The sequence below is a fragment of the Kutzneria sp. CA-103260 genome, from assembly GCF_018263855.1.
GTDB lineage: Bacteria > Actinomycetota > Actinomycetes > Mycobacteriales > Pseudonocardiaceae > Kutzneria.
This window is the reverse complement of the sequence record NZ_CP073318.1, coordinates 2983872-3445244: the sequence shown is the minus strand read 5'-3', so window position 1 is coordinate 3445244 and position 461373 is coordinate 2983872. Positions and strand designations below refer to the sequence as shown.

408 protein-coding genes and 5 pseudogenes (2 of these 413 running past the window's edge) are annotated in these 461373 nt (G+C 70.4%); 190 read left to right on the top strand and 223 right to left on the bottom strand.

Annotation, left to right across the window (positions count from 1 at the left end):
• From JJ691_RS14875 to JJ691_RS14855, 5 genes are all read right to left on the bottom strand, one after another.
• Positions 1-390, bottom strand: the 5' portion of a protein-coding gene (locus tag JJ691_RS14875; RefSeq protein ID WP_211769362.1) for an ATP-binding protein. The gene continues 123 nt to the left of window position 1, outside the view; only the first 390 of its 513 coding nucleotides appear in the window; the start codon lies at positions 388-390; the stop codon falls past the left edge of the window.
• A gap of 74 nt (positions 391-464) precedes the next feature.
• Positions 465-1073: a hypothetical protein gene (locus tag JJ691_RS14870; protein WP_211769361.1), complete on the bottom strand. Its 609-nt coding sequence runs from the start codon at positions 1071-1073 to the stop codon at positions 465-467.
• The gene (locus tag JJ691_RS14865; protein ID WP_211769360.1) at positions 1073-2722 is read right to left on the bottom strand and encodes a vWA domain-containing protein; all 1650 of its coding nucleotides are present in this window, start codon (positions 2720-2722) and stop codon (positions 1073-1075) included. Before JJ691_RS14865 ends, JJ691_RS14870 begins: the two co-directional genes overlap by 1 nt.
• Complete coding sequence (locus tag JJ691_RS14860) at positions 2719-3819, bottom strand: toxic anion resistance protein (protein WP_211769359.1); 1101 nt, start codon at positions 3817-3819, stop codon at positions 2719-2721. The genes JJ691_RS14865 and JJ691_RS14860 overlap by 4 nt, the downstream gene beginning before the upstream one ends.
• Positions 3816-4904 (bottom strand): hypothetical protein, encoded by a 1089-nt coding sequence (locus JJ691_RS14855; protein ID WP_211769358.1) that lies wholly within the window; start codon positions 4902-4904, stop codon positions 3816-3818. Before JJ691_RS14855 ends, JJ691_RS14860 begins: the two co-directional genes overlap by 4 nt.
• Before the next feature lie 194 nt (positions 4905-5098).
• On the opposite strand from JJ691_RS14855, the gene JJ691_RS14850 reads away from it, so the two are divergent.
• Positions 5099-6724 carry a long-chain fatty acid--CoA ligase gene (locus tag JJ691_RS14850; protein ID WP_306291370.1) on the top strand — a complete coding sequence of 542 codons (1626 nt, stop codon included), beginning with the start codon at positions 5099-5101 and terminating at the stop codon, positions 6722-6724.
• Between the two features lie 192 nt (positions 6725-6916).
• Complete coding sequence (locus JJ691_RS14845) at positions 6917-7453, top strand: AAA family ATPase (RefSeq protein WP_211769357.1); 537 nt, start codon at positions 6917-6919, stop codon at positions 7451-7453.
• 27 nt (positions 7454-7480) lie between these two features.
• Here JJ691_RS14845 and JJ691_RS14840 read toward each other — a convergent pair whose 3' ends face one another.
• The 4 genes from JJ691_RS14840 to JJ691_RS14825 form a co-directional block, all read right to left on the bottom strand.
• Positions 7481-8158: a GNAT family N-acetyltransferase gene (locus JJ691_RS14840; protein ID WP_211769356.1), complete on the bottom strand. Its 678-nt coding sequence runs from the start codon at positions 8156-8158 to the stop codon at positions 7481-7483.
• Positions 8158-8883 carry a TIGR00266 family protein gene (locus JJ691_RS14835; protein WP_211769355.1) on the bottom strand — a complete coding sequence of 242 codons (726 nt, stop codon included), beginning with the start codon at positions 8881-8883 and terminating at the stop codon, positions 8158-8160. Before JJ691_RS14835 ends, JJ691_RS14840 begins: the two co-directional genes overlap by 1 nt.
• A 185-nt stretch (positions 8884-9068) precedes the next feature.
• A complete protein-coding gene (locus tag JJ691_RS14830; protein WP_211769354.1) occupies positions 9069-10601 on the bottom strand; it encodes an outer membrane protein assembly factor BamB family protein in 1533 nt (510 codons plus the stop codon).
• Positions 10602-10743: 142 nt separating this feature from the next.
• Positions 10744-12507, bottom strand: coding sequence for a glycosyl hydrolase family 18 protein (locus JJ691_RS14825; protein WP_211769353.1), 1764 nt, complete (start codon positions 12505-12507; stop codon positions 10744-10746).
• 210 nt (positions 12508-12717) lie between these two features.
• Here JJ691_RS14825 and JJ691_RS14820 point away from each other — a divergent pair, with 210 nt between their 5' ends.
• Positions 12718-13161, top strand: a complete 444-nt coding sequence (locus JJ691_RS14820) for a MarR family winged helix-turn-helix transcriptional regulator (RefSeq protein ID WP_211769352.1) — start codon at positions 12718-12720, stop codon at positions 13159-13161.
• Here the strand turns inward: JJ691_RS14820 and JJ691_RS14815 are convergent.
• On the bottom strand, positions 13148-13915 hold the full coding sequence (locus JJ691_RS14815; RefSeq protein ID WP_211769351.1) for a hypothetical protein: 768 nt from the start codon (positions 13913-13915) through the stop codon (positions 13148-13150). The genes JJ691_RS14820 and JJ691_RS14815 overlap by 14 nt on opposite strands.
• A 139-nt stretch (positions 13916-14054) precedes the next feature.
• Here JJ691_RS14815 and JJ691_RS14810 point away from each other — a divergent pair, with 139 nt between their 5' ends.
• Positions 14055-14741, top strand: coding sequence for a hypothetical protein (locus JJ691_RS14810; RefSeq protein WP_211769350.1), 687 nt, complete (start codon positions 14055-14057; stop codon positions 14739-14741).
• Here the strand turns inward: JJ691_RS14810 and JJ691_RS14805 are convergent.
• The 5 genes from JJ691_RS14805 to JJ691_RS14785 are packed head-to-tail and all read right to left on the bottom strand — an operon-like array spanning position 14726 to position 19787.
• Positions 14726-15622, bottom strand: coding sequence for an acyl-CoA dehydrogenase family protein (locus tag JJ691_RS14805; RefSeq protein WP_211769349.1), 897 nt, complete (start codon positions 15620-15622; stop codon positions 14726-14728). The two genes, JJ691_RS14810 and JJ691_RS14805, sit on opposite strands and share 16 nt — an antisense overlap.
• Complete coding sequence (locus JJ691_RS14800; RefSeq protein ID WP_211769348.1) at positions 15613-16416, bottom strand: acyl-CoA dehydrogenase family protein; 804 nt, start codon at positions 16414-16416, stop codon at positions 15613-15615. The genes JJ691_RS14805 and JJ691_RS14800 overlap by 10 nt, the downstream gene beginning before the upstream one ends.
• The gene (locus JJ691_RS14795) at positions 16413-17519 is read right to left on the bottom strand and encodes an acyl-CoA dehydrogenase family protein (RefSeq protein WP_249227926.1); all 1107 of its coding nucleotides are present in this window, start codon (positions 17517-17519) and stop codon (positions 16413-16415) included. The genes JJ691_RS14800 and JJ691_RS14795 overlap by 4 nt, the downstream gene beginning before the upstream one ends.
• Positions 17506-18351: an enoyl-CoA hydratase gene (locus JJ691_RS14790; RefSeq protein ID WP_211769347.1), complete on the bottom strand. Its 846-nt coding sequence runs from the start codon at positions 18349-18351 to the stop codon at positions 17506-17508. Before JJ691_RS14790 ends, JJ691_RS14795 begins: the two co-directional genes overlap by 14 nt.
• Entirely contained in the window at positions 18348-19787 is a 1440-nt protein-coding gene (locus JJ691_RS14785) for a FadD3 family acyl-CoA ligase (protein WP_211769346.1), read from the bottom strand. Before JJ691_RS14785 ends, JJ691_RS14790 begins: the two co-directional genes overlap by 4 nt.
• 44 nt (positions 19788-19831) lie before the next feature.
• Here JJ691_RS14785 and JJ691_RS14780 point away from each other — a divergent pair, with 44 nt between their 5' ends.
• The 5 genes from JJ691_RS14780 (at position 19832) to JJ691_RS14760 (ending at position 23959) form a co-directional block, all read left to right on the top strand.
• Complete coding sequence (locus tag JJ691_RS14780; protein WP_211769345.1) at positions 19832-20944, top strand: acyl-CoA dehydrogenase family protein; 1113 nt, start codon at positions 19832-19834, stop codon at positions 20942-20944.
• The gene (locus JJ691_RS14775) at positions 20941-21729 is read left to right on the top strand and encodes an SDR family oxidoreductase (protein WP_211769344.1); all 789 of its coding nucleotides are present in this window, start codon (positions 20941-20943) and stop codon (positions 21727-21729) included. Before JJ691_RS14780 ends, JJ691_RS14775 begins: the two co-directional genes overlap by 4 nt.
• 7 nt (positions 21730-21736) lie before the next feature.
• Positions 21737-22336, top strand: coding sequence for a TetR/AcrR family transcriptional regulator (locus JJ691_RS14770; RefSeq protein WP_211769343.1), 600 nt, complete (start codon positions 21737-21739; stop codon positions 22334-22336).
• Positions 22314-23465: an acetyl-CoA C-acetyltransferase gene (locus JJ691_RS14765; RefSeq protein ID WP_211769342.1), complete on the top strand. Its 1152-nt coding sequence runs from the start codon at positions 22314-22316 to the stop codon at positions 23463-23465. The genes JJ691_RS14770 and JJ691_RS14765 overlap by 23 nt, the downstream gene beginning before the upstream one ends.
• Positions 23466-23626: 161 nt before the next feature.
• Complete coding sequence (locus tag JJ691_RS14760) at positions 23627-23959, top strand: YnfA family protein (protein WP_211769341.1); 333 nt, start codon at positions 23627-23629, stop codon at positions 23957-23959.
• 76 nt (positions 23960-24035) lie between these two features.
• On the opposite strand, the gene JJ691_RS14755 is transcribed toward JJ691_RS14760, so the two are convergent.
• Positions 24036-25370 carry an NtaA/DmoA family FMN-dependent monooxygenase gene (locus JJ691_RS14755; protein ID WP_211769340.1) on the bottom strand — a complete coding sequence of 445 codons (1335 nt, stop codon included), beginning with the start codon at positions 25368-25370 and terminating at the stop codon, positions 24036-24038.
• A 10-nt stretch (positions 25371-25380) separates the two neighbouring features.
• Positions 25381-26445 carry an LLM class flavin-dependent oxidoreductase gene (locus JJ691_RS14750; protein ID WP_211769339.1) on the bottom strand — a complete coding sequence of 355 codons (1065 nt, stop codon included), beginning with the start codon at positions 26443-26445 and terminating at the stop codon, positions 25381-25383.
• A gap of 85 nt (positions 26446-26530) precedes the next feature.
• Here JJ691_RS14750 and JJ691_RS14745 point away from each other — a divergent pair, with 85 nt between their 5' ends.
• Positions 26531-26929: a VOC family protein gene (locus tag JJ691_RS14745; protein ID WP_211769338.1), complete on the top strand. Its 399-nt coding sequence runs from the start codon at positions 26531-26533 to the stop codon at positions 26927-26929.
• On the opposite strand, the gene JJ691_RS14740 is transcribed toward JJ691_RS14745, so the two are convergent.
• Entirely contained in the window at positions 26913-28712 is a 1800-nt protein-coding gene (locus tag JJ691_RS14740) for a coagulation factor 5/8 type domain-containing protein (RefSeq protein ID WP_211769337.1), read from the bottom strand. The genes JJ691_RS14745 and JJ691_RS14740 overlap by 17 nt on opposite strands.
• Before the next feature lie 133 nt (positions 28713-28845).
• Between JJ691_RS14740 and JJ691_RS14735 the strand changes: the two genes are divergently transcribed.
• The gene (locus JJ691_RS14735) at positions 28846-29457 is read left to right on the top strand and encodes a TetR/AcrR family transcriptional regulator (protein WP_211769336.1); all 612 of its coding nucleotides are present in this window, start codon (positions 28846-28848) and stop codon (positions 29455-29457) included.
• Positions 29458-29491: 34 nt separating this feature from the next.
• Here JJ691_RS14735 and JJ691_RS14730 read toward each other — a convergent pair whose 3' ends face one another.
• Together JJ691_RS14730 and JJ691_RS14725 are read right to left on the bottom strand one after the other, a co-directional pair.
• Positions 29492-30226 carry an SDR family oxidoreductase gene (locus JJ691_RS14730; RefSeq protein WP_211769335.1) on the bottom strand — a complete coding sequence of 245 codons (735 nt, stop codon included), beginning with the start codon at positions 30224-30226 and terminating at the stop codon, positions 29492-29494.
• 98 nt (positions 30227-30324) lie between these two features.
• Positions 30325-30927: a TIGR03086 family metal-binding protein gene (locus tag JJ691_RS14725; RefSeq protein WP_211769334.1), complete on the bottom strand. Its 603-nt coding sequence runs from the start codon at positions 30925-30927 to the stop codon at positions 30325-30327.
• Positions 30928-30982: 55 nt separating this feature from the next.
• Between JJ691_RS14725 and JJ691_RS14720 the strand changes: the two genes are divergently transcribed.
• The 6 genes from JJ691_RS14720 to JJ691_RS14690 all read left to right on the top strand — a co-directional run bounded on the left by JJ691_RS14720 (position 30983) and on the right by JJ691_RS14690 (position 35335).
• Positions 30983-31423: a MarR family winged helix-turn-helix transcriptional regulator gene (locus JJ691_RS14720; protein ID WP_249227925.1), complete on the top strand. Its 441-nt coding sequence runs from the start codon at positions 30983-30985 to the stop codon at positions 31421-31423.
• A gap of 87 nt (positions 31424-31510) precedes the next feature.
• Positions 31511-32419 carry a TetR-like C-terminal domain-containing protein gene (locus JJ691_RS52280; RefSeq protein ID WP_249227924.1) on the top strand — a complete coding sequence of 303 codons (909 nt, stop codon included), beginning with the start codon at positions 31511-31513 and terminating at the stop codon, positions 32417-32419.
• A 5-nt stretch (positions 32420-32424) separates the two neighbouring features.
• Entirely contained in the window at positions 32425-33168 is a 744-nt protein-coding gene (locus tag JJ691_RS14705) for an alpha/beta fold hydrolase (RefSeq protein ID WP_211769333.1), read from the top strand.
• Between the two features lie 58 nt (positions 33169-33226).
• On the top strand, positions 33227-33859 hold the full coding sequence (locus JJ691_RS14700) for an HNH endonuclease family protein (protein WP_211769332.1): 633 nt from the start codon (positions 33227-33229) through the stop codon (positions 33857-33859).
• A gap of 67 nt (positions 33860-33926) precedes the next feature.
• On the top strand, positions 33927-35123 hold the full coding sequence (locus tag JJ691_RS14695) for a helix-turn-helix domain-containing protein (RefSeq protein WP_211769331.1): 1197 nt from the start codon (positions 33927-33929) through the stop codon (positions 35121-35123).
• A 59-nt stretch (positions 35124-35182) separates the two neighbouring features.
• Positions 35183-35335 carry a hypothetical protein gene (locus tag JJ691_RS14690; protein ID WP_211769330.1) on the top strand — a complete coding sequence of 51 codons (153 nt, stop codon included), beginning with the start codon at positions 35183-35185 and terminating at the stop codon, positions 35333-35335.
• A gap of 51 nt (positions 35336-35386) precedes the next feature.
• Here the strand turns inward: JJ691_RS14690 and trxA are convergent, their stop codons facing one another.
• The 4 genes from trxA to JJ691_RS14670 all read right to left on the bottom strand — a co-directional run bounded on the left by trxA (position 35387) and on the right by JJ691_RS14670 (position 41658).
• Positions 35387-35749, bottom strand: a complete 363-nt coding sequence (trxA, locus tag JJ691_RS14685) for a thioredoxin (RefSeq protein WP_211769329.1) — start codon at positions 35747-35749, stop codon at positions 35387-35389.
• A gap of 43 nt (positions 35750-35792) precedes the next feature.
• Positions 35793-37418, bottom strand: coding sequence for a DUF6461 domain-containing protein (locus tag JJ691_RS14680; protein ID WP_211769328.1), 1626 nt, complete (start codon positions 37416-37418; stop codon positions 35793-35795).
• A gap of 279 nt (positions 37419-37697) precedes the next feature.
• The gene (gene ileS / locus JJ691_RS14675; protein ID WP_211769327.1) at positions 37698-40766 is read right to left on the bottom strand and encodes an isoleucine--tRNA ligase; all 3069 of its coding nucleotides are present in this window, start codon (positions 40764-40766) and stop codon (positions 37698-37700) included.
• A gap of 22 nt (positions 40767-40788) precedes the next feature.
• Positions 40789-41658 (bottom strand): LysR family transcriptional regulator, encoded by an 870-nt coding sequence (locus JJ691_RS14670; protein WP_249227923.1) that lies wholly within the window; start codon positions 41656-41658, stop codon positions 40789-40791.
• A 111-nt stretch (positions 41659-41769) separates the two neighbouring features.
• Here JJ691_RS14670 and JJ691_RS14665 point away from each other — a divergent pair, with 111 nt between their 5' ends.
• The 3 genes from JJ691_RS14665 to JJ691_RS14655 all read left to right on the top strand — a co-directional run bounded on the left by JJ691_RS14665 (position 41770) and on the right by JJ691_RS14655 (position 45049).
• Positions 41770-42060 carry a hypothetical protein gene (locus tag JJ691_RS14665; protein WP_211772289.1) on the top strand — a complete coding sequence of 97 codons (291 nt, stop codon included), beginning with the start codon at positions 41770-41772 and terminating at the stop codon, positions 42058-42060.
• Between the two features lie 18 nt (positions 42061-42078).
• The gene (locus JJ691_RS14660; RefSeq protein ID WP_211769325.1) at positions 42079-42870 is read left to right on the top strand and encodes an HNH endonuclease signature motif containing protein; all 792 of its coding nucleotides are present in this window, start codon (positions 42079-42081) and stop codon (positions 42868-42870) included.
• Positions 42871-44383: 1513 nt separating this feature from the next.
• Complete coding sequence (locus JJ691_RS14655; RefSeq protein WP_211769324.1) at positions 44384-45049, top strand: YczE/YyaS/YitT family protein; 666 nt, start codon at positions 44384-44386, stop codon at positions 45047-45049.
• A gap of 2 nt (positions 45050-45051) precedes the next feature.
• Here JJ691_RS14655 and JJ691_RS14650 read toward each other — a convergent pair whose 3' ends face one another.
• Positions 45052-45471: a roadblock/LC7 domain-containing protein gene (locus tag JJ691_RS14650; protein ID WP_211769323.1), complete on the bottom strand. Its 420-nt coding sequence runs from the start codon at positions 45469-45471 to the stop codon at positions 45052-45054.
• A 14-nt stretch (positions 45472-45485) separates the two neighbouring features.
• Positions 45486-48185 (bottom strand): nitrate- and nitrite sensing domain-containing protein, encoded by a 2700-nt coding sequence (locus tag JJ691_RS14645; protein ID WP_211769322.1) that lies wholly within the window; start codon positions 48183-48185, stop codon positions 45486-45488.
• A gap of 566 nt (positions 48186-48751) precedes the next feature.
• Here JJ691_RS14645 and JJ691_RS14640 point away from each other — a divergent pair.
• From JJ691_RS14640 to JJ691_RS14620, 5 genes are all read left to right on the top strand, one after another.
• Positions 48752-49795 (top strand): ABC transporter substrate-binding protein, encoded by a 1044-nt coding sequence (locus tag JJ691_RS14640; RefSeq protein ID WP_211769321.1) that lies wholly within the window; start codon positions 48752-48754, stop codon positions 49793-49795.
• A gap of 44 nt (positions 49796-49839) precedes the next feature.
• Entirely contained in the window at positions 49840-50595 is a 756-nt protein-coding gene (locus JJ691_RS14635) for an ABC transporter permease (RefSeq protein WP_211769320.1), read from the top strand.
• Entirely contained in the window at positions 50592-51422 is an 831-nt protein-coding gene (locus JJ691_RS14630) for an ABC transporter permease (RefSeq protein ID WP_211769319.1), read from the top strand. Before JJ691_RS14635 ends, JJ691_RS14630 begins: the two co-directional genes overlap by 4 nt.
• The gene (locus tag JJ691_RS14625; RefSeq protein ID WP_211769318.1) at positions 51406-52173 is read left to right on the top strand and encodes an ABC transporter ATP-binding protein; all 768 of its coding nucleotides are present in this window, start codon (positions 51406-51408) and stop codon (positions 52171-52173) included. The genes JJ691_RS14630 and JJ691_RS14625 overlap by 17 nt, the downstream gene beginning before the upstream one ends.
• Before the next feature lie 62 nt (positions 52174-52235).
• Positions 52236-52838: a mycothiol-dependent nitroreductase Rv2466c family protein gene (locus JJ691_RS14620; RefSeq protein ID WP_211769317.1), complete on the top strand. Its 603-nt coding sequence runs from the start codon at positions 52236-52238 to the stop codon at positions 52836-52838.
• A 23-nt stretch (positions 52839-52861) separates the two neighbouring features.
• On the opposite strand, the gene JJ691_RS14615 is transcribed toward JJ691_RS14620, so the two are convergent.
• Positions 52862-53317 (bottom strand): DUF5709 domain-containing protein, encoded by a 456-nt coding sequence (locus JJ691_RS14615; RefSeq protein WP_211769316.1) that lies wholly within the window; start codon positions 53315-53317, stop codon positions 52862-52864.
• A 120-nt stretch (positions 53318-53437) separates the two neighbouring features.
• On the opposite strand from JJ691_RS14615, the gene JJ691_RS14610 reads away from it, so the two are divergent.
• Positions 53438-54289, top strand: coding sequence for a hypothetical protein (locus tag JJ691_RS14610; RefSeq protein ID WP_211769315.1), 852 nt, complete (start codon positions 53438-53440; stop codon positions 54287-54289).
• Here JJ691_RS14610 and JJ691_RS14605 read toward each other — a convergent pair.
• On the bottom strand, positions 54253-55164 hold the full coding sequence (locus JJ691_RS14605) for an NAD-dependent epimerase/dehydratase family protein (RefSeq protein ID WP_211769314.1): 912 nt from the start codon (positions 55162-55164) through the stop codon (positions 54253-54255). The two genes, JJ691_RS14610 and JJ691_RS14605, sit on opposite strands and share 37 nt — an antisense overlap.
• Positions 55165-55235: 71 nt before the next feature.
• On the opposite strand from JJ691_RS14605, the gene JJ691_RS14600 reads away from it, so the two are divergent.
• The 4 genes from JJ691_RS14600 to JJ691_RS14585 are packed head-to-tail and all read left to right on the top strand — an operon-like array spanning position 55236 to position 61491.
• Positions 55236-55688, top strand: a complete 453-nt coding sequence (locus JJ691_RS14600; protein ID WP_249227922.1) for a MarR family winged helix-turn-helix transcriptional regulator — start codon at positions 55236-55238, stop codon at positions 55686-55688.
• A gap of 27 nt (positions 55689-55715) precedes the next feature.
• Positions 55716-57191, top strand: a complete 1476-nt coding sequence (locus JJ691_RS14595; RefSeq protein WP_211769313.1) for an amidohydrolase family protein — start codon at positions 55716-55718, stop codon at positions 57189-57191.
• The gene (locus tag JJ691_RS14590; RefSeq protein ID WP_211769312.1) at positions 57188-58261 is read left to right on the top strand and encodes a M20 family metallopeptidase; all 1074 of its coding nucleotides are present in this window, start codon (positions 57188-57190) and stop codon (positions 58259-58261) included. The genes JJ691_RS14595 and JJ691_RS14590 overlap by 4 nt, the downstream gene beginning before the upstream one ends.
• A gap of 35 nt (positions 58262-58296) precedes the next feature.
• A complete protein-coding gene (locus JJ691_RS14585) occupies positions 58297-61491 on the top strand; it encodes a serine hydrolase (protein WP_211769311.1) in 3195 nt (1064 codons plus the stop codon).
• Here JJ691_RS14585 and JJ691_RS14580 read toward each other — a convergent pair.
• Positions 61476-62684, bottom strand: coding sequence for a pyridoxal phosphate-dependent decarboxylase family protein (locus tag JJ691_RS14580; protein ID WP_211769310.1), 1209 nt, complete (start codon positions 62682-62684; stop codon positions 61476-61478). The genes JJ691_RS14585 and JJ691_RS14580 overlap by 16 nt on opposite strands.
• Before the next feature lie 119 nt (positions 62685-62803).
• Positions 62804-62938 carry a hypothetical protein gene (locus tag JJ691_RS52925; protein WP_256449391.1) on the bottom strand — a complete coding sequence of 45 codons (135 nt, stop codon included), beginning with the start codon at positions 62936-62938 and terminating at the stop codon, positions 62804-62806.
• A gap of 193 nt (positions 62939-63131) precedes the next feature.
• On the opposite strand from JJ691_RS52925, the gene JJ691_RS14575 reads away from it, so the two are divergent.
• Positions 63132-63401, top strand: a complete 270-nt coding sequence (locus tag JJ691_RS14575; RefSeq protein ID WP_211769309.1) for a hypothetical protein — start codon at positions 63132-63134, stop codon at positions 63399-63401.
• On the opposite strand, the gene JJ691_RS14570 is transcribed toward JJ691_RS14575, so the two are convergent.
• The 4 genes from JJ691_RS14570 to JJ691_RS14555 form a co-directional block, all read right to left on the bottom strand.
• Positions 63398-63751 (bottom strand): STAS domain-containing protein, encoded by a 354-nt coding sequence (locus JJ691_RS14570; protein ID WP_211769308.1) that lies wholly within the window; start codon positions 63749-63751, stop codon positions 63398-63400. The two genes, JJ691_RS14575 and JJ691_RS14570, sit on opposite strands and share 4 nt — an antisense overlap.
• A gap of 248 nt (positions 63752-63999) precedes the next feature.
• Entirely contained in the window at positions 64000-66279 is a 2280-nt protein-coding gene (locus tag JJ691_RS14565) for a M4 family metallopeptidase (RefSeq protein ID WP_211769307.1), read from the bottom strand.
• Positions 66280-66537: 258 nt separating this feature from the next.
• On the bottom strand, positions 66538-66795 hold the full coding sequence (locus JJ691_RS14560) for a hypothetical protein (RefSeq protein WP_211769306.1): 258 nt from the start codon (positions 66793-66795) through the stop codon (positions 66538-66540).
• 68 nt (positions 66796-66863) lie between these two features.
• Positions 66864-67439 carry a TetR/AcrR family transcriptional regulator gene (locus JJ691_RS14555; protein WP_211769305.1) on the bottom strand — a complete coding sequence of 192 codons (576 nt, stop codon included), beginning with the start codon at positions 67437-67439 and terminating at the stop codon, positions 66864-66866.
• Positions 67440-67532: 93 nt separating this feature from the next.
• On the opposite strand from JJ691_RS14555, the gene JJ691_RS14550 reads away from it, so the two are divergent.
• Positions 67533-68243: a CPBP family intramembrane glutamic endopeptidase gene (locus tag JJ691_RS14550; RefSeq protein WP_211769304.1), complete on the top strand. Its 711-nt coding sequence runs from the start codon at positions 67533-67535 to the stop codon at positions 68241-68243.
• A 25-nt stretch (positions 68244-68268) separates the two neighbouring features.
• Here JJ691_RS14550 and JJ691_RS14545 read toward each other — a convergent pair whose 3' ends face one another.
• The 8 genes from JJ691_RS14545 to JJ691_RS14510 all read right to left on the bottom strand — a co-directional run bounded on the left by JJ691_RS14545 (position 68269) and on the right by JJ691_RS14510 (position 78557).
• Positions 68269-69546 carry an FAD-dependent oxidoreductase gene (locus tag JJ691_RS14545; RefSeq protein ID WP_249227921.1) on the bottom strand — a complete coding sequence of 426 codons (1278 nt, stop codon included), beginning with the start codon at positions 69544-69546 and terminating at the stop codon, positions 68269-68271.
• Between the two features lie 11 nt (positions 69547-69557).
• Positions 69558-70823, bottom strand: a complete 1266-nt coding sequence (locus JJ691_RS14540) for an ATP-grasp domain-containing protein (RefSeq protein ID WP_211769302.1) — start codon at positions 70821-70823, stop codon at positions 69558-69560.
• Between the two features lie 12 nt (positions 70824-70835).
• Positions 70836-72032, bottom strand: a complete 1197-nt coding sequence (locus JJ691_RS14535) for an acyl-CoA dehydrogenase family protein (protein WP_211769301.1) — start codon at positions 72030-72032, stop codon at positions 70836-70838.
• Between the two features lie 11 nt (positions 72033-72043).
• The gene (locus JJ691_RS14530) at positions 72044-73330 is read right to left on the bottom strand and encodes an ATP-grasp domain-containing protein (RefSeq protein ID WP_211769300.1); all 1287 of its coding nucleotides are present in this window, start codon (positions 73328-73330) and stop codon (positions 72044-72046) included.
• Between the two features lie 73 nt (positions 73331-73403).
• Positions 73404-74654 carry an MFS transporter gene (locus tag JJ691_RS14525; RefSeq protein WP_211769299.1) on the bottom strand — a complete coding sequence of 417 codons (1251 nt, stop codon included), beginning with the start codon at positions 74652-74654 and terminating at the stop codon, positions 73404-73406.
• Complete coding sequence (locus tag JJ691_RS14520) at positions 74651-75745, bottom strand: NAD(P)/FAD-dependent oxidoreductase (protein ID WP_249227920.1); 1095 nt, start codon at positions 75743-75745, stop codon at positions 74651-74653. Before JJ691_RS14520 ends, JJ691_RS14525 begins: the two co-directional genes overlap by 4 nt.
• Entirely contained in the window at positions 75745-77283 is a 1539-nt protein-coding gene (locus JJ691_RS14515; RefSeq protein ID WP_211769298.1) for a class I tRNA ligase family protein, read from the bottom strand. The genes JJ691_RS14520 and JJ691_RS14515 overlap by 1 nt, the downstream gene beginning before the upstream one ends.
• Positions 77280-78557, bottom strand: coding sequence for a lysine N(6)-hydroxylase/L-ornithine N(5)-oxygenase family protein (locus JJ691_RS14510; RefSeq protein ID WP_249227919.1), 1278 nt, complete (start codon positions 78555-78557; stop codon positions 77280-77282). The genes JJ691_RS14515 and JJ691_RS14510 overlap by 4 nt, the downstream gene beginning before the upstream one ends.
• A 329-nt stretch (positions 78558-78886) precedes the next feature.
• Between JJ691_RS14510 and JJ691_RS14505 the strand changes: the two genes are divergently transcribed.
• From JJ691_RS14505 to JJ691_RS14485, 5 genes are all read left to right on the top strand, one after another.
• The gene (locus JJ691_RS14505) at positions 78887-79624 is read left to right on the top strand and encodes a LuxR C-terminal-related transcriptional regulator (RefSeq protein ID WP_211769297.1); all 738 of its coding nucleotides are present in this window, start codon (positions 78887-78889) and stop codon (positions 79622-79624) included.
• Positions 79625-79746: 122 nt separating this feature from the next.
• The gene (locus JJ691_RS14500) at positions 79747-80139 is read left to right on the top strand and encodes a cupin domain-containing protein (RefSeq protein ID WP_249227918.1); all 393 of its coding nucleotides are present in this window, start codon (positions 79747-79749) and stop codon (positions 80137-80139) included.
• Positions 80136-80468, top strand: coding sequence for a hypothetical protein (locus JJ691_RS14495; protein ID WP_211769296.1), 333 nt, complete (start codon positions 80136-80138; stop codon positions 80466-80468). The genes JJ691_RS14500 and JJ691_RS14495 overlap by 4 nt, the downstream gene beginning before the upstream one ends.
• Positions 80465-81838, top strand: coding sequence for an FAD-dependent oxidoreductase (locus tag JJ691_RS14490; RefSeq protein WP_211769295.1), 1374 nt, complete (start codon positions 80465-80467; stop codon positions 81836-81838). Before JJ691_RS14495 ends, JJ691_RS14490 begins: the two co-directional genes overlap by 4 nt.
• Positions 81835-82470 (top strand): DUF6875 domain-containing protein, encoded by a 636-nt coding sequence (locus JJ691_RS14485; protein WP_211769294.1) that lies wholly within the window; start codon positions 81835-81837, stop codon positions 82468-82470. Before JJ691_RS14490 ends, JJ691_RS14485 begins: the two co-directional genes overlap by 4 nt.
• Here JJ691_RS14485 and JJ691_RS14480 read toward each other — a convergent pair.
• Complete coding sequence (locus JJ691_RS14480) at positions 82464-82991, bottom strand: winged helix-turn-helix domain-containing protein (protein WP_211769293.1); 528 nt, start codon at positions 82989-82991, stop codon at positions 82464-82466. The genes JJ691_RS14485 and JJ691_RS14480 overlap by 7 nt on opposite strands.
• A gap of 68 nt (positions 82992-83059) precedes the next feature.
• On the opposite strand from JJ691_RS14480, the gene JJ691_RS14475 reads away from it, so the two are divergent.
• Both JJ691_RS14475 and JJ691_RS52920 read left to right on the top strand, forming a co-directional pair.
• Entirely contained in the window at positions 83060-84388 is a 1329-nt protein-coding gene (locus tag JJ691_RS14475; protein ID WP_211769292.1) for a M20/M25/M40 family metallo-hydrolase, read from the top strand.
• 49 nt (positions 84389-84437) lie between these two features.
• Positions 84438-84572 carry a hypothetical protein gene (locus JJ691_RS52920; RefSeq protein WP_256449390.1) on the top strand — a complete coding sequence of 45 codons (135 nt, stop codon included), beginning with the start codon at positions 84438-84440 and terminating at the stop codon, positions 84570-84572.
• Here JJ691_RS52920 and JJ691_RS14470 read toward each other — a convergent pair.
• The 3 genes from JJ691_RS14470 to JJ691_RS14460 all read right to left on the bottom strand — a co-directional run bounded on the left by JJ691_RS14470 (position 84569) and on the right by JJ691_RS14460 (position 91103).
• On the bottom strand, positions 84569-85153 hold the full coding sequence (locus tag JJ691_RS14470; RefSeq protein ID WP_211769291.1) for an endonuclease: 585 nt from the start codon (positions 85151-85153) through the stop codon (positions 84569-84571). The two genes, JJ691_RS52920 and JJ691_RS14470, sit on opposite strands and share 4 nt — an antisense overlap.
• Positions 85154-85159: 6 nt before the next feature.
• On the bottom strand, positions 85160-85570 hold the full coding sequence (locus tag JJ691_RS14465) for a VOC family protein (protein WP_211769290.1): 411 nt from the start codon (positions 85568-85570) through the stop codon (positions 85160-85162).
• A gap of 94 nt (positions 85571-85664) precedes the next feature.
• Positions 85665-91103, bottom strand: coding sequence for an ATP-binding protein (locus tag JJ691_RS14460; protein ID WP_211769289.1), 5439 nt, complete (start codon positions 91101-91103; stop codon positions 85665-85667).
• 417 nt (positions 91104-91520) lie between these two features.
• Between JJ691_RS14460 and JJ691_RS14455 the strand changes: the two genes are divergently transcribed.
• From JJ691_RS14455 to JJ691_RS14430, 6 genes are all read left to right on the top strand, one after another.
• The gene (locus JJ691_RS14455) at positions 91521-92093 is read left to right on the top strand and encodes a CGNR zinc finger domain-containing protein (RefSeq protein WP_211769288.1); all 573 of its coding nucleotides are present in this window, start codon (positions 91521-91523) and stop codon (positions 92091-92093) included.
• 109 nt (positions 92094-92202) lie between these two features.
• Positions 92203-93075, top strand: coding sequence for a LysR family transcriptional regulator (locus tag JJ691_RS14450; RefSeq protein ID WP_211769287.1), 873 nt, complete (start codon positions 92203-92205; stop codon positions 93073-93075).
• 153 nt (positions 93076-93228) lie between these two features.
• The gene (locus tag JJ691_RS14445) at positions 93229-95118 is read left to right on the top strand and encodes an FAD/NAD(P)-binding protein (protein ID WP_211769286.1); all 1890 of its coding nucleotides are present in this window, start codon (positions 93229-93231) and stop codon (positions 95116-95118) included.
• Entirely contained in the window at positions 95115-96821 is a 1707-nt protein-coding gene (locus JJ691_RS14440) for an AMP-binding protein (RefSeq protein WP_211769285.1), read from the top strand. Before JJ691_RS14445 ends, JJ691_RS14440 begins: the two co-directional genes overlap by 4 nt.
• 35 nt (positions 96822-96856) lie before the next feature.
• On the top strand, positions 96857-97267 hold the full coding sequence (locus JJ691_RS14435) for a cupin domain-containing protein (RefSeq protein ID WP_211769284.1): 411 nt from the start codon (positions 96857-96859) through the stop codon (positions 97265-97267).
• Between the two features lie 92 nt (positions 97268-97359).
• Positions 97360-98661 (top strand): MFS transporter, encoded by a 1302-nt coding sequence (locus tag JJ691_RS14430; RefSeq protein ID WP_211769283.1) that lies wholly within the window; start codon positions 97360-97362, stop codon positions 98659-98661.
• Here JJ691_RS14430 and JJ691_RS14425 read toward each other — a convergent pair.
• The 3 genes from JJ691_RS14425 to JJ691_RS14415 all read right to left on the bottom strand — a co-directional run bounded on the left by JJ691_RS14425 (position 98620) and on the right by JJ691_RS14415 (position 103771).
• Positions 98620-99720: a helix-turn-helix domain-containing protein gene (locus tag JJ691_RS14425; protein ID WP_211769282.1), complete on the bottom strand. Its 1101-nt coding sequence runs from the start codon at positions 99718-99720 to the stop codon at positions 98620-98622. The genes JJ691_RS14430 and JJ691_RS14425 overlap by 42 nt on opposite strands.
• Positions 99721-99808: 88 nt before the next feature.
• Positions 99809-102586: a helix-turn-helix transcriptional regulator gene (locus JJ691_RS14420; RefSeq protein ID WP_211769281.1), complete on the bottom strand. Its 2778-nt coding sequence runs from the start codon at positions 102584-102586 to the stop codon at positions 99809-99811.
• A 99-nt stretch (positions 102587-102685) separates the two neighbouring features.
• Entirely contained in the window at positions 102686-103771 is a 1086-nt protein-coding gene (locus JJ691_RS14415; protein WP_211769280.1) for a discoidin domain-containing protein, read from the bottom strand.
• 155 nt (positions 103772-103926) lie between these two features.
• Between JJ691_RS14415 and JJ691_RS14410 the strand changes: the two genes are divergently transcribed.
• Entirely contained in the window at positions 103927-104967 is a 1041-nt protein-coding gene (locus JJ691_RS14410; protein ID WP_211769279.1) for an LLM class flavin-dependent oxidoreductase, read from the top strand.
• Here the strand turns inward: JJ691_RS14410 and JJ691_RS14405 are convergent.
• Positions 104957-105109, bottom strand: coding sequence for a hypothetical protein (locus JJ691_RS14405; RefSeq protein WP_211769278.1), 153 nt, complete (start codon positions 105107-105109; stop codon positions 104957-104959). The genes JJ691_RS14410 and JJ691_RS14405 overlap by 11 nt on opposite strands.
• 86 nt (positions 105110-105195) lie before the next feature.
• Between JJ691_RS14405 and JJ691_RS14400 the strand changes: the two genes are divergently transcribed.
• Positions 105196-106143: a GlxA family transcriptional regulator gene (locus tag JJ691_RS14400; protein ID WP_211769277.1), complete on the top strand. Its 948-nt coding sequence runs from the start codon at positions 105196-105198 to the stop codon at positions 106141-106143.
• Here JJ691_RS14400 and JJ691_RS14395 read toward each other — a convergent pair.
• From JJ691_RS14395 to JJ691_RS14380, 4 genes are read right to left on the bottom strand one after another with little or no spacing between them, the layout of a single operon-like run.
• Entirely contained in the window at positions 106140-106805 is a 666-nt protein-coding gene (locus JJ691_RS14395) for a nitroreductase (RefSeq protein ID WP_211769276.1), read from the bottom strand. The two genes, JJ691_RS14400 and JJ691_RS14395, sit on opposite strands and share 4 nt — an antisense overlap.
• Entirely contained in the window at positions 106792-107685 is an 894-nt protein-coding gene (locus tag JJ691_RS14390) for an ABC transporter substrate-binding protein (protein ID WP_211769275.1), read from the bottom strand. The genes JJ691_RS14395 and JJ691_RS14390 overlap by 14 nt, the downstream gene beginning before the upstream one ends.
• On the bottom strand, positions 107685-108434 hold the full coding sequence (locus tag JJ691_RS14385; protein ID WP_249227917.1) for an SDR family NAD(P)-dependent oxidoreductase: 750 nt from the start codon (positions 108432-108434) through the stop codon (positions 107685-107687). Before JJ691_RS14385 ends, JJ691_RS14390 begins: the two co-directional genes overlap by 1 nt.
• Before the next feature lie 10 nt (positions 108435-108444).
• Entirely contained in the window at positions 108445-109038 is a 594-nt protein-coding gene (locus tag JJ691_RS14380) for a TetR/AcrR family transcriptional regulator (RefSeq protein ID WP_211769274.1), read from the bottom strand.
• 141 nt (positions 109039-109179) lie between these two features.
• On the opposite strand from JJ691_RS14380, the gene JJ691_RS14375 reads away from it, so the two are divergent.
• Positions 109180-110025, top strand: a complete 846-nt coding sequence (locus tag JJ691_RS14375) for a haloalkane dehalogenase (RefSeq protein ID WP_249227916.1) — start codon at positions 109180-109182, stop codon at positions 110023-110025.
• Positions 110022-110837, top strand: a complete 816-nt coding sequence (locus tag JJ691_RS14370; RefSeq protein WP_211769273.1) for an RNA polymerase sigma factor — start codon at positions 110022-110024, stop codon at positions 110835-110837. The genes JJ691_RS14375 and JJ691_RS14370 overlap by 4 nt, the downstream gene beginning before the upstream one ends.
• Before the next feature lie 4 nt (positions 110838-110841).
• Here the strand turns inward: JJ691_RS14370 and JJ691_RS14365 are convergent, their stop codons facing one another.
• Genes JJ691_RS14365 through JJ691_RS14355 form a run of 3 tightly spaced genes read right to left on the bottom strand, consistent with a single transcriptional unit; the run spans position 110842 to position 112910 of the window.
• Positions 110842-111300 (bottom strand): SRPBCC family protein, encoded by a 459-nt coding sequence (locus JJ691_RS14365; RefSeq protein ID WP_211769272.1) that lies wholly within the window; start codon positions 111298-111300, stop codon positions 110842-110844.
• On the bottom strand, positions 111300-112001 hold the full coding sequence (locus JJ691_RS14360) for a M24 family metallopeptidase (RefSeq protein ID WP_211769271.1): 702 nt from the start codon (positions 111999-112001) through the stop codon (positions 111300-111302). Before JJ691_RS14360 ends, JJ691_RS14365 begins: the two co-directional genes overlap by 1 nt.
• A gap of 42 nt (positions 112002-112043) precedes the next feature.
• Positions 112044-112910 (bottom strand): LysR family transcriptional regulator, encoded by an 867-nt coding sequence (locus JJ691_RS14355; protein ID WP_211769270.1) that lies wholly within the window; start codon positions 112908-112910, stop codon positions 112044-112046.
• A gap of 89 nt (positions 112911-112999) precedes the next feature.
• Between JJ691_RS14355 and JJ691_RS14350 the strand changes: the two genes are divergently transcribed.
• Positions 113000-114082, top strand: coding sequence for an FAD-dependent oxidoreductase (locus JJ691_RS14350; RefSeq protein ID WP_211769269.1), 1083 nt, complete (start codon positions 113000-113002; stop codon positions 114080-114082).
• Between the two features lie 39 nt (positions 114083-114121).
• Here the strand turns inward: JJ691_RS14350 and JJ691_RS14345 are convergent, their stop codons facing one another.
• From JJ691_RS14345 to JJ691_RS14315, 7 genes are all read right to left on the bottom strand, one after another.
• The gene (locus JJ691_RS14345; protein WP_249227915.1) at positions 114122-114886 is read right to left on the bottom strand and encodes an NPP1 family protein; all 765 of its coding nucleotides are present in this window, start codon (positions 114884-114886) and stop codon (positions 114122-114124) included.
• 155 nt (positions 114887-115041) lie between these two features.
• Positions 115042-117135, bottom strand: a complete 2094-nt coding sequence (locus JJ691_RS14340) for a (Fe-S)-binding protein (RefSeq protein WP_211769268.1) — start codon at positions 117133-117135, stop codon at positions 115042-115044.
• Positions 117136-117141: 6 nt separating this feature from the next.
• Positions 117142-117567: a hypothetical protein gene (locus JJ691_RS14335; protein ID WP_211769267.1), complete on the bottom strand. Its 426-nt coding sequence runs from the start codon at positions 117565-117567 to the stop codon at positions 117142-117144.
• A 116-nt stretch (positions 117568-117683) separates the two neighbouring features.
• Positions 117684-118133 carry a peroxiredoxin gene (locus tag JJ691_RS14330; protein WP_211769266.1) on the bottom strand — a complete coding sequence of 150 codons (450 nt, stop codon included), beginning with the start codon at positions 118131-118133 and terminating at the stop codon, positions 117684-117686.
• Positions 118130-118852, bottom strand: a complete 723-nt coding sequence (locus JJ691_RS14325) for a DUF1295 domain-containing protein (protein ID WP_211771473.1) — start codon at positions 118850-118852, stop codon at positions 118130-118132. Before JJ691_RS14325 ends, JJ691_RS14330 begins: the two co-directional genes overlap by 4 nt.
• 56 nt (positions 118853-118908) lie before the next feature.
• The gene (locus JJ691_RS14320; protein ID WP_249227914.1) at positions 118909-120186 is read right to left on the bottom strand and encodes an SAM-dependent methyltransferase; all 1278 of its coding nucleotides are present in this window, start codon (positions 120184-120186) and stop codon (positions 118909-118911) included.
• 54 nt (positions 120187-120240) lie between these two features.
• Positions 120241-120714 (bottom strand): MarR family winged helix-turn-helix transcriptional regulator, encoded by a 474-nt coding sequence (locus JJ691_RS14315; RefSeq protein ID WP_211769265.1) that lies wholly within the window; start codon positions 120712-120714, stop codon positions 120241-120243.
• Positions 120715-120794: 80 nt separating this feature from the next.
• Between JJ691_RS14315 and JJ691_RS14310 the strand changes: the two genes are divergently transcribed.
• Positions 120795-122150, top strand: a complete 1356-nt coding sequence (locus JJ691_RS14310; protein WP_249227913.1) for an MFS transporter — start codon at positions 120795-120797, stop codon at positions 122148-122150.
• A 62-nt stretch (positions 122151-122212) separates the two neighbouring features.
• Positions 122213-123316 carry a sugar ABC transporter substrate-binding protein gene (locus tag JJ691_RS14305; protein WP_211769264.1) on the top strand — a complete coding sequence of 368 codons (1104 nt, stop codon included), beginning with the start codon at positions 122213-122215 and terminating at the stop codon, positions 123314-123316.
• Here JJ691_RS14305 and JJ691_RS14300 read toward each other — a convergent pair.
• The 7 genes from JJ691_RS14300 to JJ691_RS14270 all read right to left on the bottom strand — a co-directional run bounded on the left by JJ691_RS14300 (position 123291) and on the right by JJ691_RS14270 (position 131455).
• Complete coding sequence (locus JJ691_RS14300; protein WP_211769263.1) at positions 123291-124379, bottom strand: XdhC family protein; 1089 nt, start codon at positions 124377-124379, stop codon at positions 123291-123293. The genes JJ691_RS14305 and JJ691_RS14300 overlap by 26 nt on opposite strands.
• Complete coding sequence (locus JJ691_RS14295; RefSeq protein WP_211769262.1) at positions 124376-125797, bottom strand: NCS2 family permease; 1422 nt, start codon at positions 125795-125797, stop codon at positions 124376-124378. Before JJ691_RS14295 ends, JJ691_RS14300 begins: the two co-directional genes overlap by 4 nt.
• A 107-nt stretch (positions 125798-125904) precedes the next feature.
• Positions 125905-126387 (bottom strand): nucleoside deaminase, encoded by a 483-nt coding sequence (locus JJ691_RS14290; RefSeq protein ID WP_211769261.1) that lies wholly within the window; start codon positions 126385-126387, stop codon positions 125905-125907.
• Complete coding sequence (pucD, locus tag JJ691_RS14285; protein ID WP_211769260.1) at positions 126384-128654, bottom strand: xanthine dehydrogenase subunit D; 2271 nt, start codon at positions 128652-128654, stop codon at positions 126384-126386. Before pucD ends, JJ691_RS14290 begins: the two co-directional genes overlap by 4 nt.
• On the bottom strand, positions 128651-129997 hold the full coding sequence (locus JJ691_RS14280) for an 8-oxoguanine deaminase (RefSeq protein WP_211769259.1): 1347 nt from the start codon (positions 129995-129997) through the stop codon (positions 128651-128653). Before JJ691_RS14280 ends, pucD begins: the two co-directional genes overlap by 4 nt.
• A gap of 151 nt (positions 129998-130148) precedes the next feature.
• A complete protein-coding gene (locus JJ691_RS14275; protein ID WP_211769258.1) occupies positions 130149-130607 on the bottom strand; it encodes a (2Fe-2S)-binding protein in 459 nt (152 codons plus the stop codon).
• Positions 130598-131455, bottom strand: a complete 858-nt coding sequence (locus tag JJ691_RS14270) for an FAD binding domain-containing protein (protein ID WP_211769257.1) — start codon at positions 131453-131455, stop codon at positions 130598-130600. The genes JJ691_RS14275 and JJ691_RS14270 overlap by 10 nt, the downstream gene beginning before the upstream one ends.
• Before the next feature lie 109 nt (positions 131456-131564).
• Between JJ691_RS14270 and JJ691_RS14265 the strand changes: the two genes are divergently transcribed.
• Positions 131565-133058: a PucR family transcriptional regulator gene (locus tag JJ691_RS14265; protein ID WP_211769256.1), complete on the top strand. Its 1494-nt coding sequence runs from the start codon at positions 131565-131567 to the stop codon at positions 133056-133058.
• Here JJ691_RS14265 and JJ691_RS14260 read toward each other — a convergent pair.
• Positions 133055-134524, bottom strand: coding sequence for a serine/threonine-protein kinase (locus JJ691_RS14260; protein WP_211769255.1), 1470 nt, complete (start codon positions 134522-134524; stop codon positions 133055-133057). The two genes, JJ691_RS14265 and JJ691_RS14260, sit on opposite strands and share 4 nt — an antisense overlap.
• 139 nt (positions 134525-134663) lie before the next feature.
• On the opposite strand from JJ691_RS14260, the gene JJ691_RS14255 reads away from it, so the two are divergent.
• Positions 134664-135536, top strand: coding sequence for a hypothetical protein (locus JJ691_RS14255; RefSeq protein ID WP_211769254.1), 873 nt, complete (start codon positions 134664-134666; stop codon positions 135534-135536).
• 3 nt (positions 135537-135539) lie between these two features.
• Here the strand turns inward: JJ691_RS14255 and JJ691_RS14250 are convergent, their stop codons facing one another.
• The 8 genes from JJ691_RS14250 to JJ691_RS14215 all read right to left on the bottom strand — a co-directional run bounded on the left by JJ691_RS14250 (position 135540) and on the right by JJ691_RS14215 (position 147615).
• The gene (locus JJ691_RS14250) at positions 135540-136607 is read right to left on the bottom strand and encodes an NADH:flavin oxidoreductase/NADH oxidase (RefSeq protein ID WP_211769253.1); all 1068 of its coding nucleotides are present in this window, start codon (positions 136605-136607) and stop codon (positions 135540-135542) included.
• Positions 136604-137128 carry an MOSC domain-containing protein gene (locus JJ691_RS14245; protein ID WP_211769252.1) on the bottom strand — a complete coding sequence of 175 codons (525 nt, stop codon included), beginning with the start codon at positions 137126-137128 and terminating at the stop codon, positions 136604-136606. The genes JJ691_RS14250 and JJ691_RS14245 overlap by 4 nt, the downstream gene beginning before the upstream one ends.
• Positions 137125-137616, bottom strand: coding sequence for a GNAT family N-acetyltransferase (locus JJ691_RS14240; protein WP_211769251.1), 492 nt, complete (start codon positions 137614-137616; stop codon positions 137125-137127). The genes JJ691_RS14245 and JJ691_RS14240 overlap by 4 nt, the downstream gene beginning before the upstream one ends.
• A 44-nt stretch (positions 137617-137660) precedes the next feature.
• A complete protein-coding gene (locus JJ691_RS14235) occupies positions 137661-138971 on the bottom strand; it encodes a M1 family metallopeptidase (RefSeq protein ID WP_249227912.1) in 1311 nt (436 codons plus the stop codon).
• Positions 138968-142795 (bottom strand): Pls/PosA family non-ribosomal peptide synthetase, encoded by a 3828-nt coding sequence (locus tag JJ691_RS14230; RefSeq protein WP_211769249.1) that lies wholly within the window; start codon positions 142793-142795, stop codon positions 138968-138970. Before JJ691_RS14230 ends, JJ691_RS14235 begins: the two co-directional genes overlap by 4 nt.
• Before the next feature lie 102 nt (positions 142796-142897).
• Positions 142898-144778, bottom strand: a complete 1881-nt coding sequence (locus JJ691_RS14225) for an ABC transporter ATP-binding protein (protein ID WP_211769248.1) — start codon at positions 144776-144778, stop codon at positions 142898-142900.
• Positions 144771-147311, bottom strand: a complete 2541-nt coding sequence (locus tag JJ691_RS14220; protein WP_211769247.1) for a type 2 lanthipeptide synthetase LanM family protein — start codon at positions 147309-147311, stop codon at positions 144771-144773. The genes JJ691_RS14225 and JJ691_RS14220 overlap by 8 nt, the downstream gene beginning before the upstream one ends.
• A 124-nt stretch (positions 147312-147435) precedes the next feature.
• Entirely contained in the window at positions 147436-147615 is a 180-nt protein-coding gene (locus tag JJ691_RS14215) for a DUF6229 family protein (RefSeq protein WP_211769246.1), read from the bottom strand.
• 317 nt (positions 147616-147932) lie between these two features.
• Here JJ691_RS14215 and JJ691_RS14210 point away from each other — a divergent pair, with 317 nt between their 5' ends.
• The 3 genes from JJ691_RS14210 to JJ691_RS14200 all read left to right on the top strand — a co-directional run bounded on the left by JJ691_RS14210 (position 147933) and on the right by JJ691_RS14200 (position 149886).
• Complete coding sequence (locus tag JJ691_RS14210; protein ID WP_211769245.1) at positions 147933-148154, top strand: hypothetical protein; 222 nt, start codon at positions 147933-147935, stop codon at positions 148152-148154.
• 32 nt (positions 148155-148186) lie between these two features.
• Positions 148187-148552, top strand: a complete 366-nt coding sequence (locus JJ691_RS14205) for a cold-shock protein (protein WP_211769244.1) — start codon at positions 148187-148189, stop codon at positions 148550-148552.
• Positions 148553-148686: 134 nt separating this feature from the next.
• The gene (locus tag JJ691_RS14200; RefSeq protein WP_249227911.1) at positions 148687-149886 is read left to right on the top strand and encodes a cytochrome P450; all 1200 of its coding nucleotides are present in this window, start codon (positions 148687-148689) and stop codon (positions 149884-149886) included.
• 61 nt (positions 149887-149947) lie between these two features.
• Here the strand turns inward: JJ691_RS14200 and JJ691_RS14195 are convergent, their stop codons facing one another.
• Positions 149948-150160, bottom strand: a complete 213-nt coding sequence (locus JJ691_RS14195) for a hypothetical protein (protein WP_211769243.1) — start codon at positions 150158-150160, stop codon at positions 149948-149950.
• A 181-nt stretch (positions 150161-150341) separates the two neighbouring features.
• On the opposite strand from JJ691_RS14195, the gene JJ691_RS14190 reads away from it, so the two are divergent.
• The 8 genes from JJ691_RS14190 (at position 150342) to JJ691_RS14155 (ending at position 156534) form a co-directional block, all read left to right on the top strand.
• A complete protein-coding gene (locus JJ691_RS14190; RefSeq protein WP_249227910.1) occupies positions 150342-151184 on the top strand; it encodes a GNAT family N-acetyltransferase in 843 nt (280 codons plus the stop codon).
• Entirely contained in the window at positions 151181-152293 is a 1113-nt protein-coding gene (menC, locus tag JJ691_RS14185; protein ID WP_211769242.1) for an o-succinylbenzoate synthase, read from the top strand. Before JJ691_RS14190 ends, menC begins: the two co-directional genes overlap by 4 nt.
• A 174-nt stretch (positions 152294-152467) precedes the next feature.
• Entirely contained in the window at positions 152468-152857 is a 390-nt protein-coding gene (locus JJ691_RS14180; RefSeq protein WP_211769241.1) for a hypothetical protein, read from the top strand.
• 265 nt (positions 152858-153122) lie between these two features.
• The gene (locus JJ691_RS14175; protein WP_211769240.1) at positions 153123-153542 is read left to right on the top strand and encodes a helix-turn-helix domain-containing protein; all 420 of its coding nucleotides are present in this window, start codon (positions 153123-153125) and stop codon (positions 153540-153542) included.
• Positions 153539-154342: an alpha/beta fold hydrolase gene (locus tag JJ691_RS14170; protein ID WP_211769239.1), complete on the top strand. Its 804-nt coding sequence runs from the start codon at positions 153539-153541 to the stop codon at positions 154340-154342. The genes JJ691_RS14175 and JJ691_RS14170 overlap by 4 nt, the downstream gene beginning before the upstream one ends.
• Positions 154335-154697, top strand: a complete 363-nt coding sequence (locus tag JJ691_RS14165; protein ID WP_211769238.1) for a DUF4180 domain-containing protein — start codon at positions 154335-154337, stop codon at positions 154695-154697. The genes JJ691_RS14170 and JJ691_RS14165 overlap by 8 nt, the downstream gene beginning before the upstream one ends.
• 13 nt (positions 154698-154710) lie before the next feature.
• On the top strand, positions 154711-155679 hold the full coding sequence (locus tag JJ691_RS14160; RefSeq protein ID WP_211769237.1) for a serine hydrolase domain-containing protein: 969 nt from the start codon (positions 154711-154713) through the stop codon (positions 155677-155679).
• 48 nt (positions 155680-155727) lie between these two features.
• On the top strand, positions 155728-156534 hold the full coding sequence (locus JJ691_RS14155) for a hypothetical protein (protein ID WP_211769236.1): 807 nt from the start codon (positions 155728-155730) through the stop codon (positions 156532-156534).
• Here JJ691_RS14155 and JJ691_RS14150 read toward each other — a convergent pair.
• From JJ691_RS14150 to JJ691_RS14140, 3 genes are read right to left on the bottom strand one after another with little or no spacing between them, the layout of a single operon-like run.
• Positions 156500-157192 carry a hypothetical protein gene (locus JJ691_RS14150; protein ID WP_211769235.1) on the bottom strand — a complete coding sequence of 231 codons (693 nt, stop codon included), beginning with the start codon at positions 157190-157192 and terminating at the stop codon, positions 156500-156502. The two genes, JJ691_RS14155 and JJ691_RS14150, sit on opposite strands and share 35 nt — an antisense overlap.
• Positions 157193-157200: 8 nt before the next feature.
• Entirely contained in the window at positions 157201-160590 is a 3390-nt protein-coding gene (locus JJ691_RS14145) for a cytochrome P450 (RefSeq protein ID WP_211769234.1), read from the bottom strand.
• Complete coding sequence (locus tag JJ691_RS14140) at positions 160587-162299, bottom strand: fatty acyl-AMP ligase (RefSeq protein WP_211769233.1); 1713 nt, start codon at positions 162297-162299, stop codon at positions 160587-160589. The genes JJ691_RS14145 and JJ691_RS14140 overlap by 4 nt, the downstream gene beginning before the upstream one ends.
• 180 nt (positions 162300-162479) lie before the next feature.
• Here JJ691_RS14140 and JJ691_RS14135 point away from each other — a divergent pair, with 180 nt between their 5' ends.
• From JJ691_RS14135 to JJ691_RS14115, 5 genes are all read left to right on the top strand, one after another.
• A complete protein-coding gene (locus tag JJ691_RS14135) occupies positions 162480-162791 on the top strand; it encodes a hypothetical protein (RefSeq protein WP_211769232.1) in 312 nt (103 codons plus the stop codon).
• Between the two features lie 89 nt (positions 162792-162880).
• Positions 162881-163714, top strand: coding sequence for a LytR/AlgR family response regulator transcription factor (locus JJ691_RS14130; RefSeq protein ID WP_211769231.1), 834 nt, complete (start codon positions 162881-162883; stop codon positions 163712-163714).
• Positions 163711-164088: a hypothetical protein gene (locus JJ691_RS14125; protein WP_211769230.1), complete on the top strand. Its 378-nt coding sequence runs from the start codon at positions 163711-163713 to the stop codon at positions 164086-164088. Before JJ691_RS14130 ends, JJ691_RS14125 begins: the two co-directional genes overlap by 4 nt.
• 3 nt (positions 164089-164091) lie before the next feature.
• The gene (locus JJ691_RS14120) at positions 164092-165819 is read left to right on the top strand and encodes a sodium/solute symporter (RefSeq protein ID WP_211769229.1); all 1728 of its coding nucleotides are present in this window, start codon (positions 164092-164094) and stop codon (positions 165817-165819) included.
• The gene (locus tag JJ691_RS14115) at positions 165816-166991 is read left to right on the top strand and encodes a sensor histidine kinase (protein WP_249227909.1); all 1176 of its coding nucleotides are present in this window, start codon (positions 165816-165818) and stop codon (positions 166989-166991) included. The genes JJ691_RS14120 and JJ691_RS14115 overlap by 4 nt, the downstream gene beginning before the upstream one ends.
• A 74-nt stretch (positions 166992-167065) precedes the next feature.
• On the opposite strand, the gene JJ691_RS14110 is transcribed toward JJ691_RS14115, so the two are convergent.
• Positions 167066-167344, bottom strand: coding sequence for a hypothetical protein (locus JJ691_RS14110; protein WP_211769228.1), 279 nt, complete (start codon positions 167342-167344; stop codon positions 167066-167068).
• A gap of 1143 nt (positions 167345-168487) precedes the next feature.
• Here JJ691_RS14110 and JJ691_RS14105 point away from each other — a divergent pair.
• From JJ691_RS14105 to JJ691_RS14065, 9 genes are all read left to right on the top strand, one after another.
• Complete coding sequence (locus tag JJ691_RS14105; RefSeq protein WP_211769227.1) at positions 168488-185782, top strand: non-ribosomal peptide synthetase; 17295 nt, start codon at positions 168488-168490, stop codon at positions 185780-185782.
• 15 nt (positions 185783-185797) lie between these two features.
• Positions 185798-185998 (top strand): MbtH family protein, encoded by a 201-nt coding sequence (locus tag JJ691_RS14100; protein WP_211769226.1) that lies wholly within the window; start codon positions 185798-185800, stop codon positions 185996-185998.
• Positions 185999-186087: 89 nt separating this feature from the next.
• The gene (locus JJ691_RS14095; protein WP_211769225.1) at positions 186088-187329 is read left to right on the top strand and encodes a serine hydrolase domain-containing protein; all 1242 of its coding nucleotides are present in this window, start codon (positions 186088-186090) and stop codon (positions 187327-187329) included.
• Between the two features lie 38 nt (positions 187330-187367).
• Positions 187368-205727: a non-ribosomal peptide synthase/polyketide synthase gene (locus JJ691_RS53050; protein ID WP_211769224.1), complete on the top strand. Its 18360-nt coding sequence runs from the start codon at positions 187368-187370 to the stop codon at positions 205725-205727.
• Complete coding sequence (locus JJ691_RS14085) at positions 205724-206932, top strand: MFS transporter (protein WP_211769223.1); 1209 nt, start codon at positions 205724-205726, stop codon at positions 206930-206932. Before JJ691_RS53050 ends, JJ691_RS14085 begins: the two co-directional genes overlap by 4 nt.
• The gene (locus JJ691_RS14080) at positions 206929-208119 is read left to right on the top strand and encodes a cytochrome P450 (protein ID WP_211769222.1); all 1191 of its coding nucleotides are present in this window, start codon (positions 206929-206931) and stop codon (positions 208117-208119) included. The genes JJ691_RS14085 and JJ691_RS14080 overlap by 4 nt, the downstream gene beginning before the upstream one ends.
• A gap of 83 nt (positions 208120-208202) precedes the next feature.
• On the top strand, positions 208203-208727 hold the full coding sequence (locus JJ691_RS14075) for a GNAT family N-acetyltransferase (RefSeq protein WP_211769221.1): 525 nt from the start codon (positions 208203-208205) through the stop codon (positions 208725-208727).
• A 34-nt stretch (positions 208728-208761) separates the two neighbouring features.
• The gene (locus JJ691_RS14070; protein WP_249227908.1) at positions 208762-209346 is read left to right on the top strand and encodes a TetR/AcrR family transcriptional regulator; all 585 of its coding nucleotides are present in this window, start codon (positions 208762-208764) and stop codon (positions 209344-209346) included.
• Positions 209343-210128, top strand: coding sequence for an alpha/beta hydrolase (locus JJ691_RS14065; RefSeq protein ID WP_211769220.1), 786 nt, complete (start codon positions 209343-209345; stop codon positions 210126-210128). The genes JJ691_RS14070 and JJ691_RS14065 overlap by 4 nt, the downstream gene beginning before the upstream one ends.
• Here the strand turns inward: JJ691_RS14065 and JJ691_RS14060 are convergent.
• Genes JJ691_RS14060 through JJ691_RS14050 form a run of 3 tightly spaced genes read right to left on the bottom strand, consistent with a single transcriptional unit; the run spans position 210106 to position 211826 of the window.
• Positions 210106-211038 (bottom strand): hypothetical protein, encoded by a 933-nt coding sequence (locus tag JJ691_RS14060; protein WP_211769219.1) that lies wholly within the window; start codon positions 211036-211038, stop codon positions 210106-210108. The two genes, JJ691_RS14065 and JJ691_RS14060, sit on opposite strands and share 23 nt — an antisense overlap.
• A complete protein-coding gene (locus JJ691_RS14055) occupies positions 211035-211373 on the bottom strand; it encodes a PadR family transcriptional regulator (protein ID WP_211769218.1) in 339 nt (112 codons plus the stop codon). The genes JJ691_RS14060 and JJ691_RS14055 overlap by 4 nt, the downstream gene beginning before the upstream one ends.
• A gap of 51 nt (positions 211374-211424) precedes the next feature.
• Positions 211425-211826: a VOC family protein gene (locus JJ691_RS14050; RefSeq protein WP_211769217.1), complete on the bottom strand. Its 402-nt coding sequence runs from the start codon at positions 211824-211826 to the stop codon at positions 211425-211427.
• A 160-nt stretch (positions 211827-211986) separates the two neighbouring features.
• Here JJ691_RS14050 and JJ691_RS14045 point away from each other — a divergent pair, with 160 nt between their 5' ends.
• Both JJ691_RS14045 and JJ691_RS14040 read left to right on the top strand, forming a co-directional pair.
• Positions 211987-212661, top strand: a complete 675-nt coding sequence (locus tag JJ691_RS14045) for a DUF998 domain-containing protein (protein ID WP_211769216.1) — start codon at positions 211987-211989, stop codon at positions 212659-212661.
• Positions 212662-212729: 68 nt separating this feature from the next.
• The gene (locus JJ691_RS14040) at positions 212730-213149 is read left to right on the top strand and encodes a PPOX class F420-dependent oxidoreductase (protein ID WP_249227907.1); all 420 of its coding nucleotides are present in this window, start codon (positions 212730-212732) and stop codon (positions 213147-213149) included.
• Here JJ691_RS14040 and JJ691_RS14035 read toward each other — a convergent pair.
• Genes JJ691_RS14035 through JJ691_RS53045 form a run of 3 tightly spaced genes read right to left on the bottom strand, consistent with a single transcriptional unit; the run spans position 213133 to position 216790 of the window.
• Positions 213133-213702, bottom strand: a complete 570-nt coding sequence (locus tag JJ691_RS14035; RefSeq protein ID WP_211769214.1) for a TIGR03086 family metal-binding protein — start codon at positions 213700-213702, stop codon at positions 213133-213135. The two genes, JJ691_RS14040 and JJ691_RS14035, sit on opposite strands and share 17 nt — an antisense overlap.
• Positions 213699-214160, bottom strand: coding sequence for an SRPBCC family protein (locus JJ691_RS14030; RefSeq protein ID WP_211769213.1), 462 nt, complete (start codon positions 214158-214160; stop codon positions 213699-213701). The genes JJ691_RS14035 and JJ691_RS14030 overlap by 4 nt, the downstream gene beginning before the upstream one ends.
• Before the next feature lie 56 nt (positions 214161-214216).
• Positions 214217-216790 carry a fibronectin type III domain-containing protein gene (locus JJ691_RS53045; RefSeq protein WP_211769212.1) on the bottom strand — a complete coding sequence of 858 codons (2574 nt, stop codon included), beginning with the start codon at positions 216788-216790 and terminating at the stop codon, positions 214217-214219.
• Positions 216791-216828: 38 nt separating this feature from the next.
• Here JJ691_RS53045 and JJ691_RS14020 point away from each other — a divergent pair, with 38 nt between their 5' ends.
• Positions 216829-217665 carry an LLM class F420-dependent oxidoreductase gene (locus JJ691_RS14020; RefSeq protein ID WP_211769211.1) on the top strand — a complete coding sequence of 279 codons (837 nt, stop codon included), beginning with the start codon at positions 216829-216831 and terminating at the stop codon, positions 217663-217665.
• A 4-nt stretch (positions 217666-217669) separates the two neighbouring features.
• On the opposite strand, the gene JJ691_RS14015 is transcribed toward JJ691_RS14020, so the two are convergent.
• The 3 genes from JJ691_RS14015 to JJ691_RS14005 form a co-directional block, all read right to left on the bottom strand.
• Positions 217670-219736 carry an NEW3 domain-containing protein gene (locus JJ691_RS14015; protein WP_211769210.1) on the bottom strand — a complete coding sequence of 689 codons (2067 nt, stop codon included), beginning with the start codon at positions 219734-219736 and terminating at the stop codon, positions 217670-217672.
• Positions 219737-220102: 366 nt separating this feature from the next.
• Positions 220103-220912, bottom strand: a complete 810-nt coding sequence (locus tag JJ691_RS14010) for a hypothetical protein (protein WP_211769209.1) — start codon at positions 220910-220912, stop codon at positions 220103-220105.
• Positions 220913-220993: 81 nt separating this feature from the next.
• Positions 220994-221809, bottom strand: coding sequence for an IclR family transcriptional regulator (locus tag JJ691_RS14005; protein WP_249227906.1), 816 nt, complete (start codon positions 221807-221809; stop codon positions 220994-220996).
• An 88-nt stretch (positions 221810-221897) separates the two neighbouring features.
• On the opposite strand from JJ691_RS14005, the gene JJ691_RS14000 reads away from it, so the two are divergent.
• Positions 221898-223061 (top strand): 4-hydroxybenzoate 3-monooxygenase, encoded by a 1164-nt coding sequence (locus JJ691_RS14000; RefSeq protein WP_211769208.1) that lies wholly within the window; start codon positions 221898-221900, stop codon positions 223059-223061.
• Between the two features lie 427 nt (positions 223062-223488).
• Here JJ691_RS14000 and JJ691_RS13995 read toward each other — a convergent pair whose 3' ends face one another.
• A complete protein-coding gene (locus tag JJ691_RS13995) occupies positions 223489-223758 on the bottom strand; it encodes a DUF4231 domain-containing protein (protein WP_211769207.1) in 270 nt (89 codons plus the stop codon).
• Positions 223759-224217: 459 nt separating this feature from the next.
• Here JJ691_RS13995 and JJ691_RS13990 point away from each other — a divergent pair, with 459 nt between their 5' ends.
• Positions 224218-226245 (top strand): toll/interleukin-1 receptor domain-containing protein, encoded by a 2028-nt coding sequence (locus JJ691_RS13990; protein WP_211769206.1) that lies wholly within the window; start codon positions 224218-224220, stop codon positions 226243-226245.
• A 209-nt stretch (positions 226246-226454) separates the two neighbouring features.
• On the opposite strand, the gene JJ691_RS52250 is transcribed toward JJ691_RS13990, so the two are convergent.
• From JJ691_RS52250 to JJ691_RS13980, 3 genes and pseudogenes are all read right to left on the bottom strand, one after another.
• Positions 226455-226793, bottom strand: coding sequence for a hypothetical protein (locus JJ691_RS52250; RefSeq protein WP_249227905.1), 339 nt, complete (start codon positions 226791-226793; stop codon positions 226455-226457).
• A 91-nt stretch (positions 226794-226884) separates the two neighbouring features.
• A pseudogene (locus JJ691_RS53350) lies at positions 226885-227172 on the bottom strand (TniQ family protein); the annotation flags it as partial.
• Between the two features lie 392 nt (positions 227173-227564).
• The gene (locus JJ691_RS13980; RefSeq protein ID WP_211769204.1) at positions 227565-228089 is read right to left on the bottom strand and encodes a hypothetical protein; all 525 of its coding nucleotides are present in this window, start codon (positions 228087-228089) and stop codon (positions 227565-227567) included.
• A gap of 205 nt (positions 228090-228294) precedes the next feature.
• On the opposite strand from JJ691_RS13980, the gene JJ691_RS13975 reads away from it, so the two are divergent.
• Positions 228295-228912: an alpha-ketoglutarate-dependent dioxygenase AlkB family protein gene (locus JJ691_RS13975; RefSeq protein WP_211769203.1), complete on the top strand. Its 618-nt coding sequence runs from the start codon at positions 228295-228297 to the stop codon at positions 228910-228912.
• Here the strand turns inward: JJ691_RS13975 and JJ691_RS13970 are convergent.
• Positions 228890-229807, bottom strand: coding sequence for an SDR family NAD(P)-dependent oxidoreductase (locus JJ691_RS13970; RefSeq protein WP_211769202.1), 918 nt, complete (start codon positions 229805-229807; stop codon positions 228890-228892). The genes JJ691_RS13975 and JJ691_RS13970 overlap by 23 nt on opposite strands.
• Before the next feature lie 101 nt (positions 229808-229908).
• Here JJ691_RS13970 and JJ691_RS13965 point away from each other — a divergent pair, with 101 nt between their 5' ends.
• Both JJ691_RS13965 and JJ691_RS13960 read left to right on the top strand, forming a co-directional pair.
• Entirely contained in the window at positions 229909-230712 is an 804-nt protein-coding gene (locus tag JJ691_RS13965; protein WP_211769201.1) for a helix-turn-helix domain-containing protein, read from the top strand.
• Between the two features lie 36 nt (positions 230713-230748).
• Positions 230749-232146 carry a trypsin-like serine protease gene (locus JJ691_RS13960; protein ID WP_211769200.1) on the top strand — a complete coding sequence of 466 codons (1398 nt, stop codon included), beginning with the start codon at positions 230749-230751 and terminating at the stop codon, positions 232144-232146.
• Here the strand turns inward: JJ691_RS13960 and JJ691_RS13955 are convergent.
• Positions 232143-233696 (bottom strand): phytoene desaturase family protein, encoded by a 1554-nt coding sequence (locus JJ691_RS13955; RefSeq protein WP_211769199.1) that lies wholly within the window; start codon positions 233694-233696, stop codon positions 232143-232145. The two genes, JJ691_RS13960 and JJ691_RS13955, sit on opposite strands and share 4 nt — an antisense overlap.
• Positions 233697-233718: 22 nt before the next feature.
• Here JJ691_RS13955 and JJ691_RS13950 point away from each other — a divergent pair, with 22 nt between their 5' ends.
• On the top strand, positions 233719-234369 hold the full coding sequence (locus tag JJ691_RS13950; protein WP_211769198.1) for an HAD family hydrolase: 651 nt from the start codon (positions 233719-233721) through the stop codon (positions 234367-234369).
• 21 nt (positions 234370-234390) lie between these two features.
• Here the strand turns inward: JJ691_RS13950 and JJ691_RS13945 are convergent, their stop codons facing one another.
• Positions 234391-236784: an alpha-L-rhamnosidase-related protein gene (locus JJ691_RS13945; protein WP_249227903.1), complete on the bottom strand. Its 2394-nt coding sequence runs from the start codon at positions 236782-236784 to the stop codon at positions 234391-234393.
• 176 nt (positions 236785-236960) lie between these two features.
• On the opposite strand from JJ691_RS13945, the gene JJ691_RS13940 reads away from it, so the two are divergent.
• Together JJ691_RS13940 and JJ691_RS13935 are read left to right on the top strand one after the other, a co-directional pair.
• Positions 236961-239273 carry a ricin-type beta-trefoil lectin domain protein gene (locus tag JJ691_RS13940; RefSeq protein WP_249227902.1) on the top strand — a complete coding sequence of 771 codons (2313 nt, stop codon included), beginning with the start codon at positions 236961-236963 and terminating at the stop codon, positions 239271-239273.
• A gap of 37 nt (positions 239274-239310) precedes the next feature.
• On the top strand, positions 239311-241812 hold the full coding sequence (locus JJ691_RS13935; protein WP_249227901.1) for a glutaminase domain-containing protein: 2502 nt from the start codon (positions 239311-239313) through the stop codon (positions 241810-241812).
• An 84-nt stretch (positions 241813-241896) separates the two neighbouring features.
• On the opposite strand, the gene JJ691_RS13930 is transcribed toward JJ691_RS13935, so the two are convergent.
• Positions 241897-242187 carry an ArsR/SmtB family transcription factor gene (locus tag JJ691_RS13930; RefSeq protein ID WP_211771462.1) on the bottom strand — a complete coding sequence of 97 codons (291 nt, stop codon included), beginning with the start codon at positions 242185-242187 and terminating at the stop codon, positions 241897-241899.
• 73 nt (positions 242188-242260) lie between these two features.
• On the opposite strand from JJ691_RS13930, the gene JJ691_RS13925 reads away from it, so the two are divergent.
• Both JJ691_RS13925 and JJ691_RS13920 read left to right on the top strand, forming a co-directional pair.
• Positions 242261-242500 (top strand): NAD(P)-binding domain-containing protein, encoded by a 240-nt coding sequence (locus JJ691_RS13925; RefSeq protein WP_211769195.1) that lies wholly within the window; start codon positions 242261-242263, stop codon positions 242498-242500.
• The gene (locus JJ691_RS13920; RefSeq protein ID WP_211769194.1) at positions 242491-243105 is read left to right on the top strand and encodes an imine reductase family protein; all 615 of its coding nucleotides are present in this window, start codon (positions 242491-242493) and stop codon (positions 243103-243105) included. The genes JJ691_RS13925 and JJ691_RS13920 overlap by 10 nt, the downstream gene beginning before the upstream one ends.
• Here the strand turns inward: JJ691_RS13920 and JJ691_RS13915 are convergent.
• Both JJ691_RS13915 and JJ691_RS13910 read right to left on the bottom strand, forming a co-directional pair.
• Positions 243086-244270, bottom strand: a complete 1185-nt coding sequence (locus JJ691_RS13915) for an MFS transporter (protein WP_211769193.1) — start codon at positions 244268-244270, stop codon at positions 243086-243088. The genes JJ691_RS13920 and JJ691_RS13915 overlap by 20 nt on opposite strands.
• On the bottom strand, positions 244258-245466 hold the full coding sequence (locus JJ691_RS13910; RefSeq protein ID WP_211769192.1) for a Gfo/Idh/MocA family protein: 1209 nt from the start codon (positions 245464-245466) through the stop codon (positions 244258-244260). Before JJ691_RS13910 ends, JJ691_RS13915 begins: the two co-directional genes overlap by 13 nt.
• Positions 245467-245551: 85 nt before the next feature.
• On the opposite strand from JJ691_RS13910, the gene JJ691_RS13905 reads away from it, so the two are divergent.
• On the top strand, positions 245552-246367 hold the full coding sequence (locus JJ691_RS13905; protein ID WP_211769191.1) for a helix-turn-helix domain-containing protein: 816 nt from the start codon (positions 245552-245554) through the stop codon (positions 246365-246367).
• Here the strand turns inward: JJ691_RS13905 and JJ691_RS13900 are convergent.
• Together JJ691_RS13900 and JJ691_RS13895 are read right to left on the bottom strand one after the other, a co-directional pair.
• Positions 246364-247512: a serine hydrolase domain-containing protein gene (locus tag JJ691_RS13900; protein WP_249227900.1), complete on the bottom strand. Its 1149-nt coding sequence runs from the start codon at positions 247510-247512 to the stop codon at positions 246364-246366. The genes JJ691_RS13905 and JJ691_RS13900 overlap by 4 nt on opposite strands.
• A 103-nt stretch (positions 247513-247615) precedes the next feature.
• Entirely contained in the window at positions 247616-248848 is a 1233-nt protein-coding gene (locus JJ691_RS13895) for a low temperature requirement protein A (RefSeq protein ID WP_211769189.1), read from the bottom strand.
• 117 nt (positions 248849-248965) lie between these two features.
• Between JJ691_RS13895 and JJ691_RS13890 the strand changes: the two genes are divergently transcribed.
• From JJ691_RS13890 to JJ691_RS13880, 3 genes are all read left to right on the top strand, one after another.
• Entirely contained in the window at positions 248966-249463 is a 498-nt protein-coding gene (locus tag JJ691_RS13890) for a pyridoxamine 5'-phosphate oxidase family protein (RefSeq protein WP_211769188.1), read from the top strand.
• A gap of 112 nt (positions 249464-249575) precedes the next feature.
• Entirely contained in the window at positions 249576-250313 is a 738-nt protein-coding gene (locus JJ691_RS13885) for a DUF899 family protein (RefSeq protein WP_256449388.1), read from the top strand.
• Between the two features lie 224 nt (positions 250314-250537).
• Positions 250538-250960 (top strand): hypothetical protein, encoded by a 423-nt coding sequence (locus tag JJ691_RS13880; RefSeq protein ID WP_249227899.1) that lies wholly within the window; start codon positions 250538-250540, stop codon positions 250958-250960.
• 4 nt (positions 250961-250964) lie between these two features.
• Here JJ691_RS13880 and pucL read toward each other — a convergent pair whose 3' ends face one another.
• From pucL to JJ691_RS13860, 4 genes are read right to left on the bottom strand one after another with little or no spacing between them, the layout of a single operon-like run.
• Entirely contained in the window at positions 250965-251843 is an 879-nt protein-coding gene (gene pucL / locus JJ691_RS13875) for a factor-independent urate hydroxylase (RefSeq protein WP_211769187.1), read from the bottom strand.
• A 5-nt stretch (positions 251844-251848) separates the two neighbouring features.
• On the bottom strand, positions 251849-252166 hold the full coding sequence (uraH, locus tag JJ691_RS13870) for a hydroxyisourate hydrolase (protein ID WP_211769186.1): 318 nt from the start codon (positions 252164-252166) through the stop codon (positions 251849-251851).
• Positions 252163-252597, bottom strand: a complete 435-nt coding sequence (locus JJ691_RS13865; RefSeq protein ID WP_211769185.1) for a 2-oxo-4-hydroxy-4-carboxy-5-ureidoimidazoline decarboxylase — start codon at positions 252595-252597, stop codon at positions 252163-252165. The genes uraH and JJ691_RS13865 overlap by 4 nt, the downstream gene beginning before the upstream one ends.
• Before the next feature lie 55 nt (positions 252598-252652).
• Positions 252653-253141, bottom strand: coding sequence for a helix-turn-helix domain-containing protein (locus tag JJ691_RS13860; RefSeq protein WP_211769184.1), 489 nt, complete (start codon positions 253139-253141; stop codon positions 252653-252655).
• A 101-nt stretch (positions 253142-253242) separates the two neighbouring features.
• On the opposite strand from JJ691_RS13860, the gene JJ691_RS13855 reads away from it, so the two are divergent.
• From JJ691_RS13855 to alc, 6 genes are read left to right on the top strand one after another with little or no spacing between them, the layout of a single operon-like run.
• Positions 253243-254040 carry a hydroxypyruvate isomerase family protein gene (locus JJ691_RS13855; protein WP_249227898.1) on the top strand — a complete coding sequence of 266 codons (798 nt, stop codon included), beginning with the start codon at positions 253243-253245 and terminating at the stop codon, positions 254038-254040.
• The gene (locus JJ691_RS13850) at positions 254037-254906 is read left to right on the top strand and encodes an NAD(P)-dependent oxidoreductase (RefSeq protein ID WP_211769183.1); all 870 of its coding nucleotides are present in this window, start codon (positions 254037-254039) and stop codon (positions 254904-254906) included. Before JJ691_RS13855 ends, JJ691_RS13850 begins: the two co-directional genes overlap by 4 nt.
• Before the next feature lie 2 nt (positions 254907-254908).
• The gene (gene gcl / locus JJ691_RS13845; RefSeq protein WP_211769182.1) at positions 254909-256603 is read left to right on the top strand and encodes a glyoxylate carboligase; all 1695 of its coding nucleotides are present in this window, start codon (positions 254909-254911) and stop codon (positions 256601-256603) included.
• Positions 256604-256608: 5 nt separating this feature from the next.
• Positions 256609-257688, top strand: a complete 1080-nt coding sequence (locus JJ691_RS13840; protein WP_211769181.1) for a glycerate kinase — start codon at positions 256609-256611, stop codon at positions 257686-257688.
• A 28-nt stretch (positions 257689-257716) separates the two neighbouring features.
• Positions 257717-259042, top strand: coding sequence for an allantoinase AllB (gene allB, locus JJ691_RS13835; protein WP_211771458.1), 1326 nt, complete (start codon positions 257717-257719; stop codon positions 259040-259042).
• Positions 259039-260148, top strand: coding sequence for an allantoicase (gene alc / locus JJ691_RS13830; protein ID WP_211769180.1), 1110 nt, complete (start codon positions 259039-259041; stop codon positions 260146-260148). Before allB ends, alc begins: the two co-directional genes overlap by 4 nt.
• On the opposite strand, the gene JJ691_RS13825 is transcribed toward alc, so the two are convergent.
• Genes JJ691_RS13825 through JJ691_RS13790 form a run of 8 tightly spaced genes read right to left on the bottom strand, consistent with a single transcriptional unit; the run spans position 260129 to position 268069 of the window.
• Entirely contained in the window at positions 260129-261043 is a 915-nt protein-coding gene (locus tag JJ691_RS13825) for a 5'-nucleotidase (RefSeq protein WP_211769179.1), read from the bottom strand. The genes alc and JJ691_RS13825 overlap by 20 nt on opposite strands.
• 4 nt (positions 261044-261047) lie before the next feature.
• On the bottom strand, positions 261048-261575 hold the full coding sequence (locus tag JJ691_RS13820) for a DinB family protein (protein ID WP_211769178.1): 528 nt from the start codon (positions 261573-261575) through the stop codon (positions 261048-261050).
• A gap of 30 nt (positions 261576-261605) precedes the next feature.
• On the bottom strand, positions 261606-262724 hold the full coding sequence (locus tag JJ691_RS13815) for a glycosyltransferase (RefSeq protein ID WP_211769177.1): 1119 nt from the start codon (positions 262722-262724) through the stop codon (positions 261606-261608).
• Positions 262725-262781: 57 nt separating this feature from the next.
• Complete coding sequence (locus tag JJ691_RS13810) at positions 262782-263522, bottom strand: GntR family transcriptional regulator (RefSeq protein ID WP_211769176.1); 741 nt, start codon at positions 263520-263522, stop codon at positions 262782-262784.
• The gene (locus tag JJ691_RS13805) at positions 263519-265012 is read right to left on the bottom strand and encodes a beta-N-acetylhexosaminidase (RefSeq protein ID WP_249227897.1); all 1494 of its coding nucleotides are present in this window, start codon (positions 265010-265012) and stop codon (positions 263519-263521) included. Before JJ691_RS13805 ends, JJ691_RS13810 begins: the two co-directional genes overlap by 4 nt.
• Before the next feature lie 2 nt (positions 265013-265014).
• Positions 265015-265827 carry a carbohydrate ABC transporter permease gene (locus JJ691_RS13800; RefSeq protein WP_211769175.1) on the bottom strand — a complete coding sequence of 271 codons (813 nt, stop codon included), beginning with the start codon at positions 265825-265827 and terminating at the stop codon, positions 265015-265017.
• Entirely contained in the window at positions 265824-266750 is a 927-nt protein-coding gene (locus tag JJ691_RS13795) for a carbohydrate ABC transporter permease (protein WP_211769174.1), read from the bottom strand. The genes JJ691_RS13800 and JJ691_RS13795 overlap by 4 nt, the downstream gene beginning before the upstream one ends.
• Before the next feature lie 38 nt (positions 266751-266788).
• On the bottom strand, positions 266789-268069 hold the full coding sequence (locus JJ691_RS13790) for an extracellular solute-binding protein (protein WP_211769173.1): 1281 nt from the start codon (positions 268067-268069) through the stop codon (positions 266789-266791).
• Between the two features lie 147 nt (positions 268070-268216).
• Here JJ691_RS13790 and JJ691_RS13785 point away from each other — a divergent pair, with 147 nt between their 5' ends.
• The 4 genes from JJ691_RS13785 (at position 268217) to JJ691_RS13770 (ending at position 272460) form a co-directional block, all read left to right on the top strand.
• Complete coding sequence (locus JJ691_RS13785; protein WP_211769172.1) at positions 268217-269614, top strand: cellulose binding domain-containing protein; 1398 nt, start codon at positions 268217-268219, stop codon at positions 269612-269614.
• A gap of 73 nt (positions 269615-269687) precedes the next feature.
• The gene (locus JJ691_RS13780; RefSeq protein ID WP_249228225.1) at positions 269688-270065 is read left to right on the top strand and encodes a DUF302 domain-containing protein; all 378 of its coding nucleotides are present in this window, start codon (positions 269688-269690) and stop codon (positions 270063-270065) included.
• 13 nt (positions 270066-270078) lie between these two features.
• Positions 270079-270513, top strand: coding sequence for a permease-like cell division protein FtsX (locus JJ691_RS13775; protein ID WP_211769170.1), 435 nt, complete (start codon positions 270079-270081; stop codon positions 270511-270513).
• A 120-nt stretch (positions 270514-270633) separates the two neighbouring features.
• Positions 270634-272460, top strand: coding sequence for a S8 family serine peptidase (locus tag JJ691_RS13770; RefSeq protein WP_211769169.1), 1827 nt, complete (start codon positions 270634-270636; stop codon positions 272458-272460).
• Between the two features lie 238 nt (positions 272461-272698).
• On the opposite strand, the gene JJ691_RS13765 is transcribed toward JJ691_RS13770, so the two are convergent.
• Positions 272699-273628, bottom strand: a complete 930-nt coding sequence (locus JJ691_RS13765; RefSeq protein ID WP_211769168.1) for a Gfo/Idh/MocA family protein — start codon at positions 273626-273628, stop codon at positions 272699-272701.
• Between the two features lie 12 nt (positions 273629-273640).
• Positions 273641-275317 (bottom strand): bifunctional 3'-5' exonuclease/DNA polymerase, encoded by a 1677-nt coding sequence (locus tag JJ691_RS13760; protein ID WP_249227896.1) that lies wholly within the window; start codon positions 275315-275317, stop codon positions 273641-273643.
• A 92-nt stretch (positions 275318-275409) separates the two neighbouring features.
• Here JJ691_RS13760 and JJ691_RS13755 point away from each other — a divergent pair, with 92 nt between their 5' ends.
• The 4 genes from JJ691_RS13755 to JJ691_RS13740 all read left to right on the top strand — a co-directional run bounded on the left by JJ691_RS13755 (position 275410) and on the right by JJ691_RS13740 (position 282775).
• Positions 275410-278172: a DEAD/DEAH box helicase gene (locus JJ691_RS13755; protein ID WP_211769167.1), complete on the top strand. Its 2763-nt coding sequence runs from the start codon at positions 275410-275412 to the stop codon at positions 278170-278172.
• Positions 278173-278316: 144 nt separating this feature from the next.
• Entirely contained in the window at positions 278317-279030 is a 714-nt protein-coding gene (locus tag JJ691_RS13750; protein WP_211769166.1) for a DUF4333 domain-containing protein, read from the top strand.
• A gap of 32 nt (positions 279031-279062) precedes the next feature.
• On the top strand, positions 279063-280247 hold the full coding sequence (locus JJ691_RS13745) for a GNAT family N-acetyltransferase (protein ID WP_211769165.1): 1185 nt from the start codon (positions 279063-279065) through the stop codon (positions 280245-280247).
• A 44-nt stretch (positions 280248-280291) separates the two neighbouring features.
• A complete protein-coding gene (locus JJ691_RS13740) occupies positions 280292-282775 on the top strand; it encodes a bifunctional lysylphosphatidylglycerol flippase/synthetase MprF (protein ID WP_211769164.1) in 2484 nt (827 codons plus the stop codon).
• On the opposite strand, the gene JJ691_RS13735 is transcribed toward JJ691_RS13740, so the two are convergent.
• Positions 282759-283658, bottom strand: coding sequence for an oxidoreductase (locus JJ691_RS13735; RefSeq protein WP_211769163.1), 900 nt, complete (start codon positions 283656-283658; stop codon positions 282759-282761). The two genes, JJ691_RS13740 and JJ691_RS13735, sit on opposite strands and share 17 nt — an antisense overlap.
• A 64-nt stretch (positions 283659-283722) precedes the next feature.
• Between JJ691_RS13735 and JJ691_RS13730 the strand changes: the two genes are divergently transcribed.
• Positions 283723-284277, top strand: a complete 555-nt coding sequence (locus JJ691_RS13730) for a TetR family transcriptional regulator (RefSeq protein WP_211769162.1) — start codon at positions 283723-283725, stop codon at positions 284275-284277.
• On the opposite strand, the gene JJ691_RS13725 is transcribed toward JJ691_RS13730, so the two are convergent.
• Positions 284267-284542: a YggT family protein gene (locus tag JJ691_RS13725; RefSeq protein ID WP_211769161.1), complete on the bottom strand. Its 276-nt coding sequence runs from the start codon at positions 284540-284542 to the stop codon at positions 284267-284269. The two genes, JJ691_RS13730 and JJ691_RS13725, sit on opposite strands and share 11 nt — an antisense overlap.
• Positions 284543-284623: 81 nt before the next feature.
• On the opposite strand from JJ691_RS13725, the gene JJ691_RS13720 reads away from it, so the two are divergent.
• A complete protein-coding gene (locus JJ691_RS13720) occupies positions 284624-285889 on the top strand; it encodes an MFS transporter (RefSeq protein WP_211769160.1) in 1266 nt (421 codons plus the stop codon).
• On the top strand, positions 285886-286395 hold the full coding sequence (locus tag JJ691_RS13715) for a GrpB family protein (RefSeq protein WP_211769159.1): 510 nt from the start codon (positions 285886-285888) through the stop codon (positions 286393-286395). The genes JJ691_RS13720 and JJ691_RS13715 overlap by 4 nt, the downstream gene beginning before the upstream one ends.
• Here the strand turns inward: JJ691_RS13715 and JJ691_RS13710 are convergent.
• The 4 genes from JJ691_RS13710 to JJ691_RS13695 form a co-directional block, all read right to left on the bottom strand.
• Positions 286358-287113, bottom strand: a complete 756-nt coding sequence (locus JJ691_RS13710; RefSeq protein WP_211769158.1) for a hypothetical protein — start codon at positions 287111-287113, stop codon at positions 286358-286360. The two genes, JJ691_RS13715 and JJ691_RS13710, sit on opposite strands and share 38 nt — an antisense overlap.
• 240 nt (positions 287114-287353) lie before the next feature.
• The gene (locus tag JJ691_RS13705; protein WP_211769157.1) at positions 287354-288028 is read right to left on the bottom strand and encodes a hypothetical protein; all 675 of its coding nucleotides are present in this window, start codon (positions 288026-288028) and stop codon (positions 287354-287356) included.
• Between the two features lie 330 nt (positions 288029-288358).
• Positions 288359-289156 carry a hypothetical protein gene (locus tag JJ691_RS13700; protein WP_211769156.1) on the bottom strand — a complete coding sequence of 266 codons (798 nt, stop codon included), beginning with the start codon at positions 289154-289156 and terminating at the stop codon, positions 288359-288361.
• 147 nt (positions 289157-289303) lie between these two features.
• The gene (locus JJ691_RS13695) at positions 289304-290251 is read right to left on the bottom strand and encodes a 5'-3' exonuclease (protein ID WP_211769155.1); all 948 of its coding nucleotides are present in this window, start codon (positions 290249-290251) and stop codon (positions 289304-289306) included.
• Positions 290252-290347: 96 nt separating this feature from the next.
• Between JJ691_RS13695 and JJ691_RS13690 the strand changes: the two genes are divergently transcribed.
• Both JJ691_RS13690 and JJ691_RS53345 read left to right on the top strand, forming a co-directional pair.
• Positions 290348-290899, top strand: coding sequence for a winged helix-turn-helix domain-containing protein (locus JJ691_RS13690; protein ID WP_211769154.1), 552 nt, complete (start codon positions 290348-290350; stop codon positions 290897-290899).
• Positions 290896-291570 (top strand): annotated as a pseudogene (locus tag JJ691_RS53345) (MFS transporter); the annotation flags it as partial. The gene JJ691_RS13690 and the pseudogene JJ691_RS53345, both read left to right, overlap by 4 nt.
• Before the next feature lie 85 nt (positions 291571-291655).
• On the opposite strand, the gene JJ691_RS52240 reads toward JJ691_RS53345, so the two are convergent.
• Positions 291656-291949, bottom strand: a complete 294-nt coding sequence (locus JJ691_RS52240; protein WP_249227895.1) for a hypothetical protein — start codon at positions 291947-291949, stop codon at positions 291656-291658.
• Between the two features lie 232 nt (positions 291950-292181).
• On the opposite strand from JJ691_RS52240, the gene JJ691_RS13680 reads away from it, so the two are divergent.
• The 4 genes from JJ691_RS13680 to JJ691_RS13665 all read left to right on the top strand — a co-directional run bounded on the left by JJ691_RS13680 (position 292182) and on the right by JJ691_RS13665 (position 296375).
• Positions 292182-293324, top strand: coding sequence for a M24 family metallopeptidase (locus tag JJ691_RS13680; protein WP_211769152.1), 1143 nt, complete (start codon positions 292182-292184; stop codon positions 293322-293324).
• Positions 293321-293770: an Lrp/AsnC family transcriptional regulator gene (locus tag JJ691_RS13675; protein ID WP_211769151.1), complete on the top strand. Its 450-nt coding sequence runs from the start codon at positions 293321-293323 to the stop codon at positions 293768-293770. Before JJ691_RS13680 ends, JJ691_RS13675 begins: the two co-directional genes overlap by 4 nt.
• 142 nt (positions 293771-293912) lie before the next feature.
• On the top strand, positions 293913-295289 hold the full coding sequence (locus tag JJ691_RS52235) for a ricin-type beta-trefoil lectin domain protein (RefSeq protein ID WP_249227894.1): 1377 nt from the start codon (positions 293913-293915) through the stop codon (positions 295287-295289).
• Between the two features lie 171 nt (positions 295290-295460).
• Positions 295461-296375, top strand: coding sequence for an MBL fold metallo-hydrolase (locus JJ691_RS13665; RefSeq protein ID WP_211769150.1), 915 nt, complete (start codon positions 295461-295463; stop codon positions 296373-296375).
• A gap of 185 nt (positions 296376-296560) precedes the next feature.
• Here the strand turns inward: JJ691_RS13665 and JJ691_RS13660 are convergent, their stop codons facing one another.
• The 6 genes from JJ691_RS13660 to JJ691_RS13635 form a co-directional block, all read right to left on the bottom strand.
• Positions 296561-297229 carry an ArsR/SmtB family transcription factor gene (locus JJ691_RS13660; protein ID WP_211769149.1) on the bottom strand — a complete coding sequence of 223 codons (669 nt, stop codon included), beginning with the start codon at positions 297227-297229 and terminating at the stop codon, positions 296561-296563.
• Between the two features lie 40 nt (positions 297230-297269).
• Positions 297270-298310, bottom strand: a complete 1041-nt coding sequence (locus tag JJ691_RS13655) for a GDSL-type esterase/lipase family protein (RefSeq protein WP_211769148.1) — start codon at positions 298308-298310, stop codon at positions 297270-297272.
• A 12-nt stretch (positions 298311-298322) separates the two neighbouring features.
• Entirely contained in the window at positions 298323-299048 is a 726-nt protein-coding gene (locus JJ691_RS13650; protein ID WP_211769147.1) for an alpha/beta hydrolase, read from the bottom strand.
• Entirely contained in the window at positions 299045-300073 is a 1029-nt protein-coding gene (locus JJ691_RS13645; protein ID WP_211769146.1) for an SDR family oxidoreductase, read from the bottom strand. Before JJ691_RS13645 ends, JJ691_RS13650 begins: the two co-directional genes overlap by 4 nt.
• A 19-nt stretch (positions 300074-300092) precedes the next feature.
• Complete coding sequence (locus tag JJ691_RS13640) at positions 300093-300686, bottom strand: TetR/AcrR family transcriptional regulator (RefSeq protein WP_211769145.1); 594 nt, start codon at positions 300684-300686, stop codon at positions 300093-300095.
• Between the two features lie 145 nt (positions 300687-300831).
• Positions 300832-302202 carry an oxygenase MpaB family protein gene (locus tag JJ691_RS13635; RefSeq protein WP_211769144.1) on the bottom strand — a complete coding sequence of 457 codons (1371 nt, stop codon included), beginning with the start codon at positions 302200-302202 and terminating at the stop codon, positions 300832-300834.
• A 458-nt stretch (positions 302203-302660) separates the two neighbouring features.
• Between JJ691_RS13635 and JJ691_RS13630 the strand changes: the two genes are divergently transcribed.
• Genes JJ691_RS13630 through JJ691_RS13595 form a run of 8 tightly spaced genes read left to right on the top strand, consistent with a single transcriptional unit; the run spans position 302661 to position 311431 of the window.
• Entirely contained in the window at positions 302661-304124 is a 1464-nt protein-coding gene (locus JJ691_RS13630) for a GMC family oxidoreductase (protein WP_211769143.1), read from the top strand.
• Between the two features lie 50 nt (positions 304125-304174).
• Complete coding sequence (locus tag JJ691_RS13625; protein WP_211769142.1) at positions 304175-305338, top strand: MFS transporter; 1164 nt, start codon at positions 304175-304177, stop codon at positions 305336-305338.
• Complete coding sequence (locus tag JJ691_RS13620; RefSeq protein WP_211769141.1) at positions 305332-306588, top strand: glycosyltransferase; 1257 nt, start codon at positions 305332-305334, stop codon at positions 306586-306588. Before JJ691_RS13625 ends, JJ691_RS13620 begins: the two co-directional genes overlap by 7 nt.
• 23 nt (positions 306589-306611) lie before the next feature.
• The gene (locus tag JJ691_RS13615) at positions 306612-307622 is read left to right on the top strand and encodes an ROK family protein (RefSeq protein ID WP_211769140.1); all 1011 of its coding nucleotides are present in this window, start codon (positions 306612-306614) and stop codon (positions 307620-307622) included.
• Entirely contained in the window at positions 307619-308698 is a 1080-nt protein-coding gene (locus JJ691_RS13610; RefSeq protein WP_211769139.1) for an alcohol dehydrogenase catalytic domain-containing protein, read from the top strand. Before JJ691_RS13615 ends, JJ691_RS13610 begins: the two co-directional genes overlap by 4 nt.
• Entirely contained in the window at positions 308698-309435 is a 738-nt protein-coding gene (locus tag JJ691_RS13605) for an SDR family NAD(P)-dependent oxidoreductase (RefSeq protein WP_211769138.1), read from the top strand. The genes JJ691_RS13610 and JJ691_RS13605 overlap by 1 nt, the downstream gene beginning before the upstream one ends.
• A complete protein-coding gene (locus tag JJ691_RS13600) occupies positions 309432-310250 on the top strand; it encodes a sugar phosphate isomerase/epimerase family protein (protein WP_211769137.1) in 819 nt (272 codons plus the stop codon). Before JJ691_RS13605 ends, JJ691_RS13600 begins: the two co-directional genes overlap by 4 nt.
• A 44-nt stretch (positions 310251-310294) precedes the next feature.
• The gene (locus JJ691_RS13595) at positions 310295-311431 is read left to right on the top strand and encodes a sedoheptulose 7-phosphate cyclase (RefSeq protein WP_249227893.1); all 1137 of its coding nucleotides are present in this window, start codon (positions 310295-310297) and stop codon (positions 311429-311431) included.
• Between the two features lie 41 nt (positions 311432-311472).
• Here the strand turns inward: JJ691_RS13595 and JJ691_RS13590 are convergent, their stop codons facing one another.
• The 11 genes from JJ691_RS13590 to JJ691_RS52230 form a co-directional block, all read right to left on the bottom strand.
• A complete protein-coding gene (locus JJ691_RS13590; RefSeq protein WP_211769136.1) occupies positions 311473-313644 on the bottom strand; it encodes a nucleoside-diphosphate kinase in 2172 nt (723 codons plus the stop codon).
• Between the two features lie 66 nt (positions 313645-313710).
• Positions 313711-314619 carry a transketolase family protein gene (locus JJ691_RS13585; RefSeq protein ID WP_211769135.1) on the bottom strand — a complete coding sequence of 303 codons (909 nt, stop codon included), beginning with the start codon at positions 314617-314619 and terminating at the stop codon, positions 313711-313713.
• 10 nt (positions 314620-314629) lie between these two features.
• On the bottom strand, positions 314630-315442 hold the full coding sequence (locus JJ691_RS13580; RefSeq protein WP_211769134.1) for a transketolase: 813 nt from the start codon (positions 315440-315442) through the stop codon (positions 314630-314632).
• The gene (locus tag JJ691_RS13575; RefSeq protein ID WP_211769132.1) at positions 315439-316215 is read right to left on the bottom strand and encodes a methyltransferase domain-containing protein; all 777 of its coding nucleotides are present in this window, start codon (positions 316213-316215) and stop codon (positions 315439-315441) included. Before JJ691_RS13575 ends, JJ691_RS13580 begins: the two co-directional genes overlap by 4 nt.
• A 42-nt stretch (positions 316216-316257) precedes the next feature.
• Positions 316258-317181 carry an aminotransferase class IV gene (locus JJ691_RS13570; RefSeq protein ID WP_211769131.1) on the bottom strand — a complete coding sequence of 308 codons (924 nt, stop codon included), beginning with the start codon at positions 317179-317181 and terminating at the stop codon, positions 316258-316260.
• Positions 317182-318171, bottom strand: a complete 990-nt coding sequence (locus JJ691_RS13565; RefSeq protein ID WP_211769130.1) for a hypothetical protein — start codon at positions 318169-318171, stop codon at positions 317182-317184.
• Positions 318172-318182: 11 nt separating this feature from the next.
• Entirely contained in the window at positions 318183-319787 is a 1605-nt protein-coding gene (locus JJ691_RS13560; protein WP_211769129.1) for a B12-binding domain-containing radical SAM protein, read from the bottom strand.
• Between the two features lie 51 nt (positions 319788-319838).
• Entirely contained in the window at positions 319839-320987 is a 1149-nt protein-coding gene (locus JJ691_RS13555) for a nucleotidyltransferase family protein (RefSeq protein ID WP_211769127.1), read from the bottom strand.
• Between the two features lie 23 nt (positions 320988-321010).
• A complete protein-coding gene (locus tag JJ691_RS13550) occupies positions 321011-322180 on the bottom strand; it encodes a hypothetical protein (RefSeq protein ID WP_211769126.1) in 1170 nt (389 codons plus the stop codon).
• Between the two features lie 57 nt (positions 322181-322237).
• Entirely contained in the window at positions 322238-323407 is a 1170-nt protein-coding gene (locus tag JJ691_RS13545; protein WP_211769125.1) for an acyl-CoA dehydrogenase family protein, read from the bottom strand.
• Positions 323404-323607 (bottom strand): phosphopantetheine-binding protein, encoded by a 204-nt coding sequence (locus JJ691_RS52230; RefSeq protein WP_256449430.1) that lies wholly within the window; start codon positions 323605-323607, stop codon positions 323404-323406. Before JJ691_RS52230 ends, JJ691_RS13545 begins: the two co-directional genes overlap by 4 nt.
• A gap of 425 nt (positions 323608-324032) precedes the next feature.
• Between JJ691_RS52230 and JJ691_RS13535 the strand changes: the two genes are divergently transcribed.
• Both JJ691_RS13535 and JJ691_RS13530 read left to right on the top strand, forming a co-directional pair.
• The gene (locus JJ691_RS13535) at positions 324033-325295 is read left to right on the top strand and encodes an MFS transporter (RefSeq protein WP_211769122.1); all 1263 of its coding nucleotides are present in this window, start codon (positions 324033-324035) and stop codon (positions 325293-325295) included.
• A gap of 55 nt (positions 325296-325350) precedes the next feature.
• Positions 325351-326661 (top strand): condensation domain-containing protein, encoded by a 1311-nt coding sequence (locus JJ691_RS13530; protein ID WP_256449383.1) that lies wholly within the window; start codon positions 325351-325353, stop codon positions 326659-326661.
• 92 nt (positions 326662-326753) lie between these two features.
• Here the strand turns inward: JJ691_RS13530 and JJ691_RS13525 are convergent, their stop codons facing one another.
• The gene (locus tag JJ691_RS13525) at positions 326754-327788 is read right to left on the bottom strand and encodes a ParB/RepB/Spo0J family partition protein (RefSeq protein ID WP_211769120.1); all 1035 of its coding nucleotides are present in this window, start codon (positions 327786-327788) and stop codon (positions 326754-326756) included.
• An 884-nt stretch (positions 327789-328672) separates the two neighbouring features.
• Between JJ691_RS13525 and JJ691_RS13520 the strand changes: the two genes are divergently transcribed.
• From JJ691_RS13520 to JJ691_RS13505, 4 genes are read left to right on the top strand one after another with little or no spacing between them, the layout of a single operon-like run.
• Positions 328673-329620, top strand: a complete 948-nt coding sequence (locus JJ691_RS13520; protein WP_249228224.1) for an ABC transporter ATP-binding protein — start codon at positions 328673-328675, stop codon at positions 329618-329620.
• 3 nt (positions 329621-329623) lie between these two features.
• The gene (locus tag JJ691_RS13515; RefSeq protein WP_211769117.1) at positions 329624-330391 is read left to right on the top strand and encodes an ABC transporter permease; all 768 of its coding nucleotides are present in this window, start codon (positions 329624-329626) and stop codon (positions 330389-330391) included.
• A complete protein-coding gene (locus tag JJ691_RS13510) occupies positions 330388-331203 on the top strand; it encodes an ABC transporter permease (RefSeq protein ID WP_306291369.1) in 816 nt (271 codons plus the stop codon). Before JJ691_RS13515 ends, JJ691_RS13510 begins: the two co-directional genes overlap by 4 nt.
• Before the next feature lie 18 nt (positions 331204-331221).
• Positions 331222-332571 (top strand): condensation domain-containing protein, encoded by a 1350-nt coding sequence (locus JJ691_RS13505; RefSeq protein WP_211769114.1) that lies wholly within the window; start codon positions 331222-331224, stop codon positions 332569-332571.
• Positions 332572-332702: 131 nt separating this feature from the next.
• Here JJ691_RS13505 and JJ691_RS13500 read toward each other — a convergent pair whose 3' ends face one another.
• Positions 332703-334121, bottom strand: a complete 1419-nt coding sequence (locus JJ691_RS13500) for a KamA family radical SAM protein (RefSeq protein ID WP_249227891.1) — start codon at positions 334119-334121, stop codon at positions 332703-332705.
• Between the two features lie 102 nt (positions 334122-334223).
• Between JJ691_RS13500 and JJ691_RS13495 the strand changes: the two genes are divergently transcribed.
• From JJ691_RS13495 to JJ691_RS13470, 6 genes are read left to right on the top strand one after another with little or no spacing between them, the layout of a single operon-like run.
• A complete protein-coding gene (locus JJ691_RS13495; protein ID WP_211769113.1) occupies positions 334224-335264 on the top strand; it encodes an L-erythro-3,5-diaminohexanoate dehydrogenase in 1041 nt (346 codons plus the stop codon).
• The gene (locus JJ691_RS13490; protein WP_249227890.1) at positions 335261-336859 is read left to right on the top strand and encodes an amidohydrolase; all 1599 of its coding nucleotides are present in this window, start codon (positions 335261-335263) and stop codon (positions 336857-336859) included. Before JJ691_RS13495 ends, JJ691_RS13490 begins: the two co-directional genes overlap by 4 nt.
• A complete protein-coding gene (locus JJ691_RS13485; protein WP_211769112.1) occupies positions 336856-338427 on the top strand; it encodes a lysine 5,6-aminomutase subunit alpha in 1572 nt (523 codons plus the stop codon). The genes JJ691_RS13490 and JJ691_RS13485 overlap by 4 nt, the downstream gene beginning before the upstream one ends.
• Entirely contained in the window at positions 338420-339193 is a 774-nt protein-coding gene (locus JJ691_RS13480) for an OAM dimerization domain-containing protein (RefSeq protein ID WP_211769111.1), read from the top strand. The genes JJ691_RS13485 and JJ691_RS13480 overlap by 8 nt, the downstream gene beginning before the upstream one ends.
• Positions 339190-339576 (top strand): hotdog domain-containing protein, encoded by a 387-nt coding sequence (locus tag JJ691_RS13475; RefSeq protein WP_211769110.1) that lies wholly within the window; start codon positions 339190-339192, stop codon positions 339574-339576. The genes JJ691_RS13480 and JJ691_RS13475 overlap by 4 nt, the downstream gene beginning before the upstream one ends.
• Positions 339576-339974, top strand: coding sequence for a GNAT family N-acetyltransferase (locus JJ691_RS13470; RefSeq protein WP_211771451.1), 399 nt, complete (start codon positions 339576-339578; stop codon positions 339972-339974). Before JJ691_RS13475 ends, JJ691_RS13470 begins: the two co-directional genes overlap by 1 nt.
• Before the next feature lie 2 nt (positions 339975-339976).
• On the opposite strand, the gene JJ691_RS13465 is transcribed toward JJ691_RS13470, so the two are convergent.
• Entirely contained in the window at positions 339977-341107 is a 1131-nt protein-coding gene (locus tag JJ691_RS13465; protein WP_211769109.1) for a glycosyltransferase, read from the bottom strand.
• Positions 341108-341264: 157 nt separating this feature from the next.
• Here JJ691_RS13465 and JJ691_RS13460 point away from each other — a divergent pair, with 157 nt between their 5' ends.
• Genes JJ691_RS13460 through JJ691_RS13450 form a run of 3 tightly spaced genes read left to right on the top strand, consistent with a single transcriptional unit; the run spans position 341265 to position 344789 of the window.
• Positions 341265-342344: a hypothetical protein gene (locus JJ691_RS13460; RefSeq protein ID WP_211769108.1), complete on the top strand. Its 1080-nt coding sequence runs from the start codon at positions 341265-341267 to the stop codon at positions 342342-342344.
• Between the two features lie 51 nt (positions 342345-342395).
• Complete coding sequence (gene lnt, locus JJ691_RS13455) at positions 342396-343997, top strand: apolipoprotein N-acyltransferase (protein WP_211769107.1); 1602 nt, start codon at positions 342396-342398, stop codon at positions 343995-343997.
• A 30-nt stretch (positions 343998-344027) separates the two neighbouring features.
• On the top strand, positions 344028-344789 hold the full coding sequence (locus JJ691_RS13450; RefSeq protein WP_211769106.1) for a polyprenol monophosphomannose synthase: 762 nt from the start codon (positions 344028-344030) through the stop codon (positions 344787-344789).
• Between the two features lie 227 nt (positions 344790-345016).
• On the opposite strand, the gene JJ691_RS13445 is transcribed toward JJ691_RS13450, so the two are convergent.
• Together JJ691_RS13445 and JJ691_RS13440 are read right to left on the bottom strand one after the other, a co-directional pair.
• Positions 345017-345361, bottom strand: coding sequence for an RNA polymerase-binding protein RbpA (locus tag JJ691_RS13445; protein ID WP_043714016.1), 345 nt, complete (start codon positions 345359-345361; stop codon positions 345017-345019).
• A 468-nt stretch (positions 345362-345829) separates the two neighbouring features.
• Positions 345830-346543, bottom strand: coding sequence for a thymidine kinase (locus JJ691_RS13440; protein ID WP_211769105.1), 714 nt, complete (start codon positions 346541-346543; stop codon positions 345830-345832).
• A 46-nt stretch (positions 346544-346589) separates the two neighbouring features.
• On the opposite strand from JJ691_RS13440, the gene hypF reads away from it, so the two are divergent.
• Positions 346590-348764, top strand: a complete 2175-nt coding sequence (gene hypF, locus JJ691_RS13435; protein ID WP_442912773.1) for a carbamoyltransferase HypF — start codon at positions 346590-346592, stop codon at positions 348762-348764.
• A gap of 28 nt (positions 348765-348792) precedes the next feature.
• On the top strand, positions 348793-349371 hold the full coding sequence (locus tag JJ691_RS13430) for a hypothetical protein (protein ID WP_211769103.1): 579 nt from the start codon (positions 348793-348795) through the stop codon (positions 349369-349371).
• Here the strand turns inward: JJ691_RS13430 and JJ691_RS13425 are convergent.
• Positions 349368-350321, bottom strand: coding sequence for a hypothetical protein (locus JJ691_RS13425; protein ID WP_211769102.1), 954 nt, complete (start codon positions 350319-350321; stop codon positions 349368-349370). The two genes, JJ691_RS13430 and JJ691_RS13425, sit on opposite strands and share 4 nt — an antisense overlap.
• Before the next feature lie 14 nt (positions 350322-350335).
• The gene (locus JJ691_RS13420) at positions 350336-350932 is read right to left on the bottom strand and encodes a hypothetical protein (RefSeq protein WP_211769101.1); all 597 of its coding nucleotides are present in this window, start codon (positions 350930-350932) and stop codon (positions 350336-350338) included.
• A gap of 174 nt (positions 350933-351106) precedes the next feature.
• Between JJ691_RS13420 and JJ691_RS13415 the strand changes: the two genes are divergently transcribed.
• The gene (locus JJ691_RS13415; RefSeq protein ID WP_211769100.1) at positions 351107-351931 is read left to right on the top strand and encodes an alpha/beta fold hydrolase; all 825 of its coding nucleotides are present in this window, start codon (positions 351107-351109) and stop codon (positions 351929-351931) included.
• Here the strand turns inward: JJ691_RS13415 and hypB are convergent.
• The 17 genes and pseudogenes from hypB to JJ691_RS13330 all read right to left on the bottom strand — a co-directional run bounded on the left by hypB (position 351897) and on the right by JJ691_RS13330 (position 365833).
• Positions 351897-352586, bottom strand: coding sequence for a hydrogenase nickel incorporation protein HypB (gene hypB / locus JJ691_RS13410; RefSeq protein ID WP_211769099.1), 690 nt, complete (start codon positions 352584-352586; stop codon positions 351897-351899). The genes JJ691_RS13415 and hypB overlap by 35 nt on opposite strands.
• A complete protein-coding gene (locus JJ691_RS13405; RefSeq protein WP_211769098.1) occupies positions 352564-352917 on the bottom strand; it encodes a hydrogenase maturation nickel metallochaperone HypA/HybF in 354 nt (117 codons plus the stop codon). Before JJ691_RS13405 ends, hypB begins: the two co-directional genes overlap by 23 nt.
• Before the next feature lies 1 nt (position 352918).
• On the bottom strand, positions 352919-353992 hold the full coding sequence (gene hypE / locus JJ691_RS13400; RefSeq protein WP_211769097.1) for a hydrogenase expression/formation protein HypE: 1074 nt from the start codon (positions 353990-353992) through the stop codon (positions 352919-352921).
• Positions 353989-355116 (bottom strand): hydrogenase formation protein HypD, encoded by a 1128-nt coding sequence (gene hypD / locus JJ691_RS13395; protein ID WP_211769096.1) that lies wholly within the window; start codon positions 355114-355116, stop codon positions 353989-353991. Before hypD ends, hypE begins: the two co-directional genes overlap by 4 nt.
• 3 nt (positions 355117-355119) lie before the next feature.
• Entirely contained in the window at positions 355120-355395 is a 276-nt protein-coding gene (locus tag JJ691_RS13390) for a HypC/HybG/HupF family hydrogenase formation chaperone (protein WP_211769095.1), read from the bottom strand.
• Positions 355373-355840, bottom strand: coding sequence for a hydrogenase maturation protease (locus JJ691_RS13385; protein ID WP_211771450.1), 468 nt, complete (start codon positions 355838-355840; stop codon positions 355373-355375). Before JJ691_RS13385 ends, JJ691_RS13390 begins: the two co-directional genes overlap by 23 nt.
• 79 nt (positions 355841-355919) lie before the next feature.
• Positions 355920-357137: a hypothetical protein gene (locus tag JJ691_RS13380; RefSeq protein WP_211769094.1), complete on the bottom strand. Its 1218-nt coding sequence runs from the start codon at positions 357135-357137 to the stop codon at positions 355920-355922.
• Positions 357134-357781, bottom strand: coding sequence for a DUF6084 family protein (locus tag JJ691_RS13375; protein ID WP_211769093.1), 648 nt, complete (start codon positions 357779-357781; stop codon positions 357134-357136). The genes JJ691_RS13380 and JJ691_RS13375 overlap by 4 nt, the downstream gene beginning before the upstream one ends.
• Entirely contained in the window at positions 357774-358364 is a 591-nt protein-coding gene (locus JJ691_RS13370; protein WP_211769092.1) for a DUF5947 family protein, read from the bottom strand. Before JJ691_RS13370 ends, JJ691_RS13375 begins: the two co-directional genes overlap by 8 nt.
• Positions 358361-359191 (bottom strand): NifU family protein, encoded by an 831-nt coding sequence (locus JJ691_RS13365; protein ID WP_211769091.1) that lies wholly within the window; start codon positions 359189-359191, stop codon positions 358361-358363. Before JJ691_RS13365 ends, JJ691_RS13370 begins: the two co-directional genes overlap by 4 nt.
• Before the next feature lie 4 nt (positions 359192-359195).
• Positions 359196-360953 carry a nickel-dependent hydrogenase large subunit gene (locus JJ691_RS13360; RefSeq protein WP_211769090.1) on the bottom strand — a complete coding sequence of 586 codons (1758 nt, stop codon included), beginning with the start codon at positions 360951-360953 and terminating at the stop codon, positions 359196-359198.
• Positions 360954-360963: 10 nt separating this feature from the next.
• Complete coding sequence (locus JJ691_RS13355; protein ID WP_211769089.1) at positions 360964-362007, bottom strand: hydrogenase expression protein HypE; 1044 nt, start codon at positions 362005-362007, stop codon at positions 360964-360966.
• Entirely contained in the window at positions 362004-362657 is a 654-nt protein-coding gene (locus JJ691_RS13350; RefSeq protein ID WP_211769088.1) for a D-sedoheptulose-7-phosphate isomerase, read from the bottom strand. The genes JJ691_RS13355 and JJ691_RS13350 overlap by 4 nt, the downstream gene beginning before the upstream one ends.
• Positions 362654-362884 (bottom strand): HypC/HybG/HupF family hydrogenase formation chaperone, encoded by a 231-nt coding sequence (locus JJ691_RS13345; RefSeq protein ID WP_211769087.1) that lies wholly within the window; start codon positions 362882-362884, stop codon positions 362654-362656. Before JJ691_RS13345 ends, JJ691_RS13350 begins: the two co-directional genes overlap by 4 nt.
• A complete protein-coding gene (locus JJ691_RS13340; protein WP_211769086.1) occupies positions 362884-363486 on the bottom strand; it encodes a D-sedoheptulose-7-phosphate isomerase in 603 nt (200 codons plus the stop codon). The genes JJ691_RS13345 and JJ691_RS13340 overlap by 1 nt, the downstream gene beginning before the upstream one ends.
• Positions 363487-363594: 108 nt before the next feature.
• Positions 363595-364968 (bottom strand): annotated as a pseudogene (locus tag JJ691_RS13335) (MFS transporter); the annotation flags it as partial.
• 82 nt (positions 364969-365050) lie between these two features.
• Positions 365051-365833 (bottom strand): glycerophosphodiester phosphodiesterase, encoded by a 783-nt coding sequence (locus JJ691_RS13330; protein WP_211769084.1) that lies wholly within the window; start codon positions 365831-365833, stop codon positions 365051-365053.
• A gap of 82 nt (positions 365834-365915) precedes the next feature.
• On the opposite strand from JJ691_RS13330, the gene JJ691_RS13325 reads away from it, so the two are divergent.
• The 4 genes from JJ691_RS13325 to JJ691_RS13310 all read left to right on the top strand — a co-directional run bounded on the left by JJ691_RS13325 (position 365916) and on the right by JJ691_RS13310 (position 369975).
• Entirely contained in the window at positions 365916-366266 is a 351-nt protein-coding gene (locus JJ691_RS13325) for a hypothetical protein (RefSeq protein ID WP_211769083.1), read from the top strand.
• 66 nt (positions 366267-366332) lie between these two features.
• Positions 366333-368351 carry a putative bifunctional diguanylate cyclase/phosphodiesterase gene (locus tag JJ691_RS13320; RefSeq protein WP_249227888.1) on the top strand — a complete coding sequence of 673 codons (2019 nt, stop codon included), beginning with the start codon at positions 366333-366335 and terminating at the stop codon, positions 368349-368351.
• A 48-nt stretch (positions 368352-368399) separates the two neighbouring features.
• The gene (locus JJ691_RS13315; protein ID WP_211769081.1) at positions 368400-369113 is read left to right on the top strand and encodes a VOC family protein; all 714 of its coding nucleotides are present in this window, start codon (positions 368400-368402) and stop codon (positions 369111-369113) included.
• A gap of 145 nt (positions 369114-369258) precedes the next feature.
• Positions 369259-369975: a class I SAM-dependent methyltransferase gene (locus JJ691_RS13310; protein ID WP_249227887.1), complete on the top strand. Its 717-nt coding sequence runs from the start codon at positions 369259-369261 to the stop codon at positions 369973-369975.
• 24 nt (positions 369976-369999) lie between these two features.
• On the opposite strand, the gene JJ691_RS13305 is transcribed toward JJ691_RS13310, so the two are convergent.
• Both JJ691_RS13305 and JJ691_RS13300 read right to left on the bottom strand, forming a co-directional pair.
• Complete coding sequence (locus JJ691_RS13305) at positions 370000-370440, bottom strand: hypothetical protein (RefSeq protein ID WP_211769080.1); 441 nt, start codon at positions 370438-370440, stop codon at positions 370000-370002.
• Positions 370441-370510: 70 nt separating this feature from the next.
• Positions 370511-370966: a PPOX class F420-dependent oxidoreductase gene (locus tag JJ691_RS13300; RefSeq protein ID WP_211769079.1), complete on the bottom strand. Its 456-nt coding sequence runs from the start codon at positions 370964-370966 to the stop codon at positions 370511-370513.
• Between the two features lie 60 nt (positions 370967-371026).
• Between JJ691_RS13300 and JJ691_RS13295 the strand changes: the two genes are divergently transcribed.
• Positions 371027-371392, top strand: a complete 366-nt coding sequence (locus tag JJ691_RS13295; RefSeq protein WP_211769078.1) for a GNAT family N-acetyltransferase — start codon at positions 371027-371029, stop codon at positions 371390-371392.
• Here the strand turns inward: JJ691_RS13295 and JJ691_RS13290 are convergent.
• The gene (locus JJ691_RS13290) at positions 371385-372005 is read right to left on the bottom strand and encodes a class I SAM-dependent methyltransferase (protein WP_442912725.1); all 621 of its coding nucleotides are present in this window, start codon (positions 372003-372005) and stop codon (positions 371385-371387) included. The genes JJ691_RS13295 and JJ691_RS13290 overlap by 8 nt on opposite strands.
• A gap of 30 nt (positions 372006-372035) precedes the next feature.
• Here JJ691_RS13290 and JJ691_RS13285 point away from each other — a divergent pair, with 30 nt between their 5' ends.
• Positions 372036-372629 (top strand): TetR/AcrR family transcriptional regulator, encoded by a 594-nt coding sequence (locus JJ691_RS13285; protein ID WP_211769077.1) that lies wholly within the window; start codon positions 372036-372038, stop codon positions 372627-372629.
• A 58-nt stretch (positions 372630-372687) separates the two neighbouring features.
• Here JJ691_RS13285 and JJ691_RS13280 read toward each other — a convergent pair whose 3' ends face one another.
• From JJ691_RS13280 to JJ691_RS13270, 3 genes are read right to left on the bottom strand one after another with little or no spacing between them, the layout of a single operon-like run.
• On the bottom strand, positions 372688-373896 hold the full coding sequence (locus JJ691_RS13280) for an RNA polymerase sigma factor (protein WP_211769076.1): 1209 nt from the start codon (positions 373894-373896) through the stop codon (positions 372688-372690).
• On the bottom strand, positions 373893-374255 hold the full coding sequence (locus JJ691_RS13275; RefSeq protein ID WP_211769075.1) for a YciI family protein: 363 nt from the start codon (positions 374253-374255) through the stop codon (positions 373893-373895). The genes JJ691_RS13280 and JJ691_RS13275 overlap by 4 nt, the downstream gene beginning before the upstream one ends.
• Before the next feature lie 30 nt (positions 374256-374285).
• A complete protein-coding gene (locus tag JJ691_RS13270; RefSeq protein ID WP_211769074.1) occupies positions 374286-375293 on the bottom strand; it encodes a tyrosine-type recombinase/integrase in 1008 nt (335 codons plus the stop codon).
• Positions 375294-375999: 706 nt separating this feature from the next.
• Between JJ691_RS13270 and JJ691_RS13265 the strand changes: the two genes are divergently transcribed.
• Complete coding sequence (locus JJ691_RS13265) at positions 376000-376578, top strand: Uma2 family endonuclease (protein ID WP_211769073.1); 579 nt, start codon at positions 376000-376002, stop codon at positions 376576-376578.
• Here the strand turns inward: JJ691_RS13265 and JJ691_RS13260 are convergent.
• The gene (locus JJ691_RS13260) at positions 376541-377335 is read right to left on the bottom strand and encodes a putative protein N(5)-glutamine methyltransferase (protein ID WP_211771447.1); all 795 of its coding nucleotides are present in this window, start codon (positions 377333-377335) and stop codon (positions 376541-376543) included. The genes JJ691_RS13265 and JJ691_RS13260 overlap by 38 nt on opposite strands.
• A gap of 65 nt (positions 377336-377400) precedes the next feature.
• On the opposite strand from JJ691_RS13260, the gene JJ691_RS13255 reads away from it, so the two are divergent.
• The gene (locus tag JJ691_RS13255) at positions 377401-378213 is read left to right on the top strand and encodes a phosphotransferase family protein (protein WP_211769072.1); all 813 of its coding nucleotides are present in this window, start codon (positions 377401-377403) and stop codon (positions 378211-378213) included.
• Here the strand turns inward: JJ691_RS13255 and JJ691_RS13250 are convergent.
• Positions 378200-378940 (bottom strand): SRPBCC family protein, encoded by a 741-nt coding sequence (locus JJ691_RS13250; protein ID WP_211769071.1) that lies wholly within the window; start codon positions 378938-378940, stop codon positions 378200-378202. The two genes, JJ691_RS13255 and JJ691_RS13250, sit on opposite strands and share 14 nt — an antisense overlap.
• A gap of 90 nt (positions 378941-379030) precedes the next feature.
• Here JJ691_RS13250 and JJ691_RS13245 point away from each other — a divergent pair, with 90 nt between their 5' ends.
• On the top strand, positions 379031-379510 hold the full coding sequence (locus JJ691_RS13245; protein ID WP_211769070.1) for a GNAT family N-acetyltransferase: 480 nt from the start codon (positions 379031-379033) through the stop codon (positions 379508-379510).
• Here JJ691_RS13245 and JJ691_RS13240 read toward each other — a convergent pair.
• On the bottom strand, positions 379507-380151 hold the full coding sequence (locus tag JJ691_RS13240; RefSeq protein WP_249227885.1) for a septation protein IspZ: 645 nt from the start codon (positions 380149-380151) through the stop codon (positions 379507-379509). The two genes, JJ691_RS13245 and JJ691_RS13240, sit on opposite strands and share 4 nt — an antisense overlap.
• A gap of 151 nt (positions 380152-380302) precedes the next feature.
• On the opposite strand from JJ691_RS13240, the gene JJ691_RS13235 reads away from it, so the two are divergent.
• Positions 380303-381703 (top strand): protein kinase domain-containing protein, encoded by a 1401-nt coding sequence (locus tag JJ691_RS13235; RefSeq protein ID WP_211769068.1) that lies wholly within the window; start codon positions 380303-380305, stop codon positions 381701-381703.
• Positions 381704-381779: 76 nt separating this feature from the next.
• Here the strand turns inward: JJ691_RS13235 and JJ691_RS13230 are convergent, their stop codons facing one another.
• Complete coding sequence (locus JJ691_RS13230; RefSeq protein WP_211769067.1) at positions 381780-384929, bottom strand: UvrD-helicase domain-containing protein; 3150 nt, start codon at positions 384927-384929, stop codon at positions 381780-381782.
• A 16-nt stretch (positions 384930-384945) separates the two neighbouring features.
• Complete coding sequence (locus JJ691_RS13225; RefSeq protein WP_211769066.1) at positions 384946-386487, bottom strand: acyl-CoA carboxylase subunit beta; 1542 nt, start codon at positions 386485-386487, stop codon at positions 384946-384948.
• Between the two features lie 23 nt (positions 386488-386510).
• Between JJ691_RS13225 and JJ691_RS13220 the strand changes: the two genes are divergently transcribed.
• On the top strand, positions 386511-386948 hold the full coding sequence (locus tag JJ691_RS13220; protein ID WP_211769065.1) for a hypothetical protein: 438 nt from the start codon (positions 386511-386513) through the stop codon (positions 386946-386948).
• Between the two features lie 35 nt (positions 386949-386983).
• Positions 386984-387859: a sucrase ferredoxin gene (locus tag JJ691_RS13215; RefSeq protein ID WP_211769064.1), complete on the top strand. Its 876-nt coding sequence runs from the start codon at positions 386984-386986 to the stop codon at positions 387857-387859.
• Here the strand turns inward: JJ691_RS13215 and JJ691_RS13210 are convergent, their stop codons facing one another.
• The 3 genes from JJ691_RS13210 to JJ691_RS13200 form a co-directional block, all read right to left on the bottom strand.
• Positions 387860-388120 carry a hypothetical protein gene (locus JJ691_RS13210; protein WP_211769063.1) on the bottom strand — a complete coding sequence of 87 codons (261 nt, stop codon included), beginning with the start codon at positions 388118-388120 and terminating at the stop codon, positions 387860-387862.
• Between the two features lie 86 nt (positions 388121-388206).
• The gene (locus tag JJ691_RS13205) at positions 388207-388830 is read right to left on the bottom strand and encodes a TetR/AcrR family transcriptional regulator (protein ID WP_211769062.1); all 624 of its coding nucleotides are present in this window, start codon (positions 388828-388830) and stop codon (positions 388207-388209) included.
• Between the two features lie 149 nt (positions 388831-388979).
• Positions 388980-389717, bottom strand: a complete 738-nt coding sequence (locus tag JJ691_RS13200) for an SDR family NAD(P)-dependent oxidoreductase (RefSeq protein WP_211769061.1) — start codon at positions 389715-389717, stop codon at positions 388980-388982.
• A gap of 91 nt (positions 389718-389808) precedes the next feature.
• Between JJ691_RS13200 and JJ691_RS13195 the strand changes: the two genes are divergently transcribed.
• Together JJ691_RS13195 and JJ691_RS13190 are read left to right on the top strand one after the other, a co-directional pair.
• Positions 389809-390177: a DUF1707 SHOCT-like domain-containing protein gene (locus JJ691_RS13195; protein WP_249227884.1), complete on the top strand. Its 369-nt coding sequence runs from the start codon at positions 389809-389811 to the stop codon at positions 390175-390177.
• A 23-nt stretch (positions 390178-390200) separates the two neighbouring features.
• Complete coding sequence (locus JJ691_RS13190) at positions 390201-391607, top strand: amidase (RefSeq protein WP_211769059.1); 1407 nt, start codon at positions 390201-390203, stop codon at positions 391605-391607.
• Here JJ691_RS13190 and JJ691_RS13185 read toward each other — a convergent pair.
• On the bottom strand, positions 391604-392482 hold the full coding sequence (locus tag JJ691_RS13185; protein ID WP_211769058.1) for a LysR family transcriptional regulator: 879 nt from the start codon (positions 392480-392482) through the stop codon (positions 391604-391606). The two genes, JJ691_RS13190 and JJ691_RS13185, sit on opposite strands and share 4 nt — an antisense overlap.
• A gap of 71 nt (positions 392483-392553) precedes the next feature.
• Between JJ691_RS13185 and JJ691_RS13180 the strand changes: the two genes are divergently transcribed.
• Positions 392554-393408 carry a dihydrodipicolinate synthase family protein gene (locus tag JJ691_RS13180; RefSeq protein WP_211769057.1) on the top strand — a complete coding sequence of 285 codons (855 nt, stop codon included), beginning with the start codon at positions 392554-392556 and terminating at the stop codon, positions 393406-393408.
• On the opposite strand, the gene JJ691_RS13175 is transcribed toward JJ691_RS13180, so the two are convergent.
• The gene (locus JJ691_RS13175) at positions 393395-394687 is read right to left on the bottom strand and encodes an MATE family efflux transporter (RefSeq protein WP_249227883.1); all 1293 of its coding nucleotides are present in this window, start codon (positions 394685-394687) and stop codon (positions 393395-393397) included. The genes JJ691_RS13180 and JJ691_RS13175 overlap by 14 nt on opposite strands.
• A 70-nt stretch (positions 394688-394757) precedes the next feature.
• On the opposite strand from JJ691_RS13175, the gene JJ691_RS13170 reads away from it, so the two are divergent.
• Positions 394758-395279: a CGNR zinc finger domain-containing protein gene (locus JJ691_RS13170; RefSeq protein WP_211769055.1), complete on the top strand. Its 522-nt coding sequence runs from the start codon at positions 394758-394760 to the stop codon at positions 395277-395279.
• 124 nt (positions 395280-395403) lie between these two features.
• On the opposite strand, the gene JJ691_RS13165 is transcribed toward JJ691_RS13170, so the two are convergent.
• Positions 395404-396666: a hypothetical protein gene (locus JJ691_RS13165; protein ID WP_211769054.1), complete on the bottom strand. Its 1263-nt coding sequence runs from the start codon at positions 396664-396666 to the stop codon at positions 395404-395406.
• 306 nt (positions 396667-396972) lie between these two features.
• On the opposite strand from JJ691_RS13165, the gene JJ691_RS13160 reads away from it, so the two are divergent.
• On the top strand, positions 396973-397749 hold the full coding sequence (locus tag JJ691_RS13160; protein WP_211769053.1) for a class I SAM-dependent methyltransferase: 777 nt from the start codon (positions 396973-396975) through the stop codon (positions 397747-397749).
• A 132-nt stretch (positions 397750-397881) separates the two neighbouring features.
• On the opposite strand, the gene JJ691_RS13155 is transcribed toward JJ691_RS13160, so the two are convergent.
• The 4 genes from JJ691_RS13155 to JJ691_RS13140 all read right to left on the bottom strand — a co-directional run bounded on the left by JJ691_RS13155 (position 397882) and on the right by JJ691_RS13140 (position 401210).
• Entirely contained in the window at positions 397882-399048 is a 1167-nt protein-coding gene (locus JJ691_RS13155; RefSeq protein WP_211769052.1) for an SPFH domain-containing protein, read from the bottom strand.
• Entirely contained in the window at positions 399048-399479 is a 432-nt protein-coding gene (locus JJ691_RS13150; RefSeq protein WP_211769051.1) for an NfeD family protein, read from the bottom strand. Before JJ691_RS13150 ends, JJ691_RS13155 begins: the two co-directional genes overlap by 1 nt.
• 67 nt (positions 399480-399546) lie before the next feature.
• Positions 399547-400353: a DUF3097 domain-containing protein gene (locus tag JJ691_RS13145; RefSeq protein ID WP_211769050.1), complete on the bottom strand. Its 807-nt coding sequence runs from the start codon at positions 400351-400353 to the stop codon at positions 399547-399549.
• A gap of 11 nt (positions 400354-400364) precedes the next feature.
• Positions 400365-401210, bottom strand: a complete 846-nt coding sequence (locus JJ691_RS13140; protein ID WP_211769049.1) for an acyl-CoA thioester hydrolase/BAAT C-terminal domain-containing protein — start codon at positions 401208-401210, stop codon at positions 400365-400367.
• A 57-nt stretch (positions 401211-401267) separates the two neighbouring features.
• Here JJ691_RS13140 and JJ691_RS13135 point away from each other — a divergent pair, with 57 nt between their 5' ends.
• Positions 401268-402365, top strand: a complete 1098-nt coding sequence (locus JJ691_RS13135; protein WP_211769048.1) for a helix-turn-helix domain-containing protein — start codon at positions 401268-401270, stop codon at positions 402363-402365.
• Here the strand turns inward: JJ691_RS13135 and JJ691_RS13130 are convergent.
• Together JJ691_RS13130 and JJ691_RS13125 are read right to left on the bottom strand one after the other, a co-directional pair.
• Positions 402346-403113 (bottom strand): isocitrate lyase/PEP mutase family protein, encoded by a 768-nt coding sequence (locus JJ691_RS13130; RefSeq protein WP_211769047.1) that lies wholly within the window; start codon positions 403111-403113, stop codon positions 402346-402348. The two genes, JJ691_RS13135 and JJ691_RS13130, sit on opposite strands and share 20 nt — an antisense overlap.
• 26 nt (positions 403114-403139) lie before the next feature.
• Complete coding sequence (locus tag JJ691_RS13125; RefSeq protein WP_211769046.1) at positions 403140-403664, bottom strand: TetR/AcrR family transcriptional regulator; 525 nt, start codon at positions 403662-403664, stop codon at positions 403140-403142.
• Positions 403665-403706: 42 nt separating this feature from the next.
• Between JJ691_RS13125 and JJ691_RS13120 the strand changes: the two genes are divergently transcribed.
• From JJ691_RS13120 to JJ691_RS13110, 3 genes and pseudogenes are all read left to right on the top strand, one after another.
• A complete protein-coding gene (locus tag JJ691_RS13120) occupies positions 403707-404180 on the top strand; it encodes a GNAT family N-acetyltransferase (protein ID WP_211769045.1) in 474 nt (157 codons plus the stop codon).
• A 63-nt stretch (positions 404181-404243) separates the two neighbouring features.
• Positions 404244-407090: pseudogene (locus JJ691_RS13115) on the top strand (GH92 family glycosyl hydrolase); the annotation flags it as partial.
• Positions 407091-407117: 27 nt separating this feature from the next.
• Positions 407118-410111, top strand: a complete 2994-nt coding sequence (locus JJ691_RS13110) for an ATP-binding protein (RefSeq protein WP_249227882.1) — start codon at positions 407118-407120, stop codon at positions 410109-410111.
• Between the two features lie 27 nt (positions 410112-410138).
• Here the strand turns inward: JJ691_RS13110 and JJ691_RS13105 are convergent, their stop codons facing one another.
• On the bottom strand, positions 410139-410630 hold the full coding sequence (locus JJ691_RS13105) for an NUDIX domain-containing protein (RefSeq protein ID WP_211769043.1): 492 nt from the start codon (positions 410628-410630) through the stop codon (positions 410139-410141).
• A gap of 15 nt (positions 410631-410645) precedes the next feature.
• On the bottom strand, positions 410646-411149 hold the full coding sequence (locus tag JJ691_RS13100; RefSeq protein ID WP_211769042.1) for a GNAT family N-acetyltransferase: 504 nt from the start codon (positions 411147-411149) through the stop codon (positions 410646-410648).
• Positions 411150-411232: 83 nt separating this feature from the next.
• On the opposite strand from JJ691_RS13100, the gene JJ691_RS13095 reads away from it, so the two are divergent.
• Genes JJ691_RS13095 through JJ691_RS13085 form a run of 3 tightly spaced genes read left to right on the top strand, consistent with a single transcriptional unit; the run spans position 411233 to position 413210 of the window.
• Complete coding sequence (locus tag JJ691_RS13095) at positions 411233-411793, top strand: winged helix-turn-helix domain-containing protein (protein WP_249227881.1); 561 nt, start codon at positions 411233-411235, stop codon at positions 411791-411793.
• On the top strand, positions 411790-412437 hold the full coding sequence (locus JJ691_RS13090) for an SRPBCC family protein (RefSeq protein WP_211769041.1): 648 nt from the start codon (positions 411790-411792) through the stop codon (positions 412435-412437). Before JJ691_RS13095 ends, JJ691_RS13090 begins: the two co-directional genes overlap by 4 nt.
• 11 nt (positions 412438-412448) lie before the next feature.
• Positions 412449-413210, top strand: a complete 762-nt coding sequence (locus tag JJ691_RS13085; protein ID WP_211769040.1) for an SDR family NAD(P)-dependent oxidoreductase — start codon at positions 412449-412451, stop codon at positions 413208-413210.
• On the opposite strand, the gene JJ691_RS13080 is transcribed toward JJ691_RS13085, so the two are convergent.
• From JJ691_RS13080 to yczR, 3 genes are read right to left on the bottom strand one after another with little or no spacing between them, the layout of a single operon-like run.
• Positions 413200-413523: a PASTA domain-containing protein gene (locus JJ691_RS13080; protein WP_211769039.1), complete on the bottom strand. Its 324-nt coding sequence runs from the start codon at positions 413521-413523 to the stop codon at positions 413200-413202. The genes JJ691_RS13085 and JJ691_RS13080 overlap by 11 nt on opposite strands.
• Before the next feature lie 46 nt (positions 413524-413569).
• Positions 413570-414325: an SDR family NAD(P)-dependent oxidoreductase gene (locus JJ691_RS13075; protein WP_211769038.1), complete on the bottom strand. Its 756-nt coding sequence runs from the start codon at positions 414323-414325 to the stop codon at positions 413570-413572.
• A gap of 30 nt (positions 414326-414355) precedes the next feature.
• Positions 414356-415777 (bottom strand): aminotransferase-like domain-containing protein, encoded by a 1422-nt coding sequence (yczR, locus tag JJ691_RS13070; RefSeq protein ID WP_211771444.1) that lies wholly within the window; start codon positions 415775-415777, stop codon positions 414356-414358.
• Between the two features lie 65 nt (positions 415778-415842).
• Between yczR and JJ691_RS13065 the strand changes: the two genes are divergently transcribed.
• Positions 415843-417006 carry a trans-sulfuration enzyme family protein gene (locus JJ691_RS13065; protein WP_211769037.1) on the top strand — a complete coding sequence of 388 codons (1164 nt, stop codon included), beginning with the start codon at positions 415843-415845 and terminating at the stop codon, positions 417004-417006.
• 93 nt (positions 417007-417099) lie between these two features.
• Here the strand turns inward: JJ691_RS13065 and JJ691_RS13060 are convergent, their stop codons facing one another.
• The 3 genes from JJ691_RS13060 to JJ691_RS13050 form a co-directional block, all read right to left on the bottom strand.
• Positions 417100-418761 (bottom strand): DUF6596 domain-containing protein, encoded by a 1662-nt coding sequence (locus JJ691_RS13060; protein ID WP_442912724.1) that lies wholly within the window; start codon positions 418759-418761, stop codon positions 417100-417102.
• Positions 418758-419084: a YciI family protein gene (locus JJ691_RS13055; RefSeq protein ID WP_211769035.1), complete on the bottom strand. Its 327-nt coding sequence runs from the start codon at positions 419082-419084 to the stop codon at positions 418758-418760. Before JJ691_RS13055 ends, JJ691_RS13060 begins: the two co-directional genes overlap by 4 nt.
• 80 nt (positions 419085-419164) lie before the next feature.
• Positions 419165-420373, bottom strand: coding sequence for an alpha/beta hydrolase family protein (locus tag JJ691_RS13050; RefSeq protein WP_211769034.1), 1209 nt, complete (start codon positions 420371-420373; stop codon positions 419165-419167).
• Between the two features lie 91 nt (positions 420374-420464).
• On the opposite strand from JJ691_RS13050, the gene JJ691_RS13045 reads away from it, so the two are divergent.
• The 3 genes from JJ691_RS13045 to JJ691_RS13035 all read left to right on the top strand — a co-directional run bounded on the left by JJ691_RS13045 (position 420465) and on the right by JJ691_RS13035 (position 422971).
• Complete coding sequence (locus JJ691_RS13045) at positions 420465-421031, top strand: TetR/AcrR family transcriptional regulator (protein ID WP_249227880.1); 567 nt, start codon at positions 420465-420467, stop codon at positions 421029-421031.
• A 353-nt stretch (positions 421032-421384) separates the two neighbouring features.
• Complete coding sequence (locus JJ691_RS13040; RefSeq protein WP_211769033.1) at positions 421385-422431, top strand: trypsin-like serine peptidase; 1047 nt, start codon at positions 421385-421387, stop codon at positions 422429-422431.
• Between the two features lie 72 nt (positions 422432-422503).
• Positions 422504-422971: a hypothetical protein gene (locus JJ691_RS13035; protein WP_211769032.1), complete on the top strand. Its 468-nt coding sequence runs from the start codon at positions 422504-422506 to the stop codon at positions 422969-422971.
• Here JJ691_RS13035 and JJ691_RS13030 read toward each other — a convergent pair.
• On the bottom strand, positions 422968-423393 hold the full coding sequence (locus JJ691_RS13030; RefSeq protein ID WP_211769031.1) for a nitroreductase family deazaflavin-dependent oxidoreductase: 426 nt from the start codon (positions 423391-423393) through the stop codon (positions 422968-422970). The two genes, JJ691_RS13035 and JJ691_RS13030, sit on opposite strands and share 4 nt — an antisense overlap.
• Positions 423394-423479: 86 nt before the next feature.
• On the opposite strand from JJ691_RS13030, the gene JJ691_RS13025 reads away from it, so the two are divergent.
• Positions 423480-424397 carry an AraC family transcriptional regulator gene (locus JJ691_RS13025; protein ID WP_211769030.1) on the top strand — a complete coding sequence of 306 codons (918 nt, stop codon included), beginning with the start codon at positions 423480-423482 and terminating at the stop codon, positions 424395-424397.
• On the opposite strand, the gene JJ691_RS13020 is transcribed toward JJ691_RS13025, so the two are convergent.
• Together JJ691_RS13020 and JJ691_RS13015 are read right to left on the bottom strand one after the other, a co-directional pair.
• A complete protein-coding gene (locus tag JJ691_RS13020; RefSeq protein ID WP_211769029.1) occupies positions 424394-425188 on the bottom strand; it encodes an SCO1664 family protein in 795 nt (264 codons plus the stop codon). The genes JJ691_RS13025 and JJ691_RS13020 overlap by 4 nt on opposite strands.
• Positions 425189-425195: 7 nt before the next feature.
• The gene (locus JJ691_RS13015; RefSeq protein WP_211769028.1) at positions 425196-425762 is read right to left on the bottom strand and encodes a DUF3090 domain-containing protein; all 567 of its coding nucleotides are present in this window, start codon (positions 425760-425762) and stop codon (positions 425196-425198) included.
• Between the two features lie 122 nt (positions 425763-425884).
• Here JJ691_RS13015 and JJ691_RS13010 point away from each other — a divergent pair, with 122 nt between their 5' ends.
• The 3 genes from JJ691_RS13010 to mihF all read left to right on the top strand — a co-directional run bounded on the left by JJ691_RS13010 (position 425885) and on the right by mihF (position 429203).
• Positions 425885-427828, top strand: coding sequence for a prolyl oligopeptidase family serine peptidase (locus JJ691_RS13010; RefSeq protein ID WP_211769027.1), 1944 nt, complete (start codon positions 425885-425887; stop codon positions 427826-427828).
• On the top strand, positions 427825-428784 hold the full coding sequence (locus JJ691_RS13005; protein ID WP_249227879.1) for a S66 peptidase family protein: 960 nt from the start codon (positions 427825-427827) through the stop codon (positions 428782-428784). Before JJ691_RS13010 ends, JJ691_RS13005 begins: the two co-directional genes overlap by 4 nt.
• A 107-nt stretch (positions 428785-428891) precedes the next feature.
• Complete coding sequence (gene mihF / locus JJ691_RS13000) at positions 428892-429203, top strand: integration host factor, actinobacterial type (protein ID WP_211769026.1); 312 nt, start codon at positions 428892-428894, stop codon at positions 429201-429203.
• 7 nt (positions 429204-429210) lie between these two features.
• On the opposite strand, the gene JJ691_RS12995 is transcribed toward mihF, so the two are convergent.
• The 3 genes from JJ691_RS12995 to JJ691_RS12985 are packed head-to-tail and all read right to left on the bottom strand — an operon-like array spanning position 429211 to position 431895.
• Positions 429211-430299, bottom strand: coding sequence for a hypothetical protein (locus JJ691_RS12995; RefSeq protein WP_211769025.1), 1089 nt, complete (start codon positions 430297-430299; stop codon positions 429211-429213).
• 31 nt (positions 430300-430330) lie between these two features.
• Positions 430331-431254, bottom strand: coding sequence for an SAM-dependent methyltransferase (locus tag JJ691_RS12990; RefSeq protein ID WP_211769024.1), 924 nt, complete (start codon positions 431252-431254; stop codon positions 430331-430333).
• A 20-nt stretch (positions 431255-431274) separates the two neighbouring features.
• Positions 431275-431895, bottom strand: a complete 621-nt coding sequence (locus JJ691_RS12985) for a class I SAM-dependent methyltransferase (protein WP_211769023.1) — start codon at positions 431893-431895, stop codon at positions 431275-431277.
• Between the two features lie 150 nt (positions 431896-432045).
• On the opposite strand from JJ691_RS12985, the gene JJ691_RS12980 reads away from it, so the two are divergent.
• Both JJ691_RS12980 and JJ691_RS12975 read left to right on the top strand, forming a co-directional pair.
• The gene (locus JJ691_RS12980; RefSeq protein WP_211769022.1) at positions 432046-432402 is read left to right on the top strand and encodes a hypothetical protein; all 357 of its coding nucleotides are present in this window, start codon (positions 432046-432048) and stop codon (positions 432400-432402) included.
• 17 nt (positions 432403-432419) lie between these two features.
• Positions 432420-432653 (top strand): hypothetical protein, encoded by a 234-nt coding sequence (locus tag JJ691_RS12975; protein WP_211769021.1) that lies wholly within the window; start codon positions 432420-432422, stop codon positions 432651-432653.
• A gap of 6 nt (positions 432654-432659) precedes the next feature.
• Here the strand turns inward: JJ691_RS12975 and JJ691_RS12970 are convergent, their stop codons facing one another.
• Entirely contained in the window at positions 432660-432986 is a 327-nt protein-coding gene (locus tag JJ691_RS12970; RefSeq protein WP_211769020.1) for an antibiotic biosynthesis monooxygenase family protein, read from the bottom strand.
• Positions 432987-433047: 61 nt separating this feature from the next.
• Here JJ691_RS12970 and JJ691_RS12965 point away from each other — a divergent pair, with 61 nt between their 5' ends.
• The 3 genes from JJ691_RS12965 to JJ691_RS12955 all read left to right on the top strand — a co-directional run bounded on the left by JJ691_RS12965 (position 433048) and on the right by JJ691_RS12955 (position 435042).
• On the top strand, positions 433048-433488 hold the full coding sequence (locus JJ691_RS12965; RefSeq protein WP_249227878.1) for a MarR family winged helix-turn-helix transcriptional regulator: 441 nt from the start codon (positions 433048-433050) through the stop codon (positions 433486-433488).
• Positions 433489-433493: 5 nt separating this feature from the next.
• Complete coding sequence (locus JJ691_RS12960; protein WP_211769018.1) at positions 433494-434498, top strand: acyl-CoA dehydrogenase family protein; 1005 nt, start codon at positions 433494-433496, stop codon at positions 434496-434498.
• 88 nt (positions 434499-434586) lie between these two features.
• Positions 434587-435042, top strand: a complete 456-nt coding sequence (locus JJ691_RS12955; RefSeq protein ID WP_211769017.1) for a DoxX family protein — start codon at positions 434587-434589, stop codon at positions 435040-435042.
• Positions 435043-435070: 28 nt separating this feature from the next.
• Here the strand turns inward: JJ691_RS12955 and JJ691_RS12950 are convergent, their stop codons facing one another.
• The 8 genes and pseudogenes from JJ691_RS12950 to JJ691_RS12915 all read right to left on the bottom strand — a co-directional run bounded on the left by JJ691_RS12950 (position 435071) and on the right by JJ691_RS12915 (position 446200).
• Positions 435071-435391 carry a CU044_2847 family protein gene (locus JJ691_RS12950; protein ID WP_211769016.1) on the bottom strand — a complete coding sequence of 107 codons (321 nt, stop codon included), beginning with the start codon at positions 435389-435391 and terminating at the stop codon, positions 435071-435073.
• Between the two features lie 318 nt (positions 435392-435709).
• Positions 435710-436624 (bottom strand): annotated as a pseudogene (locus JJ691_RS12945) (ABC transporter substrate-binding protein); the annotation flags it as partial.
• Positions 436625-436656: 32 nt separating this feature from the next.
• The gene (locus JJ691_RS12940; RefSeq protein ID WP_211769014.1) at positions 436657-437721 is read right to left on the bottom strand and encodes a hypothetical protein; all 1065 of its coding nucleotides are present in this window, start codon (positions 437719-437721) and stop codon (positions 436657-436659) included.
• The gene (locus JJ691_RS12935) at positions 437718-439124 is read right to left on the bottom strand and encodes a VWA domain-containing protein (protein ID WP_249227877.1); all 1407 of its coding nucleotides are present in this window, start codon (positions 439122-439124) and stop codon (positions 437718-437720) included. The genes JJ691_RS12940 and JJ691_RS12935 overlap by 4 nt, the downstream gene beginning before the upstream one ends.
• The gene (locus JJ691_RS12930) at positions 439121-441325 is read right to left on the bottom strand and encodes a tetratricopeptide repeat protein (protein ID WP_211769013.1); all 2205 of its coding nucleotides are present in this window, start codon (positions 441323-441325) and stop codon (positions 439121-439123) included. Before JJ691_RS12930 ends, JJ691_RS12935 begins: the two co-directional genes overlap by 4 nt.
• The gene (locus tag JJ691_RS12925; protein ID WP_211769012.1) at positions 441322-442722 is read right to left on the bottom strand and encodes a S1 family peptidase; all 1401 of its coding nucleotides are present in this window, start codon (positions 442720-442722) and stop codon (positions 441322-441324) included. Before JJ691_RS12925 ends, JJ691_RS12930 begins: the two co-directional genes overlap by 4 nt.
• A 54-nt stretch (positions 442723-442776) precedes the next feature.
• On the bottom strand, positions 442777-443361 hold the full coding sequence (locus JJ691_RS12920; RefSeq protein ID WP_211769011.1) for a PadR family transcriptional regulator: 585 nt from the start codon (positions 443359-443361) through the stop codon (positions 442777-442779).
• A 67-nt stretch (positions 443362-443428) separates the two neighbouring features.
• Positions 443429-446200 carry a glycoside hydrolase family 3 C-terminal domain-containing protein gene (locus tag JJ691_RS12915; protein WP_211769010.1) on the bottom strand — a complete coding sequence of 924 codons (2772 nt, stop codon included), beginning with the start codon at positions 446198-446200 and terminating at the stop codon, positions 443429-443431.
• A gap of 122 nt (positions 446201-446322) precedes the next feature.
• On the opposite strand from JJ691_RS12915, the gene JJ691_RS12910 reads away from it, so the two are divergent.
• A complete protein-coding gene (locus tag JJ691_RS12910; RefSeq protein WP_249227876.1) occupies positions 446323-446910 on the top strand; it encodes a hypothetical protein in 588 nt (195 codons plus the stop codon).
• Between the two features lie 35 nt (positions 446911-446945).
• Complete coding sequence (locus tag JJ691_RS12905; protein WP_211769008.1) at positions 446946-447485, top strand: AAA family ATPase; 540 nt, start codon at positions 446946-446948, stop codon at positions 447483-447485.
• Between the two features lie 4 nt (positions 447486-447489).
• On the opposite strand, the gene JJ691_RS12900 is transcribed toward JJ691_RS12905, so the two are convergent.
• Both JJ691_RS12900 and JJ691_RS12895 read right to left on the bottom strand, forming a co-directional pair.
• On the bottom strand, positions 447490-448128 hold the full coding sequence (locus JJ691_RS12900; RefSeq protein ID WP_211769007.1) for a hypothetical protein: 639 nt from the start codon (positions 448126-448128) through the stop codon (positions 447490-447492).
• Positions 448128-448973, bottom strand: a complete 846-nt coding sequence (locus JJ691_RS12895) for a phosphotriesterase (RefSeq protein ID WP_211769006.1) — start codon at positions 448971-448973, stop codon at positions 448128-448130. The genes JJ691_RS12900 and JJ691_RS12895 overlap by 1 nt, the downstream gene beginning before the upstream one ends.
• A 168-nt stretch (positions 448974-449141) precedes the next feature.
• Here JJ691_RS12895 and JJ691_RS12890 point away from each other — a divergent pair, with 168 nt between their 5' ends.
• Together JJ691_RS12890 and JJ691_RS12885 are read left to right on the top strand one after the other, a co-directional pair.
• Positions 449142-449711, top strand: a complete 570-nt coding sequence (locus tag JJ691_RS12890) for a TetR/AcrR family transcriptional regulator (protein ID WP_211769005.1) — start codon at positions 449142-449144, stop codon at positions 449709-449711.
• Positions 449708-451186: an FAD-dependent monooxygenase gene (locus tag JJ691_RS12885; RefSeq protein WP_211769004.1), complete on the top strand. Its 1479-nt coding sequence runs from the start codon at positions 449708-449710 to the stop codon at positions 451184-451186. The genes JJ691_RS12890 and JJ691_RS12885 overlap by 4 nt, the downstream gene beginning before the upstream one ends.
• Here JJ691_RS12885 and JJ691_RS12880 read toward each other — a convergent pair.
• Entirely contained in the window at positions 451067-451897 is an 831-nt protein-coding gene (locus tag JJ691_RS12880) for an oxidoreductase (protein ID WP_306291368.1), read from the bottom strand. The two genes, JJ691_RS12885 and JJ691_RS12880, sit on opposite strands and share 120 nt — an antisense overlap.
• Positions 451898-452065: 168 nt before the next feature.
• Here JJ691_RS12880 and JJ691_RS12875 point away from each other — a divergent pair, with 168 nt between their 5' ends.
• Positions 452066-452524, top strand: coding sequence for a hypothetical protein (locus JJ691_RS12875; RefSeq protein WP_211769002.1), 459 nt, complete (start codon positions 452066-452068; stop codon positions 452522-452524).
• 133 nt (positions 452525-452657) lie between these two features.
• Here JJ691_RS12875 and JJ691_RS12870 read toward each other — a convergent pair whose 3' ends face one another.
• From JJ691_RS12870 to JJ691_RS12855, 4 genes are all read right to left on the bottom strand, one after another.
• Positions 452658-453881, bottom strand: a complete 1224-nt coding sequence (locus JJ691_RS12870) for an acyl-CoA dehydrogenase family protein (protein WP_211769001.1) — start codon at positions 453879-453881, stop codon at positions 452658-452660.
• Positions 453881-454927 carry a phosphotransferase family protein gene (locus JJ691_RS12865; protein ID WP_211769000.1) on the bottom strand — a complete coding sequence of 349 codons (1047 nt, stop codon included), beginning with the start codon at positions 454925-454927 and terminating at the stop codon, positions 453881-453883. The genes JJ691_RS12870 and JJ691_RS12865 overlap by 1 nt, the downstream gene beginning before the upstream one ends.
• A complete protein-coding gene (locus tag JJ691_RS12860) occupies positions 454924-455568 on the bottom strand; it encodes an HAD family hydrolase (protein WP_211768999.1) in 645 nt (214 codons plus the stop codon). The genes JJ691_RS12865 and JJ691_RS12860 overlap by 4 nt, the downstream gene beginning before the upstream one ends.
• 79 nt (positions 455569-455647) lie before the next feature.
• Positions 455648-456073 (bottom strand): MarR family winged helix-turn-helix transcriptional regulator, encoded by a 426-nt coding sequence (locus JJ691_RS12855; protein ID WP_249227875.1) that lies wholly within the window; start codon positions 456071-456073, stop codon positions 455648-455650.
• A gap of 82 nt (positions 456074-456155) precedes the next feature.
• Here JJ691_RS12855 and JJ691_RS12850 point away from each other — a divergent pair, with 82 nt between their 5' ends.
• The gene (locus tag JJ691_RS12850; protein WP_211768998.1) at positions 456156-457031 is read left to right on the top strand and encodes an MBL fold metallo-hydrolase; all 876 of its coding nucleotides are present in this window, start codon (positions 456156-456158) and stop codon (positions 457029-457031) included.
• A 51-nt stretch (positions 457032-457082) separates the two neighbouring features.
• The gene (locus JJ691_RS12845) at positions 457083-457862 is read left to right on the top strand and encodes an oxidoreductase (protein WP_211768997.1); all 780 of its coding nucleotides are present in this window, start codon (positions 457083-457085) and stop codon (positions 457860-457862) included.
• A gap of 103 nt (positions 457863-457965) precedes the next feature.
• Here the strand turns inward: JJ691_RS12845 and JJ691_RS12840 are convergent, their stop codons facing one another.
• Positions 457966-458394 carry an RICIN domain-containing protein gene (locus JJ691_RS12840; RefSeq protein ID WP_211768996.1) on the bottom strand — a complete coding sequence of 143 codons (429 nt, stop codon included), beginning with the start codon at positions 458392-458394 and terminating at the stop codon, positions 457966-457968.
• Between the two features lie 76 nt (positions 458395-458470).
• Between JJ691_RS12840 and JJ691_RS12835 the strand changes: the two genes are divergently transcribed.
• Positions 458471-459283: an amidohydrolase family protein gene (locus JJ691_RS12835; protein ID WP_249227874.1), complete on the top strand. Its 813-nt coding sequence runs from the start codon at positions 458471-458473 to the stop codon at positions 459281-459283.
• On the opposite strand, the gene JJ691_RS12830 is transcribed toward JJ691_RS12835, so the two are convergent.
• A protein-coding gene (locus tag JJ691_RS12830) for an ATP-binding cassette domain-containing protein (RefSeq protein WP_211768995.1) crosses the window boundary here: on the bottom strand, positions 459280-461373 show its 3' portion. It continues 270 nt past the right edge of the window; 2094 of the gene's 2364 nt are visible here — the last part of the coding sequence; its start codon lies off the right edge, out of view; the stop codon is at positions 459280-459282. The two genes, JJ691_RS12835 and JJ691_RS12830, sit on opposite strands and share 4 nt — an antisense overlap.

Sequence of the window (461373 nt, the reverse complement as noted above, 5' to 3'; positions counted from 1 at the left end):
GGGCAGCGGCACCGACTTGGCGTTCATGTTGTTGGGCAGCGCCAACTCCGACCACAGCCGGGTGCCGTAGGCGGTGGGCACGACGCCGATGCGGGCCCCGGACACCTCGGGCGACACCACCGGGCGGGTGCTCACCTGCTCGTCCTCGACCTCGACGACCAGACCGTCGCCCTGCAGCCGCAGCCGCACGGTCAGGAAGCCGGCGACCCCCGGGCCGGCGTTGTCGACCACCGCGGCGACCATGTGCCGTCCCACCTGCGTCGCCAGCGGCACGAGAGGTCGCAGCGACCACTCCATGAGCGAGAAGCGGACGAACATCTCGGCGACGTTGACAGCGCTTGGCGTCGCCACCAAGCGCAGATCGTCCACCTGGGAGGTCTGGTTGTTCAACCGAGTTCCTTCCCGAAGTCGGAGCAGTGGTGGCGAGTATCTTGCCAACCTGCGCGAACGTTACGCTAACCGGGTCACTTCTTGTCGCGACGCGCCCGGTCCCGCAGGTACCGGAGCTGGTCCTCCTGGCGGCGCGCGTCGGCGTCGTAGAACTCCTCGGCGATCGCCTTCGCCTCCTGTTCCAGCAGGTCGAGCTGGGTGAGCAGGCGCTCGGCGGCGCTGGGCTCGCTGGCCACCCGCCGGGTGACCGCGTACCACCACGGCATGTTCAGGAACGTCTGCACGGCCAGCGGCAGGTCGGTGGCGGCGATTCTGGCCACCGCGTGCAAGGCCTCCGGGGACGCACTCAGCTCGGCCGGACGGGCCAGCAGCGCGCACAGCACCTCGGCGATCCGGTCCAGCCGTTCGACCGCCTCGTCCGGCATCCGGTTGCCGAGCCCGCGCACCCGGGCCACCAGCGAGTCCAGCCCGCGCAGCAGCGACTCGGCCTCCTCGGCCGGCTCCGGCGCCACCAGCCGCACCGGCTCGGGCGGGCCGGCCAGCGCGCCGGCGGCGTAGAGCCCGGCGACCACGCCGAGCCAGTAGTCGCCGCCGACGCCGACGAAGTGCAGGCCGAGCCCGATCAGCCCGCCCGCGCAGCCGACCAGGTTCTTGGTCGACCCCAGATACCTGCCGATGCCCATCACTGATACCCGCGAATGTCTTTGAACACGTCGGAGAGCGACTCGCTGCGCCCGTCGAAGACCTTGCCGCCGGTGGTGTCGGCAATGGCGTTCATGTCGTCCTGGCTGCCCTCGCCGAACAGCACCGGGAACACCGGCGTGCCCTTCAACCGGTCCGGCAGCCCGCCGACGAACGACGTGAAGTCGCCCAGGCTCGCGCCCTCGTTGTTCTCGCCGTCGGTCATCAGCACGATGGAGGTGAACCGGTCCGGATCGGTGTCCGACTGCTGTTCCAGGATCTGGTAGGCCTTCTCCAGGCTGGAGTAGATGGCGGTGTCGCCGTCGGCCTGCAACCCGTCGGCGGTCCGCTTGATCTGGTCCAGCGCCGGCTGCCGGTTGTCCGGGTCGACCGAGACCGTGACCGGGTCGGCCGGCGCGGTGGAGAACGGCAGCAGCGTCACCTGTTCCCGGCCGTGGAACTGCCGGTAGCGGCCGACCAGCGAATCGTCGACGCCGGTCAGGCCGACCAGCGCGGCCTTCAGCCCGGCGAGCCGGTCGCCCTCCATCGAGCCGGAGGTGTCCAGCACGTACACCGTGCGGGACGGCCGGCGGATCTTGTCGAAGTAGGCCGACACCAACGTGTCCACGGCTTGCTCGGTGCCCGGGAAAGGCAGTTCGACCGGGCTGGCGTCGGTGAACTCCTTGGCCAGCGCCACTTGCGGGGCGATCGGCCGCCGGTGCGTGGTGTCCATGATCTTGCGCTGCACGTCCGGCGTGCGCAGGTAGTCGGTGAGCCGCTGGAACGAGTCGCGGGCGTCGGAGTTGGCCGAACTGAGCAGGGTCAACGGATAGTCGGCGGTGACCACGCCATCGGACGGGTGCACCACGGTCAGCGGCTGCGGCAGTTTGCCGCCGGCATTGAGCTCCAGCAGCACCGACTCGTAGTTGATCAGACCGTCCACCTTGGGCCCGGAATCGGCCCCGGTGGCCCGCTTCTGGAAGGCGTCGGACAGCCAGCCCGAGGAGCCGGCGCTCAGCGTCTGCGCGGCGAAGAACTGCTTGAGCTGCGGCGTGATCGCGGTGATCTGGTCGGCGGTCAGGGCGCTGCCGCTGCCGGCCAGTGCGGCCGCCACGCCGACCAATGCGGAGAAGCCGGAGTTGGACGCGGACGGGTCGGTCATGCCGTAGCTGAACTTGTGCTGCCCGGCCGCGTCGGCGATCTGCGACCAGGTGACCTTGCCGTCCTGCCAGCCCAGCGCCTGCATCACCGAACTCGGCAGTCCCAGCACCACCGGGGAGCTCATGATCTTCGTCTGGGTGCCGAGCTTCTTCGCCCCGCCGGGTAACAGGCTGAGATACCGGTTGGAGGAGAACCAGATCGCGTCGTACGCGCTGTCGGCCTTGCCGTCCAGCACGGTCTGCGCGCCCTCCAGCGTGCCGGAGAAGGTGAACTTCACCTGCACCCCGGTCGCCTTGGCCGCCTCGTCCAGGATCGGCTGCATGTCCGACAGTTCGCTGCCGGCCAGCACTCGCAGCGTGCCGGCTTTCGGTTGTCCCAACGGCTGTTTCGGGTCGGTGCTGTCGCCGCCGGAGCAGCCGGCCAGCCCGACCGCCAGGAGCGCGGCGGCGGCCAGCGCGGTGAACCTGGGCCAACCGAACGGCGCTGTCATTCTGTCTCCCGTAGCCGGTCCTGTGCCCGTCGCAACTCGTCCTCCAACGCGGAGACGGTGGTGGCCATCGCCGTGGCGGCGGCGGCCTTGAAGCCCTCGATGTCGTCGATGGCCCGGTAGATCTGGTCGAACGACTGGCGCAGCGCCTCGATGCCGACCGCCGGATCGGTGCTGATCTGGTGGATCTGCCGGCCCTGCATGGCGATCAGGTCGGCGTTGGCCTTGACCAGCCCGTCGGTGGTGGCCCGCAGCGTCTCCAGCTCGTCGATCACCTTGCGCTGCCCGGCCAGCGCCCCGCTGACCACCACCGCCACCCGCAGCGCCGACACCGTCGTGCTGGCCGCCCGCTCCACGCCCCGGACGAGCTCGTCGTTGTTGCGTCGCAACACGTCCAGCGCGAGATAGCCCTGCACGCTGACGGCCAGCTGGGTCAGCAGGTCCTGATGCCGTTGCCGCACCGGGAAAAGCACCTCGGCCCGGACCGCGTTGGCCCGCGCCGGATCGGCCAGGTCCAGAATGGACGCCTGCCGGTCGATCGCCTCGTCCACCGCGCCGGCCATCGCCGCCGCCTCGGACAGCTGGCCCATGGCCGCCCACAGCCGTTCCCGCTCGCCCTGGATGGCCGCGTTGTCCCGGCGCAGGTCGTCCTGGCGGGCCCGCAGCGTGCGGACCACGGCGTTGATCGGCGCGCTGGCCGCCTGGTAGCGGGCCAGCAGCTTCTTGGCCGGATTGCCCAGGCTGAAGCCGAACACCTTGCGCCCGGCCGGATCCACCTCGCTGATCCGCTGCCGCAGTTCGGTCAGGCTCAGGCCCACCTGATCGGCCGGCAGGTCAACGCCCGGCGCCGCCCGGTCCAGCAGCCGGCCGGCGATGGTCGCCGCCGCCCGCATCTCCGCCTCGCCCAACGCCAGGACCTGGCCCACCCGCACCGAGAAGTCCGGCGCCATCGGGTCCATCGCGCCCAGTTCGGCGGCGATCCGCTCGGCGTCCCCGGACAGCTCGGCCAGCCGTGTCTGCGACACCGGCACCAGGCCGGCCGCCTTGGCGGTGGGCACCGCGGTGACCGGTTCCGGTGCGCTCAAAGGCTGTTCGGTCACGAGCCGTACTGCTTCCCGACGGTGTCCAGCAGCCGTTCGAGGGTCTCGAAGGACGGCGGGTCCACGGTGTCCACCAGGCTGGTCGGCAACGGCAGCTTGTGCTGGCTGACGACGTCGCTGAAGTACTTGGGATCCTGGGTGCGGAAGCCGAAGGTGGCGGCCAGCGAGGCCAGTTCCGGATCGGTGGTCAGCAACTGGCCGATCTGGTCACCGGGGCTCTTCAACGCCACCAGCGTGTGCTTGGAGTAGACGGTGGGGGACAGGTACACCAGGCGCATGTCGGATTTGATGGATCCGTCGTTACGCACTAATCGGTCGGCGTACTGCGCCTCGTAGACCAGCACCATGGGATTGCGGCCGATGCCGGCGGACAGGTAGTCCTCGAACGGCGCGTCGCTGCTGTTCTGGGTGTAGCCCTGGTTGGTGAACAGCGGGGTGATCTTGGGCAGGACCGCGGCCTCCTGGTCGGGCGTGTTGACCACGCTGAAGCCGTTGGCCACGTACGAGGCGATGGCCAGGTACATCGCCGCCGAGTTGGAGTCCCGCGGGTCGGTGGTGGTGATCAGGATGTTCTTGCGCACCGGATAGGTGGTGTTGCCGGGCAGTTGGTCCCAGCGGGTGCCGCCGGCGGTGAGGTCCATGTACTTGGCCACGTCGAGCACGTCGTAGTCGCCCGCGCCCTTGTGCACCACGCCGGCCTTGGTCAGCAGGTCGACGATCGGCGCGAAGGTGGCCACCGCCATCGGCGAGGAGAACGGGGCGTAGGTGTGGGCGGTCGGGTGGTCGCGCTGGATGCGGTCGGCGGCCGGGCTGCTGGACGGGAAGGCGAAGTCGTACTTCGACAGGTCCGTCTGGGTGGCCATCTGGCGGGAGCCGGCCGGATCGACCTGGACGTCGAAGCCGTGCTTGGCGAACGCGTCCTTCACCCGCTGGTCGCTGAAGAAGGCCAGCTTCTCCGAGCCGATGACACCACGCACGGTGGTCAGCTGGGCGCTGTCGGTGCCGCCGCGGTTGCCGAGCACCAGCGCCGCCACCACCCCCAGGGCGAGGACCACCGCGAAACCGATGCTGATCCGGCGCTTCACCCTTGTCTCCCAAAGGTTTTTCTCCTGGTGGCCGCGCTGGTCGGCGGCCGCTGGGACGATCATCACCCGCGGCGTGGCCGGCTGGATCCAGGTTGGCCGGATCCTGCATGAATTCTTGGTGAACCGGCCCGAACGTTGCCGTACCAACCGGTCGGTACTAACGTTGCCGGCAGTCGTCCAACGGAGGTCGCCGCGTGATCGCCAGCACCATGCAGGAGTACCCGCTCACCATCACCGCGATCATGCGGCACGGCGCCGCGGTGTACGGCGATAGCGAGTGCGTGACCAACACCGGTGCCGGCTTCCGCCGCGCGACCTTCCGCGAGGTCACCGCCAACGCCGAGCGGCTGGCCGCGGCGCTGGTGAAGCTGGGTGTGCGGTCCGGCGACCGGGTGGCCACCTTCTGCTGGAACCACCAGGAGCACCTGGAGGCCTACCTCGCGGTGCCGAGCATGGGCGCGGTGCTGCACACGCTGAACATCCGGCTGTTCCCGGAGCAGCTGTCGCACATCGTCAACCACGCCGAAGACAAGATCGTCATCGTCGACGACAACCTCATCCCGCTGCTGGCCCGCAGCCTGGCCGACCTCGGCGGGGTGGAGAAGTTCATCGTGGTCGGCGACGGCGACGCGGCCGTGCTGGGCGACCGGGTGCTGCGCTACTCGGAGATCGTCGCGGCCGAGGAGCCGGGCTTCGACTGGCCCGAGCTGGACGAGCGGTCGGCCGCCACCATGTGCTACACGAGCGGAACCACCGGCAACCCCAAGGGGGTCGTCTACTCGCACCGCTCCTCGTACCTGCACTCGATGGCCGTGCTGTCGGCGACCCTGATGGGCATCACCGAGGCCGACCGGGTGCTGACCATCGTGCCGATGTTCCACGTCAACGCGTGGGGCCTGCCCTACGGCGCGTTCCTGTCCGGCGCGACCCTGCACATGCCCGGCCCGTTCATGACGCCGGACCAGCTGACCCGCTTCGTCGCCGCCGAGAAGTCCACACTGGCCTCGGCCGTGCCGACCATCTGGAACGCCATCCTCAACTACGGCGCCGGCGCCGACATCGACCTTTCCTCCCTGCGGGCCGGCACTTCCGGGGGTGCGGCCATCCCCGAGTCGCTGCTCAAGGCGTTCGACGAGCAGTACGGGCTGCGGATCGTGCAGGGCTGGGGCATGACCGAGACCAGCCCGCTGGGCGGCATGGCCGTGCCGCCGGCCGAGGTCGAGCAGGGCACACCCGAGGACCTCCAGTGGCGGCTGCGGTCCGGCCGCGTCGCTGCCGGCGTGGAGATGCGGATCGTCGACGCCCTCGGCGAAGTGCTGCCGTGGGACGGCGAGTCCGTCGGCGAGATCGAGGTGCGCGGGCCGTGGATCACCGGCTCCTACTTCCGTGACGACGCCCCGGAGAAGTTCGACAACGGCTGGCTGCGCACCGGTGACATCGGCACCATCGACGGCCGCGGCTTCTTCCAGATCACCGACCGGGCCAAGGACGTCATCAAGTCCGGCGGCGAGTGGATCTCCTCGGTGGAGCTGGAGAACCACCTGATGGGCCACCCCGCCGTGGCCGAGGCCGCCGTGATCGGCATTCCCGACGACCGCTGGGACGAGCGGCCGCTGGCCTTCGTCGTGGTCCGCGCCGGCGCGGCCGTCTCCGCCCCGGAGCTGGCCGAGTTCCTGGCGGCCAAGGTCGCCAAGTGGCAGGTCCCCGAGAACTGGACGTTCGTCGAGGAGATCCCCAAGACCACCGTCGGCAAGTTCGACAAGAAGCCGCTGCGGGCCCGGTACAAGGACGACGAGCTCAAGGTCGAGCGCCTGCGCTGAGCCGACCCGCTCGCACCACACAACACTGCCACCGGCTTCCACCGGTGGCAGTGTTGTGTCTATCCTGGCCGTGACATCGTGCCGATCGAGCTCTGCTCTCGGCTTTCGTCGGTAGGCGCGCTTGTTGTCGCCGGGCATCTCTCTCCGCCAGTGAGTGGTCGCCTACTCATCAGTACGGGAGAGGACATCGTCATGCCCGCACACATTCTCACCGGCACACCGGGGGCCGGGAAAACCGCCGTGTTGCGCCTGCTGGAGGCCCACGGGCATGTCGTGGTCGAGGAAGCCGCGACCGACGTCATCGCCCTCGACATCGCGCTGGGGCACGGGGATCCCCGGCTCGACTCCACGTTCATCGACGACATCGTCACCCTGCAACGGCAGCGACAGTCGTCGGTCCGGGCGGAGACCGTCTTCTTCGATCGCTCACCGGTGTGCACGCTGGCGCTGAGCCGCTATCTGGGCCTGGCCCCGTCACCGCTGCTGGCGCAGGAGGTCGATCGAGTCCTGGCCGGAGGCGTCTACGAGTCGACGGTGTTCCTGATCCGCAACCTCGGCTTCGTGCGGGCCACCCCGGCCAGGCGGATCAGTTTTGCGGACGCCCTGGTCTTCGAGCAGGTCCACGAGCAGACCTATCGGGAGCTCGGGTTCCACCTCGTCGAGGTGCCCGCGGGTCCGTTGACCGGCCGCGTCGCACAGATCGAGCGGGCCATCAAGCGGAACAACTGATGGTCTGTCCGAAGTGGAGCGTGGTCCTCAACGAGCGCTGACGCCGCGCCCGAGCAGATCCGCGAGGCCGTCGACGTCCCGGCTGACGACCAGCATGGTTCTGGTTGTGGTGAAGCCGATCCGGTGGTTCACGTCGATCTGGATGGCGTCCTGCACGGCGGCGTAGGAGGCGACGAGGTCGTCGGGGGCGCGGTCGTTCCAGGACACGGTGCGGTAGCCGGGAACGGCGGGAACGTCCCAAAGAGACTCATCGACGTCGTGGATCGCGAGCCGTTGCATGACGGTCTCGTGCACGGGGACGAAGCCACGGTTGGCGGCCCACTGGTGGCCGGGGCCGCCCTTGGTCACCGACCACCCCTCGATTGTGCTGCGGCCGTGGGACCGCAGTGTCGGCAGCGACGCGAGCAACAACGCCGTGGCAGTCCCGCGACGGCGGAAGTCGGGGTGCACGGTGATCTTGATCATGCTGAGGGTCGAGCCTTCGTCCGCGGGCAGGGAAAGCTGGAGGTGACCGACCACAAGCCCGTCGCTGTGGGCACTCCAGTGCAGCTGCGGCCCGAAGGCGGTGAGCGGGTTGCGCAGCAACCCGATCGTCGTGTCGTAGTCGCCCAGCGGCTCGTCGGACCAGTCGGAGTACGCGGCCTGCCAGAGCTGGTAGTAGCCGGCCAGGTCGCCCTGGTCGACGTCGAAGACCCGAACCTCCATCAGTTGTTGAACAGGCTGGAACGGCCGCCCTCGTTCTGCGGCAGGTACGGCGTCAGCGAGTGGGCGAGGCGGTCGATGGGCAGCGACTGGAGCCACACCCGGCCCGGACCGGACAGCTCGGCCAGGAAGAAGCCGTCGCCGCCGAACAGCTTGTTGCGGATGCCGGGCACGGTGGTGATGCCGAACTGCACGGTGTCCTGGAACATGCCGATGTGCCCGGGGTGGGCGCGGATCACCTGGCCCGGCTGGAGGTCGTACGGGATGACCTCGCCGGACAGCTGGATCCAGGCCCGGCCCTGGCCGCCGATGCGCTGGAGCAGGAAGCCCTCGCCGCCGAAGATGCCGGCCCCGAGCCGCTGCTGGAAGCCGGTGGTCAGGGTGACGCCGGGAGTGCCGGCGACATAGGCCCGCCGGTGGGCCATGAAGCCGTAGCCGGGCTGCGGCGCGACGTCGACCGGGAAGATCTGCCCGGGCAGGTGCGCGGCGAACGACACCGAGCCGGGCTGCCCAGCCGCGGTGTAGTTCGTCATGAAGAACGTGCCCCCGGACAGGCTCCGCTTCAACGCCCCGAACACGCCGCTGCTACCGGCCCCCTGCGTCGAGGTGGTCATCTGGATGCTGGCCGACATCCACGACAGCTCGCCGGACTCGGCGCAGACGGATTCGCCCGGATTGAGCATGATGTCCAACACCGGCATCACGGTGCCGTGCACACGGTCCTGCATGAGATCCCCTCCCAGTGGTTCCCCGCCTCTGACGCGGATCATGTCAGGTCGGTTCCAGCTCCGTTGGCGGGGACGTTCACGTCAACGCGGTCGGGGAAACCGCGACGCCGGTGGCTGCCCACCGCTCCGCGCTGACCTGTGGAAAGATCAGCTCCACAGGCCAGCGCGGGATGCCGTGCTCGGTGCTACTTCCCGGCCAGTGACCACGCGATGAGGTCGCCGGAGGCGCCGGTGCCGAAGCCGCCGGAATTGCCGTCGATCATGTACAGCGTGCCGTTGGCCAGGATGGGGCTGGACCAGTGGTGCTGGCCGATGTTCCCGGCCCACAACACCTTGCCCGTCGTCGGATCGAGGGCCTGGACCTGGTGCGTGCTGAGCTTGTCGGTGTGCTCGCCGCCGCCGTTGGCCGCGTAGAGCACGCCGTTGGCCACGAAGGCGGACGTGGTCCAGCTGGTGGCGTTGAACCACTTGAGTTTCATGCTCGGGTTGCCGGCGGCGTCGACGGCGATCTGGAAGCCGGCGATGCCATTGCCGCCGGGCACGAGCGCCCAGACGGAGCCGGTCCTGGGGTCGGTCCACACCGAGCCGGACGAGCGCATCAGGCCCATCTGCGGGAAGTCGAACAGCTGGAGCTCGCCACCGAGGTTGCCGGGCCCGCCCTTGCCGGACAGGTTGGCCAGGTTCAACAGCCGGATCTTCTTGTCCTTGCCGGGCTGCACGCCCAGATGCGGGTACTTCTTGCTCAGCCCGGCCGGCAGGATCAGCAACCCGCCGGAGCCGATGTCCTGGTCGGACTTGACGGTGGCCGACCAGTTGGTGGGGGTGTAGCTGTCGACAGGGTAGCCGCCGCCGTCGCGCAGGGCGGTGGAGCCGTTGGGCGGCAAGGCGACCCAGCTCTGCCGCCACACCTTGCCCGGCACCCAGGTGGTGCCGTTGTTGGTGCCGCCCATCTGGAACAGCAGGTTCAGCGACGGATCGTAGGACGGCCCACGCGACCAGGGTTCGGGACCGTTGACGGTGCAGTCGTTCGGTGCGCCGGGCGCGCCGAAGTGGATGTCGGGGCGGTCGGCGCAGGAGAAGCTGAACACGTGTTGCGCGCCGGTGCCCAGGTTGATCGTGGTGAGGTGACCGTGGCCCTCGTTGGAGGCGTAGAGATAGCTGGCGCCGGTCGGATCGGTGGCGATGGTCAGCTCGGAACTGGCCTTGCCCGGACCGGCCAGTTCCGGCCAGCCGCCTCCGGTCACCTCGGCGCCGTCGGCGACGCGCAGCTTGTGCACGTTGCCGTCGTTGCCGTTCATGTAGACGAACTGGCGGTTGGGGTCGATGGCCGGCCCGGTGTTGCTGCTGCCGCCGGTCGGCCCGAAGCTGACGGACCAGACCTGCGCGCCGGTGTGGCCGTCGTAGGCGTTGAGGTGTCCGTGCTCGCCCTGGATGAACACCAGGTCCCGGACGCCGGTCGCGGTGGACACGTCGCTGAGCAGCACGGGCGCACCGTCGGGGACGTCGGTGATCGGCGTCTTGAACAGCTGCTTGAGGCCGGCGACGGTCGCCGGCCCCACGGCGGTCTCCATGGTGTTGTTGGCCGATTTCGACTCGTCCAACCCGAACTGCGGCCAGTCGTAGCGGGCCGTTCTGGCCGCGGCCGCGGGCGTGGCGGCGAGCACGAGCAGTCCGGCGGCGGCTATCGCGGTGAGACCCCTGTGGGCAAGTGGTTGCACAACTTCTCCTCGCTGCGGCGGGATGATGTTTATGTAACCGTTTACAGAGAGGGGTAGATGTACACCTGAGCCGCCACGCCGTCAACGCCGAGCCGGGGAGAAGCCGCGAACAGCTTCTCCCCGGCTCTGTCCTCTCAGGCGTCTAGCTGACGGCGAAGTCGTCGGCGTAGACGGTGCCCTGGGCGTACCAACCGTGCACGTACACGGTGACGGTGCCGGAGGCGCCGGTGGTGAACGGAACCGTGAGCTGGGTGTAGCCGCTGGACGAGGTCCAGGTCTCGGCGCTGGCCCCGCCCTTGACGCCGGCGTAGGCGAAGTTGCCGCGGACCCACACGGTCAGGGTGTGGCTGGCGTTGGCCGACACGGTGATCGTCTGGTCGCACTCGCCGGTCTGGCTGCTGGTGGCGGCCACGGACAGGGCATGGGTTCCGCTGTGCACGGGCGTGCCGACCACGGCCCCGCCGGGCTGGCAGGTCCACGGGCTCAGGGCGCCGCTCTCCAGGCCCGGGTTGACGATCGCGCCGGGCGGCGGGGGCGGCGTGGTGCCGTTGACGGTGAGGGTGAAGGTGCTGGCGTGGCTGGTCGAGCCGGCGGTGCCGGTGACCGTCAACGGGTAGCTGCCGGGAACCGCGGCCGAGGTGGTGGCCACCGACAGCGTCGCCGTTCCGCCGGCCGACACGGAGGTGGGGCTGACCGAGGCCGTGACGCCGGCGGGCGCGCCGCTGACCGACAGGCTGACGGTCTGCGCCGAGCCGGAGGTGACGGCGGTCTTGACCGACGCGGTGGTGGACGAACCCGGGTTCACGGCGGCGGAGCCCGGCGTGACGGACACGGAGAAGTCGTTGGCCGGCGGGGGAGTGGTGCCGCCGGTGAACGGCTCGAACGCGTGGCTGAAGTCCCAGGTGTTCTGCGTGATGCCGGAGCACAGGTCGTTGCCGGGAGTGCCGTTGCAGCCGCCGTTGTCGCGCTGCAGGGCCCAGAACGACAGGGTGTTGATGCCCTTGGCGACGGCCCAGTTGTAGACGGTGGTGGCGTTGGCGACGGTGAAGATCTCCGGCGGGCCGGTCTCGCCGCTGCTGCCGTAGTCGTCACGGCCGGGCATCTCGGTGACGCCAACCATGGCGTACAGCTGCGCCTGGGTCTTGCCCGGGTAGAGCGGGGTGATCTGGTTGATCAGGCCGGCGACCGCGTTCTGGGTGTCGGTGGCCATGTTGTGCTGCTGGTTGTCGTAGTAGTCGAAGGTCATCAGGTTGATCACGTCGACCCGGGCCTGGTTCTGCACGGCGTTCTGGAGCACGGCGAGGCCGGTGTCCAGACCGGTGGGCAGGGTCGGCAGGGTGTAGGAGAACTGGATGCCGCGGCCGTTGGCGGCGGCCCAGTCCTCGGTCATCTTGATGGCCTTGTTGCGGCGGTCGATGCCGGCGCTGTTGTTCAGCGAGTCGGCCTCGACGTCCAGGTCGATCCGGCTGATGTTGTACGTCGTGATCAGACTCTCGAAGCCGGCGGCGATCTTCGAGACGTCGGTGCAGCTGTCGGCGAGCTCGGTGTTGGTGGTGTCGGCGGTGTAGCCGCCCAGCGACGGGATGGCGTCGCCGCCGGCGGCCTGCAGGGCGGCGATCTCGGTGCCGAAGCTGCCGCCGCCGATGGCCGTGGTGCCGTCCCACAGCAGGGTGCAGGAGCCCTGCTGGGCGGTCTGCAGGAAGGCCAGCGTCAGGTACTTCACGCCGGCCTGCTTGGCCATCGCCGAGGGGCTCTGGCCGGACTGGTAGGTCTCGAAGTACGGGGCGAACACATGCGTCGGCAGGGGAGTGGCCTTCGGCGTGGTCGCCGCGTCGGCGCTCGCGACCAGGCCGGATACCGAGGCGGCCGCGACGACCGCGCTCAGTAATGCCGTTCTCAAACGCATCCTGGCTCCAGGAGGTGGGCGGGATAGGACATGGCGACGGCCTGCTCACAATTGGACTAGACCACCGGTCGTGTCAAGGGCCCGAACGGTCCAGGGGTGCCGGCGGGCGGGGCCGCTGAGCGGCGTTTCGGGCGTTCCGGACGGGGCGTTCGGCCACCGGTTCACATCCTTGTGTTCCGGCCGGACCGGCGGCCGGTTATCCTCCCGCGAATGTCGTCCCGGACCACGTCGGCGCGGATCGAGGCCGCGATCGGGCAGCTGCTGCGCCGCAGCACCCGCACCCACCTCTACGACAGCATGGTCGCCGGACTGGACGGGGTGGACTCGACCACCTATCCGGTGCTCAGCGGCGTCGCCCGCTGGCAGCCCATCAGCGCCACCAACCTGGCCCAGGAGATCGGCATCGACCGGACCGCCACCACCAGATACGCCAGCCGCCTGCAGCAGGCCGGCCTGGTCGACCGGGTGCCCGACCCGGCCGACGCCCGCGCCACCCTGCTGCGGCTGACGGCGGCCGGCGAGCAGATCGTCGAGACCATGCGGTCCCGTCTGGTCGGGCACCTGGAGGCGGCCACCGCCGACTGGCCCGACGACGAGGCCCAGCAGTTCGCGTCCGCGCTGGAACGGCTGGTCGACACCCTCAGCCGGCGCTGACCACCCGGGCCGCCGACACCGGCCGGTCCCCGACCTCGAACACGCCCGCCGAGCTGGTGTTCACGCTCCACCGGTACCGGGTGAACTCACCGGTCAGCTCGTCGGCGTAGAACATCATGTGCCCGTAGCCGACGCCCTGGGTCTGCCGGCCGCCGGCGATGCGGGTGTCCGGGAAGTCCTCGTAGTTGCCGACGCCGGCCAGGCCGTGCGGCTCGGCGGTGCAGTCGGCGACCTGCACGGCGTACTGGACCTCGCCGTCGAAGTTCAGCCCGGCCGACGGGGCGGTGTACACGCCGCGCATGCGTCGGACCATCACCACGTGCCCGGTGTTGGTGTCCTGGGCGTTCGCGTAGTCGATGGCGATCAGGTCCCCGGGCCGCAGGTCGGCGACCCGCCGGACCGGCCGGAAATGGGGGGCGCCGCCGTCGGCGAAGACCCGCTGGTAGTCCCGGGCGAACGGGCTGACGCTGCCGAAGTGCCTGGTCAGGAACTTGGACCGGGCCCAGGAGGGGTGGGCCCGCCGCAGCACTGCGGTCACGAACGACGCGCACTGGCTCTGGTTGGACCAGGTCCCGGGCTCGCCGGGCACGCCCCAGGTGACGATGTTCGGCTCGTCGGGCTCCTTGTACAGGTTGGCTCCCGCGCCGGGCAGCATCAGGTGGTCGATGAGCGCCTCGGCCTCGGCCAGGTGCGGCACCACCACCCGTCTGGGTCTGAGCAGGTGGCGGGCCGTAGCCAGGTCGGCTGCGTGCACGTCGTGTCCTCCTTGGATGGTCCGGGGACAAATCTAGATGAACGCCACGCAGCCCTGACGCAACCCTGGCGCAACCCTGGCGTGATGCTGTGATTGACGCCAGATGGGGGCAGCCATCCGACGACGTCAGGAGACACCCGTGACGATGACGAATGTGGCGCCTCGCGGGGACACGGTGCTGCGGTCCGTGCTGCATCTCGCCGATCTCGCGCCGCATGCCGGCGGCTACCAGTGGCGGCTCACCGACGGGGCCGCCCACCTGCATCTCGACACGCCCGACAGCTCGTCGAACGTGTTGCTGGGCGTGGGCGCGGTGCTGCACCACCTGCGAGTGGCCCTCGCGGCCGCCGGCTGGGGCGCGCTGATCGCTCGGGGCACGACGCCGTCCGATCCGACGCACGTCGCCTCGATCCGCGCCATACGCCAGCAGCCGACCCCCGAACAGGTGGCGATGGCCGCCGCCATCAGCATCCGCAGCGGCGACGACGCCGACTACAGCGAGGCCGCCGTGCCATGGACAGTGCTGCATCGGCTGGCCCTGCAGGCCCGGGCCGAGGGGGCTGAGCTGCACCTGGTTCTCGATCATGAGACTCGGCTCAAGATGTTGCGCCGCACCCGGTCGCTGCGCAACGCCGGCGTGTTGGCGGTGATCGGCGCCAACGACGTGATGGCCGCCGGGGCGGCGCTGAGCGCCGTGCTGCTGATGGGCACCGTGTGGGGCCTGCTCGGCTACCAGCTGCCCGTGCGGCCGCCGCTGGCCCAGGCGGTCGTCGGCCCCGACCTGACGCCGCACGTCGTGTTGAGACTCGGTTATCCCCGCACCTGATACGCGCGGAGGTGCTCGGCGGGATCGCCGAACAGGAACGCGGCGCCATGTGCTCTTTTGAAGTAGCGCTGGGCGTCGTGTTCCCATGTGATGGCGATTCCGCCGTGCAGCTGCACCATTTCGGCGGCGACCTTGGTGAGCGCGTCCGAGCAGTAGATCTTGGCTTCGGTCGGGTGTTCGCGGTCGTAGGCCGCGGACCGGGCCGTTTCCACCAGGACGTGCATGTCGGCCAGGCGGTGCTTGACCGCCTGGAAGCTCCCGATCGGCCGCCCGAACTGGCGCCGCTGCCGGGCGTACTCGACGGTCATCTCCAGGCTTCTTGCCGCCGTGCCGACCTGTTCGGCGGCCAGCGCGCTCAGCGCGAACCTCCGCACCCGCGTTTCGTCATACGGGCCAAGAGGGTTCTCTGGATGGTCGACCGTCACGGTCGCCAGGCTCCGCGACTCGTCCATGGTGGTCAGGGGCGTTATGGCGACCTGGTCGGGGCGCATCTCGTAGAGCAGCCCCTTTTGCCCGACCAGCAGAACCTCGGCGCGGTCTCCGTCCAGCACGTGCTTTTTGGTTTCCGGGCACCAGGTCGCGACCCGGCCGGCCGCGATGTCCGGCAGGAGCCGCTGGCAGGCATCGGTGTTCCCGGTGGCCAGCACCGCCTCGGCGGCGATGGCCGTGCCCAGCAAGGGAACCGGCGCCAGGGTCCGCCCCAGTTGCTCCAGGACGATCTGCAGCTCGGTGAGGGTGGCGCCGCTGCCGCCGTACTCCTCGGGAATCGCCAGGCCCGGGGCGCCGATCTCACACAGTGTGGGCCACAGGTCGTCCGGGCCCTTGGCCAGCAGCTTGGCGACGGTCTCCTGGAGGGCGAGTTGTTCGTCGGTCAGCCACATAGCGCCGCCATCAGCCGCTCACGGTGGAAAGCCTCGGTGCCCCAGGCCGTGACCAGGGCGCGGACCTTGAGCAGCCACCGACTCAATTCGAATTCGGCGGTGTAGCCGATGGCCCCGTGCAGCTGCAACGCAGTGCGCATCGCCTGGTACGCGGCCGATCCGGCGGCGATCTTCGCCGCCGAGACGTCCCGGGGACTCATGGTCACCGCCGCCCCGAACACCAGCGGCTCGGCCAGCTCCAGTGCCACGTGCACGTCGGCGAGCTGGTGCTTGACGGCTTGGAAGCTGCCGATGGCCTGGCCGAACTGCTTGCGCTGCAAGGCATAGTCCCGGGTGCGCGTCAACAGCGCCTGACCCAGTCCGACCAGCTGGGCGGAGCAGGCGAGGACACCCCGGTCGAATGCCTGCTCATCGACCGGCTCGACGGCTTCCCCCAGCTCGTACTCGAAGAGCCGCCGCGAGGGATCCACCGACGACAGTTCGGCCTTGGGGGTGGCCCGATGCCGAATGCCGTCCACAATCGCGTAGGCGTTGTCGGCATCGTCCACAATGTACGGAATGTGCGGTGCCCAGGCCAACGTGGCCGACGCTGCTCGCAGCACCGCGAAGGATTCGACCACCGGACCCGGGACCGCCGCCCGGCCCAGCTCCAGGAACGCCACCACCAGGTCCGGCGCGGACTCCACCTCCTGCACACCCAAGGCCAGCAGGGTGTCCCACGACGTCGATCGCTTGAGCGTGTCGCGGAGCGCCTGCGCGAACTGGCGTTGCTCGTCGGACAGGGTGAACTTCATCGCGGCAGCCCCAACAGTCGCTCGGCGACGACATTGCGCTGGATCTCGTTGGCCCCGGCGTAGATCGGCCCGGCCAGCGCGAACAGGTACCCGTCCAGCCAGGGGCCGTTGAGCTCGGCCTTGGGACCCAACAACTCCAGCGCCGTCTCGTGCAGGGCCAGGTCCAGCTGGGACCAGAACAGCTTGGTGACACTGGCCTCCGCGCTGACCGGCCGGTCCAGCGAGCCGAACACGTGCAGCCGATAGGCCTGCGCGCCCATCCAGGCGTCCAGCACCTTGTCGCGCAGGGTCGTGTCGCTCGGGTCGCCGACCTCGCGCCACAGGGTCAACAACCGGTCTGCCGCCGCGCAGAACCGCCCGGGACTGCGCAGCGACAGACCCCGTTCGTTGCCGGCCGTGCTCATCGCGACTCGCCAGCCTGCACCTGGCTCGCCGAGCACGTCGGAATCCGGCACGAACACCTCGTCCAGGAAGACCTCGGCGAATCCCGCCTCGCCGTCCAGCTGCGGGATCGGCCGCACGGTCACTCCCGGCGCCCTCAGATCGAACAGGAAGTACGTCAGTCCCCGGTGCCGCTCCGCTGCCGGATCCGTGCGGAACAACCCGAAACCCCTGTCGGCGAAGGCCGCCCGTGAGCTCCACGTCTTCTGGCCGCTCAACAGCCAGCCGCCTTCGGTCCGCACCCCTCGGCTCCGGACCGCCGCCAGATCGCTGCCCGCCTCCGGCTCCGACCACGCCTGCGCCCAGATGTCCTCGGCCCGGGCCATCCTGGGCAGCAACCGCTCCTGTTGTTCCACCGTGCCGTGCGTGTACAAAGTCGGGGCCAGCAGGAAGATTCCGTTCTGTGCCACCCGTCCCGGTGCGCCGCAGGCCCAGTACTCCTCCTCGAAGACCAGCCACTCGGTCAGCGACGCCCCGCGTCCGCCGTGCTCCACCGGCCAGGACACGGCCGACAGCCGCGCCTTGGCCAGGGTCCGTTCCCATTCGCGGTGCTGCTCGAAGCCGTCGGCGGTGTCCATGGAGGACAGACTTGGTGGCACGTTGTCGGCCAGCCAGGACCGGACTTCCAGCCGGAAGCCGAGGTCGGTGTCATCGAGGTTCACTGGCGCCCCGCATCGACTTCGCGTCCAGCCCCGCTAGCGAATCCTTCGACACTTCAGCGTTGTGCGCGTGCGCCAGATGGTGCAAGCCGAACACCGAGTCCATCCCGGCCCGCATGCCCATCTGGTCCTCGGACTGGTTCACCGCCTTCTTGGCCAGCGCCAGCCCGAACCGCGGCATCTGGGCGATCCGCTCGGCCAAGGCGTCAACGGTGGGCTGCAACTCGTCACGAGGCACGACACGGTTGACCATGCCCCACTCGTACGCCCGCTGCGCGCTGAACCGGTCGCCGGTGAACAGCACCTCCTTGGCGGCGCGGGGCCCGAGCACCCACGGGTGGGCGAAGTACTCGACGCCGGGAATCCCCATCCGCACCACCGGATCGGCGAAGAACGCGTCGTCGGCGGCCACGATCAGGTCGCACACCCAGGCCAGCATCAGCCCGCCGGCGATGCAGGCGCCCTGCACCATGGCGATCATGGGTTTGGGGATCTCCCGCCAGCGCCGGCACATCCCCAGGTACACCTCGCTCTCCCGGGCGAAGCGCTGGTCGCCGCCGGACTTGTCGACGTGGTCCCACCACAGCACGGCCTTGCGGTCGAACGACACGTCCACGTCCCGGCCGGGGGTGCCGATGTCATGCCCGGCCGAGAAGTGCTCGCCGGCTCCGGCCAGCACGATGACCGACACCTCGTCGTCGTTGACGGCCCGCTCGAAGGCGGCGTCCAGGGCGTAGGTCATGGCCGAGTTCTGGGCGTTGCGATAGCGGGGCCGGTTCATGGTCACCGTCGCCACCGCGCCGGCGCGCTCGTAGCAGACGACTTCGTCGGTCACCGGGGCTCCTCCCGTAACTGGCGTTTGAGCACCTTGCCGGACGCGTTGCGGGGCAGCGTGTCCAGGAACGCGACCCGTCTGGGCACCTTGTAGTTGGCCACCAGGGCCCGGCAGTGCTCGATGACGTCCTCAGTGGACAGTGGGTGGGCCGACACCACGAAGGCCAGGCCGACCTCGCCGAGCCGGTCGTCGGGCACGCCGATCACCGCGGACTCGACGACGCCGTCCAGCCGGGCCAGGGCCTGCTCGACCTCGGCCGGATAGACGTTGAAGCCGCCGCACACGTACATGTCCTTGAGCCGGTCGGTGATCGTCAGGTAGCCGCGGTCGTCGAGGGTGCCGACATCGCCGGTGTGCAGCCAGCCGTCGGCGTCGATGGCCTGCGCGGTGGCGACCGCGTCGTTCAGGTAGCCGATCATCACGTTGGGGCCGCGCAGCAGGATCTCGCCGGTGTCGGCGATCCGCACCTCGAAGCCGGCGGTGGCCCGGCCGGACGTGTGGGACACGGTCTCGGCGTCGTCGTCGGGACGGCACATCGTCGCCACCACCGCCTCGGTCAGCCCGTACGCCGTGAGCACGGTGCCGAAACGCTGCTGCATCCGCTCAGCCAGCGTGACCGGCACCGGCGCCGCCCCGGTGACCGCCAGTCTCAAAGAGTCGCACCCGGGTTCGGCCAGCAGCGACTGATAGATCGTCGGCGGCCCGGGCAGGATGGTGATCCGCTCCTGCTCGACCAGTTCCCGGGTGCGGGCCACGTCGAACACGGCCTGCGGCACCAGCGTCGCCCCGGTCAGCAGGCAGACCAGAATCCCCGCCTTGTAGCCGAAACTGTGGAAGAACGGGTTGATCACCAGGTACCGGTCGCCGGCGACGACGTTCCCGCAGTCGGCCCACGCGGCGGCGACGGCCAGCGCCTGCCGGTGCGCGCTCATCGCCCCCTTGCTCCGGCCGGTGGTGCCGGAGGTGTACAGGATGTCGCTGATGTCCTCCGGTCCGACCGGCGCGGCGTCGACCTCCTCGGTGAACGTCCAGTCGTCGACGGTCAGCACGAACTCCGGCACCCCGCCGATGGCCTCAAGTTCGCTCAACCGGTTCCGGCCCAGGAAGTCCGTGGCCACGACCAGTGCGCTGGCGTCGCTGCGGGAGATGACGTCCTGCATCTCGTGCGCGGTGAACCGCGTGTTCAGCGGCACCAGCACGCCGCCGGCATAGCTGGCGCCCAGCGCCGCGACAACCCAGTGCCAGGTGTTGGGGGCGCAGATCGCCACCCGGTCGCCGGGCCCGATGCCGCCGGCCGCGAAGGCGGCGGCCAGTTGTCGGACGCGTCGGCGCAGGTCACGATAGGTGAGGCGGACCTCGCCGTCGATCAGGGCCAGACGGTCGCCGAAGCGTTCCGCCGCCGCGTCGACGGCGGCCGGGATGGTGCCGGGAGTCACAACACCTCCTACCAAGCAACTGCTTGGTAGGCTAGCCTACGGGCATGGCGGTGACCAGATCCGAGATCCGGCGGTGGCTCGCCGAGCATCTCGTGGGGCCCTTCGCCGAGCTGAAGGGGCTCGGCGGGCCCGGCCGCGAGCACGAGGCGTTCGAGCAGCGCCTGCACTGGGAACGACACCTGGCCGCGCACGGCTGGACCTGCCCGGCCTGGCCGGTGGAGCACGGCGGCCGCGGCCTGACGTTCGACGAACAGGTGGCCTTCCACGAGGAGTACGCCCTCGCGGACGCGCCCGCCCGCGTGAACCACCTCGGCGAGAACCTGGTGGGGCCGACGCTCATCGACCTCGGCACGCCCGAGCAGCGGGCCCGCTTCCTGCCCAGGATCCGGGCCGTCGACGAACTCTGGTGCCAGGGCTACTCCGAGCCCGGCGCCGGCTCCGACCTCGCCTCCGTGTCGACCTCGGCCCGGCTGGTCGGGGACGAGTGGGTGATCACCGGTCAGAAGGTGTGGACCTCGCTGGCCCACGTTGCCGACTGGTGCTTCGTGTTGGCCCGGACCACACCGGGATCAGTGGGGCACAAGGGTTTGTCCTACCTGCTGGTGCCGATGCGGCAGCCGGGGATCGAGGTGCGGCCGATCCGGCAGCTGACCGGCACGGCCGAGTTCAACGAGGTGTTCTTCGACGGCGCGCGGACCGCCGAGGACCTGGTCGTCGGCGAACCCGGCGGCGGCTGGGCGGTCGCCATGGCCACGCTGGCGTACGAGCGGGGCGCGGCGACGCTGGGCCAGCAGGTCGGCTTTCGGCGTGAACTGGAAGACCTCATGGCCATCGCCGACCCGGAAGACGTTGTGCTGCGGGAACAACTGTCGCGGGCCGCGGTCGAACTGAGCGTCATGCGCTCGCACGCCTTGCGCACCAGGGGATCCGACCCGTCGGTGAGCAAGCTGCTGTGGGCCGGCTGGCACAGACGGCTGGGCGAGCTGGCCATGCGGGCGCGCGGTCCGGCGTCCATGATCGTGGACGACGACCTGGACCGGTGGCAGCGGCTGTTCCTGTTCAGCCGGGCCGACACGATCTACGGCGGATCCGACGAGATCCAACGCAACATCATCGCGGAACGGGTGCTCGGCCTGCCGAGGGAGGCACGCGGATGAGCAGACCAGGCGTGATCGACTACGTGCGTGGTCACCACTTGCTCGACGACAAGGTGGTGGTCGTGACCGCCGCCGCCGGCACCGGCATCGGGTCGGCGGTGGCCAAGCGGTGCCTGGAGGAGGGCGCGCAGGTCCTGATCAGCGACTGGCACGAGCGCCGGCTCGGCGAGACGCTGGACAAGCTCGCCGCCGAACACGGCGCCAAGGTGGCCGCCGTGACCTGCGACGTCACCGACGAGGCTCAGGTGCAGGCCCTGATCGACACCGCCGTGCACACCTTCGGCCGGCTCGACGTGATGATCAACAACGCCGGGCTGGGCGGCACCAGGTCGGTGCTGGAGATGACCGACGACGAGTGGTCGCGGGTGCTGGACGTGACCCTGAACGGCACCTTCCGCTGCACCCGAGCCGCCCTCAAGCAGCTGATCGAGCAGGGCACGGCCGGCGCGATCGTGAACAACGCCTCGGTGATCGGCTGGCGCTCGCAGGCCGGCCAGGCGCACTACGCCGCCGCCAAGGCCGGCGTGATGGCGCTGACCCGCTGCGCCGCCGCCGACGTCGCCCCGCACGGGATCCGGGTCAACGCCGTCGCCCCCAGCCTGGCCATGCACCCGTTCCTGGCCAAGGTCACCAGCGTGGAGCTGCTGACCGAGCTGACCGGACGCGAGGCGTTCGGCAGGGCGGCGCAACCGTGGGAGGTGGCCAATGCCATGGTGTTCCTCGCCAGCGACTACGCCTCGTACCTGACCGGCGAGGTCCTGTCGGTCAGCAGCCAGCACCCCTAGGAGAACCATGAGCCGTAGAGCCGAACTGCTCGCGCTGGCCGCGCGGATGTTCGCCGAGCGCGGCTTCCTCGCCACCACCGTGCGCGACATCGCCGACGCCGCCGGCATCCTGTCCGGCAGCCTCTACCACCACTTCGACTCCAAGGAGTCCATGGTGGACGAGATCCTGCGCGGCTTCCTGGACGAGCTGTTCGGCCGCTACCGGGAGATCACGGGCGCGGGCCGGCCGCCGCGGGCGGCCCTGGAGGCGGTGGTCGTCGCCTCGTTCGAGTGCATCGACCGCAGCCACGACGCCGTCGCCATCTACCAGCGCGAGGCCGTCTACCTGGCCCAGTTCGAGCGCTTCGGCTACCTGGCCGAGCGCAACCTGGAGTTCCGCAAGATGTGGGTCGGGCTGCTGGAGGAAGGCATCCGGGCCGGCGCGTTCCGCGACGACCTGGACGTGGAACTGGTCTACCGCTTCATCCGCGACACGGTGTGGGTGGCCGTGCACTGGTATCACCCGGGCGGCACGCTGACCGCGGACGACGTCGCCCGGCAGTACCTGTCGATCGTGCTGGACGGGATAGCGCAAGGGAGGGCCGATGGCCCAGGCGTACCTGGTTGACGCGGTGCGGACGCCGGTCGGCAGGCGCGGTGGCGGACTCAGCCACCTGCACCCGGCCGACCTCGGGGCCCGCGCCATCGAAGGGCTGCTCGGCCGCGTGAACGTGGATCCGAGTGAGGTCGACGACGTGATCCTCGGCTGTGTCGACACAGTCGGGGGACAGGCCGGCGACATCGCCCGCACCGCTTGGCTGGCCGCCGGCTTCCCCGAGGAAGTGCCGGGTGTGACCGTGGACCGGCAGTGCGGCTCCAGTCAGCAGGCCCTGCACTTCGCCGCCCAGGCCGTGCTCAGCGGGACGGCCGACCTGGTGGTGGCTGGCGGCGTGCAGAGCATGAGCCGCATCCCCATCGGCGCGGCGATGACCGTCGGCGCGGAATTCGGCTTCCCCACGCCGTTCGACGGCTGCGAGGGCTGGGCCCACCGGTACGGCTCCGAGGAGATCTCCCAGTTCCGGGCGGCCGACCTGATCGCCCAGCGATGGGAGCTGAGCCGGACGGAGATGGAGGAGTTTGCCTTCCGCAGCCACGCCCGGGCCATCGAGGCCATCGACCAGGGGCGGTTCGCCGCGGAGATCGTCGCCGTGGGGGAGATGGCCGTCGACGAAGGGCCACGCCGGGACACCAGCATGGAGAAGATGGCCGCCCTGAAGACATTGCGGCCCGACGGCCTCGTCACGGCGGCGCTGGCCAGTCAGCTCTCGGACGCCGCCAGCGCGGTCCTCGTCGCGTCCGAGGAAGCCGTGCACAGTCACCGGTTGAAGCCCCGGGCCCGCGTGCACCATCTCTCCGCTCGCGGCGCCGACCCCGTCTACATGCTCACTGCCCCGATCCGGGCCACCCGACACGCGTTGCGGAAGGCCGGGCTGACCATCGACGACATCGACCTGTTCGAGGTCAACGAGGCGTTCGCCAGCGTGGTCCTGGCCTGGGCCAAGGAACTCAAGGTCGACCTGGACCGGGTGAACGTCAACGGCGGGGCCATCGCGCTGGGCCACCCCATCGGCGCCACCGGCACCAAGCTCACCGCCACGCTGCTGTCGTCGCTGGAGCGCACCGGCGGCCGGTTCGGGCTGCAGACCATGTGCGAAGGCGGCGGCCAGGCCAATGTGACGATCATCGAACGCCTGTGAACCCCGGCGAGTCCCGCTCTCTGACACACCGAAATCCGGTTTCCGGCAGAACTGAGACCCGAAGCGCAGTTCTGCTCGAAACTGAGATTTCGGTATGCCGCTGAGCGGGACTCGCGGGGGTCCGCGCAGGCCACCGAGCTGGTTGCGGAAGTATTCGGTTCGTGACCCTTGCCCGCTCTGTCCTGCTGTTCGTGCTGGCCGCCGTGTTGGAGATCGGTGGCGCCTGGCTGGTGTGGCAGGGCGTGCGCAGTGGCCGTGGCTGGTGGTGGGTCGGCGCCGGCGTGATCGCCCTCGGCCTCTACGGCTTCGTCGCGACCCTCCAGCCCGACGCCCAGTTCGGCCGCATCCTCGCCGCCTACGGCGGGGTCTTCATCGCCGGCTCCCTGGTCTGGGGCATGGTCGCCGACGGCTACCGCCCCGACCGCTACGACGTGATCGGGGCGGTGATCTGCCTGTTCGGCGTGGCCGTGATCATGTACGCCCCCCGGACGTAGCGCGAGTCCCGCGTTCAGGCAACTGAATGTCGAGTTCCGAACTCGACATTCAGTTGCCCCAGAACGGGACTCGCGGTCAGTTCAGGCCAAGGTGATCCCGAAGCGTCGGACCGGTGTAGTCGGTGCGGAAGACGCCCCGCTCCTGCAGCAGCGGCACGACCTTGTCGGCGAAGTCGTCCAGACCGCCCGGGGTCACGTGCGGCACGAGGATGAAGCCGTCGCTGGCGTCGTTCTGCACCAGGTGGTTGATCTGCTCGGCCACCGTGGCGGGGGAGCCGATGAAGTTCTGCCGGCCGGTGACCTCGATGATCAGCTCGCGGATGGACAGGCCCTTGGCCTCGGCCAGCTCACGCCACTGCCGCGAGGTGGCCAGCGGGTCCCGGTACATGCGCACGCTGGCCCGGCCCTTGGCGATGGTGTTCTCGCCGGTCACGGGATCGAACGCGGGCAGCGGGCCGTCCGGGTCGAACCCGCTGAGGTCGGCGTTCCACAGCTGTTCCAGGAACTTGATGGCGGTCGCGCCGCTGACCTGCTGCCGCCGCACGACATCGGCCCGCTCCTGGGCGTCGGCGTCGGTGTCGCCGAGCACGAAGGTGGCCGCCGGCAGGATGATCAGCTGCGAATCCTGGCGGCCGTACTTGGCCAGCCGGCCCTTCACGTCCGAGTAGAACGCCTGCCCGGCCTCCAGGGTGCCGTGCCTGGTAAAGATGGCGTCGGCGGTGGCCGCGGCGAACTCCCGGCCCTCCTCGGAGTCGCCGGCCTGGATGATCACCGGCCGGCCCTGCGGGCTGCGCGGCACCGGGAACTGGCCCTCGATCTGGAAGTGCTCGTCGTGATGGGCGAAAACCCCGGGCGTGCCACGGAGAAACTCGCCGCTGTCCTTGTCAGCGACGATCTCGTCGCCCCGCCACGAGTCGAACAGCTCCCACGCGGTCCGCATGAACGTCTCGGCCCGCGAGTACCGCTGCTTCTGCGGCAGGAAGCCGCCGCGCCGGAAGTTCTCGCCGGTGAACGCGTCCCACGAGGTGACCACGTTCCACGCCGCCCGCCCCTCGGACAGGTGGTCCAGCGTGGCGAACTGCCGGGCCACCTCGAACGGCTCGTTGAACGTGGAGTTGATGGTGCCGGCCAGCCCCAGCCGCGAGGTCACGGCGGCCAGCGCCGACAGCACGGTGAACGTGTCCGGCCGCCCGACCACGTCCAGGTCGTAGATCTGCCCGCCCTGCTCGCGCAGCCGCAGGCCCTCGGCCAGGAAGAAGAAGTCGAACTTGGCCCGCTCGGCGGTCTGGGCCAGCTTCACGAAGGAGCTGAACTCGATGTGGCTGCCGGCTGCCGGGTCGCTCCACACGGTCGTGTTGTTCACGCCCGGGAAGTGCGCCGCGAGATGGATCTGCTTCTCCTGCTTGGTCATCGCATCCCCCTCAGGCGACGTAGCGGTTGGCGGGCCGGTCCAGTCCGAGCAGCCCGCGCAGGGTGTCGGCCTCGTAGGTCTTGCGGAACGTGCCGCGCGAGCGCAGCTCCGGCACCAGTCCACGGGTGATGGCGGTCAGGTCGTGCGGCAGTTCCGCCGGCCGCAGCCGGAAGCCGTCCAGCCCGGCGACGTGCCAGGCCAGCAGCAACTCGGCCAGCTCGCCGGGCGTGCCGGTGAACACCAGCGCGTCGCTTTCCAACAGTGCCAACGAGTCCAGCCGCGCTCGACGGTCGGCCGCCGCCTGCGAAGTCTCGTCCAGGAACACCACCAGGTCGGCGAACACCTGCCGGCCGCGTTGCGCCTCGACCAGCGGCCCGATCTCGTCGTGCGACTGCGGCGTCACGTACACGACGTCGACGGACGAATCGGCCACGCCCTGAGCGGCGGTCACCAGCGGCTGCCCCTGCGGCGGCCGGGGCGTGATCGACGGCCCGCGCACGCTGAAGAACCGGCCCTTGAAGTCGATGTAGTGCAGCTTCTCCCGGTCGACGAACCGGCCGGTGGCGACGTCGCGGATCTCGGCGTCGTCCTCCCAGCTGTCCCACAGCCGCCGCAGCACCTCGACGTAGTCGGCGGCCTCGCCGGCGATGTCGGCCCCGAACTCGCGCCGCCCGAAGTTGTCGTACTCGGCGGCGTCGGTGGACACGGACACCTGCACGCCGCCGCGCCCGGTGCTGACGTAGTCCAGCGTGGCGATGGCCTTGGACAGGTGGAACGGCTCGGTGTGGGTGGCGACGATCTCCGGCACCAGCCCGATGCCCGAGGTCAGCGGGGCGATGCGGGCCGCCACGAGCACCGCGTCCAGCCGTCCCCGCACCCCGTCGGCCGGCAGCGCCAGCGAGTCGCGGAAGGTGACGAAGTCGAGCGTGCCGGTCTCGGCCTCCCGCACCAGGTCCAGCCAGTAGGCGGCGCCGAACACGTCGGCCGGCCGGGCCTCCGGCGAGCGCCAGGCGGCGGGATGCCAGCCCGCGCCGTCCAGCGCGACTGCGAGTCGCGGACCAGTTCCTCGTGTCATGAAACCGATTGTGCGCTGGTCACGGCGCTCCCCGCAGGGGCGGCCACGTCGTGGGACGATGCCCTTGATCGGGAATAATACGATCATGCCGCACATCGGACTGGTCGCCGTGCTCGTGCACGACTACGACGAGGCGATCGCCTTCTACATCGACGCGCTGGGCTTCGAGCTGCGCGAGGACATCGACCAGGGCGCCGGCCGGCGCTGGGTCGTCGTCGCCCCGCCCGGGTCGACCGAGACCGGGATCCTGCTGGCCAGGGCCGACAAGGCCGAGCAGCAGGCCCGCGTCGGCGACCAGACCGGCGGCCGGGTCGGCCTGCTGCTCAACACCGACGACTTCGCCCGCGACCACGCGAGAATGGTGGCCGCGGGCGTGGCGTTCGAGGAGGAGCCGCGACACGAGCCCTACGGCTCGGTCGCGGTCTTCCGGGACCTCTACGGCAACCGGTGGGACCTGATCCAGCCGGTCACGGGTACTGGCTGAGCATGCCCAGGTTGGTCGTCGAGTCCGACGGCCCGCCGGTGGTGTTCACGATGTGGGCGATGGTGCCCTGCCCACCGCCCAGCGAGAACGTGATCATGCTGTGGAACTTCACACCCGGCGTGCGGGGCGCGGCGATCGCCCGGTCGGCGACGATCGTCCGGTCGACGGCGAAGATGCAGTAGCTGCCCAGCCCCCACGCCTCGTGCCGGCGCACGTGGTCGCCGACCGCGTAGGCCGGGAAGCCGCGGTGCGGGCCGTCCATCCAGCCGGCCTGGTTCGGCGGGTCGTAGGGCATCTCGTTCTGGAAGAAGAACGTCTGTCCGTTCTCGCCGTTCCACTGCACCTGGGTCTTCTGGTGGTGCTCGACGAACAGGCCGTAGGCCACCACGTTGTCGCCGTTGACGACCAGGCCCTCGTCCACCGTGTTGGACGTCCAGCCGACGCCGTCGCCGTGGTCGGCCCGCCACAGCCAGGTGTTGTCGATGATCACGTTGTTGCTGTTGACCACCACCGACTGCTTGGTCTTGCCGGCCAGTGTGCCGCCGATGCGGGCGAACACGTCGTGCAGCGAGCTCGGGTTGGCGCTGTGGTCCCGCCGCGAGCCGACCGGGCCGACCCGGATCAGGGCCTCGGACTGCACCGTGCCGGCCTCGATCAGCAGGCCGGCCAGATGCACTCCGTCCACATCGGCGACGTCGACGGCGATCACCCCGTTGTCCGGGATGAGCGTGGCGTAGCCGAGTCCGAGGATCACCGTGTCCGGCCTGGTCACCTTCAGCGACTCGGACAGGTGGTAGATGCCGGGCGTGATGATCAGGTGCTTGCCTTGGGCCAGCGCGGCGTTCATGTCGGCCACGGTGGTGCCGGCCTTGACGATCAGGAAGTCGGCGATCGGGATCGACGTGCCGGCCGGCTTCTGCGCCTCCCAGCTGGTGGCCTGCGCGTCCCGGCGCACCGCCGGCACGAACACCTGCCAGGCGCCGGCCGAGTCCACGTACAGGAACGGCTTCTCCCGCACCACCGGCGACTTCGGCACCGAGGTGACCGGCGGGTTCGGGAAGGTGGTGGCCGGCGCGTTGGCCGTGCCCACGAACACGATGTTCCAGTTGGAGCCGACCCAGCTGCCCAGCACCGAGTTGCGGGTGACCCACTGCTGCTGGGTGCCGGAGTTGATCTGCCCGGTGAGCTGGCAGTCGGCGATGTAGCCGCCGCTGGACCAGCTGCCGTCGGACAGCTTCAGGTCGCCCAGCAGGTAGATCCGGCGGTAGAAGGTGGCCTGCGAGACGGCCCAGGTGTCCTGGCCGCTGCGGGGCACGATGTTCAGGTTCTCGGCGCCGCGCCAGAAGTTGGTCAGCGTGTTGTTGCCGTGGGCCTCGCCCAGCACCTGGCAGGAGCCGGTGATGCCGGACGACGCCGGCTGCAGGCCGAGGCCGGCGACGTGGGTGTAGTAGCCCAGCTTCACGTCGATGCCGTAGCCGCCGGGCTTGAACAGCAGGGCGTACCGGCCGTTGCCGAACTCGGCGTGCTGCTGCTGGGCGTAGACGGCGTCGACCGTGGACTGGATCTGCGCCGTCGGGACGGAGCCGTCGAACACGTAGACGTTGGGGCCGAAGTCCGGGTCGCCGGCCTTGGGCTGCGCCGGTGGGGGAGGCGCGACCGGGTCGGTCGCGGCCTGGGCCGAGGCGGTGGAGGCGAGCGCGACCGCGGGGGCCGCGGCCAGCGCCGCACCCAGGAAACCTCTCCGTGCTAAGCCACGAGCCTGGACGTCTTTGTCTTCGGGCACAGGACGAGTCCTTTCGAACCGGGTCCCGGCCGCCGCCCGACCGGGACTTTGTTCGAGTCGTGATCTAACTCGTGAAATTATTCGCGAGTCAAGGTCTCGCCCGTGAAAGACGCGGTGTCCATATAGTGGGGGCATGGCGCAGATCGAGACAGACCCGTCCCAGCCGATCCGCCGGGGCCGCGGCCGCCGCCCGGCCGCCGAGGTGCGCGAGCAGGTGCTGGCCGCGGCGGGCGAGCTGCTGCTGACCGAGGGCATGGCCGGCTTCACCATCGAGAAGGTGGCGGCCCGGGCCGGGGCCAGCCGGATGACCATCTACAAGTGGTGGCCCTCGCGCGGCGCGCTCGCGCTGGACGGCTACGCCACGAAGGTGCGCACCGTGCTGGAGTTCCCGGACACCGGCAACATCGAGGCCGACCTGACCGCGCAGGTGCTGGCCTTCACGCGTCTGCTCACGGAAACCGGCGCCGGCAAGGTGATCGCCGAGCTGATCGGCGCCTCGCAGACCGATCCCGAGCTGGCCTCGGCTTTTCGGGAACGCTATTCGGCGCCGCGTCGGGCGTTGGCTGTGGAGCGGATGAACAAGGCCATCGAGCAGGGGCAGCTGTGGGAAGACGTCGACCCCCAGGTGGTCGTCGACCAGCTCTGGGGGGCGTGCTATCACCGGCTGCTGATTCCGGACGAGCCGATCACCGAAGAGTTCGCGAAGGCATTGGTGCACAACGTGTTGATCGGCATCAAGCGGTGAGGGGCGGTCCGATGTGGACCGCCCCGCGGCCGCTTCAGTCGGTCACGCCGCCGTTGACGTAGATGACCTGGCCGTTCACCCAGCGGGCCGGGCCGGCCAGCCACGCCACCGCCTCGGCGATGTCCTCCGGCAGGCCCAGCCGCTCCAGCGGGGCGTTCTTGGCCATCCGGTCGATGGTCTGCTCGTCCTTGCCGTTGAGGAACAGCGGGGTGGCGGTCGGGCCGGGGGCCACCGCGTTCACGGTGACGTCGCGGCCGCGCATTTCCTTGGCCAGGGTCAGGGTCATGCCGTCGACCGCGCCCTTGCTGGCCGTGTAGGCGGTGTAGGTCGGCAGCGCGATGTGCGTGACCGAGGTGGAGAAGTTGATCAGCGCCCCGCCCCGGCGCAGCCGGCGGACGGCCTGCTGGTCGACCACGAAGGTGCCGCGCACGTTGGTGCGGTGCATCCGGTCGAAGTCGGCCAGGTCCAGGTCGGCCAGCGGGGACAGCAGCATGATGCCGGCGGTGTGCACCACCACGTCGACGCCGCCGTACAGCTTCTCGGCCTCGTCGAACAGCGCCGTGACCTGGTTCTCGTCGGCCACGTCGGCCTGGAACGCCGTCGCCGTGCCGCCGGCCGAGGTGATCGCCTCGACCACCTCGGCCGCCCGCTGCGGGTTGCCGGCGTAGCTGACCACGACCTGCATGCCGTCCCGGCCCAGCCGCTCCGCGACGGCCCGGCCGATGCCGCCCGACCCGCCGGTGACGATGGCAACGCGGTTCTCGCTCATGTCCTTGCTCCCTCGGTAGTGGACGCTGTGTACATATAACCATGGATGTGTACGTCGTGTCCATATGAGGTCCCGTGGCCGTCGTCACGAGGTGTGGGTCAGGGCTGTGGCCAGTCGGGCGAGCGGCCCAGGGCGGTGAGAATCCGCCGCAGTGGGTCCGTTTCGTCGCCGGCGTCCAGTGCGGGGCCGAACGCCGCGTTGGCCTCCAGTCGGTTGTCGCCGTTGGGCACCATGAGTGCGATGTGCAACGCCGTCTCGGCCAGCTCTGGGGTCGGCCGGTAGTCGAGTCCGAGCGAGCGGGCCACGTCCCAGCCGTGCACCACGTAGTCGATCAGGTGGAAGCAGATCGACTGGGTCGCGGGGAAATGGGAAACCGGCTGGAACTCCGGCAGTTCGAACTCCCGCTCCGACACGCCCGGCTCCGCGAAGGCGGCCAGGACGTCCTCGGCGGCCTTGGTGTAGTCGGCCACCGGGTTCGGGTCGAGGGGGTGGACTTGCCACGCCGCGTGATCACCGCCGTGGCCACGGGCTGCGGCGGCGAAGCCGTGGTGCTGGGCGGTCATGTGGGCCAGCAGGTCGGCGAGTGTCCATTCGGCACAGGGGGTGGGTCGGTCCAGGTCGCCGGCCTGGACCTGGGCGACGACGGTGACGCTGGCGTGGACCGCGGCGCGGTGGAGGCTCAGCAGTTCATTGATATGCACATGCTTACGATAAGCAGGCGCATATCAATAGGTCAAGGTCGTTATCATGCCGATCATGGATGCTCCGCGACGGGATCTCGCCGCGATGATCGCGCCGCTGCAGCGGGCGCTGATCGCCGCCGAGCAGCCGGTGCTGCGCGCGCACGGGCTGAGCATGTGGGGCTATGTCGTGCTCAACGCCCTGGACGGTCAGCCGGTGCGCACCCAGGCCGCGCTGGCGGAGGTCATCGGCGCGGACAAGAGCCGCATCATCGGCGTGCTGGACGAGCTGGAAGCCGGCGGGCTGCTGCAACGCACCCGGGATCCGGAGGATCGGCGGGCGCGGCTCGTCGCCGTCACCGAGGAGGGTCGGCGGAGGTGTCGCGCGGTCCAGGTCGATATCCAGCGCAACGAGGAGCGTCTGCTCACGCGCCTCTCGGCCGCCGATCGAGAGGCGTTCCTTCGTGTGCTGACCGAGCTCTCGGCGCTGCCGGCCAGTGAGATCGCCGGTGAGTGACCGGCTCTGATCGCCTCGTGTCACCGGTCACGGTGGCGCTTTCTCCCGTTTTGGATACACTGTGTCCATATAGTTGGGAGGTGCGAGATGCGCGGTCGACGTCCCGCCGCCCTGGTCCGCGGCAAGGTGCTGGCGGCCGCCGGCGAGCTGCTGCTGGCCGAGGGCATGGGCGGTTTCACGATCGAGAAGGTGGCGGCCCGGGCCGGATCCAGCCGGGTGACCATCTACAGGTGGTGGCCGTCCAAGGGCTCGCTCGCTCTGGACGGCTACGCCAGCGTGGTCTCGCACAGCCTGGAGTTCCCCGACACCGGCAACACCGCGGCCGACATCGCCGCCCAGCTGCTGTCGTTCGTGCACCTGGTCCGGGACACGCCCGCCGGCCGGGTGATCGGCGACCTGGTCGGCGCCGCCCAGACTGACGCCCAGCTCGGGCTGTCCTTTCGGGAACGCTACTCGCGCCCGCGGCGGGAACTCGCCGAGCGCACGCTGCGGCGCGGCATGGAACGTGGTGAACTCCGAACCGACTTCGACCCGCAGGTGGTCGTCGACCAGCTGTGGGGCGCCGTCTACCACCGGCTGCTCATCCCCGACGAGCCGCTGACCGACGAGTTCGCCCGGGCGCTCGTCGCGAACATCCTGCCCGGCCTGCGCAAGGAGACCGCCGTGACAACGCCTGCCGCCACCCCCGCCGCCATCCAGGCCTTCGTCGACGCCACCAACAACGCCGACACCGAGGCCTTCGTCGCCGCCTTCACCGAGGACGCGTTCCTCGACGACTGGGGCCGCCAGTTCCACGGCCACGACGGCGTGGCCAGCTGGAACAAGACTGACAACATCGGCGTGCAGGCCCACTTCGACCTGGCCTCGGTGGAGCCGGCCGGCGAGCCCGACAGCTACACCGTCACCATCAAGGTGCGCAGCCACCGCTTCAACGGCACCGGCGCCATGGCCGTCAAGGTTCGTGGCGACAAGATTGCCAGCCTCGTGATCTCCTAGTCGTCGTGTACTTCCGTGACGAGGGCCGTGGGCGGCCGGTTTTCTTGCTGCTGCACGGATTCAGTGGTTCGGTGCGCTCGTTCGACGCGGTGGCGCCGAGGCTGGTCGAGCACGGCCGGGTGCTGCGGGTGGACCTGCGCGGGCACGGGCGCACCGGCGGGCACGACGGGCTGGACGCCGAGTCGCAAGCGGCCGCTGTTGTTGGCGTGCTTGACCAACTCGGCATCGACCGGGTCACCGCCGTCGGGCATTCCTACGGCGCCGACGTGGCCCTGGCCCTCGGCGGCCGGGCCGACAAGATCGTGATCATCAGCCAGGCCCCCGACTACAGCTACGCGACTTTCCCGGCCGGCAGCGGCTTGCTGGCTTTGCCGGTGCTCGGCCCGCTGTTGCACCGGCTCGCGCCGCCCAGCGCGGTGCGGCGGGCGATGTCCTACGCCTTCGCCCCCGGTTTCGAGTTCGACCCGGCGCTGCTACAAGGCCACGCCACGACCAGCCCGGCCGTGGCCCGAGCGGTGCTCGTCGACCGGCGCGAGGCCTTGGCGCGCAAGCCGTTGGACGAGCGGGTGCGGGATCTCGGCGTGCCGACCCTGGTCATCCTCGGCCGGCACGACCGGTTCTACGACTGTGTCCGCACGGCCGAGCGCTACCGGGCGGTCGGGGCCCGCGTGGAGATCGTCGAACGGGCCGGGCACAGCCCGCAGGTCGAGCAGCCGGGCCAGCTGGTCGATCTAGTGCTTTCGTTGTAGGGCAACTACTCTGAATGGCCTCTGGTGGCCGATTCGAAGATCCAGTAATTCATGGATCATGGCCGGCACCCGAACCGGCGTGGCCGCCGGTATCACCCTGTTCGCTCTGACCACCCTCACCGCGTGCACCATGCCCGCCAGCGCCGGCGGGGACAGTCACCCGCCCCTGCCCAGCGACAGCAGCGCCCAGCTGGCGTCGCTCAAGATCGCCGCCGCCGGGCCGATGACGGGCTACTCGCGGGACCGTTTCGGCGGCGGCTGGATCACCCAGCCGGACGGCTGCGACACCCGCGTCGACGTGCTCAAGGCTCAGGGCCGGGACGTGAACGCCAAGGGCTGCACCGTGAACTCCGGCAAGTGGCTCTCGCTCTACGACGGCCAGAACGTCACCTCCCCGCACGACCTGGACATCGACCATCTCGTGCCCGAGGCCGAGGCGTGGCGCACCGGGGCGGCCAAGTGGACCCAGGACCAGCGGGTCGCCTTCGCCAACGACCTCGACGAGCTCGTCGCCGTCACCGCGCACAGCAACCGCAGCAAGGGCGACCAGCCGCCGCCCGGCTACATGCCGGCGGAGTCCGAGAAGTGCGACTACGCCACCCACTGGATCAAGGTGAAGGCCAAGTACAAACTGACCATTTCCCAGTCCGAGCACGACGCCTTGACCCAGATGCTCGGCACCTGCCACTGACCTGGGCAGTGTCACTTTCGGCCACACCGACTCGCGGCATCGGCCCGGGGCTGCGATCATCACGCGGGTGGATCCGCTGCCCGAGTCGGTGTGGAACGCGCCCGAGGTTCGTGACGCCGTCGCGGCCAACTCGCCGTCGGCGGTGATCGCCTTCGCCCGCCGGGCCCACGGCCTGCGGCAGGACGAACTCGGCGCGCTGGCCGGCTTCTCCCAGTCGGCGATCTCCCGGCTGGAGTCGGGCAGCAACCTGGCCTACGACATGCGGGTGCTGCGGATCGTGCAGCGCACGCTGAACATCCCGCCCCATCTGCTCGGCCTGGCCGAACAGGGGGTCGCGACGGCGGAGCTGCGGGAACGCGGCGGCGCGGACGCGCTGGTGGCGCTGATGGGCGGGGGACTGGCCGTCGCCAAGGCGGCCTCGCCGGAGATCGTCGCCGAGCTGCTGGTGGCCCGCCGCATCATCAACGACGCCGACAACTTCCGGGTGTCGATGGCGCTCAAGCCGGCGGCCCGCGACCTGTACGAGCTCACCGACCTGCTGCGGCGGTCGGCCCAGGGCGAGTTGCGGCGGGCCCTGCTGTCGGTGTCGGCCCAGTACGCGGAGTTCCTGGGCTGGCTGCACGAGGAGACCGCCGACTGGGACGGCGCCGAGCACTGGACGGCCCGGGCCATGCAGCAGGCGCAGGCCGCCGAGGACCGCGACATGGTGGCGTACGCCTACGTGCGGATGAGCCAGCTCGCGACCGGCGACCACGACCGGATGATCGGCCTGGCCCGCGCCGCCCAGCGCGAGCCGGAGATCAGCCCGGCGCTGCGAGTCCTTGCCCTGCAACAGGAAGCCCGCGGTCTGGCCCAGGCCCGAGAGGAAGCCGACTGCCTCGGCCGGCTCGACGCCGCGCTGTCGCTGCTGGCACGTGTGCAGCACGTGACGACCGAGGAATACCGCGTGGGGTATTGGACGGATGTCGAGCACCTGGAGGCGGAGCGGGCCTCCTGCCTGCTCGACCTAGGTCGTGCGACAGAGGCCATCGCCCTCTACGATGGGATGCGCACCAGGTGGGGGCACATCTGTCCGTGGTATCAGGGCGTGCACACCGCCAAGTTGGCCCGCGCCCACGCCACCGTCGGCGATCTCGACGCGGCTGAGGCGGTTGGTCTCGACGCCGTCTCGCTGGCCCGGGTCACCGGCTCCCAGCACATCGTCCGCGAGCTGCGCGGGCTCGCCCCCTGGCCGGCGCTGGCGCCGTATGCGAGTTCCGCATAGGGCACCCGAAGCCGGCATGACCAGCGCCGGCGCCCCGCGCGGCAAGCCATGATCGTCGTATGACCGAGCCGGCCATGCGGATCGAGGGCAGGGACGACCTGCTGTGGATGACCTATGGCGACCTGACGCTGCACTTCTACGCCACCCCGCACCTCGTCGTGTGCGAGGTCGGCGACGCAGACTCGGAGCCGATCCCGGCCCCGCGGGCATGAGACACGGCTACGCCCGGCCACCGTATGGCCGGGCGTCGCGCCGTCACCTGCTTACTGCTGCTGCTCGGCCTTGATCTGCTCGCGGACCTGGTCCATGTCCAGCTCCTGCACCTTGCCGATCAACTCCTCCAGCGCCGCCGCCGGCAGCGCGCCCGGCTGGGAGAACACCACCACACCGTCGCGCACGGCCATCAGCGTGGGGATGGAGCGGATGTTGAACGCCGCCGCCAGCTCCTGCTGAGCCTCCGTGTCCACCTTGCCGTGCACGATGTCCCCGTGCTGGTCGGAGGACTGCTCGAAGACCGGACCGAACATGCGGCACGGGCCGCACCACTCGGCCCAGAAGTCCACCAGGACCGTGCCCTTGCCGACGACCTCGTCGAAGTTCTCGCGGGTCAGTTCCACCGTGGCCATCGCCACCTCCTTCGCTGTCTGTGCAACGATCCGACCACGGTTTTCATTCCGCGGCCCCCACCGCGTACCGGCAGGTCCCGGTGACGTCGGCCACGGTCACCCGCACGCCCGCGGTCCGGCACAGCAGCTCCAGGTCGTGTTCGTAGGCCGCCTCGATCACGTCGTCGGCGCCCATCGCGTCCAGCGCCGCCAGCACCTCGGGCGTGGTCGGCTCGGCGCTGCCGTTGTCCCAGGTGTGGTCGGCGACGACGGCCCCGTCGCGGAAGACCAGGAAGCTGGTGTCGGCGTTCACACTCATGTAGCAGGTCACCGCGAACGTGCCGGCCGACAGGTCGGGCCGCTCCCGCGCCGCCCACCCGTTGTCTTCGACCAGCAGGGTGTGTCGGCCGATCGGGAACGCCGCGACCGCGGTGTCCTCCCAGTCCAGGTCCTGCTCGTCGGCCAGCGTCCGCAGGTCGTTCCAGGAGCCCTCGTGGATCTCGACGTCCTCGCCGAGCAACCGGCGCAGCGCCTCGGCCGGCTCGACGTCGTGGATCACGGTGGCGCAGTAGGCGGTGTCGTCCATCAGCGCCGACATCCAGTCGTCCCAGCCCTCGGGCTCGATCGCCTTGCCGTTGCGCCAGAAGGCGTTTCCGTCCCGGTGCAGCTCGACGCCCTCGGGGGTGACGGTCAGGACATCGGCCGGGCCGGCGATGTCGCTGATGGGGGAGCCGTCGGTGTGGTGCAGGCGCAGCATGCCGTCCTCGCCCAGCTTGAGATAGCTGCGCTCGGCGTCCCAGACGTACTCGTCCCACATCCACGTGCCGTCGGCCGACAGCTGCACCAGCCGGCGGTCGTCCCGGTGCGCGAACACGGTGACGCCGTCGTCGGCGGTCAGCGACTGCCGTTGCAGGGTCTGGCCCCTGGCCATCGTGTTGCCACGGGCCGTGTTCATGCCGGGCTCGGTGCAGTGCCGGTGGCCGTCGAAGACCCAGTCGGTGCCGGCAAGGGCCATCGTGCCGTCGTCGTTGACGACCAGCTTCGTGGCGGTGGTGGTGCCGGCCCGCCACAACGGGGCGCCGTACATGGTCCGGACCACCAGGTCGCCGTCGGTGAGGTCGGCCCAGCCGTTACCGCCCCACCAGGTGTTCGACGCCCAGACCGCCTGGTGCCGGCTGTTGCAGTACAGCACCAGGTTGCCGTCCTCCTGGTGCACCAGCGTGTGCGAGCCGTTCGGGGACGTCAGCGACTGGTGCCGGAGCCGTCCACCGGCCGGCAGCTCCGGGCCGCCGTAGGCGTGTGGAATGGCCGGCGGCAGGTCGCACGGGGCGTCGCGGTTGGTGTCCCGCCACAGCAGCTCGCCGTCGGCGTCGACCAGCACCAGCCGGGAGGTCTTGCCCCGCTTCTCCGGAACCTGCCGCCAGGTCAGCACGGTGCCGTCCTGCGCCAGCCAGCGGGACAGCCACGGATCCAGGGTGTGGCTCCAGGTCTGCTCGCTGACCTGCAACGACCCGTCCCGGTTGCGGGTGACGATCCGCTGGTTGCGGCCCGCCAGATGGGCGGAGTCGGTGATCGCGGCGGCCGGGGCGGCGTCGCGCAGCACCGTCACCTCGACGGCGCCGGTCCGGGAGTTCACCAGCCGCACGCCGTCACCGTCGAGCAGCTCCAGGTCGCCCTCGTCGGTGATCACGACGCGATGCGCGTCCGGGTGTCGCAGGGGCGAGGTCCATAATGGATGGTGATCTTCGTCCTCGGTGAGCAGCACGCCGTCCCGGCCCAGCAGCAGGGTGCCGAATCCGTCGGCGTGCCAACGGATCTGCCTGGTGGCGGTGTCGGTCAGGGTGGCGACGCCGCCCTCGTAGCGCAGCACGTGCCGACCGTCGCGCGAGGTGAGCGGGTCGTCGCCGAGCCGGGTGAACTGCCTCATCTCAAACACCCGGCGACCGTAGTGGATCTTCCTGGCGTCGGGCTACACCTTGGCCAGCCAGACCGTCAGCCCCAGCTCGGCAAAGGTGGTCGGGTCGGTGTCGCCCTCGCCTTCCGTCACCTCCACCGCCAACACTTCGTCGGCCAGCAGGTCGCGGTATTTCTGTAGCGCCGCCGTGACGTCCGGGCGGTCGCTGGTCCACCACAGCCGGATCCGGTCGGCGATCTCCAGACCGAGTCCCTTGCGGGTGTCCTGGACCAGCCGCACGGCGTCGCGGGCCAGGCCGGACTGCGTGAGCTCCTGGTCGAGTTCGAGGTCCAGGGCGACCGACGTGCCGTTCACGGTGGTCACTGCCCAGCCCTTGCGCGGCTGCTCGGTGAGCACGAGATCGTCGCCGCTCAAAGTGATCGTCTCGCCGTCGAGGTCGACGGTCAGCGCGCCGTCGACCGGTGCGCCGGCGGCGGCGATGGCCCGGGCCAACTGCTGCATGCGCGGCCCGAACCGCTTGCCCAGCACCCGGAAGTTCGGCTTCACCGTAACCTCGACCAGGTCCGTGGTCATCGGCTCGACCACGCGCACGTTGAGCTCCTCGGCGATCTGCTCCCGAAGGTCCGGGCCGAGCTCCGTGAAGCCGGGGGCGTGCACCATGGCCCGGGCCAGCGGCTGCCGGGTGCGGATCTTGTTCGCGGCCCTGGTGGACCGGCCCAGCTCCACCAGGTCCCGCACCTGCCGCATCTGCGCCACCAGATCGGGATCGCACGGCAGGTCCTCGGCCGCGGGCCAGGCGGCCAGGTGCACCGAATCGGCGTCGGTGTGCAGGTGCTGCCAAAGGAAGTCGGTGACGAACGGGACGAACGGGGCCAGCAGCCGGGTCAGCACGTCCAGGGCCTGGTGCAAGGTGGCCATCGCAGACGGCTGGGCTTGCCAGAACCGCCGCCGCGACCGGCGGATGTACCAGTTGGACAGGTCGTCGATGAACCCGGCCAGCCGCCGGCCGGCGCCCGCTGAGTCGAAGTCCTCCAGCGCCGCGTCCACATCGGCGACCACGCCGTGCAGCTCGGCCAGCAGCCAGCGGTCCATCACGTGGCGCTCGGCCACCGGCCGGCCCGGCCGCCAGTCGGCCAGATCGGCGTAGCGCAACAGGAAGGAGGCCGCGTTCCAGTAGGTCAGCAGCACCTTACGGACGATCTCGCTGAGCGCCTCGTCGCCGACTCGGCGGTCCACCCACGGCGAGCCCCCGGCCAGCATCAGCCAGCGCACGGCGTCGGCCCCGTAGCGGTCGAACAGCTCGAACGGGTCCAGGATGTTGCCGAGGTGCTTGCTCATCTTGCGGCCCTCGGCGTCGAGGATCAGCCCCAGGCACAACACCGTCTCGTACGAGGACTTGTCGAACACCAGCGTGCCGACGGTCATCATCGAGTAGAACCAGCCGCGGGTCTGGTCGATCGCCTCGCAGATGTACTGCGCGGGATAGGAGGCTTCGAATTCCGCGAGGTTGCGATGCGGCGCGCCCCACTGGGCGAACGGCATCGAGCCGGAGTCGTACCAGACGTCGATCACCTGCGGCACCCGGCGGGCCTCGGCCGCGCATTCGGGGCAGGGGAAGGTGATCTCGTCCACGAACGGCCGGTGCGGGTCGAGATCCGTCAGGTCCTCATTGGCCAAAGTGGACAGTTCTCGGAGCGACCCGACACAGGTCAGGTGGTCGTCGGCGCAGCGCCAGATCGGCAGGGGAGTGCCCCAGAACCGGTTGCGGGACAACGCCCAGTCCACGTTGTTGTTCAGCCAGGCCCCGTACCGGCCGTGCTTGATGTGTTCCGGATGCCAGTCCGTGGCCTCGTTCTCCGCGACCAGCCGGTCCTTGATCGCCGTGGTGCGGATGAACCACGACGGCAGCGCGTAGTAGATCAGGGCGGTGCCGCAGCGCCAGCAGTGCGGGTAGCTGTGCGGATACGGCTCGTGCTTGACCAGCAGGCCTTCGCCCGCCAGCTCGGCGATGACGGATTCGTTGGCGTCACGGAAGAACAGGCCGCCGATGAGCGGCACGTCGGCCAGGAAGTGACCGTCCACGCCGATCGGGTTGACCACCGGCAGGCCGTGCTGGCGGGCCACCGCCAGGTCCTCGGCGCCGAACGCGGGCGCCTGGTGCACGATCCCGGTGCCGCTGTCCATGGTGACGTAATCGGCCGTGAAAACCTGGAATGCGTCGTCGCCGAAGCTGCTGAGCGGCAACAGGTCCAGCGGCCGCCGGTAGGTGGAGCCCGCGAGCTCGTTGCCGGTCAGACGTGCTAGGACCGCGGCGTTCTCGGGGAGGAGCGGTTCCGCCGTGACGATCTTCTCGCTCTGGAGTTCGGCCAGCACGTAGGTGGCCTCGGGATGCACCGCGACGGCGGTGTTCGACGGCAGCGTCCATGGCGTTGTCGTCCACACCAACAGGTTCGCGCCCTCCCATGGGCCGCTGGTCAACGGGAATCGGACCGTCACAGAGGGATCGACGTCGTCCTGATAGCCCTGCGCCACCTCGTGGTCCGACAGCGGCGTCTCGTCCCGTGGACAATACGGTGTGACGCGGTGGTCCTCGACCAGCAGGCCCTTGTCGAAGACCTGCTTCAGCGACCACCACACACTCTCCACATAGGAGGGCGCCATGGTCAGATAGGCGTTGTCCAGGTCGACCCAGTAGCCCATGCGCTCGGTCATCGCCGCGAAGTCGGCCACGTTGCGCAGCGCGGACTCCCGGCAGCGGGCGTTGAACTCGGCGATGCCGTAGGCCTCGATATCCTGCTTCTTGGTGAAGCCGAGCTCCTTCTCCACCGCCAGCTCCACCGGCAGGCCGTGGCAGTCCCAGCCGGCCCGCCGCTCGACGTGGTGGCCCTTCATGGTCTTGAACCGGGGGAACAGGTCCTTGAACACGCGGGCCTCGACGTGATGGGTGCCCGGCTTGCCGTTGGCCGTCGGCGGGCCTTCGAAGAATCCCCAGCGGGGGCCGTCCGCCGTCTGCGCCAGGGAGCGCCGGAACACGTCCGCGGCCTGCCACCGGGCCAGTATCTGCCGCTCGACCGCGGGCAGATCGACGTCGGCCGGCAGTGGGGCGAAGGCGCGTTCGTTCACACTGACAGACTGTATCGGCGGGTCAACTCGGTTTCAGCTCGGCCCGCGCGATCTCCCGCCAGTCGGCGACCAGCCGGCTGTGATCATCTGCCCTGGTGGCCAGGGCCACGTGGCTGGGCTCCACGTCGTCGAGCGGGATGAGCACCAGGTCCGGCCGGACCGGCCCGCTGACCACGATCATCGGCACGATCGCGATCGCCTCGCCGGCCGCGACATACTCGATCTTGTCCTCCAACACGTCCACCAATGGTCCGTCGGGCGCCTTGCGACCGTCCGGCCTCGGGTCGATCCGCCAGAACGCGTTCCACTCCGGATCGTCGCCCCGGGTCACCGGCTCGTCCGCGATGTCGGCCAGCGTCAGCGACTCCCGGTCGGCCAGCCGGTGCTCGGTCGGCAGCATGACGCCCCGTGGTTCGTCGTAGAGCACCGTCACGCTCAGGCCCTCGCTCGGGAACGGCATCCGGGCCACCACCGCGTCCACCCGGTGATCCAGCAGCGCCTTGCGCACGTCAGGCCAGGGCACGTGCATCGTCTGCACGTCCGCCTCCGGCCGCTGGTTGCGCAGCTCGCGCGCCGCCCTCGTGATGATGATGTTCGCCGTGTAACCCAGGACGATCCTGTTGGTCTGCGCCGCCGCCCGGGTCATCGTCGCCGCCTGCGCGGCTGCGGCCAGCAACTCCTTGGCCTGCTTGAGGAAGACCTCTCCCGCAGGCGTCAGCCTGGTCCCCTGTGGCGTGCGGTCCAACAGCCGTGTCCCGAGGTCGTGCTCCAGGCGCTGGATCTGCCGGCTCAGCGACGGCTGGGCCACGTGCAGCTCCTCCGCCGCCCGTCCGAAGTGGCCGTGCTCGGCCACCACCGTGAAGTACCGCACCAGCCGCAGATCGAAGTCCACGTCGTTCAGTCTACCGGAGGTGTGGTGTATCGCTTGAACCCCTTGTACTGCAATGGTTTCCACCCGTCCGTGTGACGGGTTGGGAGAGGATGGGAGCGTAGACTCACTGGTGTGGAAGAAAAACTCGCTCGCTTGATCGAATGCGAGGGGACGATCCGCCGTTGTCAGGCCGAGCTGATCCGCTTGATCGCCGACCTCAACATCGACAAGCATGCCGCCGTCGACATCGCCCTGGCTTTGCAGCTGTCTCATACCAATGCCGCCTACCTTGCTGAGTGGGCCAGCCATGTGGTCAAGGTCTTTCCGAACGTGGTGGAGGCCATGGAAGCTGGGGTGATCAGCGAGTGGTCCGCTCACGGGTTGGTCGACCCCACCGATGGCTACAGCGAGGAGTTGGCGTAGAAGGTCATCGTCAAGACGTTGGAGACCGCTGAAGGTCGCTGCTGCCAACAGATCCGCCGTTCTGTGCAGGGTCGGTTGCAGCGGGCGGATCCAGCCGAGCATGGCCGGCGTCGGGAGAAACGTCGTCGTGATCGTACTGTTGTCCTGGACGACCTGGAGGACGGCATGGCCGCTCTCAAGTGTGAGCAGCCGGTGGAGATCGCCAAGATGATGTACGCCAGGATCGATCGGTTGGCGCGTAAGGAACCCAAGAACGGGCGTTCCCTGGACGCGGTGCGGGCCGATGTGTTGGCGTCGTTGGTGTTGGAGGAGCCGCGGAGTGCGGGGTCCAAGGCGTTGATTCAGGTCGCGGTGCCGATCACGGCGTTGTTGGGGGTGGATGAGCGGCCTGGGCAGCTCGACACCGGCCAACTGCTCCCTGCGCCGGTGGTCCGTGATCTCATGTCCCACCCGGGCACGGTGTTCCACCGTCTGCTCACCGATCCGGCCGGGCAGTTGTTGGAGTACAGCCCGGGGATCTACCGTCCGAAGGCGGAGGTGGACCGCTTCATCCGCACCCGGCACAGGACGTGCGTCATGCCGTGTTGTTCGCATCCGTCGAGGTCCTGCGATGTCGATCACGCGGTGGCGTGGCCGGAAGGCAAATCCACCGGGACCAACCTGGGGCCGTTGGATCGCAGGCATCATCGGTACAAGCACGCCACCAAGGCGAAGGTCGTCATCGCCGACGACGGGACTACGACGATCGAGACTCGGTGGGGTCAGACGTACACCACAAAGCCGGAACCGGTGGAGGAGCCACCGTTCTGAACCCAACCCTGCACTGTCACCCGGATCGGCTGGGCGAATCGCTGTGCTGGCCCCATGGTCACCCTCACCAGCCCCTGTGGGCCGGACTCGCGCCATCCGGCCGGATCTGTTGAAAGAGCTCCGTTCTGGGGCTCTGTCGGCACTCTTTCGCCCAACGGTCCGCACTCTCGCAGATCCGCGTGCTGGCGATCCGCTGCCGCGGCCACGACGGCCGACTCCTGCGCCGAGGGATGTTGTGTGCCGTCGCGGCCTTGCCACCCGGCACCGTGGTTGCGGTCCGTAGGTGCGTACGTCAGGTGGGTACGTTGGGTGGTCCGCCGGCGGTTACGTCGTGGTCACCTGGGGCGTGCTTTCGCTTTCCCTCTTTTTTCATCATGTGCATCGCTCGTGTTCTGTTCGTGTCGCCTCCCGTGGTCTTCCTGCGGGTCTCCCCGGCCTCGTGTCCCTCACCTTGTGCTGTTGAGTCCGGTTGCCTTCATGTCCGGCTTCGTGCGCGCTCCTGGTTCGTGTCCCTGGCCGTGCTTCTCCAGCGGCCGTTCCCGGTGTTCTCGCTCCGCCTCGTGCCTCGGTCGGCTGTGACCTCGCAGCTGTTCCCCTCCGCCCCCGGTTCGTCCCATGCCCCTTGTCTTGCGTCCGTGCGGCAAACTGCCCCGCGTTCTGCTGCTCACCCTCATCTCCTGTCCCATGGTTCTCATCTCTCACCCGGGTCGCACGCCGCCCCTGTGCCTCGGGCTCACCTTGCGCCTCAACTCCCACTCCTGACGCAGGCCGCTGGGGCGTGACGGGCTGTGGTGGGCACTGGAGCGTTTGGACGGTGAGTACCGCCAAAGGGGCGACCTGGGGTCCGGATGTGGCGTCGATGTGTTGCGGCGCAGGGGTTCTGGCCTCGGATGACGGGAGTGGCCAGTTCGGACTGGGCGGTGGGTGGGCTGGCCAGGCGGTGCTCGTGTTCGGGGTCGGCGGCTGGGGTGCATGCGGGGGAGAGGTGCGGTTTGGCGCGACCGGGAAGACAGGGGAAGTGCGCCATGAAATTGCATGGGGCGTTTTCATCGGGGAACTGCAAATTGGAGTTTCGTTGGGCGTCCGACGGTCGGACACCCTCGTCCACGGCGGCGGGGGAGCGGTGGGCACACCGCCGATGTCCTGCGAAAACGTCGAACTGCACGTGCACGTGCACGATCGGCCGGGATTTCAATCCGTGTTCACCTTTTTTGGCTATTTCCGGTACGGTCTCCTTCGCGGAAACTGAGCGCAGTTCCCGGGGGTGTGAGGAGGGTGGTCCGCGATGGAGGAAATTCGTCGAATACCAGACGTGGACAACGAGCAAATCGGCGGTGACGAGCCGTCCATTCGGGTGCCACCGGAGGGGGCGCAAGTACCCACTCGAACCTGTCTTGGCCTACAACCGCCGAGGGATCGCGGAATTGGCCACCGGCCCCGGCCGATTCACCGGGCGCAGTGCCTGGCCGCGCCAAGGCGAGAGCCGGAGGCGATTCCCGAGCGGAAACCGCGGGTGGATCTGGTCAAGTTCGGCGGGCGGCTGGCCGTGGTGTGCCTGGGCGCGTCCACGACGGGAGCGGGCCTGGCGCTGATGATCCGGGCCCGGCTCGGCGCGCAGCCCTGGGACGTGCTCCACCTGGCGCTGGCCAAGCTGCTGAACGTCTCACCGGGCACGGTCATCATCGGGGTGTCGCTGCTGGTCCTGATCTTCTGGTGGCCGCTACGGCAGCGCCCCGGCCTGGGCACGCTGGCGATGACCATCCTTCCCGGCGCCTGCTGCGACCTGGTGCTCTCGGTCGTGCCGGTGCCGGCCGACCTGGCCCTCAGGGCGGCGCTGCTAGCCGGCGGGATCGCGGTCTTCTCGGTCGGCACGGCGCTGGTGATCAGGGGCGGCCTCGGCCCGGGAGCCCGCGACGGCCTGATGACCGGGGCCTGCGCCCGCTGGGGCCTGAGCGTCCGGACCGTGCGCACCGGCCTGGAGCTGGGTGTCCTCATCCTCGGCCTGGTCCTGGCCAACCCGGTCCAGGCCATCGCCACCGGCACCGCCGGCCCGGGCACGGTCGCCATCGCGCTGACCCTGGGCCCGCTGATCGGCGTGCTGCTCAAGCAACGCATCGCCAAGACGCCGACGACACCGACGCCGACCCCGACGACGCAGCCGCAGGTGAGCCCCTCGTGACCTCAGCCCTGCACGGCGGCCGCCGCGAGCTGGGCCCGCAGTTCGGGCGTCAACCTGGTCGCCATGCGCTCCACCAGCATGGACATCTCGTACGCGATGACGTCCATCTGGCAGTTCGGCGCGGCCAGCACCGCCAGGCAGGACCCGTCGCTGATCGACATCAGGAACAGGTACCCCATCCTCATCTCGACGATCGTCTGCACGACATCGCCGTAGTCGAAGCACCGAGCGGCGCCCTTGGCCAGGCTGACCAGGCCGCTGGCCACCGTGGACACCTGCTCGGCGCGGTCGGCCGGCAGCGCGTACGAGCCGGCCAGCAGCAACCCGTCCGCGGACACCACCACGGCGTGCGCCACCTCGGGCACCCGTCGCACGAAATCGGTGATGAACCAGCCGAAGTCGCCGGGTTCCTGGTTGGTCATGCCTCACTCCACTCTCAGCCGCGGGTCGGGGCCTTCTCGTCCGGCGGGCCGTCCAGCGCGTGCCGGCGGGCCCGGCCCAGGCCGCGCTGGAAGCCGGACAGCCGGTTGCGGGTCGTCTCCGGGGTCCGCTCCGGGAACTGCGGCGGCCGGGTTTCCTGCACCTCCGGCGGCGCGCTGCGAGGCGCGGCCGAGCCCGGCACCAGGTGCTTGTTCGGCACGCGTTTGGGCAGGCCGGAGGTGGTGATCTGGTCGCCGGCCGGGCCGGACAGCTTGGTCCGCACGGTCAGCCAGCCCTCGTCGGCCGGCGAGTTCCACGACACGTGCCGGTTGACCGGCTCGGGCATCGGCTTCTGCTCGGGGATGACCACCGGCTCGGGCTCCGCCTCGGCCACCGGCAGCGCCGGCAGGGGTGGCGCGTCGGGCTCGTCGACGGGCCACTCGTCGACGGGCTGGAACCACCGTGACAGCACTTCCTCGTAGATCGGCAGACGCGTGGTCGGCTCCGGCACCGGCTCCTCGGCCTTCACCGGCTCCTCAGCGGGAGCAACGGACGCAGCGGGAACGGGAGCCGGCGCGGGCGGCGCGCTCTCCTCGGCCGGCCGTCGGAACAGGCTGCCGTTCTGCTCGGGGATCTCGACGTGAGGCTGGGTGTCCTCGAGCCGGATCGAGCGGCGCAGCACCGGCTTGGCCGGCTCGGGCTGCTGGTCGTCCTCGCGCGGCGGGGCCAGCAGGTCGGCCGGGACCGTGATCACGGCCTTGGTGCCGCCCTCGATGAAGTCGCCGTTGCGCAGCCGGACCCGGATGTTGTGCCGCTGGGCCAGCCGGCCGACCACGTACAGGCCCATCCGGCGGGCCACCGTGACGTCGAAGTCCGGCGGGTCGGCCAGCTTGTGGTTGGCGGCGTCCAGCTCGTCGGTGGTCATGCCCATGCCGGAGTCGGAGATCTGCATGGCCAGCTGGCCGGCGCGCAGTGTGCGGGCGGCGATGGTGACCGTGGTCGAGGACTCGGAGTACGTCGTCGCGTTGTCCAGCAGCTCGGCGATCAGGTGGATCAGGTCCTTCACCGCCCGGCCGTGCACCAACACGTTCGGCAGGCCCGCGGCCTTGACCCGGGCGTAGTGCTCCACCTCGGAGATGGCCGCGCCGACCAGCTCGGCCAGCGGCAGCGGCCGGACCACGTGCTTGGTCAGGCCGGTGCCGGACAGGATGATCAGGTTCTCGCTGTTGCGGCGCATCCGGGTGGCCAGGTGGTCCAGCACGAAGAAGCGGGCCAGCTGGTCCGGGTCCTGCTCGTTCTGCTCCAGCCGGTCCAGCTCCGAGAGCTGCCGCTCCACCAGCGCCTGGCTGCGCCGGGACAGGTTGACGAAGATCGCGTTCACGTTGTCGCGCAGCACGGCCTGGTCGACGGCCATGCGTACGGCCTGGTCGTGCACCAGGTCGAAGGACCGGGCCAGCTGTCCGATCTCCTCCCGGCTGAACACCGACACCGGGTCGACCGCGTGCTTGGCCGCCTCCACCGGATCCGGGTCGGCCAGGATCCGCTTGAGGGTCTGCGGCAGCCGGACGTTGGCCATGTCCAGCGCCTCCAGCCGCAGCCGGCGCAGCGGCGTGAGCAGCGACCACGCGACCACCAGCATCAGGCCCAGCGCGATCATCAACGTGCCGAGCAGGAACGCGATGTCCCGGCCGGCGGCGCCCGCCGCGTCGGCGGCCAGCGCGGACGCCTGCGCCCGCAGCTGCCCGATCAGGCCCAGCTCGACCTGGTGGAACTTGTTGTTGGCGAGGGCGCTGGCGGCGGTGAAGGTGTGCACGTCGATGTTGAGCGGCGTCGTCGGACTGGGCGTGAGCAGGGCGGACTGCTCGATCAGGTGATCGTTGTCCACGTCGGCGCCGCTGTAGCCGTCGCTGAAGTTCTGCCGCTCCTGGCTGGTCGCCACGGCCGTGAAGTCGGTGACCGACGCCGTGAACGCGGCGTTGGCCGAGCGGGCCAGGTCCTGGTTGAGCGAGGACTGGAACGAGTTGTGCGCGGCGGCGATCTGCAGCAGGGCGTCCAGCTGGGCGATCTGCTCCTTGGCCTGGTCCAGCGTCTGCGCCGCGGTGCTGGCCCGGGACAGCTCCTGGGTGCTGGCGGCGGCGGTGACCTCCCGGCCGACCTGCACCAGCGTGTCGATCACGGACGTGTACTCGGTGAACAGCGCCGAGTCGGGGTAGACGCCGCGCTGGGCCAGCAGCCGGAGCGTGGTCAGCGTGGACAGGCCGTCGACGGCCCGGTTGTACCGGTCCATGGCGCCGGCGTCGGGCAGGTTCAGCTTGGCCACGGCGCCGCGGAGCTCGGAGATCGCGGTGTTGCTGCGGTCCACCTGGGTGGCCAGCGGGCTGCCGGCGGCTGAGCTGTCCCCGGCCGCGCCGGTGACCATCAGGACCCGCTCCTGCTGCAGCTGGTGGATCACCTCGGTGATCTGTTTCGCCACGTCGACCTGGGCGACCGTGCGGTGGAAGTTGTTGGCGTTGTCGATCTCGGTCTGCACCCGCAGACCACCGAGCACCAGGGCCGCGAGCGTGGGCACCAGCAGCACCGCGCCGACCTTGGTGCGCAGCCGCCAGTTGCGCAGCCGCCATCGCCCACCCGGTGACGCGCCTGGTCGCCGCCCCCTGGCCGGCTGGTGGTGCTCGCCCGACTCGCCGTGAGCGTCCCGACGCTGTGGCTCGGACACTTCCTCACACGCTCCCCTGGTCATCCGAACAAGGACCCGTCAGGCGAATCGGAGTTCGAAGGTGGTTGGTGGCGCGGCCCTTTTGTCGACAGTTGACGATGCGCACCCGAAAGGTTTCGGCCCGCCGGGTGCAATTGCACCGGAGCTTCTTAACACAGCCGAGGAGGCCGTCGTCACGCGCGTCGGGGTGAAGTTCTTTCGGCGGGCGTCGCTCCGACTGAAGGTTGTTGTCGCAAGCAGTAGCCCGTTTCCGCATCCTGGCGGCGGTTTTCGAACGCTCGTGCTCAGGTTTCCGGGAGTGATCATCTTGGCGAATTCACCCGCATGGACGCGATGGTGTCTGCTAGCGAGTTCTGGCTACCGGTGAATCGACTCGGCGCTTCGGCGTAAACCGTGCGGCTTGACGGCCGCGCGGTGTGTCCGTGAGCGCGGGTTTTGTCGTTCTCGGGGCCGTGTGCCGCCGTCATGACGGTATTGCGGATGTCGCTAGAGTCTCGCTGGGCGACGCGATCCGCGTCACGGTCAATTGTGAATTCTATCCCCGAGCGGCGAGGAGAAAGATCGACATGAGTGATCCACACGCCGGTCCGACGGTGGGCAGGCCCTGGTCGCGGCGGCTGTTCCTGTCGGCGACGGCGGCGGCCGCGGTGGCCGCGGTGGACTCCGGGTGCAGCCTGCTCGGCGGTTCCTCGACCGCGAACGTGCAGGCCGCGGGCAACACCACGGTGGAGAAGTCCAAGATCAACGTCTCGCTGATCCCCTGCACCGACGTCGGTCCACTGTGGCTGGCCAAGAAGAACGGCTACTTCGCCGCCGAGGGCCTCGACGTCACGCTGGTCAACAAGCCCAGCGGCCCGGACGTGATCAACAGCGTCTTCGGCGGGGACGCCGACTTCGGCTTCGCCACCTATCCCGCGCTGGTGCAGGCGCAGCTGAAGACCAAGGGCAAGGCCAATCTCCGCGTCGTGGCCGACGCCTCGGCGGCCAAGCCCGACACCACCGCCGTGGTGGTGAAGAAGGGGTCGCCGCTGACCCGGGCCGAAGACCTCAAGGGCAAGCGCATCGCCGTCACCGCCCGCGGCACCATGGCCGACCTGGCCGTGATGGCCGGCCTGCGAGCGGCCAAAGTGGACTGGTCCACAGTGGAGTGGAAGCAGATCGGCTTCGCCGACATGCTGCCCAAGCTGGAAAGCGGTGAGATCGACGCCGCCTTCTACGCCGAGCCGTACGTGACCATCGCCCAGACCCAGGCCGGCGTCACCACCGTGTTCCAGCCGCTGACCGGCGCCCTGGACGGGATTCCGCTCAGCTGCTACCTCGCCACCGAGCAGGTGGCCAAGGAGCGCCCGAAGATGGTGGCCGCGTTCCAGCGGGCCATCCGCCGGGCCCAGACCGAGGCCGCCACCCAGCAGGGCGACGCCGAGGTCAAGCAGACCATGGTCGACAACGCCAACGTGGCCCCCGACATCGCCCCCGTCATCCACCTTCCGTCGTACCCGATCTCGGCCGACCCCACGCGTCTGCAGCGGGTGCCCGACCTGATGCAGCAGTTCGGTGTGATCGGCCAGAAGTTCGACATCAAACCGATGATCCTGCCCGAGCAGGGCTGAGGGATGGGGAGGCCGGACACGGCACACCTGGTCGGGCGGCGTTGATGCGCGCCGCGCTGCGGGGACTGATCGGCATCGGCTGCCTCCTGCTCGGCTGGGAGGCGGTCGTGCTGGTCGGCGCCGTCCCGTCGGAATACCTGCCACCGCCGTCGGTCGTGTTCCCGCAGTTGGCCGTGATGTTGGTGGACCCGGCGTTCCAACTGGCGGTGGTGGCCACGGTGCTGTCGTGGGCCATCGCCCTGGCGCTGGCCGTCGGCATCGCGGTGCCGGCCGGGCTGCTGCTGGCGGGTGTGCCCTGGCTGCGGGTCGCCAGTCGAACGGTTGTCGAGTTCCTGCGGCCGATCCCGGCCGTGGCGCTCGTGCCGCTGCTCGTGGTGTCCATCGGCGGCGGTCCGGCCACCAAGATCGCTCTGGCCGTTTTCGCCGGCCTGTGGCCGATTCTGTTCAACACCATCTACGCCTTCGGTGAGATCGAACCGGTGCAAGTGGACACTGCGCGGGTCTACCGGGCCCGCGTGCTGACCCGGGTCGCGTTGCCCAGCGTCGCCCCGTTCGTGCTCACCGGTGTGCGGCTGTCCGCGGCCATCGGCCTGGCGGTGGTGATCTCCGCCGAGATGCTCACCGGCGCCAGCGGCGGCATCGGCCAGTTCATCCTCGCCGCCGCCAGCGGCGCGACCCGAATGGACCGTGTCCTGGCCGGCGTGGTGGTGGCCGGGGTGCTCGGCTATCTGATCAACGCCGGCCTGGAACGGGTGCAGCGCCGGTACTTCTGGTGGCATGGGGCGGAGGTGGCATCATGAGCCGTCTGCACGGCTTTGTCCTGCGCTGGGCCGTCTTCCTGCTCCTGGTCACCGGGTGGCAGCTCGTCACGGCCGCCATCGACCACCCCTACTACCCACCACCGCTGGAAATCCTCGCCGCGGCGCGGCAGATGTGGTTGTCCGGCACGGCCGCCACGCTCTTCCTCGGCCCGGAAGCCTTCGATGCCTTGTTCCCGAGCGTCGGACGGCTCGTCGGCGGCTGGCTGCTGGCCGTGCTGGCGGGCGTGGTGCTGGGCACGGCCCTCGGATTGTCACGGCGACTCCTGCACTACACGGGCCCGGTGTTCGCCTTCTTCCGGTCCCTGCCGCTGCCGGCGCTGGTGCCGGTGTTCGTGCTGCTGTGCCGGCTCGGCACGCAGATGGTGCTGACGGTGATCGTGTTCGGCGCGGTGTGGGCGGTGCTGCTGAACACAGTGGACGGTGTCCGGACCGTGGACCGGGTGCAACTGGACACCGCCCGGGCGTTCCGCGTGCCGACGGCGCGGCTGCTGCTGCGCATCGTGCTGCCGGCGGCGCTGCCGAAGATCTTCGCGGGGCTGCGGGTGAGTCTGTCGCAGTCGGTGACGCTGATGGTGGTCGCGGAGCTGTTCGCGGCCAACGGGGGGCTCGGCGGCGAGCTCCGGGACGCGCAGGACCAGTTCGACTTCGCCCAGATGTGGGCGGTGGTCGCGCTGATCGGCGTGCTCGGCTACACCCTCAACACGATGCTGCTCGCGGTGGAGCGGCGGGCGCTGGGTTGGCATCCCTCGGCAGGCGAGCCTCGCGTGCCGTCCAGAGCAGGAGGACGACTTGTCGACCATGCTTGAACTGGCTCAGCTGAGCCATGTCTACGACAACGCCGCGATCGCCGAGCTGTCGTTCACGGTGGACGCCGGCGAGCTGGCCTGCATCGTCGGGCCGTCCGGCTGTGGCAAGTCGACCCTGCTGCGGGCCATCGCCGGCCTGCTCGCGCCGACCGGCGGTTCGGTGCTGCTGCACGGATCCCCGGTCCGGGGCGTCCCTGACGACCTGGCCGTGGTGTTCCAGGACTACAGCCGCTCCCTGTTCCCGTGGCTGACCGTGCAGTCCAATGTGGAGTTTCCGCTTCGCGGTCGGGTCAGTAGGTCCGAACGCCGCGAGCGCGCCCGGGCCGCACTGGCCCAGGTCGGCCTGGCCGATGCCGCCCACAAGCATCCGCAGCAGCTTTCCGGTGGCATGCAACAACGTGTCGCCCTGGCCCGGGCGCTGGCCTACCGTCCGGTCCTGCTGCTGCTGGACGAACCGTTCGCCTCGGTCGACGCCCAGACCCGGTTCGAGCTCGAGGACCTGCTGCTCCGCGTGCACGCCGAGCAGGGCACCACGATGCTGCTCGTCACCCACGACATCGACGAGAGCGTCTACCTCGGGGACCGGGTGCTCGTCCTGTCCGGCTCGCCGGCTCGGCTCCTCGCCGACATCCCCGTGAGCCTGCCGGCGCACCGCGACCAGATCACCACCCGCGAGTCCGAGACGTTCGTCGAACTCCGCTCCGAGGTCGCGCGGCTGCTGCGCGGCGTGCCGATCCCGGTGGCCACCTGAGCACAGCCGGGTTTGGCATGCTTGACCCGACCGAGCCAGCCGGCGCAGGGGGAGAGCACCCGATGACCAAGGTCGACTTCTACTTCGACCCGATCTGCCCGTTCGCGTGGATCACCTCGCGGTGGATCCTGGAGGTCGAGCGCCAGCGCGAGCTCGACCTGCGGTTCCGGATCATGAGTCTCACCGTGCTGAACAGCGATCGGGAGGACCTGCCCGAGCAGTACAAGGCCCGGCTCTCGGAGGGCTGGTGGGCAGTGCGCGTCGCCGCCGCGTTGGCCCAGCTCAACGGCGAGCCGGCCCTGCGGGACTACTACACCGAGTTCGGCGTCCGGTTCCACAACCAGGGCAATCACGATCGCCGCGCGGTCATCGCCGCCGCCCTCGCCGCCCTCGACGCCCCCGCCGACCTGTTGGGCGCCGCCGACACCACCGCCTTCGACGACGCCGTCCGCAAGAGCCACCACGAGGGCATGGACCCGGTGGGCATGGATGTCGGCACCCCCACCATCCACATCGACGGCGTCGCCTTCTTCGGCCCCGTGCTCAACTCCGTCCCCCGCGGCGAGACCGCCCTCAAGATATTCGACGGCGCCGTCGCCCTCGCCGCCTACCCCGACTTCTTCGAGCTCAAGCGCACCCGCACCGGCGACCTGAAGTTCGACTGACGCGACGATCCGCCGGCCGGAGATCAGTTCTCTTCGTCCCGGATGACGTGCACCGCCGCCTCCTCGGCCGACGCGCCGGCGCCGTCGATGCCGACGTCCACGGCGAGCAGGTCGGCGTCCCATTCGTCGCCGCCCACGCTCGCCGCGTCGGACGCCACGTACGACTCGCTGACCAGGCGACCGGCCCGCTCGTCGCCGACCTCGAAGTCGCGCAGCTCGCCGTCGGAGTCGGAGACGTCGCCGAGGCCGTCGTCGTCGAGCTCGTCGGCGCCGAAGTCGGGAACCTCGCGGGCCAGCCGGTCGTCGAGGCTCTGGCCGTCGTGCTGCTCGCGGGGCGTGGTGCCCCAGTCGTCCAGCGCCCACGGCTTCTCGGCCGGGGAGAAGCCCTCGTCCAACGGGTCGCCGGGGCCGCCGTCCAGAGTGTCGAGGGAGTCGAGCTGCTCGAACGCGTCGTCGTCGATCTCGTCGCGGTCACCCATGGTGGTCCCCTTCGTACTCGTGGCCGCGGCCAGGATAACCGCGTACGCCCGGCGGCGTAGGCCTCAGGTACGTCTGCCGTGCGATGTGTGCCGGGAGGTGGAGCTCCTACCGTCTCGGGTATGACGATCCGACGGGCCTGCTACCTCATCGCGGCGCCGCTGTTCGCCAGCGGCCTGGCGCATCTGGTCGTGCAGGCCGTGGTCGGCGGTCCGTGGGACGGCCCGGTCTCCTGGCGCAAGCCCGCCGACTTCGGCGTGGCGTTCGGCCTCACCCTGTGGGCGGTCACCTGGGGCAGCACCTATCTCAAGGTGCGCCCGGCCGTGCTGGCCGGGTTCGCCGCCGCGAGTGTGGTCGAGGTTGTCGTGATTTCCGTACAGGCGTGGCGCGGGGTTCCGTCCCACTTCAACACCACCACGCCGCTGAACGCCGCCTTCGCCTTCAGCGCCGCCGCCGGTGGCGCCGTGATCATCGTGACCACCCTTTTCCTGCTGCGGGCCGCTTTCCGGCCTCTCGCCGCCCCTCCCGGCATGCAGCTCGCCCTCCGCGTCGGCTTCGCCAGCCTCCTCGTCGGCCTGGCCGTCGGAGCCGTGATGATCGCCATCGGCACCACCACCGCCCGCACCGTGTCCCTGGACGCCGCCTACACCGCCGCCGTTGTCCTCGTGCCCGCTCACGCCGCCGCCATGCAAGGCATTGTCGCGTTGCCGATTCTGGCTTGGTTGACCCGATTCACCCCCTGGCCCGACTCCCGCCGCCACCGCGTCACCGCCCTGGGCACCGCCGGCTATCTCGTCTGCGCCGCGACGATCGTGCTGGAGTCCTTCGTCGGCATCAACGCTTTCGACCTCACCACCGCTCCTGTCGCCGGCAGTGCCGTCGCCGCGGCCGGCGCTCTGGTGCTGGTCGGTGCCGGGATCACGGTTCTCTGGTCGTGTCAGCGGAGATTGCCGGCGCGCAGCCACGTCAGGTAGTCGGCGACGGCGCGTTCGGTGTCGTACGCGGGGGAGTAGCCGGTGTCGGTGCGCAGGCGGGTGATGTCGAGGGGCGGGCGAGGGGTGTCGGTGTTGGGGGTGAGGGAGAGCTGCGACTCGGGGGCGATGGCGCGGAGGGCGGCGACGACGTCGGCGTTGCTGGTGAGGCGACCGGCGCTGACGTTGTAGGTGCGGTGCTGGAGTCGGTCGGAGAGCTGGAGCAGGGCGAGGGCGCGGCCGCAGTCCTTGGCATAGCAGAGGTCGATGGCGCCGTCGGCGGCGGTGAAGGGGGTGCCGGCGGCGGCAGCGTGAACCAGTTGGGGAGCGGCGAAGAAGGGGTCGGCGGGGTGGCCGAGCGGGCCCCAGATGGCGCCGATGCGGTAGTTGACGATGTCGAGCCCGGCAGCGCCGGCGAGGTGGTCGGCGAGCAGTTCGCCGATCTTCTTGAACGCGGGGATGACGTGGGGCGCGGTCAGTGGCAGGGGCAGGTCCTCGGCGAGCGGGGCGTCGCCGGCGACACCGGCGTAGACGCCGATGGTGCTGGCCAGGCCGACCCGGGAGACGCCCCAGTCCTGCGCGACCTGAAGCACGTTGAACAGGCCGCCGAGGGCCCGCCGGGAGGCCTCGATCGGGTCGTCCTGGCTCGGCGGCCAGGGCATGGAACCGGCCAGGTGGACGATGCCGGTGATCTTGTGGCGGTCGCCGACGGCTCGCAGCGAGTCCAGGTCGGTGATGTCCACCTGGACGACTTCGCCCAGGTCGGACGGCTCGGCGGTGGGTCGGCGCTGGGCCAGCACGCAGGACTCGCCGAGGTCGAGCAGGGCCTGGGCGGTGTGCGAGCCGATGAAGCCGAGGCCGCCGGTGATCAGAATCATCAGTGCTCCAGACGAGTTGTCGGGCTGATCGTCAGTACTGCTGACAATCAGCGTAGCGGTAGGATCGGCCGGTGTCGAACGACGAGGACCCGGGGCCCGGGGTGACCCGCCGGCTGGCCTATCTGCTCAAGCACGCCCAGCAGCGGATGTCCGAGCTGGGGGAGCAGGCGCTCGCCCCGTTCGGCGTCAACGGCCGCGAGCTGGGGGTGCTGAACGTGCTGATGGGGCGCGAGCCCGGCTCGCAGCACGAGGCGGCGCAGCGCCTGGGCATCGACCGCACCACCATGGTCGCGTTGCTGGACACCTTGGAACGCAAGGGACTTGTCTCCCGGCACCCGCACGCGGAGGACCGCAGGCGCAACGTCGTGGAGCTGACCGAGGTCGGCCACGAGACGGTGCTGAAGGCCAACGCGGCGGCCGAGGTGGCGGAGACGGAGCTGATGGAGCCGCTGAGTCGCGCCGACCGCCAGCAGCTGCGGGAGTCGCTGCAGGCGATCGTGGCCGCGGTTCGCAAGTCCGACTAGGTTGCCCGACGCCATAGGGTCGAGGGCATGGACACACTGCTTCGGGGCGGCCGGGTCGTGGATCCGGGCGCGGGCTTCGACGGGCTCGCCGACGTGCTGGTCTCCGGCGGCAGAATCGCGGCGGTCGGCCCGGGGCTCGACGCGCCGCCGGGCACGGAGGTCGTGGACGTCACCGGGATGGTCGTCGGACCGGGCTTCGTCGACCTGCACAGCCACGTGCACTCCATCGCCGGACATCGGTTGCAGGCGATGGACGGCGTGACGACCTCCCTCGACCTGGAGGCCGGCCTGATGCCGATCGCCCAGGCCTACGCCGACGCGGCGCAGGCCGGGCGGCCGCTGAACTACGGCTTCTCGGCGTCCTGGGGCATGGCCCGCGCCCAGGTGCTGCTTGGCGCCGAACCGGACGCCCGGATCTCCACCGGCCTGGCGACGCTGGGCAATCCCGCCTGGCAGCGGTCGTCCTCGCCGGCCGAGCTGACGGCCTGGTTGTCGCTGCTGGAGAACGAGATCGCCGCCGGCGCGCTGGGCATCGGCGTGCTCATGGGCTACGCCCCGGCGACCGAGCCGGCGGAGTTCCTGGCGGTCGCCGGCCTCGCGGCCAAGGCCGGGGTTCCGACGTACACGCACGTCCGCGAGCTGGTCGAGGTCGACCCGGCGACGCCGATCGACGGCTCGGAGGAAGTCGTCCGGGCGGCGGGCGAGACCGGTGCGGCGATGCACCACTGCCACGTCAACAGCACCTCGGGCTTCCACATCGACCGGGTGCTCGGCACGCTCGACCGCGCCCGGCGGGCGGGATCACGCGTCACAGTGGAGTCCTATCCCTACGGCGCGGGCAGCACGGCCATCGGTGCGGCGTTCATCTCGCCGGAGCGGTTGCGGATGAAGGGACTCGGCCCCTCCAGCGTGATCCTGCTCGAAACCGGCGAGCGGATGGCCGACGAGAAGCGGCTGCTGGAGGTGCGGCGGAGCAGTCCGGGCGCGCCCTGCCTGCTGGAGCACTACGACGAGAGCCAGGCCGAGGGCCGCGACATGATGCGGCGCACGCTGGCCTTCCCAGACGCCATCGTCGGCAGCGACGCGATGCCGGTCTTCTGGCCGGACGGCCGCTACGAGAACACCGAGTGGCCGCTGCCTCCGGGCGGCTCGACGCACCCGCGCACGGCCGGCACGTTCAGCAAGACACTGCGCCTGATGGTGCGGGAAACCGCCGCGTGGACCTGGCTGGAGGCGTTCCGGCGCTGCTCGTACCTGCCGGCTCGGGTGCTGGACGACTGCGCGCCCGGGGCCCGCGCGAAGGGCCACCTCGGGGTGGGCGCCGACGCGGACATCGTGGTCCTCGACCCGGATCGGGTCACCGACACCGCGACCTACGCCGACGGAACCCGGCCCTCGGTCGGCGTCCAGCACCTGTATGTCGCCGGGACTTCCGTGGTCCGGCAAGGAGAACTGCAAACCGAGGCGCTGCCGGGGCAGCCGCTGCGTGGGGAGGCGCGATGACCGACCTGTTGGCCGACATCGAGGAGCTGGTGCGCTGTGAGTCGCCGTCGTCGGACCACGACGCGGTGTCACGCAGCGCGGACGTGGTGGCGGCGATCGGCCGCCGGCTGCTCAACGCCGAGCCGGAGCGCATCCTGGTCAACGGGTGCACGCACCTGCGCTGGCGGTTCGGCGACCGGCCGAAGGTGCTGCTGCTCGGCCATCACGACACCGTGTGGCCACATGGATCCCTGGAAACGCATCCGTTCTCCATTGTGGACGGTGTGCTGCGCGGCCCGGGCTGCTTCGACATGAAGACCGGCGTCGTGATGGCCCTGCACGCGGTGGCCGAGCTCGACGACCGCGATGGCGTGACCATCCTTGTGACCGGCGACGAGGAGATCGGTTCACCGAGCTCCAGGTCCCTGATCGAGGACGAGGCCCGCGACTGCGCGGCGGCGTTCGTGCTGGAGGCCTCCGGTCCCGGCGGCGCGCTGAAGACCCGGCGCAAGGGCACGTCCATCTATCGGGTCGTGGTCGAGGGCAAGGCCGCGCACGCCGGGCTGGAGCCGGAAAAGGGGATCAACGCCGGCGTCGAGCTCGCGCACCAGGTCCTCGCCGTGTCCGCATTGGACGATCCGGAGCGCGGAACCACAGTCGTGCCAACTGTGTTGTCCGCTGGCACCACCACGAACACCGTGCCGGCGCAGGCCACGGTCGCGGTGGACGTGCGGGCCTGGTCGAAGGCCGAGCAGCAGCGGGTGGACCAGGCGATCCGGGAACTCCGGCCGGTGCTGGCCGGAGCACAGGTCCGCATCGAGGGTGGCATCAACCGCCCGCCGCTGGAGAACGAGACCTCGGCCGATCTGTTCCGGCTGGCCTCGGAGCTGCTGCCCGGGCTCACCGAGACCGCGGTCGGCGGCGCCTCGGACGGGAACTTCACGGCAGGGGTGGGAATTCCGACGCTCGACGGCCTCGGCGCGGTCGGCGACGGCGCGCACGCCGACCACGAGCACGTGATCGTCGAGGAGATTCCACGGCGGACGGCGCTGCTGGTCGCCCTGCTCAAGTCGGTGCTGGCCACGCGGTGAAGACCAACTGACATCCACCTGGGGGGAGATTGGGCATGACCCGACGCACGAAGACCGATGACCTGTACGAGATGGCGTTCCCGTCGCAGCCTGAGATGTCGCCGGACGGCCGGCGGATCGTCTACACGCTGCGCACGGCCGACCGGGAGGCGGACCGGAACCTCACGTCGCTGTGGCAGGTCGACACTGGCGGGGGAGAGGCGCGACAGCTCACTCGGGGCACCGCCGACTCGTCGCCGGCGTGGTCGCCGGACGGGACGACGATCGCCTTCCTCCGCGACGGGGACATCTGGCTGCTGCCGGCGGACGGCGGGGAACCCCGGCCGGTCACGACGGGCGGCGCGGGCGCGCCGGTGTGGAGCCCGGACGGCACCAGGATCGCCTTCGCCACGGCCGTCGGCCCCGACGAGCCGGAGCGGCCGCTGGTGATCGACCGGTTGGGCCACAAGGCCGATGGGGTCGGGCTGATCGGGTTGAAACGCAGGCACATCCATGTGCTGGACGTCGCCACCGGGAAGATCCAGCAGATCACCTCGGGCGACTGGCACGCCGGTGAGCCGGCCTGGTCGCCCGACGGCACGCGGATCGCCTTCCGCGCCGAGATGGACGCCGACGCGGACCTCACCTATCGTTCGGCGGCCTACGTCGTGGAGATCGGCGGCCAGCCGCGAATGGTCGGCGGCGGGGAAGGCCGGTGCGAGACGGTCGGCTGGACCACCGACGGCCGGGCCCTGCTGGTCGTCGGCAGGACGACGATGACCGTCGGGAACAGCCGGCTGCTCAAGGTTCCGCTGGACGGCGGCGAGACCATCGACCTCGCGGAGTCATTGGACCGCAACGTGACGCCGGGTGTGACGGGCTATCCGGGCGCGTTGCCGCAGCCGGTCGGGGACACGGTGTACTTCTGCGCCCGCGACCGAGGCTACACGCATCTGTACGCGGTCGAGGATGCCAAACCCCGGCTGGTGTTCGGCGGTGCGGGCAACGTGGTGTCCGGTGTGGACATCGCCGGCGGCAAGGCGGCGATCGTGCTGGCCACGCCGAGTGCGTACGCCGAGATCGCCGTCGTCGGCCTGGCCAGCGGCGATGTCGAGGTGCGGACGAGTCACGGTCCGACCGATGTCGAACTGTTTCCCTATGAGGAAAGGGAGTTCACCGTCTCGGACGGCACCGTGGTGCACGGCTGGCTGCTGCGTGACCCCGACCGCAAGGGGCCGCTGCCCTTGCTGCTGGACATCCATGGCGGCCCGCACAACGCCTACAACGCCACCGCCGACCCGGCGCGCATCTACCGGCAGGTGCTGGCCGAGCGGGGATGGGCTGTGCTGCTGCTCAACCCCCGCGCCAGTGACGGATACGGCGAAGCCTTTCTCACCGCGGCGATCGGCGCCTGGGGGAGCAGTGATGCCAAGGACTTCCTTGAGCCGCTGGACCACCTCGTCGCCGAGGGCGTGGCCGACCAGGACCGGCTGGCCGTCTGCGGCTACAGCTACGGCGGCTACATGACGTGCTACCTGACCAGCCGCGACAGCCGCTTCGCCCGGGCGGTCGCCGGCGGCCTGGTCTGCGACCTGACCAGCATGACCGGCACTTCCGATGCCGGACACTACCTAGCCACTCAAGAGTTCAGGGGTGCCACCGACGCAAACCCGTTGGCCCGCGTGGACGACGTTCGCACACCCACATTGATCCTGCATGGCGGCGACGACGACCGCTGCCCGGTCGGGCAGGCCGAACAGTGGTTCACCGCCCTGCACACGCGGGGCGTGCCGACGCAGATGGTGCTCTACCCGGACGCCTCGCACCTGTTCATCGTCAACGGCCGGCCGTCGCACCGCGTCGACTACAGCAACCGGATCGTCGACTGGGTCGAGCAGCGGCAACGGGTCCGCACCGACCACTGGCGGCGGCGACTGGCCGAACTGTGCCGCAAGCACCACGTGCCCGGTGCGGCGCTGGGCATCCTTCGTGGCGACGAGCTCGCGGTGGCGAGTTTCGGCGTGCTGGACAAGGGAACCGGTGCGCCGGTCGCCGACGACTCGGTGTTCCAGATCGGCTCCGTCACCAAGGTCTGGACCACCACGCTGATCATGCAGCTGGTCGAGGAGGGCAAGCTCGACCTCGACGCCCCGGTCGCCGACGTGCTGCCGGACCTGCGGCTGTCCGATCCGGGCGTGGCCGAGCGGGTCACGCTGCGGCATCTGCTCACCCACACCAGCGGCATCGACGGCGACCACTTCGTCGACACCGGCCGCGGCGACGACTGCCTCGAGAAGTACGTCGACGGTCTGGACCAGGCCGCGCAGGTGCATCCGCTCGGCGCCACGATGTCGTACTGCAACTCGGGATTCGTGCTGGCCGGGCGGGTGATCGAGCAGGTCACCGGCCAGTCCTGGGACGCCGTGCTGCGGGCGCGCCTGATCGAACCGCTCGGCCTCAAGCGCACGGTCACCCTGCCCGAGGAGGCGATCGTGCTCGGCGCCGCCGTCGGCCACGAGGCGGCTGCCGGCCAGGAACCCCAGCCGGTCAAGGTTTTCATGTTGACCCGTAGTCTCGGCCCGGCCGGCCTGATCACGGCCTCGGCCGCCGATCTGCTGGCCTTCGCCCGGATGCACCTCGACGGCGGCGCCGGCCTGCTGGGCGAGGCGGCCACGGCGGCGATGACCGAGTGGCAGGTGGACGTGCCCAACCAGCACACCACCTGCCAGTCGTGGGGCCTGGGCTGGATGCGGTTCGACTGGGGCAGTCACGGGATCATCGGCCACGACGGCAGCACCCGGGGGCAGGCTGCGTTCCTCCGGATCGTGCCCGAACTGGATCTGGCGATCACGTTGCTCACCAACGGCGGCAACACGGCGGACCTCTTCCAGGACCTGTTCGGCGAGCTGTTCGCCGAGCTGGCCGGCATTGCCGTGCCGGCCCCGGTGCAGCCGCCGGCCCGACCGCCCACAGTGGACGCCGACCGGCACCTCGGCGTCTACGAGCGGGCCGGTGCCCGGGTGGAGATATTCCGGGGCGACAACGGGCTGCGGATCCGGTTCACCGCCACCGGCCTGCTCGCCGACATCGTGCCGGAGCCGGTCCAGGAGCACGACCTGCTTCCGGTGACCGACACGCTGTTCGTGTACCGGCCGGAGGACAAGGTGTCGTGGTCGAGCCTGGTCTTCTACACCTTGCCAACCGGCGAGCCGTACGTGCAGATCGCCGTTCGCTCCTACCCGAAGGTCTGACCGGCGAGGGCCCGGGACCGGACACGGTGGGCGGTGATCAGGGTGTCGGTGAGCGTCAGGCAGTCCGCTTCGGTGGTCTGCCAGTTGCACACCGACACCCGCAGTGCCCGCTGCCCGCGCCAGGTCGTGCCGCCGGCGAAGGCGTTTCCGCTGTCGTGCAACGCCTCGATGACCTCGTCGGTGTGCTCGTCGCTGTCGCCGAAGCGAACCAGCACCTGGTTCAGCACCACTTCGTTGAGCACGGTGATCCCGGGCTCGTCGGCCAGCCGGCGGGCGATTCCCCTGGCGTGCCGGCATGATCGGTCGACGAGGTCGATGACACCCTCGACACCGAGGTGTCGCAGCGTGGCCCACAGCACCAGCGGACGGGCTCGGCGCGAGCGCTCCGGCGGGTAGTCGAACGGGTAGTCCGCCTGGCCGCGCAGCGCTGCCTGATATGCCGACAGGTGCGCGCACAGCACGATCCCGCAGTCGTAGGGCACATTGAGCCACTTGTGCGCGTCGGTGGCCCAGGAGTCGGCCCGCCGCAACGCATGGGGATGATGCCGTGGGCTGGCCGCCGCCCACATGCCGTACGACGCGTCGAGATGCAGCCAGCCGCCGTGCCGGTGGGTCAGCATCGCCACCCGGGCCACGTCATCGGAGGCGCCGGTGTCCATGTGCCCCACCTGTCCGCACACGATCAGCGGCCTGTTGCTCTTCTCCAACAGGGCAGCCAACGCGTCGACCCGCATCCGGCCCTGGTCGTCACACGGCACCGGACGGATGCCGCCGGCCAGCCCGACCAGCCCCAGCGCCCACTGCACCGTGATGTGGCAGCCTTCGCTGACCAGGACACGAACTTCCGGTGCACCAACGGGACCATCGGCCTCGACGTCCCGACCGGCCTGGGCCAGCACGTGATGCCGTGCCGCGGCCAATGCGGTCAGGTTGGCCGTCGCGTACCCGGAAGTGACGCCGACGCTGGTGTTCGGCCGCAGACCGAACAGCTCGGTCAGCCACTTCGCGCAGACCTCTTCGACCACGGTGGTGAGCAGGCTCGTCTCGTGGCTGGCGCCGCCCTGGCCCCACACCGAGGTGAGCCAGTCCGCTGCCAGCCCGATCGGATGGGAACCGCCCGTCACGTGATCGAAGTAGCGGCCGGAGGTCGACGGCGCGAACCCCGGCTGCCCGTGCTCGACGAGCGTGCGCAACGTGCTGAGCGCGTTGGCGCCGTCGGCTGCATCGGGGCGGTGTGGCGATCGCGGAGGTAGTCCCGCGCGTACGTGCGCACGTACGACAGCAGGGCCTCCTGGTCGGAGTCGAGCATTCCTCAGGTCACCGTGCGCGTGGTCGGCGCGGGCGCGAACCGGGCGGTGGCGGGCTCCGGTGTGGACAGCGCGCGGATCGGATCACCGCGATGGATCGCGGCGGAGACGGTCGCGGCGCTTTCCAGAAGTCCGGTCATGGGCTGGAAGCTAGGGCCTGGGCCACCGAACCGGCTAATCGGTTGTGACGGGCGAAGGCGGTCGAAAGAGACAAAGCCCTTGTTGCAGGCATATGGCTGCTCCGAGAATCCACCCGATCGGGTTGGTCTCGGCGCGGTGGCCGAGGGCGACGCGCCCGGGAATAGGCGAAGGCGGTTCGGGTACCCGAAATCCATGAAACGCACCCGCGCCGAGTACGAACGGGGTCTGCCCGACTATCACGACCCCCTCGGTGGCGTCGGCGGCGCCGCCCCGGCTTACAGCGCGCTCACCCTGCGCACCGTGCTGGCCGCCGTGGCGCTGGCGATGTGCCTGGCCGCGGGCACGCTGTTCGTGATCCTCCATGTGCTGTGGGGAATCGTCCTGCTCTCGGCGCTCGCGGTGGTCTGCGTCGTCGACCTGGTCTGGGTGATCCACCGCAAGCGTCGTGGGGAACCGGGCTAGGCTGCCGTCGCCGCGACGGCCGCGGCCAGCGTCCGGTGTGTGGCGAAATCCTCGGTGAGGCCGAGGAGATCCAGCGGCCGCCAGACGATGCGGGCCAGCGCGACCTGGAGGTCGGTGTCGGTGCTGTCCGCGGCCGACTGGGCCTCCACCAGCATGCGCATCCCGGCGGCGTCGATGAACGTGACGTCGATCAGGTTCAGCACCAGCGCGGCCGGTGGCGCGGACAGCTCGTGCCGCAGCGGTCTCGCGGCCTCGTGCACCGTGCACATGTCCACTTCTCCGAACACGTGCACGATCGGCAGCGACCCCTGGCGCTCGACCAGGACGTTCAACGTCGACTGTTGGGCCATGGGCGCTCCCTCCGTGAACGAGGGGCAACCCCAAACCGAGCCTGTCTGCTCAAACCCGCCCAAGCCAGCTCCTCGCGGCTTGACTCCGACGGTAGCCCTGTTCGGCCCGACTACAACTCTCCGGTGTCGGGACGCCGCTGATCGTCCATAAAGGATGATCGTTCGGATCTTGTTCACGAGAGCGGGAACGGGGAGGGCGCGAGGCCCTCCCCGTTCCGGTCAAGCGGAGGTGATCGACGCGGTGGGAATCAGCTCAGCGTCACCGCGGTGTCGTCGATGACGAACGACGTCTGCAGCGAGCTGTCCTCCACGGCGGTGAACTTCAGCGCGAGGGTCTGCCCGGCGAAGGACGACACGTCGATCGTCTTCTGGACGTACCCGGACGCCTTGTTCAGGTTGGAGTAGGTCGCCAGCGTGGTCGAGCCGCCGGTGACGGTCAGCTTGTCGTACTGGGTGGACGTGGTGGTCTCGGCGCTGTCGATGTGCAGCCAGAACGTCAGCGTGGCCTTGCAGCCGGCCGGGATGGCCACCGACTGGGACAGCGTGTCGGTGTGGGCGCTGCCGTAGCCGTCCATCCAGGCGTTCCAGGTGCCGCCATGGGTGGGCTGCTGCGAGCCGTTCTGGGCGATGACGCCGGAGCTCGCCGACCAGACGGTGTTGCCGGACTCGAAGCCGGGGTTGCCCAGCTGCTGCCCGCTGCACCCGCCGCCGACGGTGCCGACGGTCCAGCCGAACGACGCGGAGCCGCTGTGGCTGGCGCTGTCGGTGGCGGTCACCGTGACGTTGCTGCTGCCGGCGGTGCTGGCGGTGCCCGAGATGACACCGGTGGAGGCGTTGATGGACAGGCCGGCCGGCAGGCCGGTGGCGGTCCAGCTGTACGGCGCGGTGCCGCCGCTGGCCGACAGCGGCAGGTTCACCGCGGAGCCGACGGTGGTGGACTGGTTGCCGGGGTTGGAAACCGTCACCGTGCCGGTGGCGCTGCACGTGGGGTCGCCGGACTGCGCCGGCACGCTGATCGCGTCCCAGGCCGCCTTCACGGTGTTGAACTCGGTGCAGCTGCCGGGGAACAGGTTCTTGGCCGCGGTCAGCGTCCAGGTGCGGTACTTCAGGTAGGAGCTGCCGCTGGTCTTGAGCAGCATCGCGTTGTAGAAGATCTTCACCGCGTTCTGCACGCCCAGCCCGGTGATGCTGGAGCTGTTGCAGGTGGGGCTGGTCGGCTGGCCGTTGGTCGGGTTGGTGCCCTCGGCGAGCAGGTAGAACCAGTGGTTGCCGGGCCCGGCCGCGGCGTGCACCTCGGTGCCGGGGATCGAGCTGTCGTAGCAGTTCTTGTCGCCCAGCGCGGACGGGTTGTACATGTTGCGGATCGGGCCGGAGCCGACCAGGTTGACCTGGTTGCCGACCAGGAAGTCCGGCTTGGCGTACGGCGCGGCCTCGTTGGCGAACCACTCGGTGGAGGCGCCGAAGACGTCGGCCACGAACTCCTGGGTGCCGTTGCCGGAGATGCCGCCCGGGGTGTGGTCGTCGATGCCGTGGCCGTGCTCGTGGGCGATCACGTCGATGGCCGGGATCCACTGTCCGGCCGTGTTGTGGCCGATCTGCACCTGGCTGCCGTCGTAGTAGGCGTTCTCGTCGTCGAGGCCGACGCGGATCGGCCAGCCGCCGCCGTTGCCGTCGAAGCCGTTGCGGCCCAGCCACTGCGACAGCATCTTGTTCTCGGACTGGATGCTGTACAGGGCGTCGACGCAGCCGGTTTCCTTGCTCGTCTCGTCGCCGTTGCCCCAGCTGTCGGTGGACTTGCTGAACGTTGTGTTGTTCGACGCGTCCTGGCAGCTGACGTTGGTGATGTTCGGGTCCTTCATGGAGTACGTGCTGCCCGAGTGCGTGGTGTCGATGTGCAGCGGCTCGGGGCCGTTCCAGACACCGGTGCCGTCACCGAACAGGACGTGCTCCTGGGTGTGCAACACCTTGCCCGTGTTGGCGTCCACGACAACGTCGAGCTTGCTGGGCTCACCGTCCCTGGTGCCGGTCACGGTGCTCTGCCAGGCCAGCGCGGGCGTGCCGAGCGCGAAGGTGACCAGCTGCGCGGCGCCGACGTTGTCCACCGTGGACAACTGCTTGCGGGCGGTGGCCTCCGCGTCCTTGGCCGACAGCTTCGGCGTGGTGGAGGCCAGGCTGATGGTGTTGTCCTGGGCCACCGTGGTCGCGACGACCTGACCGGTGGAGTTGGTGGACACCACGAAGTCGCCGCCGACCACCGGCAGGCCCTTGTAGGTGCGGTCGTACGGGACGTACTTCATCCCGTTGGTGGAGGAGATCACGCTGTGCTGGACGAACGCGTCGTCGGCGCTGGCGTGCAGAACGGCCGGTCGGGAGGCGACCAGGCTCTGTGCCGCGTTGGCGGCCATCGCCTCCGCGGTGAGCGGAGACGTCGTGTTCGGGGTGGGTTGCGCCTGTGCGGCCGTGCTGGTGGTGACGGCGGCGACCAGCAGGCCGGCCGCGACGACAACGGTGGTGCGTCTCAGGATCATCGGCAGTTCTCCTCCGAGCAGGGGTTGACCCGGCCCGGGTCGCGGGCCGTGTCCGGCAGAGGTGGAAGGGAGCGTCGATCGCGGACCAGGATCCGGGCTCGGCGAAGCGGGAACAACCGACGAAGGTAGTGAAGTTTGCATGAATCGCCTGAACGGCGTTATTGCGACGAACGGGTGCCGTCCACTCGGGCTACGTGACGGAATTTTATTGCTGTGAACAAGAAAGAGCTCGTCACATGGCAGGGTTCGCGGGCGGAGTCAACCAGCGATCGTCGTGAGGGCCTGGCCGCGACTGTTCTCCGCCGCCTGTCGCTGTGCGGCGGTCGGGGAGGACATGGCGGCCGGCCTCGCCGCCAGGCGGTCGGCGGTGAGCCGGCGGGCGGGCAGCGGCTCGGTGCCGGCCCCGCCGTGGTGGATGGCGGCGACGCAGTGCGGCAGAACGCCTTGGTGTGGAACGGGTTCCAGGAACGGCTCCACGTCGTCGCGGCTGCCGGCCGTCGACAGCGGGATCCTCACCATGGCCAGGGTAGTGATCAAGTTCGGAGCCGAGGGCGCTCCAACGCGACGCTGCCCGTTGGGGTAGGTCAGAAAACGACGCGTTCGGCGAACCAGCGCAGGGTCGCCCGCGCGGCGGCCAGATCGACGCGGTCCGGGAACAGGAACAGGTCGAGGTTGAATCCGTCGACCAGGGTGAGCACGTGTGTGACATGGCCGTCGATGGCGTCCGGCGTGACGAGCCCCTGGTCGGCGAGCACGCCGAACCACCGGCGCAGCGCCTCCTCCGAGGCAAGGCGTCCGCTCTTGAGGATTTCCACCACCCCGGCGTCGCCGCCTAGGGCCAGTCGGTTCAGCTCGGCCCAGCCGGTGAGCGCCCGGGCCTGCTCCTGGGACCGCGGCACGAACTGCACAAGACAGTCGTACAGGCGGACGGCAGGGTCGCGGCTGTCGTCGGTGATGTCGCGGTCGCCGAGGACGTTGGCGACCAACTCGCTCGCGACCGCCTGATAGAGGTCGGCCTGAGACGGGAAGTAGTGCCGCAACGTGCTGGCCCCGACGCCGGCCGCGGCCGCGACGGACCGCACGCTCAGCGTGCCGACGCCGTGCTCCTGGGCCAGCTCGCGGGCCGCGGCGAGGATTTCCTCCCGCCTGCTGTTGTTCACGGGAAGCGATCCTAGCACGGTGTGCTAGCACGGTGTACGGTACAGCGTACTAGCACACTGTGCTAACGCGATTTCGCTGATCAGGAGCCTCGAATGAACCAGAGCACCGCCATCGTCACGACACCCGTCGAGCGGCCGGCCCGGCCCGGCTGGCCCGAGATCATCGCCGGACTGGCGGCCTACGCCGTGCTCTACGCGGCCGTGATCGTCTACCTGTACCACGCCGCCCTGCCGGCCAGCGTCGAGGGCATCGTCGGCTTCGCGCTGTCAGCCGCCATCGGCCTCGGTGCCTTCGCTGTCGCCGCCCTGCTGCGGATCCGCCGCCTCGCACCGTTCGGTGTGCGGCGCGCCAGCCTGCGGTCCCTGGTCGCGGCCATCGGATTCGGCATCCTGGCCTGGCTGCTGTCCGCCCTCGCCTCCGGGCTCTACCAGGCCTTCACCGGCGATCACCAGAACATCCAGGCCGGCTACCAGGCCGCCGCCTCCGGTGGTCTGCTCACGTACCTGTTGTCCGCCGTCTTCGGCTTCGTCGCCACTCCCATCGGCGAGGAGTTCATCTTCCGCGGTGTCCTCGCCAACGCCCTGGGCCGCTACGGCGCCTGGATCAGCGTCCTCGTCAGCGCCGCCGTCTTCGCCCTGGTGCACGGCCTCAACCCTGTACTGCCCGTCGCCTTCGTAGTTGGTGCCATCAACGCCGTCCTACTACGCCGCACTGGTTCCGTCTGGCCCGGCGTGGTCGTCCACGGCGTCAACAACGCCCTCGCCATGACCGTGCCGGTGATCGTCGCCCTCGCGAGCAGTTGACGCGACCACCGGCCGGCGGTCTGGGTCAGCGGAGGAAGCGGCGCAGGAGGCCGCCGGCAGCCACCACCCCGAGGGTCGCGGCTGCGGCCTGGAGGATGCGGCGTTGGCGGAGGGCCCGTTGGCGGGCGTCGGCGTAGGGCATGGTGGTGTTGGTGACCATGGCGTGCAGCGGCATCCACCGGTGCCGGAGCGCCTTCTCCAGCACGACGTCGCAGGCCTTCTCCAGCCGTACAGCAGGGGAGCGGACGGTGTCCCGGAGTTCGGCGAAGTTCTCCCGGGACATCTCGGCCAGGGCGTCGGTGTTGGGCTTGCGGCGGCGGTAGAAGCGGGACAGGGCGGCCCGGGGGTTGTCGGGGAACGCGGACAGCGAGTCAGCCAGTTCGAGACCGTCCTCGAACGCGGCGTTCATGCCCTGGGCCAGGAAGGGAAAGACGGCATGGCAGGCGTCGCCGATGAGCACCACCTTGCCGTCGTGGTGCCAGGGGGAGGTGCGGGTCGTGACCAGCTTGAAGGTGGGCTGGTCGAGGAACACCTTGCCGATATCGGGCACCAGGTCGAGGACGTCGGGGAACAGCGAGCGGAAGAGGGTTTCGACGTCGTCGGCGGAGCGCAGCGCGGCGAAGCTGCGCGGCCCCTGGAACGGCAGCACGCAGGAGCAGGTGAACGAGCCGTCGAGGTTGGGGTGGGCGAACATCATGGTCTCGCCCCGGGGCCACAGGTGGAACACGTCGTCGGCCATCCGGTGCCGGCCGTCTGCGCCGGTGGGGATGTGCAGCTCGCGCCAGCCCCACTCCAGGAATTCCTGGTGGTAGTCGGCGCGCTCGTCCCGCTGCATGTGCTTGCGAACGACGGAGAACGCGCCGTCGGCGCCGACGATCACGTCGGGGGTGACCGTGAAGGCCTGGCCGGAGTCGGTGACGAAGTCGGCGGCGGGCAGGTCCTTGTCGATGCCGACGCAGCGGGTGTCGAACACGAACCGCACGTTTGACGACCGGGTGGCGGCCTCGATGAGCGCGACGCCGAGATCATGGCGCTGGATGGCGAGAATGCCGCCCTCGCCGTAGGTGGAGAACCGCAGCGAGCGGTCCTGGTTGTGCACCATGCGCCCGCGCATGGGCACGACGTGCCGCGTGATCTCCTCTCGCAAACCCAGACGCTGCAACGCCTGTAGGCCGCGTTCGGAGAGGCCGAGGTTCATCGAGGTGGTGTGCACGGCGTTGACCCGGGGATCGGGCCGCCGCTCGTAGACGGTGACCGTGTGGCCCTGGCGGCCGAGCGCCAACGCGAGGAAGGCCCCGGCCATGCCCGCTCCGACTACCGCGAATTCCACTGCGGACCCCCGGTCGTGACGATGTGCACCTGGTCGATCGCCTTCTCCGCCAACCGGACCGCCTCGCCGGCGGTCGGCGCGAGCGCCATCGCCATGCCCAACCGGTCCCACGAGCTGCGCAGTTCCCGGATGGTGTCGCCGACACCCGGGCCGACGTCGCAGTGCACCACGCCGGGGAGCGCCAGGGCCGCCTCCAGGCCGTCGATGCTGACGATCTCGCCCGTCATCTCCGGTATGAACCGCACGGCGGCGGCCTGCGGGGCGGTCGACGGCATGGCCGGCGCCTCCAGACCGCGCATCATCGTGAAGTAGTGCTCGCCAATGGGTTCCTGGTAGGCCCGCTCGATCATCTCGATGATGCCGTCGCCCGGGAACCGGCCGGCGCACTCCACCAGATACGGCGTGCCGTCCCGCACGATCCACTCGCAGTGCACGACCCCGGAGCCGAAGCCGACGGCCCGCAACACCGCCAAGGTGCTGGCGCGCAACGATTCCGCCAGGTCGTCGGAGATCGCCGCCGGCAGCACATGTCCGGACTCGATCGGGCGTGGGCCGGGGTAGAGCACCTTGTCGGTGACGTTGAAGAACAGGTCCGAGCCGTCGCGCACCACCATTTCGACGCTGTACTCGTGGCCGACGACGTACTCCTCGGCCAGCATCCGCACCGCCCGCTCGCGGTCGGGGGCGAAGATCCCCTCGTCGTGCTGGACGCACGAGGCCCAGACCGCCGGCACTGACGCCGGGTCGTGCACGATCTCGGTGCCGACCGCGCCCTGCCGGTTGGCCGGCTTGAGCACCACCGGTCCGTCGATGGCGGCCATGAACCGGACCACCTCCTCCGGCGAGTTCACCTCCTCGGACAACGGGTTCGGCACGCCGGCGGCACGCGTCACCTTGCGCAGCAACGACTTGTCCCGCATCAGCTCGGCCGCCCCCAGCCCCGCGCCGGGCGTCCCGAGCCGTTCGGCCAGCCGGGCCGCGCACGGCGTCGCGTACTCGACGAGCGGGATCACCGCCGACGCGGTGAGATCGGGACGGGTGGCGATCAGTGCGTCGGCCGCGCCGGGAAGTTGGTACTCCCACTCGACGAGCTCGCGCACCACCGGCGAGTTCTCGGCCGCCTCCCGCACGCCGCGCTTGCGCACGACGTCCGGCTCCTCGACGATGACCAGCGAGTTCTCCGGCAGGAACTCGGCGAACTTGCCCAGCGCGGCCACATAGCCCACCAGGATGATCGGTCGTTCGGACACGTCAGCGCTCCTCTACTTCACGATGCCCAGGCACAGCCGGAAATCGGGGGTGCCGCCCAGCAGGTGGGCGCCGCCGGACTGCAGGATCCGCTCCTGCGCGAACAGGTGCTGGCACATCGTCGTGGTGTCGCGCAGCCAGCGGTCCATCGGCGACGCGCGGTGGATCGAGGCGGTCTGCAACAGGTCGTAGAGCCGGGTGACGATCGACCGCGCGGTCCGGAACGCGTGCAGCCGGGACAGCGGCAGCGCGGCCCGCTCGTCCCGGCTCAGGTCGTCCAGGGTTCCGTTGTCACCCAGCACTTCCTCCAGCCGCAGCAGGGTGCCGCGCACGCCGTGCCGGGTGGCGATGTAGTCGGCCTCGCACTCGGCGATGATCGTCTGCACCCGCCGGTTGTCGGCCCAGGCGTCCCCGTTGGGATAACGCTTGGTGGTGGCCAGCTCCCGCACGTGGTCCAGTGCCGCGCGGGCCACACCCAGTGGCACGCCGGGCATGTAGCGCATGAACGTGTCCGGCTGGGTGTGCGGGCCGTTGTGGTCGAGCACGGTGTCGAAGCTGAGCGTGTGCTCCTCGGGCACGAACACGTCGGTGATGGTGTAGTCGCAACTGCCGGTGCCGAGCATGCCGGTGGTGTCCCAGTTGTCGAGCACGCTGACGTCGGCGGCGCGCACCATGAACAGCCGCGAGTCGTGCGGGTCGCGGCCGTCCGGGCTCGGGTCGGGTTGCCCGTCCCGGTAGATGAAGGCGCCGGAGATCACCCAGTCGCAGTGGGTGATGCCGCTGCCGAAGGTCCACCGGCCGGACAGCCGGTAGCCGCCGGGCACCCGCTCGGCCCGGCCGACCGGGAACAGCATGCCGGTGGTGATCACGTCCAGGCTGGGGAACATCTCCCGGGCCACCGGGCCGGCCAGGTAGGGCGCGAAAAGCCCGGTGTGCGAGCCGATCTCGGCACACCAGCCGGCCGAAGCGTCCCCATAGGACAGTGCCTCGATGACTTCGAGCTGTTGCAGCGACGACAGTTCCGGGCCGCCCCAGGCGCGGCTGAAGCCCATCCGGTAGACGCCGGTGGCCCGCAGCTTCGCCACGACGTCGTCGGGCAGCCGGCGGGCCCGCTCGATCTCCGCCGACCGCTCCCGCAGCTCGGGCGCCAGCGCCTGGGCGCGGGCCAGGATGTCGGTGGCGGTCAGCGGGGCCTCGGGTGCCATGGTCATGTGCTCGCTCCTCACGCGTCGGTGTCCAGCAGGCCGGCGGGCATCTCGAAGGTGGCGTCGGGCTCGGGCGGCCCGGCTGGCTCGGCGTCAACCTCGACCATGGCCGAGGTTTCGGCCAGCCGCCGCAGGCAGGTCGGCCCGTCCTCGGCCTCGCACACGACAAAGGAGTGGCGGGCCAGGTAGCCGCCGGGCGGCAGCCGCAGCGTGGTGCCGGGCTCGACCATCGGCGAGGCTGTGACCAGGCCTTCTGCCGTGGTCGGCACGGTCACCGATCGCACCACGCAGTCGGCCGCCGGCAGTCCGAACCGGATGCCGGCCACCGCGCGCCGCGTGGGCGTGATGTCCGGGCGCTGCCCGGTGACCACGTCGAACAGCACCTCGCCGGAGTCGATGCCGGTGGCGAGCTGACCGAGCAGTGGGATGAGGTCGCCGCCGACCCGGCCGTTGATCTCGATCACCACCGGCCCGCGCGGCGTCAGCCGGACCTCGCTGTGGGTGATGCCGTCCTCGACGCCCAGCGCGCGGTGGGCCCGGGCCAGGGTGCCGACCAGCTCCTCGTCGGCCAGCAGGGGATCGGCGGCGTCGACGACGTGCCCGACCTCCTCGAAGTACGGCGGCTCGCCGCTTTCCTTGCGGGCCAGGAACATCGGCAGGTACTCGCCCTTGTGCACGGCCCCGTCGACGCTGATCTCCGACCCGTCGGCGTAGCCCTCCACGATCACCTTGGCCCCGTAGACACCCTGGTCGACCTCGCTGGCCGCCTGCGCGACCGCGAACGCGGCGTCGAACTCCACGGCGTCGCGGGCCATGACAACGCCGATGCTCGCCCCCAACGCCCGAGGCTTGACCACGACCGGAAATCCGATCAGCTCCGCCGCGGCACGGGCCTGGACCGGATCGGACGTCATGGCGTAGCCGGGCTGGCACAGGCCGGCGGCGGTGAGCAGCTCGCGGGTCCGGTTCTTGTCCCGGCAGCCGTGCACCCCGGCCAGTCCCAGGCCCGGCACGCCGAACTCGGCCGCCAGCTCGCCGGCCGTGAGCACCAGCGGCTCGTCCCAGCACATCAGACCGGCGACCTGCTCCCGCTCGGCGACCTTGCGGGCCTCGGCGGCCATCACCGCCGGGTCGAAAACGTCGGCCAGCACAATCTCGTCGAAGTACTGCTGCTGCCAGGTGGGCTTGAGATTGTTGAGCAGCACCAGGCGCAACCCGGCCGCGCGGGCCCGGCGGTGGATGGACGTGACCAGGTACTCGCGGTAGTACTTCAGCCCGCTCCCGATCACCAGCAGGGTGTTCACTGCGGCACCTCGCTAGCGCTCGGTGTCCGCGTTCGCGGACGCTCTGTGTTGAATGATTCGCTCGCAAGCTCGCTCATGCGACCACTTCCTTGGCGACGACCGGTGCCGTCTCCGGCTTGACGGTGATGCCGACCCACGCGAACAGACCGGCCACCACACCCAGCGCCGCGCACACCGGCCAGATCGCGTTGCCCCACGTGGTCCACGCGAACACGCCCAGCACCGGGGCGATGGCCGAGGACAGGCCGGTGATCGCGTTCATCACGCCGAGGTAGCGCGGCCGGAACCGGGACGACACCTTGGCCGGGCGGGCGAACATGGTCGGGGCGGACATCATCAGGCCGGACGTGAACAGCACGGCGCCGAGCACGACGATCACGGTGTTGCCGGAGGACAGGCCCCAGGCGGCGAAGGCCATTGCGAACACGACGTGCCCGAGGAACACCGCCAGCGGCGCGGACCACTTCACGATGTACGAGGTGATCCACAGCTCGCAGGTGATCAGCACGACGGACGAGGCGGCCAGCACGAAGCTGTACAGGCCGGTGCCGCCGCCGCCGTCGGCGGTGATCTTCAGCGGCAGCGCGACCATGAACTGGGCGTAGACGATGGTGCCGACGAACAGCGAGGCCAGGTAGAGCAGGAATCGGCCGTCCCGCACCAACACCGCGTAGGCCGAGCGGCGGTTGGCGGTTTCGCCGGGAGCCGGCTGCTCCTCCTCGGGCGCGACCACGTTGGGCAGCAGGGCGAACGCGAGCACCGAGTACAGCAGCGCGGTCGCACCGTCCACATAGAACAGCAGGTCCCAGTTCACGGTGATCATCACGGCGGCCAACAGTGGCCCGACCGCGGCGCCGGTGTTCAGCGCGGTGCGCATCATGGAGAACGTCATGACGTGGAACTTCTCCGGCATCAGCTCGGCCAGTAGCACCGAGGCCGCCGGCCGGTAGGCCTGCGTCACCAGCCCGGCCAGTCCCACATCGAGCAGCAGCAACCAGAACGTGCCGTGGCCGCTCAGGGTCGGGATCAGCGCCACCAGTGGTCCGGAGGCGGCCATCGCCAGCCCGATGGTGATCCGGGTGCCGGCGCGGTGCGCGAGTTCTCCGCCGAGCATGGTGCCGAAGATCGCGCCCACGCTGTAGGCGACCAGGCCCAGGCCGGCCTCCTCGGCCGACACGCCGCGGTGCACCAGGTATAGCAGCAGGAAGGTCTGGACGTAGGCGCCCAGCTGGTTGAGCAGCATGCCGCCGAGCAGGTACCGGATCGACGCCGGCGTCGCCCTGATCGCGGCGAGCACACCGTCTTTCTTGCTGGCGTCGTTCATGCAGTCGCCTCCATGGCCTCGACGATCGTGTTCGCGACGAGCGGTGCGGCGGCGAAACCCGAGCCGCCGCAGGACGGGCGGACCCACAGGCCCGGCTTGGGGTGGAGCAGCAGCGGGCCGCCGGTGTCCGGGGCCGCCGCGTAGTGGCACTCCCGCACCGCCACCACGGTGTAACGGTCCATATCGGACAGAATGGGTTCGGCCAGCAGTCGCTCGGCCCAGGGGAGGGCGGGCATCCGACCGGTTCGCGGTGGGGTCACCGGATGGGCGGGCGATTCGCTGATCGGTCGGCCGGTTCGCCTCGGTCGGGCCGGCAGCCAGTCGCCCCAGGTCTCCAGCTCCCCCTCGGCCGTGGACTCCACCTTGCGGCACACCGCGTCCGAGCTGATCTTGAGCAGGGTGCCGTCGCCCGGCGGCAGCAGCCAGGCCCGGCCGTCGGCGCCGACACCGCCGACGCCGGGCGCGGTTTCCCACCACGAAGCCAGATCGGCCGGTGGGCGCAGGTAGGCCATGGTCTGCCGGAACAGCGCGACCGGAACATCCACCAGGTCCCGGCTCCACGGTCCGGCCGCCACCGCGACGAGATCCGCGCCGAGGGCCGTACCGTCCGAAAGGGACACCCAGTGGTCGGCGACGAACCGCACCGGGCATTCCGCGCGAACCGACACCGCGGGGTGCTCGGCCAGCCAGTGCGCCGCGGCGTGCAGGAACTTGTCGGCCAGCAGGACTCCGGCGTCGGGGTCGAGCACACCGACGGTCCCACTCGGGAACAGCACCGGCGGCAGCTCGACGATCTCGCCGGTGGCATCGTCGGCCGGCCATGCCGTGACGATCCCGACCAACCGGAGGAAATCTGTGCCCAGCACGGATTCCAGTCCCAGCCAGCGCTTGCGGGCATCGGTCATCTGGGCGGTCAGCACCGGGTCGCCGGGTCGCTGCACCCGCAGCGCCCGGTGCTGGTCGGCCGAGGTCGACGCCGGGTTGGGGATGGGGCCGCGATCGAGCAGCGTCACGCGGTGTCCCGCCAACGCGCACTCCATCGCGGTCACCATCCCGGTGACCCCGGCGCCGACGATCACGACGGTGGACATCAGCCGCCGGCCCCGGTCAGGCGGGGCAGGGGAGCGGGCGTGACCGTCGTGATGTCCGAGGCGGTCGGGATCGCGGTGTCCGGCAACGCCGCGGCGGCCAGGTCGATCAGCACCGGCGCGGCGCAGCGGAGGAACACGTCCACCTCGTGGCAGAGGTCGCCGGCGTTCTCCTTGGTCGCCCCCGCGGCCATCTGGTCCAGTCGCGCCAACTGTTCGGCCATGGTGGACGCCACCGCCGTGAGGCTGAAACGCCGAACTCCGTACCCGCCGGCGAACCGCTCGACCATGCGCTGTGCGGACTGCCGCGACCGCTCGGACACCGGCAGCGGTCCGCGACCGACCCACGTGTCGACCGCGGCGGCGACCCGGTTCCACGGCCGAACTAGTCGCGACTCGGTGACGCGGACCAGGGCCTCGCGGGTGAAGTCGGTGCGCTGGAACTCGGGGCTGGTCGCCGACAGGTGGAAGCGGATCAGGTCCCGCGGCACCTCGGCCGCCAGCTCCCGCCCGGACACCACGTGACCCCGGCTGGTGCTGAACTTCTCGTTGGCGAGCTCGTAGAAGTCGTTGGTGATGTACTGCGCCGGCACCACGTGCTCGCCGAGGGCGGTCAGCATCGCGGTACCGACGACCGCGAACGGATAGGTCGCGTCCAGGCCGGTGAAGTAGACGACAGTGGTGCCGGAGTCCTTGCGCCACAACTCGTCGTCCGAGACCAGCACCGCGCCCCGCCGCTCGGCGGCCAGCGCCGTGGTGAACATGCTCCACGGCATGCCCTCCATGTGCGGGTAGATCACCTGCCCCGGCACCTCCGGGAACGGGGCCGGGATGCCCCACGAAGTCGGCTGGGTGATGGGGAAGTCGGGCAGCGGCCCGGCCATCACGTCCTCGATCATCTGGGCCATGTGCGGGCGCATCGTGGTTTTCGCGAAGTAGTCGGCCAACTCCGCTCGGTACTCCTCGACCGGGAAGACCAGGATCTCCGCCTCGCGGGTCTCCAGCGGCTCGTCGGGGTACAGCGTCGAGCGCGGGTCGATCAGGTCGCCGGGGGCGACCGGCAGGCCGCAGCTCTCGCAGATGCCGGCGTAGCCGGTGGCCAGACAGAACGGGCAGCCGCCGAGCACGTAGGCGTCCATCAGGTACTCGCCGGTGCTAGGCAGGAACGGGAAGCGCCAGGTGCGCAGCTTGAGCCGGCCCTGGCCGTGCAGCCGCTGGTAGAAGTCCAGCACCATCTTGGTGAACCGGTCGCCGATGCAGCCGAAGCCGTCCACCTCGATGCCCATCGCGGCCAAGGTCCGCTCCACCTGCTCGGCCGAGCGGACCCGCAGGTGCTCCGGCGACACGCCGAGCTTGCGGGCCGCGGTCACCACGTAGTTCTGGGTGAAGTGCATACCGGTGCCGTACAAGGCCTCCCGGCCGGTTGCCCGGGCGTAGCGGGTGCAGACGTCGGCGGCCAGGAACGGGCCGGCCAGGTGGCCCACGTGCAGGTCGCCGTTGGCGGTCGGCGCCGGGGAGATGATCACCAGCCGGTCGGTCATCGGGCGCTCCTCAGCTCGCCGCGGCGGGCCAGCAGGTCGTCGACGATGTCCTGGGACCGGTGGGCCAGCACGCTGATCAGCGAGTCGGCGATGCCGTGCGTGGCCTCGTTGACGCCCTGCAGGTACATGGCGCCCCACGTGGAGTCGCCGAGGTCGACCCGGTAGCAGCGGCTGACCGTGATCTCGTCCAGGCCGACCCGGTCGGCCAGGTCACGGACCATGGCCGGCATCCGCTGGTCGTACCCGGTGCCCAGCAGCACGACGTCGCAGTGCAGGGGCTCCACCTTGCCCGAGGTTCGGTCCCGCAGGTCCAGGACCACCTCGCCGTCCTCGACACGGGCCCCGACCACCTTGGTCAGCGGCCGCACCCGTGACCTTTCCTGGCCAACGCCGCGCTGTTGGTAGAGCATCGTGTACAGCTGCTCCAGGAAGGGCGGGGCCAGGCCGGCGTAGTTGGTCAGGTGCATCTCATCCAGCAGTTGCCGGCGCACGTCCGGCGGGCTGTCGTAGAACACGTCCACAAAGGACGGGAAGAACAGCTCGTTGACGAACTTGCTGGTCTGGTAGTTCTGCAGCCCGATCGACCGCACCACCATGGTCAGCTCGCTGTTGGGCAGGTTCTGGTGCAGCGCCATGAACATCTCGGCCGCGCTCTGCGCACCGCCGACCACCACCGCCCGCAGCGGCGCCTCCGTTGGCAGCGCGGCGATCCTGGTCCGGTACTGCGAGCTGTGGATCACCCGGTCGGCCGGCAGGTCGGCGAACACGTCCGGGATGTTGCGGTCCCGTCCGCCGCCGACCACCAGGTCGCGGCAGCGGATGGTGTCCCCGTCGGACAGCGTGACCGTCCACCCGGTGATCGAGCCGTCCGCGCCGCGGGCCGGCTCGATGCGCTGGGCGTGTGCGTTGAAGCGGATCGGCACCCGCTCCAGCGAGCGGGCCACCCACTGCAGGTAGTCGGAGATCTCCCAGCGGAACGGGTTGAACGTGCCCAGGTTGACGAACTCGTCCAGCCGGCCCGAGTCGTGCAGGAAGTTGAGGAAGGAGAACTTGCTGCGCGGGTTGCGCAGGGTCACCAGGTCCTTGAGGAAGGACACCTGGCTGCGCGCCCACGGCATCAGCAGGTCCCGCTGCCACTTGATGTCCGGGCTCTGGTCCAGCAGCAGCGTCTCGCCGGCCAGCGCGTCCGAACCGGACTCCTCGATGGCCACCGCGAGCGCCAGGTTCGCCGGCCCCGCACCGATCGCCAGCAAGCCCACCTCTTGGTCAGTCACAGGCACACCTCGTTCGTCGGGAGTGGATCGCGCCCGCCGGGCGGAAGGCCCTCGGCGGTGACGCGCGATGTCCGTTCATGTCGAGCGAGTGACCAGCTCGTGACTCGATGCTAGGTTCCGGTGTTTCCCCGTTGGTAGGGAAGGTTTGCCCGTCCATCGGGGAATCTCTCGGGGGCCCGCGTGCTTTCAGCGGTATCCAGTACGCGCATTGGCCGGATCAAGGCCCTGGTCTTTGGCGCGTCAACTAACGCCCTGAGGTGGCGGTTCGCTAGCTTTACGGCCCTGGACAGGCGGGCACTGGGGGGAGCCCGTGAACCGTTGGGGGCAACATGACTCACCCGGCACACCGGGAACCGCCGCCGTTTTCCGCTCGGCGGCCCGGAACTCTCCTCGAATCCCCGGCCCGCGTCGCGCCCGCCCCGGTGACGGTGCTGCTGGCCGACGCCCAGCCGGTCGCACGCCGCCGTGTCCGGTCCATGTTGGAGCGCTCGGGCGGCGTCACGGTCGTCGGCGAGGCGACCACGGCGGCCGAGATGTTCGCCGAGGTGGCCTGGCACCGGCCGGACATCTTGGTCGTCGACCCGCACCAGTTCGGCCGGATCGCCGCCGAGGACGTGATCGGTCACGTGGCCCGGATCGCGCCCCGCACAAGGGTTCTGGTCGTCACGGCGATCGCCGACGACGCCGCCGTGCGGGCCGCGTTTCACGCCGGCGCGCGGGGCTATCTGGTGGCCGCCGACGCCGACGCGGACCAGGTGCTGCGCGGCGTGGAGGTGGTGTCCAACGGCGAGGTGATCGTCGGACGTTCGGTGGCCGGCCGGCTGGCCGCGCTGCTCAGTTCGCGCGGCGATCACGCGCCGTACCCGTTCCCTCAGCTGACGGTGAGGGAACAGCAGGTGCTGGAACGGATCGCCGCCGGCAAGTCCAATCTGGCCATCGCCCGTGACCTCGCGCTGGCGCCCAAGACGATCAGCAACCGGGTGTCGTCGGTGTTGGGCAAGCTGGGCGTGACCGACCGCGCGCAGGCCATCGTGCTGGCCCGGGACGCCGGCCTCGGTCGCGGCTGACCCCGTTGCCGGCCAACGGATTTCCCTGAGACTGGGGAGAACTTCCCCTACCGGCGGGGAAAGTCGCGTGGATAGCCTCGGCCCGGCTTGCTAAATGGGGATCCGGCCGATCGGAGTGCGACGTGACCGAGGTGGACATCCGCAGACTGGAGCACGAGAACCTGGTGCGGGCCTACGGACTGGAGATGAAGCTGCTCTACCCGTGGGACGGGCTGACGGCCCCGTTCGAGGGTGCCTGGTGCGTGCTGAGGCCGGGCGACACGTCGGTGACGCACGCCCACCACGAGCACGAGATCTTCATCGGGATGACGGGCCGTGCCGAGGTCGTCACTCCCGATGAGCGCTACGAGTTCGCCGCCGGGGACATCGCGTTCCTGCGGCCGGGTATCGAGCACCACCTGACCAACGCCGGCGACGAGGACTTCGCGTACTACGCGATCTGGTGGGACCGGGCGATGTCCGAGGGTTTCGTGCGGCAGGAGGAGTCGCGGGCCGCGGCCGGTGGTGGGCAGTGATCGACTACGGCGGCCGCCGGTTCCGCAAGGAGGGCGTGGACGGCGCGCCGGTCGCGGTCTACCGGCAGCAGGGCGACGTCGTGTGGACCGAGGTGTCCGGCGGCGAAGTGTTGCGCTGCACCGTGACCGGCCTGCGGGACGAGCGGGACACCCTCCACATGGGATACACGATCGTGCTCGACTCCGGCGACGTGATCTGCGGCCACACCGTGAACACGCCGGAGGTCGGCGACGACGGCCGGATCCGGCTGTGCGAACGGTGGGAGCGCTACGGCCCGCACGCCGCCACCGGCACGTCCTACCTCGAAGAGGTGAGAGAGCTCCGATGAAGTCACCGTCCGAAGAGGACTGGACGCGCCTCGACAAAGCCGTGGCCGGCACGGTGGTCCGCCCCGGCGAGAGCGGCTTCGGCGCGGTCAGCCTGCCGTTCAACCGGCGGTTCGCGGCCACTGTGCCGGCCGGCGTGGTGTCTGTGGCCTCCGTGGTCGACGTGCAGCGGGCCATCGCGTGGGCGCGGGAGCTCGGTGTGGGGGTTGCGGTTCGCGGCGGCGGGCACAGCTATGCCGGCTACTCGGTCGGCCCTGGCCTGGTGATTGACCTCGGTCCGCTGAACACCGTGTCCGCCAACGCTTCGACCGGGTTGGTGACGGCCGGTGGCGGGGCTTCGATGTCCGATGTGTACGCCGCCATCGAGCCGTGTGAGATGGCGTTCGCGCTCGGCAACGGGGCCACGGTCGGCATCGGCGGGCTCACCCTCGGTGGCGGCGTCGGCGCCACGTCCCGGGTGCACGGCATCACCGCCGACGCTTTGGTCGCGACCACTCTGGTCACCGCCGACGGGGAGGTGCTGCGCTGCTCGGCCGACGAGAACCCCGATCTGTTCTGGGCTTGTCGGGGCGGTGGCGGTGGGAACTTCGGTGTGAACGTGTCGTTCACGTTCCAGGCTCAACCGGTCACGGACTGTGCGACTTATGTGTTGCTGTGGCACATGGAGGACGCGGAGAAGGTGTTCTCGGTGGTGCAGCGGACCATGCGGTCCGCCCCGGACGCGTTCGCGGCGCGGGTCGGTGTGAGCACCACCGGCCCGGACGCGGTCGTCTCGTGCATCGGGCAGCACCTCGGTTCGGCGGCCTCGCTGAAGGAGGTCCTCGATCCGATCCTGTCGGTGGCCGAGCCGTTCCGGACGATGATCAACGACCGGACCTACTGGCAGGCCAAGAACGATCTGCTGCACGAGACCGCGGCCGGCGCGTTCGCGGCTCGCACCAGCGTGCTGACCCAGCCCCTGTCCGAGGACGCCATCGACGCGATGCTGGCGATGGTGCGCCGATGGCCCGGCGGCGGCAATCCCGATGGCGGCGGCGCGGCCCTGTTCTCGTGGGGTGGCGCGATCAACCGAGTGCCCGCCGGCGACACCGCGTTCCCGCACCGGGACGCGATGTTCTTGCTGTCCATGGACACTTCGTGGGCCGAGCGCGATTCCCGCGAGGTGGTGGATGCCAATCTCGGTTGGCTGGCCGAGCTGGCCGACACCATGGCCCCGTACGGCGGTGATCGTTCGTACCTGAACTTCACCGATCCCGACCTGAAGTCCTGGCGTACGGCCTACTACGGCGACAACTATCCCCGCCTGGCGGAGATCAAGCGCCGAGTCGATCCCGACGGCTTCTTCACCTTCGAGCAGGGGATCGGGTCATGACCGCGGTGAACCAGGCGCAGGTGCTGTTCTGGTCGGCGGCCGAGGTCGACGCCGGCGACGTGCCGGAGGAGCACCTGTCGCCGGTCCGGGAGATCCTTGCCTGGGCGCGGAAGTATCTGGTGTCGCCGCATCCGGATCTCGGCCGTAACGGCCCGGTCTGCCCGTACACCCAACCGTCCCTCCACAAGGGACTGTTCCATCTGGCCGCGCTGTCGGGGGAAGGTGATGTCGGCGCGGCGGTGGAAAGCCTCAGGGGCTGGTACGAACGCCTCGGCGCCACCCTGCCAGCCGCCGATCGCGAGCTGCTGACCGTGCTGCTGGTGTTGCCGCACCTCGACCACACCGATGCCAGCGGCCTGGACGAGCTGCAACGGGTGGCCAAGGACAAGTTCGTCGAGGACGGCCTGATGATCGGCCAGTTCCATCCGGTGTGCGACGCCCCCGGGCTGTGGAACCCGGAGTTCAGGGCGCTGCGCGCACCGGTGCCGCTGCTGGCGATCCGCAAGCTGGTGGTGTTCGACCTGCCGTTCCTGGTCGACCACAAGGCCCACGCCGAGAGCTACATCCGGCGGTTCGCCCCGGAGATCCCGCCCCGCATCCGCAAGCAGCTCGCACAGCGGCTGACTTACTGAGGCGGTTGTTCGACCGCGTTCCACAGCACCGAGACGCGCGTGCCATCGGCGGTGGCCCGCGCGCTGAACTCGTCCAACAGCTCGTCGACGCGCCGGTTCAGCTCGGCGTGCGCCTCAGGATCGAGGTGCAGGACGGCCCGGCGGGTGTGATGCGGCGCGGTCGGGTCGGCTTCGGCCAGCTCGGCCCGGTGCGCGTCGACGACGGCGAGCTCGACCCGGCCCGGTAGATCGCCCGCGTCGGTGCCGAGATCGAGGTGCCAGGTCTCGCCGGTGGCGCGGTAGGGCCGCTCCCACGCGCCGTGCTCGCCCTGCCGGGGCGGCTCGACCGCGAGGAAACCGGCGTCGGCCAGGGCGCGGACGCGGCGCAGCAGGGTGGCCGGGGCGACGCCGAGGCGTTCGGCGAGCTGCTGGTTGGTGCGGGGTGTTTCCACGCACAACCGCAGGATTCGCCAGCTCAGCGGGTGGGTGAGGGCGCGCAGGTCCTGGGGTGTGGCCCGCCTGCGGCGATCCGGCGGTGTCATTGACAGCATCGTAACCGATATGAAGGATGGCGATCGATTGCAACTTGTGAAATCGATGGGGTGGTGGCGTGGACGCGATCGAGCAGTACGTGGCCGAACACGGCTCGCGGCACGAGCGGGAGCTGGCCGAGTGGGTCGCCGTGCCGAGCGTCAGCGCCACCGGGGAGGGCATGGCGGCGGCTGCCGATCATGCCCGTGAGCTGCTGGTTCGCAGCGGCTTGGCACCGCGGGTTGTGGAGACCGGCGGCTGGCCGCTGGTCACGGGGCATGCCGAGGGCCCGGCCGGCAGCCCGCACGTGGTGATCTACGGCCACTACGACGTGCAGCCGGCCGGCCCGCTGGAGGAGTGGCACAGCCCGCCGTTCGAGGCCACGATCCGTGACGGCCGCATGTACGGGCGCGGCACCGGCGACAACAAGGGCCAGCACCTCGCCCAGCTGCTGGCCGTGCGGGCGCTGCGCGACTGTCACGGCGAATTGCCGTGCTCGGTGACGGTTCTGTTGGACGGTGAGGAGGAGATCGGCAGCCCGAACCTCACAGCCACGCTGACCGGCCTGCGTGACGAGCTCGATGCCGACGTCGCGGTGTGGAGCGACGGGCCGGTGAACGCGGCGTTCGAGCCGACGGTGTCCCTCGGGGTTCGCGGCGTGGTGAGCTTCGAGATCACCGTCCGCGGCGCTCGCAGTCCGCTGCACTCGGGCAACTGGGGCAATGTGGCGCCGAATCCGGCGTGGGAGCTGGTGTGGCTGCTGTCGACCATGAAGGGACCGGACGGTCGGATCCTGATCGATGGCTACGACACCGGCACTGTTCCGCTGACCGCGGCTGAACGGGCGGCCCTGGAAGCGTTGCCGGTCGACGCTGAGCAGCTGCTCGCCGGCGTCGGGCTGGATCGCCTTGATCATGCGGACGGGAGCGTCAACGAGCGGCTGGCCATGCCGACGTTGTCCATCAACTCGTTGACCTGCCTTGACAACAACGAGCACCGCACCGTCATCCCGGCCGTCGCGGTGGCCCGTTGTGACATGCGGTTGGCTTGCGGGCAGCGGACTTCGACCGTGGTCGAGGCGGTCCGTGCGCATGTGGCCCGGCATCTGCCGCAGGCCGAGGTCCAGTTCAAGGCATTGATGGAGCCGTCGCGGACCTTGCCGGACGCTCCGTACGCGGAAGCCGTGCTGAAGGCCGTTGGCGACAATGCGTTGTTCGAGCCGGCCATGGGAGGCAGTTTGCCCATCGCCGGCCTCACCGAGGGCCTGGGGCTGCCGTGCTACGGGATTCCACTGGCCAATGTGGACGAACGCAACCACGCCCCCAACGAGAACTTCGAGCTGCGCCGGTTCCATGACGGCATCGTCACGGCGGCGAGGGTGCTGCTGGGGATCGGCCGCGCGGGTTGAGCATCGGCTCGGTGGGGTAGTCGAGTGGCTTGTCTACCAAGGAGTCGCCATGACCGCACCCGCGCCGGAACGTCCGTTGCCGCCCGACCCGGTTTTGCCTGAGCCCGGGCCCGAGGTGCCCATGCCGGTCGAGCCGGAGCCGGAGTCCGATCCCGAGCCGTTGATTCCGCGGGAGCCGCGTTAGGGCTTGAGTCCCGAGCGGACCAGAGCCGTGGCGAGCAGGACGATCTGGTCGGGAGGCACCAGGCCGGCGAGTTTCTTCGGGTCGACGGGCAGGCCGTGGCGCTGGGCCGCGTCGAGGGCCCGTTGGTCGAAGAACGGCCGCAGACGTGGCCAGACGGCCTGGACCTCCCGGCAGAAGATGTCCGCGCCGACGCTGGCGATGCCCGGGAACTGCTGGACTTCCCGGTGCGGCGACCGCATCCGCCGCAGATCGCCGCGCCAGTTGTCCAGCAGCAGCTGGGCCCCTTGGCCGAGGCGGGTCGCGGTCGATTCGTCGTAGCGGGCGTAGCCGCCTTGGCCCAGGGCCTGGACGCGTTGCTGCCAGGTGGCGGCGAGCATCCGCTGTGGTGTGCGCAGGCCGGCCGCGAACAGCGCCTTGGCCGTCGCGGCCGCGATGTCGGCTCGGATGCGGGTGGACTGGAGCGTGGCCAGGACCAGGAGCTGGTAGAGCGGCGCCGGCTTGTCGCGGAGCACGATGCCCGCTTCGTCCGCGTAGGTCCGGCCGAAGTCGGCCAGCAGGTGGTTGACGTTGCTGGGAGGCATTCGCGGTCAGCCTCGGACCGTGGCCGGGTGGTCGCGGTTCAGGACGCAGAACTCGTTGCCCTCGGGGTCGGCGAGGACCGTCCAGGGGAGGTCGGCGTCGCGTTGGCCGATGGCGGCTTCGGTCGCTCCCAGGGCGATGATCCGCTGCACCTCGATTCGGTACCGGCCGGTCGGGGCCGCGACGTCGAGATGGACTCGGTTCTTGGCGACCTTCGGCGGGAGGTTCGGGACCTGCTCGAACAACACCGCCTGGCCGCCGGCCGTGTCCCAGTCGGCCGGCCCGATCTCCACGAACGCAGTGCCGTCGGTGCTCGTGCCCGTCTGGGCCGTGCTGTAGCCGAGGACCGCCGACCAGAACCCCGCCAACCGCTCCGGATCCGCGCAGTCGATCGTGGTCGCCGCGATGTGAGTAACCATGGGGGTTGGGTACCTCGGCTGACCGTCGGCAAACGCCGTACGAAAAACGGGGTAGGTCCCCCGAGAGGAACCTACCCCGCCGCCGTCAGAACCCTCAGCCCTTGCGAATGGCCTCGATGATCTTCGGCCGAAGCTCCGCGGCGCTGATCACCGCGTCCACCGACCCGACCTCGACGGCCCGGTGCACCGAGTGCACCCGGTCGAACTCCGTGGCCACGTCGGACAGCTTCTCGGCCCGCACCGAAGACCGCACCTCAGCCAGCTTGGCGCTGAGCTCAGCCCGGGAAGCGCCGGACGCCTCGGCCAGCGAGGCCTCCAACTCGACAACCCGAGGATCGGTCGAGGTGCGCTGGTTGACGTCACCGACGAACACAACGGCCGCAGCCGGGGCGCCGCCGATCACCGAGGCGAACGAGCCCTCGACGGCCAGCACGGTCATCCGCGGGTTCAGAGCCTTGGAGAACACCACAAAAGCGCCGCCGTGGTAGCGGGAGATGACGCAGAAGACGATCGGGCCCTCGAAGTTGACGATGGCTCGGCCGATCTCCGCCCCGTACTCCAGTTGGAGCTTGCGCATGGACTCCGGGGAGCCGTCGAAGCCGGACAGGTTGGCCAGCACCACCAGAGGCCGGTTGCCGCTGGCCGAGTTGATGGCCCGCGCGGCCTTCTTCGACGACTGCGGGAACAGGGTGCCGGCGGTGTAAGCGTCCGGGCCGTCGGTGGGAGGGAAACCACGGCGCTGCACGGACTTGGACTCGATGCCGAGCAGACACACCGGCTGCCCGCCGAGGTGCACGTCCTGCACGACCGCGGTGTCGGCGTCGGCCATGCCGGCCCACCGCTCCAGCACCGAGTGGTCCTGGTCGGCCAGCGCCCGCATCACGGTGCGGATGTCGAAGGCCTTCTTGCGGTCCGGGTTGGCCGAGGCCGAGAAGATCTCGCCGACGGTGGCGAAGTCGGTGCCGAACTCGTGCGGGAAGGGCGAGACGTCGCGGTCCACCGGGTCGGTGGAGCCGACGGCGCGCGGCGAGGTTTCGCCCGGCGCCACATAGGTGTGCTCGTAGTGCGCCATCAGCACGTCACGAGCGCCGGTGAGGCTCGGGGCCCAGTACTGGGCCTGGCCGTTGGGGCCCATCACCCGGTCGTAGCCGCCGATGCCGAAGTTGTCCTCGGCCGACACGCCGCCGGAGAAGTCCAGCGCCTGCTTGCCGGTCAGGACCATCGCCGAGTCCGGCGTCATGACGAGAATGCCCTTGGTGTGCATGAGCATCGTCGCCTCGGCGTTCCAGTACGGCTGCGCGCCGACGTTGATGCCGGTGACCACGATGTTGATCTCGCCGCCGTCCTGGGTGAACTCGACGATCCGCTTGAGCGCGGCCGCCACCCAGTCCATGTTCTCGGTGCCGGAGTTCATCGCGATCCGCGCGCCGGAGGACAGCGCGAACCACTCCACCGGCACCCGCATCCGCTCGGCCAGGTCCAGGGCGGCGATCACCCGGCGGCACTCCGGCTCGGACAGCGCGCCCAGCGACTTGGTCGGGTCGCCGAGCAGCACGACCCGCTTCACACCCTCGGGGTGCAGCTCGGTCGGGGTGCTCACGACGCCGGCGACCATCGCCGCCGTGTTGCGGCCCTTGGGTCGATCCACCGGCACCAGAGCGAAATCGTCGTCGAGGTCGTGCTCGACGAAGTCGCCCAGCAGGCCGGTCAGCTCGTACGGGTAGACCGTGTTGCGGCTGCTGGCCCGCATCACCTTGAGCCGGTAGTCGTCCAGCGGCTCGACGGCGTCCACCGGCGGCTCGCCGACCTCCACCTTCGTGCCGCCGGTGGCGTCGAAGGAGATCCGCACGGCCACCTTCGCCAGCGCACCGGTCTCCGGGTCGCGCTGGCGGGCGATGAACAGGATCTCCTCCAGCCCCGCGCCGGCCGTGGTCGGCAGCACGCGGGCGGTGATCGTCTCCAGCTCGGCCCGGGTGATCTCGCTGGCCGGCCACACGTAGATGACGATCCGGTTGGTGTTGAACCGGTTCTTCGAGGGCCGCCGGGACTGCGCGCGGCGGATCGAGTCGACGCACAGCGCGACCGTGTCCTCGGCGGTGGGCAGCGCGACCAGGCGGCCGTTCTGCTCCCGCAGTTCGGTGAGGTCCCGCACCTGAGCGAAGGCGACCAGCCGGTCGTCGGCCGGGTTCTCCCGGGCGACGCACTGGAACAGGTACACCTCCTCGTCGGCGGACGGCAGGCGGGTGAGGTCGAACTTGTGCAGCCGCTCCAGCTGCATCCGCTGGGCGATGTACGGGTGCAGGCCGCGGATCAGCCGCTCCTCGGTCATGCCGAGCGAGGACGGCCGGAACGTGAAGTGGTGGTGCATCACGGCGTCGCCGCGGCCGGCGACGGTCGCGGTGACCCGGCGGACGTGCGCCGGCAGCGGGTGCGCGGTGATCACCTCGGCCAGCTCCGCCGCCATCGCGTCGAAGTCCTCGGGCTGCTTCTCCCACGCCAGGTAGATGTCGGCGTCGACGGCGTCCTCGCTGCCGGCCAGCTCGGCCAGGCCGCGCAGCGCGCTGCCGAAGGACTCGAAGCTCACCGCCGCCGAGGCGATGGTGGAGTCGGCCCGCGAGGCCACGACGAACGTGCAGCCGGCGACCTCGCTGCGGCGCACGTCGGTGGTGCCCTTGTTGCCGTAGTAGCGGCGGATCAGCACCTCGAGCATGGTCGCGTTGTCGCGGTCGGCCCGGATCAGCCGCTGGCCCAGCAGTCGCACCAGCGGCTCGGTGCTGCGGACCATCTCGGCGACCCGCTCGGCGCGGTCGGCCGCGTCCGGGTGGGCGTCGAGGTGCCGCAGGTGGTTGCGGACGGCCGCGTACACGCGGGCCCGGCTACGGCGCAGCAGCGGCTGGCCGAACCAGTCGAACACGACGCCGCGAGCCAGGTCGGAGACCACCGGGAAGCGGACCTGGGTGGCGGCGACCAGCCGTTCCAGGGCGAGACCGGACGGCTGGCGCAGCGTCTCGTCCGGCGGCACGTCCCGCAGCCACGCGCGCAGCAGGGTGGTGACGATCTTGGCGTCGGCGGTGGAACGCTGCTGGGCCAGGAAGATCCGGAAGACCGCCGTCTCCAGCTCCGGGGTCCGCTCCAGCTCGGTCACGCCGTAGTGGGCCAGCGCCTTCGACAGCTTGGCCTGGAAGTCCTCCGGCAGGCCGGCCCGCTCCACGTCCAGGCTCTGCAGATAGGTGTGGAAGTGCTCGCGGGCGCTGTACGAGTGGCCGTCGTCGGAACCGGTGGGCCGGTTGAGGCTGAGCTCGGCTAGGTCGGCGAAGACGTCCAGCAGGGCCATTTCCTCGGCCGTCGGCCGGTGCCCGGCCTCGGCGGCCTCGCGCCGGGCGGCCAGGTACTCGTCGAGCACCCGGGCCTCGTCCAGCGGGTCGACGTCGAAGCCGAGCAGCAGGCTGCGCAGGTCCTCCTGGCCGCGGGCCAGCCGGTCCAGCGCCGGCACGGCGCCGTTGGCCTCGGGCAGGTCCAGCTCCACGGTCTCGACCGGGCCGGTGTCTTCGGCCTCGTCGTCGGCCAGCGGCTCCAGCCGCAGCAGCGGAGCGCCGGTCGGCACCTGGCTGCCCACCGACACCGGCCGCTCCTTGAGCCGGGCCTTGAACGGCGACCGCAGCACCGTCTCCATCTTCATGCTCTCCAGCACGATGATGGGCGCGCCGGCCTCGACCTCGTCGCCGACCTCGACCGGGGTGGCGACGACCAGCGCCGGCGCGGGGGAGCGGACCACGCCGCCCTCGTCGCGGCTGACGCGGTGGGCCACGCCGTCCACCTCGACCAGGTGGATCGGGCCATGGGTGCCGGTGAGCAGGCTGTGCCGGGAGCCGTTGACCAGGATCTGGCCGGTGTGGTGGTCGAACCGGTCCAGCACCACGTCGGCGGTGTGCACGTCCTCGCCGGCCTCGATGGCCACCCGGAACCGGGTCGCGCCGACGCGGGCCACCCGCACCCGGTAGCCGACGCCGCGCAGCTTCAGGTCCAGCGGACGGCCGCTCTCGTGCTGCACCTGCGGGCGGCCGCCGAACGCCGTGGACAGCAGGCGCTGGCGCTCGACCCGCTCCTCTTCCTCGTACGCCTCGATGGCCGCGGCGGCCAGCGCGACGGCGGAGTGCCGGTGCGAGACCAGGCGGCCCTCGGCCCGGACGCGGTCGATCCAGCCGGTGTCGGCGCTGGCGTCGATCACCTCGGGCTGGTCCAGCAGGTCCAGCACGAAGCTCTTGTTGGTGGCGCCGCCCTCGATGATGACCTTGGTCTCGGCCATCGCCCGGCGCAGCCGGGCCAGCGCCTGGTCGCGGTCGCGGCCGTACGCGATGATCTTGGCGATCATCGAGTCGAAGTCGGCCGGGATGGTGTCGCCCTCGCTGACGCCGGTGTCGACCCGGATGCCCGGGCCGGCCGGCAGGTCCAGCCGGGCGATGCGACCCGGCGACGGCGCGAAGTCGCGGTCGGGGTCCTCGGCGTTCAGCCGCGCCTCGACGGCGTGGCCCAGCTCGGCCGGCTGCTCGCCCGCCAGCTTGCCGCCGGCAGCCACGTGCAGCTGCAGGCGCACCAGGTCGGTGCTGGTGGTGATCTCGGTGATCGGGTGTTCCACCTGGAGGCGGGTGTTCACCTCAAGGAAGGCGAACAGCTTCTCGCCCGGGTGGTACAGGAACTCGACGGTGCAGGCGCCGCGGTAGCCGACCTTGACGGCCAGCCGCTCGGCCGAGCGCTTGAGCTCGGCGGTCTGCTCCGGGCCGAGGACCGGCGAGGCCGACTCCTCGATGATCTTCTGGTTGCGGCGCTGCACCGAGCAGTCGCGCACGCCGAGCGCCCACGCGGTCTCGCCGTCGGAGATCACCTGGACCTCGACGTGGCGGGCGCCGGTGACCAGGCGCTCCAGGAACACGACGCCGGACCCGAAGGCGCGCAGCGCTTCCTGGCTGGTGCGCTCGTAGGCGTCGGCGAGCTCGTCGGCCGAGGCGACCTTGCGGATGCCGCGCCCGCCGCCGCCGGCGGTGGCCTTGAGCATCAGCGGGTAGCCGATGTCGGCGCCGGCGGTCAGCGCGTCCTCGAGGGTGGCGACCTCGCCGCGGCTCCACGGCGCGACCGGGACCCCGACCTCCTCGGCGATCAGCTTGGCGCCGATCTTGTCGCCGAGCTGGCGCATCGCGTCCGGGCTGGGGCCGACGAAGGTGACCCCGACCTTCTCGCACACCTCGGCGAAGTTCGGGTCCTCGGCGACGAAGCCCCAGCCCACCCAGGCGGCGTCCGCGCCGCTCTCGACCAGCGCCTGCTCCAGCTTGGCGTAGTCCAGATAGGGGCGGGCCGACGCCGGGCCCAGGTCATAGGTGAGGTCGGCCTCGCGCACGAACGTGGCGTTGCGGTCGGCGTCGGTGTAGAACGCGACGGTCTCGATGCGCGCCCCGGTCTCCGCGGCGAGATCCCGGACGGCGTGGATCAGCCGCATCGCGGCCTCTCCGCGGTTGACGATGGCGACACGACTGAACACCGACCGAGCCTCCTACTAGACGCGTGCGGGGCCGACAGACCCCAGTCCCACACTGAACACTGTCGTGGATTCGCCAGTGGCGAAATGCTGCAAGGAACCGTGCCGAGCACCGGAGTTTGTAGGAACCCCACAAAAGATGTCTCCGGTCACAGGGGTCACGCCGGACCGCCCCGCCGTGCCGGCGTGTCGCGCTGGACAACCCGGGCCACCGTGCATCCGCAGAGCTGCCGCGCGCATGACGTCCTTTTCGGCCGGGGAACGTTCCGTTGTGCACGCGTCGCCGCGCGCTGCCGACGAGTCTGGCCCGTCGCGATCTAGGTATTCCCCAGAACATCAGACCGTGGTGAAGGAATGGTCAAAGGGGCATCAGGCCGGGTCCGCATGGTCTAATGGCCCTGGGGCATTACGTTGGAGGGTGTGACGGTGGTGCTGACGACGAAGCGGCTGGCCACCGGGCGGCTGTGCCTGGAGCTGGTGGCCACGGTGCACGGCCGCCTTGGCGACGCGCCGAACGACGACCTGCTGGATGGGGCGGCGGTTGCGCAGTGGCTGGCGGCTGTCGGCGTCGAGATCGCTGAGGCCCCGGTGGCGGACGACGTGAGCCACTACGTCGAGGTCCGGGAAGCGGTGTGCCGACTGGTGACCGTGTCCGTGACGGGGACAGCGGAGCAACGGGGCGAGGATGTGGCGCTGGTGAACGCGTGGGCCAGGGGCTCGGCGCCGGTGCCGCAGTTGCGGGTGGAAGAGCGCAGCTTGGTGTCGGACACGGCGAAGCCGACGCCCCGGCAGGTGCTGACGGCGGTGGCCCGGGACGCGATCGACCTGTTGACCACGCCCGAATCGGCCCGTCTGCACCAGTGCGACGGCAGCCACTGCGGCACGGTCTTCCTCGACACCTCCCGAGGCGGCCGGCGCCGGTGGTGCTCCTCGGACCGGTGTGGGAACCGGGCTCGGGTGGCGGCGCACCGGGACCGGCACTCGGAGGTTTGAGGAGGAACTTCCGCCGGCCGAAAATGCCGGTGATCTGCCCCGCGGCCGGCCCGTTCCTGTTTTAGGGTTGACGGGTCGTGACAAATTATTCCGCTGGGGAGAAATAGCTGTGGACCACAGGCAGCTGACCACGTTCCGCATGGTCTGCCACACCCGGAGCATCACCCGCGCGGCGGCCGAGCTCGGCTATTCGCAGTCGGCGGTCACCTCGCAGGTGAAAGGCCTGGAATCGATGCTCCGGGTATCGCTGTTCGAACGCAGACGGGACGGCGTGCGGCTCACGGCATTCGGTGAGCGATTCCTGCCGTACGCCGAAAGAATGCTCGCCCTCGCCGATGAGGCCCGCACGGCCCTGCATGCCGATGGAGCGCTGGCCGGCACGGTGATCGTCGGGGCCGGCGAGTCGGTGATGACCTACCGGCTGCCGGCCCTGGTCGAGGCGCTGCACCACCGGCACCCGGACATCCGGCTGTCGTTGCGGATCTTCCGCGAGGGGCAGGCGCTGCGGGCGCTCGAACGGGACGAGATCGACGTCTGCCTGCTGTCGGCGGTCGACGAGCCGGCCGGTGACTTTCAGGTGCGGGACCTGGGCGTTGACGACATTGTGCTGGTCGCGGCACCGAATCACTCGTTCGATCGGGACCTGGCCGGCTGCCGGTTCCTCATCGCCCAGCCGGACTGCCTGTACGCCCGGATCCTGGCCGCTGAGATTGGCGCACCGGCCGACTCCGCCCTCCAGCTCGGCACTCTCGAAGGCGTGAAGAAGGCGGTCGCGGCCGGGCTCGGCGTCGCTCTGCTGCCCCGGGTCGTGGTCGCGGATCTGGTGGCCGACGGCGAGGCGGCGATCCTGCCCTGGCGGGCCGCCAATCCGGCCCGGCTGTACGCGGCGTGGACCGGAAAACACGAGGGCAGTCGTGAACTCGACGCCGTGGTGGCGCTGATGTCGCGCGCCTCCCGTGAAGACCTGCGACTGGTGAGCTGACCGTCATCGCGATTCTCGATGGGGGCATCGAGGAACAGCCAAGCGGGCCCCTTTTCTGAAAGCTAGTGTTTCTTTCGGAAACAATGATTCGGGTGTGGGGAGAAGGGTAGTAGTGTGTCTGAAAACGGGTCGGCGGCGAGAGTCGACATGGATGTGGCTATCGTCGGAATGGGGCCGCGCGGGCTTTCCGTGCTCGAACGGCTGGTCGCGCGCCTGACCGAAGCGCCGGTCGCCGGTGCGGTCCGGATCTGGACGTTCGAGCCGGGGGAGCAGGGCGCGGGCCGGATCTGGCGCACCAGCCAGCCGCACTGGTTCGCCATGAACACGGTGGCCGGCGAGGTCAGCGTCTACTCCGGCAGCCCCGACGGCGGGCCGCACCGGGCCGGCGCCGGCCCGTCGTTGTACGAGTGGCTGGCCGAGCACCCGGATCCGCGCTGGTCGGCGCTGGGCCTGAGCGACTACGCGCCGCGCCCGGTCTACGGCGAGTACCTGACCGCCGCCTACCGGGCGATCGTGGCCAACGCGCCGGCCAACGTGCACGTGCTGCCGGTGTCGGCGCGGGTGGACCGGGTCGAGCGGACCGGTGGCCGGTTCACCGTCACTGCCTACAGTGGACGGTTCGCGCTGGCCGTGGACAAGGTGATCCTCACGACCGGGCACCCGTGCAACGCCCCGGACGCGGTCAACCAGCGGTTCCTCGCGCACGCCGAGGACAACGACAACCTGCGCTACGTGCTGGGCGACTCGGCGGCGGAGATGCCGCTGGACGCCATCGCCGCCGGTAGCGAGGTCGGCATCATCGGCCTGGGGCTGACGTTCTTCGACGTGGTGGCCGCGCTGACCGCCGGCCGCGGCGGCGTGTTCACCAGCGATGACGACGGCGTGCTGCGCTACCGGCCCAGTGGCAAGGAGCCGCGGATCATCGCCGGCTCTCGCAGCGGCCTGCCGATGTTGGCCCGCGGCCGCAACCAGAAGGCCTCGACCTACCGTTACCAGGCCCGATTCGCCACGACGGCGGCGCTGGCCGCGGCACGCCAGCGCGCCCAGGCCACCCACGGCTCGCCGCAGCTGGACTTCCGCGGCGACGTGCTTCCGTTGCTGCAACGGGAAGTCGAGCACACGTACTATCGGACCCTGGTGCGCCGCCGGCAAAACCGTGAAGCGGCGGAGCAGTTCGCCGCGCGGCACCTCGACATCGCGCACGACCCGGCGCTGGTGGACAAGCTGTTGGCCGAGTACGGCATCGCCGACGCCCAGCGGATCGACCTGGACCGGATGGCCCGGCCGTTCGCCGGCGTCGAGTTCGACAGCCCCGAGCATTTCCACCGGGTGGTGACCGACCTGCTGCGGCTGGACGTCGCCGAGGCGGTGCAGGGCAATCTGGCCGGCCCGCTCAAGGCGGCCCTGGACATCCTGCGCGACCTGCGCGGCTCGGTCCGGACGGCGGTCGACTTCGGCGGCCTGCGCGGCGAGTCGCACCGGGACGACTTCCTCGGCGCGTTCAACCCGGTCAACACCATGCTGTCCGCTGGGCCGCCGGCGTTCCGCGTCGAGCAGACGTGCGCGCTGATCGAGGCCGGCGTGCTGGTGGTCGTCGGCCCCGCGTTGCAGGTCGGCTGCGAGCCGGACGGATTCCTGTTGTCCTCGCCACAGGTCCGTGGCTCGGGCCGGGTGGTGCCGACGTTGATCGACGCCCGGATCCCACGGCCAGACCTGCACGCCGACGCCTCGCCACTGACCGGCCAACTGCTGGCCGACGGGCTGATCTCCGAACACGTCAACAGCGACCCGGTCACCGGTGACTGGTTCGCCACCGGCGGCCTCGCCGTCGCCCGCGCCCCGTTCCACGTGATCGACGCCGCCGGCAACGCCGACCCGGACCTGTACGCGCTGGGCATCCCCACCGAGAACCAGCGCTGGTTCACCCAGATCGGCAACGGCAGACCCGGCCCGTTGACCGGTTTCCACGTCGACGCCGACGCCATCGCCGCGGATGTGCTGACTTCGTTGCCGGCCTACGCCACCACAGGAGTCCTGCTGTGACCACGAATTTCCAGAAGTTCAAGGCCGCCCGGGATCTGCTGCTGGAGCTGCGTGACGATCACGATCGGGCGTGCGCGGAGTTCCGCTGGCCGCGGTTCGAGCACTTCAACTGGGCTCTGGACTGGTTCGACGAGATGGCCAAGGGCAACACCGCCGACGCCTTACGCATCGTGGACGGCGACTCTGTCACCGCGGTGACCTACGAGCAGCTGTCGAGACGGTCGAGCCAGGTGGCGAACTGGTTGCGGGTCAACGGGGTTCGACGCGGCGACCACCTGCTGCTGATGCTGGACAACCGGGTGGAGGTCTGGGAGTCGGTGCTGGCCGGCATCAAGCTCGGGGCCGTCGTGCTGCCGACCTACACCACCGTCACCGGCGCGGACCTGGCCGACCGTCTCGACCGCGGTGGCGTCAAGCACATCGTCACCACCAACGTGCACGCCTTTGTCGACGCGCCAACGGATCTGACCCGGATCTGCGTGGGGGACCGGGTCGACGGCTGGCTGTCCTATGAGGACGCTGATGCCCAGCCTGACACCTTCACCCCGGACGGTCCGACCGGCGCGGACGACCTGCTGTTCATGTACTTCACGTCCGGCACCACGTCCAAGCCGAAGATCGCGCAGCACACGCACACCAGCTACCCGGTCGGCCACCTGTCCGGCATGTACTGGAACGGTCTCCAGCCCGGCGACGTGCACCTCAACGTCTCCGCGCCGGGCTGGGCCAAGCACGCGTGGAGCAGTTTCTTCGTGCCGTTCAACGCCGGCGCGACGCTGCTCACCGTCAACGCCCCGGCCGGCTCGACCACGCACCTGCTCGACGCATTGGTGGCCCACAAGGCAACCTCGTTCTGCGCGCCGCCCACGGTGTGGCGGATGCTGATCCAGCAGGATCTGCGGCACTGGCCGGTGCACCTGCGCGAAGCCGGCAGCGTCGGCGAGCCGCTCAACCCCGAGGTGATCGACTACGTCCGCGAGACCTGGGGCGTGACCGTGCGGGACGGCTTCGGCCAGACCGAGACCACCGCGCAGATCGGCAACACCCGGTCGTTGCCGGTCAAGCCCGGCTCCATGGGCAAACCGTTGCCCGGCTACGACATCGTGCTGGTCAACCCGACCACGGGGGAGCGGGCCGACGAGGGCGAGATCTGCGTCGACCTCACGGATCAGCCGGTCGGCGTGATGCCGGGTTACCTCGGCAATCCGGAGAAGAACGCCGCCACGTTCGCGGACGGTTACTACCACACCGGGGACATCGGCACCCGGGACGCGGACGGCTACATCACCTACGTCGGCCGGGCCGACGACGTGTTCAAGTCCTACGACCACCGGATCTCCCCGTTCGAGCTGGAAAGCGTGCTGTTGGAGCACGAGTCGGTGGCCGAGGCGGCGGTGGTGCCGACGCCGGATCCGGTGGGTCTGGTGGTGCCCAAGGCGTTCGTCACGCTGGCCGCCGGTGTCGAGGCGGATGCCGTTGCGGCGCGGTCGATCCTGACCCATGTGCGGGAAAACCTCGCGCCGCACCAGTGGATCCGCCGGCTGGAGTTCGGCCCGCTGCCGAAGACCACCTCCGGCAAGATCCGCCGCGTCGAGCTTCGGGCTGCCGAGCAAGCGCGCAGTGGCCGTAACGAACAGGAGCACCTGTTCGAGGACGTCTTCCAGACCGTGGAGTCGGCGCCGGCCGCTCCCGGCATGGCCTGAGAAACCCCTTTCACACCAAGGAGAAGCAATCCGTCATGCGTGACGTGAAGATCTACCAGGACATCTTCGGCGCCGGCCTGCACAACGGCCAGTTCACCTGGATCCCCTACGTGCAGCCGGGTCGCGCGTCGGTGGATGTGGAGTGGCTGTACACCGGCGAGGAGACCGGCCCGGACGGCGCGGAGGCCTACGTCGCCCGCTTCGGCCCCGGCGCCCACGGCGACCTGCACGAGCACCTCGGCTTCGAGCTGCTGATCGTGCTGGAGGGCGAGCTCCACAACGACAACGGCGACGTGTACCCGCCCGGCACGCTGATCGTCGAGCGGCCGGAGAGCGTGCACCAGGTGTCCAGCCCCAACGGCTGCGTCTGCATCGTCATCCGGGAGAAGGGCACCCTGCCCGTGGCGGTCGACGCCCCCGGGGCCTCCGAACTGGCCAACGCGTAGGGACTTGCCCACCGGGACCGCGTCTGCCAGCCTGTAATGGCTTTAACCCATTACTCGGCCGACGCGGTCCCGTACGACCAGGAGATTCAGCCATGCTCGAGCAGACGCAGGACGTGCTGACAGCCGCGCCTGCCCCGCCGGTCGACCCCGTGGAGACCCGCACCGGACGGTCCGGGAGAGTGCACTCGGCCCGCTACAAGTGGGGCGTGCTGGGGATCGGCATCGTCGCCCAGGCCGCGTTCAGCGCCGCGTTCCAGGGGGTCCCGACCTCCGGCTCCATCCTGCAGGCCGCCTACCACCTGTCCGTCGGCCAGCTCGGCGTGGTGCTGGCCGCGATCACCTGCGGCATCTTCATCACCGACGTGTTCTGGGGCATCCTGTCCGATCGCATCGGCGAGCGGAAAGTCCTGATCACCGGCCTGGCCGGCACCACCGTCACGCTCGGCCTGGTCACCGCGTTCCTGGTGCCCACGGCCGACGCGACGCCGTCCTACCTCGCGCTGGCGATCGTGCTGTTCCTGTCCGGCGCGATGGGCGGCTGTGTCAACGGCGCGTCCGGCCGGGCCGTGATGGGCTGGTTCCCGGTCAGCAAGCGGGGTTTCGCGATCAGCCTCCGGGTCGCGGCGGTGCCGGCCGGCGGTGCGATCGGCGCGGCCGTGCTGCCGCCGCTGGCCCTGGCCGGCGGTTTCCGGCTGGTCTTCGGCTTCCTCACGGCGTTCGCGCTACTGGCCACCATCGCTGTGGTCCTGTGGCTGGACGAGCCGCCGCTGGCCAAGACCAAGGCCAGCGGCGGCCAGGCCGCCACCACCACCGAGAGCCCGTTGCGCCGCTGGGACATCTGGCGCTTCGCCAGCACCGCGTTCCTGCTGGACCTGCCCCAGTTCACGGTGCTGACCTTCGGCTCCGTCTTCCTGCTCACCGTCGAGCGGCTGGACATCGGCACCATCGCCCTGCTGCTGGTGCTCGTGCAGGTCGGTGGCGGCGTGTCCCGGGTGTGGGGCGGCCGCTGGACCGACAAGCACGGCGGGCGCTACCGACGGTCGATCGTGAAGGTTTACAGCTGGCTGATCGCGGCCGCCTTCGTCGGCGTCGCCTGCTACGCAGCTGCCCCGGTGTGGGTGATCGCCGCCCTGGTGGTGGTCGCCGGCGTGCTGGCCTGCGGCTGGCACGGCGTGCACTACGCCGAGATCGCCACCATGGCCGGCGCGGAACGCTCGGGCACCGCGCTCGGCCTGGAGAACACCATGGTCTTCGGCGGCGCTTTCGTGACGCCGCTGCTGATCTCCGGCCTGCTGTCGTTCACGACCTGGCCGGTGGTGATGATCCTGGTCGGCGCGGTGCCCGCGGTGGTGTCAGCGCTGATGATCCCCCGGGAGAACCCGGTTCCGGCCTGACAGCACCAGCCGCACGGGGGTGAGCACGCGGAACCGCGGCTCGCCCCCGTGCTCGGCCAGGTGCAGCAGGCCGTGCGAGAGCAGCGTGTGCACCAGCTCGGCGGTGATCGGCCCGGTCTCGTCCACGGCCCAGCTGGCGTCCCGGTCGGCGAGCCGGCCCAGCAGGAAGCGCTCGGACGGCCGCAGTCCGTCGATGCTGTCCCGGATCGGGGCCAGGATATGCGGATCCCGGGCCAGCAGCACGATCAGCCGGGACGCCGGCAGCAGCAGGAACCGCCGGGCCGCCTGCTCCAGGGCCCCGGGCAGGCCGTCGACCAGCTGGCACACCTCGGTCACCGCCGGCGTCGGTTCGAAGGCCGGTCTCAGCAGGCGGATGTGGGTGAGCAGCAGCCGCTCGGACGCCGCCTGGTCCAGCGGACCCAGCGGGAACACCCGCTCGCCGGGGATGCCGCTCGGCGTTCGGGACGTGATCACCACGCGCAGCGCCGGGAACCGGTGCAGCAACGTGGTTACCGGCTGGCCCCGCCACTCGCCGTCCAACACCAGCAGGGTCGGCTGGTCGGCGACCGTGAACTCGGCGGCGGGCTCCGTGGGCCAGAGCACCGGCCAACCGAATTCTGTGTGCACTGTGGTGGCGACTTCGGCGGCGAGGCGGGACTTGCCCACACCGCCGACGCCGGTGACGGTGACCAGCCGCTGGTCGCCCGCGACCAGCAGATCGGTCAGCGCGCGCACCTCGGTGCGCCGGCCGACCAGTCCATGCAGGGGAGCAGGCGGCCGCTGATTCTCCTCGCGCCCGATGCTCCGCCCGTGCAGCGCCGGCTCGGTCTCCCCGAAGCGACCGGCGGCGGCCTCGAACGTGGAGCGGCGCTGGCCCCGGAGCTGGAGCCCGTCGGCGAGCAGCCGGACGGTCCCCACCCTCGGCTGCCGTGCGTTGCCCAGCTCCAGGTCCCGCACCGCGCGCACGCTGAGCATGGCGCGGTCGGCCAGCTGCTGCTGCGTGAACCCACCCTCTCGCCGGTACGCCCGCAGGATGCGGCCGAATGCGTAGGTGTCCACCCTCGTGTTCATCCCCTCGTGTTCCCCCAGTGCTCTCCCCGGCGGCAACGGTGTCACCGGGCGGGGGCGGGAGGCATCGGGAGACTCCCTACATTTCCCTCGCGTGACGCGCCAGATGACTGGCAACCGCGGTGCGCGAGGCCACCCCGAGCTTGGTGAAGATGCGGGACAGGTGAGCCTCGACGGTCTTCGGGCTCATGAACAGCTGGGCGGCGATCTGCCGGTTGGTGTAGCCGTGCGCGACCAGCTCGGCGATCTCCAGCTCCCGGTGGGTGAGCGGGCCGCCGTCCCTACGCACGCGGGTTGACCTGGCCCCGAGCAGCCGCTGCTGCTGCACGACGGCGGCGTGCATGCCGGTGGCGCCGCAGTTGGCGAACAGCTCCTTAGCCCGCCCGAGCTGCTGCTGGGCCTCCTCCCGCCGGCCGAGCTCGGCCAGCGCGGCGCCCAGCAGATGACGGGCCTGCCCTTCGAAGACAGGAAGGTGCACCTGCGCGAAGTTGTCGGCGGCCTTGGCCACGAGCTCGGCCGCGGCGGTGAAGTCCTTGGCGGCCAGGTGGGCCCGGGCCGAGGCCAGCCAAGCCTGGGCGGTCCGCCCGGGCAGGTCGCCTCCGGCCACCAACTCCTCGGCCCGCTTGCCCCACTCCAGCGCCGTCGTCACGTCGCCGAGCGCGACCGAGGCCCGGACCAGCTCGTCGAACCAGAGCCGTCGCAGCGACGGGGCGTAGCCGACGAGTGTCGGGTCGCCGCCGCGCAGCAGCTCCTGCCGGCAGCCCTGCGGATCGCCGTTGGCCAGCCGGGCCGCGGCCAGCGCGGCCGTGCCCTCACCGGTCCACCAGTAGTTGCCGGGCTGCGTCTTCTCCACCGCCAGCTCGGCGAACTGGAGGGCGGCCTTGAGATCACCCCGCCACAGCGCGATCTCCGACTGCCGGACGTGGATCACCTCCAGCAGTTCGGTGCGGCCCATCAGCAACGCCGTCTCCAGCGTCGACTCGGCGTGCTCGGCGGCCAGGGCCAGGTCGCCGAGCTGGGCGTGCACCTGGGTGAACGTCAGCTGGATGTCCGGGTGGAGGTGGCTGTGGCCGGAGCGCTCGGCCAGCGCGGCGCAGCGGCGGACGTGCCGCAGGGCGTCGAAGTTGCGCTCCAGCACCAGTTCCGCCCACGCCACCTCCAACGTCAGGTACAGGCGCTCAGCCAGCTCGCCGTCGGACAGGCCGTCCAGCATCGCGGCGGCCCGGCGGACATGGCCGACCGCCGAGTCGAAGCGGCCGGTGTAGGCGTCGGCGGTGGCCAGGATGCTCAGGCCGATCGTCTTGGTCAGCGGCCGCATCTGGTGCTGCGACGGGGAATCCATGGCCTGCGTGACCCAGTCGCGGGCCTCCTCGAACTTCGCGCACTGCAACAGCCCGGCGGCGATGTCGATGCGCATGCCCAGCGCCGCACGGCCGTGTGGGTCGGGCAGCCGGGTCAGCTCGCTGACGAGCAGCGCCTGGGCTTCGTCGTAACGGCCGAGCAAGCGCTCCACAGTGCCGCACATCGAGACCGCCGCGGTGCGCTGCTCGCTCGGCTCCGGCGACAGCAGCGACAGCACTTCCTGCGAGGTGTCCCGGCACTCGCCGAGCCGGCCGATCACCAGCAAAGCCCGGGCCCGCAACAACATCAGCCCGCACAGCCGGGTTCGCTGCTCGGGGGTGCGGGGGAGCAGGTCGATGGCCGTGCGCAGCCAGTCGACGGCCAGCGCGGGCACGCTGGCCAGCACCGACTCGGCCGCTTCGACCAGCACGGCGATGGCCTTGTCGTCGCCGGCACGGGCGGCCCGTTCGACGTGGTGGGCGCGGGAAGTCGCTGGTGCGCCACGACGTTCCAGACCCGCGGCCGCTCGGGCGTGCGCGTCCAGGCGCCAGGCGGCGCGGCCGGTCCGGTAGGCGGCGCTGCGCACCAGCGGATGCCGGTAGCGGAACCGGCGGGCGCTGTTCTCGGCGCGGATGAGATCGCGGGCGACCAGCTCGTCCAGGTCTGTCAGGGTCTCCGCCTCGGACAGCTCCGCGACCTCGGCCACCAGCTCAGGGTCGAACGGGTCGCCGGCCAGCGCCGCCGCCTGGGCCACCAACACCTCTCTCGGTGTCAGGGCGGCGAATTCCGCCGACAGCGCCACCTCCGGGTCGCCGTCGACGGCGACCCGGGTCAGGGCGTCGAGATAGAACGGGTTGCCGCCGCTGGCATCGTGCAGCTGGCGGGCCCGCGCCGCGTCGACGTCCGGCATCAGTTGGCAAACGTGTTGCAGCGTCAACGGTTTGAGCTCGATGCGGAGCCGTTCCGTGCCGGCGGCGTGGGACAGCGCGGCGAACAGCCGCTCCGACGCCTGCCGCGGCCGGTAGCCGACGGCCAGCACGAACCGCCCGGCCGGTGGGTGGCGGACCAGGAATTCCAGCAGGCCAACGGATCCCTCGTCGGCCCAGTGCATGTCGTCGAGCACCAGCGTGCCGCCCTCGACGACCTCCAGCAGCGCGCGGACCGCGCGGTAGAGCCGGTGCCGGCCGACGCCGTGCAGGTCCGCGTGGTCGGCGCCGTGGAACACCGCCGTGAGCAGTTCCACCGCCGGGGCGCCGAGGTGGTCCCGTTCCTCGGCGGCGAGGCGGGCGACCCGGTCGGCCAGCGCGTCCAGGAACACCGCGAAGGGCACATGCTGCTCGAATTCGGTGGCCCGGCCGGCGAATCCGCGGCCACGCAGCCGCGCGAACTCGCCGAGCAGGCTGGTCTTGCCGATGCCGGGGTCGCCGACGATCTCGACCAGCCGGGCCGGCCCGGGTTCGCGCAGCAGCGCGAGTTCGTGCTCCCGTCCGACGATCGGACGGCTGGTGGCGTTCAACGACGGTCCCCTCAGTGCGGTGTCGCCAAACAATACGCACCGGGCACGCCGCGCCGCAGCCGAGCGCGAATGGTGGGATGGATCGGTCGTCGAACGAAGTCAGGGCCACACCGACAGCTGGGTCAGGCCGGTGATCCTCGACCCGGCGGCGCCGTGCACGCGGACGTAGCGGGCGGTGATCCCGACCGGCAGGGTGATCTTGGCGAACTGGCCGTCGCCGGTGGCCCTCGTCGTCCAGTTCCTGGCGTCGTCGCTGGTCTCGACGGTCAGCGAGCCGGCCTGGTTGGCCCGGGCGAACACCGTGCCGACCGGTTGCGGACCACCGAGATCCACGTAGGCCCAGGCCGATTCGGGGAGGGGATGGTCGAAGGAGCCGTCGGTGAGCTGGCACGGCTGCTGCTCGGCGACACAGGGCTTGCCTCGGGATTCGGGCGCGCCGGCCCGGCCCCGGAAGCCGACACCTTGGCTTGTGTAGAACAGTTTGAACGTCGTGTCCGGCCCGTCGGCGCTGGCCGCGGCGGAGATGTGGACCACGCCGTTCGCATCCTCGAACGCCCGTGAGTCCATTGTGGCCGCCGCCTGGTCGGACCAGATCTCCTGACCGTTGACCGAGAAATGCGCGGTGTAGTCGTTCACGTCCGTGATCGGGGCCCAGTCCAGGGTGGTGGTCCTCGCGTCACCGCCCACGGTGACGTGATCCGGATGCCAGAACCTGAGCGTCGGCACCGTGACGTCGGTGCGCTGGATCTCGAAGCCGGCGCGGACGCTCGGACCGTCCACTTCGGACCCGGACCGGGGAAGTTGCGCCGCCAGGTCGAAGGTTGTCGCCGTGCCGAAGGACCCCTGCACGTCCGACCCGTTCATGTGGATGGCGAAGGTGCCCTGGCCGTCGGTCGTGGCCTGTTGCAGCAGCTTGCAGAGCGGCGGCGGGTTGTCGGCCAGGCAGGCCGTGCCGAGCGTCACCGCCACCGGGATGCCCTGGAACGCCAGCTCACCCAGATCCGGCACCCGGGTCAGCGCCAGCCGGAGGTTGCCCGCCGGCGCGCCGTCGGGTCGGGTGATCTGGCCGGTCAGCGTCACCTGGGCGTCCGTCGGCACCTTGCTCTGGGCGCAGCCGGTCGCGAGCGCCGCCATCGCGAGCAGCCCCGTTACGAGTACGGCCGCCGGGAGCCTGGTCCTGTGCATGGCCGGGGATGGTAGGGGCGTCAGCCGCAGGTCGGAGGCGTTTCCGTGCATGTTTTGGAGCACTGTGACTTCAGTGACGAGTGAAATTGGCGGGAATGCGATGATGGTAGTTCAACGTTCAACTGGTTGCTACGAGCTACGGAGAAGGGAAGGGCATGACGACACCCGTGGAGTTCGGGGTGGACACCTTCGGCGACGTGACCGTCGACGCCGAGGGCAACCGCAAGTCCTACGCGCAGGTGCTGCGCGACGTGGTCGACGAGGCGGTGCTGGCCGATCAGGTGGGCATCGACTACTTCGGCGTCGGCGAGCACCACCGGGACGACTTCGCGGTGTCCGCGCCCGAGGTGGTGCTGGCCGCCATCGCCGGCCGCACCGAGCGCATCAGGCTGGGCACGGCGGTCACGGTGCTCAGTTCCGACGACCCGGTCCGCGTGTACGAGCGCTTCGCCACGCTGGACGCGGTGTCCAACGGCCGGGCCGAGATCACCCTGGGCCGCGGCTCGTTCACCGAGTCGTTCCCGCTGTTCGGCTACGACCTGGCCGACTACGAGAAGCTGTTCAGCGAGAAGATCGACCTGATGGCCCATCTGCTCACCGAGCAGCCGGTCACCTGGGAGGGCACGGTCCGGCCGCCGCTGGCGGGCGCCAACGTCTTCCCGAAGACCGAGAGCGGCCGCATCAAGACCTGGGTCGGCGTCGGGGGCAGCCCCGAGTCGGTGGTCCGCGCGGCCAGCTACGGCATGCCGTTGACGCTGGCCATCATCGGCGGCGACCCGGACCGGTTCGCCCCGTACGTGGATCTCTACCACCGGGCGCTGGAGCACGTGGGCCTGGAGCGGCTGCCGGTGGCGGTGCACTCGCCGGGGTTCGTGGCCGACAGCGACCAGGAGGCCGCCGACCTGGTCTGGCCGCACAGCAAGGCGATGCACGACCGGATCGGCCGCGAGCGTGGCTGGCCGCCCATGACGCGGGCTCAGTTCGACGGGGAGATCGCCCACGGCTCGCAGTACATCGGCGCGCCCGACACGGTCGCCCGCAAGATCGCCGACACCGTCAAGAAGCTGGGTGTGCAACGGTTCGACCTGAAGTACTCGAACGGCACCATCCCGCACGAGCTGGCCATGCGGAACCTGGAGCTCTACGGCACGAAGGTCATTCCTCTGGTCCGCGAGCTGCTGGCCACTAGCGCTTGATTTTTGGGGAAGTGACCCGCAGGTCCGCCAGAACCCGGGCGAGGTCGCGGTCCTCGATGTCGCTGCTGCCGTGCAGGCGGGGGTGCGGCGTCGAGGGGCCGCGACGGAAAGCGTCCTTGAGGCGTTTCGTGAAGGTTGTCATGGCATGAAGTGTGCTCTGGTGTAAATCCTGCCAACAGTGGCAGGAGAGTCGCTGTTGCACAAAATCCTGCCAGGTATGCTGGCGGTGTGCTCAAGTCCGTGGCCGCGCTGGTCGTCGACGGTGTCGCGCCGTTCGAGTTCGGCGTGGTCTGTGAGGTGTTCGGCATCGACCGGACCGACGACGGTGTGCCGTCCTTCGACTTCCGGGTCTGCGCCGAGCACCCCGGCCAGCCGGTCCGCACCGGCGTCGGCGTGCAGCTGACGCCCGACCGGCCGCTGGACGACCTCGTCTCGGCCGACCTGGTGGCCGTGCCCGCGTGCACGATCCGCGAGCAGTACCCGCCCGCTGTGCTGGCCGCGTTGCGGGAGGCCGTGGATCGGGGCGCGACCGTGATGTCGGTGTGCAGCGGCGGCTACGTCCTCGGGGCCGCCGGCCTGCTCGACGACCGGGACTGCACTGTGCACTGGCGATTCGCCGACGACTTCCGCCGCCGCTTCCCCTCCGCTCGCGTCGACGCCGACGTGCTCTACGTCGACGACGGCAACCTGGTCACCAGCGCTGGCACCGCTGCCGGCATCGACGCCTGCCTGCATGTCGTGCGTCGGGAACTCGGGTCTCGGGTCGCGGCCCTGATCGCCCGGCGCATGGTCGTCGCCCCGCAGCGGGAGGGCGGCCAGCGCCAGTTCGTCGACATGCCGGTGCCCGAGTGCACGGCCGACAGCCTCCAGCCGGTGCTGCTGTGGATGCTGGAGACGCTGACCGAGGACCACACCGTGGCCGAACTCGCGGCCCGGGCCACCATGTCCGAGCGGACCTTCGCGCGGCGGTTCGTCGCCGAGACCGGCACCACCCCGCACCGCTGGCTGTCCACCCAGCGCGTGCTGCACGCCCGGACCCTGCTGGAGCAGAGCGACCTGGGCATCGAGGAGATCGCCCGCCTCGCCGGCTTCGCCACGCCGGCCCTGCTGCGGCACCACTTCCAGCGGGCCGTCGGCGTGACGCCGACGGACTACCGGCGGTCCTTCTCGGCCTAACCGCCGATGAAACTGACGGTCTCCCCGAGCGGCGCCCGGCCGATGCGGTCATCGCCCGCCGCGGGGTCCGCATACCCGATCGACATGCCGCAGAAGAGCATCAACTCCGCTGGCGGCGACAGGACCTCCGCGACGGTCCGGTGGAACTTGGCCCACGCCATCTGCGGGCAGCTGTGCAGCCCCTCGGCGCGCAGCAACAGCATGACGGTCTGAAGGAACATGCCGGCGTCGGACCACTGCGGTCGGCCCATGCCCCGGTCCAGGTAGCAGAACAGGGCCGTCGGCGCGCCGAAAGCCGCCCAGTTGTCGGCGGCGGCCCGTTGGCGCGCCTCCAAATCGTCCCGGGCGATGCCGAGTGCGCCGTAGCGCTGCCGGCCGAACTCGGCTCGGCGTTCGCGGTAGGGGGATGCCAGCGTGGCCGGGTACATCTCGTACTCCGGCTCGTCCCAGCTGTCTCCCGTCGCGAGCCGTTCGGCGCAGCGCTTCTTGAGTTGTGCCAACGGTTCGCCGGTCACCACGAATGCGTGCCACGGCTGGAGGTTCGATCCCGACGGCGCCCAGGAGGCGGCCGACAGCACCCGTTCCAGCACCTGCTGGGGGACCGGCCGGTCGGTGAACGCGCGTACCGCCCGTCGGCTCGTGACCGCCTCATAGACGTCCATGACCCGCCGAATCTCCTTCTGTGCGGTAGAAATCGGCTGCGGCGACGTTGGTCGGCACGCCGAGTTCGGCGGCGACCGCGGTGATCGCCGCGTCGGCGACGGCGAGGTCGACCTGGCCGTTGGTGGTGAAGTGGGGCGCGATGAACGTGTCGTAGTGGGCCCGGATCTTCTCGGTGGTGTGCCGGCCGAGGAACGTCCGGAGGTGCCGCACCGTGGCGTCGGGATCGGTGTGGATCACCTGCAACGCCCGCCGGTGCGCTCGCACCACGGCCTGTACGGCGGGGTCGTCGGGCCGGATGTGCGTGGGGTCGACGGCCACGCCGACGGTGGGAATCCGGAAGTGATCGCCGACCCAGGCCAGCACTCGCCAGCCGTGCTCGGCGGCGACCGCCTCCGGGGCCATGGTGCTGCCGACGTAGGCGGCGTCGATGCTGCCGTCCCGGAGGTGGCGCAGGTCGAGGCCGTAGTCGCCGGGGGCGCGGACGACGGTGGTGAGGTCGCGGTCCGGGTCGAGGCCGGCCCGGCGCAGCACGATGCGGGCGAAACAGCCGGGGGCGGTGTGCGGGGCGTGCACCGCCAGGCGCTTGCCGGCCAGATCGGACAGGGAGGTGATGCCGTCGCGAGCCAGGAACCAGAACAGCGGGCCGTGGGTGTTGACGTTGACCGTCACCCACGGGATGCCACTGGTCAGCCGGGTCAGCAGGGCCCGGCCGAGGCCGATGGTGGCGGTGCGGCGCACCCGCTCGTCGTCCCAGGCGACGCCGTCGCGCAGCACGACGCGAACGCCTTCGGCGGCGTAGAAGTCCTCCTGGTCGGCGATGTGGGCGACGAGTTCTTCGTGCAGGCCCCGGCCGACGTAGGTGAGGTCGATGGTGTCCATCAGTACATCGCCATCCCGCCGTTGACCGCGGCCGTGGTGCCGGTCATGAAGCTGTTGTCCTCGCTGGCGTAGAAGGCCACCGCGTTGGCGACGTCCGCCGGCCGCGCCAGGCGGCCCAGCGGGGTGGCGGCGATCTGCCGCTCGGCCTGCTCGCCGTCGAGCACGTGCGAGATGCGGGTCTCGGCGACCGGGCCGGGCTCCACGACGTTGACGGTGATCCCCGACGGCGCCACTTCCTGGGCGACGTAGCGGGCGAACTGGGTCAGCGCGGCCTTGGCCGTGCCCAGGGCGATCATGCCGGCCCGGGGCCGACGGCTGAGGCCGGTGCCGAGGTAGATGAGACGGCCCCAGCGCTGTTCGGTCATGTGCGGCAGGGCCGCCTTGGTGACCACGAAGGCCGCCCGCATCTCGTCGTCGACCTTGCCGCCCAGTTCCGCCCAGGTCATGTCCTGGAACGACTTGATCGCGTACGGGGTGAGTGCGTTGTGCACCAGCACGTCCACGCCGCCCCACACCGTCTGGACTTCCGCGATCATGCGGTCGACGGCGGCGGTTTCGCGCACGTCGGCCTGCACGGCCATGGCCTCGCCGCCGGCCGCCTCGATGTCGGCCACGACAGCCTTGGCGGCGTCGGCGCTGTGCAGGTAGTTGACCACCACTCGCATGCCACGTGCGGCCAGCAGCTTTGCCGTGGCCGCACCGATTCCACTGCTGGCACCGGTGATCAGTGCCACCCTGTCCCCAGTCACGGTGAGCCTCCTACTCGTCGGCGGGGCGGATCGCCCCGTAGAGCACGGTGTCGACGGTCGCCCGGAGCAGGTCGGCGGCCGAGCGGTCGAGTTGGCGCGGCAGCTGCGAGTTCAGCAGCCGTTCCACCGCGCCGCGGATGATCTCGCTCAGCAGCTCGGGCGGCGTCGACAGCAGCCCGCGCCGGTCGCCGTCGCGGAACAGCTCGTCCAGCCGCTGGTAGACCACCGCGTCCATGCGCTGTTCCACGTGTCGCCGCAGCACCGGGTCGCCCCGGCCGGTGGCCAACTGGGCCGCGCCGATCCGGTCGAGCTCGCCGCAGGCTGCGATCAGGAAACCCCGCACCTGCTCGCCGAACGGCCGGCCCGCGGTCTCCCGCGCCGCCGCCGTCAGCGTGCGCTCGATCGCCCCGAACTGCCGGTCCAGCACGGCCGTCAGCAGGCTGTGCTTGTCCGGGAAATGCCGGTAGATCGTCTTCTTGCTCATCCCCAGCTCGCGGGCCAGGTCGTCCATGCTGACCCGGCCCGGCCCCAGGAACAGCCGGGCCGCCGCCTCGACGATCACCTCGGTCCGCTCCGATACTGCGGAAACTATTTCGGTTTCCATAGTTTCCATAGTGCTCTCGCCCGGCTGGGCCGTCAAGCCCGGAGGCGATGCGGCGGATCATCGCCCCCGCGGAGGAGATGTCACAGTCGGCCGCCGGGGCGTGTCCAACCTCGTGACGGCAGTTCGACGAGGGAGGACATTGTGCGGACGATCGAGGTCGAGGACTCGTTCATGGCGTACCGGGAGGCCGGTCAGGGGGACACGACGGTGGTGTTCCTGCACGGCAACCCGACGTCGTCGTACCTGTGGCGGAACGTGATCCCGGTGCTGGCCGACCGGGCCCGGTGCCTGGCGCCGGACCTGATCGGCATGGGCGACTCGGGCAAGCCGGACATCGGCTACCGGTTCGTGGACCACGCCCGGTACCTGGACGCCTGGTTCGAGGCGCTGGGGCTGGACGACGTGGTGATCGTCGGCCAGGACTGGGGCGGGGCGCTGGGCATGGACTGGGCCCGCCGGCATCCGGACCGGGTGCGCGGGCTGGCGCTGGTGGAGACGTTCCTGCGGCCGCTGTCCTGGGCCGAGATGCCGCCGCTGGGGCAGGAGCTGTTCCGGCGCATGCGGTCGCCTGAGGGGGAGCAGATCGTGTTGCGGGACAACCAGTTCATCGAGTTCAACCTGCCGCACGGGGTGGCGTCGGGGCTCGCGCCGGCCGACCACGACGAGTACCGGCGGCCCTATCCGGACGAGCGGTCGCGGCGGCCGCTGCTGGCCTGGCCGCGGGAGATCCCGTTCGACGGCGAGCCGGCCGACGTGCATGATCGGGTCGTCGCCTACGGGCGGTGGCTGGCCGAGACGCCGGAGGTGCGCAAGCTCGTGATGACCGTGGAGCCGGGAGTGGGCATGGGATCGCCGGAGACGGCGGCGTGGGCCAAGGAGACCTTCGCTGCCGTGACCACGGTGTCGCTGGGGCCGGGCGGGCACCAGGCGCCGGAGGACCAGCCCGAGGCGATGGGCCGGGCGATCGCGTCCTGGCTGTGGTCGTGAGCGACCTCGTCGCCCGGGCGGTCGACGGGGACCAGGAGGCGCTGCGGGAGATCGTGCGCGAGCTGCGGGATCCGCTCTACCGGCTGGCGCTGCGGATGGTGTGGCGGCCGGCCGACGCCGAGGACGCCACTCAGGAGATCCTGATCCAGGTGATCACCCGGCTGTCCTCGTTCCGAGGCGAGGCCAAGCTGCTCACCTGGGCGTACCGGATCGGCGTGAACTACCTGCTCAACCTGCGCCGCAAGACGCCGCAGGAGCGGCGGGAGCTCAGCCTGGACGAGTTCCGGGCCGATCTCGCCGACGGGTTGGCCGACAACGACTACGCCGGTCCGGAGGCCGAGCTGCTGGCCACCGAGGTGCGGCTGTCGTGCACGCAGGCGGTGTTGCAGTGCCTGGAGCGGTCGGAGCGGATCGCCTTCGTGCTCGGGGAGATCTTTGAGCTGACGTCCACCGAGGCCGCCTGGGTGCTGGACGTTTCGCCGGCGGCGTACCGGAAACGGCTGGAACGGGCTCGCGAACGGCTGCGGGCGTTCATGGGATCGACCTGTGGAATCGTGACGCCGCAAGGGTTCTGCCGCTGCGCCCGGCGGGTGGAGAAGGCGGTCGCGGTCGGACGGGTCGACGTCAAGGAGCCGACCTACGCCGGCCACGCGGTCAACGGCCGGGATGTGCGGGAGGCCGCCGCGCAGCTGCACCGGCTGCACGACGCCGCCTCGGTGCTGCGGGCGCATCCCGACTACGCGGCGCCGAGGGATCGCACCGACGCGATCGTGGGACTGCTGTCCTCGGGTTCGTTCCCGTTGCTGGACTGACGGCCTATTCCACGTACGCGGCGAGGTTGGCCAGCGAGGAGGCCAGGCCGACGGCGTGGTCCTCGGCGGAGATGCCGTCGGGGACGTCGTCGGCCCGGATCTCCACCCGCGTGCCGCCGTCGACGGCCGTGACCGCCCAGGTCATGGTCATCGTGCCGGCGTAGGCGGGGTCGTCGGACACGAAGTCGGCCGCCTGCACCACCCGTGCCACCGGGACGATGTCGACGAAGCGCCCCTCGACGACGTCGGAGTCGGCGGTGGCCTTGCCGGGCGCGCCCGACGGGTCCGCGTAGGTCAGGACCAGCCGGTACGACCCGCCCGGGCGCGCGTCGAACCACTCGAACCGGCCGGTCATCCCCTCCGGCGGCAGCCAGGCCACGAGCGCGGCCGGGTCGACGAGGGCCGCGAACACCCGGTCCAGCGGGGCGGCGACCACCCGGAAAGCCTTGTCGGTGCGTGGCATCAGCCCAGGTCCAGCAGTTCCTCGACGAAGCCGCCGAAGCCGCGCTCGCGGTCGACCAGGTGGATCTCCAGGATCCAGTGCGCGGCCTGCCCGTTGCGGTCGGTCCGGCGCATCGGGCCGTCGCTGCCGGGGGCGATGTAGGAGGCGATCTTCTCGCCCTCGATCCGCTCGTGCGGGAACTGCCCGACCACGTGGCCGGCGATCTCGCCGCCGAACTCCCAGCCCGCTGCCTCGGCCAGGCCGACGACGTGCCCGTAGAGCTCCTCGCCGGTGACGTCCGGGTGGCTGTCGAAGTAGGCCCGACCGGCCTGCCAGACCTCGGCCAGGCTGTCCCGCAGCCGCAGCTTCACCGGGTCGTCGCCGAGCACGAAGGTGCGGCCGAAGTCGGCCTCCCACTCCTCGAAGATCGGCCCGAAGTCGCAGAACACGATGTCGTCCTCGGCGATCACCCGGTCCGGCGGGTTCTCCTTGTACGGCTGGAGCGTGTTCACCCCGGACCGCACGATCCGCTTGTGCCAGAACCGGCTGACGCCGAACATGTCGGCGGCGAGGTCGCGGATGGCGTTGCTGGCCTCGGTCTCCCGCACGCCCGGCGCCACGATGCCGCGCGCCTCCACCTCGGCGAACAGCTGCACCGCCTTGTCCTGCGCGTCCAGCAGACGCGTCGCCCGCACTGCCTCGTCCTCGATCACGTCGGCCATGAACCGACCGTACCAACACCATCGCGTTGCGGTGCTGTGATCTCAGCTGGCGACGGAGGCCAGCGTCTCGGCGATCAGGGACCGCAGCCATTGGTGGGCGTGGTCGGGGTCGTGGCGGGTGTGCCAGGCCAGGACGGCGGGGATCTCTGGCGTGGGCAAGGGAAACGGGAAGGCCCGCAGGCCGGGGGTGAGCTGGCCGGCGCTGAGGGTGCGCGGGGCGATGGTGACGAGGTCGGCGGTGGCGACGGCCTGCAACGCCATGGCGAGGGTGGGGACGGTGAGTACGACGTGCCGGCGCAGGCCCTGCTCCTCCAGGAGGTCGTCGAGGCGGCTGCGCTGCCGGCCCCGGCGGGAGATGGCGACGTGGGGGAGGGCGAAGGGATCGCCGGCACGGCGGGCGATGACGGCCAGGGTGTCGGTCATGACGATCTCGGAGCGCACGTCGGCGGGATGCGTGGTCTGGTCGGTGATCCGGAGGTCGACGGCGCCCCGGCGGAGCTCGTCGACGTCGGAGTCGGACTCGCCGAGCACCCGCAGGCACACGCCGGGGGCGGTCGCGGCGATGCGGGCGGTCAGCGGGGGGACGAGGGCGCTGGCGACGACATCGTTGCACTGCAAGGCGAACGTACGGTCCAGAGTGGACAGGTCGAGCTCGGCCGACGGCGTGAAGATGGCCTGCGCCCGGGTGACGAGCTGGTGCACCTCGCCGCGAATCTGCTCGGCGTACGCGGTGGGCAGCATCGACCGGCCGGACCGGACCAGGATCTCGTCGCCGGTGGCCTTGCGGATCCGGCCCAGCGTCCGGCTCATCGCCGGCTGCGACAGGTGCAGGCGGTCGGCCGCCGCGCCGACGCTGCGCTCCTCCAGCAGCACGTCGAGGGCGGTCAGCAGGTTGAGATCAAGATGCATGGAGGTAATGCTAAGGATAGCAAGCATGCATTTGCAATCATAATGACGCGGATCTTGAATGGGGGCACGGGAAACGGAAGGGGTTGGACATGCGCACTGTGATCGCTGGGGGCGGCCTGGTCGGACTGACCGCCGCGGCGGCGCTGCGGGGGATCGGGCACGACGTGACGGTGCTGGAGCAGGCGCCGGAGATCCGGGCCGCGGGCGCGGGGATCGGGCTGTGGCGCAACGCGCTCGACGAGCTGGACCGGATCGGGGTGGGGGACCAGGTCCGGTCCATGGGCCACGAGATCGACACCTGGTTCTTCGACCCGACCGGGCAGTCGCACCGCGCCGCCGGCTACGGGGATGCGGACCACCGGTTCCTGCTGGTGCCGAGGCCGGCCCTGAACACCGTGCTGGCCGACGCCATCGGTCGCGAGCGGATCCGGCTGAACACCGGGCTGATCGGCTTCACCGAGGACGAGGACGGCGTGACGGTCCACCTCGCCGACGGGGACCTCAAGGCGGACCTCCTGATCGGGGCCGACGGCGTCTACTCGAAGGTCCGGCGGTGGCTGCTGCCCAACAGCGACGCCTACCAGGACCTGGGCCACTTCGCGTGGCGGGCGATCGTGCCGGCCGGGGACGAGCGGCCGGAGGGCTCGGTGCTGACCATCGGCCGGGACCGCACGCGTGGCGGCTACGCCCGGGTCGGCGAGCACCAGACCATGTGGATGGTCAACCAGTTCGACGCTGGCGACCTCAAAGGCAGCAAGCGGGACCGGGCGTTGCGGCGGGCCCACAACCTCGCCGAGAGCGGCTGGCACGACGACCTGCTGCGGATGATCGCCGACACCCCGGAGGACGACATCCTGGAGAACCAGATCATGTACGTGCCGGAGCTGCCGACGTGGACCAGTGAGCGTGTGGCGCTGATCGGGGACGCCGCGCACGGCCTGTCGCCGCACATCGCGGCCGGCGGCACCCTCGGCATCGAGGACGTCGGCGTGCTGCGCGACGAGCTGGCCGGCTCCGCCGGCCTGCCGGAAGCCTTGCGGCGCTACGAGATTGCCCGGATGGCGCGGTTCGAGCGGGTCCGGGAGTTCTCGGCGAGCGTGGAACAGGCCAAGGACGCCGAGGAGTTCGCCGAGCGGTACGCCGCGTTCAGCCACTGGATGCTGACCGCCTGAGCGGCCCGCCGTCCACAGTGGACGGCGAGCCGCCGGCGATCAGGCGTTCGGGTCGAACGGAATCCCCGAGGGCAGAGCGTTCTTCAGGGAGTCGTTGAACCGACCGTCATTGATCTTGATGGTGGCGTCGCCGAAGTCGGCGTTCATCAGCCGGTCCCGCAACGCGGTGCTGGGATAGCCGTTCCAGCCGACCAGCCGCGGGTAGAACCAGCCGTGGGTGTAGTTCTCCGGCGGGTCGTCGTTGCTGTTGGCCAGCCGGAAGAAGTGGGTGCTGGCCCCGTCCTTGTGGTACACCACCTTGGGGTGGCTGCCGTCGAACCGGACCTGCGAGCGCGGGTACCACTTCCAGCTGCTGTGCTGCGAGGTGGACACGTAGTCGACCTGGTTCTCGGCGATGTTGATCCACACCACCACGTGCTCCCAGTCGTGGGTGTGGCCGATGGCCAGCGGGCCCAGCGTGGCCTGGTCCTTCTCGAAGTAGCTCGCGTACTCCACCGCGCACCAGCCGTTGTTGCACTTCTCGCGCGAGTACGTGTTCGAGTTCTCCAGCTGGGCCGGGTCGTGACAGTGCCCGTTGACGTCGCCGCCGAGCTTGAGCCCGGGGTTGAGGGTGCCGTCGGGCGCGATGGCGGCGGTCGCGTAGCAGCCGTCGCCGTCGTAGTCGTAGGCCGGGGAGAAGGACTGCTCCCACCCGTCCGCGTTCTGCGGCAACGGGGTCAGGATGGCGGCACTGGCAGGGCTCGGCAGGGACAAGGCCAGCATCGCGGCGCCTAAGACGGCCGCTGATGCGGACAGTTTGCGCACATCCACTCCTTTGGTGTTTCTCGGGCGGCGGCGGGGAAACTATGGCGGACATCGGCAGGGTCGATCGAGTCCGCGACCGCCCGGGCGACAAGAGTTCGCCCGGGCGTCGACAACTTGTCCCTTGTGTTCCAAGGGAGTTCACACAGCGGCGGGGATCAGCCGATGGCGTCCCGCGAGCGGTGCACGGCTTCCAGCAGCAGCTGCGAGACGTCCCGCACGTTCACGTTCGCGCCGACGTCCTCGCTCTGCCGCTGCACCAGCCCGTCGGTGATCATCACGCGGCAGAACGGGCAGGCGGTGGCGATGGTCTCGGCCCCGGTGGCCAGGGCCTCGTCCACCCGCTCCAGGTTGATGCGCTTGCCGATCCGCTCCTCCATCCACATCCGCGCGCCACCGGCGCCGCAGCACAGCGAGCGGTCGGCGTGCCGGGGCATCTCGGTCAGCGCAGCGCCGGCCGCGCCGGCCAGCGCGCGCGGCGGCTCGTAGACCTTGTTGTGCCGCCCCAGATAGCACGGGTCGTGGAACGTGATGGCCTGTCCGGCGGCGCCGGCCGGCTGGATCGGCGTGAGCTTCTTCTCCCGCACCAACCGGTTCAGCAGCTGGGTGTGGTGCACGACCTCGTAGTCGCCGTCCAGCTGCGGGTACTCGCGGCCCAGCGTGTTCATGCAGTGCGGGCAGGTGGTGACGATCTTGCGCCGGCCCGGCTCCCGCTCGCCGAAGGTCTCGTTGAGCAGCCCGGCGGTCTCCTGGGCCAGCATCTGGAACAGGAACTCGTTGCCGGAGCGGCGGGCCGGGTCGCCGGTGCAGCGCTCGCGGTTGCCCAGCACGCCGTACTTCACGCCGGCGATGTGCAGCAGCTCGGCGGTGGCCTGCACAGTGGTGCGGGCCTTGTCGTCGAACGCGCCGGCGCAGCCGACCCAGAACAGGTACTCCACGTCGTCGGGCAGCTCGCCGGTGATCACCGGCACCTCGAAGTCGAGGTCCTTGGCCCAGTCCAGCCGGGCGTTGTTGTTCTGCCCCCAGGGATTGCCCTTGTTCTCCAGGCCGCGGAACAGCGCCCCGAGCTCGGTCGGGAACTCCGACTCGATCATCACCTGGTAGCGCCGCATGTCCACGATGTGGTCGACGTGCTCGATGTCCACCGGGCACTGCTCCACGCACGCGCCGCAGGTGGTGCACGACCACAGCACGTCCGGGTCGATCACGCCGCCCTCGGCGACCAGCGGCACCGGCTCGCCTTCCTGCTGCCCCATGACATACGGCGCACGGTCGAACAGGTGGTCCCGCAGGTCCATGATGACCATCTTGGGGGACAACGGCTTCCCGGTGTTCCACGCCGGGCACTGGGACTGGCAGCGGCCGCACTCGGTGCAGGTCGCGAAGTCCAGCATGCCCTTCCAGGTGAAGTCCTCGATCTTGCCGCGGCCGAAGATGTCGTCGTCGCCGGGATCGGTGAAGTCCACCGGCTTGCCGCCGGACTCCACCGGCAGCAGCGGGCCGAGCGCGTCCGGCAGCCGCTTCGCCGTCACGTTCAGCGGGGCCAGGAAGATGTGCAGGTGCTTGGAGTGCACCACCAACACCAGGAAGCCCATGATCACGGCGATGTTGGCCAGCAGGAACACGGTCTCGATGGCGGCGTTGACGCCGACGCCCAGCGGGGCCAGGACCTGCGCGACCACCCAGGTGGCGAACGGCCAGCCGCTGTGGTCGAACGGGAAGTGGCCGGTGTTGTACTGGCCGGCCCGGTACAGCAGCAGCGTCACCATCACGCCGGCGATCATGGCCAGCACCAGCCAGGCCGGGCCGGTGTGCGAGCCGTAGAACCGGGAGGCGCGCTCCTTGCGTTCGGGCGCGTTGCGCACCCGGATCACCGCGAACGTCGCCAGGGCGACAAGAACCGCGACGGTGAAGAAGTCTTCCAGGAAGCCGAGCCAGGGCTGCCGGCCGATCCACCAGAACGCGAAGTCCTCGTCGAACAGCGCCCCCCACGCCTCGACGATGGTGAACAGCAGGATGACGAAGCCCCAGAAGGTGAAGAAGTGGGCGACGCCGGGCACCGACCATTTGAGCAGCTTGCGCTGGCCGAACACCTCACGCAGCTGGGCGGCGGCGCGCGCGCCGAGCCGGTCGGTCCGGCCGGACGCCGGCTGACCCGACCTGATCAGCTGGGCCAGCCAGAGCACCCGGCGGCCGGCGACAGCCAGGCCGACCACGGTGATCAGCAGACCGAGGACGAGACGAACGATCACCAGTGCTCAGCTCCACTCCGGTCGGAACCAGCCGGCGTAGTACCGGCATGCCTTGCACGCGTAGCGCATCTTCCGCACCCGCCAGTGCCGCTGGTACAGCTCGAAGCCGCGCCAGGGGGCGCTGTGCAGGCCGAGCTGGTCGTAGTGCCGCAGCGACGAGCCCGTGTTGACGTCGAACTGCTCGGTGGCCCAGCCCAGGTGGGCCCGCCGCAGCGAGACTCCGCAGTCCGGTAAGAGGTGCTCGTTGCAAAACCTGTGCAACAGCGCCAGGTCCGGCAGGCCGCGGCCGCTGGGACTGGTGTCGAGATAGTCGACGACGACATGGCCGGGATGACGCTCGCCGACGTCGTCGACGAGCACGGGAAGTCCACAGTAGACGCACGGGTGCCGAAAGCCCCGCTGAGCCGAGGACGCCGTTGTGATCAAGGCCACAGAGCGGAGGTTACTGGCGAGTTGTGTTCCGCGCTACTCCCATCCGTATGGCGATCAACGGGCTCGGAGCGGCCGACCGGCCGCTCCGAGTGCTCCAGATGGGGTAAACTGGCTGCTCAGAGGGCCCGCAGGGCCTCCAGGGCCTTGTCCGCGTGCACAGCCATCCGCAGCTCGCTCTTGATGGACGTGACCAGCCGGCCGTCCGACCCGATCACGAACGTCTGCCGCCGGGTCAGCAGCGGCCCGAACTTGCGCCGCACCCCGAACTGGGTGGCGACCACGCCGTCCGGGTCGGACAGCAGCGGGTAGTCGAACGAGTTGATCGCCGAGAACTCGCGCTGCTTGCCGACGGCGTCGGGGGAGATGCCCACCCGCTGCGCCCCGACCGCCTCGAACTCCGCGCCCAGGTCGCGGAAGTGGCAGCTCTCGGCGGTGCAGCCGCCGGTCATCGCGGCCGGGTAGAAGAACAGCACGACCGGTCCCTTGGCCAGGAACTCGGACAGCCGGCGCGGCTCGCCGTGGTCGTCGAGCAGTTCGAAGTCCGCGACCTGGTCGCCGTTGTTCATCGAGATCCCTCCGGTTTCGGCGGCAGCGGGAAGAATCCGCTGGTCCGCTGCACGTACTCGGCGTAGCCGGGGCGGTCGCCCATGGCCTTCTCGGTCAGCGCCTTGCCGGTGCCCCTGGTCAGGAAGAAGGTCATGACCAGCGGCGACAGCACCGTCAGCGCGCCCAGCCAGTGCTGGCAGGCGACCAGGTACAGGCCCCACCAGACGCAGGCGTCGCCGAAGTAGTTGGGGTGACGGGTGTAGCGCCACAGGCCGCGGTCCATGATCTTGCCCCGGTTGGCCGGGTCGGCCTTGAACCGGGACAGCTGCCAGTCGCCCACCGACTCGAAGCCGAAGCCGACCAGCCACACCACCAGACCCAGCCAGCCGAAGACCCCGATGCCACCGCCCTCGTACTGGGCGGCCTGCACCGGCCAGGACACGAACCACATGATCACGCCCTGGACCAGGTAGATCTTGCGGAAGGCGTACCAGTGCGGGTTGCCGGTGGCCCGTTTCATCAGCGCCACGTAGCGGGGATCCTCGGGGCGGCGGCCGTTGCGGAGCTGGATGTGCGCCGCGAGCCGCACACCCCAGACCACCGTCAGCACCGTCGAGAGCCAGCCGCAGCCGGAGACGATCAGCCCGACCACGGCGATCACCGCGAAGCCCAGGCCCCACAGGGTGTCGATGCCGTCGTGGCGGCCGCGGGCGACCGCCACCGCCAGCGCGATGAGCATGACCAGCAGCACCGCGACGGCGGTGATGCCCAGATTGGCCAGCAGTCCGGCCAGGTTCACGCGACGTCCTCCCGTGTCCGCGGCATTCCGCTGGTGCCGGCGGCGCCGGGCCGCACGGCCAGGATCTGGTCCACGCCCATCCGGTTCTCCTGGAACGCCAGCGCGCCGCCGGCGAAGTACAGCCGCCACACCCGCAGCTGCCCCTCGCCGACCAGCGCGGTCAGCTCGTCGGCCCGTTTCTGCAGGGTCTGCGCCCAGGCGTCCACGGTCCACACGTAGTGCTCCCGCAGCGCGTGCACGTCCCGAACCTCGAGACCGGCCCGCTCCAGCATGGCGATGGTCTCGCCGACCGGCCGCATGTGCATGTCGGGGGCCACATAACGTTCGATGAACGCGCCGCCGCTGGACGCCTTCGGGGCGGTGGCCACCCGGGACATCTGCTGCAGCAGCAGCCGGCCCTCGGGCTTGAGCAGCCGGAACAGCTGGGCCGCGTAGGTCGGGTAGTTGCCGATGCCGACGTGCTCGCCCATCTCGACGGTGCCGATGGCGTCGAAGCCGTCGTCGGGGATCTCGCGGTAGTCCTGCAGCCGCACCTCGACCCGGTCGCACAGGCCGCGCTCGGCGATCCGGGCCTGAATGAACTCGCGCTGCTGGGCCGCCAGCGTCACCCCGGTCGCGTGCACGCCGTAGTTGGCGGCGGCGTGCAGGATCAGCGATCCCCAGCCGCAGCCGACGTCCAGCAGTCGCATGCCCGGCCGCAGGCCGAGCTTCCGGCAGATCAGGTCCAGCTTGTCCCGCTGCGCGTCCTCGACGGTGTAGTCGGGCGCGGTGGACGTCCAGTACCCGCACGAGTAGGCCATGTTCGGGTCGAGCAGCGTCCGGTAGAACTCGTTGGACAGGTCGTAGTGGTGGGCGATGGCAGCCCGGTCCCGCGCCTTGGTGTGCTCGGTCCCGGACAGCCGGGCCTCCTCCGGCGGCGGCGCCGGCCGGGGACCGATCACGCCGAGCTTAAACGCCAGGTTGAGGGCGTGCAGGCGGTCCGCGGCGGACAGCTTCACCTTGCCCAGACCCGCACGGCGGGCCAGGCCCCAGAACCGGGCGAACCCCTCCCGGAGATCACCTTCGACGTCGATGTCGCCGGCGACGTAGGCCCGGGCCAGCCCCAGCTCGTTCGGATCCCACAGCAGGCGGCGCAGCGCCTGCCGGGACCGGATCACCACGGTCGGCGCGTCGGCGGGTCCGGCCTCGCTGCCGTCCCACGCCCGCAGCCGCACCGGCAGGTCGACGCCGAGGAACCGGCGCACCAGGCCGGCCAGGGTCTGGGCGATTGTCACATTGGCCCCTTCTGTCACGGCAGGTGTTCGTGCGGGACCGGCTGCCCGGTTCGGTCAGGGCGTGACGAGGTGGTCGACCAGCAGGTTCAGCGCCGGCAGGGCGTCGGCGACGGCCGCCCGGGCCTGCGGCGGGAGCTTGTCCAGGGCGGCCGAGATGCGCCGCTCGTGGGCCTGCTGCCACTCCGACAGCTGCTTGCGGCCGGCCTCGGTCAGCGAGACCCGGGCCACCCGCCGGTCGGACGGGTCGCTGTCGCGGACCGCGAGCCCGCCCTCGACCAGCTGCTGGACCAGACCGCTGACCGTGTTGGGGGCCAGCCGCTGCAGCGAGGCCAGCTGGCCGATCTTGGCCGGGGCGTGGTCGGCGAGCGCCATCAGCAGCTCGACCTGCGCCATCGGCAGCGCTTCCCACGGGTAGTCGGTCCGGATGCTGGTGCGCAGGGCGCGCCGCAGTCTGGTGACCACCTCGGTCAGGGTGCGGGCGTCGTTGACGCTCGACGGAGTCTCGTGCTCGGGCGTGACCTGCGACATCCCGCAAGCGTATCGAGGTGGTGACAATCGCCATATCTATCGGTACCCGATTATGTCGGAGACCGAGATAAAGTGGGCGTGTGCTGCTAGCGCCGCTGCGCCGTCTCGGCGTCGAACCCGCCCGCCCCCGGTTCGTCGCCCGCTGGCCGCACGCGCACTGGCTCGCGGTGGCCGCGGTCTGCCTCGGCGCCTTCATGGGGCAGCTCGACGCCAGCATCGTCACCCTCACGTTTCCGGCCCTGAGCAGGCAGTTCGGCGCCGATCTGGCCGGTGTGCAGTGGGTGTCGCTCAGCTATCTGCTGACCCTGGTGGCCCTGCTGGTGCCGGTTGGGCGGCTGGCCGACGCCGTCGGTCGCAAGCTCATCTACCTGTACGGCTTCGCCTTGTTCACGGTGGCGTCGGCGGCCTGCGGCTTCGCCGACTCGCTGCCGCTGCTGGTCGGGCTGCGCGTGGTGCAGGCCGTCGGCGCGGCCATGCTCCAGGCCAACAGCGTCGCCCTGGTGACGACGAGCTCGCCGCGCGGCTCGATGCGGGCGGCGCTGGGCGTCCAGGCGGCCGCGCAGGCGCTCGGGCTGGCCCTCGGGCCGACGCTGGGCGGCGTGCTGGTGGCCGGCGCCGGGTGGCAGTGGGTGTTCTGGGTGAACGTCCCGATCGGACTGCTCGCCATCGCCGCCGGCCGCTATTTGTTGCCGCGCACCCGCCAGCGCACCCGGATGCGTCAGATCGACTGGGTCGGCGTGGCTCTGCTGGGCGTCTCGTCGACCGCCGTGCTGCTCGCCCTCTCGGGTCTGTCCGGTTTGGACGCGCCGGTCTGGGCCCTTGTAATCCTTTTCTTGACGGCGGTCGGAGCCGGCGTCGGATTCGCGCTGCGGCAACGGTTCGCGGCCGAGCCGATGGTCGACCTGAATTTGTTGCGGAACCGGACGGTCGCCCACGGCCTGGTCGGCGCGATGCTGGGATATCTGGTCCTGTTCGGCCCGCTCGTGCTCATACCGGCACTCGGCGGTTCCGTTGTGCGGGCCGGTTTTGTGCTGACCAGTCTGCCGGTCGGCTTCGCGCTCGCTGCGACGTTCGGCGGGCACCGTTGGCCGGATCGGCGCAGGGCGACGGTCGGCGGCCTGGTCGCGGCGGTGGCGCTGATCCCGTTGTGTCTGCTGCCTTTGACGGATCCGGTGCTGGCGATCTCGTTGGCCGCGCTGGGAATCGGGCTGGGCCTGTTCACGCCGGCGAACAACGCCACGGTGATGGCGGCGATCCCGGCGGCCAGCTCCGGCGTCGGCGGCGGTCTGGTCAACATGGCTCGTGGCCTGGGGACCACGCTCGGTGTCGCGGCGGTGACGCTGTCGCTACACGGCGGCGGCCCGCGCCTGGCGCTGATCGTGTTGCTCGTCGCCGCACTCGACCTGTCTGTTGTTTCCCAGCGACAGCCGGCTTGACGGGCATGCGGCGGACGCGGTGAACTACCGCATCCCAGCCAGACGTAGTGGAGGCAAAACGGATGCGCACCGTTGTCGCCGCAGCCGGTTGTGCACTCGTGCTTGTCGCCTCCGCCTGCGGCAGCGCCAGTAACACCGCTGCCACCGGAACCGCGACAAACACCACCAAGCCCAAGGTCGGCGTGATCCTGCCGGACACGACCACCTCAGCCCGTTGGGAGGACTCCGACAAGCCACTGCTCACATCCCAGCTCAGCTTCGCCGGCATCGAGCCGGACATCCAGAACGCGCAGGGCGACGAGAAGCGGTTCTCCTCGCTGGCCGACAAGATGATCGCCGAGAAGGTGAACGTCCTGATGATCGCCCCGCTGTCCTCGGACGGCGGCGCGGCGGTGGAGAAGAAGGCCAAGGCGGCCGGAATCCCGGTCATCGACTACGACCGGATCAGCCTCGGCGGCAGCGCCGAGTACTACGTCTCCTTCGACAACATCGCCGTCGGCCAGCTCCAGGCCGACGGCCTGCTGCAGTGCCTGGGCAACAGGTCCGGGGCGTCGGTCATCGAGATCGAGGGCGCCTCCACGGACAACAACGCCACCCAGTTCCATGACGGGCACGAGCAGGTCCTCAAGTCCGCCTACGACTCGGGCCGGCTGCGGCTGATCGCCAGCAAGTCGATCGACGGCTGGTCGCCGGACACCGCGGCGGCCACGTTCACGAACCTGCTGGACGGCAGCGGCGGACACGTCGACGCCGTGCTGGCAGCCAACGACGGCATGGCGGCCAGCATCGAGGCGGTGCTCAAGCAGCGCAATCTCACCAACGTGCCGGTCACCGGCCAGGACGCCACGCTCGGCGGCCTGCAGGCCGTGCTGCGCGGCACCCAGTGCATGACCGTCTACAAGCCGATCGACATCGAGGCGGAGGCGGCCTCCCGGCTGGCCATCGCCCTGGCCACCGGTCGGCAGGGCGACGCGGACGACCTCGCCACGGGCAACACCAAGGACCCGAAGGGCAACCGCAACGTGAAGTCCGTCCTGCTGGGACCACAGTCCATCAGCAAGGCCGACGTGCAGGGCCTGGTGGCCAAGGGCGTCGTCCACACGGGCGACCTGTGCAAGGGCGACATGGCCGGCTTCTGCGCTAGCGCGGGCATTCCGGTCCAGTAGCGGCGAACACGGCACGGCGGCTCTCGTTCCCACCGGGACGGGAGCCGTCCGCGTGAATGGGGCCGGAGCCTCCCGTGAGCGCCAGGCCGGTGCCGCCGCGGCGCAGCGCGACGATCTCCGCGGCGATCGACACCGCTGTCTCCTCCGGCGTGCTGGCCCCCAGATCGAGCCCGATCGGAGCCCGCAGCAGTGCCAGTTCTCCCTCAGTGAGGCCGATTTCCCGGAGGCGGGCCAGCCGTTGGGTGTTGGTGCGCCGGGAGCCGAGCGCGCCGACGAAGGCCAGTGGCCGGCGCAGGGCGTCGGCCAGCAGCGGCACGTCGAACTTCTCGTCGTGGGTGAGCACGCAGACCACCGAGCGGTGATCGGTCGCGGTGGCGGCGAGGTAGCGGTGCGGCCAGTCCACCACGACCTCGTCGGCGTCGGGAAACCGGTCAGCGGTGGCGAAAACCGGTCGCGCGTCGCAGACGGTGACGTGATAGCCGAGGAACTTGCCGATACGGGAGAGTGCGGCGGCGTAGTCGATGGCCCCGAACACCAGCATGCGCGGTGGCGGCGACCACGGCTCCACGAACAGCTCCAATCCGTCGAAGAACTGACGGCCAGTGGCGGTCGCGTGGCGCACCAGCTCCGGGTCGATCACCTGGTCGCCGACGACGCGGTCAGCGAAGACGGCCATGCCCTTGCCCAGCAACGCATCCGGCCCGCCGATCACCCGGACCAGCACCACCGGCTCGGGATCGGCGGCCAGCGCGGCGGCGATCGCCGGAGCGCAGGGCTGCACGAACACTTCCAGCGAGCCGCCGCACGTCAGTCCGACCGCGAACGCGTCGTCGTCGGAGTAGCCGAAACGTTGCCGCTGCGGCAATCCGGTCGACAAGACCTCCTGGGCCAACTCATAGACGGCTCCTTCCACACAGCCGCCGGAGACGCTGCCGAACGCCGAGCCGTCGGCTGTGACCGCGAGTGCGGAGCCGAGGCCACGCGGCGCGCTGCCGGCGACGTCCACGACACTGGCGACAGCGAACCGACAAGTGTTCGACAGCGACCCGGCCAACTCTCTCATCGTGCCAGTGCCTCGATCCCGGCGATGCCGAAGTAGGCGACGAAGATCGCCGCGATGACCGCCACCAGCCAGTGCACCTCGCGCCACTGGCCCTTGCCCAGCTTCACCACGACGTAGCTGACGATGCCGGCGCCGACGCCGTTGGTGATCGAGTACGTGAAGGGCACGATCGCCATGGTGAGGAACACCGGGATGGTGAAGTCGCTGTCCTGGAACGGGATCCGCCGGCACTGGGCCATCATGATGCCGCCGATGACCACCAGCGCGGGCGCGGCGGCCTGCGCCGGCACGATGGCCGCGATCGGCGTGACCAGCATCGTCGCCCCCAGCAGCGCCCCGGTGACCACGCTGGACAGTCCGGTGCGCGCCCCCTCGCCGACGCCCGCCGCCGACTCCAGGAACACCGTGTTGGGCGCGGAACCCGTGCCGCCGCCGACGATCGCGCCGATGCCGTCCACGAGCAGGATCTTGCCCATGCCGGCGACCTTGCCGTCCTTGGTCATGCCGGCCTCGTGGCAGACGCTGGTGATCGTGCCCATCGCGTCGAAGAATCCGGACAGCACCAGGGTGAACAGGAACACCGTGGCGGTGATGGCGCCGGCGCTGGCGAAGCCGCCGAACAGGTCGACGTGTCCGAACAGGGCGAAGTTGGGTGCGGCGACCAGGGTGGACGGCAGCTTCGGGGCCACCAGGCCCCAGTCCGCGCCGGGGAAGACCGCGTTGGCGATCACCGCGATGACGGTGGCCACCACGATGCTGATCAGCACCGCGCCGGGCACCGCCCGGGCCATCAGGACGATCATCAGCAGCAACCCGATCGCGAACACCACCATCGGCCAGCCGACCAGGTGGCCGCCTTCGCCCATCCGTACCGGCACCGTGGAGTGGGCGGAATCCGGTGTCCTGGTCACGAATCCGGCGCTGACCAGGCCAACCAGTGCGATGTAGAGGCCGATGCCGACGGAGATGGCGGTCTTCAGCGCCGCGGGGATCGCGTTCATGATGCGTTCGCGGATGCCGGAGACGGCCAGCACGACGATGCAGACGCCTTCCAGCACCACCAGTCCGAAGGCCTGGGCCCAGGTCATGGTCGGCGCGAGCTGGAAGGCCACGATGCCGTTCACGCCGAGGCCGGCGGCCAGGGCCAGGGGAGCGTTGCCGACCAGTCCCATGAGGACGGTCATGACTCCGGCGGCCAGGGCGGTGGCCGTAGTTACCTCGGGAATGGTCAGGCGAGCGCCGGTGATATCGGTGGAAGCGCCCAGTATCAACGGATTGAGCAACACGATGTAGGCCATCGCGACGAACGTGGTGACACCGCCGCGGAGTTCTCGGCCGATGGTGGTGCCGCGCTCTGTCAGGCGGAAACGCCGTTCTAACAGGGCAGTTGTCGGGCGGCGGTCGCGCAACTGGGTCATGACGTACTCCCATGCCGGTGGGCGCGCGGAACCAGGCCGTCGGGGGACGGCCCGGTTCCACGAACGTTTAAGCGGGGGGTGCTCCGGTCAGCACCCGCGTGCGAGGATCAGTACTCGACGCGGTCGGTGCGGGAAAGCCACGCGGAGAACGGGGTGGTGTTGTCCGCAGTGGACACTTGCAGCACGGGCACGGGCCACGTCGCCCGAGGCTGCTCGAACAGGTCGTAGAAGTCGCGGTCGTCGAAGCCGGCCGCGGCGGCGTCGTGCCGGTCGGCTGCGAAGACCACCCGGTCCAGCCGGGCCCACAGGGACGCCGACAGGCACAGCGGGCACGGCTCGCATGAGGAGAACAGCACGCAGCCGGTGAGCTTGAAGTCGCCGAGCCGTTGGCACGCCTCGCGAATCGCCACCACCTCGGCATGCGCGGTGGGGTCCAGCGTCGGCACCACGCGGTTGACGCCGGTGGCGATCAGCTCGTCGCCGCGCACGATCACCGCGCCGAACGGCCCGCCGCCGGTGGTCACGTTCTCGGCAGCCAGCCGAACGGCCTCGTCGAGCCACGCCTGGTCGGTGGCGGCTGTCGTGGTCATCGGGGAATCTCCTGCGTAGTGAGGTGTTCCGGTCGAACCGGAACCCGGGTGAGCGCCAGTCCTGTGGCGGCGCGGATGGCCGCGACCACCGCCGGCGTGGACGAGATCGTGGGTGGCTCGCCCACCCCGCGCAGCCCGTAGGGGGCGTGCGGGTCGGCCAGCTCCAGCACGTCCACCGGCATTGGCGGGGTGTCGAGCACGGTCGGGATCAGGTAGTCGGTGAACGACGGGTTGCGGACCTTGCCCTGGGAGACCTGGATCTCTTCCATCACGGCCAGGCCGAGGCCCTGGGTGGTGCCACCGTGGATCTGGCCCAGCACGGCCTGCGGGTTCAGCGCCTTGCCCACGTCCTGGGCACAGGCCAGCTCGACCACCTTGACCAGGCCGAGCTCCACGTCCACGTCGACCACCGCGCGGTGCGCCGCGAATCCGTACTGCACATGGGCGAAGCCCTGCCCGGTCTCGGGATCCAGGGCAGTGGTCGGCCGGTGCCGCCACTCCACGGTCTCCTCGATCACGTCATCACCCAGCACCGCGACGATGTCCGCGCTGGTCAGCTCCGACCGGGGCTCGCCGAACCGCGACACCGCCAGCTTGAGCAGCTTCTCCCGCACCGCTTCGCACACGGCCTTGACCGCGCCACCGGTGACATAGGTCTGGCGGGAGGCCGAGGTGGAGCCGCCGTTGCCGACCGTGGTGTCGGCCGGGTGCACAGTCACCTGCTCGATGCCCAGCTCGGTGCGGACGATCTGCTGCTGGATGGTCACCAGCCCCTGGCCGACCTCGGCCGCGGCGGTGTGGATCACGGCCGCGGGCTCGCCGTTGATCACCTCCAGCCGCAGGCGGGCGGTGGAGTAGTCGTCGAAACCCTCGGAGAAGCAGATGTTCTTGATGCCGACGGCGTAGCCGATGCCTCGGACCACACCCTCGCCGTGGGTGGTGTTGGAGACGCCGCCCGGCATCGCGGTCAGGTCCAGCGGTCCGTCCTGGCCGGCCGGCAGCGGCCTTTCCCTGACCAGGCGGAGCAGTTCCGCCACCGGGGCGGCGGAGTCGATGACCTGCCCGGTGGGCATGACGCTGCCCTCGGTCATGGCGTTGCGCACGCGGACCTCGACCGGGTCCAACCCCAGCGCCTCGGCGAGTTTGTCCATTTGCGACTCGTAGGCGAAACCCGCTTGCACGGCGCCGAAACCGCGCATGGCGCCGCAGGGCGGGTTGTTGGTGTACGAGCCCCAGCAGTCCACGGTCACGTTGTCCACATTGTACGGACCGACGCCGAGCGTGGCCGCGTTGGCCACCACCGCCGGCGTGCTCGACGCGTAGGCCCCGCCGTCGAGATAGATCCGCGACCGGACATACACCAGCGTGCCGTCCCGGTCCGCGCCGTGCTCGTAGTACAGCTTGGCCGGATGCCGGTGCACGTGGCCGTAGAACGACTCCTCGCGGTTGTAGACCATCTTCACCGGCTTGCCGGTGTGCAGCGCCAGCAGGCACGCGTGCACCTGGATGGACAGATCCTCGCGGCCGCCGAACGCGCCGCCCACACCGGCCAGCGTCAGCCGAACCTTGTCGGTCGGCAGGTCCAGCGCGAAGCAGATCTGCTTCTGGTCCACGTGCAGCCACTGCGTGGCCACGTAGAGGTCGACGCCGCCGTCCTCAGCCGGGATCGCCAGGCCGGACTCGGGGCCGAGGAAAGCCTGGTCCTGCATGCCGACCTCGTACACGCCCTTGACCACCACGTCGGCGGTCGCGTGCTGGTCGCCGCGCTCGATGTGCACCTTGCGCACGGTGTTGCCGCCGGGGTGCAGCAGCGGGGCCTCCGGCCCGACCGCCGCCTCGGCGTCGACCACCGGCGTCATGACGTCGTACTCGACCTCGATCTTCTTGATCGCCCGCCGGGCCGTCTCCGGGTGGTCGGCGGCGACCAGCGCGATGGCTTCCCCGTGGTAGCGCACGACATCCACGGCCAGCACCGGCTGGTCCGGATGCTCAAGGCCGTACAGGTTGGTGCCGGGCACATCGGTGTGCGTGAGGACCGCGTACACGCCGGGGAGTTTCAGCGCCTCGCTGATGTCCACCGACCGGATCCGGGCATACGGGTGCGGGCTGCGCAGGGTCGCGCCCCACAGCATGTCCTCGTGCCACAGGTCCGACGAGTACGCGAACTCGCCGCGCACCTTCAGCGTTCCGTCCGGGCGCAGCGGGCTGTCGCCCACGCCCCCTCCAGATCGAGTCGATACAGTGGATTCCCTGGTGGGGGAGGTCATCGCAGCACCTCCGCGGCTCGTGCGAGGTCGTGGGTGATCGTGTCCAGGTCGGCGGTGCGCAGCTCGCCGTCGGCGATGACGCTGCGGCCGCCGACCAGCAGCCGGTCCACCTTCGGGGCGGAGCCGAGCACCAGCGCCGCCACCGGGTCGGCGATGCCGGCGTGGTCGAGGTCGTCCATCCGCCACACGGCCAGGTCGGCGACCTTGCCCGGCTCGATGGAGCCGATCTCGTGCTCCCGGCCGAGGCAGCGGGCGCCGCCCATGGTGCCCATCCACAACGCCTCGCGGATGGTCAGAGCCGTTGCCCCGCCGCGGAATCGCGCCACCAGCAGCGCTTGCTTCAGCTCCTCGCCGAGCCCGCCGGACTCGCTGGAGGCCGCGCCGTCGACGCCGAGCCCGACCGGCGCGCCGGCGTCCAGCAGCTGCCGCACCGGGGCCATGCCGGCGGCGATGCGTCCGTTGGACGTGGGGCAGTGCGCGGATCCCGTGCCGGTCTCGCCGAAACGCTTGATCGCCTCATCGGAGAGGTGGATGGTGTGGGCCAGCCACACGTCGTCGCCCAGCCAGCCCAGCTGCTCCGCGTACTGTGCCGGCGTGCAGCCGAATTCGGCCAGGCACTGCTCCTCCTCGTCGATGGTCTCGGCCAGGTGGGTGTGCAGCCGGACGCCGTGCCGGCGGGCCAGTCCGGCCGCCTGTTCCATCAGCTCGCGGCTGACCGAGAACGGCGAGCAGGGGCCGACGGCGATCCGGATCAGGCCGAGCGGATCCGGGTCGTGGAAGTCGGTGATGGCCTTTTCCGAGCCCAGCAACGCTTCCTCGGTGTCTTCGACCAGGTTGTCCGGCGGCAGGCCGCCGTGCGACTGGCCCCGGTCCATCGACCCCCGCACAGCGTGCAGCCGCACACCCAGTCGACGAGCCTCGCCGACGAGCGCGCCGATCTGGTCGCCGCCGTCGGTCGGGAACACGTAGTGGTGGTCGGCGATCGTGGTGCAGCCGGTGAGAGCCAGCTTGGCCATGCCGGCCGCGCCGGCCGCCCGCGTGACCTCCTCGGTCAGGCGGCCCCACACCGGGTACAGGGTCGTCAGCCATTCGAAGAGCTCGGCATCCCTTGCGTAGCCGCGGGTTGCCCACTGGTACAGGTGGTGATGGGTGTTGACCAGGCCGGGTGTGACGAGGCGGCCGGTGGCGTCGAGGTAGTCGTGGTCCTCGGACGGACGCTCGGCCGGGCCGGCGGCGACCGTCTCGATGAACCCGTTCCGGACCACGATGTGGCCGCGGGCGTGCTCGGTCCCGTTCGGGTCGACGGTCGCGATGGCCGCGTTGTCGATGACCACCAGGCTCACTGCTGCACCTCGCTAGCGCTCGGTGTCCGCGTTCGCGGACGCTCTGCGTTGAATGATTCGCTCGCAAGCTCGCTCATGCGCGGCACCTCGCCAGCGCTCGGTGTCCGCGTTCGCGGACGCTCTGCGCTGAATGATTCGCTCGCAAGCTCGCTCATCGGGTGGCCGCCAGTCGCACCGCGTCCAGGATCTTCTCGTACCCGGTGCAGCGGCACAGGTTGCCGGCCAGGGCCTCGCGGATCTCCGGATCGGTCGGGTTGGGCACCCGGTTGAGCAGGTCGTGCGCGGCGACGACCAGGCCCGGCGTGCAGAAGCCGCACTGCACCGCGCCGGCGTCCACAAAGGACCGCTGCACCCGGTCCAGCGTGTCGCCCTCGGCCAGGCCCTCCACGGTGTGCACCTCGCGGCCCTCGGCCTGCCCGGCCGCGACCAGGCACGAGCACACCGGCGTGCCGTCCAGGTAGACCGTGCAGGAGCCGCATTCGCCCTGCTCACAGGCGTTTTTCGAACCGGGCAGGCCCAGGCGCTCGCGCAGCACGTAGAGCAGGCTCTCGCCCTCCCACACGTCGTCGGCCTGCCTGGCCTCCCCGTTGACCGTGACGTTCAGGCGCATCGCGCGTAGTCCTTCCATGCCCAGGTGAGCGTGCGGCGGGCCAGCACGGACAGCGCGTGCCGGCGGTAGGCGGCGGTGCCGCGCACGTCGTCGATCGGACTGGCCGCCTCGGCGACCAGCTCCCCGAAGCGCCGGGCCACCGAGTCGGTCAGCGGCTTCGGTGAATCCCACGAAAGCTCGCCGGCCGCGAACCGCGCGGCGTCGACGGCCCGGATCGGCGTCGGCCCGGCCGACCCGATGCCCGCGCCGACCCGACGCTCCTCGGGGTGCAGGGCCAGCCCGAACGAGCAGACCGCGATCACCATCGCGTTGCGCGTGCCGACCTTGCTGAACTGCTGCGGCCCGCCGCCGGCCGGCAGGTGCACGGCCGTGATCAATTCGTCCGCGGCCAGCGCGTTCCGCTTGACGCCGCGGTAGAACTCGCCGATCGGGATCAGGCGGGACCCGCGGACCGAGGCCACCTCCACAGTCGCGTCCGTGGCCAGCAGCACCGGATGCGTGTCGCCGGCGGGGGAGGCCGCGCCCAGGTTGCCGCCGACCGTGCCCTGGTTGCGGATCTGCGGGGAGCCGACCGTGCGGGAGGCCATCGCCAGGCCCGGCAGCCGGTCGCCCAGCTCGCCGATGATCCGCGCGTACGGCACGCCCGCGCCCAGCCGGGTGCCGTCCGGTGTCGCCGCCCACTCGGCCAGCTCGCCGACCCGGGTCAGGTCGAGCAGCGCGGCCGGCCGGCGGTGGTCGAAGTTCAGCTCCACCATCACGTCCGTGCCGCCGGCGATGGGCACCGCGTCCGGGTGCGCCGCCTTGGCGTCGAGGGCCTCGGCCAGCGAGGTCGGTCGAAGGAATTCCACGTGATCCAGTACACATTCCGCACTGCCGCCGCTGCTAGCGGCGAAGCCCACGAAACGCCGACCCGATCGGGCGGGTCTTTTGGAGGATCCTCCAAGTACGCTGCTCGGCGTGCGCCTGGGCGAACTGCTGGCCGACCCGGGGCTCGGGCTCCGGCTGCTGGCCGGGGACGCCGAGCCGGACCCGGAGTTCCGCTGGATCTACATCACCGACCTGCGCGACCCGCGCCGCTACCTGGCCGGCGGCGAGGTCGTGCTGACCGGCATGCTCTGGTACCACGACGCCGGCGACGCCGAGGCGTTCGTCTCCGCCGTCGCCGAGATGGGCGTGGTCGCGCTGGGCGTCGGCACCGCCGAGATCGGGCCGGTCACCCTGGACGTCGTCGTCGACGCCTGCCGGCGGCACGGCGTGCGGCTGTTCACCGTGCCGCTGGACGTGTCGTTCACGTCCATCACCCAGCGGGTCGTGTCGGCGCTGGCCGCCGAGCACGTGCGGCGGTCCAGCGCCGTGCTGGAGCACCACCGGCGGCTGGTCGCCGCGCTGGGCGACGGCGGCGGTCTGGACGGTCTGGTCGCCGCCGGGGCCGTGGAGTTGGGCGTGCCGTGCTGGGTCGTCAGTCCCACCGGGCGCGTGATCGCCGGGCCGTCCCCGTTGCCGGATGTCGACGAGGTGGCCGCCGGCTTCGTGTCCGCCGCCCGGCTGCCGTGCCAGGTCGGGTCGTACCGGGTGCTGCCCGTCGGCGCCGGCCACCGGCTGGCCGGCTGGGCCCTCGTCGTCGCCGACTGGACCGCCGACCAGCACGAGGTCGCCGTCGAACTGGCCACGCTGATCGGGCTGGAACGGTCCGCCCTGGCTGCCGGCCGGGTCGTCGAGCGGCGGGCCGTCACCCAGCTGCTATCCCTGCTGGCCGACGAGGCCACCCCCGCCGCCGACATCAGCGCCCGGCTCACCGCCGCCGGCTTCGGGCCCGACGACTCGCTGCGCGTGGTGTCCCTGACCGTCACCGGCGAAGCCGGGCTGGCCATCGCCGTCCTGGACGAGCTCGTCGACGGCCTCGTGACCGAAGTGGACGGTGAGGCCGTCGCGATCACCCTGGCCGGCAACGACTTGCTCGACTCACTGCGCTCCGGCGTGCGGGCCCTCGAACCCGGCCTCGGCTCCTGCCACCTCGCCGTCGGCGTGAGCGGTCCCGGCCCTGGCTCTCGGCTGCGGGCCTGCCTCGACGAGGCCCGCTACGCCCGAGGCGTCGCCGGGCACAACGTCAATGGCCATGGGGGAGCCCACGCCGCCGTCGTCGCCGGCTCCGAACTGGCGTCCCACCAACTCCTGTTCGGCGCCCTGCCCGACGAGCTCCGCCAGTCCTTCTGCCGCCGCCTGCTCGGCCCCGTCCGCGCCTACGACCAGGAACATCACTCCGAGCTGCTGGAGTCGCTGCGCGTCTTCCTCGACTGCTCCGGGTCCTGGAGCCAGGCCGCCGCCCGCCTCCACCTGCACGTCAACACCCTGCGCTACCGCATCGGCCGCGTCGAGGACCTCACCGGCCGCGACCTCTCCCGCTTCACCGACCGGGTGGACCTGTTCCTGGCCCTGGAGCTGTCCCGCTAGGCCACTGACGACGAGGCGATCTTCCAGATCCCGTCCTGTTGGACCATGCCGAACGTGGTCCGCTCGACCGGGGTGCTGCCGTCCTTCTTGTGGTACGTGATGGTGGCGACCACCGTGCCCGGCGGGGTGGCGGTCACATCCGTCACCTGGACGCTGGCGACGCCGCCCCAGAAGCTCTGGTAGCCGGCCATGCCGCCGGCGTGGTTCTGCTGGTAGTCGGCGGTCATGTGGTTCCAGCCGTCGGTCAGGTCGCTCGGCATGAGCTTGTAGTAGTCGGTGATCGCGTTGACCAGCTGGGTCGCGACGTCCGCCGGGGGCGGGGCGGCGTTGGTGGTGGTCGACGGGGTGGTGGTCGTCGGCGACGGGGTCGTGGTGGTGGCGCCCGTCGTCGTGGTGCTGCCCTTGGGCGCAGTGGCCGAGGTTGGGGGCTTGCCCGAGGAGGAGCTGGAGCCGGCGGTGATGGACGGCTGCGGCTGGTTGAGGGCGTAGACCACGACAACGGCGGCGACCACGAACGCGCCGACAACCAGGGCGATCGCCACCATCTTGCGCCGGTCCGGCGGCTCGGTCTCGGCGATGACGGCCGTCTCCTCGACCGGCGCCGCCGGCACCGGAGCGGGGGCCGGCATCTCGGCGGGCATCGTCTCGGCGAGGGAGCCCAGGGCATCCTGGACCTCCTTGGCCTCCGGGCGATGCTTCGGGTCCCGGCGCAGCATCCACACCAGCGTCGCGGTCAGCGGCACGGCGTGCTCCGGCGGCGGCACCTCCTCGGTGGCGATGCGGTGCAGCAACGCCACCGCGTTGTCGCTGGTGCCGAACGGCGGCCTGCCCTCCACCGCCGCGTAGAGCATCGCGCCGAGGGCGTACACGTCGCTGGCGAAGATGGCGTCCTCGCCCTGCGCCACCTCGGGCGGCAGATAGGCCGGGGTGCCGGCGAGCAGGCCGGCGGCGGTCAGTGTGGCGTCGCCGTCGGCCCGGGAAATGCCGAAATCGGTCAGCTTGGCCACGTTGTCGCCGGTCAGCAGCACGTTCGCCGGCTTCACGTCACGGTGCACGATGCCGGCGGTGTGCGCGGCCGCCAGTGCGGAGGCGATCTGCGCGCCGATCCGGGCCACCGTGCCCACCGGCAGCACCCCGTGCTCGGCGATCAGGTCGGCCAGGCTGCTCGACGGCAGGTACTCCATGATCAGGCACGGCCGGCCCTCGTACTCCACCACGTCGTAGATGGAGATCACATTGGGGTGGTGCAGCCGGGCCGCGATCCGGGCCTCCCGCATCGCGCGGTTGCGGGCCTCGTCGGTCTCCAGCTCGGTCATGCCGGTGCGGACCAGCAGCTCCTTCACCGCGACGTCCCGGCGAAGCAACTGGTCCCGGGCCTGCCATACGGTGCCCATCGCGCCGCTGCCGACCTTCCTGACCAGCTTGTAGCGCTCGGCGATGAGGTCACCCTCGGTGGCCACAGCCATTCCTCCACTATTCAGTCGACGTCGCGGTGCGGCGCCCATCTTTCCACGGTGAATCCTGGGTGCACCGCACCCTGCCTCGCAGTGTTGTCCCGGCCTAGCTTTTTGTGGGTCAGGCCGGTCCGATTTCTGGAGGATTCCCTTGTTCCGCACACTAGTGGCGGCTGCCCTGGTGATGGGCGTGACCGTCACCGATCCGCACGTGGTCACCCACCTCGACCTCGCGGCTGGCCAGCAGCCGGAGAACCTCGCCGTCGAGGCCGACGGCTCCGTCGACGCCACTTTCTCTTTCGCACGGCAGATCGCGCACATCTCGCCCGGCGGCGCTGTCCACATTGTGGGCACGGTGCCGGCGCCACCGGCCGGCACCGATGTGCCACTCATCCACCGCGCATTCGTCGGCGGCATCGTGCGCACCGACGACGGCACGCTGTATTTCCTCTATGCCGCCGGCACTTCCGAGCTGACCGGCCTGTGGCGGCTGCGGCCCGGTGGCGTGCCGGTCCGCATCGCCGCCCTGCCGGCCGACAGCGTGCCGAACGGACTTGCCCTGGCGGAAGGCCAGCTCTACCTGTCCGATTCGGCCCTGGCGACCGTGTGGCGGGTCCCGCTGTGCGGCGGCACTCTGGTCCGCTGGCGGAGCGGACCGGAGTTGGCCGCTCCGGCCGGGCAGTTCGGCGCGAACGGCCTGAAGATCCGTGACCACGCCGTGTGGGTGACCAACTTCACTCAGGGCACGCTGCTGCGGATCCCGTTCGGAGGAGGTCCGATCCGGACTGTCGCGACCGGTCTCGACACGCCCGACGACTTCGACTTCGCTGGGCCGGACGCGCTTGTCGCGACCAACCCGACGAAGAGCCTGGAGCTCGTGCACCCGGACGGCCGGCACGAGTCGGTGCTGACCGGCCTGGACAACCCCAGCGCCGTCGTCGTGCGCGGGGACACGGCCTACGTGGCGGACGCCGCGTACTTCAGCGCCGACCCGAACCTGCTCACCGTCCACATCGGACGGTGAGGCTCAGCTCAGCCGTGCGCGCACGTACTGGTTGGGCCACTCGATGTCGGCGCCCAGCACGCGGGCGGCGTTGAGCGGCCAGTGCGGATCCCGCAGCACGGCCCGGGCCAGGAACACGACATCGGCCGCGCCGGTGGCCACGATCTGCTCGGCCTGCTGGGGCTCGGTGATCAGGCCGACGGCGCCGGTCAGGACTTTCGCCTCGGTGCGGACGCGCTGCGCGAACGGCACCTGGTAGCCCGGGCCGATCGGAATCTGGGGCTTGGGCGTGTTGCCGGCCGTGGAAGTGTCGATCAGGTCCACCCCCACATCGGCCAGCAGCCGGGCCAGCCGCACGGTGTCGTCGGCGGTCCAGCCGTCGTCGGCCCAGTCGGTGGCCGACAGCCGCGTGAACAGCGGCACGTCGTCGCCGATCGCCGCCCGCACAGCGGTGGCCACCTCCAGTGCGAACCGGACCCGGCCGTCGAAGTCGCCGCCGTAGCCGTCGGTGCGCTGGTTGGACAGCGGCGAGTAGAACTGGTGGATCAGGTAGCCGTGGCCCCCGTGCAGCTCGACGGCGTCGAAGCCGGCCGCGATCGCCCGCTTGGCCGCGGCCGCGAAGTCGGCGACGACGGCGTGGATCTCGTCCTCGGTCAGGGCCTTCGGCGCGGCGTAGTCACCGAACGCCACCGCGCTCGGGGCCACCGACTGCCAGCCGCCCTCGTCGACCGTCACCGTGCCGTGGGGCTCCCACGGCCGCCGGGCCGACGCCTTGCGGCCGGCGTGCCCCAGCTGCATGGCGATCTTCGTGCCCTGGGCGTGCGCGAAGTCAGTGATCCGCCGCCAGGCCGCGACCTGCTCGTCGTTCCAGATGCCCACGTCGTGCTGAGTGATCCGGCCCTCTGGCGACACCGCCGTCGCCTCCGTCATCACCAGGCCCGCCCCGCCGGCGGCGAACTGGCCCAGGTGCATGAAGTGCCAGTCGGTCGGCAGCCCGTCGGCATTGGCCGAGTACTGGCACATCGGCGACACCCAGATGCGGTTGCGGGCGGTCACGCCGCGGACCGTCACCGGTGAGAGGAGTTTGCTCATGGCATGGTCAACACGTGCTCCGCCGGTGATGTTTCCAGCACCGCCGGGCCGAGACGCAGGACACCGTCGTCCAGCGGCACGCATCGCAGGCCGCCGTGGCCCCGCAGCCCCCTGAACGCCCCCGGCGCCACCACCACGTCCATCCACGCGCACGGGTGCGCCGGCCGGTGCGCCTGGAACCGCACCGGACCGTCGCCCGAGTCCAGGCTGAACACCTGCTTCACCAGGTCGTCCACCGGAAATCCGCGCAACACGATGTTCCGCCGCACCACATGCGGATCCGGCCGCGGGTCCAGTCGCAGGGCGTCCAGCGACTCCGCCGCGAACACCGTCACCGCCGCGTTCCGGTGCGCCCGGTGGTTGAAGTATCGGTCTCCGACCAGTCCGAGGCCCGCCCGCACCTCCACCCGCTCACGCTCGACCGGCACCGGATCCGGCCGTGGCCCATCCTGCGGCCGACCCTCGAACGCGTGCGTGGGCGACACGAGCAGCGCGACGATCTCCACCTCGTGCCTGCTCACACGACCATGCTAGCCAGTTCCCGGCGCATCAACGTGCAGTCGGTTTCGTACCAGACGGCCGTGCCGTCCGGTCCGTCCTCGTGCCAGCCGTCCCGTTCGGTGCCGTAGGCGCGGTAGCCGAGACGTTCGTACAGCGCCTGGGCACGGGGATTGTCGTGCTCCACGCTGAGCTCCGCGATGGACAGGGAGCGGCGGCGAATCCGGTCCTCGGCGGCGTGGATGAGGATCGTGCCGATGCCGCACGACTGGAGTGCCGGCATCACAGCGAGCTGGAACAGCAGGCCGGCCCCTGGCTTGGCCGTGTAGTCGACGGCGCCGATGGCCACCGGGGAATCGGAAGGCGGGCACACGGCGAGGTAGTCGACGTGCGCTCGCGCCAGCTGCGTGTGGAGTTGCTCGACGTGCCGGCGGCCGCCCGACCAGGTGCAGGCCGAGACGTCGGCGGGAGTGAGGTCGCGGACGTGCAGCGGCACGCGGATGGTGGTCATGCCGGCCAGGTTCTCGGCGAACCAGGCCGGCCGGCAACCGGAATTCAGTCGAAGCCGCGGGGGAGGGCGGTGTCTTGTAGCCACGACCGGAAGAACCGGTCCAGCGGGCGGGGGGAGTGCTCCTGCGCGACGGCGATGAACTTGTCCGTGGTGACGGTGGAGTGGCGGTGCTTCTCGGTCCACTCCCGCAGCACGGCGAAGAAGGCGTCGTCGCCGAGGCGGACGCGCAGGGCGTGCAGAGTGAGGGCGCCGCGCTGGTAGACGCGGTCGTCGAACATGTGCCGGACACCGGGGTCGCCGATGCGGATGTCCTGGCGCTGGCGGGCGATCTCGGCGTGCGAGCGGGCGGCCAGCACGGCGGCGGACAGGCCGCCGGAGGCCTCCGACCACAGCCACTCGGAGTAGGTGGCGAAGCCCTCGTTGAGCCAGATGTGCCGCCAGTCGGCGATGGTGAGGCTGTTGCCGAACCACTGGTGGGCCAGTTCGTGGGCGACCAGGTGCTCGCTGCCCCGGTGCCCGTCGACGTGGTTGCTGCCGAAGATGGACAGGCCCTGCGCCTCCACCGGCACGTCCAGGGTCTCGTCGACGACCACCACGTGGTACTCGCTGAACGGGTAGCCGCCGAACATGCCGACGAACGCCGCCATGATCTGGGGCTGCCGGCCGAAGTCGTGCCCGAACACGCCGACCAGCCGCGCCGGCACGGCGGCCCGCTGCCCGGCCGACACCTCGACCTCGGTGTACAGGCCGATCTGAATCGTGGCCAGGTAGGTGGCCATCGGCGCGAGCTGCTCGAACTCCCACGTGGTGCTGCTGCCGCCGACCCGCCGCGACACCAGCGAGCCGTTGGCCAGCACGGTGTACGGCGAGGGCGCGGTCACGGCGATCCGGTAGGTGGCCTTCTCTCCCGGCTGGTCGTTGCACGGGAACCAGGACGGTGCGCCGATGGGCTGGCTGGCCACCAGGGCGCCGTCCTCCAGCTGCTCCCAGCCGATGTCACCCCAGTGCGGGCTGCGCACCGGCCGGGGCGTGCCGGTGTAGCGCACCTCGACGGTGAACACCGCCCCGACCGTGACCGGCCGGATCGGCGTGATCCGCAGCTTGTCGCCGCGGTGGCTGTAGCGGGCGGCCTTGCCGTTGACCAGCACCCGGTCCACCCGCAGGCCGTGCAGGTCGAGGCTGAACTGGGCCAGGTCGGCCCGCGCCTGCGCGGAGAGCCGGGCCCGGCCGCCGAGACGGCCGGGCCCAGGCTTGTAGTCCAGCTCCAGGTCGTAGTGCGTGACCCGGTACCCCCCATTGCCGTGCTGGGGCAGATACGAGTCGGCGGAACGGTCCGCGCCGATCGTGCCCCTCACCCGCGCTTGCTCCACGCGGCGATCGGGTTGCCCAGCCAGCGGCTGTTGGCCGGCACGCTCTCGCCGCGCATCACCAGGGAGGCCGGTCCCACGGTGGTGCCGGCGCCGATGGTCGCCCCCGGCAGCACGATGCCATGCGGGCCCAGCGTGGCGCCCTCGGCCAACGTCACCTCGTCCATACGCATGATTCGATCATGGAACAGGTGGGTCTGCACCACGCACCCCCGGTTCACGGTCGCACCCGCGCCGACGCTGACCAGGTCGGCCTCCGGCAACCAGTATGTCTCGACCCACGCGCCGCGGCCGATCCGGGCCCCGAGACCGCGCAGCCAGACGTTCATCACGGGTGTGCCGGCCACCGAGCCGGCCAGCCACGGCACCGCCAGCACCTCGACGAACGTGTCGGCGAGCTCGTTGCGCCAGACGAAGGAGCTCCACAGCGGGTGCTCCACCGCCCTGAACCGGCCCACCAGCAGCCACTTCGCCGCCACGGCCACGGTCGCCGCGACCACGCCGCACGCGGCCAGGACCAGCCCGCTGAGCAGCGCGGCGACCCCGAACCCGGCGACGCTCGCGATCCCGGCGATGGCGAACAGGGCCAGCACGGCCAGCGCCACCGAGGCCATCACCGGCAGCACACGGCAGATCTCCACCAGGCCGCGGGCCACCACCAGCTTGGTCGGCGGCTCGAAGGTGCGGCTCTGGTCACCGTCCTCGACCGCACGCGGCAGCTTGATCGGCGGCATGCCCAGGTAGGAGCTGCCGGCCTTGGCGCCCTTCGGGGTGGACGACAGCACGCCGACCAGGCCCCGCTTCGGCACCGCCCGGCCCGGCGCGGTCATGCCCGAGTTGCCCAGGAAGGCCTTCTTGCCGATGCGGGCGTTGGCGATGTGCAGCCAGCCGCCGCCGAGCTCGTAGGTGCCGACCATGGTGTCGTCGGCGAGGAACGCGCCGTCGCCGACCGTGGTCATGGACGGCAGCGCCAGCACCGTCGACGCCTCCACCCGGCGACCGACCTTCATGCCCAGCGCCCGCAGCCACACCGGCGTGAACAGGCTGGCGTACAACGGGAACAGCGTCGCGCGGGCCATGTTCATCAGGCGCTCGGTGGTCCACGCCTGCCAGGCGACCCGGCTGAACACGGGGTGGTAGCCGGCGCACAGGCCGATCGAGCACAGCCGCACGCCGATCAGCACCAGCAGCGCGTACGCGACCAGCGAGGCGACGGTGGCCAGCGGCACGGCCAGCAGCGCCGAGCCGAGCGTGGGCGTCTGACGCAGGAACTGCGCGATGATCACCAGGCCGGGCAGGGCCGCGGCCACCGGCAGCAGGCCCAGCGCCACGGTCGCGGCGTTGTAGGCGAACACCCAGCGGCGCAGGCGCGGCGGGCGGCTGTTCGGCCAGCGGTGCGCGGCCTTGCCGTCCCGCACGGCCGGCACACCCGACCAGCGCTGGCCGGCCGGCACCGAGCCGACGACGCCGGAGCCCGGCGCGACCTCGGCCCGCTTGCCGATCCGGGACCCCGGGAACAGGGTGCTGCGGGCCCCGACGGTCGCGCCGGCGCCGATCCGGATCTTGCCGATGTGCAACACGTCGCCGTCCAGCCAGTGGCCGGACAGGTCCACCTCCGGCTCCACGGCGCTGCCCTTGCCCAGCTTGAGCAGGCCGGTGACCGGCGGCAGGGAGTGCAGGTCCACGCCGTCGGCGATCTTCACGCCGAGCGCGCGGGCGTACCGGGTCAGCCAGGCCCCGGTCAGGTTGGTGGCGCCGGTGGCCTGGGCCAGCTGCTCGGCCGCCCACAGCCGCAGGTGCGTCCGGCCGCCACGGGGGTAGCGGCCCGGCTTCACCTTGCGCAGCAGCAGCCGCGCCCCGCCGGCGGCGACCGCCACCCGGCCGGCCGGGTGGAACATGACCAGCCAGGCCACCGCGATGGCCCACCACGGGGCCGTCGGCGCCCAGGCCGCGCCCAGCAGGTTCAGCAGCGTGCTGCCGGCGGCCGCCGCGACCGTCCAGCGCAGGCCGACCAGCGTGGCCAGCGGGATCATCGCCAGCAGCTGCTTGACCTGGGCCTTGCGCGGCGTGGGGGCCACCGTGCGGGCCTTGGTGGCCTTCGCGTCGAACTCGTCCAGACGCGCGGCCATCGCCCGCAGCGTCGGGAACTGGTAGATGTCGCTGACCGAGCCGCTCGGGTGCTTGGCCCGGATCAGGCCGACCAGCCGGGCCGCGGCCAGGCTGCTGCCGCCGCTGGCGAAGAAGTCGGCGTCGGCCTCGGCCGGGGCCACGCCCAGCACGGCGCCCCACTGCTCGGCCAGCCACGCCTCGGTGCCCACCAGCGTGGACGTGTCGGCGCTCTGCGGCAGCGGCCACGGCAGGGCGTTGCGGTCCACCTTGCCCGACGTGCGGGTCGGCAGCGTCTCCACCTCGGCCAGCAGTGGCACCAGCGCCGCCGGCAGCGCGGACCGCAGCCGCTCCAGGGCGGTCTCGCGGTCGAACTCCGCCGTCGGCACCACGTAGCCGACCAGCAGCGTGCCGTTGCGGACCGCGGCCGCCGCGCCGGCGACACCCGGCAGCGCCTGCAGGGCCGCGTCCACCTCGCCCAGCTCGATTCGCCGGCCGCCCAGCTTGACCTGCTCGTCGGCCCGGCCGACGAACAGCAGGCCCTCCGGCTCGGCCCGGACCAGGTCGCCGCTGCGGTAGGCGCGGTCCCAGCCCATCGACGGCAGCGGCGCGTACTTCTCCGCGTCCTTGGCCCGGTCCAGGTAGCGGGCCAGGCCGACGCCGCCGATGACCAGCTCGCCCTGCTCACCCATGGGCACCAGCTCGCCCTGCTGGTCCACCACGGCCAGCTCCCAGCCGTCCAGCGGCAGGCCGATGCGCACCGGGCCCTCGCCGGTCAGCTGCGCGGCGCAGGCCACCACGGTGGCCTCGGTCGGGCCGTAGGTGTTCCACACCTCGCGGCCCTCGACCGCGACCCGCTCGGCCAGCTCCGGCGGGCAGGCCTCGCCGCCGAAGATGAGCAGCCGCACCTCGTCCAGCGCCTCGGCCGGCCACAGCGCGGCCAGCGTCGGCACCGTGGAGACGATGGTGATCTCCCGCTCGACCAGCCAGGGGCCCAGGTCGATGCCGGTGCGCACGAGCGCCCGTGGGGCCGGCACCAGGCACGCGCCGTGCCGCCAGGCCAGCCACATCTCCTCGCAGGAGGCGTCGAAGGCCACCGACAGGCCGGCCAGCACCCGGTCGCCGGGGCCGATCGGCTCGTCGATCAGGAACAGCTCGGCCTCGGCGTCCACGAACGCCGCCGCCGCACGGTGCGACACCGCCACGCCCTTGGGCTTGCCGGTGGAGCCGGAGGTGAAGATGATCCAGGCGTCGTCGTCCGGGCCGGGGGTGCCCAGCACGCCCAGCGGCGTGCCGGTGAGGGTGATCTCCCGGTCCGCGCCGATCACCGCGCACACGTCAGCCTCGCCGAAGACGAGGTCGGCCCGCTCCTGCGGGTCCTCGAAGTCCACCGGCACGTAGGCCGCGCCGGCGGCCAGCACCGCGAGGATGCTGACGTACAGGTCGACCGTGCCCGAGGGCGCACGCACGCCCACCCGGTCGCCCACGCCGATGCCGTGACCGGCCAGCGTCTCGCGGAGCCGGTCCACCTCCGTCGCCAGCGCACGGTAGCTCAGCGTCGTCGCGCCGTCATCCACCGCCGCGGCGCCGGGGTGCTTCAGCTCCGTCTCGGCCAGGATGTCGAGCAGCGTGCGGGTCGGGGCCGCGCCCCGAGTCGTGAACACCGCGCTCTGCACCAGAACGCGCGGATCCTGAACTGCGGTCAAGTTTCGCCTCTCCGAGGTGCCGGTTAGCCCGGCGCACCGGTTAGCTTCGTCCACAGTGGACGCTCAGCGATCTTGTTCACCGTCGCGGGCCGACGACATACTTTACCGGTTGTTCATCTGAATGTCGCTGTCGGGGCGGTCACATGCGTACGCCCGTGCCTGCAACGCATACAGCTCCGCGTACCGACCGCCTGCGTTGACCAACACCGCATGCGTGCCCTCCTCCACCACCTTTCCCTTGTGCAGCACGTAAATCCAGTCCGCATGGCGGACGCTGGCCAGCCGGTGCGTGATCAGCACCACCGTCCGCCCGGCCGCCAGCTCGCGCAGCGACTCGTACACCGCGAACTCCGCCCGCGCGTCCAGCGGCGCGGTCGGCTCGTCGCAGACCAGCACCGGCGCGTCGCGGAACAGGCCGCGCGCCACCGCCAGCCGCTGCCACTGCCCGCCGGACAGCTCCCGGCCGCCCCGGAAGTGCTTGGACAGCACGGTTTCCCAACCCTGCGGCAGTTCCTGGACGACCTCGTCCGCGCGGGCCTGCGCGGCCGCCGTGCCCAGCGCCCGGTCGCCGGGATCGTCCCGGTCGTGCCGGCCGATGCGCACGTTGGCGCGGGCGGTGTGCGGCCACCGCACCGCGTCCTGCGGCACCATCGCCACCCGATCCATCACCGAATCGGGTGAAAACTGGGCGACATCCGCGCCGTCCCAGTCGATCGAGCCGGTCGCCGGCCGGTACAGCCCGGCGATCAGCTTGGCCAGCGTGGTCTTGCCGGACTCGTTCTCGCCCACCAGCGCGACCGTGTGGCCACGCCGGATCACCATGTCCACCCCGTGCAGACACGGTTCGCCGCCGGGGTAGGCGAAACCCACCCCGCGCAACGTGATCGCGGCCGGCGCGGCTGGCGCGGTCAGCTCGCCGGCCGGCCGGCGCCTGCCGTCCGCGTCGGCGACGAACGCGAGGTAGTCCGCGATGTACAGGGACTGCTCGAACACCAGGTTGGCGGCCAGCACCAGCCGGGTCAGCGCGGCCGTCGCCGACCGGATGGCGACCACCGCCGCGCCGGCGACGGCGAGCGGCAGCCACCCCGCGTGCAGCATCAGCAGCAGCGCCCCGTAGGTGGCGGCGGTGCCGACCGCGGCCAAGGCCCGCCCGACCGCGCCGACTCGTGCTTGTGCCACGGTGACCCGCGTTCGCTGATCGCGGTACGCCTCGGCGAGTGTGCGGTACTCGCCGAGCACGAACGGCGCGGCCTGGCAGGCTCGCAACTCCGCGGCGGACTCCCGCTCGGTCGCGAGGCCGCTGACCATCCACAGCCGACGCAGCAGGCTCACCGTCCGTGCGGAGCCCAGATAGCCCAGCCGCGCCGACCGCAGCACGGCCCAAGCCTGCGGCAGCAGTCCCAGCATCAACACCGGCAGCAGCAGCGGGTGCATGACGGCCAGGCTGACCGCGGCCGCCACCACGCCGACACCGGCGCCCACCAACTCGACCAGGTTGTCGCCGGCCCGATCGAGATGGTCCAGCCCCTGGTCCCGGGCGCGGTGCATCCGGTCGTAGAACCGGTCGTCGTCGAAGGCGACCAGCTCCACGTCCAGCGCGGCGGCGAGCAGCCGCTGCTCGGCCACCCGGTGCACCGCCGGGCCGATCCGCGCGTGGGCCAGTGCCACGCCGGTGTCCAGCACGCCCTTGACCGCGTACACGGACGCCAGCAGCAACACCGGTCCGACGGCGGCGAGCACCCCGCCGCTGAGCAGTTGCTGGAGCGTGTCGCCGGTTTCCAGCAGCCCGGTGGCCGCGGCCACGCCGGACGCCAGTTGCAGCAACAGCACGGTGAGCGCCGCCCCCGGCGCCGCGGCGAGGATGATGCCCAGCACGGGCCGAACGGTCCCGGGCAGCCGCCGCACCAGCCGCCACAGTCCCAGCTCGGTGTCCCGGGCGTCGTCCAACCGCCAGTACGGGGACTCCAGTTCCTGCTCAAGCATGGGGCAGCAACACCGACGGCAGGTCCGACGCGGGGTGCATCCGCAGCAGCTGGTACGCCACTCCGCCCAGGCCCGGGAGCAGGCCGGGGGAGAAGGCGTCCCGTGCTAGCCCGGAAACCGCCCCGAACTCCTCCAGCCCGCCGATCACGTGGGCGTCCAACTGCTGCCTCGACAACCCGGCCGGCCCGACGCCGGCGGAAATCGCCTCCTGCACCACCTCCCAACATCCCAGGTCGCCATGGCACAACGTGTGGTTCCAGCCGAAACTAACCGGCCAGACCGACCGCGCGCTCCGACGCAGCACGTCGAGGTGCTGGGGGCGCTCGGTGCGGTGCCAGAGGTCGGCCGCCACCACCCCTATTCCCGCAGCTCCATGGCACCAAGCGGTGCCGATGCGGTCTTCTTCGCGGTTGTCAAGCCAGCCGTTCCGGTCGATCTTGTAGAGGGCCTCCTCGTACCGCTGGGCCGCCTCCGCGACCGCCGCGTAGCGGTCGTCGCCGGTGGCCAGCGCCAGCCGGTCCAGCGCCCAGCCGATGCCGGTCGAGCCGTGCGCGAAGCCGCCGAGCCCGGATGGCCAGCGGATCGACGGCCAGTGCGCCTTGCCGGCCACGATCCGGGCCGCGTCGATCAGCCGGTCGCCGATGTCCCGAGCCTGGTCGACCCGGCCGATGCCGAGCAGCGGCACAATCGCCCCGGCCATGCCCATCAACACGTCGTACTGCCGGTCGGCCGCCACCGCGGCCGCCAGACCCTCGGTGGCCGGCGAACGACGGAACCAGATCAGCCCGCCGAGCCCCAGATAAGCGCCGACCTGCGGCGGCCGATGGTCGGGATTGTCCCCGCGCCACTGCGTCATGTCCGCAGTGACGCCGTCGAACGACCGCATGGTGTCGGCCAGCAGGGAGTCGACCCCCGGCACCGGGTCGGCCCGATCCGCCCGCACCTCGTGCTGATAACCGGCCAGCACCATCGCGACGCCGGCCGAGCCGCCGTACACGTCCTGGCTGAGCGGTCGCACCGTCCACCCCGTGTCGCTCAGCACGGGCGCGATCCACGTCGCCGTGCCGTCCTCGCCCCGAATCGCCGCGTGTACGAGCCGCTGCATCAGTTCGGCCGCGAGCCGTCGGCGACGGCGGTCCAGGTCGTCAGTGCGGATGACCGTGGGGCGCATGGGCTTCTCGTCCGGCAGCCAGCCGTCGTTGAGGTACGCGCTGACCAGCGCGGCCCGGATCACATGTCGCTCCACCTCGACGTCTCCCCGCCGCCAGCGGTCGAGCGCTTCGCCCACGCCCGCCGCACCGGGAATGGCCGTGTAGAAGGGGATGTCGCCAGTCAGCAGGTCGTCGATCTCCGACGGCGCCAGGATCTTCGCCGCACGTTCTACGGCCTGCTCCTGGCCGTGCAGAGAAACCGGATGCCACAGCATGCGGCCGATCTCCGCGTACTGTTCGGTGGCGCGCTTGACGATCCGGATCTCGCAGGCGTGGAACGGCTCCAGCAACGGTTCCAGCCGGCCCTCGCGATCCAGTGCCGCCAGCCGGTCCGTGAGCTCGTCGAACCCGGCCAGCACCCGCGGCCAGTAGCGTGCCAGCACCGGTTCCGGGCTGGGATGGTTGGCGGCCAACGGGATCTCCGCCAGCTCCTTGCCCACGTGCGCGGTGTCCGTGCCGACGCCGACGACCACCGGCACCTCGGTCGTCGGCTGCTGGTCCGGCAGCGATCCGATGGCCGACATGTCGATGCCACGCCAGCCGAGCGCCACACCTCGCCCCGACAGCAGGCCGGTCCGCAGCACGGAGTTGCCGACCATGTCACGGGCCTTGTCCACGGCGATGCCGCCCCGTGACGGCTCGATCGGTTGCGGCGGTGTGAAAAGCGTCTCGCAGTCGACGACGACCGGCACCGGGCCATCGGCGATCAGGTTCTCCGCGTGCAGATCGCTGCCGCCGACCAGACGGGAGATCGCCAGCCAGTGGCCGATGCCGCGATAGAACTCGCTGAGCTCGCCGTCGTCGGCGCAGTGCCGGTGGGCCACGAACTCCGCCCAGCCGTAGCCGTCGCGGACGACGACAGCCGGCACCCGGATCTGGACGTCCAAGGTGGACAGGAACGTCGCCAGCGCGCGGTCGATCACCATCGACCGTGGCTTGTAGACGGCGTTTCCGTTGGCACAGCGGAGGATCACCACTGTCCGGCCGTGACGGTGGCTGTCGCAGGCCCCGAACGTCACCTCCAGCAGCTCGCCGAGTTCCGGGTCGCGGTCGGCGGCGAAGCGGGACGCGAGCTCCAACGCCGCGTCGCAGCGATTCGCCACGATCACGTCGACGCGGGCCAGCAGCGTCGGGTAGTGCTCGGTCTGGGAATCCCAGAACTCCCGTCGTGCCGCCAGCTCGAGGAACTCCACCCAGCGCGCCGCCGGGTCCGCGCCGGTCAGCCTGCCGGTCACGCGCGCCGCGTTCAACTCCAGCACCAGCGTGCGGGTCACCGTGCGGCGCACCGTTTCCACCAGCGCCGCAGCCGCCCCGTCGTGCACCGCCTTCGCCTCGGCGGGGGTGAGGCCGGCGATACCGCGCAGCCCGGTATCCAGGTCGGCCAGCGCGGGCTCGACCAGGCAGCCAAGACAATCGTCGAAATCGCCGGCCTCGGTCGTCGCGGGCTCAGCAGCAGTACCGCGTGCGGGACGCGGTGCACGCCGTGCCGCAGCCGTGCAGGGTGTCCGGCGGAATGACGCTGGTCAGCTCCGACTCGGCGTACTCGCCCACGTAGAGCGGGCCCGCCGGGTTGTCCGGCGTCTGCGGCTCCGTCCGCCACCGCGTCACGAGGTCAGTTGGCGACATCGGTTACCCCTTTCGGTCGGGTACTTGGGGAAAGCCACGCTAGGTCGGGTGTTTTCGCTGGTGACAGCGCCGACAGAGGGAGGGGCACGCTGCCTTCGGAGTGAAGGGCCGGTGGCCGGCAGGTAGCCGCCCGCCGCCCGCAAGGAGTGACCAGGTAGGCCGGCTCGCCTTTCGGGCCGACCCGGGCTCGGGGAGTCCCGGATGACGAGGGCGTTTTCATCGGCTAACGGGCCTGGCAGCGGGGCGATGTCGAACCGGCGTTCTGGTTCGGCCACGGAAACGGCTACACAAAATGGGAGTACGAGTCCCTCGAATTCGTGGCATCCGACGGTACGGGCATTCTCGGCATCGCGACGGTGGTCGTCCGCAATTCCGGCGAGCGGGCCACCGCGATGATCACCGTGCCGCGTCGATCGGCCCAGCTGTGGCGGGACGGCGGCTGGCGCGACGCCCCCGGCCGGCACGTGCTGGAGGCCGGACGCTCGGTGGCCGACCGGCGACTCACCGTTGACCTCCGAAACGGTACAGTAGCCGGTTAAGAGTGAGTTCTTCGAGGTGAGAGTTGGTAGGTGTGGCAACAGGGCGGGTGCTGCGGTTCGACGACGTGCGGGGCTTCGGGTTCATCGCGCCGGACTCCGGTAGCGAGGATGTTTTTGTGCACGCGAACGACCTCAGCGAGGACAAGTCGGTGTTCAAGCCGGGCACCACGGTCGAGTTCGACATCGAGGAGGGCGATCGCGGCCTGAAGGCCGTCGACGTGCGGCGGACCGGCCGGTCGGGCGGCCGCGGCGGCTCGGGCTCCGGCTCGGTGTCCGGCTTCGCCGCCGAGTTGACCGAGGCGCTGCTGGTCGAGGTGCCGGATCTGACCGGCGCGCAGATCCTGCGCATCCGCCAGACGGTGGCGGACGTCGCGCGCGGCCGCGGCGTGTCGCTGTAGCAGTGCAGGGTGACGGGCGGCGGCCACGGCCGCCCGTCCTTCTCGCACCTGGGGGACAAACCGATCGGCCCGGCCGCTGACCACCCGGTAGAGTGAACATCGGTAAACGACGTTTATCTACTGAGGGGAATTCAGTGACCACCGGTGAGCTGACCGCGTGCCCGTACCCGTTTCCCGAGGTTCCCGCCCTGGAGCTCGCTCCGGAATACGGCGAGTTCCGCCGCACTCCCGGACTGCCGCGGCTGGAAATGCCCTACGGCGGCCAGGCGTGGCTCGCGACTCGCCACGCCGACGTGAAGTTCGTGCTGGCCGACCCGCGGTTCAGCCGGGCCGCCGCGCTGAACAAGGACATTCCGCGGACCATGCCGATGGTCGAGTCGACGCCGAACATCCTGGCCATGGACCCGCCGAACCACAGCCGGGTTCGGCGCGTGGTGGCGAAGGCCTTCACCGCCCGCAACATCGAACTGCTGCGGCCGCGGGTCGAGGCGTTGGTCGACGGTCTGGTGGCGGGCATGACCGACGGCAAGAACACCGCCGATCTCGTCGACGAGCTGGCGCTGCCGATGGCCATCACCGCGATCAGCGAGATGCTCGGAGTGCCGGAGGACGAGCGGGACGAGTTCCACGACTGGTCCACCACGGCGGCCGCGATCAAGGGCCCGTCCATCGAGGAGATCGTCGCGGCCAACGAGTCGCTGTGGGCCTTCTTCCGGCGGCTGGTCGCCGAGCGCACGCAGCGGCCGAGTGACGACCTGATCAGCACCATCCTCGCCGCGCACGACGCCGAGGGGCGCCTGACCGAGGAGGAGATGGTCTCGCTCGGCGTGACGATTCTGTCCGCCGGCCATGAGACCACCGCCAACCAGCTGTCCGGGCACGTGTTCACGCTGATGGCCCAGCGAGAGCTGTGGCAGCGGCTGGTCGACCGGCCGCAGGACGTGTCGGACGCGGTGGAGGAGCTGCTCCGGTTCACACCGCTCGGCGTGGTCACCTTCGCGCGCATCGCGAAGGAGGACATCGAGGTCGGCGGCACGCTGGTCCGGGCGGGGGAGAGCGTGGTGATGCAGGTCGCCGCGGCCAACCTGGACGAGGAGGTCTTCGCCGACGCGGACAAGATCGACTTCGACCGGGAGAGCAACCCGCACATCGCCTTCGGCCACGGCGCCCACCACTGCCTGGGCGCGCCGCTGGCCCGGTTGGAGCTCAAGACGGCGATGACCGCGCTGGTACGCAAACTTCCGACGCTGCGGCTGGCGGTGCCCGCCGACGAGGTCGTGTTCAAGCAGGGCGGCCTGCTGCGGGGGCCGGAGTCGCTGCCCGTCACCTGGTGACCTGACAGGAACGGCGCCGCCCCAGGTCTGGGACGGCGCCGTTTCCGTGTCATCGGCACGTCTAGTGACGCGGGTCACCTCCGACGAGTTTGACCATGCGGCTGAGCAACCGGGCCGCCCGGTTGGCGGGCTTGGCCGGGCGGCACACGGGCTCGTACGTCCCGCAGTGCAGCCGCTCCGCGCCGGTGCTCGTGGTCGCGACCACGGTGGCGTGGCCGCAGCCCGGGCACGGCGCGAGGGTGCCATCCGGATCGGGAATGTTTAAGACACTCACCAGGCGGCCTCCAGGACCAGTCTGTCCATGCCCCCAGTGTCCCATCCGGGGCGGCGGGCCGTGGGGGCGATATCGCTCCCGGGCGCGTCGGCCGCGTCCCCGCCCGTCACCCGTTCGGACTATCGTAACGGGCGGGAATCGTGTCTGCCGCGGGTGGCGTTCGCTGTGCTAGGTATGACTGGTGATCGAGGCGGCGACGGAAGTCCACGAGGTGGCACGAAGTGCGGCTGAGCGGGCCGGCGTGACCGTGCGGGTGCTGCACGAGTTGCCGGACCTGGGCCAGATCATCGCCCTGTACGACCAGGTGTGGCGGCCGGACCCGGCGAACCGGCCGCTCAACCTGGAACTGCTGAAGGTGTTCTCGCACCTCGGCAGCTATGTGGGGGCGGCCTACCGCGACGAGCGGATGGTCGGCGCGACCGTGGCCTTCTTCGGGCCACCGGACACCAGGAGCCTGCACTCGCACATCACCGGCGTGCTGCCGGACGGCCAGGCCCGCGGCGTCGGCTTCGCGCTCAAGACCCACCAGCGCGCGTGGGCGCTGGACAACGGCGTGCGCACCGTCGGGTGGACCTTCGACCCGCTGGTGTCCCGCAACGCCCACTTCAACCTGGCCAAGCTGGGCGCACGCTGCCGGGTGTACCTGGAGTCGTTCTACGGCGACATGCCCGACGAGCTGAACGCCGGCGACGAGACCGACCGGCTGCTGCTGGACTGGGAGCTGGCCGATCCGGCGGTGGCGCGGGCGCTGGACGGGCACCCGGTGGAGCGCGTGCCGGGCGCGACGGTGGCGCTGGACATCGGCGCCGACGGGCGGCCGGTGCCGGGCGAGGTCAAGGGCCGGCACGTGGAGGTCCGCATCCCGGACGACATCTACGCCGTGCGCAAGGCCCAACCGGACACGGCGCTGCGCTGGCGGCTGGCCGTCCGGGACGTGCTCGGCGGTCTGCTGGCCGACGGCGCGGTGATCATCGGCTTCAGCCGCGACGGCGGCTACCTGCTCGACCGCGGGGAGGGCGCGTGAAGATCGAGGGCCTCGAACTGCGCTGGGCGTCCCTGCCGCTGGTCGGCGCGTTCCGGACGTCGTTCGGCAGCGAGACCCGCCGGGACCTGTTGCTGCTGCGGCTGGTCACCGACCAGGCTGAAGGCTGGTCGGAGTGCGTGGCCATGGCCGCGCCGGTGTACTCGCCGGAATACGTCGACGCCGCCGCCCACGTGATCGAACACGTGCTGTTCCACGAGGTGGCGGCACTGTCCGATCCGGACGTGCACGCCGTTTCCCGCGCCATGCAACGGTTCCACGGCCACCAGATGGCCAAGGCGGCGCTGGAGACGTCCTTCTTGGACGCCGAGCTGCGCTCACTCGACCTGTCGCTGGCCCGCTATCTCGGCGGCGCGGTGGACCGGGTCGCCTCCGGGGTGTCGGTGGGCATCATGGACTCGATCCCGCAGCTGCTCGACGCCGTCGGCGGCTATCTCGACCAGGGCTACGTGCGGATCAAGCTGAAGATCGAGCCGGGCTGGGACGTGGAGCCGGTGCGGGCGGTCCGCGAGCGGTTCGGCGACGACGTGCCGCTGCAGGTCGACGCCAACACCGCCTACACCGTCGGCGACGCCCGGCAGCTGGCCAAGCTGGACCCGTTCGACCTGCTGCTGATCGAGCAGCCGCTGCCCGAGGACGACCTGCGCGGGCACGCCCAGCTGGCCGAGCTGGTGCGCACCCCGATCTGCCTGGACGAGTCGATCACCTCGGCCAAGGTCGCCGCCGAGGCGATCACCCTGGGCGCCTGCTCGATCGTCAACATCAAGCCCGGCCGGGTCGGCGGCTACCTGGAGTCCCGCCGGGTGCACGACGTCTGCCAGGCCCACGGGGTGCCGGTGTGGTGCGGCGGCATGCTGGAGACCGGCATCGGGCGGGCCGCCAACCTGGCCTTGGCCTCGCTGCCCGGCTTCACTCTGCCGGGTGACACCTCGGCGTCCGACCGGTACTACCACCGGGACCTCACCGAGCCGTTCACACTCGAGAACGGCCATGTCCGCGTGCCGACCGGGCCGGGAATCGGCGTCACCCCGGTCCCGGAAATCCTGCGCGAACTGACCACCGAGACCCGGTGGCTGCCGGCGAACGGGTGAACAAAAGGAATTGACTGTTCTAGACCTCCGGTGAGCTGACGCATTCATAAATGTATACGGCGGTGTGTGATGGGTCTCTGGCCCTTGCGCTGCAGAATCGAAGCTACTCGAATATCGAGGTACCGTCACCTTGTCCTTGGGGGCAAAAAGATGCAGTACCTCCGCCGGGTCGGCGTGCTCGCCGGCGCCGTCGTGACCGCCGCCGTGCTCTCCACCGGGGCAGCTCAGGCCGACCCGCCGACGCTGTCGAACGTCGTCACCGACGCCACCCTGTCCACCACGACTTTCGTTCCGGGCAAACAGGTTCACGCGACCTGGAAGTTCAACACCGCGTTCGCGCCACAGGTGACCGCCGTCCAGTTGTGGCTCGCGCACTCCACGGGGATGGGCCACGCGCCCGCCACGCTCATTCGGGCGGGCATCGATCCGAAAACCGGCTCAGTCGACTTCCGGGCGCCCGACGTGGCGCCCAGCAAGCCCGGCAACATCTGGATTTTCGACGTCGTCTGGGACGACAACGGCCGTCAGACCGAGTTGTCGCTGACGAACATCACCGTGGCGTGAGCTGACCGGGCGGACGCTGCCACGTCCGCCCGGTCGCGACATTCTTCCCTTTTGCCGTCGGCCGTGTTTGTTCAGGCGATTGACAATGTCTGAACGGTCGGGCGCGGAGCGAAAAAGCGAGGCCGTGGGGCAACCGCCCGACGGCCTCGCTGCTGTTCGGGCGAGCGTGTGGCCTCAGCTCGACCTTGGGTGAGCCTCGTACCTCATACTTCCCTATCGTTCCTTATCTTGTTGCAGGTAGGGAAGGATGCGGTACTCTCATGGTGTGTCTCAGGAGATGTACTCGGTCGAGCAGGTGGCCGAACAGTTGGGCCTGCACGTGCGCACCGTCCGCAACTATGTGCGTGAGGGCCGGCTCAAGGCCGTCCGCATCGGCAAGCAGTACCGGATCGCCCGCGAGGACCTCGACGCCTTCACCGGTACGGAGTCCAAGGTCCGGCGCACTCGGCACGTGGAGGTGTCGAGCATCGTGGAGATCGACGCGATCAGCCGCGAGGACGCCAGCCGGATCGCGATGGGGGCGGTGGGCGCGGCCAACACCCGCGGCTACCAGGAGCAGCCGCTGCGCATCGAGTCCGCCTACGACGAGGTCCGCGGCCGGCTGAAGCTGATCATCCTGGGGGACCTGACCACCACCGCGGAACTGCTGCGGTGGATAGCACTGCTCGCGGAGGGGGAGTCGTGACTACAACGATCTACAAGACGGAAGCCGGCAGGGAGCGGATCCGTCGCCAGTACGAGGAGTGGCTGGCGCACTGGCCGGCGCCGGCCGAGCGTCGCACGGTGCCGACCCGGCACGGCGACACCTTCGTGATGGTGTCGGGCACGGAGAACGGCCCGCCGGTGGTGCTGCTGCACGGCTCGGGCGGCAACACGCTGACGTGGATGTCGACGGCGGGCAAGCTGGCCGACCGGTTCCGGCTGTTCACGGTGGACCTGATCGGCGAGCCGGGTATGAGCGCCCCGACGCGGCCGCCGCTGGGCTCGCCGGCCTACGCCGAGTGGATCGACGACGTGCTCGACGGCCTCGGGCTGACCGAGGTTCAGCTCGTGGCGGCGTCGCTGGGCGGCTGGATGGCGATCGACTACGTCACGCGCCGACCCGGCCGGGTCAGCCGGCTCGTGCTCACCGTGCCCGGCGGCATCGGACGGCAGCGGTTCGGCAAGACGGCCATGTTCTTCCTCGGTCAGCTGCTGGGCCGCAAGCAGCCGGAGCCCCAGTCGCCGCAGGAGAAGTACGTGCGCATGGTGTTCCAGCACTTCCGGCCCCGGCTGTTCATGCCGCTGTTCGCCACCGAGCGGCTGCGCAAGCTCACCTTGCCGCTGCTGGTGATCACCGGCGACCAGGACGAACTGCTCGACTCACGGGCCACGCGGCGTCGGCTGGCCGCCGCGGCGCCGCACGCCGAGGTGCAGGTGCTGCCCGGCGTCGGGCACATGCTGCCGGACGTGACCGAGCGGATCGGGGGATTCCTCCATGACTGACGTGCTGACCGACATCGGTGGCACCAAGGCGTACCTGCTCGCGCCGGACGGCCCCAAGGTCGCCACCGAACAGGACGCGGTCGACACGATCGCGCAGCTTTGGGGGCAGCCCGTGCAGCTGGTGGTGATCCCGGTGGAGAGGTTCGCCGAGGGCGTGTTCGACCTGCGGACCACCCTGCTGGGCTTGTTCACGCAGAAGTTCATCGGTTACGGCAAGAAGCTCGCCATCGTCGGTGACCTGGGCGAACACCTCGCGGTGAGCGAACCGCTGCGGGCCTACGTCCGGGAGTCCAACCGGGGCAGGCACATCTGGTTCGTCGACAGTATTGAGGATGCGGCGGCCAAGTTCGGCTGATTACCCTGGCCCGATGGACCTGGGGGCAGAGGTGGACCGCGTCGCCACGGAGACGTCGTTCTCCGGCGTGGTGCGACTGGACCGCGACGGCGTGACCGTGTTCGAGCGGGCGTACAGCATGGCGCATCGCGGACTGGGTGTTCCGAACACAGTGGACACTCGGTTCGCGATCGCCAGTGGTAGCAAGGCATTGACCGCGTTGTCCGTCATGGCGCTCATCGATGACGGCACGCTCGAGCTTACCACCACCGCGAGGTCGGTGTTGGGCTCGGACCTGCCGTTGATCGACGACGCCGTGACGGTCGAGCAGCTGCTGGCCCACCGTTCCGGCATCGGCGACTACTACGACGAGGAGAACGACCCGGCGCTGACGGTGCCGGCCCAGGACCTGGTCAGCACCGAGGACTTCCTGCCCATCCTGGACGGTTTCCCGACGATGTTCCCGCCAGGCACGGACTTCCGCTACAACAACGGCGGCTTCGTCGTGCTGGCGCTCATCGCCGAGCGGGCATCCGGCATCCCGTTCCACGACCTGGTGGCACAGCGGGTCTGCGTCCCCGCCGGCCTGGCCGACACCGCCTACCTGCGCTCCGACGAGCCCGACGGTCGTATGGCACTCGGCTATCTTGAGTCAGACGGCTTGCGCACCAACGTGTTCCACCTCCCGGTGCGCGGCAGCGGCGACGGCGGCGTCTACACCACGCTGGCCGACTGGCACGCGCTGTGGCGGGCCTTCTTCGCCGGCAAGATCGTCTCGCCCCGGCTGGTGGCCGAGATGGTCCGCCCACGTAGCGTCTACAAGTCGACCCACCGCTACGGCCTGGGCTTCTGGCTGCACAAGTCGTCCGACACGGTGTTCCTCGAGGGCAGCGACATCGGCGTCTCGTTCCGCTCCGTGTGCGACCCGGCCGGCGCCTTCGTCCACACCGTCATCGGCAACACCAGCGACGGCGCATGGCCGATCGCCCGCCTCTTCTTGTGACACCAACGGAGGTATGGGCCGGCCGTGGCCGCTGGCTAGCATTCGCGAGTGGACGGCGGCACTGTGCAGTTGACGGACGCGTGGCGGTTGTCGCCGGAGCGCCGACGGCATCGCAGAGGCGGCTGGCTGACGGTCGTGCTGGCGGTGGCGGTCGGCGTGACGTCCTTCGTGCTGTACCGGGATTACCGGATCACGCTGGGGTACGAGCAGGTGCTGCCGGGCCAGTTGCCGTACCTGGTGCTGGCGGTGGCCACGGCGGTGGTGTTCGGGATGCTGGCGCTGTTCGTCAACTTGGCGTATCGCGATGCCCTGCAACGGGAGCATGCGCAACGCTGGCGGGTGGACGAGGCGAAGCAGCAGTTGGACCGCGCCGAGGAGGCGGCCGACAAGCGGGGCCCAATGGACCTGACGGTCCTGTGGATGGTGACCCAGCGGCGGCTCGACTACTACCACGCATTGGCGACGTCCCAGGCCGAACGCAGCTTTCACCAGGCGCAGCGGTCGATGGCGGTGGGGTTCGCGGTGCTGGTGATCGCCGTTGTGGTGGTGGCCTGCACGGGATCATTGGTCGTGACGATCACGGCTGCGGTGGTCGGAGTGATCGGCGCGGCGCTGGCGGCGCTGCTGGGACGGTCGTTCCTGCGTACGCAGGAGGCGACGGCCGAGCGGCTGCGGCTGTACTTCGAGCAGCCGTTTGCCTTCTCCCGCCAGCTGTCGGCCGAACGGCTGCTGATTCTACTCGAGGCGGAGGATCGAGCGGCGGCGGTGCGGGACCTGATCCGGGCGGTCATGACCATGCAGCTGGAGCCGGTCGAGCCGGTCAAGCGGGGTCGGCACTCGTCGGTCCCGGACTGACCGGCGCCGCCGCGTAGCCGTTCACGATCACGTCGTCGAGCCGGGTCGGCTCGCCGTTCAGCGTCAGCGACGGGAATCGACGGCGCAGCTTGGTGATCGCCTCGGCGACCAGGTTCTCGTGATCGCCGAGGGTGAGGCGCTCGGTGGCGTCGCGGGCCAGGTCGAGGTCATCGGGCCGGTCGAACCTGGCCGGATCCCGGTTGGCCGAGCCGAGCAGCACCGCGACGGTCTCGCCGGCGGCGATGTCGATGCCGGCCAGGGCGATCGTGTCGGGCGTGGTGCGCAACGCCATGCCGTACGGGCCGTCGTGCCGGGACAGCTCGGCCACGTTCACCCGGGTCTGGTCGGGATGCCGCAGCAGGTTCACGACGCCGTTGACGATCAGGTGCGCCACCGCGTGATCACCGGCGACCGGCCGGGCGAAGTCGGCGAGCAGGTCGAAATCGCCGTCGATGCCGGCCAGCACGTCGTCGACGTCCCCGGGCACGGGAACCACCGGCGATGGCCGCAACGCCTCGGCGGCGTCGGCGTAACGGCTGATCAGCCACACCCACTGCCCGTCCGGCAGCTGCGCCTCGCAGATCGGGGCCTGCGAGCGGAGCCACCGGTGCATGGTGTGTCGGTCCTGGATGTACTTCTCGTCCAGCATCACGGCCACAGGGCATGTTAGCCGTGCGGCAGCACGGCCAGTTCGGCCAGGCCCCGAAGCGCCGGATCCGGCCGGAACACCGGCTCCGCGACCAGCCGCATGCCGGGGAATCTGGTGGCCAGGGTCGGGAAGAACACCTGTCCCTCGATGCGGGCCAGCGCCGCGCCGATGCAGTAGTGCGCGCCGGCGCCGAAGGTGAGATGCCCGGCGGCGTCCGGCCGCCGCAGATCGAGCCGGTCGGGGTCGGGGTAGCGGGCGGGATCGCGGTTGGCCGCGCCCAGCACCGGAAACACCAGCTCGCCGGCGCGGATCCGGTGGCCGCCGAGGTCGAGATCCTGGAGCGCCTGCTGCGGCGTGATGATCGGGGCCGGCGTGTCGTAGCGGAGCAGTTCCTCGGCGGCCGTGCGGGCGATGGACGGGTCGGCGTGGAGGAGTTCGAACTGTTCGGGGTGCCGGAGCAGAGCCAGCACGCTGTTGCCGAGGTAGTTGGCGGTCGTCTCCAGGCCGGCGTTGATCAGCGAGATCACGTTGGCCACCCGCTCGTCCGCGCCGGCCCAGCCCGAGGCCAGCTGTGGGCTGAGCGTGAGCCCGCGCACGTACTTGATCAACTCCGTGGCCGCGTCCCGCGCTTGATACGCCACCGCCGTCGGGTCCTCGCCGAACTGGGCCTGTCCCAACACGGTCATGACCGTCCGGCCCCAGTCGGCCACCATCGGCTGGTCGTCTCGGGGCACGCCGACGAGATCCATCACCACGCGGCCCGGCAGCGGATACGCCACCTCGGACATGAACTCGACCGGGCCCGGTCGATCGATCCGGTCCAGCATCTCGTGGACGGTCTGCTCGACGTCGGAGCGCAGCGCTTCCATGGCTTTGGCGGTGAAGCTGCCGGCCAGCAGCCGCCGCAGGCGGTCGTGGTGTCGGTGGTTGCTGAACGGCAGGCTGGAGTCGAGCCAGTCGACGAACGGCCTCAGGTCCTGAAGCACCGTCGCGGGCAGCCGCGCCAACAGGGTTGACGTGGACGGCCGAACCACTTTCTGGTTCCTGAGCAGGGCGGACACCTCGGCGTGGCGGGTCAGCACCCAGCCGTCCAGTGCTTCATCCCGGTGGATTGGCGCGATATCACGCAGCAGGTGGTAGAACGGATACGGGTCGGCCAGGAAGTGCGGATCCATCGGATTGAGATGGATGCTGGACGCGACCTGCACGGACTCCGGCGGTAGTGGCGCCGGGATGGCAGCGATGGTGTCGGTGACAGCAGTGGCGAGGGAGGTGAGAGCAGGCGGCGCGAGCGCCGTGAAGTGGTTGCCGGGCACGGTGATCACCGAGAGCCGGCCCAGTTCGACCCGCTCCCAGCCGTTGGCCGGATCCTCCAGTCGCAGGGCGATGTGCCGGTCGTCGAACAGCACCTGGGGGAAGCCGTCCTCGGCCTTGATCAGCGTGACGTCCAGATCGGACGGACCGGGCTCGTAGCGCACCACGGCTTCCAGCTGCGCCTGATAGACCCCCATGATGGTGGCGATGTGCTCGTCCGCCGGCCCGCTCGCGCCGAGGAACCTGGCCAGTTCCCGGCGCTGCTCGGCGGGGGACAGCTTCTGGTCGACGCGTCGTCGCGGGGCGTCCGCGCCGCGCAGGGCCAGGCCGCGCATCCGCCACAGCTCCTCGATGACGGCCACGTCGTCGGGCGGCGGCTCCGGCTGGCCGGGCTCGGCCAGGTAGGTGTCGATCAGGATCACCTGGGCGACCTCGTCGCCCTGGGATCGCAGCACGCGGCCGATCTCGTAGGCGACCAGGCCGCCGAACGAGTGACCGCCGACCAGATACGGGCCGTGCGGCTGGATGGCCTTGATCTCCTCGACGTAGCGCCGGGCCAGTGCCGGCACCTCGTCGAGCGGTTCCTCCACGCCGTCGAAACCGGGGCTTTGCAAGGCATACAACGTCTGCAGCTGGCCGATCGCCCGCGCCAGCGGAAGGAGGTAGTAGGCGGCGCCGACCGCACCGCCGACGCAGAAGAACGGCCGTGGCGGCGTCAGCGCCAGGGCCAGACTCCGCGGTCGCGCGACCTCGGCGCCGTGCTCGTCGAGGTGCCGGGCGACGGCGTCCACGGTGGACAGTTCGAGCAGAAGGGAGTTCGGCACGCGGTAACCCAGACGGGCCGACAGGTCGGCCAGGACCGTGGCCATCGACAGCGACTCCAGGCCCAGCGTGGCGATCGGCGCGTGCGGGTCGACCGGCCGCTTCACCTCGGCGGACACCCGCCGCGTCAACCAGTCCCGCAGGTCGGAGCCGAAGTGCCGGGCCACGAACTCTCGGGCGTAGTCGAGGGTGCACTCGACCAGCTCGAAGGCCGGCAGGCTGCCGACGTGGTAGGTGCGGTGCCGGCCCTGGAGGGCTTCGACGCGGTCGTAGATGCCGGCGGCGAGATCGGCGGAGCCGAAGTGCGGCATGTACTTCCACCGCCGTTCCGCGATCGGCCGCGCGACGCAGGCCGGATCGTAGGAGTAGCAGGCGTAGACGTCGCTGTCGGCGTAGCGGTGGTGGAAGGAGATGTCGCCGTACAGGGTGAAGGCCTGTCGCGGCTGGCCCGTCGACGAGCAGAACGTCGTGCGGTAGCTGTGGTATCGGATCCTCGACGCTATGTCGCGCTCGTCCTCGCGGGCGTCCAGCACTGGTAGCAGCTGGTCGAGCGGCACGGTGAGCACCAGGTCGTCGAACTGGAACGTCGTGCCGTCGACGGTGACGAGCACTCGGGTTCCGTGCCGGCGGATGGCTGAGATCGTTGCGCCGCAACGGACATCGGTGAGCTCGGCCGCGACCCGGTCCCAGACCTGGCCGAAGCCGCCGGCGACGGTGAACGGGCCGGTGTGGCCGAGCAGCGACCGTCGGTCCGACAGCAGTCCGGTCATCTCGGCGTACTTGACCAGGTACAGCGCCGGCAGATCGCCGTCGAGCCGGCCGTAGCCGGAGGAGGTGTAGCCCAGGCCGAACGTCGTCTCGAACTCCGGCAGTCCGGCCAGCCATTGCCGGACCGGCATGGCCAGCGCGCGGGCCGAATGCGCGAGGCCGGCCTGCGCGATGTCGGGGAACTGCTCCGTGCGCAGGGCGGCGTAGCGGTGGAGGACGCCAGCCGGCAGGAACGGCTGCTGGGTTACCGGCATGACGTTCTCGGTCGACAGACCGAGCTCGGTGACCAGCGCGGCCAGGCGCTGGTACATCACCGTGCACACGTGCCCGCCGACGTCGAAGGCATGGCCGTCGATGGTCACCGAGGCGCATTTGCCGCCGACGCTCGGGGCGGCCTCCAAGACCGTGACGGCGTGCCCGACACTTTCCAGCTCTCGGGCCACCGTCAGGCCGCTGACACCGGCGCCGACCACACAGACGCGTCGCTGTTGGTCACGCCTCACGCCGGCACGCCTTCGCGGGCCAGGAACGCCTCGCGGCAGGCGCTGCGGCGGATCTTGCCGCTGGTTGTCTTGCGCACCAACCCTTGCGGGCCGACCACCACTTCGGCGCCGGCCAGTTGGTGATCCGCGTGGACGACGTTCGTCACGGCGTCGACGATCGCTCGCTCGTCGGCCTGGCGATCCCGGATCTCCACCAGCACCACCAGCCGCTCGCCGTCCTGCGACGGCACGGAGAACGCCGCCACGCCGCCGGGCCGGATCGCCGGGTGGCAGTCGCGGACGCTGGCCTCGATGTCCTCTGGGTGCAGGTTGCGGCCCCGCACGATGATCAGGTCCTTCAGCCGGCCGGTGACGAAAAGCTCGTCCCCGTGCAGGAAACCGAGGTCGCCGGTGCGCAGATAGCCGGTCGGGTCCTCGCCGCCGGCCACCCTGGCCTGGAAGGTTTGCTCGGTCTGTTCCGGCCGGCCGTAGTAGCCCAGCGCCTTGGTCGCCGAACTGACCCAGATCTCGCCGACCCGGCACGGCGGCAGCACCTCGTGCGTGTCCGGGTCCACGATGCGCAGCCGGGCGTCGCACTTGGTCGGCCGGCCGCAGCCGACCAGCGTCACCGACGTCCGCCCGGATGTCGCCGGCACCGCGCGGCCGGCCTCTAGACCGGCCCGGTCCAGGCGCAGCGTGCCGCGGCCACCCATCGTGACGCTGACCGTGTGCTCGGCCAGACCGTAGGCCGCGTAGAAGGCGTCGCGGTGCAGACCGGCGGGCTCGAAGGCGTCCAGGAACGACTGCACGGTCTCCGGTCTGATCGGCTCGGCCGCGGACATGAACACCCGCACCGGGCTCAGGTCCCACCCGGCCCGTTGCTCCACGGTCGTCTTGCGCACCGCGAGATCGAAGGCGAAGTTCGGGGCCGCGGTGTGCGTGGCCCGCACCCGCGACATCAGGTCGAACCACACGGCCGGGCGACGCAGGAACGCCAGCGGGGACAGCAGATAGCTGTGCGCGTTGCCGCCCAGCGTGGACAGGATGACGCTGATCAGGCCGAAGTCGTGGTACTGCGGCAGCCAGAACACGCCCCGCGCCTGGTCGCCCAGCCCCAGGTCGACGGCGTTGGCGGTGATCTCGCCGACCAGGTTGCCGTGGGTGATGACCACTCCGCGTGGCGACCCGGTTGAGCCGGACGTGTACTGCAACAGCGCCGGCTCCTCCGGGTCGACCGGCGAACGCCACTCGACCGGAGCAGTGGCCGGACGGCAGTTGTCCGTGTGCCGCCAGGTGATCCGCGGCCAGCTGGGCTTGGACCGGTCGAACACCCCGGCCACCGCGCCTAGGCTGCGGGCCCGGTCGTAGGCCTTGACGGTGAGCACCGCGCGTGGCCGGCAGTCGTCCAGGATGCCGGCGAACGCGGGCAGCGTCTGCCGCAGGCGGAACGGGTCCGGCGGGTACACCGGCACCGGAACCACGCCGGCGATCAGGCATCCGACCAGGGCGATCACGAACTCCGGGCCCGGCGGATAGACCAGCACGGCGCGGTCACCGGCGAGGAAACCCCAGCGCCGCAGCGACTCCGCGACCGCCTCGGCCCTGGTCACGACCGCGCCCGCGGCGAGCGCCACGCGGTCGGCGCCGTCGTCGTCCACGAACGTGAACAGGACCCGGTCCGGACTGTCCTGGGCCAGCGCGCGCAGCGGTCCCAGTGCCGAATACCGCAAATCCAGTCACCGTCCCTCGACCGCTCGCCCGTTGATCGCGCCCCCGTCTCCGCACACCGTGCGGCAGGTGTCGTCCGGCGCGCAAGGACCCCGAGCGGTCGTGTCGCCGAAAGCTACATCTCTACTGTTGGTGTGCCAGACGGTCGTCCACTGTGGAACATCTGGGGGAAGGGACAGCGGATGGTTGAGGACAGCGTCCCGACGACACCGGACTCCCGTGGGCCGGCCGCGGGGAGCCCCGTGCTGCCGGACGCGCGGCCGGCCAGCCAGCGGGAGCTGACTGCGGCGATCGCCGACGCGGCCCGGCTGGCCTGCGTGCTCACCGACCTGCTGAGCACGCTGCGTGAGCCGACCAAACGCCTGGCCGGGGCCGGCGCGGCCGCCTCGCTGGAGGTGGCCCGGCGGCGGTCCGAGGAGGCGCTGATGGAGTTGGAGATCGCCCTCGGCGACGTGCGCGCGGCCGGTGGCCGTACGATACAGCCGAACGGGTGAGCACACTGGCGCCTCGGTCTCACCGGGGTGAGTGTTGATCCTTGATCTGGCCGCCGCTCAGGGTTGCGTGGTGACTAAGGTTGGCAGGCATGAGTCCAGCGTCGTGTCCCGACTGCGACGGGCCGTCGGCCCGGCCGCTGCGTGTGCTCGCCGTGGACGACGAGCTGCCGGTCCTGGAGGAGATCGTCTACCTGCTCGGGGCCGACCCGCGGGTGGGCACGGCCGAGGGCGCGCAGGACTCCACTGAGGCGCTGCGGCTGCTGCACCGCGCCGCCGACGCGGACCGACCGGTCGACGCCGTGTTCCTGGACATCAAGATGCCCGGCCTGAACGGCATGGAGCTGGCCCGGGTGCTGACCCGGTTCGCCAGCCCGCCGGCGCTGGTGTTCGTCACCGCCGACGACCAGTCCGCGGTGGAGGCCTTCGAGCTGAAGGCCCTCGACTACGTGCTCAAGCCGATCCGCCCGCAGCGGCTGTCCGAGGCCCTGCACCGGGTGGCGCACAAGGTGCTCGCCAGCTCGGTGCACGTCCCGGCGCAGCAGGCCGCCGAGTCGCCGGCGGTCACCCCGGACGACGTGATCCCGGTCGAGCTGGGCGGGGTGACGCGGTTCCTACGGCTGTCCGACGTGCGCTACGCCGAGGCGCAGGGCGACTACGCGCGCCTGCACACCGCCAGCGGCAGCTACCTGGTCCGCACGCCGCTGACCGGGCTCGAAGAACGCTGGCGCGACGCCGGGTTCGTGCGCATCCACCGCAGCCACCTCATTTCCCTGGCCCACGTCGAGGAGCTGCGGCTGGACGGCGGGCAGATGTCGGTGAAGATCGGCGGCGCGACGCTCACCGTGAGCCGCCGGCACACCCCGCAGCTGCGGGACCTGCTGGTCAAGCGGGCCCGGCCGCACGCGGTGCGGGCGGGCAAATGAACGCCGAGCGGCCCCGGCGGGTGGTCGTCACCAGCCCGTGGACCCGGGCCGGGCGGCGGTCCCGGTCCTACCCGATCGTGCGGGAGATCGACGAGCAGTCCGAGGTCGGGGCCCTGTACATGCGGTCCCTGATGCGGACCCAGCTGCGGCTCGGCCTGCTGGTGGTGCTGCTGGTGTGCGGGCCGCTGGCCGCGCTGCCGGTGCTGTTCACCCTGCTGCCGCCGGCCAAGACGGTGCTGGTGCTGGGCCTGCCGCTGCCGTGGCTGGTGCTGGGGTTCGCGGTGTACCCGGTGGTGGTGCTGGTCGGCTGCTACTACGTGTGGCGGGTGGAGCGGACCGAGCGGGAGTTCGCCGACCTCGTCGAGCAGTCCTGACCGGTGAGCAGCACCTACTCCGCCGTCTTCGTGGCGCTGGTGCTCGTGGCCGCCGTGCTGATCGGCGGCTACGGCCTGCGGATCTCCCGCACCACCTCGGATTTCTACGTCGCGTCGCGAACGGTGTCGCCGTGGTGGAACGCCTCGGCGATCGGCGGCGAGTACCTGTCCGCCGCCTCGTTCCTCGGCGTCGCCGGGCTGATCTTCGCGTACGGGCCGGACATGCTCTGGTACCCGATCGGATACACCGTCGGCTATCTCGTGCTGCTGGCCCTGGTCGCGGCCCCGCTGCGGCGGTCGGGGGCGTACACGGTGCCGGACTTCGCCGAGGCGCGGCTGGAGTCGCGGCGGGTGCGGCGGATGGCCAGCGTGCTGTCGGTCGGCATCGGCTGGCTGTACCTGGTGCCGCAGCTGCAAGGCGCGGGCCTGACCCTGACCACCGTGACCGGTGCGCCGGGCTGGCTCGGCGCGCTGCTGGTGGCGGCCGTGGTGGCGGTGAACGTGATGGCCGGCGGGATGCGGAGCATCACGTTCGTGCAGGCCGTGCAGTACTGGCTGAAGCTCACTGCGCTGGCCGTGCCGGTGATCTTCCTGGTGCTGGCCTGGCGGGACGCCGGCACACCGACGCTGGACGGGGCCAAGCCGGCGGTGTTCACCAGCGACACCAACGTCACCGTGCAGGCCACTGTGGACGTTGAGGTCCAGACGCCGACGACGGTGTTCGTCAACGGTGTCGTGGATGGGCGGTCGCATGCTGGCAACCAGGTGTCGATGGGGCCCGGACAACACCGGATCAACGCCGGCGCGGTGCTGGACTTCCCGGCCAATTCCCTGGTGCCGCAAGTGAAGGGCATCCCTGCCGACACCAACGCGGCCTGGGCGCAGCCGCTGGGCGGGGAGGGGCACGGCGACCCGTTCTACGTCACGTACTCGCTGATCATCGCGACGTTCCTCGGCACCATGGGCCTGCCGCACGTCGTGGTTCGCTTCTACACCAACCCGAACGGCCGCCAGGCCCGGCGGACCACGGTCGTCGTGCTGGCGCTGCTGGGGGCCTTCTACCTCTTCCCGCCGGCCTACGCGGCGCTGGGCCGGCTGTACACACCGGAGTTGCTGCTGACCGGGCAGACCGACGCGGTCGTGTTGGTGCTGCCGTCCAAACTGGTCGGCGGCACCCTGGGGGAGCTGCTGGGCGCCCTGGTCGCCGGTGGCGCGTTCGCGGCGTTCCTGTCCACGTCGTCCGGGCTGACGCTGTCGGTCGCCGGTGTGCTGTCGCAGGATGTGTTGCTGCTGCGGGGACTTCGCGGGTTCCGGGTGGCCGCGTTCTTCGCGGCCATGGTGCCGTTCGGGGCGGCCATGCTGGTGTCCAGCATGTCACTGGCCGACGTCGTGGGCATGGCCTTCGCTGTCGCCGCCTCGTCGTTCTGTCCGTTGCTGCTGCTGGGGATCTGGTGGCGGCGGCTCACCCCGGTCGGTGCGATGGCGGGAATGCTGGCCGGCGGGGGACTGGCGTTGCTGGCCGGACTGGTCACCTTGCTGGTCCCGCCGGGCGCCGGGCTCGTCTACGATCTGCTCAGCCGGCCGGCGGCGTGGAGCGTGCCGCTGGGCTTCGCCGTCATGATCATCGGGTCGCTCCTGACTCCTCGGACTGTGCCGGCGTCGGTGAACCGGACCATGGTGCGGCTGCACGCCCCCGAAGCGCTCGGGCTGGCTGATGAGGAGACGCCGTGACAACCGCGGTGCTGGCCGTGCTGCTGTGTGTGATGACCCTGGCCGTGGTGGCTCTGCTGTGGCGCCTGCGGAGTCTCTACCGTGAGTCCGGCAATGCCGCCGACCGGGCCACCTATGCCACCCTGCACACCGCCTGGTCGGCCGCCCCGCCGCTGCGGGCCGGGCTGGCGCCTGAGGCGGCGCGCCGCTCCGCGCCGCATCTTCGGGCCCTTCTGGACACTCCGGCACTGGCTTTGACCGACGGGGAAAGGATTCTGGCCTGGGACGGCGTCGGCTCGCAACACTCGGCCCGGGCCCTGGAGATCGTCGGTCCCGCCTTCGCCAACGGTCGCTCCCATGTCACCCGCGTCGAATGCGACGACCTTGACTGCCCGCTGCGGTACGCCGTCATGGTTCCGTTGCATGTGGACGGTCGGGTCGCCGGCGTGCTCATGGCCTACGCCATCGACGCTTCCGCCGGACTTGTCCGCGCTGCCAACGAAGTCGCCCGCTGGGCCGCCGGTCAGCTGGAGCTGGCCGAGCTCGACCGGTCCAAGCAGCGTCTTATCGAGGCCGAGGTGCGGGCCCTGCGCGCGCAGATCTCCCCGCACTTCATCTTCAACTCCCTCACCGCCATCGCCTCCTACGTGCGAACCAATCCCGAGCGGGCCCGCACCCTGCTGCTCGACTTCGCCGAGTTCACCCGGTACTCCTTCCGACGGCACGGCGAGTACACCACGCTGGCCGAGGAGCTCAGGTCCATCGACCAGTATCTGTCCCTGGAGCGGGCCCGCTTCGGCGACCGGCTCCAGGTCACCCTCCAGATCGCCCCCGAGGTGCTGCCCGTCGCCGTGCCCTTCCTGTGCATGCAGCCGCTGGTGGAGAACGCCGTCCGGCACGGCATGGAGGGCAAGGTCGGTCCCGGCCGCATCACCATCCACGCCGCGGACGCCGGGGCCGAGGCCCACATCAGCATCGAGGACGACGGCATCGGCATGGACCCCGAGCGCCTGCGCCGCACCCTCGCCGGCGAGCCCGACGCCCAGACCGGCATCGCCCTCGGCAACATCGACGAACGCCTCCGGCAGGTCTACGGCGACGAGTACGGCCTGGTGGTGGAGACGGCCGTCGGCGCCGGCACCAAGATCCATCTCCGGCTGCCCAAGTACCGCCCCGGCGTCCACGCCGACTGATCCCCGCGAGTCCCGCTCTCCGGCACACCGAATGCAGGAATCAGACAGTCGCCGGTCCGCCGCCGCGGATCGCCTCAGGCCGCCAGGTGCCGGCTGCCCTCCGCCGGCGGACTCGCCGAGGCCAGGGCGTTTTCACCAGATGGTGTGAGGATCGCCGGCAGCCAGGCCCCCTTGGCTCCCACGCCGGCCGTGGCGACCAGTCCCGCGTGCACCAGCTCCCGGGCCATCGCCTGGTCACAGCAGGCCAGTCCGTCGACGCGGAAGTCCGGCTCGCGGCTGGCCGTCAGCTCCGCGCGCCCGGCCCGCACGGCGCGGAGCATCGCCAGCGCCCGGTGGGAAAGTGGAGTGGTCATCGGTGGACTCCTTCCCGGTTGAGTGCCCAGTACACGGCCACCGCGCGTCGCCGGTTCATGCCCTGGTGCGAAGGTGCACGGGTGCTGCCCGGGGCCCAAACCCGCCGGTTCGCGTCGAGGTCCGCTGGTCCAGCCGTCCCAGTGCCCAGCGCTCGTAGTGGCCCTGCCGGCCCCGCTGACTCCAGCGAGCCGCGGCCTCGGCAGATCCGCTCGTCTCCAGAGCGCCATCGACCCAGTTCAACCGAGTTCTGTGCCGCCTTCGCGCGGTCCGTTCCGTCCCGGCGCGTGCGGTTGCTTATCACCGTTCACCTTCTCAGCCGTTCACTCGATCGATTGAACCGCGGCGAATCGGAACCGGAGCGGGCGGAACCGAACCCGTTCGCCGAAGCGAATTGTTGCGGCGTGAAGTAACGGCCGTCGTTATCGGAATGAGTTGTTCGTGATTGACGCGTGGCACCCCCGTCACAAATAGGCCCGTGAATGCGATGTGGGTCACTGTGGCGGGACGTTTCGTGACTTGGTGCACGTGCATACTTCCTACCGAGGAGTAGGAAATGTAGGATTAACCCGATGTCAAGTTGGCTGACCTTGAACTAGCTGCCCAAATGCGTCGCGGCGTGTGACTGTGATCCTGACCGGGGTAACCCAATAGGGGGAGTGTCCGAAGGTGGGCCGGTCCGGACTCTGCTGGGGGTCTGTCTCGGGTGTGTCAAACCGCACTGATGGAGCAATCCGTCACGGGTGAGTGAAGTTCGGTCATTCCGATGGAGTTCCCACGTGCGTGTTACGGCCCTCGAACTGAACTGTCGGGGATACTCCGTTCGGCGGTAGAATTCGATGGATTCGTTGGGCACCGTTGCCTACGGATCTCGACGGTTGTGGTGGCCCCGACTGTCGAGCTCATCGATCGCGGTCCGGTGACGACGGGACCCGGTTGTCCTTTTCGTGGCACGTTGGCGACGGGAAATCGCCACTGCGGTGACGTGCGCGAACGGACCCGGGCAGACCGTCGGCGCACGGCTGTGAATTGACCTCACCCTGCGGGCAGGCGCGCGCTCGAAAAGCGCCTACCCACCCGTCAGGACGTGACCAGTGCCGTCACCGGCTCTGGCGATGCCCCGTGCCCGAAAGGTGTCCTGTTCGATGTCGGTCCCACCGGAGTGGAACGCCACTGACCGGCCCGTGCCCGCGCGCACCCTGGCCCAACTGGTCGAGGGTCAGGTCGAGCGCACCCCGGACGCGCCCGCCCTGCTCGGCGCGGACGGCACGGTGACCTTCGCCGAGCTGGACGCGCGCGCGAACCGGCTCGCCCACCTGCTGGCCGGCCGGGGCGCGGGACCGGAGCGGATCGTGGCGCTGGCCCTGCCCCGCTCCGCGGACCTGGTCACGGCCCAGGTGGCGGTGGCCAAGACCGGGGCGGCCTTCCTGCCGGTGGATCCGGACTACCCGAAAGAGCGAATTTCGCTCATGTTCGGCGACGCCGATCCGGTGCTGGTTGTCACCCGGCGCGCACTGGCCGACCGGCTGCCCGCCGGCACTGTGCCCATGATCACCATGGACACAGCCGGCCTGCTCGACCAACATCCGGTCAGGTCGCTAGCTCGTCCACAGTGCACTGACCACCCGGCGTACGTGATCTTCACGTCCGGGTCGACCGGCCGGCCCAAGGGCGTCGTGGTCACGCACGCCGGCCTGGCCAGCTTCGCCGCCGCGGAGATGGACCGCTACGAGGTCCGCCCCGGCGACCGCGTGCTGCAGTTCTCCTCGCCCAGCTTCGACGCCTCCATCCTGGAACTCTGCATGTCGCTGCCGGCCGGCGCGGCGCTGGTGGTGCCGCCGCCGGGCGCGCTGCTCGGCGACCGGCTGGCCGAAGTCCTCGCCGGCGGGCGGGTCACCCACGCGCTGATCCCGCCGGTGGCGTTGGCCACGGTGCCCGACACCAAGCTGCCCGACTTCCGCACGTTGATCGTCGGCGGCGACGCCTGCCCTGCCGACCTGGTCCGCCGCTGGGCCCCGGGCCGCCGCATGATCAACTCGTACGGCCCGACCGAGTCGACGGTGGTCGCCACCTGGAGCGATCCCTTGGCGCCGGGCGGCATCCCGCCCATCGGCCGGCCGATCTGGAACACCCGCGCCCACGTCCTCGATGACGGGCTGCGCCCGGTCGGCGTCGGCGTCACCGGCGAGCTGTACGTCGAGGGCATCGGCCTGGCCCGCGGCTACCTGCACCGCCCGGGCCTGACCGCGTCCCGGTTCGTGGCCAGCCCGTTCACGCCCGGCACCCGGATGTACCGCACCGGCGATCTGGTCCGCTGGACCGCCGCCGGCGTGCTGGAGTTCGTCGGTCGCGTCGACCACCAGGTCAAGATCCGCGGCTTCCGGGTGGAGCTCGGCGAGATCGAGGCGGCGCTGCGGACTCACCCGGACGTCCGGGACGCCGTGGTGATCGCCCGTGAGGACCGGCCCGGTGTGAAGCGACTGGTGGGCTACGTCGTGAGCCGCACCGAAGCCGACCTCCGAGAGCTCCTGGCCCGGACGCTGCCGGACTACATGGTGCCGGCGGCGATCATCGGGCTCGACCGGTTCCCGCTGGGCCCCAACGGGAAGCTGGATCGCAAGGCGCTGCCCGAGCCGGACTGGTCGACCGCGCGCCGCACCGAGTACGTGGCCCCGCGCACTGAGGCCGAGCAGGTGCTGGCCGAGCTGTGGGGGGACCTGCTCGGCATGCCGGACGTCGGCGTGCAGGACGATTTCTTCGAGCTGGGCGGCGACTCGATCCTCGGCGCGAAGCTGCTGGCCCGCATCCGCACCAGCTTCGATGTCGACCTCTCGCCGCGGATCGTGTTCGACGCCCGCACGGTCGCCGGCATCGCCGAGCTGCTGCCACCGCAGGCCCGGGCGGCCGGGGACCGGATCCGTCGCCGGCCGCGGACCGGGCCGACGCCGATCTCTCCGGCGCAGCGGCGACTGTGGCTGATGAACGACCTGACCGCCGGCGACACCGAGTACAACTCCGCCATCGGTCTCCGGCTGCGCGGTCCGCTCGACCAGAAAGCCCTGCAACAGGCGCTGAACACCTTGGTCCAGCGGCACGAGTCGCTGCGCACGACGTTCGACACCGTCGACGGCGAGGTCGTGCAGGTGATCGCCGACGGCGGATCCCTGCCCCTGCACCGGATCGACGACGTCGAGGCCGAACTGGACCGGCCGTTTGACCTGAGCCGGGGCCCACTGACCCGGGTCGGCCTGGTCGAGCTGGCCGAAGACGATCACGTGCTGGTCTTGTGCCAGCACCACATCGTCACCGACGGCTGGTCCGTCGCCCTGTTGCTGGACGAGCTGATCACCGGCTACACCAGTGGCGAGCTCCCGACGCCGGCCATCCAGTACGCGGACTTCGCGCTGTGGCAACAGGAACGCCTGACCGGGCGGCTGCGGGAGCGGCAGCTGGCCTACTGGCGGCGCAAGTTGGCCGGCCTGGCCCCGCTGGAGCTGCCGACCGACCGGCCCCGGCCGCAGGTCCGCACCACCAACGGCGCGATCCGCCGCTACGACCTGCCGGCGGAGCTGGTGCGTCGGCTGGCCGACCTCGGCCAGGAGCACGGCGCCACCCTGTTCATGACGCTGACGGCGGCGGTCCAGCTGCTGTTAGCCCGACACAGCAACCAGCAGGACGTCGCCGTCGGCACGGTCGTCTCCGGGCGTGACCACGCCGAGCTGGAGCGGGTCACCGGCTTCTTCGTGAACACGCTGGTGCTGCGCTCCTGGGTGGAGCCGGCCCAGAGCTTCCCCGATTTCCTCGCTGACGCCAGGGAAACGGTGCTGGAGGCGTTCTCCTACGCCGACCTGCCGTTCGACCAGGTGGTGGCCGATCTCCAGCCGGCGCGCGACCCGAGCCGGACCCCGTTGGCGCAGGCCCTGATCATCCTGCAGAACGAGATGGCGCCGCGGCACACGGCGGCTGAGCTGAGCGTCGGCGAGTACGACCTGCCGCGGCCGCGGGCCCGGTTCGACCTGGTCTTCGAATTCGTGCCGCGTGCCGGCGGGCTGGTCGCGGCCCTGGAGTACAACACTGATCTCTTTGACGCCAGCACCATCGACCGCATCGCCGGTCACCTGCGGGTGCTGCTGGACGGGATCGCCGCGGACCCGGATCGCACGGTCGGCGAGCTGCCACTGCTGACCGACGGCGAGCGCCGGCAGGTGCTGGTGGAGTGGCAGGGCCCGGTGATCGACGCGCCGGCGACGACGCTGCCGGCCCTGTTCGAGCGGCAGGCAGCGGCGACGCCGGATGCGGTCGCGGTCGTGTGCGAGGGTCGCGCGCTGACCTACCGTGAGCTGAACGAACGGGCGAACCGTCTGGCCCGCAGGCTGATCACGCAGGGAGCCGGCCCCGAGCGGCTGGTGGCGATCTCCATGCCCCGGTCCGAGCAGATGATCGTCGCGGTGCTGGGTGTGCTCAAGTCCGGGGCGGCCTACCTGCCGGTGGACCCGAACTACCCGGCCGAGCGCCGCGAGCTGATGATCGCCGACGCGCGGCCGGCCGTCGTGCTGACCGAGATCGGCGACGTTCCCGAGCAGGCTGACAACCTCGGTGACATCGGCCTGATCCCGGCGCATCCCGCGTACGTGATCTACACGTCCGGCTCGACCGGGCGGCCCAAGGGTGTTGTCGTCACGCACGGCAGTGCCGTCGAGCTGATGGCCTGGGCGGCCAAGGACTTCGGCATCGCCGGACTGTCCACCGTGGTCGCGTCGACCTCGCTCAACTTCGACGTCTCGGTGTTCGAGATCCTCTGCCCGCTGATGCTCGGCGGCTGCATCGAGGTCGTCCGGGACGTGCTGTCCCTCGGCGAACGCACGGGCACCGACTGGACGGCTAGCCTGGTCAGCGGTGTGCCGTCGGCCTTCGCGCAGCTGCTGGCCCAGAGTGCGGTGTCGGTGACGCCGGAGCACGTGGTGCTGGCCGGCGAGGCCCTGACGGCCAAGGCCGTGCGGGACGTGCGAAATGCCCTGCCCGGCGCGAGGATCGCCAACATCTATGGCCCGACCGAGGCCACCGTCTACGCCACGGCCTGGTACGACGACTCCACTGACCGGAACCCACCGATCGGCCGGCCCATCGCCAACACCACGGCGTACGTGCTGGACCCGGCGTTCCGCCCGGTGCCGCCGGGCGTGACCGGTCAGCTCTGCTTGGGCGGCACCGGCTTGGCCCGCGGCTACCTCAACCGCGGCGGCCTGACCGCGGACCGGTTCGTCGCTGATCCGTTCGGGCCGGCCGGCAGCCGGATGTACCTCACCGGCGACCTGGTGCGCTGGACCGCCGAAGGCGAGCTGGAGTACCTGGGCCGGCTCGACCACCAGGTCAAGATCCGCGGCTTCCGGATCGAGCTCGGCGAGATCGAGAACGCCTTGCGGGGCAACGACGGCGTCGCCGACGCGGTGGTGGTCGTCCGCGAGGACGAGGGCCACAAGCGGCTCGTGGGTTACGTCGTCGGCGACGGCCAGGCCGACCTCCGGGCGCACCTGGCAAAGTCGCTGCCGGAGTACATGGTGCCGGCCGGCTTCGTCTGGCTGGACCGATTCCCGTTGAACCCCAACGGGAAGCTCGACCGCGCTGCGCTGCCCGCGCCGGACTGGGAGGCGCACGGCACCGACTACGTCGCGCCGCGCACCGACACCGAGCGCGTGCTGGCCGAGATCTGGGCCGAGGTGCTGGGTGTCGCGCGGATCGGCGTGCTGGACAACTTCTTCGAGCTGGGCGGCGACTCGATCCTCAGCATCCGGGTCGTGGCCAGGGCGGCCCAGGCCGGGCTGGCCGTGTCGTCCCGGGACATCTTCCTCAACCAGACCATCGCCGCGCTGGCGACCACAGTGGTCGCGGGGGAGCGGATCGAGCGTGGCCCGGCGACCGGGGAAGTGCCGCTGACCCCTGTCCAGCGGTGGTTCCTCGACACGGAACCGGCCCGGCCCGGGCACTTCACGCAGAGCGTGGTGGCCCGGTTCGAGGAGCCGATCGACCCCGATCGGCTCGCCACCGCGGTGCAGAAGCTGGTGGCGCACCACGACATGCTCCGCGCCCGGTTCACCGACCGGCAGGACATTCCCGCCGCCGAGCCGGTCACGGTGCTCGGCGAGCCCGATCCGGTGTTCGACCTGACGACGGGTCCGCTGATCCGGGCGGCGATCACCAATGCGAACCGGGTGACGCTGTACGTGCACCACCTGGTGGTGGACGGTGTGTCGTGGCGGATCCTGCTCGACGACCTGAAGACCGCCTACCAGGGCTGCGATCTTCCGCCGCGCACCACGTCGTTCCAGGAGTGGGCCCACCGCATCGAAAGTCACGTGTTCGCCGACGAGCGTCACTGGCGGGCGATCGAGGACGCGCCGGTCCCGGTGGACGCCGAAGGCGTGGACACCGTGGCTGACACGCGATCGGTCAGCGTGCGGCTCGACGCCGAGCAGACCCGGGCGTTGCTCCAGGATGTTCCCGGGGTGTATCGCACCCAGGTCAATGACGTTCTGCTGGCCGCGTTGGGCCGAGTGCTGTCGCGGTGGACCGGCAGCCGGCGGGTTGTCGTCGACCTGGAGGGGCACGGCCGCGAGGACCTGTTCGACGGCGTGGACGTGTCGCGCACGGTCGGCTGGTTCACCTCGATCTTCCCGGTGTCGCTGGAGATCGGCGGCGACTGGGCGGTAGACCTCAAGGCGGTCAAGGAACAACTGCGGTCGGTGCCGAACAAGGGCGTTTCCTATGGGGCGCTGCGCTATCTGGCCGGGAGTGTGCCGGCGATCGAGCCTGCTGTCAGCTTCAACTACCTCGGCCAGTTCGACGGGGTCAGTGAGATGGCCCTGTCCGAGGACCCGGCCGCGCCGCGCCGGCACCTGCTGGATGTGGTGGGTCGTGTCGAGAACGGCTGTCTGGAGTTCACCTGGTTCCACGGCGTCCGGCATGCGCAGGCCACGGTCGAAGGCCTGGCCGCGGAGATGCGCCAGGCATTGCTGGAGATCATCGACCACTGTGGACAGCCAGGCGTTGGCGGCCGGACGCCGTCGGACTTCCCGCTCGCCGGTCTTGATCAGTCCACCGTGGACAATCTGGTCGGCGATGGTCGCAGCGTCGAGGACATCTATCCCCTGACGCCCACGCAGGCCGGCATGGTGTTCCACCGGCTGGCCGAGCACGGTCAGGGCGCCTACTTCCAGCAGGTCAGCTTCACCGTCGACGCCGGCCCCGACGAGTTGGCGACGGCCTGGCAGGCCGTGGTGGACCGGATGCCGGTGCTGCGCAGCGAGATCGTGTGGGAGGGCGTCGACCGGCCGATGCAGGTGGTGCGACGCGGCGTCGCGCTGCCGATCCGCCGCTACGGAGGCGACTTCGACGTCCTGCTGGCCGAAGACCGGGCCGCCGGGCTCGACCTGTCTCAGGCGCCGCTCATGCGTGTCGCGCTGGTGGCGCAGGGCATCGGGACCCGGGTGCTGTGGACGTTCCACCACCTGCTGCTGGACGGCTGGAGCCTGTTTCAGGTGCTCTCGGACGTCATGGCGACCGTGCGTGGCGGTGAGCTGCCGCTCAGGCGGCCGTTCCGGGACTACGTGGCCTGGCTGTCCGAACAGGACACCTCGGCGGCCGAGGAGTTCTGGCGGGACCTGTCGTGCGACCGGACGCCGCTGCCGTTCGACCGGCAGCCCTCGGGGGTCACAGAGTCGACGGCTAGCCTGCGTGTCGACTTCCCGGCCGACGAACTGCGGGAAATGGCCCAGCGCAACGGCTTGACCGTCAACACCGTTGTGCAGGGGGCTTGGGCACTGCTGTTGGCCCGGCACGGCGGGCAGCGGCAGGTGTGCTTCGGCAGCACGGTTTCCGGCCGCCCGGCCGATCTGCCCGGCGCCGACGGGATCACCGGCATCTTCATCGCCACGCTGCCGTCCGTCGTGGACGTGGACGAGAACCAGCCGCTCGTGCCCTGGCTGCGGCAGATCCAGGACGAGCAGGCGCAGGCCCGGCGGTTCGACTACGCGCCGCCGACCGGCACGCTGTTCGACAGCATCCTGGTGTTCGAGAACTACCCGGTGGACACCGGTCTCGGTATTCGGGAGCTGCGCGGCGTCGAGACGACGAACTACCCGCTCGCGGTCGTCGCCTACCCTGGGGAGCGGCTGACACTGGCCTTCGGCTACGACCCGGGGCTGTTCGACGAGTCGACGATCGCTGGCCTGGCCGACCGCCTGCGGAGGTTGATCGAGGAGATCGCCGCCGACGCCGACCGGCCGCTGTCGGCCCTGCCGATGCTCACCGAGGCCGACCGAACCCTGTTGCTCCACGAGTACAACAACACCGAGCACCCGCTGCCGGAGTTGAGCGTGGTCGACCTGTTCGCCGCCCAGGTGCGCCGCCGGCCCTCAGCGCTGGCAGTCGACGACCTGACCTATGCTGAGCTGGACCGCTGGTCGAACCGCCTGGCCCACCGGCTGATCGAGCTCGGGGTCGAGCCGGACCAGCCGGTCGCGCTGCTGGTGGAGCGGTCGCCGGAGCTGGTCGTCGCCGAGTTGGCGGTGCTCAAGGCCGGCGGCGCGTACCTGCCGCTGGATGCCCGGGCCCCGCAGGACCGGCTCCGCCTGCTGGCCGCTGACGCCTCGGTCGTGATCACCGATGAGAAGTGGCGATCGGTCGCCGACTCGGTCCACAGCGGACCGATCGCGACGGTCAGCGAGGGCACCGACGACACGTCGCCGGACCGCCTGGTGCATCCGGCGAATCTGGCCTACGTGATGTTCACGTCCGGGTCGACCGGCGTGCCCAAGGGCGTCGCCGTCACGCACCGGGACATCGTCGGTCTGGCTGCCGACCGATCGTTCCGCCAAGGGCACAGGACCGTGCTGCTGCACTCGCCGCAGGCCTTCGACGCCAGCACCTACGAGGTCTGGGTGCCGCTCCTCAACGGTGGCCGGGTGATCGTCGCGCCGGCCGGTGCAGTCGATGCCTTGGTGATCCGCTGGGCGATCGGCCAAGGCGTCACGGGAATGTGGCTCACAGCCGGCCTGTTCCGGTTGATCGCCCAGGAAGACCCGGACTGCTTCGCGGGCCTGGCCGAGGTGTGGACCGGCGGCGATGTGGTGCCGGCCGACGCCGTGCGGCGGGTGATCGCCACCGGTGCGTCCGTTGTGGACGGTTATGGTCCGACGGAGACGACCACTTTCGCTTCCCGGCACAAGATGTCCGGCCCGGTCCCGGACTCGGTGCCGATCGGGTCGCCGCTGGACAACATGCGCCTGCACGTGCTGGACGCCGACCTGCGGCTGTTGCCGCCGGGCGTGGTCGGTGAGCTGTTCATCGGTGGCGTCGGCGTGGCCCGCGGCTACCACGGCCAGCCGGGTCTGACTGCGTCCCGGTTCGTGGCCGATCCCTTCGGCGCCGGCGGGCGGCTCTACCGCACCGGTGACCTGGTTCGCTGGCGTGACGGCGTGCTGGAGTTCGTCGGCCGGGTTGACGACCAGGTCAAGATCCGTGGCTTCCGGATCGAGTTGGGGGAGATCGAGTCAGCGCTGGCGGCGCATCCGGCCGTCGAGCAGGCGGTGGTGTCGGTGCGCACCGACGACGGCCGCAAGCGTCTCGTCGGCTATGTCGTCGGCGAAACCGTTGGCCTGCGTGAACACCTGTCCGAGCGGCTGCCGGACTACATGGTGCCGGCGGTGATCGTCCAGCTGGACGCCCTGCCGCTCAACGCCACCGGCAAGGTCGACCGTAAGGCGCTGCCCGCCGCGGAGATCACCGGGGGACATGTCGAACCCAGCACCGACGCCGAGCGGACCCTGGCCAAGATATGGGCCGAGGTGCTGCGCCTGGGCCGCGTCGGCGTCGAGGACAACTTCTTCGAGCTGGGCGGCGATTCGATCGTCAGCATCCAGGTCGTGTCCCGCGCCCGGCAGGCCGGCCTGAACCTGATGCCGGGCGACCTGTTCACACGGCCGACCATCGCCACCCTGGCCGCGGCCGCCGGCACCGCCACCACCGTGACGGCCAGCCAGGGCGCGGTGACCGGCGACGCGCCCCTCACCCCGGTGCAGCACTGGTTCCTCGACGGCGAACCGGTGCACGCCGAGCACTTCACCCAGTCCATGCTGCTCGACGTCCCCGGTGACGCCGAGGCCTTGGACCGCGCTCTGAACGTCCTGCTGGCGCATCACGACGCATTGCGCACCACCTTTGGCGTGCAGCAGACGACTCGCCCGGTCCAGACCACGCGGATCCTCGACGGCCGACCGTTCGACCTGGCCGACGGCCCGCTGCTCCGGGCCTCGATGGTCGACGGGAAGCTGCTGATCGAGGCCCACCACCTGGTCGTCGACACCGTGTCGTGGCGGATCCTCGCCGAGGACCTGTGCTCGGCGCTGCGGGGCGAGCCGCTGCCGGCCAAGACGACGTCCTTCCAGGAATGGTCCCGAAGGCTGGCCGAGTTCGCTGCCGCTGGAGGCTTCGACGACGAGCTGCCGCACTGGGAGTCGTTGCGCGGCAACGGCAAGCTGCCCACGGATGCGGAGGGCGTGAACACCCAGGGCTCGGTCCGGACGGTCACCGTCGGCCTCGACGCCGAGCACACCCGGGCGCTGCTCCAGGACGTGCCGGGCGTCTACCGCACCCAGGTCAACGACGTGCTGCTCAGCGCGCTCGGCCAGACCCTTGGCGGATGGACGAAGAGCGACCGGGTGCTGGTGGACCTCGAAGGTCACGGCCGTGAGCAGCTGTTCGACGACGTGGACCTGTCCCGCACGGTCGGCTGGTTCACCTCGATCTTCCCGGTCTCGTTGGAGACCACCGGTGACTGGAACGAAACACTCAAGTCGGTCAAGGAGAACCTGCGAGCAGTGCCGCGGCGCGGCGTCGGCTACGGCGCGCTGCGCTATCTCACCGGGGCCGCGCCGGCCGTCGACCCGGAGATCAGCTTCAACTACCTGGGGCAGTTCACCGGCGACGGATCGATCGGCGGCACCGCCGACCCGGGCCAGCGCCGGCCGCACCTGCTGGACGTGATCGCGCTGGTGCAGCATGACCGGCTGGAGCTGACCTGGCACTACTCGGACCAGGTGCACACCGAGGGGACGGTCCGCGACCTCGCCGAGGGCATGCTCAACGCCCTCAAGGACATCGTCCGACACTGCGCCCGACCGGGCGTCGGCGGCCGCACGCCGTCGGACTTCCCGCTCGCCCGGCTGACGCAGTCCGATGTGGACGGGCTGGTCGGCGACGGTCGGGGCGTGGCGGACATCTACCCGCTGACCCCGCTTCAGGCCGGCATGATCTTCCACAGCCTGGTCGACGGCTCCTCGGGCGCCTACTTCAACCAGGTCCAGCTGCGCCTGACCGGCATCGACGACCCCGCCGCGTTCGCCCAGGCCTGGCAGCGGGTTGTGGACCGGACGCCGGTGCTGCGCAGCCGGATCGTATGGGACGGCCTGGCCGAGCCGGTGCAGGTCGTGCAACGGGACGTGACGCTGCCGGTCACCATCCTCGACTGGACCGCGGGCGACCTCGACGCCAAGTTGCGGGAACTGCTGGACAACGACCGGGCCAACGACCTGGATCTGGCTGCCGCGCCGCTGATGCGGGTGACGCTGGCCGAGCTGGCCGCCGGCGAGGTGGTGCTGGTATGGACGTTCCACCACGTGCTGCTCGACGGCTGGAGCTGTGCGCAGCTGGTGCAAGAAGTGTGCGAGGACTACAAGGCGGTCGGTTCGCTCAAACGCCGGACGCCGTTCGCCGAGTACCTGCGCTGGCTGTCCACACAGGACATTGACCAGGCCGAGGCGTTCTGGCGTGAGGCGCTGGAAGGGGTCGAAGGCCCGACGGCGTTGCCGTTCGACCGGCAGCCGGTGGAATCGCACCGGGCCCAGTCGTGCGCGACCGTCCGCGTCGACTACGCGGCCGCGCCGCTGAAGGAACTGGCGCATCGCCTTGGCCTGACCGTGAACACGATCGTGCAGGCCGCATGGGGTCTGCTGTTGGCCCGCCGCAGTGGCGGCAACGACGTCGTTTTCGGCACCACCGTGTCGGGCCGGCCGGCCGATCTGCCCGGCGTGGAGTCCATGGTCGGCATGGTGATCAACACGCTGCCGAGCCGGATCCGGCTGGCCGACGGCGAGTCGGTCGCCGACTGGCTGCGTGACGTGCAGCGCGAGCTGTCCCAGGCGCGGCAGTACGACTTCGTGTCGCTGGCCCAGCTCCAGGGCTGGGTCGGCGCGACCCTGTTCGACAGCCTGCTGGTGTTCGAGAACTACCCGTTCGACGAGGAAGCCATTGCCGCGCACGGCATCGGCATGCACGGCATGGGCGAGGTCCAGCCGACCAACTACCCGCTCAGCGTTGTCGTGCAGCCCGGTGAGCGGCTGGCCGTCAGCTTCGACTACGACCCGACGCTGTTCGACGAGCCGACCATCCGCGGCTTGGCCGACCAGCTCGACCTCGTGCTCACGGCGATCACGAGCAGCCCCGAGCGGCCGGTTCGGGGTCTGGATCTGCTGACCGACGCCGAGCGCCGGCTGGTGTTGCACGAGTGGAACGCCACCGCCACCGCGCCGAGCTTCGACACCGTCCTGACGGCCTTCGCCCGTCAGGACCCCGATGCCCCGGCGGTCGACGATCTCACCTACGCCGAACTCGACGCCAAGGCGAATCGCCTGGCCAACCGGCTGATCAAGCTCGGGGTGCGCGTCGAGGACCGGGTCGGACTCCGCATGGAGCGATCGGTCGACCTGGTGATCGCCGAGCTGGCCGTGCTCAAGGCCGGCGCCGCCTACGTGCCGCTCGACCTGCGGGCACCGGCCCAGCGGCAGCAGGCTGTGCTGGATCAGGCCGGCGCGCGGATCGTCCTGGAGGACGTCGACTCGGACGAGCCGGCCACCGAGCCGGGAATCCGCGTCAGCCGGACGAATCTGGCCTACGTGATGTTCACGTCCGGCTCGACCGGCCTGCCCAAGGGCGTCGCCGTGACGCACGCCGACATTGTCGAACTGGCCCGGGATCGCTCCTTCGCCGCCGGACACGGCACGACGCTGCTCCATTCGCCGCAGGCCTTCGACGCCGTCACCTACGAGACGTGGGTGCCGCTGCTGAACGGTGGTCGGGTGATCGTTGCGCCGCCGGGTGACGTCGATGCCTCGGTGATCCGCTGGGCGATCGGCCAGGGCGTGACCGGGATGTGGCTGACCGCCGGCCTGTTCCGATTGATGGCCCAGGAGGATCCGGGCTGCTTCAAGGGGCTGAGTGAGGTCTGGACCGGTGGTGACGTGGTGCCGGCCGACGCCGTGCGGCGGGTGATCGCCACCGGCGTGTCCGTTGTGGACGGTTACGGCCCGACGGAGACCACGACGTTCGCGTCTCGGCACAAGATGCGGGGCTTGGTACCGGACACTGTGCCGATCGGGTCGCCGCTGGACAACATGCGCCTGTACGTCCTCGACGGCGACCTGCGGCTGGTGCCGCCGGGAACCGTTGGCGAGCTGTTCATCGGCGGCGCCGGAGTGGCCCGCGGCTACATCGGCCGGCCTGGCCTGACGGCAGCGCGCTTCGTCGCTGATCCGTTCGGCCGTGGCGATCGGCTCTACCGCACCGGTGACCTGGTTCGCTGGCGTGACGGTGTGGTCGAGTTCGTGGGCCGGGCCGATGACCAGGTCAAGATCCGTGGCTTCCGGATCGAGTTGGGGGAGATCGAAGCGGCGCTGGCGGCGCATCCAGCCGTCGAACAGGCGGTGGTGTCGGTCCGTACCGACGACGGCCGCAAGCGTCTCATCGGCTACGTCGTCGGTGAGGTCGACGACCTGCGCGAACACTTGTCCGAGCGGCTGCCGGACTACATGGTGCCGGCGGCGATCGTGCACCTGGACGAACTCCCCCTCAGCCGCAACGGAAAAGTCGACCGCGCCGCGCTGCCAGCCCCCGAACTGGCGGCCAGCACCGGTTACCAGCCGCCGCGCACGGACAACGAGCGGATCCTCGCCGGCATCTGGACCGACATCCTTGGTGCCGAGCGGATCGGCGTGGAGGACAACTTCTTCGAGCTCGGCGGCGACTCCATCCTCAGCATCCAGGTGGTGTCGCGGTCCCGGGCCGCCGGCCTCAACCTCACCCCGCGAGACCTGTTCGCGCACCCGACCATCGCCGCGCTGGCGGCCAATGCCACGGCCGCGGTGCAGATCATCGCCGAACAGGGCCCGGTCAGCGGCGAGGTCCCGCTCACCCCGATCCAGCGCTGGTACCTCGACGGCAACCCGGTCGACCCGGCGTCGTTCACCCAGTCCATGCGTATCGAATGGCCGCAGGATTTCGATGTCCCGGCGCTGCGGGCCGCACTGTCCACGGTGGTCTCCCATCACGACGCCCTGCGCATGCGGTTCCACCGGATCGACGGGAAGTGGTGGCAGCACAACGCACCCGACGAGCCGGCGGGCATCCTCGACGCGGAGATCGACCTCGCCAACGGCCCGGTGATCACCGCGCGGCTGGTCGAGCCGAACGTGCTGGTGCTGACCGCCCACCACCTCGTGATCGACGGTGTCTCCTGGCGCGTCCTGGTCGAGGACCTGGAGGCGGCCTACCACAGAAAGGCGTTGGCCCCCAAGACCACCTCGTTCCGGGAGTGGGCGCAGCGACTGGAGAAGCACGACTTCGGCGCGGAGATCCCGTACTGGACGGGCCTGACCGCCGACCCGACACTGCCCACCGATGGCAACGGCCCCAACACCTTCGCCACCACGACCACCGTGACGGTCGGCCTGGACGCCATTCAGACCAAGGCATTGCTCCAGGACGTGCCGGGCGTGTACCGGACGCAGGTCGACGACGTGCTGCTGGCCGCCCTCGGTCGGGTCCTGGCCGACTGGACCGGGCGCGACCGGGTGCTGGTGGATCTCGAAGGTCACGGCCGCGAGCAACTGTTCGACGACGTCGACCTGTCCCGCACGGTCGGCTGGTTCACCTCGATGTACCCGGTCGAGCTGACCGTCGGCCAGGACTGGGCCGAAACCCTGAAGGCGGTCAAGGAACAGCTGCGGGCGGTGCCGAACAAGGGTGTCGCCGGCCTGGTCCACGCCACCGCCGAACCGCGGATCAGCTTCAACTACCTCGGCCAGTTCACCGACGCCGGCACGCTCGACTCGTCGATCGGCCCCGACGAGCGCCGTCCGCACCAGCTCGACGTCGTCGGCCTCGTCCAGGGCGGCAAGCTCGAACTGACCTGGCAGTACTCCACGGAGCTGCACCGCGAGTCCACCGTGCGCAGGCTCGCCGGCAACCTCGTCGCCGCGCTGCACGAGATCATCCGGCACTGCGCCGACCCGGGGACCGGCGGTCGCACGCCGTCCGACTTCCCGCTCGCCGGCCTCGCCCAGCACCAGGTCGACCGGATCGCCGGCAACGGGCGGGACATCGAGGACATCTACCCGCTGACGCCGATGCAGGCCGGCATGGTGTTCCACGGACTGTCCCAACAGGACCGTGGCCTCTACTTCGAGCAGATCGCCTTCGTGCTCGAGGATTGCCCGGACCTGCCGCGGCTGACCGAGGCGTGGCAACGGGTCGCGGACCGCACCCCGGTGCTGCGCAGCCGGATGGTGTGGGACGGCGTGCCGGAGCCGGTGCAGGTCGTCGACCGGCACGCGAAGGTGCCGATCGCCATCTACGACTGGCAGGGCCTCGACCGCGAGGCGATGTTGGCCGATCTCCTGGCCGACGACCGCGACCAGGGCTTCAACCTCGCCACCGGGCCGCTGCTGAGGATCACCCTCGCCCGGCTGTCGGCGAGCGAGGTCCAGCTGGTCTGGTCCTTCCACCACGTGCTGCTCGACGGCTGGTCCGTCTTCCAGGTGCTGTCCGACGTGCTCGCCGTCGCCGCCGGCGGCGAACTCCCGGCGCGGCGTCCGTTCGCCGACTACGTGTCGTGGATGCGAAGCCAGGACCTTGCCGCGGCTGACCACTACTGGCGGGAAACCCTCGACGGTGTCGAGGGACCGACGCCGCTGCCGTTCGACCGGACGCCGACCACCAGCCACGACACCGCATCCACCGAGTGGGTGTCGGCGCGGCTGGATGCGCGGGCGGCCGGCCGGGTGCACGAGTTCGCCCGCCGACGCCGGCTGACCGTGAACGCGGTCGTGCAGGGCGCGTGGGCGTTGCTGCTGTCCCGCTACAGCGGGCAGGGCGACATCTGCTTCGGGGCGACCGTCTCCGGCCGGCCGGCCGATCTGCCCGGCGCGGACGACATCGCCGGCATCTTCATCAACACCCTGCCGGTCCGGGCCGAGGTCGACTCGCGGATGTCCGTTGTGGACTGGCTGCTGGAGATGCAGCAGGCGCAGGCCGAATCGCGGCGCTTCGAGTACGTTCCGCTGTCCCGCCTGCAATCCCTGGCCGGTGTGCCGACGTTGTTCGACAGCGCCGTGGTGTTCGAGAACTACCCGGTCGGCACGCAGCGGGGCATTCGCGACCTGGACGCCACGGAAGCGACGAACTACGCGCTGACCGTCGTCGGCGTGCCGGGGGAGACCCTCACCCTCGGCATCGGCTACGACCCCGAGCTGTTCGACGAGAACACCGTGCGACGCATGGTCGGCCACCTCGTCCAGGTCGTGGAAGCCATGTGCGACAACCCGATCCTCGGTGACATTGACGTGCTCACCGCTGCCGAGCGGGAACACCTGCTGACCGGCGTGAACGCGACCGACCGGGTGGTGGCGCCGGCCACGCTGCCCGAGCTGGTCGAGGCCCAGGCGGCCAGCACCCCGGATGCCATCGCGGTGCTGGCCGACACCACGCTGACGTTCGCGGAGCTTGACCAGCGGGCGAACCGGCTGGCGCGCCGACTGATCGCCGCCGGGGCCGGGCCGGAGAAGATCGTCGCGCTGGTCCTGCCGCGTTCGCTGGAGATCATCGTGGCCCAGCTGGCGGTGCTCAAGGCCGGCGCCGCATACCTGCCGGTCGACCCGTCCTACCCGGCGGAGCGCATCGCGTTCATGCTGGACGACGCCAAACCGGTGCTGGTGATCACCATGCCGGACAGTGATGTGCGCAGTGACATCGTGATGGACGGATCCGAACAGTCCCTTTCGGACGAACCGGTCACGCGGGCGGTGTCGCCGACCAGCCCGGCGTACGTGATCTACACCTCCGGCTCCACCGGCCGTCCCAAGGGCGTTGTCGTCAGCCACGCCGGCCTGGCCAGCTTCTCCGCCGCCGAGATCGAGCACTTCGACGTGCAGCCGGGCGACCGTGTGCTCCAGTTCGCCTCGCCCAGCTTTGACGCCTCGGTGCTGGAGCTGTGCATGTCGCTGCCGGCCGGCGCGGCCCTGGTCGTGCCGCCGCCGGGACCGCTGCTGGGCGAACACCTCGGCGCGGTGTTCAGCGGTCGGGAGATCACGCACGCGCTGGTCCCGCCGGTCGCGATGGCGACCGTGCCGGACATTCAGCTGCCGAAGCTGCGCACGCTGATCCTCGGCGGCGACGCCTGCACACCGGATCTCGTGGCCCGTTGGGCCCCAGGGCGGCGGCTGATCAACGCGTACGGGCCGACCGAGTCCACAGTGGTCGCGACCTGGAGCGATCCGCTCGAACCGGGGGGCACGCCGCCGATCGGCCGGCCGATCCGCAACACCAGGACCTACGTGTTGGACGACGAGCTGCGGCCGGTTCCCGTTGGCGTGCCGGGGGAGTTGTACGTCGCCGGCATCGGCCTGGCCCGCGGCTACCTCGACCGGCCGGGCCTCACCGCCTCGCGGTTCGTGGCCAATCCGTTCGAGCCCGGCGCCCGCATGTACCGCACCGGCGACCTGGTCCGCTGGAACGCCGCCGACGAGCTGGAGTTCCTGGGCCGCGCCGACAACCAGGTCAAGATCCGCGGCTTCCGGGTCGAACCCGGGGAGATCGAAGCGGCACTGACTGCCCGCCCGGACGTCAAGGCGGCCGCGGTGATCGCCGAGGACCAGCGGCTCATCGCCTACGTCGTCGGCGAGACCGACGGCCTGCGGGAACACCTCGCCGGCCGGCTGCCGGCCCACATGGTGCCGTCGGTCTTCGTGTCACTGGCCGAGTTGCCGTTGACCCCCAACGGAAAGCTCGATCGCCGGGCGTTGCCGGCCCCGACCCAGGAGCCGGTGAGCTCCGAATACGTGGAGCCGGAGACCGAGACCGAGGCGGTGCTGGCCGGCATCTGGGCCGAGGCCCTGAGCCTGGACCGGGTCGGCGCCACCGACAACTTCTACGACCTGGGCGGCGACTCCGTGCGCAGCCTGCACATCACCTCGATGGTCCGCACCGCGTTCGACGTCGAGCTGACGCCGCGTGACGTGCTGGCCAGCGGGACCGTGACCGCCCTCGCCGAGCTGATCGAGGAGCGGGTCCTGCTCGAACTGGAACGCGTCGCTTTCGGCGACGACGAGAACTGAAAGGGAAACGACACAGTGCGCGACGACATCGACTACCAGGTGCTGGTCAACGACGAGGACCAGCACTCGCTGTGGCCGCTGGCCAACGAGGTCCCGGCCGGCTGGCGGCCCACCGGCTTCCAGGGCGGCAAGCAGGAGTGCATGGACCACGTGGACGAGGTGTGGACGGACATGCGCCCGCGCAGCCTGCGGGAGTGGATGGCGGCGAACCAGTAATTCAATAGCACTATTACGTCAGTGAAGACTGAATTGCATCATCGGGGATCTGGCGCTGGGGAAGCGCCGAACAGCTGGGGAGGCAAACCGTGACCACCTCGGTCCGGTCCGAAGTGGACAGAGCGATCCTGGAAGAGGTGCTGAACGGGCTGTTAGCCCGGCACGACGTGCCGGCGGCGCAGTTGTCGGTGCACACCGGCGGCCGCACGGTGACGGTCGGCTCGGCCGGCAAGTATCCGGTCGGGTCGATCACCAAGCCGTTCACCGCCACCCTGGCCATGCTGCTGGTGGCGGACGGCGATCTGGAGCTGGAGGACCGGCTCGGCGAGCACCTGGGGGAGCTGGGGCCGCGGGTCGGCCGGCTGACCGTCCGGCAGCTGCTGAGCCACACCAGCGGCCTGCCGGCCGCGCTGAGCGGCGAGAACGTCTCGACGCGCCAGTACCTGCGCGCCTGCCGCGACGCGGAACTGGTGCTGCGCCCGGGAATCGGCTTCTCCTACTCGAACGTCGGCTATGTGCTGCTGTCCCGGCTGGTGGCGGAGATCACCGGCATGGACTGGTGGGAGGCCGTGGAAGCGCTGCTGCTCACGCCGCTGGGCATCGAGCCGGCGTTCACGGTCGAACCCGGCGGCAAGCGGTCGGTGAGCACCTTCATGACCGGCCACGCCGGTCGGGGTCGCCCGGTGGCGCAGACGCTCCCGGAAGTCGAGGCCGGCGCCGGCGCGCTCGCCCTGAGCGCCGAGGACCTCGTGACGTTCGGGCTGATGCACGTCACCGGCGACGGTCCGCTCTCGCCGCAGCTGCTGCGCACGATGCGCCGGCAGGTGCCCGGTGTGGTGCCGTTCGGGCTCGCCAACGGCTGGGGACTGGGCCTGGCGGTGTTCGACGGCTGGGTCGGCCACGACGGCACCGCCGACGGCACGTCCTGCCACCTGCGCGTCAATCCCACCGGCGAGCAGGTCGTGGCGCTGACCACCAACGCGGTTTCCGGTGCGGCGCTGTGGGTGGATCTGGTCGGCCGGCTGCGCGGGCTCGGGCTGGAGGTCGCCGACTACGACCTGAGCCACCGGCCCGACGAGATGCCGATGCCGGCCGGGCTGACCGGCAGCTACGCCAACGGCGACATGGAGTACTTCGTCGACGCCGGCGACGGCGTGCTGCACGTCGGCGGCGAGCTGTACCCGGAGCTGACGGTGCACGCGGACTGGGCGTTCTCCGTGCTGGAGCCGGAATCCGGCCGACGCGTGCTGGGCGGGCGCTTCCTGCGCGACCCGTCGACCGGCCTGATCAACGGCCTGCAGACCGGTGGCCGCGTCGCCGCCCGCCGCTGACAACCACAGCTTCGACCGATTTGGGGAAGACGGACATCATGACGACATCGAGGCAGAGCCGGATCGACGCGCTGCCGGCGGAACTGCGCGAGCAGCTCAGGCGACGACTCGCCGGGCGGGCGAAGGCGTCCGACGGCATCCCGCGCGCCGATCGGTCCTCGGCGCTGCCGCTGTCGTACGCCCAGCAGCGCCTGTGGTTCCTCGACGAGCTGCGGCCGGGCGAGTCGGAGTACAACAGCGCCGTCGCGCTCCGGCTCGCCGGCCGGCTCGACGTGCCCGCGCTGGCCGCCGCCCTCGCCGCGCTCGTCGAGCGGCACGAGTCGTTGCGCACCACGGTGATCGTCGTGGACGGCGTCGCGGTGCAGTCCATCGCGGACTCAGTGGACGTCCCGCTGCGGATGGCCGACGCGCCGGCCGAGCTGGACCGGGTGCTGGCCGACGAGTACTCGCGGCCGTTCGACCTGCGGAAAGGCCCGCTGCTGCGGGCACTTCTGGTCCGGCTGGCGGCCGAGGACCACGTGCTGCTGCTGACCGCGCACCACGTGGTCACCGACGGCGCCTCGATGGGTATCATGATCGACGAGTTGGGTCGCCTGTACGGCGGCGCGACGCTGACCCCGGCCGCGGTGCAGTACTCGGACTACGCGGTGTGGCAGCGTGGTCGGTCGCTGGACCAGCACCTGGAGTACTGGACCGCGCAGCTGGCCGGCGTGGAGCCGCTGGAGCTGCCGGCCGACCGCCCGCGTCCGGCGGTGCGGACCTCGGCCGGCGCCGTGCACGATTTCCTGGTGCCGGCAACGGTTTCGCAGCGGCTGGCCGAGCTGGCCCGTGAGCACGACACCACGCTTTACTCGGTGCTGGTCGCGGCCTGTCAGGTGCTGCTGGCTCGGTACACCGGGCGGTCGGACATCGCCGTCGGCTCGGTGGTGAACGTCCGCAACCGGCCCGAGCTGGACCGGATGGTCGGCTTTTTCGTCAACACGGTGGTGCTGCGTTCCACTGTGGACGATGAGCTGTCCTTCGGCGATCTGCTCGCGCAGGTCAGGGAGACCGTGTTGGCTTCGCTGGCCCACGCCGAGGCGCCGTTCGACAAGGTGGTGGAGTCGCTACGGCTGGAGCGGGATCCCAGCCGCAACCCGCTGTTCGACGTGCTGGTGCTGCTGCATGGGGCGGCCGGCGCACCGCCGGAGTTCGGCGTCCTCGCGGTCGAGCCGGTGGACGTGAGCCGGCGCTCGGCCACCTTCGACCTGAGCTTCGAGTTCCAGGACACGCCCGAGGGCCTGGCCGGCTCGGTGGAGTACAGCACCGACCTGTTCGACCCGGACACGGTCGAGCGGATGGCCGAGCACCTTTCCACGCTGCTGATGGAGATCACCTCGGTCCGGCGGGTCGGCGACCTGCCCCTGCTGACCTCGGACGAGCGGTCGCGGCTGCTGGTCGAGGCCAACGACACCGCGCTGTCCGTGTCGGCCTCCACCATCGTCGAGGTCTTCGAGGCGACCGTTCGCAAGACCCCGAACGACCTCGCACTTGTGTTCCAGGACACAGAGTTCACCTACGCCGAGCTGAACGCGCGCGTGAACCGGTTGGCCCACCACCTGATCGCGTTGGGCGCGGGACCGGAACGGGTCGTTGCCCTTGCGCTGCCCCGTTCGGCCGAGCTGGTCGTGGCCGTGATCGCGGTGTGGAAGGCCGGCGCGGTGTACCTGCCGGTGGACCGCGGACTGCCGAAGGACCGGGTTGAGCTGCTGCTTCGCGACGCCGCCACCACACTTGTGGTGGTCGCCCCGGATGACACCACCACACCTGTGGTGGGTGGCCGGGTGGTGGTCGCGGACGCCGACGGGCAGCCGGAGACCAACCCAGACCGTCCACTCCGGACGGACGGAACGGCGTACGTCATCTACACCTCCGGCTCCACCGGAGCCCCGAAGGGCGTCGCGGTCGAGCACCGGAACCTGGTCAACCTGCTGTTCAACCACCGCAACGACTTCGCCGCCGGCCGCCGGCTGCGGGTGGCCACAACGGCGGTGTTCTCCTTCGACACCTCGCTGGAAGGCCCGGTGCTGCTCGCCGACGGCCATGAGCTGCACGTGATCGACGACGAGGTCCGGATGGACGCCGACGCGCTCGTGGACTACGTGGCCCGGCGCCGGATCGACTTCCTCGACCTCACCCCGACCTACCTGCGGCAACTGCTTCCGGCTGGCCTGCTGTCCGATCCCCGGCACCGCCCGGCCGTGCTGATGCTCGGCGGCGAGGCACTGAGCGACGAGCTGTGGCGGGAACTCGCGGCCGTCGACGGCACGACAGCGCACAACTTCTACGGCCCCACCGAGTGCACGGTCGACGCCCTGTCCTGTGTCGTCGCTGGTGATCAGTCCTCTTTGGGCCGTCCGCTGCGGAACATGCAGGCGTACGTGCTGGACGGCTACCTGCGGCCGGTGCCGACCGGCGTCGTCGGCGAACTGTGCCTGGCCGGCGCGCAGGTGGCCCGCGGCTACCTCGGCCGGCCCGGCCTGACCGCGGACCGGTTCGTGGCCAACCCGTTCGGCAGCGGCCGGCTCTACCGGACCGGGGACCTCGTGCGTTGGCGCGCCGATGGGCGGTTGGAGTACCTCGGCCGGGCCGACGACCAGGTCAAGATCCGCGGCTTCCGGATCGAGCCCGGCGAGGTCGAAGCCGCTCTGCTGCGGCTGCCCGAAGTGAGCCAGGCCACCGTTGTCGCGCGGGACAACCGACTGGTCGGCTATGTGGTCGGCGAGACCGCCGGCTTGCGGGAACGGCTCCGTGAGGCGCTGCCGGACTACATGGTGCCGGCGGTGTTCGTGCGGCTGGACCGGCTGCCGATGACCAGCGCCGGCAAGGTCGACCGGAAGGCGTTGCCCGCGCCGGTGGTGCAGACGGCGGAGTGGGTCGCGCCCCGCACGGAGACCGAGCGGGTGCTGGCCGAGATATGGTCCGGGGTGCTCGGCGGCGCACCGGTCGGCGCGCGGGACAACTTCTTCGCCCTGGGCGGCGATTCCATCCTCAGCATCCAGGTGGTGTCCCGGGCCCGGGCCGCCGGGCTGCGGCTGACCTCGCGGGACCTGTTCACCCACCAGACGATCGCCGAGTTGGCGCTGGTGGTGCGCGCCGATGAAGAGGTCGCTGTTCCGGTGATCGCCGTGCCTGCGCCACTGACACCGATCCAACACTGGTTCTTCGAGACCTACGGGCCGTTGAACCACTTCACCATGTCCATGCTGCTGGAGCTGCCGGCCGAGGTGGACCGCTCGCGGCTGTCGCAGGCGATCGACACCGTGATCGCCCACCACGAAGCCCTGCGGACCCGTTTCACCCGCGTTGGTGGTGTGTGGCAGCAGGAACCGACGGAGCCGCCGACCGGCGTCCTGGAGGTCGGCACGGAGATCAGCCGTGACGGCCTGGACATCGGCGCAGGCCGGATGGTGAAGGCGATCTTCCAGCCCGGCCAGACCCCGTTGCTGTTCCTGGCTGTTCACCACCTGGTCGTCGACGGCGTGTCGCTGCGGCTGCTGCTGGGCGACATCGAGGCCGCGTACCACGGCGATGTGCTGGAGCCGACCGGCACGGCGTTCACCCAGTGGTCGCACCGGCTCGTCGGCCACGACTTCGCCGAGGATTTGTCCCACTGGCAGCAGGTTCCGGCGGCCGACCCGCTGCCGACGGACCGTGCGGGGGAGAACCTGGCCGGCACGACCCGGACGCTCACCGTCGCCCTCAGCCGCGAGGAGACGGATGCGGTGCTGCACAAGGTGCCGGACGTCTACCGCACGCAGGTCAACGACGTGCTGCTGAGCGCCCTCGGGCGGGCGCTGTCCGAGTGGACCGGCCGCGAGGACGTGGTGATCGCGCTGGAGGGCCACGGCCGCGAGGACCTGTTCGACGGCGTCGACCTGTCCCGCACGGTCGGGTGGTTCACCACCCAGTTCCCGGTCGGGCTGTCGATTCCCGCCGACGGCGACTGGGCGAGCACGCTCAAGTCGGTCAAGGAACAGCTACGGGCGGTCCCGCGCCGCGGCCTGAGCTATGAGGCGCTGCGCTATCTGGCCGGCGCGGACCTCAACGCCCAGCCGGGCATCTGCTTCAACTACCACGGCCAGTGGGACTCTGGCGCATCCGGCCTGTTCCGGGGCCAGCGCGAGACGACCGGCTTCGATCTTGCCCCCGACCAGACCAACGGCTACCTGCTCGACGTCGCCGGCATGGTGGAGAACGGCGAGCTCACCTTGAGCTGGCTGTATTCCGACAACCTCTACGAGTGGCAGACCGTGCAGCGGCTGGCCGACGCGATGGTGCGGGCGCTGCGGTCGATCATCGAGCACTGTGCCCAGCCCACGGCCGGCGGTCGCACACCCTCCGACTTCCCGCTGGCCCGGCTTGGCCAGTCCACTGTGGACACCCTGGTCGGCGATGGGTGGAACGTCGAGGACATCTATCCGCTGACCCCGTTGCAGGCCGGCATGTTGTTCCACAGTCTGGTCGAGCCGGAGATCTACGTCGACCAGGCGCGCATGGTGCTGGACGGCATCAGCGACCCGGTGGCGTTCGGCGCGGCGTGGCAGGCGGTCGTCGACCGTACCCCGGCGCTGCGGACCCGGCTCGCGTGGGATGGTCTCGACGAGCCGGTGCAGATCGTGCAACGGCACGTCACCGTCCCGATCAGTTACCGCGACTCCGACGACACCGAGCTGGATCTCATCCAGGCGCCGCTGATGCGGCTGGCGATCGTGCCGCTCGGCGGGGACCGGGTGCGGCTGACCTGGACCTCGCACCACATCATGCTGGACGGCTGGAGCCTCGGGCAGGTCTTCGAGGAGGTCTGCGCCCAGTACGGCGGTCAGGTCGGTGCGGTCCGCCGCCCGTTCCGGGACTACCTGTCCTGGCTGGCGGCGCAGGATGACTCCGCCGCAGAGACGTTCTGGCGGGAGGCGCTCGCCGGCTTCGAGACGCCGACGCCGCTGCCGTACGACCGGCAGCCCGCGCAGGCCCACCAGGCCCGGTCGGGCCAGCAGGTGCGGGTGTCGCTGTCCGAAGAGGACTCTTCACGGCTGCGGGAGTTCGCCCAGCGCCACGGGTTGACCGTGAACACCCTGGTGCAGGGCGCGTGGGCGCTGTTGTTGTCCCGGCAGAGCGGGGAGTCGGACGTCGTGTTCGGCACCACCGTCTCCGGCCGGCCGGACGATCTACCCGGCGTCGAGTCGATGATCGGCATGTTCATCAACACCGTGCCGACCCGAGTCGAGGTGCGCGGTCAGGAGAAGCTGGTGCCGTGGCTGCGGTCGGTGCAGGAGCGGCAGGCCGAGACTCGTCGCTTCGACTTCGTCGCCCTGCACCGGCTGCGCGGCTACAGCGACGTTCCGGCCGGTCAGAGCTTGTTCGACAGCATGGTGGCGTTCGAGAACTACCCGTTCGACGAGCGGGCCGGCGTCGCCGTGCAGCATGTGGATGCCACCGACAGCACCAACTTCCCGGTGGTGCTGCGGGCCTACCTCGATCGCCGGCTGACCTTCGAACTGGCCACCGACCCGGCGCTGTTCGACGTCGCCACCGCCCACGCGATGGCCGCCCGGTTGGAGGCGCTGATCGTCAGCTTCGCTGACGATCAGCTGCGGAACCTGCCGTGGATGTCCGAGGTCGAGCGGCACACCGTGCTGACCGACTGGCAGGGGAGCGCCGTGGGCCTGCCGGCCCCGACGATCACCGAGCTGTTCGCCGCCCAGGTGCAGGCCGCGCCGAACGCCGTCGCCGTCACGTTCGAGGGGACGAGTCTGTCCTATGCGGAGCTGAACGCGCGGGCCAACCGCCTGGCGCACCGGCTGATCGCCGCCGGTGCCGGCCCGGAGAGCTTCGTCGCCCTGTGCCTGCCGCGAACCGCCGAGCTGGTCATCGCCGTGCTCGCGGTGCTGAAGGCCGGCGCCGCCTACCTGCCGATCGACCCGGGTTACCCGCAGGATCGCATCGACCGCATGATGGCGGACAGCAACGCCCTGCTGATGCTGACCTCGGTCGAGGCGGATGGTGAGCCGGACACCGACCCAATGTCGACGACGTTGCCGGAGAGCCCGGCGTACCTGATCTACACCTCCGGCTCCACCGGCGTGCCCAAGGGCGTTGTCGTCACGCACGCCAACGTGACGCGGCTGTTCGCCTCGACCAGGGACCTCTTCTCCTTCGGCCCTGAGGACGTCTGGACCCTGTTCCACTCCTACGCCTTCGACTTCTCGGTGTGGGAGCTGTGGGGCCCGCTGCTGCACGGCGGCCGGCTGGTCGTGGTCCCGCATGCGATTTCCCGGTCGCCGCGCGACTTCCTGCGGCTGCTGGTCGAGGAGCGGGTCACCGTCCTGAACCAGACCCCGTCGGCCTTCTACCAGCTGGAACCGGTCGACGGGCTGTCGCTGCGGTACGTGGTGTTCGGCGGCGAGGCGCTGGACGCGCGGCGGCTGGACGCGTGGTGGGACCGGGTCGAGCTGGTCAACATGTATGGCATCACCGAGACCACGGTGCACGTCACCCACCGCGAGCTCGACCGGTCGTCTGGCAACACCATCGGCGTCGGCCTGCCCGATCTCCGTGTCTACGTGCTGGATTCGGACCTCAGCCCGGTCCCGCCGGGCGTCGTGGGCGAGATGTACGTGGCCGGGTCCGGCCTGGCCCGGGGCTACCTGAACCGGCCCGGCCTGACCGCGTCCCGGTTCATCGCGAACCCGTTCGTCCCGGGCACCCGCATGTACCGCACCGGCGACCTGGCCCGGTGGCGGGTGGACGGCGAGTTGGAGTACTTCGGCCGCGCCGATCAGCAGGTCAAGATCCGGGGTTTCCGCATCGAGCTCGGCGAGATCGAGTCCGCGCTGCTGGCCTCGCCGCAGGTGACGGCGACCGCGGTGATTCCCCGTGAGGACACGCCCGGGCACCAGCGGCTGGTGGCCTACGTGGTCGGGGAGACCGAAGGCCTGCGTGATCACCTGGCCAAGACGTTGCCGGAGCACATGATCCCGGCGGCATTCGTGCGGATCGACGAGATCCCCCTGACCCGCAACGGCAAGCTGGACCGCCGGGCCCTGCCCGCGCCGGAGGTCGTCAGCCGCGGCTACGTCGAGCCGGCCACCCCGGCCCAGCGCAAGATCGCCGCGATCTGGGCCGACACGCTCGGTGTCGAGCGGATCGGGTTGGCGGACAACTACTTCGAGCTCGGCGGCGACTCCATCCTCAGCATCCGGATCGCCTCCCGGCTGCGCGCGGAATTCGGGGTGGAGGTGTCGCCGCGGGTGCTGTTCACCGCCCCCACGGTCGCCGCGTTGGCAGCGGCGTTGCCGGCAGAGCAGGCGGGCCAGGTGATTCCCGTCGTGCCGCGCGACGGTGAGCTGCCGCTTTCCCATGCCCAGCAACGGCTGTGGTTCCTGCACCAGTTCGACCCGGCCAGCACCGAATACACCACCGTGTTCGCGGTGAAGCTGTTCGGCGACCTGGACGAGCCGAGGCTGCGGACCGCGTTGACCACCTTGATCGCCCGGCACGAGTCGTTGCGCACCACTGTCGACGACCGGCCGAGTCTGGTCGTGCACCCGCCGCGAGAGGCCGAGTTCGACGACGCCGTGGGTCCGTTCGACCTGCTCAACGGGCCGCTGCTGCGGATCCGGCGCACCGCGCTGTCGCCGCGCGAGCACGAGTTGGTGCTGTCGATGCACCACATCATCACCGACGGCTGGTCGATCGGCGTGCTCGTCGACGAGCTCTCAGCCCTGTACAACGGGGATGATCTGCCGGCGCCCGGCCTCCAGTACGCGGACTTCGCGGCCTGGCAGCGCGGGCAGAACCTGGACGGCCAGTTGGCGTACTGGCGGGAGCAGCTGCGCGGCATGCCGGCGTTGGAGCTGCCGACCGATCGCCCGCGCCCGGCGACCCAGTCCCACAACGGCGCCGCGGTCGAGTTCGAGTTGCCAACCGTCCGGGTCGCTGACGGCACGGTGTTCATGATGCTCGTCGCCGCCTGCCAGGCATTGCTGGCCCGGTGGACCGGGCAGGACGACATCGCCGTCGGCACCGTGACGTCCGGCCGGGAGAACCCGCAGCTGGAACGGGTGGTCGGCATGTTCGTCAACACGGTCGTGCTGCGGTCCCAAGTGGACGGTCGCCGCACGTTCCGGGGGTTCGCGGCCTCTGTGCGGGATACCGTGCTGGAGGCGTTCGCGCACCAGGACGTGCCGTTCGAGCGGGTGGTCGACGAGGTGCAGCCGGAGCGTGACACCAGCCGGTCGCCGCTGTTCCAGGCGATGGTGACGCTGCAGAACAGTGGGGCCAAGCTGCCGACGTTCAACGGTTTGGTCGCCGAGGAGTTGCCGCTCCCGATGACCACCGCCAGCTTCGACCTCACGTTCGAGTTCGCGCCGGACGGCCCCCGCCTGCGCGGCCTGGTCAACTACAACACCGACCTGTTCGACGAGATCACGATCACCCGGCTGGTCGGCAACCTCCGGACGCTGATCGCCGCCGTGGCCGAGAACCCGGACCGGCCGCTGGCCGAGCTGCCGATCCTCACCTCGGCCGAGATCGCCGAACTGGTCGAGTGGAGCGGCACCGACCGCGAGGTCCCGGGCGTGACCTTCCCGGAGGTCTTCACCGCTCAGGCCGAAGCCACGCCCGACGCCGTCGCGCTGGTCCACAATGGACTGCGGCTGACCTTCGCCGAGGTCGACGACCGCTCATCCCGACTGGCCACGAGCCTGGTCGACCGCGGTGCCGGCGCGGACATGTTCGTGGCGGTCTCGATGCCGCGCTCGGCCGATGCCGTGATCGCGATCCTGGCCGTGCACAAGGCCGGCGCCGCGGTCCTGTATCTCGACCCGGAGCTGCCGGCGGAGCGGGCCGAGTTCATCAAGGCCGATGCCCGGCCGGTGTTCGTGTTGACCTCCGCCGACACGGACGCCGAGCCGAGGCCGCTGGCCAAGCCGCATCTCGACAGCGCGGCGTACGTGATCTACACCTCCGGCTCCACCGGCCGGCCGAAGGGCGTGGTGATCAGCCACCGCGCCCTGGCCAACCTGCACCATGACCACGGCGACGACTTCGCCGACGGGCGCTGGCTCAAGGTCGCGCTGACCGCCTCGTTCTCCTTCGACGCCGCGTGGGAGGGCCTGCTGCTGATGGCCGCCGGCCACGAGCTGCACGTCGTGGAGCCGGAAACCGTGCTGGACCACGACGTCGACCTGATCAACTCCACGCCGTCGTTCATCCGGCACCTGCTCGCCACGGGCCGCCCCATGCCGCCTGTGGTGGTGCTCGGCGCCGAGGCCATCGACCGGCAGTTGTGGCATGACCTGCAACAACTCCCCGGCACCCGGGCGTTCAACCTGTACGGGCCGACCGAGTGCACCGTTGATGCCACCCTCGCGCCGATCACCGGCGACCGTCCCGTCATCGGCCGGCCGCTGAGCAACCTGCGCGCCTATGTCCTCGATGGCTTTCTTCGGCCCGTGCCCGTCGGTGTCGCCGGCCAGCTGCACATCGCCGGCGTCCAGCTCGCCCGCGGCTACCTCAACCGCCCCGGGCTCACCGCCGCCAGTTTCATCGCCAACCCCTTCGGCCCCGGCCGTCTATACGCCACAGGCGACCGCGTCCAGTGGACGGCGGAGGGTTCGCTGGAATACCTGGGCCGCATCGACGAGCAGGTCAAGGTTCGCGGTTTCCGTATCGAGCCCGGCGAGATCGAGGCGGCCCTGCTGAGGTTGCCGGAAGTCAGCCAGGCCGCGGTCGCGGTGAAGGACGGTCGGCTCGTCGGATACATCGTCAGCGAGACTGACGATCTGCGCGACCAGCTCCGCGAGTCGCTGCCGGACTACATGGTGCCGACGGTGTTCGTCCGGATGGAAAGCCTGCCGCTGACCACCACGGGCAAGGTCGACCGCAAGGCCCTGCCGGAGCCGGTGGTCGAGGCCCAGGAGTGGGTGGGACCGCGGACCGAGAACGAGCGCGTGCTGGCTGGCATCTGGGCCGAGGCGCTGGGGGTCGAGCGGGTCGGCGTGACCGACAACTTCTTCGCACTGGGCGGCGATTCGATCCTGAGCATCCAGGTGGTGTCGCGGGCCCGGGCGGCGGGGCTGTCGCTGGTGTCGAAGGACGTGTTCCGGCACCAGACGGTGGCGGAGCTGGCCCGGGTGGTGCGCGAAGAGACGCGGATCGTCACGGACGCGAGTGGAAGTGCGCCGGTGACGCCGATTCAGGCCTGGTTCCTGGACAGCGGCATCGACACGTTCACCATGTCGCTGGTGGCGGAGCTGGGGCCGGACATCGACGTGGACCGGCTGCGCACGGCCCTGGACACGGTGATCGCCCACCACGACGCGCTGCGGACCAAGTTCACCAAGGGCGACAGTGGTTGGCGACAGGAGGTGGGGGCGGAGGGCGACCATGTGCAGTGGAGCTTCGACACGCCGAACCTCGCGCTGACGATCAACCACCTGGTCGTCGACGGCGTGTCGTGGCGGGTGCTGCTGGACGACATCGAGGCGGCTTACCAGGGCCGACCGCTGCCGGCCAAGACGACGTCCTATGTGGACTGGGCGCGGCGGATCGACAAGCGCGACTTCTCGGCGGACCTGCCGTACTGGGAGGGTGCGGCGGAGGTTGACGGCGGCCTGCCGGTGGACCGTGACGGGACGCCGACCACCAGTGAGACGATCACCGTTCAGCTGGACGCCGAAACCACGGATGCCTTGCTGCGTAAGGTGTCGGACGCGTATCGGACGCAACCCAATGACGTGCTGCTGAGTGCGCTCGGGCATGCGTTGGCGGAGTGGACGGGCCGGAGTCGGGTGCTGATCGGTCTGGAAGGTCACGGCCGTGAGGACATTGTGGACGGTGTCGACCTGTCCCGCACGATCGGCTGGTTCACCGCGGAATACCCGGTGGGGCTGGACCTGCCGGCGGGGGACTGGGGCGCGACGCTGAAGTCCGTGAAGGAGCAGCTGCGCGCGGTGCCGTCGAAGGGCCTCGGTTACGGCGCGCTGCGGCACCTGCGCGGCACGGCGCCGGAGATCAAGCCGGGGATCAGCTTCAACTACCACGGCCAGTGGACGGACAGCGCCAGCGGCTTCTACCGGTCGATCGCCGGTGGCGACCAGGAGGGCACCCGCACGTATCTGATCGACGTGATCGGCATCGTGCAGGACGGCCGGCTCGAACTGGGCTGGACGTACGCGCCGGAGGTTCACGACGAGCGGACCGTGCGACTGCTGGCCGAGGCGATGATGACCGGGCTGCGGGAGATCGTCGCCCACTGCGCGGGTCACGGCGGCCGCACGCCGTCGGACTTCCCGCTGGCCCGGCTCAGTCAGTCCGAAGTGGACACCATTGTCGGCGACGGGCGCGTGGTGGCGGACATCTACCCCCTGACGCCGTTGCAGAAGGGCCTGCTGTTCCACAGCCTGGTCGACCCGGACCTGTATGTGGACACGCTCCGGATCCGGATGGCCGGCATCGACGACGTGGAGCGGTTCCGCCAGGCGTGGCAACGGGTTGTCGACCGGACGCCGGCCCTGCGCACCCGACTGGTGTGGACCGGCGTGAACGAGCCGGTACAGGTGGTGGACCGGACGGCGAAGCTCGACTACGACCAGCCGATCAGCCTCGACCGGTCGCCGCTGACCCGGATCGACGTCACCCGGGACGGCGACGAGATCGAGCTGGCCTGGACCTCGCACCACGTGCTGATGGACGGCTGGAGCCTGGCCCAGGTGTTCACCGAGGCCTGCGAGGAGTACTGCGGCCGCAAGCCGACCGTTGCTCGCCGGCCGTTCCGCGACTACCTGGAGTGGCTGGCCGAACAGGATCACGCGGCAGCCGACGAGTACTGGCGGGGCGTGCTGGACGGCGTGGCGCGGACGGCGCTGCCGTATGACCGGCCGCCGACCGAGGCGCACCGGTCCCGGTCGAGCGCGTCGACCCGGATCACGGTGACGGGCCTCGCGGACGTGGCCCGACGTAACGGGGTCACCGTTAACACGATGATCCAGGCTGCGTGGGGCCTGCTGCTCTCCTTGTACTCGGGGGAGCGGACGGTGCTGTTCGGCACCACCGTGTCCGGGCGGCCGGCCGAGCTGCCGGGGGTGGAGTCGATGATCGGCCTGTTCATCAACACGGTGCCGACGCGGGTCGACGTCGACGGCGGCATGGTGCGGGAGTGGCTGCGGCGGTTGCAGGACGAGCAGAGCGAGGCCCGGGACCACGGGTTCGTTCAGGTCGGCAGCCGGTTCGACAGCATGGTGGTGTTCGAGAACTACCCGATCAGCGAGCCGGCGGTGTCCGGCGGGCCGCGGGTGCTGGCGGTGGCGTCCGGGGATGTCACGAACTTCCCGCTGTGCCTGCGGGCCGCGATGGACGACGAGCTGACTCTGGATCTTGGCTACGATTCGGCGCTGTTCGACGCGAAGACGGCCGCTGAACTGCTGGAACGCGTCGGGTTGTTGATCGATGCGATGACCGGTGGAATGGGCGCCCCCGTATCGGTTCTGCCGTGGCTGGGGGAGGGCGAGCGCAGGCGAGTAGTCGCGGAGGCGGCTGGGGAGCGGACGGCCGTTCCGGAGGCTTCGATTGCGGCTCTCTTTGCTGAGCAGGTGCGGCGGACGCCGTCGGTGACGGCGGTGACCTGCGGCGATGTCACGCTGACGTACGCCGAGCTCGACCAGCGGGCCAATCACCTGGCGCAGCGGCTCCGAGCCATGGGGGCTGGGCCGGAGCGGCGGGTGGCGCTGCTGCTGGAGCCGTCGGTGGAGCACGTGATCGCCGAGCTGGCGGTGCTCAAGGCGGGGGCGGCCTATGTGCCGCTGGACGTCCGGGCGCCGGCGGAGCGGCGCAAGGTGATCGCCGGCGACGCCATCGTGCTCGGCCCGGACATGATCACCCACGAGACCGCGGCGACTGCGCCAAACGTCGAGGTGCACCCGGACAACCTGGCCTACGTCATGTACACGTCCGGCTCGACCGGCACGCCGAAGGGCGTGGCGGTGCGGCACCGGGACGTGATCGCACTGGCCTACGACAGCCGGTTCGCGCGGCGGCACCGCCGGGTGCTGGCGCACTCGCCGCTGGCGTTCGACGCCTCGACCTACGAGCTGTGGGTGCCGCTGCTGAGCGGCGGCGAGGTCGTGCTGACCGGCAACCCGGACCTCACGGTCGAGGACCTGCGGCGGGTGGTCACCGAGAACGGGATCACCGCGCTGTTCATGACCGCCGGCCTGTTCCGGGTGATCTCTCAGGAGGCCCCGGACAGCCTGAACGGGGTCGCCGAGGTGTGGACCGGCGGCGAAGTGGTGCCGGCCAACGGTTTCCGGCGTGTGCTCGACGCCTGCCCGGGCATCACAGTGGTCGACGTCTACGGCCCGACCGAGACGACGACCTTCGCCACCGCGCACCCCATGACCGGCGACGTCCCCGACTCGGTGCCGATCGGCCGCCCGTTCGACAACGTCCGCACCTACGTCCTCGACGACCGGCTCCGGCCGGTCCCGAACGGCGCGCCGGGCGAGCTGTGCATCGCCGGGGCCGGCCTGGCCCGCGGCTACCTCGACCAGCCCGGCCTGACGGCCGATCGCTTCGTCGCCGATCCCTTCGAGCCCGGGGCGCGGATGTACCGCACCGGCGACATCGTGCGGCGGGTGAACGGCGAGCTCGAATTCATCGGCCGCGCTGACGATCAGGTCAAGCTGCGCGGTTTCCGCATCGAGCTCGGTGAGATCGAGACGGCCCTGACCGCCCAGCCGGGCGTCAATCAGGCGGTGGTGATCGTCCGCGACAAGCGCCTGATCGCTTACGTCGTCGGCACGGCCGACCTGGCTGCGCTGCGAACGGTGCTGCCCGAGTACATGGTGCCCTCGACGGTGGTCACGCTGGACGAACTGCCGTTGAGCCGCAACGGAAAGGTGGACCGGCGGGCCCTGCCCGAACCGACCGCCGCCGGCAAGGACTTCGTCGCGCCGCGCACCGACCTGGAAGCCGCCGTCGCCGGCATCTGGGCGGACCTGCTGAACGTGCCGAAGGTCGGTGTCGACGACAACTTCTTCGAGCTCGGCGGCGACTCCATCCTCAGCGTCCGGCTGGTCTCCCGGCTGCTGGCCGACTGCGGCGTGTCGATCTCGCCGCGCGCCCTGTTCACCCACCCGACCGTCGCCGAGCTGGTCACCACGTTCGGCACCGTCGAGACCGAGATCCCGGTCGCGCCAAGGGATCTGCCGCTGCCGCAGTCGTACAACCAGCAGCGGCTGTGGTTCCTCGACGGCTTCCATCCCGGCGGCGAGGACTACGTGACCGCGCTGGCGATCCGCCTGCGCGGCCCGCTGGACGCCGACCGGCTGGCCGACGCGTTCACCGAGGTCGTCGCCCGGCACGAGGCGCTGCGCACGACCTTCGACGACGGCGTGCAGATCGTCCACCCGCCGCACCCGGTGGAACTCGGCCAGACCGGCCGGTTCGACCTGCGCCGGGGCCCGCTGCTCCGCCCCAGCCTGGAGCAGGTCGCCGACGACGAGCACGTGCTGACGCTGGCCATCCACCACATCGTCACGGACGGCTGGTCCAACGGCCTCGTCCTGGACGAGGTGATGGCCGCCTACCGCGGCGAGACCCGGCCCGAGCCGAAGATCCAGTACGCGGACTTCGCCGCCTGGCAGCGAAACCGCGACCTGGACGGCCAGCTGGCCTACTGGACCGGCACCCTGGCCGAGCTGCCGGCGGCCGACCTGCCGACGGACCGGCCGCGCCCGGCGGTCCGGACCACGACCGGGGCCGTGCACGAAGCCGTGGTGCCGCAACGGGTGGCTGATCGGCTGCGGGAGATCAGCCGCCGACACGAGACGACGCTGTTCACCACGCTGGCCACGGCGAGCAACATCCTGCTGTCCCGCTGGACCGGTCAGCGAGACGTGGCCATCGGCACCGTCACCAACGGCCGCGACCGGGCCGAGCTGGACCGGGTCGTCGGCTTCTTCGTCAACACCCTGGTCCTCCGGTCCACAGTGGACGGAACCTTTGGGAGCTATCTCGACACCGTCAAGCAGAACGTCCAGGATGCCTTCGCCCACCAGGATGTTCCGTTCGAGCGGGTCGTCGACGCCGTGCAGCCGCAGCGGGATCCCAGCCGCACGCCGTTGTTCCAGGTGATGGTGGTGCTGCAGAACGCCCCACAGGCGACACCGCAGCTGCCGGGCATCGAGGTCGAGGACGTCGCCCTGCCGCTGACCACGGCCAACTTCGACGTGACCATCGAGTTCCAGGAGCAGGACGGAGAGCTGCTGGTCGCGGTCACCTACAACGCCGACCTGTTCGAGGCCGACACCATCGGCCGGCTCACCGAGCACCTGGGTGTCCTGCTCGTCGGCATCGCCGAAGCGCCGGAGTCCGTGATCGCCGACCTGCCGCTGCTCACCGACGCCGAGCGCCGGCAGCTGGCGGCCTGGAACAACTCGGCCGTCGCCACCAAGCCGCGAACCCTCGCGGAACTGGTGGAGGAGCAGGTGCTCCGGACACCGGACGCCTTGGCGGTCAACGAGCTCACCTACGCCGAGCTGAACGGCCGGGCCAATGCCCTGGCCCGGGTGTTGACCGACCGTGGCGTCGGGCCGGAGAAGATCGTCGCCCTGGCCCTGCCGAGGTCGGTGGAGACGGTTATCGCGCAGCTGGCAGTGGCCAAGTCCGGCGGGGCCTTCCTGCCCGTCGACCCCACCTACCCGGTCGAGCGCATCAACTACATGATCATCGACGCCAAGCCGCATCTCGTGGTCACGCAACGGGATCTGGCCCCGGTCACCGATGTTCCGGTGCTGCTACTGGACGAGATGACGGGCAGCGAGGACGTGAACCCGGAGCGGGTGAACCGGATGGATCATCCTGCCTACCTGATCTACACCTCCGGCTCGACCGGTCGCCCCAAGGGCGTTGTCGTCACCCATGCCGGCCTGGCGAGCTTCGCGTTGGCCGAGGCGGCGCACTTCCAGGTCCGGCCGGGCGACCGGGTGCTGGCGTTCTCCTCGCCCAGCTTCGACGCCTCGATCCTGGAACTGTGCATGGCGTTGCCGGCCGGCGCGGCGCTCGTCGTCCCGCCGCCCGGGCCGCTGCTGGGTGACCAGCTCGCGGAAGTGTTGAAGGACCAGCGCATCACCCACGCGCTGATCCCGCCGGCCGCGCTCGGCACGCTCCCGGACGTCGACCTGCCCGAGTTCGGCACGCTGATCGTCGGTGCCGACGCCTGCCCGGCCGAGCTGGTCGAGCGCTGGGCCCCGGGCCGGCGCATGATCAACGCCTACGGACCGACCGAATCCACAGTGGTCGCGACCTGGAGCGATGTGTTGTCCCCAGGCGGTATTCCGCCGATCGGGCGGCCGATCCGCAACACCAAGGTCTACGTGCTCGACGACGAGCTGCGGCCGGTTCCGGTCGGTGTGGCCGGCGAGCTCTACGTCGCCGGCGTCGGCCTGGCCCGCGGCTACCTCGACCGGCCCGGGCTCACGGCATCCCGGTTCGTGGCCAACCCGTTCGAGCCCGGGGCCCGCGTGTACCGCACCGGGGATGTGGTGCGGCACCGGCGGGACGGCCAGCTGGAATTCCTCGGCCGCGCCGACGACCAGGTCAAGATCCGCGGCTTCCGGGTCGAGCTGGGCGAGGTCGAGACGGCCATCCGCCGGCACGAGGACGTCCGCGAGGCGGTGGTGATCACCCGTGACCAGCGCCTGATCGCCTACGTCGTGGGCGAAACCGGCAGCCTGCGGGACTTCCTGGCCCGGACGCTGCCGGACTACATGATCCCGGCTGCGTTCCAGGAGCTGTCCGCCCTGCCGCTCAACCCGAGCGGCAAGGTAGACCGGAAGCGGCTGCCCGAGGTCACGGTCGTCGCCACCGGCGAGCACGTCGAGCCGCGCACGGACATCGAGCAGGCGCTGGCCAAGATCTGGTCGGATGTGCTCGGGGTCGACAACGTCGGCGTCACCGCCAACTTCTTCGAGCTCGGCGGCGACTCGATCCTGAGCATGCAGGTGGTGTCCCGGGCCCGGCAGGCCGGCCTGCACCTGGTGTCCAAGGACGTCTTCCTGCATCAGACCATCGAGCAGCTGGCGCCGGTGGTGACGGCCGTGGCCAACGCCGACCAGCGCCGGCAGCTGGTCACCGGACCGGTGCCGCTCACCCCGATCCAGCAGTGGTTCTTCCAGCACCACACCGTGAATCCGCACCACTTCAACCAGTCCCTGCTGGCCGAGCTGGTCGACGGTGTGGACGAGGAGGCGTTGCAGCGGGCGTTGGACGCGCTGTGGCGCCAGCACGACGCGCTGCGGATGCGGTTCGACGGCGAGCAGTACAACGCCCCGCTGGAGCCGATTCCCCAGCTGATTCGGCACGAGTTCAGTGAGGAGTTCGCCAACGAGGTGCACGCGGGCTTCGATCTGACGACCGGCCCGCTGTTCAAGGCCGTGCTGTTCACAAAGGACGGTCGACCGTGGCTGTTCCTGGCCGCGCACCACGTGATCGTCGACGGCGTGTCGTGGCGGATCCTGCTTGACGACCTCGACACCGCCTACCGGCAGGCCGCCCGCGGCGAGGAGATCGACCTCGGGCCGAAGACCACGTCGTTCCAGGAGTGGTCCAACCGGCTGGTCGAGCACGTGCGGAACGGCGGCCTGGACGATTCCCACTGGCAGGACATGGAGAACACCGAGCTGCCGGTCGACCGGGACGGCGACGACCCGGCCATCGACACCGTCTCGATCGTCCTGGACGAGGCCGACACGGATGCCCTGCTGCGCAAGGCCCCGGCGGCCTACCGCACCCGGATCAACGATGTGCTGCTGACCGCGCTGGCGAGTGCCCTGTCGACGTGGACGGGGGAGGAACAGGTCACCATCGATCTGGAGGGCCACGGCCGCGAGGACGTGCTGGACGATGTCGACCTGACCCGGACGGTCGGCTGGTTCACCACGATCTTCCCGGTGGGCCTGCGGATCGAGGCCGGCGACTGGCGGACCCGGATCAAGTCGGTCCGCAAGCAGCTGCGGGCCGTGCCGGACAACGGCTTCGGCTACGGCGCCCTGCGCTACCTCGGCGGCGACGTGCCGGCGGTCGAGCCCGGCATCGCCTTCAACTACCTCGGTCAGTGGGACGCCTCCGACGGCCAGGCCGGCGGCGGCCTGTTCAAGCAGACCCACGGCTCCTTCGGCCGCGACCACGATCCGGCCGAGCGCAAGGCCCACCTGCTCGACGTGGTGGGCGCCGTGCAGGACGGCAAGCTGGCCTTCTCCTGGCTGTACCAACCAGCCCGCCACGTTCGGTCCACTGTGGAGAGAGTGGTGCTGGACTTCGGGGAAGCCCTGCGGGCGATTGCCGAGGACTGCCGATGAACCGCTCCTACCGACTGCTGTGGGCCGGACAGGCGCTGTCGACCGCCGGCTTCAGCGGGTCGATGATCGCCTTCCCGCTGCTGGTGCTGGCCCTCACCGGCTCGCCGGCGGTCTCCGGCTTCGTGCTGGGCGTGGACGCGGCGGCGCAGCTGATCGCCGGCCTGCCGGCCGGGGCGCTGGTGGACCGGTGGAACCGCAAGATCGTGATGCTGTGTTGCGAAGCGGCGCAAGGCATCGCGGTGGCCAGCTTGGTGGTCGCGCTGCTGATGGGCACGGCCACCGTGCCGCACATGATCTTCGTGGCGGCCACGATGGGCGTGTGCCGAGCGCTGTTCATGCCGGCGGAAAACGCCGCCGTGGCACAGATCGTCACCCAGGAGCAGCTGCCGACGGCGGTGGCGATGAACTCGGCCCGAGGCGCGCTGGGGCAGTTGGCCGGCACGGCGGCCGGCGGTTTCCTGTACGCCGTCGGGCGTGCGGTGCCGTTCGCCGTGGAGGTGCTGACGCACCTGGTCAGCTTCGTGGCGCTGCTGTTCGTGCGGGTGCCGAGCCAACGTCGTGAGCGGCTGGAGAACGGCCACCTGGCCAAGGAAATGGTCGAGGGCCTGCGCTGGGTGTGGCAGCAGCGGCACGTCCGGGCCACCGTCGCCTGCGCGGTGAGCCTGAACTTCTTCTTCTCGGCCTACTACGTGATCCTGGTGGTGCTGGCCAAGGAGCGCGGTGTGCCGTCGGGCGAGATCGGCATCATGGCGGCGATGCTGGGCGTGGGCGGGCTGCTGGGCGCGCTGCTGGCCCCGAGGTTGCACCGGATGATCAGCCCGTACGTGTCGATCGCCGGCGTGTTCTGGGCGCTGACCGTGCTCACGCCGCTGGCGGTGTTCATCGACAACGGCTATCTGCTCGGCCTTCTGTTCGCCGGCATGGCGTTGCTGCCGCCCACCGCCAACACCACCATCAACACCTCCCAGCTGCTGCTCACCCCGGACCGCCTGCGCGGCCGGATGACCGGGGTGATGACGGTGATCGCCGGCGTCTCCGCCGCCGCCGGCCCGGCCTTCGGCGGCGTCCTGGTCCAGCAGTTCGGCGGGGCCGACGCGATCCTGCTGTGCGCCGCCGGCATCGCCCTGATCACCGTGGTCGTCACGATCAGCCCGACCATGCGCGCTTTCCCCGTCACCGACCGAGTCAAGGAGCCCACCGCATGACACCCCGGTACGCCTTCGAGGAAAGGCTCGACCAGTGGATCGCCCGGCGTGCCGAGGAACCGGTCTACCTCGACGAGGAGAACGGCATGTGGCGGCTGCTCGATCACGCGACCGTGTCCAGGGTGCTGTCCGACCCGGCCGCCTTCTCCAGCGACTTCTCCGGCCTGGCCCCGGTGCAGGAGGACTTCGAGGCGTTCCGCACCGGCATGTTCCTGACCATGGACCCGCCCAACCACCGCAAGCTGCGCACGTTGGTCAGCCAGGCCTTCACCCCGCGCACGGTGGCCGGCCTGGAGCCGAGGATCCGGCAGATCACCGACGAGCTGTTGGACTCGGTCGCCGGCCGCGACCGCTTCGACATCGTGGACGTGCTGGCGTATCCGCTGCCGATCCTGGTCATCGCCGAACTGCTGGGCATCCCGGCCAGGGACCGGGAACTGTTCGAGAAGTGGGCCAAGGTGCTGTTCAGCGGCGACCAGCTCACCGAGACCTCGACCATGGCCGAGATCGAGGCGGCGCTGCAGATGATCGCGCCGACCATCCGCGAGATGAACGAGTACATGCTGGCCCACATCAAGTACCACCGGGACAATCCCAGCGACGGGCTGACCAGCAAGCTGTGCCGGGTCAGCGTGGACGGGGAGAGCCTGACCGACCAGGAGATGGTCGGCTTCGTGGCACTGTTGTTGGTGGCCGGGCACATCACCACCACGGCGCTGATCGGCAACGCCACCATCATCCTCGACCGGCATCCCGACGCGGCCGAGGCGCTGCGCGGCGATCCGTCGAAACTGCCGGTGGCGCTGGAGGAAGTGCTGCGCTTCCTGCCGCCGTTCAACGAACTCGGCCGGCGCACCACGGCCGAGGTGGAACTGGGTGGTCTCACGATTCCGGCCGATTCGATCATCATGGCCAACATCGCGTCGGCCAACCGCGATCCGAAGGTTTTCCCTGACCCGGAACGGTTCGACTTCGCCCGCACGCCGAATCCGCATCTGACCTTCGGTCACGGCATCCACTTCTGCCTGGGCACGCCGCTGGCGCGGATGGAGGGGCGGATCGCCTTCGAGGCGCTGAACCGGCGTTACGCCGGCTTCGCGGTGGCCCGCGACGAGCCGGTGGAGTTCCAGAATCCGGCTATGATCGTGAGTGTTCGCAAACTTCCGTTGGAAGTCGAGTCGCGTTGACCGGATGTTACTCACTCCGTTGGGTGTTTTCCTTGCCTGATGGGATGATTGCCGATTCGAGGGCCCACGGATAGCGTTCCGGCATGACTCCCACATTGCGCTCCGAGCGCCTTCTGCTGAGCCCGTACAGACCCGAGGACGAGGACGACTTCGTCGCGCTGTTACGCGACGAGGAGGTCTGCAAGTGGATGGGACAGGAACGGCAGTCCGAGGAGACGATCAGACAGCTCTTCGCGCTGCTGTTCTCGGAGGTGTATCCCAACAACATGTTCGACGTGTGGGCGGTGCGGCTGAGCGGCCGCTACATCGGCCATGCCGAGCTGAAGCGGACCGGCAACGTCGACGGGCACGAGCTGATCTGCGCGCTGGTGCGGGACGTGTGGCGGATGGGCCTGGGCACCGAGCTGTCCTACCGGGTCATCGACTACGGCTTCGACGATCTGGGCCTGTCCGAGATCCACGGCTGCGTCAACGCCAACAACATCCGGTCGCTGGAGATGGCCAACAAGGCCGGCTTCGAGATCGTGCGGGACGTGACAGGGGCCGACGGCACCGTCACCCGCGTGGTCACGCTGCGGGCCGCCGCCAGGCAGCTGCTCAAGAAATAATTGCGCGCCCCGCAACTTTTGCTAGGCTGGTCGCGTGTCCGGACTCCGTGAACGCAAGAAGCAGGCCACCCGCGACGCGCTGAGCATGGCGGCGCTGCGCCTGGCGGTTGAGCGCGGGCTGGACAACGTGCTGGTGGAGGACATCGCCGCCGCCGCGGGCGTGTCCCCGCGCACCTTCAACAACTACTTCTCCAGCAAGTACGAGGCGATCTCGTCCCGGGCCTCGGACCGGATCTTCCGGGTCGGCCAGGCCCTGCTGGACCGCCCGGCCGACGAGCCGATGTGGGACGCGATCACCGCCGCGGTGCTGGAGGTGCACGCGGAGGCGACCAGCGTGCCGCCGCCGGAGTGGCTGGCCGGCCTGCGGCCCGTGCTCAGTTCGCCGTCGCTGGCCGGCGAACTGCTCAAGACGTACGTGAAGATGCAGCAGGCCCTGGTGGCGGCCATCGCCGACCGGCTCGGCGAGGGCGACCACGGCATGTACCCGGAGATCATGGCGGCGGCGGTGGCCGCCGCCACCCAGGTGGCGTCCGACCACTGGCTGCGCGCGGACCCTCCGGTGCCGCTCTACGGCCTGCTGGAGACGGCGCTCGAACAGTTGCGGGGGGTAGGGCAATGACCTTGTACAGCAAGACGATTGGCGATGGGCCGCTGCTGTTGTTCATCGTCGGCGGCAACGGCGACAGCACCGTGTTCGAAGGCGTCGCCGCGCAGTTGGCCGACAAGTACCGGGTGGTGCTGTACGACCGGGCCGGCTTCGCCCGCAGCCCGGTCGACTCCGTGCCGGCCGACCGGCTGGCCGCCGATGTCGAGGATGCGGCGTCGTTCCTCGACGAACCCGGCTATGTGTTCGGCAGCAGCTCCGGGGCGATCGTCGCGCTGGAGCTGATGACCAAGTGGCCGTCCAAGGTGCGGGTCGGCGTGCCGCACGAGGCCCCGCTGATCTCGTTGCTGCCCGAACGGGACGAGTGGCTGTCTCGTATGGACGGTGTGTACGACCTGTTCCGCGCCGAGGGGCCCGACCCGGCGATGGCCCGGTTCGGCCAGCTTGTCGGCCTGGCCCAGCAGGCCCCGCCGCCCGGCTTCGAGCCGCCGCCCGCGATGCGGGAGATGTTCGAGCGGATGCGGCACAATGTGCCGTTCTGGCTGGAGCACGAACTCCGGCAGTACCCGCGGCACGAGCCCGATCTCACTGCTCTCGCCGCTGGCAAGGACAAGCTCGTCCTGGCCAGCGGCGTCGAGTCCAAGGGCCTGCTGCCGTACCTGCCGAACATCGTGCTGTCCGAACGGCTCGGTGTCCCGGTGACGGAGTTCCCCGGCGACCACCTCGGCTACGTGCGCCACCCGGTGGAGTTCGCCGCGCGGCTGCACGAAGTCCTCAGCTCGGCAGGGACTTCCTGACCAGGCGGGGAATCCCCATACCTGCCAACACAATCAGGACAGGCACACCATAGAAGACGACGAAGTCGATCGCCGAGATCCAGTACAGCGGCGGTCCGATGAGCGTCACCAGAACGATGTCCAGGAGGAAGGTGAAGGCGGGCAGGGCGAGCACGAGCACTGCCCGCCGCGCGGTCCGGCGGTTGCGCACCCGACGACAGGCCAGGTAGCCGCCGAGGGCCAGCGCGGCGTAGGTCAGCCCCGGTCCGAGTCCCCGGGTCCAGAAGCCGAAAGCAGGCACGTGCGGGCCGACGGCCAGGACAGCGGCGGCGACCGCGTCACCGACGAGCGCCAGCAGGATGCCCCGCGTGCCGACGAACTGCTTGCCGTGCACCGGGCCCGGCGACCAGGTCAGCGCGACCGCCGTGAACAAACCGAGCAGCATCCAGCCGGCGTCCTCGTAGCGCCAGAACAACGCGGTGGACAGCACCGATTCGGCTGCGACGTAGACACCGGTCGCGATCCAGGCCGAGACCGCGGCGGCCCGGCGCTGGCCGAACAGCACCAGGACAGCCACCACTGCCCAGGCGCCCCAGGCCGGGGCGTCCGGCACCTGGGTGATGGGCATGTCGCCGAAGGCGTCGTTCTTGACCCACCAGGCGATCTCGCGGAGATCGGGGGCAGCCCCGGTCAGTATCACGAGTGGGCCCAGCAGGCTGACGATCGACAGCACGTCCCGCACGCGCACCTGACCGTCCAGGCCGAACACCCGGCGTAAGTGCAGGGCGATCGCGCCGCCGACCAGGTCCAGGCCGTCCCGCCAGCTCGGGGTGCCGTCGAGCAGCACACCCAGCATCTCCTCACCGTGGCGTTCGCGGTGATCCCGGGGGTAGAGGGCGAGCAGCCGCCGGTAGCGTCGTTCCTGGTTCACGCCATACCCCCACTGAATCGCGCCCGCAGGCGCGCCTCGGCGGCGCGGGTGGTGACCCGCAGCCGGTCCACTTCGGTCGACAGCCGGGCCGCCCCCTGGTCGGTCAGGCGGTAGTACCGGCGTAGCCGGCCGTCGACGACCTCCTCACGGTCCACCGCCACCCAGTCGTCCGCCACCAGGCGGTCGAGGGCGGCATACAGCGTCCCCGCCCGCAGTCGGACCCGGCCGGCCGAGATCTGCTCGACGTCGAGCAGGATCCCGTAGCCGTGCTGGGGGCCGGCGGCGAGCGCGGTCAGGACCAGGAACGTGGGCTCCCGGAGCGCGCCATCTGTCACGTGATCGGTATATACCGATCATCGGACTATGGGCAAGTGGTTCCGGGGTTCTCAGCCGCCGATGTTGACCATCCAGTTGATGCCGAACTTGTCCTTGCACGCGCCGAACACCGCGCCCCACATCTGCTTCTCCAGCGGCACGGTCACGGTCCCGCCGTCGGACAGCTTCTCCCAGTAGCCGCGCAGCTCCGCGTCGTCGTCGCCGGACAGCGAGACGGTGATGTTGTCGCCGGGGTTGTAGGGCATGCCGGGCGGGGTGTCCGACGCCATCAGGGTGTAGCCGCTGGGCGTGCTCAGCTGGCCGTGCATGATCTGGTCGGCGCCGTCGCCGGTCTGGCCGAACTGCCCGAAGGTGTTGAGGCTGAGCTCGCCGCCGAACACGGCCTGGTAGAACTCCAGGGCCTGGCGGGCGTCGCCGGCGAAGCTGATGTAGGGGTTGAGCAGTGAGCCCATGGCGTGCTCCTCGGGTCGTGAACAGGCCGCCATCCTCGCACCGCGACCGGGGTCGGACAACGCGAACTGTCCGCCGATCACGTGAAAACCCGAGGTCAGGACTAAGGTCCCGGCGGCGGTGCGCCGATCATTGGAACAGCGACTGCGCGCGGAGGCGGCCATGAGCCCGACAACCAGATCCCCAGAGGACACTCTCGTCCACTCGTACCTGTACCTGCGCCGTGCCATCGGCGTGATCGGCACGGCCCTGCCGGTCGTGCTGATCATCGGCAAGCTGATCGTCGACGGCGGCGGCCTGCAGGACTCGATCAGCGCCTACTTCTACACCGACATGCGCGGCGTGTTCGTCGGCAGCATGTGCGCGGTGGGCGCGTTCCTGTTGTCCTACCGTGGCTACGAGGCCATCGACGACATCGCCGGCAACGTGGCCGGCATCGCCGCGATCGGCGTCGCCCTGTTCCCGACGGCGCCGGACAATCCGTCCAGCACGGCCTCCCTGATCGGCGTGCTGCACCTGGTGTTCGCGTCGATCTTCTTCCTGACCATCGCCTTCTTCGCCATCGTGCTGTTCCGGCGGACCAGCGAGATGGGGCCGACGGAGCGCAAGCTGCAACGCAACCGGCTGTACCTCACGTGCGGTGTGGTGATCATCGCGTGTCTGCTGGCCATCGCGGCCGTGCACCAGTTCTTCGCCGCCGCCACCGCCGGGTTGCACCCCGAGCTGTGGCTGGAGTCCATCGCGGTGATGTCCTTCGGCGTGGCCTGGCTGACCAAGGGCGAGGCCATTCTCGGCGACGTGTTCCCGACGCCGGCGGTGGCCAGCACGGAGGCTTGATCTCCAGGATGGTGGAGGTTGTTGACTGGGGTCGCAGCCTCCACCACAACGGAGAAAGGTCGACCACCGTGTCCTTCACCGACGCCGAGCTGTCCTACCTCGCCTCGCAGCGGATCGGCCGGCTGGCCACCGCGCAGCCGAACGGCACGCTCCAGGTCAACCCGGTCGGCTTCCGGTACAACGCCGACACCGGGACCATCGACATCGGCGGCTACAACATGGCCGCCAGCCGGAAGTTCCGCAACGTCGCGGCCAACGGCCGGGTCGCCTTCGTCGTCGACGACGTCTACTCGACCGACCCGTGGCGGGTCCGCATGGTCGAGATCCGCGGCGACGCCGAGGCCCTTGCGGATCCGGCCGACGGGCAGGCCCCGATCGGCGGCCCCATCATCCGTGTCCACCCGCGCCGGATCATCAGCTTCGGGCTCCAGTCGGGCGACATGGACCAGGAGCCGCACACTCTGAAGGCCTTTACGCGGAACGTGTGACGTCCCGCCCCAGCCGGTGCAGCAGCGCGTCCTGCGGCTCGGCTGGGGTGTCGCCGGTCAGGGTGGCGAAGACGCCGGGGATGTCGATGAGGCCGGCGAAGGTCGAGTCCAGGTTCTCGCCGGCCCAGTCGACGAGCTCGGCGTCCAACGTCTCGTCGGCCCCGATCGCCCGGGCCAGATCCCAGGTGTGGACCAGCACGTCCGTGGCCCGCAGCGCGATGGCGCGGTCGGTGGAGATCGGCCCCATCGGGAACGCGAGCTGGGCGTCGGGGTGCGTGCGGAAGGCCTCGGCGCACCGCCGACTGCTCTCGGTGAAGGCCCCCAGCGGGTCGTCACCGAGAGCGTCCACGCCCCGGTTCCGCCGGAACTCCGCCGCCGCGTCGGGGTCGGTGAGCAGGATGCGGTTGAGCTGGTCGCCCGTCACCACATGGTTCACCAACTGGCGGACGTTCCACTCGGTGCAGGGCGTCGGGCTCGTCCACTGCTGCTCGCCGATCGCCCGCAGCCTGGCCTCGAAGCCGGCGGCCGCGGCCAGGTAGCGCTCGATGATCACCGCTCCACCGTACGGGCCAGGATGCCCAGAGTCGCGCGCAGTGCCGATTCCGGGATGCGCGGGTAGGGGTACCGCTCGCGCTCGGCGTCCGAGACCAGACTCCAGTCGTAGTAGGAGGTCACCAGGGTCCCATGCTCGGCCGGCTCCAGCCGGTAGCCGTAGCAGTGCCCGTCGGCCGGGATGTCCGGCCGCCGCGCCGACCATTCGATCAGCGCGTTCGGTTCGAGCCTGGTGATCGACACCGTCACGTCGTAGCGGCCCTCGGCCACGTCCCGGAACGCCCGCAGGTCCATGTGCACCACGAACTCGTCCCCGACCTGCGTGACCTTGCCGCCCTCGGCGGACTGGAGCATGCCCGAGGCGTCGATGGCGACATGCCCGTCCGGGTCGCACAACAGGTCGAACACCTCGGTCGGCGTCGCCGCGATCACGCGCTGCACTTCGAGTCTTTCCCCCATGGCGGCAAGTATGCCGCACCACGCCGACCTTCCGGCGGCGTGGTGCGGCAACTCCGTTACGGGAGGGTTGTCGCCTGCACGGTGGCGGCGGCGCCGGGGCCGTCGGCGGTGACGGCGGCGATGGTGAAGGTGTAGGCGGTGCCCGGCTTGAGGCCGTCCACGACCCGGGTCATGCCCTTGGCGGTGGGCTGCGACACGAGGGCGTCCCGGCCGTTGACGGTGACGGTCCGGCCGTCCGACACAGTGATCACGTAGGCGATGATCGGGGTGTCACCCATGTTGGCCGGCGGGGTCCAGTGCAGGCTGGCGGCGCTGGACGACGGGATGGCCTTGAGGCCGGTGGGCGCGTCGGACACCTTGCCGGCCAACGGTCCCGGCGTCACCGGGGCCGCTGGCAGCGACGGAGTGCTGGCCCCGAACCGGTTGTGCGCCTGTACGGTGACCACATAGGACGTTCCGTTGGCCAGGCCGTCGACCTCGGCGTATCCCTGCTTGGTGAACTGCGCCGCCGGCACGCTGACGGTCTTGCCGCCAACAGTGATCAGGTAGCTGTCCAGCGGCGCGTTGTTGACGGCGTAGCTGGGGTTCCAGGTCACGTAGAGCTTGCCGTCGGCGGCGAAGGTGCCAACCCGGGTCGGCTGCGCCGGCGGCCCGTCGCCGCCGACCCGCTTGGCCAGCAGACCGCGGTAGGCCGGCTCCAGGCCGGCGTTGTCCACAATGGACTTCGGGGCGGCCGAGGGGTTGTCCAGCAGGTGGTTGCCCTGAGTGATGACGCCCTTGTTGTTGCCGTCCTTGTCGCCCTGCTCCCAGTAGTTGCCCTGGATCAGGGTCGGGTCGTTGTTGCCCAGGCTGTCCCGGTAGTCCACGTGCGCGGTGCCGACGTTGGCGTACGGCGTCCCGTAGACGACGTTGCCGACCACGTTCTCGTAGGTGTTGCCGTTGTCGGTGTAGATGCCCTTGCCCAGGCCGAGCTGCCCGTAGATGACGTTGCCGGTGACCTTCTCACCGGTCTCGATGGAGCTGCCGGTGATGCCCTGGGTGTAGATGCCGCCGCCGTCGTCCAGCGACAGCATGTAGTCGTGGATCAGGTTGTCGGACACCACGTTGTCGTGCGAGTTGTTCGGCGTGGCGGCCACCTTGATCTTGTCCGGCCAGCCGCCCCAGCCCATCGAGATCGCCGAGTAGGCCACGTTGTCGATCTGGTTGTGGGAGATCACGTCGTGCTGGCTGTAGCCGTTGAGAATGGCCACCCCGCCGTGGAACTCCCGTGGCAGGCCGTAGAGGTGGTTGTCCAGCACCTGCACGTCGTGGGTGCTGCCGGTGGTGGGCTGGTCGACGCCGCCGATCTCGATGCCGTTGCCGGAGATGTCGGTGAAGACGTTGCCGCGCACCATGGTGTTCTGGGTGTTGCCGGCCAGCCGCAGGCCGGCCGCGCCGAGATGGGTGAACACGGAGTCGGTGAACTCCAGCCCGGTGCTGTCGGTGACGCTGATGTTGCCGGGTTCCGGCGTCCACGACGCGTACGGGCAGGTGCCGCCGGGCACGAACTGGCACAGGCCCTGCACGGCCCAGCCGTCCGGACCGGTGTTGGTGTAGCCGGCCTGGATCTCCGAGAAGCCCTCCGGCGAGGACGGCGTCAGCCACGTCGCGTACTCGTACTGGATGCCGCGGAACGACACGTTGTGCAGGTCGGAGGCGGTGATCAGCTGTTGCAGCGCCGGCACTTCGACGTCCGCGGTGCGCAGGTTCTCACCCGGCCGCGGCATGTAGTAGACGGTGTGGGCCGACCGGTCCAGGTACCACTCGCCGGGCGTGTCCAGCACCTCGAAGGCGTTCTCCACGTAGGTGGGCTGGCGGCCGTTGGTCAGGTCGTAGGGGCCGACCATGTTGACGCTGCGGCCCGGGATGTTGGGGAACACCACGCGCTTGGTGGAGTTGTCCCAGCACGGCTGGGCCATGGTGATCGTGGTGCCGCTCATGGAGCCGATCGGGCACCGCGGCTCGGTCCACTGCCCGAGGCCGTCGCGCTGGATGTTCCACAGCGCCTCGCCGGCGGTGTAGACGAACTCGATGTCCGACGGGTTGCGCCAGCCGGCCATCGTCGGCGCGGAGGCGGTGTAGCCGGTGGCGGTCGCCGTCAGCGTCACCGGGACCGTGCCCTGCGCCCGCTGTTCGCGTACGCCGTTGACGTACAGCTGCCGTGTGTTGTCCATGCCCTTCGGCTCCGGCGCGGCGTACAGACCGGGCTTGCCCGGCACCGGCCGCCAGCCGGTGACCTGCTTGCCCCCGCTGATCTCGGTGCGGCCGGAGCCCTGCCAGATCACCCGGTGGCCGTTGACCCCGGAGTCCCGCCCGTCCAGCTGCAACGGCTGCGACAGGTCGAACACGCCCGGCGCGAGGTGCACGGTGATGTCGCCGTCCACGTGCGACGCGCGCTCACGCACGAGGGTCTGGGCCCGTTGCAGGGTGCGCACCGGCAGCAGCGAAGTGCCGGGCAGCCAGTCGTTTCCGTAGGGGGACACGTAGACGTCCGCGCCGTGGGCGGCTCCGGCCGCGTCGGCCGGCACGCCGGTCAGCGTGACGGCGGCGATCACCGCCAGGCCCACGGCCGGCAGGAATGATCGTTTCATCTGAGCTCCGTTCGTAACCGCCGGTGTACGGTGCGTTCATGGACTTCGGTGTTGCCGCCTTCGCCACGGCCGAGACTGTCGCCCCCGGGCCGCTGGCGAGGCTGGTCGAGGAGCGCGGGTTCGAGTCGCTGTTCTTCGCCGAGCACACGCACATTCCGGCGGAGCGGCGCACGCCCTACCCGGCCGGCGGCGAGCTGCCCCGCAAATACGCCCACACCTACGACGTTTTCGTCGCGCTCACCGCCGCCGCGGCGGCGACCACGCGGCTGCGGGTGGGCAGCGGCATCTGCCTGGTGACCCAGCGGGACCCGATCATCACGGCCAAGGCGGTGGCCAGCGTCGACCACCTCTCCGGCGGCCGGCTGGAGTTCGGCGTCGGCTCCGGCTGGAACCGGGAGGAGATGGCCAACCACGGCGTGAACCCGCGGACCCGGATGCGGCTGATGGCCGACCAGATCGCCGCCATGAAGAAGATATGGACCGAGGACGAGGCCTCCCACGACGGCGAGTTCGTGAAGTTCGACCGGATCTGGTCCTGGCCCAAGCCGGCGCAGCGGCCGCATCCGCCGATCCTCATCGGCGGCAACGGGCCGACTGTCGAGGAGCGGGTGCTGGCCTACGGCGACGCCTGGCTGCCCAACTACCTCGGGCCGTCCGACGACGTCATCACGCGTGGCCGGAAGCTGCTGGCGCGGGCCGACCGGCCGATCGAGCTGATGCTGATGAACGCGCAGCCCAAGGCGTCCACGCTGGCGCGGTTCGAGGAGGCCGGGTACCGCCGGGTGCTGTTCTTCGTTCCGTCCGCCGGTCTCGGCCCGGTCGAGCGGGCGCTGGACCGGATCGAGACGGCGATCGCTGAGCTGCACGGCGAGTAGGCCGTCAGCCGACGGTCAGCGAGCCGAAGTCGGCCCGGCCGTCGACGTACTTGTTGTGGGAGGACGTGAACACGCCGACGTCCTCGGGTCCGACCGCCGACGGCACGGTGATCGTCGCGATGGTGTTCCAGGTGGCGCCGTCGACCGAGTACTGACCGGTGAACGCCGTGCCGTCGCGGGTGATCCGCAGCCACACCGGCGCGGTCACGCCGCTGACGGTCTTGGCCGAGTCCAGCTGGCCGTCGCCGTTGGCGTCCCACTGGAACTGGACGCCCTTGCTCGGGGTCACCTCCAGCGTGACGTAGCCAGGGGAGGCGTCCGCCTTGGTCAGGTCGCTGCGGACGATCAGGCCGGACTTGGTGGAGGCGTTGCGGTTCTGCTGCTGGGTCACCTGTGTGGTGGCGGTGCCGATGGTGTTGAGGCCCTGCGGCTGGTAGATCGTGCCGTACTGGTTGTTGGTGCCGGAGACGTCCGCGCCGGCGGCGATGATCGCCAGGCGGTCGCCGAGCTGGCCGAACTGGGGTCGGGTGGTGCCGTCGACGGCGGCGAAGGTCTTCAGCGGGGCCGCCACCGGAGTGGGCCGGTGCAGGTCCTCGGTGAAGGACTGCTTGCCGTTCAAGGTGATAGTGAGCTGGTCGGTCGGCAATGGCGTGGTGATGGCCGGCGGCTTGAGCTGGTAGGTGATCGAGCGGCTGGAATTTGCGGGCACAACCGGGATCAGCTCGTCGTGGAACGGCTGGGCCGACCAGCCGGCCGGCAGTGTGAGGTGCAGCTGGTTCCAGACCGCCGGCAGCAGGCCGTCGTTCGTCACGGTCGCGGTGACGGTCGTCGGGTTGGCGGCGTCCACACTGGACAGTCCGACCGTCACGTGCGGCGGCGCGAGGCGCTTGTTGGGGGAGATCCGGTACATCGCTGAGGCGTGCGCCGGCAGGGCCGCGGTGATCTGGCCGGCGGACTCGGATGTGGTGTGGGCGAACAGGTCCCGCACCTGGTAGTCGAAGGCATGGCCGAGGCCTGTCTGCGCGGCGGTGGTGGTGATCGTCGCCGGCGCGTCGGTCTCGTTGAACAGGGTCACGGCCCGGCTGCCGTCGGCCAGCGGCTTGGTCAGCACCCACTGGCCGTTCGCCTGCGCGACAGCTCGGCCTTGCGCTCCGAGCGGGTCCTGGTCGACCGCGATGATCTCCCGGTTGGTCAGGATCTCCTTGGTGGCGGCCGACATCGTGCGCAGCTCGGTGCCGGCGATCAGCGGCGCGGCCATCTCCGCCCAGAGGGCGAAGTGCGAGCGGTACTCGGTGTCCGACATGCCGCCGTTGCCGATCTCCAGCATGTCCGGGTCGTTCCAGCGGTTGGGCCCGGCCAGGTCGGCCAGCGTGACGTTGGTGTGGAACAGGGCCACCATGCGGGCGTAGTTGTCGTGGATGTCGCCGGTGGTGCGCCACAGGTTGCCGACCGTCGGCCAGGCCGAGTTGGGCACGCCGAAGTCGGTCTTCTCGCAGATGCTGAACACGATTCCCTTGCCCGCCAACGCGTCTCGCATGGCGTTGTAGCGGGCGATCGTGGCCTCGACGTTCTGGCCGTCGGTGGGCACGTTGCAGTCGTCGTACTTGAGGTAGTCGACGTGCCAGCTCGCGAACAGCGCCGCGTCCTGCTGCTCGTGGCCGAGGCTGCCGGGGAAGCCGCCGCTCTTGGAGCACGTGTGCGTGCCGGAATCCTCGTAGATGCCCAGCTTGAGACCGCGGGCGTGCACGTAGTCGGCGAGCTTGGCGATGCCGTCGGGGAACTTGGCCGGATCGGCCACCAGGTCGCCGTTCGCGTTCCGGTCGGGCAGCGCCCAGCAGTCGTCGATGTTCACGTATGTGTAGCCGGCGTCCCGCATCCCGCTCGACACCAGCGTGTCCGCGGTCTGCTCCACCAGCTGCTGGTCCACGCCGCAGCCGAAGGCGTTCCAGTCGTTCCAGCCCATCGGCGGGGTGGCCGCCAGGCCGTTGTCCAGCTTCACCTGGTTCTGGGCCACGGCTGGCGTCGCCAGCCCGACGAGCAACACCGGCAGCACCGCTAAGACCCGGAACACATCCGACCTCCTCGTCGTGACTGAGGCGAAACGTAGGCCGGAGAACCTTTACGGGCAACAGTGACCCGATGTTTTTAGGCCAAAAGGCGCACAGACATCGGAGCGCTGTTCATGAGTGAAAACCGGAACAGACGATCGGCCCAGCCTCTACGGCGCGGACATGGCGAAGATCGTGCTGGTGGCCGGCTCCGGTCCGGGCGGCTGGGTCTGGGAGCGCGTGACGCCGCCGCGGCCCGCGTCCCCGACCGCGTCGCCGGCGTGCACTACCTGGCCGGGGTGACCGCGCAGCCGGGCGGATCGCTGGCCGGCCGGTCCGCACCAGGCCGGCGGAAACCGCCGCCCTGCTGGGAAAGCTCGCCGAGGGAATCAGAACTTGAGCCCGGTCACCGCCGCCTGCACCGCCTTGGTGAGTTCGCCGGTCACCTCGTCCCAGGTCGTGGACGCGTCGTGCGAGCTCAGCGCGACCACGATGTAGCGCTGCTGGTCGCCGAGCAGGCCAGTGGTGTGCGCGACCCGGTCCGGTCGGCAGCACGCCCAGCCCTGCTTGACCGCCCACGCCTGGTCGCCGAGGGCGTCGGGGATGCCGAAGTACTGGTCGAAGCCGTCGGCGGCGTAGCGGGTGGCGCTGGAGAGCGCTTTCAGGATCACGTCGCGGATGGTCGCCGGCGCCTTGTCGAGCAGGTACTGGTAGACCTTCACCAGGTCCTCTGCGGTGATCTGGGTGTCGCCCCAGCGGCCGGGATCGGCCGGGGCGACGGTGCCGGACAGGCCCATCACCTTGATCGCCCGGTGCACGATCGCGGTGTCCCCGTATTTCTTCCACAATTGATTGGCGATCTCGTCGTCGCTGCGCATCAGCATCGACGCGACAACGCCCGCGTCGGCGCCGCTCTGGAGCGCGCTGACCGCGATGAGTAGTTTCACCACGGATTCCGCCGGGTAAGGCGTAGTCGGATTGCGACTGGCCATCACCTGTCCGTTGACACGGTCGAACACGAGCAGCGAGAACTCGCCGTCAGGTTCGGCCCGCGCGGCCGCATCAGCGGGAGGACCGCTGGTCGCGGCGGTCGAGGACAACACCACGGGCGACGGCTGGCCGCCGGTGGCGCGGACGTGGCCGCAGCCCACGAGCGCCAGCGACACGACCGCCAGAACCAGGCTCGCCGGGATTCTCATGCCCTGTTGGTCGCGGATTTCCAGAAAAGGGTGCGTCGTGGTGTTCGACAGTCGTGTCACAGCGCTTGTGACACTTTTGTGTCAGATTCGCAGGTCCCGTCGATGGGTTTCCCGACGTACGGTGCGGCCGAGTCGCTGGCTGCCCGGTGCGCCCAGCACCCGGGAAATGCCGCGCGCCGCCGCGACGACCGCCGGCACGATCTCGCGCGGCCGCGCGGACTCCGCCGGCACCACCACGGAGATCGCTGCCACCACCGTGTCGTCGGCCCCGCGCACCGGGGCCGCCACCGACAGCGCCACCGTCTCCACCGTGCCGTCGGTGATCGCGTAGCCGTCCCGGCGGACGTCGGCCAGGATTCGTCGGAGCTCCGATGGCTTGGTGGTGGTGCGGTCGGTGAACCGCCGCAGCGGGCCGGCCAGGATCGCCTCCTGCACCTCGACCGTGGCGTGCGCGAGCAGCACCACACCGACGCCGGTGGCGTGCGGCGCCAGCCGGCCGCCGACCCGGGAGATGATCGACACCGCGTCCCGCCCGGAGATCCGCTCCAGGTACAGCACCTCGCGGCCCTCCAACACGGCCAGTTGCACATGCTGGTGCGTCGCCTCGTACAGGTCCTCCAGGAACGGCATCGCGCTTTCCCGCAGTCCCACGCCGCGTGGCGCGAGGGAAGCGATCTCCCACAGTCGCAGGCCGATCCGGTACCGGCCGTCCTCGCCGCGTTCCAACAGTCCGCCCGCCGTCAGCTCGCTGACCAGCCGGTGGGTGGACGTCAGCGGCAGGCCGGTACGGCGGCTCAGCTCCGACAGGGTCAGCGCCGCCGCCTGCTCGGTGAACGCGTCCAGCACCCTGATCAGGCGTGCGCCCACGCTGGCCGGCGTGGTGGTGCGGGGCGGCAACGGGTGACCCTTCCGTTCAACGGAAACCTGCCGTGACGGCCGCCAGTCTGGCCCTGATGCTGTACGTCGGCAACCAGGGAGGAACCACATGCGCACACAGGTCGGGATCATCGGAGCCGGACCGGCCGGGCTGCTGCTGTCGCATCTGCTGCACCTCAACGGAATCGAGTCCGTGGTGATCGAGGAACGCAGCCAGGACTACGTGCGGCAGCGGGTGCGGGCCGGCGTCCTGGAGAACACCACCACCGACCTGTTGCGCGAGGTCGGCCTGGGGGAGCGGATGGACCGCGAGGGCCTGGTGCACGGCGGCATCTCGCTGCGCTTCGACGGAGCCGACCACCGCATCGCCTTCGAGGAGCTGGTCGGCCGCAGTGTCACCGTCTACGGGCAGCAGGAGGTCGTCAAGGACCTGATCGCCGCCCGTACCCGGGACGATGGGCAGATCCTGTTCGAGGTCAGCGGCACCGCCGTGCACGACATCGACACCGACCGCCCGCGCATCACCTTCACCGATTCCTCCGGCCAGCCCCAGGAAATCGTCTGCGACGTCATCGCCGGCTGCGACGGATTCCACGGCGTCAGCCGGAGTTCCGTGCCGCACGAGGCGTACGACCACGCCTATCCCTTTGCCTGGCTCGGCATTCTCGCCAAGGCCGCGCCCACCCGTGACGAACTCGCCTACACCTACCACGAACGCGGCTTCGCCCTGTACAGCATGCGTTCGCCCGAGATCACCCGGCTCTACCTCCAGGTCGCCCCCGATGAAGACCTCGCCGAGTGGCCCGACGACCGGGTGTGGGCCGAGCTGCACACCCGGATGGCGCTGGACGGCGAGAGCCCCGTGCTCGAAGGGCCCGTGCTGGACAAGGGAATCACCGCCATGCGCAGCTTCGTCGCCACTCCCATGCGGCACGGCCGCCTGTTCCTGGCCGGCGACGCCGCCCACATCGTGCCGCCCACCGGCGCCAAGGGCATGAACCTCGCCATCGCCGACGTCCGCCTGCTCTCCCTCGCCCTCACCGAGCTCCTGCGCCGCAACGACTCCCGTCTCGTCGAGTCCTATTCGGACACCGCGCTGCAACGCGTCTGGCGGGCCGAGGCCTTCTCCTGGACCATGACCTCCATGCTGCACATCATGCCCGGCGCCGACGCCTTCCAGCGCCAGGTCCAGCTCGCCCAGCTCCGCTACACCGCCGCCAGCGCCGCCGCCCGCACCACCATCGCCGAGAACTACGTAGGCCTGCCCTGGTGAACTATGCCGTCGGCATGCCTCCTCGGTCAGCCTCGGGGCTCGGATCCTGCTGCCGCCGGCGGCCACCACAGCGGCGACGTCGTGCAGCTTGGCGTTGGTGTGCTGGGAGATCTCCTTCAACGCGCCGAACGCCTCCGCCGTGCTTCAGCCGCCCAGGATTAGCCCGTTTCATGTATTCGGTGTGACTGTGGGCGGGACTCGCCGGGGGCGCTCCATTTAGCCATCCACGCCTCGTTCTCGGCGGAGATGACCCGCTCGCATTGATCGACGAAGAAGTCGCCGTCCGCAGTCTGCTTGTCACCGGATGCCCGAGTGGTCAGCATGTGGGTCAACTGCATGGCCCGGCGCGGGGCCGGTAGTAGTTCCGGATCTGGTCGCGCACTCGGAGGTCCGCGTAGGAGTCGACATCGGTGACAGCTGGCAGATTTCACTGAACCGGAGCGAGATCGGCAATATGGACAGTCAGGTCGGCGGCGTCGGTCACTATCCGCTGGGTGCGCGCTAGCAGTTCGAGGTCGGGGTTGGCAGTTCGGTAGGTGCCGGTCCTCGCGAGGTAGATGTATAGCTCACTTTTCAGCGCTTCGCTAACCGAGCGAAGTCGCGCCCAGGCCTGAACTGCGGCTGGATCGGTGCGTGCGGCGGCGAGCGGCGCAAGGCCGACGGCTGCTGCCGAAATGAAAGCCAGCGTCTTCCCCACGACGGTGTAGTCCCAGGCGAGAGCCTATGCGGCCATGGTGCCGGCGATGGCCGCGAGGATGACGAGAGCAACAGGCCGCTGGCACGGGATCGCCCGATGACTCTTCTCCGGCGATCGGCTGCCTGCGACCAGACGCTCTGTTGTTCCCATGTGTGCCCGGCCGTCGAGGTCCCCGGTTCCGTCACCGCAGTCATTCTGCCAGCACTGCCGTCCCCACGGGCCGTGGTAGACGCGGTCGGTGCCGCCGATCGGGTGGACTTGAGGAATGTGCCGGCGCGCTCGGGCTGTCGTGCCGCCGCAAGCAGGCTCGTAGCGAGCGACCGGTTGCCGGTACGCGTCGGGCTATGCAGTTTCCCACCGCAGAGAAGGCGCAATCGGCTAGAATCACTCACCGGTCGACAGCCATGCGCCACATTGAGGGAGTGGCCTGAACCTGGAGCAAGGTGGAGAGGCGGTGGGATGGCGACCCGGTCAGTCTTCATCAGCTACTCGCGGCGTGACTTCTATTTCGCCGAAGCCGTGATGGAGACGCTTAAAGGGCAGGGCTTGGTCGACCCGTGGATCGACGTCCACGATATCCGGCCGGGGATGGACTGGGCCGAGGCCATCGCGAGCGGCCTCGATCGCGCGGACGCACTGATATTGCTGGCCTCTCCGAGTTCTCTTCGATCTGTTTACGTCGAGCGTGAGTGGCGGCGCGCGTTGGCGCGCGGCATCCCCGTTCATGTCGCCGTCATCGACTCGGTCGAGCTTCCCGTCGAATTGCGATCGTGTTCGGTCATCGACATCAGGCTTAAATTTCAACTCGGGTTGGCAAACCTGGGGAACGCGATAGCGAAGGATTCCGCTCAAGTAGCAGGTGGCGTGTCATATGACGAGCTGCGACAGTGGCCGGGAATGCCCGGACCGCTGGCGGCGCTCGCGGTCATCGTCGTACTGACCTCGGTGTCCGCATTGTGGGTCTCCGTTGTTCTTTTTCGCATCGGCGTGTTGCTCCTAGGGAACGACCAAGGCCGAATGGCCGTAATGAACGAGTTTACGGGTCGCTTCGATCGAGCTTTCGGAAGTATTATCATCGGCGTTGGTGTTTCTTCTGTCGGTATTGCTGCATTTGTCGCGTACTGGTTGTATAAATTTCTCTCACGTCAAGGGAATCAGGCTAGTTCCGTTATACTGTGGATAATGATGATGTCCTACGCTTTCATTCTCGGCGTGCTCTCCTTTTCTTGTTCGCTTATCGACAGGCTGGCGAATGAACGCGAGGTTGGCGAAGCCACCCCGCCGCTCGGTATCGGCGCGACCCTGATCTTTGCGCTCGGGGCTGCCGCCTGCGTGATCGTCGGCCGGTCGCTGACCGCCCATATGTGGTCGCGGACTGGTGAAGGAGAATTGGGTCCGCGTGCCCGGCTTGCACGGATGAATCGCAAGTACGGCGGCAGCTTGCGGCAAGACTTTCGACGGCAATGGTCGAAATCGATCGACTTCTCCCCGGTGAATTTCGGCGATTCGGGTGGCATTGACGTGCACTGCGAGCCGCGCGACGAGTCTGTCGCCGAAATGATTCGCTGGGCTGCCCGTGAAGTTGGAATTCCAGCGACCCCTGCGAGTAAATGCTGGCACCTGGTCCTGGTGAGCTCGGGCGTTGACGCAAAGAACCTCGCCGAGGATATTTCGAGATTGGGACTTCGGGTCATTTGTGTGATGGTCGACAGTGTGAAGTTGGCGACCGATGTCGACGAAATTTGGCGGCATCACTGGTTCGATTTTCGGGAGCAGCAACCGGACGCCTTGTATGGTCTCTTTTCTGTATTGTTTCCCGGCAAAGCCGGCGTGCCCACTCTGCCGGTCGTTCCGATCGGTTCGGAACGGGTTCGGTCTCCAGGCGGCGTCGACTTTCTGCGGCTAAATCTTCTGGTGTACGGGGCTTCGTTCTACGGGTATGCCGTCAGTGCAGTGGCGGAGCGTGGGATGAACCTGCAAACCGCTGCCCTGTTGATACTGGCCGCACTGGAGGGCGCTCTTGTTGTGAATACGAGTTACTGCATTTCGGTACGCGGCATCACTGTGCGCCGTTTTCGCTCACGAGTGATGCTGATGGCGGCACTGGCGCTCCCGATCGCCGTGTGTGCGCTCGCGATGCATGTCGGAGATTTCGGTTACATATACAATCATCATCAGGCGGTGGGCGAAACTCATGCCGTCACTGTCGACGACGGTTTGCCGACTCCCATGTACTTCAATGATGTCCTGACTGCTGGATATTACGGCCTGGTGGCGCTGATGTTCTTATTCCCCTTCGTGCCGACGATCTACGCCGTGGTAATGTATCGTCGACTCGCCGTCGACTGGCTTCCGCGGGTGGACTCCACAAGTAGGGTGGATTTCTTTATTTCCTATTTGTTGAAGTTTCCTGGTGCGATTTTCATGGGTGTTTTTATCGGCTTTGTGTCGGGTTTCGTGCTGTTCGTCCTGGGCGTTCGGTCGTGAGTCGAGTTTTTACAACACCTCCAGCTTTCGCGGCGGGCTAGCAGGGCAAACGCACTGCGCGATCTTGGCCGGCGTGTCGTGATCCAGTCGCTGTTGTCCTCGTGTGTTAGTTACCACCATTCGATGGTGTGGGCGTCGATCGTCGTTCGCCGCTACTTGAACATCCAGCGTTCCATTGGATCGTCAGTGCTGTGAAATCGGTAGGGGTGTCAAATCTTCCTGGCTTTCTGGTGGGAATTTGTGGCGTTCGTCATCATCGGCGGATCCTGCAAGTAGGCGCGCCAGTAGTCGGCAGCGAGGAGGCTGTTTAGGTCGACTATCTCGGGATAGGCCGCGGCATGCACAACGTTAGGCGGAGTGGCATCATCGTGCAATCTGTCCGTTGTGAAGGTGCGTATCCGTCGTTGGATGTGCTGCTGATGGTCGCGGCATTCCTGTCGGCGCCGGCATATTTCCGAGGCTTCGGCGTGAGCCGCGGTGACCTGCCGACGTCTGTGGCGACGAAGAAGATTGAGATGCCGGCGCTGCGCGCCAACGATCTCCGGCATGCGCGAGATGTCGAGTTGCCGTGCGGGGCCGCCGACGCCACTCCCGATCATGGCTGGCCGTGCAGCGACGGCATGCGGGCCGGATCTGGAGGGTCAACAGATCAACCTCGTGGCCGGATCGTGCCGCGAGGCGCTGTTCGTAGACGTTCCGCAGTTCCGGCAAGGCAAGCCGCAAGGCACGCGTGGGTCGTCCGGTGGCTGCCGCGAGACGGTCAACGTCGACCTTTCGATGATGTCCGCGGCTGTTCTGTAGGTGCCGAAGCAGATCGCGGTCGGGAATGTCATTGGCGTTGGTCAGACGCCGGATGTAGGAAAAGAGCGTTTCATGGTTGACTGGCTTGACGGGAATGGGAAGAGGCCTGACGTCTGGTCGCGCCATGAGCGGCGGCGGGGCATGCCCCGTTTTACGGTCGCGGTACGCCGTCGTACGGCATGCTCCCGAGCAGTACGAGGCATCGGACCGCAACTCGCCAACGTTGACGATCTCCTGGTCGCAGACCCGATAGCGCCGTCGAGTGTCAGGATCCTTCCGTAAAGCCTTCAACTCGTGTTGACGAACCCGATAAGCGCGTAAGTCGCAGCTTCTCGAACACACCGCTTTGCTGTAGTCGGCGTCACTCGCAAGCGGGACTCCGCAATACCGGCAGCTGCGGCGGGGCTGAGGGATACTCGTCATTTGCGTGCCGTCCTGCTGGTATCTCCTCGATGCCGGCAAGAACACCGTGGTCGGAGACACCCCGGACGGGGTGCGTCCAGTCGCTGATCAACGGTTTAGCGATCATCCGGAGACGCTCGCGCAGGTGGGGTCCGTGGTCGCGATGGTTGCGCGCTTGCTCCGCCTGGGGGTGCCGCGGGTGGCCGCGAAGTCGACCGGAACCAGGTCCAGCAGCGTGCGGGTGACTTGCTCCTCGTCTCCGCCGCGAGGATCGCCGCGCCCCCGATCAGCTGGGAGAGGCTGCCGATCATGCCGTCGGTGCGCTCGTAGAGGTAATCGGCCAGCCGGTCCAGCGTGCCGGGCTGGTGGCGGTGCAGGCGCAGCAGCGACTCCAGCGTCGCGACCAGCGGCTGCCAGGCCGCGCGCTGCTCGGCGGTGCCGTAGGCGAACGACGAGGAGCTGATCAGCGTGAACCGTCCAGCGATCTGCCGGCCGCGGACCCCGGCAAACAGGCCCTGCGCTTCGACCTCAATCCCGACATAGGCGGAGGTCACCGGCTGCTGTTCGGCGAAGTGCTTGAGCTGGTCGGAGACTTCTGCTCCAGACCGGGTGGCGAGGTTCAGGTTGTGGGTCTCGTCCACCCCTTCCTGGCCCCACAACCTAGACCCGAACCACGCAAGGTTCATCCGAACAGGACACATATCGCCGGGCGGAGCATCTAGTCGATCTTGGTGACAGATAGCTCCGGCATGTGACAGATAGCCTGACCGTCACAGAAATGGCTTCGCTCAGCGGCGACGAACCCCTGACTAGCGGTTCGAACGCATGTTCGATATTGTCTACGGTATGGCGTTGCAGGGATCACTGTTCGACCAGGCGGAGGCGCCGACGCTGGGGCGGCTGGCGGGGGTACGGCGCACGGAGCTGGGCGACGGGGCGTGGATCGACGTGCGGCCGGGCTGGCTGACCGGGGCGGACGTGCTGTTCGAGCGGCTGGTGGGGCATGTGCCCTGGTACGCGGAGCGGCGCCAGATGTACGACCGGATCGTGGACGTGCCCCGGCTGGTGTGCTTCTACCGGGAGAACGTGCCACTGCCCGACCCAGTGCTCGACCAGGCCCGGGAGGCGCTGACCGAGCACTACGGGGCGGAGCTGGGGGAGTCGTTCCGGACGGCGGGCATGTGCTACTACCGCGATGGCCATGACAGTGTGGCCTGGCACGGGGACAACAGCGGCCGCCTGACCGAGCGGACGATGGTGGCGATCGTCTCGCTGGGGGCGCCGAGGGCGCTTCTGTTGCGGCCCAAGGGCGGCGGCGAGAGTGTGCGGCACATGCTGGGCCACGGCGACCTGATCGTCATGGGCGGCACGTGCCAGCGCACCTGGGAGCACTCGGTGCCGAAGACGGCCCGGCCGGTCGGTCCCCGCATCAGCGTGCAGTTCAGGCCACTGGGTGTGCACTGAGCAGCTGCTCGGTGACGTCCCACAGCCGCGAGGCGTTGGCTGGGTCCAGGGCCCAGGCGGCGACGCCGTGCAGGGCGGAGCCGTTGTCGGCGTGCAGAGTCTCGGCCTCGTTGCAGTCCTCGAAGTAGCGGCCGCTGACGCCGGCCAGCAGGGGTGAGACGGCGAGCAGCACGGAGGTGGCCGCGCCCTGCTGGGTGGTCTTCCACTCGTAGCTGCCGCTGCGCAGCTGGCCGCCGACGTGGCGCTGGAGGTTGGTGGAGATCGCGCCCGGCATCACGGCGTTGACGGTGATGCCGTCGGCGGCCCAGCGCTTCGCGGCCTCGACGGCGAACAGCACGTTGGCGGACTTCGACTGGCCGTAGGCGGACCACTCCTCGTAGGGCCGCAGCGCGAAGTGCAGGTCGTCGAAGATCACCGGGGACCGCTTGTTGGCCGCGGAGCTCAGGGCCACCACCCGGGCGTCGCCGGCGGCCTTGAGCGCCGGGTGCAGGCCGGTGGCCAGTGCGAAGTGCCCGATGTGGTTGGTGGCGAACTGCATCTCCCACCCCTCCGGCGTGCGGGCCAGGGGCATCGCCATCACGCCGGCGTTGTTGACCAGGATGTGCAGCGGGCCGTCCCAGCCGGCGACGAAGTCGGCGATGGTGCGGCGGTCGGCCAGGTCGAGGTGCGCCACCCGCACGTCGCCGCCGATGTCGGCGGCGGTGCGCTTGCCGGCATCGACATCGCGGACGGCCAGCGTGACCTCGGCGCCGGCGGTGGCCAGCGTGCGGGCCGTCTCGACGCCGATGCCGGACGAGCCGCCGGTGACGATCGCGCGGCGGCCGGTCAGGTCGATGCCGGCGGCCACCTCGTCGGCGGTGCTGGAGAATCCGAACGGAGTCGTGACACGTGTCATGGCACCAGTAGACGTCCGTCCACATAGGTCAGCCAGTGCTCCGGGAATCCTGGTACCACCAGGGACACGATAACCGGCGCGAGCCGTCCTAACCTGGGACCATGGACACGCGACTCGGCGAGTACCTGCGGGCTCGCCGCGAACTGCTGCGTCCGGAGGACGTCGGCCTGCCCGACCAGGGGCGGCGTCGGGTGCCGGGGCTGCGCCGCGAGGAGCTGGCGCTGTTGGCCGGCATCAGCAGCGACTACTACCTGCGGCTGGAACAGGGGCGCGATCAGAACCCGTCGGAGCAGGTGCTGGAGGCCATCGCACGGGCATTGCAACTGGACTCGGAGGCCACGGCGTACCTGCACGACCTGGCCCGACCGGTCGCCCGGCGGCGGCCGGCCCGTAAGGCGGAGAAAGTCGGCGAGGGCATCCGGCGGCTGGTGATGTCGTGGACCGACACGCCGGCGTTCGTGCAGGGCCGGCTCCAGGACGTGCTGGTGGCCAACCCGATGGCCACCGCGCTGTCGCCGACCTACCGCGAGGGCGTGAACCTGCTGCGGGAGGCGTTCCTCAACCCGTCCGTGCGGGCCATGCACCGGCGGGACTGGGACAAGACCATCACCAGTGTCGTGGCCGGGCTGCGCGCGCTGGTCGGACCGGACGTGGACGACCCGGCCCTGGCTGAGCTGGTCGGCGATCTGTCGGTGCGCAGCGAGGAGTTCCGCCGCCTGTGGGCCCGTCACGACGTGGGGCGGCGCACCAGCGGCAAGTCGTACCTGATCCACCCGATAGTGGGCGAACTGGACTTGTGGTACGAGAAGCTCGGCGTCAGCGGCACCCAGCAGCTGCTGGTGGTCTTCCACGCCGAGTCGGGCAGTCCATCCGCTCAGGCGCTGAACCTGTTGCGGTCGCTGTAGAGTCTTCCCCGGTCGTCAGCAGACGAAGGGGGAGATGTGCGTCTTTTGGTGTGGGCCGCGGCGGTCGCGGTCGCCCTACCGGCACTGGTCGCGTCGAACGTGGACGCGGCCGTCGACAGATCCACGCTGGACCCGGCCAAGGTGGCCGCGTCCGTCGGCTACCTGGAGCAGGCCTACGGCGTCAGCCAGCCCGAGGCGCTGCGCCGGCTGCAGTTGCAGTTGGACGCTGCGCAGTTGGACACCACGTTGCGGGCCAAGGCATCGGCCAGTTACGGCGGCATGGCCATCGACCAGCAGCACGGCGGCGTGCTCACGGTCGACGCCACCGACCCGGCGGCGATCAAGCCGTTCCTGCAACAGTTTCCGGACGGCGGGCAGGTGCGGACCCGCACCGTGCAACATTCTCTGGCTGAGCTGAGCAAGGTTCGCAACCAGCTCGACGCCGGGCCGGACGCCGACTACCTGGCCGCGGTGGACCAGCAGACCAACAACGTCGTGCTGTGGCGGCGCACGCCGGCCGCCGCCGCGCCGAAAGCCTTGGCGGCTCAGGCAAGCATGGTGGTCGTGAAGGACCTGCCGACGCCGAAGCCGCTGTCCGGCCCGGTGGACTGGGGCTACTGCCATCCGCTGTTCTGCACCAACCACGGCCCGATGCGCGGCGGCCTGCGGCTGGACTACACCCGGGACAACGGCACCATGGGCGGCTGCACCGCCGGTTTCAACGTGCGCTCCAACGGCGGCGGCTTCCCGGACAACACCGCCTGGGTGCTGACCGCCGGGCACTGCTCGAACGGCAAGACGAACAACGTGCCGACCCAGCACAACACCACGCCGATCCTCAACCAGCACGGGCCGGAGAAGCACACCTACCCGTACGACTACTCGTTCGTGCAGTACGTCGACCAGGGCACCGCGGACACCTGGCTGAACAACCAGTCCCCGCACAACGAGGTGCTGCTGTACTGCCGTCCCGGTGGCGCCGACTCCTCGCAGAACTGCGCCGGGCCGGCGGCGCAGTCGGCCAACCAGCCGATCACCGGCATCCACCAGCTGGCCGACATCAAGGCCGGCTGGGTGGTCTGCGCCGACGGTTCGGCCTCGAACAAGGGAAACTACCCGGACGCCGTGGACAGCGGGGCCGGCTTCGACTACCTGCCCGGCACCCGCTGCGGCCAGGTGACCTCCACCGACGTCGGCATCAACACCGACATCTGCGCGCGGCCCGGCGACAGCGGCGGCCCGCTGTTCAGCCAGGTCGACAGCTCCGCGCTGGGCATCCTGGAGGGCAATCTGCCCGGCCAGGACCGCACCGGGCCGTGCTACGCCGGCGAGGCCAACAACTACTCGCCGATCGGCGTGATCATGGAGGACATCAACGAGTACAGCGGCGGCCAGGGCGCGCACTTCCAGGTGATCACCACCCCGAACGGCTAGTACACGAGGCGGTTGGCGGCGCCGACTACCGACCTGTAGGCGACGCCCCACGCGGCGCGGGCCAGCGCGGCCCGCGCCGCGTTGCCGCCGGGGCCGCCGTGCACGCCGCCGCCGGGATGCGCGGAGGAGCCGGCCAGGTAGAGGCGGTCGATCGGGGTGTCCGCCCGGCCGAGCCCCGGCACGGGCCGGAACACGAGTTGCTGGCCGATGGCCGCGGTGCCGCCGTTGACGGTGCCGTCGAAGTCGTCCGGGCCCTGCACATGCCGGGCGACGATCAGGTCGGCGAAGCCGGGAGCGTGCCGCTCGACGATGTGCTGGATCTTGTCGACGAACCAGGACAGCCGGTCGGCGGACCAGCGTTGCCCCTGTGGCACATGGGTGTACGCCCACACGGACTCGGTGCCGGCCGGGGAGCGGGACGGGTCGGCGGTGGTGGTCTGGCCCAGCAACAGGAACGGGTTCTGCGGGGTGCGGCCCATCGCCAGCGCCGCGCACGTGCCGGACATGGTGGCCAGGTCGCCGCCGAGATGCACGACTCCGGCCCCCGATGCTTCCCCTGCCGTCCAGGGGATCGGGCCGGACAGGGCCCAGTTCACCTTGACCGTGGCCGGATCCAGCCGGAACCGCTTCAGATCGTCCAGCAGTCGGGGTGGAAGATGGTGCGCGGCAACGAGGTTCCCGTACAGCCGTGGCGCTGGCACGTCCGCGAGCACGGCCTGTGTGGCCCGGATGGCGTTGCCCTCGTGGTCCCGCACGCCGACGGCCGTTCCCCGGGCGACCAGGACCTCAGTGACCCGGCGGCCGCATTCCACTTGCCCGCCAAGGGATTCCAGTCGCCGGACCAGGGCATCGGTCAAGGCCCCAGCGCCGCCCTCGGCCACCGGATAGCCCTGGTCCTGGCCGATCATCGCCAGTAGCCAGGCGAACACTCCGCTGCCGGCGCTGTCGATGCCGGCGTCGGCGTGCATTGCGTTGCCGTTCAACAGAAGTCGTGCCCCCGCGCCGTCGAACCGCTCCTCGGCCAGCGTCCGGGCCGACAACGTCAGCATCCGGGCCAGTCGCAGCGCCTCGGCGGAACCCGTTGCCCGCAGCAGCTTTCCGGCCGCCTTGATTGGCGGGAACGGTCGGAACAGCGCCTGCAGCAAGGGAGTTCGGACCTGTCGCCACTGGTCGTACATGCCCTGCCAAGCCTCGGCATCCCGCGGTGCGAACTCCGCCACCGACGCCATGGTCCGTTCGACGTCCCGGGACAGCAGGACGCCCCGCCCGTCCGGCAGCACGTGGGCCAGCACGCCCGGCGCGTGTCGCCAGCGCAGCCCGTGCCGCTCCAGGCACAGCCCTTCGAACACCGGCGACGCCACCGCCATCGGAAACGAGGAGCTGCACAGGTCGGTCACGAAGCCCGGCGCGGTCACCTCCGCGCTGTGCACGGCCCCGCCCGGATGGTCGGCCGCCTCCAGCACCAGCACCCGCCACCCGGCGTCGGCCAGCAGGTTCGCGGCGACCAGCCCGTTGTGCCCAGCCCCGAAAACCACGCCATCGAAGTCCACGCCTCATCTTAGGATCAACGGCGTGCTGGCTCTCTTCGATCTTGACGGTACCCTCGCTGACCGCGCCGCCGGCCTGCGGGCCTGGGCGGTCGAGTTCTGCGCCGACCACGGGCTGGACCTGGCCGAGGCGGACTGGCTGGTCGAGGCGGACGGCGATGGACGGGTGGCCAAGGAGGAGTTCTTCGGCCGGGTCCGCGAGCGCTACGGGCTGGCCGAGTCCTTCGAGGAGCTCTTCCGCCAGTACAGCGAATGGCAGCCGACGCTGATCCCGGTCTACGACGGCGTGCTCGGCGGTCTCGAACGGCTGCGGTCGGCCGGCTGGCGCCTCGGCGTGGTCACCAACGGCTACCAGGTGGTGCAGACCAACACCCTGGTCAGCACCGGCATCGCCGAGCGCGTCGACGGCTGGGCGATCTCCGGCGCGGAGGACGTGTGGAAGCCGGATGTCCGGCTGTTCGAGATAGCCGCCGCCCGGGCCGGGGGTAAGCCCGGCGCCGACGGCTGGATGGTTGGGGACAGCACTGCGGACATTGTTGGCGGTCACGCCGCCGGCCTGCGCACCATCTGGCTCCACCACGACCGCCCCTGGCCGGCCGCCGAACCCGCGCCCACGCGCACGGTGTCGAATCCGACGGAGGCCATCGCCCTGATCCTGGGGCTGGGCATCGCCTAGCAGCCCAGCCCCAGGAACAGATCAGGGTCGGAAGGTGTGGGTGCCGGGGCCGGCGTTGAAGGTGCGGCCGCCGAGGGTGACGGTGCCGTGGGTGCCCGGCGGGGCAGTCACGGTCACGGCCACCGAGCCGTTGACCTGTTGCCAGCTAACAGAAAGCGGCCCGTGGGGCGTGGGCAACTGGCCGCGGGCCCATGCCACGGAACCGGGATGCGGGGTGACGGTCCAGGTGGCGAAGCCGGGGGTGGTCGGGGTGACGCCGAGCAGGTCGTTGGTCAGGGCCGGGACGACGCCGGTGGACCAGCCGTGGGCGGCGGAGGTGTAGGCGCCCTCGTAGAGCGAGCCGCCGGCGCCGATGCCCTCCCAGTCGGTGATGCCGGGATCGTGGCCGGCCATCCAGCCGTAGAGGCGCTTGATCTCCTCGATGGCGGAGTCGGCCCGGCCGGTGCGGAATCGGGCGTCGATCTCGGGGTAGGAGGTGAAGGCGTACACGGTGGAACTGTTGTCGAAGAAGGGATTTCCGTAGGGGAGCGCGGTGCCGGCCAGGTGGGCCAACGCCTGCGACGCCTTGCCGGCGTCGGCGATGCCGGTGAGCACGGCGAGGCTGTTGCCGTCCTGGCCGTGCCGGGTCTGGCCGACGACGTCGAGATAGGCCCCGGAGTTGGCATCCCAGAGATTGGTGTTCACGGCGGCGGCCACGGACTGGGCCCGCTGCGTCCACCGAGCGGCGTCATCGTTGTGGCCCAACGACTTCGCCAGCTGGGCGGCGTCCTGCAGACCCAGCACGTAGAGGGCGTTGTAGTAGGTGACCTCGCCGTCACGGGAGATGAAGGCGTAGTCGCCGTAGCCGCTGGGCCGGGAGAGCAGGCCGTGGGCGTCGGTCATCGACGGGTACCAGCCGTCGAGGGCCTTGACCAGGTTGGGGTAGTACTTCGCGCCATAGCCGGAATCCCCGGTGTAGAGCACGTACTCCCAGCTCGACACGACCCACCACAGTGGATAGTCGAACAGCGGCAGCGTGTAGTTGTTGATGGACGCCGGCGGGATCCAGCCGTCGACCCGCTGGTGGTCGGCGAGGTCGGCCAGCACGTTGCGGGCGGCGATGCCGGCGTCGTGGGTGAGGTACGTGGTCAGCCCCGAGACGGCGATGTCGCCGACGTACGGGTCGCGGTCGCGCTTGGCCCCGTCGTGCAGCACCAGTTTCCCGTCCAGCGAAGGGCTGTCCGCGCCGCGCGGCTCGACGTCGGTGGGGCGGAAGGTGTCGATCACCAGCTCGTTGGTGTACGCCGCGTCGTACCAGTAGCGGTTGAGCTGCTGGTCGGACGACTCGAACCAGCCGGTGTAGGAACCGAGGAAACCGGTGTAGTCCAAGGAAACCCCGTCGATGTCGACCTGCCCGGACGGCTGGGCGTCGGGCGCGTCGGCGGCCAGCGCGTCGAGGCTGATCTTGACGTACCGGAAGCCGCGCAGGCCGTCGGCGCAGACCTTGCCGTCGGGCAGACAGGACTTGGTGTCGGTCCAGACGCTCGACCCGGTCGGCACCGCGTGCTGGTCGGTGCCCGGGCCGCCGGCGAAGTCCGAGCGGCTGAAGTCCGAGCGGTCACCCAGGAACTGCGTGCTCTCCGAGAAGGCGAGCCGCAGGCCGGGGTGGTTGGCTGAGGCCCCGGTGAAGCGCAGCACCGGATAGCCGACGACCACCTTGCCGAAGTCGACGACCACCGACGGCGTCACCGGGTCGGCGACCAGACCCGGCCACACCTCGTTGATCCGGGTGAACTCGCCCTTGTCAGTGGCCTGGTCGCGGGTGACGGTGACACGGAACTGAGTCGTCGTCACGGGTGCGGTGAACGGCACCGCCAGCTGGGTTTTCGTGTTGCCGGCGACGGTGGCGACCGTGGTGCCGTCGGCCGCCTGCACGGTGAAGTCCTGGGGCACGCCGTCGGCGTTGAACTGGAGCGTCAGCCCGGGCTCGGTGACCGCCGACGGCGTGGTGATGGTGAGAACGTCCGGGTAGGCGGCAATGGTGTCGTCGTTCCAGAACGTGTCGGTGTTGCCGTCGATGGCGTTGCCCGGGTCGTAGGTGCGGGGCTGGCCGTCGTTTCCGTTGTTGGGGGCGTGGAAGCTGGACGCGGCGGCGGTGGTGGCGGCCGGCCAGGTCGGTTTGGCGGTGGGGGCGGGTCGGCGCAGCGTGGTGACGCCGGTGCCGAGCAGTCCGTTGGGGTTGGTGACGTCGCCGGTGGTCGAGAGCACCCGGGTCGGGTGCACGTCGGCGCTGGTCGGGCTGACGACGTACTGCTGCCAGGACGGCGTCGCGGTGGCGGTGGCGGGCAGGAGGGTCGCGCCGAGCAGGGCGGCGACGAGGGCCAGGGCCCGCGTGGTTGTGGCGCGGGCGGGTAACTCTCGGCGGGGGAGTCTCACGTCAGGGCGCTCCGATCCGTCTTTGAATCGTTTCATTAACGGCGATCAGTGTAGGGAAGATGTCAATGCGCGACCCTTGTCCAGCCGGTCGTGACCGGGCAGCATGAAGGGTGCGTGAGGTTTGACAACGTTGTCACCGCACCGCCGCCACGGTGCCAGGATGAATGGGGAGACCCATGTCCAGGTTGTGGGCGATGCTGTTCGCCGCGGTAACGGTGCTGGCGTTAGCCGAGCCGGTCACCGCCAACGCGGCGACCACGATCACCGTCGACGGCACGCACGGCGGCCGCACCTTCGACGGCATCGGCGCGATCAGCGGCGGTGGCGGCAACTCCCGGCTGCTGATCGACTATCCCGAGCCGCAGCGCGGCCAGATCCTGGACTACCTGTTCAAACCGGGCTACGGCGCCGACCTCCAGGTGCTCAAGTTGGAGATCGGCGGCGACGCCAACTCCACCGATGGCTCCGAGCCGAGCATCGAGCACGCCAAGGGCGTCGTGAACTGCGACGGCGGCTACGAGTGGTGGCTGGCCGGGCAGGCCAAGGCCCGCAACCCGAACATCGAGCTGTACGGCCTGGCCTGGGCCGCCCCGGGCTGGATCGGCGGCGGGAACTTCTGGTCCCAGGACATGGTCGACTACCTGATGACCTGGCTCGGCTGCGCCAAGCAGCACGGGCTGGCGATCAACTTCCTTGGCGGCTGGAACGAGCGTGGCTACAACAAGAGCTGGTACGAGAACCTGCACAACACCCTGGCGGCCAAGGGCTACAGCGGCGTCAAGGTGGTCGGCGCGGACTCCGGCTGGGAGATCGCCGACGACATGGTGGCCGACCCGACCTTCGCCAAGTCGGTGGACATCGTCGGCGCGCACTACCCGTGCCGTGGCGGCGACGGCGGCGACGCCATCTCGTGCAGCACGACCTCGAACGCCCTGGCCACCGGCAAGCAGCTGTGGGCCAGCGAGAACGGCTCGCAGGACATCAACACCGGCACGGCGGCGCTGATCCGCTCCATCACCCGCGGCTATCTCGACGCGAAGATGACCGCCTACCTGAACTGGCCGCTGCTGGCGGCGATCTACCCGAACCTGCCGTACGCCACGGTCGGTCTGGCGGTCGCGCCGTCGCCGTGGTCCGGGGCGTACAGCCTGGGCAAGAGCACGTGGGCGACGGCCCAGGTCACGCAGTTCACCAAGCCCGGCTGGCACTTCATCGACACCGCCAGCGGCTACCTCGGCACCAGCGGCAGCTACGTCACCCTCACCGACGGCCGCGACTACAGCACCATCATCGAGACGTCCACGGCGACCGACGCGCAGCAGGTCAGCCTGAACATCACCGGCGGCCTCAACACGAGCACCGCCCACGTGTGGAGCACCAGCCTCGGTGACGGCCCGGACTTCCAGCACAGCGGCGACCTCAGTGGATCCAGCTACTCGCTGACCCTCCAGCCGAACACCGTGTACACCATCTCGACGACTGTCGGCCAGGGCAAGGGCAGTGCGGCCAGCCCTGCCGAGCACGGCTTGGCCCTCCCGTACAGCGACAACTTCGACGGCTACGCCAACGGCACGGAAGCCAAGTACCTCTCGGACATGCAGGGCTCGTACGAGGCGCAGCCGTGCGTCGGCCGCGGCGGCAGGTGCCTGACCCAGATGGCCCCCGTTCGGCCGATCGAATGGCAGGACGACTCCGACGCGTTCTCCCTGCTCGGCGACCAGGACTGGGGCAACTACACGGTGTCGGCCGACGTCCGGCTGGCCAGTGCCGGGACGGTCGAGCTGATGGGTCGGGCAAATGCCCAATCCCGGCCGCAATCCCACCAAAACGCCTACTATTTCCGGGTGAGTGACACGGGCGCGTGGTCGATCGTCTCTGGCGACACCACCGGGACGTTGACCACGCTGGCCAGCGGAACCACCACCGCGCTGGCGACCAACGCCTGGCACACGCTCTCCGTCACGTTCCAGGGCACGACCATCACCGGTTCCGTCGACGGCAAGGCGGCCGGCTCGGCTACCGACAGCCGCTGGACCAACGGCCAGGCCGGCATCGGCGTCGTCGGCTACGCCACCGACCAGTTCGACAACCTGGCCATCACACCCGGCACCGGCTCCCCCGCCCGCTCCGGCCCGATCACCTCCGGCATGGCCGGCAAATGCGCGCAGGCCGGCGCCAAGGTCGTGCTGGCCGGCTGCGACAGCTCGGCCGCCCAGACCTGGACCGTCCGAAATGGAACGCTCGTGAACTCGGGGCAGTGCATGGACGTCACCGGTCAGGGCACCGCCAACGGGACGCTCGTCGAGCTGTGGGACTGCAACGGCGGCGCCAACCAGCAGTGGACGCAGGCCTCCGACGGCAGCCTGCGCAGCACCCAGTCCGGGAAATGCCTGGACGATCCGGCTTTCTCCACCACTGACGGCACCCAGCTGGAGATATGGGACTGCAACGGCGGCGCCAACCAGCGCTGGCAACTGCCGGCTGCCTGACACTGTGCACGTGAACCAGAGGGGGACAATGGAAAACATGTCTAGGCGCTCGGCGCTGAGACTCGCCGGCCTGCTCGCGGCGGCGGGCGCGGTGCCGATGATGACCGTGCCCGGCGTCGCGGAGGCGGCGTCGGCCGGCACGCTGTCACCGCTGCGTCCGCCGGCCACGCCACTGGCGGTCCGGTCGCCGTACCTGTCGGCCTGGCAGGCCGCCGACAACCTGCCCGGCAACTGGTCGAGCTTCTGGAACGGCCGCACCGCCGCCATCTGCGGCATCGTCCGAATCGACGGCGCGGCCTACGTTTTCGCCGGCGCGCCGGGACAGCCGTCCCTGCCGCAGCTGACGCAGACTTCCTTGCAGGTCACCGCGACCCGGTCGATCTACACCCTCGCCGGCGGCGGTGTCACGCTGACCGTGACGTTCTTCTCGCCGGTCGAGGCCACCGACCTGCAACGGCAGTCGATTCCGCTCAGCTACGTCACCGTCGCCGCGGCCAGCGCCGACGGCAATGCCCATCAGGTCAGCGTCTACCTGGACATCTCGGCCGAGTGGGCGCACGGCGACAACAACCAGCAGGTGACCTGGTTCAAGCAGCAGACCGGGTCGACGACCGCCCTCACGTTCACGCCGGCCGCACCACAACCGTTGGCGGAGAACAATGATCAGGCCTCGTGGGGCACCACGGTGCTGGCCGGCGTCAACCGCAGCGGCCTGACGTGGCAGATCGGCCAGGACACCGTGGTCCGTGGCAACGCCGCCAACGGGACTCTGCCCGGGACCATCGACACGGACATGCCGCGGCGGATCAACGACCGGTGGCCGGTGCTCGGTCTCAACGCCGACCTCGGCTCCGTCGGCTCCACCGCGGCCGAGTTCACGGCCGTGCTCGGCCACATCCGCACGCCCGTCGTCAGCTACCTCGGCAATGCCTTGAATCCATGGTGGACGCACTACTGGTCCACCTGGCAGTCCATGGTGGACTGGTTCGTCGCCGACCGGCCGACCGCCCTGTCCCGGGCCATCACGCTGGACAACACACTCCAGCAGGATGCCCTGAACGCCGCCGGCGCCAACTACGCGGGGATCTGCGCGCTGGCCGTCCGGCAGTTCATGGCCGGCACGGAACTGGTGAACCGCAACGGATCCCCGTGGGCGATGCTGAAGGAGATCTCCTCCAACGGCAACATGTGCACCGTCGACGTGATCTATCCTGCGTTCCCCGGCTTCCTCTACCTGAGCCCGGCCTACCTGCGGCTGCTGCTGGAGCCGCTGTTCGACTACGCCGAGCGCGGCGGCTGGCCGAAGACGTTCGCCGAGCACGACCTCGGCACCCACTACCCCAACGCCACCGGCCACAACGACGGCGACGAGGAGGACATGCCGGTCGAGGAGTCGGCCAACATGCTGATCATGGCCGCCGCCCTGACCCAGCACCTGCCCGCCCTCGACGCGCAGTCGTTCGCCCAGGCCCACTACACCATCCTCAAGCAGTGGGCCGACTATCTCGTCGGCAACGCGCTGGATCCCGGCTACCAGAACCAGACCGACGACTTCACCGGCTTCATCGCGCACAGCGCCAACCTGGCGCTGAAGGGCATCGTCGGCATCGGCGCGATGAGCCTGATCTCCCGCTTCCTGGGCAACGCAGGCGAAGCCGACCACTACCTGTCGGTGGCCCGGTCTTACATCAGCCAGTGGTTCGACCTCGCGCAGGACCCGTCCGGCACGCACCTGAAGATGGCGTACGACCAGAACAACACGTGGAGCCTCAAGTACAACGGCTATCCCGACGAGCTGCTGGGCCTGGACCTGGTGCCCGAGGCCGTGCACGCCCAGGAAGCCGCTTTCTACCAGGCCAACGCCCGCGCCAACGGCGTGCTGCTGGATCCCCGCAACGACTACACCAAGGCGGACTGGGAGATATGGACCGCAGCTTGGCTTCGTGACCGGCCCGTGCGGGACGCGCTGATCAACGGCGTCTACAACTTCGCCAACACCACCTCCGGCCGGGTTCCCTTCTCCGACTGGTACCGGGTGGCCGACGGCAGCGTCGTGGGCTTCATGGCCCGGCCCGTCGCCGGCGGCTTCCTCGCCCTGCTGCCGGCTCAGCAGGCCGGTGTCACGCAATGGGTTCGGATCCAGAACAAGCACAGCGGCAAGCTGCTGGCCGTGCAGGACCAGTCCACCGCCAACAGCGCCGAGGTCACCCAGTACGCCGACAACGGCACGCCCGACCACCTGTGGGCTCTCGTGCCCGACAGCCCCGGCGTGTACCGCATCGTCAACCGGCACAGCGGCAAGGTGCTCGCCGTGCACATCCAGTCCCTCGACGACGGGGCCCACGTTCAGCAGTACGTCGACAACGGCACCCCGGACCACCTCTGGCGGATCGCCGACAACGGCGACGGCTGGTCCAAGATCGTCAACGTGCACAGCGGCAAGGTGCTGGCCGTGCAGGACCAGTCCATGGCCGACTCCGCCCAGGTCACCCAGTGGACCGACAACGGCACCGAGGACCACCTCTGGCGCCTGGTCTGATCCTCCGCGAGTCCCGCTCTCAGGCAACCATGTGTCGAGTTCTGGAACTCGACTTTCAGGTGCCCGAGAGCGGGACTCGCCGGTTCACAGGGCGTTGAGGACGGCGGTGAGCAGGCCGGGGAAGCGGGTTTCGAGGTCGTCGCGGCGGAGCCGGACAACGCGGGTGCGACCCTCCACTGTGGTCAGTGTGAGGCCGGCTTCGCGCAGCACCCGGTAGTGGTGGGAGATCGTCGACTTGTGCAGGTCGAGGTCGACGTCCCCGCACGGCTCGCCGTCGATCGCGGCCAACTGGCCCACGATGGCCAGCCGAGCCGGGTCGGACAGGGCGTGCATGACCGCGGCCAGGCTGATGTCGGCCGTCGCGGGGTGGGCCATCGAACGCACTCGACAACGCTAGCAGCCGGTTCTATGGTTGGATGAACTTCAAACCGTCAAACCAGGGGGAACCGTGATCACTGTGCTCGGGCTCGGACCGATGGGCCAGGCGCTGGCCAGCGCCTTTGTCGCCAACGGCCGGCCGACGACGGTGTGGAGCCGTAGCGCGACGACGCCTACGCCGGCCGGTGCGGTCCGGGCGGCGACGCCGGCCGCGGCGGTCGAGGGGAGTGAGCTGACCATCGTCTGCGTACGCGGCGAGGCGGCGTTGCAGGCGGTGTTGGAGCCGATCGGCGGGGGCACATGGTGGTGAACCTGACCTCCGGCACGCCCGCGCAGGCTCGGGCGCGGGCGGCCTGGGCCGCCGAGCGGGGCATCGACCTGCTGGCCGGGGCGATCATGTCGCCGTCGCCGAGCATCGGCACGCCGGCCGCGCTGGTGCTCTACAGCGGATCGCAGTCCCTGTACGAGAAGTGGGCCGACACCCTCGCGACGCTCGGTGGCACCGCCCGCTACCTCGGGGAGGATCCCGGCCGCGCCGCCGCTTTCGACATCGCGCTGCTGGACATGTTCTGGCAGTCCGTCAGCGGCATCGTGCACGGCCTGGCCCTGGCCCGCGCCGAGGGCATCACCGGCGCCGAACTCGCCCCGTACGGTCAGGCCATGACCAGTCTGCTGCCGGGTATGGTCGCCGGATTCGCCGCCCAGCTCGACAAGGGCGAGTTCCCGGGCACGACCTCGACCATCGCCTCCGCGGAGGCCAGCCTTGACCACATCACGGAAACCACCGAGGGACACGGCATCGACGCCCGGGCCCTGCACGTCGGCCTGGACCTCGTGCGCCGCGCCATCGACGCCGGCCACGGTGCCGACGGTCTGGCTCGCTTGGCGGACGTGCTCAGTTCGACCGGCTCATGACGGCGAGCCCCACCGTCGCGACGAGGCCGTAGAGGGCAGGGGCGAGGAACACCAGGGGCAGGCCGAGGATGCTCACGCCGGCGCTGCCGGTGAGGCCGCCGAGGGCGCTGGAGAAGGCGGTGGAGGACATGAAGATCGCCGAGGCGGTGGCGACGGCGTGGGGGAGCAGGCGTTGGGCGACGATGATGCCGAGGGCGGCGAAGACGCCCCAGACGCAGCCCATGAGCAGCTGGCCGGCGAACATGCCGGCCACGGTGCCGGTGAGGGCGAAGCAGAGGTTCGCGCAGACGCCGAACGCGGCGCCAAGGACCATCAGCCGCAGGGCGCCGATGCGTCGGGCCACGATCACGGCCAGGGGCATGAGGAGCAGTTCGGTCAACGGCTGGAGGCCGATGACCCCGCCGGTGACGGCGGCTGGCAGGTGCAGCTGGTCCTGCATGTAGATGGGGAGGTAGGCGTACTTGATGGGCTCGCCGGCGTAGACGAGCACGAACAGGCCGGTGAAAGTGAGCAGCGGCAACATGATCCGCAGCCGGACGACGTGTTCGCGTCGCGCTGGCACGGGCGCGGCGGGTGTGCGCTGGAAGCCCAGGGGCAGGATCTGGGCGAGGGTGCACAGTGCGGTCGCGGCCAGCATCGCCCGAGGGCCGATGGCCGTGGCCAGGAAGGAGCCCGCGACCGGGCCGACGACCCAGCCGGCGGTCAGGGCCATTCGCACGGTCGACACCACGTCATCGCTCACCGCGCTGCCGCGTAGGTTGTCATGGATGGCGGCGAACAGTTGCGAGCCGGCCGCGCCGGCGAAGCCGAGCACCAGGGCGTTGATGACGAACGGCATCCACGCCTGCGTGGAGACGGCGATGCCCAGCCAGCCAAGGGAGCCGGCCACCGCACACAGCCGGAACAGCCCGAGCCGCCGGCCGGTTCGGTCCGACCGCGCCCCGATGAGATAACCGGCCACCGGGGCGGTGAGGTTGGTCAGGTAATACAGACCCGCGGTCGTCAACGGCACGTGCAGGTCGTTGACGAGGAACAGTGCGATCTGCGGCGCCGCCGCCGACATGCCCAGACCGGAGAGGAACAACGCCACGGTCGCTCCCCGGTACAGCGGCGAGGCGAACGTGACCCGCAGCGCGGACGGCCGCACCGTGTCTACTGTGGACAAGACTCTCCTTCAGAGGTGCCGAAGTCGGGAATGGCCAACCGCGCGCCACCCTCCAGTGCGGACTGGTGGGCGATGATGCCGGGCAGTGTGTAGCGGGCGGCTACCCAGGCGTTGACCGGCGGCAACGAGCCGGTGTTCACCGCGGTCACGAAGTCGTCGGCCAGGAAATGGTGGCTGCCCTCGTGTCCGTTGGCCACGGTGGCGAACTCCGCCGGCAGTCGCGAGCGGTCGTGCACGGGCGCCGAACCGGACGTGAACGCGTCGCGCAGGGCCGGGGCGACGTGGGCCAGCGACGGATCTGAAGGGTCCATTGTGGATAGAGGTTGCAGGTGCTCGGTGACGTCCTGGACGCCGTCGCGGTTCTGCCACAGGCTGACCGTCGCCAGCTGCTCCAGGCTGCCGTCGGTGCCGAAGAACCGGAATCGGGACTCGCGCAGGTGCGAGGGATAGCCGACGCGCCGGAACTCGTTGGTGCGCAACGCCCCGCCGTCGGCGAGCTCGAACAGCGCGGTGCAGTTGGAGAAGTCGTTGCCGAACTGGCTGATCGCCTTGTCGAACACGCCGTCGCCCCGGTCGTCGCGCACACCGACCGCCGACACGCTGACCGCGTGCGTGGGCCACGCCCCGAGCACGCCGCCGATCGCATGGGTCGGGTACAGCAGCGGGGGATAGCTCGCGGTGGACTTCCAGTTCTCGCCGCCGCTGTACCGGTACGCGTCGTAAAAGCCGAGGTCCATGTCGTGCACGTAGTCGCCCTCGGCGTAGAACAGCCGCCCGAACGCCCCCTTGGCGGCCTGGTCGCGGGCGTAGACGGTAGCCGGGTTGTAGTAGCTGGTCTCGCCCATCATGTACGTCAGGCCGGTGTCGCGGACCGCGTCGATGATGGCCGCGATCTCCGCTTCCGTCACGGCCATCGGCACGGCTGAGTAGACGTGCTTGCCGGCGCGCAGGGCCTGGACGACCAGCGGGCCGTGGGTCCAGCGCTGGGTGAAGATCGCCACCGCGTCGACGTCCGAGTCGAGCATGGCCTCGAACGACGGCACAGTCCCGGCGAGATCCTGCTCGGCGACCAGGCGTGCGGCCCGCTCCGGCAGCAGGTCGGTGGCCAGGATGTCGCCGACGCCGGGATGCAGCCGCCACAGTCGCGCGAACTGCCCGGCGAACTGGCCGGCGCCGACAAAACCCAGGGAGAACATCGCTGGTCCCTCCTCGCGTCGTGGACGATCACGACGGTAGGGGCCTAGGATCCGCGAGGTCTTCACCGATGGGAGCGGGAACTTCTTGGATCCTCAGATCGAGCCGGGCATGCTGGCCGGCTGGGCCGGCAGCCCCGAGGTGATGGGCGCGGCCCACCAGCATGACGACCTGGAGATCAACCTGGTCGCGGACGGCGGCACGATGCTCTACCTGTTCGGCGGGGTGCCGGTGGAGGTCGGGCCGGGCAGCGTCGCCGCGTTCTGGGCGGCGGTGCCCCACCAGCTGGTGGCCAACTCCGTGGCCCGTGCGCACTGGGTTTACGTGCCGTTCCAGACCTTTCTGGCCTGGGGCCTGCCGGATTCGCTGGTCAGCCGGCTGCTGTCGGGCATCCCGCTGGTCGCCCCGCCGACCGCCGCCCTGGCCACCGATCCCGCCAACTTCGCCCAGTGGGCCGACGACCTGAACAGCGACGAGCCCGAACGCCGTCAGATCGCCATGCTGGAGGTGGAGGCCCGGGTCCGACGGCTCGCGCTGACCACCGTCGGCGAACCGGTGCGCCAGTACTCCGTCGCGGACCCGAACCTGCGCCAGGTGGTGGCCATGGTCCGGCACATCGCCGAGCACTTCCGCGAGCCGCTGACCGTGGCCGACGTCGCCGCGGCGGCCCAGCTGCACCCCAACTACGCCATGACCCAGTTCCGACGGGTCGTGCGCACGACCGTCGTCGACTACCTCCGGCAGCGCCGGCTGGCCGAGGCCCGACGGCTGCTGATCACCACCGACCTGGCGGTCGAGCGGGTGTCAGCGGAGTCCGGGTTTGGCTCGGTCAGCCGGTTCTACACCGCTTTCACCGCCGCCTGCGGCGTGCCGCCGGCGACCTTCCGCCGCGAACACCGCTAGCGGAGCGCGTCCTGGAGCTGGTTGGCGTGGGCCTGCGCGCCGGGCCCGGCCGCCGGGGTGCAGAACTCGGTCGCCATCGCGACGAGCCGGCCGAGGTCGGCGGCGGGGGAGGCGGTGATGTCGATGCCGGAGGAGACGGTGATCTGCCGGGTGCCGGTCTCGTCGCTCATGGACCAGGTGTTGTAGCCGGGCACGTCGCCGCCGTGTCCCCAGACGGTCGGCGCGCCGGGGCCGCAGATGCCGGCCAGGGACAGTTGCATCAGCCCCAGCCCGTAGCTGAGCAGCCCGTCCTGGCCCGGCCACGGGACGGTGGTCTTCATCTGCGTGAGCAGGTCGGCCGGCAGCAGCTGGCCGCCGAGCAGCGCGTGGAAGAAGTGGTTCAGGTCGGCGGTGCTGGAGATGATGTCCCCGGCGCCGAAGTAGCGGGTGAGGTTGTAGGCCGTGACGTCGGTCGGCCCCTGCGGTGCGGGGTAGAGCTGCTCGTAGCCGTGCTCGGCGGGATTCGGCACCAGCGGGAAGTCCCGTGGCAGGAAGGTGTCCCGCAGGTGCAGTGGGCCGGTGATCCAGTCGGCGAGCACCTGCTCGTACCGGCGGCCGGTGAGCTTCTCCACCAGCAGCGCCAACACGTTGAAGCCGGTGTTGGAGTACGACCAGTTGGTGCCCGGCGGGAACAGCAGCGGCTGCACGGTGCTGTCGTGGATCGCCTCGACCTCGTCGAAGTGCACGAAGCGCTCGGTGTCGAACTCCGGCAGGGTCGTCCAGGTGTACTGCGGGGCCAGGTCGCGGGGCAGACCGCTGGTGTGCTGCAACAACTCCCGGATCGTGATCGGCTCCGGATACGGCAGCAGACCGGGCAGGTACTTCGCGATGGGATCGTCCAGGCCCAGCTTGCCCTTGGCGGCGAGCTTCAGCACGAGCGTCGCGGTGAACGTCTTGGAGACGCTGCCGATGCGGAACTGCCCATTGGTGTTCGGCTTTGCGCCGGTGGCGAGGTCGCCGATGCCGGCCCGCCCGCGCCAGTTGCCGTTCGGGTCCGAGGCGGCCGCGACCATGCCGATGTTCCCGGCCTGCACGGCGTTGTCCAGAGCGGTCTGCCGCGGGTCCGTGGCTGCTGCGGCGGTGCCGGCGCTGGCCAGGATAAGCACGGCACAGGATGCGGTTGTGACAAGTCGACGCATGAGTCCCCCCGTTGTCGACTGTCACGCTAGCCCGGCCCAGCCGGTGATGTAGGGGCTTTGGCCCCTGCGGTCACTGCCGATCGGGCAGCCGTCGCAGGAACTCCGCCGGGGTGTCGCCGAGCAGGTCGAGCGCCCGGTGCCGGACCGGGCTGGTCAGGGCGGCGACGCCGATGGCCCAGACCGCGACCACCACGACCACGCCCGGCGCGGGCAGGATCCGGTCGACGAAGGCGAGGCACACGGTGGCGGCCAGCAGTGCGGTTCGGAACAGGCCCACGTACCAGCGTTTCGGGCCGGTGCTGAAAGCCTTGGTGCCGACCAGGTAGATGGCCAGGCCGGTGGTGACGAACCACGCCGCCGCCGCCGACGGCGCGGGCTCCTGCAACGACAGGTTCACCCCGGCGGCGATCAGCAGCAGCGCGAAGGCCGGTGGCAGGTGTCCGCCGGCGTAGAGGGAGTAGGCGAGCGTGGGATTGCCGCCGGACAGGCCGAGCAGCCGTTCGTAGATCTCGGCGGCCGAGGTGAAGTAGATCCACCACAGCGCCCCGGCCAGCACCAGCCCGCCCACCACGACCAGCCAGTACCCGGCGTCGTCGGACGGTCGTTCCAGCACCGCCCCGCCGACCGTGATCACCAACTCGCCCAACAACAGGATCATGAACAGGCCGAAGCGCTCGGACAGGTGCGCCGAGTCCAGCGCCTGGTTCGGGCGCTGCGGCGGGGTGAACATCTCGCGCCACAGGATCGCCCTGGTCGGCCGCTCCCCACGACGGCGTCCACGGTCGCCGAGCAGCAGGAAACCGGCCTCCTGCAGAAGTGCGAGCCCCCACAGCACGTACAGCCAGGGGGAGGGGACGAAGGCCGAGGCGACGAACAGCAGCGTCGACAGCGTGTAACCCCAACTGATCCGGTTCTGCGTGACCTCGCCCTCGGCCGGCCATCGGTGCGCGACCGCCAGGACCAGCCGCACCCCGGCCAACGCCAGCGCGAACACCGCGGGATGCCCTTCGAAGACGTGATGGGCCTGGGTCGCGGCGATCGCACACGGAATGGTGCCGGCCAGCACGAACAGCCGGTCCGGGGTGCGCTTGTCGTCGCCGCGGCGGTTGTAGAGCACGGCGAAGCCGATCCACGTCCACCACAGCGTCATGAACAGCCCCAGCGCCGACCAGGCCCGCGACCAGTGCGGATCGGTCACGATGCCGTGCGCCACCTGGCCCACCGCGAACACGAACACCAGGTCGAAGTACAGCTCGACCCAGCCGACCCGCTTGCCGCCGGTGGCCTCTTCCCCGCTCGTCACGGCAGCGATTCTGCCGTGACAAAACCTCGTCGAGAAAAGCCACGCCCGGTTGTCGAGAACGCGTCGGCGGCTCCGTCCCAGGGACGACGAACAGCCACGAGAGCCGGAGGACCCGCCATGGAGCCGACCCAGATCGCCGAGATCCTCGACCGTCCGCTCAGCCGGGAGCTGCTGGCCCGCGACCTGTGCCGGCTGGCCTACGTGGCCAAGGACGGCACGCCCCGCGCCGTGCCGATCGCCTTCACCTGGAACGGCTCGCAGATCGTCATGTGCACCACCAAGAACGCCCCCAAACTGCCCGCCCTGCGGCACAACCCGGCGGTGGCGCTGACCATCGACACCGAGGTGCACCCGCCGAAGATCCTGCTCATCCGCGGCCGGGTCGAACTGGACGTCGTCGACGGCATCCCGGAGGAGTACCTCCAGATGAACGGGTCGTACGAGATGACGCCGGAGCAGCGGGTGGAGTGGGAGGCCGAGGTCCGGTCGCTGTACGACGGCATGGTGCGGGTCGTCATGACCCCGACCTGGGCCAAGCTGATCGACTTCGAGACGACCCTGCCCAGCGCGGTCGAGGAGCTGGTCCGGGAGCGGGCGGAGCGCCAGAGTGCATGAAGCACTGTCGCTTCAGTGACGAGTGAAAGTAAGTCATTGGGACCGGAGTGTCGAAACAGCGCCCATGGCTTCGACACAGTCATGAAGCACCCGACACTTACTGGAGGCGACCGTGACAACCCAGCGTCCCGTGACCGACATGGCGACCTGGCAGACCGCTCGTGACGAGCTGCTGGTCCGCGAGAAGGCCCACACCCACGAGGGCGACGCCATCGCCGCCGCCCGCCGGGAGCTGCCGATGGTCGAGTTCGACGGGAAGGTCGAGGTCGTCGGCCCGAACGGCCCCGTCCCGTTCCTCGACCTGTTCCAGGGCCGCGACGAGCTGATCACCTACAAGCACATGTGGTGGGACGGTGCTCCCCACCAAGGGCAGTGCGAGGGCTGCACCTACGCGGCGTGGCACATGAAGGACGCCGTCTACCTCAACGCCCGCGGCGTCTCGTTCGCCATCCTCACCGTCGGCCGCTGGAACGAGGTCGAACCGTTCGTCGAGTTCATGGGCTACACCGTGCCCTGGTACTCGGTCCGCGACGTCGAAGGCCCGGCTGGTGGCGACATGGGGTACATCACCAGCTATCTCCGCGACGGCGACCGCGTGTTCATGACCTACTACACCACCGGCCGCGGCACGGAGGCGATGTCCGGTTCCTTCGCCCTGCTGGACATGACGCCCCGCGGCCGCGGCGAGGCGTGGCAAGGCATTCCCGACGGGAACCATGCCTGCTGGTACTGGCGTTCAGACGCGGCCGGCAACGCCACCTGGGACGGGACCAGCCGGCCGGTGCCCCAGTGGACCCGTCCCGGCGCGGGTCCGGAGCAGACCCTGGGCCGGGACGGCCACTGCCACTGAACGCTTGGGATGTTTGGGTGATCTTTGCCGGAACGGCGGTGCGCTGACCCGTGTCCGTACGACAGTCGAGCGTTCCTGCGATTCGACTGGCGAACGGAGCGGATGTCACGACGTCGGTCGGCGCTGCCCTGGACACCGCCGCCAGCCAGGGCTCGGCTGACGCGGAAACAGCCAGCAGTCGCGACGCGGCGAAGAAGGGGAACGAGAAGGAGGCATGGCAGCGGATGGCCCTGCGGCAGCTCGAAAGGAAGGTGAAGGACGATCTCCGTTGTGCCGTGCAGTCCTTCGGGCAGGTGCAGCAGTTCTTCATCACGCATCCCTGCAAGAAGCTCAGCCAGGTTGTGTACGCGTTCGAGGACGCGAACGGCAATGACATCGTCGGAACGGTGATGTGGGTGACCATGCCGTCGGCCGACGACGCCGAGCAGCTCCGGCAGTTGGAGGACACCTACGGGACCGGCGACGTCACGCCGTTCATCACCGAGATCCTGGGTGTGGCCGGCATCAAGTTCACCGGCCAGCACTACCGGTCCCGACGCGACGGCCCTCTCTTTGTCATCTCGGAGACCGAGCCGTTGCACGGCCGCCCGTCGGACGAGTTCCTGCTGGATGTGGCCACGGTCCTGGACGTGCTGCCGCCGCTGTGAACAGCTAGAACGCCGGCAGGGTGTGCCAGGCGAGACCGGGCTCGGGGGCGTCGTCGCGCAGGACGGTGCCCTCGATCAGCCCGTACGGCCGGTCGGCGGCGTAGAACACCTCGTTGTTGTTCTCCAGCCCGAACTTGCCGAGATCGACGACGAAGTGGTGCCTGTTGGGCAGGGAAAGCCGCACCTCGGCGATCTCCGGGCGGGTCTCGATGACGGCCTCGCCCATGGCGTACAGGGTCTGTTGCAGGGAAAGGCTGTGCGTGTCGGCGAACGCCGCCAGCATGGCCTCGCGGGCCTCGGCGAAACTTTTGGCCCAGTCGACATCCAGCGCCCCGAACCGCCACTGGGCGCTGACGGCCGTCGCCAGGATGCGGTCGTTGGTCTCGGGCAGGGTGGTGTACTTGTCGCGCGGATAGCCGTGGAACTCCGACCCGGTGGTCTTGAGCACGACCAGGTCCCGCAGCCCGGAGACGACCCACGCCTGGTCGTGCTCGATGGTCACGGCGGTGGTGCGCTTCTCGTCGGAGCCGCGGACGAACGAGTGGTCGTTGACGGCGATCCGGCCCCAGCCGTGCTCCTCGATCAGGACGCGGGCGCCGGTGATCTGGTCGAAGGAGCCGACGAAGTGCCGGCCCAGCCGCAGCGCGAACTCCTCGATCTCGCCGACCGGCGCCTCCTTGGCGAAGGCGTAGACGGTGTTCTTCTGTGTGTCGGTGGGCACCACGCCGGAGTTGTCGCCAGTGAGGTGGGTGGCGGCCAGCTCGCCGCGCAGCGACGTGCTGACGGTCAGGTCCCGGAGCGTGTGCACGGAACCCTCGCGGGACACCGTGACCAGGCGGTTCTCCGCCTTGCCGTACTGGTTGGGGCCAAGGTGCACGGCCACGCGGATCAGCTCCCTCGGTAGCTGGTGAAGGAAAACGGGCTCAGCAGGACCGGCACGTGGTAGTGCCGGCCGGTGTCGGTGATCCGGAACGTCACGGTCACCTCGGGGAAGAACGCCTCGCGTCCCACCCGCGTGAAGTAGGTGTCGGTGTCGAAGACCAGCCGGTAGACGCCGGCCTCGACGTGCTCCGGACCCAGCTCGCGGCAGCGGCCGTCGTCGTCGGTGACGCCGTCGCCGATGATCCGGCCGTTCGATTCCAGGCGGACCAGAACTCCTTGCGCGGGCTGGCCGGAGGTGGTGTCGAGCACGTGTGTGGTGATCATGAGACGGCCTTCTCCAGACGCAGCAGGGCGATCTTGCCCAGTTCCCGGACGGTGACGGCCAGCTCGGTGTCGGGATCGTTGCCCAGCCGCTGCCGGAGATCGGCCAGCAGCTCGGTTCCGCTGCGGCCGGCGGCGCAGACGAGGTAGATCCGGTCGAACCGCCGCTCGTACTCCCGATTGGCGGCGACGAACTCGTCGACATTGTCCACACCGGACTGTTCGGCCCGGGACGTGGCGCTGCCGGTCTTGTCGCCGATGCGCGGGTGGCCGGCCAGCGCGAGCCCGACCTCCTCGGCGGTCAGCGTCGCCGCCGCCCGCTCGGCCACCGCGAACAGCGCCTCGGGGGAGTCGTAGGGCTGACCGTCGAGCACCGCCCGCGTCCAACGGGGCACCGCCAGGCACTCCATCAGCGTCGCCTCGTCGAGGTTCATGTCTGGCGACGGTAGGAGCGGGCGGTGGCCGGTGTCAACAATTTGTTGAAGTTGATCACGAGCGGTTCAGGTAGTTGTAGACGGTGAACCGGGTGACGCCCAGCGCCTCGGCCACCGCCGGCACGGATTTCCGCATCTCGAACGCCCCGCGCTCCTCCAGTAACCGCACCGCCCGCTGCTTGTCGGCCCGGGACAGCTCGCTGAGCGGGCTGCCGAATTCGGACTCGACCTCGGCGATGGCCCGGTCCAGCGCGCCGACGCCGACCGGCGCGGATTCTTCGTGATCCGCATTCGGCTCGCCGTTGGGGGCGTCCAGTCGCAGCGTCACGCGGGTCGCACCGCCGTCCAGGGCGGCGCGGAAGATCTCCGGCAACGCCGCCAGCACCTGATCGGCGGAGCCGCGAACGGTCGTGCCCAGCGGCCCGAAAGTCGTGTCCAGACCGGCTTTTCGAGCCTGCTCGGCCGCCCGCGAGGCGTGCTCGGGCGGCTCGCCGTCGGCAGCGGCGCGGAACGGCTCGGTGGTGAACTCGGCCTCCAGATCCACGGTCGAACCGTAGCGCCGACCGTTGACCGGCCGCAGCGAACCGTTCTACTCTCTCACTAATCGGAAAACTAATTCCGCGATACGGAAATCGGAGTGATCCGGTGGTTCTCGACGCCAACCTCTCGATCCTGTTCACCGAGCTGCCGCTGCTGGAGCGGCCGCGGGCGGCCAAGCGGGCCGGCTTCGACGCGGTGGAGTTCTGGTGGCCGTTCGACACCGCGAGCCCGACCCCGGCCGAGGTCGACGCGTTCGTGGACGCGCTCGACGCCGCCGACACGAAACTGGTGGGCCTGAACTTCTTCGCCGGCGACATGCCCGCAGGCGACCGCGGCATCGTGTCCTGGCCCGGCCGGCAGGGCGAGTTCGCCGACAGCGTGGAGATCGCCGTCGACATCGCCCGCCGCACCGGCTGCCGCACCTTCAACGCCTTGTACGGCAACCGGATCGCCGGCTTCACACCGTCCGAACAGGACGAACTGGCCGACGCCAACCTGCTCGTTGCGGCCACCGCCGTACGGGCGATCGACGGCACGATCGTGCTGGAACCGCTGTCCGGCGCGCCCGACTACCCGCTGCTGACCGCGGCCGACGCGCTGGCCGTCGCCGACCGGGTGCCGCTGGACGACGTGGCCCTGCTCTGCGACCTCTACCACCTCGCGGTCAACGGCGACGACCTCGACACCGTGACCAGCAAGCACATCGAGCGCATCGGCCATGTCCAGTTCGCCGACGCCCCCGGCCGCGGCGAACCGGGCAGCGGCCGGCTGGACCTGCTGCGCCATCTGACCACCTTGGCCGCCAACGGTTATCGCGGACATGTCGGCGCCGAGTACCGGCCGACCGGCGCGACCGCGGACAGTCTCGGGTGGCTGCCGACATTCCGGAGGGAATTGTCATGAGCAAGATCGGTTTCATCGGCCTCGGCATCATGGGCTCGCCGATGGCCGGCCACCTGGCCGCCGCCGGCCACACCGTCACCGGCTTCGACCTGAACGAACCGGCCCTGGCCAAGCTGGTCGCGGCCGGCGGGCAGGCCGCCGGGAACGTGGCCGAGGCGGTCGCCGGGGCCGAGGTCGTGATCACCATGCTGCCGCAGGACGAGCACGTCGAGGCAGTGACCACCGAGGTCATCGCCGTCGGCGGCGACGGCCTTCTGCTGGTCGACATGAGCACGATCCGCCCCGAGACGTCCATCGCCGTCGCGGAATCGGCCGCGCGCAAGGGAATTCGCGTGCTGGACGCCCCGGTGTCCGGCGGCGAGGCCGGGGCCAAGAACGCGGCACTGTCCATTATGGTCGGTGGGGCCGAGGCCGATTTCGCTCAGGCGCGGCCGTTGTTCGAGACCTTGGGCAAGACCATCGTGCACGTCGGCCCGCACGGCGCCGGCCAGGTGGTGAAGGCCGCCAACCAGCTGGTCGTCGGCGGCATCTACGCCCTGGTCAGCGAGGCGATCGTGCTGCTGGAGGCGGCCGGCGTGGACGCGAAGGCCGGCCTGGACGTGCTCGCCGGCGGCCTGGCCGCCAACCGGATCCTCGACCTCAAGCGCGAGTCGATGATCGCCCGTGACTTCCGGCCCGGCTTCCGGATCGACCTGCACCACAAGGACATGGGCATCGTGCAGGCCGCCGCCCGCCAGGCGAACGTGTCGCTGCCGATGGCCGGGCTGGTCGCCCAGCTGGTCGCCGCGGCGCGGGCCATGGGCCATGGCTCGCTGGACCACTCCGCGCTGCTCAAGGTCGTCGAGACCCTGTCGGGAAGGGAATAGCCATGCCGAGGATCCCCGTCATGCAGGCGGTTGTCGAGGTGCTGGCCTCCGAGGGCGTGGACACCGTCTACGGCTGCCCGGGCGCCGCCATCCTGCCGTTCTACGCGGCCCTGGAGCAGAGCCCGCTCAAGCACCTGATCGTGCGGCACGAGGAGGGCGCGACCCACATGGCCGACGGCTGGGCCCGCACCACCGGCAACGTCGGCGTGGCCGTCGGCACCTCCGGCCCGGCCGGCACCAACATGATCACCGGCCTGTACACCGCGCAGGCCGACTCGGTGCCGATCCTGTGCATCACCGGCCAGGCCGTCTCCACCAAGCTGCACCAGGAGGCGTTCCAGGCGGTCGACATCGTGGAGATCGCCAAGCCGGTCACCAAGTGGGCGGTCCAGGTCAAGGAGGCGGCCCAGGCCCCGTGGATCTTCCGCGAGGCGTTCCGGATCGCCCGCTCCGGCCGGCCCGGCCCGGTGCTCATCGACCTGCCGCTGGACGTGCAGAAGCAGGAGATCGAGTGGGACGGCGCGATCGACGCCCCGCTGCCGGTCGAGGCGCTCGCCCCGCACCCGCCCCGGGTCGAGCGGGCGCTGGACCTGCTGCTGGCCGCCGAGCGTCCGTTGCTGCTGGCCGGCGGCGGCGTGATCGGCGGCGAGGCCTCCGACGTGCTGCGCGAGGTGGCCGAGCTGCTGGGCGTGCCGGTGCAGATCACGTTGATGGGCAAGGGATGCCTGCCCGAGGACCACGAGCTGTTCGCCGGCATGGCCGGCATCCAGACCAGCCAGCGCTGGGCCAACGCCCTGTTCCTGGAGTCCGACTTCGTGCTGGCCCTGGGCGCGCGGTTCGGCGACCGGCACACCGGCGAGCTGTCGGTCTACCGGGGCGATCGGACCTTCGTGCACGTGGACGTCGACCCGTTGCAGATCGGCCGGGTGTTCGGGCCCGATCTCGGCGTCGTCTCGGACACGCGGCTGTTCCTGGAGGCCCTGCTGGCGGCGGCGAAGCAGCGGCAGGCAAGGCGGACCTGGTCGCACTGGGTGGGACGAATCGCGGAACTGCGGGCCGAGCTGCCGCGCCGGGACGACTTCGACACCGTGCCGATCAAGGCGCCGCGGGTGTTCCGGGAGATCAACGAGTTCTACGGCCCGGAGACCTACTTCGTCACCGCGATCGGGCTCTACCAGATCTGGTCCGGCCAGTTCCAGCGCGCCCACCGGCCGCGGCACTACCAGGTCTGCGGCCAGGCCGGGCCGCTCGGCTGGGAGATCCCGGCGGCCATCGGCGTGCGCACGGCCAAACCCGACGCCGAGGTGGTCGCGGTTGTCGGCGACTACTCGTTCCAGTTCCTCGTCGAAGAGCTGGCCGTGGCCGCGCAGTACGACGTGCCGTTCGTGCTGATCATGCTGAACAACGAGTACCTGGGCCTGATCCGGCAGGCCGAGACCGGCTACAACATGAACTACCAGGTGGACATCCACTACGACGAGTACGGCGCCGACAACGTCAAGATCATGCAGGCCTACGGCTGCGCCGGCCGCCGGGTCACCGAGCCGGCGGAGATCACCGACGCGCTGGCCTGGGCCCGCAAGGAGGCCGACCGGACCAGCCGGCCGGTGCTGGTGGAGATCATGATCGACCGGGCCGCCAACGCCTCCATGGGCAGCGCGCTGGACACCGTCGTCGAGTTCGAGCCGGTCAGCTGAGGACCATGAAGGTCCTGCTGGCCCCGGACAAGTTCAAGGGCACGCTCGCCGCGGGCCAGGTCGCCGAGCACCTGGCGGCCGGCCTGCGGCGGGCCGACCCGGCGCTGGAGGTGCGGGTGGTGCCGGTGGCCGACGGCGGCGAAGGCACCGTGGACGCGGCTTGTGCCGCCGGCTTCGACCGGCTGATCACCACCGTGACCGGGCCGCTGGGCACGCCGGTGCGCGCGATGCTGGCCTACCGGACCGGCACCGCCGTGGTCGAGCTGGCGCAGGCCGCAGGGCTGGGCCTGGGCAGTTCGCCGTTGACCGCCACCAGCTACGGCGTCGGCGAGCTGATCCGGGTGGCGCTGGACCTCGGCTGCCGGCGGATCGTGCTCGGTCTCGGCGGCAGCGCCTGCACCGACGGCGGGGCCGGGATGCTGCGGGCCCTCGGCGCGTTGATCCTGGACGCCTCGGGAATGCCGGTCGAGCCCGGCGGCGGTGGGCTCGCCGCCGTGGACAAGGTCGACTTCAGTGGGCTGGATTCCCGGTTGTCGCAGGTGGAGCTGGTGCTGGCCACCGACGTCGACAACCCGCTGACCGACGCGGCTGCTGTCTACGGTCCACAGAAGGGTGCCAACCCACTACAGGTTTCCCTGCTGGCCGAGGCGTTGCGGCGCTGGGCCGCCGTGGTCGGCGACGATCCCGCCATGCCCGGCTCCGGTGCGGCCGGGGGAGTCGGCTACGCCGCGCTGGCGGTGCTCGGCGCCCAACGGCGTCCGGGCGTGGACGTCCTGCTGGAGCTGCTGGGCTTCGGTGACGCCGTGCGCGGCGCGGCCCTGGTGATCACCGGTGAGGGCTCGCTGGACGCCCAGTCGCTGCGTGGCAAGGCCCCGGTCGGCGTCGCCCGGGCAGCAGCCGGCGTGCCGGTGGTGGCCGTGGCCGGGGTGTGCTCGCTGACGCCGAAAGACCTGGTCGGGGCCGGGATCGCCGCCGCGTACGCGCTAACCGACCTGGAACCCGACCCGGCCCGCTGCCGCGCCCGGCCGGGGCCCTTGCTGGAGCTGACGGCTGAGCGCATCGTGAGAGATCACCTATGCTGCTGAGCGGGCCAAGGGAGGATCTATGTCCACAATGGATCTGACGCTGGTGGCGCGGCGGGCGGTCACGCCGGAGGGGATCAGGCCGGTCTCGGTCGGCGTTCTCGACGGCCGCATCGCCGCCGTGGAGCCGTTCGAGAGGCCACCGGCGGCGGAGGCGACCATCCGGGTCAACGACGACGAGGTGTTGCTGCCCGGCCTGGTCGACACCCATGTGCACGTCAATGACCCCGGTCGGGCCGAGTGGGAGGGCTTCGACACCGCCACCCGGGCTGCCGCGCGGGGCGGCGTCACCACCATCGTCGACATGCCGCTCAACAGCCTGCCGCCGACCGTCGACCCGGACGCGTTGCAGGTCAAGCGCAAGGCCGCCGAGGGCCGGGTGTACGTCGACGTCGGGTTCTGGGGTGGCGCGGTGCCTGGCAACCTGCCGTCGCTGCGGCCGCTGCACGACGCCGGGGTGTTCGGGTTCAAGTGCTTCCTGCTCGATTCCGGCGTGCCGGAGTTCCCGCCGCTGACCCACTTTGAGCTGGCCGACGCCCTCCGTGAGCTGCGCGGGTTCGACGGCCTGATGATCGTGCACGCCGAGGACGCCGAGGTCATCGACGCTGCTCCGCCCTCGTGCGGCCGCCGCTACCGGGACTTCCTCGCGTCCCGGCCGCGGCGGGCCGAGAACGAGGCGATCAGGGCCGTGATCGCGCTGGCCCGCCGGACCGGGACCCGCGTGCACATCCTGCACCTGTCCTCGGCCGACGCCCTGCCGCTGATCGCCGAGGCCAAGGCCGAGGGCCTGCCGATCACCGCCGAGACCTGCCCGCACTACCTGTGCTTCACCGCCGAGGACATCCCTGACGGCGCCACCCAGTTCAAGTGCTGCCCGCCGATCCGCGAGGACGCCAACCGCGACGCCCTGTGGCAGGGCCTGGCCGACGGCGTGATCGACCTCGTGGTCAGCGACCACTCGCCGTGCACCGAGGACCTGAAACGCCTGGACACCGGCGACTTCGGGCACGCCTGGGGCGGCGTCGCCAGCCTCCAACTCGGGCTGCCCGCGGTCTGGACCGAGGCCCGCCGGCGCGGTCTCGACCTGTCCCGGGTCGTCGACTGGATGGCCACCAAGCCCGCGTCCCTGGCCGGCTTCGCCCGCAAGGGCCGCATCGCTGTCGGCGCCGACGCCGACCTCTCCGTGTTCGCCCCGGACGAGCCCTTCACCGTCGACGCCCACCAGCTCGCCCACCGCAACCCCGTCACCCCGTACCACGGCCGGGACCTGCACGGCGTCGTGCGCAGCACCTTCCTGCGCGGCCGCGAGATCACCGGCCACCCCTTCGGAAAGCTGTTGACCAGAGGAGACGTATGACACCGGCTTGGACCACTCTTCCCGACCTCGCCTCGCGCCGGTTGGGCGGCGGTGTGCCGTGGGCGAACGACGAGTTCTTCGCCGAGCGGGAGAACCTGATCAAGCCGGAACCGCCCGTGTTCCAGACCTACACGTTCGGCCACAAGGGGCAGGTCTACGACGGCTGGGAGACCCGGCGGCGGCGGGAACCCGGTGTCGACCAGGCGATCGTGCGGCTGGGCGTGGCCGGGGTGGTGCGGGGCGTCATCGTCGACACCGCGTTCTTCAAGGGCAACTACCCGGTCGAGGCCTCGGTCGAGGCGTGCGCGGTGGAGGGCTATCCCGCGCCGTCGGAGCTGGCCGAGGGGGAGTGGCACACCATCGTGTCCCGCGGCAAGCTGGCCGGTGACGCCGAGAACGTCTTCGACGTCGACTCCGACCGGCGCTGGACCCATGTCCGGCTCACCATCTACCCCGACGGCGGCGTCGCCCGGCTGCGGGTGCACGGCGAGCCCATCGCCGACCCGCGGCTGCTCATCGGCTCGGTCGACCTGGCCGCCCTGGAGAACGGCGGAGAGATCCTCGACGCCAGCAACGTCTTCTACTCCAAGCCCACCAACCTGATCTCGCCCGGCTTCGCCGCCGTCATGGGCGACGGCTGGGAGACCGCCCGCCGTCGCGACGACGGCAACGACTGGGTCCTCCTGCGGCTGGCTGCTGAGGGTGTGGTGTCGATCGCCGAGCTCGACACCCGCCACTTCAAGGGAAACGCCCCCGGCTGGGCCTCGCTGAGCGGCTGCGGCGACCGCGTCGACGACCCGAGCGCGTGGTTTCCGTTGCTGCCCAAGATCCGCCTCCAGCCCGACACCCGCCACCGCTTCCTGCTCGACGTCTCCCGGCCCGTCAAACACGTGCGCCTCGACGTCTTCCCCGACGGCGGCATGGCCCGGCTCCGGCTGACCGGCGCTCCCACCGACACCGGCCGGTCTTTCCTGCTGCGCAAGTGGTTCAATGCCCTACCGGCCGACCAGGCCATGATCATCTTCGACAACAAAGCCGTCGTCGACGCTCGCCCACTGGACGCTGACCAGCCGCTGCCGCACGTCCTCAGTGGGCTGCTTCGTTGATGACGCCGAACGGGACGTGCACGCTGGGCACCTCCCGTGAGGTCAGGTTCAGCGGCTGGTCGTCGAAGAAGATGTGCGGTTTCAGGACGTCGAGAATGCCGGCTTTGCCGATGCCGCCGAGGAAGAAGGCGTCGTTGACCATCACGCCCCAGCGTTTGAGGCTGAGCACGGCCCGCTCGTGGGCGGGGGCGCCGCGGGCGGTGACGATGGAGACGCGGACCCGGTTGCGGTAGGAGGGGTTGGCCAGGCGGTGCTCCTCCTCACGCCGCTGGATCCGGTTGATCGCCGCCAGGAAGTTCTTGAGCGGCCCCGGTTCCAGCGGCGTGACGGCGTTGGCGACCTCGTGGCTCTGGAAACGGTCCAGCCCATGGGCCTGCATCACGCGCTCGGAGGAGTCGCTGGCCAGCACGCCGTCGAAGTCGAAGGCGATGCGCAGCTCGTCGTCCTGCTCGTCGTCGACGAAGGTGGACTCCAGCACGCGGCCGGCCGGCAGGCCCGCCTCGACCGCCTGCCGGACGTCCATGTCGTTGGCGGACAGGAAAAGGCACATGTTCAGCGCCGGCATGAACCGGTAGGGCGCGCGGCCCTGGGTGAAGATCGCCCGGGTGATCGGCAGCTGGTGGTGGGCGATGGACCGCATCACCCGCAGCCCGGTGTCCGGGTCGTTGCGGGACAGCACGATCACGTCCACCGGGCTGATGTCGTTGAGGGACAACAGCCGGCGCGCGAACGGGAACGCCACCCCGGGCTGGAGCGGCGTGTCCCGATGCTCCTCCTGGTGCCGCCGGTACGCCTGCTCGCCGTCCTCCCGGAACACCCGGTCGGAGTCGGCCAGGTCGAACAGCGCGCTGGACGCGATGCCGACCACCAGGTGATCCCCGAGGTCGTAGGCCACGCGCCTATTGTGCCGCGTTCAGGGCGTCGATCAACGCCGGCGCGGTCGCGCCGTCCAGGGACTCGCGGATGATATCGGCGTGACCGGCGTGCCGGGCGGTCTCCTCGATCAGGTGCAGCAGGATCCAGCGGGCGTTCCACTGCGCCGCGTCGGCCAGCTTGCACGGCACGTCCAGCGACGGCAGGGCGTTGACGATCTCCTCGGTGCACGCGCCCGTTTCCCGGTACGCGGCGACCTGGCCGGCGATGGTGTCCTCGGGGTCGAGCACGAACTCCTTGGACCAGTCGTCCGGCGGCCACTCGCCGGGCAACTCCCGGCCGTCGAGGGCGGCGAGCACCCAGCGGCGCTCGGTCCGGTTGGCGTGCCGCAGCAGCGCGAGCACCGACAGGGCACTGGCCGTGGAGGTCTTGCCGGCGTCCGCGTCGGTCAGGCCGTGCACGCAGGCCATCAGCGCCTCGCGCTGGTTGGCCAGGAACGCCAGCAGAGCGGCTCGCTCGTCGGTGCCGACCGGGGGAGTCATCAGTGTTGCCATGCGGTCCATCCTCCCGTAGGTACCTGACAACTACCGGCAGGTTTTCGCAGTTCGGCCCTTCCATGCCGCGCCGCGACCCAGCCAGTGCCGGCGGGCCGAGTCGACGGTCATCGCCGTGTACAGCACCGCCACCACCGGCAGGGCCGGGGCCAGCCACACCGGCAGCCGGTAGAACCTGAGCGTCGGCAGGTACGTCCCGGCCATCACCGCCCAGGCCAGCAGACCCAGCAGCCGCGTTTCCGTCGGCCCGACGACGACCGCCAGCGGCGGGACCACGAAGATCAGCAGCAGTCCGAGCACGCAGCCGACCAGCAGCAGCGGGGAGTTCCGCAACTGGGTGTAGGCCGAGCGGGCCACCATGTCCCACAAGTCCTTGAGCCTCGGGTACGGCCGTTGGCTGCTGATCGACGTCGTCAGTCCGAGCCAGGTGCGGTGGCCGCTCGACTTGAGCAGTTTTCCGAACGCCACGTCGTCGATCAGCGCGTCCTTGATCGCCGCCAGTCCGCCCGCGCGTTCCAACGCGTCCTGCCGCACCAGCATGCAGCCACCGGCCGCCGCGCCGGTTCGCGACCTCGGGTCGTTCACCTTGCCGAACGGGAACAGCAGGCTGAAGAAGTACACAAAGGCCGGCACGATCAGGCGTTCCCACACCGTTTCCGTGCGCAGCAAGGCCATCTGCGACACCAGGGCCCGGTCGTCGCTCACCGCCGCCGCCACCAGCTTCCGCACCCCGTCCGGCGGATGCGCGATGTCCGCGTCCGTGAACAACAGGTACTCCCCGTCGCTGGCCGCCCGCACTCCCGTCGCCATCGCCGCGACCTTGCCCGCCCACCCCGACGGCGGGCCGTCGCTGCGCACGATGTCCAGCCGCCCTGTGCCCACCGCCAGCGCCGCCTGCGCCGTGCCGTCCGTGCTCGCGTCGTCCACCAACACCACCCGGAACGGGCCCGGATAGTCCTGCCCCAGCAACGTCGGCAACGTCAGTGGCAGCACGTCCGCCTCGTCGCGGGCAGGCACCACCGCAACCACCGCCGGCCACCGACCCGGCGATCTTCCTGCCGGCAGCCGCCAGGTCGTCCGCCAGAAGCCCCCGTGCGCCAGCAACAGGTACAGCCACGCCAGCGCCGCCACCCCGGTCACGATCAACACCCGGCGAGTATTGCCGATCTTGACCACTTTCCCCGAGGCGACAGACCGCGGATCCGCTCAGCCGGAGGAGTCGTCGAAGCGGAGGGTGGAGGTGATCCGGTAGCGGTCGCCCCGGTACACCGAGCGGGTGACCTCGACGATGCGGCCGTCGGCGTCCCGGGTGGTGCGCTCGATCTGGAGCAGCGGGGTGTACACGGGCACGTCGAGCAGTTCGGCCTGTTCGGGGTTGGTGAACGAGGGCTCGATGCTCTGCACGGCCTCGGCCACGAGGACGCCGAACCGCTCGCGCAGCAGCTGGTAGAAGTTGCCGGACTCCATGTCGGCGGCCTGGAGACCGGGCACGATGGCGGCCGGCAGCTCCAGCCGTTCGATGGCGATCGGCTCCTCGTCGACCAGTCGGACCCGGGTGACCCGAAGGACGGGGTCGCCGGGGTCGAGTTCCAGGCGGGTGGCGGTCGGGGGCAGCGCGGGGCCGACGTCGAAGGTGACGACCCAGCTGGTCCAGTCGCCCTCGGCCGGCGGCGCGGCCATGCCGGCGGCGAGCTCCTGGGTGACCTTGTGCGGGCTGGTGAACGTGCCGCGGCCACGCTGCCGGACCAGGAAACCGTCCCGGGTGAGCTCGTCGAGGGCGGCCCGCACGGTCGGCCGGGACACGCCGAGTTGTTGCGCCAGTTCGCGCTCGGGGGCCAGCCCCGTGCCCGGCGGGGTGTTCTCGATCAGGCCGAGGATGTGGCGGCGGACGACGTCCCGCTTGGGGGAGGACTTGCGGGGGTCGAACGGCTGCTCGGCGGCGGTCACGGTGTTGGCGTCCCAGGGGTTGTCGTCTCAGGAGTCGGTAGGGCGTCCAGGGCGCGCAGCAGGTCGAGCTGGCCGGCCAGCCTGCGCCGGAAGTCATCGTAGTCGGGGGCGGTCGACCGCCAGGCCGAGTCGGCGAACGCGCACAGCCGCGGGAAGGCCAGCCGCCGCACGTGATCGGGCGTCGGGGCGAACTCGGTCCACAGCTGGGCCTGCGCGCCGAGCACCCCGGGCCGGCTGCCGACGGCCACCGGCAGCCCGCCGGCCAGCGGGTCGAACCGGTACACGTCGGTCACGGTGGTGACGATCCCCGACGGCCCGGCGGGTTCGCTCTCCCGGTAGTCGAGGTACGTGGAGCGGTGCGGGGCCATGATCACCTGGTGCCCGCCGCGCACGGCCAGCGCGCCGTGGGCGGTGTCGCGCCACGCGGCCAGCACCAGCCCCGGCGGCGGCCCGCCCGGGTGGCGACCGGTCTCGGCCCAGCACACGGCGGTCCGGCCCAGGTCCCGCAAGGTGTCCCGCATCTGCCCGAGGAACCATCCGTGCAGGAGGCCGGGGTCGGAGAAGCCCAGCTCGGCGGCACGGGCCAGGGCGGACGGGGCGGTGGCCCACTGCGTCGTCGGGCACTCGTCGCCGCCGATGTGCACGTACGGAGCGGGGAAAACCTCCGTGACCTGCCGCAACACGTCCCGGCAGAACTCCAGGGCCGTGTCGTGCACGCCGAGAATGTCCTCGCTGATGCCCCAGCTCGTCCACACCGGCAGCCGCCGCCCGGGGAAGTTGCCCAGCTCGGGATAGGCCGCCAACGCCGCGCGGACGTGGCCGGGCATCTCGATCTCCGGCACGACCATCACCCCGCGATCGGCCGCGCAGCGCACCAGTTCCCGCAGCTCGGCACGGGTGTAGTAGCCGCCGTGGGGCACGCCATCGAACCGGGTGCTGCCGGCGGGGCCGACCATGCTCTCCGGCCGCCACGCGCCCACGTCGACCAGCCGCGGCCAGCCGTCGATCTCGATGCGCCAGCCCTGGTCGTCGGTCAGGTGCAGGTGCAGCACGTTCAGCTTGTGCAGCGCCATCACGTCGACGAACTGGTGCAGGAACTCGATCGGCATGTGGTGGCGGGCCACGTCCAGCATCACGCCCCGCCACGGCAGTTTGGGCCGGTCCCGAATATGTTGGCACGGCACGGTTTCCGTCCGCGCCAGGCCACGCAGCGTCTGCACGCCGTTGAGCAGCCCGGCCTCGGTGGTGGCCGACAGCAGCACCCGGTGCGGCTCGATGACCAGCTCGTAGCCCTGGGGACCGAGGTCCCGAGCGGCCGCGGACAGCTCGACGTGGATCTGGGCGCTGCTGTCTCCGCCGCGCAGGCCGAGGTAGTTGGCGAGCAGGTCGGCGGCGCGCTCGGCGCCGGGCCCGTGGCTGATCAGCAGCTGCGGGCGGAGCCGGAACCAGCCCGGCCGCGACTCGGCGTGCCGGGGACGGGGAATGATCACAGTCAGCCTTTCACGGCGCCGGCGGTCATGCCCTCCACCAGCCGGCGCTGGACGAGGGCGAAGAACACGATGACGGGCAGGGCGAACAGGGTGGACGCGGCGATCAGGCCGCCGTAGTCGGTGCCGGTGCTCGTGCTGAACGACACCAGCCACACCGGCAGCGTGTAGCCGGACTGGTCCTTCATGACCACGTAGGCGAACAGGAAGTCGTTCCAGGCCGTGATGAACGCGAACACGCTGGTGGCGATGATGCCCGGCAGCACGAGCGGCAGCAGGATCCGCCGGATCACGGTGCCCCGGCCCGCGCCGTCGACCAGCGCGGCTTCTTCCAGCTCCACCGGGATGCCCTGGAGGAACCCGCGCAGCGTCCAGATGGTGAACGGCAGCACCAGCGCCACATAGGTGAGCCCCAGGCCGAGGAAGGTGTCGAGCAGGTGCACGGACTTCAGGCTGAGGAACAGCGGGATCACCAGCGCCGGCACCGGAACCATCTGCACCACCAGCACGCCGATCAGGAAGCTTCTCCGCCCCGGGAAACGGAATCTGGTCAACGCCGTCGCGGCCAGGAAGGCGACCACGATCGCCACGACCACCACCGAGCCGGTGACCAGGACACTGTTGCCGAGGTCGCGCAGGAAGCCGGGTTTCGCCACGGCGTCGGCGAAGTTGGCCAGGGTGAACGGGAACGGCAGGAACTTCGGCGTGGCACTGAGGATGTCCCCGTACGGCTTGAACGCCGTGTTCACCATCCAGTACACGGGAAACAGCCACACCACACAGAACAACGCCGCCATCGCATTGCGGGCGATCCTCATATGGCCTCCCCGGAGCGGACGAGCCGGCGCACGTACACCGCGGTCAGCGCCAGCAGCAGCGCCACCGACACCACGGCGACCGCGCCGCCCTGGCCGAACGAGTTCTGGCTGAACGCGGTGGTGAACGTCCAGATGCCCAACGTGGTGGTCTGGCCGCTGGGACCGCCCTGGGTGAGGATCCAGATCTGGTTGAACACGGTGAAGTCCCAGATCACCGACAGAATCGTGACCAGGCCGAGGATCGGGCGCAGGAACGGCAGCGTGATGGTGGTGAACACCCGCACCGGCCCGGCGCCGTCGATGGCCGCGGCCTCGTAGTAGGAGCGGGGGATCTGGCTCAGGCCGGCGTGCAGGGTCAGCGCCACGAACGGCACCGACTGCCACACCACCAGCAGCCACACCAGGGCGAACGCCGACAGCGCCGAGGTCGTCCAGTCGTGCTGGGTGACGTCGCCGACCACCCCGATCCGGCTGAGCAGCCAGTTGGCCACGCCGTACACCGGCTGGAACAGCCACTGCCAGACCAGCGTGGACGCCACGTTGGGAATGGCCCAGGCGGCGATCAGGGCGAACATCACCGCCGCCCGCATCCGACGGCCCAAGCGCGCCATCAACAGTGCGACCCCGAGCCCGATGACCAGCGTGCCGATCACCAGCGCGGCGCAGAAACCGATGCTGCGCAACAGAACCGGCGCCAGATCCGGGGATGTCAGCACCGCCGTGTAGTTGGCGACGCCGGCCCAACCGACGGTCCCGGTGAACAGGGATCGCAGGCCGTAGTCCTGGAACGAGATGACCAGCAGCCGTACCAGGGGATAACCCAGCACCAGGGCCAGCACGGCCGCCGCGGGCAGCAGCAGCCCGTACGGCAGCAGGAGGGGGTGTCGCCGGCGCCGGGGTGGTTCGGCGCCGGCGACAGTCATCGCTGCTGCCGGCGATGACGTTCTCAGGGTGTCGGTGCTCATTGCTTCGCGTTCAGGGCCTGGTCGAGGTGGGCGTCGAAGTCCTTGGCGGCGTCGGCGGTCGACTTGCGGCCGGTGGCGATGTCGGCGAAGAAGGTGTTGATCGACTTGTCGCTCTCCACGGTGGCCCAGCCCGGCGTGGCCGGCGTGCTGCCGGAGGACTTGGCGGCGGTGAAGAACGCGGCGCTCAACGGCGGCAGGGTCGGCGTGACCTGGTCGATGATCTGGGTGGAGACCGGCGTCCAGCGGTCGATGCCGACGATCGCCGACTTCTGCACCGCCGGGTCCGCGGCCGCCTTCAGATACGCCAGTGCCAACTCCTGGTGCTGCGACTTGGCGGCGACGCCGAGGTCGGACCCGCCGAGGAACACCGGTTGCGTCTTGCCTGAAGTGGCGCTGGGGAACGGAAACGTGCCGAGGTCGTCCTTGAGCGCCGGGTTGTCCTTGAGGATGGTGTTCACGCTGGTGTCCAGGATCGCCGCGGTCCCACCCTGGGCGAACAGCGCCGCCTGGTCCGGGGCCTTGGTGTCCACGTTGCGTGAGGCCGCGCCGGAGTAAGTGTTCTGGAACTGCTGCCAGGCCTTGAGTCCTTGCTGCGCGGCCGGTTTCTCCAGCGCTCCGGTCCACTTTCCACTGTCCGTCGTGGCCAGTTGGCCGCCTGCGTCCCAGACGAACTGCAGGGCCCCGTACCAGTACTGGCCGGGGAAGTAGAACGCGGAGAACGCCGGGTCCGGACTGGCCGCCTTGATCTTGTCCAGATCGGCGGTGAGCTCGGCGAGCGTCGTCGGCGGTGCGGTGACGCCGGCCTTGGCCCACAGGGACTTCCGGTAGATCACCGCGCGGTTGCCGGCGAACAGCGGCGCGGCGTAGATCCGGCCGTCCACGGTGGCCGGGCCGGCCAGCCCCGGCAGCCACGCCTGGCCGGCCGACAGGTCGGCCCTGTGCTCGGTCAGATCGGCCAGCGCGCCGTTGGCCGCGAACAGCGGCACGTCGGTGTTGCCGATCTCCAGCACGTCCGGGGTGCTGTCCTGGGCCAGCGCGGTGCTGATCTTGGTGTTGATGTTGTCCCATTCCTGGGTCCGCACTGTCACCTTGGCCCCGGTGGCCTGCTCGAACGCGGTGTTGATCGCGGCGACGGCGTGGTCGCTGAGATCGCCGTCCATCAGCCACACGGTGATGGCCTTGGACTGGGCAGTGGTGTCGGCCGGACCGGCTCCGCACGCGGCGGCGGCGAGGGCGGCGGCGGCCATGGTTAACGCGGCGCGGCTTCGTCTGGACATGGCGCCAGAGATTGAGGCTTGACCATTGGTCATGTCAAGACCCTTGACAGCTGGCCAACCTGGGTTCACCGTGTACCGCATTCGATTGACCAATGGTCAGTCGGATGTCGACGAGGCCGCCACGCGTCGTTCGACCGAGGAGAACCGATGGACCACAACCCTGCCCGGCCACGGGGCCGACGCCGCGCCGCCATCGCCGCCGCCGCGGCCGTGTGCGCGGCGGCCAGCCTCTACGCCATCCATCCGGCGCTGGCCGCGACGCCAGTGCTCAGCGTGCAGTACAAGACCTCGACACCGGCCAGCGCCGGCGAGGCCGAACCCTGGTTCAAGATCGTCAACACCGGGAGCAGCGCGCTCGCGCTGAACCAGGTCACCCTGCGCTACTACTTCACCGCCGACGGCGCCAGCCCGTACGTGTTCGCGTGCGCCTGGGCGGTCGTCGGCTGCGGCAACATCACCGGCACGATCGGCACTCTGGCCACGCCCACCGCCACCGCCGACCACTACCTCCAGGTCAGCTTCACCAGCGGCTCGGTAGCCCCCGGCTCCGACAGCGGTGACATCCAGCTCCGGCTGTACCGGCAGGACTGGCAGAACGTCAACCAGGCCAACGACTATTCGTTCAACGGGGCCGACACCGACTACGCCGTCAACACCAACGTCGCGGCCTACGTCGGCGGCGCGCTGGCCTTCGGCACCGCCCCGGCCGGCGGCGGCCCGACCACCACGACAACCACCACCACCTCGCCCGGCGGCCCGCCGCCGAGCGGCGCCGCCCTGTTCGACGACTTCCACTACAGCAACTCCGCCGACCCGGCCCTGGCCGCGCACGGCTGGAGCGTGCGCACCGGCGCCGGCGGCCCCGGCATCGCCAACACCTGGTCGGCCAACGCCATCACCTTCCCCGCCGACACCACCGCCGTCGGCGGCCGGGTGATGCAGTTGGAGGCCAAGACCGACGGCACCGCGGCCAACACCACCCAGGCCGAGATCGACACCGTCCAACGCAAGTTCCTCGAAGGCACCTACGCCGCTCGGGTGTACTTCAACGACGCCCCCACCAGCGGCCAGAACGGCGACCACGTCAACGAAACCTTCTACACCATCACTCCGGACGAGTCGCTCTACAGCGAGCTCGACAACGAGTACCTGCCCAACGGCGGCTGGGGCGCGCCCGGGCCGACGCTGTACACCACCACCTGGTACAGCGCCGACGCCATGGACCGGGTCACCCACAACGTGCTCTCCAGCCTGCAGGGCTGGCACACGCTGGTGATGACCGTCGCGGGCGGCACCGTCACGTACTATGTGGACGGACAGGTCTACTTTTCCAGCAACGGCAAGTACTACCCGCGCGACAAGATGACCATCGACTTCAACGAGTGGTTCATCGACCTGCCGTTCACCGGCCAGCGCACCTGGGACGAGAAGGTGAACTGGGTGTACTTCAACGGTGGCGGCGCGCTCACTCCGTCCCAAGTGGACAGTGCGGTGTCCGCTTATGAGGCGTCCGGCACGCATTTCACCGACTCCGTGCCCAGCTAGGCCTGCCCGGAGGGCCGTCGTCCGGCGGCCCTCCGGTGCGGGACCTTGCCACGGGGCGGACACTGTCCCCGTGATGATCCGCAAGAGCAGCCATGGCCAGAGATCCACCGTGTCCCGACTGATCGCCGCGCTGGAACACCGTGAGCTGACGGTGTTCGCGCACATCGACCACGCCGAACACGCGCGGCGGGCGGACATGCAGTTGACGCCCATCGACGTGGTGCTGTTCGGCAATCCGCACGCGGGCACGCCGCTGATGGCCAGCGACCCGCGGGTAGGGCTGGACCTGCCGCTGCGGATGGTGGTGTGGCAGGACGGGGAGACGGCCTTCGTCGGCCACCACGACCCGCGCGAGCTGGCCGCCGACTACGAGCTGGCCGAACACAAGGTGACGCTGGACCGGATGGCGGAGCTGCTGGAGGCGGTGTCCGCGGAGGCGGCAGCGGAGTGACAGAGTTGCGCCCGTGCGCACTCAGTACTTGGTGATGGCCCTGGTGCTCGGCGTGGTGGCGGTGGCCGGGGTGGCGGGTCTGGCGGTGTGGTCTCCGACCTTGTCCCAGACGGCGGCCCCGAAGCAGTGCGGGAAGGCTGACGAAGTGGACATCTACCTCCACAACGACGCGGAGTTACCCCAGGTCCGGGCGCAGGTGCTGGCCACCCACCAGGACGTGGCGTCGGTGGTCACGCAGACCCAGCAGCAGACGTTCGAGGAGTTCCAGCGGATGTTCGCCGACCAGCCGGACGTGCTCAAGACGGCCCGGCCGGAGGCGTTGCCGGCGGTGGTGAAGGTGTGGCCCAAGGCCGGCGCGTCGGCCAGCGCCCTGGGCGACCGGCTGACCCAGCAGTTCCCGCCGCCGGCCGAGATCCACCGGCTCATCTGCAGCGAGCTGCAGAAATAGCGCATCGCGTACCTGGGGTGGGTGGTCGATTCGGCCCTTGTCTACCCGACGATCGGACGGTGTCCGGTTTGTCACTTCCCTCATAGAGTGACCCCAAACGGGTGACTTTGGGGAGGAAATATGACAGGGCGCTTACGCGCGCTCGTGGCCGGTGTCGCGCTGGTGGTGCCGCTGCTCACCGTGACAGGCACCCCGGCAACGGCGGCGGTCGAGGACACGTCGTACAAGATCCCGTCGATGCTGCGGCAGCAGGCCGAACAGGTCTCCCGCCTCGGGGCCGGCAAGGCCAGACAGCTGACCGCCAACGCGGTCGAGCTGGACCAGAACGGCGTCGGCGTCCAGCTGTACGCCGACGGCCCGGTCAACGCGGACCAGGAGAACCAGCTGCGGTCGCTCGGCGTGACCGTCAAGACCAACGCCGCCGACCTCGCCGCGGTCCCGGGGGCTGACCTGCCGGTGGCGGGCCTGGTCAGCACGGTGGTGCCGGTCGACAAGCTCGACGCGGTCGCGGCGCTGCCGTGGGTGTCGACGCTGCGGCCCAGCCTGCGGCCGGCGACCGACGTCGGTCCGAACACCGCCGAGGCCGTCCAGCTGCACAAGGCCGACATCGCCCAGCAGCGCGGCCTGACCGGCAAGGGGCAGACGGTCGGCGTGATGTCCGGCGACGCCGACCACGTGGCCGAGTCCATCGCCCGCGGCGAGCTGCCGGCCGACACGAAGATCCTCAGCCAGGCCTCGTACGACAACGACGAGGGCACGGCGATGATGGAGATCGTCCACGACATCGCCCCCGACGCGAAGCTGATGTACGCCACCAGCGGCGACACCCTGGCCGACTACGTCAAGGGCTTCCACGACCTGGCCGCCGCCGGCGCCACGATCATCACCGAGGACCTGGCCTTCGACGACGAGCCCGCCTTCCAGCAGGGCCTGGGCGCGACTACCGCCGAGTCCCTGGCCAAGCACGGCATCTGGGTCTCCTCCTCGGCCGGTAATCTCGGCAACCGGCACGCCCCGCGCGTAGCGGCCAAGGGCACCGGCCGCACGCCCGACGACCAGGCCAGCGCGCAGACCAACTGCCCCGCGCCGATCCACAACACGGTGAACCTGCGCGGCACGGACAACACCTACAACCTCAACCTGCTGCCCGGCGCCTCGTTGATGCCGACGCTGCAGTGGAGCGAGCCGCGGGCGATCTACCCGACCACCGGCCAGGGCGGTTTCACCGACCTGAACCTGTACCTGATCGACGCCGCCGGCAACTGCCTGGCGTGGAGCAATGCCAAGCAGGCCAACGGGGTCGGCGACACGCTGGAGCAGTTCACCTACACCAACACCACCGGCGTGGCGCAGGCAGCGCGGCTCGTGGTGGACGTGGCCGGCACCTCCTCGGCGCGGGCCGTGCCCACCCTCGACCTGCGCTGGCGGGCCCTCGCGTCCGGCGTGCAGACCCTGGACCCGACCGACCGCGCCGGCTCGCTGAACCCGGACTCCAACTACCTGGGCTTCGCCACCAGCGCCGCGGCCACCAACGCGAGCGCCACCGTGGACCCGACGACCAGCCCGCTGGAGGCCTACAGCGCCGCTGGCCCGGTGCAGCTGATCACCACGACCCAGTGCCCCGGCAAGGGAATCGGCCCGTGCAAGGGCGTTCCCGGCGGGCACGCGCGGACCGCCCCGGCGCCGACCTACACCGCCACCGACGGTGTCCAGGTCAGCGGTGTCGGCCCGTTCGGCTCGGGCACCTGTCCCGCGGTGAAGCCGGGCGACTGCCGCTTCTACGGCACGTCGGCCGCGACCCCGAGCTCCGCCGGTGTCGCCGCCCTGACCAGGCAGGAGTTCGGCGGCAAGTGGCTCTCGCCGGAACTGCTGACCTTCATCCTGAAGGCCAGGGCCGTGCACCGCGACGGTGACGGCTGGGGCGCGGGCGTGCTGAGCGCCACGTAGTCCGGTGGTGTGCAGGCCGGTTCCTGCCGGCCTGCACACCACTAGGTAGTACTACCGATGTGTGTCGGATGCGACCCTGGACCTACACGGTCCAGCTCGCGCCGAGCATCGTGGTTGTCGCCGGACTCGCGTACTACCTCACACCGGGCGGCAACCTCCTCGTGGCAGCTGGTGTGCTCGGTGTCGGCGTGGGCTGTGCTGCCGCGGTGGATGAGTGGACCTCGGCGCGAGGCGTTCCTCAGCGGTAGAACGCCTCGACCGCCTCCTGCACTCGGAGCGCGTCCGCGAAGTCGGCGAGGTTGGCCGGCCGCCGGCCCCGAACGGCCTCGGCGAACAGGGACAGCCGCGTCGACTCGGCCCCGGAGCCGCCGCCGGCCAGATCGATGGGCTGCCAGTCGCCGCCGTCGGAGAAGGACAGCTGCGTCCAGTTCAGCAGACGGTACGAACGCCTTGTGCCCCAGAGGATCCACTCGTAGCTCTCGGCCGCCGCCACCCCGGCGTACCCGGAGACCTGCACCGGAACCTCCCCGGCGCGGAGCAGCCCGCGGGCGGCGACCTCGCTGCCGGTCTCCGGATAGTCCACAGTGGCCTCAACAGTCCGGATCGGACCCACCAGGCGGTCGGTGAGATAGGCGAAGTGGGAGAAGACCTCCCGGACGAAGCCGCCCTCGGCCCGCTCACCGACCCAGGCCGCCGGGGCCTGGAACGACCGCGGCCACTGCGGGAACGTCATCCGCACATCGACACCGAGCAGTTCGCCGGCGTCCGGGATGACGTCCTCCAGATACAGCGTGGCATTGGTGTCGGACAGCGGGAAGTTGACCGCCGTGACGCCGCCCGCGGCCACCATCTCCCGGCCCTCGGCCAGATCCACGGCCAGCGGCTTCTCGCAGAACACCGCGATGCCGTGGTTCAACGCCAGCAGCGCGTAGCAGGCGTGCCAAGCCGGGGGAGTGGCGATGTAGATCGCGTCCACATGGTCCGGGAACTCCGTCGGCGCGAGGAACGGGATGCCGGGATGCGCGGCCTGGAGCTCGTCGACGAGCTTGGGGTTGGCGTCCGCCGCGAACGTCACCTCGAAGTCGGGATGCCGCAGCGCCTGGTCGAAGGTGCGGCGGCCCATCACGCCGAGACCGATGACGCCGAGCCGGATCGGTGTTGCTGTCACGGACACATTCTCCTATTTGGCATCGGCGTAGCACTCGACGGCGGCGATATCGAGCGGGAAGCGGGCCGGGGTGTCGCCGAACACGACCCGGCCGGCGGTCTCAGCCGCCTGCTCGAGCACGGCGGTCACCTCGGCGGCGTCCTCGGCCCGGCAGTGCACGATCACCTCGTCGTGCTGGAAGAACACCAGCTCCGGCCGCGCCCCCTCGACCCCGATGCCGGTCAGGGCAGTGCGCAGCGTGGCCAACAGGGCCAGCGCCCAGTCGGCGGCGCTGGCCTGCACGACGAAGTTGCGGGTGAACCGCCCCCGCGCCCGGTTGCGGGCCCCGGAGTCGGAGGCCTCCTCGACGGGTTCGGGATCCAGCCCGCCCTCGACCCAGCCGGACGTCGCCGGCGGGCACGTGCGCCCCAGCCAGGACCGCACCAGCCCGCCGGACTCGCCGATCTGGGCCGCCTTCTCCACGTGGTCCACGGCCCGGGGGAACTTCCGCCGCAGCGCCGCGACCAGCACCCCGGCCTCGCCACTGGTCTGCCCGTACAGGGCGGCCAGCATGCCGATCTTGGCCCGCGGCCGGTCGCCGCCGAACGCCTCGTCGGCCAGCGCCCGGTACAGGTCTCCGGACGCGCCGGCGCGGGCCAGCTTCTCGTCCCCGGACAGCGCCGCCAGCACCCGCGGCTCCAACTGACCGGCGTCGGCCACGACCAGCACCCAGCCCGGGTCGGCGATGGCCGCCCGCCGCACCCGCTTGTGGATCTGCAGCGCCCCGCCGCCCCGCGTGGCCCACCGGCCGGACACCACACCGCCGGGCACGTACTCCGGCCGGAACCGGCCGTCGTGCACCCACGCCGACAGCCACGCCCAACCGTGGGCGGTGTAGATCCGGTACAGCTCCTTGTACTCCAGCAGCAGCGGCACCGCCGGATGATCCACTTCCTTGAGCACCCACGACCGGGTCGACGACAGCCGGATGCCGGCCCGGGAGAACGCCTTCAGCACCTCGGCCGGCGAGTCCAGATGCAGCTTCCGGTCGCCGAGCGCCAGGGCGGCCCGCTCGGACAGCTCGCCCAGCTTGCGCGGCGGCAGCCCGTAGGCCTGGCGCGGGCCCAGCATCTCCGTCAGCAGCTCGGAGTGCACGTCAGCCCGCCACGGCAGCCCCACGTGCCCCATCTCGGCCGCCGCCAGCGCCCCCGCCGACTCGGCCGCCACCAGCAGCCGGAACCGCCCCGGCAGCGCCGTCTCGCCGATCCGTCTGAGCTGGTCGGCGTGCACAGCCAGCAGCACCTCCAGCGGATCCGCCCCGCCCAGCGGATCGGCCTGCTCGGCGTCGAACAGGGTCGGCTGCGTGTCCCGCGACCGGGGCGCCTTGTCCGGCGGCACCGGCCCGCCGGTCAGCCGCGCCCACGCCGCCGCCACGCTCCGCGGCGAGCCCCACCGGCCCACGTAGCCCATCAGCAGGGTCTCGGTCAGCTCGACGTCGTGACAGCGCTCCACCCGCACCCCGGCCGCCAGCAGCCGGGGATAGATGTCCATGGTGTGCGCCCACACCCAGCGCGGCCCCGACGGCTCGTAGGCGGCCACCGCCACCGGCAGGTCGGTCCACAGACGCGGCTCACCCAGCGGCTGGCCGTCCTCGGCCAGCTCCCTCGTCCACGCCCCACCCTCGCCGGTGGGCACCACCGCGACCCGCACGTCTACATCTAAACGCGCACCCCTGACAGTTTCCGGGCGCGCCACAGTAGATCTTGGACGCGATTGTCAGGCTTGTATGAAACTCTGGTGTCGTGGCTTCCAGCGCATCACCGGGCCAGTCCCCCGCCGAGGCCTACGCGGCGTCCAAGCGTAGGGCTGCCCGGCCCCGGCTGACCGACTTCATCTCGGTGCTCTCCTTCGAGCTCGACCCGTTCCAGCGGCAGGCCTGCGAGGCCCTGGAGGACGGGCACGGCGTGCTGGTGTGCGCCCCGACCGGCGCGGGCAAGACCGTGGTCGGCGAGTTCGCCGTGCACCTCGCGCTGGGCCAGGGCGCCAAGTGCTTCTACACCACGCCGATCAAGGCCCTGTCCAACCAGAAGTTCGCCGACCTGACCGCCCGCTACGGCGCCGACAAGGTGGGCCTGCTCACCGGCGACTCCTCGATCAACGGCGACGCCCCGGTGGTGGTGATGACCACCGAGGTGCTGCGCAACATGCTGTACGCGGGCTCCTCGGCGCTGGACAACCTCGCCTTCGTGGTGATGGACGAGGTGCACTACCTGGCCGACCGGTTCCGCGGCGCGGTGTGGGAGGAGGTGATCCTGCACCTGCCGGAGACGGTGAAGGTGGTGGGCCTGTCGGCCACGGTCAGCAACGCCGAGGAGTTCGGCGAGTGGCTGCTCGAGGTCCGCGGCGACACGACCGTGGTGGTCGACGAGCACCGGCCGGTGCCGCTGTGGCAGCACATGATGCTCGGCGGCCGGATCGAGAACCTGTTCGCCGACGACGGCGGCAACGAGGCCCGGATCAACCCGCAGCTGCTGCGCCGGGCCGAGGAGATGGGCCGCCACCACGTGCCGTACAGCCACGGCCGCGGCCCCCGCGCGTCCCGGGCCCGCAGTGGCGGCCCGCGCTTCCGCCCGCCGTCGCGGGTGGACGTGGTGGGCCGGCTGGAGCAGGCCGGGCTGCTGCCGGCCATCGACTTCGTGTTCAGCCGGGCCGGCTGCGAGGCGGCGGTCACCCAGTGCGTGCGGGCCGGCATGCGGCTGACGTCCCCCGAGGACATCGACGTCATCCGCGGCATCATCGACGAGCGCACCAAGGACCTGCCCGAGGGCGACCTGGTCGTGCTCGGCTACTGGGAGTGGCGAGAGGCCCTGGAGCGGGGCATCGCCAGCCACCACGCCGGCCTGCTGCCGGCGTTCAAGGAGACGGTCGAGGAGCTGTTCGTCCGCGGCCTGGTCAAGGTCGTGTTCGCCACCGAGACGCTGGCCCTGGGCATCAACATGCCGGCCCGCACGGTCGTGCTGGAGAAGCTGGTCAAGTACAACGGCGAGGCCCACGTGGATCTCACGCCGGGGGAGTACACCCAGCTCACCGGCCGGGCCGGCCGGCGCGGCATCGACGTGGAGGGCCACGCCGTGGTGGTGTGGCAGCCGGGCATCGACCCCAAGCAGGTCGGCGGCCTGGCCTCGACCCGCACCTACCCGCTGCGCTCCAGCTTCCGGCCCGGCTACAACATGGCCGTCAACCTGGTCCACCAGGTCGGCGCGCAGGCCGCCCGCGAGATGCTGGAGCAGTCCTTCGCCCAGTTCCAGGCCGACCGCTCGGTGGTGGGCCTGTCCCGCCGCATCGAGCGCGGCAAGGAGGCGCTGGCCGGCTACGCCAAGTCCATGACCTGCCACCTCGGCGACTTCGCCGAGTACGCCGAGCTGCGTCGCAAGCTCACCGACCGGGAGAAGGCGCTGTCCCGGCAGAACAGCGCCAGCCGCCGGGCCGAGGCGGCCGAGTCGCTGGAGCGGCTGCGCAAGGGCGACGTGATCGCGGTGCCCTCGGGCCGCCGCTCGGGCATCGCCGTGGTGATCGACCCGGGCCTGGACCCGCTGGGCGAGCCCCGGCCGTTCGTGCTGACCGAGGACCGCTGGGCCGGCACGCTGTCGGTCGCCGACTTCCCGGCCCCGGTGGAGGCGCTGGGCCGGATGCGGCTGCCCAAGAACGTGGACTGGCGCTCCCCGCGGATCCGCCGCGACCTGGCCAACAGCCTGCGTGAGACGGGAATCACGGCGCCGCACCGGCAGGGCCGCCGCGGCCGCGGCGACGCCCACGACGACGCCGAGCTGGGGGCGCTGCGCCGGGCCATGCGGGCCCACCCGTGCCACGGCTGCGACGACCGGGAGGCGCACGCCCGCTGGGCCGAGCGCTACCACCGGCTGCTGGCCGAGACCGAGCGGCTGGAGCGGCAGGTCGCCTCGACCACGCACTCCCTGGCCCGGGCGTTCGACCGGATCCGCGGCCTGCTGCGCGAGCGCGACTACCTGGAGGCCAACGGCGACGGCGTCACCGCCAACGGCCGCCGGCTGGCCCGCCTGTACAGCGAGTCCGACCTGCTCGCGGCCGAGTGCCTGCGCAACGGCGTCTGGGAGAACCTCACCGTGCCGGAGCTGGCGGCGGTGGTGTCGTCGCTGGTGTTCGAGGCGCGCCGGGACGGCCCCATGGACCCGCGGCTGCCCACGCCTGAGGTGGCCACGGCGATGCAGGAGACGATGCGGCTGTGGGCCGCCATCGAGGAGGACGAGCGCCGGCACAAGCTGGACCGCACCCGCCAGCCCGACACCGGTTTCGCCTGGCCGGTGTACCGCTGGGCCCGCGGCGAGTCGCTGGAGAAGGTGCTCACCGCGGCCGAGACCAACGGCCAGGAGATCTCGGCCGGCGACTTCGTGCGCTGGTGCCGTCAGGTGATCGACCTGCTCGACCAGCTCCGGGACGTGGTCGGCCGGGCCGAGCCGGTCGGCGCGACCGCCGCCGAGGCGGTCAAGGCGCTGCGCCGCGGGGTGGTGGCGATGGGGACCCTCTGAACGGCGGATTCGGCCCCGCCGGGATGGTGGCAGCGTGCGGGGCGACGCGTGTTTGTCCAGGGCGGCCACGCGGCGGGGCCGCCCTGTGGTTTGATCGCGGCCAAGCGGCCGGATTTCGGTGTTGAGCAGAGCACGGAGGCGACAATGACCAGCCCGTACGGACCGTCCGGGGGCAACGACCCGCAGCAGTGGGGCCAGCAGCCCCAGGGCGGGTATCCCGGCACACCGTCCGGTGGCTTCCCGGCCCAGCCGCAACAGCCCCAGCAGCAGTGGGGCCAGCCCTCGAACCCGTACGGCCAGCCGGCCCAGCCGCAGCAGCAGCCCCAGCCGGGCCAGTACCAGCAGCCCAGCCCGTACGGCGGCGGCCAGCCGGGCTACCCCCAGCAACAGCAGCAGCAGCCCGGCTTCACCCCCTACGGCCAGCCGGCCCAGCAGACCGCGCAGTGGGGCCAGCAGCCCCCGCCCGGACAGCAGCCGCAGTGGGGACAGCAGCCCCAGCCGGGCGGCCAGTTCGGCGGCGGCTTCCCCGGCGCGCCCGCACCCCGCAAGGGCGGCCGCGGCCTGATCTTCGGCATCATCGGCGTGGTGGTGCTGATCGTCATCGTGGTGGTCGTGCTCCTGGCGACCGGCGTGTTCACCAAGAAGGTCTTCGACACGGCCAAGGTGGAGCAGGGCGTCACCGGCGTGCTGACCAACGACTACAAGCTCAAGGCCAGCAACGTGCAGTGCCCGGACAACCAGCAGGTCAAGGCCGGGGTCACCTTCAGCTGCCAGGTCACTGTGGACGGTGCGCAGAAGACGGTGCAGATCACCGTCAAGAGCGACGACGGCCACTACGAGGTCGGCCAGCCGCAGTAATCCGTTTCAACACCGTCAGTAGAGTTCAGGTCATGACAGAGCCGCCGTTCGACCTCCGTACCCTCAGCGGCGAAGACGAGCTGCGCGCTGGTCACACGCTGTTCCGGGCCTGTCTGCACGAGCCGCCGGCCACCGACGAGGACTGGCCGTACGTGCACAACTCGTTCGACCGCGCCACCAGCATCGGCGCGGTCGACGACTCGGGCGTCATCGGCACGCTGACCGCCAGCGACACCGTGATCGCGCTGCCTGGCGGCAAACTCGTGCCGATGGCCGCGGTGAGCCGGGTCGGCGTGCGCGCGGACCGGACCCGCCGGGGTGTGGTGAGCGCGATCATGCGGACGTTCCTGGAAGGCACGTCCGCGCCGATCGCCACGCTTCGGGCCACCGAGGGCACCATCTACCGGCGCTTCGGCTACGGCGTGGCCACCCGCGCCCGCAGCGCGGTGCTGGACACCGCGAGGGCGCGTCTGCACGCCGGTGCGCCGGTGGCCGGCGACGTCCGCCTGGTGCAGAACCAGGACGAGGTCCGGCGGCTGGTGCCCGAGCTGCACCAGCGGTTCGGCACGGTCCGGCCCGGCGGCATCACCATGTCCGACGGCTACTGGCAACTCGTGCTGCGCCGCGAGAAGTTCACCCGGCTCGCGGTCCACGAGGACGGCTTCGCCGCCTTCAAGGCCAAGGAGCTCAAAGGCGAGCACTACACGTATGCCATGGAGGTGGTGGCGTTGTTCGCCGCCACCCCGACGGCGACCGCGACCCTGCTGAAGTTCCTGCTCGGCATGGACCTGATCCGCAGCGTGACGCTGCCGACCCGGCCCGTGGACGAGGACCTGGACCTGCTGTTCGCCGATCCCCGGGCCGCCAAGTACGGCGAGTTCGAGGACGAGACCTGGTTGCGGCTGGTGGACGTGCCGGCCGCGCTGGCGGCCCGCACCTACGGCTCGGCCGAGCCGGTGGTGATCGAGGTCGTCGACGGTTTACTCCCGGCCAACAGCGGCCGCTACCTGGTCGGACCGGACGGCGCCGAGCGCACCGGCCGGGACCCGCAGCTCCGGCTGGACGTCGCCGACCTGGCCGCCGCCTATCTCGGCGACCGGCCGCTGAGCCGGTTCGCCGCCGCCGGCCTGGTCGAGGTGTTCGACGAGGCGGCGCTGGCCGACGCGGACCGGCTGTTCCGGCTCGACGAGGCCCCCTGGTGCGGAACGTACTTCTGATGTTTCGACCATCTACTGGCTGACGACTGACTGGCTGGAGCCTCATGACCACGCTCGCCAGCTGGCGGCACAACGCCGTCCAAGCGCTGGTGGCACTGCGAAGCGCCCCGTTCACCATCGGCCTGGTCGGGCTGCTGTGGCTGACGGCCATCGTGACCGGCAGCCTGCCCGGCGGCCCGCCGGAGAACCTGCTCGACGTGGTCGCCATGAACTGGGACGACCTGGCCGAGGGCAACCTGTGGACCGTCGTCACCAACGGCATGTGGTGCTTCGACCTCACCGGCTACCTGCTGACCACCGCGCTGCTGCTGGTGATCGGCGTGCCCGCGGAGCGGCGGCTCGGCCCCCGCCGCAGCCTGCTGGTGCTGGGGGCCAGCCAGGTGCTCGGCGCGCTGGTCGCGATCCCGGCGGTGCGACTGGTCGCGCTGACCGGCGAGCAGTGGACCTCGCAGGTCTTCGACCAGGCCACGCTCGGCCTGTCGCCGGGCGTCACCGGGCTGGGGCTGGCGCTGAGCTGCCGGCTCGGCGCGCTGTGGCGTCGGCGGCTGCGGCTGTTCCTGCTGGTCGGCACCACCGTGCTGGTGCTGTACTCCGGCACCGTGCAGGACGTGGTGCGGCTGACCGGCGGCCTGGTCGGGCTGGTCATCGGGCTGGCCCTGCTGAACCGACCGCCCCGTGTCGTGATCAACGCCCCGTCCCGCTCGGAGACCAAGGTGCTGGTCGCGCTGCTGGTCTCGGCGACGGCGCTGGGGCCGATCGCCACCCTGTTCTCCAAGTCCGCCACCGGCCCGCTCGGCCTGCTCCAGCTCATGTTCGCCTCGCCGTCCATCGACGCCAGCAACGTCGCCGAGGCCTGCGCCAACGGGCTCAACGACACGGGCTGCCGGCTGGCCACCGTCGAGTCGCTGGGCACCGGCGTCGGCTCGGGCATCACCTCGGTCGGGCCGGCGCTGCTGCTGCTGGCCGTGGCCGAGGGGCTGCGCCGCGGCCGGCGGTTCGCGTGGTGGCTGGCGCTGGTGTTCAACGTGATGCTCGGCCTGAGCTGCGTGGTGTTCATCGGCGGCTTCGTGTTCTTCACCGAGTCCGACCTGACCGACCTGATCACCAACATCCCGCCGCTGCTGCTGCCGTTCGTGGTGTGCGGGCTGCTGCTGGTCACCCGGGGCGTGTTCACGGTGACCGCGCCGAAGCGCACCTACGGCCGGCTCGCGGCCGGCCTGCTCGGCACCTTCCTGGCCACCTCGGCGGTCTACGTCGGCGTCGGCTACCTGGACCGGGCCCACTTCAAGCCGGTGCCGGACCTGGCCGGGCTGCTGGCCGACCTGCCGGCCCGGTACCTGCCGCCCGGCTACATCCTGCTGGCCGAGAACGACTTCCTGCCCACCGGCGGCCTGGCCATCGTGGTGTGGGAGTACACCGGCGCGGTGTTCTGGGTGGTGCTGCTGATCGGGCTGCTGATCAGCTTCTGGCGGGCCAAGCCGGTGCAGGACGCGGACGCCACCGTGGTGGCCCGCAAGCTGATGGAGCGCAACGCCAACTCCTCGCTGGCATACATGACGACCTGGCCGGGCAACCAGTACTGGTTCACGCCGCTGCGGCAGGCCGCGCTGGCCTACCGGGTGTCGGCCACGGTCGCGCTGACCACCGGCGGCCCGATCGGCGACCCGGGCCTGCACCGCGAGGTGGTGGTCGGCTTCCAGCAGTTCTGCGCCGACAACGGCTGGACGCCGTGCCTGTACAGCGTCACCGCCGACGTGCGGGACGCGGCCGTGGCGCTGGGCTGGCAGACCCTCCAGGTGGCCGAGGACACCGTGGTGCCGCTGGCCGACCTGGAGTTCACCGGCAAGAAGTGGCAGGACGTGCGGACGGCGTTGAACAAGGCCGGCAAGGAGGGCATCACCGCCGAGTGGCTGTCCTATCCGGACGCGCCGCTGGCGATCACCGACCAGGTGCGGGCCATCTCCGAGGAATGGGTGGCGGACAAGGGAATGCCCGAGATGGGCTTCACCCTCGGCGGGCTGGACGAGCTGAACGACCGGTCGGTGCGCTGCCTGGTCGCGGTGGACCGGGACCGCACCGTGCACGGCGTCACGAGCTGGCTGCCGGTGTACGAGGACGACAAGCCGGTCGGCTGGACGCTGGACTTCATGCGCCGCCGCGGCGCCGGCTTCCGGGGCGTCACCGAGTTCATGATCGCTTCGGCCGCGCTGACGCTCAAGGAGGAGGGCGCCCGGTTCCTCAGCCTGTCCGGGGCTCCGCTGGCCCGGCTCGACCGGGGCGAGGAAGTCTCGTCGCTGCAACGGATCCTGGACGTGACCGGCAAGGCGCTGGAGCCGGTGTACGGGTTCCGGTCGCTGCTGTCGTTCAAGGCCAAGTTCCAGCCCGAGTACCGGCCGCTGTTCATGGCCTACCCGGACTCGGGGGCGCTGCCGGCGATCGGCAACGCCATCGGCCGCGCCTACCTGCCGGACCTCACGGCCCGGCAGGGGCTGCGACTGGTGACCAAGCTGTTCAGGAAGTCGAGCTGAGGTAGCGGACGTCGGTCAGTTCCTCGGACAGCTCCCACAGGCGGCGGCCCACCCGCGGGTCGGTGGCCTTGCGGGAGGGCTTCTCGGGTCGGGGGAATCCCTTGGTGCGCAAGGGCTTCCCCGGTCCGATCAGCGAGCCGCCGGGCAGGTCGGGCACGGTCGCGGCGTACAGCGTGGGCATCGCGCCGCCGGCCATGTCCTGGATGAGCGGCTTGGTCAGCACGTCCAGCACCGGGTTGCCGATGCTGTCGCCCGGTTCGAGGGCGAAGCCCGGGTGCGCCGCCATGCTGGTGATCCCGGTGCCGGCCAGCCGGCGGTCCAGCTCCAGCGTGAAGATCATGTTGGCCAGCTTGGAGTTGCCGTAGGACTTGCCCGCCGAGTAGCGGCGCTCGTGCTGCGGGTCGGCGAAGTCGAACGGGGCGAACTTGTGGGCCAGGCTGGTGATGTTGACGACCCGGGCGCCCGGGCGCAGCGCCGGCAGCAGCAGGCCGGTCAGCGCGAAGTGGCCGAGGTGGTTGGTGCCGAACTGGGCCTCGAAGCCGTCGCGGGTGGTGCGGCGCTCGGACACCATCTTCTCGCCGGCGTTGTTGATCAGCAGGTCCAGGTGCTCGTGCTCGGCCAGCACCGCCTTGGCCGTCTCGCGCACGTTGGTCAGGTCGGCCAGGTCCAGTTGGACCAGTTCCACCTTGGCGTCGGGCAGCTGCTTGCGCACGGCCGCGATCGCCTTCTCGCCGCGCTCCGGGTTGCGGGCCGCGAGCAGCACATGCGCGCCGTGTTCGGCCAGGCCCAGCACCGCGTGCAGGCCGATGCCGCTGTTCGCGCCGGTGACGAGCGCGGTCTTGCCGGTGAGGTCGGGCAGGTCGGCCGGACGCCAAGAGGTCATGACACGAAAGTGGCACACTCTGCCACTTGGCGTCAAATGACACTTCGTCCGATAGGCTCGTCCGATGACGAAGCTGTGCGGGCTGCGCGAGCGCAAGAAGCAGGAGACCAGACTGGCCCTGGTCGACGCCGCGCTGGCGCTGTTCGAGTCCAAGGGCTTCGAGGCCGCCACCGTCGAGGAGATCGCGGCCGCCGCCGACGTGTCCCCGCGCACCTTCTTCCGCTACTTCGCCGCCAAGGAAGCCGTGCTGCTCGCCGTGCACGACGAGGAGTTCGCCCGACTGCTGGCCGCCGTCGACCAGGCCCCGACCCTGGCCGAGGCCGTCATCGGCGCCATCGAGGGCGACCACGAGCGGTTCCGCCGGGTCCAGGAGCTGCTGGCCCGCACCCCCGCCCTGCACGCCACCTTCCTGCAGCGCACCGTCGAGCAGGAGCACCAGCTCGTCGCCAAGCTCCTGCCCCCCGACGCCGACCCCCGTCAGGTGCTCCGCACCCGGCTTCTCGTCGCCGCCAGCTTCGCCGCCCTCCGGGTCGCCGTCGAGGACTGGCTCACCACCCCCGGCGCGGACTGCGCCGACCGCGTCCGGGACGCGCTGTCCCTGGTCGCCGTCACAGGCTGAACAGGATTCCCCGCACGATCAGGGCGGCCACGAACACCACCGTGAAGGCCAGGTCGATGCCGATGCCGCCGGCCCGGACCGGTGGCAGCACCCGGCGCACCGGGGCGATCACCGGCTCGGTGCTGGCGTGGGCGAGCTGCCGGGCCCGGGTCGTCCAGTACGGGCCGCGGCCGGCCAGCGACACCCAGTCGAGGATCATGCGGATGATCATCACCAGGATGAACAGGGTCACCACGAACCCGAGCAGCGTTCCGATCAGGCCCATCTCGTCTCCTTGGTCGTTTCCCCTACAACGCGCCGCACCGGGTCGAAGTGTCCGGGACGTTGCTGTCGATAAGCTCAGCGAATGATCTCCGGCGTCGTGGGCGAGCGGGCACTGGCCAGGGCCACCTGGCGACTGGTCCCGCTGATGGCCGTCTGCTACTTCTTCGCCTACCTCGACCGGACCAACCTGTCCGTGGCCGCGCTGACCATGAACAAGCAGCTCGGCCTGTCGCCGACGGCGTACGGGCTGGGCGCCGGGCTGCTCTTCGTCGGCTACGTGCTGCTGGACGCGCCGAGCAACCTGATCATGCACCGGGTCGGGGCGCGGGTGTGGATGGCCCGGATCATGATCGTCTGGGGCATCGTGGCCGCCGCCTGCGCCGCCATCCAGGGCGAGGTCAGCTTCTACGTGCTGCGCTTCCTGCTGGGCGTGGCCGAGGCCGGCTTCTTCCCCGGCATGATCCTCTACCTGGGCTACTGGTTCCCGGCCGCGCGGCGGGCCACCGTCGTCGGCCTGTTCATGACCGCCGTCCCGCTGTCCACGGCGATCGGCGCCCCGCTCGGCGGCCTGCTGCTCGGCCTGGACGGGGTCGGGGGACTGGCCGGCTGGCGCTGGCTGTTCCTGCTGGAGGGCCTGCCGTCGATCCTGCTCGGGCTGGCGCTGCTGTGGCTGCTGCCGAACCGGCCCGCCGACGCCCGCTGGCTGTCCGCCGAGGAACGCTCGTCGATCACCGCCACACTGGCCGCCGAGCAGTCGGCCATGCCGGAGATGCCCGTGCGGCGGGCCGTGCTGCATCCCCGGGTGATCGCGCTGGGGCTGGTGTACTTCGCCATCACCTTCGGCCTGTACGGGCTGGGCTTCTGGATGCCCACCATCCTCAAGACCTCGCTGGGCTTCGGGAACCTGGCCGTCACCCTGCTGACCGCCGTGCCGTACGCCATCGGCGCGGTCGCCATGGTGTGGTGGGGCCGCCGGTGCGACCGGAACGGGCGACCCGTGCTCTACACCCTGGCCCCGATGGCCGCCGGTGGCGCGCTGCTGGCCGTGTCCGCCTTCCTGACCTCCGCCCCGTGGCTCGGCTACCTCGGCCTGTGCGCCTGCGCCATCGGCGTCATGGCGGCGTTCCCGTGCTTCTGGACCCTGCCGTCCGCCTTCCTGTCCGGAGCCGCCGTCGCCGCCGGCATCGGCGTGGTCAACTCCATCGGCAACATCTCCGGCTTCCTCGGGCCGTACTGGGTGGGGTGGATGACCGACCTGTTCGGCTCCAGCCAGTGGGGTCTGGTCACCATCGGCCTGGTGATGGTCGCCGGCGCCGTGCTCGTGTCCCGGCTGCGGACGGCCCGATGATCGAGATCGTGCCCTACGACCCGGCGTGGGCCGCCGCCTTCGCCGAGCTCCGATCACGCCTCTCCGGGCCGCTGTCGGGTGTGGCCAGCCGGATCGAGCACGTCGGCAGCACCGCCGTGCCCGGCCTGGCCGCCAAGCCCGTTCTCGACGTGACCGTGGTCGTCGACTCCGTCGACCACCTTCCCGCCGTGATCCGCCGCCTCGATCCCCTCGGTTACCGCCACCTCGGCGGCGCCGGTTGGGACGCCTTCGCCACCCCATCTGGGCTTCCGGCCCACCGCCTCTCCGTGTGGGCCTTCGACCACCCCACCCTGCTCTCCAGCCTCGCGTACCGCGACTACCTTCGTACCCACCCCGACACCGTCCGGGCCTACGCCGAGCTCAAGTACTACCTCGCCGACCGCTTCCGCCACGACCGCGCCACCTACGCCGCCTCGAAGGCCGCCTTCATCGCTCGCATCGTCTCCGTCACTGGTAACTCACGAACTCCGGCCGCGGCGACATAGCCAGCACGTCCTTCGGGCTCAGCAGCGGGTGATCCTGCGTGTAGAACAGCTTGAACCCCATATGGAACCGCTTCGGCTGTGCGATGGCGTGATAGCTGTCCGTCTTGGTCTTCACGTCCCCGAACCCGTCCAGATGCTGCACCAGCGCCAACTCCGGGTGCTCGGTCACCTCGCTGATCCCCGTGACCATCGAGGCCCGGAACATGTGCAGCACCACCACCTTCTGCGGCAGATTGTGCTGCTTCGTCAGTCCCGCCACCCAGTCCAGCACCCCGTTAACCTCCGGCGCGTCCACGTGCCCGATCGCCTGTCCCGGCACCTGGCCCGGGGCCATCCGCCACTCCGCGTCCAACGCCAGCCCCACGTCCGGCTGCTTGAGGAGATCCCCCCACGGCTTCACCGCGTCCCGGAAGTCCTTCTGTCCTGGCTGGACGTCCAGGATGAACAGTTCGTGATGCTTCCTCGCCGCGTCCAGATAGGTCTGCACCTGGCTCGCCGCCACGTCGTGGCTGTACGTCCCGTCCTTGCCAGGTCCCCCATCCGCCACCGTCGCGATGAACTCCATCGCCGGCTGCACGGTCTTGTCCGGTGCCTCGAAACCCTTCGACGCTTTCTCCACCGCCTCTGCGGCCTGGTCCGGCGTTCCCTGGCCAAGGATTCCCAACGCCTTCGTCCCCGCCGTCCCGTAGTACGCCACCACCCGGTGCTGTGGGAACACCGTCCGGCCTCCCATCGGCAACTGCGCCGCCGGCGGCGGTGCACTCGTGGTCGTCGTTGCCCCCTGTCCCACCTCCGTCGCTGGCACTCCTCCGCATGCCGCCACGTTCACCAGCAGCGCTACCGTCGCCGTCGTCTCCAGTAGTCGTCGCATACGGACGAGTACCCGACACCGGCTCGGGTTAACGCGTTGCTGATCTGATGGCGCACAGAACCTTGATCTACTCACGTGCCGTGGGGATCAGGCTCGAAGCCGATCCAGCACTGTCCGCGCCTGGGATTGCGCGATCGCGGAAAGATCGTCCAGTTTTAGCGGGTCCTCGCCACGCGCACGGTGGACCGCCACCTGGACCTCCACCGACACGTTGCTGTCCTGCACCCCGACAACGTAGCTCGCGCCCGGGGCCGGGTCCGTGACGGCGATGCCGCGCCAGTAGTTGCGGGCGCCGAGTCCGGGGATCGTGCCGGTGCTCCACCCCTGCTGCGCGGCTCCGGTGTTGTTCCACTTGTCGTATCCCGGTGGCTCGCCGGCGGAGGTGAACTCGACGGTGACGCCGATTCCGGCTTCGTCTGTGGTGACGCCGTCGGTGGGGGACGTGCTGGTGTACTTCAGATCGCACGTCAGACCGCCGCCGTAGCCGCCGCTAGGCGGGTCTTCTCGGTGTACCGGCGCGGTCGGTGTGGAGGACCACTTCGTCAACGGCTTGGGGTCGAGCAGATCGCAGGCACTGGCGATCGCCCTCATCGAATACTTTCCCGGCGGCGCGGAGGGCGGGACGGTGGTCGCGGACGGAACCTGGCTCGGTGAAGCAGGAATCGACGCGGGCACGGCCTCGGTGGACGAGCCGCCGCTCACGGAGAGTCCAATCGCGACTCCGACGCCGAGTACCACGACCAGCACGACCGCGGCAGCCACTATCAGTCCTGTCTTGGGACCGCTGGCCCGGCTGGGCGGGGCTGGGGGCGGCGGATAGCCGGACGGGGGACCGTATCCGTATCCGGGGGAACTGGATGTGGGCGAGCCCGCAACGAAGCTGGGCGTGGCTGGGACGGGACCGGGCGCCGGCGGAGCAGAGTCAGGCGGAACCTGGCCGGACGTGCCCAAGACCGAGCCGAGCCGATCCACCGGGGTCGGGTTCGGCGGCCCGGCAACAGGATCGAGGTCGTTCGCGGCACGCTGGTCGTCAGCTTCGCCCGGGAAATCAGTCATCGGTGCCGTACCTCGGTGTGCCGCATCGCGTCCCCCCTACTTCTGTTTCAGCCCGTTCAGTGTCTTCCGGACCTGGGCCTCGGCGATCGACTCCAGTTCGGCGCGGTGCACCTGGGAACTGTCCCTGTCGCGGCTGACGTTGAGCCGGACGCGCACCGAGACGTTGCCGTCCAGCACGGCCAGCACGTACCGCGTGTTGGTGACCAGGTTGCCGAAAATCTCGGCGTGCCAGTAGCCCTGGGCCCCGATTCCGGTGATCGGGCCGGACTCCATGCCCGCGCCGGTCTTGGCCGTGTCACCGCGTTTCCAGTTGTCGTAGGAAGGCGGGGCGTCGCCGGTGGTGAAGTCCGCGTCGACGAGGATTTCGGCCGTGTCCAAGGCGTTGCCGCTGGAGTAGCCGATCTGGCAGCTCAGGCTGCCGGCGCCGTCGACGCCCAGGCGGACTTCCCGGTGCTGGGGCGGGCCCGTGGCGGTGGGCGACCATGTCGTCAGCGGAGCGGGATCGACGAGATCACAGGCGTTGGAGACCGCGTTCATCGAGAAGACCAGGGCCGTGGTCGGTTTCGGGGGCTGGTCGGATAACTGTCTGGCGACGACACCAATGGCCACCCCGGCGCCCAGCACGATCACCAGCGCGGCGACTCCGGCCACGATCCAGCCCGTCCGGCGCGGCTTGGCCGGTGGCGGATACCCGTAGCCGGGATGGGGGTATCCAGGCTGGGGCTCGCCGAGATAGGTCGGCGGAGCGTTCCCTGCTGTCGCGAAGGAATCCGGGGTGTGCTCGGCGCTGCTCGGAGCCCGCTGATCATCGTGCCCGTGGTCGGATTCGGTCATCCCCCGCAGCCCTCCTCCCGGCCGCCTGGCCATCCTCGGATGCACTACAGGGACAGGCCATCTCGTCCATCACCGGGGATGCCGGTCGCGGCGGCGAGTCGATCGTAGTAGATCCGCTACGCCTTAAGCCGGGCCTGGCCGCGGATACTACGGCGACCTCTTCAGGGCGGCGATGAGCCGATCGACTGAAGTGCCGAGGTTCCAGCGCTTCTTCAACGCCAGCAAGCGGTCCACGTCGGCGGCGCCGGCGGGCAGCACATCGGGGCGGTCGAGGACGACGGGGGCGTCGACGGCTACGCGGACGACGGTGGGGGCGGCGGAGAGGTAGTCGGCGGCCTCGGTGAGCTTGGTGCGGACGCGGGCGGTGAGGCGGCGGTCGCGGGGGTCGTGGACGGCGGAGAGGAGGGCGTCGAGGGAGCCGTAGTCGGTGATGAGCTTGGCGGCGGTCTTCTCACCGATGCCGGCGACGCCGGGGAGGCCGTCGGAGGGGTCGCCGCGCAGGACGGCCATGTCGGCGTAGGCGTCGCCGGCGAAGTCGGCGGGCAGGGCGTACTTGGCGGCGAGCTCGGCGGGGCCGATGATCTCGACCTTGTTCCAGCCCCGGCCGACGTACATGACGGTGACGGGGGTGGGGGAGACGCGGACGAGCTGGAAGAGGTCGCGGTCGCCGGTGACGACTTCGACGGGGTCGGCCTTCTCGGCGTGGGCGAGGGCGCCGATGACGTCGTCGGCCTCGTAGCCGGTGGCCTCGGCGGTGGCCAGGCCGGCGGCGTCGAGCAGGTCGAGGATGATCGGGACCTGGGGAGTGAGCGCGTCGGGCACCTCCTCCTCGGCCCCGTCGCCTTCGGCAGCCACCCGGTGGGCCTTGTACGACGGGATGGCGGCCACCCGGAACTCGGGGCGCCAGTCGGCGTCGAGGCAGGCGACCAGGCGGGACGGCCCGCGGTCGACCAGGATGCGGGCGACGGTGTCGGCGAAGCCGCGCACGGCGTTGACCGGCTGGCCGTCGGGGGAGGTCATCGAGTCCGGCAGCGCGTAGAACGACCGGAAATACAGGCTGGCCGAGTCCAGGAGCACCAGCGGGGCAGCGGTCATCGGACAAGTCAACCAGCTGCCCCCGACAACAACGACCGGAGGGCAATCGCAGAGAAACCTCTGCAAAGAAGTCTCTGCGAAGCTAGGGTCGGCGTCGTGACCGAGATCAGGCTCGACGCGAAGACGCTGCGCGCGCTGGCGCATCCGCTGCGGATCAGGCTGCTGGGGCTGCTGCGGGCGGAGGGCCCGGCGACGGCGACGGGACTGGCCCAGCGGGTGGGGGAGTCGAGCGGCACGACGAGCTGGCATCTGCGGCAGCTGGCCGACCACGGCTTCATCGAGCAGGACACGGAGCGCGGCAACAAGCGGGAACGCTGGTGGAAGGCGGCCTACGAGTCGACCGGGCTGCGCATGGAGGACTTCCGTGGCGACGAGGAGTCGGCGGGCGCCCTCAGTGCCTACCTGTACGAGATCGCGTCCGGCGACTACCGCCGGATGACGACCTTCCTGGCCGAGGACTGGGGACAGGAGTGGCGCGAGTCCTTCGTGATGTCGGACCAGAACCTGCCCCTCACCCCGGACGAGCTCAAGGCGATGCGCACGGAGCTGCACGAGGTCGTCGACAGGTATCGGCGGCCGGAACGACGGGGGGACGAGATTGTGGTGGCGCAGATCCAGGCATTCCCGCGCAAACGGCGGCCGGAGTGAAGACCCCGCTGTTAGCCCTGCTCACGGGCACGGCGGTGTCCACACTCGGCACGGCGATGACGGTGCTGGCCATCCCGTGGTTCGTGCTGCACACGACCGGCAGCGCGGCCCAGACGGGCCTGGTCGCGGCGGCCGAGGTGGCGGGTCTGGCGGTCGCGGTGGGGCTTGGCGGCCCGATCGTGGACCGGATCCAGCCGAGGCTGGTGAGCGTCGGCTCCGACGCCCTGGCGGCGGTCAGCGTCGGCCTGGTGCCGACGCTGACGATGCTCAATCTGCTGCCGCTGTGGGCATTGGTGCTGCTCACAGCCCTGTTGGGCCTGACCCGAGGGCCAGGTAACACGGCGGCCGACGCATTGCTGCCGTCGGCGGCGAGGCTCGCGGACACGCCGATATCCCGGGCGTCGAGCTGGTTCGAGGGGGCCGCGAGAACCGGCCGGCTGCTGGGTGGCGTGTCGGCGGGCGCGCTGATCGCCTTCCTGGGCCCGGCGCAGGTGTTGTACGTCGACTCGGCCAGCTACCTGGCCTCGGCGCTGCTCACGGCGGTGTTCATCCGCGTCCACCTGGCCCGCGAAGCGCCGAAGGCGTGGACGGTCGGCGGTCACCTCGCCGAGCTCCGGGAAGGCTTTCGCTACCTGCGGCAGGATCGGCTGCTGGCGGCGGTCGTCGGCATGGTCCTGGTGACGAAATCTGGCGGTGACGTCGTGCCCGTTCGTGTTCCGGGTCTGGCGCCGGCTCGACGAGCCGGTAGGCGAGCCGTCAGGCGACCACGTCGGGGGTGCGGTCGCCTGACGACTCGGGCTCGGGGGTGCGCTGCCTGCGGCACACGATGGTCACCTGGGCGGACGGGGCCAGCACGTCGTCCTCACGGCGCGGCAGCGGCGGCACCAGCTGGCCGGACTCGGCCAGCTCACGCAGCATCCGGTCGGTGGACCGGCGGGTGCGCCACAGGCTCAGCGGCCTGGTCACCGCGCGTGTCGGAGCGGGGTGGAGGATGTGCGCCCAGCAGCCGAGCGCCGCCACTACGAGCACTGACGTCCAGATAAGGAACATCATCTACTCCTCGTGGTCACTCTCGGTTTACCGGATGACCGGGGGCGACGACCTTGAGCCCCCAATCGGGTGACACCTATGGAGTTAACCGGTGATCGCGCGTAGAAACATCCGCCATCTGGACGCGTGCACCTCCGGTGACCGGAAAGTTATCCAGAACTACCCCAACGGGCGACGGCCCGGCACGATCGCATGATCCGCTTGCCCGCCGACCTCGGTAGGGTTGTGCCTCATGTCCGTCAGCGCAGCCCAGATCGACGTCGAGTCTCTTCATGACCGGTTCCGCCGGGCCGCGGAGGCGGCGGCCGCCGCCGGTGTCGACGCTTTGCTCGTGTCCCCTGGCTCCGACCTGCGCTACCTACTCGGCGCGGACGGCGAGTCCCACGAACGTCTGACCTGTCTGGTTCTGCCGGCGGCGGGCAGCGCGGCCGAGCCGGCGCTGGTGGTGCCCAAACTGGAGTACCCGGGCTACGCGGGCGTGCCGACCGACGACCTCGGCGTGCACGTGGCGACGTGGGTCGACGGTGAGAACCCGCACCGACTGGTGGCCGACCTGCTGAAAGGCCCGAAGTCGGTGGCCGTGTCCGACATGATGCCGGCCCTGCACACCCTGGCCTTCCGTGACGCGCTGCCCGACGCGCGGCAGAGCCTGGCCGGCCCGGTGCTGCGCGAGCTGCGCATGCGGAAGGATGCCGGCGAGATCGCGGCGCTGCGCAAGGCCGGCGCGGCCATCGACCGTGTGCACGCGCGGATGACCGAGTGGCTGCGGCCCGGCCGCACCGAGGCCGAGGTGGGCGCCGACATCGCGGCGGCCATCGTGGAAGAGGGGCACACGACGGCGGACTTCGTCATCGTCGGCTCCGGCCCGAACGGGGCCAGCCCGCACCACGGCGTCTCCGACCGTGTCATCGAGAAGGGTGACGTGGTCGTGGTGGACATCGGCGGTCCGGTGCCGGAGGGCTACAACTCCGACTCCACCCGCACCTACGCGGTGGGCGTGCCCGGATTCGACGACGTGATCGACACCTACGCGGTGCTCCAGGCCGCCCAGCAGGCCGCGGTCGACGCCGCCGGGCCGGGCGTGACCGCCGAGGCGGTGGACGCGGCGGCGCGGGACGTCATCGCCGACGCCGGCTTCGGCGAGTACTTCGTGCACCGCACCGGCCACGGCATCGGCCTCGACGTGCACGAGGACCCGTACATCGTCAGCGGCAACGACCTCGTGCTGGAGGTCGGCATGGCGTTCAGCATCGAGCCCGGCATCTACCTGCCCGGCCGCTGGGGCGCCCGCATCGAGGACATCGTCGTGGTCACCGAGGAGGGCGCGGTGCGTCTGAACACCCGGCCGCACGAGCTGGCGGTGCTGCCCTCGTGACACCGCTGGAACCGATCGACCAGGCAATCCTGCGCGAGCTGACAGCCGACGGCCGGTGCAGCTTCACCGATCTCGCCGAGCGGGTCGGGCTGAGCGTGTCCGCCGTGCACCAGCGAGTGCGGCGGCTGGAGCAGCGCGGCGTGGTCAAGGGCTACGCGGCGCGGGTCGACGGCGAGCAGGTGGGCCTGCCGCTGACGGCGTTCATCTCGCTGACGCCGATCGACCCGGCCGCCCCCGACGACTACCCGCACCGGCTGGAGCACCTCAACGCCATCGAGGCCTGCTACTCGGTGGCCGGCGACGCCTCGTACGTGCTGAAGGTGCGGGTGGCCGGGCCGACCGCGCTGGAGGACCTGCTGCGGCAGATCCGGGAGCAGGCCAACGTCTCCACCCGCACCACGGTGGTGCTGTCCACGCCGTACGAGGATCGTCCGCCGGGGGTGTGAGCGCGCCCGGAAGGGGTGTCGTGGCCGTCGGGCCGCGGCACCCTTTCTGTTTTTCCATCCTTTTTGGTCGGTTCCGCTGCGCCGAAAGGCGGCACCCGGCGATCGAACGGGCTATTGCCGAGGATTACGTGGGAGCGCTTCCATGAAGACCGGCCGCACCCTGCCCTGCGAAAACACCTGCCTGGAGTCGATGATGATTCTTGCGCCCCGGAAATCCCTGCCCCGAAGACTCTCCTTCCGGCGCGGCGTCGCGCTGCTCGCCACCGGCGGGCTGACCGTGCTGCTCACCGCGTTCGGCTTCGCCCCGGCCCACGCGGACGTGCCCGCGCCGCCGGCGGGCTGGACCACCGTGTTCAGCGACGACTTCAACGGTTCCGCCGGCAGCGGCGTGAACACCGCGAACTGGACGTACAACACCGGCCCCGGCTCGAATTTCGGCACCGGTGAGATCGAGACGATGACCAATTCGACCAACAACGTCCATCTCGACGGAAACGGCAATCTCGACATCACCGCGCTGGGTTCCGGCTCGAACTGGACGTCCGGCCGGATCCAGACGCCGACCGCCGTGGCCGGCGCGCCCGCGGGCGGCAAGCTCGAGGTGACCGCCTCCATCCAGCAGCCCAACCCCGGCAACGGCCTCGGCTACTGGCCGGCGTTCTGGATGCTGGGCCAGGGTCAGTGGCCGGAGAACGGCGAGATCGACATCATGGAGGACGTCAACGCCCTGTCCGAGGTCGCCGGCACCATCCACTGCGGTGTGTACCCGGGCGGCCCGTGCAACGAGGGCAACGGCATCGGCAGCGGCCTGCGCGGCTGCGGCGGCTGCCAGACCGGCTTCCACACGTACACGATGATCCTGGACCGGACCAACACGTCCAACGAGTCGATCACGTTCTACCTGGACGGCAACTCGTACTTCACGGTCACCGAGGGCCAGGTCGGCGCCAGCACCTGGCAGCAGGCCTACGACCACAACCTGACCATCCTGTTCGACCTGGCGATGGGCGGCGGCTTCCCGAACGGCGTGTGCGGCTGCACCAGCCCCAGCGGGTCGACGTCCTCCGGCGGCACCATGGCCGTCCAGTACGTCGCGGCGTACACCACCACCGGTGGCGGCACCAACCCGCCGCCGGGTGGCGGCGCGGTCACCGGCTACCAGGGCCTGTGCCTCGACGACCGCTCCGCCAGCACCGCCAACGGCAACCCGATCCAGATCTACACCTGCAACGGCACCACGGCCCAGCAGTGGACGTTCGTGCAGGCCGGCACCACCCTGCACGTGTTGGGCAAGTGCCTGGACATCACCAGCGGCGGCACCGCCAACGGCACCCTGGTCCAGCTGTACGACTGCAACAACACCGGGGCTCAGGTGTGGATACCGCAGTCCAACGGCACCCTGTACAACCCCCAGTCGAACAAGTGTCTCGACGACCCGGCGTACTCCACCACGCCCGGCACCCAGCTGCAGATATGGGACTGCGCCGGCACCGCCAACCAGGTCTGGCACCTGCCCTAGCTGCACGTCTTCGAGGCCCTGCGCGGCTGTCCGCGCAGGGCCTTTCTATGGGTGATATAGCACTATGACTTCAGTGACAACTGAATTCAACATCACCTGATTGGACTTCCGTCTCAGCGAGTGGAACCAAGAACAGCCGCTGAGGAGGGACAACCGGGTAGAACAAGATCCATGTCTGAACTGGGGCTTCTGAACGAACAGTCCGCCGTGCGGCGCATCGTGCTGGGAGATGTGCGGCTGACGTACGTGGTGGACGGGGCGATGGCGTTGACCGCCGGTGGGTTCTTCCCGGCGGTGCCGGGGGAGTACTGGCGTGCACACCCCGAGGCTGTGGACGCCGAGGGACGGATCGCGATGTCGGCGGGTGGGCTGCTGGTCGAGCGGGACGGCCGCAAGCTGCTGGTGGACGCGGGGCTCGGGCCGTATCGGGGCGATCTGTCGGTGGGGGAGGAGCCGTTCGGCGGGGCGGACAGCGGAGCCATGCCGGAGGTGCTGGCCGAGCTCGGCGTCGCGCCGGAGGACATCGACGCGGTGGCGTTCACGCACCTGCACGTGGACCACGTCGGCTGGGCGTTCAAGGACGGCCGCAAGTTCTTCCCGAACGCGCGGTACCTGGTGGCGGCGGAGGAGTGGGCGCCGCACGAGCACGGGATCACCGTGCCCGGCGTGATCGCGGAGATGACGGTCGTGCCGATGCGGGGCAATCACGAGCTGATCCGGGAGGGTGAGGAGGTGTGGCCCGGCGTCCGGGCCGTCGTGACGCCTGGGCACACCCCAGGGCACTCGTCATTCATCGTCGACAGCGGCGTCGGGCGGATCATCGCGTTCGGGGACGCCTTCCACGCGCCGGCCCAGATCACGCATCCGGAGTGGGGGTCGCGGCCCGACACCGACTCGGACGGGGTGCTCAAGGCCCGGACCCGGCTGCTGGGGGGAGTTGGAGCAGCCCGGCACTCTCGGCTTCGGCATCCACTTCGGCGACCAGGCCTTCGGTCGTGTGGTGCGGGACGAGGCCGGGGTGCCGACCTGGCAGCCGGTCGCCGCGGAGTACGTCCGGGCGACGCCTCGGTTGCTCTAGGTAGATAATATCACTATAGCTTCAGTGACGACTGAATGCAGTGCTCCAAACAGCCAAAAACCAAAATCCGCCACAGCGAGAAGGCAGGCCGCCGAAGTTGGGACTGCCGGCCACAGAAGGTTCGGTGTTGCCGGCGGCCGGGGTGCTGTGTTCACCGGGCCCGGTCGGCGCGGCGGCCAGCGGTTGGTGCCGGCTACAGGCCTTCCACGCCGAGCACCGCGAACGCGGCGGGGTCGAGGAGTTTGACGCTGCGGTCGGGTCCGCGCTCGACCCAGCGCTGTTCGACGGCATGGTGGAGCAGGGCAGCGGGCAGGGAGCCGCCGAGGTGTTCGCGGCGTTCGGTCCAGTCGAGGCAGTCCTTGAGCAGTGGCCGCCGGCCGCCGGGGAGCTTGATCTTCAGGTCGGCCATCACCTCGTGTCCCTGGGCGGTGAGGGCGAGCCCGCCGGAGGTGTCGATGAGGCCGGCGGTGAGCATGCCGGTTCGGAGGGCGACGCCGAGGTGGCCGGCCAGGTGGTCGTAGCAGGTGCGGGCGTAGGCGAGACGTTCGGCCTGGCGGGAGGTGCGGAGGCTGGTGGGGCGGGGCAGCGGGTGCTCGGCGAGTTCGGTGAGCTGTTCGATGAGCTCGGCGACGCGGGAGTCGGCCAGTCGGACGTAGCGGTGGCGGCCTTGGCGGACGGTTTCGACGAAGCCGGCGTCGGCGAGGCGGCCGACCTGTTCGGTGGCGGTGGGTGGGGAGACGCCGGCGGCGCGGCCGAGTTCGCCGACGGTCCAGGCGCGGCCGTCGATGAGGGCCATGCACATGGCGGCCCGGGTCGGGTCGGCGAACACGGCGGCGACCTCGGCCAGGGGGTTGGCGCGCATGGGTCGAGGCTAGGCGGGAAACGCTTCGGCGGTGGCCGAACTACGGCGCGGGCAGGGCGAGCTGCACGGAGCCGTGTCCGTCGGGCACGCAGGCGGCTTCGCGTTCGGTGAGGGTGAGGAACTGGCTCATGCACTGGGCGAAGGCGGTGTAGCCGGCGGCGTTGGGGTGGAAGGACTGCTGCAGGGCGTGGGCGTAGCGGGCCTTGTCCTGGAAGTCCTGCCAGTTGACGGTGAGGCGGGTGAACCATTCCTGGCCGCCGTGGCAGGCCTCGTGGCCGGTGCCGGCGCGGGAGAGGTCGAGGAAGCGGGCGCCGGCTTGTTCGGCGGCGCGGCGGACGCCGTCGTTGAGCACGGGGACGCCGCGGTCCTGGACCCAGCGTAGGTCGTCGGTGCGCAGCGGGCAGCCGCCGACGTTCTGGAGGCTGCGCAGCATGTCGGGGGCGACGGGGGCGGCGTAGGACTGCAGGACGAGGGTGTAGGCGGTGTCGGCGTAGCCGTGTTCGATCATGACGCGGCGGACGTCGCGGAGCGCGGCCACGACCTTGGGGACCATGGCGTTGACGCGGTTCTGCCACTGGGGGTCGACCTGTTTGCCGCAGCCGGGTTTGGCCGAGGTGAAGATGGCGTCGACGCAGCTGGTGAGTAGGGAGCCGAACTGGGGGTCGTCGTTGGCCCCGACGGCGACGACCACGGCGTCGATGCGGTACTGGCCGGCGATGGCCGCGAGTTGGGCGGCCTGGCTGGGTTCGACCGGGTGCGGGCCGTCGAGGCGGATGGCTTGGGCGTTGGCGCCGGAGCAGGCCAGGTTGAAGACCTTGGTGACGCCGGCGAGCTTGATGTGCTGGACCATCGCCTGCGGTGAGCGGTGGCACCAGTCGTTGTTGGCGCCGTCGGTGTCGGGGGTGTAAGTGCCCGCGCCTTCGCCGGACATGGTGGAGTCGCCGAGCCCGACGATGGCGTGCGGGACGTTCTCCGGAGGCCGTGGGGGTGGCGTGATGCGGTTGTCGCCGGTGAGCAGGAGGAGGGCGAGGACCGGGAAGACGATCAGGATGATCGAGGCCCGGCCGAGCATGTTCCGCATCGGTCGGAGAGTCTAGTTCACCGGGTTGTTGATTCCGCAGAAGGTCTTGACCTGGTGTTCGTAGTCGTCGCGGTGCAGGAAGAAGGATTCGCCGTGGCCGGCGGCGGGCGCGAGCCACAGTTGTTTGGGCCCGCGGACGGCGGCGTGGATCTGTTGGCCCATCCAGGTGGGGTTGTAGGTGTCGGCGTCGCCGTGGATGACGAGGACGGGCAGCGTGGTGCGGCTGGCGGCGGTGCGGGCGTCGACGTCGCGCAGCCGGTAGCCGGCCCGCAGCCGGGTCAGCAGACTCGCGATGGCGACGCCGGGGAAGATCCTGGGGACATGGGCGAGTTGGTGCAGGTGGTGGCGGAACTCGGCGGTGGCTGAGGTGTAGCCGCAGTCGTCGATGACGGCGGTGACCTGTTTGGGCAGCTGCGGGTTGCCGCTGAGCATCAACGCGGTGGCGCCGCCCATGGAGAGGCCGTGCAGCAGGATCTGTGCCTGGTCGCCGACGGTGGTGACGATGCGGCGTAGCCAGCCGAGGTAGTCGGCCTGGTCGAGGTGGCCGAGGCCGACGTGGTTGCCGCCGCTCATGCCGTGGCCGCGGGCGTCGGCCATTGTCACCGAGGTGCGGTTGGTCGGGTCGACGGGGGTGGTGCCCAGCGGGGCGGCGCGGGGGATCACGGTGCGGTACAAGGCGATGCCGGCGATGGTCGAGGTTGCGGCCCATGCGGCGGTGAGCCACAGGGCTGGGTTCACCGTGCGCTCACGGGGAGCAGGCCCAGGGCCAGCAGGCTTTCGGCGGTGGCGGCGACGGCGTCCTCGCTGGACCGTGGCGTCCATCCGAGCAGTGTGCGGGCCTTGTCGTTGGAGAGGTGGCGGATCACGCCGAGGTTGGGCAGCACGCCTTGCAGGGCGGGGTTGGTCTCGGCGGCCTGGCGGACGACCTCGTCGGGCAGTTCGATGGTGGGGACGGCCGTTGCGGCGTCGCCGAGGCGTTCGCGGATGGCTTGGGCGATCTGGTGCAGGGACACGGCGTCGCCGGCGGCGGCGATGAATCGTTGGCCGGCGGCCTTGGGGTCGGTCATGGCGCGCAGGTGCAGTTCGGCGGCGTCGCGGACGTCGACCACGGCGAAGTGCAGCCGGGGTGTGACGGGCATGCCGGTGAAAAGTTGGGTGATCATGCTGATGGAGCTGGAGTGGTCGGGGCCGACGACCGGTCCGAAGATGCCGACCGGGTTGACCGCGGCCAACTCCGAGCCGCTGCGTTCGGCGAAGTCCCAGGCGGCGCGTTCGGCGAGGGTCTTGGACTTGATGTACGGCGGGATGTCGGCGTCGGGGTCGGTCCAGTCGTCCTCGGTGAAGGCGTGCTCGCTGGCGGGTTTGCCGTAGCCGACGGCGGCGAAGGACGAGGTGAGGACGACCCGCTGGACACCGGCGTCATGGGCCGCGCGCAGGACTCGGAGCGTGCCTTCGCGGGCGGGTTTGATCAGGTCGTCCTCGTGGTCGGGCTGGCCGCCGGGGAACGGGGACGCGACGTGCTGGACGTAGCGGCAGCCGGCGACCGCCTGGGGCCAGTTGTCGTCGCGGGTCAGGTCGGCTTCGATGAACGTGAGTGCGTCGCCAGCCTGTGCGCCCATAGCCTCAAGGTCTTGGCGCACTTGGGTTTCGCGGTCCAGTGACCGGACGGTGGTGCGTACACGGTAGCCGGCGTCGAGGGCTTGGGCGATGACTCGCGCGCCGAGGAAGCCGGAGCCGCCGGTGACCAGGATTGTGTCGGACATCGTTGTGGTGCCTTGCCTTTCAGTCGGCGGTGAGGGCCGGGAGCAGCAGCGCGTCGGTGACGGCGATCAGCTGCTCGGCGGTCGCTTCCTCGCCGTTGAGGAACTTCTCGATGAAAAAGCTGCCGAGCAGGAACTGTTCGGCGTGGGCCAGAGCCGGGTTGTCGGGTCGGATCGTGCCGTTGGCGACGTGGCGGTCGAGGATCGCGCGCAGCTCGTCCAGGTACGGGGCGAACAGCACGTCACGCAGCGCCCGGGCCAGCGCCGGGTCGGCCATGACGGCCTGCCAGATGCCGAGGGTCGGGGTGCCGGCGGGGTGGGGTGGCGGCATGCTGCGCGCCAGCGTGACCAGGTCGGTGCGCAGGTCACCGGTGTCGATCGGCGGCACGGGCGGGTACTTGCGGGCCATCAGGGCCATGATCACGAGCTTGGGTTTGCTCTCCCACTGCCGGTAGAGCGTGGCGGTGCTGGCCTTGGCGCGTCGGGCGACCTCGTCGACGGTGGCGTTGTCGTAGCCGACCTCCGACACCAGGTCGAAGGTGGTTTCGAGGATCTCCCGCTCGCGTTCGGGGGTGAGTCGCCTGCGCCGTGAGGGGGTGTCGTCCTGCTTGGTCATGCCGCCTGCCCGTCTTATCGAAAACGTACTTTCGACTATACGTTGTCGAAAACGCGTTTTCAACAGGACGGGTAGGACGGGAGGGGAGGCAGGGCAGGAGTGGGCGGCAGGATGGGAAGGACCGGGCAGGGCAGGCTTGGTGGTGTCAGGCGCGGCCGAGCAGGTGGCGGGCGGCTTCCAGGTCGTGGCGGCCGGTGAGGAAGTCCCGGAAGGCTTGCTCCAGCTCGTCGGCCTGGACGGTGCCGTCGCCGTCGCTGTCGAGGTCCCGCATGGCGGCGATGATCTCCGCGCGGCGCGGGCTGTGGTCGAGGAGCCGGGAGTACTCGTCCGGGAGGATTTCGCCGTTGCCGTCACGGTCGATCAGCCGTCGGACCGCGGCCGCCACCGCGCCGTAGCCGTGGTCGGGGTCAGGCGGACCGGGGTAGCGGTGGTCGGCTATCGCCTGGCTGTAGGCGGCGGCGGTCACGGAGGCGTCCGTGGCGGTGCCGGTGGCCGTGCACAACTGCTCCCACCAGGACCGGAACGCCATGTGGACGGTGTCTTCGTCCTTTTCTTCGAGGTCGAAGTGGATGCTGAGCTCGCGGGCCATTGCCAGCATGTCGCTCCAGCGCAGCACGCCGTCGCCGTTCTGGTCCAGTACGCGGCCGAAGAACGACTCGGGGGTGGAGGCGACGTGGGACGGCGTGGGTTCGGCGGCGGCCCTGATCGACGCTGCGGCGCGGGGCATGTACCGCCAGGGCGTGGGAAGCAGGTCGGTGGCCAGCCGTACAGCCAGGTGCGCGCCGTTGACCAGCAGATCCGCGCCGGGCGGGGCGGTCAGGCGGAGGCGTTCGCGGTAGACGGCGGGCAGCGTGACGATCGTGGCCTGGACGGCGGCGGTGACGGCCGCGTAGCGCAGTGGCGCCCAGACCAGCGTGGGGATCGGCAGGCCGGGTGGCGGCGGGATGCGGTAGACGCTGCCTGACAGCAGGTCGCGGACGGTCGCGTTGTCTTCGAGGGTGTCGGCGACCATGCGGTCGAAGTAGACGTGGAACTCCTCGGGTGTGGCCGGCATGTCGTCCGCGGCCAGGCCGAAGTTCTGTCCGAGCCGGAGCCACTCGGTGTAGAAGCGTGCCGTCTCCGCTGCGGACAGCGGGTCGCCGCCGAGGCGCTGCATGGTGAGCACGGCGTCGAAGATGGTCAGGTGCACCCAGGCTCGGGCGGCGGTGTCGCCGGCGTGGAAGGCTCGGCCGTAGCCGTCGGTGCCCCGCATCCGTCGGTGCAGGCGGTCGAGGCGGGCCAGTTCGTGGCGCTGTTCGGCGGCGCTGCCGTAGACGTAGGTGTGGAGGCTTTCCAGGGTGCGGAACAGTCTTCGCCAGGGACGGGCGTTGTAGACCGAGAATTCGCTGACGGCCGCGCCCACGGCCGGGTGCGCTGCTTGGAGGACCAGGGAGCGGTGCATCACCAGCAGGTACCGCCACTGTCCGAGGCGGTCCCAGGTGCTGGAGCCGGGTCCCAGTGCCGCGTCGACCGTCATTCGCCACCTCCGCGCCAGTTCGGGCCGAAGTTAGCTGTGACGCCGGGTAGCGGAGAACACGCTCCGCTGTGGAAATCACCGAATGAGGTAGCGGATTCCCCCGCTTGCCGCACAGCGGCCCGGCAGGACGGATCCTGCCGGGCCGCTGTGGGTCGGGGTCGGAGCTAATGGCCGGTTATGTGGGGTTGTCGTGGACCGGCACGGCCGAGCGCAGTCTGAATCCAGAGCTGTTTCAGGCGTGCACGAAGCCTCCGTTGATGGAGTGCGCTCCAGGTCATGCGGTGACCGTTGCGCAGCAGTTTCGCAACTTCTTTACAGGTCTATGCAAGAGTTGTACATTCGGCGGCAGTGGGGGGAGTTGTCACAGGGGCTCCGGCGAGCTTCTCGCGGTGGTGGGCAGGATCCATTTATCGCGTGCCCCCGTCCGATCGGTTCAGTCCGAGGTGGACGGAGAGTTGATGACAGAGCGACTGCGGGCAGATGTGGTTGTGGTCGGCGGCGGAACGGCCGGGTGTGTGCTGGCCGAACGGATCAGCAAGGACGACCGGCGCTCGGTGCTGCTGCTGGAGGCGGGCCCGGACTACGGTCCCCACACGAGCGGTCGATGGCCGGCTGACCTGCTGGACTGCCGAATGCCGGCACGAAGCCACGACTGGGATCCAGACGGTCCCGCGCACGCCTCGCGCGCGCGGGTGATCGGCGGCTCCTCGGTGAGCAACGCCTGTTGGATCACCGTGGGCGCGCCTCCCGACTACGACGCGTGGGCCGCCTACACCGAGGGTGTCTGGAATTTCGCTTCTACAGCGCCCTTCCTGGCCGATGCCATGCGTGAGCTGCGGGTGCGAGAAGTCCCGGCGGCCGACCGAGGCGTCTGGCACGAGGCGGTTGTGGCCGGGTCCAGGAGCCTTGGCCTGCCGCAGGTCGATGACGTCAATGCCCTCGACACGCGTGAAGGAGTGGGCTGGGTGCCGCTCAACGCGGTCGGCCACACACGGTGGCACGCGGCATTCGCCTACCTCGATCGGGCTCGTGGGCGGACGAACCTCCAGGTGCTCGCCGAAGCGACGGCGGTCCGGCTGCTCGTCCGCGGTGATCGGGCCACCGGCGTCGAGATCGTCCGGGACGGACGGGCCGAGACGGTCGAAGCCGACACGGTCGTGCTCGCGACCGGCGTCTACGGCAATCCGGCACTGCTGATGCGTAGCGGAATCGGGCCGGAGTCGGTGCTGTGCGACCTTGGCGCACCGGTGGTGCTGCCGCTGGCCGGGGTGGGGGAGAACCTCATCGACCACCCGAAGGTGCACCTCCCGCTGACACCGACCGCAGCGCACCTGCCGCACGACGGCGCCTACGTGCCGCAGACTGTGCTCAAGGCTCGGTCCGGCTCGGCCACCGACGAGTACTGGGATCTGCACATCGTGCCCACCTCGGGGCCGGCCGAGGACGAGCGTGGACGGTTCGTCGGCCCGTTGGCGGTCGACATGTACGTGTTCGTGCTGAGGCCGCGGTCCCGTGGCTCTGTCAGGGCGACGTCACTGGATCCGCTGGCACCGCCGCTGATCGACCATCGCTACTTCACCGATGCGGACCGCCACGACCGGCGGGTGGCGCTCGACGGCGTCGACCTCGTCCACGAGCTCGCCGAGACAGCGCCGGTCCGTGAGCTGGCCAGTCTCACCGCCTGGTCACCGGCCCGGCGGCAGGCGGTCGGTGAGACACCGGGCGGGTACTGGCATCCGGTCGGCACCTGCGCGATGGGCCCGGAGAACGACCCCGCCGCTGTCACCGACGCCACCGGGCGGATCCACGGTGTGTCCAATGTGTACGTGGGGGACGCTTCGGTGATGCCGGTGATTCCACGGGCCAACACCAATCTGACCACGGTCGCGGTCGCCGCCCGGCTGGCGGAGTCGATCCGGTGATCCGTTCGCGGGGGCAACGGTCGGGGCAGGTTCCTGTTTTCGTCGTGTTCATGCTCAATGGCGTCGTGTCGGGTTCGTGGGCGCCCCGTGTGCCGGCGCTGGCCGCGCAGATCGGCGCCGGCCCGGGTGTGCTGGGGCTCGCTCTGTTCGGCGCCAGTCTCGGCCTGGCCGCGTCGGCGTCGTTCGCGGGCCGGATGGCCGCCCAGTTCGGCGCCCGTGTCACGGTGCTGGTGTCAGCCGTGGTGTCGGCCGGTGCCCTGCCTCTGCTCGCGCTGGTGCGGACACCGCTGCAGTTGGGGGTCGTGCTGGTGTTGGTGGGCGCATCCATCGGATCGTTCGACGTGTCGATGAACGTCGCCGCGGTGACCGTCGTCCGTCGCCTGCGGCGACCGCTGATGCCGGTCTTCCACGCCGGGTTCAGCTTCGGCGCGCTGGCCGGTTCTCTTGCTGCCGCGCTGTCCGCCGGTGCCCACGCGGACCTCAGGCTGTACTTCGCCCTGATTTTCGTCGGCTCCGTCGCCGTGACGGCCGGCGTGATCCGGTTCGTGCCCGCCGAGGAGCGGGTCGACGCCGCCGCGCGTGGTCGGTTCGATCGCGGCATGCTGCGTCGGCCGGCGCTGTGGCTGATCGGCGGCATCGCGTTCTTCTCCGCGGTCGTCGAGGGTTCCAACGGCGACTGGTCCGCGCTGTTCGCCGTGCGTGAGCGGGGCATGTCCGAAGCCGCGGGCGCACTGATGTTCTCCGTGTTCTGCCTGGCCATGGCGGTGGTGCGGCTGTTCGGCGAACGCGTCCAGCGCCGCTACGGGCCCGTCCGGATCCTGGTGGTCGGGTCGCTGTTGGCCGGGGTCGGCCTGCTGACGGCCGCGATAGTGCCGGTCGCGTGGCTGACCTACGTGGGCTACGCCGTCGCCGGCGGCGGGGTCGCGTTCTCCTTCCCGATCATGGCCGAACTCGCGGGGGAGGCGGGCCGACGTGGCGACGGCACTGGCGGCGCGCGGGAGATCGGGTTCGTCACGAGCATCGCGTACTCCGGCTTCCTGCTCGGACCGCCGCTGCTCGGCGCCATCGCGCAGCTGACGACCCTGTCGGTGGCCGTGGGCTTCGTCGGCCTGATCGCCATGCTCATCGCGCCGGTGGCGCTGGCGTCGGCCGTGGCCCGCAGGCGTGAGGAAACCCTGATCGTCACGTCGTCGGAGGAGGCGGCATCATGCTGACACCGGTCTGGGAAGTCGAACCCGGCGGCGAGGGGCCGCTGCACGCGCATGTGAACGCGACGGCCACCGGCGGCGGGGTTTCGGAGCTGCTGCGCGGGTTGTTGCGGCAGCAGCCGGCTGGCTGGGCGGTGATCGCCGGCAACGCGAAGTTCTACGCCGTGACCAAGTACCTGCATCACTTGCTGCACGGGCAGTCCGACCCGGCACGGCTCGATGACCCGGAGCTGATGCGGACCTATCGGGCCACGCTCGAACCCCAGCAGGTGTGGTTCAAGGAGCGCGTCGTCCAGGGGGATGTGGTGGTGCTGCACGACCCGCAGACGCTCGGCCTGGCCCCGGCGATCAAAGCAGCCGGTGGACGGACGGTGTGGCACTGCCACATCGGGGCGGTGATCGAGCCGGAGCGCGGGCCGGGGGCGATGTGGCGGGCGTTCGGCCCCGAACTCGAGGCGGTGGACGCCGTGGTCACCACGTTGCCGGAGTTCGCGCCGCCGAGCGCCCACCAGTTGTTCCTGATCCCGCCGGCGATCGACCTGGAGGCGGTGAAGAACCGCGAGCTCGGCCCGGACGAGATCGCGGCGGTGCTGGCCGAGATCGGCCTCACCAGTGGCCGGGAGGCGTCGGACGTGGTGGTTGTCCAGGAACGGCCGCTGCCGCCGGGCGCGCGAGTGGTGCTCCAGGTGTCGCGGTGGGATCCGCTCAAGGACATGCCCGGCGTGGCCCGCTGCGTGGTCGGCCTGCCGTCGGACGTGCACGTGGTGCTGGCCGGGACCAATCCCCTCGAGATCCCGGACGATCCCGAGGGCTTGGCCGTGTTGGCCGAGGTCCGCGCCGTGCTGGCTGAACTGTCCGAAGTGGACCGTTCGCGGGTGCACCTGGTGAATATCTCCATGAAGCAGCAGGATCGCAACGCGTTGGTGGTGAACGCCTTGCAGCGCCGGGCCGACGTCGTGATGCAGAAGAGCCTCCAGGAGGGGTTCGGCCTCACGGTGACCGAGGCTATGGTCAAGGCGAAGGCGGTGGTCGCCTCCGATGTGGGCGGACTGCGTCAGCAGATCACCCATGGGCACAACGGGATTCTCGTCGACCCTGCTGACCTCGACGACGTCCGGGCCCAGCTGTGCCGCCTGCTCGACGATCCCGCCCTGCGGCGCGAGTTCGGCGACAGGGCGCGGGCCACGGTGGTGGAGCGCTACACGATGCCGCAGTTCGCCGACGCCTACCGGAAGGTGTCCGAGGTCCTCAGCTGAATCGGCTGCAGTGAGGGGGAACTTTGCTGATCACGGTTCTGGACGTCGGCGGCACACATGTCCGCTGGGCACGGTGGTCGCCGGAGCAGGGGCTCGGCGACGTGCGGCGGACGTCGTCGCCGAGCACTTTCCGCCAGCCGGGCGTGTCGGTCGACGAGTCGCGGGCCGTGCTGGTGCGGATGATGGCCGAAGTGGTGCCGGCGGGCGCAGTTGCCGGCGTGTCCTTCGGCGCCGCGCTGGACCACCGCACGCGTGCCGTCTACGCCTCCGCGCCGCTGTGGGGCGTCGACAGCCGGCCGTTCGATCTGGTCGCCGCACTGCGGGGCGCCCGGCCTGACGTGCGCTGGCACGTCGTCAACGACGTCACGGCCGCGCTGCTGCACCTGGCCAGCACGCAACGCGCCCGGGGTCTGCGCAAAGTGTGGCTGGCCACGATCAGCACCGGTGTCGCCTGTCGCGTGATCGACCAGCGCACCGGCGAGATTCCCGTTGACGGCTGCGGACTTCAAGGGGAGATCGGCCATCTGCCGGCGACGGTGGCGGTCGACGGCCTGCCGTTGGACCTGCGCTGCGACTGCGGCCGGCAGGGCCATGTCGCTGCCTACGCGTCAGGGCCCGGCATCCGCCGGCTCGGCGAGGTCCTCCGGCACCGGCGGGGCCCGGTCTGGGTAGCGTCGGATCTCGCCCAGGAACTGGCCCGGGGTGAGCCGTTCGAAGTGGCGCTGACCCGGGCGGTGAGGTCCGGCGACACCGTCGCCGTCGAATTGCTGGCGGCTGCGGCCAAGCCGATCGCCGACATCGTGCGGACGTCGCTGTGCCTCGATCCCGAGTTGGACCTTGTCGCCTTCACCGGTGGCGTGGCGTTGGGCCTGGGCGAGCACTACCTCGCCGCGGTGCTCGCCCATCTCGACCGTGACGGCCTGTACCTGACGAGTGAGCGGAAGCCGGACTGGATTCGCGACCGGATGGCCGTGACCGAGGTGAGTGGACTTGTCGGCGCGGGGATCGCCGCACTGTCCGAGGAACTGACGTGACCGGCCGACACCGGGCGATCGTGCGCGGGATGGGCACGACGTCGGTCGAACTGCGACCGACTGTCGTTCCGGGACCGGGGGAGCTCAGCATCGCGCCCCTGTACGCGGGCCTGTGTGGCACGGACATCCAGATGCTGCGGGGCTTGCGGGACGACCCAGCGCCGGTGATCGGCCACGAGGGCGTGGCGAGGGTGGCGGCCGCCGGTGCGGGTGTGTCGGACGAACTGGCGCCGGGCACGCTCGTCACGGTCAACCCGACACACCCGGCCGATCCGTCGTTCCTGTTGGGGCACAACGTGGATGGCCTGTTTCAGGAGCGGACGCTGGTGCCCGCGCCGGCTGTGACCGGTGGACTGGTGATTCCGCTGCCGGCGACGACTGATGTCACGCTGGCGCCGCTGCTGGAGCCGCTGGCGGTGGTGCGCTACGCGTTGGGCGAGCTGAGGAGATTCGCCATGGCGACGCTGCTCGTCGTGGGCGACGGGACCATCGGACATATCGCGGTGCGGGCCTCGCGGTGCTGGCTGGGCGCGGACGTTCGGGTAGTCCTCCTGCACAACTCTGAGGCGGGGTTGGTGTTCAGCGGGGCCGGCCCGCACTCGGCCGACGAGTTGCTGACGGATCTGGCCGAAGTCGCGTTGGACGGCCCGACCGCCGCGCTGGTGGCCACACCGCGCGATGCGACCGTGCCGGCGTTGGAGGTGGCGATCGCGGCCGGGGCCGAGGTGATCGACATCGTCGGCGGCCTTCCAGCTGGTGCGGGCGCCCCGTCGTTGCCGGATGTCGATCTCACCGCCGTCCGGGCGGCGAACTGCGGTGGCCGGCCGGATCCCGCGCACGTCGTGACGTCGGGGCGGCTGCGGGTGTTCGGTCACCGAGGAGTGGCAAACCGGCATCTTCTGGCGGCGGCGGCCGAACTGGGCCGCGAGCCCGGCCGTTATCGGGATCTGATCACACACGAGACCGACCTCGACGGCGCCGCGCGGGTGATGCGGGAACTGGCCCGGTCGCATGACCGCCTCATCGACGGGCGACGGCTGGTCAAGCTGTCGGTGCGAATCGCGGAGCACAACTGATGGGCTCGCTGACCGGACGGCGCATGATCGTCGTAGGCGGCTCGACCGGGATCGGCCGCGGCATCGCCGACGCGTGGGCTGGCGCGGGCGCGGAGGTCGTGGTGTGCAGCCGCAGGCGGCCTGCAGTCGGCCCGGGCCTGAGCTGGGTCCGGCTCGACCTCTCCGAGCCCGATCACGCCCGTGAGCGGCTGGTCGGACTGAGCACGGGGCGGGTGGACGCCGCTTGCTTCTCGGCCGTGCACTACGGAGACAAGCGCGCCAGATTCAGCGAGGTGTCCGAGGTGGAATGGCACACGCAGTTGGAGGTCAACGTGACCGGGCTCTGGCTCACGCTGCGGGCGCTGCTCCCGGCCCTGCGCCGGGCGCAATCGGGGTTGTTCGTCGGGGTCTCGTCCGAAGTGGCGTTCAACGGCGGACCGGGCCGTTCGGGCTACGCGGCTTCCAAGGCCGCGGCCAAGTCACTGCTGGATTCGTTGACCCAGGAGGAGAGCCATGTCCGAGTGGTGCAGGTGCTGCCGGCCGGCATGGTGGACAGCCCCGGCATCCGCCGGCGCCGACCGCCAGACTTCGACTACAGCGGCTACATGGCACCGTCGGCGTTCGGACGGGTGGCGGTCGAGCTGGCGCTGAGTGGGGGCGAGGGCCACCATGGGGACAGTCTTGTGGTCGACGGCAACGGCGAGTGGAGATCGGCCCGCGGCGGCTTACCCGTTTCGCAGAGCCGAACGCTGCCGTGAGCTGCAAGGTCGGGCTGACCGAGTGGCGCCTGGCGGCGTCCGGGCCGGAAGCCGTCCGACTGGCTGCTCTGGTCGGCGCGGACGGCGTGCAACTCGACTTCGGCGGGCCGGGACGCGGCGAGCCGATTGACGGGCCGGGCCGGATCGAGGCGTTGCGTGCCGCGGCGGCCGAGTGTGGCGTGGACTTGCTTGCCTTGGCCGGCAACCAGTTCAACGACGTCGGCTTGACCGCGGAGTCGGAGATCGTGCGTCCACTGCTGATCCGGTTGCTGGACGCCGCGGTCGAGCTGGGCGTGCCACTGGTGTTCGTGCCCAGCTTTCGCCGTAGCGCGATCGACGGGCTGGAGTCGTTCACCCGAACGGCCGAGGTCCTGCGGTGGGCCTCGGCGGAGGCCGCAGCGCGGCATGTGTTGCTGGCAAACGAGAACGTGCTCGACGGTGAACGGGCTCGCGCGCTCGCCGAGGAGATCGACTCGCCGGCGTTCCGGCTGGTGCTGGATACGTTCAACCCGGTGGCGACCGGCCGGTGCGTCGCCGAGCTGGTGGCGTTGGCGAGCGACCTACTGGCCGATCAGGTGCACCTCAAGGACGGGCCGCCGACCGTCGGCGCATCGCCGCTGCTCGGCTCGGGGATCGGGAAGCTCGACGAGACAGTGGACGCACTGCGCCGACATCAGGCGCCGGTGCACGCGTTCGTGCTGGAGAACGACTACCGCGACGGGGATTCCGTCCGGTTGGCCGCCGATCTCGCGTGGGCGCGCCGACGTGCGGAACTGTTCCCCGCGCGACATTCGATTCGGGGGGCTGGACGGTGAACGAGCGGAGCGGACTGCACTTCGACCGCGAGGGGACCTGGCGTGTGCGCGCCCAGAGGGAGGTCAGCTACGAGGTGCGGTGCCAGGACGGCCTGTTTCGGCCTGAGCACACCGACCTGTTGGAGATCGGTTCGGGGCGAGATGCGCGGTGCCGACGGTTCGTTGTGGTCGACAGCAACGTGGATCTGCTGTACGGCGAGGCGATTCGCGCCTACTTCGAGCACCACGGCGTGGATCACGCGGTAGTGGTGGTGCGGGCCGACGAGACCGTCAAGGACTTGGCTACCGCCGAGAGGATCGCCGAGGAACTCGATTGCTTCGGCATCGCCCGGCGGCGGGAACCAGTGGTCGTCGTGGGCGGCGGTGTGCTGATGGACGTCGTCGGCCTGGTCGCGAGTCTGTACCGGCGTGGCACCCCGTTCATTCGCGTGCCGACCACGCTCGTCGGGTTCGTGGACGCCGGCGTCGGGGTCAAGACCGGCGTGAACTTCAACGGTCACAAGAACAGACTTGGCACCTACATGGCCGCCGACCTCACCCTGCTGGACCGCACCTTCCTGTCCACAGTGGATCGAAGGAACATCGCCAACGGCATCGCGGAGATTCTGAAGATCGCACTGGTGAAGGACTTCCGGCTGTTCGAACTGCTGGAGGTGCACGGTCGGCTGCTGCTGGACGAGAAGCTCCAGGGCCGCACGCCGGTCGGTGACCGGGCGGCGGTCACCGTGCTGCACGCCGCCATCCAGGGCATGCTCGAGGAACTGCACCCGAATCTCTGGGAAGCCGAGTTGGAGCGTCGCGTCGACTACGGACACACGTTCAGTCCCGAGGTGGAGATGCGGGCGCTGCCGGCGATGCTGCACGGGGAGGCGGTATGTGTGGACATGGCGTTGACCACGGTCATGGCATACCGGCGAGGCCTGTTGACCCGGGTCGAAAGGGACCGTGTCCTCGCGGTGATGTCCGCGCTGGAGTTGCCGGTCTGGCATCCGGTGATCAAACACGACCTGCTGGTGCACGCGCTTGAGGACACGGTCCGGCATCGCGACGGCCAGCAGCGGCTGCCCCTGCCGGTCGGGATCGGTGACGTCACGTTCGTCAATGACGTCACCGAGGCAGAGATCGAAGCTGTCGTCGCCATGCATCGCGATCTGTGCGCGGGCCCGGCCTTCGTGGTGTAGTCGAGGACTACGTCCACTGAGCACCGAAGTCGGTGGCCAAGTCACGGCTCCCAGAAGAAGACCAGGTTCTCCACGAGCAACGCCTCCCATGAGGTCAGGTGGACGTGCGCGGCATGGAGCGCCGCCCTCACCTGGTCCATGTCGAGCTGTCCGAAGCCCTGTTGGTCGGCCAGCTGCCGGGCGGTGAGGGCCAGCCGGTGCCAGGCCAGCCGTTCGAGCGACTCGCCCGGGGCCGACTGCGGGCTCTGGGCGAGCGCGCCCTCGACGAGCAGCTTGTGCTCCCGCTCGAGTTCGTGGCCCACGGCAGCCGTTCGAGACGGCCAAGGGACTCGATCCGCGCTCAGCGTCGCACGCATGGCGCGCAGGCCGCTCAGGTGCTGTTCCAGCATGGGCTGGAGTTCGGCGCCGGTCAGCGGGTGTGCCGCGAGGGCGTGGGAGATCCGGATCTTCAGCGCGTACAGGACCGTGAACGGGTCGTCGTACGAGGTGGTCGGGGAGAGCGCCTCAACCAGCAGAGAGATCGGGGTCCCCTGCGGCGTGGGGTGTTCGGCGAGTTGAGAGAGCGCGCCGCGGACCTGCTCGGCGGTGAAGTACAGAAGGCACTCGCGCAGCACGGCCGGGGGAGTGTCCGAGCTGTGCATCAGTGCCAGGATCTTCGAGTAGCTGCCCAGTGAGCCACGGACCGAGTCGGGCGTCGCTTCGGCCGGCTTCGAGGCGCCCTTCAGCCGCAGCAGCCGCTCGCACGCGTCGCCGTCGGGGTGATGGAGGAGTAGGCCGAGAGAGGTGCCGAAGCCCAGCCCTTTACGGGTCAGATACCAGTGCGTTCGCCGGTTTTCCAGGATCTTGGCGCGCAGCCCGTCCTTGTAGAGTTCCTCGATGTCGCTGTCGCGCAGATTTCTGGTCTGGTGCGCGAGGACGCGGAAGCCGGCGTTGTGCACCTTGGTCAGGGTGTCCGCGTGCAGGCCACGGTGCACGGCGTCGGGCGTGACGATCATGAAGGCCAATCGGCCTGCGGTCGCTTCCAGACCCGTCCGACCCAGCTCCGCCACATCAGAAGGGGAAAGCGGGTAATCCTCAAGCTTCTCGGCGGCGTCGAGCACCTGTTGGTAAGCGTTGGGCATGGCTGCGCTCCTTCTGGCTGCACCGGCTGATGTCGTCACTGTGGCTCGCGGCGGATCGGTCGCGTAGAAGAAGAAGAGGCTTTCTAAGACGGTGCGTTCCAGCGCGGTCAGCGGGATGCCGAGGGCCTCCAGCGAGGACTCCAGGCTCTCGAAACCGGCCGTGCGAAGAGCAGTCGGCTCGGTCAGCGTCCGCAAGCAGGCCAGCGCGGTCTTGACCCGCACGCGCTGTTCCTCGGCGCCCGCCACTCGGAGGTCCTCTTCCTGGGGGGCCGCCAAAACGCCGGCGTGCGGGTGGATGCCGTCGAGCAGTCCGCGCTCCTCCACGAGAAGCCGAGCAACCGTCACCGTCTCCGCGATATGCCCAGGGTCGGCGGCGACCACGTCGAGGGCGGTCCGGTAGTTCTCCTCGACCGCTTCGAGCAGCGACACTGGCAACACTCCCGCCGCCGTCGGTTCGGCCAGCAGCCGCCGCTTCAGCCGGTAGAGCACGCGGTAGGACTCGATCCTGCGTACGCTCACTCCACCTTCGTAGCCGGACACGAGGGCCCGGTGTGCGGGGTCCCAGCACGGCTTGGTCAACAACTGGGTGAGGCCCTCGGGTTCGAACAGGACGTTCGCCTCGTACAACATGCTCAGCAGGTCGTCGGAGCTGTGCAGGAGGCCGAAGGTCTTGTTCGGGGTCCGGTAGTGCTCCCGATACGTGCCTGGCTTCGCGAGCATCGGATCGGAGGCGCCCTTCAACGCCGTGACGGTCGCCTGGAACCCGGGGTCCGTCGGGTGTCGCATGAGGAGGACCAGCGCCTCTCCGAGGTCGAAGAGCTTGCTCTTGATCCACCACGACCGAATGTGGCGCCCCGGCGCCCGCGTCACGAGACCGTCCAGGTAGAGGCGCTCGGCAAGACGCTGGCTCAGAACGCGGAACCGGAAAGCCACCACGTGTTCGCCGTGTTCGTCGAGCAGCCGCCGGTGCACTCCCTGCATCAGTCCGTCCGGAGGGACGACGACCAGCGCCGTACGCGGCAGCAACTCCAGGCATGTGTCGGGAAGCCGCCCGACGACCGTCTGGTGGAATGTGGCGAGCTCGGGGTACATCCCGACCAGGTCCGCGAGTTGGGTGCGGACGCTGTCGGCTGCCCGTTGTGAGGATTCGGGACTCATCTAACAACGCTCCATGACCTGCTGGACAAGTTCTTCGACCGACACACAGTAGGCGTCGAGCATCTCCTCGTGGGTGCCCGACGCGTAGCAGAAACGATCCTCGACCCCCAGCCGCAGCAGCGGCGCCGATCGGCGGGCTGACAGCACTTCGGCCACCGCTGATCCCAGGCCGCCGATGACGTTGTGCTCCTCGACGGTGACCACCAGCCGAGCCGTCCTGGCGCATTGCTCGATGAGGCCGTCGTCGAGGGGCTTTACGGACGGCAGGTAGATGATGCCGACGTCAAGCCCCTTGGCGCTGAGGCGCTCGGCGGACTGGCGTACCGTCCTCGTCATGCTACCGGTGAAGGCGAGCACGACGTCGGCTCCCTTCTGGAGCACAACACCCGCGCCGATGGACGGCACGGAGCCCGTCAGGTCGTCAGGCTCCTGCTCGGGCGGCATCCGGATGTACACCGGTCCCGGAAGGTCCAGCACCTCCGGGAACGACGCGGTCAGGTCGCGGAAGTCGCGGGGCGCCAGCACGGTCATGCCGGGAATTGCCCGCATGATGGCGAGGTCCTCGGTCGCGTGGTGGGTCGGACCCGAACGCGACGCGGCGAGACCTCCCTTGCTCGCGCAGATGGTGACGTTCAGCTGTTGGTAGGCGATCGACGTGCGGATCTGTTCGCAGGCCCGCATCGTTGCGAACGCCGCGAACGTGTGCACGATCGGGCGCAGCCCGAGCAGCGCCATCCCGGCGGCGACGCCCATGGTGTTCTGCTCGGCGATCCCCGTGTTCACGAAGCGGTCCGGCCATCTGTCAGCCACCGCGGCCGATCCGCTGCTGCGCGACAGGTCGGCGTCCAGCACGACGACTCGGGAGTCCGTCTCCATCGTGTCGAGCAGTAGCCTGGAGAACCTCTTCACCGTGCTCCGTTCAGTAGAGAGAGGCGAGCGCATTCGCGAGCTGGTCCCTGGACAGGGCGCCGCTGTGCCAGCGGTTGTCACCTTCCATCATCGGAACGCTCTTGCCCTTGACGGTCCGGGCGACGATTACGCGGGGCCGGCCCCGGCGGGGTTCGGCGAGCGCTTCGTTGAGTGCTGCCAGGTCGTGCCCATCGCATTCGACAGCTTCCAGGCCCATCGCCTCCAGCCGCGCCGGGAGCGGTTCGAGGCCGATGATGTCGGCGGTGTCGCCGTCGGCCTGCGCGCCGTTGCAGTCGATGACGGTGTGCACGGTGTCGAGTTGATGGTGACCCATCAGCATCAGGGCCTCCCACACCTGCCCGGACTGCATTTCACCGTCGCCCAGCAAAGCGTGCACGTGCGTCTCGCGCCCAGTGGTCCGTGCGGCAAGCGCCATCCCCGCCGCCATCGACAGCCCCATGCCCAGCGACCCGGTCGAAGCGTCCACCGCGGGCGTCGTGGTCCGGCACGGGTGCCCCAGCAGCCGCCCTCCCGCCTCCATGATCGTCTCCAGCTCCTCCGCCGGAATGAGACCCAGGTCGGCGAGTATCGCGTACAACGTGATGCACGCGTGCCCCTTGGACAACACGAATCTGGTGTCGGGGAGCGTGGGCGCGTGACCGTAGAAGATGGACACCAGGATCTCCACACAGGACAGCTGGCCACCAAGATGATGCGGCCGTCCCTGGGACAGCCGCAGCGTCTGTTCGCGGATCTGCCGTGCCTTGTCTCGCTGGCGAATCAGGTCCCAGGCCTCGCGGGCGGCTGCTGTCGCCGTTGTCACGCCGGCCGCCGGTAGACCAGGACATGCTTGAAGTCGGCGATTTCCCAGCCGGGTTCCACGCCGTCCGTGGCGAGGATCTGGCGATCGTCGAAACGCCGGACAGCCACTTTTTCCAGACCGCAGGAGGCAAGGACCGCGTCCCACTCCTCCAGCGAGTAGAGGAAGTGCACCTCGCGCATCTCCGACTCCCAGTCGGGGTCGCGATATTTGGTGAGGAACTCCAGCGCGTCGTCCTCTTGGAGGACGACGGTGTCCGGGGTCTTCTGCGTCCAGGGCACCGGGCGGACGGAGTAGTCGCGGATGAAGCGGGTGAACAGCTCGCGCACCTCGTCCGTGACGATGCGCAGGGCGACCCGGTCCCGGCTGGGGACCGCGTTCTCGTACACCAACACGCGTCCGCCGGGGTGAAGCGCGTTGCGCGCCGCGGTCACGGCCTGCTTCAGCCCTGCCTCGCCAAAAAGGGAGTACACCTCGTGTAGTGAGCGATTGAAGACGGCGCTTCCCAGGCTGTCGTCGGGGAACGTCCGACTTGCCAAATCGGCGGTGACGAGCAGCACGTTGGCGCGGTCCCGCGCGAGGTTGCGGTTGAGGATGTCGGTGCTGTGGTCGACTCCCACGAAGAACAGGTCCGGGTGTCGGTCTGCCTGGTAGGCGAGCGGGATGCCGTTGCCGCAGCCGAAGTCCGCCACCGGTCCGACGCCGAAGTGCTCCGCCATGTAGTCCACGGCAGGTTTCTGGCGCTCGAAACGGCGGGTGAGACCGTCGATGAGCACGTCGTTCTGTTGGGCCGTCCGATGCATGTGTGCTCCATGGGGCTAGATGGGAAGTGCTGCGAACCACTCCGGGCGCCGGTCGGGCCGGAACAGGATGTCGACGAGTTCGGCTCGGAGGTCACCGGCGAGAGTGCCGGGGCCGGTGGCCAACTGCCGTCCGTCGATCTCGCTGACCTGCCTGACGAGTTGGGCGGTATTGGTCAGGAAGACCTCGTCCGCCGCGTAGAGGTCCATCGGATGGAGCCGCTCCTCGCAGACCTGGAAGCGGGCGTCGCCGCGCAGCACCTCCAGGACGGAGTCACGGATCACACCAGGCAGCACCCCGCTGTCGAGCGAGGGCGTGGCGACCGTCATGGCGCGCCGGTCGACGACGAACACGTTGGCCTCCGCCGCCTCTGTGACCGCGCCGCGGCCGTTGAGGAAGATCGCGTTGTCGTAGCCGGCGGCGAGCGCCTCGGTCAGGCCGAGGCGCGCGTTGTAGTAGTTCGCGGTCGCTTTGGCCTGGGCTGGCATGGCGTTGTCGTCCATACGGCGCCACGACGAGATCCGGCAGCGCAGCCGCGGGCAGTTATGGAAGAAGGAGTCCGGTGTCGTGCGAAGGAACACCGCGACCCTTGGTGTGAACTCGCCGAGGTCGACGAGGGAAGTGCCGCTGAGTACGGTGTCCCAGAAGACCATCACCTTGATGTAGCAGGCCTGACCTGCGGCCGAGTTCGCGCTTACGATCTCCGCGACCGCGGACAGCAGATCCTCGGCGGTGAGCGGAAGCCGGGCCCCCACCACGGAGAGCGAGCGGACAAGCCGGCGGTAGTGCGCCTCAAAGCGGAACACCGCGGCGCCGCGTCTGGACACTGGGTAGCAGCGCATCGCCTCGAAGAACGCCGTTCCGAGCGCCGCCGTCACACTGTTGACGTGCAGGGTCACTGATTCCTCGGCGACAGTCTCGCCGTCCAGCCAGGCGTCCACTCAGCGTGTCTCCATCTCGGCCGGCTCGCGTTGCGTGGCGCTTTCCCGGCGCAACAGATCCTCAACCGGTTCGACGAACTGCCGGACGAGGAGGTCGTCGAGCGCATCGCCCCGCAAGGCAGCCGCGGCTGGGAAGTAGCTGTGCTCCGTCAGGCCGACTGTCGCACCGGCGTCGAACACCGACACGTCGCCGTCGTCCGCCACGATCGCGTTCACGTAGAAGCACCCGGTGAGGTCGAACTCCGCCGCCATCGTCCGCCCGAGCCGACTCAGTTGGCGCAGCGCCGACGCGGGAACGTCGACCGGTGTGAACGCGTACCGCTTGGACGTCTTGACCGAGTGGTCGAAGAGCAGGGCTTCCTTCGTTATGGTGAGCGGCCGGTACATCTCGAACCCCCGGCGCGACACCTCGTAGCCGAGACAGATCTCCAGCCCTGGAACATAGCGCTCCACCAGAACGGTCTGGTCGAGGGCGAACAGCTGCCCGATGTGCTCGCGCAGCTCTGGCTGCCACGGGTCCGCGGCGTCGAAGAACCGCACGCCCGCGCTGAGCAGGTCCGCGGTGGCCGGCTTCACCACGATCGGGCCCGCCAGCAGGCTGATAGCCGACCAGCTGGACGGCTGCGCGTGGGCGTCGAGCACAACATGGGCCGGCGTGCGCACCCGGCTTCGCGAGAGAAAGGTCTTCAGCCGCACTTTGTCGTAGACCTCTGCCTGTCGTGCCCCGGTCCCGACGAAGCCGAGGCCGGCCGCGGCGGCCAGCGACTCGGCCCGGCCGTAGACGCCGTAGGTGACGTCCTGGAGCAGGCGCAGGTCCCCGCGGGCGAGCGCGGCGGCGAACTCCTCGCTGCCGTACTGGAACACAGCGGCAGCGATGTCGGCCGACTCCAGCAGCGTCTTGACGCGCCCGGCGACCACTTCTGACGAGCCCTGCAGCACGCCCCGGCCTCCGGCGAGCACGCCGACGGGGCGGTTCTCGATGATGGGCAAGAATCCTCCGTTCAGCCGAGCGGGGCGAGCAGGTCGCGCAGCGCCCGTTCGGACCCCGCGATGTCGTCCCCGCCCTCAGCCGCCACGGTCGTGGGGTCGATCCAGCGCAGCGCCCACGCCTCGATGTGCTTGAGCGCGCTGAATGCCCGGTCCCAGACCCCGTACTCCTTCTCGACGTTGCTGCCGCGGAAGACGTCGACGTTGATCGCGTCGGGGTTCGCCAGACAGACCCGGACGTAAGTCCGCCAACGCAGTTCGGTGGCCTGGTCGCTGTTCATGGTGGAATGCGTCCAGTCGCTGCCCACGTCCTCCCAGTGGACGTTGGCACCCGGATCGCTGAGCACCGGCATGGCTCGGTCGCGGATGTTGAAGACGTAGATGCCGTAGAAACCGAAGATGTGTTCGGACATGAAGGTTGTGGTCGCATCGACAGTCTCTTCGGTCTCGCCCGGGTACCCGATGATGAAGTTCGACCACGGCGCGACTCGGTGCTTGCGCAGGTGGGCCAGCGCCGGATAGGCGTCCTTGAGCCGGGTGCCCTTGTTCATCAGGTCGAGCATGTGCTGGCTGCCGCTCTCGAAACCGATGGACAGCCAGCGGTTGTTGGCCCGCTTCAGCTGGATCACCGTCTCCTCGTTGCGTAACGGCGTGACCCTGGAGTACGCGCCCCACGGGATGGTCAGGCCAGCCTCGTGGTAGAGATCGAGGAAGTCTCGCAGACGCTTCGGCGGGATCGTGAACGTCGAGTCCAGCGCGATGATCTCCTTGGCGCCGCTGCGCTCGATGGCCTGCCAGTCCGCCAGCAGCTTCTCAGCGCTCTTGAACCGCCATTTGGTGGTCACCAGCGGGTAGGAGCAGAACGCGCACTTGTACGGGCAACCGCGCATCGACTCGTACGGCACGGAGATCCCCGACAGGTCGCCGTCCGGCATGGTGACGGGAATGCTGTCCAGCGCGACCAGGCGGTCGAAGGTGTAGGCCTTGCCGCCGTCCTCGGTCCCGTACCAGAGATTCGGCACGCTGCTCCAGTCGTCCCCACCGCGCAGGCACCGCAGCAGCGCGGCGATCGAGTCCTCCGCGTCGCCGACGACAACGGCGTCCACGCCGCAGTCGAGGACGGCGTCAGGGTTGCGGGTCGCCAGATAGCCGCCCGCGACGACGTATCCGACCGACAGCTCCCGCAGCTTGTCGACGACCTTGCGCAGGTCCGGGAAGTTCGTCACATAGCTGGTTGACAACAGGCACACGGCGTCTCGCGCGGCGGCCCTCAAGTCCTCCTCCGACCGGCCGTCGGAGTGCAGCAGATCGGCCAGTTCCTGATCGGTGACGTGCACGTCGTCGGGCAGCAGTGACCTCAGCGCCACCGACACCAGAGTCGGCTCCGACACCGTGTTCGGACGGAACAGCGGCTGGCCGCCGTCCGCACCCCGCAGCCCGATGTCGTAGACCGAGTCGGCGCCGACCAGCGCGGTGATCCCTTCGCGCAACTCGCGATTGTGGAAGATGTTCAGCCGGCCGACGGCCTTCTTCTCGTCCACGGTGTCGTAGGGCCACAAGCCGGACACCAACAGGACCCGATGGCTGTTGACGGTGCCGGGGAGATATGGGCGTGACATGTCATCCTCCTGGGGCGTCGGGATGAGAACAGCAGCGGCGAGCGCGCCGCCTCAGGCGGGTGAAACGCGGGCCGCCGCCGCGAAGGACGGTTCACCGCCGGGCCGGAGCACGGGCGGCCGCCGGTCGCGGAGCCGGTCGCGGAGGCTGCCCTGCCACACCAGGTAGCCGCCGTCCGTGGCGCCCGCGCTGTGCAGCCAGCCGTCGTCGCAGTACTCGTCGAGCCCCAGCTCACCGGTGATGGTGCCGCGGTACACGTCGTCCACGTGACGGCACACCCAGGCTATGGCGGGCTCCAGGCCGTACTCCGCCAGGACCTTCCTAATGTCGTCCACCCGGTCGCGGCCGAAGCGCTCCCAGAACCGCCACACGTCGGCGCACTGGCCGAGCCGGACGTCCTTCTCCCGGACGGTGCGCTCGAACCAGCCCTCGCGGAACAGGTGCAGCACAACGAAGATGAACCCGTACGGCACGTCCAGCGCGGGCAGCGTGACGGAGCCGCTGTCGACCCCGACAACGTTGTCCAGTGCCCGGTCCATGGGGATCTGCCAGCTGCTGCCGTACCACGTCAGGTTGTAGGCCACGTCGACCATGAAGTACGGCATGCCGTCGTCGTCGGCGGGAATCCGGAAGAAGTGCGGCAGGTGATCCGGGTAGAGCTGGTACATCAGCTGCAACGAGCGCGAGATCTCCAGCAGTTCGCCCGTTCGGTGGTCGAACTTCGTGGCCCCTGCGTAGCCGAGGCGGTAGAGAACTTCGGCCGCCTTCTCCCGGTGCTCCGGCAGCACCATCAGATCGATGTCACCGAAGTGCCGAATGCCGCGGCCGTCGTAAAGGGTTTGCTGGCACACCACCCCCTTGGTGCAGGCCACCCGGACGCCCTCGCTTGCGAGCACCGTGGTGATGCGCTCCGCCTCGTGCGCGTGCCTGCGGGTCTTGAACCTGTTCCAGTGCAACGTGCCCAGCAGGTGCCGCTGGGCGTGGTGGGGGACCAGTCGGAGCAAATCGGCCCGCACCAGGAAGTCCGCCAGGCTCGGCACCAGCGCGTGTCGTGCCGCCTGGGCGAGCAACTCGTCCGGGTCGTCGATCAGCGGAGCGAGCTGGACGGCTTTCTCGAACGGCTCGTTGTCGGGGTCCGAGATCGATATGTGCTCCAGGAGTTCCCAGACCTTCTCGTCCGTACGGGATTCGTGGCCGTCCATGCAGGTCTCCTTCGGTGTGGTCGCTATGCCGGAATCCGGCTCTGAAGCCTCTGTCGCACCGAGGCCGGCCATCGGTCCACGTCGAGTCCGCGCTGCGAGAGGAACGCGTAGGTGAGCCGTTCGAGTCCGAAGCCGACGCAGGCGGTCTGCGCGGTTGACCCGTCCGGAAGCGTGATGTGGAAAGCCGAGCCGAACTTGTCGCCGTGCAGGTTGAACGAGCCGGCGGCGACCGAGCGCCCGCCTTCGACCGGGAGGCGCAGCTCGTACTTGAGTTCCATCATCCGTTGGGCCAGCGCCCGTTGGGAGGTCGCCTCGTTGCCGAAGAAGGGGTCGTGCGCGACTTCGGCCTGGCCGGCCAGACCGAGTTCGTCCACCAGCCGCCAGGTCTCCCGCATGAAGTCCTTTCGCTGTTCGGCGATCCTGTCACCGTCCCCGACGAAGACGATCTCGCGGATGGTGAAGTCCCACAGCCGCTCCACGCCCCGCCGATACCGTGACTCGAACCGAAAGGACTTTCCCCGGGCGGTGAACACGGCGGCATCCTCGGGCAGCTGCCGGTGCTCCAGCTGTCGGTACGTGTGGAAGCACATGCTGGGCGGGAGGCAGTGGCCCAGGTGCTCGCCGAACTGGTCGAGATACGTGCTGGTGTCGGCCGCCGCGTCCAGGCCGGACAGGAAGGCGCCATAGCTCTCGACGTCGGAATGGAGCCGGCTGGCCGTCATCAGGAACTGCGGGAAGGCGTCCAGGTAGCCGCCGCGGCGAAGGACGTCGGTGGAGATCAAGGTGGGATACCGGTAGGGAACCGCGCCGAAGGTGTCGACGGCGATCTCACACAGCATGTCGTCCAGGACCGACAGCAGGTCGGTGAACAGGCCCCCGGTCGCGTAGAGCCCTTCTCCCATCTCGACGACCGCCGACGTCTGCTCCAGTCTCGCCCACACGTCGTCCTCGATCTGGCCCGCCGTGTGCGGAGACTGCCAAACCACCACTGCGGGGCGCGTGCGCTGCGGTAGCACATCGTTGGCTATGAGGAGGTCCACCTTGCGGGCGAGGTCGGCCGGATCGGCACCCGGCCCGGTCACGACCTCGACCGCGACAACCTTGTCGGCCTCCTCGACCAGGCGGTAGTCCTCGATCGCCGACGACGCGTAGAAGATCCGTTGCTCGAGCTCGGCCCGTTTGCTGGCGGGCACCGTGTTTCGCAGGAGTATCCGGTGGCGGGGCATGGCACCTCTCAGACAGGGATGGGATCAGATGAGGCTGACGGAGCGGTCGAACAGGGTCAGGGCGCCGATGCCGGTCCAGAGCCCGTCGTTCGCGTGGTTGAGGCTCGCCGAGCGCAGGTCCCGGAAGTGCCGCTCCAGCGGGATCGGCGACCTGCGCCCGTAGCCCAGCCGCAGGCCACCGATCTCCATCATTCGGTCGACGGCGCGGAAGGTGTGCTCGGAGGCGATCACCTTCAGGGCGTTGAGCTGGAGCTGGGTCCGCGGCTCGGTCAGCGAACGGCCCTCGGCCCGGGCGAGCTCCACCTGGTCCAGGACCCGGTACAGGAACGCGCTGACCAGTTCCAGCTCGACCCGGACGTGGGCGAGCCGCTCGTAGAACAGTTCGCCCGGGGCCGCCGGACCGTTGGCGCGCAACCACGTCACCAGGTCGACCAGCGCCCCGCGGGCCGCACCGAGCCAGCAGGCGGACCATCCCAGGTGCGAGAGCGGGATCATGCTGTTGCGGGCGATCTCGGCGAACCCGCCGGCACGACCGACGAGATTCGTCGCCGGCACTCGGCCCGACAGCTCCAGTCCGCCGCTGGCTGTGCCGCGCATGCCCAGGGTGTCCCAGTCGCCGCGCTCATCGACGCGTAGATCGCCGCGATCCGCGTAGACGAGCGAGACCTCGTGCTCAGACGCGTCCTCGGCGGCACGCATGGTGAGGAGGAATCCGTCGGCGTGGGCACCGCCGGACACCACCGGTGCCGACCGATCCAGGAGCAGGTGGTCGCCCTCCGCCCGCAGTGGCGCCCCAGCGGTGAACAGATCGGACGACCGGCCGCGTTCGCTCGTCACCGAGGCGATGTACACGTCGCCGGCCGCGATCCTCGGCAGCAGCGCCTCCCGCAGGGCCGGTGAGCCGTGCCGGGCGATCGCGTCCACCTGGAAGCAGTGCATGGCCCAGAGATGGGCGGTTGACAGGCAGGCGCCAGCCAGTTCCTGGGCCACAGCGACGAAGGTGCGCAACGAAGCGCCACCACCGCCGTACTCCGCCGGCACGGTGAGCCCCAGCAACCTCTCGTCACGAAGTGACTGCATCGAGGCAGCGGGGAAGAAGCCCTTGTCGTCCGCGGCTCCAGCTTGCTGCCGCAGCAGCGGGAGCACTCTGTCCAGCGACACGGCCACTGGCTCCAACGCAGCCTGGTCGGTCATGGTCGCGCCTGCGTCCCCGCGTCGGATGAGCCCCGGGACTGCTCCAGGGTCCGCCAGAGCCCGGACACACTCGTGAAGATCTTGAAGTCCAGCTGCTCGTCGGCCACCTGGATCCCGAACGCGTTCTCCAGAGCCATCAGCAACTGCACCATTCCGAGCGAACTAAGGCCGAGTGCGGTGAGATCGAGTTCAGGCGTCAACGGTGTGTCAGGGCTCAGTCCCTTGACGTTGTCACGTATCGTGGTTTCGAAGCGGCTGTCCCATGTTGAGTCCAACAATGGCGTCCTTAGGTTCGTGATCTTTTCAAGGCCTGCGGATGGCTTATTGCTGCCGCAGATCAGAAAGAGGTGACACGCGAAGGTCGACCCCGGAAGGGTGGGCCTTATTTCAGAATGGCGAGCCTATGGATGACCGCTGGCGCTGTCAAGGATGCCTGCGCTTCCGGCGGGATGGGCAACGTCTATAGCCCCGGATGTTGTGGTTGACAGTTATCTTGCGGTGCGAGATGCTCTCCCACTGCTCGCGCTTCTCGCTGTGGAGGTCGTATTCTCAGTCGACGGGAGGGGCGGCTCGATGACCATCCAGACCTTGCCGACACATTAGGCTCTGGTCGCGTATGTCAAATATGGGTAAGGTAGTCATACAACAGAGTAAAGGCCCGTTGGGTCTACCCCGGTTCCGGCGGTACTTCGCCGCGCGCACGATCTCCCTTGCCGGCGACGCCATGCTGCCTGTCGCTCTGACCGTCGCTGTCCTCCAGGAGGGCTATGGAGCCACCGGGGTCGGTCTCGTCCTCGCGGCCCCGCTGGTGCCCTGGGTCGCGCTGATGCTCTTCAGCGGCGTCCTGGCCGACCGGATCGGCCCGCTGCCGATGATGCTCAGTGCCGATCTGCTGCGCCTCATCGGGCAGGGCGTCCTGGCGTCCGCTCTCCTGCTTGGCCACGCCTCGCTCGCACTACTCGTCGTCATGCAGGTTCTCTCCGGCATCGGAACTGCCTTGTTCCAGCCCGGGGTGGGCAGCATTGTCCGGGATATCACTGACGACGTGCAGCCGGCCATCGGCCTGCTGCGAACCGCCGAGGCGACGGTGACAATGCTGGCGCCCCCGGCCGCGGGACTCGCGTTGACCCTGCTCGATCCGGGCGTCGTGGTCGGAATCGACGCCGCCACCTTTGCCTCGAGTGGCGTGCTGCTGCTGTTCCTGCGCCTGCCGCCCCGACATCGCGCAGAGAGGAAGAACGGCCGCTACCTCAGATCGGATCTCGTGGAGGGCTGGCGTGAGTTCAGGTCACGGCGGTGGCTGTGGATGGTCATCGTCACTTTCGGCCTGTTCGGCCTCCTGGTCTTCGGCCCCTTCTATGTCCTCAGCACAGCGACGATCACTGAACGCCACGGTAGCCAGATGTACGGCATAGCGGTCGCTCTCCAAGGAGTGGGTGCCGTATTGGGTGGGCTTGTGTGCGGCAGGATCCGCCCACGGCGACCGCTGCTGGTGGCGGTGTGCGCTCTGTTTCTGACGGTTCCGCAGATCCTGGCGCTGGCCGCCGACGGCCCGATGCCGCTGCTTGCCGGGACCATCTGTCTGGGTGCCCTTGGGCGTTCGGTGTGGAGTGTCCTGTGGAGCAGCACCGAACAGCTACACGTGCCGAAGGCCGTGCTGAACCGGATCTACGCCTACGACGTGGTCGGCTCAGTTGCGCTGCTGCCGGTCGGCCGCGCGTTGGCCGGCCCGCTCGCCGCGATCGTCGGCGACACCAATGTGCTGCTGCTTTCGGCGGCAACGGCGCTTCTGGGCTGCGCGGCGATGCTAGCCACCCGCCAGATCCGCACCTTGCCGGCGGCTCCCGCTCTCTCCAGTACAGAGCAGGCGAACCGGCCCGCGCACTGAACCCGCAGCCGCGACGGAGAGCCCGCCGCCTCCTTCGAGCTAGGAGAGGTTTTCGTTGACCAGCACATTTCCGCTCAGCGCCGAGCAGCGCAGCATGCTGCACATGGACGGCCTTCTCGGCCCTGGCGTCCTGCACAACCTCGTCGGGTCGGTCGAACTGCCGACCGGCGCCACGCGCCACGACGTCGAGCGGGCGCTCGACCGGTTGGGCGTGCGGCACCCTGCGTTGACGGCGACCCTGACTGGCGATGTGCTCGGCAAGAACCAGATGACCGGGCAGCGGGGGATTGAAGTCCGGCCCGCCACGGGTGCGCCCCCCGACGATCTCGACAGCCAGCTCGCCCGGCTACGTCACCTGCGCCTCGACCGATCGACCCAGGCACGCGCCATCGCCGAGTTGGCTGAAACCGAGCGTGGCGGCAGCCTCGTCCTGGCGGTGGACCACCTGGTGTGCGACGCCGCCGCACGCGAGCTCGTGCTGCGCGACCTGGCGGCGCTGCTGGCGACCGGTGAATTCGCCGCCGACACCCGACCCCACCCCGAGGACTACGAGACCTACTGCCAAGAGCAGGATCGCGCGCTGTCGCAAGAGCAGGTCCGGCGAAAGGAGATCGACCGCTGGCAGCGGGCGCTCGACGGCTGCCAGCCGCTGACCAGCCTCACCCCGGAAGGCCCGGACAGCGGACCCGGCGAGGCCAGTTGCTGGGAGATCACCGAGGCCGGTCCTACTCTCCACGACACCTTTCGAGTCCTCGCCCGAACTACCGCGACAAGTCCGTTCGTGGTGGGCGCGGCCCTCTACGCCGTCGCTCTCTGGATACGGACCGGGGTCCGGTCGAGTGCCCTGATCACCCCAGTGTCCACCCGCAGAGCTCCGCGGCACGAGCGCCTGGTCACGAACCTGGTGAACGAGCGCCTCATCCCGTACCACGTGGTCCCTGAGCAAGACTTCACCACACTGGCCCAGACCATTGGGCGGAGTTTTCTCCTGGCCCTGCGTGGCTCCTCGCTGGCGATTCCTGACCTCGTCGCGACAGTGGACGGGTACCGGGAAGTCCTCCAAGCGCCGGGCTGCGCGTACGTGCAACTACAAGTGTCCGTGGGAGAAGAGGAGCAGGCCTTCCCGCCCGCTGGAGAGCGGACCTGGCCCTGGGGCGCGCCCTACGCACCGCCGACCGGCATCACCTGCACGGTGTTCCGCGTGAACACCTCGCCGTTGGGCGCTCGTCTGAACACCTTCCATGGTGGACCGGTCGGACAGGGCGCAGCGGTGGCGGCGCTGATGAGGGACGTCATGCGGCTGGCCAGGCTGGCCGCCTTCGACCCAGGGACGCCGATCAGCCGACTGGCGGCGGCCCCGTCCTGAGAGGGCTGGACGTGACACGTGGCGGCGTCGTGACCACGGCAGTCGGGGTGTCGACTGAGGAATTTCCTCAGTCGACACCCCGAGGACCGGCGTCAGGCCGGCTTGTCCGTCGTCGAGTGCAGGCTCCGTTTCCGGACCTGCACCTCCTCGGCGAACTTGCGCCATGTGTCGGCGCAGGCCGTAGCCATGCTGATCACCATGTTCATGCTGTGCGGCGGCAGATTGTCCAGCAGTCGTTCCGCCGTCGACGCCCAGGCCATCTGGGCGTCGAGCGCGCGAATCAGCATGCGGCCGTTCTCGGTGAACCGCAGCGACGGGTCGCCACGCAGGACACGCAGGATGTCAGCGATGGACATGAGCGGGTCACGCGGTGAGGGACCGTCCGGATGCCACTCCTTGCGGGGGGCGGGCAGTGGCACGGAACGAACTTCCTGCGCGCGGTGCGCCTGTTGGTGAACGTCGCGCGCGGACCGCAACGAGACGCCGACGGATCGCGCGGCCTCCATCACCGGCGTGTCCGATTGCCCGCCAACGTGCTGACCGGCTGACGCGCGCTTCTTCCGGGGTTGCGCGGGCCGCCGCCGGCCGTCTCGACCAATCCTGCTCTGCGCGGCCTCCTGGTCGCCGGAATACTGCCGGCGCAGCGAGCCTACGGTCTTGGGGGACAACCCGGCTTCGGTCGCGATTGCCCTGTCCGACCAGTGTGGACGGATCAGCAGGATTCTACGGGCGGCAGCCCGTCGATCGGACAGGGTGAGCGGCAAGCCGTGCGAGATGTTCTCCCGGACGCCGAGCACAAACGCCTCGTCCTCGCCTCCATCGAAGAAACGGACCTCGATCGTGTCGTCGCCGCGCAGCTGTGCGGCGACGATCCGGTGCATGCCATCGATCACCCGCATCGAGGCTCGGTGCACGAGGATCGGCGGCAGGTAGGAGCCCGACTCCGCCAGACTGAGCACATGCTCCCGGTTCACGCCGCCGAGGCGCGGCGAATCCGACGTCTGCAGGGTGCTAATTGCCACCCGGGTCACCGCTTGACGAGTGCGGATATCCGGACCAGTATCAATATTTCTGTGACGGGGACCGCTGGACGTGGGGACGCGATCGCGACATTCGAATTCCGTCATGCGGGGCGCCCCCTCGCGTCGTCGAATGTCGCGCATAAATCGAAAAAAGAAGCGAGTCTCTCCGAACGATCGTCCGCCACTTCCCCCCGCCAATGTTCTATCGGTGACAGCCGTGTCACGTCCGCATAAGACTTGTCGCACGTGGTGCTAATCATGATTCCACCCCAACCCCCCAATGTGAACCTGCCCGCAGGCTTCGTGCAATGGCTGCGTTGGTTCGGTTGCCGGCCTCTGACTGCTACGAAAAGCCGTAGGAGTCAAGCGGGCCTCGAATCGAGCCGATTGCGAGGATCTGTCAAGAACTGTTCGGCTTCACCCCCCGGTTGACGGCAAGCGTGCGGCAGGCGCCGGCGCTGTAGCGAATAACCGTGACACATCCGTGACGTTGCGACAATCCTCGCCTCACTCCCCGCGGCACCGTCCCCGGCGCGACAGGCGCCGTCCGCGCCCGTTGTGAGTGGTCAGATGCGCCCGTGACCATTCTGGTCGCGTTAACGATCCACGAACGGCGGTGTCGCCCCGACGGACCGTCCCGATCGGACTTATCAGCCTCGGCTCCGTCACGCCGGGGGCGTGATCGAGCAGGTGGGTGAAGGCTGCGCGGCCCCGCCGGCAGTGGCTGGTCATCGATGCTTGACAGCGGGACGCTCGACGATTCGCGGCCGGCGTTGAACTGCTGACATCGGAGCTCGACGTGGGGCCGGTGGCGAAGGCCTGGCGCCGGCCCCATGGACGTTCGGCCACCGCGCAATCCCACTCCCGCACGGTCCGTGCGCAACTACTCCATCAGTGTCAACAAACTTCCGACAAGCATTTGCAAAATCTGTACATCTTGTCGGCTCGGGTGCCATACTCGCGCCATGACGTCGGGGGGTTCGTCGCTGATGGCGCAGGCCGTCCAGCTGGCCAAGGTCCACCGTGGAAGGCAAGGGGCACAGGACTTTCGCGCGGTCGACGGCATCGACTTCTCCCTTACCCGCGGCGAGGCGTTCGGCTTCCTGGGTCCCAACGGCGCCGGCAAGTCGACCACGATGCGGATGATCAGCTGTGTGTCGCCACCGACCTCCGGCTCGCTGCGGGTGCTCGGCATGGATCCCGCGCGCGACGGGCGGCGCATCCGGTCCCGACTCGGCGTGGTGCCGCAGGACGATGCGCTCGACCGGGAGCTGACGGTCCGGGAAAACCTGCTGGTGTACGGGTCGTACTTCGATCTGCCCAAGGCGGTGGTCGGCAAGCGGGCCGACGAACTGCTGGTGTTCGCGCAGTTGGAGGAAAAGGCCGACCTGCGGGTGTCCAGTCTGTCCGGCGGGATGCGGCGCCGGCTCACCATAGCCCGCGCACTGATCAACGAGCCGGAGATCCTGCTGCTGGACGAGCCGACGACCGGGCTGGACCCACAGGCTCGACATGTGTTGTGGGAACGGCTCTTCCAGCTCAAGGACCGTGGCGTCACGTTGGTCCTGACCACGCACTACATGGACGAGGCCGAGCAGCTGTGCGACCGGATCGCCGTGATGGACCATGGTCGCTTCGTGGCGGAGGGCTCGCCGAGTGAGCTCATCGCGGCGCACGTCAGCCGGGACGTCCTGGAGCTGCGGTACAACCAGGACGACCGGACCGCGGCGGCGGCCGACCTGGCGACGATTGTGCCGGGCCCGGTCGCCGAGCGCGTCGAGGTGCTGCCCGATCGACTGCTGCTGTACACCGACAACGGAGAGAAGGCGCTGGCCGCCATGCACGGCCGAGGCCACGAGCCACGTGCCGCGCTGGTGCGCAGGGCGACACTCGAGGACGTGTTCCTCACCCTGACCGGCCGCAGCCTGGTGGACTGACGGATGCGCCCGGCGTTTCACGAATTCGTGTACTGGATGCGGCGCTACCGCCACACCTGGCTGGGCACGGTCGTGATCAGCGTGCTCAACCCCCTGCTGTTCCTCACCGGCATCGGCCTCGGGCTCGGCCGCCTCGTCGACCAGGCCGGCGGGACCACGTCGGGTTTCACGTATCTGGCCTTCTTCGCGCCGGGTCTGCTCGCGGCATCGTCCATGCAGACGGCGTTCATCGAGGCGACACGTCCGGTGTACGAGGCGCTGCACACCACGAACACCTATCGCGCCACGGCGACGACACCGATGCGACCGGGCGACATTCTGCTCGGGCACCTGCTGTTCATCGCGTTTCGCGTGCTCACCACGAGCGCGGTGTTCGTGTTGGTGATGACAGCGATGGGCGCGTCGGTGTCCCGGTCGGTGATCCTGCTGCCGCTGGGCGCGACACTGACCGGGCTGGCATTCGCGACGCCGGGTGCGGCGCTGGCGGCACGGGTCACCGGGAGCCAACAGCTGACGACGGGGTTCCGGTTCGTCATCATGCCGCTGTACATGTTCTCCGGCACTTTCTTCAGCGCCGACAGCCTCCCTGGCTTCTTGCCGCAGCTGGCCCGGCTCACCCCGCTTTGGCACGGGGTCGAGCTGTGCCGTGAGCTCAGCCTGGCCACCGCCACTGCAAGCACAGTGGCCGTCCACGTGCTCTACCTGGGGGCACTGACAGTGGCGGGAGCACTTTTCGCCACCAGGTCGTACCGGCTCCAACTCAGCGGATGAGGACGATGATGACTTCCACTGTGGACGTTCCGCGAGCGGGCGACCGCAGGGTTCTCCACACCGGCCCACTGATCCGGCGCAACCTGCGGGTGTATCGCCACTCGTGGACGATCATCGTCGCAAGTCTGCTTGAGCCTGTGATGTACCTGCTGTCGATCGGTGTCGGTGTCGGCCAGCTCATCGGCACCGTGCCAGGTGTCTCGGGCCAAGCAGGCTCGTACGCCCAGTACGTCGGAGCCGGACTGCTCGCGACGGCGTCGATGAACGCCGCGTTCGGCGAGACGACCTTCACGGCGTTCTCCCGGCTGCGGTCGGAACTGGCGTACGACGCCATGATCACGACGCCGTTGGATCCGGCGGACATCGGCGTGGGCGAGACGATGTGGGCGGCGATTCGCGGGCTCATCGCCGGCACCGGCTTTCTCATCGTGCTCGCGGTCCTCGGCCTGGTCCGCTCGCCATGGGCGCTGCTGGTGGTTCCCGGCACCTTGTTGGTGGGCTTCACGTTCGGTGCGCTCGGCCTGCTCGCGATGACGTTCGTCCGCCATTGGCAGCACTTCCAGCTGTTGCAACTGGTGATGCTGCCGATGTTTCTGTTCGCCACCACGTTCTATCCGCTGACTGTGTATCCCGACGCACTGCGGCTGCCGATCAGCTGCCTGCCGCTGTACCCGAGCATCGAACTGCTGCGCGGGCTCGTGCTGGGACAGGTGGGCCCGGGGCTGCTCGGCCCCGTGGCGTATCTGGTCGTGGTCGGAGTGGTCGCCCTGGCGATCGCCACCCGTCGTCTGCGCGCCATCCTCATCCACTGATCCGATTGGAGCCGCGGTGTGAGCGATCCGACGACGTCCGTCACGATCCGGTTCGACGCCGGTGAGACCAGACAAGCGCCGTTCACGTGGGCGCAGATCGCCATCTGGGACGTGCTGCGCTGGCTGCCGCCGGCCGACGCGTCCCTCAACATGGTGCGACACGCGCCCGCCCCCGCCGGGTGTTCCGTCCTCGACGTCACCGACGCCCTGCACACCTTGCTGATCCGGCATGAGTCGTTGCGCAGCCGGTACCGAGAAATCGACGGCCGGCTGATCCAGGAGGCCTGGGGCTCCGGGGAACTCGTCGTCGCCGTCCGAGACGCCGCGACGTCGCCGGTGGCGGAGGTCGCCGAGTCGTTGCGCGCCAAGCCGTTCGATCACGCGGCGGACCTTCCCGTCCGGGTCGCCGTGACCGTCCGCGCCGGCGAGGTGGACACCATTGTGGTCGTGGTGAACCACATGGCGGTCGACGGGTACAGTCTGCTGGTCGTCCTGAGCGAGTTGCGGTTGCTGCTGGCGGGGACCGAACTCTCGCCCGTTGCGCAGCAGCCGATCGAGCGGGCCGCGTACGAGAGTTCGGACCGCGGCGCTCAGCGCGAGCGGCGGACTCTGGGCTACTGGACGGACCACATCGCGCAGACCTCACCCGCGATGCTCGCCGACATCACCACCGATGACTTCGCTTGGGCCCGGATCTCCTCGCCGGCGATGGCGCTCGCCGCTCGTGCGCTCGCCGCCGACAGCGGGATCCGGCCGAATGTGTCGGTGCTGGCGTCGATAGCGCTGCTGCTGGCGTTCCGGACGGGCTCCACCGATCCGGCGCTGCGGCTCCTGGTGGCCACCCGGTTCACCAAGGACGACCAGCGGCTGGTGGGCGCGTTCAACCAGAACGCCCTGCTGCACGTGCCAGTGCTCGAAGGCCCGCTGTCGGCGTTCCTGCGACGGGTGGACGCCGCGCAGCTGTCCTCGCTGCGCAACTGCGAGGCCGATCCACGCAAGATCGACCTGATCATCGCCGAGGACGGCGATCGACGCGGATACCGGCCCGGCGCCTACTGCTTCGTCAACGACACCCGCGTCGGCGCGGCGACCGGAGCCGACAGAGAACCCCTGCCGGTAGGTGAGCGGGCCGCGATCAGCGACGCGCTCACGGCCACGGTCATCGAGGCCCCGCGGCGGGATGGGCGGCAGTACACGTCGAAGTTCTTCATGCGGCTCGACGATCTGTCCGATCAGTGCGTGCTCACCCTGTGCGCCAACCAGACTTTCCTGGCCCCCTCGACCGCCGAGCAGTTCCTGGCCGACCTCGAACGCTTGATGGCGCATGCCGCGACGCACCCCGGCTGCACGATCGACGACCTGCGTTGAGGGCCACCAGAGGTCAAGACGTAACGCGACCTAGTGGGCTTTGACCAGCAGGAATGGGGTCTCGATCGGATCGGCCCGCCAGGCGTGTGAACGGTCTGGTTCGACGCCTGGCGGGCCTTCGCCGGTCGATGTCAGCGCTCCTGGTTGTCCCACCAGGCGCGGCCGGCCTCGGGCAGGGTGTAGATCGGGTCGTAGAAGGGGTAGCGCTGCGCCAGTAGGTCCGCTCCTTCGGTGCTGTTCGTCCTATCCACGCTGGTCAGGTAGTTCTTGGTCCAGTAGGAGATGCCGAGCTCGCGGTCGTACTCGGAGAGCTGGTGGACCCAGCGCTTGCCGACGTAGGGCACGTCGCAGACGATGCGCGGGGTGGCGTAGCCGGGCAGGTAGCCCATGATGGCGTGCTGGAGCTCCTGTGCCTCCCAGACGGCCAGCCGCCAGTGCTCGGCGTTGGGGATCATGTCGCACATGTAGAAGTAGTACGGCAGGATGTTGGCCTCGCCCTGCAGCGCGAAGCACAGGTCGAGCAGGTTCTCCGGGGTGTTGTTGACGCCGCGCATGAGCACGCCCTGGTTGCGGACGTCGCGGACGCCGACGTCGAGCGCGGTGCGGGCGGCCTCGGCGACCAGCGGGGTGACCGACTGGGCGTGGTTGACGTGGGTGTGGATGGCGAGGTTGACGCCGCGCCGGCGCGCGGTGCGGGCGACGCGCTCCAGGCCTTCCACGACCTTGGGCTGGATCCAGTGCTGGGGCATGCCAGCCAGGGCCTTGGTGGCCAGGCGGACGTCGCGGACGGTGGGGATGTCCAGCAGGCGCATGAGGAACGACTCGAGCTGGGGCCAGGGCATGTTGGCGACGTCGCCGCCGGAGACGACGACGTCGCGGACGCCGGGGGTGCGCTTGAGGTAGTCGATCATGGCGTCTTGCCGGTCGACCGGTTTGAGGCTGAGTTTGTGCTTGTCGATCTGGGGCGTGGAGTTGCCGACCAGGTCCATGCGGGTGCAGTGGCCGCAGTACTGCGGGCAGGTGGGCACCATCTCGGCGAGGACCTTGGTGGGGTAGCGGTGGGTGAGTCCCTCGACGACCCACATCTCGGCCTCGTGCAGCGAGTCGCGGGAGCTGTGGGGGTGGCTGGCCCAGTCGGTGATGCGGTCGCTGGCCACGGGCAGCATGTAGCGGCGGACCGGGTCGGCGTAGAAGGCCTCGGTGAACGCCTCGGGCGTGAGTCCGGCGTCGATGGCCATGGTGTTGAGCATCTGCGGCGGCAGCAGCATGGACATGGTGGCCAGGCGTTGCTGGTCGTCGGCGAGGTCGTCGTAGAAGCGGTCGGTGAGCAGGTCGCCGACGACGGTGCGCAGCTGCTTGATGTTCTTCACGCAGTGCACGCGCTGCCACTGGGCGTCGCGCCACTGGGCCTCGGTGACGTCTCGCCAGCCGGGGAAGCGCCGCCAGTCGGGTTCGACGAGCTCGCGCCGGACGTACTCGTACGGCTGGGGTTCGGCGGCGGTGGCCGCCGAGGTAACCGCGGCGGCACGGGTCTCGTACAGCGCTGTCATCCCTACTCCTCGCCCTCAGGGTTCCGTAAAGATATGCTGTCGGAACGTCGGCTGAGCGTAAATCTTCCGGCGTGGCCGCGTCCAGTGACGAAGGAGTTCGGGATGGCTGGTGACGTGACCGGGTCGCCGATCGGGTTGCACCGGGTGTTGGCGCCGTCGGGCGTGCTGCCGCAGCAGGCCGAGGTGCTGGACGCGGATCCGTCGCCGTGGCCGGACGAGGTCGTGGTGGCCGTGGAGCGGTTGAATCTCGACGCCGCGTCGTATCGGCAGTTGAGGGAGGCGCACGGCTCCGGGGCTGCCGTGCGCCAAGCCGTGCTGGACATCGTCGCCGCGCGCGGGAAGATGCAGAATCCGGTGACCGGGTCGGGCGGCATGCTGCTGGGGACCGTCTCGGCGGTGGGCCCGGACTCCCCGCTCGGTTTGACGGTCGGCGACCGGATCGCGACGCTGGTGTCGTTGACGTTGACGCCGTTGAAGATCACCGATGGTCTGTCCCGGTGGGACGGTCTGGGCGAGCAGGTGCCGTGCGAGGGCACGGCGGTCCTGTTCGGACGGTCGATCGCCGCGGTGCTGCCCGGGGATATGGCCGATGAGCTGGCGTTGTCGGTGCTGGACGTGTGTGGCGCGCCGGCGTTGACGGATCGTGTCGTGCGGTCGAAGGGCGCGAAGTCGGTCTGTGTGCTGGGTGGCGGCGGCAAGTCGGGCTCGCTGTCGCTGGCGGCCGCGCGGGCGGCTGGCGCGACGCGGCTGGTGGCGTTGGTGCCGACCGAGGGCGAGGCGGCCGCGGTGCGGGAGACGGGCCTGGCCGACGAGGTCGTGGTCGCCGACGCGCGCAACCCGGTGGCGGTCGCCGAGGCCGTGGGTGAGCCGGTCGAGGTGACGGTGGTGTGTGTGGACGTCTCGGGCTGTGAGCATGGGGCGATCCTGGCCACCGCGCCCGGTGGGACTGTGATTTTCTTCTCGATGGCCACGTCGTTCTCGGCGGCCGCGCTGGGGGCCGAGGGCGTGGCGGCCGACGTGGAGATGTTGATCGGCAACGGTTATGTGCCCGGGCACGCGGAGTTCGCGCTGGATCTGGCTCGGCGGACGCCGGGGGTGCTGGCGCTGTTCCGGGGCCGAGAGCGGCAGACTGCGCAGGCGTGAGCACTGTGAACGCAACCCTGTTGGTCGGTGGTCGGATCTATTCGACGGCGTCGCCGGACGCCACCGCGATGGCGGTGGCCGACGGTCAGGTCGTGTGGGTGGGTCAGGACACGCCGGGCATCGCCCTGTACGGGGAGTCGGCCGAGGTCGTGCACCTGGACGGGGCGTTCGTGGCGCCGGCGTTCGTGGACGCGCACGTGCACGCGACCTCGGCGGGGTTGTTGTTGACAGGGGTGGACCTGACCGGCGCCCGCTCGGTGGCCGAGGTGCTGGCCGCCGTGAAGAAGGCCCCGGGCGCGGCGGTGTGGGGGCACGGGTGGGACGAGACGCGGTTCGCCGAGGGGCGGCCGCCGACCCGTGCCGAGCTGGACAAGGCCGCGGGTGGCCGTCCGGTGTATCTGTCGCGGATCGACGTGCACTCGGCGTTGGCGTCGACCGCGCTGATCGACCTCGCGCCCGCGACGCGTAGCTGCGACGGCTGGTCGGACAGTGGCCCGTTGTCTCGGGCGTCGCATCATGAGGTGCGGCGGGCGGCGAAGGACGCGGTGGCCCCGGCGCAGCGGCGGCAGGCGCAGGAGGCGTTCCTGGCGTTGGCCGCGTCGCGGGGCGTGGCGAGTGTGCACGAGTGCGCGGGGCCGGACATCTCCAGCGCCGAGGACCTGTCGGAGCTGCTGGCGCTCGGCCACGGCCCGCAGGTGGTCGGCTACTGGGGCGAGCTGGGCGGCGTGGACACCGCGAAGGCCTTGGGCGCTCGCGGCGCCGCCGGCGACCTGTTCGTGGACGGCGCGCTCGGTTCGCGCACGGCCGCCTTGTGCTCGGAGTACGCCGACGACCACGGCAATTCGGGGGCGCTGTACCTGGACGCGGCGGCGATCGCCGAGCACCTTCTGACGTGCACCGCGGCCGGGTTGCAGGCCGGTTTCCACGTGATCGGCGACGCCGCCGTGGCCGAGGTGATCGCCGGGTTCGAGCTGGCGGAGAAGCGCGTGGGAGCGCCGGAGCTGGCGGCGTGCCGGCACCGGCTGGAGCACGTGGAGATGGTGTCCGCGCAGCAGGCGGCGCAGCTGGCGGGCTGGGGCGTCGTGGCCTCAGTGCAGCCGCAGTTCGACGCCACCTGGGGCGGCCCCGACGGCATGTACGTGCAGCGCCTGGGCGCGGAGCGGGGCACGCAGCTGAACCCGTTCTCCAAGCTCGCGGCGGCCGGCATGCTGCTGGCGCTGGGCTCGGACACGCCCGTGACGCCGGTCAATCCGTGGGAGACGGTCCGCGCGGCGGTTCATCACCGCACCGACGGGTTCGGCGTGTCGCCCCGCGCGGCGTTCACGGCGCACACGCGGGGCGGTTGGCGTGCCGCGGGCGTTGAGGACGGCGTGACGGGCACGCTGGCGCCGGGCGCGCCGGCGACCTATGCGGTGTGGCGGGCCGAGGAACTGCTGGTGGCGGCGCCGGACTCGCGGGTGCAGCGGTGGTCGACGGATCCGCGGTCGCGGGTGCCGGCGCTGCCGGCGCTGGAGCCGGGGGTGGCGTTGCCGGAATGCCTGCGCACAGTGCTGTGCGGTCAGGTGATCTACGAACGGGAAGGGGCGCTTGGGTGACGTTGCTGGATCTGGACCCGGAGGTCGCGGCGCGGGCTCGGGAACTGGCGGCGCGGGCCGCGGAGCCGGTGATCGGGTTGGCGCGGGCGCACACGACGGTGGCGGTGGAGCGGGCGACGCTGCGGCTGGCCGGCATCACCGGCGCGGACACCACGCACCGCGCGGGTGACGTGCCGTGGGTGAACCGGGTCGTGGACACGATCCGGGAGCAGTGCGGCCTGGAGCACGGTTCGGTGCTGCCGGCGTTCCACGCGCTGCGTGAGCACGACCTGGGCTCGTTGACCGAGCTCGCCGAGGCCACCGCGGCCGGGCAGATCCAGTTCACCGTGCCCACCGGCAAGGACGCCACGCAGGCGGCCAAGGCCGCCAAGACGGCTGTGGCCAAGGGGCTGCGCACGGTGGACCGCAACCGCACCCAGCGGGACAAGCTGGTGGCCAAGCTGGGTGATCCGCCGCAGCGGCCGTGGATCTACCTCATCGTCGCCACCGGCGACATCGACGAGGACGTCGTGCAGGCCTGCAACGCGGCCCGGGCCGGCGCGGACATCATCGCGGTGATCCGCTCCACCGGGCAGTCGCTGCTGGACTACGTGCCCGAGGGCGCCACCCACCACGGCTTCGCCGGCACCTACGCCACGCAGGAGAACTTCCGCATCATGCGGGCGGCGCTGGACGACGTGTCCAAGGAGGTCGGCCGCTATGTGCGGCTGACCAACTACGCGTCGGGGCTGTGCATGCCGGAGATCGCCGTGCTGGCCGGCCTGGAACGCCTCGACATGATGTTGAACGACTCGATGTACGGGATCCTGTTCCGCGACATCAACCCGATCCGCACCTTCGTGGACCAGCGGTTCTCCCGGCAGGTGCACGCGCGGGCCGGGATCATCATCAACACCGGCGAGGACAACTACCTGACCACCGCCGACGCCGTCGAGGCCGCGCACACCGTGACCGTGTCGCAGCTGCTCAACGAGCGGTTCGCGCACGAGGCCGGGCTGTCCGACGAGCTGCTGGGCCTGGGGCACGCCTTCGAGATCAACCCGAAGGTGCCGGACTCGTTCCGCCTGGAGCTGGCGCACGCCCTGCTGGCGCGGGAGCTGTTCCCGGACGCGCCGCTGAAGTGGATGCCGCCGACCAAGCACATGACCGGCGACGTGTTCAACGGCTACCTGCTGGACGGCTTCTTCAACCTCGCGGGTGTCCTCACCGGACAGTCGATCCTGTTGGTGGGCATGATGACCGAGGCGGTGGTGACGCCGTTCCTGTCCGACCGGGACCTGGCGCTGGCCAACGTGAAGTACGTGCTGGGGGCGGCCGGCAACCTGGCCGAGGACTTCCGGCCGACGCCGGACGGCTTCATCGTCAAGCGGGCCAAGCAGGTGCTGGGCGAGGCGGTTGACCTGCTGGAGCGGATCGTGGACGACGGTCTGCTGCGGGCCATCGGCGAGGGCACGTTCGGGTTGATGAAGCGGCCGGCCGAGGGCGGCAAGGGCGCTGACGGTGTGGTGGCCAAGGCCGACGGGTACGTGAACCCGGCCAGCGAGCTGTTGGAGGCGGGCCATGAGTGAGAAGCAGCCGGTGAGCGACGAGAAGAAGAAGCGGTATGTGCGGCCCTACGGCGACACCACCGGCGACGGCATGGTGCAGATGTCGTTCACGCTGCCCGTGCCGCACGGGCCCCGAGCCGAGGGCGCCGCGCAGCAGCTGGCCAACAAGATGGGCATGGACCCGGCCATGGTCGTGCACTCGCACGCCATCGGCGCCGACTTCACGTTCGTCGTCGTGTACGGCTCGGTCAGCCACCTCGTGGACCTCGACGAGGTCAAGGTGGTGGAGCGGGAGTACCCGCTGCTGTCGCCCTACGACGTGAACGCGACCGTGAAGAACACCTTGGGGCGCAAGCTGGTTGTCGTCGGGGCGTGCATCGGGACCGACGCGCACACCGTCGGCATCGACGCCATCCTGAACATCAAGGGCTTCGCCGGGGAGAAGGGCTTGGAGTACTACCGGGAGCTGCGGGTGGTCAACCTCGGCGCCCAGGTGTCAGTGCCCGAGCTGGTCAAGCGGGCCCGGACGGAGAAGGCCGACGCCGTGCTGGTGTCGCAGGTCGTCACCCAACGGGACGCGCACATCCTCAACACCCAGGAGATGTCGGCGGCGTTCCGTGAGGCCATGGGCTCCGCCCGGCCCACCCTCGTCGCCGGCGGCCCGCGCTTCGACCCCCTGATGGCCGGCGAACTCGGCGTCGACCGCGTCTTCGGCCGTGGTACCACCCCTGGCGAGGTTGCCTCTTACCTCGTGCACACCATCTCCCAGAAGGGCGTCGCAGCGTGAGCTTGGTCGAGGGCTTCTCCGTCACCCACCGCCGGTACGTGCCGTACTCGCACGCCCACTACGGCGGCAACCTCGTCGACGGCGCCTACGGTCTGGGCATGTTCGGCGACGTCGCCACCGAGCTGTGCATCCGCACCGACGGCGACGAGGGCCTGTTCGCCGGCTACGACAACGTGCAGTTCCTGGCGCCTCTGCGAGCCGGCGACGTCGTCGAGGCCACGGCCACTTTGTCCCGCATCGGCACCCGCTCCCGTGGCGTGACCTTCGAACTCCGTGTCGTCTGCCGCGCCACGCCCGACAAGGGCGCCTCCGCCGCCGAAGTCCTCTCCGAGCCCGTCATCGCCACCCGCGCCACCGGCACCGTAGTGGTCCCCCAGGCGTGATGTGGCGCGGCGAGTTCACCAACGACGAGGTCAACGCCCTGCATGCCGAGGCGTTCGGCCATCCCGTCGGTGACGTCGACTGGTGCGACGTCGATTGGTGGGGGCGAGCGCAGCACCACAGCCTCGGCTGGGTCTGCACCCGCTCCTCCATCGGCGCCCTCGTGGGCTTCGTCAACGTCGCGTGGGACGGTGGCGTCCACGCGTTCCTGCTCGACACCATGGTCGCCTTGTCACACCGCAGCCGTGGCCTCGGTGCCTCCCTCGTCTCCACCGCCGTCACCGGCGCCCGGGCCGCCGGTTGCCAGTGGCTGCACGTCGACTTCGAGACCCACCTGCGCCCGTTCTACCTCGACGCCTGCGGCTTCCGCCCGACGGAGGCCGGGCTGATCGCTCTCTGAGGTCAGTCCAGCAGCATCGCGATGGACTCGGCCACTTCGGTGGCAGCGGGCATGGCGGCGATCTGCGCGGCGACCTTGCCGGCGCGGTCGGCGTAGCCGGGGTCGGACAGCACGGTCGTGACGGCGGCGCGGATACGGTCCGGAGTCGCCTCCTCGGGCAGCAGTCGCAGCGCGGCACCGGTGGCAGCGGCGCGGTCGGCGACGGCGAACTGGTCGGCGCCCTGTGGCATCAGCACGAGCGGGATACCGGCGGCGAGGGCGGCGTAGGTGGTGCCGGCGCCGGAGTGGCAGACGACGACGTCGGTGCCGTTGATCAGGTCGGCCATGGGCCGGAACGGTTCGAGGGTGACCCGCTCGCGGTCGACGTCGAAGTCCTCGGCCTTGGCCATCGGCCCCAGCGTCACGTGCAGGTCGATGTCGAGCGCGGCGACCTCGTTGACGACGGGGCCGAGCACACGCGGATCTCCGAACAACGTCCCGAAGGTCAGCAGCACCCGCGACCGGTCGCCGCGGATGACCGGAGCCGGGACAGGGGCGTCGGCGGCGCGGTGGGTCTCGGGGCGCATGGGCAGCCAGCCCTCGGGCTTGAGCCACTGGTCGACCTGGAGGTCGGGCGGGCAGATGTCGGCGACGAACAGCGGGCGGCGGGGTGTGAGGTCGCGTTCGGTGTGCCGGGCGGCGCTGCGCGGTTCGAGGGCGGCGAGCTGTTCGGGCCGGACCTGCTGGCCGAGCGTCACGTGGCCGTGGGGCACGTCGAGCGTGGCGGCGACGATCGGGCCGAGGTAGTCGTAGCTGTCGCCGATGATCACATCCGGCCGCCACTGCCGGGCGGCGGCGAGGGTGTCGTCGTAGGACAGGTCGATGCGGACCGCGGCGAACGCCTCCGCCTCGGATTCGACGTCGATCGGGCCGGCCAGCGGGTCGATCCCGGTGCGGCGGCTCATCTCGGCAATGAGCTCGGGTGTCTCGATGCCGGCGGTGAGCGTCTCGACGTCCTCCCCGGCGAGGATCCCGCCGACCGAGGGCGGTCCGACGAACGCGACGTCGTCGCCGCGTCGGCGGAGGGCGCGGGCCAGCGGCAGCATGGGGTACAGGTGGCCGAAGATCGGCACGGACGTGAACAGGACACGCACGGGAAGGCTCCAAACCGCGGAATTGATCGTCGTTTGGTGTTCAAACGGAAGGATCGGGCGAGTGGTTCTGCGTTGGGGCGCACGACCGGCCGGTGTTGCCTGTCTGACTGCCGCCGGGAACGTTCGGGCAACTTCGGGGCGGCGATAGGCTTCTGTGGTGGGGGAGTTGGTACTTGCGGCGGTGATCGTCGCGGCGACGGTGGTGGGTGTGTGGTGGCTGCCGCGCGGGGGCGCGGTGGAGCGGCCGGGCGGGGGATGGCTGCGGCACCCGGGAACGTGGCTGGCCGCGGTGATCGGCCTGTTCTTCGGCAACCAGGTGCTGTTCACGGCCTACGTGGCGCAGGTGCGACACGGGGACACCTCGTTCATCGCCCGCTATATGCCGCCCGGCTGGTTCGACCTGGCTGACCTCGGCGGATGGCAGTACGAGCTGCCGGCGTGGCCGTGGACGGTGCTGCACGCCCAGTCGGCGATCGAGCTGCCGTTCGGGGTGCTGTCCTACCTGCTGGTGTGCCGGTGGTTCGGGGCGGAGGTGTTCCGCCGGGCCGTGGACGCGCGGTGGCTGCTGTCGGCGTCGTTCACGGTGACGTTCTGCCTGATCGAGTGGGATCTGCCCAGCCCTTACACCGTCGGCGACATCGCGATCCGGGTGGTGTCCGGTGTCGTCACGCCGCTGCTGCTGCCGCTGCTGTCCGAAGGCGCGCCGGGCCAACCCCGGTTGCTGCCGTTCGTGGCCTCCGTGGGCGCGCTGGGCTGCATCGTGCTGGCGGTCTACGACACGGTGACCCTCTACAACCTCGGCCACACCGTCTCCTGGCTGCCGATCGTCGCAACAGCGCTGGCGGTGTTGGCGGTGGCGAGGTGGTGGGCCCGCCGACCAGTGACCCACGGCCCCACCATGTCCTCGGTCGCCAGCTCGCTCGGCTGGTTCCTGCTGATGTTCATGGTGCCGGCGCTGCCCCTGCGCTACGGCTTCAACTTCGGCCTGCCGTACCTGTCGATGCTGGCCGGCCTGGTCATCACCGCGGCCGCGGTGTGGCGGGGCTGGGACCACCAGCGGCTGGGCCGGCTGGCGATCGCAGCCGTCGCCGGGATCGTCGGCGCGGCCGCCGGCTACCTGCTGGCCCATGGCTACCCGGAGGCCCGGCTGCTGGCCGCCGGGATCGGATTCCTGCTGGTCGGACTGGGTGTGTGCGCCGTGCTGGATCAACGGTCACAACTTCGCACCAGCCGGTGAACCGGTCACCGTGTGTACAAGGGCCTCACAGCCGGGCCGTAGGCTGAACGGGTGGCCGCCCCCGCTGTGACGTCGGAACCCGACATCCCCGTCCCGACGCCGTCCCGACGTCGCCGCGCCCTGCCCGTGCTGGTCCGCGTCGCCGCGGCCCTGGCCGGCGGCGGCATCTTCTACGCCAGCTACCCGCCCCGCACCCTCTGGTACCTCGCGCCGCTGGCGTTCGCCCTGTTCGCGGCGGCCCTGCGGCACCGCAGCGCCCGCGGCGGGTTCCTCTACGGCCTGTGTTTCGGCCTGGCCTTCACGCTGCCCCTGCTGACCTGGCTGCAGAGCTTCCTGGGCGCCGACTTCGGACCGTTCCCGTGGGTGGGCCTGTCGTTCGTGGTGTCGCTGTACATGGCGCTGGCCGGCGCGGCCATGGCCACCGTGAGCAAGCTGCGCGGCGGCCCGGTGTGGATGGCGGCGCTGTTCATCGGCAGCGAGGTGCTGCGCGAGAACTTCCCGTTCGACGGCTTCCCATGGGGCAAGGTCGCCTTCGGCCAGCCCGAGGGCCTGTTCCTGCCGCTGGCCTCCATCGGCGGCACTGTGCTGCTCGGCTTCGCCGTCATCGTCACCGGCGCCGGCCTCACCGAGCTGATCGCCCGGATCCGGGCCGGCCAGCGCCGCCGCGCCCTGGTCCTGCCGGCCGCGCTGCTGGTGCTGCCGGTGGCGGCCGGCGCGGCGAGCTGGTCGCTGGTCGGCACCAACGCGGAGGCCGGCACCCGCACCGTGGCCATCATCCAGGGCAACGCCCCCGACGACGGCATCAACCTCATGTACGACACGCCCATCCTGCGCCGCAACCACATCGCCGCCACCGAGCAGCTGGCCGCCGACATCAAGGCCGGCAAGGTCGCCAAGCCCGACATCGTGGTGTGGCCGGAGGTCGCCACCGACCTGGACCCCGACCCCACCGACGACCCCGAGCTGTCCAGGGCCATCGCCGATGTCGGCGTGCCGTTCCTGATCGGCGGCCGGCTCATCCAGAACCCCACCACCATCCAGAACGTGGTGCAGGTGTGGGACCCGAACACCGGCCCCGGCCCCCGCTACGCCAAGCAGAAGCTGGTGCCGTTCGCCGAGTTCATCCCGCTGCGCTCCATCTCCGCCGCGGTCACCCCGTTCGTCGCCGACACCCGCGACATGGTCCCCGGCGACAAGCCCGGCGCGCTGCCCATCGACAACACCACGGTCGGCGTCGCGATCTGCTACGAGATCGCCTACGACCAGGTGGTCGGCGACGCGGTCCGGGCCGGTGCGACAATGCTGGCGGTTCCCACCAACAATGCGTGGTACGGGCCCGGCGAGATGAGCTACCAGCAGCTAGCAATGTCCCGGGTGTCGGCGGTGGAGTACGGGCGCGCGGTGGCCGTCTCGGCGACCAGCGGCGTGAGCGCCGTTGTCCAGCCCGACGGCTCCATCACCCGCCAGAGTGGCCTCTACACCGCGGCCACGCTGGTGGCGAAAGTGCCGCTGCGCACGACCGCTACGCTGGCCACCCGGCTCGGCGCTTGGCCCGAATGGGTGGCGTCGCTGGCCGGTCTGGCGGCTCTGGCGCTGGCGGTCGGCGCACGACTGCGCGACCGCTCGGCCAGGAGCCGGGAACGCACGACCTGACGACACGAGAACACCGGAAGAGGATCTTAGATGGCGGACCAGCGGGACAGCCGCGCGGAGCTCGGCCAGGTGCTGGTGGTGATCCCGACCTACAACGAGCGGGAGAACCTGGGCCCCATCGTCGCACGGCTGCACGAGGCGCTGCCCGAGGTGCACGCGCTCGTGGTGGACGACGGCAGCCCCGACGGCACCGGGCAGCTCGCCGACGAGATGGCCGCGGCCGACGAGCGGGTGCACGTGATGCACCGCACCGAGAAGGCCGGCCTCGGCGCGGCCTACGTGGCCGGCTTCGGCTGGGCGCTGGACCGCGACTACGGCGTGGTCGTCGAGATGGACGCCGACGGCTCGCACGCGCCCGAGGACCTGCCCCGGCTGCTGGACGCCCTCACCGACGCCGACCTGGCGCTGGGCTCCCGCTACGTGCCCGGCGGCCGGGTGGTGAACTGGCCCAAGTACCGCGAGCTGATCTCCCGCGGCGGCGGTCTGTACTCGCGCATCGCGCTGGGCGCCAAGATCCGCGACATCACCGGCGGCTTCAAGGCGTTCCGCCGCGAGGTCCTGGAGAAGATCAACATCACCTCGGTGGCCTCGCAGGGCTACTGCTTCCAGATCGACCTGACCTGGCGCACCATCGAGGCCGGCTTCGAGGTCGTGGAGGTGCCCATCACCTTCACCGAACGCGCCGTCGGCGAGTCCAAGATGAGCGGCTCCATCGTGCGCGAGGCGCTGTGGCGGGTCACCAAGTGGGGCGTGCGCCGCCGCCTGGAGCAGGTCGGCATCATCAAGCGCTAGCTTGGTGCAGACGGCGAAAGACCCCCTGGCCACGAGGCCAGGGGGTCTTTCTTACTTCGTGGTGGGCCAAGAGAGTGCTCGGCCGCGCCGCTGCCTGGACCGTCGCCGGATTTCACCCGCCGCCACTCGAGGCAACCACCCACCCGAGCCGATGCGGCGGGTTAAATCCGGCCAGGGAAGGCAGCGGTCACGAGCGGCCGAGCCGCGACGCCGGAGGCGGCGCCATCCTACGCAGTGCGGGTGCGGCGGCCTTTGAGCTCTTCCAGACGCTCGGTGAGCAGCTCCTCCAGCTCCGGGATGCTGCGGCGCTCCAGCAGCATGTCCCAGTGTGTGCGCGGGGCCTTGATCTTCTTCTGCTCCGGCTCGTTGCCGTCCATGATCTTCGACTCAAGGCCGTGCAGTCGGCACTCCCACACCGGCGGGATCTCGGCGTCGTCGGAGAACGGCACCTCGAAGTCGTGCCCCTTCGGGCACGCGTACCGCACCGACCGGCGCGGCGCGAGGTCGTGGTTGCGGTCAGTCTCGTAGCTGACCGCACCGAGCCGGCTACCACGCAGAACGCGGTCCGCCATGACGGTGTCCTTTCGCTCGGCTCGGGGCATCACGCCCCGGGTTGTGCTTACCGAGTGCAACGACGGGACTGGTCCAATCGTTCCCCGGCGAGGGGTTTCGGCACCCAGGGTGACGTCGTTCACGTGTCAACCAGAGTGTCCCGTCTCAGAGATGCAATCGGTCGGACGTCGTGACGCGTTATCCAGCTACCGAGTGCAACTATCACACGAATGGCCTAGTCCGTGCCGCTTCCAGCCGACACGGCCGACTCATCTGACTGCATTCCGCAACCAGGCGTGCCGACAAGACCTCAATGAGTGACATTTTCTCGGACTTTCGATGACAGAGCGTAGCATATGTGGCCAACGCGAAGCTGTTCACGGTCCGTGGTGACCGCAGAACCTGCCCGAACGGCATCCCGACTCCGTCCGGCGAGTACCCGATCGACGCGTTCTGCAACCGCCGGGCGGGCCGTTGTGAGGCGCACCTCAGGTCAGGCTCAGCTGCTGCGGCGACACCAGGTCCTCGGCCAGCTCCCCAGTGCGGAAGTGCCGCCGGCACAGCACCTGGTACCGCACCTCGTCAGCGTGGTCGGTGTCGGCGACCATTACGGTGTCGCCCTCGCGGATCACCCGCCCGCCGTTGACCCGGGCGTTGAACCGCCCCGGCAGCCCGCACCAGCACAGCACCTCCACCTGCACCGGGTGCAGCTCGTCGGCCAGCTCGAACAGCCGCCGCGCGCCCGGGAACATGCGGCTGCGGAAGTCGGTGGCGATGCCGAAGCAGTACACGTCCACCTGGCTGTCGTCGGCCAACTCGGCCAGCTGCTCCACCTGCGCGGCGGACAGGAACTGCGCCTCGTCGACCACCAGGTAGTCCACCCGCAGCCCGGCCGCCCACCGCGACCGCACCAGCAGCCGCAGGTCGGCGTCGTCGGCGACCTCGGTGGCCTGCCGGGAGATGCCGATCCGGCTGGAGATCTGCGGCCGGCCCGACCGGTCGTGCCGCACCAGCACCAGGCCGTGCCGGCCCTGCCGGGCCTGGTTGTGGTCGATTTGCAGGGCCAGCGTGGACTTGCCGCAGTCCATCGGCCCGAAGTACCAGCGGATCCGGCCGGTCTGCGGGGCGCAGCGGCGCGCGCCCGCCGCGGGCACCGAGGACAGCGCGTCGGTGGCGTCGATGATCGATCCGGGTTCGCTCACGGCGGGTGACCCTAACGGGTGCGACACTACCGGCGTGGACCGGCGTATCCGCAGGGACGTTCGGGTCGACGGAGTCGTGCAGGGGGTCGGCTTCCGCCCCTATGTGCACGCGCTGGCCACCCGCCTGCGCCTGGCCGGCCGGGTCGGCAACGACGTCGCCGGCGTGTTCGTCGAGGTCGAGGGCGCGCCGGAGGACGTGGGGGAGTTCCTGGCCGCGCTGCCCCGCGACGCCCCGCCTCTGGCCCGCATCGAGCACATCCACGTCCGCGAGGCCGCCCTGCGCGGCGCCGCCGGCTTCCAGATCGCCGCCAGCGACGCACACGGCGTGCGGAACACCCTCGTGTCGGCGGACTCGGCGACCTGCGAGGACTGCCTGCGGGAACTGTTCGACCCACACGACCGCCGGTACCGGTATCCGTTCGTGAACTGCACCAACTGCGGCCCGCGCTTCACCATCGTCCGCGACGTCCCCTACGACCGGCCGCTGACCACCATGGCCGGCTTCACGCTCTGTGCGCTGTGCCGGGCCGAGTACGAGGACCCCGCCGACCGCCGCTTCCACGCCCAACCCACCTGCTGCCCCGCCTGCGGACCCCGGCTGGCGCTCGGTGACGCCCGCGATCCGCTGGCCGAGGCCGTCCGCCGCCTGCGTGGCGGCGAGGTGCTGGCCATCAAGGGTCTCGGCGGATATCACCTGGCCGTGGCGGCTTTTCACCCGTCGGCGGCGGCCGTGCTGCGGTCCCGCAAGCACCGCGAGGACAAGCCGTTCGCGGTCATGGCCGCCGACCTCGACCAGGCTCGGCTGCTGTGCGAGGTGGACGAGCAGTCGGCGCGCGACCTCACCGGCCATCGCCGCCCGATCGTCCTCATGCCACGCCTGGCCGACGCCCCGGTCGCCGAAGCGGTCGCGCCCGGCAACCGGCAGCTGGGCGTGCTGCTCCCATACACGCCGCTGCACCACCTGCTGCTGCGGGACCTCGGCGAGCCCATCGTGTTGACCAGCGGCAACCTGTCCGACGAGCCCATCGCCTACCGCGACAGCACACCCCTGGCCGGCATCGCCGACGCCGTGCTCGACCACGACCGGCCCATCCACATCCGCACCGACGACTCCGTGGTCCGCGCCGGGGCTCTGCTGCGCCGCTCCCGCGGCTACGCCCCCGAGCCGGTGTCCCTGGCGTTTCGCTGCCAACGGCCAGTGCTGGCCTGCGGGGCCGAGCTGAAGAACACGTTCTGCCTGGCCAAGGACGACCACGCCTTCGTCTCCCACCACATCGGCGACCTGGAGAACGCGCAGACCTACCGGTCGTTCACCGAGGGAATCGAGCACTTCAGCCGGCTGTTCGAGATCACGCCGCGGATCGTCGCCCATGACCTGCACCCCGAGTACCTGTCCACCAAGCACGCCCTGGGCCTCGACGGGGTGGAGCTCGTGGGCGTGCAGCACCACCACGCCCACATCGCCTCCTGCCTGGCCGACAACCGGGAGTCCGGGCCGGTGATCGGCGTGGCGTTCGACGGCACCGGCTACGGGCCCGACGGCACCATCTGGGGCGGCGAGTTCCTCATCGCCTCGTTGGCCGGCTTTGAGCGGATCGGGCATCTGGCCACCGTGCCCATGCCCGGCGGCGCGGCCGCGATCCGCCAGCCGTGGCGGATGGCCGCCGCCTACCTCGGCACCTCGGCGCCCGGCTGGCGGCCCGAGTGGGACACCGTTGTCGCCATGGCCCGCAAGGGAATCAACTCGCCGCTGACCTCCAGCGCCGGTCGGCTGTTCGACGCCGCAGCCGCGCTGCTGGGCGTCCGCGACGAGATCAACTACGAGGGTCAGGCCGCCGTCGAGCTCGAACAACTCGCCGATCCCACGGTCGAGGACGCCTATCCCGTCCGGGTCGATGAGCTGATCGTGCAAGGCGTCGACCTCCTGCGCGGCATCCTCGGCGACCAGGGCACGCCCCGTCCGGTGATCGCCGCCCGCTTCCACAACGGCGTCGCCGCCGCCATCGTCGCCGGCTGCCAGCAGGCCCGCGACCGCGCCGGCCTGACCACCGTCGCCCTGTCCGGCGGCGTCTTCCAGAACGCGCTGCTCCTCACCCGGGTCGTGAAGTCGTTGGCCGACAGCGGCTTCCGGGTGCTGACCCATCACCGCGTGCCGACCAACGACGGCGGCGTCAGCCTCGGCCAGATTGCCGTGGCCGGTTTCGGGCAAACGGACCCGTGACCGCTGTGCCGGATGCCACCCTGGGGCCGTGCGGTATCTGGGATACATCGCGCTCGGCCTGGGACTGCCGCTCGGGTTCGTGGCGTGCGTGCTGGCGCTGGGCTGGGACGTCTTCGACGGTCCCGGCGCACCGTGGAACTGGCTGCTGGGCGCGGTGATCATCGTCGCCGGCGGGCTGGTCTGCTTCTGGTTCTGGCTGTTCATGGTCGACCACGGCACCGACGATGGCGGCTCGCTGGTGTTCGGGGTGGCCGCCGCGGTGATCCTGGTCGCCGGCCTGATCGGCGTGAACCAGTGGCTGCTGGCCGAACGGGGCCGCGACGTGGCCTGCCGGGTCACCTCGATCACCGAGCGGTCCGACGACGACGGCAGTTGGTTCGAGTACGGCCTGCACTGCGACGGCGGCCAGCCCTCGATGATCACCAACCCCTCGCGCTACGACGACGTCGAGCAGGGGCAGCGGATCAGCATCCGCTACGACCCCGTCGGCAACGCGGTGCCAACGCTGACCCGGGACGTCGCCGACCCGCACACCGCCCTCACCATCGCCGCCTACGGCATCGGCGCCACTCTGCTGCTCGGCCTGTTCACGGCGCTGCAGGACTAGCGGCTGTTGGCTCGCGCCCGCCAGGCCAGGGCAAGGGCGGCCGCTCCCGCCGGCGTCATGGCTTCGCGGCGGACGAACCGGCCCACCGTCGCGGCGTCGAACGGCAGGCCCGAGCGGACGACACGGCCCTCGGCGTTGGCATCCACGGCGTCATCCAGCGAATCGACGACGGCCACGGTCAGGATACTGGCGGCCAGCGTCAACGGATCGAGGCCGATGCCCAGGACGTGCAGGGGCATCAAGCGGAACGGCTCGTAGAAGGAGGCGGGCGGGTCGACGAGCTCGGGAACGCCCCGGATCTCCTCGGCGTACTCGCGGGCGACCAGACGGCGGAGGTTGAGGTCGCCGAGGACGTCGCTGCCGGAGGGCTGGAACTCGCCAGTGGGCACGAGACCGTGGACGCCGCCGTTGGTGGCGACCTTCATGGGATCGCGCCACTGCACCAGGAACCGGCCGTCCCGGCTGATGACCAAGGTCTGCACGTCGGGGATGACCGACCGGGCCAGCAAATCGAACGGGTCGTTGATCTGGGAGCGAAGCGACGAGCCGCCGGCGCAGTACTCATGGGCCAGGGCCTCGGCGGAGTCGAGCTTGTCGAAGTAGCGGCCGGGACCGAAGGTGAGACGGCCATCGGCGACCGCCAACAGCCGGTAGCAGGGACGGTCCTCGAACAGCGCGGGCCGGTCCACGCCGCCGATGGCCGCGCTGTAGGAGGAGTGGCCCTCGGGCAGGAAATCCAGCGCCGGCGCGGGAACGCGCGGCGACAGCGACCACACCAGGCGGAGATCGTCGACCGGAACGGGCCGATCGGGCAGCCACAAGGCCAGGAACGGAGTCCCGGCCACGGACCACTCGGTGGGATACCACAGGGCGGCGCTGCGGGTGAGCGGCCCGCGGGACTGGTTGAGCCGACGGCGCACGGCGAGCCACTGATCTACCGGGACAGCCACGACAGGCCGCCTTTCTACAGGAGTTCGAGCTCGGCAGCGCGGCGCAGGTCCTTGGGACGGCCGACGGCGCGGCGCATTGACACCAGGTCCGCGCGCCGCAGGTAGTGCACCTCCAGACCGTCCACATCGGACACGGTCAGCGCCCGGGACAGGAACTCCCGCACATCGAGTGAACCCCACGGCAGCTCCGGCGTGCAGAGGTCGCCGCTGGCCGTTGCCGACTCGAACTGGACCTTGGGCAGCAGGAATGCCGATGGGGCCAGGGAAACCGGCTGGCGGTCGTCGTCGAGCAGGTGAGCGCCGACGGCGGTGAAGGCCTGGACCAGCGCGGACGACTGGCCGGGGTCGCCGTCCCAGAGCAGGTCGAGGTCCCCGGTCAGCTCTTGTGAGCCGTGCAGGATGCCGGCGACCTGCCCGATCGCCGCCACCCGGGCACCGGCCGTTTGCAGGGCCCGCAGCAGCGGGAACGGGTCGAAGCCGCGGGCGCTGTCGGTGTCGATGGTGCCGGCCTGGTCGTCCGCGTCGTCGTGGCTCAACCCGGTGGCCGGCCGGTCCCGGGTCAGCTCGCTGGTGCGGACCACGGCCTGCCGCAAGGACTCCAAAGGGCTCATCCGGGTATCGAACATCACCACCGGTCGCGGCCGCACGGGATTAAGCCGCCCGAACGGGCAGCGACCGGTTCTGGCCAAGCACTTTGGCCGCTGCGGCCCTGCCCGTGCTGCCGGACCGGCGCTAGCCTGCGGGCAAGGGGGACTCCTGAGCCGTAGACAACCGGAGGCCGGCGAATGGGCACCGTCACCACCAGCGATGGCACGGAGATCTTCTACAAGGACTGGGGGTCCGGCCAGCCGATCGTGTTCAGTCACGGGTGGCCGCTGTCGGCCGACGACTGGGACACCCAGATGCTGTTCTTCCTACAGCACGGCTTTCGCGTCATCGCCCACGACCGGCGCGGGCACGGCCGGTCCACGCAGACCGGCGACGGCCACGACATGGACCACTACGCGGACGACCTGGCCGCGGTGACCGAGCACCTCGACCTGCGCGACGCTGTGCACGTGGGGCACTCGACCGGTGGCGGCGAGGTGGTGCACTACATCGCCCGGCACGGGGAGAGCCGCGTCGCCAAGGCGGTGCTGATCAGCGCGGTCCCGCCGTTGATGGTGCAGACCGACGCGAATCCGGGAGGCCTGCCCAAGAGCGTGTTCGACGACCTGCAGGCTCAATTGGCGGCCAACCGGTCGGAGTTCTACCGGGCGCTGCCGGCCGGCCCGTTCTACGGCTTCAACCGGCCCGACCATGAGCCGTCGGAGGCGATCATCCAGAACTGGTGGCGCCAGGGCATGATGGGCGGCGCGAAAGCCCACTACGACGGCATCGTGGCCTTCTCCCAGACCGACTTCACCGAGGACCTGCGCAAGATCACCGTGCCGGTGCTGGTGATGCACGGCGAGGACGACCAGATCGTGCCCTACGCCGACTCCGCGCCGCTGTCGGCCAAGCTGCTCCAGAACGGCACGCTGAAGTCCTATCCCGGGTTCCCACACGGCATGCCGACGACCGAGGCCGAGACGATCAACGCCGACCTGCTGGAGTTCCTGCGGTCCTGAGCCACGCGTAGAAGTCGGGCAGTCCCTCCCCGGTGCGCGCCGAGACCGGCAGCACCGGGGCGTGCGGGTTGATCTGGCGCAGGCAGTGCAGGAAGCGGTCCACGGAGAAGTCCACGTACGGCAGCAGGTCCACCTTGTTGAGCAGCACGACGTCGCCGGTGCGCAGCAGGTGTGGGTACTTCAGCGGCTTGTCCTCGCCCTCGGTGACGGAGACGATCACGACCCGGGCGGTCTCGCCCAGGTCGAACAGGGCGGGGCAGACCAGGTTGCCGACGTTCTCGATGAACACCAGGGAGCCGGCGGGCGGGTCGAGCTCGGCCAGGGCGCTGCGCACCATGACGGCGTCGAGGTGGCAGCCGGCCCCGGTGTTGACCTGCACGGCCGGCACCCCGGCGGCCCGGATGCGGTCGGCGTCGAAGGTGGTCTCCTGGTCGCCCTCCACCACCGAGCACGGCACGTCGAGCTCACGCACGGTCCGCTCCAGCAGGGTGGTCTTGCCGGAGCCGGGGGAGCTCATCAGGTTGTAGGCCCGCACGTCCACCGAGGCCAGCCACTCCCGGTTGTGCGCGGCCAGGTGGTCGTTGCGGGACAGCAGCCGTTCCTCCAGGTCGATGACCACGCCGCCGCCGGACTCACACCCGCACGTCCCGCACATCGGGTTCCACCTCCACGGCTTTGATCAGCAGTTCCATCCCGGCCAGGATCTCGACGTCGCTGGAACCGCACGGGCACAACAGGATCGGGTCGTCGCACCGGAACTCCACCGAGCAGTCCCGGCAGCGCGCCCTGCCGCCGGGCTCCAGCACCTCCAGCCGTGCGCCCTCCAGTGGCGTGCCGGCCACGACCAGGTCGAAGCAGAACCGCACCGAGTCGACCACCACCCCGGCCAGCTTCCCGATCTCCAGCCTCACCATCACCACCCGGCGCTCGCCGAGCCGGTCGGTGATCGTCTCCACGATGCCCTGGGTCAGCGACAGCTCATGCATGTCAACAGATCCGCGGCAACGGGTCGCCGACCAGCATGTCCACGATCCGGGTCCCGCCGAACGCGGTGTTGAGCAACACCATGCCGGGCTGATCGGCGCCGACCCGCCCGATGATCGCCGCCTCAGCGCCCAACGGATGCTTGCGCAGCGCCGCCAACGCCGCGGCGGCCTGATCACCGGCGACGGCCGCGACGAACCGGCCCTCGCAGGCCACGTACAGCGGATCGATGCCCAACAGCTCGCTGGCGCCCCGGACCTCGGCCCGCACCGGGATGGCGTCCTCGTCGACGACCACCGACACCTGTGCGTCGGCGGCGATCTCGTTGAGGATCGTCGCCACCCCGCCCCGCGTGGCGTCCCGCATCGCGTGCACGCCTGACGTGGCCGCCAGCAGCTCCGAGATCAGCCCGTTCAGCGGCGCGGTGTCCGAGACCAGGTCGGCCTCGATGTCCAGCTCCCCGCGGGCCAGCATGATCGTCACGCCGTGCTCACCGATCGGCCCGGAAACCACGATCGCATCTCCGGGCTGAACCGCGGAAACGCCGAACTCCGAAGCGCCTTCCACGACCCCGATCCCGGCGGTGTTGACGTAACAACCGTCGGCCTTGCCGCGCTCCACCACCTTGGTGTCGCCGGTGACGATCACGACCCCGGCCCGGTCGGCCGCGGCCCGCATGGAGGCGGCGATCCGGGTCAGGTCGGCGACCGGGAACCCCTCCTCCAGGATGAACCCGCAGGTCAGGTACAGCGGCGTCGCTCCGGACACGGCCAGGTCGTTCACGGTCCCGTTCACCGCCAGATCCCCGATGTCCCCGCCCGGGAAGAACAGCGGCGACACCACGTAGGAGTCCGTGGTCAACGCCAGCCTGGCGTCCCCGACGCGCAGCCGTGCCGCGTCCTCCAGGGGCGCCAGCAGCGGATTGCCGAACGCCTCCAGGAACACCGCCTCGATCAGCGTGTGGCTGGCCTTGCCGCCGGAGCCGTGCGAGAGGGTGATCCGCTCTTCCCGGATCTTGGCCGGCCGCCGCCGCTGCCGCTCGATCCGGTCCAGCACCTGCTGCTCCCGGTCGATCATCCGATCGACACCTCCTGGACTCGTTTGCGGCTGAAGCGGCCGAAGTTGTAGTAGGCGGCGCAGGCGCCCTCGGGGGAGACCATGCAGGTGCCGATGGGGGTCTCGGGCGTGCAGGCGGTGCCGAAGACCTTGCACTCCCACGGTTTCAGCACGCCCTTGAGGACCTCGCCGCACTGGCAGGCCTTGGGGTCGGCCACCCGCACACCGGGCACCGAGAAGCGGGTCTCGGCGTCGAAGGAGGCGTACTCGTCCCGGATGCGCAGCGCGGAGTGGGAGATGAAGCCCAGGCCCCGCCACTCGAAGTAGGGCCGCAGCTGCATGGTCTGGTTGATCACCCGCAGCGCCACCGGGTTGCCGTCCCACGGCACGACCCGCGAGTACTGGTTCTCCACCACCGCGCGGTCCTCGTGCAGCTGGAGCATCAGCATGTAGATGGACTGGAGGATGTCCAGCGGCTCGAACCCGGACACCACAACGGGTTTGCCGTACACCGAGGCGATGAACTCATACGGCCGGCAGCCGATTACGGTGGACACGTGACCGGGCCCGATGAAGCCGTCCAGCCGCAGGTCGGGGGAGTCCAGGATGGCCTTGATCGCCGGCACGATCGTGACGTGGTTGGCGAACACCGAGAAGTTCTCCAGCCCCTCGGCGGCCGCCCGGAGCAGGGTCATGGCCGTGGACGGGGCGGTGGTCTCGAAGCCGATGGCCATGAACACCACCTGCCGGTCCGGGTGCTGCCGGGCCAGCTTCAACGAGTCCAGCGGCGAGTAGACCATGCGGATGCTGGTGCCCTCGGCGTTGGAGTCGAAGAAGTTCCCGCCGGAGCCGGGCACCCGCATCATGTCCCCGAACGAGGTCATCAGCACGTCCGGCTGGCGGGCGATGTGGATGGCGTCGTCGACCCGGCCCATCGGGATCACGCACACCGGACAGCCCGGCCCGTGGACCAGCTGCACCTGCTCGGGCAGGTAGTCCTCCAGGCCGTGCTTGTAGATGGTGTGGGTGTGCCCGCCGCAGACCTCCATGAACTTGTAGCGCCGCCCCGGCTCACACAGCCCGGCGATCTTGGATGCCAGCGCGCGGGCCTTGTCGGCGTCGCGGAACTCGTCGACGAAACGCACGGCTCACTCCTCGATCCGGGACGCGGCCAGCGCGGCCATCTCGTCCTCGTAGGCCTTGCCGATCGACTCCAGGAACTCCAGCGCCGCCCGGGCCTCGTCCTCGTCGATCTTGGACAGGGCGAAGCCGACGTGGATGAGCACCCAGTCGCCGGGCGCCAGCTCCTCGCCCTCCAGCAGGCCGATGTTGATGGCCCGCTTCACCCCGGACACGTCGACCCGGGCGAGGTCGGGCCGGTCGGCCAGGATCTCGATCACCTCACCGGGAATGCCCAGGCACATCGCACACCTCCACGAGTTCGATCACCTTGCGCACGGCCGTGTCCACCGCCGCCGCGACCGGCGGGGACAGTCCGATGTGGTCGGTCACGCTGGCCGGCTCGCAGCCCACCAGCAGCACCCGCCCGGCCGAGCCGCCCAGCATCGCCAGCAGCTGCATCACCAGTTCCGGCTGCATGCCGTGGGCGTCGATGGCGCCGGTGGGCTCGCTGACCGGGTCGAGTTCGACGACGTACACGGTGCCGGGGGCCCCGCCGCGGGAGGTGGCGTCGACCAGGATGGTGGTGTCGTAGCCCGCCAACAGGTCGAACGCCAGGTGCATGCCGGACACGCCGTAGTCGCGGACGTGGACCGACGTCGGCAGGTCCACAGTGGACAGTCGGTGGGCGACCTCGACGCCGAAGCCGTCGTCGCCGAGGAAGATGTTGCCGACACCCGCGACCAGCACGCTCACCGAGCCACCTCGCTGACGCTCGGCGGCTCGCTGAGCCGGCTCGCTGTGTTGAATGGTTCGCTCGCAAGCTCGCTCACAGCGGCTCCACCTCCTCGGCCGAGAAGTAGCGGAACCGCCCGTAGTCGGGGTCGAGGTCGTCGTCCACGGCGACGGCCAGGTGCAGGTCGCCGTCGATGTCGTGCAGCACGGCCTGCACGGTCGCCGACCGCCCGGCCAGGAACATGTCCTGCGCGTCAGCACGCCGGATCCCCGGCTTCAGCCGCACCCGCGAGCCCTTGGCCACCCGCACGCCGGCCACGACCACGCTCGGTTCGACCGGCGTCACCGAGCGGGCCGGCGTCAGAGAGCGAATCGCGCCGTGCAGGCGGTCCAGCAGCTCCGGCGGCATGGCGTCCACCCGGTCCACGATCGCCGCCGCCCGGGGATCGGTGGCGCGGACTTCCCGCTTCTCCTCGTCGGTCAACGCCATGGTGCGCAGGGTGAGGATCTCGTCGATCTCCAGCCCGTCGAACAGCTCCCCGGCGCTCTCGGGGGCGATCGACGGGTAGTCGTAGAGGATGATCGGCGAGGACAGCGCCGTGGCGGCGTCCCCGACCAGCACCGGCCACGTCCGCTCGCACCGGCACTCCCGCACGGCCGGCTTGGCCCACTCCGGCGGATCCACCATGGACACGAACCGCCCCGGGGACACCGACATCACGGTGTGCGCGGCGATCAACGCATGCCGCAGAGCTTCGTCCCGGCTGGAGCCCGCCCACCCGGAGACATTCGCCACGGTGACGGAAAGCCGGGATGCCCCATAGGGCCCGGGCAAGGCGTCGGCCCGCAGCTCGATGGAGCCGGACAGCGGCCACCGCCGGCGCACAACGCAGACCTCCGTCGATACCTGCTCACGCTCGACACCGCCGTCGACCGTGAACGGCACGGTGTTGTCGCCAGCCAGCAGGTCGGCGAACCGCAGCACGGCGTCGACCTCCTGCTGCACGGCCTCGTCCCAACTGGTCCACTCCGTGCCGTCCACGACCGCCGACGGCGTCTCGACGCCGTTCACGAGGACCGTGCGGGCCTGGACCTGCAAGAACCGGACCCGCAGGTGCAGCACCGTGTGCAGAGACGGCTCCACCAGCAGCTGGGTGACACAGGAGCTGTTCTCCTCGGGGAACCCCGGAGGCATGAGCACCCCGAACTGCCAGCGCAGCTGATTCTTGGTCGCGGACGCCCGGTACGGATAGAGCAGATAGCCCTCGTACAGCACGGCGTCGGCCACTTGCCGCGCCTGCTCGACGCTCACGGCGAGTACTCCTTCAACAAGGCCCGGATGGCCTCGTCCCAGGTGGGGATGGCGTGCGCGGACTTGTAGCGCAGCATCGCGTCCACGGTGTCCCGGTCCAGCCGGATCCACGCCTCGTGCGGGAAGTAGGCGTCCATCAGCTCCCGCCACACCGACACCGGCATCCGGTACGACGCCTGCTGGTGCCACGGGATCGGGTGCACCCAGAAGCCCCGAGGTTGATCAGGACTGTCTCCCTTGGCAAACACCGTCCCGGAGAACAGCAGCACCATCGGCACCGCGCCCTCGTCCAGGGCGTGGAAGTACTTGCCGGCCGCCACCTCCAGGTCATAGGTGCACGGCACCTCCAGGTCCACCTCGGTGGCGCCGGTGAAGCTGGGGACCATCAGCGAAGCGGTGGTGAACTGCATCGGCTTGAGCGTCTCGCCCCACCGGGCCCGCTCCCCGAACAGGTAGGTCAGCAGCTCCGCCTCATGCTCGGCGTAGTGCCGCAGCTGCGGCTCGATACGGATCTGCACCCGCAACGCGATGGCGTGCACCGCGGCCGCGGTGACCTCGGCGATGCGCAGCCGGAACACCAGCGCGGGCCCGACCCCGTAGCGCAGGGGCCGCACGTCCAGGCAGTCGAAGGCCAGCTCAGCCATGGGCCCGCAGCTCCGTGAAGAACCGGTCGATCGCCTGCCACGCCTCGGTGCCGCCGTCGAAGCCCTTCCAGTGCAGCCGCACCAGGCCCACCAGCCGGTAGCAGGCGTCGATCGGCACGAGGAACCCCTCGCACTGGTCGTCGGACAGGTTCAGCAGCAGCGCCTCCACATCCGGCGCGAGATCGGTCACCGCCGGGTTGTCGGCCAGCAGCTGCGTCCACGACTCCAGGGCCAGCAGGCACTCGGTCGCCCCGGCCGGACTGGGATAGAACGCCACCGGCGCGCCGAGCTCGGAGTTGGTGAACACGAACGCCATCCGCACCGGAATCCCGGCCGACTCCCACCACGCGCGGCCGCCGACCAGGTCCGGCACGTGGACGTGGCGGGAGGGGATGGCCCGGTGCTTGCCCGCGCCGTCGTGGGTGAACAGCAGGTAGCAGGGCCGGCAGGCGCACAGGATGGCCCGCGACTCCACGTTGACCACGTGCGAGTGCTCGGACTCGATGGGCCGCGCGCACATCTCGCACCGTTCCCGCCGGTCCACGGGACGTCGCTGGGCGAACCGCCGCAAGCCTGAAGTCATGCCGGCACCGCCACCCGGATCATGCCGTCCTCGGTCAGCAGGGGCAGCGGATCCAGGTGCCCGTTCCCGTCCACGGCCCGGCCGGCCAGCACCACGTCGTAGCCCGCGCCGCACGACGGGCAGGACAGGATCCGCCCGTCGAAATGCCCGCCGGACAACGGTTCCCGGCACCGGAAGCACTGGTCCCGATACGCGTACAGCGTCCCCTCGGCGTTGCACACCACCGTCGCCGCGCCCTGCGCCCGCGCCGAGGAGACGGTGCCCGGGGCGACCATGTCGGCCTCGCCCAGCTCCACCCACGACGCCTTCTCCGCCGTCGCCAGCGGCAGCAGCGGCCGCCCGCCCGGTCCGGTCGCCTCCGGCACCACCCCCGCCACGTCGATGCGCACGATCTCCGGGGCGGCGTGCTCGATGGCCTGCTCGATCGCCAGCTTCACCGTCACCATCGACGACGGGCATCCGTTGCAGCTGCCGCCCAGCGCCAGCCGCAGCACCCCGTCGTCGGTGATCTCCACCAGGCTGACGTCCCCGGAGTGCGACCCCAGGTAGGGCCGCACCGCGTCCAGGGCGTGCTGCACCCGCTGCTGGAGGCTGTGCGGGTGCAGGTCGTGCACCACCAGCACACTCGACACCAGCCCGTCGGCGGCCAGCCGCTCCAGCACCGGCTCCGGCGCCAACTCCACGACCCGTTCCAGCGCGGCCCCGTAGAACTCCACGACCGTGCGGACCAGCTCCTCGGCGCGGGCGGCCAGGGTCGGGTCGGCGACCGCCTCGAACTCGGCCAGCAGCCGCTCGACCCGGTCGCCCACCTCACCTGCGGATGCCACCGCCTCACGCCCCGAGGAACGCGTGCGGGGTGTGCACGGTGTCGATCACCCGGCCGGTCGACAGGTTCATGTGGACCCCGCACGGCAGGCACGGGTCGAAGCTGCGCACCGCCCGCATGATGTCGATGCCCTTGAAGTTCTCCTGGCTGTTCTCCTCGAAGATCGGCGTGTTCTGCACGGCGTCCTCGTACGGGCCGGCCGTGCCGAACGAGTCCCGCACGCTGCCGTTCCACGGCGTCGGCGGGTACGGGTGGTAGTTGGCGATCTTCCCGCCGCGGACCACCATGTGGTGCGACAGCACACCCCGCACGGCCTCGGTGAAGCCGCAGCTGATGGCCTCGTCGGGCACGGTGAACTTCTCCCACGTCTTGGTGTGGCCGCCGCGGATCTCGGCCAGCGCCTGCTCCACGAAGTGCAGGGCCAGACCGGCGGCGTAGGCCTGGAAGTAGGTGCGGGCCCGGTTGCGCTCCAGGGCGTTGCTCCACCGGGGAATCGTCCACTCGAAGCTGGCCTCGGGCTTGGTCGCGGTGCGCGGCAGGTCGATCCGCACCGAGTGCCCGGTGGCGTTCACGTACGGCGTGTGCACCAGGTTGGCCAGCGCCGTGGTCCACAGCCGGGCGATGGGGCCGCCGCCGGTGTCCAGGGCGAGGTGGTCGGTGCCGTCGAACCAGCGCGGCGACATCGTCCACGAGTACTTGTCGTCGAAGTCCCGTTTGGCCGGCCGGGGAATGGTGTGCTGGTTCCAGGGGTGGCGGCGGTCCACCGGGTTGCCCAGCGGGTCCTGCGTCACGAACATCTCCTGGTCCTCCCAGTCCTCGTAGAACGAGGAGCCCAGCAGGATCCGGATGCCCAGGTTGATGTCGACCAGGTTGGTGGTCACCAGCTTGCCGTCCACCACCACCCCGGGCGTGACGAACATCTTGCGGCCCCAGTCGGCCATGTTCCGGTAGGAGAAGTCGCAGAACGCCGGGTCGTTGAGCGAGCCCCAGCAGCCCAGCAGCACCCGGCGGCGGCCGACCTCCTCGTAGCCGGGCAGCGCCTCGTAGAAGAAGTCGAACAGGTCGTCGTGCATGGGCACGACTCGCTTCATGAACTCCACGTACCGCATCAGCCGGGTCAGGTAGTCGGTGAACAGCTGCACCGTCGCCACCGTGCCGACCCCGCCCGGGTACAGCGTGGACGGGTGCACGTGCCGGCCCTCCATCAGGCAGAACATCTCCCGCGTGGACCGGGACACCTGCAGCGCCTCGCGGTAGAACTCGCCCTCCAGCGGGTTGAGCGAGCGCATGATGTCGCCGATGGTGCGGTAGCCGTGCTCGCCGGCGTGCGGGGCCTCGGTGCGGTCGGCCTGCTCCAGCACGCCCGGGTTGGTCTCGCGGACCATGCGCTCGCAGTAGTCCACGCCGACCAGGTTCTCCTGGAAGATGTTGTGGTCGAACATGTACTCGGCGGCCTCGCCCAGGTTGATGATCCACTCGCCCAGGTGCGGCGGCCGCACGCCGTAGGCCATGTTCTGGGTGTAGACCGAGCAGGTGGCGTGGTTGTCGCCGCAGATCCCGCAGATCCGGCTGGTGATGAAGTGCGCGTCGCGGGGGTCCTTGCCCTTCATGAAGATGCTGTAGCCGCGGAACACCGAGGACGTGGAGTGGCACTCGACGACGCGTTTGGCCGCCCAGTCGATCTTCGTGTAGATGCCCAGGCTGCCCACGATCCGGGTGATCGGGTCCCACGACATCTCGACGAGGTTGTCAGAGGTTGTCATCGGGGTCTCCCTAGCGCCAGGACGAGGTGTAGCCGGTGTGCAGCTCCTTGCCTTTCGCGCGCCACTTGGGCTCGCGGTCGGCCTTGCGCAGCGTGATGCCGCGCAGCCGGCGGATCACCGACCCGTAGGCGCCGCTGGCCGCGGCCGACACCCGCGCGCCGGGCGGCTCGTCCATGAACGGCATGAACTGGTCCGGGAATCCGGGCATGGTGCAGCCGATGCAGATGCCGCCCACGTTGGGGCAGCCGCCGATGCCGTTGATCCAGCCCCGCTTGGGCACGTTGCACTTGACCACCGGCCCCCAGCAGCCGATCTTGACCAGGCACTTGGGGTCGCCGTACTCGGCGGCGAACTGGCCCTGCTCGTAGTAGCCGGCCCGGTCGCAGCCCTCGTGCACGGTGTTGCCGAACAGCCACTGCGGCCGCAGCTGCTCGTCGAGCGGGATCATCGGGGCCTGCCCGGCCGCCAGGTACAGCAGGTACAGGATCGTCTCGGACAGGTTGTCCGGGTGGATGGGGCAGCCCGGCACGCACACGATCGGGATGCCGGCCTTGGACTTCCAGTCCCAGCCCAGGTAGTCCGGCACCCCCATCGCCCCGGTCGGGTTGCCGGCCATGGCGTGGATCCCGCCGTAGGCGGCGCACGTGCCGACCGCCAGCACCGCCAACGCCTTGGGGGCCAACCGGTCCAGCCACTCGCTGGTGGTCATCGGCTGCCCGGTCTCGGGGTTGTTGCCGAACCCGCACCAGTAGCCCTCGGACTTGATCGACTCGTTGGGGATGGAGCCCTCGACGACGAGCACGAACGGCTCCAGCTCGCCGGCGTCGGCTCGGTGGAACCAGTCGATGAAGTTGTCCGCGCCCTGCACCGGACCGCACTCGAAGTCGATCAGCGGCCAGTGCACGGCGATCTTCGGCAGCCCAGGTAGGGCGCCGAGCACGATCTCCTCGATGGACGGCTGGGTCGCCGCGGTCAGCGCGACAGAGTCCCCGTCGCAGCTCAGGCCGGCGTTGATCCAGAGGATGTGGATGGGCTGCTCTTCGGTGGTGCTCATGTGTTGTCACCCCTGAGCCGGTCGAGAACGAGTTCCCACAGCACGTGGTAGACGGTGGTCTGCGCCTCCTGCACCCGGTGCACGGAGGCCGAGGGCACGGTGAACAGGTGGTCGACCGAGTCCAGCTCGGCCATCCGCCCGCCGTCGTAGCCGGCCACGCCCACGGTGAGCAGCCCGCGCCGGGCCGCCTCGTCGAACGCGGCCAGCAGATTGGCCGAGTTGCCGCTGGTGGACAGCCCCACCGCGATGTCGCCGGGCCGGGACAGCGCGGCCAGCTGCCGGGCGAACACCACGTCGAAGCCGATGTCGTTGGTCAGCGCGGTGACCACGGCGATGTCGTTGGTCAGGCACAGCGCCGGCAGCGGCCGATGCCCGCCGCCGGGGGACAGGAACAGCCCAGCGACCTCCTGGGCGTCGGTGGAGGAGCCGCCGTTGCCGAACGACAGCAGCCGCCCGCCCGCGGCGAACCGCTCGGCCATCTGCGCCGCGCAGCGGTCCAGCCGCTCGCCCTGCTCGGCGAGCACCCGCTGCCGCAGCTCGGTGATCTCCCGGGCCTTGGCCACCGTCGAGGCGCTGACCTGCGCCAGCACCGCGGCCACGTCGACCTGGTCGGCGTAGAGGAACGGGTAGAGCGATTCGACGCCGGTCATGGCTGGTCCTCGATCACGGCGATGGCCTCGCCGGCGTGGGCCAGCACGCTCGTGCCGACCACGGCGTCGACCAGGGCGACGCTGATCTCCTCGCGCCCGGCGCCGGTGTCCACGACCGCCAGCCCGTCGGGCAGCAGCTTCACCACGGTGACCACCACCGCGGTGTCGCCACAGGTGATGCACCCGTTAGCGGCGCAGGGGGGATCCTCACCCGATCCGGTGATCATCAGAGCACCGTCGGATCGAGGACCCCGGGTTGTTCGAAGAACACGTGCACCAGCTCCCACAGCACGTGGTACGCGGTGACGTGCACCTCTTTGACCACACGCGGGTCATCGGAGCGGGCGACCAGCACGTGGTCGGCCGCCCGCTGCTCCGCGACCTGGCCGCCGTCCCCGCCGACCAGTGCCACCGTCAACATGCCCAGCGCGCGCGCCTCGGCCAGGCCGCTCAGGACGTTGGGACAGTGGCCGTCGACCGACAGCGCCAGCGCGACGTCGGCGGGTTCGGCCAGGAACCGGATCTGGTGGGCGAAGGCCTGGTCCAGGCCGACGCCGGTGAGCGTGGCCACGTCCGAGGCCAGCGACACCGCCGGCAGGGCCCGCTTGCCGACGATCACCGGGTGCACGAACTCCACGGCCACGTGCTGGGCGTCGGTCGCGGACCCGCCGTTGCCGAACACCACCAGCTTGCCGCCGCGGTGGAAGCGCACGGCCATGGCGTGGCAGGCCCGGGCCACGTCCTCGGCCTGCGCGGCCAGGTCGTCGACGGGGGCGGTGCGGCGGTCGAACAGCGCACGGGGCGTGACGCTGCCGGGTGCCCGCGCCATCGGGGGTCACTTCCCTCGCGGTGAGAGATAGAGCGGACAGAACTGTCTCAGCCTAGAACTGTCACAGACATCACACAACAAGAGAATTGATTTTGAACGTTCAATATGTTATCGCTCACGGCGGAGGGTGGCGGGCAGCTCGTTGCCGGCCGCGGTGATCGCCTTGCGCACGTTGACCAGCAGCAGCAGGATCAGCCCGAGCACGAAGAAGGCGATCAGCGAGAAGATCGCCGACCGGTAGCTGCCGGTGTTCTGCAGCACCAGCCCGAACACCAGTGGCCCCAGCGCCGAGGTGCCGGAGCTGGAGATCTCGAACAGGCTGAAGTACTCCGCCTCCTTGCCGGTCGGGATCATGCTGGCGAACATCGACCGGGACAACGCCTGGCTGCCACCCAGCACCAGCGAGATCCCGACGGCCAGCAGGTAGAACTGCACCGGCTGCCCGGCCTGCAGGAAGTACGCCAGCGTGATCAGCACCGACCACACCACCAGCGACCACACCACGACCCGCTTGGCGCCCCACCGCTCGGACAGCCTGCCCAGCAGCAGCACCCCGCCGAACGAGGCGAACTGCACCAGCAGGATCGCCGAGAGCAGGATGTTGTCCGTGAGCCCCAGCTCGTTCTGCCCGTAGTCGGCGGCCAGCGTCGTGGTGGTCGCGATGCCGTCGTAGTAGACGAGGTAGGCCAGCAGGAACAGCAACGTCCACGGGTACAGCCGCAGATGCCTGAGCGTGTCGCCCAGCTCCTTGAAGCCCGCCGTGAACGCCGAGCCGGCCTTCGGCGCGTGGGCGTCGGCCGACATCGGCATCTTCCGCAGGATCACCGCCGGCACGATCATGAACGCCGCCCACCACACACCCGCGCTGCACAGCGACAGCCGGGCCAGCACCGAGCTGTCCGCGATGAAGAACGAGGCGACGAAGTTCAGCGCCAGCAGCACGCCGCCGCCCAGATAGCCGGCGGCCCAGCCGACCGAGGACACCGCGTCCCGCTCGTCCGAACCAGCCAGGTCCGGCAGCAGTGAGTTGTAGACCACCCGCGCGCACTTGTACGTCAGGAACGCCACCATGAACAGCACCGAGCCCAGCACCCAGTCGGTGATGCCCACGAACACCATCGCCGCACAGGCCAGCGCGCCCAGGTAGGCGAACGCGAACAGCATCTGCCGCTTGCGCCCGGTCCGGTCGGCGAACGCCCCGACGATCGGCATCAGCACGATCAGCAGCACCGAGCCCAGCGACACCGTGTAGGTGAACAGCGAGCCCGGCGCGATCGGGATGCCCAGGATGTGCAGCCGGCCGCTCTCACCGACCGCCTTGCCCGCCACGAACGGCAGGTAGCGGCTCATGAACACGGCCAGCACCGTGGTCTCGAACACCTGTGCCGACCAGCCGTAGCTGTACCAACCGAACCGGAGCCGCTTGATCGCCGGGTCGCCGGCGGCCTGGGTGGGGGCCTGTGTCATCGCTGCCTTCCGGCGTCGCTCGTCGGGTGTGGCCGGACAGTACTTGTGATCATGGCGACACGGCGACGCGGGTTGTCAACTTGTGACGTGCCCCCAGCTAGACGGCCCATTCACCGCGCGACTTCAACACGTCCCGCAACACGTCCGGACGGTCGGTGACGATGCCGTCCACGCCGATGTCGAGCAGCTGCCGCATCTCGGGCTCCTCGTCGACGGTCCACACGTGCACCTCCAGCCCCCGCTGGTGCGCGGCCGCCACGAACCGGTGATCCACCACCCGCAGCGGCCCCTGCTGCTCGGGCACCTGCGCCATCTGGCCCCGCACGAACCGGGCCGTGCCCAGCCACGGCCACCGCCCCGACGCCCACAGCGCCGCCACCGTCCCCGGACCCATCGACGTCACCAGCTTCGGCCCCGCCGCCTTCCGCAGCCGGGCCAGCCGCGCGTCGGAGAACGACGCCAGACACACCCGGTCCCACGCGTTGCACCGCTCCAGCACCCGCAGCACCGGACCAGCGGCGTTGTCGGCCTTCACGTCTACGTTGAGCAGCGCCGTCGGCAGTTCCTCCAGCACCGCCTCCAGCGTCGGAATCGGCTCCCGCCCGCCCACGTTGGCCTGGCCCACCTCCGACCACGGCAGCTTGGCGATCACCCCCTGCCGGTCGGTGGTCCGGTCCAGCACGTCGTCGTGCTGCACCACGACCACCCCATCCGTGGTGGCCTGCACGTCCGTCTCGATGTACCGGTAGCCCTCCTCGACCGCCCGCCGGAACGCGCTCATCGAGTTCTCCATGCCGGCCAGCTCGCCGACGTGCCAGCCCCGGTGCGCCAGCGCGCGCGGATGCGGGCCGTCGGCCAGGTAGGGATGTCCACTTCGCACAGGGCCCAGTCTGTCAGCCCAGTCCGCCGTAGCGGCGTGGCGCTTTCGATGACCATCAGATGTACGGATAACCTCCGCGGCCATGGAGGTCACCACCAGCACCCGGCGACGGGAGGCGGCCCGGCACTGCGCCTGGTGCGGCCAACGGCTGCCTGCGGACGGCCAGTACGGCCGACGCCGCCAGTACTGCGCGCAGACCTGCCGGCAACGCGCCTACGAGCGGCGCAGCGCCGTGCAGCGCGGCGGCCTGCCCGAGGACGCCGTGGTGCTGTCCAGCACCGAGCTGGCCAACCTCCAGGACCGGCTGTTCCAGCTGCGCTGCGCCGCCGAGGACATCGCGACCGCGGCCGCCGACGGCGCGCAACCGGACGAACTGCACTCGATGGCGCGGGCACTGCTGGGCACCGCCACCGGGTTGGAACGCCTTCGGTGACCGGCACGGGCTTGCCCAGTGGCCGGTAAACCGACAACTATGGCGCCGGGTGGCAAGGAGGAGCTGGTGGCGGACCACGGCGCCGTGCACAACCACGTCCTGCGCTGGGCGGACGTCGGATTCGGGGTCACGGACCTGCACGGCAAACTGAGCTGGGCGAACCCGGCGCTGGGCACGCTCATCGGCGTGCCCGCCGACCAGGCGCTGGGGCGGTCGCTGCCGGCCCTGGTGCCGGGCGCGCCGGAGAGCCCGCAACCCGGGCTGGTGGTGCAGGCCGCCGGCCCGGTCGACGGCGAGCACCGGTGGCTGGAGATCAGCTGCACCCCGCTGCCCGGCGGCGAGCGGCTGCTCTACCGGATCATGGACATCACCTCGTGGCGCGACCGCGAGCTGGAGGCCACCCAACAGGCCAACGCCCTGCGCCGGGCCCAGGTGCTGGGCCGCATGGGCAACTGGGAGTGGGACATCACCACCGACCGCGTGCTGTGGTCGGACGCCCTGCTGGAGATGTTCGGCCTCGAACCCGGCACCGAACTCGACTACGCCGGCTACATGGCCCGCGTGCACCCCGACGACCGGGAGATGATCGAGACCGCGCTGGCCGTGGCCCGGGCCACCGGCGACCGGTTCACCTACTCCCACCGCATGTTCGTCGGCAACGACACCCAGCGCTACTTCGAGTGCTTCGGCGAGGTCATCTGCGACGAGGACGGCACCCCCGTCCGCATGATGGGCACCTGCCACGACGTCACCCAGGACCGCCGCCTGCAGGACGAGCTGCGCCAGCTCGCCGAGGAGGACCCCCTCACCGGCCTGCCCAACCGCCGCGCGCTGACCCGTGAGCTGGAACGGCACCTGGCCACCGGCGGCACCGGCTCCCTGCTGCTGCTCGACCTGGACAACTTCAAGGACGTCAACGACCTGCGCGGGCACGCCGTCGGCGACCGCCTGATGCGCACCATGGCCGCGGCCCTGCGCGAACGCCTCGACCCCGGCCAGCTGCTCGGCCGGCTCGGCGGCGACGAGTTCGCTGTCGTGCTGCCCGGCTGCGAGGAACAGGACGCCGCCGAGGTCGCCGGCCGGCTGCGCGACGCCGTTGCCGGCCTGCCCCTGGTCGCCGGCGGGGCCACCACCCGCATGACCGTCAGCACCGGTGTCGCCGGCTTCACCTCCGGCGAGGGCTGGGAGGCCGTGCTGGCCAACGCCGACCTCGCGCTGTACGCGTCCAAGGCGGCCGGCCGCAACCGGGTCACCGTCTACGACCCCGGCCACTACGCCGACACCGCCAAGCGCGTGTCCGTGCAGGACCGGCTGCGCAAGGCGCTGGAACACGGCGACCTGGCCCTGCACGCCATGCCCATCGTCGCCCTATCCTCGGGCCGTACCCTCGGCTACGAGCTGCTGTTGCGCCTGGAGGACGGCCAGCTCCCGCTGCTGGGCCCGGCCGACTTCCTGCCCGCGGCCGAACGCAGCGACCTGGTGCTGGAGATCGACCGCTGGGTGTTCGGCAAGGCCATCGACACGCTGGTCGCCCACCCCGACCCCAACCTCCGCTTCGACGTCAACGTCTCCGGGCGAACCCTGGAGGACGAGGACTTCGCCGACTTCGTGCTGGACCGCCTCGCCTCCTCCGGCGTCGCGCCCGGCCGGCTCGGCTTCGAGATCACCGAGACCGCGGCCGTCACCAACCTCGACGCCGCCCGCAGCCTCGCCCACCAGGTCCGCGCCACCGGCTGCCGCATCGCCCTGGACGACTTCGGCGCCGGCTTCGGCTCCTTCGTGCACCTCAAGCACCTGCCCATCACCGGCCTCAAGATCGACGGCGAGTTCGTCCGCGGCATCGACTCCGGCACCCGCGACGCGGTGCTGGTCTCCGGCATCCTGGAGATCGCCCGCGGCTTCGACCTCTCGGTGGTCGCCGAATGGGTGGAACGCCCGGCCCAGGTCGAGATGCTGTCCAAGCTCGGCGTCTCGGTCGGCCAGGGTTTCCACCTCGGCAAGCCGAAACCCCTGGGCAGCGTGCTGAAGCGGCCGGATGGGGCATTGTCCGACCAACTGCCCACGGCAGAGGATGGTCGTTCCTAGACCTCCATCCGGTTCGCCGCCACGCACCCGAGAGAGGGTCCACGCCCCGTGTCCGAGGACGTCCCCGTCAAGGGGCTGCGCCGCGTGGAGCTGCGCAGCAACGATCCGGCCGGGTCGGCCGAGTACTACCGCCGGCTGTTCGGCTGGATCGTCATGCCCGCCGACGACGGCACCCTGCGCTGCTGGGTCGGCGACCGGCTGGCCGCCCTGATCCGGCGGCCGGCGGACTGGGAGACCCCCGGCTGGCACCTCGTGCTCGGCGGCCGCCCCACCGCGCTGCTGGCCGACCCGGCCGGCGTCACCGCCACCCTCGACCCCGGCCGCGTCCGCCACGGCCCGTGGGCCCCGCCGCCCCGGCACGGCGAACCGTGCTGGGTGGAGCTGATGACCGCCGACACCACCGACGACTACTGGGCCCAGCACCTCGGCTGGACCCTGCGGGCCCCGGGGGAGGGCTCCGACATCAAACCGTTCGCCCTGTTCGACGCCCCCGACGACGGCTCCGCCGCCCGCTCCGTCGCCAGCCGGCTGCTCGTCGACGAGGCCACCGCCACCGACGTCGGCGCCACCTGGATGTGCTACCTCGCCGCCACCGACATCAAGCTCGTCACCGACACCGCGGTCGAGGGCGGCGGCACCGTGCTCATCGACCCCCGCGAGGTCCCCACCGGCGTCATCGCCGCCGTCGCCGACCCCTTCGGCGCCGTCTGCACCCTGCTGGAGGACCCCATCGGGTGGGGCGGCGCCTGGGCCGCCGTGTAGCACTCAAGGTATGATTCGTCCGAACTTGAACGTCCACACAGACAAGGTCGATGCCATGGGCACCCCCGGACCCACCGGGCGTGCGCCAGAGCCTGCCCGGTGACTTCTGCGAACCGTTTCTTCGCACTCACCAGGAGTTCTCACCTTGCCGTGGTACACGGATTTCTTCACCGACCTCGCCAACGCCTTCTGGCGCGGGGCCGTCACACCTGAGCAGACCACCGCCGAGATCGACTTCGTCCTCGACGTCGCCGACCTGGCCCCCGGCGCCCGGGTGCTGGACGTGCCGTGCGGCAGCGGCCGACACAGCCTCGACCTGGCCCGGCGCGGCTACCGCGTCACCGGCCTCGACATCTCCACCGAGGCCCTCGGCCACGCCCGCGACGCCAGGTCCGACGTCACCTGGATCGGGGCCGACATCCAGGACCTGGCTTCGCTGGGCCTGACCGCCGACCTGGCGATCTGCCTGGGCAACAGCTTCGGCTACCTCGACCACACCGCCAACCAGCGGTTCCTGGCCGACCTCGCCGGGGCCGCACCCACGCTCGTCGTCGACTACGGCTGCTCGGCCGAGGCGATCCTGCCCAACCTGCCGGGAGAGCTGCGCATGACCGCCGGCGGCGTCGACATGATCGCCGACAACACCTACGACGTGGCCGAGGCCCGCCTGCTGACCGCCTTCACCTTCACCCAGGGGGAGCGCACCCAGCAGGCGACCGCCGTCCAGCACGTCTACACCGCCGCCGAGCTCACCCGCATGCTCATCGCCGCCGGCTACCGGCACGTCGACCGCTACGCCGACACCGACCGGGGCGACTTCCGCCTCGGCAGCCACCGCCTGCTGGCGGTCGCCCGCCGCTAGCCCGACCCCGGGGCGGGTGCCCCCTCACCGGGCGCCCGCCCCCACCGGCTTTCGCTCGAACCACCACGCGCACACGCCCGTCACCGGAATGAGCAGCAGCCACAACGCGAACGCCGCCACCGACACCAACGCCAGGCCGCCGACAGTCTGGCTCGACACCGACCGCAGCCCCAACAACACCACCACCGGCGGCCACTCCGGGTTCGCGCCATCCGGCACGTTCGCCGTCATCACCAGGCTCTCCAACGCCAACAGCCCCGCCTGCACGACGAAGCAGACCGACGTCCACCGCCCCAACCGCTCCCGCCCCAGCAAGCACAGCGCCATCACCACCGGCACCAACTGCGCCAGCTGCTGGACACCGACGATCAGGAGCATGACGTCCCAGCCGTCGACCACCCAGCGCAGCCACCAGAACGCCGCCACCGCGGCGACCGACACTCCCACCGCCCAGATCGGGCGCATCGCCACCACCCCTCCCCGTGTCACCGTCAAGGATCGACAGGACAGGGGAGGGGAGACAGCGCAGAACTACCTAGGCCAGCCGCGCCGGGAAACCGCCGGTGGACACCGGGCCCCACCGGGTCGGCTCCACCCGGATCAGGCACTTGCCCTGCTTCGCCATCGCCGCCCGGTACTCGTCCCAGTCCGGGTGCTCGCCGGAGATGCCCCGGAAGTACTCCACCAGCGGCTCCAGCGCCTCCGGCAGGTCCAGCACCTCGGCCCGCCCCTCCACGTGCACGTACGGGCCGTCCCACTCGTCCGACAGCACGCAGAACGACACCCGGGGGTCCCGCCGCGCGTTGCGGACCTTGGCCCGCTCCGGATAGGTCGACACCACGATCCGGCCCTGCCCGTCCACCCCGCACGTCACCGGCGAGGACTGCGGGCTGCCGTCGGCCCGCGTGGTGATGATGATCGCCCGGTGCCGCGTGCGCAGGAACTCCGTGAGCGCGGCGCGGTCCACCGCCTGGTTGGTCGCAACAGCCATGATCTAGACCCTAAGCCGTGGCGGGGCAATACCGCTCGACACCGCCGCCACGATGGAAGCGTGAACCGAAGCCTGTACCGCCGCGAACCCGGCCCCGTACCGGCACGGCGGGTGGACGACGGGGCGGTGGAGATCGCTGACTGGCGACGGCGGGCGATGGCCCACGCGAGCGTCGTCGCAGTCGGGGCCGACGACCGGCCGGTCGCCGCCTCGCTGGTCGCCCTCGGGCGCAACGGGTCGACCATGATCGCCTACGTGATCACCGATCCGGCCTGGAAGGGCCGCGGACTCGGCGCCGCAGTCGTCGCCGCCTCGCTGGAGGCGCTGCCCGGCACGGCCGTGTTCGCCGGCGTCACCGACGGCAACACACCCTCGGAGCGGCTGCTGGCCTCGCTCAGCTTCGTCCGCACCGGCCCGGTCACCTAGGCCGCCACACCGACGTCGCCAACACGGTCACACCCTCCAACGACCGCGGCACCGGCACGTCGTAGCGGGCGAGCAGGTCGAACTGGTCCTTGGGCAGGTACGGCCGGCTCGGATCGCCGACCAGCACCAACGAGCCATTGGCGGCGGCCCGGTGCAGGAAGGGCAGCATCGCGGCGGCCATGTCCTGGTCGTAGAACACATCCCCGGCCAACACCACCTCGGCATCGACCGTGGTCGCCAGGACGTCGGCCACCAGCGGGGTCAGCACGATGTCGTTGGCGGCGGCGTTGATCCCGGCGGCCACCAACGCCAACTCGTCCACATCGCACGCCGTCACCGCCGACGCCCCGGCCAGCGCGGCGGCGATCGCCACCAGCCCCGACCCACACGCCAGGTCGAACACCCGCTTCCCAGCAACCGACGCGGGATTGTCCAGCACATACCGGGCCACACCCTGCCCACCGGCCCACGGGAAAGCCCAGAACGGCGGCTCCGACCCGCCGGTCAGCTCCCACAGCGGCGTCACGTCCTCGGCCATCCGCAGCGTGATCTCCGGCACGAACCGGGTCGCCCGGGCTGTCGTGTGCTCCCGCACGAACGCCTCCAACGGCACCTCCTAGCTCACTCGTGCTAAATATTGCTCATGCCTGCAAACGCCGCGAAGGGGAGGACCTTCACCGAGAGCGCCCGCCGCGCCCAGATCGTCGCCGCGGCCATCGCCGTGATCGCCGAGCACGGCTACGCCGCCGCCTCCTTCACCCGCATCGCCAAGCAGGCCGGCCTGTCCAGCACGGGCATGATCTCCTACCACTTCGCAAACAAGGACGACCTCATCCGCGAAGTGCTCACCGAGGCCACCACCGTCGCGTACAACTACATCAGCCCACGCATGGAGGCGGTCACCGGCTACGCCGCCAAGCTCCGGGTCCGCCTCGAATCCAACATGGAACTCGTCCGCGCGCACCCCGACCACGTCAAGACCATCATCGAGATCGCCCGCAACGCCCCCACCAGGCCCCAGTTCGTCGACGAACGCGTCACCCTGTTCGCCAACCACCTGCGCGAGGGCCAGGCGGCGGGGGAGTTCGGCCCGTTCCACGTCGAAGCCATGGCCGTCACCATCATCGGTGGCATCGACGCCATGGTCACCGGCCTCGTGCACAACCCCGACATCGACGCCACCCTGGCCGGCCGCGAGTTCGCCGACACCTTCGACCGCGCCACCCGCCCGTCATAGCCCGTCGAGCGCCACGGTCAGCTTCTCCAACGCGTCCGCGACCCGGGCGAAGATCCTGTCAAGAGAGGCGGTCGGCCCTCGCCAGCAGATAACGCTGCTCCGGCATGCTCAACGTCAACCGCGCCGCCGCCAGATACGACTCCCGCGCCCCGACCGCATCCCCGTCCATCTCCAGCAGATGCGCCCGCACCGCCGCCACCCGGTGATGCTCCGACACCCGCTCGTCACCCTCCAGCTCGGCCAACATCGCCAACCCCGCCCGCGGCCCGCGCACCATCGCCACCGCCACCGCGTGGTTCAACGTCACCATCGGATTCGGCGCCATCCGCGCCAACAACCCGTACAGGCCGACGATCTCCGCCCAGTCCGTCTCCTCCGACGACGGCGCCTCCGCATGCACCGCCGCGATCGCCGCCTGCAACTGGAACGGCCCCAACCGGGAAGTGGACAAGGCCTCGCTGACCAGCTTCACACCCTCGGCGATCGCCGCCGCATCCCACGACGACCGATCCTGCTCGGCCAACGGCACCAACGACCCGTCCGGCCGCGACCGCGCCGCCCGCCGCGACTCCGTCAGCAACATCAACGACAACAGACCCGCCACCTCGCCGTCATCGGGCAGCAGCGTGCGCACGGCCCGCGTCAGCCGGATCGCCTCACCGGTCAGCTCACCCTGCAACAACTGGTCCCCGGCGGTGGCCGTGTAGCCCTCGTTGAAGATCAGGTACAGCACGTGCAGCACTGCCCGCAGCCGCTCGTCCCGCTCACCCTCCGGCGGCATCGAGAACTGCGCCCCAGCCTTCTTGATCTTCTGCTTGGCCCGCGAGATCCGCTGGGCCATCGTCGCCTCCGGCACCAGGAACGCCCGCGCCACCTGAGCCGTGGTCAACCCGCCCACCGCCCGCACCGTCAACGCCACCTGCGACGCCGCCGTCAACTCCGGATGGCAGCACAGGAACAACAACGTCAACGTGTCGTCCTTCGCCGGCACCTCCGCGTCTTCGACCTCGGTGGCGAACACCGCCTCCTCACGCCGCCGCCGCGCGCTCTCACTGCGCCACACGTCCGCCAGCCGCCGCGATCCCACCGTCAACAGCCAGCCACGGGGGTTGTCCGGCACACCCTCCGCCGGCCACTGCTGCGACGCCGCCAGCAACGCCTCCTGCACGGCGTCCTCACACGCGTCGAACTGCCCGTGCCGCCGCGTCAACGCGGCCAGGACCTGCGGCGCCAACTCGCGCAGCAGGCCCTCGACCTCACCACTCACACATCCACCCCCGACGAGAACATGACCGGCCACACCTCCGTCGCGCTGTACCGGGCGTCCGGAATCATCCCCGCCAACTCCACCGCCCGCTCGCGCGACTCACAGTCCATCAGGTAATACCCCGCCAGATACTCCTTCGCCTCCAGAAAAGGGCCGTCGGTCACCACCGGCTCCCCGTCCCGCACCCGCACCACCGCGGTCGTCGACGGCGAGCCCAGCGCGTGGGTGTTCAACAGCTCCCCGGTCTCCCGGGTGATCCGCTGGAACTCGTCGTGCCCGGCCATCACCGCGTCCCGCTCCGCCGCCGACAGCCCGGCCCACGTCTCGTCGTTCATGTAGATCATCAGCAGGTACTTCACTCGCTCCTCCTCGTGTCACACGGTGTCGACTCACGATGGGGTCGACGCCGACGGGGGAGTCTCGACATCCTCGAGCGCACGGTACGTCCGGTTGCTCGCCACCGCCGCCCGCTGCTCCCGACCGGTGGCCTCGATGTAGTTCTGGCTCGTGGCCAGGCTCGCGTGGCCCAGCAGAGCCATGATCTCCGACGCCGTCGCCCCGTCCTCGGCCAACCGCGTCGCGAAGGTGTGGCGCAGCGCGTGCAGACTCGCTCCCACCGGCACCCGGTCGTGCAGACCCGCCCACCGGTAACACGACTTCACCAGGTACTCCAGCGCCCCGCGACCGATCGCCCCGCCCGAACGGTCCCGCAGCAGGGGAGCGCCGCGCCCGAACCGTTCCTGTGGGAACCGGGTCCGGCACGACGCCAGGTAGGCGTCGATCACCTTCTCCATCGACGGCTCCACCGGGATCGACCGGTCCCGGCTGCCCTTGCCGTGGACGTGCAGCCGCATCTCACCCGGCCGCCCCACCAGGGAGTTCACCGTGAGAGTGCGCATCTCCGCGCTGCGCAGACCGGCCAGCAGGCCCAGTGCGATCACCAGCACGTCCCGCTCCGGCCACGGGTCCCGGGCCTTGCGGTCGCCGTGCGCCGCCGCCTTCAGCAGCTGCTCCGGCGTGTCCTCGCCGCGCAACGGCTTGGGTGACAGGGGAGGGGTGCGCGGGCGGGCCACCGCGCCGATCGGGTTGCCCGGCAGCAGGCCGTCGGCCACGCAGAAGGTCAGGAACTGGTTCCAGGTCGACCAGGCCCGCAGCACCGAGGACTTGGCGTGGGTGTCCGCGAACGCGCCGAACGCTGTCCGCAACGACTGCGCCGTCAGGTCCTCCACCAGCAGCATCTCCGGCTCGCCGCCGATCTCCTCCACCAGCAGCGCCGTGATCCCCGCCAGGTCGCGCCGGTAGGCGTCGGTCGTGTGCGGCGAGTCCTTGCGCGGCCGCCGGGCCGCGAAGAACGCCTGCTGCGCGTCCACAAGCCTCATGTGGATCTTGTACAGCACACCTCTGACAGTTTTGCGCGCACGATGGTGATCTTGGAGTTCTTCCCGCCGGTCGTGTCAGCCCGGGCCATGGGCGTCCAGGGAAGCGGCACGGGGGAGCCGGCCTCGGCGAGCAGGTCCGACCGCTGCGCTCGTCCAGGGCGGGGCAGTGGGGCGATACCGCGAGCCGGGGAGTGGTCCAAGCAGTCGCTCCTCGCTCCCGTCCATCCAGTGCGGCGAAGGTGTCACGGCGGCCTCGTCCGACATGCGTGACTCCCCTGGGTCCGCTGATCTACACTGGACCGTTCACTGTCCGTTTTGCTGCATAATCGCCATTATGCATGAAAAGTCCGCTTGCCTAGGGCGGGCTACTCGGCGGTCTCTCCTGGGGGATCTGCCGTGCTCACACCGCCACTGAGCGCCCTGTCGACCCGTCCGGCCTGTCCCGGACGCCATCACGCCGACGACAGCCGTCGGCGCACACGCCACGGAGCAGGTTGTCCGTACGGGCGAATCTGACGCCCAGGCGGCCGTTTCAGACGCCTTCAGTCCAGGCTGAGACGCCGTGAGACATAAGGCCGATAATCTACATTATGTTAAGTAGTAGTGATCTTGACCCTCCTCCGGCGTCAAAGATCACCCGCTAGGCCATTCGGCTCAGTCCTGTCGTCAGAGTTGCGGCATGCTGAGGGCGTCCCCGTTGACCCAACCGATCGGAGCGTGCCCAGTGAGCTCAGGACTCGCGCGTGAGGGCCTGCCGATCAGCATCGAGGAATTCGACGGGCTGCCTACCGACAGCTCGCACCGCTTGGAGATCGAGGACGGTCGACTGCTCGTGATGATCCGCCTTGCTGGCCCGCACATCAAAGCGGCCCGTCGCCTGGCGAACTGCCTGGACGAACAGCTGCCAGATGAGCTGGAAGCGATGGTGGAGTTCGAGGCCGAACTGACCGGCCCGTCGCCTCGGCGGATTCCAGACCTCGTGGTGTGCTCGTCGGAGGTCGGTGACCAGGTGCGCGTGCGTGGCGACGAGATTCTGCTCGCTGTCGAGATCGTGTCGCCCGGCGAGTCGGCTGCTCGTGACTACATCAAGAAGCCCGCCGAATACGCGGCCAACGGCATCCCGACCACTTGGGTGATCGACCTCCAGGAGAACCCGCACAGTCTGACCGTCTACACCCTCGACGACACCGGTCAGTACCACTTCACGTCACCGATCACCGGCACCTACACCGGCGTCGTTGGCGGCCATGAGGTCACGATCGACCTCAGTGCTCTGACGGGTCCCCGTCGTAGGCGGAGCTGACCGGGCGGCGGCCCACCGCGATCGTGCCGTCGACGTCTTCTGAGTGCGCTACCCCGGCGGTCAGGCCGGCGGCGGTGAGCAAACGCGCTGTGGAGGCCGCCTGGCGAACGCTGGTCTCGATGAGCACGTGTCCGCCGGGCCTGAGCCACGCTGAGGCGTCGGCGGCGACTCGGCGATGCAGATCCAGGCCGTCCGAGCCGCCGTCCAGGGCCACCCGGGCCTCATGCTCACGTGCCTCGGGCGGCATCATCCCGATCTCGTCGGTCGGCACGTACGGGGCGTTCACCAGCAGCACGTCGACCCGGCCGCGGATCTCCGCCGGCAAGGCGTCGTACAGATCGCCCTGGAACACCTGTCCGCCAACCGGCTCGACATTACGGCGGGCGCAGCGGACGGCTGCTGGGTCGATCTCCCCCGCGTACAACTCGAATTCGGACATATCGGTCGCTACGGCAACGCCGATCGCCCCGGTGCCGCAGCACAGGTCGACGATCACCCCGCCGGGTGACACCAGCGCCGACGCCCGCTCCACCATGAACTCGGTCCGGCGGCGCGGGACGAACACGCCGGGCTCGACGGCGATGCGGAGGCCGCGGAACTCGGCCCAGCCGACGATGTACTCCAATGGCTCTCCCCCGACGCGTCTGTCCACCATGGACTCCAGCTCGGCGGGCGAAGCGGCGGCTGCCAGCAACAGCGCGGCCTCGTCCTCGGCGAAGACGCAGCCGGCATGACGAAGCCTGGTGACGATGTCGATGGGACGACTCCCCTGGGTGGAAATGGTTGGCCGTCAGTATGGGCTCTCCCCTACGGTTCGCGATCATGTGGCCGGAATCCGACGTGGTCTCGCGCGAGGGTCTGCGCGAAGGCGGCTCGCCGTGGCTGTTGACGTTCGCCGACGGCCGACAGGCCGTGCTCAACGACCGGGGTCCCTTCGACACGGAGGTCGCGGCGCTGACGGCCGCCGCCGAGCACGGCGTGCCGGCGCCACGGGTGCTCGACCTCGGCGACCAGGGCCTGTTGATGTCGGTGGTTGTCGGTACCAGCAAGATTCCGCGCACACCGTCTCCGACCCGACTGCACGCGCTCGGTGTCGCCGCGGCGAAGATCCATGCCGTGGAGTTGGCCCCCACCAAGGATTTGCCGGTCCGGCGCCGTCCGATCGAGGGCGAGGACTTCGAGGCGTGGCGGGCGCGTGAAGGCGCCTCTCCCCTGCTGTTGGCGGCGGCACAGGCCGTCCGGGAGCGTCGTGTGCCGCCGCATCCGACCGTTCTGCTGCATGGGGATCTGTGGCAGGGCAACACGATGTGGCACGACGGCGAGCTGACGGCGGTCGTCGACTGGGACTGCGCCGGCGTCGGCCATCCCGGTGTGGACTTCGGCGAGCTGCGGTGCGAGGTCAACCTGATGTACGGCGCGGAGGCGGCCGATCTGGTGCTGGCCGGCTGGCAGGACGAGGCCGGTCGCTCGGCCCCGGACCTGGCGTATTGGGATGTGGTGGCGTCCCTGAGCACGCCGCCGGACGTGTCGGCGTGGCTGGCGGTGGCCGCGGATCAGGGTCGGGACGACCTGGACGGGCCGACCCTGAACGCGCGTCGGGACGAGTTCCTGGAGGCGGCGCTCAGCCGGCTGTGATCCGGAGGACCAGGTCTTCGATGCGCTGCCGCCAGCCGTAGAGGTCGGCGTCGGCTTCGCTGGCGATGGTCCGGGTGAGTTCGAGCCGCGCGCCGTGCCCGGTGCCTTGGGAGAGTTCGATGTGCACGGAGGGATCGGCGTCCAACTCCCCCAGTGCCGCCTGGACGACGTCGACGGGCCGGGTGAGCTGGCGTTCGAACCGCACCTGCCAGCCGTCGCCGATCCGGGAGACGGTCCCCTGGTCCAGCCCGAACTGGTGGATGAGCTGCTCGTGATGGGCGTCGGAGGGCCGTTCCATGCGGAATTCCGAGTCGCCGTGCACGAGGGCTTCGAGGGCGTTGAGGCAGACGGTCCAGCCGCTGGCGTAGCTGGCGGCGGCGGGGCGGTCGTCGAAGACGTGGGTGAACACGAGCCGGCAGCCGGAGCCGTCGGCGGTGAGCTCGAAGTGGATGAGGTCGTCGCTCTCCCGGGTCATCTGGGGCGGGGCGTGTTCGGAGAAGGCGAAGACCTTGGGCGGGTCGAGCTGGGTGACCACGGCGTGCATGCCGTCGAACTCGATGCGGCCGCCCACCCGCAGGTCGATGGACAGCGCCTTCATCGGGTACCAGGCGTTGAGCTGCTCGGGTTCGGTGATGGCGCGCCAGACGAGCTCGGGCGGGTGCTTGAGGTGGCGTTCGATGCGCAGGGCCGGGCGGCCGTCGTGGTGGGTGCCGAGTGTCGGGTCCATGGCGGCGAATATAGCCGTAGAGGAATATGCTGGCAACGGCATGCGCGAAATCCGCTGGTCCGACGGACGAAGATCGGTCAGGATGCCGCCGTGGCGTGGACAGTCGAGGCGGTGGACCCGGACGGGCCGGTGGGTCTCGGCCTGCTGCGGGAGTACTACACGGAGATCGTCGACCGCTACTGGGGCCGGCCGCAGGCGCCCGAGGTGGTGGACCAGGTGCTGGTCGAGGAGCCCAGCCACGACCTGGTGCCGCCGACCGGCCTGCTGCTGGCCGCCTCCTACGACGGCGAGTTGGCCGGCTGCGGCGGTTTCCGGGTCCTCTCCCCCGGCATCGCCGAGCTGACCCGGGTGTTCCTGCGTCCGTCGCTACGGGGCCGAGGTGGCGGCGCGGCGCTGCTGGCGGAACTGGAACGGGCGGCCGTCGGCCTTGGCCTGACGACCGCCCGCCTGGACACGCGGAAGGACCTGGTCGAGGCGCGCCGGTTGTACGCGCGCCATGGTTATGTCGAGATCCCGGCGTTCAACGACTCGCCGTACGCGGATCACTGGTTCGAGAAGCGCCTGGTCTAGGCGGTGACGGTCTTGTTGCCCAGGCGCAGCGTGATGCCGTGGGCCTTCAGCAGGCGGCGGAACCAGAGCAGGGACACGGCGATGCCGAGGGCGACCATGCTGTAGGAGCCGGCGGTGCTGACCATCAGGAAGTTGCCGACGGTGGCGCTGGCCAGGGCCCACAGCGTGGTGACGCCGTTGGTGATGAACACCAGCGCCCACAGGAACGAGACCTGGCGGAAGAAGCGCTGCACGTGCGGGTGGCCGCTGATGGTGGTGGGGAACGCGCAGAAGTCGTCGGCCAGCTTGGCCAGCAGCGGCCGGTTGAGCGGCAGGGTGGCCAGCAGGATCGCGGCGAAGGCGAAGTTCTGCACGGTCGGCTGCAGGAAGTAGAGGAAGACGCTGCCGGTGAGGTAGCCGATGAGCGTGCGCACGCAGAGCAGTGCCGTGGTCACCCACAGCACGGCGGGGATCTCCTTGCGCAGCACGACGCGGCGCGCGAGCGCCGCCAGCGACCAGCCGAGGGCGGCGAACAGCGCGCCCTGGAGGCCGACGAGGGTGAACACGATGTAGAACAGGCCGAGCGGGACCAGTGTCGACTCCAGCAGGTGCTGGAGGCCACGGCGTAACAGGGCCAGTGGTGCGGGCAGGTGGACCGTCATGTGCTCGGGCATGGGGGGTCGGCCGTCTCGCAGTCGGTGTCGGGGTGGGCGAATGCTAGCGGACGTGCGTGATGGGTCTCTGTGAGGGAGACGTCCGAGGCCCGCTTCGGGTTCACTGATCCGGTTTGCCGATCGCCGCGTAGGAAGCGGTGTGCCGGACAGTGGTGAGTTGATCGACGGGCGCTACCGCTTGGTGTCGTGCATCGGCCGTGGCTCGATGGGCGCGGTCTGGCGGGCGCGCGACGAGCGGCTGGACCGGGTGGTCGCGCTGAAGCTGGTGGTGGTGCGTGGGCTGTCGCCCGACGACGCCTCGGAGCAGGAGGCGGTGGACCGGGCCAAGCGGGAGGGCCGGATCACCGCGCGGCTGCAGCATCCCAACGCGATCTCGGTGCACGACGTGGTCGAGCACGACGGACGGCCGTGCCTGGTGATGGAGTACCTGCCCTCGAAGAGCCTGTCCGAGGTCGTGGAGACCAAGGGTGTGCTGCAGCCAACCGAGGTGGCCACGATCGGCTTCCAGGTGGCCTCGGCGCTGGCCGCGGCCCATGAGCTGGGCATCGTGCACCGGGACGTGAAGCCGGACAACATCCTGTTGGCCGACGACGGCACGGCCAAGATCACGGATTTCGGGATCGCGCGGGCGTCCGACGATGGGGCGGTGACCGCGGCGGGCATTCTCGCGGGCACTCCGGCCTACCTCGCGCCGGAGGTGGCGACCGGGTCGGAGAGCAGCCCGCGGTCGGACGTGTTCTCGCTGGGTTCGACGCTGTACGCGGCTTTCGAGGGCAAGCCGCCGTACGGGATCGACCAGAACACGATCGCGCTGCTGCACCAGGTCGCCTACGGGGAGATCACGCCGCCGAGGCGCGGCGGCGCCGTGGCGGATCTGCTGGTGGAGATGCTGGGGCGCGATCCGGAGAAGCGTCCGACGATGGCGGAGGTGGCGAGCCGGTTCGAGCAGGTCCTGGCCGGTTCGCCACCTCCGCCGGCCGCGCCGGTGCCGCCGGGCACGCAGCGGATGCCGGCGTTGCCGGAACAGCGGCGGGGTTCGCCGGTGGGTCGGTGGCTGGCGTTGGGGGTGCCAGTGGTGGCCGCGGTGGTGGCGGTCAGTCTGCTGGTCGCGCAGCAGTTCGGTGTCCGCCCGGTGGCCTCGCCGGCGCGGTCGACCGGCTCGTCGTCGGTGGTCGTGTCGGCCCCGCCTACGACCACGTCGAGCGCCGCCGATCCGGTGTCCACCGGTGGGGCGTGCTCGGCTCGCTACGACGTGATGAACAGTTGGTCGTCGGGCTACCAGGCGGCGGTGACGATCACCAACCTGACCAGTTCGCAGCTCACGGGTTGGCAGGTCACCTGGCGACTACCCGGCGGTCAGCGGGTGACGAGCCTGTGGAACGGCACCTTCTCCCAGCAGGGTTCGGTGCTGGTGGTGCGCAACGCGTCGTGGAACGCGGTGCTGGCCGCCAACACCTCCACCAGCTTCGGCCTGGTCGCGGGCTCCCCTGGTTCCTCCCCGGCGGAGCCCAAGCTCACCTGCACGACGCTGTCCCAATGACGCTGGGTAGTTGTTGGGAAAGGACCATTCCACACGTTCAACGTCAGGAATGGTCCTTTCCCATCATCCAAAGCCCTTAGAAAAGGCTTTCTTGCTTGGGTTTGCGCTTCTTGGGGACCGGTTCGCCGATACGTTCGGTGACTGAGGGGCTGATGGAGGACAGGAACGGGGAGGGCCTGGCCTGGCGGACCGCGCCGTGGCGGACGCGGGAGGTGGCGTGGCTGAGGTAGAGGTGTTGCTGGGCCCGGGTCATGCCGACGAAGAACAGGCGGCGTTCCTCGTTGACGGCCTCGGGGTCGGGATCCTCCCCCGGCCACCGCATCGGCAGCAGCCCGTCCTCGCAGCCGACCAGGAACACCACCGGGAACTCCAGGCCCTTGGAGGCGTGCAGGGTCAGCAGCGACACGCGGTCGGCCCGGGGATCCCAGGTGTCGACCTCGGCGCCGAGGGCCAGCTCGGACAGGAAGCCGGCCACGTCGTCGCCGAAGCGTGTGGCCAGCGGCATGAGCAGTTCCAGGGCCGTGAAGGCGTCCTCGTCGTCGACGGCGTGCGCCGCCTGCCGGACTCGTTCGACCACGGAGCCGTGTAGCCCGACCAGACCCAGCTCCCAGGCCAGGGCGCGGACGCCGGGGCGGTCGGTGAGCCGGTCGTGGGACCGCTTCTGGAACGGCAGGCCGGCGCGGGTCAGCGCCTCCATCACGGCCTTGGCCTGGCTGCTGGTCCGGTACAGGACGGCGAAGTCGCTGAACGACAGGCCCTGCGTGCCGTCGCCGGCGACCCGGCCGCTGTCGAGGGAGTGGAACGAGGAGCCGCCGAGCAGCTGGTCGATGGTGCGGGCCACGAAACTGGCCTCGGCCTGCTCGTCGATGGCGTGGTGCAGGCCGATGAGGGAGTGCTCGGTGTGCGGGCCACAGGGTTGCAGGGCGCGGTCGGAGACCAGGGTGGTCGGGGTGATGGCCTGCACCGCGCCGGCCAGGATGTGCCGGCCGGAGCGGTAGTTGCGGCCCAGCTGCACCCGGGTCGCCTCGGGGAAGTCGGTCTCGAAGCGTAGGAAGAAGCCGACGTCCGCGCCGCGGAACCGGTAGATGGCCTGGTCGGGGTCGCCGATGGCGGTGAGGTTGCCGTCGGCGGCGCAGAGCAGGCGCAGCAGGCGGTACTGGGTCTCGTCGACGTCCTGGTACTCGTCGACGCTGACCCAGGGCCAGCGGGTCCGGTAGTGCTCGATCAGGGCGGTGTCGCCGGCCAGCAGGTCGACCGGCATCTCCACCAGGTCGTCGAAGTCGACCAGGTCGCGGGCGTGCAGCTCCTTCTTGTACGTCTCGCCGTGCTCGTCGCGCAGCTCCTGGACGACGGTCTCGTCGGCGATGCCGAACCGGGCCGTGAGGCCGACGCGGGCGTGCTGCTCGCGCAGGATCCGGACGCCGAGTGAGTGGAAGGTCGCCACGGTCAGGTCCCGCGCCTGCGGCCCGACCAGGGCTTCCAGGCGCTCGGCCAGCTCGGCGGCGGCGCGGCGGGTGAAGGTGATGGCCAGGCACTGCGAGGCCAGCACGCCGCGTTCGGTGACGAGATGGGCGATGCGGTGGGTCAGGGTGCGGGTCTTGCCGGTGCCCGGGCCGGCGATGATCAGCAACGGGCCGGCGGGCACGGCCGCGGCGGCGCGCTGGTCGGGATCCAGGCCGTCGAGCAGGGAGGGCGCGGGGTCGATGAGCGGGAGCTCCGGCTCCTCGAACAGGACGGGGCCGACCGGCTCGGTCTCGATCAACCCGGGCTCGGCGGCCACCGGGGCAGGCTCGGGTAGCGGTGGCGCGGGCTCGAACAGGCCGGCCGGCTTCTCCACCTGCGCCGCGGCAGTGGCGAGTTCGTCCTCCCCGGAGAACAGGCCCTCCTCGTCGGCCACCACGACCGGCGCCACCCGCTTGGGCTTGGCCGGCGCCGCGAACAGGTCGTCGTCGAACAGCGACACCGACCCGGAGGCCTTGGCCAGCTCCCCCGGCTCGAACAGGCGGATCACGCCGTACTCGCCGTCGTAGCCGGCCTCGCGGATCACCGCACCGCGGCGCAGCCGGCCGATGGCCTCGCCGAGCAGGGTGTTGGAGGCGGTGAGGTCGTCGAGCGGCACGTCGTCGAGAATGCCCAGCTCAGGGCCGTGCGCGGCGGTCAGGCCGGCGATCTCGGCCAGGACCTTCTTGCTCTTGGGGCCGACGCCGAGCAGCTCGCTCATGATCTCCGGCAGCGGGATGAGGCTGCGGAAGTCGACGGGGTCGGCCGGGCGGTAGCCGATCTCGCGGTCGGCCAGCTCCTGGATGCGGCTGAGCACGCCGACGGTGAGCGGTTTGCCGCAGGCCGGGCACAGGCCGTTGTGGGCGATGGTCTCGGCCGGGCCGAACCGGACGTCGCACTTGCGGTGCCCGTCGGAGTGGTACTTGCCCTCCTCGGGGAAGAACTCGACGGTGCCGGCGAAGCCCTCCCGGGTCTCCAGGGCGCGGCGCACGGCGTAGTAGTCCAGGTCGGTGTCGAACATGGTGGCCTCGCGGCCCAGCATCGGCGGCGAGTGCGCGTCGGAGTTGCTGACCAGGGTGTAGCGGTCCAGGCCGGAGACGCGCCAGTTCATCTCGGGGTCGCTGGACAGGCCGGTCTCGGCGGCGAACACGTGGTCGGCGAGGTCGGCGTAGCAGTCGGCGATGGCGTCGAAGCCGGACTTGGAGCCGAGCACCGCGAACCACGGCGTCCACACGTGGGCCGGCACCAGGTAGGAGCCCTCGCCGCTCTCCAGGGTGATCTCCAGCAGGTCGCGGGAGTCCAGGCCGAGGATGGGGCGGCCGTCGGAGCCGAGGTTGCCGATCTTGCCCAGCCGTTTGTTGAACTCGGCGGCGGCGTCGAAGTCGGGCATGTAGATCAGGTGGTGCACCTTGCGGGTGCGGTCGTCCCGCTTGTAGATCGTCGAGATCTCCACGCTGAGCATGAACCGGACGTCGCCGACGCAGCTGGCCGGCAGCGTGCGGGCGATGTCGCGGTCCAGCTCGGGGCGCAGCCGGAACAGGCCGGGTTCGGCCGGCACCAGGTTCTCGCGCAGGTGGTCGTACCAGGCGGGATGGGTGAAGTCACCGGTGCCGACCAGGCTGATGCCCTTGCGCTGGGCCCACCAGGTCAGGTGCTCGAGATCGCAGTCTCGGCTGCATGCCCGGGAGTACTTCGAGTGGATGTGCAGGTCGGCGTAGAAGCGCACCGGCTCGATCTTGCCACTAGGGCCGGGTTCCCCAGTTGGGTGGCCCCACCTGTGCGGGCAGTAGCCGGTACGCGTCGTGCGCCCACTCGCACAGCAGGGCCCGGCTCTCGCGCGGGTCGATGATGTCCTGCACGCCGAAATGCTCCGCGGTGCGGAACGGCGAGGTGAGGGTGGCCAGGCGGTCCTGGATGGCGGCCAGGTCGGCCTCGGGGTCGGCGGAGCGGGCGAGTTCGGCGCGGTAGGCGGCTTCGATGCCGCCCTTGGCCGGCAGCGAGCCCCAGTCACCCGAGGGCCACGCCCAGCTGCGGCCGCCGCGGTGCCGGTTGACGATGCCGGCGCCGCCGACCCCGTACACACGGCGCAGGATGAGCTCGGCCTGCGGCACCCGGGCCTGGTAGACGGCGCTGATGGCGCGGGCTCCGGCGCGCAGGGTGCCGGCGCGTTCGGCGGCGGTGCCGATGGTCATGCCGCCCTGGTCGGTGAGGCTGACCAGCGGCAGGTGGAACGTCTCGCACAGGTCGACCAGCCGGGTGAGGGCCAGCGCGCCGGCGGCGGACAGGGTGTTGCCGCGGTACGGGTCGGTGGCGACCACGCCGACGGGGTGGCCGTCGAGGCGGGCCAGGGCGGTGACGGTGGCGCCGCCGTAGTCGGCGTAGCGGAACACGGAGCCCGTGTCGAAGACGGCGTCCAGGATCGGCGTGATCCGGTACGGGCGGCGGGGGTTGCGCGGGATGGCCGACAGCAGGCTCTCCTCGGCGCGGTCGCGCGGATCGTCGCAGTTCGTGACGGGTGGCAGCTCGTGCACGCTGGACGGCAGGTAGGACAGGAACTGGCGGATCACGGCGAAGGCCTCGGCCTCGGTGGCCACGAAGCGGTCCACGTTGCCGTTGCGGCGGTGCACCTCCGCGCCGCCGAGCTGTTCCTTGTCCACGTCCTCGCCGATGCCGCCGCGCACGACCGGCGGGCCGGCGACGAACAGCTGCGCCAGGCCCTCGACCAGCACGCACAGGTGCGACATGACCGCCCGTGCCGCGCCGAGGCCGACCACGGGCCCCAGACAGGCCGACACGACCGGCACCGTGGACAGGTTGTCGACCACGTGGTCCCAACCCGGGTTGACCGGCACGTAGCTGTAGCCGGCCTGTTCGATCATCTTGACGCTGCCGCCGCCGCTGGCCCCGTCCAGCAGCCGGATCATCGGCAGTCGGAACTGGCCGGCCAGCTGCTCGGCGTAGACCTGCTTGGCGTGGATGGCGGCGTCACCGGAGCCGCCGCGGCCGGTGAAGTCGTCGGCCCCGAGCACGACCTTGCGGCCGTCCAGCCGGGCGGTGCCGGCGACGAGGTTGGCCGGGGTGACGGTGCCGTCGGAGTTGGCGAATCCGGCCAGCGCCCCGATCTCGGCGAAGCTGCTCTGGTCGGCGAGGGCGTCGATGCGTTCGCGCACGGTCATGCGGCCGCTGGCGTGCTGGCGGGCGATCTTGTCCGGTCCGCCGAGGCCGGTGGCCAGCTCGCGGCGGCGCTGGATCCGGGCGACCTCGTCCGACCAGTCCTCGATCATGACCGCCAGCCTAGGGTGACGGCGTGTCCCGTGAATGGCAGACGCCCGTCGGCGAGTTCCTGCTGGTCGGCCTGACCGGCCCGGCCCGGTTGGAGCTGCGTGACCCGGCCACCGACGCCGTCCTGGACCGCGTCGACGAGCTGCCCGTGCGCTTCGGCGACGGGCAGCTGCCGGACTGGGCTGAGGGCGTGTTCTTCGCCCACGACGGCGACGCGGTGGCGCTCGCCGCGAACATCGGCGACGACCCGCACGTGCTGGCCGTCGCGGAGGTCGTGGGCGGTCGACTGCGGCTGCACGCCACCGTCCGGGTGCGGGAGGTCCCGGGCGAGATCATCGACGACATCGCCCTGCACGGCGACACGCTCTACGTGCGGGATTCCGACGATCTGGTCACCGAGTTCGCGTGGCGGGAGCCGGACACGCCGCGACACGTCACGCGGGGTCCATGGCCGCCACAGTGAGGATCACCGGATGTAACCTGGCGAAGGTGCACGACATGTCCGGCAGCTGCTCGGCACTGTCCGCCGCGCTGGCTGAGCCGCCCGCCGGCACCGCGTCCGTGGCCACCGCCTGGCTGTGTGTCGAACAGCCTGGTCCGTGGGGGTCGGACGCCCTGCGCGACAGCCACCTGGACGACGGCCTGGCCGCTGAGTTGTCCCGCCACGCGGAAGGCAGCGGCGTGCGGATCGTGCTGATCCGACGGCCGGGCCAACACGCCGATCACCACCACGCCCAGCCCCGGCAGGTGTACCTGGCGTCCACGCGGCCGGGGGCGTGCTGGCTGGAGTCGACGGTGCTGACCGACCCCAAGCAGCTGCTGGACCTGGACTTCCACGCGGCCGCCGCCGGCCGGCACGTGGGCCTGGGCAGCCGGGTCGAGGAGTCACTGCTGCTGGTGTGCACCAACGGCCGGCGGGACGTGTGCTGCGCGGTGCGGGGCCGCCCGGTGGCGGGCGCGCTGGCGGCGGCCAATCCGGGGCGGGTCTGGGAGACCACGCACACCGGCGGCCACCGTTTCGCGCCGACGGCCGTGCTGCTGCCGACCGGTTATCTCTACGGCCGGGTCACGCCGGCCGACGGACAGCGGCTGCTCGATTCCGCCGACGTCGTGCTGGCCGGCAATCGGGGACGTTCCTGCTGGTCACGGCCGGGGCAGGTGGCCGAGCTGGCGGTCCGGGAACAGCACGGGGAACTGCACCCGGAGTTGTTGTCGGTATCCCCCAACGGCGCCGTCGTCACTCATTCGGATGGCCGGGAATGGGCCGTCACCGTGACGGAACAACCCCAGCCGCCGGCCCGCCCGGCCAGTTGTGGCAAGTCGCCTTCGGTGCCGAGCGCCTTTGTCGCCGACACCGTTGTTCGCACCCGCTGATCAGCCGGCGCGCAACCATTCCGTTCCGCCGTCTTCACCGGAAATCCACCCGGCTGCGGCCGCCGCCTCCGCGGCCAGTCGGCGAGCCTGTTCGATCGGTAGTCCGTTCGTCACGACGATTTCATGCATAATCTGACGGGCAATGCCCATCAGGGCCGCCGCGGCCAGCAGTCGCTCCGCGGTCTCGGCATCGCACATCGGCTGGGCGTTCGCGGCCATCGCCACGTCCCCGCCCAGCACGTAGACCACGTCCACCAGCACGGACGTGCTCACCCGCCGGTCTCGCACAAACGCCAGGATGACACACGAATACCGGAAAACAATTCGTCCAGCCGGGTGAAACGCGTTTAGGAGCATTCCTGCTCGACGCTCCGCGCGGGCGTGGAGACGGCCGCCGCGAACACGCCGAGACCGAGCGAATAGGGGTCGTCGAGACCGATCTGGCGCAGCGCGTCGGGCGGCAATGCCAGAAGGGACAACGAGATTCCCAACAGATAGGCGTCGAGCACCCCGACATCCCGGGTCGAGCTGTCCAGTCCGGCGACCTGGTGCAGCGCCACCGCCGACTCGGCATTGGCGATCGCCATTTCTCCCAGCGCCTGCCGCACTCCGGGGCGGCGTACCGCCTCCAGGTACAGCTCGGCCATCGCCAGCAGCTGCGTCGGGTCCCCGTTGACCGCGCGGCGCAGCAGCGCCGGGTACAGCTCCCCCAGTTGGCTCGGCGACACCTGCGCCGGCGTCGTGTCCCGCAGCCGTTGCACCGCCGCCCGATGCTCCTCGGCCATTCGCGCGGCCGCCGCCTCCAGCAGGGACTCCCTGGTCGGGAAGTAGTTCTTGGTGGTGCCCTGCGGCACCTCCGCCTCGCGGTCCACCGCGCGATGGGTCAGCCCGCGGCCGCCCTCCCGCGCCAGTATCGCGATGGCGGCGTCACCCAGCAGCGCCCGCCGGGACCCCGGACGTCGATCACCCACATGATCACCCTAGCTGTGGTACCACGCCTGTGGTGATCACGACGCGCCGCAGGCCAGCAGCTATGTGGATCACAGTTCGAGGATCACTCGGAGGGAATGGAGAGCGCGGTGGCGGGCAGTCGGCCCGGGTCGACTGCCCGCCACCCGGGCTACCGCGGATCGGCCGCCGACCAGGTCTGCCCGTTGTCCTCGCCGGCCAGCCGCGAGATCAGCCGCCCCGCGCTGTGCTCGGGCGTCAGCAGTCGGCCGCTGTCCTTGGCGTCGGTGAAGAACGCCCTGGTCCGGGGGTCCATCCGTGCGCCGGCCTCCTCCCGCACCCAGGTCTGCATCGAGGTGTCGACGGTGCCGGGCTGGTAGATGTTCGCGGTCACGCCGGTGCCGGCGAGCTCGGCGGCCAGGTTCACGGTGTGCCCCTCCACCGCCACCTTGGTCGTGGTGTAGAGGTTGCCGCCGATCATGAACGTGGGGATGCTGGCGGCCCCGCTGGACAGGTTCACGATCCGGCCCCAGCCCCGGGCCAGCATGCCCGGCAGCAGGCCGACGGTCAGCGCGATCACGCCCGTGACATTCACGTTGACCGCCGCCGCCACCTCGGCCGGATCGAGCTCGGCGGTCGGGCCGACCGGCCACGGCACGGCGGCGTTGTTAATCAAGATGTCGACCTCGCCGGCCTGCTTGGCCACCGCCGCGACCTGAGCCAGATCGCCCAGGTCAGCGGGGATGACCGTGGCGGCGGTCGACACCAGCGCCGCGGTCTCCTCCAATTGGTCCCGCGACCGGGCCACCAGCACCACGTTCGCGCCCTCGGCGGCCAGCCCGACCGCCAGCGCCCGACCGATCCCCCGTCCCGCGCCGGTGACCAGCGCGGTCTTCCCCTCCAGTGTCATGCCTTGATCATGGCGTACGTCCCTCGACGTACGCGCAGGTGCCGCTTTCCAACCGACGTCGGTGGCGGTGGGCGCGCGGAGCATGGAGGTCATGACCCAGATGAGAGCGTCCAACGAGGACCGGGAGCGGGTCGTCGAGCGGCTCAACGACGCCGTCGGCAAGGGCCTGCTGACCCTGGCCGAGGCCGAGGAGCGCATCGCCGCCGCCTACGACGCCAAGTTCCTCGACGACCTGCCGCCGCTGACCGCCGACCTGCCCGACCCCACCCCGCCACCACGGCCCGAGCCGAAACCCGGCCGCCGTCGAGCGCCGGGCTTCGACCCCCGCCTACTCGTGGCGCTGGCCGTGATCGCCGGCGTGCTCGTGCTCAGCCACGGCTTCGCCCTCCCGCTGATCGTGCTGGCCGTCGTGGCGACGAAGTTCGGCCGGTGGCGCCACTGCGGGCCTGCCCGTATGTAAGGAACAGCCCTACTGTCGAGGGCATGGACCTCGACGACGTGTGTTTCGCCGGCGCCGCCGCCCAGGCCGACCTGCTGCGCGCCGGCGAATTGTCGTCACGGGAGCTGGTGGCCGCCACGCTGGGGCGCGTCGAGCGGCACGACCGGGAGCTCAACGCCTACCGACTGGTGTTCGCCGAGCAGGCCATGGCGTGCGCGGCGGCGGCCGACGAGCGCCGGGCCCACGGGGAGGACGCGTCGCTGCTGGGCGTGCCGATCGCCGTGAAGGAAGACCTGGCGATCGCCGGCCTGCCGACCACCACCGGCACCTACGCAGTCGACAGATCCGAGCCCGCGGACTCGGAGGTGGTGCGGCGGCTACGGGCCGCGGGCGCGGTGATCGTGGGCCGCACCCGCATGCCGGAGCTGGGGTTGTGGCCGTACACCGAGTCGGCGTTCGCGGGCGCGACCCGCAACCCGTGGTCGCTCGGGCACACCTCCGGCGGGTCCAGCGGCGGCTCGGCGAGCGCCGTGTGCGCGGGCCTGGCCGGCGCGGCCATCGGCACCGACGGCGCCGGCTCGATCCGCATCCCCGCCGCGTCGACCGGTGTGTTCGGCCTCAAGCCGCAGCGCGGGCGGGTGTCGCTGCACCCCAACGGCGAGCTGTGGACGGGCATGGTCGTGGCCGGGCCGCTGAGCCGGCACGTGCGGGACTGGGCCCTGGTCGCCGACCAGATCCGGGGCTCACTGCCCAGCGACCCGGTCGCGGCGATCCCGCCTCGCATGAGCTTCGTCGACGCCGCCGCCACCGCACCCGGCCGGTTGCGGGTGGCCGTGTCGCTCAAGCCCTGGGTTGCCGGGGCCCCGGTGGACGAGCAGGTGCGTGCGGCCGTGCTGGGCACCGTCGGGCTGCTACGGGAGCTGGGGCACGAGGTCATCGAGCGGGACCCCACGCTGCTCGACCCGACCACGCAGCTCGCGCTGGCCCCGCGCTACCTGTCCAGCGCCGCCGAAGCCGTGGCCGCGCTGGACCGCCCGAACGCCGTGGAGCGCCGCACCCGCCAGGTCGCGGCGCTGGGCCGGGCCGTGCCGCGCTGGCTGGTCGTGCGGTCGCGGCGGTTCGGGGAGCGGTTCTCGCAGGTCGCCAACCAGGTCTTCGCCCACGCCGACGTGCTGCTCACCCCCACCCTGACCCGCCCGCCGATCCGGGTCGGCGAGTGGCAGGACCGTTCCACCCTCACCACCCTGCTGGCCGCCAACCGCTACACGGCGTTCCTGCCGCAGTGGAACATCGCCGGCAACCCGGCCGCCTCCGTGCCGGCCGGCTTCACGCCTGATGGTCTGCCGCTGGCCGTGCAGCTGGTCGGGCGCCCGCATGACGAGTGCACGCTGCTGTCCCTTTCGTCCCAGATCGAGACCGCGCGTCCCTGGGCCGACCAGCGGCCTTTCTAGAGTTCCGCCGGCACGGCCGTGCGCAGGGCGTCGGCGAAGGCCAGCACGGCGGGATGGCCCTCGGCGCCGCTGCGGTGGGCGATGCTGGTGTGCCGGGCGAGGGACAGACGGGTCAGCGTGACGCCGTCGGGGCGGTCGACCAGGCCCAGCTGCGGCACGAGCGCCACGCCCTGGCCGGCGGCGACCAGGGCGAGCACGGTGGCGAAGTCGTCGACCTGGTGGCGGGCGTGCGGGGTGAAGCCGGCGGCCTGGCCGGCGTGCACGGTCATGCGGTGGCACAGCGTGCCCTCGACGGCCAGGATCCACGGCTGGTCGCGGCAGTCGGCGACGGTGGTGAGCGCGGGGTCGGCGGTGGCCAGGTACATCGCCTCCCGGCACAGCGGTATCACCGCGATACCGGGCTCGGGCGGAACCGGGGCGAAGTCGTACTCGTGCACGAGGGCGACGTCGAGGTCGCCAGCGCGCAGGGCGTCGGCGACCAGGGCCGGATCGAGCTCCACGACCATGGGTTCCAGCCCGGGATGCCGCCGCGCCAGCGCGGCCAGCGCCGCCGGCACCATGGCGCGGCCGGCGCTGGGGAACGTGCCGATGCGCAGCGACCCGGACAGGCCCCGCCGCGCGCCGTCCAGCTCGGCGGCGGCGCGTTCCAGCTGGGCCAGCACGGCCTCGGTGTGCCGGACCAGGCCCCGGCCTGCCGGCGTGAGCACGACCCGACGGCCGCTGCGGGCCAGCAGTGGCACACCGGCTTCCCGTTCCAGGGCGCTGAGCTGTTGGGACACCGCTGAGGGCGTGAACGCCACCGCCTCGGCGACCGCGGCGATGGTGCCGCGATGGGCCAGTTCCCGCAGCAGCCGCAGCCGGCGCACGTCGAGCATCAGCCCAGCTTACGTATTACCGTGCGAATGCGAACTGGACCTGCATGATCGTGGTCGGCAGGCTGGACCGCATGGATGGCATCCTGCTCCCGCTGATCACCCCGTTCGCCGCGGACGGCAGCGTGGCCGCCGACGCGCTGGCGGCCCTGGCCGACCAGGCGCTGACCGACGGCGCGACCGGCGTCGTCGCACTGGGCACCACCGCTGAGGCCTTCGCTCTCGACGCCGACGAGCGCCGCCTGGTTCTCGACGTCTGCGCCCGGGTCTGCCGTGAGCACGGGGCCGCGCTGGCCATCGGCGCGGGCGGCAGCGACACCCGCGCCAGCGCCGCCGCCCTGGCCGCGCACCCCGACGTCGACGCCGCGCTGGTGCCGGTGCCGTACTACGTGCGCCCCGGCGAGGCCGGCGTCATCGCCCACTTCACGCAGCTTGCTGCGGACAGCCCGGTGCCGCTGCTCGTTTACCACGTGCCCCACCGCACCGCCCAGCCGCTCAGCGGCGCCACACTGCTGGCGCTCAGCCGCATCCCCAACGTCGTCGGGGCCAAGGTCGCCAGCGGCATGACCGAGGACGCCGTCGCGCTGCTCGGCGGCTGCGCCCCCGACTTCGCCGTGTTCGCCGGCGACGACGCCTACCTGTCGCCGATGCTGGCCCTCGGCGCCCGTGGCGGCATCACCGCCTCCGCGCACCTGGCCACCGAGCGGTTCGCCCGGCTGGTGTCGGCGTGGCACAAGGGTGACGTCGACACCGCCCGCCCGTTGGGCCACAGCCTGGCCCGCCTGGCGTCCGCGCTGTTCGCCGAGCCCAACCCCACCGTGCTCAAGGGCGTGCTGCACGCCCAGGGCCGCATCCCCACGCCCGACGTCCGCCTGCCGCTGCTGCCCGCGAGCGAGCAGTCCGTGGCCGCCGCGCTCACGCTGTTGTAGGTACGGAAGCGCCCAGCACCGCCCACCGGCCCGACCGCAGGCGCGTCAGGTTGTTGCCCAGGCGGACCAGCAGGAACACGGTGAACGCGCACCAGATGCCGACCAGACCCCACCCGAGGCTCAGCGACGTCCACACCACGGGCAGGAAGCCGAGGAACGCCGCCAGCGCGTTGGCGGTGCGCAGGAACTTGGCGTCGCCAGCGCCGAGCAGCACACCGTCGAGCACGAAGACGATGCCGCCGACAGGCTGGAGAGCGACGAAGAACCACCAGGCCTGTGGGATCTGGCCCAGCACCGCCGGGTCGCTGGTGAACAGCGGCGGCAGCACGGAGGTCAGGGCGGCGAACAGCGCGGCCAGGGCTAGGCCGAAGACCAGGCCATAGCGGGTAACCTGCCAGGCCACCCGGGACGCGAGGTCGCGGTCACCGGCCCCGAGGGCGGAGCCGACCAGGGCTTGGGCGGCGATGGCCAGGGCGTCCAGCACGAAGGCGAGGAACATCCAGAGCTGGAAGACGATCTGGTGCGCGCCGACGGCCGCGGCGGAGGTGTGGGCAGCCACGGCGGTGCCGGAGACCCAGCAGGCCTGGAACGCCAACCCCATGATCGCGACCTCACGGCCGAACGACAGCTGCGCCCGTAGCTGTGACGGCACCGGCCGCAGCGACATGCCCTCCGCGCGCAGCGCCCGTACGAACAGGCTCGCGGAGATGAGTTGCGCGAGGACGTTGGCGATGGCCGAGCCGTTCAGGCCCCATCCGAGCCCGTAGACGAGCACCGGACACAGCACAGCGGAGATGCCGTTGCCGGCCAACACGAATCGCAGCGGTCGGCGCATGTCCTGCACGCCGCGCATCCAGCCGTTGCCGGCCATGGTGATCAGCACCAGCGGCGCCCCGAACAGGGCGATCCGCAGCCACCCGACGGCCGCGGCCGCCGACTCCGCGGAGCCGGCGAGCAACCCGGCGACCGGCGCGGCCAGCAACTGGCCTAACCCGAGCAGCACCAGCCCAGCGAGCACGGCGACCCACGTGGCCTGCACGCCCTCGGCCACGGCGTCGGCCCGCCGACCGGCCCCGTGCAGGCGGGCGGCGCGGGCGGTGGTGCCGAAGCTCAGGAAGGTCATCTGTTGCGCGACCTGCGACAACACGACCGTGCCAACCGACAGCCCGGCCAACTGCACGGCCCCGAGATGCCCGACCACGGCAGTGTCCACCAGCAGGTAGAGGGGTTCGGCGGCGAGCACGCCCAAGGCCGGCACGGCCAGTCTCAGCAGCTGCACGGCGAACCTCCGGTAATGAGCCAAATGCGCTTTCACCCCTGACGGCCGGAGCCTACGGTAAGGTCCGCTCATGGACAACGCCGCTTACCTGGACGTCGCGCTGCGGCTGGCCAACGCCGACCTGACCGAGGTCGACGGCCTGCGCGAAGCCCTCTACGAGGAGCCGTGGTGGGCCGAGCGCACCGGGGAGCGCGACCTGCACGCCCTACGCCCGGTCGCCGACGGCCTGCGCCGCGTGCTGGCCGCGGCCGTCGCCGCCGACCGCCGGGCCGTAGAGAAGGAGGCCAACGCCCTGCTGGCCGCGCATCCGCTGCGGCCGCAGCTGTCCTCCGGGCACGACAAGAAGCAGAACTGGCACGTGCACGTGGCCGACCCCGGCCAGTCACCCGCCACCGAGGTCGCCGCCGCGGCGGCGTGGGGCGTCGCCCAGGGCATCGTCCACTACGGACTCGAGCGCTGGGGCCGCTGCGCCGCCGAGGACTGCGGCAAGTTCTTCCTGGACACCTCCACCAACCGCGCCAAGCGGTTCTGCTCAGCCCGCTGCGCCAACCGCGTCCACGTAGCCGCCTTCCGCTCCCGCCAACGCGACTAGTTCGTGTGTCTCCAAGACCTACAAACACCGGTCACGGGGTCTCTAACCGACCCAAACCCGGCATGGTTTGGGTCGGTTAGAGACCCCGGAAGGGCGGGTTTGCTGGTCTTGGAGACACCCAAACTTAGAGGCCGCGTTTGGTGAGTTCGTCCAGGAGTTGGCGGTCGGCGACGTGGCGGCCCTTCACGCCGTCCAGGTAGGAGTTGAACGCGTCCTGCCGGCCGGTGCGCGTGAACAGGGTGCGCAGCTGAGCCAGCAGCTCCACCACCAACGCCTCATTGTGCGCGTGGGTGTCGTCGTCCAGGGCCTGCTCCACCAGACCCCGGTACACCGCGATCGCGTCGCCGGGATGATCCGCCGATCGCACGCGCGCCAGCTCCGCCCACACCTCTTCGGTGCAGCCGTGCGCCACGGCGGTCTGCCACGCCGCCTCGGGCTGCTCGTCGTGGATGAGCACCCGCACCAGCACGGAGTTCACGGTCACGTCGCCGGCTCCCTCGGTCAGCCGCCGCAGCACCAGGTCGCGCTGCTCGGCCCAGCTGCCGGCATGTTCGGCGACGGTGCGTAGTCGCAAGTAGGTGTCCATCGCCGGCTGGTTGCTGAAGATCCGCATCCGCATCGACACCGCGCGGTCGAACCAGCCCATCCGCACGCACTCGTCCACGGCCACGTCGACCAGCCGCGAGGCGACGCCCCGCCAGCCGCTGGCGCTCAGACCCCGCCCCACCCACTCCAGCACCTGCTCGGACCGCCCGGCCTCCTGCAGCAGCGTGGCGATCCGCAGGTAATGCCAGCCCGAGGACAGGTCCTTGGCCAGCGCCGCCACGTGCAGGTCCACATCACCCAGGTGCTCGGCGAGGTCTTCGGCCACCCGCAGCACCGCCCACCGGCGCCGGTCGAACACGGGCCGCTGCCCGAACTCCAGCACCGGCAGCGTCGCGCACAACGCCTCGGCCGCCTCCCGATACGCCGACAGCCCGGCCGTGTCCAACGCGCCGGCGTAATCGGTCAGCTGGACCTGCGGCCCCTCGGGATGCTCCACCTGCAACGACAGCAGCCACCGGGCCAGCCGCAGCGGATCACCCTGGTGCAGCCGGCACGCCGTGGCGTGCGCGGCCAGCGCCCGGTCGGCCAGCCCCCGCAGCACCACGACCCGCTCCGGCAGTCGCGCCAGCGCCGAGGCCAGCGACTCCACCACGTACTCGGCCAGCTCGACGGCGTCGGTGACCTTGGCCGCGCGGACCAGCCCCTCCAGCGCGGCCACGACTTCGGTGAGCGCCTGCCCGGGATCGTCACCGCCGGTGAGCGCGGCCTCCACGGCGACGCGGGTGCGAACCGCGTCCCCGCCCTCCTCCGCCCCGGGGCCACCGGGTTGGCCGCTGATCACCGCACAATCAAACCCCACATCACACGGCAGGTGAACGCGGAAGAACCGTTCGGAGCAGTGCGATCACCGCCCGGACGCGAAACGGCGCTGGGAGTGACCGACCGTGGCCGCGGACGTCCGGTGACCCATCGAATTGGCCGGACCCCGTCGATAGCACGCGTGGGTCGATCGTGACGCGTTTTTCGGGCCGCGAAGAACTGTCAATTGTTGCCGTTCGGTCACGAAGGTGAAGCGCATGCAACCAATTGCGCCTTATCACTCGACCGGAGCAGTGCGGCCGCATATGAGCAACTCTAGGGTTGTTCCATGCATAATCGCGTGGATTACGACGAGGGGCTGCACGCAGTCTACGAACGAGGACGCGCGCTGCCGGCCGAGACCGTCGCCACGTGGATGGCCGCGCTTGCGCGCAACGCCCCCGAACGGCGCCCGCTGACCGTGCTCGACCTGGGCTCGGGCACCGGCCGATTCAGCGACGCCATCGCCGACACGTTCGGCGGCCCGGTGTACGGCGTAGAACCCTCGGCCCGGATGCGGGAGGTCGCCGAGGCCCGCCACCCGCATCCCGCCGTGAGTTATCTGGACGGCCGCGCCGAGGCGATCCCGCTGGCCGATCACAGCTGCGACCTGGCGGTCATGTTCCTGGTCCTGCACCACGTGGAGCACCGCGCGCTGGGCGTGAAGGAGTTGGCCCGGGTGCTGCGGCCGGGGGCCCGGCTGTGCGTGCACAGCGGCTTCTCCGGCCAGATGCACGACCACGTGTGGTACCGCTACTTCGCGCGTGCCCGCGAAGTGGACGACATGGTGTTCCCCCGGTTGGACGAGGTCATCGCCCAGTTCAGCGAGGCCGGCCTGGCCTACGTCGGCCTCGACCAGGTCGACCAGCAGGTCGCGGCCAGCCTGCCCGCCTATTTCGAGCGATTTCGACATCGCTCCTTTTCGACGTTGCAGCATATGTCGGAAGAGGAGATCACCACCGGCATGGCCGCGATGGCCGAGGCTGCGAAGCGGGCCGAAGGCGAGCCGGCCGTTCCGGTAATCCAAACGGCGGACCTGCTCGTCCTGGAGCGCGTCGACACGTAGTCGTCCACCCACGGTCAGTGTGCCGTAAATCTCAGGAAACGCTTTTCAGGCGGCCGGCCGGGCGAACCGGCCGGGAAATCTTGGAAATGCGGAGCCCCCGGACCGCACCGGTCCGGGGGCTCCATAACGAGATCAGGCCCGCGGGCCGTCCGACAACTCGGTGTAACCGGTCTGGGGGCCGGGCTCGTCCGAGGTGATCTCGGCCGCCGCCCGCTCCGCGGCCCGCACCGCGTGCGTCGCCTCGGTCTCGGCCGGCGGGTCGAACCAGTTGGCCACCGTCTCGTCCATCTCCTCCGGCGCCGGCGCCGCGGCGTCCGGGGCCGGAGGCTCGTAGCGGAACACGCCGTCCTCGCCGGGCGCGCCCAGCATCCGGGCGAAACCCTCCAGGGCCTTGCCGTAGTCGGTGGGGATCATCCACACCTTGTTGGCGTCGCCCTGCGCCATCTGCGGCAGCGTCTGCAGGTACTGGTAGGCCAGCACCTCCGGGGTCGGGCGGCCCGCCTTGATCGCCGCGAACACCTTCTCGATCGCCTTGGCCTGGCCCTGGGCCTGCAGGTAGCGGGCGGCCCGCTCGCCCTCGGCCCGCAGGATCCGGGACTGCCGGTCGGCCTCGGCGGCCAGGATCGCCGCCTGCTTGGCGCCCTCGGCCGCCAGGATCTGGCCCTGCTTCTGGCCCTCGGCCGTCTTGATCGCCGACTCCCGCTGGCCCTCGGCGGTCAGGATCATCGCGCGCTTCTCCCGGTCGGCGCGCATCTGCTTCTCCATCGAGTCCTGGATGGACGGCGGCGGGTCGATGGCCTTGAGCTCCACCCGGGCCACCCGGATGCCCCACCGGCCGGTCGCCTCGTCCAGCACCCCGCGCAGCTGGTTGTTGATCGAGTCGCGGGAGGTCAGCGTCTGCTCCAGGCTCATGCCGCCGACCACGTTGCGCAGCGTCGTGGTGGTCAACTGCTCCACGCCGACGATGTAGTTGGAGATCTCGTAGACCGCGGCCCGCGGGTCGGTCACCTGGAAGTAGACGACGGTGTCGATGGAGACCGTCAGGTTGTCCTCGGTGATCACCGGCTGCGGCGGGAAGGACACCACCTGCTCGCGCAGGTCGATGCGGGCCCGCACCCGGTCCAGGAACGGCATCAGCAGCTTCGGGCCGGGCGTCGCGGTCGCCCGGTACCGGCCGAGCCGCTCGATCACCGCAGCCTGCGCCTGCGGGATGATCAGCACGGACTTCACCGCGATCGTCAACACCACCAGGATGATGACGATCACGACGATAAGCGTGGTCACTGTCGCTGCCTCCATCAGTTCTCCGCCCACACGATTGCCGTCGCTCCCGAGATGTCCATGACGATCACCTGGCGGCCCGGCTCCAACCGCTGCGTCGGCTCGAACGCCCGAGCCGACCACACCTCGCCCTTGATGCGCACCCGGCCGTCGTGCTCGTCGACGGTCGAGACCACCACGGCCTGCACGCCCTTGAGCGCCTCGATCCCGGTCCGGTGGTCGAGGCCGCCCGCCATCAGCCGGCTGCGCAGGACCGGCCGGACCGCGAACAAGCCGACCAGGGTGGTCGCGGCGAACACGATGGCGTCGACGAGCAGGCTGCCGCCGACCACGTCGGCCAGCGCCGCCGCCAGTCCCCCGACGCCCAGCATCACGAGGACGAAGTCCCCGGACAGGACCTCGGCGAGCACCAGCGCGACGCCGAACAGGAGCCACAGCAGAGCGGCCATGCCTCCATCGTGGCAGAACCCGGCGGCCCCCATCGGGCGACCGGGCCGCACGTGACCCGCGTGTGACCTAGGCCGGCTCCGTGACGAAGTCGATCAAGCGCTCGACCGCCCCGAGCAGCGGCGTCTCCAGGTCGCGGAAGCCCTTCACGCCGGCCAGCACCCGCCGCCAGCCGTCGGTCGGGTCGCCCCAGCCGAGGGCTTCGCAGATGCCTTCCTTCCACGGGACGCCGCGCGGCACCACCGGCCAGGCCCGGATGCCCACCGAGGCCGGCTTCACCGCCTGCCAGATGTCGACGTAGGGATGCCCGGTCACCAGCACGTGCTCGTCGCGGATGGCCGACACCAGCCGCGACTCCTTGGAGCCCTCGACCAGGTGGTCCACCAGCACGCCCAGCCGACGGCCGGGGCCGGTGCCGAACTCCTCGATCCGCCCGGCCAGCACGTCCACGCCGTCCAGCGGCTCCACCACCACGCCCTCGACCCGCAGGTCGTGCCCCCACACCCGCTCCACCAGCGTCGCGTCGTGCAGGCCCTCCACCCAGATCCGGCTGTCCCGGGCGGTGCGGGCCCGCAGGCCCTCGACCTTCACCGACCCCGACGCCGACAGCTGCCGCTTCGGGGCCTCGGCCTTGGGCCGGACCAGCGTGACCGGCCGGCCGTCGAGCAGGAAGCCGATCGGGGTCAGCGGGAACAGGCGGTGGCGGCCGTGCCGGTCCTCCAGCACCACGTTTCCGGACTCGAACCGGACGACAGCGCCGCAGAACCCGGACGCCGGGTCCTCGACCACCACACCCGGCTCGGCGGCCACCTCGGGGATTTCCCGGCGCTTCTTCGGTCCGGCCAGCACGTCGCGGCCGTAGTCGTGGGAACGCACAGCGCCGGACCCTATCGGGTGACGCCCAGGTTCTCTTGGAGGAACTCCAGCGTGGCGGCCCACGCCGCGGCCCGGGCCTTGGTGTTGACCTCCGGCGAGCCGCCCATCTCGAACATCACTCCCGGCCCCGGCGAGAGCGTGTCGGTGAACGGCTGCCCGGGCGGGCCGTTGAGCGGGTGCCCCGCGCCCTCGTAGATGCGCAGCTCCACATTGTCGGCCCCGTCGGCCGCGGCCTGGCAGTACTCCACCGTCGGCCAGTTCTGGTCGTCGCTGCCGCACAGCATCAGCACCGGGCCGTCAATGCGCTCCACCGGGATCCGGAACCGCGCCACGTCGACCGGCACGTCCGGGAACGCCAGCCGCAGCCGCACCGGCTGCCCCTGGGCCACCTGCTCCCGCAGCTCGTCGCGCACCTGGTAGGGCAGGTAGTCCAGCGGCTTGCGGCGCAGCGTCCACGACGCCGCCGGCGTGTCCAGGATGTCCAGCAGCGTGCCGGCGCGGTAGTCGACGCCCTGGGTCAGCAGCCCGCCGCCGGCCACGCCGACCACCGCCCCGACCCGGTCGTCGTGCGCGCCGACCAGCAGCGCAGCCTCCCCGCCCCGGGACCCGCCGACGACACCGATCTTGCCGCTGGACAGCGAGGCGATCTTGTCCACCGCGGCGAAGAAGTACTCCAGCGGGATGTCCACCAGCCCCGGCGGGAGCGTCGGCAGGCCGAAGTAGGCCAGCGCCAACACGTTGTAGCCCTCCGCGTGCAGCGCCCGGGCGTCCCGTTCGTGCAGGCCGCCCTCGGCCCCGCCGAGCAGCAGCACACCGGGTGCGTTCACGGGCTGGGTCAGCAGCAGGCTCTCGGTCACCCGTCGAGTCTGCCGGTTCGGCCACCCATCCGATCACCGGGTTGCGACCATTGGGCCGTGACCACGTACTCGGCCGTGCGCACGACCGGCATCTACTGCCGGCCCGGCTGCGGCGCCAAGCCCCTCGCGGAGAACGTCCGCACGTTCGAGCTGGCGGCGTCGGCCGAGGCCGCCGGGTATCGCGCGTGCCTGAAGTGCCGGCCCTACCGGGTGGCCGGGCCGGTGCGCGCGGACGCGCCGGAGCTGGTCTGCCGAGCGGTGCAGCTGATCATCAACGGCCTGTTGGACGAGGCCAACGAGGAGGCGGTCGGGGCACGGCTGGGCGTGTCGGCCCGACACCTGAGGCGGCTGTTCCTCGAACACCTCGGCGTGACGCCGGACGGGTTCGCGCGGTCGAGGCGGGCTCACTTCGCCCGCCGGCTGCTGGACGACACCGATCTGACGATCGCCGAGGTGGCGTTCGCGTCCGGGTTCGGCAGTCTGCGCCAGTTCAACCGCGCGATGCGGGAGGTGTTCCGGTCGCCGCCCAGCGACCTGCGGGTCCGGCGCCGCAAGGCCGACCGGCTGGTCGCCGACGGCGGGCTGCTGCTGCGGATGCCGTTCGGTCCCGACTACGACTGGACGGCCACGTTGGGTCAGCTCGACAACAGGCTGGTGCCGGGCGTGGAGTCCATTGTAGACGACACCTACCGGCGGACGATCACCCTGGACGGCGATCCCGGGATGCTGGAGATCGGCCCCGGCGGGTCGGACCACCTGCTGCTGCGGGCCCATCTGCCGTACTGGGAAGGCGTGATCCACGTCGCGGAGCGGGCGGCCCGGCTGGCCGGCATCGACCGTGAGACGCCGGGCGCGTGGGCGCCGCTGGAGATCGCCGTCAACGCCGTCGCCGAGGACATCGGCAACCTGGTTCGCCGGCACGGCACGCCGGTCGACGGCTTGGACCACGGGCTGACCCACGCCTTTCCGGCCGCGGAAGTGCTCGCCGACGAGCTGGGCGTCGTCGGCGAGCTGGCCCGGGCAGTGGTGGCCGGCAAGCTCCGGCTGGACTGGGCCGAGCCACGCGACGACCTGCTCGCCACGCTGGCCGCCGTGGGCGTGCCGGAGCCGGCGGCGAGCACGGTCGCCCGCAGGCTCACGCCAACAGCTGGTTGAGCTCCCCGTAGGACAGGCCCTCGGCCATCGTGTCGTAGGTGCCGGTGGTCAGCAGCTCCCGGGCCGCCGCGGCCGCCAACCCGTAGGCGGCCTGGGCGATTCCGGTGCCGACGCTGATCCGCGCCACGCCCAGCGCGGCCAGCTCGGCGATCGTCGGCGCGCCGGGATGGGCCATCACGTTGAGCGGCAGCGGCCCGTCCACCAGCACCTTGATCACCGCCGGGTCGACCACGCCCGGCACGAACAGCGAGTCCGCGCCGGCCGCCGCGTACCGCTCGGCCCGCGCCAGCGTCTCGGCCACGTCGCCCGAGCCCATCAGAAAGGTGTCGGTGCGGGCGTTGATCACCAGGTCGCCGGCCTCCCGAGCCGCCGCCAGCCGGTCGACCTGCGCCTGCACGTCCAGCAGCGCGCCGTCGGCGCTGTCCTCGATGTTCACGCCGAGCGCCCCGGTCGAGGCCACCTCGGCGACCGTCCACGCCACTTCCTCGGGGGTGTCGCCGTAGCCGCCCTCGATGTCGGCGGTCACCGGCACGGTCACCACCCGCACGATCCGGCGCAACGCCTCCAGCGCGACGGTGCGCCCGAGGCCGCCGGCGTCGGGCACGCCCCGCGACCACGACACCCCGCCACTGGTGGTGGCGATCGCCTTCGCGCCGGCGGCCTGGATCGCCGCCGCGGACGCCGGGTCCCAGGCATTGGGCAGCACCAGCGGCGTCGGCAGCGCACGCAGCGCGTTGTTGTTCTCCATGCGTCCAGGATTTCCGACCGGGACGCTCAGGTCTGGCCATATTCGGTCATGATCGAACGGATCGCCGCCGTGGTGCGCTCCACGTCGCCGGTGGCCAGCAGGTCCAGCAGCGCGCCCCGCAGCACCGCGAGCACGAGCGTGCACGCCGTGCGGTCCGCGCCGGTGTCGGCCAGCACGGCCAGCCAGTCCTCGACGGTGGCGCGGGCGAACCCCGCCCACGGGCCGTCCGCAGCGACCAGGGAACGGCCGTAGCCCTCCAGCCACAGCGTCAGCAGTGCCCGGTGCTCGGGCGCGGCCAGCCACGCCCACACCGCCTCGGCGACCTCGGCCAGGCCTCCGCCGCGCACCTGGTCCAGCAGCGCCAGCTCGTCGGCTCGGGCCCGCGCCAGCAGCTCGCGGACCAGGCCGTCCTTGCTGCCGAACAGGAACAGCAGCACCCGGGGGCTGGAGCCGATCGCCGCCGCCAGCGGGCGCAGCGACAGGTCGGCCAGGCCGTGTTCCAGCGCGTACGCGTAGGCCTGGCGCAGAAGGTCGTCGCGACGGTCGGTCATGGCCGCTATCCTACTGAAACAGTCGTTTCAGTGGAGGCGTGCATGAGTGTGCTGATCAGAACCGCCGACCGACCCGGCGACCTGGGCTGGATGGTGCAGGCCCACGGCGAGGCCTACGCCGCCGAGTATGGCTGGGACGTCAGCTTCGAGCGGCTGGTGGCGGGGATCGTCGGCGACATCGACCCGACCCGGGACACCGGCTGGATCGCCGAGCTGGACGGTCGCCGGGTCGGCTGCGTGCTGTGCGTGGCCGGCGACGACGGCGAGGCGGTGCTGCGCATCCTGCTCGTGCACCCGGACGGCCGTGGTCACGGCGTCGGCGGCCGGCTTGTCGACACGTGTCTGGAGCACGCCCGCTCCCACGGCTTCCGCGGGGTGCGTCTGTGGACCAACGACTGCCTGGACGCCGCCCGGCACCTCTACCTGACCCGCGGCTTCACCCTCGTCGACGAACAGCCCCACCACAGCTTCGGCGCTGACTTGATTGGACAGACCTACCGTCTGGCCCTTGTATAGACCAATCCGCTGCCCGTAGCGTCCCGCCAACGCGTGTGACATCGATGTCAGCGAAGGCGGTTACGCATGAGACCCCCTGCACTCATCGTTTCGGTCCTGACGGCTCTGTCGGTGCTGGTGGCCGTGCCGGCGGCGGCGAGCGCCGACCCGGTCGGCTCGGTCAACCCGTTCGTCGGCACCCAGAACAACCCCAACGCCAGCTACCCGCCGTTCGGCAAGGGCTACGGCAACACCTTCCCCGGCGCGACCACGCCGTTCGGCATGGTCCAGTTCAGCCCCGACACCTACAACACGGCCTCGGGCGCGGACAACTGGGGCGGCTACGAGTACCCGGCCAACCAGATCCGCGGCTTCAGCCTCACCCACCTGGACGGCACCGGCTGCGAGGGCTCGTTCGGCTTCCACGACCTGCCGTTCATGCCCTACACCGGCAGTCTGAACAGCAACGGCGCACTGCCGTCCTCCCCGGCGACCAACGCCGCCGCCTACCGCTCCGGCTTCAGCCACAGCACCGAATCGGCCAGCCCCGGCCGCTACGGCGTGACCCTGGCCAACGGGGCCAAGGTGGAGCTGACCGCCACCGCCCGCACCGGCATGGCCCGCTTCACCTTCCCAGCCGGCCAGCCGTCGACCGTGCTGATCAACGCCGGCGGCTCGGCCAACGGCGACAGCGCCTCGTCGGTGTCGATCAGCGGCAACACCGTCACCGGATCGGCCCGCACCACCGGCACCTGCGGCGGCGGCAGCTACACCGTGTACTTCTCGGCCCGCTTCGACCAAGCCGTCAGCAACTACGGCACCTGGAACGGCGGCACGGTGTCCGCCCGCGGCACGTCCGCCTCGGGCACGAACACCGGCACCTACCTGACCTTTCCGGCCGGTTCCACCGTCACCGTCCGGGTTGGGCTGTCCTACGTGCGCACCGCCAACGCCACGGCCAATGTGGCCGCCGAGAACCCGTCGGCGAGCTTCGACACCGTGGCGGCCAACGCTTCGAGCGTGTGGGCGGCCAAGCTCGGCGCGGTCCGCACCACGGGCGGATCGGCGACCCAGCAGAGCGTCTTCTACACCGCCCTCTACCACGCGCTGCTGCACCCCAACCTCTTCGACGACAGCAACGGCGAATACCTCGGCATGGACGGCAAGTCCCACACCGTCGCCGCGGGCCACCACCAGTACGCCAACTTCTCCGGCTGGGACGTCTACCGCTCCGAGGTCCAGCTGATCACCCTGCTGTTCCCCAGCGTCGGCTCCGACATGGCCCAGTCCCTGGTCAACGACGCCTCGCAGGCCGGCAGCTGGTACAACTGGCCGTACGCCAACGTGCCGGTCAACATCATGAACGGCGACTCGCTGGAGTCGGTGGTCTCCAGCATCTACTCCTTCGGCGGCACCAGCTTCGACGCCGCCGGCGCGCTGTCCAGCATGGTCGGCACCCAATCCCTGCCGGCGACCAAGACCATCCGCGGCGGCCTCTACGAGTACGCCGGCACCGGCTACATCCCGCGCGGCACCGGCAACGTGTGGGGGCCGGCGGCCACCACGCTGGAGTACGCCATCGACGACTTCGGCATCGCCCAGCTGGCCGGCCGCCTCGGCGACACCGCGAACTACACCGCCTTCATGCAGCGGGCCCAGAACTGGCAGAACCTGTTCAGCCCGGCCACCAAGTCGATCACGCCCCGCTACCAGAACGGCCTGTTCGCCACCGACTACAACCTCAACTCCGACAACAACGACCAGTTCGTGGAGGGCACCGGCACCCAGTACAGCTGGATGGTGCCGCAGAACATCGCCGCGCTGGTGGCCAAGATGGGCGGCAACGCGGCCGTCTCCAGCCGGCTCGACACCTTCTTCGGCCAGCTCAATGCCGGCGTGGTCAACGGCGCGTACGCCTGGCTGACCAACGAGCCGACGATCGGCACGCCCTACCTGTATGACTTCGTCGGCGCGCCCAGCAAGACCCAGGCCCTGGTCCGGCGGGTGCTGTCCGGCCTGTTCACCAACGCCCCCAACGGCTTGCAGGGCAACGACGACCTCGGCGAGCTGTCGGCCAGCTACGTCTGGGGCGCGCTGGGCATGTATCCGTCGATCACCGGCCGGGCCGAGCTGGCGCTGGCCAGCCCGATCTTCACCCAGACGGTGATCACCCGCGACAACGGCCGGACGCTGACGGTCAATGCACCGTCCACTTCGGACAGCAACCAGTACGTGTCCGCGTTGGCGGTCAACGGGGTCGGGCAGTCCCGCACCTGGCTGCCGGAGTCGTTCGTGGCGGGCGGCGGCACCGTCGACTTCACCATGACCGGCTCGCCCACCTCCTGGGGAACCGGCTCCGGTGACGCGCCGCCGTCGTTCTCCGACGGGCAGAACGGCTTCAACAACATCGGCGCGTCCAACGACGGCAGCGCCACCACCGCCAACCTCGACTCGTCCGGGCACAGCTACTCCACCCAGGCCCTGGCCGCCGCCGGCATCAACCCCGGCGGCACCGTCAGCGCCAACGGGATGAGCTTCACCTGGCCGTCGGCGGCGGCCGGCAAGCCGGACAACTGGCTGGTCAACGGGCAGGTGATCGATCTCGGCGGCCGGTCGGCCTCGCGGATCTCGTTCCTCGGCTCGGCCAGCAACGGCCCGGCCACCGGCGCCGCGACCGTCACCTACACCGACGGCAGCACCTCGTCGGTGTCGATCACCATGACCGACTGGGCGGTCGGCACGCCCCAGTCCGGTGACACCGTGGCCGCCACCCTGGGGCACTGGAACGCCGCCGACGGCTCCAGCCTGCAGACCTACCTGTTCGCCACCACACCCGCCGGCCTCACCGCCGGCAAGCAGGTCCGCAGCGTCACCCTGCCGGCGTCGACCGACCAGGGGGCCATGCACATCTTCGCGGTGTCAGCCATGTGACAACGAAGCCGCCTGAATAATGGATCAGTGCGGTTCGGCGTTCTGGGCACGACCCTGATGTGGTCCGCCGACGGGGATCAGATCCCCGTCGGCGGACCCCGCGTGCGCACCCTGCTCACCCTGCTGGCGTTGGACGCCGGCCGGATCGTCGCCGCCGAGCGGCTCATCGACGGCCTGTACGGGCAGGAGCCGCCGGCCAACGCCGCCAACGCCCTGCAGGCCCAGGTGTCCCGGCTGCGCCGGGTCCTGCCCAGCGGCGAGATCGAGTCCCACCCCACCGGCTACCGGCTGGCCGTCGACCCGGCTTCGGTCGACGCCCACGTGTTCGCCCGGCTGGTCGCCGACGGCCGGCACGCGCTGGCCGGCGGCGACCATCAAAGCGCGGCCAAGCTGCTGCGGGAGGCGCTGGGCCTGTGGCGGGGGCCGGCGCTGGCTGACGCGCCGTCCGAGGAGGGCACCCGGCTCGACGAGCTGCGGACTATCGCCACCGAGGACCTGCTCGAAGCCTCGCTGGCCGACGTCGACGTCATCCCCGAACTACGGCAGCTCATCGCCCGGCACCCGCTGCGGGAACGGCCCCGCGCACTGCTGATGCGCGCCCTGCACGCCGCCGGGCGGTCGGCCGAGGCGCTGGAGGTGTTTGAGGACGCTCGCACACTGCTGGCCGACGAGCTCGGCGCCGACCCGTCGCCGGATCTGGCCGATGTGCACCTGGCCGTGCTGCGCGCCGAGCCCGTCCAGCGGCTTCGCCGCCTGCCCGCCCAGCTGACCAGCTTCGTCGGTCGGGTCGAGGAGCGGGATCACGTCGCCGCTCTGCTCGACACCGGCCGGCTCGTGACGCTGCTCGGGCCCGGCGGCGCGGGCAAGACGCGGCTGGCCGTGGAGGCCGCTGGGGTGATCGACGGCGAGGTCTGCTTCGTCGACCTGGCCGCGCTGGCCTCGGACGACAAGGTCGCGCACGCCGTCGTCGCCGCCCTCGGCCTGCGGGATGCCGGAATGCTGTCCGCCGTCTCGAGCGGCGACGTCGTCGACCGTCTCATCAGCGCCTTGGAGGACCGGTCGCTGCTACTGGTAGTGGACAACTGCGAGCACGTCATCGCCGACGTCGCGCCGCTGCTGCACACCCTGCTCGCCGCGTGCCCGCAGCTGCGGGTGCTGGCCACCAGCCGCGAGGCGCTGGGCATCACTGGCGAGACCATCCACCCCGTGGTACGGCTGAGCCCCGAGGCCGCCCGCGCGCTGTTCGCCGACCGGGCTCGCGCAGTGCGCCCCGATTTCGCGCCCGATGACAACCTTGTCGACCGGATCTGCGCTGGGCTCGACGGTCTGCCGCTGGCCATCGAACTGGCCGCCGCGCGACTGCGCAGTCTGTCCCTGGCCGACATCGACGCGCGGCTCGACGACCGGTTCCGGCTGCTGTCCCGTGGCGACCGCACCAAGGCGCAGCGGCACCAGACCCTGCACGCTGTCGTCGACTGGAGCTGGGACCTGCTCAGTTCCGACGAGCAGGCCGTCGCCCGGCGGCTCACCGTCTTCGTCGGCGGGGCCAGCCTGGCCGCCGCCGAGCGCGTCTGCGCGCTGCCCGACACCATCGACCTGCTGGCCGATCTGGTCGACAAGTCCCTGGTCGAGGTGGCCGACGGGCGCTACCGGATGCTCGACACCATCAGGGCCTTCTGCACCGGGCAGCTGGCCGGTGCGGAGGAGGAGACGGCTCGGGACGCGCATCTCGCGTATTTCCTGGAGCTCGCCCAGACCGCCGAGCCACACCTGCGTGGATCCGAGCAACTGAGCTGGCTGGCGCTGCTCAACACCGAGCACGCCAACCTGCTGGCCGCCCTGCGCCGGGCCGTGCAGACCGACCCTTCCTCGGCGCTGCTGCTGGCCGGCGAGCTCGCCTCGTACTGGTATCTGCGGGGGCTTCGGGCCGAGGTCGCCCCCATCGCGACCGAACTCCTCGCCAAGATCGGCACCACCCCGCCGGCGGAGCTGGGCGAGGAGTACGTGCTCTGCGTGCTCAACGCCGCCATCGTGCACGGCGCCTCAGCCGCGTGGCTCCAGCCGCACATGGCCGCCGCACGGGGCATCGTCTCCGTGCAGACCGTGCCGCCTCGACTGCCGGCCATCATCGTGCTGTGGGCGCTGACCGTCGGGCCCCTCGACATTCGCCCGCCCGAGACCTACTTCGACGACTCCGGCTGGCTCCGGTCGCTCAGGCAGTTCGCCCTCGGCTGGAACGGCCTGTTCGCCGGCGACGTCGCCGTGGCCCGGGAGGCCTTCGAGCAGTCCCTGGCCGGCTACCGCTCCGTCGGCGACCGGTGGGGCATCTCCAACGCCGTCGACGCCCTGGCCATGCTCGCGCAGTGGCGGGGCTCCTTCGCCGAGGCACTTCGACTGACCGACGAGGCCATCGCCCTGGTGTCCGAGCTGGAAGCCTTGGAGGACATGGCCGACCTCACCTGCCGGCGGGCTTCCCGCCGGCTGCGCTCCGGCGACCTGCCCGGCGCCTTGGCCGACTACTCACGGGCCGAGGCGCTCGCCCGTCGTACCGGCATCCCCGAGACCATCGCCACCGTCCACCGCGGCCTCGGCGACATAGCCCGGCTCCAGGGCCGCCTCACCGACGCCCGCCGCCACTACGAGCTCGCGCTCTCCGACTCTCTGGCCCACACCGTCAACGCCTCCGGCGTCCACTCCGCCGTGCTCGTCGGGCTCGCCCACCTCGACCCTGCCCGCATCCCCGAGCTGCGCTCCCAGATCCTCGCCGGCGCCTCCGGCCTCTACCTCGTCGCCGCCGACATCGCCGAAGGCCTCGCCAGCCTTTCGGCCTTGGAAGGCGATGGTGCTCAGGCCGCCCTCCTCCTCGGCGCGGCCGTCGTCATCCGCGGCACCACCCTCGTCAACGACACCGAGGTCGCCCGCACCCGCACCCTCATCGGCCCCGCCTTCGACCCCCACTACCGCCGCGGCCAGTCTTTGTCCCGCGCCGAAGCCCTCTCCCTGGCCGGCATCGAGCCGTGACTTCTTTCTGCGGCATCTGACTACGGATCAGAAGGCCGTCACTGGCTTGCCGGCCGCGCACAGTGCCAGCACGCCGGTGGCCCGGGCTTCCAGGGCCACGCTGATTCGGCTGGCCAGACCGGGATTCACCAGGGACATTGCCTCGTCGAGGGTGAAAAGGCTGGCCGACACGATCTCCGGATCGTGGAATCGGAGCGCCGAGACGGCGGTGTCCGTGATGATGCCGCCGTCGAAGATGAAGGCGAGCCCCTCCGGCATGGGGGCGGCCTCTGGAATGTGGTCGATCACCAGTAGCCGGCCCAGCACAACGTCGATTCCGAGCTCTTCGCGCACTTCGCGGACGGCGGTGGTCCACGGGGCTTCGTGCGCCTCGACCGAGCCGCCGGGGATCTCCCAGTTCGGTTTGTAGGACGTCTCGACGAGAAGGACCCGGGAGTTCGGGTCCCGGAACAGCACACCTGCGGCGGTGCGCTTGCGGTTCAGCTGAGCCGCGTACTCGTCGAAAGGCAGCAGGTCCATGGTGTCGCTGCCCGCTCAGACGCGGTCGAAAGGTTCGGCGTAGGCGAAGGGGCCGGTGAGGGCGGGGGTGTACGCGGTCAGGGGGCGGACCTGGAAGTGGGGCTGCCAGGCCGGGTCGGGAGGCAGGACGCCATGGAGGTTGCTGAGGACGAAGCCGAAGCGGTGGTAGTAGCCGGGATCGCCGAGCAGGGCGACGAGGGGTTCGGAGAGGGCGTCGGCGGCGCCGAGGACGGCGTGCACGAGGGCACTGCCGACACCACGGGTGTGGTGGTCGGGATGGACGCTGAGCGGACCGAGGCCGAGCACCGGGGCGGACGAGACGTGGGCGCGGGTGCAGAGGACGTGGCCGATGACGGTGTCCGAGGAGTCCACGGCGACCAGGGAAAGCGCTGGTAGCCAGCCTGGATCGGCCCGGAGCTCGTCGACGAGGCGGGCCTCGGCGGGCGAGGGGGCGAAGGCGGCGGCGGTGACCGAGCGGATGGCGTCGACGTCGGCGGGGGTCTCGCGGCGGATCAGCACGACGTACGTCTAACCGGCCGGGACGGCCTGGGCAACCGGAATACGACCTTGACAAAAAATATTGTCAAGGGTGGACTGGGGTGGTGCGGGACATCGAGGTGATCGAGGAGCCGGCGGCGGCGGTGGTGGCGCTGGACCCGATGCGGGCGAGGCTGCTCGCCGAGCTGAGGGAGCCGGCCTCGGCGGCGGCGCTGGCGGCGAAGGTGGGCCTGACCAGGCAGAAGGTGAACTACCACCTGCGCCAACTGGAGGCCCACGGCCTGGTGGAGGTGGCGGAAACGCGCACCTGGGGCGGCCTCACGGAGCGCCTGCTGAGGGCGACGGCGGCGGGCTTCGTGGTGGCGCCGGAGCCGGTGGGCGCGCCGACCCGGCCGAACCCGAGGTCGGCGGACTTCCTGATCGCGCTGGCGGCCCGCACGGTCCGGGAGGTGGGCCGGCTGGCCAGGCGGGCGGCGGCGGGCAACAGGGCCGTGCCGGTGTTCGCGCTCGACACCGAGATCCGGTTCGCCACGCCGGCCGACCGGGCGGCCTTCGCCGACGAGCTGACGGCGGCGGTGTCGAAGGTGGCGGCGAAGTACCACGACGAGCAGACGCCGGACGGCCGCTGGCAGCGGGTCGTCATCGGCGTGCACCCACGGCCATGAGCGAGGAGAACATCGAGATCCCGGCCAGCCCCGAGCAGGTCTGGGCGGCGATCACGACCGACAGCGGAGCCTGGTCGTTCCAGGTGGACATCGACGGCGACACGGCGCGCTTCCACCGCGAGCCCTTCGCCCCGGACGCCACGGCCACGGTGACGGCCTGGGAGCCGCCGCACCGGTTCGCCTACGAGGACCCGACCTTCGCCACGGAGATCCTGGTGACGGCCCGCGACCAGGGCAGCTGCGTCGTACGGGTGGTCAGCAGCCTGCGAGTGGAGGGCGAAGGCTGGGACGACATCGCTGAACAGGCCAGCAAGGGCTGGGCCATGACCCTCCAGGTGCTGCGCTGCTACACCACACACTTCGCGGGCATGCCGTCGGCTCGTATCGACCTGATCAGGCCGGTCGACCGGCATGCCGACATCGCGGGAAACCTCCCGGTCGACGGAGTGATCGAGCACCGCGGCCCGGCTTTCACGCTGCTGCGCACGACAGACCCGTGCCCGGGGATGTTCGCCATCTCCTGCTTCTCGATGGACGCGGCCACGCTCTCGGTCAACGTCACCGGACGTCTCTACGGCCCCGACGCCGAAGCCAGTGTCGCGACGGAACGGTCGCGCTGGCACGACTGGCTCACCCGAATCTGAAAGGAACCCCCATGCTGCTGGCCGGCAAGAACGCCATCGTCTACGGCGCCGCCGGAGGCATCGGCACAGCGATGTCCACAGCCTTCGCACGCGAGGGCGCGAAGGTCCACCTCACCGGCCGCACCGCCCAGACGCTCGACGCGCTGGCCGACAAGATCCGTGCGGACGGCGGCCGGGCCGAGACTGCGGTGGTGGACGCCCTCGATGAGCAGGCCGTCGACAACCATGCCGACGCCGTGGCCAAGAACGACGGCAGCGTCGACATCTCCGTCTGCGTCATCGACATCGCCGACCACCAGGGCACTCCCCTGGCCGAAATGGCGCTGGCGGACTTCGAGCGGCCAATCCACAACGCCGTCCGGTCCACCTTCCTCACCGCCCGCGCTGCCGCCCGGCACATGATCCGGCAGCGTTCCGGCGTCATCCTCACGTTCGGCGGCGACGGCGGCGGCGAGCCGATGCGGGACTACTCCATCGGCGGACTCCAGGTCGCTCTCAACGCCGTCGACTTTCTCCGCCGCCAGCTCGCCGCCGAACTCGGCCGGCACGGCGTCCGCGTGCTCGGCCTGCACACCGGCGGCATCGCCGAGGGCCTGCCCGCCGACCTCAAAGCCGCCCCGGCGATCACCGAGATGCTCGTCGCCAAGACCATGCTCAAGCGCGCCGCCACGTTCGCCGACGTCGGCAACGTCGCCGTGTTCGCCGCCTCCGACCTGGCCGCCTCGATGACGTCGACCTCGCTCAACATCACCTGCGGCGCGGTCAGTGACTGACGGAGCACTTCTCCTGGAGCTTGACCACCGTGAGGGTGACGGCGGTGGTGGAGGTGAGCGGAGCGCCGGCGGCGGGATCCTGTTTGCACACCTGCCAGTTGGTGGGCCACACGACCTTGCGGTGTTGGCCGGTGCCGTCGACGAAGGTGAGGTGGGTGCCGAACGGCACGGCGCCCTCGGCCTCCCACAGGGTCTTGCCGACGACGGAGGGCATCAGGCCGTCACGGGGCGAGCCGGGAGCAGCGGCGGCCGGGACGGTGGTGCAGGCCATCAGGGCCAGGGCGGTGGCGGCGACAAAACGAGTCTTCCTCATGCTTCCGGCGTACCAGCGGTCACGGGGCCCGGGAAGGGATGCCACCCTACAGGTTGACGCCGCCGGTGACGTCGAGCTTGGCGCCGGTGATCCAGCGGGCGTCGTCGGAGGCCAGGAAGGCGACGGCGTCGGCGATGTCGGGGACCCGGCCGATCCGGCCCAGGGCGGTCAGGCCGATGTTGCGGGCCACGTTGGCGGGATCGGCGAGCACGTCGGCGGTCATGTCGGTGTGGGTGAAGCCGACAGCGACGGCGTTGACGGTGATGCCGCGCGGCCCCAGGTGCTTGGCCAGGGTGTGGCTGAACACGTCCAGCGCCCCCTTGGTCATCGGATAGGCGATGCCGTGGGCGGAGGCGACCCGGGTGGAGACCGACGAGACATTGATGATCCGCCCGCCGTCGCGCAGCCGCGGCAGCAGCCGCTGGGTGAGGAAGAACGGCGCCCGGACGTTGACGGCGATCATCCGGTCGAACTCCTCGGGGGTGAGCGCCTCGATCGGCCGGCCCATGATGTTGAGGCCGGCGTTGTGCACCAGGATGTCGATCGCCGACTCCCCGAGCTCGGCGTCCAACCCGGCCACGAGCGTGTCGACGTCGCCGGGCACGCCGAGCTCCGCGCCGACGATGAACGCCCGGCCGCCGGCGTCGGTGATGGCCGTCGCGGTCGCGCGGGCGGCCACCTCGTTGCCGCCGTAGTGCACGGCGACCAGGGCGCCGTCCCGGGCCAGGCGTTCGGCGATGCCCCGCCCGATGCCCCGGCTGCTCCCGGTGACCAGTGCGACTTTTCCGTCCAGGTTGCCCACATCCACCCCTTAGGTTAGGTAAGCCTAACCTTAGACCACGAGGGCGTGCAGCGCAGGCCCCGGTCCGGCGGCGGGGCGGTAGTCATGCCATGCGGTGGCGATGCGGCGCAGGCACTCGGTCATCTGATCGACGGAAACGGTGAACGGCAGCCGCACGAACTCGGCCCCGCCGCCGAGGGCGACGCCGGGCAGGATGGCGACCCCGTGTCGCAGCGCGACCTGGGCGAACGCCGACGCGTCGCCGGCCGGCAGTCGCACCCACAGACACTGCCCGCCGGCCGCCGGCTCGAACGTCCAGTCGGGCAGGAGTTTGCCCAGCTCAGCCCGCAAATGGTCATGCCGCGCGCGGAGCTCGGCGACCCGGTCGGCGATCACCGGTTCCAACGCGGGCAGCAGATCGGCGACGGCCAGCTGCTCCAGCGCGGCGCCGCCCATGTCGTGAATGGCCTTGACCCGCCCGAGCTGGGCGATGTCACTGGCCGAGCCCCGGATCCAGCCGACCCGGAGCCCGCCCCACAGCAGCTTGCTGGCGGAGCCGACCGTCAACGCCGGCCCGTACGAGGCGAGGCCGGGCGGCCGCGAGCCGTCGAAGGACAGGTCGGCCAGCACCTCGTCGTCGATCAACGCGGTGCCGGCTGCGGCGGCGGCCTCGACCAGCCGCCGGCGGACCAGCCCGGACAGGGTGGCGCCGGTCGGATTGTGGTTGGTCGGATTGACGTAGGCCAGCCGCGGCCGATGCTCGGCCAGGGCGGACGCCAGCTCGTCCCCCGGCGTGGAGGTGATCACGGCCGCGGCGTCGCGGAACAGCTCCAGCGCACCGGGATAAGTCGGCCCCTGCACCAGCACGTGATCGCCGGGAGCCAGGAACAGGCGGGCGATCAGGGCCAGGGCCTGTTGCCCGCCGGTGGTGACCAGGATCTGGTCGGACGTCGTGGGCAGGCCCTGCCGGCAGTAGTGGTCGGCCAGTGCGGCCCGCAGCGCCGGCAGCCCCAGCGGGTAGTAGCCGATGTCTCCGGTGGGCAGCCGGCCGATTGCCCTGGTCAGCGCGGCGGTCAGCGCCGGCGGCGCGTCCTGCGGCGCGGCGCACCCCAGCGACAGCACGTCGTCGAACGGCTCCAGGTAGTTCAGGAACAGCGGGTTCACCGGCGGCACCGCGTTCGGCCGGACCCCAGAGCACACGGCCGGCTTGACCCAGGTGCCACGGCCCTGGCGGCGGTCGACCTTGCCGTCCTGCCGCAGTTGCTCGTACGCGGCGACCACGGTGCTGCGACCCACCGCCAGCAGCTGGGCCAGCACCCGATCCGGCGGCAGCATCGCGCGGGGCGGCAGCTCCCCGGAGTCGATGAGCCGCCGCAGCCGCTCGGCCAGCAGCAGGTAGAGCGGGCCCCGGCTGGCCGACCACCGGCCCAACTGGGCCACCAGCCGGTCCGCCGGCCACGGGATTGGCTCCATCACCAAACCAATCTAGCCGGGATTGGCGCTGTCCCCCGCCTCGGGCGAAGACCAGGCTCGAAGCCATGGAGCCAGCGACCCGCGTCGTCCACCAGCACACGCCCGTGATGCCCAACTCGCGCCCGATCAGCGTGCCCATCTACCAGGCGTCGAACTTCGCGTTCGACGACCCGGACGCTCTGGCCGACGCGCTCAACGCCCCCGACCAGGGCTTCGCCTACAGCCGCTACGCCAACCCGACGACCCGCGCGCTCGAGGAGACGGTCGCGGCGCTGGAAGGCGGCACCGCCGCCGTGGCCACGGCCTCGGGCATGGGGGCCATCTGCTCGGCGCTGATGGGCGTGCTGAAGACCGGGGATCACGTGATCGCCCAGAGCTGCCTGTACGGCGGCACCTACGCGGCGCTGGACTACCTGCGCGAGCACTACGGCGTCGAGGTCAGCTACCTCGCCGGCGAGGACCCGGCCGAGGTGGCGGACGCCGTGCGGCCGACCACCCGGATGCTGTACCTGGAGACGATCACCAACCCGGTGACCCGGGTGGTGGACCTGCCGGCGTTCCTGGACGCCGGCAAGCAGGCCGGGCTGCTCACGGTCGTGGACAACACCTTCGCCACACCGCTGCTGTGCCGGCCGATCGAGCACGGCGCCGACGTGGTGGTGCACTCGGTCACCAAGTACCTGGGCGGCCACTCCGACGTCACCGCCGGCATCCTCGTGTTCGCCGACGAGCAGCGCTACCGCCACGGTTGGCACCACACGATGGAGATGGGCGCGGCCATCGACCCGTTCGCGGCGTGGCTGACGTTGCGTGGCATCCAGACCCTGGCATTGCGGATGCGTCAGCACTGCGCCAACGCCGGCCGTGTCGCCGAGCTATTGTCCGCCCACCCGTCGGTGGAGGCCGTGCACTACCCGGGCCGGCCCACCCATCCCGACCATGAGGTGGCCAAGCGGGTGCTGGCCGACTTCGGCGGCGTGGTCACGTTCGACCTGGCCGGCGGCCGCGACGCCGGCTACCGGTTCACCAAGGGCCTGCGGCTGGTGAAGCTGGCCGCCTCGCTCGGTGGCGTGGAGAGCATGACCCTGCACCCGGCCAGCACCTCGCACCGCCAGCTCGATGCCGACGCCCTGCGGGCCGCCGGCATCGGCGAGGGCACCATCCGGCTCTCGGTCGGCATCGAGCACGTCGACGACATCTGGGCCGACCTGTCGCAGGCCCTGCCGTAGCCGTCATAAACGCCACATGTGCGCCACATTCGCGCCTTTCCGCCACATGTGGACCACATGTGACGGAAAGGTCAGGCGAGATGTGGCGAAAAGTCAGGCCAGTTTGAAGGCCAGTTCGGTCTCCCACCTGGACATGTCCGGCTGCACCCGGGGATCGGTCTTGTAGATCTCCAGCCGGCTGCCGAAGCGGTCGCCCTCCGGGGTCGGCTTGACGTCCCAGCGCAGGCCCTGGGCGTCGGCCCACGCGTTCAGCTCGGCGGTCACGCCCATCAGCTCGCTCGGGTGCCCGACGTGGGTCACCGACACGTAGCGGCCGGCCGGCAGCACGTCGTAGAACACCTCGCCGTCGCCCTCGACCGGCGCGGCCACCGGGAAACCGGCCTCCACCACGAGTTCCCGGGCCATGTCGATCACCAGGTAGCGGAAGAACGGCGCGCCGACCGGCTCCAGGCCGCGCTCGGCCAGCCAGCCGTGGACGCCGGCCATCCGGTCGGCGATCTCCGGGAAGGTCTGCATGGTCACGGTGCGCCTGATGCCGACGTAGGGCTGCTCGCCCCGTTCGATCACGGTGGGCTGCACGGCCCGTCCTCTCATCTCGTCGATTCGCTTGGTCAGGAAGCGGCGGTCGGCCTCGGCGACCGCCAAGCCGAGCGCCTGCTCGTACGCCATCGCCGCCTCGGCGTGTCGGCCCAGCCGCCGCAGGAAGTCGGCGCGGGTCGCGGGCAGCAGGTGATATCCGGGGATCTCGAGGCCGTCGAGCAGACGAAGGCCGGCTGCCGGGCCCTCGGCCATGGCGACCGCCGCCGCGTGGTTGAGCCGCACCACCGGCGACGGCACGAGCTCGGCCAACTGCTCGTACAAGCCGGCGATCAGCGGCCAGTCCGAGCCGGCCGCGTGGCTGTCGGCGATGGCCGCCTGGAGTTGGTACGGCCCGAGTCGCTGTTGCCGCACGGCCCGGGCCAGCGCCTGCCGGCCTTCGGCGATTTGCGTTGCGTCCCAACGGCTTCGGTCCTGGTCGGCCAGCAGCACGACATCACCGTGATCATCGAGGCGGGTGGCGCGGCGGGCGTCGTGCAACAGCATCAGGGCCAACAGCCCGCCGGCCTCCGGCTCGTCCGGCATCAGCTGCGCCACCAGCCGGGCCAGCCGGATCGCCTCATCGCACAACGGCCGGCGCTCGGGCGTGCTGTACCCCTCGTTGAACATCAGGTACAGCACGCCCAGCACCGCGGTCGTGCGCTCCGGCAGCAGATGGTCCGGCGGCACCCGGTACGGGATGCCGGCGTTGCGGATCTTGGCCTTGGTCCGGCCCACCCGCCGCGCCATGGTCGTCTCCGGCACCAGGAACGCGCGGGCGATCTCGGCCATGCTCAGCCCGGCCAGCGTGCGCAGCGCCAGCGTCACCTGGGCCTCGAAGGCCAGCGCCGGGTGGCAGCAGGTGAAGATCAGCCGCAGCCGGTCGTCCTCGACGCCCTCGGTCGGTTCCGGGGTGTATGACGTCACGGCGACCTCCCGCAGCTTGGCCGCGCCGACCGCCGCCCGGCGCATCCGGTCGGTGGCGCGGTGCCGGGCGATCGTGGTCAGCCACGCGCCCGGCTTGCGCGGCACGCCCTCGACCGGCCACTGCCGGACCGCGGCCGCGAACGCCTCCTGCGCGCACTCCTCGGCCAGGTCCCAGTCGCCGGTGACCCGGATCAGCGTGGCCACCACCCGGCCCCACTCCTCGTGGAAGGCGGCGGCGATCGGGTCGGTCACGGCTGGAACAGCGGCCGGATCTCGATCATCCCGTAGCCGGCGGCCGGGTGCCGGGCCGCGATCTCCACGGCCTCGTCCAGGTCGGCGCACTCGATCAGGACCAGGCCGCCGATCTGCTCCTTGGTGTCGGCGAACGGCCCGTCGGTGAGCAGCACCTGCCCGTCCCGCACCCGCACGGTCGTCGACTCGGCCGGCGGCCGCAGCCCGGCCCCGCCGCGCACCACGCCGCGAGCCGCCATCTCCTCCGACCAGCCGCCGCAGCCCATCGCCAGCTCCTCGGGCGTGGGCTCGTGGTCGCCGGCGATCAGCAACGCGTACTGCATGGGGTCCCTCCTCGGATCGGTGGTTCTCACCGACACGTCGAATCGAACCACCCCGATCGGACACTTTCCCGCCGAGAACCTCAGGCCGTGAGCGTGTCGTCGAGCCAGTCGCAGATGCGGGCGAACGCCAGCCGCTGCGCGCCGACGTGGCAGTGCGCGTCGGCGCCCTCCGCCGCGGTGAACTCCAGCAACGTCTTCGGGCAGGTCAGGTGCTCGTAGAGGGCTTCGGGCTGGCCGGTGAAGAACAGGTCGTCGGCGGCCTTGCAGACCAGGGTCGGGCACTGGATCCGCTCGGCCAGGCCGTCGCCGAGGTGGTAGCCGACCATGCTGGCCATGAAGGCGCGCGGCGTCGCGGTGCCGGTGACGAACATGCCGTGGTTGAGCGCCCACCGCATGGTTTCGTTGGTGGCCACGGCGTTGGCCAGGTACTGGTCGAGCTCGGGGTCGGAGTCGGCGCGCAGCCGCCGCAGCATCTCCTCGTCGGTCTGGCCGCCCATGAACGCCACCCGCGCGTCGTAGACGCCGTCGATCGCGACCAGCGCGGCCAGGCGGTGCTCGAAGGCGGCCGCCCGCGGCGCGAGCTCGCCGCCGAGGCTGACGCCGATCAGCGCGATCTTGTCGTTGTCGACCTCGGGCAGCTCCTGGGCGAAGTCCACGACCGGGCCGACGACGCGCTCCCAGTCGGGCCGGAACGGCAGTCCCTTGCCGTGGGTGGCCGACGGCATGCCGGGACCGTCGAAGACCAGCACGTTGTAGCCGCGTTCGACCGCCGCGGTCACGCCGCTGAAGTGCATCTCCTCGGCCGAGCCGTCGAACCCGCTGTGCATGAGCAGGGTCGGCCGAGGCGTGCCGGCGTTGTCGACCCGGTAGAAGTAGCCGGACAGCGTCGTGCCCTCGTACGGGATCTCGACCGGCTGGATGGCCGGCTCGAACAGCTCGGCGGCGGCCCGGAAGCACTCCACGCTGCGGGCGTAGGCGTGCTCGTGGCGCGGGTCCGGGGTGTGGCTGTGCAGGAAGAACTCGGACGACCGGTAGTAGTTCGAGGCCCGCAGGAAGGCGTCCCGGGCGCTGACCCGGTGGCCGCCCTTGAGCGACTTCTCGCCCTCAGCCGCGACCCACTCCGCGGTGGCCGTCCACTCGGCGTACCAGCTCTCGTAGTCGCCCTCGACGATGCGGTCGGAGGTGGTCAGCACCTCGCCGAAGTCCGCGCCGCCGTAGGCGATGGCGCCGAACATCCGGAGCGTCTCGAACCAGAACTGGGCGTTGTCCGGGAACAGCAGCTGTCGCACGATGGCCTCCACTAAGGCAAATCCGTTGCTTTAAGGCGACGGTAGCGCGGGGCCGGCGGTAAAAGCAACAGCTTTGCTTTAAGCTGGCGGGGTGACGGACGAGGAACCGGTGCGACGGACCGGCGGGCGTAGCGCGCGGGTCGTGGCCGCGGTGCACCAGGCGGTGTCGGAGCTGATGGACGACCCCGAGGCCGAGGTGACCATCCCGGCTGTGGCCAAGCGGGCCGGGGTCAACCCGGTCAGCGTCTACCGGCGGTGGGGCACCCGTGAGGGCCTGCTGGCCGACGTGGCCGTCGCCCGGCTGGAGCGGGACTCGCCACTGCCCGACACCGGCACGCTGCGCGGCGACCTGCTCGCCTGGATCACCTTCGCGATCGAGGACCTGGCCACGCCGTTCGGGCGGGCCTTCCTTCAGGCGATGGCCCTGTCCATGCCGGCCACGCCGGAGGCCGACGCCGAGCGCAGCGCGCACCTGCGCCGCCGCATCGTGGCCGTCCAGGAACGGATCTTCGACCGGGCCGCCGCCCGCGGCGAGCACGTGCCGAACCCGGGCGACATCCTCGACGTCGTGCTGGCGCCGCTGTACCTGCGGGCCCTGTGGGGCGCCCCGCCGCCCGACCCGGTCGTCCTGGTCGATCGCCTGCTGACCTTGAGCTGACGGATGCCGGACCTTGCTGCGGATGCCCGCTGTGGCGGCGCAGTGACCGTAGCCATTCGACATGAGACGACCGGCCCACACCCTTGACCCGCGTGGCGACGGCCATTCTCGCCCGGTCGGTTCGCGCCGTTCGTCGGGTTCTGACATGTCAGTGATTCCCGCACCCGCCACCCGTTTGTTGGAATTGCGGCGCATGCGCCGGACGGGCCAGCGTTTTGTTTGCCCATTGTGAACGACCCTTGACGCATTTGGCACGTCGACCCGTAAAGTCCGATCGGCGGCGTTTCCGGGGGGTGTGTCGCCGCTAGCGTTGTCCAGGCAATTTCGAGTTCATTTCGGAGAGGAAATAATTCATGAAATTAATCGCATTAGGCTCGGTCGCGGCGGCCGCCCTGCTCGCCGCGGCCCTCACCACCGCCACCGCCAGCGCCGGGACCGGCTCCGACGTGGTGTCCGGGCCGGCCGGGCTCAGCCCGGAGGTGGCCGCCACCGCACACGGCTCCGGCGTCGACGCCCACCAGCAGGCCCTGGCCGCGTACTGGACACCGGAGCGCATGAGAACGGCCAGACCGGAGAGCGAGATTCCGGCGGTCAGGAACCAGAAGGGGGCGGCCCCGGCCGCGCAGAGCGAGCCCGCCGGCCCGGCCGGCCACGTCGCGGCGGCGGCGCCCAAGGTCGAGCCCAAGGCGTCCACCGCCGCCGGCGGCTCGTCCGAGGTGGCGCCGGCGGCGTACAACCCGGGGTACCCGGTCGGGCACCCGGTGGCCCGCACCTACGGCAAGGTGTTCTTCACCAGCCTGGGCCTCGACTACGTCTGCTCGGCCACGGTGGTCAACACCGAGGGCAAGTCCGAGGTCTGGACCGCCGGCCACTGCGTGTCCGACGGCGGGGCCTGGAACACCAACTGGACGTTCGTGCCCAACTACGCCAGCGGCTCCGCGCCCTACGGCTACTGGTACGCCTACCAGCTGTGGACCACCACGGCCTGGTTCAACAACAACGGCGACTTCGCCAACGACGTCGGCTCGGCCGTGCTGTACCGCAACAACGGCTCGCGGATCACCGACTACCTGGGCGGGCAGGGCATCGCCTGGAACTACCCGATCGGCCAGTACGTGTACGCCTTCGGCTACCCGCAGGCCGCGCCGTTCACCGGCTGCTGCCTGTTCGCCGAGAACGGCGCCACCTACAACGGCGGCGGCGGAACCATCTTCATGGTCAACTACATGACCGGCGGCTCCTCCGGCGGCGCCTGGCTGATGTCGTTCGACGGCAACTGGGGCTACATCAACGGACACAACGATTTCAAGAACACGTCCCTGCCCCAGTACATGTACTCGGCGTATTACGGCAACCAGGTGCTGAACCTGTACAACAGCGTTCGTAACATTTCCACCTGATTTAGCCCAACCGGGCGTCGGTCGGCTTTGGCGTGCAACCCGAAAGCCGACCGACGCCGTCCCGGAGGCATGATGCGAAGAATTCCCGCCGTCCTCGGCCTGCTGCTGCTCACCGCGGCCTGCGGCACGGCTCACCCCGGCGCGAGCGGCGGCCCCGACACCCTGGTCGTCTCCGCGGTCGGGCCGCCGCCGACCTCCGTGGTCATGTCGCCGCCGCCCTCCGCGTCCGTCGGACTCAACCACGCCATGCCCGATCCCTCCGTCGTCGACCTGAAGAAGACCCGCTTCACCCAGGCCACCCCCGGCGCCGGCAACGAACTCGTCGTCCAGTACACCGCCTCCGGCCGCGCCGAGTGCGCCAAACTGGGCCGAGTCGACGTCACCGAGTCCGCCGATGCCGTCACCGTGACCGTGCTGCTGGGCCAGGTCCCCGGGGTCAACTGCGCCGGCCCACAGCCCATGATCGCCGCGATCTTCCAGACCACCGTCACCCTCAAGGCCCCGCTCGGCAGCCGCCCGGTCCACGACGGCGCCAGCTAACTGACGCGCTCCAGCTCGATGACCGGGATGACCCGGTCGGTGTTGCTCTCGTACTCCTTGAACTGGGGCTGGGCGGCGATCTGCTTGGCGTAGATGTCGTCGCGCTCGGCGCCGGACAGGACGCGGGCGACGACAGGGAAGCGGTCGGTGCCGTACTCGGCCTCGGTGCGGGGGTTGGCGACCAGGTTGTGGAACCAGGCGGGGTTCTCGGGGCTGCCGCCCTTGCTGGCGAAGATGAAGATGCGGTCGCCCTCGACGTAGGGCACCAGGGGGGTCACGCGAGGGGTGCCGGACTTGGCGCCGATGTGGTGCACGAGGACCAGCGGGTAGCCCTCGGCGATGCCGCCGGCCTTGCCGCCGTTGGCCCGGAATTCGGCGATGACCTGCCGGTTCATCTCGTTGAAGTCGATCGAGTCGGTCATGTCATGACCATATGGGGCACAGGATGGTCTGATCGATAGCTAGATCGACCACATCCATATCCGATTGAATCACTACGATGGCTGACATGGACTTGCTGGGTGACCTGCTGGCGGTCGGCGGGGTGCGCGGGGCCTTGGGGGCGCGCATCGAGGCGGGCGGCAGTTGGGGACTGTCGTGGCACAAGATGCGCGGCGCGGCGTTCTACGCGGTCACCTCGGGCACAGCCTGGCTCTGCCGGCACGACGAGGAGCCGGTGCAGCTGATGCCAGGCGACGTGGTCCTGCTACCGAGCGGAACGCCACACGCAGTGGGCAGCACCCCCACCGAAGCGCGAGCCCCACGCCGTGACTGCGACGGCAGCGCGATGGGCGACGGCAGCGTGCTGCGGTTGGGAACGGGCGAGGTGCAGACGCATGTCCTCGGCGCCTGCTACGAGTACGACCCCACGGTGACCACGCAGGTCATGAACGCGCTGCCGGCGGTGCTGCACATCCGGGCCGACAACGGCGGCACCGGCCTGGACGACACCGTCCGGCTGTTGGCGAGGGAACTGGCGTGCCCGCAGGCCGCGAGCTCGTACGTGCTCAACCGGGTGGTCGACATCCTGCTGGTGCAGGCCTTGCGAGCCTGGTTGGCCGGCAAGCCGGACGAGGTCCGCGGCACCTACCTGAGCGCGCTGACCGACCCCGTGGTCAGCGCCGCGCTGGCCGAGCTGCACCAGGAGCCGGCCCGGTCATGGACCACCGAGTCGCTGGCGTCCAAGCTGACCATCTCCCGCAGCACCCTGACCCGTCGCTTCCGCGCCGTGACCGGGGCCGCCCCGGCCGACTACCTCACCCGCTGGCGCATGGACCTGGCCGCGACCCGCTTGCGGGACACCGACGACACCCTCGACGCCATCGCCCGCTCGGTCGGCTACACCTCGGTGTACGCCTTCAGCCGCGCCTTCCGGCGGTCGAAGTCGCAGGCCCCAGGCCAGTTCCGCACCGCAACGCGGGCCTAGAACGCCGGCCAGGGAATGGCCGGCCACTCGCCGGAGGGTTTCGGGTAGACGCCGGCGGCCAGCAGCAGGTCGGTGCGGGTGATCACGGCGGAGACCTCGCGCCGGGTCAGGTGCTCGGACAGCTGCTCGGCGACGTCGCCGTCCAGCCCAGCCCGCAGCTTGCGCAGCGCCTCCACGGCCTCGGCTGACAGCGGCTCGCCGAGCCAGCCCCACAGCACGGTCCGCAGCTTGGTCTCCGCGTGCATGCAGATGCCGTGGTCGACGCCGTACACCGCGTCGGTCGCGGTGTGCAGCACGTGCCCGCCCTTGCGGTCGGCGTTGTTGACGACGACGTCCATCGCTGCCATCAGCCGCAGCCGGGGGTGGTCGGCATGCACGAGCACGGCGGGGTCGCCGTACCGGTCGGTGGCGTGCAGCACGCCCTTCCAGCCTGCGGGCACCTCGTCGGCCGCCACGATGTCGATCAGGTCGGCGTCCTCGTCGGTGTCCACCCACAGCTGCACCATGCCGGGCCCGAACGGGCCGGGGCGTAACACCGTGGGCGGCACGAGGTCGAAGCCGGCGGCCTGGGACACCAGGTAGGTGGCGACCTCGCGGCCGGCCAGCGTGCCGTCGGGGAAGTCCCACAGCGGCCGCTCGCCGTTGATCGGCTTGTACACGCAGTTGGCCTGCACGCCGTGCCGGCTGATGGTGCCGAACAGCGTCGCGTTGGACGCGTCCACCAGCCGGCCGGTCACCTCGATCCGACCGCGCTCGACCAACTCCAGCGCCCCGGGGTCGGTGGGCAGCACCGCGGGCTCAGCTGTCCTCGGTGCGACGGTAGCCGTTCTGCCTCGGGCAGACGTGACCACTGGGGTCGAGCGGCTCCTCGCACAGCGGACAGGGTTTGCGGCCGGCGTTGACGACCCGGTCGGCGCGGGCGGCGAAGGCGCGGGCGGCCGGCGGCGTGAGGAACACCCGGACGGCGTCCGGGCCCTCCTCGGTGTCGTCGAGCACGACCGCCTCGTCCACCTCCTCCTCGGTGACGGCCAGCAGCTCGACCACCACCGCGGTGGACTCGGCGTCCCAGCCCAGCCCCATCGTGCCGACCCGGAACTCCTCCTCCACCGGAACCGCGAGCGGGTCGGTGTCGATGAGATCGTCGGGCGCGCTGTCGGGCACCTCGGCGTCGAAGCGCCGCTGCACCTCCTCCAGCAGCGAGCCGATCCGGTCGGCGAGCACGGACAACTGCGTTTTCTCCAGCACCACGCTCACCAGCCGGCCGTCCTCGGCCGCCTGGAGGTAGAAGGTGCGGTCACCAGGTTCCCCGACGGTTCCCGCTACGAACCGGTCGGGCTGGCGGAATACATGAATGACACGAGCCATGGCAGTAATGACCCTAAGGCACGCGGCCCGCCACGGCCGCACGTCCCCTCCCGTTCACAGCCATGATCGCTGTGAGCGGACGGCACCCACGGGAACCGGCCCCGGTTGGTTAGGGTCGTGCCGTGGTGAAGATCGCGTCGTACGGAGCGTGGACCTCCCCGTTGGCCGCGCGGGACGTGGCCAGGGCGGGCGGGTCGATCCAGTGGGTGGACCTGCACGACGGGGAGACCTGGTGGGCGGAGAGCCGGCCCGAGGAGGGCGGCCGGGTGGTGCTGATGCGCTCCGGGGCCCCGGGCGAACAGCCCCGGCAGGTGCTGGCCGCGCCCTGGAACGCCCGCAACCGCGTGCACGAGTACGGCGGCCGGCCGTGGGCCTTCGTCGGCGGCAAGATCGCTTTCACCCATTGGGCGGACCAGCGGGTGTACCTGGTGGACCCGGACGACGCGGCCGCCGCTCCGGAGCCGATCAGCCCGGCGCCGGAGCGTGAGCACGGCTTCCGCTACGCCGACCTGACGTCCAGTCCGGACGGCGCCGAGGTGTGGTGCGTGCGGGAGACGCAGTTCGGCGACGCTCCCCTGGACGTGCGCCGCGAGCTGGTGGCGCTGCCGGTCGACGGCTCGAAGCCGGTGCGGGTGCTGGCCGCCAGCCATCACTTCATGTCCGCGCCGAAGCCGTCGCCGGACGGCCGGCGGGTGGCCTGGCTGGGCTGGGACCACCCGGCGATGCCGTGGGACGGCACCGAACTGTGCGTGGCCGAGCTGAGCGAGGACAGCGAGGTCGGCGAGCACCAGGTGATCGCCGGCGGCCCGACCGAGTCGGTGTGCCAGTTCCGTTGGGAGACCCCGGATGCGCTGCTGGCGCTGACCGATCCGCAGGGCTGGTGGAACCTGCACCGGATCACCCTGGACGGCACGGCCACCAACCTCGCGCCGTGCGAGGAGGAGCTGGGCGGCCCGCTGTGGCGGCTGGGCAGCAGCTGGTTCGCGCCGCTGGGCGGCGGCCGGCACGTGCTGATCCGCGGCAGCGCGCTGGCCGTGCTGGACGAGCGCAGCGGCACGGTCACCGACGTGGAGACCGACCTGCCGATCTGGCTCGGGCAGATCGCCGCCGAGAACGGCGTGGTCGTCGGCATCGCCGCCGGCCCGCGCCGGGAGGCCGCGGCGGTGCGGCTGGACCTGTCCACCGGCGAGACCGTGGAACTGACCGCCGGCGACCCGCTGCCGCTGGCCGAGGCCTACCTGCCGCCGCCGCAGGCGCGGATCTTCACCAGCCCGGACGGCGAGCGGATCCCGGCGTTCGTGTACCCGCCGACCAACCCGGACTTCGCCGCCCCCGAGGGCGAGCTGCCGCCGTACGTGATCCACGTGCACGGCGGCCCGACCGGCGACGTGGTCGGCACGCTGAGCCTGAACTTCGCCTACTTCACCAGTCGCGGCATCGGCGTGGTCGCGGTCAACTACGGCGGCTCCACCGGCTACGGCCGGGAGTTCCGGGAGCGGCTGCGCGGCCAGTGGGGCGTGGTCGACGTGCAGGACTGCGGCGCCGTCGCGCAGGCCCTGGCCGACGAGGGCACCGCCGACCCGGCCCGGCTGGCGATCCGCGGCGGCAGCGCCGGCGGCTTCACCACCGCGGCGGCGATGACCATGCCGTCGCCGTTCGCCTGCGGCAACGCGATGTACCCGGCGGTGGACATGGTCGCCTTCGCCAGCGGCGAGACCCACGACTTCGAATCCCGCTACCTGGACGGGCTGATCGGCCCGCTGGCGACCTCCCGAGAGCTGTACGTGGAGCGCTCCCCCAGCGCGCGGCCGGACCAGCTGGCCGGGCCGATCCTGCTGCTGCAGGGCCTGGAGGACGAGGTCTGCCCGCCGGCGCACACTGAGGCGTTCGCGCGGGCCATCGCCGGCCGCGGCATCCGGCACGCCTACATCGGCTTCGCCGGGGAGCAGCACGGCTTCCGCCGGGCCGAGACGATCATCGCGGCGCTGGAGGCGGAGCTGTCGTTCTACGGCCAGGTGCTGGAGTTCGAGCCGATCGACGTGCCGCGGCTGGCGCTGGACACGTGACCGGCGACCGGGTCGGGGCCGTCCGAGTCCCAGCAGACCGGATTAGGGCCGACCGGCTGCGGCCCGGCGACCTGGTCGCCCTGGTCGCGCCGGCCGGGCCGATGCCGCCGGAACTGCTCAAGGCCGGCGTCGAGATCATCCAGTCGTGGGGCCTGCGGGTGCGGATGGGCAAGCACGTGCTGGACCGCCATCCCACGTTGAACTACCTGGCCGGCGCCGACGAGGACCGGACCGCCGATCTCCAGGACGCCTGGTGCGACCCGGAGGTGGCGGCGGTGTTCTGTGTCCGCGGCGGCTACGGCTGCCTGCGGATGGTCGACCTGGTCGACTGGACGGCGATGGCGGCCGCCGGGCCGAAGCTGTTCGTCGGCTCCAGCGACGTGACCGTGCTGCACGAGCAGTTCGGCGCCCGGCTGGGCCTGGTGACGCTGTTCGCGCCGATGCTGGCCACCCAGGCGTTCGTCGAGGACGAGGCGGCGCAAGGGCACTTTCGCTCGACGGTGTTCGATCCTGACTCCGTTCGGGTGTTGACCCGGCCGGGCGCGGGGCCACTGGTTGCGGGCCACGCCTCGGGTGTGGTTGTGGGCGGCAATCTCAGCCTGCTGGGCGCTGGGCTGGCCGCGCGGGGGGCCGTGCGCCCGCCGGACGGCGCTGTCGTGGTGCTGGAGGACGTGAACGAGGACCCGTACCGGCTGGACGTGATCCTCACGAAACTGCTGCGTGCGGGCTGGTTCGACGGTGTCGCCGGCATCGCGCTGGGCTCGTGGACGGGCTGCGGCGACCTCGCGCACGTGCGCGCCACGATGCTGGACCGATTGGGTGGACTGGGCGTGCCGATCGGGTGGGAACTGGGCTTCGGACACCGGCCGGCGGCGCTGACGGTGCCGCTCGGCCTGGTCGGGGACCTGGACGCAGAGGCCGGAACTCTCACGATGAGGGTGCCCGCGTTGCGCTGACCGGGTGGTTTCTTTCGCAGATCGTCGAATGCCCGTGCTCGGAGCCCGGTCGAGGCCATTATCGGAACTCGCCGCAACGTCACGGCATCGACGTCGAAGGGATCACCATGGCTCTGCCCGCACTCACGGCCCAGCAGCGTGCCGACGCGCTGGCCAAAGCTCAGCGAGCCCGCAAGGCCCGCGCTGATCTGCTGGCCGGTCTCAAGGCGGGGACCGTGCAGCTGCCGGAAGTGTTCGAACGCGCCGAGACCGACGAGGTGGTGCGCAAGACGCGGATCATCGCCGTCATCAAGGCGTTACCGGGGGTCGGCCCGGTGCGGGCCGCCGAGCTGATGCGCGGCTGCGAGATCGCCGAGTCGCGCCGGGTCGGCGGTGTCGGCTCGGCGCAGCGCAGTGCCCTGCTGGCGGCCGTCAGCTGAGCACCGATCAGCCCAGCACGTTGTCGATCGACCACATCATCGAGCGGTCGCCGCCCCAGCACCGGTGCAGCCGGTCGCGGTGGCCGGCCAGCGCGGCGGCGTAGTCCAGGTCGCCGTCGGCCAGGAGCGTCGCGGCGTCGAGCAGTTCCGGTAGGTCCGCCCGGATCCGGGCGGCCGACATGCTCGGCGCGCGTGGCCCCTCGTCGTCGACGTCCGCCGGGTTCGGACCGAACTGGGTGTAACTGGGGAAGCGGGCGCGGTCCGGCAGCACGGAGTAGAAGGGCACGCCGTCGTTGAAGTAGAACTCCGGCCAGCGGTTGCCCGACAGGCACAGCCACGGGGTGCCGGCGGCCAGGGCGGCCATGCCGAACCCGGTGTGCGGCGACAGGAAGACCTTCGACGCGCGGACCAGTGTCAGCTGGTCCCGCAGCGGGAGGTCCAGCGCCAGCCGCGCACCGGGCACGGCGGCCGCCAGCCGCTCGTACTCGGCGCGGTGGTAGGTCGTTCGGGTCCGGCCGTCCTCGGACAGCTTGCCCAGCAACCGGAATTCCGTGCCGGGGAGGCGATCGGCCAGGGCGGTGAGGATCAGCTCCCAGGACGTGATCGTCGGGTACATGCTGCGCTGGGCGCTGCCACCGAGCAGCACCGTGAACCCGGATGTGGTTTCCGGCTCCGGCAAATCGAGTCGCAGCGGCTGCCGCGGCTGGTACGAGGGCCCTTTTTTGGTGCCAGCCCAGCCCTTCTCGCCGGTGAAGTAGGCGTCGGCCTGGTCGTAGTAGGCGGCCAGGCCCGGGAAGAACTCCCGCTGCGCCGGCTGCGTCAGCCGGACGTCGTTGACGACGTGGTCCCAGTCCCGGCCGATCTTCTCCAGCTGGTCGCGGGCATCGGTGGCCGGGTCGAACAGGTCGAGCCGGATCGTGTGCACCTCGTCGATGAACGGGCACCACGTCGCCATCTCCGCCGGCGTGTCCGCGTTGAGGACCACGCCGATGCGCCGGCTCGGGTCGGCCGCGTGGTAGCCGAGGCTGTAGTGCAAGGCCTCGACGGCGTGGCCCACCGGCTGCGCGTAGACGAAATTGACCAGAACCGACTCCATGGCGTCGATTCTGTCGACGCCGTCGAGTGAATTACGCCCTGGACCTCATTGGCAGATCACCGCTGACGTAGAGCACGTCGCCCATGCGCATGTCGTCGTCCCCGAGCGACGAAAGGCCGTGGGCGGCAAGCAGGTCTCGGATGCTGGTGGCGTCCAGCACCCAGCCGAGATCGGTCAGGTAGGGAGCCGCTTCGTTGCGCTCGCCGTAATAGCGCACCCTCGCCATGTCGGCGTCGAAGCCTTGCGCACGCCAGCTCTCGGAGATGCGGTTCAGGCGTTCCTTCGTCCTGTCCTCGTCCCCTGGGCGCGGGTTGGGCTTGCTTTCGGTGGCCACCCGGCTGCCCGGCGCGCTGAGTTCGGTGATCGTGTCGAGCAGGCGGTCCTGTGCCTCGGGTGGCAGATAGCCCAGCAGGCCTTCGGCGCTCCACGCGGTCGGTCGGGCCGGGTCGAAGCCGGCGGTGCGCAGTGCGGCGGGCCAGTCGTCACGCAGATCGACCCCGGCCACTCGCCGGTCGGCTGTGGGCTCGGCGCCCAGATCGGCCAGGGCACGGGTCTTGAAGGCGATGACCTGTGGCTGGTCGAGCTCGTACACCACGGTCCCGGTCGGCCAGGGCAGTCGGTACGCGCGGGAATCCAGTCCCGAGGCCAGGATCACGGCCTGCGTGATGCCCGCGCCGGTCGCGTCGAGGAAGAAGTCGTCGTAGAACTTGCCGCGTATCTTGGCGATGTCGATCCACGCCTGGTCGATGACGCCGTCCGGGGCGACTTCGCCGGTCGCCAGCCGGGTCAGGGCTTCGATGCCGACGGCCCGGACGAGCGGTGCGGCGAACGGGTCGGCGAACAGCGATCGGTCCTGGCGGGTGGCCACCGCCCGGGCCGCCGCGGCGCCGGTCGCCGTCGTGCCGACGCTGGAGGCCAGGTCCCAGCTGTCGCCGTCCTGCCTGGTGGAAGTCATGTTCCGCGCCTTCGTCGGGTTCAGGGCTTGCGAGCGGCCAGGAAGAGGTCGTGCTCGGGGCGGATGGCGGTGTCGGCCGGCTTGTACTCGACGAGCCGGTCCCGCACGATCTCCAGTCCGACGGCGCTGATCCGGTCGAGGAACGTCTCGCGCAGGTAGCTGCTGACGGTGATGGGGTGGCCCATGAACTGCGTCTGCCGACAGTCGGAGTCCGACGGCACGGTGGCCAGCAGGAAGATGCCGCCCGGAGTGAGCCAGTCGGCGAACTTCGCCAGCGCGGCGTCGATCTCGGCGCGGGTCAGCTGGAACAGCGAGAAGAACGCCGTCACGGCGTCCCAGCTGCCGCCCGGATAGGTCACCGTGCGCAGGTCGGCGACCTCGAAATGAGCGGCGGGCACCTGGGCGCGGGCGATCTCGACCATCTGGGACGAGGCATCGAAGCCGCTCACATCGTGGCCGGCACCGGAGAGCAGTTCGGCGGTGGGGCGACCGGTGCCGCTGCCGACATCAAGCACCCGGGCCCGGGGCGGCAGCTGGGTGAGCAGCCAGTCGATTTCCTCGCGCCGCGCGGCCAGGTCCGCGAACGCTGTCTCGTAGTCCTTGCCGACTAAGTCATACAGTTCTGCTGCGGAGAGCCCCATGGGCTCACGCTATCGAGTCGGCGGCCCGCCTCGGGTCGGATTCGGCGCGGTGGATCAAGTAGCGGGTAGCAGACAAGCCCGGGAGGGTACCCACCACAGGCGGCTAGCGTGCGCCAGGACTGAGGGGAGCGGCTTGTGGTCGGGTGGCAGGTGAGGACCGCGCGGGCGGTCATGTTCGCGCAGGCCGTGGCGTCGCTGGGAATCTGGGTCGTGCAGGTGTTGACGACCATCGTGCGCCTCGGCCACAACCAGGAAGTCCCGGGGTCGGTGTGGCTGGTGCTCGTGGTCAATCCCCTGATCACGATCCTGGTCGCCGTCGCGGCGGCCTTGCTGACCCGGCGTTCCTGGGCGCGCGGCCTCGCGGTGGTCATGGAGGTGGTGGGTGTGGTGAGCGCGCTGGTCAGCGTGTTCACCGGGTTCTACCAAGCCGTGATCGCGATTGTGCTGGCCATCGGGGTGATCGTGCTGGTGACTTCCAGCTCGCCGCGCCCCGCCCACGCCGCGTGAGGATGAGAGGTCCTGCCGTGTTCCGATTCCGCCTGGCCGCCCTCACCGGCGCTGTCGTGCTGCTCCTCACCGGCTGTGCCGGCCCGCCGCCGGAAGTCTGTGACCAGAACTTCTGCACCGGCCCCGGCTACTGGCCCGACACCGCCACCCAGATCGAGAACGGCTTCGTGGCTGTCTTCAGCGCGGTCGGCGTGGTGCCGATCGTCCCCCGCAGCGCCAACGGCCCGGCCCGGCGGACGATCGGACAGTAGCCGCCATCAGCGACTGTGCACGGCCTCAACGGTGTACGTGTGCGGCTCGAAGGACTCGGCGACCTCGGCGGCGGCCGCCAGGTGGGGCTGGGCGACGGGGTCGGCGAGCATGGCCCCCATCGCCTCGGCCGAGGTCCACTGGGCGTAGTTGACGACCCGCACGCCGTCGGTGCTGGCGTGGATGTTGGCCGAGACGAAGCCGGGCATGCCGGCGACCACCTCGTCGGTGGCCTTGGACAGCAGAGCGACCAGCTCGGCCTGGCGCTCGGGGCGCACCGTGAACACGTTGATCAGGGTCGTCACCGGCTGGGTCGGGTCGATGGTGGTGGCCACGGCGTCTCACTCCTTGGATGTCAGGTTCCTTACATGGCCGATTCTGTGTCAGGATCCTGACGTGAGTCAAGCCCGAAACACCGAGCTCCGTCCCGGCTACCTGGTCAAGCGGGTGCAGCAGCTGATCCGGCACGCCGCCGACGTGGAGCTGCGCAACGCGGGGCTGTCGATGTCCCAGTACGCGGTGCTCAACGCCCTGTTCGAGCACCCGGGCGCGTCGTCGGCCGAGCTGGCCAGGCGGTGCTTCGTGACCCGGCAGTCCCTCCAGGACGTGCTGTCCGGCCTGCGCAGCGCCGGCCTGGTGGTGGTCGCGGAGAAGGCTGTGACCGGCCGGGCCCGGCCGGCCAGCCTCACCAAGCTGGGCCGGCAGCGGCTGGAACACGCCGAGAAGGTGGTGGCGACGGTGGAGAACCGGATGCTGGCCGGCCTCAGCCCGGACGATAGGGGCCGGCTCACAATGCTGCTGATCCGGTGCGCGGAGAACCTGTCCGACATAGGTTGACAGGTGTGAACGAGCTGGTCGCCCGGGCCCGGGCCATCGCGGACGAGGTGCTGTTCCCGGCGGCGGCCGAGGTCGACCGCAGCGGGAAGGTGCCGCGCAGCCACTTCGACCTGCTGGCCGCCGACGGCTTCTACGGCATCGCCGTGGACGAGGCGCTGGGCCTGCCGGAGACGGTGGCGATCCTGGAGGCCTTCGCCGGCGGCTGCCTGGCCACCATGTTCACCTGGATCCAGCATCACGGCTTGACCCGCGGCATCTACGCCTCGACCAATGAGCCGCTGCGCGAGCGGTACCTGGCGGAGCTGGCGGCCGGCCGGCTGCGCGGGGGCGTGGCGTACGCGGCGGTGATCCCGCCGACGCCGAAGGTGCGGGCCAGCCGGGTGGACGGCGGCTACGTGTTCGACGGCGAGGCGCCGTTCGTCAGCGGCTGGGGCGTGATCGACCTGCTCCAGGTGGCCGGCCGCGACGGCGACACCATCGTCAGCGCGGTGATCGACGCCGTCGACGCCCCGGGCCTGACCCACGAGCCGCTGACCCTGGTCGCGGCCCAGGGCACGGCGACCGTGCACCTGAAGCTGGCCGACTTTTTCGTGCCCGACGAGCGGATCTACGCCACGGTGCCGTACGAGGACTTCGTCGGCGGCAGCGCGGCGTTCGCGTCCCGGCTCAACGGCTGTGCCCCGCTGGGTGTGGCCGACCGGGCGACCCGGCTGATCGAGGAGGCCGGCCAGGGCGCGGTCGCCGACCGGCTGCGCAAGGAGATCGACGACGTCCGGGACCGGCTGGACGGCGGCCTGATCGACCAGGCCTCCATGCCGGCGGCCCGGGTGGCCGCCGCCGAGCTGACCTACCGCTGCGCCGGCGCGCTGGTCGCGGCGACCGGCAGCCGGGGCATCCTGGCCGGCAGCCATGCCCAGCGCCTGGTCCGCGAGGCCACGTTCCTGCTGGTCGCGGCCGGTCGGCCAGAGATCAGGACCGGCCTGCTGGCGACCTTCGGAAAAATCTCCTGAAAAAGTCCGGGCGGCATGTCGATCCGGGGCAGGGCTCATCCGACGCAGTGGTGAGAGCACGAGAGACCACCACGATCGGAGCACCGAGATGACCGCGATCGCCGGCACCGCCCAGACCACCACCACCACCACCAAGGCAGCCAAGGCCAAGGCCCCGCTGGCCACCAAGATCGGCCGCGGCATCAGCGCCTTCGTCGTGCTGTTCCTGCTGTTCGACGCCGTGATGCACCTGTCGAACCCCGACTTCGTGGCCCAGTCCTTCCAGCAGCAGGGTTTCCCGGCCTACGCGGCGCTGGTGACCGGCCTGCTGGAACTGGGCTGCCTGGTGCTCTACGTCATCCCACGCACCGCAGTGCTGGGCGCGCTGTTCCAGACCGCCTACCTGGGCGGGGCGTTCTGCGCCAACCTGCGGGTCGAGGCACCGATGTTCTCCACCCTGCTGTTCCCGGTCTACATCGGCATCCTCGTGTGGGCCGGCCTCTACCTGCGCAACGCCGCCGTCCGCACGGCGCTCGGCGTGGACATCCTGGCCAAGCGCCGCTGACCCACCCCCGAAGCCCTGGCCGGCGAGGTCAGGGCTTTTCGGCTGCCCACTTGAGTTTCACCTCGAAGTGCCCCTGCATGCCGGTCCGGGCGATCACCGCCCCGGCCTGGGCGTCCAGCTTGAGCCCGAACTTCAGCTCGATCTCGTCCGGCCGGCTCGGCATCTGCACGAACTGCGTCACCGCCGCCGCGGCCGCGTCCCGCACCTGCGTCAGGGCCTGCTCCAGCGACTGCGAGGCGTCCCGCACCATGTCCCCGACCCGGCCGGCCCGCTCCAGGCCCGGCGCCGGCTCGACCTCGACCAGCACCGATCCCCCGCCGTCCAGCGGAATCCGCATCACCTCGGTCATCAACTCTCCTTCTGCTCAGCCGCACGCGGACAGGGTGGGCGGGTCGGCCAGTCCGAGACGGACGTTCTCCAGACCGTCCAGAATGGTGTCCAGGCGGCTGGGGTCGCCCAGGTATTCCAGCACCGCCCGGGAGAAGGCGTCGGCCATCTCGGCCGGCATCACGTCGGAGGCGTCCAGACACAGCACGTCGGCAGTGGTCAGGGCGCTCCCGATGGCCTTGCTCACGGCATCCTTGTACACGCCGGCGTCGAGCACCGTGCGGTTGACCGAATAGGCGCGGCTGCCCTGCTGGGCCGGCCACACGGCCTGGGCCGGGCCGCCGGCGAGGTACGTCATGAAGTCGCGGGCCAGGGGATTGTCGGTGAACAGGCCGGCGAGGTTCACCGAGACCTCGAAGGTCCTGGGCCCGACGGCGGGATTGAGGCTGGGAAACGGGAAGAAGTCGTAGCTGGCCGACGGCGGATAGGAGCCGGGGGCGAAGGAGCCCTGGTGCTCCAGCAGACAGCGGTTCTGGGTGGCGAACATCTGCTTGCCGGCGTCGCCGAAGTACGTCAGCAGCGCGGCGGAGCGCACGGACTGCTGGCCCTGGGCGGCCAGGAGTTGGCCCCACGCACGCCAGGCGGCCTCGACCTCGGACGACTTCCACGACAGGCCGCCGTCGGCCCACAGGTCGTAGGCCGCGCGGCCGGACTGGTGCAGCAGGATGTCCTCGATCCAGTCGGTGCCGGGCCAGCCGGAGGTGGAGTACGCCTCCATGCCCAGGCACCATGTGTTGGGCGCGCCCTTGGCGGTGTAGTCCAGCAACTCGGACCAGTTCGACAGCCGCAGGCCCGGGGAGGTCTTGGCGTTGAACCACACGATGCTCTTGAGGTCGGCCTTCACCGGCACGGCGTAGGTGTTGTTCTGCGAGCCCAGCTTGAGCAGTGTCCGCCACTGGCCGCTGTACGCGGTGGCGTCCAGGCCGGAGACGGTGCGCAGCTGGCCGGCGGCGGCGTAGCGGGCCAACTCCCCCGGGCTGGACAGGATCGCCACGTCCGGCGGCTGTCCTTTTTGGACGTCGGCCCGCAGAACCTGGTTCACCGCGGGCGTTCCGGTGTAGTTGATCGTGACGTGGTCGGCGGTCTCGAAGTCGTGGAACATGGCCCGGAAGGACTGCTCCTCGGCGCCGGTCCACGGCCCGAGCACGGTGAGTTCGGTCGTCGCGGGCCCGCAGCCGGTGAGGCAGCCGGCCATCAGGACGGCGACAAGGAGGATCGTCAATCGCTTCATGAGCGGTACCGGTATTCGTCGATCCGGGGTTGCAGGCCGGCCAGCGCCAAGGCGGCAATCCCCAGCGCCAGCACCGGAATCGCCACGAGCAGCCAGCCGAGGTCGGTCGCGCTGTCGAATTCGGCGCTGGCGTCCGCGGCGGCGGACGGCGGCGGGGCGGTCGCGGTCAGGGTCTGGAACGGCGGGACAGTCGGCACTGTCGCGCCGCAGCTCCCGGCGCAGCCGTTGCGCACCAAGGCGATCAGGTCGTGCTGGGCGGCGGCCGAGACGGCGTCGGACTGCTTGTCGGAGGTGATGACGTAGGTGGTCAGGGCGGCGGTCGCGGTGTGGGCCCGGCCGGCCAGCACGAGAGAGGTCGAAGTGGCGGCTATCAGCGCCAGCAGGAGCACTGTCGCCCCGAGCAGGGCGGGGTTGAACCGCCGGCCGAACGTGCGCCACAGGTACTGCTGGGTGCGCACGAGCAGGCCCAGCAACGCCAGCGACGGCAGCGCCCAGGCCAGCACGGTCAACGGGTTGAGCCAGCCCTCGGTCAGCTGCTGGTCCAGCTCCTGCCGTTGGCTGCTGGCCAGCGTGTTCAGATGCTCCAGGGTCTGATCGTCCCCGTACAGCGAACGCGCGGCGTACCAGAGATCAGTGGAGGACAAGGTGCCGGGATAGTGCGCGCCGGCCTGGCTCATCCAGTCGCTGTAGGTGGCCAGCAGCCCGGCGATCAGCTGAAGTTCGGCGCTGCCGGTCGGGCCGGCGGCATTGTCCCCGGCGGCGCGGGCCAGGTCCTGCTGGGCCACGGCCAGATCGGTCGTGTACTGCTCCCCCGGGCCGACGAGCTGGGCGCCCCGGTGCACGAAGCTGCTCACGGCGGCGGAATGGGCCTGCATCAGGGCCGCCCGGGCCGAGGCGACATCGAGGACGGCCGGCGCGGTCTGGTTCCGCACGGTGCCCAGCACCGACTGGGTCGCCGCGAACGACCAGACCGACAGCGCCAGCACCACCACAGTCAGCCCGAGTAGGCCGAGGCGTAACCGGATCAGGTCACGGCGGGTCGTGCTGACTCGCTCCGTCACGGCGCGACCTCGAACCGGTGGCCGCAGTGCATGCAGAACTGGGCGTCCGGCGGCGACAGCTCCGGGCAGTCCGGACACTGGCGCGGCTGCCCGCCGGGGACCGCCTCCGGCGTGACGGGGGTGTCGGACGTCGCGGCGCTGGCCAGGCTCAGCACGGCGGCGAAGCCGTCCCGCGGCCGGATGTCGTCCTTGAGGGTGACCTCGCCGCTGTCCGGGTCGATGTCGACCAGCCGGCCCAGGCGGCGCAGGATCTCGGTGTTGCCGAGCTGGGTGGCCAGCCGCACCGCCTCGCCCCACTCGGCCACCGCGCCCTGATGGTCGTCCTCGCCGAACCGGACCCAGCCGGCCTTGAGCCGCTGCCCCAGGTCGGCCTGCACGGTGTAGCGCTCGACGTCCTCGTCGATCCGGGTGGACAGCCGCACGTCCTCGGTGAGATGCCCGAGGATCGGCGTCGGCGCGGCCGGCACCCGCACCGAGGCGTCCGGCGGCACCAGCTCCACCCGGCCCAGTTGGAGGTCCTCGAAGCGCGGCCGGCCGCGCATGTCGACGGCCAGGGTCAGGAAGAACTCCCGGGCCTCCTCACCCCACGCCCCGGTGGACACCTCGACCACGCCCGGCTTCACCGCCACCACCCGGTCGGTCAGGTCGATGTCGGCCGGCGCCACCTGCCGGATCGACTCGAGCCGGGCGAACGCCGGCGTGACCAGGCGCAGCCGCAGGTCGGGCACCGCCTTGTCGGTGGCCGAGCGGATCAGCCGCCGGAACTCGGCCGGCAGGTCGGCGTCCTCGACCACGGCGTCGGCCGTGCCCCGCAGCACGCCGGCGATGCGACGCAGGTCCTCCGGCTCCCAGTCGTCGCCGATTCCCCTTGCGTCGCAAGTGAAGCGGCCCTCGCACTCGTCCAGCACGCGGTGCAGGACCGAGGCCGGTTCGCTCTCGTTGCGGCCGTCGGTGAGCAGCAGGGCGTGCCGGACCGCGTCGGGACGGGTGTCGAGCAGGTCGCGGGCCAGGCTGAGCCAGGTGCTCATGGCCGTCGCCCCGATGGCCACCAGGTGCCCGGCGGCGGCCTTCGCGCGTTGCCGGGTCCGGGCGTCGGCCGGCACGAGGCGAGGCGTGTCCGGGTAGCGCATGGTCGCCTCGTCTGTGCCCTCCACCAGCGCGAACCACGTGCCGTCGGGCAGCGCGTCGACCGCCGCGGCGGCGGCCTTGCGGGCGTTGGCGATCTTCGTCGGCGGCCAGTCCATGGAGCTGGAGCAGTCCACCACCAGCACCTCGGCCGACGGCCGCACCGCCGGGCCGTCGACGTCCCGGGCCCGCACCTTCAGCACCGCGTGCATGTGGGTGTCCACCCGGGACAGAAACCGGTTCTGGCCCACCTCAAGGGAGAATTCGCTCACCGTCACGTCCTCGTCCGTCGCCGTACGGTGTTCGCCGCGTCGATCAGCACGTGGCTGCGGCCGGTGTCCTCGGCGTGGTCGGCCAACACCCGCAGCACCGCCTCCTGCCGGTCGCGCAGCCCGTCCTCGGTGACCGGGGCGCCCAGCAGCGGCCCGCCCCGCCAGTCCTTCGTTTCGGGAGACTTCGACTCGAACTTGTCCAGCGCGACGTCCAGCAGCGCGCTGGACAGCCGTTGCCGGGTCTCGCCGTTCTCCTCGCCGCCGTCGAGATAGAGCCGGGGCAGCCGGTCCTCGGCGGCGTTGACGTCGGCCACCGACGGCGGTTCACCGTCCAGCCGGGCCAGCAGCACCCGCACCGCGGCGATCTGCGCCGCGTCGTGGTGACGCGACAGCCGGGGCAGCCAGTCCAGCACTTCCACCGCCTCGGCCCGGTTGTGTTGCCGCAGCGCGATACGAGCCAGCCCGAACAGGGCGCTGGCCTGCTCGTCGTCCCGGCTCCACACCACCGTGTAGTGCTGCCGGGCCTCGTCGAGATTTCCTTGCCGCTCAAGGCAGAAACCGATGGCCAGCTTGGGGGCGACCTCGCCCGGCACGTCCGCGTAGACGTTGCGGAACGCCGCCAGCGCGCCGGCCACGTCGTCCTCGGCCAACGCCAACAGGCCGAGGTGCCAGGCGATCCGCCAGTCGTGCTCGGCCCAGCCGCCGAGCATCGTGATGGCCCGGTCGATGCGCCGCCGGGCTTCATCCGGCTCGCCGAGCTCGATGTGCGCGCGGGCCGACGCCAGGTCCAGTTCCACGGACTCGGCCGGGAACTGCTCGTACTCGCGCAGCAGCTGCCGGGGCGCGGCCGCCGAGCGGGCGGCCAGGAACTCGGCCACCGGATCGGAATCGGCCGGCTTGGGCACCGGCAGCCGCGCGGCCGCCACCGGCGCCGGCGGGCAGCCGTCGTCGATCGTCGCGTCGGGTCGGTCGGCCAACGTCCAGCGGTCCAGGCCCGGCACCGCGCCGAGGCCGGCGTCCAGTAGTTCGTGAGTGTTGGCGAAACGGGTCGCGGGCATCCGCCGGGGCTTGCCGTCCCGCAGCGACAACAGCTCCCGGTGCACGCCGTCGAGCTGCTCGGACATCTCCGCCGCCGAGGCGAACCGCCGCTCGTACGGCCCGAGCGCGCGGTCGATCAGCAGCCCCATCGACTCGATGGCGAACGCCACCTGGTCCGGCCGGGGCTCCTGCTCCTCGGCCGCGTCGAACAGCCAGCGCAGCGTCTCGCCGACCGTGTGCACGTCGGACCGCACGGTCAGGCCGTGCTCGGCGATCTCGTCCCGGCTGACCTGGAACGGCTCCGCGCCGACGATCGCGCTGTCCCGGTCGCCGACGGCCCGGGTGGCGCCCAGGTCGATGACCTTGAGCCGGTTGCCGGTGCGCATCACGTTGTTGGGCTTCATGTCGCAGTAGAGCAGGTCCAGGCCGTGCAGATAGTCCAAAGCGGACAGTATGTGCCGGCCGTAGGTGGTCACGTCCTCCAGCCGCAGCGGGTCGCCGCTGTCGAGGATCTCCTGCAGCGACGGGCCGTCCACGAACTCCATGACGATGTACTCGTCGCGGTGGCCGGTGTTCGGGTCGGTGTGCTCGACGTAGGTGATGATCCGCACGACGTAGGGGTGGTCGAGCCGGGTCAGCGTGTCGCGTTCCTTGCGGGCCAGCTGCATGGCCAGCGCGTCGGTCGGGTTGATCACGCCCTTGAGCACGACCCGGGTCTCGGGCAGGAACCGGTCGCCGGCCAGGTAGAGCCAGCCCAGGCCGCCGAACGCCAGCCAGCCGATCACCTCGTACCGGTCGGCCACCACGTCGCCGGGTTCGAGCTTGGGCACGAACGAGAACCGGGTGCCGCAGTGCGGGCAGAAGCCGGTCACCACCGGCGGCTGGGTGCCGACGCGCCGGCCGACCGGCCGCCGGCAGGATCCGCAGTACTGGCGGTCCTCGGGATAGGTGGGGTCGGTGAGCAGACTCGGCTCGCGGGCCGGCAGCGACGTCAGCTGGTAGACGTCGGTGCCGCCCCAGGAGCTGGTGGCCGGCGGCCGGACCGGGTGCGGCGGCTCGGCGTCAGGCCCCTTGGCGATCTGCTCCGTGGTGATCTTGCGCCGGCCGCAGACGTCGCAGTATCCGGTCGGCCCGACCGGCCGGCCGCAGCACATCGTCTCGGCGCTCATGTCCGCCGCCGCACCTCCGCCACGTAGGCCCGGACCCGCGTCCGGATGACGGCCAGGTACTCGCGGGCGTCGAGCGCGGCCCGGGCCTCCCGGTACAGCTCGACCAGCTGCTCGTCCTCGGCCAGGCCGTGCTCGACGGCGATGGCGTTGTAGGTGGCCAGCATTCCCCGCAGCCGCTCGAATTCCTTGGCCAGCGCGTCGTTCTCCTGCTCGGCGTCGGCGACCACGGCCAGGTGCCGCACCAGTTGGCGCTCGTAGTGGTGCAGGGCGCGGGCCAGCTTGATCGGCTCCTGGTCGCGGATGCTGGCCCGCAGGATCACCTTCGGCAGTTCGAGCTCGGCGGCCAGCGCGGGGATCTCGTGCACCCCCTTGAACCGAGCCCGCCGGCGTCGCGCGCCACGCTCCCGGTCGGCGAGCTCGGCGATGCCCTCGGCCAGCGCGTCAACCCGGTCCTGGAGGGCGTCCTGCTGCCACTGCCGGGCCAGCTCCGCGGCCGGCGACGACTCGTCCTCGAACTGGAGCACCACCGTCGCGCCCCGGCGCACCAGCGGACCGACGACGTCGTCCAGCACCTGCTCCGGCTCCTGGGCCTGCTCGATTCCGGCCACCCCAAGGGACATCCGCTCCGTGGGCGGCGGCAGCGACCGCTCCACCTCGGCCGTCGACTTGCCGGCGGCGTCCACCACCCGGCCGGCGTCGATCGGGCCGGACCCGGTGATCACGATCTGGATCAGGCCGATCCACGGCTGCCAGTCCCCGCGCGGCACGTCCGGGCCGAGCCAGCGGCCGATCGCCGGCACGTGCCGGATCAGCGTCTCGACGGGGATCAGCCAGGCCGGCTTCTCCTCGTCGCCACGAGCGGACGTGACGACCATGCCGACGACTGCGCCGCTGCGGTCGTCGACCACGCCCGCGCCGCTGAACCCGGGCCGGACCCGGCCACGTTCGGTGTGGTCGAGCTGGATCCACTCGTTGTCCGGGCCGCTGCGCCCGGCCAGCACCGCCGTCGCGACCACGCCGAACTCGTACGGGGCCGGGAAACCCAAGGCGTGCACCGTGCGGTTGCGTGGGGACGGCAGGCGGCTGAGCAGCGTGCCGGGCAGGTCGCACGGCTCGATGGTCTGGAACAGCGCGATGTCCGCGCCGCCGTTGTCCAGCGTCGGCGCCCAGCCACCGGGGACCAGGCGGGCCGTCCGCGCACCGGCGTCCGGGAGGTCGACCCACTCCGCGGTGATCTCCGCGTCGGGGGTCCCGACCACGTGAGCGCAGGTCAGAATGGCACCCCCGGCCAGGGCGATCCCCGCGCCCCGGATGGTGCCGTCACGGTCACGCAGGAGCAGCCGCCACGGCTCAGCGTCGGGAGATCGCCTGAATGCGGATTCAGCTTCGATGCTCACCGAGTCCGCACCTTACGGCGCGTCACCTGGGTCCCGCCGGGGAACGGCGGCCGATCACCCGGACGGCGGCAGCGACCACGTGAGCGTGCCAGCGGCGAGGTCGGCGACAACTCCCCGTGCCCAAGCCAACTCCGCGGAGGTCACGTTATGCCGGTACTCGTGCTCCAGCAGGTGCAGCCTTGGCACGTGCGCCTGGTGGGAGGCGTCGAGCACGGCCTGCGTCTCGCCGAGGGTCCGTTCCAGTGCCTCGATCCGCCGCTCCAGTTGCGTTCGAGCGTCCTGCGGATCGAGCAGGTGCAGGAACGAGACCACCGCCGGGAACAGCGGAAACTCCTGTGCCGGTGCGGAAACGCCGTCTCGCAGACCGTCCAGCAACTGGCCCCGGCCGGTTTCGGTCAGGGCGTACACCGTGCGCTCCGGGTGTCGGGAATCGCGCTCCACGGCGTGCACGCGGATCAGCTCGTCCCGAGCCAGCCGGTCGATCGCCGCGTGCAGGCCGGACCGGTTACGGACGTTGACCACCAGCTGCACACCGCGCTCCTTCATCAGCTGCTGCATCCGGTAGGCATGCATCGGGGCCTCGGCCAGCAGCGCGAGCACGGCGATGGTCAGGGGCGTCAGCTGTCCGCGGGTCGGCACAGGGTGCACCGTACTAGTCCGGTATGGACTAGCCGGGCCGGCGGGGTGATCCGCCGGCCCGGGTTCGTCAGGACGGTAGCGTCCACCGCTGCTGGACCTGGCCGTTGCAGTCCCAAATCTGCAGCTGCGTGCTGTTCGCCGTGGAGGCTGAGGGATCGTCGAGGCATCGGCCGGAGCTCGGGTTCAGCAGTGCGCCATTGGCCTGCGGCTGCCACTGTTGGGCACCGGTGCCGTTGCAGTCGTACAGCTGGATCTTGGTGCCGTTGGTGGTGCCCGCGCTGGTGATGTCCATGCACTTGCCCAACGCCTGCACGGTGCCGTCCGAGCCGACGGTCCAGGTCTGCGCGGTGGTGCCGTTGCAGGTGTAGATCTGCACTGGGGTTCCGTTGTCGGTGCTGGCCGAGCGGACGTCCAGGCAGAGGTTGGCGCCGACCCCGGCGGTGATCGCCCCGGTGTGCCCGGTGCCGCCGTTGCCAGTGGTGGCCGTCCAGACGAAAGTCGTGGAGCCGGCAGCCCCGGTGCCGTCGGTCGCCGTGACGGTGACGGTGCTGGTGCCGCCGGTGGTGGCGGTGCCGGAGATCGTGCCGTTGCCAGCGATCGCCAGTCCGGCCGGCAAACCGGTCGCGGTGAAGGTGAGGGCTTGGCCGGCGGAATCCGTGGCCTGGATGGGCAAACTGACCGCGGTACCGACCGGACTGCTCATACCCTGGGGATTCGTCACGGTGACGGTGTTGCCGGCGTTGGTGCTGGCGACGGTCAGCGTGCCGGACAGCTGCGGCGCGGAAGACGTATCCCCGACGGCGATCTGGTACGAGCCGAGCGCGGTGGTCCACGCGTTGTTGTTCCAGTACGCCAGATCGTGCAGCGTCACCGGGAAGCTGACCGTGGTCGACGCCCCAGGTTGCAGGGTGACGCGGCTGAATCCCTTGAGCTGCAAGGGAGGCTCACCGGTGCTGGCCGGATCGCCCACGTACAGCTGCGCGACGTCCGAGCCCGCGCGGCTGCCGGTGTTGGTGACGGTCGCCGTCACCGTGGTCTTGCCGTGCGCGTCGAGCGCGCCGACCTGGAGGTTGCTGAACGCGAAGCTGGTGTAGGACAAGCCGAAGCCGAACGGGAACAGCGGGGCGATGTTCTGCGCCTGGTACCAGCGGTAGCCGACCTTGACGCCCTCCGAGTACTGCACCTGGCCGTTGCTGCCGGGCCACTGCGCCTGGGTGTGCGCCGGCACGTCGGCGAGGCTCTTGGGGAAGCTGACCGGCAGCTTGCCCGACGGGTTGGTGTCGCCGAACAGCACCGAGGCGATGGCGTTGCCGTCCTCCTGGCCCGGATACCAGGCCTCCAGGATGCCGGCGACGTTGTTCACCCACGGCATCGTCACGGCCGAGCCGGTGTTGAGCACCACGATGGTGTTCGGGTTGGCCGCGGCCACCTGCGTGATCAGCTGGTTCTGCACACCCGGCAGGTCGATGCTCCCGAGGTCGCTGCCCTCGGCCTCGTTGTAGCTGGCGAACACGATGGCAAGGTTAGAGTTCTGGGCCAGCGTGACGGCCTGGGCGATGTTGCCGGAGGTGTCGCCGGGGGCGTACTGCACGGTGACACCGGAGCCCGCGCGGCTGGTGATCCCTTGCAGCGGCGTGACCGTGCCCGACGAGTTGACCTTCGCGCTGCCGCCGCCCGCGGTCTGCGGCGAGGTGCTGGCGTCCGCGCCCAGGACCGCGATGGAGTGCACCGTCGAGGTGTTCACCGGCAGCACATTGTTGTTACGCAACAGAACCGTGCCCTCGGCGGCGATCTGCCGGGCCGCCGTCTTGTGCGCGGTGGAGGTGACGGTCGCCCCGGTGTTGCCGGTGCGGGGGTTGTCGAACAGGCCGAAGGCGAACATCTCCGTGAGGATGCGGCTCACCATGGTGTTCAGCGTCGCCTGCGACACCTGGCCGTTCTGCACGGCGGTTCCCAGTGCGCTGCCGAAGAAATCGCCGCCCGGCATCTCCTGGTCCATGCCCGCGTTGGCCGAGGCGGCCGTCGAGTGGGTCGCGCCCCAGTCCGAGGTCACGAAACCCGGGAAGCCGAACTGGGTCCGCAGCGGGCCGTTCATCAGCGCCGGGTTCTGACAGGCGTAGGTGCCGTTCACCGTGCTGTACGAGCACATCGCCGAGGACGCCGCACCCTGCTGCACGCCCGCCCCGAACTGCGGCAGGTAGATCTCCTGCATGGTTCGGCTGTCGATGACGGCGTTGTCCGACGGCGTGTTCCGGTTGGTTTCCTGGTTGTAGACGCCGATGTGCTTGATCTGCGCCAGCACCCCGGTCCCCTGCACGCCGCGGGTCTCCGCCGCGCCCAGCTGCCCGGCCAGGTACGGGTCCTCGGTCAGCGACTCGAAGGCCCGTCCCCAGCGGGGATCGCGGACGATGTTGACCGTCGGGCCGAGGTTGACGTTGGCGCCCTTGCCGGCCTCCTCGCTGCCGACCAGCTGGCCGTACTGGTTCTCGGCGTCGACGTCCCAGGTTGCCGCCGCCGCCACCGGGGCCGGCAGCTGCGTGACGCCGTTCAGGTTCTCGCCGACGCCGGCCGGGCCGTCCTCCAGGCCCAGCGCCGGGATGCACAACGCCGGGATCGCCGGCGTGTTGCCGACGTAGCCGCCGCCGGTGCCGTGCAGCAGGCTGATCTTCTGGTCCTGGCTCATCTCAGCCAGGACCTGGGCGACTCTCTGTGGGATCGGGGCCGTCGAGCCGACCCAGGCGCAGGTGGCCTGGGGGGCGGCGGACACGGACGGCGGGGCCAACGCGGTGACGGCCAGGCTCACGGCTGCGGCTACGCCCAGCCAGCGACGTGCGGACACGGTGGTCTCCTCACTGAGCACACACGGGACAAGCGCACAGTGGCGGCTGGGAGCGCTTTCATACGGTGGCATAAGGTGTCGGACACAGCGGTCACGTATCGATAAAGATGGCGGAGGGTGCGATGCCCCACGTGATGGACGCCGCGGCCCGCCTCGCCGCGCTCGGCTGCTGCCGCCTGGCCCCCGGCCTCACCGACGCCGAGTTCGCCCAGGTCGAGGCCGCCTACGGCTTCACCTTCGCCGACGACCACCGCGCCTTCCTGGCCGCCGCCCTGCCGCTCGACGACGACCGCGGGCACGGCTGGCCCGACTGGCGGGACGGTGATCCCGCCGAGCTGCGGCGCATGCTCGACTGGCCGGTGGAAGGGGTCCTGTTCGACGTCGAGCACAACGTCATGTGGGATCCCGCCTGGGGTCCTCGCCCCCACACCGTCCATGAGCGCCTCGCCGTCGCCGCCAAGCACCTCTCCGACGTGCCCCAGCTCGTGCCCGTCTACGCCCACCGCTACTTACCCGCCGGCCGCGGCGCCTCCGGTCACCCCGTGTTGTCGGTGTACCAGACCGACATCATCTACTACGGCGTCGACCTGTCCGACTACATCCACCAGGAGTTCGGCGGACCCGGCCTGGACCGCTCCGACCCCGCCTGGAACCCGGTCGCCACCGTCCCGTTCTGGCGCGACTTCCTCCAGCCGCCATTCGGTCGGTAAAGGAACCATTACTCTCGCTGGGGCGTTGTCCGGGCATGAGGGAGCGCATCACCATCGAACTGGGCCGGCGCGATCTCCTGGTCGTGGCCGGACTGCCCGGGGCGGGCAAGAGCACGATGCTCGCCCACGCGGCGGACGGGTTGACCGTGCTGGACTCCGACCAGGTGCGGGCGCGGCTGTCGGCGCTGCTGCCGGCCGCCCTGCCGTACCGGTACTATCGGCCGGTTGTCCATGTGTGGCAACGGATTCGGGTGATCCGGGCGGCGTTGTCGCGGGGCCCGGTCGTGGTGCACGAGCCGTCGACGAGGGCCACCACCCGGGCCTGGCTCGTGTCGCTGGGGCTGGCCACCCGCCGGCCGGTCCGCATGCTGTGGCTGGACGTCACCGCCGAGCAGGCGATCCGGGGCCAGCGCAGCCGTGGCCGGGTGCTGCACCCGAGGACGTTCCAGCGGCACGTGCGCCGGGCGGCCCGGATGCGGGAGGCGCTGCTGGCCGACCAGGTTCCGGCCGGCTGGCACAGCGCCCAGGTGATCACCCGCTCCGCCGCCGACACCACCGCCCTGGCCGCCGCCTGAGCGCTCAGAGCTCGAAGTGCCGGCCGACCTCGTCGGCGACGGCCTCGGCGTCGAGGGAGCCGTCGACCTCGATGACGCGGATGCCCAGCCGGTGGGCGGAGTCCACGGCGTCGGCGGCGATCAGACGGTCGCGTTCGAGGCGGTTGCGTTGGGCCAGCTCAGGATCGCTGACCTGGTGGGTGAACGTCGAGGCGCGGGGCATGCGCGACAGTTGGAGAAGCCGGAACTCCTCGGTGGGGACGAGGACGACCATGCGCCGGAGGTTGTCCAGCAGCGGGGCGACGAGTTCCGGCCGCAGGCCCCAGCCCTCGGCGAGGACGGGGTGGGGCGACACGAGCGCCCGCAGGTCGTCCAAGACCCACTCGAACCGGTCGGCGAAGCCGGCGAGGGTCCGGGCGGCCATCTCGGCCGGGGTGTGGTGCACCCAGATGTCCTCGGCCGACGGGCCTTCTGGCGGTTCCTCACGGCTCAGACGCAACGCCATGCGTCGGTCGTTGTGGCCACGGGCGTCGTGGTAGTCGTAGTGGTACGCGGTGAGCCCGTGCCGGAACGCGAGCAGCCGGGCGACGGTGCTCTTGCCGGCCCACTGCCCGCCGCCCATCCACCGCGCGTGGCCGATGGTGCCGAAGGGATCCCAGACCATCAGCCGAAAGCCTTCGCGGGATTGGTGACGAAGATCCGCTCGGCCAGGGTCGGTTCCAGTCGCGGGCGCAGGTGCGTCAATAGGTACGACATGCCGGGCACACCCCTTGCCGCCGCAGTCGTGGTGTCGCCGCCCAACAGCAGCCGCGAGGCGAAGCCGGCGTCCGCGAGTTCGGCCAACTGGGCGGGCATCATCCAGTCGGTGGCGTGGTGGGCGCGGGACGGGCCGTCGAACGCCAGGAAGGCGCCGGCCTCGGCCGCACGGCGGTGCACCCAGCGGTCGGGGAACCGGTTGAGATGGCCGAGGATCACCCGGCGCGGCGGGACTTCGAGCTGGCCGCACAACAGGTCCAGCACGTCCAGGGCGGCCGTGCCGAGTTCCAAGTGGACACTCACCGGCACGCCGGTGGCGTGGTGGGCGCGGGCGGCGGCGGTCATGGTGTGCACCGCGTGCGGGTCCAGGCCGTGGAAGCCGCCGGCCACCTTGATCAGCCCGCAACGGCGCTCGGTGACGTCGGCGACGAACAGCTCTTCCAGCCGTGGCAACGACTTCTCAAGGAACTCCGGGTCGTAGTGCTGGGCCTGGTGCAGCCCCGTCGCCGCGACGACGGCGACACCGGACCGCCGGGACAGCTCCGGCAGGTCGTCCAGACGCTGGTTCATGCCGTGCGGTGTCCACTGCACCACGGCCTGCCCGCCGGCGTCGTGAAACCGTTGCAGCTCAACAAGAGCCGCCTCGACGTCATCGAGCTCCTGGCCCGGCAGCACCCGGCTGGCCAGGAACAGGTGGTCGTGCGAGTTGGTGACGCCGAGCCGGTCGACATCCCCCAGGACGGTGCGGATCATGCTGTCACCGTACGACAGGCCAGGGCGGCGTTCACCGCGCCGGAGTAGATCAGCAGCTTGCTGCCGCCGTCTCGTGGGCGGAACCGCCGGGCCACCCGTATTCAGCGCTGGGCGGGCTCGACAACGTCGGAGCTTGAAGTGTACGAAACCGTTTCGTACACTTCTCTCATGGTTCGCGGCAAGGAACGTGAGGACGCCATCCTGGCGGCGGTGATCGAGCTGGTGGTGGAGGGGGGATACGCCAACCTGACGATGGACGGGGTGGCGGCGCGGGCGCAGGCCAGCAAGGCGACGATCTACCGGCGGTGGCGGAACAAGGCCCAGCTGGTGAAGGCGGCGCTGGACGCCTACGACGCGGAGCAGAACGAGGCGATCCCGGACACCGGTGAGCTGCGCTCGGACCTGTACGCGGTGATGCGGGCGCTGAAGGAACGGGCCAATGAGCGGCACCTGGCGTTGATCAACGGCCTGATCGCGGCGGCGCGGCACGACGAAGAGCTGGACGCGGCGCTCAAGGAGCACGTGGCGAACGAGGAGCTGTCGCCCTTCCTGGTCAGCCTGCAGCGGGCGGTGGACCGGGGCGAACTGCCGGCGGACGCGGACAGCGAGCTGGTGCACGACGTGGCCGAGGCGATGATCATGCGCCAGGTCACCGCCGGCGAATTCGACGAAGCCTTCATCAGCCGCGTCGTGGACGACGTCCTGCTGGTGCTGTTGAGGAACGGGGAACAGAAGTGACCGTGGTGATCGCGGGCGCCGGCCCGACCGGCCTGACGCTCGGCATCGAACTGGCCCGGCGCGGCATCCCTTGCCGGCTGCTGGACCGGGAGTCGGGGCTGTTCCCCGGCTCCCGCGGCAAGGGACTGCAGCCCCGCACCCTGGAGGTGTTCGACGACCTGGGCGTGCTCGACGACGTCCGCGCCGAGGGCATGCCCTTCCCGAACTTCCGCCTCTACTCGGGCACGGAGATCGTCTGGGAACGCCCGCTGCACGAGATGCTGGGCGTCGAGGAGCCGCGGGTCTCCCCCGGCGTCCCGTACCCGAAGGCGTGGCTGATTCCGCAGTGGCGGACCGACCGGATCCTGCACGACCGGTTCGTGCGGCTGGGCGGCAAGGTGGAGTTCGACACCGAGGTCACCGGCTTCGAGCAGCGGCCCAACGGCGTCACGGTTTCCGTGCTGCGCAACGGGATTCCGGAACGGATCGAGGCCGACTACCTGGTCGGCACGGACGGCGGCCGCAGCACGGTGCGCAAGCTGCTCGGGGTCGGCTTCGCCGGCGAGACCTACGAGACGGAGCGGTCCCTGGTCGGCGACGTGCGGGCCAAGGGCCTCGACGGCGTGGCCTGCCACATGATCACGCACGCCGGCGACGTCACGAAGCGGTTCTCGCTGTGGAACCTGCCCAACACCGACTACTACCAGTTCGTCGCGGCCGTGACGCCGCAGGACGCGGCGGAGCCGACGCTGGACACCTTGCGGCGCACCATGGTCGAGCGCACCGGCCGCACCGACATCGAGCTGCGCGACCTGCGGTGGATCTCGGTGTACCGGATCAACGTGCGCATGGTGGACCGGTTCCGGGTCGACCGGGTGCTGCTGGCTGGCGACGCCGCCCACGTGCACTCGTCGGCCAGCGGCCAGGGCCTGAACACCAGCGTGCAGGACGCCTACAACCTCGGCTGGAAGCTGGCCGCGGTTTTGGGCGGGGCTCCGGACGCGCTCCTGGACAGCTACGAGGCCGAGCGGATGCCGGTCGCCGCGCACCTGCTCGGCCTGTCGACCGAGATGCACCGCCGGAACTTCCGCCCGACGACCGGCCCGGCCCCGGCGATCCACCAGCTCGACATCACCTACCGCGGCGGCCCGCTCGCGCTGGACGACCGTGCCGCCAAGGGACAGCTCCAGGCCGGCGACCGTGCCCCGGATGGCCTGCTGCCGGATGGCACCCGGCTGTTCGACCTGTTCCGGGGCACGCACGCGACCGTGTTGACCTTCGGCGGCCCGATCGAGGGCTACGACCTGGCCGCCGGCACCAGGGTGCTGGTCCGCCCCGACGGCCACATCGGGGCCGTCGGCGACGTCGAGAACTGGCTACGCCTCGTCGAAGGCGGTGGCTCGGGAGACCTTCTCCCACGCCTCGATGTCCGCTCGTACGCTCTCGAGGTGGCCGGCGACCGCGTCCACCGCGTCACCGCCGAGCACCAGGCGTAGCGGCGTCACCGAAGCGTCCAGCGCGGCCAGGATGGCGGCGGCCGCCTTGGCCGGGTCGCCGGGCTGCGAGCCGTTGACGTCCGCGGTCATCCGGCGGGTGGCGCCGACCGACTCCTCGTAGTCCGGAATGGCCTCGCTGAACTGCTTGTTGTCCATCAGCCCGGTCCGGAACGCGCCCGGCTCCACGATCAGCACCTTGATCCCGAGCCGGTTGACCTCGTCGGCCAGTGCCTCGGACAGGCCTTCCAGGGCGAACTTGGTGGCGCTGTAGGCCCCGAAGCCGGCGAACGACATCTGGCCGCCCATGCTGCTCAGCTGCACGATCGCCCCGCTACGGCGGGACCGCATGTGCGGCAGGGCGGCCCGGACCAGCGCCGCCGGGCCGAAGAAGTGCACGTCGAACAGCGCCCGCAGCTCGGCGTCGGTGGTTTCCTCGGCCGCGCCGACGTGGGTGCGGCCGGCGTTGTTGACCAGCACGTCGAGCCGGCCGTGCCGGGCCACCACCCCGGCCACGGCCGCCTCGGCGGCGGCGATGTCGGTGACGTCCAGCTGGATCGCCTCCACCTGGTCCGGGTGGGCCGCCACCAGGTCGTCCAACGTCCCGGCCCGGCGGGCAGCCGCGACCACGACGTCCCCGGCCGCCACCGCCGCGGTCGTGATGGCCCGGCCGAAGCCGCTGTTCGCGCCGGTGACCAACCAAACCCTGTCCATCGTCATCTCCCCTGTTCGGTGTGGGGACCACTCTGCCGCCGTGACCGCTGTCCGGTCCAAGGTCTTTCGGCGAGCGCGGACACTGCTACGCCTGGGCGTGCCGTGACCTCGTGCAACCCGAACGGCGCTGGGCTCCGTCTTCCGGGCATGGTCGCTATCAGGCGTTCGATGGTCATCGCGGGTGTGCTGCTGTCGGCCGCTGCCTGCGCCGCACCGACGGTCACCACGGATGTGGCCGCGCAGCCGGTGAGCACGCCGGCGTGTCCGGAGACGCTCTCGCCGCATCCGGCGACAGGCCCGGCGAAGCCGATGGTGCCGGGCGAGCCGGGGGCCGCGGTGGTGTGCCACTACCCGGCGCCGAACCCGGGCGGGCCGGCGGCGCTGGCCAAGTCGGTGCAGGTGACCGACGTGAAGGGACTCGTCGCGGCGTTGAACGCGGCTGACACGACGCCGCCGCCGCGCGGCACGATGTGCCCGATGAACAACGGCACGACCGACGTCGTGATCTTCGCGTACGCCAAGGGCGACCCGGAGTACGTGACGGTCAGCCCCACGGGCTGCGCGACCGCGAGCAACGGCAAGGCCAAGGCCTACCGACTCAGCGACGCGCTGTTGAGCAAGCTGTAGTGGTGTCTCCAAGACCCACAAACCCCACCGGAAAACACCTCTAACGACTACAAACCCCGAAGCGGAGCTTCGGGGTTTGTAGTCGTTGCAGACCGCCCTGACGGGGGTTTGTGGGTCTTGGAGACGCGCGAACTCAGCGGGCCGGCCGGTAGGGCCGCAGTTCCCGCCGGGCCAGGGACATCTTGTGCACCTCGTCGGGGCCGTCGGCCAGGCGCAGCATGCGGGCCGAGGCCCACAGCGTGGTCAGGATGAAGTCCTGGCTCACGCCGCCGCCGCCGTGCGACTGGATGGCCCGGTCGATGATCTTCTCGACCGCGGCCGGGGTGGCGATCTTGATGGACTGGATCTCGGTGTGCGCGCCCTTGTTGCCGACGGTGTCCATCAGCCACGCGGTCTTGAGCACCAGCAGCCGGGCCTGCTCGATGGCCACCCGCGCCTCGGCGATCCACTCCTGCACGACGCCCTGGTCGGCGATCGGCTTGCCGAACGCCACCCGGCTCACGGTCCGCTGGCACATGGCCTCGACGGCCCGCTCGGCCATGCCGATCAGCCGCATGCAGTGGTGGATGCGGCCGGGGCCCAGCCGGGCCTGCGCGATGGCGAAGCCCTCGCCCTCGCCGGCGATGACGTTGGCGACCGGGACCCGCACGTCCTTGAACTCGATCTCGGCGTGCCCGCCGTGGGCGCCGTCGGTGAAGCCGAAGACGTGCATGCCGCGCTTGACGTTCACGCCGGGCGTGTCCCGGGGCACCAGCACCTGGCTCTGCCGGCGGTGCCGGTCCGGGTTGTCCGGGGCGGTCTGCCCCATCACGATGAAGATCTTGGCCCGGGGGCTCATCGCGCCGGAGGCGAACCACTTCCGCCCGTTGATCACGTACTCGTCGCCGTCCCGCTCGATCCGGGTGGCGATGTTGGTGGCGTCCGAGGAGGCCACGTCCGGCTCGGTCATGCAGAACGCCGAGCGGATCTCGCCGGCCAGCAGCGGCTTGAGCCACCGCTCCTGCTGCTCGGCCGTGCCGAAGCCGGCCAGCACCTCCATGTTGCCGGTGTCCGGCGCGGCGCAGTTGGTGGCCTCCGGGGCCAGCGCCGGGCTGCGGCCGGTTATCTCGGCCAGCGGCGCGTACTGGAGGTTGGTCAGGCCGGCGCCGTGCTCCTTGTCCGGCAGGAACAGGTTCCACAGCCCGCGCCTGCGGGCCTCGGCCTTGAGCTCCTCGATCACCGGCGGCGCGTCCCACGAGGTGGGGTTGTCGAGCACCCAGTCCTTGTGCGCGGCCTCGGCCGGGTACACGTGCGACGCCATGAACTCGGTCAGCTGACCGATCAGCTCCTGGGTGCGCTGGTCGTACTCGAACTCCATCAGTCCTCCTTGACTGCGGCGGCCGCGGCGGCGCCGTACTCGACGAGCGGTCCGACCAGGGCGCCGATCCGCTCGAATCCGGCGCCGACCGTGCCGCCCTGCACGAACCGGTAGTGAATGCCCTCCAAGATCACCGCGAGCTTGAAGTAGGCGAAGGCGACGTACCAGCCGAGGCCGGACACGTCCATGCCGGTGCGCCGCGCGTAGCGCTCGACCAGCGCGTCGACGGCGGGGAAGCCGGGAGTCTCGTTGACCCCGTTGGTGATCGGGTCGTCCTCCTGGCCCACGCCCTGCCAGTACACGACGAACAGGCCCAGGTCGGACAGCGGGTCGCCGAGGGTGGACATCTCCCAGTCCAGCACCGCGCTGACGGCCAGCGGCTCGGTCGTCACGAGCGCGTTGTCCAGCCGGTAGTCGCCGTGCACGATCGTGGCCCGCTGCGCGGCCGGCACACTGGCGGCCAGCTTGGCGTGCAGTTCCTCGATGCCGGGCAGGTCCCGGCTGCGGGAGGCGTCCAACTGCTTGCGCCAACGGGCGACCTGACGGGTCATGAAGCCGTCGGGGCGGCCAAAGTCGCCCAGCCCGACCGCCTGCGGGTCCACCTCGTGCAGCTCAGCCAGCACGTCGATCAGCTCGTCCGCGACCTTCGCGGCCTGCTGCGGGGACAGCCCGGCGGTGTCGGCGCGGGACCGCATCGGCGTGCCCTCGACCCGTTCCATCAAATAGAACGGCGCGCCGATGACCGCGGTGTCCTCGCAGTACAGCTCGGTTCTGGGCACCGGCACCTTGGTCGGGGCCAGCGCCGAGATCACCCGGAACTCGCGGCCCATGTCGTGCGCGGTGGCCAGCACGTGACCCAGCGGCGGCCGGCGCAGCACCCAGTCGTGGGCGCCGTCCGAGACCCGGTAGGTCAGGTTGGACCGGCCGCCGGTGATCAGCTCGGCGGTCAGCGGACCGGCCAGCACACCGGCCGCGTCCAGGTGCTTGGCCAGGGCCTCGACGTCCAGGCCCGGCAGCGCTCGGTTCGCTGAGCTACCTGCGGTCACAGGGCCACCCCCAGCAGGTCGGCCAGCGCCGCGCGGGTGCTGGCGGGATCGACGTGTTTGATGCCGTGCATGCCAAGCCGCTGCGCGGTCCGCACATTGGCGGTGAAGTCGTCGACGAAGACGACGCGCTCGGCCGGCAGCGCCAGCCGTTCCAGCAACAGCCGGTAGATCGGCTCGTCCGGCTTGCGCAGGCCGACGTCGCCGCTGATCACGACCACCTCGCACAGCTCGGCCAGCAGGTCGTGCGGGTAGTCGTTGCCCCAACTGTTGGACAGCAGCCCGGTGCGCACACCTACCTGCCGTAGGTCGCGGAGCAGGCGGGTCATCTCGTCGCTGGGCTTCATCCCGGCGAACAGCCGGCCCAGCACGCCTTCGGCCCTGACCGGCTCGCCGTTGGTCGCGACCAGCCGGGCCGCGAACCGCCGCTCGAACTCCGGCACGTCCAGCTCGCCGGTCTCCAGCAGGTGGATCGGGTTGCCGGGCTCGGCGTCGCGGCCCAGCCAGCTCTGCATCAGGGCCGAGAAGCCGTCCGGGTCGATGCCGTCGGCGCGCAGCCAGCTGCCGGTGGCGGAGCTCAGGGGCGTGGTCAGCACGCCGCCGTAGTCGAACACGACGGCGTCCACGGCACGGGTTTGCGGCACGCCGGCGATAGTACCGACCAGTCGGTATGTCGACAACACGACGGGCCGGCCGCGCGTGTGGATATCGGGGTGAGGCGGGTCAGTCGCGGGAGATGGCTCGCTCCAGCAGGTCGCGAAGCGCGTCCAGTTCCCGCTGGGCCAGGCCGGTCACCAGAGGTTCCTCGCTCAGCACGGCCAGCAGCTGTTCCCGCTGCTCGGCGCCTTCAGGGGTGAGGGTCAGCTGCTTGGCGCGGCGATCAGAGGGGTGCGCCCGCCGTTCGATCAGCCGCTGGCTTTCCAGCTTGTCGATCACCACGGTGGCGTTCGACGGTTCGCAGGCCATCCGGCCGGCCAACTCGCTCATGGTCATCGGACCCGTCAGCTCGCGCAGGGCCGAGGCTTGCGCGGTGGTGAGACCGAGCTTGGCCACACGCTCCCGCATCCGCGCGCTGTTCTGCATGTCCAGCTCGTGCACCAGCTTGCCCAGCTCCCACTGCGCGGCCGCCTGTGAGTCCGACATCGACATGGCTCCAGGCTAGCAAAGCTGCTTCAAGTCATGATAGTTATGACCTGAACCTTTCAAGTCATAAGCATGTGGAGGTTGGAACATGACATCGCAGCTGGACGAGCGTCTCCGGCGCCCCTCGGGCATCCGGTCCCTGACGCTCGGCGACACGAAGCTGAGCTACGTGCCGGACGGCGTGGGCACGCTCAAGGCCCGGCTCTGGCTGCCGGAGCCCACCGACGAGTTCTGGGCGGCCCACGCGGAATACCTCGACGAGGGCGGGCACCTGGTCACCGGCAACGGCGGCCTGCTCGTGGAACGCGACGGCCGCGCCCTGCTCATCGACGCCGGGGTCGGTCCGCTGACGGTGGGCCCACCGGAGAACCCGTTCGGCACCCTGAGCGGCGGCAAGCTGCTGGACAGCCTCGCCGCTCTCGGCCACAGCCCCGCGGACATCGAGGCGGTCGCCATCACCCACCTGCACCACGACCACGTGGGCTGGGCCTGGCACCCCGCCCCCGGCAGCGACCGGCCCGCGTTCACCGCGGCCGACTACCTGATCGCCGAACCCGAGTGGACCCAGCGGCACTTCGCCGAAGCGCAGGGCCTGGGCGACATGCTCGAAGCCATGCGGCCGCGGGTGCGCACCGTGGTCGAGGGCGAGGAAGTCTTTCCCGGCGTCCACGTCATGTTCGCGCCCGGCCACAGCGTGGGCCACGCCGCCTTCGTGATCAGCGCGGGTGGCCAGCGGGTGATCGCCTTCGGCGATGCCTTCCACTCCCCGGTCCAGATCAGCCACCCGCTGTGGGAGGTCCCCGCCGACCACGACCGCGAACAGGCCGCCAGCCTCCGCCACAGCCTCGTTCTCGAGTTGGCCGAGCCCGACACGATCGGTTTCGGCATCCACTTCGCCGACGTGCCCTTCGGTCGTGTCCGCATCGAGGACGGCCGACCGGCCTGGCATCCGATCGACGCCTGAGACCACACCCGTTCGCCCGGATCCCCCTTTGCATGCAGGAACTGGAGTGCCGTGAACCTCAATCTCACCAACAAGACGGCCATCGTCACCGGGGCCAGCAGGGGCATCGGGCTCGCCACAGTCCGGACCCTGGTCGACGAAGGAGTTCGGGTCGTGGGCGCCGCCCGCACCATCACGCCCGAGCTGGCGGAAACCGGCGCCCACCCGGTGTCGGCCGACCTGAGCACCGTGGCCGGCGTCGCCACCCTCATCGACAGCGCCCTGGCCGAGCTGGGCGGCATCGACCTGCTGGTGAACAACGTGGGCGGCGGTGACGAGGCGACCCTCGGTTTCCTCGATGTCGACGACGCGGAGTGGACCCGCATGTTCGACATCAACGTGCTGAGCACCGTCCGGGCCACTCGCGCGGCCCTGCCCAGCCTCGTCGAGCGCCGGGGAGTGATCGTCAACGTCTCGTCCATCGTCGCCCGGATGCCCGGGGGCTTCCCGGTCGCCTTCGGCTCGGCCAAGGCGGCGCTCACCGCGCTCAGCAAGTCGCTGGCCGAGGAATTCGGTCCCCGAGGCGTGCGCGTGAACACCATTTCCCCCGGCGCGGTCCGCACCTCCGTCTACGAGGACCCCAACGGCCAGGTCGCCAGGTGGGCGGCCGCGGCCGGCATGAGCCTCGCGGAATTCGTCCAGCGGATCGCGACGGAGCAGCGCATCACGACCGGGCGCCTCGCCGAGGCCGAGGAGGTGGCGGCCCTGATCGCGTTCCTGCTGTCCGACATGGCCGGCAGCACCACCGGGGTCGACTACGTCATCGACGGCGGCACGATCAAGACGGTCTGAACCGGAAGGATCATGGGGTGTCGACCACACGACGGGCCGGAGACGACCGTGTGCCGGGGTGGTGGGCGCGGCACGCCCACCACCCCGGCACAGCCGCCGGGCGTCAGCTCAGCAGGCTCCAGACGTGGTCGTCGTAACCGCCGTTGGCCCAGGAGCCGTTGTAGCAGGGATAGACCGTCAGGGGCACGTCGAGCGCCTGATCGCTGTTGTCACTGGCCCAACCGGAAACATCGAGGCAGAGATTGTCCCGGAAGTTCACGACGAGATAGTCGCCGTTGCCGGTGAGGTCGACCAACTCCCATTCCTGGTTGTCGTCCTTCGGTGACGAATTGCAGTAGTAGACGGACAGATGGGTCCCGGCCGGGTCCGAACCGTAATTGGGCAGGTCGAGACAGAGGCCGCCCTTGGCGTTGACGAACTCGTACAACTGGGTGCTGCCCACGGCCCGTGTGGGGTGCAGGTACCAGAGCTGGTTGTCGGCGCTGGTGTCGTTGCAGTAGTACTGGTTCCTGCGGTCAAATATTTCCCGCAACCGTTATGCGGACGACGCCACCAACGTTGCAGGTTCGCCGCCTCGACCGGTCGGCCCCGCCGATAGAGTGCCGTTCGTGCCAGTCATCGACGCATGGATGCAGCACCCGACGCTGCGCCACAGCAACCACGAGATGTTCGAGTCGCTGCGGCGATGGACCGGGATGGAGATCCGCACCGAGCCGTTGCCGGTGGCCGAGACCGTCGCCGCGCTGGCCGCCGCTGACGTGGAGATCGGGCTGGCGTCGGCCTGGTACGGGCCACAGGGGACGTTCGTCAGCAACGACGAGCTGGCGGAGTTCGTGGCCCAGTCGGATGGACGCCTGCGCGGGGTGGCCGGCGCGGACCTGAGCCGGCCGATGGCGGCGGTGCGGGAGCTGCGGCGGGCCGTGACGGAGCTCGGCTTCGTGGCGCTGCGGATCGTGCCGTGGCTGTGGCAGCTGCCGCCGACCGACCGGCTGTACTACCCGCTGTACGCGGCCTGTGTGGACCTGGGCGTCCCGTTCTGCACGCAGGTCGGTCACACCGGACCGCTGCGCCCGTCCGAGACCGGCCGACCCATCCCCTACATCGACCAGGTGGCGCTGGACTTCCCCGAGCTGACCATCGTCTGCGGGCACATCGGCTACCCGTGGACCACGGAGATGATCGCCGTGGCCGACAAGCACCCCAATGTCTTTGTCGACACCAGCGCCTACACCGCCCGCCGCTACCCGGCCGAGCTCGTCGACTACCTGCGCGGCCGGGGCCGGCACAAGGTCCTGTTCGGCTCCAACTACCCGATGATCACGCCGGCCCGGGCCCTGGCGCACCTGGACGACCTCGGACTGGACGACGAGGCGCGCGAGCTGTTCCTGCACGGCAACGCGCGCCGTGTCTTCTCCCTCTAAGCCCCCACGTACGTCGCCAGGTGCTGGCCGGTCAGCGTCGACCTGGCGGCGACCAACTCGGCCGGCGTGCCCTCGAAGACGATCTGGCCGCCGTCGTGGCCGGCCCCCGGGCCCAGGTCGATGATCCAGTCGGCGTGGGCCATCACGGCCTGGTGGTGCTCGACGACGATCACCGACTTGCCCGCGTCGACCAGCCGGTCCAGCAGTCCCAGCAGCTGCTCGACGTCGGCCAGGTGCAGGCCGGTGGTGGGCTCGTCCAGGACGTAGACGCCGCCCTTCTCCCCCATGTGGGTGGCCAGCTTGAGCCGCTGCATCTCGCCGCCGGACAGCGTGGTCAGCGGCTGGCCGAGGCTCAGATAGCCGAGACCGACGTCGGCCAGCCGGTCCAGGACGGCGTGCGCGGCCGGGGTGGCGGCCTCGCCGTCGGCGAAGAACGCCTCGGCGTCGGTCACCGACATGGCCAGCACCTCGCTGATGTCCTTGCCGCCGAGCTTGTACTCCAGCACCGAGGCCTGGAACCGGCGACCCTCGCACTCCTCGCACACGGTGGAAACGGTGGCCATCATGCCCAGGTCGGTGAACACCAGGCCGACGCCGTTGCAGACCGGGCACGCGCCCTCGGAGTTGGCGCTGAACAGCGCCGGTTTCACGTTGTTGGCCTTGGCGAAGGCCTTGCGGATGGGCTCCAGCAGGCCGGTGTAGGTGGCCGGATTGCTCCGGCGCGAGCCACGGATCGGGGTCTGGTCCACCGACACCACGCCCAGGTCGGCCGGGATAGAGCCGTGCACCAGCGAGCTCTTGCCCGAGCCGGCCACGCCGGTGATCACCGTGAGCACGCCCAGCGGGATGTCGACGTCGACCTTGCGCAGGTTGTGAGTCGTCGCGCCCCGGATCTCCAGCGCGCCCTTGGGCGTGCGGACCGTGTCCTTTAGGGACGCTCGGTCGTCGAAGTGCCGGCCGGTGACCGTGCCGCTCTTGCGCAGCCCCGCGACGGTGCCCTCGAAACAGACGGTGCCGCCGGCCGTGCCGGCGCCGGGACCCAGGTCGACGACGTGGTCGGCGATGGCGATGGTGTTCGGCTTGTGCTCCACGACAAGAACCGTGTTGCCCTTGTCGCGCAAGCGGAGCAGCAGCTCGTTCATGCGCTGGATGTCATGCGGGTGCAGGCCGATCGTCGGCTCGTCGAAGACGTAGGTGACGTCGGTGAGCGAGGAGCCGAGATGGCGGATCATCTTCACCCGCTGCGCCTCGCCGCCGGACAGCGTCGCCGCCGGCCGGTCCAGCGCCAGGTAGCCTAGGCCGATCTCCACGAACGAGTCGAGAGTGTGGCCCAGCTTCTCCAGCAGCGGCGTCACCGAGGGCTCCTTCAGCTCGCGCACCCACTGGGCCAGGTCGCTGATCTGCATGGCGCAGGCGTCGGCGATGCTGATCTTCTTGATCTTCGACGAGCGGGCGCCCTCGTTGAGCCGGGTGCCGCCGCAGTCGGGACAGACGGTGAACGTGACAGCACGGTCCACAAACGCCCGGATGTGCGGCTGCATGCCCTCCTTGTCCTTGGACAGCATGGACTTCTGGATACGAGGGAGCAATCCCTCGTAGGTCATGTTGATGCCCTCGATCTTCATCCGCACCGGGTCGGAGTGCAGGAAGTCGTTGAGCTCTCTCTTGGTGTACCGGCGGATCGCCTTGTCCGGATCGACGAAGCCCGAGGAGGCGTACAGGCGGTAGTTCCAGCCGCCCGGGGTGTAGCCAGGAATGGTGAGCGCGCCCTCGTTGAGCGACTTGGTGTCGTCGTAGAGCTGGGTCAGGTCGATGTCGGTGACCGAGCCCCGGCCCTCGCAGCGCGGGCACATGCCGCCGGTGATGCTGAAGGCCCGCTTCTCCTTGACCTGCCGGCCGCCCTTCTCCAGGGTGACCGCGCCGGCGCCGCTGACGCTCGCGACGTTGAAGGAGAAGGCCTGCGGGGAGCCGATGTGCGGCTTGCCCAGCCGGCTGAACAGGATGCGCAGCATGGCGTTGGCGTCGGTGGCCGTGCCCACGGTGGAGCGCGGGTCCGCGCCCAGCCGCTGCTGGTCCACGATGATCGCGGT

What these genes read in the sequence shown, in the direction of transcription:
- JJ691_RS13305 (WP_211769080.1), bottom strand. Translation starts at nt 370,440, where the DNA reads ATGCGCCCGATCTGGGCGGTGGGAGTGTCGGTCGCCGCGGTGGCGGCG.
- JJ691_RS14585 (WP_211769311.1), top strand. Translation starts at nt 58,297, where the DNA reads ATGACCCGACGCACGAAGACCGATGACCTGTACGAGATGGCGTTCCCG.
- JJ691_RS14800 (WP_211769348.1), bottom strand. Translation starts at nt 16,416, where the DNA reads ATGAAGTTCACCCTGTCCGACGAGCAACGCCAGTTCGCGCAGGCGCTC.
- JJ691_RS52280 (WP_249227924.1), top strand. Translation starts at nt 31,511, where the DNA reads ATGCGCGGTCGACGTCCCGCCGCCCTGGTCCGCGGCAAGGTGCTGGCG.
- JJ691_RS13740 (WP_211769164.1), top strand. Translation starts at nt 280,292, where the DNA reads ATGACCACGCTCGCCAGCTGGCGGCACAACGCCGTCCAAGCGCTGGTG.
- JJ691_RS13420 (WP_211769101.1), bottom strand. Translation starts at nt 350,932, where the DNA reads ATGAGCCCTTTGGAGTCCTTGCGGCAGGCCGTGGTCCGCACCAGCGAG.
- JJ691_RS13190 (WP_211769059.1), top strand. Translation starts at nt 390,201, where the DNA reads ATGGACCTCGACGACGTGTGTTTCGCCGGCGCCGCCGCCCAGGCCGAC.
- JJ691_RS13130 (WP_211769047.1), bottom strand. Translation starts at nt 403,113, where the DNA reads ATGGAGAACAACAACGCGCTGCGTGCGCTGCCGACGCCGCTGGTGCTG.
- JJ691_RS14775 (WP_211769344.1), top strand. Translation starts at nt 20,941, where the DNA reads ATGAGCAGACCAGGCGTGATCGACTACGTGCGTGGTCACCACTTGCTC.
- JJ691_RS14410 (WP_211769279.1), top strand. Translation starts at nt 103,927, where the DNA reads ATGACGACACCCGTGGAGTTCGGGGTGGACACCTTCGGCGACGTGACC.
- JJ691_RS52240 (WP_249227895.1), bottom strand. Translation starts at nt 291,949, where the DNA reads ATGTTCCTTATCTGGACGTCAGTGCTCGTAGTGGCGGCGCTCGGCTGC.
- pucD (WP_211769260.1), bottom strand. Translation starts at nt 128,654, where the DNA reads ATGACCTCCCCCACCAGGGAATCCACTGTATCGACTCGATCTGGAGGG.
- JJ691_RS14650 (WP_211769323.1), bottom strand. Translation starts at nt 45,471, where the DNA reads ATGACCAACCAGGAACCCGGCGACTTCGGCTGGTTCATCACCGATTTC.
- JJ691_RS13970 (WP_211769202.1), bottom strand. Translation starts at nt 229,807, where the DNA reads ATGACACGTGTCACGACTCCGTTCGGATTCTCCAGCACCGCCGACGAG.
- JJ691_RS14590 (WP_211769312.1), top strand. Translation starts at nt 57,188, where the DNA reads ATGACCGACCTGTTGGCCGACATCGAGGAGCTGGTGCGCTGTGAGTCG.
- JJ691_RS13200 (WP_211769061.1), bottom strand. Translation starts at nt 389,717, where the DNA reads ATGACACTGGAGGGGAAGACCGCGCTGGTCACCGGCGCGGGACGGGGG.
- JJ691_RS13635 (WP_211769144.1), bottom strand. Translation starts at nt 302,202, where the DNA reads ATGACGGTCGACGCGGCACTGGGACCCGGCTCCAGCACCTGGGACCGC.
- JJ691_RS14225 (WP_211769248.1), bottom strand. Translation starts at nt 144,778, where the DNA reads ATGCTTGAGCAGGAACTGGAGTCCCCGTACTGGCGGTTGGACGACGCC.
- JJ691_RS13665 (WP_211769150.1), top strand. Translation starts at nt 295,461, where the DNA reads ATGTCTGAACTGGGGCTTCTGAACGAACAGTCCGCCGTGCGGCGCATC.
- JJ691_RS13255 (WP_211769072.1), top strand. Translation starts at nt 377,401, where the DNA reads ATGTGGCCGGAATCCGACGTGGTCTCGCGCGAGGGTCTGCGCGAAGGC.
- JJ691_RS14360 (WP_211769271.1), bottom strand. Translation starts at nt 112,001, where the DNA reads ATGGCCGACGTGATCGAGGACGAGGCAGTGCGGGCGACGCGTCTGCTG.
- JJ691_RS14745 (WP_211769338.1), top strand. Translation starts at nt 26,531, where the DNA reads ATGCCGCACATCGGACTGGTCGCCGTGCTCGTGCACGACTACGACGAG.
- JJ691_RS13560 (WP_211769129.1), bottom strand. Translation starts at nt 319,787, where the DNA reads ATGTCACGCCCATATCTCCCCGGCACCGTCAACAGCCATCGGGTCCTG.
- JJ691_RS12905 (WP_211769008.1), top strand. Translation starts at nt 446,946, where the DNA reads ATGAGGGAGCGCATCACCATCGAACTGGGCCGGCGCGATCTCCTGGTC.
- JJ691_RS13720 (WP_211769160.1), top strand. Translation starts at nt 284,624, where the DNA reads ATGATCTCCGGCGTCGTGGGCGAGCGGGCACTGGCCAGGGCCACCTGG.
- JJ691_RS14865 (WP_211769360.1), bottom strand. Translation starts at nt 2,722, where the DNA reads ATGACAGCGCCGTTCGGTTGGCCCAGGTTCACCGCGCTGGCCGCCGCC.
- JJ691_RS13545 (WP_211769125.1), bottom strand. Translation starts at nt 323,407, where the DNA reads ATGACCGACCAGGCTGCGTTGGAGCCAGTGGCCGTGTCGCTGGACAGA.
- JJ691_RS13120 (WP_211769045.1), top strand. Translation starts at nt 403,707, where the DNA reads ATGAGTGTGCTGATCAGAACCGCCGACCGACCCGGCGACCTGGGCTGG.
- JJ691_RS13515 (WP_211769117.1), top strand. Translation starts at nt 329,624, where the DNA reads ATGCGCCCGGCGTTTCACGAATTCGTGTACTGGATGCGGCGCTACCGC.
- trxA (WP_211769329.1), bottom strand. Translation starts at nt 35,749, where the DNA reads ATGGCCACGGTGGAACTGACCCGCGAGAACTTCGACGAGGTCGTCGGC.
- JJ691_RS14260 (WP_211769255.1), bottom strand. Translation starts at nt 134,524, where the DNA reads ATGGCTGTGGCCACCGAGGGTGACCTCATCGCCGAGCGCTACAAGCTG.
- JJ691_RS13730 (WP_211769162.1), top strand. Translation starts at nt 283,723, where the DNA reads ATGACGAAGCTGTGCGGGCTGCGCGAGCGCAAGAAGCAGGAGACCAGA.
- JJ691_RS53050 (WP_211769224.1), top strand. Translation starts at nt 187,368, where the DNA reads ATGACGACATCGAGGCAGAGCCGGATCGACGCGCTGCCGGCGGAACTG.
- JJ691_RS14045 (WP_211769216.1), top strand. Translation starts at nt 211,987, where the DNA reads ATGAGCCCGACAACCAGATCCCCAGAGGACACTCTCGTCCACTCGTAC.
- JJ691_RS14570 (WP_211769308.1), bottom strand. Translation starts at nt 63,751, where the DNA reads ATGGCCCAACAGTCGACGTTGAACGTCCTGGTCGAGCGCCAGGGGTCG.
- gcl (WP_211769182.1), top strand. Translation starts at nt 254,909, where the DNA reads ATGCCGAGGATCCCCGTCATGCAGGCGGTTGTCGAGGTGCTGGCCTCC.
- JJ691_RS13745 (WP_211769165.1), top strand. Translation starts at nt 279,063, where the DNA reads ATGACAGAGCCGCCGTTCGACCTCCGTACCCTCAGCGGCGAAGACGAG.
- JJ691_RS13940 (WP_249227902.1), top strand. Translation starts at nt 236,961, where the DNA reads ATGTCCAGGTTGTGGGCGATGCTGTTCGCCGCGGTAACGGTGCTGGCG.
- JJ691_RS13700 (WP_211769156.1), bottom strand. Translation starts at nt 289,156, where the DNA reads ATGACCGAATCCGACCACGGGCACGATGATCAGCGGGCTCCGAGCAGC.
- allB (WP_211771458.1), top strand. Translation starts at nt 257,717, where the DNA reads ATGGATCTGACGCTGGTGGCGCGGCGGGCGGTCACGCCGGAGGGGATC.
- JJ691_RS53045 (WP_211769212.1), bottom strand. Translation starts at nt 216,790, where the DNA reads ATGAAACGATCATTCCTGCCGGCCGTGGGCCTGGCGGTGATCGCCGCC.
- JJ691_RS14000 (WP_211769208.1), top strand. Translation starts at nt 221,898, where the DNA reads ATGCGCACACAGGTCGGGATCATCGGAGCCGGACCGGCCGGGCTGCTG.
- JJ691_RS52250 (WP_249227905.1), bottom strand. Translation starts at nt 226,793, where the DNA reads ATGCCGGAGATCGTTGGCGCGCAGCGCCGGCATCTCAATCTTCTTCGT.
- JJ691_RS14505 (WP_211769297.1), top strand. Translation starts at nt 78,887, where the DNA reads ATGACTCACCCGGCACACCGGGAACCGCCGCCGTTTTCCGCTCGGCGG.
- JJ691_RS14435 (WP_211769284.1), top strand. Translation starts at nt 96,857, where the DNA reads ATGCGTGACGTGAAGATCTACCAGGACATCTTCGGCGCCGGCCTGCAC.
- JJ691_RS12870 (WP_211769001.1), bottom strand. Translation starts at nt 453,881, where the DNA reads ATGGAGTTCGAGTACGACCAGCGCACCCAGGAGCTGATCGGTCAGCTG.
- JJ691_RS13850 (WP_211769183.1), top strand. Translation starts at nt 254,037, where the DNA reads ATGAGCAAGATCGGTTTCATCGGCCTCGGCATCATGGGCTCGCCGATG.
- JJ691_RS13605 (WP_211769138.1), top strand. Translation starts at nt 308,698, where the DNA reads ATGGGCTCGCTGACCGGACGGCGCATGATCGTCGTAGGCGGCTCGACC.
- JJ691_RS14330 (WP_211769266.1), bottom strand. Translation starts at nt 118,133, where the DNA reads ATGAACAACGGCGACCAGGTCGCGGACTTCGAACTGCTCGACGACCAC.
- JJ691_RS14595 (WP_211769313.1), top strand. Translation starts at nt 55,716, where the DNA reads ATGGACACACTGCTTCGGGGCGGCCGGGTCGTGGATCCGGGCGCGGGC.
- JJ691_RS13920 (WP_211769194.1), top strand. Translation starts at nt 242,491, where the DNA reads ATGGTGGTGAACCTGACCTCCGGCACGCCCGCGCAGGCTCGGGCGCGG.
- JJ691_RS13370 (WP_211769092.1), bottom strand. Translation starts at nt 358,364, where the DNA reads ATGACTTCAGGCTTGCGGCGGTTCGCCCAGCGACGTCCCGTGGACCGG.
- JJ691_RS14105 (WP_211769227.1), top strand. Translation starts at nt 168,488, where the DNA reads ATGTCGGTCCCACCGGAGTGGAACGCCACTGACCGGCCCGTGCCCGCG.
- JJ691_RS13030 (WP_211769031.1), bottom strand. Translation starts at nt 423,393, where the DNA reads ATGACCGACTCGATCGACTTCAACGAGATGAACCGGCAGGTCATCGCC.
- uraH (WP_211769186.1), bottom strand. Translation starts at nt 252,166, where the DNA reads ATGATCACCACACACGTGCTCGACACCACCTCCGGCCAGCCCGCGCAA.
- JJ691_RS13180 (WP_211769057.1), top strand. Translation starts at nt 392,554, where the DNA reads ATGGATGGCATCCTGCTCCCGCTGATCACCCCGTTCGCCGCGGACGGC.
- JJ691_RS13590 (WP_211769136.1), bottom strand. Translation starts at nt 313,644, where the DNA reads ATGTACCCCGAGCTCGCCACATTCCACCAGACGGTCGTCGGGCGGCTT.
- JJ691_RS13480 (WP_211769111.1), top strand. Translation starts at nt 338,420, where the DNA reads ATGAGTGAGAAGCAGCCGGTGAGCGACGAGAAGAAGAAGCGGTATGTG.
- JJ691_RS13785 (WP_211769172.1), top strand. Translation starts at nt 268,217, where the DNA reads ATGGACCACAACCCTGCCCGGCCACGGGGCCGACGCCGCGCCGCCATC.
- JJ691_RS14635 (WP_211769320.1), top strand. Translation starts at nt 49,840, where the DNA reads ATGCGCGCCGCGCTGCGGGGACTGATCGGCATCGGCTGCCTCCTGCTC.
- JJ691_RS14480 (WP_211769293.1), bottom strand. Translation starts at nt 82,991, where the DNA reads ATGACACCGCCGGATCGCCGCAGGCGGGCCACACCCCAGGACCTGCGC.
- JJ691_RS13150 (WP_211769051.1), bottom strand. Translation starts at nt 399,479, where the DNA reads ATGGCCGCTCTGCTGTGGCTCCTGTTCGGCGTCGCGCTGGTGCTCGCC.
- JJ691_RS14765 (WP_211769342.1), top strand. Translation starts at nt 22,314, where the DNA reads ATGGCCCAGGCGTACCTGGTTGACGCGGTGCGGACGCCGGTCGGCAGG.
- JJ691_RS14750 (WP_211769339.1), bottom strand. Translation starts at nt 26,445, where the DNA reads ATGACACGAGGAACTGGTCCGCGACTCGCAGTCGCGCTGGACGGCGCG.
- JJ691_RS13645 (WP_211769146.1), bottom strand. Translation starts at nt 300,073, where the DNA reads ATGTCCGACACAATCCTGGTCACCGGCGGCTCCGGCTTCCTCGGCGCG.
- JJ691_RS13360 (WP_211769090.1), bottom strand. Translation starts at nt 360,953, where the DNA reads ATGACAACCTCTGACAACCTCGTCGAGATGTCGTGGGACCCGATCACC.
- JJ691_RS13780 (WP_249228225.1), top strand. Translation starts at nt 269,688, where the DNA reads ATGATCCGCAAGAGCAGCCATGGCCAGAGATCCACCGTGTCCCGACTG.
- JJ691_RS13725 (WP_211769161.1), bottom strand. Translation starts at nt 284,542, where the DNA reads ATGGGCCTGATCGGAACGCTGCTCGGGTTCGTGGTGACCCTGTTCATC.
- JJ691_RS13655 (WP_211769148.1), bottom strand. Translation starts at nt 298,310, where the DNA reads ATGCGGAACATGCTCGGCCGGGCCTCGATCATCCTGATCGTCTTCCCG.
- JJ691_RS13660 (WP_211769149.1), bottom strand. Translation starts at nt 297,229, where the DNA reads ATGCGCGCCAACCCCCTGGCCGAGGTCGCCGCCGTGTTCGCCGACCCG.
- JJ691_RS14010 (WP_211769209.1), bottom strand. Translation starts at nt 220,912, where the DNA reads ATGAGAATCCCGGCGAGCCTGGTTCTGGCGGTCGTGTCGCTGGCGCTC.
- JJ691_RS14730 (WP_211769335.1), bottom strand. Translation starts at nt 30,226, where the DNA reads ATGAGCGAGAACCGCGTTGCCATCGTCACCGGCGGGTCGGGCGGCATC.
- JJ691_RS14075 (WP_211769221.1), top strand. Translation starts at nt 208,203, where the DNA reads ATGACTCCCACATTGCGCTCCGAGCGCCTTCTGCTGAGCCCGTACAGA.
- JJ691_RS14470 (WP_211769291.1), bottom strand. Translation starts at nt 85,153, where the DNA reads ATGCCTCCCAGCAACGTCAACCACCTGCTGGCCGACTTCGGCCGGACC.
- JJ691_RS13880 (WP_249227899.1), top strand. Translation starts at nt 250,538, where the DNA reads ATGGCCCTGCGGCAGCTCGAAAGGAAGGTGAAGGACGATCTCCGTTGT.
- JJ691_RS14835 (WP_211769355.1), bottom strand. Translation starts at nt 8,883, where the DNA reads ATGCAGGACCGTGTGCACGGCACCGTGATGCCGGTGTTGGACATCATG.
- JJ691_RS14350 (WP_211769269.1), top strand. Translation starts at nt 113,000, where the DNA reads ATGCGCACTGTGATCGCTGGGGGCGGCCTGGTCGGACTGACCGCCGCG.
- JJ691_RS13990 (WP_211769206.1), top strand. Translation starts at nt 224,218, where the DNA reads ATGGCGACCCGGTCAGTCTTCATCAGCTACTCGCGGCGTGACTTCTAT.
- JJ691_RS14690 (WP_211769330.1), top strand. Translation starts at nt 35,183, where the DNA reads ATGACCGAGCCGGCCATGCGGATCGAGGGCAGGGACGACCTGCTGTGG.
- JJ691_RS14130 (WP_211769231.1), top strand. Translation starts at nt 162,881, where the DNA reads ATGAGTCCAGCGTCGTGTCCCGACTGCGACGGGCCGTCGGCCCGGCCG.
- JJ691_RS14290 (WP_211769261.1), bottom strand. Translation starts at nt 126,387, where the DNA reads ATGACCACGACAGCCGCCACCGACCAGGCGTGGCTCGACGAGGCCGTT.
- JJ691_RS13405 (WP_211769098.1), bottom strand. Translation starts at nt 352,917, where the DNA reads ATGCATGAGCTGTCGCTGACCCAGGGCATCGTGGAGACGATCACCGAC.
- JJ691_RS13640 (WP_211769145.1), bottom strand. Translation starts at nt 300,686, where the DNA reads ATGACCAAGCAGGACGACACCCCCTCACGGCGCAGGCGACTCACCCCC.
- JJ691_RS13535 (WP_211769122.1), top strand. Translation starts at nt 324,033, where the DNA reads ATGGGTAAGGTAGTCATACAACAGAGTAAAGGCCCGTTGGGTCTACCC.
- JJ691_RS14405 (WP_211769278.1), bottom strand. Translation starts at nt 105,109, where the DNA reads ATGACAACCTTCACGAAACGCCTCAAGGACGCTTTCCGTCGCGGCCCC.
- JJ691_RS12880 (WP_306291368.1), bottom strand. Translation starts at nt 451,897, where the DNA reads ATGGACAGGGTTTGGTTGGTCACCGGCGCGAACAGCGGCTTCGGCCGG.
- JJ691_RS13770 (WP_211769169.1), top strand. Translation starts at nt 270,634, where the DNA reads ATGACAGGGCGCTTACGCGCGCTCGTGGCCGGTGTCGCGCTGGTGGTG.
- JJ691_RS13240 (WP_249227885.1), bottom strand. Translation starts at nt 380,151, where the DNA reads ATGACGGTCCACCTGCCCGCACCACTGGCCCTGTTACGCCGTGGCCTC.
- JJ691_RS14845 (WP_211769357.1), top strand. Translation starts at nt 6,917, where the DNA reads ATGCCCGCACACATTCTCACCGGCACACCGGGGGCCGGGAAAACCGCC.
- JJ691_RS14550 (WP_211769304.1), top strand. Translation starts at nt 67,533, where the DNA reads ATGAACCAGAGCACCGCCATCGTCACGACACCCGTCGAGCGGCCGGCC.
- JJ691_RS14240 (WP_211769251.1), bottom strand. Translation starts at nt 137,616, where the DNA reads ATGACCACCATCCGCGTGCCGCTGCACGTCCGCGACCTCACTCCCGCC.
- JJ691_RS14295 (WP_211769262.1), bottom strand. Translation starts at nt 125,797, where the DNA reads ATGACCCAGTTGCGCGACCGCCGCCCGACAACTGCCCTGTTAGAACGG.
- JJ691_RS13750 (WP_211769166.1), top strand. Translation starts at nt 278,317, where the DNA reads ATGACCAGCCCGTACGGACCGTCCGGGGGCAACGACCCGCAGCAGTGG.
- JJ691_RS13325 (WP_211769083.1), top strand. Translation starts at nt 365,916, where the DNA reads ATGGAGGTCACCACCAGCACCCGGCGACGGGAGGCGGCCCGGCACTGC.
- JJ691_RS12950 (WP_211769016.1), bottom strand. Translation starts at nt 435,391, where the DNA reads ATGACCGAGGTGATGCGGATTCCGCTGGACGGCGGGGGATCGGTGCTG.
- JJ691_RS13470 (WP_211771451.1), top strand. Translation starts at nt 339,576, where the DNA reads ATGTGGCGCGGCGAGTTCACCAACGACGAGGTCAACGCCCTGCATGCC.
- alc (WP_211769180.1), top strand. Translation starts at nt 259,039, where the DNA reads ATGACACCGGCTTGGACCACTCTTCCCGACCTCGCCTCGCGCCGGTTG.
- JJ691_RS13890 (WP_211769188.1), top strand. Translation starts at nt 248,966, where the DNA reads ATGGAGCCGACCCAGATCGCCGAGATCCTCGACCGTCCGCTCAGCCGG.
- JJ691_RS13185 (WP_211769058.1), bottom strand. Translation starts at nt 392,482, where the DNA reads ATGCTCGACGTGCGCCGGCTGCGGCTGCTGCGGGAACTGGCCCATCGC.
- JJ691_RS13170 (WP_211769055.1), top strand. Translation starts at nt 394,758, where the DNA reads ATGGACAACGCCGCTTACCTGGACGTCGCGCTGCGGCTGGCCAACGCC.
- JJ691_RS52925 (WP_256449391.1), bottom strand. Translation starts at nt 62,938, where the DNA reads ATGACCGGACTTCTGGAAAGCGCCGCGACCGTCTCCGCCGCGATCCAT.
- JJ691_RS12895 (WP_211769006.1), bottom strand. Translation starts at nt 448,973, where the DNA reads ATGATCCGCACCGTCCTGGGGGATGTCGACCGGCTCGGCGTCACCAAC.
- JJ691_RS14605 (WP_211769314.1), bottom strand. Translation starts at nt 55,164, where the DNA reads ATGATTCTGATCACCGGCGGCCTCGGCTTCATCGGCTCGCACACCGCC.
- JJ691_RS14080 (WP_211769222.1), top strand. Translation starts at nt 206,929, where the DNA reads ATGACACCCCGGTACGCCTTCGAGGAAAGGCTCGACCAGTGGATCGCC.
- JJ691_RS14125 (WP_211769230.1), top strand. Translation starts at nt 163,711, where the DNA reads ATGAACGCCGAGCGGCCCCGGCGGGTGGTCGTCACCAGCCCGTGGACC.
- JJ691_RS14315 (WP_211769265.1), bottom strand. Translation starts at nt 120,714, where the DNA reads ATGTCGCAGGTCACGCCCGAGCACGAGACTCCGTCGAGCGTCAACGAC.
- JJ691_RS52920 (WP_256449390.1), top strand. Translation starts at nt 84,438, where the DNA reads ATGACCGCACCCGCGCCGGAACGTCCGTTGCCGCCCGACCCGGTTTTG.
- JJ691_RS13035 (WP_211769032.1), top strand. Translation starts at nt 422,504, where the DNA reads ATGCGAAGAATTCCCGCCGTCCTCGGCCTGCTGCTGCTCACCGCGGCC.
- JJ691_RS14085 (WP_211769223.1), top strand. Translation starts at nt 205,724, where the DNA reads ATGAACCGCTCCTACCGACTGCTGTGGGCCGGACAGGCGCTGTCGACC.
- JJ691_RS13195 (WP_249227884.1), top strand. Translation starts at nt 389,809, where the DNA reads ATGACCCAGATGAGAGCGTCCAACGAGGACCGGGAGCGGGTCGTCGAG.
- JJ691_RS12910 (WP_249227876.1), top strand. Translation starts at nt 446,323, where the DNA reads ATGCCCCACGTGATGGACGCCGCGGCCCGCCTCGCCGCGCTCGGCTGC.
- JJ691_RS13910 (WP_211769192.1), bottom strand. Translation starts at nt 245,466, where the DNA reads ATGTTCTCCCTGGGTTTTGTCGGCGCCGGCCAGTTCGCCGGGCAGTTC.
- JJ691_RS14110 (WP_211769228.1), bottom strand. Translation starts at nt 167,344, where the DNA reads ATGACCACTCCACTTTCCCACCGGGCGCTGGCGATGCTCCGCGCCGTG.
- JJ691_RS12990 (WP_211769024.1), bottom strand. Translation starts at nt 431,254, where the DNA reads ATGACTTCCACCAGGCAGGACGGCGACAGCTGGGACCTGGCCTCCAGC.
- JJ691_RS13500 (WP_249227891.1), bottom strand. Translation starts at nt 334,121, where the DNA reads ATGACAGCGCTGTACGAGACCCGTGCCGCCGCGGTTACCTCGGCGGCC.
- JJ691_RS13795 (WP_211769174.1), bottom strand. Translation starts at nt 266,750, where the DNA reads ATGACTGTCGCCGGCGCCGAACCACCCCGGCGCCGGCGACACCCCCTC.
- JJ691_RS14300 (WP_211769263.1), bottom strand. Translation starts at nt 124,379, where the DNA reads ATGAGAGAGTTGGCCGGGTCGCTGTCGAACACTTGTCGGTTCGCTGTC.
- JJ691_RS14700 (WP_211769332.1), top strand. Translation starts at nt 33,227, where the DNA reads ATGGCCGGCACCCGAACCGGCGTGGCCGCCGGTATCACCCTGTTCGCT.
- JJ691_RS12875 (WP_211769002.1), top strand. Translation starts at nt 452,066, where the DNA reads ATGGTCATCGCGGGTGTGCTGCTGTCGGCCGCTGCCTGCGCCGCACCG.
- hypB (WP_211769099.1), bottom strand. Translation starts at nt 352,586, where the DNA reads ATGTGCGGGACGTGCGGGTGTGAGTCCGGCGGCGGCGTGGTCATCGAC.
- JJ691_RS13630 (WP_211769143.1), top strand. Translation starts at nt 302,661, where the DNA reads ATGACAGAGCGACTGCGGGCAGATGTGGTTGTGGTCGGCGGCGGAACG.
- JJ691_RS13790 (WP_211769173.1), bottom strand. Translation starts at nt 268,069, where the DNA reads ATGTCCAGACGAAGCCGCGCCGCGTTAACCATGGCCGCCGCCGCCCTC.
- JJ691_RS13495 (WP_211769113.1), top strand. Translation starts at nt 334,224, where the DNA reads ATGGCTGGTGACGTGACCGGGTCGCCGATCGGGTTGCACCGGGTGTTG.
- JJ691_RS14275 (WP_211769258.1), bottom strand. Translation starts at nt 130,607, where the DNA reads ATGCGCCTGAACGTCACGGTCAACGGGGAGGCCAGGCAGGCCGACGAC.
- JJ691_RS13390 (WP_211769095.1), bottom strand. Translation starts at nt 355,395, where the DNA reads ATGTGCCTGGGCATTCCCGGTGAGGTGATCGAGATCCTGGCCGACCGG.
- JJ691_RS13080 (WP_211769039.1), bottom strand. Translation starts at nt 413,523, where the DNA reads ATGAGGAAGACTCGTTTTGTCGCCGCCACCGCCCTGGCCCTGATGGCC.
- JJ691_RS13800 (WP_211769175.1), bottom strand. Translation starts at nt 265,827, where the DNA reads ATGAGGATCGCCCGCAATGCGATGGCGGCGTTGTTCTGTGTGGTGTGG.
- JJ691_RS14395 (WP_211769276.1), bottom strand. Translation starts at nt 106,805, where the DNA reads ATGGACGTCTATGAGGCGGTCACGAGCCGACGGGCGGTACGCGCGTTC.
- JJ691_RS12850 (WP_211768998.1), top strand. Translation starts at nt 456,156, where the DNA reads ATGACATCGCAGCTGGACGAGCGTCTCCGGCGCCCCTCGGGCATCCGG.
- JJ691_RS13625 (WP_211769142.1), top strand. Translation starts at nt 304,175, where the DNA reads ATGCTCAATGGCGTCGTGTCGGGTTCGTGGGCGCCCCGTGTGCCGGCG.
- JJ691_RS14805 (WP_211769349.1), bottom strand. Translation starts at nt 15,622, where the DNA reads ATGTGGCTGACCGACGAACAACTCGCCCTCCAGGAGACCGTCGCCAAG.
- JJ691_RS13680 (WP_211769152.1), top strand. Translation starts at nt 292,182, where the DNA reads ATGTCCGTCAGCGCAGCCCAGATCGACGTCGAGTCTCTTCATGACCGG.
- JJ691_RS14165 (WP_211769238.1), top strand. Translation starts at nt 154,335, where the DNA reads ATGACTGACGTGCTGACCGACATCGGTGGCACCAAGGCGTACCTGCTC.
- JJ691_RS14610 (WP_211769315.1), top strand. Translation starts at nt 53,438, where the DNA reads ATGACGATCCGACGGGCCTGCTACCTCATCGCGGCGCCGCTGTTCGCC.
- JJ691_RS13935 (WP_249227901.1), top strand. Translation starts at nt 239,311, where the DNA reads ATGTCTAGGCGCTCGGCGCTGAGACTCGCCGGCCTGCTCGCGGCGGCG.
- JJ691_RS14065 (WP_211769220.1), top strand. Translation starts at nt 209,343, where the DNA reads ATGACCTTGTACAGCAAGACGATTGGCGATGGGCCGCTGCTGTTGTTC.
- JJ691_RS14325 (WP_211771473.1), bottom strand. Translation starts at nt 118,852, where the DNA reads ATGCTCATCGCGCTGGCGGTGGCGGTCGCCCGCGGCCGCCACGACGGC.
- JJ691_RS13065 (WP_211769037.1), top strand. Translation starts at nt 415,843, where the DNA reads ATGGAGCCAGCGACCCGCGTCGTCCACCAGCACACGCCCGTGATGCCC.
- mihF (WP_211769026.1), top strand. Translation starts at nt 428,892, where the DNA reads ATGGCTCTGCCCGCACTCACGGCCCAGCAGCGTGCCGACGCGCTGGCC.
- JJ691_RS13525 (WP_211769120.1), bottom strand. Translation starts at nt 327,788, where the DNA reads ATGACGGAATTCGAATGTCGCGATCGCGTCCCCACGTCCAGCGGTCCC.
- JJ691_RS14780 (WP_211769345.1), top strand. Translation starts at nt 19,832, where the DNA reads ATGGCGGTGACCAGATCCGAGATCCGGCGGTGGCTCGCCGAGCATCTC.
- JJ691_RS14380 (WP_211769274.1), bottom strand. Translation starts at nt 109,038, where the DNA reads ATGGAAACCGAAATAGTTTCCGCAGTATCGGAGCGGACCGAGGTGATC.
- JJ691_RS14490 (WP_211769295.1), top strand. Translation starts at nt 80,465, where the DNA reads ATGAAGTCACCGTCCGAAGAGGACTGGACGCGCCTCGACAAAGCCGTG.
- JJ691_RS13125 (WP_211769046.1), bottom strand. Translation starts at nt 403,664, where the DNA reads ATGACCGACCGTCGCGACGACCTTCTGCGCCAGGCCTACGCGTACGCG.
- JJ691_RS13415 (WP_211769100.1), top strand. Translation starts at nt 351,107, where the DNA reads ATGGGCACCGTCACCACCAGCGATGGCACGGAGATCTTCTACAAGGAC.
- JJ691_RS12995 (WP_211769025.1), bottom strand. Translation starts at nt 430,299, where the DNA reads ATGGAGTCGGTTCTGGTCAATTTCGTCTACGCGCAGCCGGTGGGCCAC.
- JJ691_RS52235 (WP_249227894.1), top strand. Translation starts at nt 293,913, where the DNA reads ATGAAGACCGGCCGCACCCTGCCCTGCGAAAACACCTGCCTGGAGTCG.
- JJ691_RS14620 (WP_211769317.1), top strand. Translation starts at nt 52,236, where the DNA reads ATGACCAAGGTCGACTTCTACTTCGACCCGATCTGCCCGTTCGCGTGG.
- JJ691_RS14485 (WP_211769294.1), top strand. Translation starts at nt 81,835, where the DNA reads ATGACCGCGGTGAACCAGGCGCAGGTGCTGTTCTGGTCGGCGGCCGAG.
- JJ691_RS14135 (WP_211769232.1), top strand. Translation starts at nt 162,480, where the DNA reads ATGGTTGAGGACAGCGTCCCGACGACACCGGACTCCCGTGGGCCGGCC.
- JJ691_RS14415 (WP_211769280.1), bottom strand. Translation starts at nt 103,771, where the DNA reads ATGCACAGGACCAGGCTCCCGGCGGCCGTACTCGTAACGGGGCTGCTC.
- JJ691_RS13450 (WP_211769106.1), top strand. Translation starts at nt 344,028, where the DNA reads ATGGCGGACCAGCGGGACAGCCGCGCGGAGCTCGGCCAGGTGCTGGTG.
- JJ691_RS13715 (WP_211769159.1), top strand. Translation starts at nt 285,886, where the DNA reads ATGATCGAGATCGTGCCCTACGACCCGGCGTGGGCCGCCGCCTTCGCC.
- JJ691_RS14355 (WP_211769270.1), bottom strand. Translation starts at nt 112,910, where the DNA reads ATGCATCTTGATCTCAACCTGCTGACCGCCCTCGACGTGCTGCTGGAG.
- JJ691_RS14615 (WP_211769316.1), bottom strand. Translation starts at nt 53,317, where the DNA reads ATGGGTGACCGCGACGAGATCGACGACGACGCGTTCGAGCAGCTCGAC.
- JJ691_RS13160 (WP_211769053.1), top strand. Translation starts at nt 396,973, where the DNA reads ATGCATAATCGCGTGGATTACGACGAGGGGCTGCACGCAGTCTACGAA.
- JJ691_RS14525 (WP_211769299.1), bottom strand. Translation starts at nt 74,654, where the DNA reads ATGAACGACGCCAGCAAGAAAGACGGTGTGCTCGCCGCGATCAGGGCG.
- JJ691_RS13865 (WP_211769185.1), bottom strand. Translation starts at nt 252,597, where the DNA reads ATGAACCTCGACGAGGCGACGCTGATGGAGTGCCTGGCGGTGCCCCGT.
- JJ691_RS13445 (WP_043714016.1), bottom strand. Translation starts at nt 345,361, where the DNA reads ATGGCGGACCGCGTTCTGCGTGGTAGCCGGCTCGGTGCGGTCAGCTAC.
- JJ691_RS14720 (WP_249227925.1), top strand. Translation starts at nt 30,983, where the DNA reads ATGGATGCTCCGCGACGGGATCTCGCCGCGATGATCGCGCCGCTGCAG.
- JJ691_RS14565 (WP_211769307.1), bottom strand. Translation starts at nt 66,279, where the DNA reads ATGATCCTGAGACGCACCACCGTTGTCGTCGCGGCCGGCCTGCTGGTC.
- JJ691_RS13085 (WP_211769040.1), top strand. Translation starts at nt 412,449, where the DNA reads ATGCTGCTGGCCGGCAAGAACGCCATCGTCTACGGCGCCGCCGGAGGC.
- JJ691_RS14215 (WP_211769246.1), bottom strand. Translation starts at nt 147,615, where the DNA reads ATGTCGCCAACTGACCTCGTGACGCGGTGGCGGACGGAGCCGCAGACG.
- JJ691_RS14390 (WP_211769275.1), bottom strand. Translation starts at nt 107,685, where the DNA reads ATGGACACCATCGACCTCACCTACGTCGGCCGGGGCCTGCACGAAGAA.
- JJ691_RS13250 (WP_211769071.1), bottom strand. Translation starts at nt 378,940, where the DNA reads ATGGACCCGACACTCGGCACCCACCACGACGGCCGCCCGGCCCTGCGC.
- JJ691_RS14030 (WP_211769213.1), bottom strand. Translation starts at nt 214,160, where the DNA reads ATGGGGGAAAGACTCGAAGTGCAGCGCGTGATCGCGGCGACGCCGACC.
- JJ691_RS13510 (WP_306291369.1), top strand. Translation starts at nt 330,388, where the DNA reads ATGAGGACGATGATGACTTCCACTGTGGACGTTCCGCGAGCGGGCGAC.
- JJ691_RS13520 (WP_249228224.1), top strand. Translation starts at nt 328,673, where the DNA reads ATGGCGCAGGCCGTCCAGCTGGCCAAGGTCCACCGTGGAAGGCAAGGG.
- JJ691_RS13105 (WP_211769043.1), bottom strand. Translation starts at nt 410,630, where the DNA reads ATGGACCTGCTGCCTTTCGACGAGTACGCGGCTCAGCTGAACCGCAAG.
- JJ691_RS13840 (WP_211769181.1), top strand. Translation starts at nt 256,609, where the DNA reads ATGAAGGTCCTGCTGGCCCCGGACAAGTTCAAGGGCACGCTCGCCGCG.
- JJ691_RS13225 (WP_211769066.1), bottom strand. Translation starts at nt 386,487, where the DNA reads ATGATCGAGGACTGGTCGGACGAGGTCGCCCGGATCCAGCGCCGCCGC.
- JJ691_RS13025 (WP_211769030.1), top strand. Translation starts at nt 423,480, where the DNA reads ATGGACTTGCTGGGTGACCTGCTGGCGGTCGGCGGGGTGCGCGGGGCC.
- JJ691_RS12890 (WP_211769005.1), top strand. Translation starts at nt 449,142, where the DNA reads ATGGTTCGCGGCAAGGAACGTGAGGACGCCATCCTGGCGGCGGTGATC.
- JJ691_RS14250 (WP_211769253.1), bottom strand. Translation starts at nt 136,607, where the DNA reads ATGAGCAAACTCCTCTCACCGGTGACGGTCCGCGGCGTGACCGCCCGC.
- JJ691_RS14535 (WP_211769301.1), bottom strand. Translation starts at nt 72,032, where the DNA reads ATGACCATGGCACCCGAGGCCCCGCTGACCGCCACCGACATCCTGGCC.
- JJ691_RS13555 (WP_211769127.1), bottom strand. Translation starts at nt 320,987, where the DNA reads ATGGACGGCCACGAATCCCGTACGGACGAGAAGGTCTGGGAACTCCTG.
- JJ691_RS13340 (WP_211769086.1), bottom strand. Translation starts at nt 363,486, where the DNA reads ATGGCGCGGGCACCCGGCAGCGTCACGCCCCGTGCGCTGTTCGACCGC.
- JJ691_RS13620 (WP_211769141.1), top strand. Translation starts at nt 305,332, where the DNA reads ATGCTGACACCGGTCTGGGAAGTCGAACCCGGCGGCGAGGGGCCGCTG.
- JJ691_RS14545 (WP_249227921.1), bottom strand. Translation starts at nt 69,546, where the DNA reads ATGGCCGGGGCCTTCCTCGCGTTGGCGCTCGGCCGCCAGGGCCACACG.
- hypE (WP_211769097.1), bottom strand. Translation starts at nt 353,992, where the DNA reads ATGATCGACCGGGAGCAGCAGGTGCTGGACCGGATCGAGCGGCAGCGG.
- JJ691_RS14365 (WP_211769272.1), bottom strand. Translation starts at nt 111,300, where the DNA reads ATGCCACGCACCGACAAGGCTTTCCGGGTGGTCGCCGCCCCGCTGGAC.
- JJ691_RS14020 (WP_211769211.1), top strand. Translation starts at nt 216,829, where the DNA reads ATGGACTTCGGTGTTGCCGCCTTCGCCACGGCCGAGACTGTCGCCCCC.
- JJ691_RS12955 (WP_211769017.1), top strand. Translation starts at nt 434,587, where the DNA reads ATGACCGCGATCGCCGGCACCGCCCAGACCACCACCACCACCACCAAG.
- JJ691_RS13285 (WP_211769077.1), top strand. Translation starts at nt 372,036, where the DNA reads ATGCCTGCAAACGCCGCGAAGGGGAGGACCTTCACCGAGAGCGCCCGC.
- JJ691_RS13345 (WP_211769087.1), bottom strand. Translation starts at nt 362,884, where the DNA reads ATGATCACCGGATCGGGTGAGGATCCCCCCTGCGCCGCTAACGGGTGC.
- JJ691_RS13975 (WP_211769203.1), top strand. Translation starts at nt 228,295, where the DNA reads ATGGCGTTGCAGGGATCACTGTTCGACCAGGCGGAGGCGCCGACGCTG.
- JJ691_RS12930 (WP_211769013.1), bottom strand. Translation starts at nt 441,325, where the DNA reads ATGAGCGCCGAGACGATGTGCTGCGGCCGGCCGGTCGGGCCGACCGGA.
- JJ691_RS12985 (WP_211769023.1), bottom strand. Translation starts at nt 431,895, where the DNA reads ATGGGGCTCTCCGCAGCAGAACTGTATGACTTAGTCGGCAAGGACTAC.
- JJ691_RS14465 (WP_211769290.1), bottom strand. Translation starts at nt 85,570, where the DNA reads ATGGTTACTCACATCGCGGCGACCACGATCGACTGCGCGGATCCGGAG.
- JJ691_RS13040 (WP_211769033.1), top strand. Translation starts at nt 421,385, where the DNA reads ATGAAATTAATCGCATTAGGCTCGGTCGCGGCGGCCGCCCTGCTCGCC.
- JJ691_RS14735 (WP_211769336.1), top strand. Translation starts at nt 28,846, where the DNA reads ATGGCGCAGATCGAGACAGACCCGTCCCAGCCGATCCGCCGGGGCCGC.
- JJ691_RS14840 (WP_211769356.1), bottom strand. Translation starts at nt 8,158, where the DNA reads ATGGAGGTTCGGGTCTTCGACGTCGACCAGGGCGACCTGGCCGGCTAC.
- JJ691_RS14575 (WP_211769309.1), top strand. Translation starts at nt 63,132, where the DNA reads ATGAAACGCACCCGCGCCGAGTACGAACGGGGTCTGCCCGACTATCAC.
- JJ691_RS14770 (WP_211769343.1), top strand. Translation starts at nt 21,737, where the DNA reads ATGAGCCGTAGAGCCGAACTGCTCGCGCTGGCCGCGCGGATGTTCGCC.
- JJ691_RS13350 (WP_211769088.1), bottom strand. Translation starts at nt 362,657, where the DNA reads ATGACCGGCGTCGAATCGCTCTACCCGTTCCTCTACGCCGACCAGGTC.
- JJ691_RS13695 (WP_211769155.1), bottom strand. Translation starts at nt 290,251, where the DNA reads ATGACCGCTGCCCCGCTGGTGCTCCTGGACTCGGCCAGCCTGTATTTC.
- JJ691_RS14160 (WP_211769237.1), top strand. Translation starts at nt 154,711, where the DNA reads ATGGACCTGGGGGCAGAGGTGGACCGCGTCGCCACGGAGACGTCGTTC.
- JJ691_RS13300 (WP_211769079.1), bottom strand. Translation starts at nt 370,966, where the DNA reads ATGGCTGTTGCGACCAACCAGGCGGTGGACCGCGCCGCGCTCACGGAG.
- JJ691_RS13375 (WP_211769093.1), bottom strand. Translation starts at nt 357,781, where the DNA reads ATGGCTGAGCTGGCCTTCGACTGCCTGGACGTGCGGCCCCTGCGCTAC.
- JJ691_RS13930 (WP_211771462.1), bottom strand. Translation starts at nt 242,187, where the DNA reads ATGGCCCACCCCGCGACGGCCGACATCAGCCTGGCCGCGGTCATGCAC.
- JJ691_RS13735 (WP_211769163.1), bottom strand. Translation starts at nt 283,658, where the DNA reads ATGACCTCTTGGCGTCCGGCCGACCTGCCCGACCTCACCGGCAAGACC.
- JJ691_RS14640 (WP_211769321.1), top strand. Translation starts at nt 48,752, where the DNA reads ATGAGTGATCCACACGCCGGTCCGACGGTGGGCAGGCCCTGGTCGCGG.
- JJ691_RS12900 (WP_211769007.1), bottom strand. Translation starts at nt 448,128, where the DNA reads ATGGTCTGGGATCCCTTCGGCACCATCGGCCACGCGCGGTGGATGGGC.
- JJ691_RS13015 (WP_211769028.1), bottom strand. Translation starts at nt 425,762, where the DNA reads ATGGCTCGTGTCATTCATGTATTCCGCCAGCCCGACCGGTTCGTAGCG.
- JJ691_RS14050 (WP_211769217.1), bottom strand. Translation starts at nt 211,826, where the DNA reads ATGGGCTCACTGCTCAACCCCTACATCAGCTTCGCCGGCGACGCCCGC.
- JJ691_RS14305 (WP_211769264.1), top strand. Translation starts at nt 122,213, where the DNA reads ATGCGCACCGTTGTCGCCGCAGCCGGTTGTGCACTCGTGCTTGTCGCC.
- JJ691_RS13355 (WP_211769089.1), bottom strand. Translation starts at nt 362,007, where the DNA reads ATGAGCACCACCGAAGAGCAGCCCATCCACATCCTCTGGATCAACGCC.
- JJ691_RS14820 (WP_211769352.1), top strand. Translation starts at nt 12,718, where the DNA reads ATGTCGTCCCGGACCACGTCGGCGCGGATCGAGGCCGCGATCGGGCAG.
- JJ691_RS13820 (WP_211769178.1), bottom strand. Translation starts at nt 261,575, where the DNA reads ATGGCAACACTGATGACTCCCCCGGTCGGCACCGACGAGCGAGCCGCT.
- JJ691_RS13055 (WP_211769035.1), bottom strand. Translation starts at nt 419,084, where the DNA reads ATGCAGTACGCGTTGCTGATCGCCGGCGACCACGAGCCCACGCCCGAG.
- JJ691_RS14870 (WP_211769361.1), bottom strand. Translation starts at nt 1,073, where the DNA reads ATGGGCATCGGCAGGTATCTGGGGTCGACCAAGAACCTGGTCGGCTGC.
- JJ691_RS12855 (WP_249227875.1), bottom strand. Translation starts at nt 456,073, where the DNA reads ATGTCGATGTCGGACTCACAGGCGGCCGCGCAGTGGGAGCTGGGCAAG.
- JJ691_RS14630 (WP_211769319.1), top strand. Translation starts at nt 50,592, where the DNA reads ATGAGCCGTCTGCACGGCTTTGTCCTGCGCTGGGCCGTCTTCCTGCTC.
- JJ691_RS14515 (WP_211769298.1), bottom strand. Translation starts at nt 77,283, where the DNA reads ATGACCGACCGGCTGGTGATCATCTCCCCGGCGCCGACCGCCAACGGC.
- JJ691_RS13155 (WP_211769052.1), bottom strand. Translation starts at nt 399,048, where the DNA reads ATGGAGGCAGCGACAGTGACCACGCTTATCGTCGTGATCGTCATCATC.
- JJ691_RS13215 (WP_211769064.1), top strand. Translation starts at nt 386,984, where the DNA reads ATGTCCGGCAGCTGCTCGGCACTGTCCGCCGCGCTGGCTGAGCCGCCC.
- yczR (WP_211771444.1), bottom strand. Translation starts at nt 415,777, where the DNA reads ATGGAGCCAATCCCGTGGCCGGCGGACCGGCTGGTGGCCCAGTTGGGC.
- JJ691_RS14520 (WP_249227920.1), bottom strand. Translation starts at nt 75,745, where the DNA reads ATGTCCACCGTCGTGATCGTCGGCGCCGGGGTCACCGGGATGGTGACC.
- JJ691_RS13965 (WP_211769201.1), top strand. Translation starts at nt 229,909, where the DNA reads ATGGACACGCGACTCGGCGAGTACCTGCGGGCTCGCCGCGAACTGCTG.
- JJ691_RS13090 (WP_211769041.1), top strand. Translation starts at nt 411,790, where the DNA reads ATGAGCGAGGAGAACATCGAGATCCCGGCCAGCCCCGAGCAGGTCTGG.
- JJ691_RS14430 (WP_211769283.1), top strand. Translation starts at nt 97,360, where the DNA reads ATGCTCGAGCAGACGCAGGACGTGCTGACAGCCGCGCCTGCCCCGCCG.
- JJ691_RS14825 (WP_211769353.1), bottom strand. Translation starts at nt 12,507, where the DNA reads ATGCGTTTGAGAACGGCATTACTGAGCGCGGTCGTCGCGGCCGCCTCG.
- JJ691_RS14755 (WP_211769340.1), bottom strand. Translation starts at nt 25,370, where the DNA reads ATGACCAAGCAGGAGAAGCAGATCCATCTCGCGGCGCACTTCCCGGGC.